The organism is Sphingobacterium sp. SG20118 (assembly GCF_044740685.1).
Taxonomy (GTDB): Bacteria; Bacteroidota; Bacteroidia; order Sphingobacteriales; family Sphingobacteriaceae; genus Sphingobacterium.
The window spans coordinates 4440702-4902074 of sequence record NZ_CP172826.1 but is presented as its reverse complement, the minus strand read 5'-3'; the positions used below and the strand labels follow the sequence as shown (position 1 = coordinate 4902074).

At 37.9% G+C, this 461373-nt stretch carries 395 protein-coding genes, 11 tRNA genes, 10 rRNA genes and 15 pseudogenes (2 of these 431 running past the window's edge); 283 read left to right on the top strand and 148 right to left on the bottom strand.

The annotated features are described in order from the left end of the window. The 4 genes in view from ACFX5U_RS22480 to ACFX5U_RS22465 are tightly spaced (at most 18 nt apart) and all read left to right on the top strand, a layout consistent with a single transcriptional unit that may run on beyond the window. On the top strand, positions 1-284 hold the final stretch of the coding sequence (locus ACFX5U_RS22480; protein ID WP_400262180.1) for a GDSL-type esterase/lipase family protein. 1789 nt of this gene lie to the left of the window's left edge; 284 of the gene's 2073 nt are visible here — the last part of the coding sequence; its start codon lies off the left edge, out of view; its stop codon occupies positions 282-284. Between the two features lie 5 nt (positions 285-289). Beyond that, on the top strand, positions 290-1483 hold the full coding sequence (locus ACFX5U_RS22475; protein WP_400262179.1) for an AGE family epimerase/isomerase: 1194 nt from the start codon (positions 290-292) through the stop codon (positions 1481-1483). Next, positions 1473-3425 carry a family 20 glycosylhydrolase gene (locus tag ACFX5U_RS22470; RefSeq protein WP_400262178.1) on the top strand — a complete coding sequence of 651 codons (1953 nt, stop codon included), beginning with the start codon at positions 1473-1475 and terminating at the stop codon, positions 3423-3425. The genes ACFX5U_RS22475 and ACFX5U_RS22470 overlap by 11 nt, the downstream gene beginning before the upstream one ends. Before the next feature lie 18 nt (positions 3426-3443). Further along, entirely contained in the window at positions 3444-4607 is a 1164-nt protein-coding gene (locus ACFX5U_RS22465; RefSeq protein ID WP_400262177.1) for an exo-alpha-sialidase, read from the top strand. A gap of 80 nt (positions 4608-4687) precedes the next feature. Here ACFX5U_RS22465 and ACFX5U_RS22460 read toward each other — a convergent pair whose 3' ends face one another. From ACFX5U_RS22460 to purD, 3 genes are all read right to left on the bottom strand, one after another. Beyond that, entirely contained in the window at positions 4688-5401 is a 714-nt protein-coding gene (locus ACFX5U_RS22460) for a pirin family protein (RefSeq protein ID WP_038695106.1), read from the bottom strand. A gap of 359 nt (positions 5402-5760) precedes the next feature. Then, a tRNA-Glu gene (locus ACFX5U_RS22455) sits at positions 5761-5832 on the bottom strand. Between the two features lie 91 nt (positions 5833-5923). After that, complete coding sequence (purD, locus tag ACFX5U_RS22450; RefSeq protein ID WP_038695104.1) at positions 5924-7198, bottom strand: phosphoribosylamine--glycine ligase; 1275 nt, start codon at positions 7196-7198, stop codon at positions 5924-5926. 354 nt (positions 7199-7552) lie between these two features. Between purD and ACFX5U_RS22445 the strand changes: the two genes are divergently transcribed. The 5 genes from ACFX5U_RS22445 to ACFX5U_RS22425 all read left to right on the top strand — a co-directional run bounded on the left by ACFX5U_RS22445 (position 7553) and on the right by ACFX5U_RS22425 (position 12926). Further along, entirely contained in the window at positions 7553-8317 is a 765-nt protein-coding gene (locus ACFX5U_RS22445) for an enoyl-CoA hydratase/isomerase family protein (RefSeq protein ID WP_400262176.1), read from the top strand. A gap of 92 nt (positions 8318-8409) precedes the next feature. Beyond that, the gene (locus ACFX5U_RS22440; RefSeq protein WP_280571364.1) at positions 8410-9105 is read left to right on the top strand and encodes a hypothetical protein; all 696 of its coding nucleotides are present in this window, start codon (positions 8410-8412) and stop codon (positions 9103-9105) included. A 78-nt stretch (positions 9106-9183) separates the two neighbouring features. Then, a complete protein-coding gene (locus tag ACFX5U_RS22435; RefSeq protein ID WP_280571365.1) occupies positions 9184-10917 on the top strand; it encodes a phospho-sugar mutase in 1734 nt (577 codons plus the stop codon). 8 nt (positions 10918-10925) lie between these two features. After that, the gene (locus ACFX5U_RS22430) at positions 10926-11474 is read left to right on the top strand and encodes an NUDIX hydrolase (protein WP_280571366.1); all 549 of its coding nucleotides are present in this window, start codon (positions 10926-10928) and stop codon (positions 11472-11474) included. 138 nt (positions 11475-11612) lie between these two features. Continuing rightward, entirely contained in the window at positions 11613-12926 is a 1314-nt protein-coding gene (locus ACFX5U_RS22425) for a hypothetical protein (RefSeq protein WP_038695094.1), read from the top strand. A 48-nt stretch (positions 12927-12974) separates the two neighbouring features. Here the strand turns inward: ACFX5U_RS22425 and ACFX5U_RS22420 are convergent, their stop codons facing one another. The 9 genes from ACFX5U_RS22420 to rpmB all read right to left on the bottom strand — a co-directional run bounded on the left by ACFX5U_RS22420 (position 12975) and on the right by rpmB (position 25575). Then, positions 12975-13805: an N-acetylmuramoyl-L-alanine amidase gene (locus tag ACFX5U_RS22420; protein ID WP_400262175.1), complete on the bottom strand. Its 831-nt coding sequence runs from the start codon at positions 13803-13805 to the stop codon at positions 12975-12977. A 283-nt stretch (positions 13806-14088) separates the two neighbouring features. Further along, positions 14089-16962 carry an aminomethyl-transferring glycine dehydrogenase gene (gcvP, locus tag ACFX5U_RS22415; RefSeq protein ID WP_038695090.1) on the bottom strand — a complete coding sequence of 958 codons (2874 nt, stop codon included), beginning with the start codon at positions 16960-16962 and terminating at the stop codon, positions 14089-14091. A 420-nt stretch (positions 16963-17382) separates the two neighbouring features. Beyond that, positions 17383-20565, bottom strand: a complete 3183-nt coding sequence (locus tag ACFX5U_RS22410) for a carboxypeptidase regulatory-like domain-containing protein (protein ID WP_400262174.1) — start codon at positions 20563-20565, stop codon at positions 17383-17385. Positions 20566-20675: 110 nt separating this feature from the next. Beyond that, positions 20676-22265 carry a bacillithiol biosynthesis cysteine-adding enzyme BshC gene (gene bshC, locus ACFX5U_RS22405; protein WP_400262173.1) on the bottom strand — a complete coding sequence of 530 codons (1590 nt, stop codon included), beginning with the start codon at positions 22263-22265 and terminating at the stop codon, positions 20676-20678. A 119-nt stretch (positions 22266-22384) separates the two neighbouring features. Next, the gene (gene rimO / locus ACFX5U_RS22400) at positions 22385-23719 is read right to left on the bottom strand and encodes a 30S ribosomal protein S12 methylthiotransferase RimO (protein ID WP_280571372.1); all 1335 of its coding nucleotides are present in this window, start codon (positions 23717-23719) and stop codon (positions 22385-22387) included. A gap of 14 nt (positions 23720-23733) precedes the next feature. Further along, positions 23734-24696 carry a signal recognition particle-docking protein FtsY gene (gene ftsY, locus ACFX5U_RS22395; protein WP_038695082.1) on the bottom strand — a complete coding sequence of 321 codons (963 nt, stop codon included), beginning with the start codon at positions 24694-24696 and terminating at the stop codon, positions 23734-23736. A 172-nt stretch (positions 24697-24868) separates the two neighbouring features. Continuing rightward, entirely contained in the window at positions 24869-25030 is a 162-nt protein-coding gene (locus tag ACFX5U_RS22390) for a DUF4295 domain-containing protein (RefSeq protein ID WP_081918277.1), read from the bottom strand. 47 nt (positions 25031-25077) lie between these two features. After that, the gene (rpmG, locus tag ACFX5U_RS22385) at positions 25078-25260 is read right to left on the bottom strand and encodes a 50S ribosomal protein L33 (RefSeq protein ID WP_002998409.1); all 183 of its coding nucleotides are present in this window, start codon (positions 25258-25260) and stop codon (positions 25078-25080) included. 81 nt (positions 25261-25341) lie between these two features. Continuing rightward, positions 25342-25575 (bottom strand): 50S ribosomal protein L28, encoded by a 234-nt coding sequence (gene rpmB, locus ACFX5U_RS22380; RefSeq protein ID WP_038695079.1) that lies wholly within the window; start codon positions 25573-25575, stop codon positions 25342-25344. Positions 25576-25791: 216 nt separating this feature from the next. Between rpmB and ACFX5U_RS22375 the strand changes: the two genes are divergently transcribed. The 3 genes from ACFX5U_RS22375 to ACFX5U_RS22365 all read left to right on the top strand — a co-directional run bounded on the left by ACFX5U_RS22375 (position 25792) and on the right by ACFX5U_RS22365 (position 27240). Then, positions 25792-26016: a hypothetical protein gene (locus ACFX5U_RS22375; RefSeq protein ID WP_038695077.1), complete on the top strand. Its 225-nt coding sequence runs from the start codon at positions 25792-25794 to the stop codon at positions 26014-26016. A gap of 2 nt (positions 26017-26018) precedes the next feature. Continuing rightward, positions 26019-26741, top strand: a complete 723-nt coding sequence (gene recO / locus ACFX5U_RS22370; protein WP_038695074.1) for a DNA repair protein RecO — start codon at positions 26019-26021, stop codon at positions 26739-26741. A gap of 73 nt (positions 26742-26814) precedes the next feature. After that, positions 26815-27240, top strand: coding sequence for a DUF805 domain-containing protein (locus ACFX5U_RS22365; RefSeq protein WP_400262172.1), 426 nt, complete (start codon positions 26815-26817; stop codon positions 27238-27240). Between the two features lie 198 nt (positions 27241-27438). Here ACFX5U_RS22365 and ACFX5U_RS22360 read toward each other — a convergent pair whose 3' ends face one another. Beyond that, a complete protein-coding gene (locus ACFX5U_RS22360) occupies positions 27439-27630 on the bottom strand; it encodes a cold-shock protein (protein WP_038695072.1) in 192 nt (63 codons plus the stop codon). A gap of 160 nt (positions 27631-27790) precedes the next feature. Here ACFX5U_RS22360 and ACFX5U_RS22355 point away from each other — a divergent pair, with 160 nt between their 5' ends. The 7 genes from ACFX5U_RS22355 (at position 27791) to gcvT (ending at position 32104) form a co-directional block, all read left to right on the top strand. After that, positions 27791-28495 carry an SIMPL domain-containing protein gene (locus ACFX5U_RS22355; protein ID WP_400262171.1) on the top strand — a complete coding sequence of 235 codons (705 nt, stop codon included), beginning with the start codon at positions 27791-27793 and terminating at the stop codon, positions 28493-28495. After that, positions 28495-28980 (top strand): DUF4112 domain-containing protein, encoded by a 486-nt coding sequence (locus ACFX5U_RS22350; protein ID WP_038695068.1) that lies wholly within the window; start codon positions 28495-28497, stop codon positions 28978-28980. The genes ACFX5U_RS22355 and ACFX5U_RS22350 overlap by 1 nt, the downstream gene beginning before the upstream one ends. A gap of 77 nt (positions 28981-29057) precedes the next feature. Further along, complete coding sequence (locus tag ACFX5U_RS22345) at positions 29058-29426, top strand: DUF4359 domain-containing protein (RefSeq protein WP_038695066.1); 369 nt, start codon at positions 29058-29060, stop codon at positions 29424-29426. A gap of 7 nt (positions 29427-29433) precedes the next feature. Further along, positions 29434-29829: a pseudouridine synthase gene (locus tag ACFX5U_RS22340; protein ID WP_400262170.1), complete on the top strand. Its 396-nt coding sequence runs from the start codon at positions 29434-29436 to the stop codon at positions 29827-29829. Then, a complete protein-coding gene (locus ACFX5U_RS22335; RefSeq protein WP_400262169.1) occupies positions 29795-30124 on the top strand; it encodes a hypothetical protein in 330 nt (109 codons plus the stop codon). Before ACFX5U_RS22340 ends, ACFX5U_RS22335 begins: the two co-directional genes overlap by 35 nt. After that, a complete protein-coding gene (locus tag ACFX5U_RS22330) occupies positions 30121-30939 on the top strand; it encodes a DUF6929 family protein (protein WP_400262168.1) in 819 nt (272 codons plus the stop codon). The genes ACFX5U_RS22335 and ACFX5U_RS22330 overlap by 4 nt, the downstream gene beginning before the upstream one ends. Before the next feature lie 85 nt (positions 30940-31024). Continuing rightward, on the top strand, positions 31025-32104 hold the full coding sequence (gene gcvT, locus ACFX5U_RS22325) for a glycine cleavage system aminomethyltransferase GcvT (RefSeq protein WP_200878644.1): 1080 nt from the start codon (positions 31025-31027) through the stop codon (positions 32102-32104). A 52-nt stretch (positions 32105-32156) separates the two neighbouring features. Here gcvT and ACFX5U_RS22320 read toward each other — a convergent pair whose 3' ends face one another. The 10 genes and pseudogenes from ACFX5U_RS22320 to surE all read right to left on the bottom strand — a co-directional run bounded on the left by ACFX5U_RS22320 (position 32157) and on the right by surE (position 41440). Beyond that, complete coding sequence (locus tag ACFX5U_RS22320) at positions 32157-32375, bottom strand: DUF6358 family protein (protein ID WP_038695057.1); 219 nt, start codon at positions 32373-32375, stop codon at positions 32157-32159. Positions 32376-32862: 487 nt separating this feature from the next. Beyond that, the gene (locus ACFX5U_RS22315) at positions 32863-33177 is read right to left on the bottom strand and encodes a rhodanese-like domain-containing protein (protein ID WP_038695055.1); all 315 of its coding nucleotides are present in this window, start codon (positions 33175-33177) and stop codon (positions 32863-32865) included. A gap of 166 nt (positions 33178-33343) precedes the next feature. Continuing rightward, entirely contained in the window at positions 33344-33841 is a 498-nt protein-coding gene (locus ACFX5U_RS22310; RefSeq protein ID WP_400262167.1) for a GNAT family N-acetyltransferase, read from the bottom strand. Continuing rightward, positions 33838-34407 (bottom strand): thiamine diphosphokinase, encoded by a 570-nt coding sequence (locus ACFX5U_RS22305; RefSeq protein WP_400262166.1) that lies wholly within the window; start codon positions 34405-34407, stop codon positions 33838-33840. Before ACFX5U_RS22305 ends, ACFX5U_RS22310 begins: the two co-directional genes overlap by 4 nt. Before the next feature lie 4 nt (positions 34408-34411). Further along, positions 34412-35603: pseudogene (locus tag ACFX5U_RS22300) on the bottom strand (M20 family metallopeptidase). 10 nt (positions 35604-35613) lie between these two features. After that, a complete protein-coding gene (locus ACFX5U_RS22295; RefSeq protein ID WP_280571379.1) occupies positions 35614-36072 on the bottom strand; it encodes an SPOR domain-containing protein in 459 nt (152 codons plus the stop codon). Between the two features lie 25 nt (positions 36073-36097). Then, complete coding sequence (secA, locus tag ACFX5U_RS22290) at positions 36098-39394, bottom strand: preprotein translocase subunit SecA (RefSeq protein ID WP_400262165.1); 3297 nt, start codon at positions 39392-39394, stop codon at positions 36098-36100. Positions 39395-39535: 141 nt separating this feature from the next. Next, on the bottom strand, positions 39536-40408 hold the full coding sequence (locus ACFX5U_RS22285; protein WP_400262164.1) for a menaquinone biosynthesis family protein: 873 nt from the start codon (positions 40406-40408) through the stop codon (positions 39536-39538). Continuing rightward, positions 40405-40665, bottom strand: coding sequence for a hypothetical protein (locus ACFX5U_RS22280; protein ID WP_400262163.1), 261 nt, complete (start codon positions 40663-40665; stop codon positions 40405-40407). Before ACFX5U_RS22280 ends, ACFX5U_RS22285 begins: the two co-directional genes overlap by 4 nt. A 1-nt stretch (position 40666) precedes the next feature. Beyond that, positions 40667-41440 (bottom strand): 5'/3'-nucleotidase SurE, encoded by a 774-nt coding sequence (gene surE / locus ACFX5U_RS22275; protein WP_400262162.1) that lies wholly within the window; start codon positions 41438-41440, stop codon positions 40667-40669. Positions 41441-41854: 414 nt separating this feature from the next. Between surE and ACFX5U_RS22270 the strand changes: the two genes are divergently transcribed. The 4 genes and pseudogenes from ACFX5U_RS22270 to ACFX5U_RS22255 all read left to right on the top strand — a co-directional run bounded on the left by ACFX5U_RS22270 (position 41855) and on the right by ACFX5U_RS22255 (position 45600). Continuing rightward, positions 41855-42766, top strand: coding sequence for an AEC family transporter (locus ACFX5U_RS22270; RefSeq protein WP_400262161.1), 912 nt, complete (start codon positions 41855-41857; stop codon positions 42764-42766). A gap of 86 nt (positions 42767-42852) precedes the next feature. Then, positions 42853-43699, top strand: a pseudogene (gene kduI, locus ACFX5U_RS22265) (5-dehydro-4-deoxy-D-glucuronate isomerase). Between the two features lie 6 nt (positions 43700-43705). Then, complete coding sequence (locus ACFX5U_RS22260; protein ID WP_038695037.1) at positions 43706-44830, top strand: DUF4861 family protein; 1125 nt, start codon at positions 43706-43708, stop codon at positions 44828-44830. After that, positions 44830-45600: an SDR family NAD(P)-dependent oxidoreductase gene (locus tag ACFX5U_RS22255; RefSeq protein ID WP_400262160.1), complete on the top strand. Its 771-nt coding sequence runs from the start codon at positions 44830-44832 to the stop codon at positions 45598-45600. The genes ACFX5U_RS22260 and ACFX5U_RS22255 overlap by 1 nt, the downstream gene beginning before the upstream one ends. Positions 45601-45693: 93 nt before the next feature. On the opposite strand, the gene nadD is transcribed toward ACFX5U_RS22255, so the two are convergent. From nadD to dnaN, 7 genes and pseudogenes are all read right to left on the bottom strand, one after another. Then, a complete protein-coding gene (gene nadD, locus ACFX5U_RS22250) occupies positions 45694-46269 on the bottom strand; it encodes a nicotinate (nicotinamide) nucleotide adenylyltransferase (protein WP_038695033.1) in 576 nt (191 codons plus the stop codon). A gap of 2 nt (positions 46270-46271) precedes the next feature. Continuing rightward, positions 46272-46843: pseudogene (gmk, locus tag ACFX5U_RS22245) on the bottom strand (guanylate kinase). A gap of 2 nt (positions 46844-46845) precedes the next feature. Further along, positions 46846-47721 (bottom strand): YicC/YloC family endoribonuclease, encoded by an 876-nt coding sequence (locus ACFX5U_RS22240; protein WP_081918274.1) that lies wholly within the window; start codon positions 47719-47721, stop codon positions 46846-46848. A 58-nt stretch (positions 47722-47779) separates the two neighbouring features. Beyond that, positions 47780-48349 carry a CAP domain-containing protein gene (locus ACFX5U_RS22235; RefSeq protein ID WP_280571386.1) on the bottom strand — a complete coding sequence of 190 codons (570 nt, stop codon included), beginning with the start codon at positions 48347-48349 and terminating at the stop codon, positions 47780-47782. A gap of 45 nt (positions 48350-48394) precedes the next feature. Then, on the bottom strand, positions 48395-49042 hold the full coding sequence (locus ACFX5U_RS22230) for a DedA family protein (protein WP_400262159.1): 648 nt from the start codon (positions 49040-49042) through the stop codon (positions 48395-48397). Between the two features lie 109 nt (positions 49043-49151). Beyond that, a complete protein-coding gene (locus ACFX5U_RS22225; protein WP_038695023.1) occupies positions 49152-49811 on the bottom strand; it encodes a DedA family protein in 660 nt (219 codons plus the stop codon). Positions 49812-49822: 11 nt separating this feature from the next. Continuing rightward, entirely contained in the window at positions 49823-50947 is a 1125-nt protein-coding gene (gene dnaN, locus ACFX5U_RS22220) for a DNA polymerase III subunit beta (RefSeq protein WP_038695021.1), read from the bottom strand. Positions 50948-51171: 224 nt separating this feature from the next. Here dnaN and ACFX5U_RS22215 point away from each other — a divergent pair, with 224 nt between their 5' ends. The 6 genes and pseudogenes from ACFX5U_RS22215 (at position 51172) to ACFX5U_RS22190 (ending at position 56391) form a co-directional block, all read left to right on the top strand. Then, positions 51172-52314, top strand: a complete 1143-nt coding sequence (locus tag ACFX5U_RS22215; protein ID WP_400262158.1) for an ATP-binding protein — start codon at positions 51172-51174, stop codon at positions 52312-52314. Between the two features lie 99 nt (positions 52315-52413). Then, positions 52414-53707: pseudogene (locus ACFX5U_RS22210) on the top strand (stage 0 sporulation family protein). Between the two features lie 63 nt (positions 53708-53770). Further along, entirely contained in the window at positions 53771-54235 is a 465-nt protein-coding gene (locus ACFX5U_RS22205; protein WP_400262157.1) for a gliding motility lipoprotein GldH, read from the top strand. A 1-nt stretch (position 54236) separates the two neighbouring features. After that, positions 54237-55292 carry a tetraacyldisaccharide 4'-kinase gene (lpxK, locus tag ACFX5U_RS22200; RefSeq protein ID WP_400262156.1) on the top strand — a complete coding sequence of 352 codons (1056 nt, stop codon included), beginning with the start codon at positions 54237-54239 and terminating at the stop codon, positions 55290-55292. A gap of 94 nt (positions 55293-55386) precedes the next feature. Beyond that, positions 55387-55770, top strand: a complete 384-nt coding sequence (locus tag ACFX5U_RS22195; protein WP_038695014.1) for a hypothetical protein — start codon at positions 55387-55389, stop codon at positions 55768-55770. A 207-nt stretch (positions 55771-55977) separates the two neighbouring features. Then, entirely contained in the window at positions 55978-56391 is a 414-nt protein-coding gene (locus tag ACFX5U_RS22190; protein ID WP_051959708.1) for a hypothetical protein, read from the top strand. A gap of 93 nt (positions 56392-56484) precedes the next feature. On the opposite strand, the gene dnaA is transcribed toward ACFX5U_RS22190, so the two are convergent. Together dnaA and dxs are read right to left on the bottom strand one after the other, a co-directional pair. Further along, positions 56485-57909, bottom strand: coding sequence for a chromosomal replication initiator protein DnaA (dnaA, locus tag ACFX5U_RS22185; protein ID WP_038695013.1), 1425 nt, complete (start codon positions 57907-57909; stop codon positions 56485-56487). A gap of 425 nt (positions 57910-58334) precedes the next feature. Continuing rightward, positions 58335-60263: a 1-deoxy-D-xylulose-5-phosphate synthase gene (dxs, locus tag ACFX5U_RS22180; protein WP_400263627.1), complete on the bottom strand. Its 1929-nt coding sequence runs from the start codon at positions 60261-60263 to the stop codon at positions 58335-58337. A 166-nt stretch (positions 60264-60429) separates the two neighbouring features. Between dxs and ACFX5U_RS22175 the strand changes: the two genes are divergently transcribed. After that, a complete protein-coding gene (locus ACFX5U_RS22175) occupies positions 60430-61224 on the top strand; it encodes a segregation and condensation protein A (protein WP_400262155.1) in 795 nt (264 codons plus the stop codon). A gap of 50 nt (positions 61225-61274) precedes the next feature. On the opposite strand, the gene thiL is transcribed toward ACFX5U_RS22175, so the two are convergent. Next, entirely contained in the window at positions 61275-62321 is a 1047-nt protein-coding gene (gene thiL / locus ACFX5U_RS22170; RefSeq protein ID WP_038695005.1) for a thiamine-phosphate kinase, read from the bottom strand. A 20-nt stretch (positions 62322-62341) separates the two neighbouring features. Then, positions 62342-63337 carry a quinolinate synthase NadA gene (nadA, locus tag ACFX5U_RS22165; RefSeq protein WP_400262154.1) on the bottom strand — a complete coding sequence of 332 codons (996 nt, stop codon included), beginning with the start codon at positions 63335-63337 and terminating at the stop codon, positions 62342-62344. Positions 63338-65599: 2262 nt separating this feature from the next. On the opposite strand from nadA, the pseudogene nadB reads away from it, so the two are divergent. After that, positions 65600-67193 (top strand): annotated as a pseudogene (nadB, locus tag ACFX5U_RS22160) (L-aspartate oxidase). Positions 67194-67199: 6 nt separating this feature from the next. Further along, positions 67200-67709, top strand: coding sequence for a gamma carbonic anhydrase family protein (locus tag ACFX5U_RS22155; RefSeq protein ID WP_038694999.1), 510 nt, complete (start codon positions 67200-67202; stop codon positions 67707-67709). Here the strand turns inward: ACFX5U_RS22155 and ACFX5U_RS22150 are convergent. The 4 genes from ACFX5U_RS22150 to apaG all read right to left on the bottom strand — a co-directional run bounded on the left by ACFX5U_RS22150 (position 67706) and on the right by apaG (position 74136). Next, positions 67706-69298: an Ig-like domain-containing domain gene (locus tag ACFX5U_RS22150; protein WP_400262153.1), complete on the bottom strand. Its 1593-nt coding sequence runs from the start codon at positions 69296-69298 to the stop codon at positions 67706-67708. The two genes, ACFX5U_RS22155 and ACFX5U_RS22150, sit on opposite strands and share 4 nt — an antisense overlap. Positions 69299-69466: 168 nt before the next feature. Then, on the bottom strand, positions 69467-71326 hold the full coding sequence (mnmG, locus tag ACFX5U_RS22145; protein ID WP_280571396.1) for a tRNA uridine-5-carboxymethylaminomethyl(34) synthesis enzyme MnmG: 1860 nt from the start codon (positions 71324-71326) through the stop codon (positions 69467-69469). 96 nt (positions 71327-71422) lie between these two features. Then, positions 71423-73285, bottom strand: a complete 1863-nt coding sequence (locus ACFX5U_RS22140; protein WP_038694993.1) for an ABC-F family ATP-binding cassette domain-containing protein — start codon at positions 73283-73285, stop codon at positions 71423-71425. A 464-nt stretch (positions 73286-73749) separates the two neighbouring features. After that, positions 73750-74136 (bottom strand): Co2+/Mg2+ efflux protein ApaG, encoded by a 387-nt coding sequence (gene apaG, locus ACFX5U_RS22135; protein WP_038694991.1) that lies wholly within the window; start codon positions 74134-74136, stop codon positions 73750-73752. A gap of 125 nt (positions 74137-74261) precedes the next feature. Between apaG and ACFX5U_RS22130 the strand changes: the two genes are divergently transcribed. The 10 genes from ACFX5U_RS22130 to ACFX5U_RS22085 all read left to right on the top strand — a co-directional run bounded on the left by ACFX5U_RS22130 (position 74262) and on the right by ACFX5U_RS22085 (position 84216). Further along, positions 74262-74969 (top strand): SAM-dependent methyltransferase, encoded by a 708-nt coding sequence (locus ACFX5U_RS22130; RefSeq protein WP_400262152.1) that lies wholly within the window; start codon positions 74262-74264, stop codon positions 74967-74969. A 549-nt stretch (positions 74970-75518) separates the two neighbouring features. Next, positions 75519-76019: a hypothetical protein gene (locus ACFX5U_RS22125; protein WP_280571398.1), complete on the top strand. Its 501-nt coding sequence runs from the start codon at positions 75519-75521 to the stop codon at positions 76017-76019. Next, positions 76009-77109 carry a Nif3-like dinuclear metal center hexameric protein gene (locus ACFX5U_RS22120; RefSeq protein WP_038694987.1) on the top strand — a complete coding sequence of 367 codons (1101 nt, stop codon included), beginning with the start codon at positions 76009-76011 and terminating at the stop codon, positions 77107-77109. The genes ACFX5U_RS22125 and ACFX5U_RS22120 overlap by 11 nt, the downstream gene beginning before the upstream one ends. Beyond that, the gene (locus tag ACFX5U_RS22115; RefSeq protein WP_038694985.1) at positions 77109-77861 is read left to right on the top strand and encodes a zinc ribbon domain-containing protein; all 753 of its coding nucleotides are present in this window, start codon (positions 77109-77111) and stop codon (positions 77859-77861) included. Before ACFX5U_RS22120 ends, ACFX5U_RS22115 begins: the two co-directional genes overlap by 1 nt. A gap of 154 nt (positions 77862-78015) precedes the next feature. Beyond that, positions 78016-81315 (top strand): PDZ domain-containing protein, encoded by a 3300-nt coding sequence (locus ACFX5U_RS22110; RefSeq protein ID WP_400262151.1) that lies wholly within the window; start codon positions 78016-78018, stop codon positions 81313-81315. A gap of 296 nt (positions 81316-81611) precedes the next feature. Continuing rightward, complete coding sequence (locus ACFX5U_RS22105; RefSeq protein ID WP_400262150.1) at positions 81612-82541, top strand: lysostaphin resistance A-like protein; 930 nt, start codon at positions 81612-81614, stop codon at positions 82539-82541. After that, the gene (locus tag ACFX5U_RS22100) at positions 82516-82731 is read left to right on the top strand and encodes a DUF2007 domain-containing protein (RefSeq protein ID WP_038694979.1); all 216 of its coding nucleotides are present in this window, start codon (positions 82516-82518) and stop codon (positions 82729-82731) included. The genes ACFX5U_RS22105 and ACFX5U_RS22100 overlap by 26 nt, the downstream gene beginning before the upstream one ends. A 1-nt stretch (position 82732) precedes the next feature. After that, complete coding sequence (locus ACFX5U_RS22095) at positions 82733-82876, top strand: hypothetical protein (protein ID WP_400262149.1); 144 nt, start codon at positions 82733-82735, stop codon at positions 82874-82876. A gap of 82 nt (positions 82877-82958) precedes the next feature. Further along, positions 82959-83534: a phosphatidate cytidylyltransferase gene (locus ACFX5U_RS22090; RefSeq protein WP_400262148.1), complete on the top strand. Its 576-nt coding sequence runs from the start codon at positions 82959-82961 to the stop codon at positions 83532-83534. A 10-nt stretch (positions 83535-83544) separates the two neighbouring features. Further along, positions 83545-84216, top strand: coding sequence for a DUF2461 domain-containing protein (locus ACFX5U_RS22085; protein WP_400262147.1), 672 nt, complete (start codon positions 83545-83547; stop codon positions 84214-84216). Positions 84217-84223: 7 nt separating this feature from the next. Here ACFX5U_RS22085 and ACFX5U_RS22080 read toward each other — a convergent pair whose 3' ends face one another. Further along, positions 84224-85408, bottom strand: coding sequence for an anhydro-N-acetylmuramic acid kinase (locus ACFX5U_RS22080; protein ID WP_400262146.1), 1185 nt, complete (start codon positions 85406-85408; stop codon positions 84224-84226). A gap of 118 nt (positions 85409-85526) precedes the next feature. Here ACFX5U_RS22080 and gcvH point away from each other — a divergent pair, with 118 nt between their 5' ends. Continuing rightward, positions 85527-85907, top strand: coding sequence for a glycine cleavage system protein GcvH (gene gcvH, locus ACFX5U_RS22075; RefSeq protein WP_038694972.1), 381 nt, complete (start codon positions 85527-85529; stop codon positions 85905-85907). A gap of 63 nt (positions 85908-85970) precedes the next feature. Here the strand turns inward: gcvH and ACFX5U_RS22070 are convergent, their stop codons facing one another. The 3 genes from ACFX5U_RS22070 to mqnB all read right to left on the bottom strand — a co-directional run bounded on the left by ACFX5U_RS22070 (position 85971) and on the right by mqnB (position 88558). Beyond that, entirely contained in the window at positions 85971-86714 is a 744-nt protein-coding gene (locus tag ACFX5U_RS22070; protein ID WP_038694970.1) for a DUF6263 family protein, read from the bottom strand. Between the two features lie 88 nt (positions 86715-86802). Next, positions 86803-87789, bottom strand: coding sequence for a pyruvate dehydrogenase complex E1 component subunit beta (locus tag ACFX5U_RS22065; RefSeq protein WP_038694968.1), 987 nt, complete (start codon positions 87787-87789; stop codon positions 86803-86805). A 139-nt stretch (positions 87790-87928) separates the two neighbouring features. Next, positions 87929-88558, bottom strand: coding sequence for a futalosine hydrolase (gene mqnB / locus ACFX5U_RS22060; protein ID WP_280571404.1), 630 nt, complete (start codon positions 88556-88558; stop codon positions 87929-87931). 106 nt (positions 88559-88664) lie between these two features. Between mqnB and ACFX5U_RS22055 the strand changes: the two genes are divergently transcribed. The 10 genes from ACFX5U_RS22055 to ACFX5U_RS22010 all read left to right on the top strand — a co-directional run bounded on the left by ACFX5U_RS22055 (position 88665) and on the right by ACFX5U_RS22010 (position 94747). Continuing rightward, the gene (locus tag ACFX5U_RS22055; RefSeq protein WP_038694964.1) at positions 88665-89078 is read left to right on the top strand and encodes a 6-carboxytetrahydropterin synthase; all 414 of its coding nucleotides are present in this window, start codon (positions 88665-88667) and stop codon (positions 89076-89078) included. A gap of 27 nt (positions 89079-89105) precedes the next feature. After that, positions 89106-89735, top strand: a complete 630-nt coding sequence (gene folE, locus ACFX5U_RS22050) for a GTP cyclohydrolase I FolE (protein WP_038694962.1) — start codon at positions 89106-89108, stop codon at positions 89733-89735. A 233-nt stretch (positions 89736-89968) separates the two neighbouring features. Then, on the top strand, positions 89969-90604 hold the full coding sequence (locus ACFX5U_RS22045; protein ID WP_400263626.1) for an O-methyltransferase: 636 nt from the start codon (positions 89969-89971) through the stop codon (positions 90602-90604). Positions 90605-90626: 22 nt separating this feature from the next. Continuing rightward, complete coding sequence (locus ACFX5U_RS22040) at positions 90627-91154, top strand: glucosaminidase domain-containing protein (RefSeq protein ID WP_051959706.1); 528 nt, start codon at positions 90627-90629, stop codon at positions 91152-91154. A gap of 13 nt (positions 91155-91167) precedes the next feature. After that, positions 91168-91866: a glycoside hydrolase family 73 protein gene (locus tag ACFX5U_RS22035; protein ID WP_400262145.1), complete on the top strand. Its 699-nt coding sequence runs from the start codon at positions 91168-91170 to the stop codon at positions 91864-91866. Continuing rightward, entirely contained in the window at positions 91853-91996 is a 144-nt protein-coding gene (locus ACFX5U_RS22030; RefSeq protein ID WP_400262144.1) for a LysM peptidoglycan-binding domain-containing protein, read from the top strand. Before ACFX5U_RS22035 ends, ACFX5U_RS22030 begins: the two co-directional genes overlap by 14 nt. Before the next feature lie 85 nt (positions 91997-92081). Beyond that, entirely contained in the window at positions 92082-92813 is a 732-nt protein-coding gene (locus tag ACFX5U_RS22025; RefSeq protein ID WP_038694958.1) for a hypothetical protein, read from the top strand. Positions 92814-92842: 29 nt separating this feature from the next. Continuing rightward, on the top strand, positions 92843-93139 hold the full coding sequence (locus ACFX5U_RS22020; RefSeq protein ID WP_400262143.1) for a hypothetical protein: 297 nt from the start codon (positions 92843-92845) through the stop codon (positions 93137-93139). Beyond that, on the top strand, positions 93078-93872 hold the full coding sequence (locus ACFX5U_RS22015) for a DUF3078 domain-containing protein (protein WP_400262142.1): 795 nt from the start codon (positions 93078-93080) through the stop codon (positions 93870-93872). Before ACFX5U_RS22020 ends, ACFX5U_RS22015 begins: the two co-directional genes overlap by 62 nt. Next, positions 93872-94747, top strand: a complete 876-nt coding sequence (locus ACFX5U_RS22010; protein WP_400262141.1) for an N-acetylmuramoyl-L-alanine amidase — start codon at positions 93872-93874, stop codon at positions 94745-94747. Before ACFX5U_RS22015 ends, ACFX5U_RS22010 begins: the two co-directional genes overlap by 1 nt. 1 nt (position 94748) lies before the next feature. Here ACFX5U_RS22010 and ACFX5U_RS22005 read toward each other — a convergent pair whose 3' ends face one another. The 6 genes from ACFX5U_RS22005 to ACFX5U_RS21980 all read right to left on the bottom strand — a co-directional run bounded on the left by ACFX5U_RS22005 (position 94749) and on the right by ACFX5U_RS21980 (position 100796). Next, the gene (locus tag ACFX5U_RS22005; protein ID WP_400262140.1) at positions 94749-96449 is read right to left on the bottom strand and encodes a sodium:solute symporter; all 1701 of its coding nucleotides are present in this window, start codon (positions 96447-96449) and stop codon (positions 94749-94751) included. Positions 96450-96554: 105 nt separating this feature from the next. Then, positions 96555-96755 (bottom strand): hypothetical protein, encoded by a 201-nt coding sequence (locus ACFX5U_RS22000; protein ID WP_038694952.1) that lies wholly within the window; start codon positions 96753-96755, stop codon positions 96555-96557. A 13-nt stretch (positions 96756-96768) separates the two neighbouring features. Continuing rightward, a complete protein-coding gene (locus ACFX5U_RS21995) occupies positions 96769-99225 on the bottom strand; it encodes a PIG-L family deacetylase (RefSeq protein ID WP_400262139.1) in 2457 nt (818 codons plus the stop codon). Between the two features lie 293 nt (positions 99226-99518). After that, on the bottom strand, positions 99519-99773 hold the full coding sequence (locus ACFX5U_RS21990; RefSeq protein ID WP_038694948.1) for a DUF6952 family protein: 255 nt from the start codon (positions 99771-99773) through the stop codon (positions 99519-99521). Continuing rightward, complete coding sequence (locus ACFX5U_RS21985; protein WP_021189265.1) at positions 99754-100068, bottom strand: co-chaperone YbbN; 315 nt, start codon at positions 100066-100068, stop codon at positions 99754-99756. The genes ACFX5U_RS21990 and ACFX5U_RS21985 overlap by 20 nt, the downstream gene beginning before the upstream one ends. A 95-nt stretch (positions 100069-100163) precedes the next feature. After that, complete coding sequence (locus ACFX5U_RS21980) at positions 100164-100796, bottom strand: peroxiredoxin (RefSeq protein WP_038694946.1); 633 nt, start codon at positions 100794-100796, stop codon at positions 100164-100166. 239 nt (positions 100797-101035) lie between these two features. On the opposite strand from ACFX5U_RS21980, the gene ACFX5U_RS21975 reads away from it, so the two are divergent. After that, positions 101036-101116: transfer RNA gene (locus tag ACFX5U_RS21975), tRNA-Tyr, on the top strand. 90 nt (positions 101117-101206) lie between these two features. Then, a tRNA-Arg gene (locus ACFX5U_RS21970) sits at positions 101207-101278 on the top strand. A gap of 75 nt (positions 101279-101353) precedes the next feature. Here ACFX5U_RS21970 and ACFX5U_RS21965 read toward each other — a convergent pair. Further along, entirely contained in the window at positions 101354-102529 is a 1176-nt protein-coding gene (locus tag ACFX5U_RS21965) for an MFS transporter (protein WP_400262138.1), read from the bottom strand. Between the two features lie 246 nt (positions 102530-102775). Here ACFX5U_RS21965 and ACFX5U_RS21960 point away from each other — a divergent pair, with 246 nt between their 5' ends. From ACFX5U_RS21960 to ACFX5U_RS21950, 3 genes are all read left to right on the top strand, one after another. Beyond that, complete coding sequence (locus ACFX5U_RS21960; protein WP_400262137.1) at positions 102776-103276, top strand: SRPBCC domain-containing protein; 501 nt, start codon at positions 102776-102778, stop codon at positions 103274-103276. A 200-nt stretch (positions 103277-103476) separates the two neighbouring features. After that, complete coding sequence (locus ACFX5U_RS21955; RefSeq protein ID WP_400262136.1) at positions 103477-104034, top strand: hypothetical protein; 558 nt, start codon at positions 103477-103479, stop codon at positions 104032-104034. A 178-nt stretch (positions 104035-104212) separates the two neighbouring features. Further along, positions 104213-106663: a S41 family peptidase gene (locus tag ACFX5U_RS21950; protein ID WP_400262135.1), complete on the top strand. Its 2451-nt coding sequence runs from the start codon at positions 104213-104215 to the stop codon at positions 106661-106663. A gap of 136 nt (positions 106664-106799) precedes the next feature. Here the strand turns inward: ACFX5U_RS21950 and ACFX5U_RS21945 are convergent, their stop codons facing one another. From ACFX5U_RS21945 to ACFX5U_RS21915, 7 genes are all read right to left on the bottom strand, one after another. Continuing rightward, positions 106800-107393, bottom strand: coding sequence for an LUD domain-containing protein (locus ACFX5U_RS21945; RefSeq protein WP_038694940.1), 594 nt, complete (start codon positions 107391-107393; stop codon positions 106800-106802). Then, on the bottom strand, positions 107390-108775 hold the full coding sequence (locus tag ACFX5U_RS21940; RefSeq protein ID WP_400262134.1) for a lactate utilization protein B: 1386 nt from the start codon (positions 108773-108775) through the stop codon (positions 107390-107392). The genes ACFX5U_RS21945 and ACFX5U_RS21940 overlap by 4 nt, the downstream gene beginning before the upstream one ends. Before the next feature lie 12 nt (positions 108776-108787). Beyond that, positions 108788-109531: a (Fe-S)-binding protein gene (locus ACFX5U_RS21935; protein ID WP_038694936.1), complete on the bottom strand. Its 744-nt coding sequence runs from the start codon at positions 109529-109531 to the stop codon at positions 108788-108790. A 298-nt stretch (positions 109532-109829) separates the two neighbouring features. After that, positions 109830-110210, bottom strand: a complete 381-nt coding sequence (locus ACFX5U_RS21930; protein ID WP_038694934.1) for a hypothetical protein — start codon at positions 110208-110210, stop codon at positions 109830-109832. Between the two features lie 594 nt (positions 110211-110804). Next, a complete protein-coding gene (bioB, locus tag ACFX5U_RS21925) occupies positions 110805-111809 on the bottom strand; it encodes a biotin synthase BioB (protein ID WP_280571413.1) in 1005 nt (334 codons plus the stop codon). 207 nt (positions 111810-112016) lie between these two features. Continuing rightward, positions 112017-113111, bottom strand: coding sequence for a hypothetical protein (locus ACFX5U_RS21920; RefSeq protein ID WP_400262133.1), 1095 nt, complete (start codon positions 113109-113111; stop codon positions 112017-112019). A gap of 11 nt (positions 113112-113122) precedes the next feature. Further along, positions 113123-113935: a sigma factor-like helix-turn-helix DNA-binding protein gene (locus tag ACFX5U_RS21915; protein ID WP_400262132.1), complete on the bottom strand. Its 813-nt coding sequence runs from the start codon at positions 113933-113935 to the stop codon at positions 113123-113125. 2168 nt (positions 113936-116103) lie between these two features. Between ACFX5U_RS21915 and ACFX5U_RS21910 the strand changes: the two genes are divergently transcribed. Continuing rightward, a complete protein-coding gene (locus ACFX5U_RS21910) occupies positions 116104-116580 on the top strand; it encodes a helix-turn-helix transcriptional regulator (RefSeq protein WP_400262131.1) in 477 nt (158 codons plus the stop codon). 2 nt (positions 116581-116582) lie between these two features. On the opposite strand, the gene ACFX5U_RS21905 is transcribed toward ACFX5U_RS21910, so the two are convergent. Beyond that, positions 116583-118154 (bottom strand): Na+/H+ antiporter, encoded by a 1572-nt coding sequence (locus ACFX5U_RS21905; RefSeq protein ID WP_400262130.1) that lies wholly within the window; start codon positions 118152-118154, stop codon positions 116583-116585. Between the two features lie 274 nt (positions 118155-118428). On the opposite strand from ACFX5U_RS21905, the gene ACFX5U_RS21900 reads away from it, so the two are divergent. The 9 genes from ACFX5U_RS21900 to ACFX5U_RS21860 all read left to right on the top strand — a co-directional run bounded on the left by ACFX5U_RS21900 (position 118429) and on the right by ACFX5U_RS21860 (position 125620). Continuing rightward, entirely contained in the window at positions 118429-119565 is a 1137-nt protein-coding gene (locus ACFX5U_RS21900; protein ID WP_400262129.1) for a fimbrillin family protein, read from the top strand. Continuing rightward, positions 119543-120028 (top strand): DNA/RNA non-specific endonuclease, encoded by a 486-nt coding sequence (locus ACFX5U_RS21895; protein WP_400262128.1) that lies wholly within the window; start codon positions 119543-119545, stop codon positions 120026-120028. The genes ACFX5U_RS21900 and ACFX5U_RS21895 overlap by 23 nt, the downstream gene beginning before the upstream one ends. Before the next feature lie 225 nt (positions 120029-120253). Next, positions 120254-120730, top strand: a complete 477-nt coding sequence (locus tag ACFX5U_RS21890; protein WP_038694927.1) for a hypothetical protein — start codon at positions 120254-120256, stop codon at positions 120728-120730. An 8-nt stretch (positions 120731-120738) separates the two neighbouring features. Beyond that, on the top strand, positions 120739-121200 hold the full coding sequence (locus ACFX5U_RS21885; protein WP_400262127.1) for a hypothetical protein: 462 nt from the start codon (positions 120739-120741) through the stop codon (positions 121198-121200). Between the two features lie 91 nt (positions 121201-121291). Next, positions 121292-122350, top strand: a complete 1059-nt coding sequence (locus ACFX5U_RS21880) for an aminotransferase class I/II-fold pyridoxal phosphate-dependent enzyme (RefSeq protein WP_400262126.1) — start codon at positions 121292-121294, stop codon at positions 122348-122350. 263 nt (positions 122351-122613) lie between these two features. After that, positions 122614-122898 (top strand): HU family DNA-binding protein, encoded by a 285-nt coding sequence (locus ACFX5U_RS21875; RefSeq protein ID WP_021189241.1) that lies wholly within the window; start codon positions 122614-122616, stop codon positions 122896-122898. An 18-nt stretch (positions 122899-122916) separates the two neighbouring features. After that, on the top strand, positions 122917-123552 hold the full coding sequence (locus ACFX5U_RS21870; RefSeq protein ID WP_400262125.1) for a hypothetical protein: 636 nt from the start codon (positions 122917-122919) through the stop codon (positions 123550-123552). Further along, entirely contained in the window at positions 123524-123748 is a 225-nt protein-coding gene (locus ACFX5U_RS21865; RefSeq protein ID WP_400262124.1) for a hypothetical protein, read from the top strand. Before ACFX5U_RS21870 ends, ACFX5U_RS21865 begins: the two co-directional genes overlap by 29 nt. 318 nt (positions 123749-124066) lie before the next feature. After that, the gene (locus ACFX5U_RS21860) at positions 124067-125620 is read left to right on the top strand and encodes an Rne/Rng family ribonuclease (protein WP_038694920.1); all 1554 of its coding nucleotides are present in this window, start codon (positions 124067-124069) and stop codon (positions 125618-125620) included. A 66-nt stretch (positions 125621-125686) separates the two neighbouring features. Here the strand turns inward: ACFX5U_RS21860 and miaA are convergent, their stop codons facing one another. From miaA to ACFX5U_RS21845, 3 genes and pseudogenes are all read right to left on the bottom strand, one after another. Next, entirely contained in the window at positions 125687-126589 is a 903-nt protein-coding gene (gene miaA, locus ACFX5U_RS21855) for a tRNA (adenosine(37)-N6)-dimethylallyltransferase MiaA (RefSeq protein WP_400262123.1), read from the bottom strand. Beyond that, a pseudogene (locus ACFX5U_RS21850) lies at positions 126586-127759 on the bottom strand (Gfo/Idh/MocA family protein). The gene miaA and the pseudogene ACFX5U_RS21850 overlap by 4 nt, the downstream one beginning before the upstream one ends. A 56-nt stretch (positions 127760-127815) precedes the next feature. Next, the gene (locus ACFX5U_RS21845) at positions 127816-128427 is read right to left on the bottom strand and encodes a hypothetical protein (protein WP_400262122.1); all 612 of its coding nucleotides are present in this window, start codon (positions 128425-128427) and stop codon (positions 127816-127818) included. 268 nt (positions 128428-128695) lie between these two features. Between ACFX5U_RS21845 and def the strand changes: the two genes are divergently transcribed. Beyond that, complete coding sequence (gene def / locus ACFX5U_RS21840) at positions 128696-129277, top strand: peptide deformylase (protein WP_400262121.1); 582 nt, start codon at positions 128696-128698, stop codon at positions 129275-129277. A 23-nt stretch (positions 129278-129300) separates the two neighbouring features. Here the strand turns inward: def and ACFX5U_RS21835 are convergent, their stop codons facing one another. Further along, on the bottom strand, positions 129301-129576 hold the full coding sequence (locus ACFX5U_RS21835; RefSeq protein WP_400262120.1) for a trimeric intracellular cation channel family protein: 276 nt from the start codon (positions 129574-129576) through the stop codon (positions 129301-129303). Positions 129577-129643: 67 nt separating this feature from the next. Beyond that, entirely contained in the window at positions 129644-129913 is a 270-nt protein-coding gene (locus ACFX5U_RS21830) for a trimeric intracellular cation channel family protein (protein WP_400262119.1), read from the bottom strand. 1700 nt (positions 129914-131613) lie between these two features. On the opposite strand from ACFX5U_RS21830, the gene ACFX5U_RS21825 reads away from it, so the two are divergent. The 6 genes from ACFX5U_RS21825 (at position 131614) to ACFX5U_RS21800 (ending at position 138173) form a co-directional block, all read left to right on the top strand. Then, positions 131614-133143, top strand: a 16S ribosomal RNA gene (locus ACFX5U_RS21825). A 121-nt stretch (positions 133144-133264) separates the two neighbouring features. After that, a tRNA-Ile gene (locus ACFX5U_RS21820) sits at positions 133265-133341 on the top strand. Positions 133342-133352: 11 nt separating this feature from the next. Next, positions 133353-133426: transfer RNA gene (locus tag ACFX5U_RS21815), tRNA-Ala, on the top strand. A 225-nt stretch (positions 133427-133651) separates the two neighbouring features. After that, a 23S ribosomal RNA gene (locus ACFX5U_RS21810) occupies positions 133652-136538 on the top strand. Between the two features lie 112 nt (positions 136539-136650). Next, positions 136651-136762: ribosomal RNA gene (gene rrf, locus ACFX5U_RS21805) — 5S ribosomal RNA — on the top strand. The 16S, 23S and 5S rRNA genes sit together here with 2 tRNA genes alongside, the layout of an rRNA operon. 1337 nt (positions 136763-138099) lie before the next feature. Next, positions 138100-138173: transfer RNA gene (locus ACFX5U_RS21800), tRNA-Pro, on the top strand. Between the two features lie 39 nt (positions 138174-138212). Here ACFX5U_RS21800 and ACFX5U_RS21795 read toward each other — a convergent pair. The 3 genes from ACFX5U_RS21795 to ACFX5U_RS21785 are packed head-to-tail and all read right to left on the bottom strand — an operon-like array spanning position 138213 to position 139860. Next, positions 138213-138860: a bifunctional 4-hydroxy-2-oxoglutarate aldolase/2-dehydro-3-deoxy-phosphogluconate aldolase gene (locus tag ACFX5U_RS21795; protein ID WP_400262118.1), complete on the bottom strand. Its 648-nt coding sequence runs from the start codon at positions 138858-138860 to the stop codon at positions 138213-138215. Between the two features lie 9 nt (positions 138861-138869). Then, positions 138870-139715, bottom strand: a complete 846-nt coding sequence (locus tag ACFX5U_RS21790) for a PfkB family carbohydrate kinase (protein ID WP_400263625.1) — start codon at positions 139713-139715, stop codon at positions 138870-138872. Beyond that, positions 139636-139860, bottom strand: a complete 225-nt coding sequence (locus ACFX5U_RS21785) for a hypothetical protein (protein WP_400262117.1) — start codon at positions 139858-139860, stop codon at positions 139636-139638. Before ACFX5U_RS21785 ends, ACFX5U_RS21790 begins: the two co-directional genes overlap by 80 nt. Before the next feature lie 159 nt (positions 139861-140019). Between ACFX5U_RS21785 and ACFX5U_RS21780 the strand changes: the two genes are divergently transcribed. From ACFX5U_RS21780 to ACFX5U_RS21765, 4 genes are read left to right on the top strand one after another with little or no spacing between them, the layout of a single operon-like run. Beyond that, entirely contained in the window at positions 140020-140841 is an 822-nt protein-coding gene (locus ACFX5U_RS21780; RefSeq protein WP_038694751.1) for an SDR family oxidoreductase, read from the top strand. Positions 140842-140851: 10 nt separating this feature from the next. Continuing rightward, positions 140852-142012 (top strand): mannonate dehydratase, encoded by a 1161-nt coding sequence (uxuA, locus tag ACFX5U_RS21775; protein WP_400262116.1) that lies wholly within the window; start codon positions 140852-140854, stop codon positions 142010-142012. A gap of 11 nt (positions 142013-142023) precedes the next feature. Next, positions 142024-142524: a glucuronate isomerase gene (locus tag ACFX5U_RS21770; RefSeq protein WP_400262115.1), complete on the top strand. Its 501-nt coding sequence runs from the start codon at positions 142024-142026 to the stop codon at positions 142522-142524. Then, positions 142469-143434, top strand: a complete 966-nt coding sequence (locus tag ACFX5U_RS21765; protein WP_400262114.1) for a glucuronate isomerase — start codon at positions 142469-142471, stop codon at positions 143432-143434. Before ACFX5U_RS21770 ends, ACFX5U_RS21765 begins: the two co-directional genes overlap by 56 nt. A 13-nt stretch (positions 143435-143447) precedes the next feature. Here ACFX5U_RS21765 and ACFX5U_RS21760 read toward each other — a convergent pair whose 3' ends face one another. Next, positions 143448-144473: a LacI family DNA-binding transcriptional regulator gene (locus ACFX5U_RS21760; protein ID WP_400262113.1), complete on the bottom strand. Its 1026-nt coding sequence runs from the start codon at positions 144471-144473 to the stop codon at positions 143448-143450. 620 nt (positions 144474-145093) lie between these two features. Here ACFX5U_RS21760 and ACFX5U_RS21755 point away from each other — a divergent pair. The 15 genes from ACFX5U_RS21755 (at position 145094) to ACFX5U_RS21685 (ending at position 163505) form a co-directional block, all read left to right on the top strand. Then, positions 145094-146623 (top strand): 16S ribosomal RNA (locus ACFX5U_RS21755). 122 nt (positions 146624-146745) lie between these two features. Continuing rightward, positions 146746-146822: transfer RNA gene (locus ACFX5U_RS21750), tRNA-Ile, on the top strand. An 11-nt stretch (positions 146823-146833) separates the two neighbouring features. Next, positions 146834-146907: transfer RNA gene (locus ACFX5U_RS21745), tRNA-Ala, on the top strand. Positions 146908-147132: 225 nt separating this feature from the next. After that, positions 147133-150019 (top strand): 23S ribosomal RNA (locus tag ACFX5U_RS21740). A 111-nt stretch (positions 150020-150130) separates the two neighbouring features. Then, positions 150131-150242: ribosomal RNA gene (rrf, locus tag ACFX5U_RS21735) — 5S ribosomal RNA — on the top strand. A gap of 2263 nt (positions 150243-152505) precedes the next feature. Further along, positions 152506-154035 (top strand): 16S ribosomal RNA (locus ACFX5U_RS21730). A gap of 122 nt (positions 154036-154157) precedes the next feature. After that, positions 154158-154234 (top strand) — tRNA-Ile (locus tag ACFX5U_RS21725). An 11-nt stretch (positions 154235-154245) separates the two neighbouring features. Next, positions 154246-154319 (top strand) — tRNA-Ala (locus tag ACFX5U_RS21720). 225 nt (positions 154320-154544) lie between these two features. After that, positions 154545-157431 (top strand): 23S ribosomal RNA (locus ACFX5U_RS21715). A 111-nt stretch (positions 157432-157542) separates the two neighbouring features. After that, positions 157543-157654 (top strand): 5S ribosomal RNA (gene rrf / locus ACFX5U_RS21710). 83 nt (positions 157655-157737) lie between these two features. Beyond that, a 5S ribosomal RNA gene (gene rrf / locus ACFX5U_RS21705) occupies positions 157738-157849 on the top strand. Between the two features lie 203 nt (positions 157850-158052). After that, positions 158053-159111, top strand: coding sequence for an efflux RND transporter periplasmic adaptor subunit (locus tag ACFX5U_RS21700; RefSeq protein ID WP_400262112.1), 1059 nt, complete (start codon positions 158053-158055; stop codon positions 159109-159111). Positions 159112-159120: 9 nt separating this feature from the next. After that, positions 159121-162198, top strand: a complete 3078-nt coding sequence (locus ACFX5U_RS21695) for an efflux RND transporter permease subunit (protein ID WP_038701883.1) — start codon at positions 159121-159123, stop codon at positions 162196-162198. Position 162199: 1 nt separating this feature from the next. Further along, positions 162200-162769 (top strand): TolC family protein, encoded by a 570-nt coding sequence (locus ACFX5U_RS21690; RefSeq protein ID WP_400262111.1) that lies wholly within the window; start codon positions 162200-162202, stop codon positions 162767-162769. Then, a complete protein-coding gene (locus tag ACFX5U_RS21685; protein ID WP_400262110.1) occupies positions 162738-163505 on the top strand; it encodes a TolC family protein in 768 nt (255 codons plus the stop codon). The genes ACFX5U_RS21690 and ACFX5U_RS21685 overlap by 32 nt, the downstream gene beginning before the upstream one ends. A gap of 35 nt (positions 163506-163540) precedes the next feature. On the opposite strand, the gene ACFX5U_RS21680 is transcribed toward ACFX5U_RS21685, so the two are convergent. From ACFX5U_RS21680 to ACFX5U_RS21660, 5 genes are all read right to left on the bottom strand, one after another. Next, positions 163541-163930, bottom strand: a complete 390-nt coding sequence (locus ACFX5U_RS21680; RefSeq protein ID WP_400262109.1) for an SRPBCC domain-containing protein — start codon at positions 163928-163930, stop codon at positions 163541-163543. Between the two features lie 239 nt (positions 163931-164169). Then, on the bottom strand, positions 164170-165381 hold the full coding sequence (gene coaBC, locus ACFX5U_RS21675) for a bifunctional phosphopantothenoylcysteine decarboxylase/phosphopantothenate--cysteine ligase CoaBC (protein ID WP_400262108.1): 1212 nt from the start codon (positions 165379-165381) through the stop codon (positions 164170-164172). Between the two features lie 21 nt (positions 165382-165402). Beyond that, positions 165403-165732, bottom strand: coding sequence for a DNA-directed RNA polymerase subunit omega (locus tag ACFX5U_RS21670; RefSeq protein ID WP_038701875.1), 330 nt, complete (start codon positions 165730-165732; stop codon positions 165403-165405). After that, a complete protein-coding gene (locus tag ACFX5U_RS21665; RefSeq protein WP_400262107.1) occupies positions 165716-166114 on the bottom strand; it encodes a hypothetical protein in 399 nt (132 codons plus the stop codon). The genes ACFX5U_RS21670 and ACFX5U_RS21665 overlap by 17 nt, the downstream gene beginning before the upstream one ends. Positions 166115-166160: 46 nt before the next feature. Continuing rightward, positions 166161-166658 carry an outer membrane protein assembly factor BamD gene (locus tag ACFX5U_RS21660; RefSeq protein ID WP_400262106.1) on the bottom strand — a complete coding sequence of 166 codons (498 nt, stop codon included), beginning with the start codon at positions 166656-166658 and terminating at the stop codon, positions 166161-166163. Between the two features lie 228 nt (positions 166659-166886). Between ACFX5U_RS21660 and ACFX5U_RS21655 the strand changes: the two genes are divergently transcribed. Both ACFX5U_RS21655 and ACFX5U_RS21650 read left to right on the top strand, forming a co-directional pair. Beyond that, on the top strand, positions 166887-167168 hold the full coding sequence (locus ACFX5U_RS21655) for a NifU family protein (RefSeq protein ID WP_038703228.1): 282 nt from the start codon (positions 166887-166889) through the stop codon (positions 167166-167168). Between the two features lie 62 nt (positions 167169-167230). After that, complete coding sequence (locus ACFX5U_RS21650) at positions 167231-167860, top strand: hypothetical protein (RefSeq protein WP_038701871.1); 630 nt, start codon at positions 167231-167233, stop codon at positions 167858-167860. Between the two features lie 5 nt (positions 167861-167865). Here the strand turns inward: ACFX5U_RS21650 and ACFX5U_RS21645 are convergent, their stop codons facing one another. From ACFX5U_RS21645 to polA, 12 genes and pseudogenes are all read right to left on the bottom strand, one after another. Then, positions 167866-169095 (bottom strand): ABC transporter permease, encoded by a 1230-nt coding sequence (locus ACFX5U_RS21645; RefSeq protein ID WP_400262105.1) that lies wholly within the window; start codon positions 169093-169095, stop codon positions 167866-167868. Between the two features lie 3 nt (positions 169096-169098). After that, on the bottom strand, positions 169099-169494 hold the full coding sequence (locus tag ACFX5U_RS21640) for an MBL fold metallo-hydrolase (protein ID WP_400262104.1): 396 nt from the start codon (positions 169492-169494) through the stop codon (positions 169099-169101). After that, complete coding sequence (locus ACFX5U_RS21635; protein ID WP_400262103.1) at positions 169466-169741, bottom strand: MBL fold metallo-hydrolase; 276 nt, start codon at positions 169739-169741, stop codon at positions 169466-169468. The genes ACFX5U_RS21640 and ACFX5U_RS21635 overlap by 29 nt, the downstream gene beginning before the upstream one ends. A 124-nt stretch (positions 169742-169865) precedes the next feature. Further along, positions 169866-170609 carry a shikimate dehydrogenase family protein gene (locus ACFX5U_RS21630; protein WP_400262102.1) on the bottom strand — a complete coding sequence of 248 codons (744 nt, stop codon included), beginning with the start codon at positions 170607-170609 and terminating at the stop codon, positions 169866-169868. Beyond that, positions 170610-172017: pseudogene (locus ACFX5U_RS21625) on the bottom strand (tetratricopeptide repeat protein). It abuts the gene before it with no gap. 182 nt (positions 172018-172199) lie between these two features. Next, positions 172200-173585 carry an OmpA family protein gene (locus tag ACFX5U_RS21620; RefSeq protein ID WP_400262101.1) on the bottom strand — a complete coding sequence of 462 codons (1386 nt, stop codon included), beginning with the start codon at positions 173583-173585 and terminating at the stop codon, positions 172200-172202. A gap of 248 nt (positions 173586-173833) precedes the next feature. Continuing rightward, positions 173834-174844, bottom strand: a complete 1011-nt coding sequence (locus ACFX5U_RS21615) for an inorganic phosphate transporter (protein ID WP_038701862.1) — start codon at positions 174842-174844, stop codon at positions 173834-173836. A 32-nt stretch (positions 174845-174876) separates the two neighbouring features. Next, entirely contained in the window at positions 174877-175524 is a 648-nt protein-coding gene (locus tag ACFX5U_RS21610) for a DUF47 domain-containing protein (RefSeq protein ID WP_038701860.1), read from the bottom strand. An 89-nt stretch (positions 175525-175613) separates the two neighbouring features. After that, complete coding sequence (locus tag ACFX5U_RS21605; protein WP_280571434.1) at positions 175614-176648, bottom strand: cell wall metabolism sensor histidine kinase WalK; 1035 nt, start codon at positions 176646-176648, stop codon at positions 175614-175616. 66 nt (positions 176649-176714) lie between these two features. After that, positions 176715-177368: a phosphatidylserine decarboxylase family protein gene (locus ACFX5U_RS21600; protein WP_038701856.1), complete on the bottom strand. Its 654-nt coding sequence runs from the start codon at positions 177366-177368 to the stop codon at positions 176715-176717. A 35-nt stretch (positions 177369-177403) separates the two neighbouring features. Beyond that, positions 177404-178507, bottom strand: a complete 1104-nt coding sequence (locus ACFX5U_RS21595; protein ID WP_280571435.1) for a hypothetical protein — start codon at positions 178505-178507, stop codon at positions 177404-177406. 22 nt (positions 178508-178529) lie between these two features. Further along, positions 178530-181317 (bottom strand): annotated as a pseudogene (polA, locus tag ACFX5U_RS21590) (DNA polymerase I). A gap of 109 nt (positions 181318-181426) precedes the next feature. Here polA and rsgA point away from each other — a divergent pair. Further along, positions 181427-182347, top strand: coding sequence for a ribosome small subunit-dependent GTPase A (gene rsgA / locus ACFX5U_RS21585; protein WP_400262100.1), 921 nt, complete (start codon positions 181427-181429; stop codon positions 182345-182347). Positions 182348-182514: 167 nt separating this feature from the next. On the opposite strand, the gene ACFX5U_RS21580 is transcribed toward rsgA, so the two are convergent. Next, a complete protein-coding gene (locus ACFX5U_RS21580) occupies positions 182515-182853 on the bottom strand; it encodes a hypothetical protein (protein WP_400262099.1) in 339 nt (112 codons plus the stop codon). Then, the gene (locus ACFX5U_RS21575) at positions 182837-183373 is read right to left on the bottom strand and encodes a hypothetical protein (RefSeq protein ID WP_400262098.1); all 537 of its coding nucleotides are present in this window, start codon (positions 183371-183373) and stop codon (positions 182837-182839) included. The genes ACFX5U_RS21580 and ACFX5U_RS21575 overlap by 17 nt, the downstream gene beginning before the upstream one ends. Before the next feature lie 304 nt (positions 183374-183677). Here ACFX5U_RS21575 and ACFX5U_RS21570 point away from each other — a divergent pair, with 304 nt between their 5' ends. The 5 genes from ACFX5U_RS21570 (at position 183678) to ACFX5U_RS21550 (ending at position 190636) form a co-directional block, all read left to right on the top strand. Then, positions 183678-185480, top strand: a complete 1803-nt coding sequence (locus ACFX5U_RS21570) for a hypothetical protein (RefSeq protein WP_400262097.1) — start codon at positions 183678-183680, stop codon at positions 185478-185480. Between the two features lie 97 nt (positions 185481-185577). Further along, positions 185578-187365 carry a TrkH family potassium uptake protein gene (locus tag ACFX5U_RS21565; RefSeq protein ID WP_235212312.1) on the top strand — a complete coding sequence of 596 codons (1788 nt, stop codon included), beginning with the start codon at positions 185578-185580 and terminating at the stop codon, positions 187363-187365. 11 nt (positions 187366-187376) lie between these two features. Next, a complete protein-coding gene (locus ACFX5U_RS21560) occupies positions 187377-188063 on the top strand; it encodes a TrkA family potassium uptake protein (RefSeq protein WP_280571440.1) in 687 nt (228 codons plus the stop codon). Positions 188064-188157: 94 nt separating this feature from the next. Continuing rightward, positions 188158-190188: a hypothetical protein gene (locus ACFX5U_RS21555; protein WP_400262096.1), complete on the top strand. Its 2031-nt coding sequence runs from the start codon at positions 188158-188160 to the stop codon at positions 190186-190188. Continuing rightward, entirely contained in the window at positions 190178-190636 is a 459-nt protein-coding gene (locus ACFX5U_RS21550) for a YfhO family protein (protein WP_400262095.1), read from the top strand. The genes ACFX5U_RS21555 and ACFX5U_RS21550 overlap by 11 nt, the downstream gene beginning before the upstream one ends. A gap of 32 nt (positions 190637-190668) precedes the next feature. Here ACFX5U_RS21550 and ACFX5U_RS21545 read toward each other — a convergent pair whose 3' ends face one another. Further along, complete coding sequence (locus ACFX5U_RS21545; protein ID WP_038701834.1) at positions 190669-191265, bottom strand: ribonuclease HII; 597 nt, start codon at positions 191263-191265, stop codon at positions 190669-190671. Positions 191266-191695: 430 nt separating this feature from the next. Here ACFX5U_RS21545 and ACFX5U_RS21540 point away from each other — a divergent pair, with 430 nt between their 5' ends. The 4 genes and pseudogenes from ACFX5U_RS21540 to fabD all read left to right on the top strand — a co-directional run bounded on the left by ACFX5U_RS21540 (position 191696) and on the right by fabD (position 197385). After that, positions 191696-194497: an outer membrane beta-barrel protein gene (locus ACFX5U_RS21540; RefSeq protein ID WP_400262094.1), complete on the top strand. Its 2802-nt coding sequence runs from the start codon at positions 191696-191698 to the stop codon at positions 194495-194497. A 153-nt stretch (positions 194498-194650) separates the two neighbouring features. Further along, positions 194651-195103: a GNAT family N-acetyltransferase gene (locus ACFX5U_RS21535; RefSeq protein WP_400262093.1), complete on the top strand. Its 453-nt coding sequence runs from the start codon at positions 194651-194653 to the stop codon at positions 195101-195103. 20 nt (positions 195104-195123) lie between these two features. Continuing rightward, entirely contained in the window at positions 195124-196353 is a 1230-nt protein-coding gene (locus tag ACFX5U_RS21530) for a pitrilysin family protein (protein WP_038701829.1), read from the top strand. 140 nt (positions 196354-196493) lie between these two features. Continuing rightward, positions 196494-197385: pseudogene (gene fabD / locus ACFX5U_RS21525) on the top strand (ACP S-malonyltransferase). A 66-nt stretch (positions 197386-197451) separates the two neighbouring features. Here the strand turns inward: fabD and metK are convergent. Continuing rightward, positions 197452-198705, bottom strand: a complete 1254-nt coding sequence (metK, locus tag ACFX5U_RS21520; protein ID WP_038701827.1) for a methionine adenosyltransferase — start codon at positions 198703-198705, stop codon at positions 197452-197454. 309 nt (positions 198706-199014) lie between these two features. Between metK and ACFX5U_RS21515 the strand changes: the two genes are divergently transcribed. The 29 genes and pseudogenes from ACFX5U_RS21515 to ACFX5U_RS21375 all read left to right on the top strand — a co-directional run bounded on the left by ACFX5U_RS21515 (position 199015) and on the right by ACFX5U_RS21375 (position 227409). Further along, positions 199015-199302, top strand: a complete 288-nt coding sequence (locus ACFX5U_RS21515; RefSeq protein ID WP_400262092.1) for a diacylglycerol/lipid kinase family protein — start codon at positions 199015-199017, stop codon at positions 199300-199302. Continuing rightward, complete coding sequence (locus ACFX5U_RS21510) at positions 199241-199894, top strand: diacylglycerol/lipid kinase family protein (protein ID WP_400262091.1); 654 nt, start codon at positions 199241-199243, stop codon at positions 199892-199894. The genes ACFX5U_RS21515 and ACFX5U_RS21510 overlap by 62 nt, the downstream gene beginning before the upstream one ends. Positions 199895-199903: 9 nt before the next feature. Next, a complete protein-coding gene (locus ACFX5U_RS21505) occupies positions 199904-200254 on the top strand; it encodes a translation initiation factor (RefSeq protein WP_038701825.1) in 351 nt (116 codons plus the stop codon). Between the two features lie 467 nt (positions 200255-200721). After that, positions 200722-201552: a MotA/TolQ/ExbB proton channel family protein gene (locus tag ACFX5U_RS21500; RefSeq protein ID WP_038701824.1), complete on the top strand. Its 831-nt coding sequence runs from the start codon at positions 200722-200724 to the stop codon at positions 201550-201552. A 98-nt stretch (positions 201553-201650) separates the two neighbouring features. Further along, the gene (locus tag ACFX5U_RS21495; RefSeq protein WP_400262090.1) at positions 201651-202310 is read left to right on the top strand and encodes an ExbD/TolR family protein; all 660 of its coding nucleotides are present in this window, start codon (positions 201651-201653) and stop codon (positions 202308-202310) included. Positions 202311-202334: 24 nt separating this feature from the next. Then, entirely contained in the window at positions 202335-202889 is a 555-nt protein-coding gene (locus ACFX5U_RS21490; protein ID WP_038701822.1) for a biopolymer transporter ExbD, read from the top strand. Positions 202890-202925: 36 nt separating this feature from the next. Next, positions 202926-203810 (top strand): energy transducer TonB, encoded by an 885-nt coding sequence (locus ACFX5U_RS21485; RefSeq protein WP_400262089.1) that lies wholly within the window; start codon positions 202926-202928, stop codon positions 203808-203810. Between the two features lie 274 nt (positions 203811-204084). After that, the gene (locus tag ACFX5U_RS21480) at positions 204085-205020 is read left to right on the top strand and encodes a PstS family phosphate ABC transporter substrate-binding protein (protein ID WP_400262088.1); all 936 of its coding nucleotides are present in this window, start codon (positions 204085-204087) and stop codon (positions 205018-205020) included. 153 nt (positions 205021-205173) lie between these two features. After that, positions 205174-206766, top strand: a complete 1593-nt coding sequence (locus tag ACFX5U_RS21475) for a hypothetical protein (RefSeq protein ID WP_400262087.1) — start codon at positions 205174-205176, stop codon at positions 206764-206766. Between the two features lie 103 nt (positions 206767-206869). Beyond that, positions 206870-207247 (top strand): NADH-quinone oxidoreductase subunit A, encoded by a 378-nt coding sequence (locus tag ACFX5U_RS21470; protein ID WP_280571453.1) that lies wholly within the window; start codon positions 206870-206872, stop codon positions 207245-207247. 103 nt (positions 207248-207350) lie between these two features. Further along, entirely contained in the window at positions 207351-207902 is a 552-nt protein-coding gene (locus ACFX5U_RS21465) for an NADH-quinone oxidoreductase subunit B (RefSeq protein WP_038701817.1), read from the top strand. Next, positions 207895-208398, top strand: coding sequence for an NADH-quinone oxidoreductase subunit C (locus ACFX5U_RS21460; RefSeq protein WP_280571454.1), 504 nt, complete (start codon positions 207895-207897; stop codon positions 208396-208398). The genes ACFX5U_RS21465 and ACFX5U_RS21460 overlap by 8 nt, the downstream gene beginning before the upstream one ends. Positions 208399-208419: 21 nt before the next feature. Then, positions 208420-209655, top strand: coding sequence for an NADH-quinone oxidoreductase subunit D (locus tag ACFX5U_RS21455; RefSeq protein WP_200878590.1), 1236 nt, complete (start codon positions 208420-208422; stop codon positions 209653-209655). Then, positions 209648-210166, top strand: coding sequence for an NADH-quinone oxidoreductase subunit NuoE (nuoE, locus tag ACFX5U_RS21450; RefSeq protein ID WP_400262086.1), 519 nt, complete (start codon positions 209648-209650; stop codon positions 210164-210166). The genes ACFX5U_RS21455 and nuoE overlap by 8 nt, the downstream gene beginning before the upstream one ends. 1 nt (position 210167) lies before the next feature. Further along, positions 210168-211523 carry an NADH-quinone oxidoreductase subunit NuoF gene (nuoF, locus tag ACFX5U_RS21445; protein WP_400262085.1) on the top strand — a complete coding sequence of 452 codons (1356 nt, stop codon included), beginning with the start codon at positions 210168-210170 and terminating at the stop codon, positions 211521-211523. Positions 211524-211550: 27 nt separating this feature from the next. Continuing rightward, positions 211551-212564: a 2Fe-2S iron-sulfur cluster-binding protein gene (locus ACFX5U_RS21440; RefSeq protein ID WP_038701813.1), complete on the top strand. Its 1014-nt coding sequence runs from the start codon at positions 211551-211553 to the stop codon at positions 212562-212564. Position 212565: 1 nt separating this feature from the next. Continuing rightward, a complete protein-coding gene (gene nuoH / locus ACFX5U_RS21435; protein ID WP_038701812.1) occupies positions 212566-213606 on the top strand; it encodes an NADH-quinone oxidoreductase subunit NuoH in 1041 nt (346 codons plus the stop codon). A 12-nt stretch (positions 213607-213618) separates the two neighbouring features. Then, positions 213619-214131, top strand: coding sequence for a NuoI/complex I 23 kDa subunit family protein (locus ACFX5U_RS21430; RefSeq protein ID WP_400262084.1), 513 nt, complete (start codon positions 213619-213621; stop codon positions 214129-214131). A 10-nt stretch (positions 214132-214141) separates the two neighbouring features. Next, complete coding sequence (locus ACFX5U_RS21425; RefSeq protein WP_038701810.1) at positions 214142-214639, top strand: NADH-quinone oxidoreductase subunit J; 498 nt, start codon at positions 214142-214144, stop codon at positions 214637-214639. Beyond that, positions 214639-214968 (top strand): NADH-quinone oxidoreductase subunit NuoK, encoded by a 330-nt coding sequence (nuoK, locus tag ACFX5U_RS21420; protein ID WP_038701809.1) that lies wholly within the window; start codon positions 214639-214641, stop codon positions 214966-214968. Before ACFX5U_RS21425 ends, nuoK begins: the two co-directional genes overlap by 1 nt. 33 nt (positions 214969-215001) lie before the next feature. Further along, positions 215002-216922 (top strand): annotated as a pseudogene (gene nuoL / locus ACFX5U_RS21415) (NADH-quinone oxidoreductase subunit L). 25 nt (positions 216923-216947) lie between these two features. After that, the gene (locus tag ACFX5U_RS21410; RefSeq protein WP_400262083.1) at positions 216948-218393 is read left to right on the top strand and encodes a NuoM family protein; all 1446 of its coding nucleotides are present in this window, start codon (positions 216948-216950) and stop codon (positions 218391-218393) included. Positions 218394-218429: 36 nt separating this feature from the next. Then, positions 218430-219809 carry an NADH-quinone oxidoreductase subunit N gene (locus ACFX5U_RS21405; RefSeq protein ID WP_280571461.1) on the top strand — a complete coding sequence of 460 codons (1380 nt, stop codon included), beginning with the start codon at positions 218430-218432 and terminating at the stop codon, positions 219807-219809. A gap of 128 nt (positions 219810-219937) precedes the next feature. After that, positions 219938-220147, top strand: a complete 210-nt coding sequence (locus ACFX5U_RS21400; protein ID WP_400262082.1) for a hypothetical protein — start codon at positions 219938-219940, stop codon at positions 220145-220147. A gap of 7 nt (positions 220148-220154) precedes the next feature. Continuing rightward, entirely contained in the window at positions 220155-222476 is a 2322-nt protein-coding gene (locus ACFX5U_RS21395; protein ID WP_400262081.1) for a DUF5686 family protein, read from the top strand. 4 nt (positions 222477-222480) lie between these two features. Then, positions 222481-223026, top strand: a complete 546-nt coding sequence (locus tag ACFX5U_RS21390) for an enoyl-CoA hydratase-related protein (protein WP_400262080.1) — start codon at positions 222481-222483, stop codon at positions 223024-223026. Next, on the top strand, positions 223016-223255 hold the full coding sequence (locus ACFX5U_RS21385; protein ID WP_400262079.1) for an enoyl-CoA hydratase/isomerase family protein: 240 nt from the start codon (positions 223016-223018) through the stop codon (positions 223253-223255). Before ACFX5U_RS21390 ends, ACFX5U_RS21385 begins: the two co-directional genes overlap by 11 nt. A gap of 286 nt (positions 223256-223541) precedes the next feature. Then, positions 223542-226031: a TonB-dependent siderophore receptor gene (locus ACFX5U_RS21380; protein ID WP_400262078.1), complete on the top strand. Its 2490-nt coding sequence runs from the start codon at positions 223542-223544 to the stop codon at positions 226029-226031. Positions 226032-226302: 271 nt separating this feature from the next. Further along, positions 226303-227409, top strand: coding sequence for an NAD(P)-binding domain-containing protein (locus ACFX5U_RS21375; protein WP_400262077.1), 1107 nt, complete (start codon positions 226303-226305; stop codon positions 227407-227409). A 971-nt stretch (positions 227410-228380) separates the two neighbouring features. Here ACFX5U_RS21375 and ACFX5U_RS21370 read toward each other — a convergent pair. Together ACFX5U_RS21370 and ACFX5U_RS21365 are read right to left on the bottom strand one after the other, a co-directional pair. Further along, positions 228381-229649, bottom strand: coding sequence for a hypothetical protein (locus ACFX5U_RS21370; protein WP_400262076.1), 1269 nt, complete (start codon positions 229647-229649; stop codon positions 228381-228383). Next, on the bottom strand, positions 229609-230298 hold the full coding sequence (locus tag ACFX5U_RS21365; RefSeq protein ID WP_400262075.1) for a hypothetical protein: 690 nt from the start codon (positions 230296-230298) through the stop codon (positions 229609-229611). Before ACFX5U_RS21365 ends, ACFX5U_RS21370 begins: the two co-directional genes overlap by 41 nt. A 170-nt stretch (positions 230299-230468) precedes the next feature. Here ACFX5U_RS21365 and ACFX5U_RS21360 point away from each other — a divergent pair, with 170 nt between their 5' ends. Continuing rightward, positions 230469-231044, top strand: coding sequence for an HdeD family acid-resistance protein (locus ACFX5U_RS21360; RefSeq protein ID WP_400262074.1), 576 nt, complete (start codon positions 230469-230471; stop codon positions 231042-231044). A 73-nt stretch (positions 231045-231117) separates the two neighbouring features. Here the strand turns inward: ACFX5U_RS21360 and ACFX5U_RS21355 are convergent. Both ACFX5U_RS21355 and ACFX5U_RS21350 read right to left on the bottom strand, forming a co-directional pair. Further along, positions 231118-231189: transfer RNA gene (locus ACFX5U_RS21355), tRNA-Glu, on the bottom strand. 135 nt (positions 231190-231324) lie between these two features. Next, a complete protein-coding gene (locus tag ACFX5U_RS21350; RefSeq protein ID WP_038701781.1) occupies positions 231325-231966 on the bottom strand; it encodes a 4'-phosphopantetheinyl transferase superfamily protein in 642 nt (213 codons plus the stop codon). Between the two features lie 293 nt (positions 231967-232259). On the opposite strand from ACFX5U_RS21350, the gene dcd reads away from it, so the two are divergent. Beyond that, positions 232260-232796 (top strand): dCTP deaminase, encoded by a 537-nt coding sequence (dcd, locus tag ACFX5U_RS21345; protein WP_400262073.1) that lies wholly within the window; start codon positions 232260-232262, stop codon positions 232794-232796. Positions 232797-232863: 67 nt separating this feature from the next. Here dcd and prfB read toward each other — a convergent pair. Continuing rightward, a protein-coding gene (gene prfB / locus ACFX5U_RS21340; RefSeq protein WP_400262072.1) for a peptide chain release factor 2 occupies positions 232864-233947 on the bottom strand; the annotation gives its coding sequence in 2 pieces (ribosomal slippage) (positions 232864-233886 and positions 233888-233947; 1083 coding nt in all). A 248-nt stretch (positions 233948-234195) separates the two neighbouring features. On the opposite strand from prfB, the gene pgi reads away from it, so the two are divergent. Further along, positions 234196-235845, top strand: a complete 1650-nt coding sequence (gene pgi, locus ACFX5U_RS21335) for a glucose-6-phosphate isomerase (protein WP_280571466.1) — start codon at positions 234196-234198, stop codon at positions 235843-235845. A gap of 79 nt (positions 235846-235924) precedes the next feature. Here pgi and pfkA read toward each other — a convergent pair whose 3' ends face one another. The 4 genes from pfkA to ACFX5U_RS21315 form a co-directional block, all read right to left on the bottom strand. Further along, positions 235925-236899, bottom strand: coding sequence for a 6-phosphofructokinase (gene pfkA / locus ACFX5U_RS21330; protein ID WP_038701778.1), 975 nt, complete (start codon positions 236897-236899; stop codon positions 235925-235927). 170 nt (positions 236900-237069) lie between these two features. After that, positions 237070-238764: a protein-disulfide reductase DsbD family protein gene (locus ACFX5U_RS21325; protein WP_400262071.1), complete on the bottom strand. Its 1695-nt coding sequence runs from the start codon at positions 238762-238764 to the stop codon at positions 237070-237072. Positions 238765-239009: 245 nt separating this feature from the next. Then, positions 239010-239459 (bottom strand): protein-disulfide reductase DsbD domain-containing protein, encoded by a 450-nt coding sequence (locus tag ACFX5U_RS21320; protein WP_038701776.1) that lies wholly within the window; start codon positions 239457-239459, stop codon positions 239010-239012. A 129-nt stretch (positions 239460-239588) separates the two neighbouring features. Continuing rightward, positions 239589-240359 carry a biotin--[acetyl-CoA-carboxylase] ligase gene (locus tag ACFX5U_RS21315; protein ID WP_400262070.1) on the bottom strand — a complete coding sequence of 257 codons (771 nt, stop codon included), beginning with the start codon at positions 240357-240359 and terminating at the stop codon, positions 239589-239591. Between the two features lie 50 nt (positions 240360-240409). On the opposite strand from ACFX5U_RS21315, the gene ACFX5U_RS21310 reads away from it, so the two are divergent. From ACFX5U_RS21310 to ACFX5U_RS21290, 5 genes are all read left to right on the top strand, one after another. Next, complete coding sequence (locus ACFX5U_RS21310) at positions 240410-240538, top strand: hypothetical protein (RefSeq protein ID WP_400262069.1); 129 nt, start codon at positions 240410-240412, stop codon at positions 240536-240538. Next, positions 240531-240785 carry a ribosome silencing factor gene (rsfS, locus tag ACFX5U_RS21305; RefSeq protein ID WP_400262068.1) on the top strand — a complete coding sequence of 85 codons (255 nt, stop codon included), beginning with the start codon at positions 240531-240533 and terminating at the stop codon, positions 240783-240785. The genes ACFX5U_RS21310 and rsfS overlap by 8 nt, the downstream gene beginning before the upstream one ends. 40 nt (positions 240786-240825) lie before the next feature. Then, on the top strand, positions 240826-242898 hold the full coding sequence (gene ftsH, locus ACFX5U_RS21300; protein WP_038701774.1) for an ATP-dependent zinc metalloprotease FtsH: 2073 nt from the start codon (positions 240826-240828) through the stop codon (positions 242896-242898). Positions 242899-242990: 92 nt separating this feature from the next. Continuing rightward, positions 242991-243605, top strand: coding sequence for a lactate utilization protein (locus tag ACFX5U_RS21295; RefSeq protein WP_280571469.1), 615 nt, complete (start codon positions 242991-242993; stop codon positions 243603-243605). 4 nt (positions 243606-243609) lie between these two features. Next, positions 243610-244233: a rhomboid family intramembrane serine protease gene (locus tag ACFX5U_RS21290; RefSeq protein WP_400262067.1), complete on the top strand. Its 624-nt coding sequence runs from the start codon at positions 243610-243612 to the stop codon at positions 244231-244233. Between the two features lies 1 nt (position 244234). On the opposite strand, the pseudogene ACFX5U_RS21285 reads toward ACFX5U_RS21290, so the two are convergent. Then, positions 244235-245774, bottom strand: a pseudogene (locus tag ACFX5U_RS21285) (YifB family Mg chelatase-like AAA ATPase). Between the two features lie 239 nt (positions 245775-246013). On the opposite strand from ACFX5U_RS21285, the gene ACFX5U_RS21280 reads away from it, so the two are divergent. The 9 genes from ACFX5U_RS21280 to ACFX5U_RS21240 all read left to right on the top strand — a co-directional run bounded on the left by ACFX5U_RS21280 (position 246014) and on the right by ACFX5U_RS21240 (position 255661). After that, entirely contained in the window at positions 246014-246283 is a 270-nt protein-coding gene (locus ACFX5U_RS21280; RefSeq protein ID WP_038701770.1) for a YtxH domain-containing protein, read from the top strand. An 84-nt stretch (positions 246284-246367) separates the two neighbouring features. Next, the gene (locus ACFX5U_RS21275) at positions 246368-246787 is read left to right on the top strand and encodes a hypothetical protein (RefSeq protein WP_038701769.1); all 420 of its coding nucleotides are present in this window, start codon (positions 246368-246370) and stop codon (positions 246785-246787) included. Further along, complete coding sequence (locus tag ACFX5U_RS21270; RefSeq protein WP_280571471.1) at positions 246762-247271, top strand: hypothetical protein; 510 nt, start codon at positions 246762-246764, stop codon at positions 247269-247271. Before ACFX5U_RS21275 ends, ACFX5U_RS21270 begins: the two co-directional genes overlap by 26 nt. Before the next feature lie 272 nt (positions 247272-247543). Continuing rightward, positions 247544-248200, top strand: a complete 657-nt coding sequence (gene trmB / locus ACFX5U_RS21265) for a tRNA (guanosine(46)-N7)-methyltransferase TrmB (protein ID WP_038701767.1) — start codon at positions 247544-247546, stop codon at positions 248198-248200. A 125-nt stretch (positions 248201-248325) separates the two neighbouring features. After that, on the top strand, positions 248326-251634 hold the full coding sequence (locus ACFX5U_RS21260) for a SusC/RagA family TonB-linked outer membrane protein (RefSeq protein WP_400262066.1): 3309 nt from the start codon (positions 248326-248328) through the stop codon (positions 251632-251634). Positions 251635-251645: 11 nt separating this feature from the next. Further along, entirely contained in the window at positions 251646-252134 is a 489-nt protein-coding gene (locus ACFX5U_RS21255) for a SusD/RagB family nutrient-binding outer membrane lipoprotein (RefSeq protein ID WP_400262065.1), read from the top strand. After that, a complete protein-coding gene (locus ACFX5U_RS21250; protein WP_400262064.1) occupies positions 252019-253176 on the top strand; it encodes a SusD/RagB family nutrient-binding outer membrane lipoprotein in 1158 nt (385 codons plus the stop codon). The genes ACFX5U_RS21255 and ACFX5U_RS21250 overlap by 116 nt, the downstream gene beginning before the upstream one ends. Positions 253177-253199: 23 nt before the next feature. Continuing rightward, positions 253200-254720 (top strand): DUF5689 domain-containing protein, encoded by a 1521-nt coding sequence (locus ACFX5U_RS21245; protein WP_400262063.1) that lies wholly within the window; start codon positions 253200-253202, stop codon positions 254718-254720. A 74-nt stretch (positions 254721-254794) separates the two neighbouring features. Beyond that, positions 254795-255661 carry a glycerophosphodiester phosphodiesterase family protein gene (locus tag ACFX5U_RS21240; protein ID WP_400262062.1) on the top strand — a complete coding sequence of 289 codons (867 nt, stop codon included), beginning with the start codon at positions 254795-254797 and terminating at the stop codon, positions 255659-255661. 72 nt (positions 255662-255733) lie between these two features. Here the strand turns inward: ACFX5U_RS21240 and ACFX5U_RS21235 are convergent, their stop codons facing one another. From ACFX5U_RS21235 to ACFX5U_RS21185, 11 genes and pseudogenes are all read right to left on the bottom strand, one after another. After that, positions 255734-256723: a rhodanese-related sulfurtransferase gene (locus ACFX5U_RS21235; RefSeq protein WP_038701763.1), complete on the bottom strand. Its 990-nt coding sequence runs from the start codon at positions 256721-256723 to the stop codon at positions 255734-255736. 256 nt (positions 256724-256979) lie between these two features. Continuing rightward, positions 256980-257192: a DUF3820 family protein gene (locus tag ACFX5U_RS21230; protein ID WP_200878688.1), complete on the bottom strand. Its 213-nt coding sequence runs from the start codon at positions 257190-257192 to the stop codon at positions 256980-256982. A gap of 2 nt (positions 257193-257194) precedes the next feature. Next, positions 257195-257950: a glycosyltransferase family 2 protein gene (locus ACFX5U_RS21225; RefSeq protein ID WP_038701761.1), complete on the bottom strand. Its 756-nt coding sequence runs from the start codon at positions 257948-257950 to the stop codon at positions 257195-257197. A gap of 10 nt (positions 257951-257960) precedes the next feature. Beyond that, on the bottom strand, positions 257961-258863 hold the full coding sequence (locus ACFX5U_RS21220; RefSeq protein WP_400262061.1) for a glycosyltransferase: 903 nt from the start codon (positions 258861-258863) through the stop codon (positions 257961-257963). Positions 258864-258867: 4 nt separating this feature from the next. Beyond that, a complete protein-coding gene (locus ACFX5U_RS21215) occupies positions 258868-259509 on the bottom strand; it encodes a class I SAM-dependent methyltransferase (RefSeq protein WP_038701759.1) in 642 nt (213 codons plus the stop codon). Positions 259510-259536: 27 nt separating this feature from the next. Continuing rightward, complete coding sequence (locus tag ACFX5U_RS21210) at positions 259537-260601, bottom strand: flippase (RefSeq protein ID WP_400263624.1); 1065 nt, start codon at positions 260599-260601, stop codon at positions 259537-259539. A gap of 34 nt (positions 260602-260635) precedes the next feature. Beyond that, complete coding sequence (locus ACFX5U_RS21205) at positions 260636-260893, bottom strand: hypothetical protein (protein ID WP_400262060.1); 258 nt, start codon at positions 260891-260893, stop codon at positions 260636-260638. Positions 260894-260951: 58 nt separating this feature from the next. Continuing rightward, a complete protein-coding gene (locus tag ACFX5U_RS21200; RefSeq protein WP_038701757.1) occupies positions 260952-261695 on the bottom strand; it encodes a DeoR/GlpR family DNA-binding transcription regulator in 744 nt (247 codons plus the stop codon). A 73-nt stretch (positions 261696-261768) separates the two neighbouring features. Continuing rightward, positions 261769-263187: a hypothetical protein gene (locus tag ACFX5U_RS21195; RefSeq protein ID WP_400262059.1), complete on the bottom strand. Its 1419-nt coding sequence runs from the start codon at positions 263185-263187 to the stop codon at positions 261769-261771. Between the two features lie 133 nt (positions 263188-263320). Continuing rightward, entirely contained in the window at positions 263321-264046 is a 726-nt protein-coding gene (locus tag ACFX5U_RS21190; protein ID WP_038701755.1) for a YebC/PmpR family DNA-binding transcriptional regulator, read from the bottom strand. Between the two features lies 1 nt (position 264047). Beyond that, positions 264048-264999: pseudogene (locus ACFX5U_RS21185) on the bottom strand (NAD-dependent epimerase/dehydratase family protein). Positions 265000-265698: 699 nt separating this feature from the next. Between ACFX5U_RS21185 and ACFX5U_RS21180 the strand changes: the two are divergent. Continuing rightward, positions 265699-266691 (top strand): aspartate-semialdehyde dehydrogenase, encoded by a 993-nt coding sequence (locus ACFX5U_RS21180; protein WP_038701753.1) that lies wholly within the window; start codon positions 265699-265701, stop codon positions 266689-266691. Positions 266692-267134: 443 nt separating this feature from the next. Here ACFX5U_RS21180 and ACFX5U_RS21175 read toward each other — a convergent pair whose 3' ends face one another. Both ACFX5U_RS21175 and ACFX5U_RS21170 read right to left on the bottom strand, forming a co-directional pair. Continuing rightward, on the bottom strand, positions 267135-268136 hold the full coding sequence (locus ACFX5U_RS21175) for a kelch repeat-containing protein (RefSeq protein ID WP_038701752.1): 1002 nt from the start codon (positions 268134-268136) through the stop codon (positions 267135-267137). Positions 268137-268142: 6 nt separating this feature from the next. After that, positions 268143-269510, bottom strand: a complete 1368-nt coding sequence (locus tag ACFX5U_RS21170) for a DUF4270 family protein (RefSeq protein ID WP_038701751.1) — start codon at positions 269508-269510, stop codon at positions 268143-268145. A 151-nt stretch (positions 269511-269661) separates the two neighbouring features. On the opposite strand from ACFX5U_RS21170, the gene ACFX5U_RS21165 reads away from it, so the two are divergent. The 4 genes from ACFX5U_RS21165 (at position 269662) to ACFX5U_RS21150 (ending at position 274331) form a co-directional block, all read left to right on the top strand. Next, a complete protein-coding gene (locus ACFX5U_RS21165; RefSeq protein WP_400262058.1) occupies positions 269662-271059 on the top strand; it encodes a sensor histidine kinase in 1398 nt (465 codons plus the stop codon). 7 nt (positions 271060-271066) lie between these two features. Then, entirely contained in the window at positions 271067-271741 is a 675-nt protein-coding gene (locus ACFX5U_RS21160; protein WP_400262057.1) for a response regulator transcription factor, read from the top strand. A 215-nt stretch (positions 271742-271956) separates the two neighbouring features. Continuing rightward, positions 271957-272499, top strand: a complete 543-nt coding sequence (locus tag ACFX5U_RS21155) for a TetR/AcrR family transcriptional regulator (protein WP_400262056.1) — start codon at positions 271957-271959, stop codon at positions 272497-272499. 125 nt (positions 272500-272624) lie between these two features. Further along, positions 272625-274331: a glycoside hydrolase family 3 N-terminal domain-containing protein gene (locus ACFX5U_RS21150; RefSeq protein ID WP_400262055.1), complete on the top strand. Its 1707-nt coding sequence runs from the start codon at positions 272625-272627 to the stop codon at positions 274329-274331. A 78-nt stretch (positions 274332-274409) separates the two neighbouring features. Here ACFX5U_RS21150 and ACFX5U_RS21145 read toward each other — a convergent pair whose 3' ends face one another. Next, complete coding sequence (locus ACFX5U_RS21145; RefSeq protein WP_400262054.1) at positions 274410-276530, bottom strand: carboxy terminal-processing peptidase; 2121 nt, start codon at positions 276528-276530, stop codon at positions 274410-274412. Between the two features lie 224 nt (positions 276531-276754). Between ACFX5U_RS21145 and ACFX5U_RS21140 the strand changes: the two genes are divergently transcribed. Further along, entirely contained in the window at positions 276755-277492 is a 738-nt protein-coding gene (locus ACFX5U_RS21140; protein WP_400262053.1) for a dienelactone hydrolase family protein, read from the top strand. Between the two features lie 59 nt (positions 277493-277551). Here ACFX5U_RS21140 and ACFX5U_RS21135 read toward each other — a convergent pair whose 3' ends face one another. Beyond that, positions 277552-278655, bottom strand: a complete 1104-nt coding sequence (locus ACFX5U_RS21135; protein ID WP_400262052.1) for a tetratricopeptide repeat protein — start codon at positions 278653-278655, stop codon at positions 277552-277554. 313 nt (positions 278656-278968) lie between these two features. On the opposite strand from ACFX5U_RS21135, the gene ACFX5U_RS21130 reads away from it, so the two are divergent. Further along, positions 278969-280333 carry an arylsulfatase gene (locus tag ACFX5U_RS21130; protein ID WP_400262051.1) on the top strand — a complete coding sequence of 455 codons (1365 nt, stop codon included), beginning with the start codon at positions 278969-278971 and terminating at the stop codon, positions 280331-280333. A 377-nt stretch (positions 280334-280710) separates the two neighbouring features. Here the strand turns inward: ACFX5U_RS21130 and ACFX5U_RS21125 are convergent, their stop codons facing one another. Then, positions 280711-282288: a DUF3843 family protein gene (locus ACFX5U_RS21125; protein WP_400262050.1), complete on the bottom strand. Its 1578-nt coding sequence runs from the start codon at positions 282286-282288 to the stop codon at positions 280711-280713. A gap of 221 nt (positions 282289-282509) precedes the next feature. Between ACFX5U_RS21125 and ACFX5U_RS21120 the strand changes: the two genes are divergently transcribed. The 4 genes from ACFX5U_RS21120 (at position 282510) to ACFX5U_RS21105 (ending at position 287786) form a co-directional block, all read left to right on the top strand. After that, positions 282510-283817 carry a replication-associated recombination protein A gene (locus ACFX5U_RS21120; protein WP_400262049.1) on the top strand — a complete coding sequence of 436 codons (1308 nt, stop codon included), beginning with the start codon at positions 282510-282512 and terminating at the stop codon, positions 283815-283817. 151 nt (positions 283818-283968) lie between these two features. Continuing rightward, positions 283969-284496 (top strand): 3'-5' exonuclease, encoded by a 528-nt coding sequence (locus tag ACFX5U_RS21115; RefSeq protein WP_400262048.1) that lies wholly within the window; start codon positions 283969-283971, stop codon positions 284494-284496. Positions 284497-285041: 545 nt separating this feature from the next. Further along, positions 285042-285512 (top strand): hypothetical protein, encoded by a 471-nt coding sequence (locus ACFX5U_RS21110; RefSeq protein WP_400262047.1) that lies wholly within the window; start codon positions 285042-285044, stop codon positions 285510-285512. A 759-nt stretch (positions 285513-286271) separates the two neighbouring features. Further along, positions 286272-287786 carry a S41 family peptidase gene (locus ACFX5U_RS21105; protein WP_400262046.1) on the top strand — a complete coding sequence of 505 codons (1515 nt, stop codon included), beginning with the start codon at positions 286272-286274 and terminating at the stop codon, positions 287784-287786. A 35-nt stretch (positions 287787-287821) separates the two neighbouring features. Here ACFX5U_RS21105 and ACFX5U_RS21100 read toward each other — a convergent pair whose 3' ends face one another. The 5 genes from ACFX5U_RS21100 to ACFX5U_RS21080 all read right to left on the bottom strand — a co-directional run bounded on the left by ACFX5U_RS21100 (position 287822) and on the right by ACFX5U_RS21080 (position 292112). After that, positions 287822-288739 carry a hypothetical protein gene (locus tag ACFX5U_RS21100; RefSeq protein ID WP_400262045.1) on the bottom strand — a complete coding sequence of 306 codons (918 nt, stop codon included), beginning with the start codon at positions 288737-288739 and terminating at the stop codon, positions 287822-287824. Between the two features lie 12 nt (positions 288740-288751). Then, on the bottom strand, positions 288752-290383 hold the full coding sequence (locus ACFX5U_RS21095; protein WP_400262044.1) for an ABC transporter ATP-binding protein: 1632 nt from the start codon (positions 290381-290383) through the stop codon (positions 288752-288754). 24 nt (positions 290384-290407) lie between these two features. Beyond that, entirely contained in the window at positions 290408-290677 is a 270-nt protein-coding gene (locus ACFX5U_RS21090) for a PqqD family protein (protein WP_280571498.1), read from the bottom strand. 64 nt (positions 290678-290741) lie between these two features. Further along, positions 290742-291194, bottom strand: a complete 453-nt coding sequence (locus tag ACFX5U_RS21085; RefSeq protein WP_400262043.1) for a S24/S26 family peptidase — start codon at positions 291192-291194, stop codon at positions 290742-290744. A 12-nt stretch (positions 291195-291206) separates the two neighbouring features. Further along, positions 291207-292112 carry a DUF5106 domain-containing protein gene (locus ACFX5U_RS21080; protein ID WP_400262042.1) on the bottom strand — a complete coding sequence of 302 codons (906 nt, stop codon included), beginning with the start codon at positions 292110-292112 and terminating at the stop codon, positions 291207-291209. A gap of 406 nt (positions 292113-292518) precedes the next feature. On the opposite strand from ACFX5U_RS21080, the gene ACFX5U_RS21075 reads away from it, so the two are divergent. From ACFX5U_RS21075 to ACFX5U_RS20835, 49 genes and pseudogenes are all read left to right on the top strand, one after another. Beyond that, positions 292519-292965: an adenylyltransferase/cytidyltransferase family protein gene (locus ACFX5U_RS21075; protein ID WP_400262041.1), complete on the top strand. Its 447-nt coding sequence runs from the start codon at positions 292519-292521 to the stop codon at positions 292963-292965. 92 nt (positions 292966-293057) lie between these two features. Beyond that, on the top strand, positions 293058-293483 hold the full coding sequence (locus tag ACFX5U_RS21070) for an adenylyltransferase/cytidyltransferase family protein (protein ID WP_280571503.1): 426 nt from the start codon (positions 293058-293060) through the stop codon (positions 293481-293483). Positions 293484-293602: 119 nt separating this feature from the next. Next, on the top strand, positions 293603-294601 hold the full coding sequence (locus ACFX5U_RS21065) for a mannose-1-phosphate guanylyltransferase (protein ID WP_400262040.1): 999 nt from the start codon (positions 293603-293605) through the stop codon (positions 294599-294601). A 390-nt stretch (positions 294602-294991) separates the two neighbouring features. Further along, the gene (locus ACFX5U_RS21060) at positions 294992-295468 is read left to right on the top strand and encodes a hypothetical protein (RefSeq protein WP_400262039.1); all 477 of its coding nucleotides are present in this window, start codon (positions 294992-294994) and stop codon (positions 295466-295468) included. Between the two features lie 156 nt (positions 295469-295624). Beyond that, positions 295625-296687, top strand: a pseudogene (gene rfbB, locus ACFX5U_RS21055) (dTDP-glucose 4,6-dehydratase). A 195-nt stretch (positions 296688-296882) separates the two neighbouring features. Further along, positions 296883-297443, top strand: coding sequence for a dTDP-4-dehydrorhamnose 3,5-epimerase (rfbC, locus tag ACFX5U_RS21050; protein WP_400262038.1), 561 nt, complete (start codon positions 296883-296885; stop codon positions 297441-297443). Further along, a complete protein-coding gene (gene rfbD / locus ACFX5U_RS21045) occupies positions 297430-298299 on the top strand; it encodes a dTDP-4-dehydrorhamnose reductase (protein WP_400262037.1) in 870 nt (289 codons plus the stop codon). Before rfbC ends, rfbD begins: the two co-directional genes overlap by 14 nt. 283 nt (positions 298300-298582) lie before the next feature. Continuing rightward, positions 298583-299444: pseudogene (gene rfbA, locus ACFX5U_RS21040) on the top strand (glucose-1-phosphate thymidylyltransferase RfbA). 34 nt (positions 299445-299478) lie between these two features. Then, the gene (locus ACFX5U_RS21035) at positions 299479-301239 is read left to right on the top strand and encodes an SLBB domain-containing protein (protein ID WP_400262036.1); all 1761 of its coding nucleotides are present in this window, start codon (positions 299479-299481) and stop codon (positions 301237-301239) included. Then, positions 301205-301996 carry an SLBB domain-containing protein gene (locus ACFX5U_RS21030; RefSeq protein WP_400262035.1) on the top strand — a complete coding sequence of 264 codons (792 nt, stop codon included), beginning with the start codon at positions 301205-301207 and terminating at the stop codon, positions 301994-301996. Before ACFX5U_RS21035 ends, ACFX5U_RS21030 begins: the two co-directional genes overlap by 35 nt. 9 nt (positions 301997-302005) lie before the next feature. After that, entirely contained in the window at positions 302006-302863 is an 858-nt protein-coding gene (locus tag ACFX5U_RS21025) for a lipopolysaccharide biosynthesis protein (RefSeq protein ID WP_400262034.1), read from the top strand. 43 nt (positions 302864-302906) lie between these two features. Then, positions 302907-303083, top strand: a complete 177-nt coding sequence (locus ACFX5U_RS21020; RefSeq protein ID WP_400262033.1) for a hypothetical protein — start codon at positions 302907-302909, stop codon at positions 303081-303083. Positions 303084-303091: 8 nt separating this feature from the next. Continuing rightward, on the top strand, positions 303092-304279 hold the full coding sequence (locus ACFX5U_RS21015; protein ID WP_400262032.1) for a UDP-N-acetylglucosamine 4,6-dehydratase: 1188 nt from the start codon (positions 303092-303094) through the stop codon (positions 304277-304279). A 2-nt stretch (positions 304280-304281) separates the two neighbouring features. After that, complete coding sequence (locus ACFX5U_RS21010; RefSeq protein ID WP_400262031.1) at positions 304282-305424, top strand: LegC family aminotransferase; 1143 nt, start codon at positions 304282-304284, stop codon at positions 305422-305424. Between the two features lie 144 nt (positions 305425-305568). Further along, entirely contained in the window at positions 305569-306579 is a 1011-nt protein-coding gene (gene neuB, locus ACFX5U_RS21005) for an N-acetylneuraminate synthase (RefSeq protein WP_400262030.1), read from the top strand. Further along, positions 306579-307733 carry a UDP-N-acetylglucosamine 2-epimerase gene (gene neuC, locus ACFX5U_RS21000; protein WP_400262029.1) on the top strand — a complete coding sequence of 385 codons (1155 nt, stop codon included), beginning with the start codon at positions 306579-306581 and terminating at the stop codon, positions 307731-307733. The genes neuB and neuC overlap by 1 nt, the downstream gene beginning before the upstream one ends. After that, positions 307730-308779 carry a nucleotidyltransferase family protein gene (locus ACFX5U_RS20995; protein WP_400262028.1) on the top strand — a complete coding sequence of 350 codons (1050 nt, stop codon included), beginning with the start codon at positions 307730-307732 and terminating at the stop codon, positions 308777-308779. The genes neuC and ACFX5U_RS20995 overlap by 4 nt, the downstream gene beginning before the upstream one ends. 3 nt (positions 308780-308782) lie before the next feature. After that, the gene (locus ACFX5U_RS20990) at positions 308783-309511 is read left to right on the top strand and encodes a cytidylyltransferase domain-containing protein (protein WP_400262027.1); all 729 of its coding nucleotides are present in this window, start codon (positions 308783-308785) and stop codon (positions 309509-309511) included. Positions 309512-309579: 68 nt separating this feature from the next. After that, the gene (locus ACFX5U_RS20985) at positions 309580-310434 is read left to right on the top strand and encodes a Gfo/Idh/MocA family protein (RefSeq protein WP_400262026.1); all 855 of its coding nucleotides are present in this window, start codon (positions 309580-309582) and stop codon (positions 310432-310434) included. Further along, the gene (locus ACFX5U_RS20980; RefSeq protein WP_400262025.1) at positions 310419-311168 is read left to right on the top strand and encodes an SDR family oxidoreductase; all 750 of its coding nucleotides are present in this window, start codon (positions 310419-310421) and stop codon (positions 311166-311168) included. The genes ACFX5U_RS20985 and ACFX5U_RS20980 overlap by 16 nt, the downstream gene beginning before the upstream one ends. A gap of 22 nt (positions 311169-311190) precedes the next feature. Then, complete coding sequence (locus tag ACFX5U_RS20975) at positions 311191-312336, top strand: N-acetyl sugar amidotransferase (protein ID WP_400262024.1); 1146 nt, start codon at positions 311191-311193, stop codon at positions 312334-312336. Continuing rightward, complete coding sequence (gene hisH / locus ACFX5U_RS20970; protein ID WP_400262023.1) at positions 312333-312947, top strand: imidazole glycerol phosphate synthase subunit HisH; 615 nt, start codon at positions 312333-312335, stop codon at positions 312945-312947. The genes ACFX5U_RS20975 and hisH overlap by 4 nt, the downstream gene beginning before the upstream one ends. Continuing rightward, on the top strand, positions 312947-313726 hold the full coding sequence (locus tag ACFX5U_RS20965) for a HisA/HisF-related TIM barrel protein (protein ID WP_400262022.1): 780 nt from the start codon (positions 312947-312949) through the stop codon (positions 313724-313726). Before hisH ends, ACFX5U_RS20965 begins: the two co-directional genes overlap by 1 nt. A gap of 91 nt (positions 313727-313817) precedes the next feature. Further along, positions 313818-314204, top strand: a complete 387-nt coding sequence (locus ACFX5U_RS20960) for an acyltransferase (RefSeq protein WP_400262021.1) — start codon at positions 313818-313820, stop codon at positions 314202-314204. Positions 314205-314419: 215 nt separating this feature from the next. Continuing rightward, positions 314420-315583 carry a hypothetical protein gene (locus tag ACFX5U_RS20955; RefSeq protein WP_400262020.1) on the top strand — a complete coding sequence of 388 codons (1164 nt, stop codon included), beginning with the start codon at positions 314420-314422 and terminating at the stop codon, positions 315581-315583. Beyond that, positions 315583-316782 carry a hypothetical protein gene (locus ACFX5U_RS20950; RefSeq protein ID WP_400262019.1) on the top strand — a complete coding sequence of 400 codons (1200 nt, stop codon included), beginning with the start codon at positions 315583-315585 and terminating at the stop codon, positions 316780-316782. The genes ACFX5U_RS20955 and ACFX5U_RS20950 overlap by 1 nt, the downstream gene beginning before the upstream one ends. A 553-nt stretch (positions 316783-317335) precedes the next feature. After that, entirely contained in the window at positions 317336-318094 is a 759-nt protein-coding gene (locus ACFX5U_RS20945) for a hypothetical protein (RefSeq protein WP_400262018.1), read from the top strand. Positions 318095-318141: 47 nt separating this feature from the next. Then, positions 318142-319326, top strand: coding sequence for a hypothetical protein (locus ACFX5U_RS20940; protein WP_400262017.1), 1185 nt, complete (start codon positions 318142-318144; stop codon positions 319324-319326). Next, positions 319310-319849, top strand: coding sequence for a glycosyltransferase family A protein (locus ACFX5U_RS20935; protein WP_400262016.1), 540 nt, complete (start codon positions 319310-319312; stop codon positions 319847-319849). The genes ACFX5U_RS20940 and ACFX5U_RS20935 overlap by 17 nt, the downstream gene beginning before the upstream one ends. Positions 319850-320274: 425 nt before the next feature. After that, positions 320275-320997, top strand: coding sequence for a glycosyltransferase family 2 protein (locus ACFX5U_RS20930; protein ID WP_400262015.1), 723 nt, complete (start codon positions 320275-320277; stop codon positions 320995-320997). Further along, positions 320997-321899: an NAD-dependent epimerase/dehydratase family protein gene (locus ACFX5U_RS20925; protein WP_400262014.1), complete on the top strand. Its 903-nt coding sequence runs from the start codon at positions 320997-320999 to the stop codon at positions 321897-321899. The genes ACFX5U_RS20930 and ACFX5U_RS20925 overlap by 1 nt, the downstream gene beginning before the upstream one ends. A gap of 292 nt (positions 321900-322191) precedes the next feature. Further along, positions 322192-323166 carry a glycosyltransferase family 4 protein gene (locus ACFX5U_RS20920; RefSeq protein ID WP_400262013.1) on the top strand — a complete coding sequence of 325 codons (975 nt, stop codon included), beginning with the start codon at positions 322192-322194 and terminating at the stop codon, positions 323164-323166. A 72-nt stretch (positions 323167-323238) separates the two neighbouring features. Beyond that, on the top strand, positions 323239-323661 hold the full coding sequence (locus ACFX5U_RS20915) for a WxcM-like domain-containing protein (protein ID WP_400262012.1): 423 nt from the start codon (positions 323239-323241) through the stop codon (positions 323659-323661). Positions 323662-323760: 99 nt separating this feature from the next. Continuing rightward, positions 323761-324303: an ArsR family transcriptional regulator gene (locus ACFX5U_RS20910; RefSeq protein ID WP_400262011.1), complete on the top strand. Its 543-nt coding sequence runs from the start codon at positions 323761-323763 to the stop codon at positions 324301-324303. Between the two features lie 55 nt (positions 324304-324358). Continuing rightward, positions 324359-325645, top strand: coding sequence for a nucleotide sugar dehydrogenase (locus ACFX5U_RS20905; protein WP_400262010.1), 1287 nt, complete (start codon positions 324359-324361; stop codon positions 325643-325645). 17 nt (positions 325646-325662) lie between these two features. Beyond that, positions 325663-326781 (top strand): non-hydrolyzing UDP-N-acetylglucosamine 2-epimerase, encoded by a 1119-nt coding sequence (gene wecB / locus ACFX5U_RS20900; RefSeq protein ID WP_400262009.1) that lies wholly within the window; start codon positions 325663-325665, stop codon positions 326779-326781. A gap of 5 nt (positions 326782-326786) precedes the next feature. After that, positions 326787-327995 carry a UDP-N-acetyl-D-mannosamine dehydrogenase gene (gene wecC / locus ACFX5U_RS20895; protein ID WP_400262008.1) on the top strand — a complete coding sequence of 403 codons (1209 nt, stop codon included), beginning with the start codon at positions 326787-326789 and terminating at the stop codon, positions 327993-327995. Between the two features lie 12 nt (positions 327996-328007). Next, the gene (locus ACFX5U_RS20890; RefSeq protein ID WP_400262007.1) at positions 328008-328835 is read left to right on the top strand and encodes an oligosaccharide flippase family protein; all 828 of its coding nucleotides are present in this window, start codon (positions 328008-328010) and stop codon (positions 328833-328835) included. After that, on the top strand, positions 328813-329454 hold the full coding sequence (locus tag ACFX5U_RS20885) for an oligosaccharide flippase family protein (protein ID WP_400262006.1): 642 nt from the start codon (positions 328813-328815) through the stop codon (positions 329452-329454). Before ACFX5U_RS20890 ends, ACFX5U_RS20885 begins: the two co-directional genes overlap by 23 nt. Before the next feature lie 3 nt (positions 329455-329457). Beyond that, positions 329458-329988: a hypothetical protein gene (locus tag ACFX5U_RS20880; RefSeq protein WP_400262005.1), complete on the top strand. Its 531-nt coding sequence runs from the start codon at positions 329458-329460 to the stop codon at positions 329986-329988. Continuing rightward, the gene (locus tag ACFX5U_RS20875) at positions 329969-330592 is read left to right on the top strand and encodes a glycosyltransferase family 4 protein (protein ID WP_400262004.1); all 624 of its coding nucleotides are present in this window, start codon (positions 329969-329971) and stop codon (positions 330590-330592) included. The genes ACFX5U_RS20880 and ACFX5U_RS20875 overlap by 20 nt, the downstream gene beginning before the upstream one ends. Next, on the top strand, positions 330573-332672 hold the full coding sequence (locus tag ACFX5U_RS20870; RefSeq protein WP_400262003.1) for an O-antigen ligase family protein: 2100 nt from the start codon (positions 330573-330575) through the stop codon (positions 332670-332672). Before ACFX5U_RS20875 ends, ACFX5U_RS20870 begins: the two co-directional genes overlap by 20 nt. 377 nt (positions 332673-333049) lie before the next feature. Further along, positions 333050-333208, top strand: a pseudogene (locus ACFX5U_RS20865) (DapH/DapD/GlmU-related protein); the annotation flags it as partial. Position 333209: 1 nt separating this feature from the next. After that, on the top strand, positions 333210-334334 hold the full coding sequence (locus ACFX5U_RS20860) for a glycosyltransferase family 4 protein (RefSeq protein WP_400262002.1): 1125 nt from the start codon (positions 333210-333212) through the stop codon (positions 334332-334334). Continuing rightward, a complete protein-coding gene (locus ACFX5U_RS20855; RefSeq protein ID WP_400262001.1) occupies positions 334334-335575 on the top strand; it encodes a glycosyltransferase family 4 protein in 1242 nt (413 codons plus the stop codon). The genes ACFX5U_RS20860 and ACFX5U_RS20855 overlap by 1 nt, the downstream gene beginning before the upstream one ends. After that, positions 335568-336173 (top strand): sugar transferase, encoded by a 606-nt coding sequence (locus ACFX5U_RS20850; RefSeq protein WP_400262000.1) that lies wholly within the window; start codon positions 335568-335570, stop codon positions 336171-336173. The genes ACFX5U_RS20855 and ACFX5U_RS20850 overlap by 8 nt, the downstream gene beginning before the upstream one ends. A 10-nt stretch (positions 336174-336183) precedes the next feature. After that, positions 336184-336771 carry an acetyltransferase gene (locus ACFX5U_RS20845; RefSeq protein WP_400261999.1) on the top strand — a complete coding sequence of 196 codons (588 nt, stop codon included), beginning with the start codon at positions 336184-336186 and terminating at the stop codon, positions 336769-336771. Positions 336772-336791: 20 nt separating this feature from the next. Next, complete coding sequence (locus ACFX5U_RS20840) at positions 336792-337307, top strand: DegT/DnrJ/EryC1/StrS family aminotransferase (RefSeq protein WP_400261998.1); 516 nt, start codon at positions 336792-336794, stop codon at positions 337305-337307. Then, entirely contained in the window at positions 337255-337929 is a 675-nt protein-coding gene (locus tag ACFX5U_RS20835) for a DegT/DnrJ/EryC1/StrS family aminotransferase (protein ID WP_400261997.1), read from the top strand. The genes ACFX5U_RS20840 and ACFX5U_RS20835 overlap by 53 nt, the downstream gene beginning before the upstream one ends. A gap of 43 nt (positions 337930-337972) precedes the next feature. Here ACFX5U_RS20835 and ACFX5U_RS20830 read toward each other — a convergent pair whose 3' ends face one another. Beyond that, entirely contained in the window at positions 337973-339076 is a 1104-nt protein-coding gene (locus ACFX5U_RS20830) for a nucleotidyltransferase family protein (RefSeq protein ID WP_400261996.1), read from the bottom strand. A gap of 301 nt (positions 339077-339377) precedes the next feature. Here ACFX5U_RS20830 and ACFX5U_RS20825 point away from each other — a divergent pair, with 301 nt between their 5' ends. The 15 genes from ACFX5U_RS20825 (at position 339378) to ACFX5U_RS20755 (ending at position 354890) form a co-directional block, all read left to right on the top strand. Beyond that, positions 339378-339953, top strand: a complete 576-nt coding sequence (locus ACFX5U_RS20825) for a polysaccharide biosynthesis/export family protein (RefSeq protein WP_400261995.1) — start codon at positions 339378-339380, stop codon at positions 339951-339953. A 216-nt stretch (positions 339954-340169) separates the two neighbouring features. After that, positions 340170-342572: a GumC family protein gene (locus tag ACFX5U_RS20820; protein WP_400261994.1), complete on the top strand. Its 2403-nt coding sequence runs from the start codon at positions 340170-340172 to the stop codon at positions 342570-342572. Between the two features lie 413 nt (positions 342573-342985). Continuing rightward, positions 342986-343675, top strand: a complete 690-nt coding sequence (locus ACFX5U_RS20815; protein ID WP_400261993.1) for a hypothetical protein — start codon at positions 342986-342988, stop codon at positions 343673-343675. A gap of 53 nt (positions 343676-343728) precedes the next feature. After that, positions 343729-345012: an SUMF1/EgtB/PvdO family nonheme iron enzyme gene (locus ACFX5U_RS20810; RefSeq protein ID WP_400261992.1), complete on the top strand. Its 1284-nt coding sequence runs from the start codon at positions 343729-343731 to the stop codon at positions 345010-345012. 113 nt (positions 345013-345125) lie between these two features. Continuing rightward, positions 345126-345791: a hypothetical protein gene (locus ACFX5U_RS20805; RefSeq protein ID WP_400261991.1), complete on the top strand. Its 666-nt coding sequence runs from the start codon at positions 345126-345128 to the stop codon at positions 345789-345791. A gap of 4 nt (positions 345792-345795) precedes the next feature. After that, on the top strand, positions 345796-346071 hold the full coding sequence (locus ACFX5U_RS20800; RefSeq protein WP_400261990.1) for a hypothetical protein: 276 nt from the start codon (positions 345796-345798) through the stop codon (positions 346069-346071). A gap of 1133 nt (positions 346072-347204) precedes the next feature. Continuing rightward, positions 347205-347834: a hypothetical protein gene (locus tag ACFX5U_RS20795; protein WP_400261989.1), complete on the top strand. Its 630-nt coding sequence runs from the start codon at positions 347205-347207 to the stop codon at positions 347832-347834. Positions 347835-347966: 132 nt separating this feature from the next. Continuing rightward, a complete protein-coding gene (locus ACFX5U_RS20790; RefSeq protein ID WP_400261988.1) occupies positions 347967-348410 on the top strand; it encodes a hypothetical protein in 444 nt (147 codons plus the stop codon). A gap of 732 nt (positions 348411-349142) precedes the next feature. Next, positions 349143-349775 (top strand): fibronectin type III domain-containing protein, encoded by a 633-nt coding sequence (locus ACFX5U_RS20785; RefSeq protein ID WP_400261987.1) that lies wholly within the window; start codon positions 349143-349145, stop codon positions 349773-349775. Then, entirely contained in the window at positions 349772-350242 is a 471-nt protein-coding gene (locus ACFX5U_RS20780; protein ID WP_400261986.1) for a DUF5675 family protein, read from the top strand. Before ACFX5U_RS20785 ends, ACFX5U_RS20780 begins: the two co-directional genes overlap by 4 nt. 203 nt (positions 350243-350445) lie before the next feature. Then, on the top strand, positions 350446-350700 hold the full coding sequence (locus ACFX5U_RS20775; protein WP_400261985.1) for a hypothetical protein: 255 nt from the start codon (positions 350446-350448) through the stop codon (positions 350698-350700). Then, positions 350690-350857, top strand: coding sequence for a hypothetical protein (locus ACFX5U_RS20770; RefSeq protein ID WP_400261984.1), 168 nt, complete (start codon positions 350690-350692; stop codon positions 350855-350857). The genes ACFX5U_RS20775 and ACFX5U_RS20770 overlap by 11 nt, the downstream gene beginning before the upstream one ends. A 378-nt stretch (positions 350858-351235) precedes the next feature. Beyond that, complete coding sequence (locus ACFX5U_RS20765; protein WP_400261983.1) at positions 351236-352426, top strand: exo-beta-N-acetylmuramidase NamZ domain-containing protein; 1191 nt, start codon at positions 351236-351238, stop codon at positions 352424-352426. A 30-nt stretch (positions 352427-352456) separates the two neighbouring features. After that, positions 352457-353569 (top strand): carboxypeptidase regulatory-like domain-containing protein, encoded by a 1113-nt coding sequence (locus ACFX5U_RS20760; protein ID WP_400261982.1) that lies wholly within the window; start codon positions 352457-352459, stop codon positions 353567-353569. After that, a complete protein-coding gene (locus ACFX5U_RS20755) occupies positions 353454-354890 on the top strand; it encodes an outer membrane beta-barrel family protein (protein ID WP_400263623.1) in 1437 nt (478 codons plus the stop codon). The genes ACFX5U_RS20760 and ACFX5U_RS20755 overlap by 116 nt, the downstream gene beginning before the upstream one ends. 164 nt (positions 354891-355054) lie before the next feature. On the opposite strand, the gene ACFX5U_RS20750 is transcribed toward ACFX5U_RS20755, so the two are convergent. The 4 genes from ACFX5U_RS20750 to ACFX5U_RS20735 form a co-directional block, all read right to left on the bottom strand. After that, on the bottom strand, positions 355055-356329 hold the full coding sequence (locus tag ACFX5U_RS20750) for a GldM family protein (RefSeq protein WP_400263622.1): 1275 nt from the start codon (positions 356327-356329) through the stop codon (positions 355055-355057). A 37-nt stretch (positions 356330-356366) separates the two neighbouring features. Next, complete coding sequence (locus tag ACFX5U_RS20745) at positions 356367-356588, bottom strand: hypothetical protein (RefSeq protein ID WP_400261981.1); 222 nt, start codon at positions 356586-356588, stop codon at positions 356367-356369. A 30-nt stretch (positions 356589-356618) separates the two neighbouring features. Next, a complete protein-coding gene (gene gldL / locus ACFX5U_RS20740; protein WP_400261980.1) occupies positions 356619-357431 on the bottom strand; it encodes a gliding motility protein GldL in 813 nt (270 codons plus the stop codon). An 87-nt stretch (positions 357432-357518) separates the two neighbouring features. Continuing rightward, complete coding sequence (locus tag ACFX5U_RS20735) at positions 357519-357716, bottom strand: hypothetical protein (protein ID WP_400261979.1); 198 nt, start codon at positions 357714-357716, stop codon at positions 357519-357521. Between the two features lie 578 nt (positions 357717-358294). On the opposite strand from ACFX5U_RS20735, the gene ACFX5U_RS20730 reads away from it, so the two are divergent. The 15 genes from ACFX5U_RS20730 (at position 358295) to ACFX5U_RS20660 (ending at position 379669) form a co-directional block, all read left to right on the top strand. Next, the gene (locus ACFX5U_RS20730; protein ID WP_400261978.1) at positions 358295-358915 is read left to right on the top strand and encodes a TonB-dependent receptor plug domain-containing protein; all 621 of its coding nucleotides are present in this window, start codon (positions 358295-358297) and stop codon (positions 358913-358915) included. Further along, positions 358878-361436 (top strand): SusC/RagA family TonB-linked outer membrane protein, encoded by a 2559-nt coding sequence (locus ACFX5U_RS20725; RefSeq protein WP_400261977.1) that lies wholly within the window; start codon positions 358878-358880, stop codon positions 361434-361436. Before ACFX5U_RS20730 ends, ACFX5U_RS20725 begins: the two co-directional genes overlap by 38 nt. A 29-nt stretch (positions 361437-361465) precedes the next feature. Beyond that, the gene (locus tag ACFX5U_RS20720; protein ID WP_400261976.1) at positions 361466-363358 is read left to right on the top strand and encodes a RagB/SusD family nutrient uptake outer membrane protein; all 1893 of its coding nucleotides are present in this window, start codon (positions 361466-361468) and stop codon (positions 363356-363358) included. Between the two features lie 347 nt (positions 363359-363705). After that, entirely contained in the window at positions 363706-365136 is a 1431-nt protein-coding gene (locus ACFX5U_RS20715; RefSeq protein WP_400261975.1) for a tetratricopeptide repeat protein, read from the top strand. Next, positions 365069-365665 carry a sensor histidine kinase gene (locus ACFX5U_RS20710; protein ID WP_400261974.1) on the top strand — a complete coding sequence of 199 codons (597 nt, stop codon included), beginning with the start codon at positions 365069-365071 and terminating at the stop codon, positions 365663-365665. The genes ACFX5U_RS20715 and ACFX5U_RS20710 overlap by 68 nt, the downstream gene beginning before the upstream one ends. Before the next feature lie 1397 nt (positions 365666-367062). Continuing rightward, positions 367063-367305 carry a helix-turn-helix domain-containing protein gene (locus tag ACFX5U_RS20705; RefSeq protein WP_400261973.1) on the top strand — a complete coding sequence of 81 codons (243 nt, stop codon included), beginning with the start codon at positions 367063-367065 and terminating at the stop codon, positions 367303-367305. 555 nt (positions 367306-367860) lie between these two features. After that, positions 367861-369021 carry a HEAT repeat domain-containing protein gene (locus tag ACFX5U_RS20700; protein ID WP_400261972.1) on the top strand — a complete coding sequence of 387 codons (1161 nt, stop codon included), beginning with the start codon at positions 367861-367863 and terminating at the stop codon, positions 369019-369021. Between the two features lie 10 nt (positions 369022-369031). Continuing rightward, positions 369032-370474, top strand: a complete 1443-nt coding sequence (locus ACFX5U_RS20695; RefSeq protein ID WP_400261971.1) for a glycosyltransferase — start codon at positions 369032-369034, stop codon at positions 370472-370474. Further along, on the top strand, positions 370440-373277 hold the full coding sequence (locus ACFX5U_RS20690) for a tetratricopeptide repeat protein (RefSeq protein ID WP_400261970.1): 2838 nt from the start codon (positions 370440-370442) through the stop codon (positions 373275-373277). The genes ACFX5U_RS20695 and ACFX5U_RS20690 overlap by 35 nt, the downstream gene beginning before the upstream one ends. Beyond that, a complete protein-coding gene (locus tag ACFX5U_RS20685) occupies positions 373264-375408 on the top strand; it encodes a DUF4838 domain-containing protein (protein ID WP_400261969.1) in 2145 nt (714 codons plus the stop codon). Before ACFX5U_RS20690 ends, ACFX5U_RS20685 begins: the two co-directional genes overlap by 14 nt. A gap of 13 nt (positions 375409-375421) precedes the next feature. Continuing rightward, a complete protein-coding gene (locus tag ACFX5U_RS20680) occupies positions 375422-375937 on the top strand; it encodes a DUF1573 domain-containing protein (protein ID WP_400261968.1) in 516 nt (171 codons plus the stop codon). A gap of 153 nt (positions 375938-376090) precedes the next feature. After that, the gene (locus tag ACFX5U_RS20675) at positions 376091-376498 is read left to right on the top strand and encodes a hypothetical protein (RefSeq protein WP_400261967.1); all 408 of its coding nucleotides are present in this window, start codon (positions 376091-376093) and stop codon (positions 376496-376498) included. An 81-nt stretch (positions 376499-376579) separates the two neighbouring features. Continuing rightward, positions 376580-377842, top strand: a complete 1263-nt coding sequence (locus ACFX5U_RS20670; RefSeq protein ID WP_400261966.1) for a hypothetical protein — start codon at positions 376580-376582, stop codon at positions 377840-377842. A 13-nt stretch (positions 377843-377855) separates the two neighbouring features. Beyond that, positions 377856-378149 carry a helix-turn-helix domain-containing protein gene (locus ACFX5U_RS20665; RefSeq protein ID WP_400261965.1) on the top strand — a complete coding sequence of 98 codons (294 nt, stop codon included), beginning with the start codon at positions 377856-377858 and terminating at the stop codon, positions 378147-378149. A gap of 257 nt (positions 378150-378406) precedes the next feature. Continuing rightward, positions 378407-379669 (top strand): CotH kinase family protein, encoded by a 1263-nt coding sequence (locus ACFX5U_RS20660; RefSeq protein WP_400261964.1) that lies wholly within the window; start codon positions 378407-378409, stop codon positions 379667-379669. 120 nt (positions 379670-379789) lie between these two features. Here ACFX5U_RS20660 and ACFX5U_RS20655 read toward each other — a convergent pair whose 3' ends face one another. Then, positions 379790-382519, bottom strand: a complete 2730-nt coding sequence (locus ACFX5U_RS20655; protein WP_400261963.1) for a DUF5695 domain-containing protein — start codon at positions 382517-382519, stop codon at positions 379790-379792. A gap of 293 nt (positions 382520-382812) precedes the next feature. Here ACFX5U_RS20655 and ACFX5U_RS20650 point away from each other — a divergent pair, with 293 nt between their 5' ends. Then, positions 382813-385872 (top strand): beta-L-arabinofuranosidase domain-containing protein, encoded by a 3060-nt coding sequence (locus tag ACFX5U_RS20650; protein WP_400261962.1) that lies wholly within the window; start codon positions 382813-382815, stop codon positions 385870-385872. Between the two features lie 91 nt (positions 385873-385963). Then, positions 385964-386269, top strand: coding sequence for a hypothetical protein (locus ACFX5U_RS20645; protein ID WP_400261961.1), 306 nt, complete (start codon positions 385964-385966; stop codon positions 386267-386269). A gap of 128 nt (positions 386270-386397) precedes the next feature. Here ACFX5U_RS20645 and ACFX5U_RS20640 read toward each other — a convergent pair whose 3' ends face one another. After that, positions 386398-389142, bottom strand: coding sequence for a substrate-binding domain-containing protein (locus ACFX5U_RS20640; protein WP_400261960.1), 2745 nt, complete (start codon positions 389140-389142; stop codon positions 386398-386400). A gap of 296 nt (positions 389143-389438) precedes the next feature. On the opposite strand from ACFX5U_RS20640, the gene ACFX5U_RS20635 reads away from it, so the two are divergent. From ACFX5U_RS20635 to ACFX5U_RS20520, 24 genes are all read left to right on the top strand, one after another. After that, on the top strand, positions 389439-390773 hold the full coding sequence (locus tag ACFX5U_RS20635; protein WP_400261959.1) for a sugar porter family MFS transporter: 1335 nt from the start codon (positions 389439-389441) through the stop codon (positions 390771-390773). Between the two features lie 2 nt (positions 390774-390775). Continuing rightward, positions 390776-391726 (top strand): carbohydrate kinase, encoded by a 951-nt coding sequence (locus tag ACFX5U_RS20630; protein WP_400261958.1) that lies wholly within the window; start codon positions 390776-390778, stop codon positions 391724-391726. Positions 391727-391830: 104 nt separating this feature from the next. Further along, positions 391831-394872, top strand: a complete 3042-nt coding sequence (locus ACFX5U_RS20625; RefSeq protein ID WP_400261957.1) for a SusC/RagA family TonB-linked outer membrane protein — start codon at positions 391831-391833, stop codon at positions 394870-394872. Between the two features lie 13 nt (positions 394873-394885). Beyond that, positions 394886-396610, top strand: coding sequence for a RagB/SusD family nutrient uptake outer membrane protein (locus tag ACFX5U_RS20620; protein WP_400261956.1), 1725 nt, complete (start codon positions 394886-394888; stop codon positions 396608-396610). A 19-nt stretch (positions 396611-396629) separates the two neighbouring features. After that, entirely contained in the window at positions 396630-398306 is a 1677-nt protein-coding gene (locus ACFX5U_RS20615; RefSeq protein ID WP_400261955.1) for a GH32 C-terminal domain-containing protein, read from the top strand. Beyond that, positions 398306-399805 (top strand): glycoside hydrolase family 32 protein, encoded by a 1500-nt coding sequence (locus ACFX5U_RS20610; protein WP_400261954.1) that lies wholly within the window; start codon positions 398306-398308, stop codon positions 399803-399805. The genes ACFX5U_RS20615 and ACFX5U_RS20610 overlap by 1 nt, the downstream gene beginning before the upstream one ends. A 242-nt stretch (positions 399806-400047) precedes the next feature. Continuing rightward, positions 400048-400296, top strand: a complete 249-nt coding sequence (locus ACFX5U_RS20605) for a hypothetical protein (protein ID WP_038701542.1) — start codon at positions 400048-400050, stop codon at positions 400294-400296. 427 nt (positions 400297-400723) lie between these two features. Beyond that, entirely contained in the window at positions 400724-400876 is a 153-nt protein-coding gene (locus tag ACFX5U_RS20600; protein ID WP_400261953.1) for a hypothetical protein, read from the top strand. A gap of 13 nt (positions 400877-400889) precedes the next feature. Beyond that, the gene (locus ACFX5U_RS20595) at positions 400890-403307 is read left to right on the top strand and encodes a hypothetical protein (protein WP_400261952.1); all 2418 of its coding nucleotides are present in this window, start codon (positions 400890-400892) and stop codon (positions 403305-403307) included. Between the two features lie 136 nt (positions 403308-403443). After that, positions 403444-404199 (top strand): MgtC/SapB family protein, encoded by a 756-nt coding sequence (locus ACFX5U_RS20590; RefSeq protein ID WP_400261951.1) that lies wholly within the window; start codon positions 403444-403446, stop codon positions 404197-404199. A 330-nt stretch (positions 404200-404529) separates the two neighbouring features. Further along, on the top strand, positions 404530-405117 hold the full coding sequence (locus tag ACFX5U_RS20585; RefSeq protein WP_400261950.1) for an RNA polymerase sigma factor: 588 nt from the start codon (positions 404530-404532) through the stop codon (positions 405115-405117). A 58-nt stretch (positions 405118-405175) separates the two neighbouring features. Next, complete coding sequence (locus ACFX5U_RS20580) at positions 405176-406342, top strand: FecR family protein (protein WP_400261949.1); 1167 nt, start codon at positions 405176-405178, stop codon at positions 406340-406342. A 202-nt stretch (positions 406343-406544) separates the two neighbouring features. Continuing rightward, positions 406545-408665 (top strand): SusC/RagA family TonB-linked outer membrane protein, encoded by a 2121-nt coding sequence (locus tag ACFX5U_RS20575; protein WP_400263621.1) that lies wholly within the window; start codon positions 406545-406547, stop codon positions 408663-408665. Next, positions 408605-409990: a SusC/RagA family TonB-linked outer membrane protein gene (locus ACFX5U_RS20570; protein ID WP_400261948.1), complete on the top strand. Its 1386-nt coding sequence runs from the start codon at positions 408605-408607 to the stop codon at positions 409988-409990. Before ACFX5U_RS20575 ends, ACFX5U_RS20570 begins: the two co-directional genes overlap by 61 nt. A gap of 2 nt (positions 409991-409992) precedes the next feature. After that, positions 409993-411699 carry a RagB/SusD family nutrient uptake outer membrane protein gene (locus ACFX5U_RS20565; protein ID WP_400261947.1) on the top strand — a complete coding sequence of 569 codons (1707 nt, stop codon included), beginning with the start codon at positions 409993-409995 and terminating at the stop codon, positions 411697-411699. Positions 411700-411732: 33 nt separating this feature from the next. Then, positions 411733-413802, top strand: coding sequence for an alpha-L-fucosidase (locus ACFX5U_RS20560; RefSeq protein ID WP_400261946.1), 2070 nt, complete (start codon positions 411733-411735; stop codon positions 413800-413802). Between the two features lie 256 nt (positions 413803-414058). Further along, positions 414059-414958: an acyltransferase family protein gene (locus tag ACFX5U_RS20555; RefSeq protein WP_400261945.1), complete on the top strand. Its 900-nt coding sequence runs from the start codon at positions 414059-414061 to the stop codon at positions 414956-414958. A 239-nt stretch (positions 414959-415197) separates the two neighbouring features. Beyond that, positions 415198-416373 carry an aminopeptidase C gene (locus tag ACFX5U_RS20550; protein ID WP_400261944.1) on the top strand — a complete coding sequence of 392 codons (1176 nt, stop codon included), beginning with the start codon at positions 415198-415200 and terminating at the stop codon, positions 416371-416373. Between the two features lie 232 nt (positions 416374-416605). Beyond that, complete coding sequence (locus tag ACFX5U_RS20545) at positions 416606-417154, top strand: sigma-70 family RNA polymerase sigma factor (RefSeq protein WP_400261943.1); 549 nt, start codon at positions 416606-416608, stop codon at positions 417152-417154. A gap of 62 nt (positions 417155-417216) precedes the next feature. After that, positions 417217-418257, top strand: a complete 1041-nt coding sequence (locus ACFX5U_RS20540; RefSeq protein WP_400261942.1) for a FecR family protein — start codon at positions 417217-417219, stop codon at positions 418255-418257. 176 nt (positions 418258-418433) lie between these two features. Then, a complete protein-coding gene (locus ACFX5U_RS20535) occupies positions 418434-421430 on the top strand; it encodes a SusC/RagA family TonB-linked outer membrane protein (RefSeq protein WP_400261941.1) in 2997 nt (998 codons plus the stop codon). 31 nt (positions 421431-421461) lie between these two features. Beyond that, positions 421462-421707: a hypothetical protein gene (locus ACFX5U_RS20530; RefSeq protein WP_400261940.1), complete on the top strand. Its 246-nt coding sequence runs from the start codon at positions 421462-421464 to the stop codon at positions 421705-421707. Positions 421708-421718: 11 nt separating this feature from the next. After that, positions 421719-423347, top strand: a complete 1629-nt coding sequence (locus tag ACFX5U_RS20525; protein WP_400261939.1) for a RagB/SusD family nutrient uptake outer membrane protein — start codon at positions 421719-421721, stop codon at positions 423345-423347. Between the two features lie 50 nt (positions 423348-423397). Beyond that, positions 423398-424924 (top strand): hypothetical protein, encoded by a 1527-nt coding sequence (locus tag ACFX5U_RS20520; protein WP_400261938.1) that lies wholly within the window; start codon positions 423398-423400, stop codon positions 424922-424924. 72 nt (positions 424925-424996) lie between these two features. Here the strand turns inward: ACFX5U_RS20520 and ACFX5U_RS20515 are convergent, their stop codons facing one another. From ACFX5U_RS20515 to ACFX5U_RS20500, 4 genes are all read right to left on the bottom strand, one after another. Beyond that, a complete protein-coding gene (locus ACFX5U_RS20515) occupies positions 424997-425401 on the bottom strand; it encodes a hypothetical protein (protein WP_400261937.1) in 405 nt (134 codons plus the stop codon). Positions 425402-425420: 19 nt separating this feature from the next. Beyond that, the gene (locus ACFX5U_RS20510; protein WP_400261936.1) at positions 425421-427010 is read right to left on the bottom strand and encodes a transporter; all 1590 of its coding nucleotides are present in this window, start codon (positions 427008-427010) and stop codon (positions 425421-425423) included. Beyond that, positions 427003-428067 carry an HlyD family secretion protein gene (locus tag ACFX5U_RS20505; RefSeq protein ID WP_400261935.1) on the bottom strand — a complete coding sequence of 355 codons (1065 nt, stop codon included), beginning with the start codon at positions 428065-428067 and terminating at the stop codon, positions 427003-427005. The genes ACFX5U_RS20510 and ACFX5U_RS20505 overlap by 8 nt, the downstream gene beginning before the upstream one ends. A gap of 114 nt (positions 428068-428181) precedes the next feature. Beyond that, positions 428182-429528 (bottom strand): TolC family protein, encoded by a 1347-nt coding sequence (locus tag ACFX5U_RS20500; protein ID WP_400261934.1) that lies wholly within the window; start codon positions 429526-429528, stop codon positions 428182-428184. A gap of 165 nt (positions 429529-429693) precedes the next feature. Between ACFX5U_RS20500 and ACFX5U_RS20495 the strand changes: the two genes are divergently transcribed. Continuing rightward, positions 429694-430521 (top strand): helix-turn-helix domain-containing protein, encoded by an 828-nt coding sequence (locus ACFX5U_RS20495; protein ID WP_400261933.1) that lies wholly within the window; start codon positions 429694-429696, stop codon positions 430519-430521. Positions 430522-430601: 80 nt separating this feature from the next. Here ACFX5U_RS20495 and ACFX5U_RS20490 read toward each other — a convergent pair whose 3' ends face one another. Next, positions 430602-430886 (bottom strand): helix-turn-helix domain-containing protein, encoded by a 285-nt coding sequence (locus ACFX5U_RS20490; protein ID WP_400261932.1) that lies wholly within the window; start codon positions 430884-430886, stop codon positions 430602-430604. Between the two features lie 745 nt (positions 430887-431631). Between ACFX5U_RS20490 and ACFX5U_RS20485 the strand changes: the two genes are divergently transcribed. Next, positions 431632-432102 carry a hypothetical protein gene (locus ACFX5U_RS20485; protein WP_280571648.1) on the top strand — a complete coding sequence of 157 codons (471 nt, stop codon included), beginning with the start codon at positions 431632-431634 and terminating at the stop codon, positions 432100-432102. A 124-nt stretch (positions 432103-432226) separates the two neighbouring features. Then, positions 432227-433000, top strand: coding sequence for an SDR family NAD(P)-dependent oxidoreductase (locus tag ACFX5U_RS20480; RefSeq protein ID WP_400261931.1), 774 nt, complete (start codon positions 432227-432229; stop codon positions 432998-433000). On the opposite strand, the gene ACFX5U_RS20475 is transcribed toward ACFX5U_RS20480, so the two are convergent. The 5 genes from ACFX5U_RS20475 to ACFX5U_RS20455 all read right to left on the bottom strand — a co-directional run bounded on the left by ACFX5U_RS20475 (position 432992) and on the right by ACFX5U_RS20455 (position 438215). After that, positions 432992-433168 (bottom strand): hypothetical protein, encoded by a 177-nt coding sequence (locus tag ACFX5U_RS20475; RefSeq protein ID WP_400261930.1) that lies wholly within the window; start codon positions 433166-433168, stop codon positions 432992-432994. The two genes, ACFX5U_RS20480 and ACFX5U_RS20475, sit on opposite strands and share 9 nt — an antisense overlap. A gap of 153 nt (positions 433169-433321) precedes the next feature. Next, on the bottom strand, positions 433322-435577 hold the full coding sequence (locus ACFX5U_RS20470; protein WP_400261929.1) for a hypothetical protein: 2256 nt from the start codon (positions 435575-435577) through the stop codon (positions 433322-433324). Between the two features lie 9 nt (positions 435578-435586). Continuing rightward, entirely contained in the window at positions 435587-436099 is a 513-nt protein-coding gene (locus ACFX5U_RS20465; RefSeq protein WP_400261928.1) for a hypothetical protein, read from the bottom strand. Between the two features lie 300 nt (positions 436100-436399). Beyond that, positions 436400-437551, bottom strand: a complete 1152-nt coding sequence (locus ACFX5U_RS20460; RefSeq protein ID WP_400261927.1) for an ATP-dependent nuclease — start codon at positions 437549-437551, stop codon at positions 436400-436402. Continuing rightward, a complete protein-coding gene (locus tag ACFX5U_RS20455) occupies positions 437514-438215 on the bottom strand; it encodes a hypothetical protein (RefSeq protein WP_400261926.1) in 702 nt (233 codons plus the stop codon). Before ACFX5U_RS20455 ends, ACFX5U_RS20460 begins: the two co-directional genes overlap by 38 nt. Before the next feature lie 576 nt (positions 438216-438791). Between ACFX5U_RS20455 and ACFX5U_RS20450 the strand changes: the two genes are divergently transcribed. Beyond that, complete coding sequence (locus ACFX5U_RS20450; RefSeq protein ID WP_400261925.1) at positions 438792-438995, top strand: hypothetical protein; 204 nt, start codon at positions 438792-438794, stop codon at positions 438993-438995. Between the two features lie 6 nt (positions 438996-439001). Next, entirely contained in the window at positions 439002-439454 is a 453-nt protein-coding gene (locus ACFX5U_RS20445; protein WP_400261924.1) for a DUF6036 family nucleotidyltransferase, read from the top strand. Between the two features lie 726 nt (positions 439455-440180). Here ACFX5U_RS20445 and ACFX5U_RS20440 read toward each other — a convergent pair. Beyond that, positions 440181-440558: a hypothetical protein gene (locus ACFX5U_RS20440; protein ID WP_400261923.1), complete on the bottom strand. Its 378-nt coding sequence runs from the start codon at positions 440556-440558 to the stop codon at positions 440181-440183. Positions 440559-441408: 850 nt separating this feature from the next. On the opposite strand from ACFX5U_RS20440, the gene ACFX5U_RS20435 reads away from it, so the two are divergent. The 6 genes from ACFX5U_RS20435 to ACFX5U_RS20410 all read left to right on the top strand — a co-directional run bounded on the left by ACFX5U_RS20435 (position 441409) and on the right by ACFX5U_RS20410 (position 449566). Then, positions 441409-442125, top strand: a complete 717-nt coding sequence (locus ACFX5U_RS20435; RefSeq protein WP_400261922.1) for a hypothetical protein — start codon at positions 441409-441411, stop codon at positions 442123-442125. A 124-nt stretch (positions 442126-442249) separates the two neighbouring features. Beyond that, complete coding sequence (locus tag ACFX5U_RS20430) at positions 442250-442891, top strand: hypothetical protein (RefSeq protein WP_400261921.1); 642 nt, start codon at positions 442250-442252, stop codon at positions 442889-442891. Between the two features lie 67 nt (positions 442892-442958). After that, the gene (locus ACFX5U_RS20425) at positions 442959-444356 is read left to right on the top strand and encodes a TlpA family protein disulfide reductase (protein ID WP_400261920.1); all 1398 of its coding nucleotides are present in this window, start codon (positions 442959-442961) and stop codon (positions 444354-444356) included. An 11-nt stretch (positions 444357-444367) separates the two neighbouring features. Then, positions 444368-444949 carry a hypothetical protein gene (locus ACFX5U_RS20420; protein ID WP_400261919.1) on the top strand — a complete coding sequence of 194 codons (582 nt, stop codon included), beginning with the start codon at positions 444368-444370 and terminating at the stop codon, positions 444947-444949. 29 nt (positions 444950-444978) lie between these two features. Then, positions 444979-448191, top strand: coding sequence for a SusC/RagA family TonB-linked outer membrane protein (locus ACFX5U_RS20415; protein ID WP_400261918.1), 3213 nt, complete (start codon positions 444979-444981; stop codon positions 448189-448191). A gap of 13 nt (positions 448192-448204) precedes the next feature. Further along, the gene (locus ACFX5U_RS20410; protein WP_400261917.1) at positions 448205-449566 is read left to right on the top strand and encodes a RagB/SusD family nutrient uptake outer membrane protein; all 1362 of its coding nucleotides are present in this window, start codon (positions 448205-448207) and stop codon (positions 449564-449566) included. A 52-nt stretch (positions 449567-449618) separates the two neighbouring features. On the opposite strand, the gene ACFX5U_RS20405 is transcribed toward ACFX5U_RS20410, so the two are convergent. The 3 genes from ACFX5U_RS20405 to ACFX5U_RS20395 form a co-directional block, all read right to left on the bottom strand. Beyond that, complete coding sequence (locus ACFX5U_RS20405) at positions 449619-449996, bottom strand: hypothetical protein (RefSeq protein WP_400261916.1); 378 nt, start codon at positions 449994-449996, stop codon at positions 449619-449621. A 68-nt stretch (positions 449997-450064) separates the two neighbouring features. Continuing rightward, positions 450065-450658: a MauE/DoxX family redox-associated membrane protein gene (locus ACFX5U_RS20400; protein WP_400261915.1), complete on the bottom strand. Its 594-nt coding sequence runs from the start codon at positions 450656-450658 to the stop codon at positions 450065-450067. 22 nt (positions 450659-450680) lie between these two features. Continuing rightward, on the bottom strand, positions 450681-450899 hold the full coding sequence (locus tag ACFX5U_RS20395) for a hypothetical protein (protein ID WP_400261914.1): 219 nt from the start codon (positions 450897-450899) through the stop codon (positions 450681-450683). Between the two features lie 303 nt (positions 450900-451202). Between ACFX5U_RS20395 and ACFX5U_RS20390 the strand changes: the two genes are divergently transcribed. Both ACFX5U_RS20390 and ACFX5U_RS20385 read left to right on the top strand, forming a co-directional pair. Beyond that, entirely contained in the window at positions 451203-451457 is a 255-nt protein-coding gene (locus tag ACFX5U_RS20390; protein WP_400261913.1) for a hypothetical protein, read from the top strand. Further along, complete coding sequence (locus tag ACFX5U_RS20385; RefSeq protein WP_400261912.1) at positions 451444-451731, top strand: hypothetical protein; 288 nt, start codon at positions 451444-451446, stop codon at positions 451729-451731. Before ACFX5U_RS20390 ends, ACFX5U_RS20385 begins: the two co-directional genes overlap by 14 nt. Before the next feature lie 5 nt (positions 451732-451736). On the opposite strand, the gene ACFX5U_RS20380 is transcribed toward ACFX5U_RS20385, so the two are convergent. The 7 genes from ACFX5U_RS20380 to ACFX5U_RS20350 form a co-directional block, all read right to left on the bottom strand. Beyond that, positions 451737-452171 carry a hypothetical protein gene (locus tag ACFX5U_RS20380; RefSeq protein ID WP_400261911.1) on the bottom strand — a complete coding sequence of 145 codons (435 nt, stop codon included), beginning with the start codon at positions 452169-452171 and terminating at the stop codon, positions 451737-451739. 20 nt (positions 452172-452191) lie between these two features. Beyond that, the gene (locus ACFX5U_RS20375; RefSeq protein ID WP_400261910.1) at positions 452192-452653 is read right to left on the bottom strand and encodes a multiprotein-bridging factor 1 family protein; all 462 of its coding nucleotides are present in this window, start codon (positions 452651-452653) and stop codon (positions 452192-452194) included. Between the two features lie 4 nt (positions 452654-452657). Continuing rightward, entirely contained in the window at positions 452658-453230 is a 573-nt protein-coding gene (locus ACFX5U_RS20370) for a hypothetical protein (RefSeq protein ID WP_400261909.1), read from the bottom strand. A 324-nt stretch (positions 453231-453554) separates the two neighbouring features. Then, the gene (locus tag ACFX5U_RS20365) at positions 453555-454547 is read right to left on the bottom strand and encodes a helix-turn-helix domain-containing protein (RefSeq protein ID WP_400261908.1); all 993 of its coding nucleotides are present in this window, start codon (positions 454545-454547) and stop codon (positions 453555-453557) included. 258 nt (positions 454548-454805) lie between these two features. Continuing rightward, positions 454806-455684 carry a hypothetical protein gene (locus tag ACFX5U_RS20360; RefSeq protein ID WP_400261907.1) on the bottom strand — a complete coding sequence of 293 codons (879 nt, stop codon included), beginning with the start codon at positions 455682-455684 and terminating at the stop codon, positions 454806-454808. Then, complete coding sequence (locus ACFX5U_RS20355) at positions 455656-456054, bottom strand: hypothetical protein (protein WP_400261906.1); 399 nt, start codon at positions 456052-456054, stop codon at positions 455656-455658. Before ACFX5U_RS20355 ends, ACFX5U_RS20360 begins: the two co-directional genes overlap by 29 nt. A gap of 160 nt (positions 456055-456214) precedes the next feature. After that, positions 456215-456427 carry a hypothetical protein gene (locus tag ACFX5U_RS20350; RefSeq protein ID WP_400261905.1) on the bottom strand — a complete coding sequence of 71 codons (213 nt, stop codon included), beginning with the start codon at positions 456425-456427 and terminating at the stop codon, positions 456215-456217. Between the two features lie 133 nt (positions 456428-456560). Between ACFX5U_RS20350 and ACFX5U_RS20345 the strand changes: the two genes are divergently transcribed. Then, complete coding sequence (locus tag ACFX5U_RS20345; RefSeq protein ID WP_400261904.1) at positions 456561-457379, top strand: LytR/AlgR family response regulator transcription factor; 819 nt, start codon at positions 456561-456563, stop codon at positions 457377-457379. Between the two features lie 47 nt (positions 457380-457426). After that, positions 457427-458434, top strand: a complete 1008-nt coding sequence (locus ACFX5U_RS20340; protein ID WP_400261903.1) for a histidine kinase — start codon at positions 457427-457429, stop codon at positions 458432-458434. Between the two features lie 170 nt (positions 458435-458604). Here ACFX5U_RS20340 and ACFX5U_RS20335 read toward each other — a convergent pair whose 3' ends face one another. Both ACFX5U_RS20335 and ACFX5U_RS20330 read right to left on the bottom strand, forming a co-directional pair. Continuing rightward, positions 458605-460350, bottom strand: a complete 1746-nt coding sequence (locus tag ACFX5U_RS20335; RefSeq protein ID WP_400261902.1) for a RagB/SusD family nutrient uptake outer membrane protein — start codon at positions 460348-460350, stop codon at positions 458605-458607. Between the two features lie 13 nt (positions 460351-460363). Next, positions 460364-461373 carry the 3' portion of a hypothetical protein gene (locus ACFX5U_RS20330; RefSeq protein WP_400261901.1) on the bottom strand. The gene runs 145 nt beyond the window's last position, so only the last 1010 of its 1155 coding nucleotides appear in the window; its start codon lies off the right edge, out of view — the gene reads right to left on this strand; it ends in the stop codon at positions 460364-460366.

Sequence of the window (461373 nt, the reverse complement as noted above, 5' to 3'; positions counted from 1 at the left end):
ACCACTATCAGAAAAGAAATGAAGTGGTAACGGTCTATTTTCAAAATTGTAAAACACTCCAAACAAAAGATCATCAGCCCTTACAGGGGTTTATCTTGGTCGATGAAAAGGGATTTGACCTGCAACCAGAAAGTATGTCGATTCAAAAGAATCGCGTAATCATCCAATTGCCTCGGGATAAAAAAATAAAAGAAATACGATACGCCTATTCACCCTATAGTACTGCAAATCTGGAAAACGAATCTGGTATTCCAGCTTCAACCTGCAGTTTTAAAATTGACTAAAAACTATGTATACGTTAACACAACTCGAAGAACTCGAAAAATTTTATAAAACACAGTTAGTAGAAGATACGGTTCCATTCTGGTTCCCAAAATCATTCGACCTTGAAGATGGAGGCTACTTACTGATGCGTGATCAGGACGGAAGCTTAATTGATGACGACAAAGCCGTTTGGATTCAAGGTCGTGCGACATGGTTATTGGCAACACTTTATAACACCGTGGAACCGAGACAAGAATGGTTAGATGGTGCAAAACTTGGTTACGATTTTATCCGTAAGCATTGTTTTGATACTGACGGCCAGATGTTCTTCCATGTCACCAAAGATGGTCAACCGATTAGAAAAAGAAGGTACTATTTTTCGGAGACATTTGCAGTTATTGCATTTGCAGCATATGCAAAAGCCTCTAGAGATCAAGAAGCGGCAGACCTATCTCGAGCTATTTTTGGGAAATGTATCCTGTATACATCCGGAGAGCTAAAACTCGCTCCAAAGTTTACCGGAACAAGACCTTCAAAAGGTATTGGCGCCCCCATGATCATGATCAATACAGCACAACAATTACGCGAAACAATCGGAGACCCACGTTGTGACGAAGCGATTTTGAATTGGATCAAGGAAATTGAAGTTAACTTTGTCAAACATGACCTACAAGTCGTCATGGAACAGGTTTCACCAACAGGTGAAATCATTGATCATATAGACGGAAGAACCTTAAACCCTGGACATGCGATAGAAGGTGCTTGGTTTATTCTTCATGAAGCAAAACATCGTAATCAGGACCCCGAACTCATTGCATTAGGTTGCAAAATGTTAGATTACATGTGGGAAAGAGGTTGGGATAAAGAGTTTGGTGGTATACTATATTTTAGAGATCTATACAATAAGCCTGTTCAAGAATATTGGCAGGATATGAAATTCTGGTGGCCACAAAATGAAACCATCATTGCCACACTTCTGGCTTATTTAATGACTGGAAACGAAAAGTATGCTGAGATGCACAAAAAAGTACACCAATATGCATATGAAAAGTTCCACGATAAGGAACATGGTGAGTGGTTTGGCTATCTACACCGTGATGGTACTGTCGCACAAACTGCCAAAGGTAATCTATTCAAGGGCCCATTCCACCTACCGCGTCAAGAGTGGTACTGCTGGACGATTTTAAACGATTTTAGGAAGCAGAATAATGAAATTTAATCGCATACTCTTAAGTCTCCTTGTTCTTAGCATATCTTGTCTATCGCCTACATATGCACAGGAAAATCTAATTCCGTTACCCATAAAAATGGAATTAAGGGATGGAGCACTCAATCTGAGCAATGGAATTATTCTAAAAAAAACAGATTCGTCTTTAACGGGGGAATATCTGCTCGCTTCCGCTATCATAGCTGAATGGAAAGTCGCAGAAAGTGCTGTAAACAACAAGCAACTTCCAACATTAGATCTTCAATTGATAGATGATGCAAGTGATCAGAAGCAACGAGAGGACTATATTATAAAAATAGACAAGGAAGGTATTCGCATAATAGCACACTCACCTACCGGCATATTTTATGGCTTACAGACGTTAAGGCAATTTTCTGTTCAAAATAAATCGCTTGCACATTGCGAAATAAATGATCAGCCTGCATTCCCTTGGCGGTCTTTCCTAGTCGACGTTGGCCGTAACTATCAACCGCTGCATTTACTGAAAGAGCAGGTTGATATCATGGCGCAATACAAAATGAATGTCTTGCATTTTCATTTCACTGAAGACGTTGCATGGCGGTTAGCAAGCAAAAAATACCCAAATCTAACTGCCGCTTCAAATATAACACGAGGTGGCGGCGAGCATTATTCCGAGCAAGAGTTCAAAGAGCTTATTGCCTATTGCAAAGCCAAACATATCTTACTTTTACCTGAAATCGATATGCCCGGACATAGCCAAGCGTTCAAAAGATATTTTGGCGTAGACATGCAGTCTGACTCGGGGATTGTCTACATCAAAGAATTATTAAAAGAGTTCTCCCAGACCTATCAAGACCTTCCCTATTTACATATCGGAGGCGACGAGGTAAAAATAATCAATAAAAATTTTATGCCTGAAATTACAGAATATGTGGAAGAATTGGGCTATAAAACCATTGGATGGGAGCCTGGCAGCAACCTCATGCCACAAACGATCAGACAACTTTGGATGGGTGGTCCTAAACGTATTCCGGAACAAGGAGATTTGATTTATATAGATTCGAAACATCTCTACATTAACCATATGGATCCATTGGAAACAGTAACTACACTGTTTCATCGTAAAATTGGGGAGCAAGATAAGGCACACAAAAATCTAATCGGGGCAACGTTATGTGCTTGGCCAGATCGCGCGGTGTCCAAACCTCTGGATATGTTTTATCAAAATGCAGTATATCCTGCCCTCGTTACTTTTGCCGAGCGCGTCTGGCGAGGAGGAGGTCTTGCAGGATGGACTTGCAATATCGTTGATGAAAATACAATTGCTTACCAAGAATTCAAAAATTTTGAGAATAGGTTATTGAACCATAAAAACATGTATTTTTCAAACAAGCCATTTCCATATGTAAAGCAAACCGGCTTAAAATGGGACCTCATCGGTCCTTTTCAAAATGAAGGTAATTTAACCCGTTCATTTCCGATTGAGCAACAACCCTATGCCGATGGTATAGAGGTTACTAAAACAGTAGAAGGGGGAACAATTATTTTAAGGCACTGGTGGGCAGATATTATACCTGGTGCTATTGAAGGGCCTCTCACAAATACAACCTGGTATGCACGCACGAAAATATGGAGCGACAAGAATGAAAATAAATCCTTTTGGATAGGATTCAACAACCTTTCCCGTTCGTATGCAAGCAATACACCGAAAAAAAGTACATGGGATAATCTTGAAAGTAAAGTATGGGTCAATCATCAGCCTATACAACCCCCTCTCTGGCAACAAGCGGGTATCAAAGGTGATTTAGAAGTCCCTTTGATAGACGAAGGTTATACCTTCAGAAAACCAACGCAGATCTCTTTAAAAAAGGGTTGGAACGAAGTCCTCATCAAATTACCCGTCAGCGACTTTAAAGGAGAAGACTGGCAAAATCCTGTGAAATGGATGTTTACCCTTATACCAAGCAATTAATAAATAACACATAAAACTATGCAAAAACTATTTTTAACACTATCAATCCTGTTTTCTTCAGCTGTGATTTTTGCGCAAGAAACAATTGTTTTTAAGTCGGGCGAAGACGGTTACAAGAGTTATCGTATTCCCGCAATTGTCAAAGATAAAAGTAACAATCTTATTGCATTCTCAGAAGGTCGTGTAGACCATGCTGGAGATTATGGCAATGTTGATATCGTCTATAAAATCAGCGCTGACAATGGCAAAACATGGGGCCCGTTACAGATTGCCGTTGATCAAGATAAATTCCAAGCAGGCAATCCTGCTCCAGTAGTTGATCTTTTAGATCCTCAATATCCAAAAGGAAGAATTTTCTTGTTCTACAACACTGGAAATAACCACGAAGGTGAAGTTAGAAAAGGGAATGGCATTCGCGAATGTTGGTATATCACTTCAACAGATGCTGGTAAAACATGGACAGAACCAACGAATATTACGACAGCTGTACATCATCCAAACCAACCTTCATTCAACGCGAACTACACATCTAAAGAAGATTGGAGAGCCTACGCAAATACGCCAGGTCACGCTTTACAATTCGACTCTGGAAAATATAAAGGTCGCATCTATATCCCTGCCAACCACTCTGAAGGAGCTCCAAAATCAGCAGGAAAAGATTACTATGCACATAGCTACTATTCTGATGATCATGGAAAGACATTCAAAATTGGAAATACAATTCCCTTCGAAGGTGGGAATGAAACCATGGCTGCTCAAATCTCTGAAACAGGATTGTATATGAATACCCGAAACCAACAGGGCAACGTACGCAACCGCATCGTTTCCTACTCAAATGATGGTGGAGCGACTTGGGACACAACTTTCTATGACAAAAATTTACCTGACCCTGTTAATCAAGGTGCTACCTTATCGTGGAAAAAAGGTAAAAATTATATCTTAGCAGTTTGTAATGCAGCTTCTGAAAAAGACCGCGATAACTTAACCTTACGCATCAGTAAAGACCAAGGCAAAACTTGGTACTTTAACCATGTCGTAGCAAAAGCCCCTACTGGCTACAAGGATGCTGATTCTTACTCTGCCTATTCAGATATCGTTCTTATCAACAGCAAGAAAATCGGCGTACTATATGAAAAGGGCAACTATGAAACGATTGTTTTCGATGCCGTTTCCATCAAATAGTAACATACCTCATTAAAGAATAAAAAAGGGTTTGTATCGATGAGATACAAACCCTTTTTTTGTTAAAACCGTTTATTAAATTAAAACATCGGTACCTCTATCAACAAAATCTGAGCATCTGCTGTTGCCTGCATTTCAATAGTATCAACATCCCAAATACCGATAGCATCCCGCCTGTTTAGAAGCTCTCCAGCGACTTGAATACTTCCTTCTAACACAAATACGTAAACACCTTTATGTTCTCCATGTAGCGCATAATCAACAACAGCATGAGCATCTAAATCCGCTAGATTAAAGTACGCATCTTGGTGAATCAATACCGCTTGACTATCTGCCTGATCTGGAGAAACGATTGTTGCAAACTTATTTTTTCGATCGATATCCAAATAAGTCTTTTGATCATAACTTGGTACCAATTGTCTTTCACGTGGAATTACCCAAATTTGTAAGAATTTAACGGGGTGCTCTTTACTACCATTAAACTCAGAATGCGTAATACCTGTTCCTGCCGACATAATCTGCACATCACCGGTTTGGATATCACGACTTGTCCCCATACTGTCCTGATGTGATAAAACACCAGACAAAGGAATACTGACGATTTCCATGTTATCATGTGGATGACTTCCAAAACCATTTCCAGCTTCAACAAAATCATCATTCAGAACACGCAATGCACCAAAATTAAGTTTATCTTGATCGAAGTAGTTTCCGAAACTAAACGAGTGGGCACTTTTCAACCATCCAAAGTCAACATGTCCACGATTTTCAGCTTTATGTATTATCTTTTGCATTTTCCTATATTTATATGTTCCAACACTCAAATAATGTACCAAGCTCAAAATCAACAGACAAAGGCTTCTGCAAACCTGACATATTGACAATAAGCATTGTGAAATACTCTTTTTTAGACTTAACTCACATAAACATCCTAAATTATACTGTTAATGGTACCCAAGTCATCCATCAAATCATTTAATGATTACATTAAGGCTTTCAAATTCAATTTGAGAAAAAGGTCGCACGATATCAATTTCTTCTTATTCAGGTTAATGAGATTATTTGCTTAGTTCACACCTTTTAGATGGGGATATAGTTAGATTAAAAATAAGGTCAATAAAAAAAAGCGACTTAATTTCTTAAGTCGCTTTCGTAGCCCGTAGGGGAATCGAACCCCTGTTTCTAGAATGAAAATCTAACGTCCTAACCCCTAGACGAACGGGCCATTTTTTGCATCTCCTGTAGGGAACTTCCCTGTTTGGAGATGCAAATATAGCCTTTTATATCAATCTTCCAAAAAAGATTTAAAAAAAATATTAAATCAAATCAAAACCAATATCTCTTCGGAAGTATTTACCGTCAAAATAGATTCTTCCTGCATCAGCAGTTGCTTGTTGCAACGCATCAAACAACGTGTCCTGCAACGTGGTTACCGCAATCACACGACCTCCCGAAGTCAACACTTGACCATCCTTCTCAGTTGTCCCTGCATGAAAAACAATTGATTCCTTTACATTCTCAATATTTGAAATTACTTTACCCGACTCGTAGTTTCCAGGATATCCACCAGCTACCAACATCACAGTCACTGCAGTTTTGGGACTAACAGTATAAGACCGAGTTTCCAAATTACCCTGAGCAACACCCTCTAATAAATCGATCAAATCCGACTCGATACGAGGCAAGACAGATTCTGTTTCGGGATCTCCCATTCTTACATTGTATTCAATCACCAAAGGCTCTCCATCTACATTCATCAATCCGATAAAAATAAATCCTTTGTAGGGCGTATTATCTTTCTTTAAACCTTCAACAGTAGGTTTAATAATACGTTCTTCAACTTTATTTAAAAATACTTCATCCGCAAAAGGAACTGGGGAAATGGAACCCATACCACCGGTATTTAAGCCCGTATCTCCTTCTCCAATTCGTTTATAGTCTTTAGCAGAAGGCAATACCTTATAAGAGTTACCGTCCGTCAATACAAATACAGAAAGTTCAATACCCTTCAAAAACTCTTCGACAACGACTACATCGCTTGCTGCGCCAAATTTAGAATCCGTAATCATGGCTTTCAATTCTGTTTTTGCATCTTCCAATGTTTCACAGATTAAAACTCCCTTACCAGCTGCTAAACCATCTGCCTTCAACACAATTGGTAGGTTTTGTGTTTCCAAATACGTCAGCCCTTCTTCTAAATTCGTTTTATCAAAAGAACGAGATGCCGCAGTAGGGATACCATGACGCTCCATAAATTGTTTTGAATAATCTTTCGAGCCTTCCAATTGTGCCGCCGCTTGCTGTGGACCTATAACAGGTATATGTTTCAAGTCGGCACGATTTAAGAAATAATCATGAATACCTTTTACTAATGGCTCCTCTGGACCCACTAAAACCATATTAATGTCGTTTTCCAAAGCAAAACTTGCAATGCCATCAAAGTCTGTTACTTTTAATGGAACGTTTTGACCATACGCACCTGTACCAGCATTTCCAGGAGCAATAAACAAATTTTGAAGACGCTTACTTTGCGAAAGTTTGTAGGCGAAGGCTGATTCACGACCGCCAGAACCAATAATTAGGATATTCATAGCACAAAGATATTTGTTTTAGGCTAATATTTAGAGAAAATTTAAAATTGATACCTTATCCTTTAAAAACAATGATTTCTTAAATTATTTTCGTAATTTTTCGCAAATATTAAATATAAATTGATTATAATTAGTTTATTACGATAAGCTATTAGCGCTACATCGATTCAAAACTATCAGACTTCAAAAAGTCTTTTATTTCGCATCATACCAAGGTAAAGAACCGCTAATCGAAAACACATATTCTCCTTTCATAAAAAGGGAATTAGGCTTAAGTTAAGATATGCAGATCAAAGTACTTGTAACAGCAAATCAGATATATAAAATTCACTTCAATAATAAATCGCGATAATTATGAAACATATCCTTGTTAAAACAGAAGACCGCATTGCGAATATATTCTTAGACCGAGGGAAATCCAATGCCATGGATACCGTTCTATTGGAAGAGTTAAACTCATGTATACACGATCTAAAACTGGACCCTGCCATTGAGGGCGTCATCTTACATGGAAAAGAAGGTTTTTTTAGCGCAGGCTTGGATCTCATAACTTTATATGCGTATAATGAAGTTGAAATTAAAGAGTTTTGGCAATTATTTTTAAAAACAACAAATGACCTCGCATCATTTCCAAAACCGTTAGTAGCGGCTATTTCAGGTCATAGCCCGGCAGGAGGCTGTGTCCTGGCAATCTGTTGCGATTACCGCATTATGGCTGAAGGAAACTTTATGATCGGATTGAATGAAATCCCGGTAGGATTGATTGTCCCAGAAAGTATTTTTCACCTCTACAGCTTTTGGATTGGCAAAGCAAATGCTTATCGCTTGTTATTGGAAGGGAGATTACTAAGTCCACAAGAAGCCCTTAAAGTAGGTTTAGTCGATGAAGTAGTATCGGCAAATACCATTCAAACTGCTACACTGCGTAAAATAAAAACAGTTACACAGTATAACAAAGATACTTGGCAAGCCTCTAAATTAAACTTCAGAAAGGAACTGCTTCAAAATCTAAGCTTAAACCAAGAAGAAACGATTGAAAAGATTTTAGTACAATGGTGGAAACCATCTACACGAAGCATCTTAAAAACAATCATTGATAATTTAACAAGAAATAAATAAAATAGAAACAAGATAAATGGATAATGCTTTTGATAAAGACATCGGTTATTATAATTTTGCAAGCAACTTAAATGAATTAAATCCGTTTAATAATGATGACAAATATGTTTAATAAAATATTGGCTTTCACGCTATTATCGATTATTTTTCTAAGCAGTTGCAACAGAACTGCAGATAAAAAGGAAAGTCAACGCGACTCTATCGATGCGATCGCTCCTGATAGCCTTTCGACAATAGTCGATTCAATAGACATTCCCATTGATGAAACCACTCAGGAAGAATCATTAGACTTAGCGATAGCAAATATCACTCAGGCATTTAAAACACAGAACTCCAAAATGTTAAACGATTATATCGATAAGACAGTTGGTTTTTATACCCTATACAGACCTGGCGTACAAGCCATCTATGTCCATGCGACATCTTTTGATTTCAATCGGCCTATTCCTGATTACTATCCCTACACATCATCAAGCTTTTCCGGAAAAGTTACTTTCGGGCCATTACCAACTTACGATTGTGGAAAAGAGGCATGGAGTAAAAAAGGATTGTTCTGTAATAACAAGCAACATCCAACAGAATTATCCCATACAGCAAAATTTATGAATGAAATTCTTGATTCGAAAATATCAGCTTCTGAGATTCAAAAGTTAAAAGCATTAGAAGCGAAAAGCTATCGCGTGATATTGACGGACAAAAATGCTCCGCTTATATTTCACATCACAAGCAGAAATGGAAAATGGATCTTTACGGTACTCGATCGCGCCTATGGTGGATGCGATGCTTAACAAGGCATATTTTATTTAAAAATAAAGCAATACATTCCTAAAAAATATTTAATTTGACGGTTTTAATTCACAACAACAATGAATAATCTGGATCAAGAAATACAAGCAAAAGTCAATCAATGGCTTAGCACAGAATATGATGAAGTAACGAGAACGGCGTTGCAAAAGCTAATTGACAACAACGAAATCACAGAATTAACAGATTCATTTTATAAAGATTTAGAATTTGGAACTGGTGGCTTACGCGGAATAATGGGTATCGGCTCCAATAGAATGAATAAATATACCATCGGAAAAGCAACACAAGGATTAGCGAACTATTTAAAAAAACAATTCCCAAACCAAACCATCAAAGCTGCTGTTGCCTTTGATAGCCGTAATAATTCGAAGGCTTTCGGTCAACTTGTTGCTGATGTATTCGCAGCTAATGGGATACAAGTATATTTATTTAATGAGCTTCGTCCCACCCCTCTATTGTCTTTTGCAATCCGTCACTTCGGTTGCCAAAGCGGTGTCATGCTGACTGCGTCTCACAATCCAAAAGAATATAACGGATACAAAGCCTATTGGAATGATGGTTGCCAACTAACCGCCCCACATGATGCCAATGTAATTGCTGAAGTAAATGCCATTCAAAATGTTTCAGAAATCTTATTTCAACCCATCCCTGAGAACATAATCCCTTTAGGTGAAGAGATTGATGACATCTATATTGAAGAAAATAAAAAATTAAGCCTCTACCCCGAAGCAGTTCAAGCTGAAAAAGATCTTAAAATCGTATTCTCTCCCATCCATGGTACTGGAATTACGATTGTTCCAAAAATGTTAAAAGCTTGGGGATTTGAAAATATCTCAGTTGTTGAAGAACAAGCAACTCCCGATGGAAATTTCCCGACGGTTATCTATCCAAATCCTGAAGAAGAAGATGCCATGGCACTGGCAAAAAAGAAAGGTGAAGAGCTGGATGCAGACCTTGTACTGGCGACAGATCCGGATGCTGATCGCGTTGGAATAGCCGTGAAAAATGATAAAGGAAACTTCCAATTACTCAATGGAAACCAGATTGGCAGCCTACTCGTTTATTATGTATTGAGCGCTAAAAAAGAGCTGAACCAGCTCAATAATAATCCTTATGTAGTCAAAACAATTGTAACAACAAACCTCCAAGCCGATATTGCAAGGCATTTTAACGTTCCCTATCATGAAACATTAACAGGCTTCAAATACATTGGCGAGTTAATGACCAAACTAGGCGATTCGGCGACATATCTTGTCGGCGGAGAGGAAAGCTATGGTTATTTAGTCGGAAGTCTTGTACGCGACAAAGACGCTCCAAATGCATGTGCTTTCTTGGCCGAGATGACAGCCTACTATAAATCAAAAGGCAAGTCGCTCTTCGATGTCTTACTCGATATTTATCAAGAATTTGGTTGTTACCAAGAGAAATTGGTTTCACTTACTAAAAAGGGTAAAGCGGGTGCTGAAGAAATCATAGAAATGATGGATAAACTACGCAACGACCTTCCAAAATCTTTAGGAGGCATCCCAGTTATTGAAGTCCGTGACTATGAACGTTCAATTGCCATTAATATCGCTTCAGGAGACAAAAAAGTAATCGATCTACCTCAGTCTGATGTTTTACAATTCATCACGGCCGATGGCGATGTAATCTCAGCAAGACCATCAGGTACAGAACCTAAAATTAAATTTTATTGTTCTGTCAAAGCACCTTTAACAGATAAAGCTGCATATGACGAACTCCAAAAAGAACTAACAGCAAAAGTGGACCGAATGATGGCCGATATTATTTAATTGGCGATATGAAAAAGTGGAAACTACTCGCATCAGAATACATCTGTAAAGCCCCTTGGGCAACATTGAGAAGAGATACATGCGAACTGCCCAATGGCAAGATTAACGACCATTACTATGTGCTAGAATACCCGAATTGGGTCAATATGGTTGGTATTACAACAGATAATAAGCTAATCATAATCAAGCAGTATCGTCATGCAGCAGGTGAAATCATCCTTGAGATCCCAGCGGGTACAATGGAACCAGGAGAAGAACCACAATATGCTGCAGAGCGAGAAATGCTGGAAGAAACAGGTTATCAATTTTCCAAGATTGAAAAAATTGCGGAACTATATGCCAATCCGGCCACAAGTAAAAATATCACCCATACCTACCTTATGCAAGGAGGAGTAAAAGTACAAGAACAGGATTTGGATGAAAGTGAAGATATCGATGTGTTTCTGGTCTCTATAGAAGAAGCAAAGGAATTGCTGCTTCAAAACAAATTTGGTCAAGCATTACAGAGTTCAGCGCTATTTTATGCCTTTCACAAATTGAAAATATTTGAGGCATAATTGAGGTCAAATTTTACAAATAAAGCTTAAAAAAGGGTTATTTTGATATCAAAATAACCCTTTTATTATCAATCGACTAATTATTCTCTTATCAGCCTTTCGTTTTCAGCAAACTAGCATTTTTCGTACCTTTGCAGCATGGTAAGAGAAATATTTGAAACCAAAAGAAAAGCGCTAAGAATCAATCTAAATGCAGAGATTTATGGCACCTTTGCCGAAATTGGAGCTGGTCAAGAAGTTGCCCGTAATTTTTTCAATGCAGGAGCAGCATCCGGAACAATTGCCAAAACAATGTCGGCTTATGATATGACTTTTAGCGATGCCATCTACGGAGAAGAAGAAGATGGTCGGTATGTAAGTCGTACCCGTTTAACGAAAATGTTGAAACATGAATTCGACTTATTGACCAAACGCTTACATGGTGAAAAATATTGTAATAAAAAATTCTTTGCCTTTGCAGACACCGTCACTACATTAAACTTTACTAAAACCAATGAACCTCATGGTTGGATTGGTTTAAGATTTCAACACGAAGTAGACGGCCCTACCAATGACATCATTATACATGTTAGACTACTCGATAGTGACAACCAATTACAGCAAAAAGTATTGGGTATTATCGGAGTCAACTTACTATTTGCAGCTTACTATTACACCGACAATATACAGACCATGATCGAATCATTGGTCGACAATCTATCGGTGGGTTCTGTTGAAATTGATTTAGTAAAAGCGAGCGGTCCTTTATTTGAAAGCGTCAATGAACGACTCATTAATCTATACCTAATCGCAACGGGTTTTGCTAAAGCAGCAATCTTTAAACCAAATGGTAAAGCTGCACAGATAAAAGACTATCTGTACAAAAAGAATATCATTCTTTTAAGAACAAAATATAGACAAAAATCACTTCCTAACTTTGACTTATTCAACCTTGCCGTTGAACAATTTAAAAAGAACACCGGAGCAACTACAGAAAATACCGTTGTATTGATCGAAGTTTTAATGGGAAATGTCTTAGAGGAAGATCATATCATCACAGACAAAGATCTCGAAGAGTTTGCACATCGTGCGGAGGAACTTTGTTCTACAGGCAACAACATTATTGTCAGCAACTTTAGGAGAAACAATCACCTAGCCGAGTTTATCAATAACTTTAAACCCAAAAATATCGGTATTGCCACCAATGTGTCCAACCTACGAAATATCTTCAACTCGGACAATTACAATAAGGAGCACTACACCAACGAACTTCTTTCTTACATTTCGGGCATGTTCAATAAGAACATCAAACTGTATGCATATCCCTATTTGTTGAAGAAAGAAAACAAGATCATTACCACAAAGAATATGTCAGTTTCAGAAGAGGCTAAACCCTTATTTGATTTCTTGATCAAAAACGGCTATATCATAGACATCGAAAATTACGACATTAAATATGTTAAGACGGTCTAGCGCATATGAGATATAAAAAAATGGGTTCCAAATTGGAGCCCATTTTTTTTATAATACCTTTTTATATATCGAGTACAATATCTTCAAATCTTGATCATTTAATAAAGCTACGTTAACATTATTTTGAATATAGTGCTGTTTAAAAGCCTTTATAGCAGCATCTAAATTCTTAACATCATAGCCAATGATCCTTAAGGCTAACTTTGGATTAAAATCCAATGGAGGCGTCTCCAAATACTCGTCGTACCAATACCCAAAGCCCCTATCTGCTAAATTCTTCCAAGGAAAACGAGAAGGGTCATTTTTACGAGTTGGAGCCAGATCCATATGACCAATGAAGTTTGCCTGCGGAATATTGTATTTCACCTTCAGGTACGACAGCAATTCCATAAGCGCATTGATCTGCACATCCCTCCACGGATCCGTTGTGCCGTTATTATCCAGCTCGATACCGATAGAAGATGAGTTAAGATCCATATCATTGCCCCACTTACCCAGTCCAGCATGATGAGCACGATAATAGTCATTGACCATTTGCACCACCTTACCTGTACGCCCAACTACGTAGTGTGCGCTAACGCCGGTCTTCTCCGAATGAAAGGTACGTATCGTTTGTCCTAAAGAATCTTGTGCAGTATGATGGATAACAACATAGTTCGGTTTACGCATACCAAAATTAGTCGATGCTATCCATTCTTTTTCAATAGATGCCGGTAATTTCATGATTGCTTGATTCACAACAGGGTTAGCACCATATTCTTTTGAAAATTCCTTTGCCTTTTTCTTATAGATTTTTTCTGTAGCGGCATACTTACCTGTCGAACAGGACGCAAATAAACCAGCTATAAGGAGGAAAGTTAATGTTGATTTTATTTTCATTATTAAATAATTACGACATGAGCCCGCAGGCTCGACTTGTTTATCATTTATTTTTAAGGCATTCAAGTTCCATTCAGCAGTTTTAAAGAAAATGAAGCTTGTCTAAGTTATTCATTTCTTTCAAATTATTGACCCAAAGATACTTCAAAATTTAAAATATGCACGCTTACAGATGAGTTTGATAGCAGCAAGAGAACGGCATCAAGTTGATCCCTAAAACGGCCATTAAACAAAAAAAGCCTTCATGATGAAATGAAGGCTTTTTTTTATTTATATGCTTTGACTATGCTTCAGCGTATTCTTCAATAGAAGGACATGAACAAATTAACGTTCTATCCCCTTGAGAATCGTTTACACGACCTACAGAAGGCCAAAATTTACGATCTTTCAAATAAGATAAAGGATATGCCGCATTTTGACGAGAATATGGTCTATTCCACTCATCAGCTGTAACAATTGCAGCTGTATGAGGAGCATGTTTCAATACGTTCTCTACACGATCAACTTCACCCGCTTCCACCGCAGCAACTTCCGCACGAATAGCAATTAAAGCGTCGCAGAAGCGATCGATTTCAGCTTTAGACTCAGACTCCGTTGGTTCAACCATTAATGTACCTGCAACTGGGAAAGAAACTGTTGGCGCATGGAAACCATAATCCATCAATCTTTTTGCAATATCAGCAACTTCAACACCTACATTTTTATAGGAGCGACAATCTAAAATCATCTCATGTGCACAACGACCATTAATACCTGAATATAAAACTGGATAATGGTTTTCTAAACGGGACTTGATATAGTTCGCGTTTAAAATAGCTGTTTTAGTAGCTGTTGTCAATCCGTCACCACCCATCATAGCGATATAAGCATGAGAGATAATTAAGATAGAAGCAGAACCAAATGGAGCTGCAGATACCGCAGTGATACCTTCTTCGCCAGAAACTTCTACCACTTCGTGGTTTGGTAAGAAAGGTACTAAGTGTGCTGCTACGCCGATTGGACCCATACCTGGGCCACCACCACCGTGAGGGATACAGAATGTTTTATGCAAGTTCAAGTGACATACGTCAGCACCGATACGACCAGGACTAGTCAAACCAACTTGTGCATTCATATTGGCACCATCCATATATACTTGTCCACCATTTGCATGGATAATCTCACAAATTTCAATAATAGGCTCTTCAAATACACCGTGTGTAGATGGATAAGTCACCATGAATGAATTTAAGTTTGCAGCATGCTCTTCTGCTTTCGCTCTCAAGTCTGCTACATCGATATTACCACGCTCGTCACATTTAACAACCACTACTTTCAATCCAGCCATAGATGCTGAAGCAGGGTTAGTACCATGCGCAGAAGCAGGGATTAAACAGATATTACGGTTATGCTCGCCGCGACTTTCGTGATAAGCACGAATCACCATTAAACCAGCATACTCACCTTGAGCGCCAGAGTTTGGTTGGAAACTCATTTTTGCAAAACCCGTGATTTCTGACAACCAATCATTCAACTCACCGATCAATTGCATATAACCTGAAGTTTGATCCGTAGGAGCAAATGGATGTAAGCCACCAAAATTAGACCAAGTAACTGGAGTCATCTCAGCAGTCGCATTCAATTTCATTGTACATGACCCTAAAGGAATCATAGAATGACATAAAGATAAATCTTTCGCTTCTAATGATTTGATGTAACGTAACATCTCACTCTCAGAATGGTAGCTGTTAAAGATAGGATGTGTTAAGTAAGCAGAAGTACGAACCAATTCAGCTGGAAGAGCCGATGTCAATGCAGCTTCAATTGATTCGAAATCAACATCAGCAATATTTTTAGCTTTTACTTTAGCAAATACTTTAACAATCGTTAAGATATCTTCATATGTTGTCGTCTCGTCGATAGAGATACTAACAACCGAACCTACATAATGGAAGTTCAACTCGTTGTTTAAAGCTTCTGATTTCAAACCAGCTGCTTCTCCTTCTAATTCGAAACGAACAGTATCAAAGTAGTTTTTATTTAATTGCTTATACCCTAATTGTTGTACTGCTTGGTCTAACAATTGAGTCAAATCATGAATACGACCTGCAATATTTTTAAGTCCTTGTGGACCATGGTATACAGCATAAAAAGATGCCATAATCGCTAATAAAGCTTGTGCAGTACAAATGTTAGAAGAAGCTTTATCACGACGGATATGTTGTTCACGTGTTTGTAATGCCATACGCAATGCGTAATTGCCATTAGAATCTGTTGTGACACCAATAATACGTCCTGGAATATTACGCTTGTAAGTGTCCTTTGTTGCAAAGAAAGCTGCGTGAGGTCCACCAAATCCCATTGGTACACCAAAACGTTGCGAAGTACCAACCACGACATCAGCACCCCATTCTCCTGGAGGAGTCAAGACCGCTAAGCTCATCAAGTCTGCAGCCGCACATACCGTAATATGTTTAGCGTGAGCAGCCGTTGTAAAAGCGCTATAATCTATGATGGAACCATCTGCTGCAGGGTATTGAACAAATGCTGCGAAAACATCATCTGTCAATTGCTCTTCAGCAATTGCAGTTATTCTCAGTTCAATGCCAAATGATAACGCACGAGTACGGATAACATCGATTGTTTGGGGATAGGCATTTTCAGAAACTAAAAATACATTAGCCGCTTTATTTTTACGAGCAGAATACAACATAAACATCGCCTCTGCTGCAGCAGTAGCCTCGTCCAACAAAGATGCATTTGCAATTTCTAAGCCTGTTAAATCACAAACAACAGTTTGGAAATTTAATAATGCTTGTAAGCGACCTTGCGCAATCTCTGCTTGGTAAGGAGTATATTGTGTATACCATCCTGGATTTTCAAAGACATTTCTTTGAATAACACCTGGCAATATCACATCAAAATATCCTTGTCCGATATAAGACTTGAAAACTTTATTTTTTTCTGCGATTTGTTTTACCCTTTTCAAATAAGCGGTTTCGCTTAAAGCAGCAGGCAATTGTAAAGCTTGTTTAGCACGAATTTGTGCAGGAACAGTTTGCTCGATAAGTTGGTCTAGCGAATCAACGCCCAAAAAATCCAACATTTCTTTCGTTTCAACAGCACTAGGTCCGTTGTGGCGATCTTCAAATTTCTCTTGAAAATGTATGTTACTCATGTGTGCAAAAAATTAATGCCTTCTGCTAGATTTTTATTTTTTTGGTTCTCTTAAAAATAATAGCAAAATAGCTGCTTTTTGGATGTGCAAAGATACATTTTTTCAAGTCCTAAAAAAAGCAGATTCTCTGGTAAAACCAAATATTATATTTCGATTATAAAACAATCGTTTGCAATCTGATCTAAAGTCAAATTTTTCAACATTTTTTATTTGCAGGAAATGCTAAAAACAGAACAATCCAATCCTGAATAATAGCTCCACGACAAGCGGCATCCTTAAAGGTTATGTTATAACAGGTGAAAAATAAACTCCAAATCTATAAACACCTATCAATAAGCCAGATTAAATCCAAAACAACAAATATCAATGCCAGAAAGCAGGCGATCCTTAAAAACAAGAATTGCCTATTATATGCTCATATTAGAAAGAATACCGTAAACCCAACTGAAATTGATACGGATTACCAGAAGGAATAACAACCCCAGTATTGTTCAAATTGTAGTTAAACTGTTGCTTGTTGGAATCAAAAGCAGGTAATGCTGGATTACCATCTGCAGCCTTGACACCCAACGAGTACAATGCCTGGTTGCCCAAAGATTCGTTCACACCCCAAGATTTCTTAAATAAGTTGGCCACATTAAACAAATCAGCAGACACTTCCAAAGCATGAGATTTATAGAGATTAAACTTCTTTGCGATACGCAAATCAATCAATCCATAAAAGCCATTGACGCCACCATTACGTTCAGCGATCATGCCCTCATATTTCTCGATGTAATCTTTTAAGCTCTGACTTGCATTTGGATTATCCAATAAAGCATGTAGGCCATTAACCAGATTAGTTGGAGTTTTTGCACTGTTCGGGTCAAAAATAAAAGCCAAATCATTATCACCCGCCACAAAATCACCATTGATGTTACCTCCGGCAAGCAAACTATAACGCGAGCCACCTATACCTGAATAACGGACCCCTACACTTACGCCATAAAATGTTGGCAAAGTTCCATAAATAACGACTTTATTGCGGAATTGATTATTTGAATAGGACATTTTACTCAAATCCCTAGGATCATCCTTTACCGCTAAAGATAGTGTTGCGGTATTCGCTACATTTCCATTATATGAGGTATTATCTTTTGCATCATTCCAAGTATAACTAACAGATAGAGAACCATCTTTATAATATTGGTAACTCGCGTCTAGCACAACAGCAAATTGGTTGACTTTACCCTCTGAGTTCAACTCTAATACACGACCAAACTTATTGGAGATACGTCCTTGTTTCCAATCCGATTCACCGTTCACAATAGCAGATGCTGGAACATAGACGCCACGATTATCTTCATTCACCAATCTAAAAAATGGATCCTTTACCATGTTTCGATCCACATACATGTAATTATTCCGTCCGAGGTTCATGTATGCTGAAATACCAGCTTTCAATTTTTCTGTGAAGAAATGAGAATATGAGGCATTTGCCTTATAGACTACCGGTATTTTAGCATCAGACCCATAAGTATTAATCGTAGGAACTTGAAATTGCTCCAAAGTTGGAGCTGATGAAGGATCTTTACGGTATTGGACAAAATCTGGTGTTGGTACATCCCCACCCCGAACATCGACTGTTGCAAAATGCTTCCCATCAAATGTCAGGTTGTTAATTGTCATATAGTTATTGATATCTGAGGCAAATATCCCACCCCCAATGCGGAAAAAATCTTTATGCTCCTCATTAACATCCCATGTCATCTGGAAGCGCGGTTGTATCACCAATGACTTTAACTTATGATCCGTTCGTACACCAACCTCTTTCAACAGCTCTTCATTCAAAGGAGAAGTCGGATAGTGTCCATAGTCAAACCGTAAGCCAGCTACCAAGTCCAAACCAGTCGCAATTTTAGACTGCAATTGACCATAGGCCCCCGCGTTGAATATCTTACCAACAACGGTCGGATCGGCTACCAATGGTACTTCTCTGTAGTAATTATAGGCATTCCGATCTTGAAAATTTTGCAATGCGGTCCTACTATCGCTTGCTCCAAAATGAAAACGACCATTTACCTCACTACCATAAATAGAACTCGCATGCGTATACATCAAATCAACTCCAAATGTATAATTAATCTTATCTGTACTATAATAAAGATTATTGACCAACTGGAACACGTTGTTTTTAAAAGATTCTTGAGCAAAACGATGTCCTCCTAATTGGGCTGTAGTTTTTAAATCATTGCTACCTACTTTAGAGACAATATTCTCGACAATAGCACGAGGGATGTTTTGACTTGGCAATAGATCACCAGGGCTACTATTTTGGTAAGTATAAAGGTGCTGTAACTTGAGTTCATTGGTTACATTAGCGGAAACAGACGTCCGCAAAGTCGCCAAAAAACTATTATCAATATTCTTATCATTTCCATAAGATTCGTATAATGTAATAGGCTTATTATCTTGTAACCCTAATTTATTGAGGTCACTGGTAAAGTTATTGCGGATGGTTAATAAATTACTCGAATTGATTTGCCAATCAATACGCCCAAAAACAGCATCAGAACCTCTTTTCTTATCAAAAGACCCAAACTGACGGTCGTTACTCAACCCATATTTTTCTCTACCGATATCCACGAACGCATTTAAATTGTCTTGGGTGATTCTAAAACGCTCCTCATCCAAAGTGGAGGTTATATCTGCGATGATCAAGGGTCTTGTATCTTGCTGATGATCCCAAGCGACAAAATAATGTAACTTATCTTTAATGATTGGTCCACCTAATGTAAAACCATACTGATAAGTAGAAAAATCATTCGTCCGCTTCTTTCCATCTATAGTATTCGGACTAGATAACCAATCTGCTCGAGAATAGACCCAAGCACTTCCCTGTGTTTTATTCGTCCCTTGTTTAGTAACGGCACTTACAGTACCTCCTCCTGCCCTACCATAGGTAACATCATATTGATTTGTGACCACCTTAAATTCTCGAACTGCTTCAATTGAAATCGAGAATGGAGCGCCACTCCTACTTGTTGTGGACCCTGCTGAAGTTGGATTTTTTGCATTCATCCCATCAATGGTAAAGTTTGTGGAAGAACCCAATTGGCCACCAATATTATCTCCTTTACTCAGAGGCGATAGATCCATCAATGAAGTAAAATTCCGCCCATTAACAGGTAATTTTGCAATGTCCTTTGCCGTTACGGAGGTCGCCGCACCCAGATTCTCAATTTGATTTTTTAATGTGCTTGTTCCTTTAAGTTCTACAGTTTCTAAAACATTTGAAGCATTTTGAATAGAAATATTCTGGCGAATAAGATCTCCTTGGTTCAGATTAAATCCGCGTCTTATCTGCTCGCCATATCCGATATAGCTAACCTTAAGTGTATAAGGACCACCCAAAGGCAATTCTTTAAAATTATAGTCTCCATTTACATTCGTAGATGTTTTCGTTGTAAAGCCTGTCGATTCATTGCGAACCTCTACAGAAGCTCCCTGCACTCCTCTGGAATTTTCATCTGTAATTTTCCCTGCAAAGCCAGCTTGAGTTGTCTGCGCATATAAACCGGTTCCGATTACTGTTAAACATGTGGTTAGTAAAAATTCTTTCATCTAGTATTTTGTTACATTGTTAGTAAACAAAACTAACCACAACCTATTAACTAGAACTGAACTCTATGTTATCAAATTATAAATGAAAAAAGCCAGCAATTAGCTGACTTTTAATATAATATCGTGAATTTAAAATCCAAGGGATTAAAATGCTTGTATAACTCGTCGAATAAAGAATCGCCATATTTCACATAGAGCAGTCCAAAGTTTTCAGACCTTTCTTGTAGCCCACCCCCCGGGAAGAGGCGTTCTTTAATATGATCAATATTGGATAAAGCATCTTTATGATTTCGCTTTTCAGCGCGCATTAATTTTTTCTCTAAATTATTGATTGCTTTTTTAAGTCGTGCTTTTATCGCTTCGGTACTTGGAGCTAGGCTTGGATCGATCTTATGTGTGCGAAGCTTTATTTTTCCAAATATAGCATTCAACTCCATCCATTCATCGTTCAAATTTAAACGATGCTTAGTCTGCCTGCGTACGAATTCTTTTTTTAGAATCTCACTATCTCGAAATATACTTTTAAAAGTAAGATCCTGTCTAAATATCTTAGAAACAACATTATCTTCTGTGATCATCGCCGAATTACGAGGGATTAAGATTGGAAAATCAATATTATATTGATCGAAGTTCGCTTTTAATTGCATCCAATAAACCATCTCCGCACCACCACCAATATAGGCCAAGTTTGGTAAGATCAGCTCTTGGTACAACGGGCGCATCACAACATTAGGGCTAAACCGCTCTGGATAAGCATCGATTTCTTTCTCCAATTCCGCTTTTGTGAAATATATATCCTGATGCAAAACTTCATAGCGACCATCTGCATTTAACACAATCCGTTCGCGATAGGTATCAGTCAAATAGAAGAAATTGATTTCACGCGCATGCACCTGTGTCGCAAAACCCGCATCTTCCAATGCCTTTGATGTACTACCAATGGCTTGAAAACTCTTTTCTGTTAAAATATCTTCCGCAATAATAGGTTTGAAAACAGTTTTTAGAGCCTTATCATCTGCATCGATAATTACTAATCCAAATTTTTTAAACAATTCGTTCACCAAGTATCGCGTTGCATCAGCTAATTTAGGATGCTTGAGATAAGCGTCCTCAACAATGCTGGCAAGTTTACACGAATGCTCAGAAAGTCCTAAAACACCCGTATATTGCTTTACAGCCTGAACAATGGAATCGGTATCCATTCGCCCGGTAGCAGACACAGTTGGTGTATCCCAAACGATTTTCTTACCAGAAAGTTTGGTATGATTAATTTCTACAAAATCATGATCCTCCGTTGCCATCCAATAAACAGGAATAAATTCCTTGTCCGGAAACTTTGCCTTCAGATCATCTGCTAAACGAATAGCTGTAATGATCTTAAATATAAAATAAAGAGGTCCTGTAAAAATATTAAGTTGATGCCCAGTCGTAACCGTATAGGCATCTTCGAGCAGTAGTTTATCAATATTGGCCGAAACCTGAGGGGAAGAATCTAAAAGATCGCCATACTGCACCTTTAATCGATCAACTAAAAGTGTACGCGAAAGAAAGGGTTTTTTTTCCTTGATCTGCTTTTCAAAACCAGCTAATGTCGGCCAATTCCCAATAAAAGGAGCCAAAGTTTGATCTTGATTCAAATAGGCAATAAGGGTCTTAGAAAAGCTGTTGGTCTCGCTATAGTCTATATAAGTTGCTTTCATTCGTGATTACATTTGCACTAAAACAGATTAATATACATAATTGCTATACAAAATAAGCAATTTTATTTTCTCTGCGCACAAATGTAGTGTTTACGAATAAAAGCAACGATTGTTATCTATTATTTGACAATTGATCCATATAAATCAAAGTCTTCTGCACGGTCGACTTTTACATCTACAAAATCACCAATACGAGCATAGTTTGTTTTTGCATCCAATACAACTTCATTGTCTACCTCTGGTGAGTCATATTCAGTACGTCCGATAAAGTAATCACCATCAACGCGGTCGATTAACACTTTGTAAGTATTGCCTATTTTCTCCTGATTAATCTCAAAAGAAATACCTTGCTGCACTTCCATGATCGCTTCTACGCGCTCTTGCTTTGTTTCCTCAGGAACATTATCCTCCAATGAATGGGCGTGAGTTTTTTCTTCATGCGAATAAGTAAAACAACCCAGACGATCAAAACGTGTCTCCTCAACCCATTCCAACATCTCTTGAAAATCTTGTTCGGTCTCATCAGGATATCCACAGATCAATGTCGTACGCAATGCGATATTTGGAACTTTATCGCGGATTTTATTAACCAAGTCAATCTGTTTCTGTTTGCTTGTACCACGGCGCATAGAAGTCAACATACGATCTGAAATATGTTGTAATGGCATATCTAGGTAATTACAGATATTCGAACGCTCGTTCATCGCATCCAAAATATCCATAGGAAAACCCGAAGGATAAGCATATTGCAAACGGATCCAATCGATACCCTCTACATCAGACAAATGGCGCATCAAGTCAGAAAGATTACGTTTACCGTAAATATCCAAACCATAATAGGTCAAGTCTTGGGCAATCAGAATTAATTCTTTCGTTCCATTAGAAGCTAAAAATTTTGCTTCTTTAACCAAATCATCGATTGATTTTGAAACGTGCTTACCACGCATTAACGGAATAGCGCAAAATGAACAAGGACGGTTACAACCTTCAGCTATCTTAAAATAAGAATAGTGCGAAGGTGTCGTCAACATACGTTCACCTAACAATTCATGACGGTAATCTGCTCCAATAGATTTTAATAAATCTGGCAAATCATTTGTTCCGAAATAAGCGTCAACATTCGATATTTCAGACTCCAACTCCGGTTTATATCGTTCCGAAAGACAGCCGGTAACAATGACCTTATTTATCTTTCCTTCTTCTTTCAATTCGGAGAATTGCAAGATTGTATCAATAGATTCCTGTTTGGCATTATCAATAAAACCACAGGTATTAATGACAACGATATCGTTTTCTTGAATATTAGTCGCCTCATGTACGACTTCGATTTGGTTACCTTTTAATTGTCCCATCAAAACTTCACTATCGTGAATGTTTTTAGAACAGCCTAATGTAACCACATTGACACGAGGTTTTGATTTTGGCTCTACAGCCTTGCTATATTTTGTTTTCATACATTGGATGTGAATTACTTGAACAGCGAATCCACAAACTCTTTTTTGTTGAATAACTGTAAATCGCCGATTTTCTCACCGACACCAATATATTTTACAGGTATTTTAAATTGATCTGATATGCCGATAACTACGCCACCTTTTGCCGTACCATCCAACTTCGTTAGTGCTAACGCATTGACATCAGTTGCTTGCGTAAATTGCGTACATTGTTCTATTGCGTTCTGACCCGTAGAAGCATCTAAAACCAATAGAATCTCATGTGGTGCACCAGGAATTACCTTTTGCATTACATTTTTTATTTTCCCCAATTCATTCATCAAGCCGACCTTATTATGAAGACGACCTGCAGTATCAATAATACAGACATCATCGCCATTGGACACGGCAGATTGGATTGCATCGTAAGCAACAGAAGCCGGGTCAGAGCCCATCGCTTGCGCTACCACACGAACACCAACACGTTCACCCCAAAGTTTGATTTGTTCTACTGCAGCAGCGCGAAAGGTATCCGCAGCACCCAAAACAACTTTATTACCCGCAGTTTTCAATTGGTGAGCAAGCTTGCCAATTGTCGTTGTTTTACCAACACCATTGACCCCTACTACCATAATCACATATGGCTTGTGATTGCCGTATTCAAAATTTTCAAAGTCAGAACTATTATTTTCTGCGAGTAACTCTTGAATCTCTTCTTTCAATAACGTATTCAGCTCTGAAGTCGATATATATTTATCACGTGCAACACGTGATTGGATACGCTCTACAATCTTTAAAGTGGTGGTCACGCCAACATCGGAGGTCACCAATATTTCTTCCAAATTATCTAAAACATCATCATCGATTGTTGATTTACCAACAACTGCTTTTGTAATTTTAGAAAAGAAACCTTCCTTGGTCTTCTCCAAACTTTTATCCAGAGCCTCTTGAGCTTCAGGAGTTTCTTGTTTTTTCTTGAAAAAATCGAATAATCCCATTTAAATATGTTTCACTTGTGAATACGTTAATATTTACTTCCAAATCAGTAGCAATACTGAATGCCAAAGATAGAGATTTGAAACCAACAAAAAAAGCCCTTTCGGTGTATACCAAAACGGCTATTTTTTGAATTCTTTTTAAAGAAAAACTTTAAAAAAGGAAAATTACAAGTTATTTAGCAGCCTGTGCTAAAGTATCTTTTACTTTATCATTGTGAACCATAGCTTCTTTGAAAGTATAAGCTCCAGTTTTAGTTGATCTAGTAGTAATAATAACCTTTGTAAATTCTTTACCGCCACCTTTTTGTAACGATGCAACAGATTTTTTTGCCATGGTATTAATATTTTAACTTAGCGCTTATGAGGCAACTAAGATGTGAATTACTTAATTTCTTTGTGAACAGTAACTTTTCTCAATACTGGGTTGAATTTTTTCAATTCTAAACGCTCAGTTGTATTCTTTTTGTTCTTAGTCGTGATGTAACGAGACATTCCCGGAAGACCACTTTCTTTGTGTTCAGTACATTCTAAGATAACTTGTACTCTATTTCCTTTTTTAGCCATTGTTTTACTTTATTTTGAATCCTAAAAAGTATTAGGATTGAAATTCATGAATGATATTTTATGCAACAGGCGAAAAATCAATTAGATTGATCCTTTTTTAATGAACTTACCGATAGCAGAAGTGATACCGATTTTGTTGATCGTTTTAATCGCCGAAGTCGAAACTTTTAATGTAATCCAACGATCTTCTTCTGGAATGAAGAAACGTTTAGTTTGTAAATTTGGGTAAAATTTACGTTTTGTTTTAGCGTTAGAATTAGATACATTATATCCATTCATTGCTGTTTTGCCTGTTAAATCACAAATTCTTGACATGATATTATGTTATTTTGTTGTCTTAATTTAAATATATCTTTTCGCAAAGAGTGTGCAAATATCTATATTTATTTTGTTAAATGCAACAATTTTAAGGATTTATTTTTAAAAAAATAAAAATCTAGGTCCTAGTAATGGCAAAAATAATGTATTTAATTATATTATATTTGCTAAAACAACGAAAATAGTTTTCAACAATTCACATTTGTAAACATCATGAATAAATATTTACGCAGAGGACTATTAGAAATTATTCTTGCTATTATTCTCATTTTGATAGGATATTACCTGATGCAATTGCAAAACAACTGGTATAAACCGATGATGATCTTAGGGGTACTTTCATTTGGAATTGGATTCTTGCGTATCATTTATCGCCTGATTCGTAAAATTGACAGAAATGCATTGTTGGAAATCCGAAAGAATAAAAAAGAAAATTAAATATGCTTCATAAAACAAGAGGTATTGTACTTAAATCGACTAATTATTCCGAAAGTAGTGTCGTTGCACAAATTTACACGGAACATTTCGGCTTGCAATCCTACCTCGTCAATGGAGCGCGCAAACCAAAAGCGAAAATTAGATCCGGCTTTCTTCAAGCGTTGCATCCCCTGGATATGGTTGTAACCTTTAAAGATAACAATGGGCTACAGCGCATATCCGAAGCACATCAAGTACCTCCTCTAAAAACAATACCATACGATATCGTCAAAAGCTCATTGGCGATATTCCTCAATGAAGTACTCTATAAAATATTACGCGAACAAGCGGGTGATCCACATCTCTTTGAATATTTGTTTCACGCCATTCAATGGCTCGATGAATCTGAAAAAAATTTAGCCAACTTCCATTTGGTTTTTTTAATTAATTTGAGTCGGTTTTTAGGTTTTTACCCTGTAGAGGCTGCAAAAAATTATCCCTATTTCAATCTAGAGGCCGCGACATTCTCCAACCAACTTCCAGAGCATCCATATGTCTTGCAGGAGCCGCATACCTCACTATTTAGAAAATTAATGGCAACAGAGTTCAATAACTCGGAGGATATCAAAATGAGCACAAAAGACCGTCAAATACTCTTGGAAAAAATAATTGACTACTACCGGCTTCATCTCACGAATTTCAAAGAAGTAAAATCGTTGTATATTTTAGAAGAAATATTCCATTAAATCAATTTAATAGAAAATATTTTTTCTATTTTAGATAAGATTATAACACAATTACTAACTTAAATTTATTGCTATGGAATGGTTTCTAAAAGTAGTCCGCGACAACTACGCAAATTTCAATGGTCGTGCACGCAGAAAAGAATATTGGATGTTTACATTAATCTACTTTATCATCAGTAGTGTTCTGGCTATTTTGGGCCTCATGTTTTCATCATTTAACTACATCTCCTATATTGTAAGCCTCGCCCTATTAATCCCGAGTTTAGCAGTTTCAGTCAGACGCCTTCATGATATTAATAAAACAGGATGGCTGATGTTATTATGTATCATACCATTCGTCAATCTCTATTTATTATATCTTTTTGTCTTAGAAGGGGACAAATTTAGTAACGACTACGGTGAAGATCCAAAAGCCATCGAACATGACAGTACCCCATTCACACAAAACAATCCTTTCGAAAGAGGGAATAATGACCCGATTCCTCCACATAATTCGTAACTAAATGTTGCCGAATAGAAATCAGTGCATTACGTGAAATCCATTATTAATTGTTGCGGATTTTTCCAATTCCACAATCCAACGCTTTTTCTTTCATATAGATAGGCAATGGTATAAAAGCACAGTTAATAAAATATAAAAAAGCCCGATTTCATAAGAAATCGGGCTTTTCTACAATAAATATATCTTAAAATCTGATTAGATAACTTTTACATTTACCGCATTAAGGCCTTTACGACCTTGTTCAACTTCGTAAGAAACGTTGTCATTTTCACGAATTTTGTCTACTAAACCAGAAACGTGAACGAAGATTTCGCTCTCGCCTGAATTTGGAATGATGAAACCGAAACCTTTGGTTTCATTAAAGAATTTTACTACACCTTCTTGCATTGTTTATTGTATTAAATTTCTTAAAGATATTTAAAAATTATTAAAAACCTTAAACTTTTTTAATTTTTTTCCATTAAACTTCTTCATTCAAAATAGGTCTACATCAATACAAATAAACAATGGTTCGATTTTTGAAAACAAAGTATTAAATAGAAAGATTATGAAAAAATTATTGCTAGGAATAATGCTATTAGCAACTGTACACACTTTGCAAGCACAACAAATGACGAATAAAGATATGGTAAGTACGATCGGAAGAGCTGAGGAAGAGGTAACTCCAGACATCATATATATCAATGTTACGTTGAAAGAATTTTATCAAGACGGAAATACCAAGAAAAAGGTAACAATCGAAAATCTTGAAAAACAATTATTTCAAGCAGCAACAACTGTAGGTGTTGAGAAGAAAGATTTTACAATTCAAAATATCTATAGCACCAATTATGCTACAAAAAAGAAAAAAGAAACTGACATTTTACTTTCCAGACAGTACCGTATCAAAGTAACGCAATTGAATAAATTGAATGATTTATTTGACGGTGTAGATGCTGCAGGAATCCAAAATACAGCAATCAGCGAACTTGATTATTCAAAAAAGAAAGAACTGGAAAAAACGTTAAAAGTTAAAGCGGTTAAAGATGCGCTTGACAATGCTACAATATTAGCAGAGGCGGCTGGTCAAAAAGTTGGCAAAGCAATCCTATTGTCTGAGAATCCACAAATGATCTATTTTAATACACCACGCGTCATGGCTTCATTCAAATCAAGTAACATGGAAGCAGCTGATATATCCGATGATTTAGACCTAGACATTAAACCGATCAAGATTACAAGTGAAGTAAATGCATCATTTGAATTATTATAATGAAGAGAGATCTATCCTTAGCTGACAAACACAAAAAAAGGGATCATGACTTCGGTTGGGTCGAGCGACTATCATGGTTAATGGACAATAAGTTCCAGATAGCTGGATTCCGCTTTGGCCTAGACCCTATTCTTAATTTTATTCCTTTTGCAGGAACAATTGCCAGCTTTGGAACTTCATTCGTTCTCGTCATGGTCATGTGGAGAAATGGAGCAAGCTCTAAATTGGTTGTCAAAATGCTGATCAATATCTCGATGGATGCCATCTTAGGAGCTATTCCACTTCTTGGTAATGTATTTGATTTTTTCAACAAGGCAAATGCGAAAAATATCAAGTTGATGAAAGAGCATTACTATGAAAACAAACATCAAGGGTCTGCCATTTGGCTGCTATTGGGAATCCTTTCCATCATCCTATTATTTGTTGTGGGTACCATCTACCTTTTATGGATATCTGGAGAGTGGTTTTGGCACTTATTTTTTTAATACAGTACATTATAATAACAAAAATAGCGTCTATATGAAGGTATAAACGCTATTTTTGTATCTACAACTTCTTAGACATGAATAAAAAAAGAATTTTTGCTTTAGTCATCATACTCATTACTGTGGCAGCAATTTGGACTAACCCTACTCAAGAGCAACACGAACGAGTTGTAAAAGAAAAGGCTGAGCATTTAATTAAAAATCAAATAGATCATAAGAAACAAGGATTTCTTGATATTGGAATGCGATTATTTGGGAATCAAGTTGTACAACAATTTGTGGAAAAGGGTGTCGTCGTAGAAAACTATTACCTCTTCTCATTAACAAAAATTAAATGGCAGGGCCAAAATAATACCATAGGTCTTGGTGCTTTTGGAAAAGTATGGATCAGTCCCAAGATTGACGAAAAAGCTGATGAAATAATTGCTATTATAAAAAATATGTAAATCTAGTATGTTAGAAATTTTATATCAAGACGAAGACATCATCGCGATCAATAAACCACATGGTCTGCTTGTACACCGCTCCTCCATTGCGCGCGACGCTTCCGAATTTGCCCTTCAGCTCTTAAGAGATCAAATTAGTCAAACTGTATACCCTGCACATCGATTGGATAGGAAAACAGCCGGTATCCTCTTATTTTCCCTAAATAAAGAGATGGATCGGGAGTTACAGCAATTGTTTCAAAACCAACTTGTAGATAAAAGGTATATTGCCGTATTACGTGGTCATGCCCCCGATGAAATGCATATCGACTATCCTTTGAAAAAAGATAATGGAACCATTCAGGAAGCGCAGACCGATTTCAAAACAATTGCCCAAGCAGAAACTTCCGATAGCTTCTGGTAAATTTCCGACATCGCGCTATAGCTTAGTAGAAGCAAATCCCACAACCGGAAGAATGCATCAATTAAGAAAACACTTTGCACATATATTCTATCCTATCATTGGCGATCGTCCGCATGGATGTAATAAACAGAATAAATTTTGGAAAGATCATTTTGAGATGGATACTATGATGCTTCATGCCTCGGAAATAACTTTTACGCATCCAAAAACCAAAGAAGTCATCACCATTAAAGCTAAACTACAACCTGAGTTTAATCGTGTATTGACCATCTTAAATCTAGCACATCAGATATGAAGAACTTAATATTAGACTTTTTTCTCACTATTTCTGGAATAAGTGCCGCATCCGGATTAGTCTATCAAAATAATCATCTTTATCTCATAGCCGATAACAGCTACTACCTCTATGATTTTTCACTAAATGAACGCGCTTTATCTAAAATTCGACTTGATGAAAATGCGATTGATTTAGAAAATATCGCTAAGGCTAAAAAACCAGATTTTGAATCCATAGCTTATGACCAAGGCAAATACTACATCTATGGGTCAGGCTCAACTCCTAACCGAAATACCCGCATAACTTATGAAAAGGAGGCCAACGCTGAGGATTTTTCAAGCATCTATCAGCATTTACAACAGAAATTTGATGTTGACCTAGATAATTTCAATATTGAAGGAGTCATCCATACCGCCGATGAAATTTGGTTTTTCAACCGCGGTAATGGACAAAAAAGTCAAAACGGTATTTTCAAAATCAACAAGGTAAACCCTGAGGAAAGTAGTTTTATCCCAATACAGCTCCCCCTCATCAATGAGGTTCAAACAGCATTTACGGATGCTATTTTAATTGCAGATACCGTTTATTTTATCGCGGCAGCCGAAGCTTCAAACTCCACCTATTTGGATGGTGAAATTGCGGGAACCATTTTAGGAAAATTTAATAAAAACAAACCTATGCAACTGGAGACAACCCTGATACCTGGAAAACACAAATTTGAAGGGATTACGCTGAAAGAGCGCTCGGACAAAAAAATTACTTTTTTACTTTGCGAAGATCCAGATGATGATAAAATGGAAGCAATAATTTACTCCTTAACAATAGATCAGTAAATCGATTGCACAAATGCTAATCTTTAGACTAAAGTCGCTGTTTATTTTTGTAATTTTGTAAATAAATAAAACTTATCGTATTATGATCAAAAATACTGCCCTTACGGATACACATATCGCTTTAGGAGCGAAAATGGTTCCTTTTGCAGGTTTCAACATGCCTGTTCAATATTCGGGTATCAATGATGAACACGAGACTGTTCGTACAGCTGTAGGTGTGTTTGACGTTAGTCACATGGGCGAATTCATTCTTAAAGGAGAGAAAGCATTAGACCTTATTCAGGCAGTTTCTTCGAATGATGCGACCAAGTTGTATGACGGTAAAATTCAATATGCTTACCTTCCAAATGAAAACGGTGGTATAGTAGATGATTTTTTAACATACCGCATCGACGAAAACACGTATTTTTTAGTTGTGAATGCTTCTAATATTGAGAAAGACTGGAATTGGATTTCTAAATACAACAGCTTTGGAGTTGATATGAAAAATATCTCTGATGAAACTTCATTGTTTGCAGTACAAGGTCCTAAAGCAGCTGATGCATTGCAATCTTTAACCGATATCGAACTTGCGTCTATGGAATATTATTCCTTTACTAAAGGCACATTTGCTGGTGTAGAGAATGTATTGGTATCTGCAACAGGATATACAGGTGCTGGTGGTTTTGAGATCTACGTTGCAAACGAAGATGCGCAAAAAGTTTGGGATGCTATTTTTGAAGCTGGTGCTGCTTACGGCATTAAACCGATTGGTTTAGGTGCTCGCGACACACTACGTTTAGAAATGGGTTTCTGTTTATATGGTAATGACATCGACGATACAACTTCTCCACTAGAAGGAGGATTAGGATGGGTAACAAAATTCACAAAAGAATTTGTTAACTCTGCTAATCTAAAAGCTGAAAAAGAAGCTGGTATCAAGAAAAAACTAGTTGGATTCGAAATGATCGATCGTGGTATTGCACGTCATGATTATGAGATCTTAGATGCAGATGGAAACAAAATTGGTCGTGTAACCTCGGGAACACAATCACCAACATTGAAGAAATCAATCGGTCTAGGATATGTTGATAATGCTTTCACAAAAGAAGGATCTGAAATCTATATCAGTATCCGTAACCAAAGTATAAAAGCAAAAGTGGTTAAACCACCATTTGTAAAGTAATAAACATTTTAAGTAATAAAAAATGGGTAACTGAATCAGTTGCCCATTTCTATTACTTCATCTTTTCTTGTTTCCTACGCTCCCCCTCAATTTGTAAGTCATTTTTAACCTTCTTCATCAAGGCACGCTTTAAGAAGATAAAGACAACCAATAAGGCAATCGAAAGACCACTTACTAAGACGTTTCCAGCTTCGTAAGCTTTAAAACCATAATAGATCGCTCCTACAATCAATAAATTAAGTAGAATATTTAGAATAAAATTTTTTGTCATAATATTAATTTTTACCAATTACTTTCTTCCTTAACAGGAAGAAATAAAATATGCCTGCAATTATATTGAAAAATATAATAAATAATGCCATTAACATCCGCTCCATGTTTGAAATTCGACCCGAAAATATGATTTCCCGCAATGTTAATACGACCCAAATAAGGGACAACAGCAAAGAAATACTAAATAGGATTGGAAAAATGTCGAAGTGAAACAGTTTGGATCCGAGTGAAATGCAATAAAAAGCAAGACTAAACAAAAAAGCTTGTTTAGTCTGATACTCTAAGTTTTTCATTAGAATAAATTGATTTTTTTAATCGTGTTCAAAAACTCACCCGATACGATTGGGCTCCGTTCATATCGGTCTGCATGTTTACTTAAGCACATGATGGTTTCATTAAAATATAAATTCCCATTTCATGCAGAGAAGCTGTCATGAGTAGCTATTTCTCCTAATACGAGCCGAAAGCTCATGATTTATTTAAGCTTAATAGACGTCTATCTCAGGATCGATTTCCTCTTTCCATGCTACGATACCACCTTTTAGGTTGGCCAAATTGTCAAAGCCTTGTTGCTCCAGCATCATTACTGCCTGTGCCGAACGTTTTCCTGAACGACATTGAACAATAACGGGTTTATCTTTAGCAATCTTTTCGACTTCAATTAAGATTCCAGATAGCGGAATATTCAATCCTCCTAGATTAGAAACCTCATACTCAAATGTCTCACGTACATCAATTAATTGAAAATCTTCGTTATTATCAATTTTTGATTTAAGTTCTTCTACTGTTACTTCTTTCATGATGATTACTATTTATCTCAAACTTAGATAAATTTGCTTTGATTCGCAATATAATTGCGCAGATATAAATGCAAATTTATTTGTTACTATTTTATTATAAAGGTACTTATGTAGGCTATTAATCCTTTTATACCGAAAACTCAGGACTAATGGCAATCAGAAAGGACTAATGCTGTAGCGCTTTCTGCATGACATAGTCATCCAGAACATAATCGTAATAAGGAATATCAACGGTTTCTGTCACTAAAAAACCTTGTTTTAAATAAAAATGATAAGCGGGATTGCTACGGTTCACATTGAGTTCCAATTTCAGCAGATCTCTTGACTTGCCCAATTGAGCGGCAAAATCTAACAATCTTTTTCCGTATCCTTTGCCCTTGGCCGCCGACAGAAGATAAAGTTTTTCTATCCGCAAGATTGTCTGCTCTTTCACCTGAACAGCGACAAAACCCATTGCAACTGAATCCTCATATAGTACATAAAAATCTTGCCCACTCCCCATCAAAGTTTTAATGGCCTCCATCGTGTAATTCTTATTCAGCATAAAGTCAATTTGCTCGGCTGTTAAAATTGATGGATAAGTTTCCCAATAGCTTTTCTTCCCAATTTCACTGATCAGTTCTGCTTCGCTTATTTCAGCATATGCGATATTTAAGGTATTCATATTTTTTCTGTCAGTAAACAAAATTTAGAATTCGAGAATTTTATTTTGAAAAATCCATCTTTTATGGTCTTGTATTTATTCTCCGAAATCAACGCCACTCCCTCCAATTCTAACTCGTTTAAGGTAGATTCTATAATGAGCTCATCTCCCGCTGGCATCCATTTTTGAAAACCGGACTGAACAAAAATCGTCCTTTTATCATCGCGTAACCAGACAATATCTATTTTTTTCGCGAACTGCTCCAAAACGGTTTTATCAACACCTCCACCTAAAATATTAACCGCGCTATAGCCTTCTTGTACCAGGTAGCGCAACGCCGCCTCTACATAATTCGTTTCAAAAAAAACACTCTTCACATGTTCCTGTGGTAGGTCAATTAACTTATTTGTAAAAATAACGTCCACTTTATAGTTCTGTGAAGTAACCGCTTCATAGGAATCAATATCTGTAATGATGGTTGGAGACCATTCTAAGATCTGACCGACCAGATCGATGTCAATACTATAGATATCTGTTATCAATAGGGCGGGCTCTTGCCGTTCCCTAACAATATGATGTGATGACATAATCTTAATATCCTAAACGTCTTAAAGTCATATAAGCCATCAAGCCAATACTTACCAATAGGGCATCTTCATCAACATCAAAAGTTGCGGTATGCACCGCAGATTGAATACCTTTGGATTTATTTCCTGTACCCAAACGATAGAAACATGCATCAATCTCTTGTGAATAGTAGGAAAAATCTTCCGCCGCAGGCCATAGCTCCAGATCCAATACGTGCTCCTTTCCCAAGTATTCTTCTGCAAAACCACGGGCCGCCATCGTCAACTCCGGATTGTTGATTAAAAATGGGTACCCCTTACGGACATCAAAATCACATGTTGCTCCCATACTCTCCGCCATACCGGTTGCCATTTTAATCATCTTTTCATGCGCCTCAGCACGCCATTCTTCGTCAAAGGTACGGAAGGTACCCTCCAGGTAAACTTCGTCAGGAATGACATTTGTGGCACCATTTGCACTGATCTTACCAAAAGAAAGAACTGTAGGTATCCTAGGATCTGCAAATCGGCTTGTAATTTGTTGAAGAGCCGTAATAATATGTGCGGTAATCACGATTGGATCAATATTCTGGTGTGGATGAGCACCATGCCCTCCCTTTCCTTTCACTGTCATAAACAGCTCATCACAGGATGCCATATATTTACCAGCTCTAAAGCCCACCTTTCCTGCCTCAATAAAAGGCATGACGTGTTGGCCAATGATTGCTGAAGGAGCAGGATTCTGCAACACACCTTCTTTAATCATGATAGAAGCACCACCTGGAAGACGTTCTTCTCCCGGTTGGAAAATCAATTTGACAACTCCTCCATACTCCGTTTTCAATGCATGTAAAATCTTGGCGACGCCCAACAAAGATGAAGTATGTACATCATGACCACAGGCATGCATGACTCCCGGATTTTGAGAAACCATAGCTTCTACCGGCTACCTCTTGAATAGGTAATGCATCCATATCGGCCCGTAAAGCGATTACCTCATCAGAGGTGAGATCTCCTTTAATATAAGCCACAATGCCTGTATCAGCCATCTCCTGATAGGAAATACCCATATCATTCAACACGGATTTGACGTATGCCGAAGTATGATACTCCTCAAAAGAAAGTTCGGGGTGCTGATGAAGATGTCTCCTCATTTGAACCGTCTCTTGAAAAAACTGTTGGGCTAAGGCATTAACTTTTTCTTTAATACTTGCCATTTTAATAAGATTATTGGTAAACAAAAACGTTTTCCGAGAATACGAATACGTTTTTAAATTGTTGACGCAGCAAATTCATGAAATTATTTGCTTCAGATCGGCTCCTAAAATCGCCTACTTTGACCCGATAATTGGGCTCATCATAATTGACATAGGTATCAATGTCTTTATACATGCTTCTGAATCGTGACTGCTCTGAGAAAGCAGCATTACGATCACTACCTGCAAAAATTTGAACCCTAAAGCCCCTCACTGTCGTACGCGTAGCCGCGCTTCGTACTGGAGGTTTGCTAGATACTGCTACAGGTTTGTTCTCGACAGGATTGATACCCATATTTGCTCGATAATGTTGCAAAATTGTTATTAATGAATCTTTCATAATAACTACATTTTCATTCTCTTGCGCGCTTACTTTTGAAAAAGTAAAACTCACTAAAGCAAAAACAACTATCAATCCTATCTTAAACATTGTAATTTATTTATTTAAATACGGCCTAGCTATTTGCGCCATGACAGTTTTTATATTTTTTACCAGAACCACATGGACAATCGTCATTACGACCAATTTCATGTTCATTGCGAACAGGTTGACTAGGTCCTAGATCACGTGTGTCTATATCTTCAGCACTTACTCCTATAGGAGATTCCAACTCTGCTTTTGTTGCTTTCACCTGAACTTGAGGTGCCTGCACAGAACGCTCAGGAATACTTTGCATATTTTGTCCTGGAATTTCTCCTTTGAAAATAAAGCTAACAATATCCTTGTTCATTTCCGCTAACATAGACTTGAACAGATTGAATGCTTCCATCTTATAAATGATGATCGGATCCTTTTGTTCGTAAACTGCATTTTGTACAGATTGCTTCAAATCATCCATTTCGCGTAAATGTTCTTTCCAAGCTTCATCAATTAAAGCTAAGACAATACCTTTTTCAAATGATTTGAAAACTTCTCTTCCTTCTGTTTCGATTGCCTTCTTTAAATTTGTAGCAACTTGGATGCCACGAAGGCCATCAGAGAAAGGAATAACAACATTTTCTACAACTGAACCGCGCTCTGCAAATACATTCTGTAATACAGGAATAGTATGAGCAGCAACAGTATTCACTTTATGATGATAAGCATTTATGATCTGTTCGAATAAACGATCTGTTAACGCTTCTATTTTTGTATTTGTAAATTCTTCTTCCGAAATTTCTGGATTAACAGCAAATATGCGGATTACTTCAATCTGAAGATCTTCATAAGAACCACCTTCTTTAGCATCTGCGACAATCTCTTCAACAACATCAAAAATCATGTTATTCAAATCAACATCTAAACGCTCTCCGAATAAGGCATTTTTACGTTTCGTATAGATAACAGTACGTTGTGAGTTCATCACGTCATCATATTCCAATAGACGCTTACGAATACCAAAGTTGTTTTCTTCTACCTTACGTTGCGCTCTTTCAATAGATTTGGTCAACATGCTATGTTGCATCACTTCGCCTTCTTCAACACCCATTTTCACCATGATGTTAGAGATTCGCTCTGATGCAAATAAACGCATTAGATTATCTTCCAAAGATACGAAGAATTGAGACGATCCTGGATCTCCTTGACGGCCTGCACGACCACGTAACTGACGGTCAACACGACGAGATTCGTGACGCTCTGTACCAATGATCGCTAAACCACCAGCAGCCTTCACTTCATCGCTTAATTTAATATCCGTTCCACGACCCGCCATATTTGTAGCGATGGTTACTTGTCCCGGTTGACCCGCTTCTGCAACGATATCCGCTTCTTTTTGGTGTAACTTCGCGTTTAATACATTATGCTTCACTTTACGCAATTGTAGCATACGACTTAACAATTCCGAAATCTCTACCGATGTAGTACCCACTAATACTGGTCTACCTGCTTCTGTCAATTTCTGAATTTCTTCTGCTACAGCGTTGTATTTTTCACGGGCGGTACGATAAATGAAATCCTGACGGTCATCACGTAAAGCAACGCGGTTTGTCGGAATCTCGACAACATCCAATTTATAAATTTCCCAAAGCTCGCCTGCCTCAGTAGATGCTGTTCCCGTCATACCCGCAAGTTTGTGATACATACGGAAGTAATTTTGTAACGTAATGGTCGCATAAGTTTGTGTAGCATCTTCTACTTTCACATTCTCTTTTGCCTCAATTGCTTGATGCAAACCATCTGAGTAACGACGACCATCCATGATACGACCCGTCTGCTCATCTACAATTTTTACTTTTCCTTCGTCAACAATATATTCAACGTCATTTTCAAATAACGTATATGCCTTCAATAACTGATTAATAGAGTGGATACGTTCCGCTTTAATCGAATAGTCACGCAATAATTCTTCCTTACGTGTTGCTTTCTCTTCTAAAGGGATATCAGCTTTTTCAATATCAGCGATTTCAGAACCCACATCAGGTAAAATGAAAAACGAAGTATCTTCACCGGATGCAGTGATCAATTCGATTCCTTTCTCCGTTAATTCTACTTGATTATTTTTCTCATCAATTACAAAGTATAATTCCTCATCAGCTTTAGGCATATTTTTATTCTGCTCTTGCATATAGTAATTTTCAACTTTTTGCAAAATCTGACGGTGATTATCTTCACTTAAATATTTAATTAATGCTTTGTTTTTTGGTAAACCGCGGTAAGCTCTAAATAAAGCTAATCCACCTTTCTCTGGGTCGATATCGCCTGCCTTTACAGCTTTTTTAGCCTCATTTAATACGGTATTGATATATGCCTTTTGTGCATTCACCAAACGCTCGATACGAGGTTTTAATTGGTAAAATTCATGTTGGTCACCACGAGGTATTGGTCCTGAAATAATCAAAGGTGTACGTGCATCATCAATTAAAACTGAATCGACCTCATCCACCATAGCAAAATGCAACTTTCCTTGCACCAATGCCTCAGGTGTTTGTGTCATGTTATCACGTAAATAATCAAATCCAAACTCATTATTGGTACCATAAACAATGTCAGAAGCATATGCTTTACGACGTTGTGGCGAATTTGGCTGATGCTTATCGATACAATCGACACTCATACCGTGAAATTCAAATAATGGTGCATTCCACTCCGAGTCACGACGAGCTAGATAATCATTCACCGTAACGATATGAACACCATTTCCAGCTAACGCGTTTAAGTATGTTGGAAGTGTACCCACTAAAGTTTTACCCTCACCCGTTGCCATCTGTGCAATTTTACCTTGGTGCAATACAATACCACCAATCAATTGTACATCATAATGCACCATGTTCCAAACCACTTCAGAGCCTGCTGCCAACCAAACATTTTTCCATGTAGCTTGATCGCCTTCAATCACAACATTTTGTTTTTGAGCGGCAATCTCTCTGTCAAAGTCATTCGCTGTAACGACCAATTGTTTATTTTCTGTCAGACGTCTTGCAGTTTCTTTTACCACAGCGAAAGCCTCTGGTAAAATATCCTTCAAAACCTCTTCTAATTTTTTATCACGTTCTTTAGATAATTTATCTGCGTTTTCATAGATGGCTGTTTTTTGTGACATATCGATGTCATCAGCATCAGCTTCGGCCTTAAGAGAAGAAATTTCCTGATCAATATCTGCTAAATATCCTTTTATTCTATTTTTGAAATCAGCCGTTTTACCACGCAATTCATCATCACTTAGTGATGCTAGCTGCTCGTATTCCGATTTTATTTTTTCTACAATTGGCTGAACACCCTTAATATCTCGCTCGGATTTACTTCCAAATAATTTACTTAAAAATTTTAACATAATATTCTTTTCTATCTCAATTTATGACTTTCATTCAATAATGACTCCAAACTAAAATTGCAGACAAATTGACACTAATCGGGCAAATTTAGTTATTAGATATCATATCTAACACACTATATATATTTTTTTTACTATTTTTTATGACAAAAACAAATTCTTATCCGTTTTAGGGATAAAGCCCATATCCTGAGCCTTATTAAACATCATTTCAATAGCAGAACGCCCCTCTTTCCCAAGTTCTACAGAATATTTATTGACATAAAGTTCAATGTGTTTATACATCACTTCAGTGCTCATTTCTTGCGCATGAGACTTGATAAACTCCAGTCCTGATGTAGGATTTGCAAAAGCATATTCAACACTCGCTCGTAATATACGATTCAATTTTACTTTAATTTCGGTTGGTAGGCTTCTTTTCACGACAATCCCCCCCAAAGGAATAGGACAATTTGTCGTTTTTTCCCAGTAATCACCTAAATCAACCACCTTGAATAATCCTTTTTCTTGATAGGTGAAACGATTTTCATGAATAATCAATCCTAAATCGATATCCCCAGCTAGTAAAGAACTTTCTATTTCAGAAAAAACAAGTTCCTGCTTATTCTTCAATTCTGGAAATGCTAAGCCCAATAAAAAATGAGCGGTTGTATACTTACCTGGGTAACCGACTCGCAATTGCTCTAACTCCGTTGTTAATGAATCTCCAGAACTTAATTTTTCCTGAAGCATTGTTGCCAAATTCGCATCCTTTGTGATCAACATTGGCCCGACTCCGAAACCAAGTGCACTACCAGCGTCCAGCAGTTCGTAATCTTCAACAGCATATGCAAAAGCATGGTAGCTTAGCTTTGTAACATCCAAATCGCCTCTGAAGGCCTTAAGATTTAAAGTTTCGACGTCTTCATAGACAATATCGAAGTCCAGCCCTTCTGTATCTACCTTATGATGGATAAGTGCATCAAAAATAAAAGTATCGTTCGGACAAGGTGAAAAACCCAATGTCAATTTCATATGGATAATCTTTGTGTTAATATATACAGAATAGAAGCCGCAAAAGTTGCTACCAATATTCCCTTCGCCAAGGCATCTTGCTCTCGCTTAAATAGAAAACGTAGTGCTACAAAATTTATGAATACTGCAATAACATACACCAGCATTGGCTTTTCGGGGGCCAATGTATCAGTAAGTCCTGTGTAAGTAGCAAGTAAATAAGCGATGAGAGGCGCTATTGCTCCCATCAAAATACCGAGGCCTAAATTGTTCTTCATCTTAAACATCAAATCCCCAAGAATTTAATTCTGGAATAACATGATGAGCTGTCATATCAAATTGAGTGGGTACAATAGCAACATAACCATTACTTAAAGCAAATGAATCTGTGTCCTCACCACGATCTTCCAATTCGAATTTTCCGGTCATCCAATAATAATCACGATTATGCGGATCGATACGCTCATCAAATTCCTCAACATAATGACCACCAGCTTGGCGACATATTTTTATCCCCTTGATATCGGCATCATTAGGGAAATTTACATTCAACAATGAACCTTTAGGTAGTCCATTAACCAGTACTTGCTGTGTAATAGAAATTAGATAAGGTCTACAATGTGAAAAATCTGCATTATAGGCAAAGTTGTCTAAAGAAAAGCCGATCGATGGAATCCCCTCAATGGCACCTTCTACCGCAGCAGACATAGTTCCTGAATATAACACATTGATGGAATGGTTCAATCCATGATTAATTCCGGAAACACATACATCTGGCTTACGGCCTTTAAATATTTTATTAACGGCCAATTTAACGCAGTCTACTGGAGTTCCAGAACATTTATACATCTCAACACCTTCATACAAATCAATACGATCCAAGCGCAAAGGTCGTCCTATGGTAATAGCGTGCCCCATGCCCGATTGTGGACTATCTGGCGCAACTACGACAACATGTCCAATCTTTTGCATTTCTTCAATCAAAACTTTGATACCTGGTGCAGTAATGCCATCATCATTTACGACCAATATGGTTGGTTTTTTCTTTGTCATGATGCTAATTTAGTAAGAAAAATAGAAAAGCGTTAGTTTTTAAGCCAATGCTTTTCTATTTATACAAAAAAAAGAAGTCAAGCTTGTTTTTTTAAGTCAACGATTCCATTACATATACTTAAACTTAAGAACAAATAGTTATTAGATTATTCATTAAATTTGGTTTAAGACTGGCTTTATTTAGGGTTAGTAGGGGGTTAATAAGGGTATACCCCTATTAACCCCCTACTAACCCCCTGTTATACCCCTATAAATTCTCTATTATATAGGGAATTGGTAGCTGCCAAATATGAAGTTGTTTCGGAGATGAAAATAAAGCAAGCACATGCTATGGTTTGATTAAAATAAAATAATATAAAAAGTAGATTTCACTTTTGATTATCTTCGCCAGTTCATATCGTTTTCCAATTCAAAATGGTCAATTTTATCCTTATTATATTCTGTATTTGCGCTGGAATGCTATTTAAGCATTTCAAATTAATTCCTGAAAATGCTTCAAAAAGTATTAATATTTGGGTATTATACATTGCTCTGCCTGCAGTATCTTTCAAATACATCCCACAAATTAGCTGGAGCACGCAGCTTTTCTTCCCAGTATTATCGCCTATACTTGTTGTTGCAGGAAGTTGGATCTTCATGGAATTATATTGTCGTTATAAAGGCTATAGCCAACGATCAAGAAGTACATTAGAATTATCATCAGCATATAGTAACACTTCATTTATTGGTTTCCCCTTAATCATTGCGTATTATGGCGAGCAAAACCTGAGCATTGCAATCATTTGCGATCAGGTAAACTTCATGCTTCTAGCTACCGTGGGTATTATTTGTGCCATTAAAGGAGACCGAAGCAATACTGAAGGCATTAAAGTCACTGCTCTAATAAAAAGATTGGTGACATTTCCTCCTTTTATTGCCTGTATACTCGCACTAGTTTTGGGGAAATATATCGATATGAGTATGACCGAACCTTTTTTTGATAAAATTGCGTCGACAGTTGCTCCATTGGCATTATTTTCCGTTGGTTTGCAGCTACAATTTAAAGGTATGAAGCGCGAGATCACCCAGATTTCAATGACCCTAATCTATAAATTGATGTTGGCTCCTGCTTTGGTTCTAATTGCAGCTTTGGCACTTGGGGTAAAAGGGGATATAGCCCGTGTAAGTATCATGGAGGCAGCTATGCCAACACTAATTACAGCAAGTATGGTCGTACAGCAGTTCAGATTAAACACCAAGTTGATCAACCTCATTATAGGAATAGGAATTATACTCAGCCTATTTACAACAGCTGTATGGTCTTATATCATCGCACTATTCATTTAGTTTTTTCGATATCGATTGCGAAGATTATTGTGGCTTATGATTTATTAATATCTTATTTTTAGCATATTTCTTAAATACGCTTAGATATGAAAACGAATTATGAATCCCGCTATGCAATTAGCCCAAATGAATGTAAAACACTTGACACAAAGTCTTTAAGAGATAATTTTTTGATTGAAAATATTTTTGAAGCTGATCAAGTTAATTTTACCTATACACACTATGACCGTTATATGGCCGGCGGAGCAATGCCCGTTTCAGGAAAAATAAAATTGGAAACTATTCCAGCCTTATTAAAAGAGCCCTACTTCCTAAGCCGAAGAGAGTTAGGGATTATCAACGTAGGTGCATCAGGTCAGGTGGAAGTAGACGGAACTACTTATGATTTAGACTATAAAGAAGCATTATATATCGGAAAAGGAGTTGAGAACGTCTATTTTAGCAGCAAAAATGCTGCGAACCCTGCAAAATTCTATTTAAACTCCACTCCTGCCCACCAAAGCTTTCCTACTAAGAAGGTAACAAAAGAGTCTGCAAACAAAATTGAATTAGGATCTCTTGAAACGGCCAACCACAGAACGATCAACCAAATGCTTCTCAATAAGATTGTAGATACTTGTCAATTGCAAATGGGAATGACCGAGCTTAAACCCGGTTTCTGTTTGGAATACGATGCCAGCGCATACTCATGACCGACGTATGGAAGTTTACTTTTATTTTGAAGTGCCTGAAGGGCAAGCCGTCTCTCATTTTATGGGACCGGTAGATGAAACACGACATATCTGGATGAAAAATGAACAAGCCGTGATTTCTCCTCCTTGGTCTATTCACGCTGGAGCAGGAACAAGTAATTATACCTTTATCTGGGGAATGGCTGGTGAAAATCTAGATTATGACGATATGGACAAATCTGCAATAACAGATCTAAAATAAATTAACATGAAATCATTCCTATCTACAGCTATTTTACTGGGTGTCACATCGAGTTTATCTGCCCAGAATAGCAATACTGTACAGATTAACAGCCCCTCTTCCTTTGAAAGAAAAGAAGTGGTGAGCATTCCGTTTGAAAAATTTAAAAATCATTTTGGCTTAAGGGATAACAATTTTTCAATAGTAGACCAAGATTCTAAAAAACCACTTGTTTACCAATTGGAAATGCATGGTGAAACCAGTCCGCAGAATATCTTGATTGCTGTACAAATAGCCCCTAAAGGAACGTTAAAACTAGCTGTCTCTGCCGCTAACCAGATGCAAGTGAAAAATAAAACTTTCGCACGCTATGTTCCCGAACGCAAAGATGATTTTGCTTGGGAAAATAATGTTGTGGCTTTCCGTGCCTATGGTAAGGCTTTGGAAGGTACTTCGGAGGATGCGCAAGGGTTTGATTATTGGTCAAAGCGTACAGACGAGTTAGTGATTGACGAATGGTATAAAACAGATGACTACCATCATGACCATGGTAAAGGACTAGATTACTATTCAGTAGGGCAAACACTAGGTGTTGGCGATATCGCCCTGTATTTTGACAATCATGTACAATACACGAAGCATTACCGTCAATATAAAGTTTTAGATAATGGACCGCTACGCTCTACCTTTAAATTAATTTATGAACCTCAGGAAATAAAAGGTCATGGTATAACCATTGAAAAAGAAATATCCATTGATGCAGAAAGCCAGCTTAGTAAAGTTAGCTTAAATATTTATAATGCAACAGCAGCTTTAACACCGATTGTCATCGGAATTGCCAAACGTAAAGAAACCGACCCCAATACTTTCAGCGATAAAAAGGCGAATTTTTTCGCGTATTGGGAGCCTGAAATGAAAGGTAATATTACCGGAACTGCTTTAATATTCCCCAATAGCAGGAATACATTTATTGATACTCCTACTCAATTTTTATGGAATATAACGGCAAAAAACAATCAAACATTGACTTATTATATGGGAGCGGCATTTAATAAAGCAGGAAAGATACAAAGCATGGACGCCTGGAAAAAATATTTAGAACAAGCGTCTGAACAGGTACAAAAACCACTAACCATTAGTTATAAAAAATAATGTCAATACTACAATCATTTGATTTAACAGGAAAAATCGCTTTAGTAACGGGTTGCAAAAGGGGTATCGGTAAAGCCATGGCAGAGGCTTTAGCAGAAGCTGGGGCTGATATTATTGGCGTTTCGGCAACTCTGGAATTAGAAAATTCGGCCATTCAAAAATCCATCGAATCCTTAGGTCGAAAATTTCATGCCTACCAATGTGATTTTTCGAACAGAGAGGCCCTTTATACCTTTATCAATCACGTTAAAGCGGATCATCCAATAATCGATATACTCCTGAACAATGCGGGTAATATTTTACGTAAACCAGCAGCCGAACATCCGGATGAATATTGGGATGAAATCATCGAAATCAATCAAAATGCACAATTTATATTGACAAGAGAAATAGGCAAAGATATGATTTCACGTGGAACAGGAAAAGTAGTTTTCACAGCATCGTTACTCTCTTTCCAAGGAGGAATAAATGTACCCGGATATGCCGCTTCTAAAGGGGCAATTGCTTCTTTAACAAAAGCTTTTGCAAATGAGTGGGCTTCAAAGGGAGTCAATGTAAATGCAATCGCACCAGGTTATATCGCCACAGACAATACAGAGGCACTACGCGAGGATCCTGAAAGATCGTCCTCTATATTAGCTCGGATTCCAGCTGCTAGATGGGGTGAACCACAGGATTTCAAAGGTCCTGCTTTATTCCTGAGCTCGCAGGCTTCTGACTATGTACATGGCACTATACTGACCGTAGATGGAGGCTGGATGGGACGCTAACTATCTCAAAACAGAAAGAGACCTATTTTATAAAATAGGTCTCTTCATTAAGCCTTAATCTGTGTACAATAGGAGCCTGTTAACCGTTATGGTTTACGAGTATAGCCCTTTCTTTTCAATAAAATCAACGACTTTATCTGGTGTATAAAATTTTATATTTTTACCCTCTTTAACAGCCTTCCTCAGAAAAGTTGATGACAGTTCCATCATGGGTGTTTCGGTCATGGTAATAGCAGGATTTTCTTTCAGAGCTCCACCATTGTAATTTGGTCTTGGATATACGTATACATGATAATCTCGTAAGATGACCTCATAATTTTTCCACTTCGTAAAAGTTTCTAAAATATCTTCACCCATAATCAAAACAAATTCATGTAGCGGATACTTCTCAGCCAAATGTGTCAAGGTATCTATGGTATATGATGGCTGTGGTAATCCGAATTCAATAGCACTAGCCTTTAGGTTTTCAGTATCTTCTATGGCTAAATTGACCATTTCTAACCGGTCATACATATTCCCCAGGCTTTCCTTCTTCTTAAATGGATTTTGTGGAGAAACCACGAACCAGACTTCATCCAACGCTGTATAATTGGCCATATAGTTGGCAATAATCAGATGCCCCACATGAACAGGATTAAAAGACCCAAAGAACAAACCTACTCTAGCCATTACTATTTATTAAGAAAATCCATTACTAATTTTTCCGCCTCTACAACAGCAACATCCAAATCATAATTTTTTAAGATCACATCAAATTTATCTGCATAGGATAGTTTTCTGTTTCTGCTTTTGCAAATCGTTCCTGCAATTTTTCTTCAGAATCGGTTCCTCTACCACGAAGACGGTCTTTTAAAACTTCTAAGGAAGGTGGCTGTACAAAGATAGATAAGGCCTCATCTGGAAATTTTGAACGTAAACGAAGACCACCTATAACATCGATATCAAAAATAACATGTTTACCTTTTGCCCATATACGCTCTACTTCCGAACGCAAAGTGCCATAAAATGTACCTGCGTATACCTCTTCAAATTCGATGAATTCTTGTTTTGCAATTTTATGAAGAAAACTTTCCTTAGAGATAAAGTAGTAATCTTTACCGTCTACCTCTTCTCCACGAGGCTCACGTGTGCTAGCCGAAATGGAAAATTCCAGTTTGTCACTATGCTTACCTAATAAATTTTTTACGATTGTTGTTTTACCGGCACCCGATGGCGCTGAGAATATAATTAACTTACCTGCCATCCTTATAATACATTGAGCAATTGCTCTTTAATTTTTTCTAATTCTTCTTTCATTTTTACCACGATCTGTTGAATTCCAGCGTGATTGGCTTTAGAGCCCAAAGTATTGATCTCTCTTCCCATTTCTTGGGATATAAACCCTAATTTCTTACCATTAGAATCAGATGCTGTTAATGCTTTTTGAAAATAACTACAATGCGAGCGCAAGCGTACCTTCTCTTCTGTAATATCCAATTTATCAATATAATAAATCAATTCTTGTTCAAAGCGATTCTTATCGACGTTTTCCTTGCCCACAGACTCCTCTAAATAATGATTGATACGTTCGCGTATCAAAGGAATACGATCCATTTCAACAGCCTCAACTTCAGTTAAATAGCTTAAAATCAATTCTACTCTACTCGTTAAATCTTGTGAAAGAACAGCTCCTTCATCAGCTCTGAAAATATTAAATTGTTCTACCGCAGCATAAAAAGCTTCCAATAACAGTTTAGATTCTTCTTCGTCAACCTCGCCATCATTATTAGCGATTACTTCTGGCATATTAAGAGCCATCTGAAATAGGGAAACTTGCTTATCTCCTAACTCAAATGCAATTTGCTGTAATTGGGTATAGTATTTTTTTAACAAATCGGCATTTATAGTAGATGCTTTTGCCGTTTGATCAGTATATTCAACGTTGACATACAGATTGACCTTACCGCGCTCGATAAGCTTGCTACACTCTGTACGCAAAGTTAATTCCTTATCTGAAACTGCTTTAGGTAAACGCAAATTCAGTTCAAGAAATTTAGAATTCAAGGATTTAATCTCAACGCTGTACTTAACTTTTCCATTGTCTTTTACAGCAGTGCCGTATCCTGTCATTGATTTTATCATATGCAAAGGTAAGAAACATTCCAATAATGCATAGTATCAAGACTATAAATTGCTTATTTTACGAATCATGCTTGGCAATAATAACGCATAAATAACTTTCTTGCTTGCCCTTCTTCCCTACTGTAACAAAACCAATTCCGATATCATATAAAGAAGAATTCCACTCATCCATCCCCAATAAATGCTTTCTATGATAATAACCAGGTGCTTCCTTCCCTATTATCAGTCCTTCTATACCAGCTTTGGCCGTTGGCCAATTCCAAGCAATAGATTCGAAATTATTTGCTTTTTTATTTTTCAACCAATTTGGATTTAACTTATATCCGGATTTTTGAATGTAATAATTTGGTCCTTTGCCATCTGGATTTACGTGGTCAAAATAATTGCGCTTTGCCATATCCTTTGCTCGGGCTTCCGCAACTTTTGCTAATTGATTATTCCAGTTCAATTGTTTTCTGGTCACCTTATTCAAATTGAATAGTCCAAGTTTCTTTTTAAATTTTTCGGGTTTTTTACGAATATCATTTAAATGTTCAAAAGCAGCCTTAGCCTGCTTTTTTTCTAATCGCACTTGTGCTGATGAAAATGAAAATAATAAACTGAGAAAAATAACGAGCTGATACTTCATGTAAATTTGTTTAAGTCAAAATAGACTTTAAAAAAGATAATAGGTTTAGACCGATTTTGATTTTTTACTGATTATCGCCTGTACCAAAACAGGTGCTATACTAATCAAAATCACGAATAGTACTACTAGGGAGAAATTATTGCTGATAAATGAAATTTGTCCAAAGTAATATCCTGTTAATAGAAATAAGGTTACCCATAAAAAACCTCCTAAGATATTATAAGCACCAAATTTTCGATAGGGCATATGGGATATCCCTGCGACAAATGGTGCAAATGTGCGAACAATAGGGACAAAACGAGCGTAAACAATAGTCCTTGTACCATGCTTTAGGTAAAATGCTTGGGTTCGCTCTAAATAAGCAGATCTAAAAATTTTAGCATCGGGCTTAAAGACTTTATGTCCAAAGTATTTGCCCACTTCATAGTTTACAAAATCACCCAGCACCGCTGCCGAAACTAGTACAAGCCAAAATAAAACCAAGGACAAGCCGCTCTCTGGTCTGGCAATAATGGCTCCCAATGCAAACAAAACAGAATCTCCAGGTAAAAATGGTGCGATAACCAACCCCGTTTCTGAAAACACAATTAAAAATAAAACAAGGTAAGTCCATCCTGCATATTCATGAACGATTTGAAGCAAGTGCTTATCGATATGTAAAATAAAGTCAATCAGTGTTGTGATGATTTCCATTTGAAATGAACTTGAATAATATCTAAATCAATTGAATTCAGTTGAATTAGATATTATAACTGCATCGTTTTAACGATAAAAAGATGATAGCCATAAAAAAAGGAAGCTCTTAAGCTTCCTTTTTTCTTTTAATTTTTTCTTTTATCACTTCGTACACTATCGGTAACACCGATACTAAAATGATTAACAGTACGACTTTTGAAAAATTATCTCTTATAATGGGTATATTCCCTAAGAAATAACCTGCCAGTGTAATCCCAATTACCCAAAGAAGTGCACCTATGACATTATAGGTAATGAAAGTACCATAATTCATTTTACCGATTCCTCCAACAAATGGAGCTAAAGTTCTAACGATAGGTACAAATCGAGCAATTACAATTGTTTTACTTCCATATTTTTCATAGAACGAATGTGTCTTCTGAATCTGTTCGTCCTTAATAACCTGCTTACCAAAAAGCTTAAACTTGGTTATCTGCATGCCAAAGCGTTTACCGATGGAATAATTAAGTGAATCTCCAGATATCGCTGCCACCAATAAAATAACAATCATCAACCAGACATTGAGTTCATTAGGTTGTGCTGCTAACATACCTGCTGCAAAAAGTAAAGAATCTCCTGGTAAGAATGGCATCACAACAATACCAGTCTCAACAAAAATAATCAGGAATAAGATGAGATAGGTCCACGTTTTATAATCATTTACAATTTCTAGTAAATGCTTATCAATATGAAGAACAAAATCTATAATATGCGCTATAACGTCCAAATCTGCTCGAATTAACCAATGTTATTTAACATAACCGGCATAACCAGCATTAATATATCTTCATTCTCATCAGCTACAGCCGGAATCAATAAGCCTGCACGGTTAGCCGTACTCATCTCTATCACGACTTCTTCACTAGCTAGATTATTCAACATCTCCACTAAAAATTTAGCGTTGAAGCCAATTTCCATATCTTCACCTTCAAATTGACAACCTAAACGCTCATGTGCTTCATTAGAAAAATCCAAGTCTTCGGCTGAGATATTCAATTCACTACCCGAAATCTTTAAACGTACTTGGTGCGTTGTTTTATTAGCAAAAATAACTACGCGACGCAGTGTATTTAAGAATAATAGGCGATCAACAGTTAGCTTATTCGGATTCACTTGAGGAATTACAGCTTCATAGTCAGGGTAACGTTCATCAATCAAACGACAAATTAGATTGATATTACCAAAACTGAAAAATGCATTTGTTGAATTATATTCAATAGAAACATTAATATCTTCAGAAGGTAGAGACGACTTTAATAAAGACAATGCTTTTTTAGGTAGGATTAATGAAGCAGGTTTTTCTACTCCAATATCGGAACGTCTATAACGCACTAATTTATGTGCATCTGTTGATACAAAAGTAACCGATTTATCGCCCAACTGTACCAATACACCTGACATCGCTGGTCTCAATTCATCATTACTAACCGCAAAAATAGTCTTACTAATCGCTTCTGCTAATATTGGAGCAGGCATATTAACCGTGTGCGCATTGTCGATTACAGGAATCTTAGGGAAATCCTCAGGATTTTCACCACTCAATTTATATTTTCCATCTCCTGCACTAATTTCTATCGCCAATGTATTGTTATCGACGAAAAAAGCAACAGGTTGATCTGGCAATGTCTTTAATGTTTCGATTAGAATTTTAGAAGGCATCGCTACTTTTCCTTCTTCTTTAGCCTCAATTTGCAATGACGTGACCATACTAGTCTGCAGATCTGTAGCAGAAATTGTCAACGTATTGTCTTTTATTTCAAAAAGAAAGTTCTCTAAAATAGGTAGAACTGTACTACTACTTGAAGCGCCATTAATAGCTTGAAGTTGTTTTAATAAAATCGATGTGGATACTATAAATCTCATTTCCTAAAATTATGAATTATATCTGCAATATTACGCAAAAGAATCTACATTTTTAAACGCTAGATATGCAAATAGTGGAAAAATAGCATTCGCTATTGAATCGTTATTCACGCTACTAAACAATTGAAATTCAATAAAAAAAAGCAAATTTCAGGCATTTATATTTTGTTTATAAATAAATGCTGTCTATAATTTATTACATTTGTATAGACTAGGAGTAGTATATGCAATTTAAGGAAATAATTGGACATGATTTAGTTAAAGCTCATTTGATTAGCACAGTTCGTGAAAACCGTGTTAGCCATGCTCAGTTGTTTTTGGGACCTGAAGGATCTGGCTCATTGGCTTTAGCTTTGGCTTACGCACAATTTATAAACTGCGAAAATAAGCTGGAAAGTGATAGTTGCGCCATTTGCCCTTCTTGTCGCAAATATGCTAAACTGATTCACCCTGATCTACATTTTTCTTATCCATTTATTGCAAAACATAAGGAGGATAATGCGGCTACATTTATGGAAAATTGGCGTAAAGCTTTTTTGGACAATCCATACTTGAGTTTAGAAAACTGGCGCCAACAATTGGATGCAGAAAATAAACAAGTCAATATCAATATTGCTGAAGCACATGAAATAATCAAAAAATTAAGTTTAAAATCTTTTGAGGCTGAATACAAGGTATTGATTATGTGGTTACCTGAATATTTGGAAAAAGAAGGTAATGCACTCTTAAAATTGATCGAAGAACCTCCAGAAAAAACATTGTTTCTTTTGGTTGCTGAAAATCAAGATAAAATATTGAACACGATTATTTCTAGAACGCAACTTATAAAAATCAATAAGTTAAGCCATCAAGCGATTACGTCATATTTAATAGAAAACAAACAACTCGAAGAACAAGAAGCTAGGGAAATTGCTTTTATAGCAGATGGCAACCTACAAGAGGCAATCAATATGATTAATCTCAACACCAATAACCATTTTATTTTACTGGTTAAGTGGTTGCGCCTTATTGTTCAAGATTCGGGTCTAAATATTATCAGCATCTGTGAAGACGAAATTGCAAAGCTAGGTCGAGAAAACCAGAAGACATTTTTAATGTATGCCATTAATATCATGCGTCAAATCGTTTTAATAAAACAAGACCTATCCAGCTTAGTGTTCCTTCCTGCTCAAGAACTTGATTTTGTAAACAAGTTTGCTGTTCATTATACCCTCGAACAAATTGAAGAAACAATCAATTTGTTTGAGTCAACACATTATAGTGTTGAAAGAAATGCAAATCCTAAAATATTATTTTTAGATTTATCTTTGCAATTAGTATTAATGTTTAAATACCAAACGTTTCCGAAAGGAACTCAATATATATAGAAAACTATGGGATGTGGCAGTTGCTCATCCGGCGGAGGTTGTGGAAGTACGACGACAGTGGGCGGTACTCCAGCAGGTTGCCAAAATAATGGCTCTTGCATGACTAGCGGATGTAATAAATTAGATGTATATGACTGGCTATCTGATATGGATATGCCATCCAACTATAAACCTTTTGACATTGTAGAAGTTCGATTTAAAGGATCTCGAAAGGATTTCTTTATCAATTCTGACAATTTATATTTAGAAATTGGTGAAATGGTTGCTGTAGAACCTACTACAGGCGGATATGATATTGGACATGTTTCTCTTACGGGAGAATTGGTTCGCTTACAGTTGAAGAAAAACAATGTAAGTTTAGAAAGTGTCACCAAGAAAATCTATCGCAAACCTACAGAGGCTGATGTTGAAAAATTCAATATCGCCAAAGATTTGGAATGGGAGACCATGCATAAGGCTAGAAATCTAGCTTTAGAATTAGGTCTTTCTATGAAAATATCGGATGTAGACTATCAAGGTGATAAGACTAAGGCGACGTTCTACTATACGGCTGAAGGTCGTGTGGATTTCCGTGAATTGATCAAAAGAATGGCGGAATCTTTCCGTATCCGCATTGAGATGCGACAGATAGGAATGAGGCAAGAAGCAAGTCGCCTAGGCGGTATTGGCTCTTGTGGTCGTGAATTATGCTGCTCTACCTGGCTGACAGATTTTAAAACTGTCTCTACGTCTGCAGCAAGATATCAGAAACCTATCCCTCAATACCCTAAAATTAGCGGGTCAATGTGGTAAATTGAAATGTTGCTTGAACTACGAACTGGATAGTTATATGGATGCTTTAAAAGACATACCAAATAATATCGATCGTATCGAGACAACTAAGGGTAATGCATATTTGCAGAAAACAGACATTTTCAAAAAAATGATGTGGTTCTCTTACCCTGGAGCTGAAAATTGGATACCGTTACCTGTGGATCAAGTGAAAGAACTTATCGAAAAAAATAAACAGGGTATTAAAGTTGACGAGTTGATTTCAACAGTAGAAGATGAAATCAAAGAAGAAAAAATTGTTAATTACGATTACGAAAATGTGGTCGGCCAAGATAGCTTAACACGTCTGGACGAAAAAAATAAAAGAAAAAGAAGTAGTAAAAGTAAATCAAAACCCAACGTTCGTGCAAAGGTGGCTCCTGAGCAAGTTGCTAAAGCGCAACCAGCTAAAGTCGAGAAACCGCAACAAAAACAAGAAAAAGGGCCTAAAACAGTGAATACTGATAAAAACACTCCTCCAAGTCAAAATAAAGAGGGCGTGGTGAGTAAGCCAAAAAGAAGGTTTAATAAGAATAGAAACAATAGAAATAAAGGTAATAATACTGCTCCTTCAGCAGAATAATAAGTTGATTTCGATTATTGGCGAGGATGAACATTCTCGCCAATATTATATACTTAAATAAGAATGAAAAAAAGTACATTCCTAATAGGCTGTATGACGATATCACTATTTGTTTCATGTGATTCAAATACAATCATGGATGAAAATGTAAATATTAATAAAAATGCGTGGGCCCATGCTAATAAACCAACCTTTGATGTTCACATTTCAGATATTTCTAAAAAATATGATGTATGGTTAAACGTTCGTCATACCTCGCATTACCCCTACTCAAACCTATTTATTTTAGTGCATCAAAAAGGTGCTAACACGAAGCTTTACACCTACAAAAAAGAGCTTAAATTAGCCGATTCATATGGAAAGTGGACCGGTAATACTGCAGGTTCTTTGTATACAAAGCGAAGTCTTATCCATAAAGATTATAGCTTTCCTGACACAGGTCTATATCATTTCACTTTCGAACAAAATATGCGAGATAATCCACTCTTGGAGGTTACAGATATCGGACTGAATATTACCAGCAAGTAAAATGAAGCAGCTGCGATTTCTCTTATTTCCTTTCTCAATAGTTTATGGAATAGTTATTTGGATTAGAAATAGACTATTTGATTTACAAATTATAAAGTCCAATAATTATACGATCCCAACTATCGTGGTGGGTAATCTTGCCGTTGGAGGTACGGGTAAAAGTCCCATGACTGAGTTTATCATTCAAGTCCTTAAAGATAAATATAGAGTTGCTACATTGAGTCGTGGATATGGACGTAAGACTAAAGGGTTTAAATATGTCAATATTGCATCTACAGCTGACGAAGTAGGTGACGAACCTCTACAATTCAAAAACAAATTTCCTAATATCACAGTCTCTGTCTGTGAAGACCGATGTATTGGTGTAGAAACTTTAATGAATAGCCACGATGTCATTGTACTCGATGATGCTTTTCAACATCGCAGGTTGAAACCAACTTTCTCCATACTGTTGTTTGAATACAGTTCTTGTCTGCACCCCATGTTTGTACTGCCAATGGGCAATTTTAGAGATCTTCCTGCAGAATCAAAACGAGCAAATATGCTCGTGGTGACTAAAACACCTTCCGATGCATCGGATAGTGAAAAAGAGCTCATTAAAAATAAATTAATCCACAAAAGCGCTGTAACAAATGTTTACTTTACGAGCATAGTTTATGGCGACCTCATTTCCATCAATGAGCTGGAGGCTAAAATAACACCAAATACAACCGTTTTACTGCTTACTGGTATCGCTAATCCAAAACCATTGATCAAGTACCTCAAACCTCTTATAAATGACATGGAGCATCTTGCTTTTTCAGATCACCATGCTTTTACTAGAAATGATATATTGACCATTAGACAAAGATTTGAACAAATAAAGAATCGATCTAAAATAATCATTACAACAGAAAAGGATGCACAACGAATTCGTACCCCCGAATTTTTAAATATCCTAAATGATATACCAGTTGCTTATATTCCTATTGAAATTGCTTTCGAAGACAAATCGATTAGCAAAAGCGTACAACAACAATTGCTATCCATCTGTGAGAGAAGTGTTAATGAATCTTAAATTTTAATTTTGTTTAAACTTTAACAAAGCATTGCTTGTCTTTATACTAGTTACTGTTTGGTAACCAAATAATAGTTAAACTAATATAAAAGCTATGAAAAATTTAAAATCAGGTTTAATAGCAACTTTAATGCTATTGGGTGTCACCGTTATGGCTCAAGAAAAACAAAGAAATGGCGGACAGCAACAATCTCCTGAAGACCAGACGAAAAACAGGATTGAAAGACTCGATAAAGAACTAAAACTGTCACAAAATCAAAAAGATTCAATTTATGTATATGCATTGGACCTATCCAAAAAGCAACAGGAGATATTCAAAAATACTACCGATCGGAAAGCAGCATTTGAAAATATTAAAACTGTCCGACAATCTACTGATGCTAAGATCAAGTCATTCTTAAATCCGGAACAAAGTAAGTCTTACGATCGTATGCAAGAAGAAATGCAACAGCGCAGACAACAAAGACAAAAGAAATAATTGATTAGATAGTAATAAAAACAACTAAAAAGGTTCAACATATTTCCGTTGGACCTTTTTTATTTATAATACTAATTATCAATGTTTTAAATGTTATAATTTGTTAAATATTTGTTAAAGTAACAGGTTTGATACAATAAATGGGTCAACTCATGAGTTTTAGTTGTAGAATTTAGTAATTGAATATTTAAACTAAAAATAGCAATCATGAAAAAATTATTTTTAACAGGAATCGGATTTTTCTTAGCATTAAGTTTAACATTTGCACAACAGGTTACTCCAGAAGAGCAGGCTACGCAAGTAACAACAGAACTAACTCAAAAATTAAGTTTAACAGATGAGCAAAAAACTGCAGCTTACACCATCACTTTAGATCAAGCAAAAGCTGAAGCTGCATTACTTGAAAATACAACCACAACTAAAGAAGTATTGGTGGAGCAATATAATAAATTGCAAGCTGAAGCAGATGTTAAAGTAAATGCTTTATTAACAGAAGACCAGAAAGAATTATTCAAAAAGGTAGTAACAGAAAGACCGGCTAAGGTAGTGCCAGAAGTAGCTCCTAAACCCGTGCAAGAAGAGCAGAAAGAAAATACAGAGGAATCAAATAACACACAATAATAAAGAACTTGTTCATAAGATTATCCATTTGGATAAAAAAAGGGATTCTAATATTAGAATCCCTTTTTTATTGTATAGACTTAAAAAATGATATTAAGCTTTTAGCTTTTTCATAATGTCATTTACATAAGTTTTAAATTTCTTATCTGTTTCTATTAAATCTTCCACTGTCTGACAAGCGTAGATTACTGTAGAGTGATCTCTTCCTCCAAAGAATGAACCGATCGTTTTTAAAGAAGATTTTGTATGATTTTTGGCTAAATACATGGAGATTTGTCTTGCCTGTACAATTTCTCTTTTACGAACTTTTGATTTAACCATTTCAACAGGAACTTCAAAATACTCACATACAAGCTTTTGAATGAATTCCATTGATATTTCTTTATGTGTGTTCTTAACGAAATTCTTAAGCATTGATTTAGCTAAATTCAAATCAATCTCTTTTTTATTCAATGTCGATTGGGCTAATAAAGATACCATAGCTCCTTCTAATTCACGAACACTGTTATCAATTTGATTGGCAACGTACTCAACTACATTTTCAGGTAATTCAATGCCATCAGAATACATTTTCTTTTTCAAGATTGCCATTCTAGTTTCAAGATCGGGAATTTGAATATCAGCTGAAAGACCCCATTTGAAACGACTTAATAAACGTTCTTCTAATCCTGCTAAGTCTTTAGGAGCTTTATCGGAAGTTAAGATAACTTGTTTACCAGATTGGTGCAAATGATTGAAGATATGGAAAAATATATCTTGTGTTTTTTCTTTACCAGCAAAATTATGCACATCATCCATAATGATAACATCCATTGCTTGATAAAAATTCACAAAATCATTAATGGTATTGTTCTTTAATGAATCTACAAATTGTTGACAAAATTTCTCACAGGAAACATAAATCACCAACTTATCCGGTAAATTTCTTTTGATCTCATTACCAATAGCTTGCGCTAAGTGTGTTTTGCCTAATCCTACAGCCCCATAAATCATCAATGGGTTGAATGACGTACCACCAGGTTTGTTTGCAACAGCAAAGCCCGCAGAACGTGCAAGACGGTTACATTCTCCTTCAATAAAATTATCGAATGTATAGTTTTGGTTCAATTGCGGATCAACCTGTAATTTTTTCAATCCAGGAATAACAAATGGATTTTTAATATCCTTATTTAAAGATACTGGAACAGGTATAGATTGCTTCTTACCTTCCGCTCCATTACCATTAGAAGGAATATTCGTTGTGTAAGGAATAGAAGCCGATGACTTCTCTACTACGATATTGTATTCCAACCTACCTTGCTCACCTAAAAACTTTTTTACGGTCTTACGAAGGATACCCACATAGTGTTCTTCCAACCATTCGTAAAAAAATAAACTAGGTACTTGAATAGTCAAAACGTCACCCTCCAAACGTACTGCTTTCACAGGCTCAAACCAGGTTTTAAAACTTTGCGCAGGTATATTGTCTTTGATGATCGCAAGACAATTATTCCAAACACTTGTACTCGTTTTTTCCATTCTAAAATTCTTAATAAGTTGATTTCCAATAAGCGACCAATATTATGTTGATAACTTTCTCGTAAGACGAAGATGACAAAAAAAAATCAGGTAAAAAACTAAAATTTAAAATTTATTTAAAATCATTATATACCAATGAGTTAGCTTAAAAAAACATCATTTTTTAAGATCTAAATCTGACGCTGTTTTTTTTTATTAACATTCCAAATTTTTTGTTACTTTCTTATACATTTTGTAGTTTTTTCGCTATTTTAAACGTAATATTTGCATTGGAATATCTAATGAACCAAATAGATTCTTCATAAAGAAACTATGACAATATGCAGGAAATATAAATTGTTATTACGTAGATTTTATCTAAGTTAAACAAAAAAAGAGGAATTATATTGCTATAATTCCTCTTTTTTTATTTCGTGGCCTGAAGACTAACTAACCAAAGAATCGGTTTTAATACCCTTAACTAATTTACGACATTCCATAGCAATTGCTTTCGCATCATAATGCGCAATACTCCATTGATCTGCTTGTTCAGCATGGTCTATAATCGTATCTGGAATACCCAATCTGACTACGGTACTGCTATAATGATGATCGGCCATAAATTCTAAAACAGCAGAACCTACACCTCCTTGTATACAACCATCTTCAACTGTAATAATATGTTCAAATTTTTGGAAGACCTTATGTAAAAGCTCCTCATCCAAAGGTTTTGCAAATCGCAGGTCATAATGTGCAGGATGTATGCCTTCTTCTGCCAATTGTAATATTGCCTTACTAGCCTCATTACCGATGGCTCCGAAAGTCAATATGGCTACTGACTCACCATCCTGGACCAACCTACCCTTACCTATTTCAATTTCTTTAAAAGTTCTCTTCCAATCGACCATTACGCCATTACCTCTAGGATATCGGATCACAAATGGACCCTTATCCTTTAGTTGTGCAGTATACATCAAGTTTCTTAACTCCTCTTCATTCATTGGAGCTGAAACAGTCATATTCGGTATACATCGCATAAAAGCAATATCATAAGCACCATGATGTGTCGGACCATCTGATCCAACCACACCTGCACGATCTAAGCAAAACACAACATTCAAATTTTGTAATGCTACATCATGAATAACTTGATCAAATGCTCTTTGCATGAAAGATGAATAAATATTGCAAAACGGCATAAGCCCTTGTGTTGCCAATCCCGCACTAAAAGTAACAGCATGTTGTTCTGCTATCCCAACATCAAAAGATCGACTAGGAAAAGCTTTCATCATGATATTCATAGAAGAACCTGAAGGCATAGCTGGTGTAATCCCTACTATCTTATCATTTTTCTCAGCCAATTCAACTAAGGTATTTCCAAATACATCTTGATATTTAGGTGCAGTTGGTTTCACAACTACGGATTTTTTTATTTCACCCGTTATCTTATCAAACAGACCCGGTGCATGCCATTTGGTTTGATCCTTCTCTGCTAATGCATAACCTTTACCCTTAACGGTAACGCAGTGCAATAATTTCGGTCCTGGAATATGACGTAAATCTTCTAGCGTTTTTGCTAACTTTTTAACATCATGACCATCAACAGGTCCAAAGTATCTGAAATTTAAAGATTCAAATAAATTTGCGTTTTTAAGTAAGGTTCCCTTAATGCTTTTCTCAAGCTTTTTAACGGCCCCTAAGGCATTGGGTCCCATTTCTGATATCTTAGATAGAACAGCTGCAATATCGTCTCTAAAACGATTATATCGCTTGGAGGTAGTGATACTTGTTAAGTATTCCTTTAGGGCTCCTACGTTTGGATCTATGGACATGCAATTATCATTTAAGATAACCAACAGATTTGACTTCTCGATACCTGCATGGTTCAGCGCCTCAAAAGCCATACCACCAGTCATCGCACCATCGCCAATGATAGCGATATGCTGACGATCCTTTTCTCCCTTAATCTGGGATGCAACGGCCATACCTAAAGCTGCCGATATAGAGGTGGATGAATGACCTACGCCAAATGCATCATATTCTGACTCGCCACGTTTTGGGAAACCAGATATCCCATTGGCAATTCTATTCGTATGAAAAGAATCACGACGCCCGGTCAAGATTTTGTGACCATATGCCTGATGACCCACATCCCATATCAATTGGTCGTAGGGCGTATTCATGACATAATGTAATGCCACTGTCAATTCAACGACTCCCAAACTAGCTGCAAAGTGACCCCCATTAACAGAAACTAAATCAATTATATATTGACGTAGCTCTTGACTAACTTGTTCTAATTGGTCTTCCTTGAGTTTTTTCAGATCAGAGGGATCATTGATTTTACTTAATAATTCTCCAGCATCAAACTGCATAGTATTGCTAATTACTTTAAAATATTGATACAAAATAACAACTTATTTATCACAACTAGGGTATATATCAAACTTTTTGTATTAGAAAGTGAACAGCTATAGAAGCATTTAGTTTTAATAGTTTGAAATAAAAATGTTTATATAATTATGTAATTTTGCTTTTGATATGCAAGTAGAAGAAGGATACGAAATAAAGTTACCGCAATTTGAAGGTCCATTTGACCTCCTCTTATTTTTTATTGAAAGAGATGAATTGAATATTCATGAAATTCCGATTTCAAAAATAACAGATGATTTTTTATCCTATGTCAATCAGCTGCAGGCACTGGATATGGAAATGGCAAGTGAATTTATCTTTGTCGCATCCACTTTAATGCGGATCAAAGCAAAGATGCTCCTTCCTCGTCTCGAATTGGATGATGATGATAATGAAATTGATCCTCAAGAAGACTTTGTTCAAAAATTGATTTTATATAAACAATTTAAAGATACATGCGAGGATTTAAAATTATTGGAGTCAGAGCGTTTAAAACTTTATAAACGAGGCAATATTAATTATGATATCCAACTTGCAAGACCTGAATCAAATAATGGGGAAGAATTAAATAGCTTTGATCTTTACAAGCTTATGATGGTTTATGAACGTATGATCTTTCAGTACGCAAATAGGCCACAAGAGGTGAAACATACGGTGATAAAACATCCCTATACGATAGAACAACAGAAAAAAGCAATAGCAGATCTAATTGCAATTAACAACCAATTGGATTTTCAATATATCTTGAAAAATTCTGTAAACAAAGTACAATTTGTTTACAATTTCTTAGCTATTCTTGAGATGCTGCAGCAAAAATTATTACAGATAGAAATTGGTCTTGGATATAATGATTTTAACATTAGAAAAAGAAATGAAGATGAGTACGACCTGGTCGATATAGAAGAAGAAGAATTTGCACTATAAAGAAAAAGGGGATAATAATAATTATCCCCTTTTTTATCAGCTTTATATGCTTAATCCTTAAATGCATTCCACCCTTGGGCAGTTATTGGATATACTTTTCCAGATTTTGAAATCATATGGCAACCTTCACTAGCTTCTGTAATATGACCAATGACCGTGATATCCATCGATCCTTTTATCTTATCGTAATCAGATTGTGGGACTGTAAATAGCAATTCATAATCTTCTCCACCATTTAAAGCACATACTGTAGGGTCAATTCCAAACTCACGAGCTGTTTCATATGTCATCGAATCTAAAGGAATTTTATCTTCATACAACTTACATCCCTTATTGGATGCCTCACAAATATGGATGATCTCGGATGCTAAACCATCCGACACATCAATCATAGCATTCGGTTTTATTCCAATTTCTGCTAATAACTCTACAATATCCCTTCTTGCTTCAGGTTTCAGCTGACGTTCTACAATATAATCCTTACCTTCTAGGTCTGGTTGAATATTGGGGTTTTCCAAGAAGATATTCTTCTCGCGCTCCAATAGCTGTAAACCAATGTATGCAGCTCCCAAATCGCCTGAAACACATAGTAAATCGCCTTCTTGGGCGCCTGAACGATAGGCAATCTTATCTTCATCAACAAAACCAATACTCGTCACAGAAATAACTAAACCTTGGACAGATGCAGATGTATCTCCCCCTACCAAGTCTACATTATATTTCTTACAAGCAATCAATGCCCCTTGATAGATTTCTTCAACGGCTTCTAAAGGAAATTTAGATGATAAACCAATTGAAAAAGTTATCTGAGACGCTTTTCCGTTCATCGCATAGATATCGCTCAGATTTACCTGAACCGCTTTATAGCCTAAATGCTTCAAGGGTACATAGCGCAGATCAAAATGGATACCTTCTAATAAAAGATCCGTTGATATCAACGTTTTTTTGTTAGCAAAATCTAAAACAGCGGCATCGTCGCCAATACCTTTGATGGTACTTGGTTCATTTATTTCGACAGCCTTAGTTAAATAAGAAATTAAACCAAACTCACCCAATTCTCCTAAATTTGTTCTTTCTGTATTATCAAATTCTAACATACCTGTCTTTAATTTTACTATTATAATCCTAATTGTGCAGATAACTGAAGCATACGCTCAATAGGTTTTTGTGCTCTTGCTATGACCGCCTCATCAAGTATGATTTCCGGACTTTCGTATTTCAAACAATTATATAGCTTCTCCAGCGTATTCAATTTCATATGTGGACAATCATTGCACGCACAAGCGTTGTTTGGAGGTGCAGGAATGAACGTTTTACCTGGACTAGCCTTTTGCATCTGATGAATGATTCCAGACTCTGTAGCCACGATATAAGTTGTAGCCTCATCGTTCATCGTATACTTCAACATTCCTGAAGTAGAGCCAACATAATCCGCACCTGCCAAAATATGATCTTCACATTCTGGATGAGCAATAAATTTTGCATCCGGATAGGTTACTTTTAAGTGATCAATCTTATCCTGAGAGAAAATTTCGTGTACCATACATGCTCCATTCCAAAGCACAAGGTCTCTTCCTGTCTTCTTCATCACGTATGCCCCTAGATTGCGGTCTGGACCAAAAATAATCTTTTGGTCTTTTGGGAGACTCTCAACGATCTCTACCGCATTACTTGAAGTACATACAATATCTGAAAGTGCTTTCAACTCCGCAGTACAATTTACATATGTAATAACCAAATGATCGGGATACTGTTCTTTAAATTTGGCAAACAAATGCGGCGGACATGAATCCGAAAGTGAGCACCCTGCTTTAGCATCAGGTAGCAATACCTTTTTTGAGGGAGAAAGTATCTTGGCTGTTTCTGCCATAAAATGTACTCCTGCAAAAACAATTACATCTGCATCCGTTTTAGCCGCTTCCTGTGATAAGCCTAAACTATCACCGATATAATCAGCGATATCCTGTATTTCGGCTTCTTGATAGTAATGTGCTAAAATAACGGCGTTTTTTTCTTCTTTAAGACGTTTGATCTCTTCAATCAAATCCAAGCTCGGGTCTATAGGTATATCAATATAACCCTTCGCTTCAATATCGTAATTTACTAAATCCATTAATTCTTCTTCTTAATTTGATTTACATTACAAAATTAATAATAGTTCTTCAATAAACCCTTCTAATCAAAAATGATGTTTATAAATACGAATATAACACATTGATATATCAAATTATAACGCTACTATTCAGTTAATTAACATACTTATCAACATTTCATTGTGTCCTGATTTTACTCTATGTTAATAAGTGGGTAAAATCAAGTTAAATTCATCCTATAACATTCAGTAATAAAGATAATTAACAGACTTATCAACATTTCTTAAAAGGTGAATTTAAACCGTGTTTTAAGCCAATAAACCATCTTACAAAATGGTTTGAGATTTAAATATTTAACATAGTTATCCACAGAATTATAAATATCGAATTGTAAAGGGCTCAAATTGCTAAATAAAGGCTCTTAGAATTGAATATTTGAAAATTGAATTCTCCGATTTTCAAATATTGAAGTATTAATGATTGATGCTAACAGTTCCAAAGAAAAAGAAAGTAGCGAGGATATCAAAGAGTGAGTGATAAAAAGCCATAAATCTAAATTTTATAAATTAATTAGCTCAAATCAATAAGACAAAGCTAAACTATTTTGAGGCTATACAAATATCTTGTGCGAAAAGTTATCCACAAAATTTTCAAATATTTAAATGTAAGGGAGTTAAATTTTGATATAAAGCGCTTATAAATCGCATAAACGGAAGCGAAAATAGAAATTTCAAAAAAAACTGATCTAATTAGGGCTAATAGAAGAATTTTAAAATTTATTAGAAATATGATTCTCCGTTTATGAAATTTTGATAACGATCATCAAAATGGAAATTTATGAACCAATGGATAACAAAAAATAGAAAATCAATGCTTTCAAAAATTCATACAGAAAAAAACAAGAGCTTAAGCAATTCAATATTTAGAAAATAATATGCTAAAAATTTGAATAACGAATTGTAAAGACCTAAAAATTGAAATTATACCCGCTGAGAATGTGATAAATTATATTTCATATTTTAAAAAATAAATACAGAATTGGCAGGCATACAAAATGGATTTAAAACAAGAAAAATATAAAAATTTTTGAATAAAAGTTAGCGATAAAAACTTGTTTCAACTTCAAAGTCATTAAGAATTTAATATTCATCAAATAAATAAAATTAAAAAATATATTGAATTGTCAGAGCCACAAAATTGGGTTTATACCAAGTATGAATTGAATATATTTAATATTTTAAAAAAAATAGTAAATACTGCATTCACAAGGCTACAAATAAAAAATTTGAAATTGAAAATCTATATTTTTTCAATTCTCACAATAAAAATTCATAAGCTAAAAAGCTTTTAAAACTGCTGTTTCTGTGAAAAAAATAAATTTCAGTAAAGAAAGCCTCTAAGAATCCATTTAAAAAAGAATAAGATTCATTTCCTAAAATAATCAATTCTCAAAGCCTTAATTCGCATTTTAGAGGCAATGAGATTGACTTCAAATTCAAAATTAAATTTTTAAAAAAAATAACCGATTTACAGATAGTTTGATTGAATAAAATTCATCAAAATCAGAAATTAGGCAGAAATTATCTCTCAGTCAAAGTCTTAATTTTTCAATTTACAAATTAAAAAATTTGAAAATTGAGAATTTTATGGCCTTAAATAGCATAATAAGCTGTTTAACACTTGATTATTCGGTGTAAAAAGGAAAAAAATAAATTTTATTGCATTCTAAAAGGGTTTAAATAAAAAAAATATCAAATGAAGCCCCTGACAATTGAATATTTGATATTGGTTTCAAATCCTAACCAACAATCAAATTCTCAAAGCCTCAAATTCAACTTGACAAAACTAAACAAAGAAAATCAAACGTATTCCACATTCTCTTTTTATAATAATTAATAATCTTTTTTATATAAAGAAGTCTTATTGTTTATTAGTGTGTGGAAAATGGGGATAAAAGTGTTGTTTTTTATTTTGATTTGAAGATTTTATAAAGTTATTAACAATTTACTAACATAAAATTCATTTTAAAGCCCTGATTTTTAATACTGTGGTTTTTACTCGATTTAATTTTCAATAGAAAAATGTGAGTTGTTTAGATGTTAATTTATGTTGATAAACCGTCAGTTTTATGGTGGTAACTTTTAGGAATTTGATAGTAAAAAGAGGTTTTGAACAAAAAAAAAAAAGTTATCATTTTTATTTAACCTTTTATCTACACGTTTTCCACATTTTTTGTTAATTTGAAAAGTCAAAATGTGCTTGTCACATGCTAATTTTATGTTATGTCAGAAAGAAAGGTAGATTTCCTTGTCATTGGATCTGGAATAGCGGGGTTAAGTTTTGCTTTAAAAGCAGCTGATCACGGTAAAGTATTGATTGTCACAAAGTCAAATGAAGATGAATCAAATACAAAATATGCGCAAGGAGGGGTGGCTGCAGTTGTGGATAAATCTGATAGTTTTGAACAGCATATAACTGATACTCAGATAGCTGGTGATGGATTGTGTGATGTTGAAATTGTGGAAAACGTAGTTAGGGAAGCTCCGGAGCGTATTGAAGAGCTTATTTCTTATGGAACTTCTTTTGATAAGTCAGATTCTGGAGTTTATGATTTAGCGAAAGAGGGGGGGCATTCGGCAAATAGAATATTACATTATAAAGATATTACGGGATATGAAATAGAAAGATCGCTGCTTGAAAAAGTACATGAACATCCAAATATTGAGATGTTGACGCATTATTTTGCTATAGATTTAATAACACAGCATCATTTGGGCGAGTTTGTAGACAAGCAAAGGGAAGATATTAAGTGTTTTGGTATCTATGCTTTTAATACCGATACACATGTGGTCGATAAGATTTTAAGCAAGATTACGGTTATGGCTTCGGGTGGTGCTGGTCATATTTATGCAAGTACGACCAATCCAACCATAGCAACAGGTGATGGAATCGCGATGGTTTATCGTGCAAAAGGGAAGGTGCGAAATATGGAATTTATGCAATTCCATCCTACATCATTATATAATCCTAGCGATTCACCGGCCTTCTTGGTATCGGAAGCAGTACGTGGATTTGGGGGTATTTTGCGACGTGTCAATGGTGAAGATTTCATGCTTGAATATGATGAAAGAGCCTCGTTGGCACCTCGTGATATCGTTGCTAGGGCGATTGATTCAGAGATGAAAAAATCAGGTATTGACTATGTGTATTTGGATATAACGCATCGTAAAAAGGAAGATATTATAAAGCATTTTCCAAATATTTATGAAAAATGTTTATCGATTGGATTGGATATGAGCAAAGATTTTATTCCAGTTACCCCAGCTGCTCACTATTTATGTGGAGGTATTTATGTGGATGATTATGGTAGAAGTAGTATCAAAAATTTATATGCGTGTGGTGAATGTTCGTCAACAGGTTTGCATGGTGCGAACCGATTGGCTTCAAATTCGCTCTTGGAGGCTTTGGTTTATGCGCATCGAATTTATTTGGATGCGGCTAAAACTTTGTCAAATGCTGTTTATGCAGTAGGGGTTTCCGGAATGGGATGATTCAAAAGCTAAACTCTCTAATGAAGATATTTTGGTTACGCACAACCTTCGCGAATGTCAGAAAGTAATGAGTGATTATGTTGGTATCGTTCGTTCTGATTTCAGGTTAGAACGTGCACTCAATCGATTGCATTTACTATATGGAGAAACAGAAGATTTTTATAGACATACTAAATTATCCGTTAAATTGTGTGAATTGAGAAATGTAATCCAGGTAGCTTTTATTGTTACTAAATCTGCTTTATTAAGAAAGGAAAGTAGGGGTTTACATTTCACGACAGATTATCCGCAACATGCTGATACATTAAAAGATACTTTATTTTAGAACGATATGGCCTGTATATTACCAGTAAAGGGTATTAGCCCCAAGTATAGTGAAAATTGCTTTATAGCACCTAATTGTACCATAGTGGGGGATGTAGAATTAGGTGAACATTGTTCTGTTTGGTTCAATGCTGTTATAAGAGGCGATGTTAATTTTATTCGTATAGGCAACTATACCAATATCCAAGATGGTGTTGTTATCCATTGTACCTATATGAAATCGGGTACAACGATTGGTAACTATGTGAATATTGGTCATCAAGCGATGGTGCATGGTTGTATTATACATGACTATGTACTTATCGGTATGGGAGCTATTGTTATGGACAATGCTATTATAGAAAGTAATGTGATTATAGCTGCAGGTGCAGTTGTATTGGAAAATTTTGTGTGTGAGACGGGATATTTATATGCAGGCGTACCTGCAAAAAAGATAAAAGCGATAACTGATGAACAAAGAAATATGTTACAACAGTTACCGCATAATTATGTGCTTTATAGCTCTTGGTTTGATTAATTTAGATTATTCAGTTCTTGTAGATTGAATGACTCATTTTGTTCCCAGTTGGCACGAATGGTAAATATTTTATTTAGATAAATAAGGGATTCTGGTTGTGTTAATTGATAAACTTCTCCAGGGTCCCAAATACCATTCTTGTTGTCATCACGGATAATTCTTAGGGTATATTTACCCCCTGGGAATTCTTTATAGGCTACTTTACCAAGTGCATTATCTAGAACATCTTTTCTATATACTTTTTCTTTTTTCTCATCGATGAGCTCCACTATATATTGTTTGGTAGTATCAATGCCGGTAAATGTAAAAGTAATATCACCATAATTGTCACTATCATCGTAGCTCAAGCTTATTTTTTTCTCTTTATTTTCCTCACCAAAATAACCCTTCATTGCCCCTTCTTCGAGTATGATTTCATAGTTTTTTTGTTTTCTCCAGTTATACCGGATATGGTATAAATTGGATACGGTAGTATCTAATTGTAGTTGAAAATTTGTTTTGGCAATACTATCTTCTATAAATTTTATTTTACTTTTATCGACCGATTTGATAGGTGTCAATGATGATAGCGTAAGGTGTTTTACGCGATCTACTTTACCATTTGAGGGTACTAAAATGGGGATAATAGCTCTGTCTAATTTTAAGTTTGATTTTCTAATAAGTATCGTATCGAGTACTGATTTTTGTTCTGTTAAAATGAACTTTATGGAATCTCTGTCCAGATTATTCATGTATATAAATGCTGAATCTTGAGCCTGTGAATATTTTACAATTTTGCTTTTATCATTTTCATCATCATTTATTAATGTTAATCCTGGATCTTTAACACCTCTATTAAACGTTAGCTGAATGCGTCCTGTATTCTCTATTTTTTTATCTAGGACTCTAAATTTAATGGGAGTGCCTTTTGATATTTGTAGATTGACTTGGGTTAAGTCTTTATCCAATACAATTGAATCTTTTAGAAAACCAATCAGTTCATCAGGATTATTATATATTCGGTCGTTATTAGTTTCCTTTAAGGCATATATCCGATACGTATTTTCTCGTAAATTGCTGATTTTATAATTACCTAAAGTATCAGTTTGAGCAAAAATATTAGCTTTCTTTTTTCCAAATATGGAATCTTGACTGGTAGGAATAAGGAGTACACGTACTTCTTTTTCTATTTCTTTTGTTAATGCATTGGTCACATTTCCTGAAATAGATAAAGAATCTATTTGATCACCTGTCGCAAATACGTAGCTATAATTTACGATAGGATTACTGGCATTATAATCGACAAGCCCTTTACCAAAATTAATCGTATAGGTTGTATTTTGTTCTAGCGAATCAGGTAAAGTAATTTCTAGTATTTTCTTTTTGATTTTAAATTGAGGTGGTTTATCCATATCAGGAGAAATACTAAATTCCTTCTGCTGATTATTCAATTTGACATATTCATCTAGAGTAATCTCAATTTTTTTCTCTTTAAAGTTTTTAGAAAAATTCGCTGGAAATTCGTTTAACACCACAGGTGCTATCGAATCTTTTGGTCCACCTGTGGGTTGTTTTATGCTTGCACATTGTACTGTAAGTAAAATCAGCAAGGAAAACAAGCTTAGAAGGCCTACTCTTGAAATTAGAGTGCTTTTTGAGCTTTTTAAGCTTGTTTTATTTTTTTTTGAATGTAGAGTCATAAATGAAATAATATTACTTTATATCGCTTTATTTTACACTATTGTTTTATTCATCATAACTTATTGAAAATCAAAATGTTACGACATATGTACCATTAAAACACTTATATCTGACGGGGACACACCTGAAATTCGGGATGCTTGTCCTAAAGTTCGTGGTTTGACTTGCGTTAATTTTTGTCGGGCTTCTATAGATAGTGATACAAGAGAAGAATAATCAAATTCTGGATTAATTTCTCTATCCTCCATTTTTTTCATTCTATTAACTATTTCCATTTCCTTTTCAAAATAGCTTTCATATTTGACTTTTATTTCAGCTTGCTCTATGGTTTCTCTATCATACTGATTTAGGTATGAACCAAAGTCTTCATCGCCTTTTGCTAAATCATAAATACCAATTTGGGGTCTTCCCAATAGATTTGACAATTTTGTTTTTTGAGATATTAAGCTCGATCCGGCTTGTTCTAAGATGGGGTTCATCTTATCTACTGTTGTCGAATTTTGTTTTAAATACTGAATAATATGGTCGGCATTTTTTATTTTATCCTGAACTTTATTGTATCGGTCCTCTCCTACTAATCCTAATTTATGAGCAATTGGAGTCAACCTGATATCTGCATTATCTTGTCTCAATAGTAAGCGATGTTCTGCTCGAGACGTAAACATACGGTATGGCTCATCAGTTCCTTTAGTTACAAGGTCGTCAATTAGTACACCAATATAAGATTCCGATCTTTTAAGAATTAGCTCTTTGTCATTATTGATGCGTTGATGCGCATTGATACCTGCAACGAATCCTTGTGCTGCTGCTTCTTCATATCCCGTTGTACCGTTAATCTGACCTGCGAAAAATAGGTGTTTTACGATAAGGGTTTCCAAAGTTAAATCAAGTTGCATTGGTGGAAAGAAATCATATTCTATGGCGTAACCTGGTCTGTACATTTTTGCATTTTCGAAACCTGGTATTAAACGCAATGCTTTCTGTTGAACATCTTCTGGTAATGATGTAGAAAAACCGTTAACATATATTTCAGCTGTATGCCATCCTTCTGGTTCAACAAAAATTTGATGTCTTTCACGCTCTGCAAATCTATTGATTTTATCTTCAATTGAAGGACAATAGCGAGGTCCTAAACCTTTAATTCTACCCGTAAACATAGGTGATTTTTCGAAGCCAGTTCTTAGCATTTCGTGCACCTTTTCGTTGGTATAGGTTATCCAACAACAGCGTTGTTCTGTTGGTAATGGTACATCTGAATATGAAAATTTACCTCTTTTTTCGTCGCCCCATTGTTCTTCCATCAGTCCATAGTTCAGACTTCTTCCATCAATTCTTGGGGGTGTACCAGTCTTCATTCTACCAGACTCGAATCCTAATGAAACCAATTGTTCGGTTAAACCAGTTGCTGCTCTCTCTCCTGTTCTACCACCTCCGAATCTTTTTTCTCCAATATGTATAACTCCATTAAGAAATGTTCCGTTGGTTAATACAACTGCATCCGCTTCAATTTCTATTCCCAAAGAAGTAATCACACCACAAGCTCTGCCATTTTTTACGATGACTTCTTTCACTGTATCTTGCCACATATCCAATGTTGGGATTGCTTCAAGTTGTAATCGCCATTCTTCTGCAAATCGCATCCGGTCATTTTGTGTTCTTGGGCTCCACATTGCGGGGCCCTTGGATAAGTTCAACATGCGGAATTGGATAGTAGATTTATCGGCAATGATACCAGTGTACCCACCCATAGCATCTATTTCTCTTACTATTTGACCTTTTGCTACACCACCAATTGCGGGGTTACAGCTCATTTGAGCAATTACGCCCATGTTCATCGTGATGAGCAATACCGATGAACCAAGATTTGCTGCTGCTGCTGCTGCCTCGCATCCTGCATGGCCAGCACCAACTACGATAACGTTATATTTTTTAAACATCTTAATTTATTTCGAAGTTCCACGTGAAACGTGGAAAATGATTGTTCTTGTTTTATTATACTCCCACACGTTTCACGTGAAACGTGTGGGAGGTTATTACATTAATTCCGCAAGGCTTAACCACCTTTCAGACTTTTTATCAATATTACTTTGTATATCTTCTATCTCTTGTGCAATACTAGAAAGCTGTACATGATCTACGGTCTGGTGAAGCGTGTTGTTCTTCTCTACCAATAATTCTTCAAGATGCTGTATTTCTTTTTCCAGTTTATCGTACTCCAGTTGCTCTTTATAGGATAGCTTTTTCTTCTCTTCTTTTATTACAGTTTCTATTTTTTGGACTGGTTGATCTTTCTTTAATTTCTGCTCTTTGATTAAAATATCTTGTTCGATTTTGTAATCTGCATAATTACCATTATAGATGTCAATTTTACCCTCTCCTTCAAATATGAATAATTGCTCGGTTAGTTTATCCAATAAATACCTATCGTGAGAAACCAATATAAGAACCCCACCATAGTTCATCAAGAAATCCTCGAGTACATTCAAGGTGTCAATATCGAGATCATTAGAAGGCTCATCTAGAATAAGGAAGTTTGGGTTCAACATTAAGATACGCATCAATTGTAAACGCTTGCGTTCGCCCCCACTCAATTTATTGACGAAGCCAAATTGCTTCTCTGGCGGAAATAAAAAGTGAGTCAATAACTGAGAAGCCGTGATGACATCACCATTTGCCATTTGGATATACTCTGCTACATTTTTAACAACGTCTAGTACTCGGTCTCCTTCGTTGACTTCTAAACCTCCCTGTTTGTAATAACCATAAACAGTCGTTTCTCCTACCGCAATACTTCCGCTAGTGGCTTCCTCATTCTGTGTTATTAAATTTAAAAATGTAGACTTACCGGTTCCGTTTTTACCAGCTAAACCAATACGATCTCCTTTTTTGAACACATAGGAGAAATCACTTATGATTACTTTGTCTCCATAGTTTTTAGATACATGCTCAAGCTCTAATATTTTTGATCCTTGTCTACTAATTTTGACGCTTAGTTGAACAGAGTCATTTGCTTTTTGACCTTTCGATTTTTCTTCAAGCTCATAATACGCATCTATTCTAGATTTGGATTTTGTACCACGTGCTTGGGGTTGTCTCCTCATCCATTCAAGTTCGCGACGTAAAAGGTTTTGACTTCTTTCTACCATCACAGAATCGATGGCTTCACGTTCAGACTTTTTCTCTAAAAAGTAGGAATAATTTCCTTTGTAACTAAACAGTTTCCCCCTATCCAATTCTCTAATTTCTGTACAGATATTATCTAGAAAATAGCGATCGTGGGTTACTAATAAAACGGTCTTATTTCCTGTGGTTAGTAATTTTTCTAACCACTCAATGGTCTCAATATCCAAATGGTTGGTAGGCTCATCTAAAATATATACATCCGGTTCATCAATTAAAAGTTTGGCCAGAGCTAATCGTTTTCGCTGTCCTCCTGATAAGCTTTTGATGTCTTGTTGAAAATCGACAATATTGAGACGGTTTAGAATAGTCTTAATATTGTACTCATATTCCCAAGCATTCAGGTTCGTTATTTTATCAGTAAGTTCCGCTAGTTTGTCCTGATCAATTTCAGGCATAGCTAATACCTCTTCGTAATCTCTAATAAGTCGTTGCTCTTCGTTATCTGTAGAATAAATAAAATCGTTGATAGAAGTCAAGCCATCATACTTGGGGTCTTGATTCAGAAAGCCTATTTTTATACCTTTCTCTTTAACAACTTTGCCGGAGGTAGGCTCTAATTTGCCACCTAATATGGAGAGAAGGGTTGATTTACCTGTTCCGTTAATACCTACTAAGGCTACTCTATCCCCTTTAAGAAGTCCAAAATGTAAATCTTTAAAAAGCCATCTGTCATGAAATGAATGACTTACTTGTTCAGTTGCTAATATACTCACGTTAATTTCCTAATTTTCATTTAATAAATAAATTGCATATGCACATAGAAAACCTTATATAACACTGGTAATCAGGTTATTGTGTGTTTTTTATGTGTTTTCATTACGCATTGAGCGTATTGAGTATTTATATGTGTATACTGCAGTATCGAATACTGAGTATGAAATAAATTATATGCAATAGTTAGCGCATCGGCTAACATTATTATTTTATAAAGAATAAATGACTATAGTCATTTTATTAAGAGTTTTTAAACGTTGTTCTTTAACAACTGTATGCATAACAATTCGATTATCTTATGCTTATTTAAAAATAGGCACGATGAATTTTTGCATGAATCAGCTTGATTAATAAAATCATAATCTATACTGAATGATATATGTTGCAAAAGTAAGCAATTTCCACCTTTTTGTATGTAATCTTTGGAGAAGAAGTGATAAGATGAAATGCAGGTGATATTGATTTAATTTAATACGTAGTTGGCTATTAAATTGAATCTTGGTATATCCACTTGGAAAGTTGTTTCATCAATCAATTTGACCATGTTGTAATATCCCTCCATATACCCTATTTCACTTTTTAAATTACAACCAGATGTATACTGATGTATTTGTCCGGGCGCTATTATGGGTTGTTCGCCAACCACTCCATCTCCGTAAATTTCATTATGATCACCAACCGAATCGAAGATGTTCCAATATCTGCTGATAAGCTGAATACTGGAATCACTTAAGTTCTCAATACTTATTTGATAAGCAAACATAAAATGCTCTCTTTCGGGATTCGAATATTCAGGTTGAAAAATGCATGCTACTGAAATTTTTATTCCTTCTGTTATTTGAGTCGTCATAATCGTATTTTCTGCTGTGCAACTAAGTTACTAATAATGAGATAAAATACTGAAAAAATGAAAAGGTTTTACATTAAATTGAAAAATATCGTCAATATGGATGACATTTTAGTAGGTTTGTATATATGGAAAAAGGCACATTATTTTTGATTCCAGTACCACTAAGTGAGGAGGCATCTTCAAAATCATTTACTTCTTATTTAGTAGATACGATCAATAGTTTGGACGAGTACATTGTTGAAAATGAAAAAACTGCTCGCAAGTTTTTGAAACAAGCAGGTTTAAAGATTCCGCAAAATGACTTGACCATTTATGATTACGGTAAACATGCTAGAGATAAAGGAAATATAAAGGATTTTTTTAAGGGTCTATTAGCCGGTAAAAATGTCGGACTGATGTCTGAGGCAGGCTGTCCCGGTGTTGCTGATCCAGGAGCAGATATTGTGGCGGAAGCTCATCGTGTTGGAATTAAAGTGGTCCCTTTGGTAGGTCCGAGTTCTATTTTATTGGCACTAATGGCCTCTGGATTTAGCGGACAAAAATTTGCTTTTCAAGGTTATTTGCCAATTGATAAAGTTGATCGTTCTAAAAGAATAAAGGAATTAGAGCTTCAGGCTACGAAAGAGAAACAGACTCAGATTTTTATTGAAACTCCTTTCCGTAATAATCAGCTTTTGACAGAACTTTTGAAAACGTGTAAAGGGCAAACCAACCTATGTGTTGCATGTGATATCACGGATGAGAATGAATTTATTAAAACGATGACTATTGATCAATGGAAAAAGAGAACCGATGATTTTCATAAAAGACCAGCAATCTTTTTAATGTTTTAGCAACCTACATGGAAGTTCTCCCCTACCCTATTTGAAAATTGCTCATGATTAATATGGTTAATCATCTTTAAATAGATTTAAAGACCATTTTAGAAAGTAAGTGAGTGGTCAATTACGTGTTTTTAATACAAAAAGAGCTTCCATAATATATTGCTTTTTTTGTGATATTTTGCTCATTCTATAATTCTTAAAAAGAATATTTTTTAGTCTATTTGTCATAGTGTTGATTATCAGGTTTTTATTCTATTTATATCTACTTTTGTTTAAACATTTAGTATTCAATTTGCTGTTAATCAGGTGAGTGGTTTTGCAAGGGGAAGCAGCACCCTACTCTACGGCGGTCCCGAAGATGCAATTATAGCGGATTTATCGAAAAAAAAGTATGCATAGATTTACCGAGATGACGGTAAAATCAGGCTCGATATTACTATTGTGTAATAGCAAAAGAAAAAGGACGCAAAAAATCATAGAAATGTCAGCACCTCATTATTCACAGTCAAAGAAATTAAAAGAATTGGTATATTTACTCCATAACGAGAATTAGCATAAATGAATCAAGCAGAATTACAAGAGCAGCTATTGAAAGAAATTTCTAAGCCTGAGTTTATTTATACTGCAATAGCAGTTTTTACAGTGCGTATTCTTATCTGGTTATTTTTTGCCAATACGATGAGAAAGACTTTAAAACTGATTGCGATAGAAAATCAATGTATAAAACCCAATCAAGTATTTGGAATAGCTATTCCTTTATTTAATATCTATTGGAATTTTGAAGTAGCAAAACGCTTACGCGATTCTTTAATAAATGAATTTTTTGATCGTAAGATTGCGACTGAAGAGGCGCCCACTTTTAAAAAAGGATCTTTGTACAGTTGGGTGTACTTAGCAACAAATATTCCATTTCCTGGTTTTATTTCGGTTGTTGCAGTTATCTTTCATTTCATCACTATGATCAACTATTGGATTGAAATAAATAATTATAAACGTATATTAGAGCAACACAATACTTTCAGATCACAAGAAGAATTAGAAAAGACACATGAAGATTAAAGAAATTACATCTTATTTGGAACAGATAGCGCCATTGGATCTACAAGAATCCTATGACAATTCGGGTTTGATTGTTGGTAATCCAGATCAGGAGGTTTCAAAAATATTGATTTCTTTGGATTGTACGGAAGCTGTAGTAGCTGATGCAATTGCCAAAGGTTGTAATTTGATTGTCTCCCACCACCCTATTGTTTTTAAAGGGTTAAAAAGATTCAATGGAAACAATTATGTAGAAAGAACAGTGATCAAAGCAATTCAAAATAACATTGCTTTATATGCTATCCATACGAATTTGGATAACGTAACTGGGGGGGTAAACTCTAAGATAGCTACTCTATTGGCCTTGCAAAATCAAGCAATTTTAGAACCAAAATCTAATCTTTTATATAAGCTCGTGGTATATGTTCCAAGGAGCCACGTAGAATCGGTGAGAGAAGCACTTTTCGAAGCTGGTGCTGGTCGAGTTGGGGCTAAGTATGATCAATGCAGCTTCAATACCGCAGGTTATGGTACATTTAGACCTAATCGAGGTGCAGAGCCAACTATTGGAGAAATTGGAGTACAGGAAAGAGTAGAAGAAACTCGGATTGAAGTCATCTATACGAAGGCAATAGAACGTAAAGTACTGATTGCTATGTATGCTTCCCATCCTTATGAGGAAGTGGCATATGATGCTATTAGATTGGAAAATAAAGATCAGGAAGTGGGCGCTGGAGTCATTGGAAATTTAGAAAATCCGATGTCCGAATTAGACTTTTTAGCTTATTTGAAAAATAATTTGAATCTTCACGTTATTAAGCACACGGCTTTACAAGGAAAGCCTGTATCCAGAGTCGCTGTATGTGGTGGTTCAGGGGGCTTTTTATTAAATGCTGCCAAACGCTCTGGAGCTGATTTTTTTGTCACTGCTGATTATAAATATCATGAGTTTTTTGATGCTGAGAATGAAATTGTGATTGCAGATATTGGACATTATGAAAGCGAACAATTTACGCAAGAATTATTGTTCGATATAATTACAGAAAAATTTCCTAACTTTGCAGTCCTAATAACAGAAGTAGATACAAATCCTATAAAACACTATTGTTGATGGAACAAACCGTAGAACAAAAATTGAAAGCATTATGGTTATTACAGGCCATACATACTAAAGTAGATAAAATTCGCCAAATTAGAGGAGAATTACCTATCGAGGTTGCAGATCTTGAAGATGAAATTGCGGGTTTAGAAACACGTATCGAAAAGATCAGAACAGACTTAGATGAGTTAGAAGATTCTATCGTTAAGCGTAAGAACATGATTAAAGACGCTCAAGCGGCAATCAAGAAATATGAAAGCCAATTGAACGAAGTAAAGAACAATCGTGAATATGATGCTATATCGAAAGAAATTGAAATTCAAGGATTAGAAATCCAAGTTTGTGAAAAAAGAATTAAAGAATTTGAATTCGAAATTCGTAATAAAACAGAAAACTACGATACGACAGTATCTAATTTAGATTATAATAAAAGTGAGTTAGAAGGTAAAAAGAAAGAATTGGAAACAATTACTTCTGAAACTCAAAAAGACGAAGATGATTTGTTAACTAAGGCTGCAAAAGCTGAAGGTGACATTGATGAGCGTTTAAATAAAGTATATTACCGCTTACGTAATTCATTCAAAAATGGTTTAGCAGTTGTTTCAATCGACCGCGATAGCTGTTCTGGATGTCACAATAAGATTCCTGCACAATTACAATCTGAAATCCGTCAGCGTAAGAAAATAATTATCTGTGAACACTGTGGACGTGTATTAGTGGATGAAGGTGTTGTTTTAGAAATTGAACAAGATTACGGTTTTTAAGGACCATACATATTGATATTTATAGCCCCAATTGAAAAATTGGGGCTTTTTTATTGCAACTTATTTGATATAAATAGCTTATAGCAGCTGAATGCTAAATTATTGATTATTTTTGCAACTCAATAAAATACCCTATTATATATAATTTAAATATATGTTAAAGACTAAACTTAAATTTTTAGGATTAGTAGTGGCATTATCAGGTGCTTTCTCGGTGGAAGCACAAGAAACTTTGCTATTGAGAAGTCCCAGTATTAGTGCAGAAAATGTTGCTTTTGTTTATGGTGGAGATATCTGGATTTCGGATAAATCTGGAGCCAATCCAAGAAGATTAACAACAAATCCAGGAGTTGAACAAAATCCTGTAATCTCCCCAGACGGTAAAAATATAGCTTTTACTGGCAATTATGACGGTAATACTGATGTGTATGTCATGTCTATTAGTGGAGGTGAACCGAAAAGAATTACATTTCATCCTTCGTCGGATGTGTTGAGAGGCTGGTTAAATAATAATGAGGTGTATTATACAACCACGCGTGAATTTAATTATGCATTGAGTCCGCGTCTATACGTGTCCTCGGTAACAGGGCTTACACTTGATAAATCTTTACCAATGCCCGAGGCCTACCAAGGAAGTCCTTCCAAAGATGGGCGTTACTGGGCTTATATTAAAAATACAGACCCTACAGAGCGCGATCGCGTAGCTTTCAAGCGCTATAGAGGCGGCGGGATGCCTTCCATATGGGTTTTCGACACTAAGACCAACCAAATTGAAACAATCCCAGGAGAGCGCTCTAATGACGTAAAGCCGGTTTGGCTAGATTCTAAAGTTTACTTCCTCTCTGATCGTGATAAAATTGTCAATATCTACTCTTATGATGTAAAAACAAAAAAAGTGGAGAAATTAACAAATTTCACTGATTATGATGTTAGGACCTTAGCTGGTAATGGCTCGGAATTGACATTTGAACAAGAAGGGAAAATCCATATCTATAATATCAATGCTAAATCAGCATCAGCTTTGAAAATCGATGTGAGTGGAGATGCATTGTATAAAAGACCGCATTATGAAAACATGCGTGCTGATATACGAAGTCTCACAATTTCACCTACGGGGCAACGTGCGTTGATTGAATCGAGAGGTGAGATCTTTTCAGTGCCAAAAGAAAAAGGTGATGCGCGTAACATTTCAAATTCACCTGGAGTCCATGATCGCTTTCCGAGTTGGTCTCCCAATGGTAAATGGATATCTTATATTTCGAGTGAGAAAGGAAAATATGTACTCCAATTGCGTGATCAATTTGGAAAAGATGAGCCTTTAACTTATACATTAGGCGAATCTAATTTTTATTTTGAACCGACATGGTCTCCAGATTCGAAAAAACTGTTCTATAACGATTCACATTTAAATCTATTTTACATTGATATTGATACGAGAAAAATTGTCAAGGTAGATGCAGATATTGAAAGTGCGCAAACGGGGCGTGTATATAATCATTTTCAGCCTAGCTGGTCTCCTGATTCGAAATGGATTTCTTATATAAAGACACTTCCAAATGCGGTTCCGGCTATGTTTTTATATCATATCGACAGTAAAAAAAGCACACAGATTACTGATGGTATGAGTGCTATACGAGCAACTTCTTTTAGTAGGGATGGTAAATATTTGTTTTTTACGGCAAGTACTAATGTCGGTTTGACAAATTCTGGACTTCATATGTCAGCGACAGAGAGACGTGCAAACTACTCGGCATATGCATTTATTTTATCCAGTAAAACGGCCTCTATTTTCAAGAATGAAAGCGATGAAGAAACTGTAAAGGAAGATAAAGATGAAATAGAAAAATCGAAAGAAACAACAAAAGCTGATAAAAAGGGGAAAGAGAATAAGAAAGAAGAGCCAAAGAAGGAAGCTGCTAAATTGGCTGTTCAACCTACGGCCATAGATTTTGATAATATCAACAATCGCATTATTGCACTTCCAATTGGCGAAGGGATCTACGGCATCAATGGAGGAGTAGCAAATCAATTGACCTATGTGAAAAATGGGACCTTATATGCTTTTGATTTTACAGATTTGAAAGAAAAGGATCTTGTTGCAGGTATCCGTTCTTATGCGATCAGTGAAGATGGTAAGAAGATGATCATTCAAACCAGTGCTGGTATCAATATTGTCAATGCCGGTCAGAAGGTTGCAAGCCCAACTACAGGAGCGTTGAAGTTAGATAATATCAAACAATTGGTTGACCCTGTTGCTGAGTGGAAGCAGATCTTTGATGAGGTATGGGCAATGCAGAAAGATTATTTCTATGTTGAAAATATGCATGGTGCAGATTGGAATGCTATTAAAGAAAAGTACCAAAAGTTTCTACCGTATGTCAGTCATCGTTCTGATTTAGGTTATCTACTGAATGAGATGATGGGCGAGATGGTTGTAGGTCATAATTATATCTATCCTGGTGACCAGCCAAGTGGACCTTCAGTGAGTGTAGGGGTACTGGGAGCAGATTATTCGGTTGATAAAGGATTCTATAAAATTGATAAAATCTTTACGCGATTGGACTGGAATCCATCCTTCAAGGCTCCATTATCAGAGCCTGGATTAAACATTAAAACAGGGATGTATCTAGTTGCAGTTAATGGTAGTGCTGTAACGGCGGATATGGACTTTTACAGTTTATTTGATAATACAGTAGGTAAACAAGTGAGTATAAAAGTCAATACGAAACCTAGTTTAGTTGGTGCTAAAGAATATGTTGTGAAACCGATATCATTTTCTGATGAGATGAGCTTGAGGAGTACAGAGTGGATGGAGCGAAATAGAAAACGTGTAGAAGACTTGAGTAAAGGTCAGATTGCCTATATCTATATGCCCAATACAGGTGCTGAAGGATATACTGCATTTAATCGCTATTACTTCTCTCAAATGGATAAAAAAGCCGTTTTGATTGATGAACGTAATAATGGTGGTGGTTGGGTTGCCGACTATGTGATTGATCTGTTGTCCCGCGATTTAATAGCAGGATGGGGAATTCGTGATGGAAAAGGGTTCAATACACCAGGTAATGGTATATATGGTCCAAAAGCGATGATCATCAATGAAAATGCGGGTTCTGGTGGCGACATGATGCCTTATATGTTCCGCCATAAAGGATTGGGTAAATTGGTAGGTCGTACCACCATGGGCATTTTGGTTGGGATCAGTGGCTATCCTCCATTGTTAGATGGTGGAAAGATTACATCACCAAATTTCGGAGTTTATGATTTGAAAGGGAATTATATTATCGAGAATGAGGGAGTTGCGCCAGATATTTTTATCGAGCAAACACCAAAAGATTTAATTGAAGGTCGCGATCCTCAGTTGGAGAAAACCGTTCAAATCTTGTTGGAAGAAATGAAATCGTATCCATACAAAGATTTGAAAAAGCCCGCGGATCCTGTTCGTGTCAATTAATCTGATAATTTAATATAAAAATGGCCCGTTTCATATGGTATGAAACGGGCCATTTTTATATGTAGCTATTGCACGCTTTCAAGTTGATTTATACTATTTACAAAACGGGAGAGAAATCGCTCAATTTTAAATAGCTAATACCTCATTTTTATGCATATTAAGTATTAGCATCCTTCTAGGGTCTTGTAAAGATGTTTACAACATATAAAAACCAAGAATAAGCAGTTATATCGCTGCAATGATATCGGAAATCTAATCTAATTTATTTAAGTTTATCAAAAAAAGGAATGTATTACATGGAAGAATTGACAACCAAGATTAGCCCCGGAAAATCATTAATTAAATTATTGTTATATATGATTGTTTTAGGCACGAGCATTCAATTATTATTTATGGGGTTGGTCGGGCTGTATATGAAAATTTTGCATCCTGATAATTCTTTCAGTTTTTCTTTTTTACAAGATAGCTCGGGTGCTCTTAAGATGCTGCTGCTCAGCAGTAGTATTGCTACTTTTATTTTACCTGCTTGGCTTTTATATCGTACAGAATTGGGAGCTAACCTATATTTTGAAAGACTTAAACAGGTTTCCTTGCGACAGTATCTTTTTATCTTTGCTGCGATGCTGTGCTTTATCCCGATGATGTCTGTTATTTCATATTGGAATGAGTCGATGCAATTGCCAGAAAGTCTTCAAGGGGTGCAACAATGGATGAGAGCGAGCGAGGATAGTGCTGCTGTTATGACAAAAAAGATTGTAGAGGAGTCTACGTGGTCGGGGCTTTTTATCAATCTCTTTATATTAGCAGTTGTGCCTGCTATTGGGGAAGAGATGGTTTTTAGAGGTTGTCTTCAAAATATATTTGGACGCTGGATTGCCAATAAGCATGTCGTCATCTGGGTAGTAGCCATATTATTTAGTGCCTTTCATATGCAATTCTTCGGATTCTTCCCGAGAATGTTGCTTGGCGCTTTCTTTGGCTATCTTTATGTGTGGAGTAAAAACATCTATTTACCGATTTTCGGGCATTTTATCAATAATGCAAGTGCCACGGTTATTGCATTCTACTACACAAGAAAAGGAATGGGTTTTGAGGAAATGAATGTTTTTGAACAAGAACCAAATTGGGTTTATCTTGCAAGCTTAATATTTACTGCTATTTTTGTAATATTATATTATCATTCAACTAAAAAAATAGTACATGGAACAAGGCTGGAAGAAGATTAAAATCTATGCAAATGCAATAGAAGCTGAAATCGTCAAACAAATGTTAGAAGAAAGCGGTATACCTGCTATTGTGTTGAATAAGCAAGATTCATCTTATCTTGTTTTTGGTAAGATCGAGCTTTATGTCAATCAGGAAGATGAAGAGCAGGCAATAAGTCTTATTGATTCAACGACAGAAAAAGAAAATTAGCATGAAAACTAGAGCTATTACTGGATTTTTCTTCATTATTATCATGGTGGGTGCCATGCTATTGGGTGCAAGTGTGTTCTTAGGTTTTTTTACTGTATTAACCGCTTGGTGCCTATATGAGTTTTATGGTATTGTGAGTTTCTGATGAAAGAAAACCCAATCAGTTTTTAGGCATATTGACCACTTTTGTTTTATTTATCACTACTGCCCTATTTAGTTTGGGTTTGTTGGAGGCAAAATTTATTTTGTTAACTATTCCGTTTCTCTTAGGAATTTATATACAGGCTCTTTTTCAAAAAAGAGGATTTCCCTTTAACGATATTGGTTTTACTCTTTTAGGTATTCTTTATGTCGGATTTCCGTTTTATTGTTTTACACGATTAGGTTTTATTGATGCAGAATTTAATCATTTTATCCCCTTAGGATTCATGATTCTATTATGGACGAGTGATACTGGTGCATATTTGGCAGGAAGGTCTTTAGGAAAACATAAATTATTTGAACGCATTTCTCCGAAGAAAACTTGGGAAGGCTTTTTAGGGGGCATTATTTTAGCGGTACTGGTATCAGTATTCCTTGCTCAGTATTTTGGCACTATACCACAGTGGCAATGGATACTTGTAGCCGTGATCATTGCTGTGTTTGGTACATTAGGTGACTTGGTAGAATCTATGCTGAAACGTAGCTTAAATGTGAAAGATTCGGGTCATATCTTACCAGGACACGGTGGGTTTTTGGACAGATTTGATGGTTTGTTGATCGCCGCACCTTTAGTTTATTTACTTTTATTGTTAGTAAATTAAGAATAAATATATGGGACATTTAAACCAAAATACCTTCACCTTTTTAGAGGATTTGCAAAATAACAATACACGCGAATGGTTTGCTGAAGAAAAAGATCGATATGAAACTGCATTGACTGATGTACGTCAGTTTGTAGGTGACTTGATTACTGAATTGTCTCAGTTTGACCCACATATTACAACAGATATTCAAGCAAATAAATGTTTATTTCGTATCTACCGTGATACCCGTTTTTCAAAAGATAAAACACCTTATAAGAATTGGTTTGGAGCAGGGATTTCTATTGATGGAAGAAAATTGGACGGTCCTGAATATTATATTCATATATCCCCAGGTAAATCATTTATAGCATGTGGTTACTGGCGACCAGCCAAAAAGCATTTGGATGCTATTCGTCAGGAAATCGATTATAATGGCGACAGCTTTAATTCAATAGTTGAAGATCTGAAACAACAGCATGACCTATCTTTAGAGACTGAAGATAAACTTAAACGACCTCCAGCAGGTTACGATGCCACACATCCGGAGATAGAATTCTTGAAGTTAAAAAGCTTTGTAACACATAAAAATATAGCAGATACTGTATTGACCGGTAAAGATGCTTTAGGTAATATAATCGCTTCTTATAAAGCAATGCTCCCTTTAAAGCAATATTTACACGAAGCGATTGATAATGATTAGCGGTTATTTATGGAAGACTGATTTTCCCCATACAGACTGCTGGTGAGTCTTTTATTTGGGTAACGTTTTCTTTATCACCTACCAACGTTTCGTTTGCTAAAAGGGCGAATAAGACAGCTTCTTTAGCATCAGGGTCTATGCCTAGATGTTCAAAAGATGATACCGTATATTGTGGGAGACCGGTTTTAATTTTAGCTATTAACAAGGGGTTGTGAAGGCCTCCTCCACTGATATAGATGTGTACATTGGTCAAACCTTGTGCTTGTACACTTATTGCTTCAACGATACTTGTTGCTGTAAATTGATTTAATGTTGCCATAATATCTTCATTACTGATATGATCGCACTTTGATTCCGTTTGACATTTTTGCAGATAAGCCAAATTAAATAATTCGGGTCCTGTAGTCTTAGGAAATTTGTCTTTTAGAAAAGGTTCTTGAAGGAGCTGTTTTAAAAGCTGCTCATTTACCGTTCCTTTCTTTGCAATCAAGGCATCTTGATCCATTTCGATATCAAATACTTCTTTTGCAAATTGATTCATGATGGTGTTTCCAGGACCAATGTCCGTGGCAAATGCTTGTAAAGCATTGTTTTGGCTGGGGATAAAAGTATAATTGGCGATTCCGCCTATATTTAATAAAAAACGATTTTCTGAAGGGTGTGAGAAAAGTAAATAATCACCATAGGCCGCTAAAGGCGCTCCCTCCCCACCTGCAGCAATATGCTTTTGTCTAAAATCAGCAATAGTTATGATGCCAGTTTTTACGGCAATATGATCCGCATCCCCTATTTGGAGCGTGCTATTGGGAAGGTAAATGTCTTTTGTCAGGCTTTGTGGGGCATGGAAGACCGTTTGTCCATGGCTAGCTATGCAATCAATAGCTTCATTGGGTATTCCCCAATCAAGAAGAGCCTGATTGATGAGTGTAGCATGGACATTGCCAATGTAAGCATGAAGGCCGCATAACAATTGTTGGTCGATAGACCTTTTCGCAAAGATGCCTCTTACATGCCTTCTAAACTCGTCGTCGTAATCTTTTGTTATAAAATGTGCTAAGCTTATCTCAGTAGATTTACCGCTGTTTCTTATTTTGCAAAGGGCAATATCAAGTCCATCCAAAGATGTTCCTGACATGAGTCCGATGATATAACGAGTATCTTTTTTTGCAATTTCGTAAAGCTTTTCAATCATGAAGTTCATCCTTTAAAAGTAGTGACAAATTATGATAGAATACACAAGATTTTTATGATATAAATATATTTTGTAACTTCATGGCGTAATTAAATATACGATTAAAAAAAAAGTAAAAATGAATTTTCCAGCAGAATTAAAATACACTAAAGATCACGAATGGATTCGTGTTGAAGGTGATGAGGCCGTTATTGGTATTACTGATTTCGCGCAACGTGAGTTAGGGGATATCGTATTTGTAGACATCAACACGATTGGTGAAGAGGTGGCTGCAAACGAAATTTTTGGAACAATCGAAGCTGTAAAAACTGTTTCTGATTTATTCATTCCAGTTACAGCAACTGTATTAGCTGTTAATGAGGCAATTGATGCTTCTCCAGAGTTAGTGAATTCTGATCCTTATGGCGAAGGTTGGATTATTCGTATCAAATTGAATGATGTAGCTGATATCGACGCTTTATTATCTGCTGATCAATATAAAGAAGAAATCAACGCGTAATTTTTAACATTTACGTTCAATAAAACCAGGAAAGAGCCGTTATTTGACGGCTCTTTCTTGGTTTTATTGTATTTCTAATTTACTGTTAACATCAATATCATCTTTTTTAACTTTTGTTTCGATGGTAGCGGCTTTTATATAATGCGTTTTTGGATTTAAAATGTAACTACCTATAATCGACCCAATAGACTCGCCATCTGCACTTATGTTTCCCTCAGATGAAATGGAAATTCCATCTGCTGAAATACTTTTAAGGGTATAGGTTTGTTCTATTGGACCCAAAGTTTTATTATTATTTATTGCCTTCCATTGTTCCCCAATTTTTAACTCACGGTTCGGATATTCAAAAGATGCCTCTTTAAGCATATTGGGATCGAATAGCTCATTACCTTCAGGTATATTTTCGACATCTTTTACTTTACCATCTAAAGCCATAATGGCTACGATAGGTTTATTCAACATGTTTTTAACCTTTTCATGTATCTGTTTAGAAAACTCATTAGCATCTGGATTTTCGGAATCATAATTAATCGTCATCATACCAGCATCCATTTCCATAATCATTTGTGTATACATGGTCGAATAGGTCAATGTGCTATCCGTAGAAGCGGTATTAGTGGTCTGTGATAGCATGATAGCATCGACCATAGTGCTTTGTGCACCCGCATTGATATCGACTGTCATATGTAATTTCTGCGCAATGGGATTATCGAGGTCTGGTTTCAGTCTTAATAGCACTTTGTCTTGAGCAATTAGGGTTGAAATTATAAAAAAAGACAAAAATGCGAGTGATAAGGTTTTGATCATGTTGAATTAGTTAGTATAATATAGCCTAAATTAAAAAAGTCCTTTGGTATTACCAAAGGACTTCGTAGAATTAAGCAATAAAATGCTTTTATTTTTTGATGTAAGAAACTTCTTTTACCGCTTTTACCACCTTTGCTACATTTGGAAGTGCTGCTTCGATTAATGTAGCTGCGTAAGGAAGAGGTACGTCTGCTGCTGTAATACGAACGATAGGTGCATCTAAATAATCAAATGCATTACGTTGTACGGAATAGGTTATTTCAGAAGAAATAGATGCCAATGGCCATGCTTCTTCTACAATAACTAAACGATTTGTTTTCTTAACAGACTCGATAATCGTTGGGTAATCAATTGGACGAACCGAACGTAAGTCAATTACTTCCACACTGATACCTTCTTTTGCTAGTTCTTCAACAGCTGGTAATACAACACGTGGAACCATTTTACCAAAAGATACGATTGTAACATCAGTACCTTCTTTTACAATATTCGCTTTACCAATAGGTAAGTAATATTCTTCTTCTGGCACATGACCTTTATCACCATACATAACTTCCGATTCCATGAAAATAACTGGATCCGGGTCGATGATAGCAGATTTTAATAAACCTTTTGCATCATAAGGATTGGAAGGAATAACAACTTTTAAACCTGGAGTATTTGCATACCAGTTTTCAAAGTTTTGAGAGTGTTGAGCTCCCAATTGTCCTGCATTACCAGTTGGACCGCGGAATACTATCGGAATGGAGAATTGACCTCCACTCATAGAACGGATCTTAGCAGCAGCATTGATAATTTGGTCAATAGCAACTAAAGAGAAGTTGAATGTCATGAATTCAACGATTGGTTTCAAACCGTTCATCGCAGCACCAACTGCGATACCAGCAAAACCTAATTCTGCAATAGGTGTATCTATTACGCGTTTAGCTCCGAATTCATCCAGCATACCTTGGCTTACTTTATAAGCACCATTGTATTCTGCAACTTCTTCTCCTAATAAAAATATTGTTTCGTCTTTACGCATTTCTTCGTTCATTGCTTCACGAAGTGCTTCTCTGAATTGTATCTCTCTCATCAGTTGTAAAATAGTGTCAAATTTTAGATTACAAATCTACTATTTATTATTGATATTTTGAGGGTCATTCCCTTCTTAATATCCTCTTTTATGTCATTTTTTAATAAAAGGATGGCGAAATATGCAATTTCAATCAATTCTAATCCGGATAGATTTCAGTTAGAATTTGAAAAAGGGTCCTATTACTATTTTTTATTGCTAAAGGGATGTTCCACGTGGCACGATTACGTTTCTCTACATAATTGGATATACCACGTATCTGTATGCTTTGGCACTGAGTCTCCATGGCCACTAAAAATACCGCTGCTCCCTCCATAGATTCGATGAGCGCTTCTGGGATTTGAGTCCGCAATTTTTTAATCTCAGATTCATTCCCATGTACTTTATTGACTGTGATTCCCAGGCCTGACGGTAATGTTTTCACTAATTCAATGGTATTTTTATTTTGTTGGGCAAAATAAATGGACTGGCCAAAGCCAAGTTCATCGATGGAGATAAATTGGTCATCATCTTCCGCTCCTAATTCGGAAAATACATCTCGATCAATTGAAACGACGTCTCCAATAGACAGTGAGCGGTCGAAACATCCTCCTATACCAATGTTGATAATCAGATCATATTTATTTCTAGCGAGGTGTTTACCTAACGCATAAGCAGTATGAACCATTCCAACACCAGTAATCAAATATTCGGTGTCGGGATATTGGTCTATTCGGTCAATAAAGGGTTGAATTTCAAACTGTGTTGCTGCTACTATAAGTGTTTTCATACGGAAGAACCTTTGCACAATATTAATCAATAATTTACGCAAATGTGATTGTAATCACTTTTCTGAAAGTGATATTTTGCTTACAAAGACGTATCTTTGTAGTATTATGGTATATATCACTCGTCGTGAGCGCTTTTGCGCTGCACATAAGCTTTACCGGGAAGATTGGAGTATTGAAAAAAACGAAAATGTTTTCGGCAACTGTTCGAATGTTAACTGGCACGGTCATAATTACGATTTGTTTGTAACGGTCAAAGGTGACGTAAATCCAACAACAGGTTTCTTGATTGATTTAAAATTGATGAAAACCATTATATTGGAACATATCGTAAATAAAGTTGATCATAAAAATATAAATCTTGATGTCGATTTTATGAAAGATAAGATGGCTTCAACGGAGAACATTGCAATAGCAATCTTTGAAGTTTTGAAACCATTATTTGAGGAAGAACAAGTGCAATTGCACTGTATTCGTCTTCACGAAACAGAAAATAATTACGTCGAATATTTTGGCGACTAATCTTATACACTAATTTATTTAATAACTATGAGTAATCACTCATTTGAAGAAGAAGAGTTAGACGGCTACGTTAAAATCGATCAATACAATCAAGAAAAAGTCGATCGTATTGCAGCACATTATACAGATATTTTAGAATCTCTGGGTGAAGATCCAAATCGTGAAGGGTTGTTGAAAACGCCAGAACGTGTGGCAAAAGCATTACAATTTTTAACGCACGGTAATAATATTGATCCGGCTAAAATATTGCAAGGTGCCATGTTTGAAGAGGACTATAGCCAAATGGTTGTAGTAAAGGATATCGAGGTCTATTCAATGTGCGAACACCACATGTTACCTTTCTTTGGAAAAGCACATATTGCATACATTCCTAATGGACATATTGTGGGTTTGAGTAAAATTCCACGTGTAGTGGATATTTTTGCAAGAAGACTACAGGTTCAAGAACGTTTAACAAATGAAATTCGCGATTGTATACAGGAAACCCTAGGTGCTAAGGGGGTGGCTGTAGTTATTGAATGTAAGCATATGTGTATGGCAATGCGCGGTATCCAGAAACAAAATTCGGTGACTACAACGTCTGCTTTTACGGGAGCTTTTCAAAATGATGTAACACGTTCAGAATTCTTAAAGTTAATTACAGCAAATTTGATGTAATTCAATAATAAATGATAAAATTTAAAGCCCAATCTTTCAAAAAAGATTGGGCTTTTTTTTCTTTTAAAATTAAACTTTTGTAAAAACAGTCAATCTTATGAAAGTGTTTTTCTGGTTCATAAAGCTAGTTTTGATTTTTGTCATAATACATACATAAATATTAGTTGGCTGATTTTTAAATAGTTATGTTTTATTTTTTCGGTTTATAAATCATGTTCAGTAATTTTGTTGTTATGGACATTTGTAATGAGCAGTTAGAATCCTACTTAGAGCACACTTGTGACGATGAAAATTCGTTGCTTAAAAGCGTAAACAGGGAGACTTATTTGAAGGAAACGATGCCCCATATGTTATCTGGACATTACCAAGGTAGAGTGCTTGCAATGTTAAGTAAATTGACCAGCCCAAAGACTATTTTGGAAATTGGTACGTTTACTGGATATGCTACGCTTTGTTTAGCTGAAGGCTTGTCGGAAAATGGTGTTCTACATACAATAGATATCAATGCCGAACAGGAAGAACGTGTGCAGGGGTACTTTGATCAGTCTGAATATGCTTCTCAAATCACCTATCACATAGGAGATGCGGCAGAAGTAATTCCAACTATTCAAGGAAGCTTTGACCTCGTGTTTATAGATGCAGATAAGAAGCGGAATCATTACTATTACGAATTAATCTTAGATAGAGTCCCGTCTGGAGGGCTGATTTTAATCGATAATGTCTTGTGGAAAGGCAAAGTATTAGATGAAAATCCAGACAATCAAACAAAGCAAATCATAGATTTGAATGAACAATTAGCTCAGGACCAGCGCATCGAAAAGGTTTTGTTACCAATTCGAGATGGACTTTTTGTATTACGCAAAAAGTGATTAGTGGACTAAATGATTCTTTATGAATTTTAAAACATTAAAAAACTATGTTGCTGTATTAATTTTGATCTTAGGTAGTTATACAGCTACTTTAGCTCAGAGCAATCAATTTTATATTGATAAATACAGCCCCATAGCACAAGAAATGATGCAGGAACATGGTGTTCCAGCGTCCGTTATTTTAGCGATTGCTATGCATGAAAGTGCACATGGTAATAGTAAGATAGCGAAAAATTTAAACAATCACTTCGGTATTAAAGGGAAAAATAATAGCAAAGTGATTCGTTCAGCATATAAAGGTTATAAGTCAGTTCTTGATTCTTATAATGACTTTATATCATTGGTAAAACGAAAGAAAACCACATCTTCCTTATTTGAGGAAAATCGGGGACAGAACTACAAAGCTTGGGTAGGCGCTTTAGCAAAGGCAGGATACTCAAGAACTAAAGATTGGTCTTCAAAGGTGATCAGAACAATCGAATTGTATAATTTAGATAGTTTTGACGATAACTCTTCCAACAAAAATAAGAGACTCTCCGCTTTAAAGTAATTCCACATAGAAAATGAAGAAACTTGCTTTTATCTTACTTGCTTTTACTGTTTTGTTTAGTTCGTGTTCCTCGAAAAAAAGCGCTGTATATAAAGGTAGTACACATCGTGGCAATACGACAAAAAATAAACCGGGTAAGTTAAGACCAGCTGTTTCAGGAAATGCCTATGTTGAGAAATATAAAGAAATTGCGATTTCTGAAATGAACAGGTATGGTATTCCTGCCAGTATCAAACTTGCTCAAGCATTATTGGAATCGGGCAATGGTAATAGCTATTTGGCGACTAAGGCCAACAATCATTTTGGGATCAAGTGTGGTGGTGTTTGGAAAGGAAAGTCAATTACACGACCTGATGATCATATCAATGATTGCTTTCGTGTTTACGAAAGTCCTGAGCAATCTTTTCGCGATCACTCCGAATTTTTATTGCGTAAACGTTATTCTGATCTATTTTTACTCAATAAGAATGATTACAAAGGTTGGGCAAAAGGACTTAAGGCGGCAGGATATGCCACCAATCCTAGATATCCAGATTTGTTGATCGATATGATAGAGCGGTATGAGCTTTATCAATTTGACCGAATAGAAACACGGGTGGAGAAAGAGAAAAGGGAAGTTATCGTAGAGAAAGAAATCATCCACAATACGATTGAAGTACCCGTAGCTCAAACAGAAACAGGTCAAGAGCCCCGTTGCCATGCGTATACATGAAGTACAAGGGAAAGATACATTATACTCATTAAGTAAGATTTATGGAATTTCGTTGGATCAAATAAAAGAGTTAAATGGCTTGATTGATACCAATTTATCGGTAGGGCAACTTTTGGTGATTTCGAAGTAAATAATCAAAAGATGTTAAATATTTCTCTTTTGGCAAGCTAAAACGTAGTTTTACGAGAGTGAAGACTCTGATAAATATTGTATTAATGTTTTTTTTGATTGCCTTAGGATCTACGGTCTTGGCACAAAAGAAAATAGAAGGTATTGTTTCCGATATCAATACAAAACAAAGAATTTCCAAAGTAACAATTAGAAATCCGAGGACCAAGGAAGAAGTCTTTAATAATATTAAAGGGGAGTTCTCTATTTCTGCTGAAAAGGGCGATATATTAATCGCTACAGCCAAGGAATATTTTGCAGATACAGTTCTCATTGACAAATCTTTAGTCATATTATTTCATTTGAAACGCGAATCTATTTATATAGATGAGGTTTCTGTGGTTGCAAAAAAAGATCCTGATGAGGTATTAAAAAGAGCGAAATATGATTATGAAAAAGCCTTTAGACTTTCTGATCCTGGCGATTTATTTTCTGTAGGACAGAATGGAGCAGGATTGAGTATCAATTCTATCTATAGTCTTTTTAGTAAAGAGGCTAAAAATGCGAAAAGATTAAAGAAAGTGATTGAGAGCGATTATAAAGACAATGTCATCGATTATAAGTTTTCGGAAACATTGGTCAGTCGTACGACAGGATTAACAGGTGATGAGCTCCATAAATTTAGGAGAATATTTAAACCGAGCTACTTTTTTATCATCAGTAGCAGCCAGTATGAACTGACAAATTACATCAAAGACAGCTATGAAAAATATCGAAAAAATCCTGCGCGATATTTTATTGATCCATTACCAACAATAAATCCTATTTTAGTACCTTAAATTTAAGAAAAGAAAAAGCGTCGCTTGTTATGAAGTTACAATCCTTATTTGCCTTATTAATTCTTGGCTTATCGTGTGGCACGGTCCATGCTCAGGTTAATTTGAAAGACCTTAGAGTAAAGCCTGATTCAGTTATTTCGGAGAATAAACAAGAAAATATCTCCTTAAAAAATATTAGACCAATAGTTCCTAAATTAGAATTGCAAGTAGATTATTGGAAACATTGGACAAGATTTGGGATCAATATTAATCAAGCTGCTTTCAATGATGACTGGAAAGGAGGAGGAGTTGGTTTCTACCGCAGTTGGATTAATTGCAAATCATAAATCGGATTATACCAGAGATAATTTCAACTTTGTTACTGAAGTGGATTTGAGATATGGTAAGATTAAAAATAAAAGTCAAATTGCGAAGAAAAATAATGACCGTATCTTTTGGGACAATAAGCTGTCTTATAAATTGTCTCCTAAATGGGCCCTGTATACCTCTTTAACATTTGAATCGCAATTTGATGATGGATTTAAGTATACGACAAAGGATGGAAAAGATACGATCGATTATATAGAGAACGCTTTTATGGCGCCAGCTTATATAACCGAATCGCTGGGTTTTGAGTATAAGCCAAGTAATTCTTATTCTATTCGTTTTGGTACGGGTACGGCCAGACAGACTCTTATTTTAGATAATCGTATCAAACCCTTAACTGTTGAAGAATACAGTCAAAGATACCCTGATCGTGATCCAATTGAAAATGATCAAGAACGCTTTGGAGTTGAAGGAGGAAAGATGTTCAAAAATGACCTCGCTTTTCAGATAACTGGAAATATGGATAAAAATTTCACGGATAAATTGAACGTAAAAGCACGTTATAATTTATTTGCAAATTATAAGAAATTGAATGATCCATCTCATCGTCTGGATGTAACGGTTACGGCTAAGGTATCAAGAGCTATTAATGTGAACTTGAATGGAGTTTTGATATACGATTCGGATATTATCTCAAGAGTTCAATTAAGTGAAACATTAGCGTTGGGATTAGTTTTTAACCTCCCTCGATAATGCTTTTTAAAAATAAAATTGCCTTTCTGACCATATTTTGTTTTGCTGTAGCCGTTATCGGTTGCAAGAGCAAGTCAAGTATGGCCAAGAAGGTACTTGTGGCTCCAATTGTATCCGTTAAATTAGATACGGTTATCAAGACGGTAGTCGTACATGATACGATTCCTAAACTGAGTTTAGGTGAACACAAAGTATGGACATTGGAAAAGGCTGGTCTTCATAATGATGTGCGCCAAGAAACAGCCATTCATTATGATATTCGTAAACCCAACTATGTCATTATTCATCATACGGCCCAAAATAGTCTTAATCAAACAATAAGAACATTTCAGGTTGAGCATACAAAAGTAAGCGCTCATTATGTTATTAGTCGCGATGGTGTAATTGTTCAGATGCTGAATGATTATGTGAGAGGATGGCATGCGGGTCTTTCTAAATGGGGCAGTATCACTGATATGAATTCGATTTCTATCGGAATCGAATTAGATAATAATGGGAAAGAAGCTTTTCCCGATGCCCAAATTGAAGCATTGATACAAGTTTTAGATACTTTGAAATCAAATTATGGTATTCCCTCTTCTAATTTCATTGGCCATGCTGATATTGCTCCAGCCAGAAAAAATGATCCAAGCGTTTATTTTCCTTGGAAAAGATTGGCAGATAGGGGTTTTGGGTTGTGGTACAATCCGAGTGAACTGGTATCCGCTCCAGACAATTTCAATCCGATAGATGCTCTAAAAATTATTGGATACGATACGAGGAATTTGAAGGCTGCAATTGTAGCTTTTAAAAGGAAGTTTATCGTCAATGATGTAAGTCCCGAACTCAGCGTATACGACAAAAGTGTCCTATACAATTTATATCAAAAGTATTAAGCTATCCGATTGGGTAGCTTTTTTTACGGTCCATTGTTGCGGCTAAGTATGCCAAGAGCATCACCGAGAGACATCCAATCACATTCAACCATAAAAAGGCAATAACATCCATCTTCCAAATGGTAAAAACGATGACTTCAGATAGAATTGCGGCATAAAATACGGCTCTTCCTCCTACCCTTTTCATGTAAAAAGCAACAATAAAAATACCGAGTATAGTACCATAAAATAAAGAGCCCAATATATTGACCGCTTCGAGAAGATTGCCGAGCTTGCTGGCATATAGCGCCACAGCAATGGCGAATACTCCCCAAAACAAAGTAAATATACGGGACCAAAAGAGATCCTGATGTTCTGTAGATTGTTTATTGATAAATCTTTTGTAAATGTCAACAGTACTGGTGGACGCCAATGAATTGATTGCACTGGCTGTTGAACCCATGGAGGCAAGAAAGATGACTGCGATAAGCAAGCCAATTAAGCCCTTGGGGAAGGTGTTGGTGACAAAGGATAGGAATATATAGTTATTATCGTTGGTCTCTGCAGTAGGATTGTTTTTCTTGATTAAATCGACCACCTCAGTGCGAATATCATCAAAGTTTTCATTTGACTGTTGGAGTGCTGTTCTTGCTTCATCTATTGCAGACTGGTCATCCCGATCAATAGCTGTTGTCAAACGATCGATAGTAACCCTTTTTTCATTACTTATTGCAACTTGTTTTTCTTCTAGAGCACGATATGAGCTGCTGTATTCACTTTGTTTTAACTTATCTATCTCTACTTGGTTAAAGAATATTGGAGGCGTATGGTATTGATAATAGACAAAAACAAGCACTCCGATAAGCAAGATGCAGAACTGCATGGGTATTTTCAGCAGACCATTCATTAATAAGCCCATTCTACTTTCTTTTATCGATGAGCCTGTTAAGTAACGTCCTACCTGGCTTTGATCTGTTCCGAAATACGAAAGTTGTAAGAAAAAACCACCAATGATCCCTGTCCACACAGTATATTGATTATTCAGATCAAATGTAAAATCTATGGCATTAGTCTTACCCGATTTTCCGGCAATATGAAGCGCTTTAAATAGACCAATATCGCTTGGCAATAGTTTTACGACAAGTATACCAGCCACCAATAGCGCTCCAAATATGATGCTCATTTGAAGCATTTGTGTATGAGAAACCGCTTTTGTTCCACCATATGTCGTATACATCACGACAATACTTCCAATCAATATTGTTGTTAATGATAAATTAACGTGCAAAATGCTTGCGATAATAAGTGCAGGAGCAAAAATACTGATACCTGTTGAAATACCACGCTGAATCAGAAATAGCAAAGCAGTCAACCCTCGGGTTCGAATATCAAAGCGTTTTTCTAAGAATTCGTAAGCCGTAAATACGCGAAGTTTATGAAAGATAGGTACGAAAGTGATACAAAGCACAATCATGGCCAATGGGAGACCGAAGTAAAATTGGACAAAGCTCATTCCCGAACTATATGCAAGCCCAGGAGCAGAAAGAAAGGTGATGGCGCTCGCCTGAGTGGCCATCACCGAAAGTCCAACGTGGTACCAGGGCAAAGATTGGTTGCCAAGAAGATACCCATCAATATTTTTGATTCCTCGACTCTTGTACATGCCATACAGCACGATGGTCAAAAGTGTCAGAATGAGAACTATCCAATCAATCGTACTCATGAAAAATATTTCGTGAATAGATAGAGTAATAGTATGACCAGAAAAAGACTACAAGCAACAAGGCTATAATAGCGTTTCCATTTGGTCGATATAAACGTATTGCTCCTATCTGTCACTTGGTCTTTGAGCATAAAAGAAGTTATTGAAGAGAATGGCAATAACTAAACCAACTACAGCCCCACCTATAATACTTAAAAAAGTTTCGTTTGCAGTGAATGAAATTAAAGCTCCAAATATGACACCGATTAATACGATTAATCCTTTTGGACTTGGTGCACATGTGTTGTTTTCAACTTGATTTTCCATTGTATTGTATGTTTTATTTTGATTTTGATAACAAATTTACAAATAATCTGTAAGCTCCGGGAACTCCAGCAGGCAATTGTCTGAAAAATGACAATGATGTATAGACAAATCTACCACTTCCATAGTTAGTAATCAAGAGCGATCCCTTGTGTAGCGGTTCATCTTTGTCTTGTAACTGTATCGGTGTTTGGTAATGGCTATCGATATCTTCGGCAAAATATAAACCTCTTTCCTGTACCCAGTGATCAAAATCTGCTTTCACAATCTTATTAGGGTAATTGAAAACAGGGTTTTGTTCGTCAAAATGTACTTCTGCCAATTCATCCGTCACCCTACTATTCCCGATTCTGAAAGGATAGGGACCAAATTGATTCGACAGCAATTTATTGTTCACATTGTACTGCTCCAAGACCGTACCTCCATTTTTAACATATTCAAGAATCTTGGGGCTTATCTTTTGCATAGCTTTCAATACATTGAAAGCTCTTATTCCTACAATGATTGCGTCATATTGTGATAGATTTTGATGCAGGATTTGCGCTTCGGTCAATAAGTCTACCGATATCCCTATTGCCTTTAGCGATTCAGGGATAAGGTCTCCAGCTCCTACTAAGTAACCAATTTTTTTAATCGGTACATCCAATTGTAGGTTGCTTACTTTTATTGTTAAATCTGGAAACCAGGTAATGGTTGGAATATGCTCATAATGAATCTCACGGTTGATTTTGACCTTTTCATTAGTGCTACCAAAAATAAATGATAGAGTGTCTAATCGGGTCTCTTTTGACAGCGCTTGTATGGTGATTTCCTTACTTATTTGTGGTTTGCTTTCAGTAAATTTTAATTCTAGATCACCTGGTGAAATTTGCCAATTCCCATTGATAATGGGCTTGACAGTTTCCGTTCTATCTTTTGTATTGCTTTGATTTGTAAAAGTTAGCGTTATTTGTTGTGCTTTATTGTTTTGGCTTAGCACTACAGATTGATCTAAGGATGCGGTTATTGCGGGAGAAATGGCAATCGGATTATAGATTTCACCCCTAACAGGATCTGTATATTTATATTGTATCGGTTTGGTATAGCTAAAGGCCCTTCCATGTATAATTAAACCAAATGTTACCGATGGATAATCTGGATTTTCAGGTTCTCCAGTTTTGTTAAAATCAGAGAAGTGGAAACGACCGATGCTACTGGGCGCATTTAACCAATAGGGCTGCGTGGTAGACACCGCTGGAAAGGTACTTTGAAAACTCATCAAGGTATTACTTTCCAAGGACTGGCTGATGTTCTGTCCATTTATTGCTGTAAGTTGTATTGGAGTAGCATCTGTCCTGATAATAATCTCATTTGTTACTTTTATAGCGTCGCCATTGGAGTAATGCGGAGCATCTGCTATACTTTCGATTCTAATACCAGCACAAGCGAGTATTAAATCCTTGATCTCATTTGTTTTTTGTTCTTTCCAATATGGATTGTCAATTTTATCGACCAATTCCAAAACTTCGAACAGCTTAGGAATTGATTTATCGGGAGAGTCGACCCGATAATCCGCATTAATCTCTTTTATTTTTTGACTGATAGTTCTCCCATCCGTTATTCTTGACCAAGTTTGGTCTATATCTTCGAAAATATCTTTTTTAGCAGGTTTACCGGCTACAAATTCAAAATATTCTTGCGCTTTTCCAACTTGAGCAGCACTTCCAAATCCTTGACTTTTGTGCGAGGAGCGACTTTCTGCTGATATTTCGCCGTAAGATTTGCCAATCAAGGGGTTATATTGTCCAATTTCAATTTGCATCTGACTATCGTTTATAGTATTCTGGCTACTGAAATTATAGGTGTTCCATAGCAACCGAGTCGCTTGCCAAGGTTTTACAAGCTTGAGTTGTTCTGGAAATCTTGTTGGGTCTGCCGCTGCAAGAAATGCTTCCTTGGCTAGGATAGCCGAAGCTTGATGATGGCCATGTCCACCTCTTGAATCTGGCGGAAATCGCGTAATGATTACATCGGGACGGAATTTTCTAATGATCCAAACAGCTTCTCTCAAAACCTGGTCTTTATCCCAAAAATTAAATGTTTCTTCAGAAGTCTTAGAAAACCCAAAATCAAATGCTGAGGTAAAAAATTGCTCGCCCAGATCGATTTTTCGTGCAGCTAGAAGCTCTTGTGTTCGGATGAGGCCAAGTTCAATTCCCTGCTCTGTACCAATTAAGTTTTGTCCACCATCGCCCCTAGTGAGCGATAGATAACCCGTCCTGAGGTGTTTTTCTTGGGCTAGCCATGCGATTAATTTGGTGTTTTCATCATCTGGATGGGCCGCAAAATACAAGACCGAACCTAAGACTTCTAATTTTTCTAACTTGGATTTGATTAGCGCACTATTCCAACTTGTTGTTGCTTTTTGAGCATGGGCATGATGAAGAAATACCCAGCATATTAGTACGTTGGTAAATAGAATTGATTTTAGCATAGATTAAAGGTAATTAATTCTGTGATTAAATAAAAAACGGAAATTCCGTGGGGAGAATTTCCGTTTCTAACAATTAAAATATTTTCTTAAAATCTATCCTTTTAGTTTGTTTTTGGGGATAGCAAATTCTTTAAGTGGTAACCTTTATTACCGCTAAAGATAGTATAATCTTTATTGCAGTTTAGCATTAATTTAAAACAAGTTTTCCACAAAAATAGGCTTATAAACATTTTCACACTAAAAATGAGGGCCTTATTGCAGAAACTTAGATAGACTAAGTGCTAAAATAAAAATTATTTATCGATTGAACCTAGCACACGCTTCATAAACATGTTCATTGCGTCTTTCTTGCTATTTCCTTCTTTGACCAATTTATCGACCTCAACTGCACCATATAGATTAGAGATTAACTCACCTATTACATCAAGTTCTTCATCTTTTAAAGGCGCTTCAACTAAAGATTCTAATGTCTCAATAGTTTCTAATACATAGTCAACATCGTTTTGCTCGATAAATTCTGTGATATGTTTAATTACTGGAAGCTTCATTGAATAAGTCGATTAAGGCGTCAAATTTATTTGTTTGTACTTGATTTACTAATTTACCATTTTTGAAAGCCGCAAAAGTAGGTAAGTTATTTACGTTTGCTAATTTTCTAGACTCTGGAAATTTCTCGGCATCAGCGATTACGAAAGTTACATTTTCATTTTCTGTTGCCAATTTTTTGAATTTTGGTTTCATAATTTTACAGTTACCACACCAAGTAGCCGCATATTGAACCATTACTATATCATTGCTGTTTACAATTTCTTGTAAATTATCGTTTTCTAATTCTTGTACCATGATTATTATGTTTATGTATTGAGAAAGATGAATAAACAAAGGGGATAAGGACTATCCCCTTTGTTAAAGACTTGTGCAAGTCTTTAAGTATTGTTTTAGTTACCAGCTAAATAGCTAGCTACACCGTCACGAGTCGCATTCATTGCTTCTTTTCCTTCTTCCCAGTTAGCAGGACATACTTCACCGAAATTCTGAACGTGTGCATAAGCGTCGATTAAACGTAAGTATTCTTTTACATTACGACCTAATGGCATATCGTTTACAGATTCGTGGAATACGCGACCTGTTTCGTCGATTAAGTATGTAGCTCTGTAAGCAACTGCAGAACCTTCAACTAAAGTACCGTACTCTGGATGCTCTACTTCTTTAATGTCTAAAATACCTAATACAGAAGACAAGTTACGTGTAGTATCCGCTAAAATTGGGTAAGTTACACCTTCGATACCACCGTTATCTTTTGCAGTATTTAACCAAGCGAAGTGAACTTCGTTCGTGTCACATGATGCACCAATAACGATTGTGTTACGTTTTTCGAATTCTGGTAAAGCCTCTTGAAAAGCGTGTAATTCTGTTGGACAAACAAAAGTGAAATCTTTTGGATACCAAAACAATAATACTTTTTTACCTTCTTGAACTGCTTTTTCGAAAATGTTAATTTGCAAATTATCACCTAAATAATCGATCGCATCTACGGTGATGCTTGGAAAACTTTTACCTGTAAAACTCATAATATATCTTTCTTTTTTGTTGATACAAAGATACCTGAAAATTGGGTAAAAACGAATCGATTTTATCAATGAGGTATCGTTAAAATCTATTTTTACATTGCTGCAACAATAACTTTTATCGATATTTTTTTTGAAAAAATTATTTTGGATATATCAGACAAATTGATACCTTTGTAGCGTTCCATAAGGGAATTGAGATTCAATAAATTTTAAGCCCTTATATTTCACAAAATTATACTGGGGGGGTTCCAGAGCGGTCAAATGGGACGGACTGTAAATCCGTTACTTCGGTTTCGAAGGTTCGAATCCTTCTCCCCCCACAGTATTTTTTCTCTCCTTTTTTTATCAATATTTTATTTAAAATAAGTTTGGGATTGCGCGATATATTTAAAATATTTGCATAACCTTTTGGCCCCGTAGTTCAACGGATAGAATAGATGTTTCCTAAACATTAGATAGCAGTTCGATTCTGCTCGGGGCTACTTAATGAATAATCAGCTCTTGAAATTGTACATTTCAAGAGCTGATTTCGTTTTTCTGATAAATAATTTCGCCACTTATTGTCTAAATACTTTCAGTTTCGATGCCATAATAAACAACATAATGCCAAAGAAAGCAAATACGCCGTAAGAATAACGTAAACTAGTCAGTTCTGCAATATAGCCGATTAACGGTGGCCCCATTAAGAACCCGAGGAAGCTGATGCTCGATACCATAGCTAAGGCCACTCCTGAGGGAATTACTTTGTTTTGTCCGGCCATACTATATACCGTTGGAACATTGCAGGCTACACCTATACCTACCATCATAAAGGCAAGCGTACAAACATAGAAATATGGAAAAATAACGGAAATCATCATTCCTAAAAACATCAATATTCCACTAATTTGTAATGTACGTTTACGCCCGAGCCTAACGATAACCGCATCGCCAATAAATCTACCTAATGCCATCATCACCATAAATGAGGCGTAACCTACGATAATTAGATGCTCCGGAGCATGAACAATTTCCTTAAAGTATACACCACTCCAATCAAACATGGCTCCTTCTGTAGCCATACTAAAGAATCCAATGATGCCCAATTGTACCAAGCTGCTTTCTGGTTTCGAGAAAAATGAAGTTTTTTTTGCCTGTGTTGCAATACCAGGTATTAAATAACGCTGGTTTATAAGGGTATTGGCTAAGATGAGTACGAAGATAATCATAAAATGAGGAATGGTATCTACCGCTATATTCATAGTAAGCAAGCCAATAAGTGCTCCCGTAAAACCAGCAATGCTCCAAGCCCCGTGGAAGGAAGACATAATCGACTTTCTAAAAATTTTTTCAGCAGCTACACCCTGTGTATTGACCGCTATATTGCACATGTTTCCTATAACGCCAAAGAAAAACAGCACTGCTCCGAGTTCCCAAGCATTACGAGCAAATCCAACCAAGCATAAGATCATCGCATAGATGATGGCTACAATACGTAAAACCTTAGCGCTACCATAGGTGGTTACCAATTTTCCCGATAGGGCCATGGTCACCAATTGTCCTACAGGCAACATCAGTAGAATCGTTCCCAATTGACCTTCAGTGAGCGCTAAGCGTTCCTTAATAATTGGGATACGACTTGCCCAAGAGGCAAATGCTAGACCTTGGCAAAAGTAAAATAGTGATACTGCAATCCGGATGCGATTGCGATTTTTATATAGCTCTTCTTCAGAGTTTATTAAGGCTGCGTCCATTGTTGATGGTTATGAGTGAGCAAAGTTACATGGAAGAATTTAATTTTTCAGCGATTGGTTTGTACACAGTATTTTATTTAGTGTTTTGATTAGCTTTTGATAGTTACTGATTGATACAGAACAGTTAATTTATAAAACAGTTTTACGAAAAAACAACTATTTACTATAACAAACTATCGATTTTCCCGTTCAATAAAATGGGAATAGGATATTTTTTCCTTACATGCATAGTTAATTCAATCTATTATGGATACTTCGAATAAAGCTACTTTTACCTTTTCTAAGGATAAAAAATCAGTTGAAATAACCCGTCATTTTGACGCTCCTCTACCATTGGTATGGAAGGCGTGGACGGAGGCGGCTATTTTGGATAAGTGGTGGGCGCCAAAACCATGGAAATCAGAAACCCGAAAGATGCTGTTTGCTAATGAAGGCCAGCGACTCTACTGTATGTGCGGCCCTGCAGGAGAACGCAGTTGGGGTTTAATCACTTTTCATGACATAAAACCACAAGTAGGTTTTGCTATAACGGATGCGTTTTGTGATGAATCAGGAAGGGTTAATAATGATTTCCCATCTACGTATTGGGAAATCAGATTGGAAGAGAAAGAAGGTACAAATTTAGTAAATGTGTTGACTTCTAGTAAAGAAGAAGACATGAAGCAGCTGATTGATATGGGTTTTCAAGAAGGGTACGCTATGGCGTTAGACAATCTAGAAGAGTGGCTTCGAGGACAAAAGACATAATCCATTAGCACATAAGTAAAAATGTAATAAATATACAGGTTGCTTCGAGTTTTTGTGAATATATAACGGTGGTTTAGTCTTTTGTAAAAGAGATATTCTGCTTTTGTAATATTGCAAATACCTAGCAAATAATATCGTTTTTTAGGAGGTTCGTGATTAACTTTGTTATAGGGCAAAAATCAATTAGCCTCCTGAAAAGTATGATTAAAAAATTATTAATGGGTGCCTGTCTGGCCTTTAGTGGCGGTACGTTTGCTTATGGGCAGCAACAACCCACATTTCTATCACATCCCACACTAAGTCCAGATGGGAAAGTTCTTGTATTTAGTTTTGAAGGTGACCTTTGGAAAGTAGCAGTTGAGGGCGGAGTTGCCGTAAGATTAACGGGGATGGAGGGGAATGAGATAAATCCACGGATATCACCAGACGGTAAACAGCTGGCTTTTTCAGCGAATCAAAATGGCAATATGGATGTTTATATTATGCCATTAGCAGGCGGTGACATTAGACAATTGACCCATCATGAAGGATCTGATGAGATTGATAGCTGGAGTTGGGATAGTAAATCCGTTTACTTTACCTCTACTCGCTACAATCGGATGAGCAGTTATCAAGTAAGTGCAACTGGTGGTACCGCTAAACGCTTATTCCCACATTTTTTTAATTACATCAGTCAAGTTGTAGAGACACCATCCGGCGAGTTGTTATTCAACGATAGTTGGGAAGGCTATAGTTTCTGCCAATCGAAAGCGGTATAAAGGAGCATTCAATCCAGATATCAAATCATACAATCCCAAAACTAAAGCATTTAAACAATACACAGATTATAACGGAAAAGATTTTTGGCCTACTGTTGATCAAAATGGAACTATTTATTTTGTTTCTGATCAAGAGAACTCAGAATATAACCTGTATCAGATTCGAAATGACAAGCCGGTGGCCTTGACAAAATTCTCAGAGTCGATCAAAAGACCATATGTAGCTGCAGGTGGTAAAACAATAGCTTTTGAAAAAGGATACCAAATTTTCCTTTATGATGTTGCATCCAAAAAGGTGACGCAACCAACCATCGCCTTAAGTAGAAATCAGGTACTGAGTAAGAGTAAAGAATTTAATGTCAATAACAGCATTAGTTATTTTGATGTTGCTGCAGATGGTAAAAAGATGGCCTTTGTTTCCAGAGGGGAGCTCTTTGTTTCCGACAGCGAAGGGAAGTTTGTTCGCCAAATGCCTAGTCAAGGTCAGCGTGTTATGGAGGTGAAATGGCTGAAGGATAGTAAAACGTTACTCTATAGTCAAACTTATCAGGGCTATCTCAATTGGTACAGTCGGAGGGCGGATGGTGTTGGTGAAGTGAAGCAACTGACAGAGGATCTCCGTAATAACAGGGAGATTGCATTTGGCCCAGATTTGTCAAAAGCGGTTTATTTAAGTGGTCGAGATGAGGTGCGGGTATTGGATTTGGCGAGTCTAAAAAGTAAGACAGTTGTAAAAGATGAGCTTTGGGGCTTTCAAAATGCTACTCCATCCTTTTCTCCAGACGGAAAGTATATCCTATTTACGGCCATTCGCAATTTCGAACAAGATATTTTTGTTCATAATTTGAGCACAGATCAAACCATAAACTTGACCAATACCGGAGTGAGCGAAACCTCCCCTTCTTGGTCTCCAGATGGAAAATATATCTATTTCGCAAGTAACCGTACGAAACCAGCTTTCCCTACAGGAATGCAGAATTCGAGTATTTTCAGAATGGCATTGGAGAATTTTGACGAACCTTATCGAAGCAATAAATTCGACGAACTTTTTAGCCAACCTGTTAAGAAAGATTCTGTATCGGAAAAAAAGCTTGATGATAAAAACCGCGATAAGGGTAGAAGTGAAGAAAAGGTAAAAGACTCAACAGTAGAGAAGGATAAAAAGAAACTATTGATTACAATAGATATAAAGGGCTTACGTGACCGAATTGAGCAAGTAAGTCCAGCTTTTGGAACACAGTCGGACCCTATAACGATCCAAAAAGGAGAAAAGAACTATGTGTTCTTCTCGTCTAATCATGAAGGAAAGTACGGATTATACCGAACCATTTACGAACCTTTTGAGGTTACCAAAACGGAGAAAGTAATCGATGGAGGAATCGCTCAGTTTACGGAGGCTAACGGGAAATATTTTATACTGAATAAGGGTACGATTCAAAAATACAATCTCGAACAAAATAAATTGGACGGCGTAAGCATCAATTTCAGATTTAACCGTGATTTGGAGAACGAGTTTAAGCAAATGTTTTATGAAACTTGGGCTGGTTTAGAGGAGAATTATTATGATAGTACATTTCATGGCATCGACTGGGCTGCGATGAAAAAGAAATATGAACCCTATCTTACAGGAGTCAATGACCGCAACGATTTAAGGATTTTATTGAATGATATGTTGGGCGAATTGAATTCTTCTCACTTAGGTTTTACTTCAATGGGAGTTGAAGAGCGCAAACCATTTGGATATGTGACCAATGAAATCGGAGTGTTATTTCAGCAGGACAATCCTTTTCACATAGCTCGTGTAGTTGCTAATAGTCCAGCATCACGTAAGGAAATCGATCTGAAAGAAGGTGATGAAATCATCGCTATCAACGGTCAAAAAATAGATCCAAAAGTAGATCGTGATACTTATTTTACATGGCCATCCCTAGCTGAAGAAATACAATTAACAGTAAAGCGGTCGGGTAAGGAGATGCAGGTCAATATTCGTCCTTTGTCAAGTACAGCATTTAAGGATCTCATTTATGATGAATGGATGAAAAGCAATCGTGGGAAAGTAGATGAATGGAGTAAGAACCGTATTGCTTATTCGCATATGAAAAATATGTCTGGATCAGAGTTACAACGTTTTTTGATTGATATGGCCGAGCAGGAAAATAATAAAGATGGAATAATATTAGATCTTCGTTATAATACAGGAGGCAATGTTCATGATGAGGTGTTGCGCTTTCTTTCGCAGCGCCCTTATTTGAAATGGCAGTATCGCGGAGGTCAGATGGCACCACAAAGTAATTTTGCGCCTGCAGCAAAGCCGATAGTTCTCTTGATCAATGAACAGTCTTTAAGTGACGCAGAGATGACCGCAGCAGGATTCAAAGAGTTGAAACTAGGGAAAATCATCGGAAACGAAACCTACCGATGGATTATTTTCACTTCAGCAAAAGGATTGGTAGATGGTTCGAGCTATCGTTTACCTGCATGGGGTTGTTATACATTAGATGGTAAAGATTTGGAATATACAGGTGTAGCTCCTGATATCCTTGTTAAAAACACCATACAGGATAGAACTGAAGATAAAGACCCACAGTTGGAAAGAGCTGTACAGGAAATATTAAAGGATTTGAAATAACAAGACCCCTTCTAATAAAAATAGCAGACCCCACTGGGGTCTGCTATTTTTATTAGAAGGGTATACTATGTTCCCTTTTATTGTGTGTATCCTCTTATGCAAATGCATATAACAAGACAATTGAATTCTTAGACCATTACTCGCTTGGTTTCAAGAAGAATACGGTTAGACTTCGAGCCCCCTGTGCACCACGCACCAAATAAGCTCCGATATCTGCTGTGGCCGAAGGGCCCATCACAAAACAACCGTAGGTCGAAGCTTTAAAATCAATCTCTCGGTATGCTGTGTGCATATTTTCTGTAATTAAATCAGGATCTAGTAAAATAGCCAAATGTTGTGATAAAAATCCAAGGGAGTTCACCTGCAGCGAATTTTCAGTCAACCAGACCATACCCATTTCCGCCACGCCAAATTCCGCTCTGATGATACCAAGGTCTACATCGTCTAAATCTCGAGGGTGTGCGATAGCCGTGAGTTTTTTGTTCCCCTCCCATTCTAGTGTAGCAGAACAAGTAACCGCTGCATTTGGAAGGGTATCGCGCATGATTTGCTGTGCCTCAGCAATGCTGGAGACATCATAGGTATCCCCTCCCGCAAGCCCAAGATTTACGATAAATTGTTCTTTCAGATTTGTACCTTGCTTTTCAAAAGTCGGCAACTCTGGGTAATCCACCTTTTGATCAGGAAGATTTTGACGGATAGCCGCTAATAATTCGTCTAATGAACTCATTTTTTCAATCTATTTTTAATGTACCAATCACGGAAAGTTTCTTTTTTGATTTCTGGCAATTCGCGATGTATTCCCCAGGCATTTAGTTTTTTATTATATAATACCCAGTTCGGAGTGAGCTTCATACCGTAATAAGCTGCTTTTTCTGCCAATCTGAATAATTTTGGATTAGCAAATACTTTTTCTACTGCGCCAAAGGCATAGTGAAGTGCTTTTGAAGATTCATTGATTTTTACCATCCGTTGTCTCCATAATCCTATTTGCTCTGCAATATTAATGCGTACAGGACAGACTTCCGAACAAGAACCACACAACGACGAATGGAAAGGTAGTTCGCTGAATTTTGTTTCATCAAAGGTTGGGTCGATAATGATACCGATCGGACCTGAGTAAGTGGCTCCATATGCTAAACCACCACTGCGGCGGTATACAGGACAGGTATTCATACAAGCGCCACAGCGAATACATTTCAAAGATTTCCAAAAATCCGCCATTCCCAAGCGTCGACTTCTGCCATTATCTGTCAGTACAATATGCATTTCAGTACCCGGTTCTCTAGGGCCCATAAAGTGCGAGGTATATCGAGTCGCAGGAGTCCCCAGTGCACTACGAGATAGCAGGCGGATAAATAATCCTAAATCTCTTGATTTCGGAAGTATTTTTTCTATTCCGATACTGGCGATATGAAGTGGTGGTATGCTTGCCGTTAGATCTGCATTTCCTTCGTTGGTGCACACGACAAAAGCCCCTGTTTCCGCAATCGCAAAATTAGCTCCAGTAAGACCAGCATGCGCTTCTAAGAATTTGGGACGGGCATTATTCCGCATGGCTTCAGTCAATTGAAGAGGATCGTCTTCATTCGGATCAGTACCTATTGTTCGTGCAAAAAGTTCAGCGACATCTGCCGTTGTTTTATGGATGGCAGGCATCACGATGTGGCTAGGCATCTCCCCCGAAAGCTGTTGAATGCGCTCTCCAAGATCTGTTTCGATTAATTCGATGCCCCGCGCTTCAAGGAATGCCCCCATTTCACACTCTTCTTGCAGCATCGATTTGCTCTTAACTATTTTGGTCGCATTATGGCTTTTTAGGATATCATATACAATCTGGTTGTGTTCTACATCATCTTTTGCAAAATGAACGATTACGCCACGTTTTGTCGCTTCCGTTACAAATTGGGCTACATATTGATCTAGATGCGTGAGCGTATGCTCTTTTATCTGTGAGGCTAGATCGCGCATGTGTTCCCATTCTGGAATGCCCGAAGCCGCCAGGTCACGTTTCATACGTGCATTCCAAAGGTTTTTATCATGTGTCGGCTGGTGTATATCATCCATGTAGATGAAATCAGCCGCATTTTGGTCAACTCTAACTTTACTCATTTTAACGTTCTTTTAAAAGGGACCATTATTCAATACCTGCGCTATATGTACAAATTGTAGAGGAGCTTTTCCGCGTTTAGCGATGCCTTCTTGGTGCATGAGACAAGACATATCGGGCGAAACGATGCATTCTACTTGATGATTCATATAATCCGCAACCTTGTCTTGTCCCATCTTGACACTTACGGCCTCATCTGTGACACAGAATGTGCCACCAAAGCCACAGCATTCATCTGGACGGCTAATCTGTTTGATGGTCACCCCTTCTACCATGCTCAGCAACTGTTCCGTTTTATTGAAATAAGGTTCTTGCCATTCTGAGCGGGATTGTATATGTAGACCACGGATAGCACTACAACTATTATGGATGGCCACTGTGTGGTTGTATGTAGCCCAAGGGAATGATTTCACCTTTAAGACATCGGTTAGAAACTCGACCAGTTCATAGGTGCTTTTCCGCACATGTTGTACTTTGTCAGTTTGTGGAATGGCATCAAAGTGCATGCGCACATGCTTGACACAGCTTCCTGCTGGTCCTACGATGTAATCAAAGCTTTCAAAGTTGTCACAGAAAAGTTGTTCCGAAGAAGCAGCATTTTTTTGGTCACCCTCGTTACCCATGGGCTGTCCGCAGCACGTTTGATTTAAGGGTACGACGACCTCCACTCCTAGGCGTTCCAGAAGTTCTAGTGTAGCGACACCCACTTCCGGATAAATGGCGTCGATATAACAAGGGATAAATAATCCTACACGCATATTATTGATTTAGATTGATGCCCTAAGTTTACGAACAAATTTTGAAAATACCGTTCTTAACTATCATGTCCTGATAAATAAAATTACGAAAACTGTTGGGATTTTGAAGAATAGGTATTTGAAAGATGACATATGATCTTTGAATCTAATCGTCCAAATAAAAGCTGACTTCAGGGGTAAGAAAATTTAACAGTCGAAGTTGATGGAGGGTATCGGTGCAGATTAAAAAAAGTTCAAAAGAGCTGTTTTTTCATTCTTTGAAAAACAGCTCTTTTTTTTAGCTAATATTTTTAGTTCTTTATTTCTTGTGAGCTAAGAGCGCTTTTAGCACGGCGATGGTTTCGTTTTTTGCCTCGATGGTTTCTTTGAGCGCGAGTATCGTTTCTTGCTGTCCCGAGTTATCTGAAATTGTCGTCGTGGTTAATTGTGGAATTTCGTTTGCCGACAAATACAACTGATTACTAGCGCCTATTAGATAGTCCGTATTGATGGAATTGTATGATATTTTCATATCATGAATGTGTTGGATACTCACTTTTTTTCGCTCAGTTTTTAAATCATTGATTCCAGCTTTCGATTCGTTGATTAATTTACCGAGTTCTACATATGTTTTTAATTCGCCTTTTTTCTTTAAATCCTCAAACAGGAGAAAGAAACGTTCGTTGTATGTAATAGACATCTTGTTTGGATTGTTTTTACTATAATTACGTGATAGATGACAAACTCATACTATCGCTCTTTTGTATGTGTGCAAACATACATTTTTAAGTTTATAATAGTATGAAATATTATTACTTATTTTAACTTGTGAGTTCCAATTTAGGTTTTTGACTGTTTTTTATGTCAAAATTATCAGATTTACATATTTTTGAAGCTTCAAATATCGATGGAAACATCCCTTAAACAGCCTTCAAGTTAATTGAAACGTTCTGCTCTTTTATCGTCAGATGATAATGGAGTAGCGCTATTAGGAAGAAGATATGTGCTATTGTTTATAGTTTCTAAAGGCAAATATTTCGCTTGGGATGCGTCTAGCGCTGCTTTAAAAGCATTATTTTGAGATGGTATTTAATAAATAAGAAGGAGAATAAACACCCTCTTATTTATTAAATACACCCTTATTATAGGTGTAAAGCGACCGTAATTACCTCGTATATATAATCTAGATCTACATCGCTTATACAGTAAGGAGGAACGAGATAAATAATATTTCCCAACGGTCTCATTAGTATACCGCCACCCCTTTTAGCTGTGTATAGGGGGCCAATTAACGTTATGATCCTGTTTTAAGGCTTGTGCGTGATTCTTTCTTCACTTCTTTTATCATAGGCTTCAAGCCTAGCGTCTGGAACATCTTCATGTCCTCGGATACACTTGGATTGGGGGTGACCAATAGTGTCTCCTGTTCACCCGTAAAGATGGAATTGGCTCCGGCCATAAAGCACCATGCCTGTTCTGTTTCGTTCATTTCTATACGACCTGCGCTTAGTCTCACCATGGCTTTAGGCATCACAATACGGGCTGTTGCAATCATTCTGACCATATCCCAGATCTCGACTTTTGGATTATTTTCAAGTGGCGTTCCACTAACACGTGCAAGTGCGTTTACAGGAACAGATTCGGGATGCTTCGACATCGTAGCTAAGGTCAAAAGCATCGATATACGGTCCTTATGGGACTCTCCTAATCCAATAATACCGCCAGAACAAACGGTAATTCCAGCTTTTCGCACATGATTGATGGTGTTGATGCGGTTATCAAACGTACGGGTAGAAATAATCTCATCATAATACTGTTCTGAAGTATCTAGATTGTGGTTGTAAGCATATAAGCCAGCCTCTTGGAGCCTAATAGCTTGTTGTTCGCTCAGCATACCTAGTGTACAGCACACTTCCAGACCTAAGTCATTCACACCCTTTACCATATCTATGATGCGGTCAAAATCGCGGTTATCACGTACTTCTCTCCAGGCTGCCGCCATGCAAAATCGTGTAGAACCGTTATCTTTTGCTTTTTGAGCATGAGCCATAACAGTTTCGGTCGGTAATAGCGCTTGAACAGTGATATCGGTATGGTAGCGTGCAGCTTGCCCACAGTAGGAACAATCTTCGGGGCAGCCCCCAGTTTTGACTGATAACAACGTGCATACTTGAACCGCGTTAGGATCATGATATTCACGATGGATGGTAGCGGCTTGAAATACAAGTTCTAAGAGGGGACTATCATATATGTGTTGAATTTCTTCCTTCGTCCAATTGTTTCGAATTGCTGTCTTCATGTTTTACTATTAGAGTGTCATAATCAAATGCGTCTACCAGATACCCTAGTGGATATCATGGTATGGACACAAAGGTATTGTCCGCATATAAACTCATCATGAGCCAGTTTTAATATTGTATATAGTCCGGCTGCGTACTGCGAATATATTCTCACACTACCCTAAAGTCTAAATACATTTCCACTCTATTGATAATCAGTAGCGTAATTATTCGATAATAACATTGATTCCTGCCATTTTGGCTTTATATTTAATCTTTTCGATGAGACCATAATAGCTCCAGTTCCGAAGTAAGAACTCATCCTCTTTTGCCATTTCTTCTTTGTTGGATTGATTGACTAATAGGAGCGTGCCTGCTTGAGATTTGATGCAGATATCAATAAGTTTACGGCTGTAGAGGTGAAGCCTACTGTCAACATAATTTTTCTCCTTTTGATTGTAATGATCTAAGCTTTTGAGTTTTCTCTTCCTTCCCTTTCCTCCTTTGTTATAGGAAGATGCCTTTTGGAGGCGGTGCCGTGCTGCTTGTATCGCTATACGACGGTATAGAAATTCTTCTTTGGTACCGATCTGATAATTGTCTTTTTCGATCATTACAGAAATAGGGTGCTCCACGGATAGTGAGGCCTCGGCAATAATATGCTCCTGAAGCATATGTTCTTTTGTAGGGATTTCTAATGCTAAGAGTAAAAATATCTTCCCTTTCACAATTTTGACAGAGCTGGCACATACCTTGATTTGACCTACTAATGCACGCTGTAGCAGTACACGCTTATCAGAACGGTCTTTGCCAAGATAGGTGCGAAAAGGAATTTTGAATAAATCAAGTTTAAAATCGCGTCCATGCTCATCATTACTTAATTTAACAGCTTTTGAAGAGAATGGAATAGGCATATCTTTCTTATAATTGCGAAGAGACCTTGTGCCTTTCCAATATTCCAGACGGTCAGATTGAAAGTTTTTAATCAATGCTGTATTGACTTTGGATAGGATATCGGTTGGAATCAGGCCTTTGAAATAGCTGGAGAGCAAGCGATAAGTCGTATTCATACGAGAGGTGTTCAAGATGCCCTCTTTGTCGGTATCATTGTCCGCTAGTTTTACTTTAACATCTGTTTGGAGGTAGATAAGATCTTTTAGGTTTTCCTGTACATACTGATGGGTCAATACCAGATTTGCCCCTCGAAAAACAATGTCTTGCCATTCGAACAGCTTTTTAAAATACGCTATCCTTTTTTCCTTATCATCACAATCGATGAAAATTTGGATCTTACGCGTTAGTATAGTCGTATCATTAGCCATAATGCATTGTTTTAAGCGATTTGTTTAGACGGTTTTATCCTGCTATGCGCTTCGATAAAAAGTTTTCTTACAGTCGTAGAGTTTAACTTTAATTCTTGTGCTATCTGATCGAATGACAGTTGCAGCTCATAGCGCATGTGGAATATTTCGGATTGTTCAGGACTCAGTTTTCCTTCCAGTACAACTTTACGAGATCGCGTTAACCTGTCCATCTTATCGGCATTTTTAAAGATCGCCCTTAAGGTATTAATAGTTTTTTCTACTTGTAGACTCACCTCATAATCCGATATACCACCAAGATAATAAGCGATACGTTCATAGTTGAAGCTATATTGTAGGCAGAGTTTAATAAATAGTTGCTGCTCGATGTTTAAAAAAGGAATCAATTTGTTGAGTTTGTCCAACTTTTCCTTTTTTTCATCTTCCAGCTGGTCGAGGTAGATCAAATTCTCCTCTTCTTCCTCTTCCAGTTCATAGCCAGCAAGAAACTCTTGGTAATTATCTACGGCATCCAGTTGAAGGAGACTGCGGTGAAAGCGATTTCTACTTTTGCTAAAGAAAATGTGAATAGCTGACTTGACTTGCGTTTTTAGAAAAAGAAAGATATCATTATCTGAATAAACATTTTCGCGGAATAGCCATAGTCGAAGAAAAGCTTCCTGAGTGATAGATTTCGAGGCGCATGGATCTTGGGTAGCGCGTGTAGCGCGTAGGTAGAAATACGAGAAATAGCGCGTATAGAAAAAAGACAAACCCTTTTCTATTCCCTGATTGAGTAATATCACTTGATTTTTAATACTTTTCTTTACGTAAATGTTGTTCATATTTCGATTTATATAGCGTTGAAAATCAATAACACTTAGAACAGCTTCGGCATCAGGTGTTACAGAGAGCTTAAGCTGCCTAAGTGTGATCTGCTTTATGAATAAACGTATTGGTATTGAGCGTATTTAGCATTTACTTTTTGATGTTTTCAGGATATTTTTGATATAGAGTCCTTTTAATGTTGTGGTTATGCATGATGCAGTCAATTTTTTAACTCAAAATTCAATGTTGTATATGTCATCCAAGCTTTAGGAAATAAGCATGTTCTTTTAAGTGTACTTTGTAGCATTTGCTCAGTACCTATTCTTTTGGAGATAGCTTGTACTTGATCATTGTATATCCCTTTCAACATGTAGCTTTGTTATAAAACTTACGATAATATTTTAAGTCTTGGCAGGTATTTAGCGAGTGGCAAATGCCCTCACCCTACGGCTTTACAAGAAGCCTCGTCATTTATTTATATATTTAATAAGAGTGGAAAAATCTAACCCGCTAACTAGCTAACCTTTTAATAATAAATAGTGCATGATTGTATATACTGTAACTGGAGAGACATGAGCATATCTCGTTAACCCAGCTTATTGATTATACTTGGCCAATAAGCTCATAAGTTATAAATCTCGTTTATTGACTTTTCAAAGGTGTAAATTCCTTTTTGTTCAGTCGCAGATAAGTATTGCGGTAGCAGGAAGGGGCGTGTGCTGTTGCCCCTCCTATCTACCTTGCTCATCAACACCATGAGAAGTTCGCGATGTAGGAGCCAACTTTTGCGTAACACTTTCGAAAAAGGATACGTCTCATGCAGAACCAATTAGTCAAGTTAAGTTCTATGGATGACTTGCTGCAATTATGAACATCGTGTGCCATATAAAGATGGCCTTGAAAAGTATTTAATGAGTGGCTAGTGCCCTCACCCTGCGGCTCTACAAGAAGCCTCCCTGTTTGATATTATGTGCTAATATGTTACTCCTTTAATGTGATAGTCGCTACTGTAAAAAGGTTTATTATCCAGTAAGAACCTAGTTGTATATTACCCTTCATTTGCTCCTCATTTAGCAATTTTCATTATTACTTAGCATTGCCGTATATAAAAACGAAGCTAGAATAATTATAAGCAGCGAAAATTACTAGGTCAATGTAATATGTACGAAGTCCTTTGTTGTATATACTATTTCATATATAAAGGTGACAAATAATGGCCTATTATATGCCACACCATACAGAAGGTATTTAATGAGCAGCAGTTGCGCTCATCCTACGGCTCCACAAGAAGCCTCATTGTCCCATGTGGCGGGAGATTGCTAGACATGGGTGGATTATTTCCATTTTAGATGGAAGCGAAAATAGTGAAGGGTCTTTCGAATAAGCTCGTGTTAAATGCGTGTCCTAGTTTTTTGATCTATTGAACTACAATTTGTACGCGTTCAATTTCAGTTAAAGATGATGGCTGTTTATGGCTAAGAATAAACATAAACATAATTGTGTATCGCTTTAAAATTAGGCGTCTTAAACAAGACCAATATGAGTAGACCCTAATTATGTGTTTGCCGATATACTTTTGACATACATATAACACGGTATTACAGATGATCTTTTTATGAATAAATATTCCAATTTAGGTCCACTAATGTATGCGTATGCAAATACTAAAGCGAAGTAAAAAGGGATGACGAGAAAATTTAAAGTATTTAGTGAGTGGTATGCCCCTCACCTTACGGCTTCACAAGAAGCCTCGATTTTTATCAATACCAATATGTCAAAGAGCAAATTATTGAGGATGTTATGCTAATGGACCTACATAAATGATCTCAAATAATGCTTAGCAATACAGTCCAGTAATTTTAATTCTCGTGAATCCTCGGCTCTGACGGAATACTCCGGCGGATTATAATTGGTTAATTTAGCCGTAGGATAAAATGGTTCTCAAACTAATTGTTATTTATCATAATTTTTTAATCTATGCATATTCTTGTCCAAGTTGGTTGTTTCAGTAGCTATAGCTCCAATCATGGAGCTATAGACTGATTGCTTAATTCTGGTTTGATCCCTGAAGGACCAGAATGATTAGCCTTGGTCATACAAATATAATAGTTGGAAATCATTCATGCAAATATATTTACACTTTTATTTGTGATTATTTTGCGCAAATAATTATTTTATTTGTTTCGTGTCAAGAATAAATGAAAAGATTATAGTAAAATTAGGCCTAGAGTTGCGTTTGAGTAGGGAAAGCCTCTTGTATTCCCAAAAGGATGTAGCGTATATGACTGGACTTACTATTAATACCATTGCGCGTATTGAAAAGGGAAAAGGTACGACTTTGCATAACTTTTTGTTAATATGCCGTGCGCTGAATTTGCAACCGAGAACATTATTTGAATACGATATCGACCTTACGCCTCTGAATACGCTTAATCCGGATTCGAAACATCGAATCGAAGTCACACAAAGGTTAGATAAACTGGTGAATAACTCTACTTTTTTTGATACGCCAAGACGGGTTTCGGATGTAATTACGGAACTAAAATCAGATCAAAACGATAGTAATAAGTTCTCTGTTTACCTCACAGGATACTGCCAAGAGGACGTATTGGAGTACGAAAAAGTCGGTAATTATAAACGGTATAAGAAGAAAAGTAAATAAGTCTAGAAAAAGCGTAATTTCTCTTCCTCCAAATCAATTTTATAGAGATGCTTTCGAATGATATCTTCATCAAAATTTTGATCTTCCTTGTTTTTTGCAAGTAACCATTGTCGTTGTTCGTTGAGCAATTCCAGATAAATAAATTTGATATCATTAGGGATTTCTAAGTCTGCATCTGAGGCCATATTTTCATCCCATTTTACGGCAATTTGTTGTAGGACTTTATTCTGTTGGAATTGGGTGATATAATGCTCATTGAGGTGTTGTATCGTGTGTTTTGCCAATCCTGTTCGAATATGCTGGTTGGCCTCTTCGTCTGGTAGATAAGTTATAAAACTCTTGATTTTCATCTTTTTGATTAAGTAAGGCAAGGTCAGTCCCTGTAAAAGTAGTGTCGTTAATATGACGATAAAGGTGATAAAAAGAATCAAATTGCGCTGCGGAAAAGGATGTCCATTAATAGAAACAGGTATCAGTAAAGCTGCAGCCAAAGACACCACGCCACGCATGCCCGACCAGCCCATGATAAGTGGGGTTTTATAACCTGGATTTTCATATTGCGCAACTTGAATAAAGTTTCGCATGACAAGAGTAACAAGAATGGCGCCATAGGCTGCTAAAATGCGGACTAGGATAAGTACAGCTGTCACCAGTAAACCATAACCAATAGCGACCGAAATACTGACGCCTTCAAGACCTGATGTAATCTCGGGTAAGTCTAGACCTATCAATAGAAAGACAAGACCATTGAGTAAAAATACGAGGCTCTGCCAAACATTGATGCCCCGTAATCGGGAGGAGCTGCTTAAAAATGAATGACGCTTGTTAGAGAGCAGTAGTCCACCGCTGACAACTGCCAATACGCCAGAGCTGTGGACCTCCTCTGCAGCGATATACATCATGAACGGTGCTACCAGCGTTAGGATAATATCCATATTCGTATCTGTTGGAAGGTATTTATGAGCTTTCATAAAGATGTAGCCCACCAATAAGCCAATACCAACACCGCCTATGAGCATCCAGCCGAAGCTTGTAGCAGCATCGTACCAGATAAACTGACCCGTACCTACAGCGAGTAAGGCAAATTGAACAATAATAAGAGAGGAAGCATCATTTAACAAGCTCTCTCCTTCTAATATGGAAGACATGCTCTTGGGTACTTTCACAAATTTTAAGATGGCATTTGCACTTACGGCATCAGGAGGAGAAACAATTCCACCTAATAAAAATCCTAAAGCAAGAGAAAATCCAGGAATAAAATAATTGGCAAAAAAAGCCACAGATAACGCAGTTAGAAAGACTACGACAAAAGCGAAACTACTAATGATGCGTCTCCATCGCCATAACTCCTTCCATGAAATAGACCAAGCGGCCTCGTAAAGTAAGGGTGGCAGGAAGATATAGAAAATGATTTCAGGGTCTATATGCAGGACGGGTAATTCGGGGATGAAACTCATCAATAAACCAGCGATAACAAGGACAACCGGATAGGCAACCTTGATCTTGTTTGCCAACATAATCAATAAGACAATGGCAATAACTAAACTGAGATAAAATGGTAAATTTTCTATCATATTGTTGTTACGATGATTTTTATTAAACAATAGGTATTGATTTTGGTTTGCTGGTGTTTTAAGTGATGAAAATTTTCTTCGTAGTCGATAATTCAGCTTGGGCTGCTGCTGTTTAGGTCTTAATCTAGGGTGCTATCTTGCTGTTTTTTGTAAACCGAAGACGTAAGTGTTTGATGTATAAGTGGCTGTGTAACCTTAAAAAAACAGCTTTAAACCGATATTTCTTAACTAATTTTACCCCACATTTTAACACACGACACTATCTCAAATAACTATGCTCAAAAAAATTATTCGCGTTTTCTTTAATCGCTTATCTGCTGTTATCTACGTTTTATTATTTTTATTTTTTGCTTTTAACGCCTGTCGAAAAAATCCATTTATCACGGATGAGGCCGCTGTGCAATTTACCGCTACCATTGTTGCACATGTTGATGACCGAGCCTCAGGTACGACTTGGGAAGAAGCTGATAAAATTGGCGTGTTTATGTTCGAGTCTGGAAAGAAGCTTCAGTCGAATACCATAGTCAACCAAGTATATAATCAGGTGTTCACCTTCTATGGAGATCGCTTTAAAAGTAAGGCCAATACCTATCTACCTGCACAAGCGGTGGATTTTATAGCTTATTATCCCCATGGCACTATCACAGATGACCAATATGCTGTTGATGTGACCGATCAATCCAATCCTGCTGCATTGGACCTGATGTATGCCAACAACGCGAAGACTGTGGTTATGGGAGAGACGAATATTCCGTTAAGTTTTGAGCGTCAATTGAGTCATGTTTACATTAAATTAATGTTTACAAATGGAGAAAAGTCACAGTACGATGAGTTGGAGGTGATGATGCCAAATGTGTATACACAAGGTGGATTTGATTTGGCGAAGGGTAAATTGACAGTAAACAGTACGAGTAAAAAAGCAATCAAAGGAAATGTAACGGATAATAATGATGGTACGGTGACGATAGGCTTTACCTTATTGCCTGGTGAAAAGCTGAGTGATAAAAAAATCCAGTTTTTGACACAACATGGTGATCGTTTCACGTGGAAGTTACCTAAAGTACCTGTCTTAGGAAAAGGTAAACGTTACTTTTACGAAGCTCATATCGATAATGGTTCAGCCGATGATGGTATTGTGTTGTCGCAGCCCTTTCTGGAGATTCCAAAAATGGAATCATTGAATAAGGGCGAGGTTTTCATCCAACATTTTTTACCTGATGATCAAAAACGTCGTAATTATGCGATGCTCTATGATAAAACTAAAAAAATGGCCTATTGGGTAGCATATCCGATGCATAAAAGTTATTTGGGAAATGCGAAGCGTACCGATAGCTGGCAATATGATCCCGAAATTTCCTCAGCTTTTCAACCGAGTTTATTTAAAGGCTTTGGTTTCTTCAGCGGGTTATGATAGAGGGCATCAATTGCCGAGCGCAGATCGTAATTTCAGTACGGCGCAAAATAAAACCACGTTTTACTTTTCTAATATTACGGCACAGGTCTCTCGGTTAAATCAAGGAATATGGGCAAACTTGGAGACCAAGGTGAGAACTTGGACAGCACAATGCGATACTATGTATGTGGTTACTGGAGCTATGCCCACTACGTCGACCAATCCAGCAATTGATTACATACTGGATAATAATAAGGCCGATATAGCGAAACCTAAATATTACTTTAAGGCATTAGCAATGAAGAAAGGAAGTAACTATTATACCATTGCTTATAAGATGGATAATGAAGTGCCGAGTTCAACCAAATTTGAAGCCTATCAAATGACAGTAAATGAATTGGAGCAAATTACTGGTTTTACCTTCTTCCCTGACTTGAAAGCTACACAGAAAGAAAGTATCGATGCTAAAATCTGGAAATAATAAACCACAAGGGTACTGCTCGTGATATGGAGCTTACCCATGTTCATTCGAATGATTCTCCGATATTGATTCATCTTGTGTAGAGTTTTTTAGGCAAGTGTGGAATGGGGTTATTGACATATTAGGTCAGTAACCCCGTTCTTTTTTACATGCTCAACCAAACGTTTTTAGACATTAATTGTTTTGGAGATAATGATTAATGGTTATAGTTCGTATTTTAGCTAGATGAATATAAAAGGATTTACTTTCATTTTTATAGGGTTGTTGTCTTGCCTGAATTTAGTAGCGCAAAACAATCCTTTACCCGCACATAATAATTGGATATTTGGTCCATCGATAGGATACCAATATCAAAGCGGCAGTTTCCTGAAAGCTTCTGCTTGGGGCTTATTTGCACCGAATGAATCGCAGTATATGAAAATCGATGCTGGAGCTAACTTCACCTGGATGCAAGGAAAGACAACAGTTATTCCTGAGGTCGGATTTACATATTACGTCAATGACTTTATTCTACTTCCTTTTGTGAAAGCTGAATTGACACCCTATACCGTAACGCCAAAGGTTGGCCTTAGTATTTTCTCCCTTATTGATTTTGGCGTAGGTTATGGATTTGATATCAATACCAAGAATAATTTTAAGCAGATCAAGGGTGTTAATCTTTCTTTAGGTGTCAATATTCCATTAAACTATCATCTATATTAGTTTTTAATATGAAGAGTTTTATAGTTAATACACTGTTTTTGATTTCATTTATCAGTATCTCTAATTCAACAAAAGCACAGGAAATTTTGTATGGCCCTACGGTAAGCTATCAATACCAAAAAGGAAGTAGCATAAAAACAGGTGGATATCTTGCAGTTGCTATTTTAGGCGAAAATATTTTGAAAACAGATGTTACCGCAAATTTCACATGGACACAGAAAAAATTTGCCGTCATTCCGGAATTGGCACTCTCATTTTATCCCGAATCATGGGTAATAGCGCCATTTGTGAGAACCGAAATTACCCCCTATACGTTTACTCCTAAAGTGGGTGTTACCTTGGTGACACTGGTAGACCTCGACTTTGGATATGGCTTTTCAATTGCTGATAAACAAGATTACCTGCCATTAAAGGGCTTTTCAGCTTCTCTACGATTTAATATTCCGCTCAACTATAAACTCAACCTTTAATGAAAATCTCTGCTCTTGAGTTGCAGTAAGAGCAATATGTTTTTAATAGCAAATAGTAATAACCGTTTAATTTTATGGTGAGATTTAAATAATGAAAGACTTTACGAACCTGCACCAACCAACTGGTCGGGTGATTACTGAAAGCGGCCAAGACTACCTTTTCTTTGGTGGTACAGCCTACCTAGGGCTGTTGGTCAATGATGACTATATCGATTTATATAAACAGGGATTGTCGATATATGGACTGAATAATGGAACTTCTCGAAATAACAATATTCAGCTAGGTATTTTTAATCAAGCAGAAGAAGTGGCGGCTATGCGATTTGGTTTTGAGGATGCGGTGATGTTGTCTAGCGGCTATCTTGCTACACAATTAGCGGTGAAATCTCTTTTTTCTTTTGGAGAACTTCTATATGCTCCTCATACACATCCTGCTTTGTGGTATGGTACCAACCCGAATGTAAGCGGAGAAATGCATGTATGGATGGAAAACATCGTTAAAAAAATCAATCACTCAGATGAAGACACATTCGTTATCGTGAGCAATGCGTTGGATAATATGGGGCCTGCGTATTATGATTTTAGCCCCTTACTGCAGATTGATCCAAGGAAAAAGGTGATTTTGTTAATCGATGATTCACATGGGATCGGTGTGGTTCGTCAGAATAATGTTTCTATTGATTTGTCCATATTTGACCGATCTACCATTGAGGTTGTCGTCGTGGCATCCTTGGCCAAAGGTTTGGGAACGGATGCAGGTATAATTTTGTCTTCAACAAAACGGATCGCGCAATTTCGAAAATCACCATTTTACACGGGTGCCTCCCCTGCTTCTCCGGCGTCTTTATATGCGTTTATTCATTCACAAGAAATTTATTTAGCCGCGTTCGAAAAGCTTCAGAAAAATATTCAACTTTTCACAAGTTTGGGGGGTAAGAGCTTGAATCATATCCATCATTTTCCAGTATTTAGTTCTGAAGAACCAGAATTGTACCAGAAATTGGTGCAAAGTGGCTTTCTAATTTCAAGTTTTCCCTATCCATTGGAAACCGACCCACTTTTGAATAGAATTGTCGTAACAAGCCTGCACGTTGATGACGATTTAAAAAAAATAGCAGGTATAATAAGTGCCGAAATAGTTAAGTCATAGTCTTATCATTTGTTTCACGTGGAATGATAAAAATGAAATTAAAGGTTTGATATTCAGTAATAAAGTGTATTTTTGTGCTTCTTTGAAAAATGGATTTAGCCCTATATTTCGGCTAAGCGGTTGTAAATGATCTCCTTTGGAATAAATTTAAAATAAAAAAAATGGTAAAATTATTTCCAAACGTCATTTTAAAGAGATACTTTTGCAACCCCAAAGTATATTTGGTTAAAGGTTGAGAAATAAATAATTACAGTAAAATTGATATGACTAAAGCAGAAATTATTGCAGAAATCTCTAACAAAACTGGCTTAGAGAAGGTAGATGTTCAAGAGACCGTAGAGGCGTTCTTCAAAGTTGTTAAAAACGCAATGGTGGGTGGAGAAAATGTATACGTGAGAGGTTTTGGTAGCTTTGTTGTTAAAAAAAGAGCTGAAAAAACTGCTAGAAACATTTCTAAAAACACAGCGATTATCATTCCTGAACATTTCGTTCCAAGCTTCAAACCAGCAAAAGTATTTGTTGAGAAAGTAAAAAACGGCAATAAGTAATCTTAAAAACAGATTAAAATGGCAAAAACCAAACAAATTATAGTAGTAGGCGTGGCTGTAGCATTAGTTGCAGTTTTATTGGCACAACCTATTAAGGGTTTGGTGAACGACAAGGAAGAAACGAGTGAAACAGAGCAATCTTCTTCTGAAATTAATTTGGAAAACGTATCGTTAATGACAAAACAGGGATTAGATGCAAATTTAATCAAAGATATTTCCGATATTGAGACCCAAATTACAAAGTCATCTGGAGAAGAAAAGATTTCTTTACTTCAAAAGTTGGCGGGTAAGTGGGATGATTTAGCAAAACCTATTCCTCAAGGATTCATTTATGAAGAAATGGCTAAAATTTCTCCAAAATATGAGTACTGGTTGAAAGCAGGAGAGTTTTATCGTACTGCCTACACAAACTTACAAGACTCTACTTTAGCAAACGTTTTAACTCAAAATGCAATTCGTTCTTACGAAGCAGCTTTGAAATTAAATGCTGCTAGTTTAGAAGCGAAAACAGGATTAGGAGCTGCAATGGTATCGGGTACAAATAACCCAATGGCAGGGATTGCTTTACTTCGTGAAGTGGTTTCAAGCAGATCCAAAAAATGTAGAAGCAAACAAAACTTTGGGATTGTTTTCGTTACAATCTCGCCAGTTTGATAAAGCGATTGAACGTTTCAAAACAGTTATTGAATTGAAACCAGATGCGGAATCTTACTTTTATTTAGCCACAGGCTATGAAAATATCGGGATGAAAAGTGACGCGGTTGCTGCTTTCAAACAAAGTAAGCAATTGGCTGCTGACCCTTCCCTTTCACAATTTATCGATCGCAAGATCGAAGAATTGAGTAAGTAATTAATTTAGTTTATAATCATTTAAAAAAAATTAGCTATGCCAAGCGGAAAAAAAAGAAAAAGACACAAAATGGCTACTCACAAACGTAAAAAACGTTTAAGAAAAAATAGACACAAGAAAAAATAGTCTTTCTTGTATAAGGCTCCAGTAGATTATTGCTGTATGAAAATGACACAATAATTGTATTGAAGTTTGATAATCTACACGTAATTTATTGCGTGTAGATTGTTTTTTTTTATAAAAAACGTTCTTTAAGTGTTTAATCAGATACATTAGGATTAGCAGCGTATGTTAATTTGTATCGTAAATATGTAGCTGTTGGTAAAGGAATTAATTATCGATTCTACTCCTGAAAAAGGAGTTACTATTGCTTTGCTACAAGATAAGCAGCTTGTTGAACTAAATAGGGAAACGGTTAACAATAATTTTTCAGTTGGAGATATCTATCTTGGACGGATAAAAAAAATAATGCCGGGATTAAATGCAGCATTCGTAGACGTTGGATACGAAAAAGATGCTTTTCTCCACTATTTGGACTTAGGTCCTCAGGTTCAATCTTTGCTTAAACTTACTCGAATAGTAAAGAATGGCAGTTATCAAGAGAAACTGCTCAATAGTTTAAAACTTGAAAAAGACATCGATAAGGCCGGTAAGATATCTGATATCTTAAGCAAAAACATGCTTTTACCAGTTCAAATCGCAAAAGAACCAATATCAACAAAAGGACCTCGTTTGAGCTCCGATCTATCTATTGCAGGTAGATTTGTCGTACTGGTACCTTTTTCAAGTGCGGTTTCCATATCCAAACGAATCAAAGGAAGTAATGAACGTACCCGCCTTAAGAAGATTGTCGAAGGGATAAAACCTCCTAATTTTGGAGTGATTATTCGTACGGTTTCGGAAGGAAAGGGCGTAGACGAACTGCAAAAAGATTTATTGGATCTAATCTCTAAGTGGGAACTATTTACCAAGCGACTGCGGACAGCGGAACCTCCTCAAAAAGTATTAGGTGAAATGGATAGAGCTTCTACCATTCTACGTGATTTATTAACCGATGAATTTACACATATTCATGTAAATGACCCGGTTATATATGAAGAGACAAAATCCTATGTCCAAGACATCTCTCCTGATTTAGAAAAAATTGTAAAACTTTATAAACATAAAGAACCAATTTTTGACCACTTTGGGGTTGAGAAACAAATCAAAGCTGCTTTTGGAAAAACTGTTACATTGCAAGGTGGTGCCTATCTCGTAATCGAGCACACTGAGGCACTTCACGTTGTCGATGTAAATAGTGGTAATCGTTCTGCTAATAAAGAGAACCAAGAGGATAATGCACTCCTGGTTAATATGGAAGCAGCAAAAGAAATTGCGCGTCAATTGCGCTTAAGAGATATGGGAGGTATAGTTGTGGTCGATTTTATCGATATGCATAAACCAACCCATCGAAAAGAGCTATACAACTTTTTGAAAGAATGTATGGCGACGGATCGCGCGAGACACACAATATTGCCGCCAAGTAAATTTGGATTAGTGCAGATTACGCGTCAACGTGTTAGGCCAGAAATGAATATCGTTACAAATGAGAAATGTCCCGCTTGTGATGGTACTGGTGAAATCCGGTCGAGTATTGTCCTAATGGATGATATAGAAAATAATTTAAGTTTTATTCTTCAAGAACAAAATGAAAAAGGAATATCACTATGTGTGCATCCTTATATTGCCGCTTTCATTAAGTCAGGCTTTATTTCTAAAAGAATAAAATGGTTTTTGAAGTTTCAAAAATGGATTAAGGTTGTTCCAGTTACTTCATATTATTTAACTGAATTTCATTTCTTTAATACTAAAGACGAGGAAATTAAGTTATAATCGAAAGAAATTAAAAAGGGTTGATCCATACGGTCAACCCTTTTTCTGTTTATAAGAGTGTCGACTCTAGTCAATCCAATTAATCTTTATTCCGTCTTTTTCCATTTTGCGAAAATAGGTCATCTGTCTTTTTGCATAGCGATGTATTTCAGTTTCTAGTTTTTTGTGAAAATCATCATATGTCAATTCACCTAAAAGATATTTGGAAACATATTTATATTCTAAACCATAGTATTGAAGTTCAGCATGGCTTATCCCTTTTTTGATAAGTGTTTGTACTTCTTGTATAAGACCGTCCTGTAATCGTTGGTCTAATCGATTTGATATTTTTTGTCTTCTTAGTGATACCTCTGGATTTAAACCGATTACAATGGAGTCAAGATTTTCGTTGGTGCTCAATGGGATGGTATTTGTTTTGAGCCATTCTAAGATTTCTATCCCACGGATGATTCTTTTCTTTGTCGATAGATCAATAAAAAAATCATGAGGCTTATCATATTGGGATAGACGGTCTAGGAGTTGGTCCATTTCGAAACCGTAAAGCCCCTCTTTAAAACCAGGTAGACTTGGAATCTGAGCGTATTTATTCCCTTGAATAACGCTTTGAATGTATAGGCCAGTGCCACCACACAATATGATTCGTTTTTTCTGAAGCAATAGGGATTGATAGATCTGTTGAAAGTCTGCTATGAACTGACCTAAATGATATTTTTCACCTGGTTCGCAAATATTGATAAGATGGTATGGAACATCGCCGTATTCGCATAGATCTTTGCCTGTGCCGATGTTCATATCTCGATATACCTGACGGGAGTCAGCACTAATGATCTCGGCTTTTATTTCTTTTGCTATTTTGACTGCTAATGCTGTTTTCCCAGAGGCAGTTGGCCCTAGAATAACAATAACTTTCTCCTTTGGCAGTTCTGAGAATGCCAAAGGAGAAAGGAATAGTTGTTGTTTATTTATCACACAACAAATTTAGTCCATTTTTCAGAACCATTATTGTTATTTACAACATTTTCTATAAAAGCCATGCCCCTTACCCCTTCGTGTACCTGAGGGAAATCTTGCATTTCTGCTGTTGGTGTTCTACCTTCCAATTTTGCAGATACTGTTTGTGCAAAATTGCGGTATATATTACCGAATGATTCTAGTAATCCTTCAGGATGTCCCGCAGGAATACGTGTATTATGCGTAGCGAATGAACTTAATTGATTTGGATCACTGTATGCATTTCCAGTACGTAATGTCTGACGTGGTTCTCCCAACATTTTGACAATTAGATTGTTAGGGTCTTCGTTAGCCCATTCGAATCCACCATGCTCACCATAGATTCGGATTCGCAATGCATTTTCTTCACCTGCAGCTATTTGTGAAGCCCAAAGCATTCCTTTTGCACCTTCTTCAAAGCGTAATAAAACAGAAACCATCGTCGTCTAGGTATCTTCCTTCTACAAATGAGGTTAAGTCTGCATTTACTTCAGTGATTTTAAGACCAGAGATATACTCGGCAAGGTGAGCCGCATGAACACCAATATCACCCATTGCTAATGACTTACCAGATTTAGTTGGGTCGGCACGCCATGCTGCACCTGCGTTTCCTTCGCGCTCTGTTAATTTACTCAACCATCCCTGAGGGTATTCCACAACAATTTTGCGGATTTTTCCGAAATGACCAGCCTTCACCATTGCTTTTGCCTGTTTTACCATGGGATAACCCGAGTATGTGTGCGTTAGGCATAGTGTTTTATTTGTACTTTTAACTATTTCTTCCAATGATTTAGCTTCCTCTAATGTTAAGGTCATTGGTTTTTCAATGACAACATTAAATCCATTTTCTAACGCCATCTTCGCGGGAGGATAATGCATGAAATTGGGTGTAACAATCGTTAGAAAATCCATGCGCTCATCTTCAGGAAGTTGACTTTCCTTTAAAATCATCTCTTCATAGTTGGCATAACAGCGATTTTCAGGAATGAATAAATCTTCAGCTGACTGTTTGTTAATTTCAGGATTGATACTAAATGAACCACATACGAGTTCGATTTTGCCATCCATATTTGCTGCGATACGGTGTACGGCTCCAATGAAAGCATCGTTGCCACCTCCGACCATACCCATTCGTAGTTTTCTCTTCATGATGATATATTTAATATTTTATGATTTAGATTAATGACAAGATACAAAAAATGATTTTATTTTATAGATTGAATCAGTTTTAGACTACCTAAATTTTCCTTTAAATAACCATTTGGAAATTCTTTTTGTAGTGCTGCATATTGTATCTCATCTTTTATGAGTGTTCTTGTCGTTCCATTGACCCAAAATTTGAGTGGTGGAATTTCTGATTTCTTGACAAAACCTATTTTTTCTAGCGTGGACTCTTGGCTCCAGTCTTTGTCCGTATAGGTCATGATGTCATTGGGTTGAAAATCTGAAACAAAAGCCTTTAACAATTTACTAATCCCTCCTACTACATTATAACCTAGTTTGTTGCAAAATCGAATCAATTCAAATGACCGGTAGTTTTCGATGTTTAGTTCGGGCATTTTCCTCCCTCCGCTAAATACTGCAAGTGAAATGAGCTCCCCATCTAAAAATAAACCATATCGGTATTTTCCAGGCATCGCACCTTGTAAATGATTTTCCTCTAAAAAAAGTATGGTGTTTTTCTTATCTACACGAGCAACAACCGTATTTCTTGCGTATGCTTTCTTTTGATGAAGGGCTATTGCAAGTATTCTTTTTAAGATAATATCATATTTGCTCATTAAGACGTCTTCATCGATATGGACGGTCTTTTGCATTCCGCTTTTTATTCTTTCCTGGATATTGTGTCCGTAAAGATGAATTTTAAACGGTAAAATAGCACTTGTTATAATTGTGAAAAAAGGTTTTTTTTCGACAATAAGAACCTCTGGATGGAGAGCCTGCACTAATTGATCAAAAAAGCGCTGTTGTATTTGATTGTAAGAGTCCGTCATAGCAATCAACAAAAATATGATTTATTACATACAATGTCTGGTTTTCGAATGAATTTTAATTCTTACCTTTGTCCTTCTAAAAATAAAAAGTATGAAACTTCCAATTGTGGCTTACGGCGATCCAGTATTGCGTAAGGTAGCAGATGAAATAGATAAGGATTATCCAAACTTGAAGCAATTGATTGCTGATATGTTTGAGACGATGTATGCGGCAAATGGTGTTGGAATTGCAGCACCGCAAGTTGGTTTACCCATTCGTCTTTTTGTAATCGATGCGACTCCGTTTGCTGAAGAATCTGAAGATGAAAAAGAAGTTTTGAAAAATTTCAAAAAAGTATTTATTAATCCCATTATGGTTGAAGAATCAGGAGATAAGTGGGCTTTTAGTGAAGGATGTTTAAGTATTCCGGATATTAATGAAGACGTAATGAGACATCCCAATATTAAAATTAATTATTTGGATGAAAACTTCGAAGAACATGAGATTGATTTGACGGGGTTAGCAGCTCGCGTCGTGCAACATGAGTACGATCATATCGAAGGTAAGTTATTTACTGATAAGTTATCTTCTTTGAAGAAAACCATGTTGAAAAACAAATTGGATACCATTTCTAAGGGTATGGTTCGTGTTGGGTATAAAATGAAATTTCCATTTCTAAAGAAAAAGCGCTAATTACAATTAACGCTTTTTCTATTTTATCCACCTATTATGGGCAGTGAAAATCTATATTTCACGGCTAAGATTCTTACCATGAATACTAAGAGTGCGCTGATAAATGCATTTATGCCTTTGTCGACACCAAAATAGGCTAAACAGACAAATAGAATAGCTCCGGACAAGCAGGCTGTTGCATATATTTCTTTTCTGAAGATCAAGGGAGTCTCATTCATTAGCGTGTCACGTATAACCCCTCCCATTACAGCTGAAAACATGCCTAAAATGACTGCCGCTATAATGGAACTTTCGTACATAAGTGACTTTTGTAGTCCAACTATCGTGAAAAAGGCAATTCCCATGGCGTCAAAGAGAGTCAGTGTCCTAGAGAAACTTGTCTAACTGATCGTTGAGGATAGCAGCGAGAAACACACCTATTAAGATAGCGATTAAGTAGTTGCCATCATCCACCCATATAGGGCGTAAATTTAAACAGAAGTCACGTAATGATCCCCCACCTATTGCGGTTACAAATCCGGTGAATGTTGCCCCAAATATGTCAATTTTACGACGGTTGGCCGCCATTGCTCCTGAAATAGCAAAAAGCATGGTTCCTAATAAATCACTGAAGTATATATAATTGGTTGCCGTCATTTATGCCTATTGATTGATTTTGCAGTATGCATGCAAAGATATCATTTTTTGTAAAAGATTTAACTATGCGCATTTAGATACCCATTATAACTAAACTCTTTATATCGCGACAATACTGTCTATCGTCATATTAAGGTACTGCGGTATATCTTATGGTAAATTTGGATCTTATAATTTATATTGTATGGATTGACTTTATGGTTGTTGAACCTGAAGGTAAGAAAGCCGTTTTATCTCAGTTGGAGCATATGAAAGGTAGACTCATCATGCTGAAAGAGCGGATAAGTGCCTAAGTTGGCATGAAGACGCTGCATTGTCCATAGCAAGGTATTCATTTTCTTGCTTATGGACCTGTATATTTCAAGCTGATCCGTATTACGTTTATTGTTACTGTCTAAGGGAGCTTACTAAGCAGGTAGCATCTTATATGCATATAGGTAATTAATACAGGAACACTAGAGCTTTAATAGAGGGTTTATAGAGGGTTCGTAGAGGTAAACCTCTAGAATTACTCTATTAAAGCTCTCCAATAATCGGGTTAATAGCGAAGATTATATCAAGATGTACCAATCCATTGATTTACCCGATATTTACTTAGAGCCTATTTTTCCTATTTAATTGCTTTATCATTACTAGCGTCCATTTTCTTTCCGAAACTCTTTTGGTCCCTTATCTGTTTATTCTTTGTCGTTATTAGTATGCATCCTCGTGAAATCCCCATCACATAGGAGCACCAGTGGGTTCCATTTACAATAGCCGGACGATGGATCATGTTCTGTAATCTATTGGGCGAGGCTGCCATTCATAATGGATAAGCAGCAAAAAGTGTTTTCAACTGTTGAATCGGTGGGTGTCATTTCGTTTTACACCCAATTGTCGAACCTTTTAATCTAATGGTTTTAATCTAGAGCCATAAAGAGCCAATTATTGATAACGCCTATAGTAGGTTATTAATAGCAAGTATATAAGTGCACCTATATATAAGTACTCGTATATATAAAGGGAGTAAAACATTTACGATATACCCCAGTACATTCAGTATGTGTTCGTAGAATGGATAGCCCGTTGATTCGATACAATCAAAGATCTGCCCAGTATTGAAAAAAAGAGCCTACCGAATAATAGCAAAGTATTGATTCATCGTATCCGACATGCAGAATCGGCCTTAAAGACATCATATTCCCTTATAATGGCCTTCTATGCGGTTCCTTCAGAAATCAATCATCCAATGATACAGCAAGTTACCCACTTTCTCAATAAATAAGCAAGAAAACGTTTGGAAGTGATTATAAAAATGGTCTATCTTTGCACCACTCCGCAAGGGAGGAACGGTCGGTTCGAAAGGGCTGACAATGAAAAAAAGAGGGTCTATGTTATTTAGACGCAGAAATCGAAAAGGTCTCCAAAAATAAATTTTCACATTTATTTTGGATATACCAAAAAGATCTCTACCTTTGCAGTCCCAACGGAAACGAAGGGAATCAAAACAAGATCGATAACGGCGCAATGCCGACATCATATAGCCGAAGCGAGATGCGGAAGCGAAAAAAGTTCTTTAAAAATATAATCATGTAACGTAACGAGTAGTGTTGAGAAACGACGAAAGTTAAAAAAAATCAACCTGTTCAATTTTAGAATTAGAAATAAAATACAAGACAATTCTATTTATTATAAATAGTCTTGATCTTACACTTCATTTTACAATGGAGAGTTTGATCCTGGCTCAGGATGAACGCTAGCGGCAGGCCTAATACATGCAAGTCGGACGGGATTCGGGGAGTAGCTTGCTACGAGCCGATGAGAGTGGCGCACGGGTGCGTAACGCGTGAGCAACCTACCCATATCTGGGGGATAGCCTCTCGAAAGAGAGATTAACACCGCATAACATCATTGAGTGGCATCACTCGATGATCAAATATTCATAGGATATGGATGGGCTCGCGTGACATTAGCTAGTTGGAGAGGTAACGGCTCACCAAGGCTACGATGTCTAGGGGCTCTGAGAGGAGAATCCCCCACACTGGTACTGAGACACGGACCAGACTCCTACGGGAGGCAGCAGTAAGGAATATTGGTCAATGGAGGCAACTCTGAACCAGCCATGCCGCGTGCAGGATGACTGCCCTATGGGTTGTAAACTGCTTTTGTCAGGGAATAAACCTACTTACGTGTAAGTAGCTGAATGTACCTGAAGAATAAGGATCGGCTAACTCCGTGCCAGCAGCCGCGGTAATACGGAGGATCCAAGCGTTATCCGGATTTATTGGGTTTAAAGGGTGCGTAGGCGGTCCTATAAGTCAGTGGTGAAAGACGGCAGCTTAACTGTCGCAGTGCCTTTGATACTGTAGGACTTGAATCTATTTGAAGTGGGCGGAATAAGACAAGTAGCGGTGAAATGCATAGATATGTCTTAGAACTCCGATTGCGAAGGCAGCTCACTAAGTTAGCATTGACGCTGATGCACGAAAGCGTGGGGATCAAACAGGATTAGATACCCTGGTAGTCCACGCCCTAAACGATGATAACTCGATGTTTGCGATACACAGTAAGCGTCCAAGCGAAAGCGTTAAGTTATCCACCTGGGGAGTACGGTCGCAAGATTGAAACTCAAAGGAATTGACGGGGGCCCGCACAAGCGGAGGAGCATGTGGTTTAATTCGATGATACGCGAGGAACCTTACCCGGGCTTGAAAGTTAGTGAATGATCCAGAGACGGATCAGTCCTTCGGGACACGAAACTAGGTGCTGCATGGCTGTCGTCAGCTCGTGCCGTGAGGTGTTGGGTTAAGTCCCGCAACGAGCGCAACCCCTATGTTTAGTTGCCAGCGAGTTATGTCGGGGACTCTAAACAGACTGCCTGTGCAAACAGTGAGGAAGGTGGGGACGACGTCAAGTCATCATGGCCCTTACGTCCGGGGCTACACACGTGCTACAATGGATGGTACAGCGGGCAGCTACATAGCAATATGATGCTAATCTCTAAAAGCCATTCACAGTTCGGATTGAGGTCTGCAACTCGACCTCATGAAGTTGGATTCGCTAGTAATCGCGTATCAGCAATGACGCGGTGAATACGTTCCCGGGCCTTGTACACACCGCCCGTCAAGCCATGAAAGTTGGGGGTACCTAAAGCATGTAACCGCAAGGAGCGTGTTAGGGTAAAACCGATAATTGGGGCTAAGTCGTAACAAGGTAGCCGTACCGGAAGGTGCGGCTGGAATACCTCCTTTCTAGAGCATTCAAGATTGAAGCTCGTTACGTATACACATGATTTATATTAAGAAACAAAAAGAAACATTTGAAGAAATGTGCCCATCCCTGTAGGATGGTCCAGAGAGAGAATGATAAGCTAGTCCCGTAGCTCAGTTGGTTAGAGCACTACACTGATAATGTAGGGGTCAGCAGTTCAAATCTGCTCGGGACTACCATAAAACGATACGGGGAATTAGCTCAGCTGGCTAGAGCACCTGCCTTGCACGCAGGGGGTCATCGGTTCGACTCCGATATTCTCCACAGGTCTGCCCGAACACCAAGATATTGTGTTCATTATAAGGGGGACAAAGAGTTCTTTGACATATTGAAAGAAAAAAATTACAAGAGAAGACAACAGTAGAGACAATACTGTGATGTGCTCGATGTATTATGAAGACCCTCGGTCAAGGCCGAACGGATTAATGCGTAGCATCATGGTTATATATATCAAAAAGCAACCCATAGTAGCAAAAGGGCTATGAGGTGAAGAAAGTAAATAAGGGCACACGGGGGATGCCTAGGCTCTCAGAGGCGATGAAGGACGTGATAAGCTGCGATAAGCTTCGGGGATCAGCAAATGTGAGTTCGATCCGAAGATTTCCGAATGGGGCAACCTAGCATACTGAAGGTATGTTGTATAATACGCGAACGCGCTGAACTGAAACATCTAAGTAGGCGTAGGAGAAGAAAATAATAATGATTTCCCAAGTAGTGGCGAGCGAACGGGAAAGAGCCCAAACCATTGATGTTACGGCATCAGTGGGGTTGTAGGGCTGCGATGTGGCATTAGCAAACAGAAGTGGAATGGGATGGGAAGCCCAGCTATAAACGGTGATAGCCCGGTACACGTATAGAATGCTAGCCTAGCAGTACCCTGAGTACCGCGGGGTCGGAGACGCCCTGTGGGAATCTGTCAGCACCATCTGATAAGGCTAAATACTCCTGAGAGACCGATAGTGAACTAGTACCGTGAGGGAAAGGTGAAAAGAACCTCGAACAGAGGAGTGAAAAGAACCTGAAACCGTGTGCTTACAAGCGGTCGGAGCTGCCAGGTGCAGTGACGGCGTGCCTTTTGCATAATGAGCCTACGAGTTACTCTTGTCTGGCAAGGTTAAGTGGTTCAGCCACGCAGCCGAAGCGAAAGCGAGTCTTAATAGGGCGCATAGTCAGATGAGGTAGACGCGAAACCTTGTGATCTACCCTTGGGCAGGTTGAAGTTGCAGTAACATGTAATGGAGGACCGAACCGATAAACGTTGAAAAGTTTTCGGATGACCTGAGGGTAGGGGTGAAAGGCTAATCAAACTGGGAAATAGCTCGTACTCCCCGAAATGTTTTTAGGAACAGCGTCGGCATAGAGTCTTATAGAGGTAGAGCTACCGATTGGGTGCGGGGGAGTCAAATCCTACCAAATCCAGACGAACTCCGAATGCTATAAGATATGGCCGGCAGTGAGGCTTTGGGTGCTAAGGTCCAAGGCCGAGAGGGAAAGAACCCAGACCATCAGCTAAGGTCCCTAAATATACGCTAAGTTGAACTAACGAGGTCCGGTTGCCTAGACAGCTAGGATGTTGGCTTGGAAGCAGCCATTCATTTAAAGAGTGCGTAACAGCTCACTAGTCGAGCGGCCGGGCGTGGATAATAAACGGGCATCAAGTGTATTACCGAAGCTATGGATTTGCAACATACGTTGCATCTGGTAGGGGAGCATTCTATTTACGGTGAAGCGATCTGGTAATGGGTCGTGGAGTGCATAGAAAAGCAAATGTAGGCATAAGTAACGATAAGGCGGGTGAGAAACCCGCCCACCGAAAGACTAAGGTTTCCTGATCAACGCTAATCGGATCAGGGTTAGTCGGGGCCTAAGGCGCATCCGAAGGGAGTAAGCCGATGGACAACTGGTCAATATTCCAGTACTTTTTATAACTGCGATGTGGTGACGGAGTAGTGACACTGCCGCGAACTGACGGAATAGTTCGTTGAAAGGCGTAGGTATAGGGACGGTAGGCAAATCCGCCGACCCTGCTGAAACCCAATAGTACAGCAAAGCTTCGGCGGCGTTGATAGAGCAGGTAAACAGACTTCCAAGAAAACCCGCTAAGCTTCAGGTTATAAAAACCCGTACCGTAAACCGACACAGGTAGTCGAGGAGAGAATCCTAAGGTGCTCGAGTGAATCATGGCTAAGGAACTCGGCAAAATGGCCCTGTAACTTCGGGAGAAGGGGCGCTTCCTCCAGCAATGGAGAAGCCGCAGTGAAAAGGCCCAGGCGACTGTTTAACAAAAACATATGGCTTTGCAAAATCGAAAGATGAAGTATAAGGCCTGACACCTGCCCGGTGCTGGAAGGTTAAGAGGGGATGTCATCGTAAGAGAAGCATTGAATCGAAGCCCCAGTAAACGGCGGCCGTAACTATAACGGTCCTAAGGTAGCGAAATTCCTTGTCGGGTAAGTTCCGACCTGCACGAATGGTGTAACGATCTGGGCGCTGTCTCAGCCATGAGCTCGGTGAAATTGTGGTATCGGTGAAGACGCCGATTACCCGCAACGGGACGGAAAGACCCCATGCACCTTCACTATAGCTTAACATTGGAATTGGGTACAGGATGTGTAGGATAGGCGGGAGATGTTGAAGTGGCTTCGCTAGGAGTCATGGAATCAACCTTGAAATACCGCCCTTTCTGTATCCGGTTTCTAACTCGGTTATATCGAGGACATTGTTTGGTGGGTAGTTTGACTGGGGTGGTCGCCTCCAAAAAGGTAACGGAGGCTTTCAAAGGTAAGCTCAGTACGCTTGGTAACCGTACGAGGAGTGCAATGGCATAAGCTTGCTTGACTGTGAGACCAACAAGTCGAACAGGGTCGAAAGACGGACATAGTGATCCGGTGGTTCTGTATGGAAGGGCCATCGCTCAAAGGATAAAAGGTACGCTGGGGATAACAGGCTGATCTCCCCCAAGAGCTCATATCGACGGGGAGGTTTGGCACCTCGATGTCGGCTCGTCACATCCTGGGGCTGGAGAAGGTCCCAAGGGTTGGGCTGTTCGCCCATTAAAGTGGCACGCGAGCTGGGTTCAGAACGTCGCGAGACAGTTCGGTCCCTATCTGTTGTGGGCGTTGGAAGTTTGAGTGGATCTGTCCTTAGTACGAGAGGACCGGGATGGACTGACCGCTGGTAAACCAGTTATGCCGCCAGGTGTACGGCTGGGTAGCTACGTCGGGAATAGATAAGCGCTGAAAGCATCTAAGTGCGAAACTAGCCACGAGATGAGACTTCCTTATAGGGCCGTAGAAGACTACTACGTCGATAGGTTGCAGGTGTAAAGGTAGAGATACCATAGCTGAGCAATACTAATCACCCGAAGCTTTCTCAAGCAACGCAGACACTGTTGTCTTCCTCTTTTAGTTTTTCTTTCAATTGTCTATAGATCAGATGGTCACTTTTATCCATAAAGGATAGTGTTGCTATATTCTGATAACCTTATTTTAGGTGCCTATATCGGCGGTGTCTACCTCTTCCCATTCCGAACAGAGAAGTCAAGCCCGCCAGAGCCGATGGTATTGCCGTAACAGGTGGGAGAGTAGGTCGGTGCCTTTTTTTATACAGAAGCCCTTGCAGGATAGCAAGGGCTTTTTTGTGTTCCGTATTTTCTGGGGGACAGCACCGCCGGACCGGACATCACCCAGCAACCGATGGCCTTGTTTCAACACACTGCAATGGACTGGAAATTAGGTCGCTACCATTTCCCAGAAGTTATCGGTGACCATCCCAGGGTCACGTTCTCTTGGACACATTATCCGATATCTCTGTCTTTTATATATTACTAAGGTCGATTTTAGATTCTCAAAATATGATTACGGTGCATGAAATGGGAGATGTTTTACATAGATCCGGATAAAATGAGTGTAACTTCAGGAGATTATATGTTCAAAATTAGTATCAAAAAAATTTCAAGGATAATCATATACACAATGTGCGTTAGCCAAACTATGCTTGAGTGATGATTGTCGGAAGTAGTTTATAACGGTTGAATTTAGTTGTCGAATGAATGTGAGTGACAAAGGAAATTTTATCTATTAAATGCTAAGTCAGTCGATACGTGCCTGAATAAAATTTAGGATATTGCTGATTTCCATAGTGTTAACGATTATGTGTTATGGTGTTGTTATAAAAATTTCTGAATAATTTTTCAAGGATAGACTAAATGCGATATATTAAAATGTATCTACATGCTCCTAAAACCTAGGAGCATGCGTCTTTATGAGAGCAGTTTATCTCATGGAGATCTCTGTTTGGAATGATATCTGCTGTTTTGGCTAAGTTTTGCATCCATATCGATTAACGTAGACTATTTGAGTTCTTGAAAATTTAAATGCATGTGCACTTCTTGTTTGTTTAATCGATTTTATACGAGAGGTTATACCTTATAAGGCATAACCTCTCGTATATTTCTTACCCGCATATTATCTTTTGCTTTTACTGCAGTAAGCGTATTCTTTTGAGATAGGAATGTCTCATTTTATATTTAAGATGAAAGAATGACTGGGTCGGATCTTCCTTCTTTTCCGCTTGCTTAATGTTTTCTGATGGATAGTCATTTCAATTGTACCGTCACTTTTGAGTTGTTATGGTATTTTATTCATAATTTCGGCATTATTTTATGTGCATTTTTCTAACAATGCATTGGTATTGGCTGGTATTATACTGTTGAATTATACCTATAATTCAGATTTAGATGTTATTAAATACTTGTATGATATCATAATTAATCGAGAATAGGGACTGTTTTTGCAATAAAACGGATTATATTTTTTATTAAATAAAATTTATTTGTCAGATAACCAGCGCTTTATTTAAAAGGGGTGAAATTAAATTTGACATTACTAAATATCGTTGTATATTTGCAACACAATAAACAAAAGGAGATACCTTTTCGGGGTGTAGCGTAGCCCGGTATCGCGCCTGCTTTGGGAGCAGGAGGTCGTAGGTTCGAATCCTGCCACCCCGACAAAAAGCTCTAACGAAAGTTAGAGCTTTTTTTGTTTTCCTACCTTAAGGTTTTAATATGTTTGAAGGCATTTATCAATCGATTTTCGATGTAGTCCTCTTTCTCATATGATGTAGGATCACTAAATAACTTTGAACCCATTCCGACGGCTGTTACACCTGCGCTGAACCAATCTGTAAGATTCTCTTCATCTAATGATACTCCTCCGGTTGGCATAAATTTTAAGGATTGGAACAGCGGTTTAATAGATCTCAAAAAATTTGCCCCTAGTGCATCTCCCGGGAATAGTTTTACTAAGGGTGCTCCCAACTCTTCGGCAACTGCGATTTCTGTAGGTGTCATGCAACCCGGAATCCATAATATATTATTCTTTAGTGTGACCTCGGCTATTTCTGGCTTTATGATTGGACTTACTATAAATTCGGCGCCGATGTTGATAAAGTCGATTGCTTGTTGTTTACTTTTTATTGTTCCAATCCCCAACTTTAAATCCTTAAAATGTGTATCTCGGTATGTTAATAGTGATTTGAAGTTTGTATATGCTTCAGGTCCTCTATTGACAAATTCAAAAACACGGATACCTCCCGCATAACAAGCTTCTAGGATCTGAATGCATTGATTGATATCATCGTGATAGTATACTGGAATAATTGGGGCATTTTCAATATTGGATAATATAGTTTTCATGGTAGTCTTTTATAAATTGATAAAATCGCCTTTATTAAATAGTTTCTTAAATCCTAATTCTGTTGCCAAATCAATAATTTCTTGTGATGATTTCTTTTGGTAGATAGCAGCAATTAATCCTGCCATAAATGCATCTCCGCTTCCAATACGATCAATCACTTCATTTGTCTCCAAGATTGCACTGATTTTATTTTCGATTGGTGTATGATAGGTCCCATAAAAAAGATTATGCTGTGGGTTATCCATAAAACGAAACGTATTCGCGATGTGTTTGCAATGTGGATATTTTACGAATATTTCATTAGCGACAATATTTGCATAGTCAAAATAATCTTTCGAAGATGTGCTCCGATTGAGTTGATCGCTTATTGTGGTGCCGAGCATTTTATTTGCCGCCCAAATGTTCCCCATAATAACATGGCAGTATCCAACTAGTTTGGGCATGATATCAAGTGGTTGTTCGCCATATTGCCATAAACGGCTTCTATAATTAAGGTCGACAGATATTGTTATCTTTTTTTCATGTGCAATTTTTAGTGCCGTTAACATAAGATCGGCTAAATCAGCATTTAAAGCAGGTGTTAATGCAGTCCAGTGAAACCAAGTACAATTATCAAAAAGGCCATCCCAATCAATATCTTCAGTTTTCAGTGTCGAAAAAGAAGAGTACTTCCGATCGTATATGACTTCTCCGTTTGATAATCCATTGGCAGACTGAAGGATATAAGAGCCCAAACGCTCGCCTCCAAATATGAATTTAGATGTGTCGACGTTTTTATGATTTAATATGTTTAAAATTTCTGCTGTTAAGGAGTGTTGTGGAGCAGATGATACATAAGTCGTCGGAACGCCCAGTTTCTGCTAGAGCAACTGCGACATTGGCTTCAGAACCTCCAGGATAAGCATATACGAGTGAAGAGGTGTTATTAAAAAAATTTTCTTCTTTTGCTTGTAGCCGATACAGAAGCTCGCCTAAGCAAAGGACATTCTTGTTATTCATAAGTTATAAGTTTACTGCTTCTAAAGTAGTATTAATTATTGTATTAACATATTCCTTCATGTATGATATACCGAAAACGTTTGAGTAAATAAATTTATAGGTATGTTTCTTTAGTAATTTTTTATTTCATAAAATTGATAAATTAAAAAAGAACCTATTATGGGAATACTCGATAAATTTTCGTTAAATAATCATGTAGTTGTTGTTACTGGCGCAACTGGTGTACTTGGTAAATCTTTTGTGGATGCATTAGCCGAGGCTGGTGCGAAGGTTGCAGTATTGGGTCGTAATGTTGAGAAACTGCAAGAACGAGTGGCAGCTATTGAGGAGAGGGGAGCAGAAGCATTGGCGATTCAGGTGGATGTTTTGAACGAGAGCGATGTAATAAAAGCAAAAGATGAGATATTAGCAAAATGGGGAACGATAGACGGTTTAGTGAATGCAGCGGGTGGAAATATTCCTGGATCTACTATAAATCCGGATCAAAACCTTTTTGATCATAATGTACAGGACACTTTGAAGGCAATTGAACTTAATTTATACGGAACGATTATTCCAACACATATTTTTGGACGTGTGATTGCAGAATCTGGTAAGGGTTCTATTGTGAATATTTCTTCTTTAGCAGCTAGTAGACCATTGACAAGAGTTCTGGGGTATACGGTAGCTAAGCATGGCGTAGATGGCTATACGAAATGGATGTCTGTCGAGCTAGCATTACGCTATGGCGATAAGGTCCGAGTCAATGCGATTGCTCCTGGTGTGTTTCTAACAGAGCAAAACCGTACCTTATTGATTAATCCAGATGGTTCTTATTCCGCGAGGGCTCAGAAATTTATAAACGGGATGCCTTTTCAACGCTTAGGGGAGCCGGAGGAATTGATGGGTACGTTGGTTTACTTGCTGAGCGATGCGTCTGCTTTGGTCACTGGTGAAACAATTTTTGTTGATGGTGGTTTTAATTCTTGGTGTGGTGTTTAATAATGGATGTATGAGAAAATTAGAACAAACCTGGAGATGGTACGGTCCTAATGACCCTGTTTCTTTAGAAGATATTAAGCAAGCAGGTGCGACAGGTATTGTCACTGCATTACATCATTTACCCCATGGTGCCATATGGCCAGTCGAAGATATTTTAGAACGCAAAAATATTATTGAGGAGGCTGGATTAGTTTGGTCTGTGGTGGAGAGCCTTCCGGTACATGAGGCAATTAAGACTCGTGCGGAAAATGCAGAATATTATATTGGAAATTATATCAAATCTTTAGAAAATCTAGCGCAATGTGGTGTTAAGATAATTACATATAATTTTATGCCCGTTTTAGACTGGACTAGAACCCAGTTAGACCTTGTGTTGAAAAATGGCGCAAAGGCGCTGTATTTTGACTGGATTGATTTAGCTGTATTCGATATTTATATTTTGAAACGTGAACATGCTAAAAAAGATTATTCAAATGCAGTTTTAGATATGGCGGATGAGAAGTTTACATCTTATACACAAATGGAATTGGATGCTTTAGCTAAAATAGTCTTAATGGGTATTCCAGGAGAGCATGATATTAGTTTACAAGATTTAAATAATAGTATTGTTGTCTATAGTAAAATTGGAAGAACGGGATTGCTTGAGAATTTGTTGTATTTTCTAAATTCAATCGCTTCCGTTTGTGAAAGAGATGGTATTAAGATGTCCATCCATCCGGATGATCCTCCTTATGCTATTTTAGGTTTACCTAGAATTGTAAGTAACCTAATTGATTTGGAAGCTATATTGGCGGGAGTGAATATGCCGTTTAATGGCATCTGTTTCTGTACAGGTTCTTTAGGGGCGAGTCAGTCAAACGATGTTGTGACATTATTGGGCAAAGTGAAGACGCGTGTTTATTTTTCTCATTTGAGAAACGTGAGGAAAGATAAATTGGGTAGCTTCTATGAAGCTGATCATCTTGATGGAGATGTCAATATGTTTGCTATAATGAAAATTTTGACTGAGGAGAACCAAAAGAGAGACAAACCTATCCCCTTTAGGCCGGATCATGGACATCAGATGCTCGACGATTTAAATAAAACAACAAATCCAGGTTATTCTGCGATAGGCAGATTAAGGGGACTTGCAGAGTTAAGGGGATTGGAATATGGAATTTTAGGAGAATAATCATAAACAAAATGAAAAACTTTATCAATGAGAATTTTATCCTGCATTCTGATCTAGCACAGCAGCTATACCATAATTATGCAAAACATCTTCCTATTATAGATTATCATAACCATCTTCCTCCTGATCAAATTTGTAATAATCATCAGTTTGATAATATTACTCAAATTTGGCTGTATGGCGACCATTACAAATGGCGCGCTATGCGAACTTTGGGTGTGGAGGAAAAATACATTACAGGGCAAGCTTCTGATTTTGATAAATTTCAAAAATGGGCAGAAATTGTACCTCAGACCTTAAGAAATCCTTTATATCACTGGACGCATATGGAGTTGAAGAATCCATTTGGTATCACTGAATTACTAAATCCTGCTAGCTCGGCATACATTTATGAGCAGACAAAGGAGCAATTGCAAGGTCAAGATTTTAGTACGCAATCTTTATTGACTCGCTTTAATGTCGAAATGGTGGGAAACTACCGACGACCCTACAGATCATCTGAACTTTCATAAGACCCTAAAGGCTGATAATAGTTTCAAGACTAAGGTGCTTCCTACATTTCGTCCAGATAAAGCTTTTCAACTGTCTAAAGGTGATGCATTCAGAGTATATCTTCAGAAACTATCTGATATCTCTGGAGTTCGGATACATAATCTGGACTCCTTGTTGGAGGCATTGGATCAACGTATCAACTACTTCGACTCCTTGGGCTGTGTAGCTTCTGATCATGGTTTGCGATACCTGCCTCAAAAAGGGAAGTTTACTGTAATGGAAGTGAATGCTGTACTTATTAGTGTAATAAATGGGGACGATTTGCGTGCGATTGAAGTGGAGGATAGTTTTACTTTTTATGTGCTCAGTGAGATAAGTAAAAAATATCATGCGAAAAATTGGGTGCAACAATTTCACTTGGGGCCTCTGCGTGATACAAATAAAGGAAAACTGGCAATTTTGGGGGCGGATACGGGCTATGACTCTATTGGTGATTATCAACAAGCAGAGCGAATGGCTGATTTTTTTAATTATCTGGATACGACAGATCAATTGGCCAAGACAATCATTTATAATGTGAACCCTGCGGATAATGCCGTTTTTGGGACAATGATTGGAAATTTTCAAGGAGAGGGTGTGAGAGGGAAAATTCAATTTGGTTCTGGATGGTGGTATCAGGATCAATTGGATGGCATGATAGAGCAGATTAATGCACTTTCTAATTATGGCTTGATTAGTTGCTTTATTGGTATGTTAACAGATTCGAGAAGTTTCTTGTCCTATTCAAGACATGAATATTTTAGAAGACTGCTCGCTAATATTTTTGCAGAAGATATGCTTAAAGGTTATCTGCCTTATGATGTAGATATGATCGGAAAAGTTATAGCTGACATTTGTTACCATAATGCATCAGCATATTTTAAAAAATAAATTTTTTAGAAGATCAAGTCAAAAGGCTTGATTTTCTAATTTCTATGGTATTCTCTAGTTCTATGGTTTCAAATTCGGTATAAGCCGGATGTTTAATAAGGTATATGAGCTTTGTCATCGCAATATGTCCGATTTTACTTGCTGGTTGTTTGACCCTACTTAATGCAGGATTTAGAGAAGATGGAATGGAGATGTTAGAAAATCCGATAACAGCAATTTCTTCGGGGACTTTAATATTGAGATCCGCTAAAATACCGAGTGTTCTAGTCGTGATAACATCAGTAGCCCCAAAAATGGCATTCAACTTTATCTCTGAATTTAAAGTTTTCTGAATAGCATTTTTTATCTGTTGATCCAATATTTCAGTATCTTGAATATTGCACTCGATAAAGTAATAGGGATTGAGTGGGATATTAAATTCTCTGAGTGCTTCTTTATATCCATTGAGTCTATCTTTGGATACCCCCAATTGATGCCCTGTAATATGTAGGATATTTGTGCGTCCTTGTTCGATGAGATGCTTTGTTGCTTTGTAAGCACCATCGAAATTATTTACACCAACTTTATCTGTTTTTAGTTGGTTTACGGTTCTGTCAAATATGACAACTGGTTTTCCGTTCTCCTGAAGTTCTTTGAGTAAGGTTATATTAGAGGTTTCACTTACGGGAGAAATTAATAGACCGTCAATACCTCTAGCGTTTAAGACTTCAATACAGGATTTTTCGACTAAAATGTCTTCTCTGCTTTGCATGATGATGATATCGTAGCCTGTTTCTATTGATGCTTTTTGAATTCCATCTAATATTTCAGCGATAAATGTATTGTTGATAGCGCAAACAATGACCCCTATGGTATTTGTTTTTCCAATTTTTAAGCTTTGTGCCACTTTGTTTACGCTAAAATTCATCTCTGTAGCATATTCCTGAACGAGTTTTTTGGTTCTGTCGCTAATTTCATAACTGTCGGATAGGGCTTTTGATACTGTAGAGATTGAAATATTGAGTGCTTTAGAGATATCCTTTAAGGTTGTCTTAGCCATTGTGATTTCTATTTATGGTTTTTTGGAATGATAAAGATATTTATAAATATATGATATACCTAAAGAATCTATTGATTGTAAAGTCATTTTCCTCTTCTTCTAAATCATTTTCTATTGATTAGATGTTTAACCATAAAATTATTCCGCAGATTGCTAGTGTTTTAGCGTATTTCATTAAATCATTTCAAGAAAACGTTTGGAAGTGATTATAAAAATGGTCTATCTTTGCACCACTCCGCAAGGGAGGAACGGTCGGTTCGAAAGGGCTGACACTGAAAAAAAGAGGGTCTATTTAATTTAGACGCAGAAATCGAAAAGGTCTCCAAAAATAAATTTTCACATTTATTTTGGATATACCAAAAAGATCTCTACCTTTGCAGTCCCAACGGAAACGAAGGGAACCAAAACAAGATCGATAACGGCGCAATGCCGACATCATATAGCCGAAGCGAGATGCGGAAGCGAAAAAAGTTCTTTAAAAATATAATCATGTAACGTAACGAGTAGTGTTGAGAAACGACGAAAGTTAAAAAAAATCAACCTGTTCAATTTTAGAATTAGAAATAAAATACAAGACAATTCTATTTATTATAAATAGTCTTGATCTTACACTTCATTTTACAATGGAGAGTTTGATCCTGGCTCAGGATGAACGCTAGCGGCAGGCCTAATACATGCAAGTCGGACGGGATTCGGGGAGTAGCTTGCTACGAACCGATGAGAGTGGCGCACGGGTGCGTAACGCGTGAGCAACCTACCCATATCTGGGGGATAGCCTCTCGAAAGAGAGATTAACACCGCATAACATCATCGAGTGGCATCACTCGATGATCAAATATTCATAGGATATGGATGGGCTCGCGTGACATTAGCTAGTTGGAGAGGTAACGGCTCACCAAGGCTACGATGTCTAGGGGCTCTGAGAGGAGAATCCCCCACACTGGTACTGAGACACGGACCAGACTCCTACGGGAGGCAGCAGTAAGGAATATTGGTCAATGGAGGCAACTCTGAACCAGCCATGCCGCGTGCAGGATGACTGCCCTATGGGTTGTAAACTGCTTTTGTCAGGGAATAAACCTACTTACGTGTAAGTAGCTGAATGTACCTGAAGAATAAGGATCGGCTAACTCCGTGCCAGCAGCCGCGGTAATACGGAGGATCCAAGCGTTATCCGGATTTATTGGGTTTAAAGGGTGCGTAGGCGGTCCTATAAGTCAGTGGTGAAAGACGGCAGCTTAACTGTCGCAGTGCCTTTGATACTGTAGGACTTGAATCTATTTGAAGTGGGCGGAATAAGACAAGTAGCGGTGAAATGCATAGATATGTCTTAGAACTCCGATTGCGAAGGCAGCTCACTAAGTTAGCATTGACGCTGATGCACGAAAGCGTGGGGATCAAACAGGATTAGATACCCTGGTAGTCCACGCCCTAAACGATGATAACTCGATGTTTGCGATACACAGTAAGCGTCCAAGCGAAAGCGTTAAGTTATCCACCTGGGGAGTACGGTCGCAAGATTGAAACTCAAAGGAATTGACGGGGGCCCGCACAAGCGGAGGAGCATGTGGTTTAATTCGATGATACGCGAGGAACCTTACCCGGGCTTGAAAGTTAGTGAATGATCCAGAGACGGATCAGTCCTTCGGGACACGAAACTAGGTGCTGCATGGCTGTCGTCAGCTCGTGCCGTGAGGTGTTGGGTTAAGTCCCGCAACGAGCGCAACCCCTATGTTTAGTTGCCAGCGAGTTATGTCGGGGACTCTAAACAGACTGCCTGTGCAAACAGTGAGGAAGGTGGGGACGACGTCAAGTCATCATGGCCCTTACGTCCGGGGCTACACACGTGCTACAATGGATGGTACAGCGGGCAGCTACATAGCAATATGATGCTAATCTCTAAAAGCCATTCACAGTTCGGATTGAGGTCTGCAACTCGACCTCATGAAGTTGGATTCGCTAGTAATCGCGTATCAGCAATGACGCGGTGAATACGTTCCCGGGCCTTGTACACACCGCCCGTCAAGCCATGAAAGTTGGGGGTACCTAAAGCATGTAACCGCAAGGAGCGTGTTAGGGTAAAACCGATAATTGGGGCTAAGTCGTAACAAGGTAGCCGTACCGGAAGGTGCGGCTGGAATACCTCCTTTCTAGAGCATTCAAGATTGAAGCTCGTTACGTATACACATGATTTATATTATAGAAACAAAAAGAAACATTTGAAGAAATGTGCCCATCCCTGTAGGATGGTCCAGAGAGAGAATGATAAGCTAGTCCCGTAGCTCAGTTGGTTAGAGCACTACACTGATAATGTAGGGGTCAGCAGTTCAAATCTGCTCGGGACTACCATAAAACGATACGGGGAATTAGCTCAGCTGGCTAGAGCACCTGCCTTGCACGCAGGGGGTCATCGGTTCGACTCCGATATTCTCCACAGGTCTGCCCGAACACCAAGATATTGTGTTCATTATAAGGGGGACAAAGAGTTCTTTGACATATTGAAAGAAAAAAATTACAAGAGAAGACAACAGTAGAGACAATACTGTGATGTGCTCGATGTATTATGAAGACCCTCGGTCAAGGCCGAACGGATTAATGCGTAGCATCATGGTTATATATATCAAAAAGCAACCCATAGTAGCAAAAGGGCTATGAGGTGAAGAAAGTAAATAAGGGCACACGGGGGATGCCTAGGCTCTCAGAGGCGATGAAGGACGTGATAAGCTGCGATAAGCTTCGGGGATCAGCAAATGTGAGTTCGATCCGAAGATTTCCGAATGGGGCAACCTAGCATACTGAAGGTATGTTGTATAATACGCGAACGCGCTGAACTGAAACATCTAAGTAGGCGTAGGAGAAGAAAATAATAATGATTTCCCAAGTAGTGGCGAGCGAACGGGAAAGAGCCCAAACCATTGATGTTACGGCATCAGTGGGGTTGTAGGGCTGCGATGTGGCATTAGCAAACAGAAGTGGAATGGGATGGGAAGCCCAGCTATAAACGGTGATAGCCCGGTACACGTATAGAATGCTAGCCTAGCAGTACCCTGAGTACCGCGGGGTCGGAGACGCCCTGTGGGAATCTGTCAGCACCATCTGATAAGGCTAAATACTCCTGAGAGACCGATAGTGAACTAGTACCGTGAGGGAAAGGTGAAAAGAACCTCGAACAGAGGAGTGAAAAGAACCTGAAACCGTGTGCTTACAAGCGGTCGGAGCTGCCAGGTGCAGTGACGGCGTGCCTTTTGCATAATGAGCCTACGAGTTACTCTTGTCTGGCAAGGTTAAGTGGTTCAGCCACGCAGCCGAAGCGAAAGCGAGTCTTAATAGGGCGCATAGTCAGATGAGGTAGACGCGAAACCTTGTGATCTACCCTTGGGCAGGTTGAAGTTGCAGTAACATGTAATGGAGGACCGAACCGATAAACGTTGAAAAGTTTTCGGATGACCTGAGGGTAGGGGTGAAAGGCTAATCAAACTGGGAAATAGCTCGTACTCCCCGAAATGTTTTTAGGAACAGCGTCGGCATAGAGTCTTATAGAGGTAGAGCTACCGATTGGGTGCGGGGGAGTCAAATCCTACCAAATCCAGACGAACTCCGAATGCTATAAGATATGGCCGGCAGTGAGGCTTTGGGTGCTAAGGTCCAAGGCCGAGAGGGAAAGAACCCAGACCATCAGCTAAGGTCCCTAAATATACGCTAAGTTGAACTAACGAGGTCCGGTTGCCTAGACAGCTAGGATGTTGGCTTGGAAGCAGCCATTCATTTAAAGAGTGCGTAACAGCTCACTAGTCGAGCGGCCGGGCGTGGATAATAAACGGGCATCAAGTGTATTACCGAAGCTATGGATTTGCAACATACGTTGCATCTGGTAGGGGAGCATTCTATTTACGGTGAAGCGATCTGGTAATGGGTCGTGGAGTGCATAGAAAAGCAAATGTAGGCATAAGTAACGATAAGGCGGGTGAGAAACCCGCCCACCGAAAGACTAAGGTTTCCTGATCAACGCTAATCGGATCAGGGTTAGTCGGGGCCTAAGGCGCATCCGAAGGGAGTAAGCCGATGGACAACTGGTCAATATTCCAGTACTTTTTATAACTGCGATGTGGTGACGGAGTAGTGACACTGCCGCGAACTGACGGAATAGTTCGTTGAAAGGCGTAGGTATAGGGACGGTAGGCAAATCCGCCGACCCTGCTGAAACCCAATAGTACAGCAAAGCTTCGGCGGCGTTGATAGAGCAGGTAAACAGACTTCCAAGAAAACCCGCTAAGCTTCAGGTTATAAAAACCCGTACCGTAAACCGACACAGGTAGTCGAGGAGAGAATCCTAAGGTGCTCGAGTGAATCATGGCTAAGGAACTCGGCAAAATGGCCCTGTAACTTCGGGAGAAGGGGCGCTTCCTCCAGCAATGGAGAAGCCGCAGTGAAAAGGCCCAGGCGACTGTTTAACAAAAACATATGGCTTTGCAAAATCGAAAGATGAAGTATAAGGCCTGACACCTGCCCGGTGCTGGAAGGTTAAGAGGGGATGTCATCGTAAGAGAAGCATTGAATCGAAGCCCCAGTAAACGGCGGCCGTAACTATAACGGTCCTAAGGTAGCGAAATTCCTTGTCGGGTAAGTTCCGACCTGCACGAATGGTGTAACGATCTGGGCGCTGTCTCAGCCATGAGCTCGGTGAAATTGTGGTATCGGTGAAGACGCCGATTACCCGCAACGGGACGGAAAGACCCCATGCACCTTCACTATAGCTTAACATTGGAATTGGGTACAGGATGTGTAGGATAGGCGGGAGATGTTGAAGTGGCTTCGCTAGGAGTCATGGAATCAACCTTGAAATACCGCCCTTTCTGTATCCGGTTTCTAACTCGGTTATATCGAGGACATTGTTTGGTGGGTAGTTTGACTGGGGTGGTCGCCTCCAAAAAGGTAACGGAGGCTTTCAAAGGTAAGCTCAGTACGCTTGGTAACCGTACGAGGAGTGCAATGGCATAAGCTTGCTTGACTGTGAGACCAACAAGTCGAACAGGGTCGAAAGACGGACATAGTGATCCGGTGGTTCTGTATGGAAGGGCCATCGCTCAAAGGATAAAAGGTACGCTGGGGATAACAGGCTGATCTCCCCCAAGAGCTCATATCGACGGGGAGGTTTGGCACCTCGATGTCGGCTCGTCACATCCTGGGGCTGGAGAAGGTCCCAAGGGTTGGGCTGTTCGCCCATTAAAGTGGCACGCGAGCTGGGTTCAGAACGTCGCGAGACAGTTCGGTCCCTATCTGTTGTGGGCGTTGGAAGTTTGAGTGGATCTGTCCTTAGTACGAGAGGACCGGGATGGACTGACCGCTGGTAAACCAGTTATGCCGCCAGGTGTACGGCTGGGTAGCTACGTCGGGAATAGATAAGCGCTGAAAGCATCTAAGTGCGAAACTAGCCACGAGATGAGACTTCCTTATAGGGCCGTAGAAGACTACTACGTCGATAGGTTGCAGGTGTAAAGGTAGAGATACCATAGCTGAGCAATACTAATCACCCGAAGCTTTCTCAAGCAACGCAGACACTGTTGTCTTCCTCTTTTAGTTTTTCTTTCAATTGTCTATAGATCAGATGGTCACTTTATCCGTAATGGATATTGTTTCTATATTCTGATAACCTTATTTTAGGTGCCTATATCGGCGGTGTCTACCTCTTCCCATTCCGAACAGAGAAGTCAAGCCCGCCAGAGCCGATGGTATTGCCGTAACAGGTGGGAGAGTAGGTCGGTGCCTTTTTTTATACAGAAGCCCTTGCATGACAGCAAGGGCTTTTTTGTGTTCTGGATTTTCTGGGGGAGAGCACCTCCGGACCGGACATCACCCAGCAACCGATGTTATGTCGTAAGTAGTCGTAAATATTGGGAGTTAGGTCGCTACCATTTCCTGGCAATTATCTGAGACCATCCCAGGGTCACGTTTCTCTTGGACACATTATCCGATATCTCTGTCTTTTATATATTACTAAGGTCGATTTCTCTCCCTTAACACGGGCTATGGACACTTCTCTGCCTGTAAAGTGCCCTGCAACTTTGCCCACCAAGTAGGTCCTAGATCCTATCTTAACATTAGAAGCCCATAATAACAGTTATGGTTATATACCTCCCATTTTGGAACATATCGGGTCCGTAAGGATCACAGATTTTACCCTTGAAGCTCGCAATAGCTGTTATGGCTATGATCCATTCTGTTATGGAGTTATTGTGGCCTCTAAAGATGACCATGTTGACATTTAAAGCGTAGAATAGCGGGTGGCGGCACTCCCATTTTGTTAAGCAACCATATGTTGTTTGTAAAGGATACAGCTTTATGTATAACGGGGTCAGCAAAGTACTATAGTCCTTTTTACTTTCTTAGATAACGTTTTGGGATTTAAACAGAGTCTTCACAAAGCTTGCCCCTTAAATTTTCTTAAAAGTTGGTATACGGGATATTCGCTGTTATCTGCATAAGCATACCTAACGTTTTGTCTAGTCGATATGCAGGTAATTGTTTACTTTATATTGGTATTGGGAACGGCCGGTACTAAATAATTTTTTGTTGGAGGGGTTGTCATTTAGGGTTATTTTCAAGATATACTAATATTTAATATGAAAATAAAACTTTTTAAACACCTTAAATAAATTCCTGTATATAAATTTCAACAAAATTTTTGATAATGGACCGGACGCCGTCAATATATTGTCTTACCTGATATTTTGGTGATTTTGTAGACAGTTAGGAAAATTTCTGTTAAGTAAACGGTAATGAAGAATATTTTATAGACTCTTGTTGCCTGTAATCCTCTCCTTTATAATTTCCGGTAGATGATCGAACAAGTTATAGTTGGCTAAAAGATCGTATTATTGGACAGATTAAGAAAGTTCTTAGTAAAATTTTATTAGTGTAGTAGCTGGTTATTGGTGTTCATCTATTTTTTCGAATAGCTATGGAGCATATAGTATGTATTATAATTTATAATTTATAATTTTTCGGTTTCGCAATTTAATATAGATGTATCGTTATTTAATCCTGATATGAGTAGCGGGTTATTGGTTGATATATATAATTATTGCTAGCAGGGTATATTCTTTTTATATGGACAAGCTTTTTACGATGCAATACCTTATTCCTATTATAGGATGATAGTAGTTAGATTGCTTGTGAATGGAGAAATATTTTTTGAAGCTACAGATTATATTTATAATTTTTTAATCACATAATGTAATTGGGTTTATGAACTTGATATTTTATTCTATATAGATGTTCGTGATGAGTCAATTTTGTTAGTATAATCGTATGCCGTATAAAAGGAAGATTTGAACTCAACTGGTTTGATGTGTATGTTGATTTGACCATATAGGGTGCATACTGTATGTTTTATTTTTGTGCAGCGGTATTTAGAGTATCTTTTTTATAGCATTGGCCATATGCTGGATAATTTATTTACAGTTTATATCCTTCTTTCTTGCTAGGTGGTTTCGTCTTAATATAGCACATATTAATATCGAATTAGCCCTCTATGCGGTTCCTCCAAAAAACAATCATCCAATGATACAGCAAGTTACCCCCTTTCTCAATAAATAAGCAAGAAAACGTTTGGAAGTGATTATAAAAATGGTCTATCTTTGCACCACTCCGCAAGGGAGGAACGGTCGGTTCGAAAGGGCTGACACTGAAAAAAAGAGGGTCTATTTAATTTAGACGCAGAAATCGAAAAGGTCTCCAAAAATAAATTTTCACATTTATTTTGGATATACCAAAAAGATCTCTACCTTTGCAGTCCCAACGGAAACGAAGGGAACCAAAACAAGATCGATAACGGCGCAATGCCGACATCATATAGCCGAAGCGAGATGCGGAAGCGAAAAAAGTTCTTTAAAAATATAATCATGTAACGTAACGAGTAGTGTTGAGAAACGACGAAAGTTAAAAAAAATCAACCTGTTCAATTTTAGAATTAGAAATAAAATACAAGACAATTCTATTTATTATAAATAGTCTTGATCTTACACTTCATTTTACAATGGAGAGTTTGATCCTGGCTCAGGATGAACGCTAGCGGCAGGCCTAATACATGCAAGTCGGACGGGATTCGGGGAGTAGCTTGCTACGAACCGATGAGAGTGGCGCACGGGTGCGTAACGCGTGAGCAACCTACCCATATCTGGGGGATAGCCTCTCGAAAGAGAGATTAACACCGCATAACATCATCGAGTGGCATCACTCGATGATCAAATATTCATAGGATATGGATGGGCTCGCGTGACATTAGCTAGTTGGAGAGGTAACGGCTCACCAAGGCTACGATGTCTAGGGGCTCTGAGAGGAGAATCCCCCACACTGGTACTGAGACACGGACCAGACTCCTACGGGAGGCAGCAGTAAGGAATATTGGTCAATGGAGGCAACTCTGAACCAGCCATGCCGCGTGCAGGATGACTGCCCTATGGGTTGTAAACTGCTTTTGTCAGGGAATAAACCTACTTACGTGTAAGTAGCTGAATGTACCTGAAGAATAAGGATCGGCTAACTCCGTGCCAGCAGCCGCGGTAATACGGAGGATCCAAGCGTTATCCGGATTTATTGGGTTTAAAGGGTGCGTAGGCGGTCCTATAAGTCAGTGGTGAAAGACGGCAGCTTAACTGTCGCAGTGCCTTTGATACTGTAGGACTTGAATCTATTTGAAGTGGGCGGAATAAGACAAGTAGCGGTGAAATGCATAGATATGTCTTAGAACTCCGATTGCGAAGGCAGCTCACTAAGTTAGCATTGACGCTGATGCACGAAAGCGTGGGGATCAAACAGGATTAGATACCCTGGTAGTCCACGCCCTAAACGATGATAACTCGATGTTTGCGATACACAGTAAGCGTCCAAGCGAAAGCGTTAAGTTATCCACCTGGGGAGTACGGTCGCAAGATTGAAACTCAAAGGAATTGACGGGGGCCCGCACAAGCGGAGGAGCATGTGGTTTAATTCGATGATACGCGAGGAACCTTACCCGGGCTTGAAAGTTAGTGAATGATCCAGAGACGGATCAGTCCTTCGGGACACGAAACTAGGTGCTGCATGGCTGTCGTCAGCTCGTGCCGTGAGGTGTTGGGTTAAGTCCCGCAACGAGCGCAACCCCTATGTTTAGTTGCCAGCGAGTTATGTCGGGGACTCTAAACAGACTGCCTGTGCAAACAGTGAGGAAGGTGGGGACGACGTCAAGTCATCATGGCCCTTACGTCCGGGGCTACACACGTGCTACAATGGATGGTACAGCGGGCAGCTACATAGCAATATGATGCTAATCTCTAAAAGCCATTCACAGTTCGGATTGAGGTCTGCAACTCGACCTCATGAAGTTGGATTCGCTAGTAATCGCGTATCAGCAATGACGCGGTGAATACGTTCCCGGGCCTTGTACACACCGCCCGTCAAGCCATGAAAGTTGGGGGTACCTAAAGCATGTAACCGCAAGGAGCGTGTTAGGGTAAAACCGATAATTGGGGCTAAGTCGTAACAAGGTAGCCGTACCGGAAGGTGCGGCTGGAATACCTCCTTTCTAGAGCATTCAAGATTGAAGCTCGTTACGTATACACATGATTTATATTATAGAAACAAAAAGAAACATTTGAAGAAATGTGCCCATCCCTGTAGGATGGTCCAGAGAGAGAATGATAAGCTAGTCCCGTAGCTCAGTTGGTTAGAGCACTACACTGATAATGTAGGGGTCAGCAGTTCAAATCTGCTCGGGACTACCATAAAACGATACGGGGAATTAGCTCAGCTGGCTAGAGCACCTGCCTTGCACGCAGGGGGTCATCGGTTCGACTCCGATATTCTCCACAGGTCTGCCCGAACACCAAGATATTGTGTTCATTATAAGGGGGACAAAGAGTTCTTTGACATATTGAAAGAAAAAAATTACAAGAGAAGACAACAGTAGAGACAATACTGTGATGTGCTCGATGTATTATGAAGACCCTCGGTCAAGGCCGAACGGATTAATGCGTAGCATCATGGTTATATATATCAAAAAGCAACCCATAGTAGCAAAAGGGCTATGAGGTGAAGAAAGTAAATAAGGGCACACGGGGGATGCCTAGGCTCTCAGAGGCGATGAAGGACGTGATAAGCTGCGATAAGCTTCGGGGATCAGCAAATGTGAGTTCGATCCGAAGATTTCCGAATGGGGCAACCTAGCATACTGAAGGTATGTTGTATAATACGCGAACGCGCTGAACTGAAACATCTAAGTAGGCGTAGGAGAAGAAAATAATAATGATTTCCCAAGTAGTGGCGAGCGAACGGGAAAGAGCCCAAACCATTGATGTTACGGCATCAGTGGGGTTGTAGGGCTGCGATGTGGCATTAGCAAACAGAAGTGGAATGGGATGGGAAGCCCAGCTATAAACGGTGATAGCCCGGTACACGTATAGAATGCTAGCCTAGCAGTACCCTGAGTACCGCGGGGTCGGAGACGCCCTGTGGGAATCTGTCAGCACCATCTGATAAGGCTAAATACTCCTGAGAGACCGATAGTGAACTAGTACCGTGAGGGAAAGGTGAAAAGAACCTCGAACAGAGGAGTGAAAAGAACCTGAAACCGTGTGCTTACAAGCGGTCGGAGCTGCCAGGTGCAGTGACGGCGTGCCTTTTGCATAATGAGCCTACGAGTTACTCTTGTCTGGCAAGGTTAAGTGGTTCAGCCACGCAGCCGAAGCGAAAGCGAGTCTTAATAGGGCGCATAGTCAGATGAGGTAGACGCGAAACCTTGTGATCTACCCTTGGGCAGGTTGAAGTTGCAGTAACATGTAATGGAGGACCGAACCGATAAACGTTGAAAAGTTTTCGGATGACCTGAGGGTAGGGGTGAAAGGCTAATCAAACTGGGAAATAGCTCGTACTCCCCGAAATGTTTTTAGGAACAGCGTCGGCATAGAGTCTTATAGAGGTAGAGCTACCGATTGGGTGCGGGGGAGTCAAATCCTACCAAATCCAGACGAACTCCGAATGCTATAAGATATGGCCGGCAGTGAGGCTTTGGGTGCTAAGGTCCAAGGCCGAGAGGGAAAGAACCCAGACCATCAGCTAAGGTCCCTAAATATACGCTAAGTTGAACTAACGAGGTCCGGTTGCCTAGACAGCTAGGATGTTGGCTTGGAAGCAGCCATTCATTTAAAGAGTGCGTAACAGCTCACTAGTCGAGCGGCCGGGCGTGGATAATAAACGGGCATCAAGTGTATTACCGAAGCTATGGATTTGTATCATTAGATACATCTGGTAGGGGAGCATTCTATTTACGGTGAAGCGATCTGGTAATGGGTCGTGGAGTGCATAGAAAAGCAAATGTAGGCATAAGTAACGATAAGGCGGGTGAGAAACCCGCCCACCGAAAGACTAAGGTTTCCTGATCAACGCTAATCGGATCAGGGTTAGTCGGGGCCTAAGGCGCATCCGAAGGGAGCAAGCCGATGGACAACTGGTCAATATTCCAGTACTTTTTATAACTGCGATGTGGTGACGGAGTAGTGACACTGCCGCGAACTGACGGAATAGTTCGTTGAAAGGCGTAGGTATAGGGACGGTAGGCAAATCCGCCGACCCTGCTGAAACCCAATAGTACAGCAAAGCTTCGGCGGCGTTGATAGAGCAGGTAAACAGACTTCCAAGAAAACCCGCTAAGCTTCAGGTTATAAAAACCCGTACCGTAAACCGACACAGGTAGTCGAGGAGAGAATCCTAAGGTGCTCGAGTGAATCATGGCTAAGGAACTCGGCAAAATGGCCCTGTAACTTCGGGAGAAGGGGCGCTTCCTCCAGCAATGGAGAAGCCGCAGTGAAAAGGCCCAGGCGACTGTTTAACAAAAACATATGGCTTTGCAAAATCGAAAGATGAAGTATAAGGCCTGACACCTGCCCGGTGCTGGAAGGTTAAGAGGGGATGTCATCGTAAGAGAAGCATTGAATCGAAGCCCCAGTAAACGGCGGCCGTAACTATAACGGTCCTAAGGTAGCGAAATTCCTTGTCGGGTAAGTTCCGACCTGCACGAATGGTGTAACGATCTGGGCGCTGTCTCAGCCATGAGCTCGGTGAAATTGTGGTATCGGTGAAGACGCCGATTACCCGCAACGGGACGGAAAGACCCCATGCACCTTCACTATAGCTTAACATTGGAATTGGGTACAGGATGTGTAGGATAGGCGGGAGATGTTGAAGTGGCTTCGCTAGGAGTCATGGAATCAACCTTGAAATACCGCCCTTTCTGTATCCGGTTTCTAACTCGGTTATATCGAGGACATTGTTTGGTGGGTAGTTTGACTGGGGTGGTCGCCTCCAAAAAGGTAACGGAGGCTTTCAAAGGTAAGCTCAGTACGCTTGGTAACCGTACGAGGAGTGCAATGGCATAAGCTTGCTTGACTGTGAGACCAACAAGTCGAACAGGGTCGAAAGACGGACATAGTGATCCGGTGGTTCTGTATGGAAGGGCCATCGCTCAAAGGATAAAAGGTACGCTGGGGATAACAGGCTGATCTCCCCCAAGAGCTCATATCGACGGGGAGGTTTGGCACCTCGATGTCGGCTCGTCACATCCTGGGGCTGGAGAAGGTCCCAAGGGTTGGGCTGTTCGCCCATTAAAGTGGCACGCGAGCTGGGTTCAGAACGTCGCGAGACAGTTCGGTCCCTATCTGTTGTGGGCGTTGGAAGTTTGAGTGGATCTGTCCTTAGTACGAGAGGACCGGGATGGACTGACCGCTGGTAAACCAGTTATGCCGCCAGGTGTACGGCTGGGTAGCTACGTCGGGAATAGATAAGCGCTGAAAGCATCTAAGTGCGAAACTAGCCACGAGATGAGACTTCCTTATAGGGCCGTAGAAGACTACTACGTCGATAGGTTGCAGGTGTAAAGGTAGAGATACCATAGCTGAGCAATACTAATCACCCGAAGCTTTCTCAAGCAACGCAGACACTGTTGTCTTCCTCTTTTAGTTTTTCTTTCAATTGTCTATAGATCAGATGGTCACTTTATCCGTAATGGATATTGTTTCTATATTCTGATAACCTTATTTTAGGTGCCTATATCGGCGGTGTCTACCTCTTCCCATTCCGAACAGAGAAGTCAAGCCCGCCAGAGCCGATGGTATTGCCGTAACAGGTGGGAGAGTAGGTCGGTGCCTTTTTTTATACAAAATAGCCTTTTTAACGAAGGCTATTTTACTTTAAATCTGATTTGTTTACATCAACTGTGTTGATTCAAAATATTTTAGGTGTCTATATCGGCGGTGTCTACCTCTTCCCATTCCGAACAGAGAAGTCAAGCCCGCCAGAGCCGATGGTATTGCCGTAACAGGTGGGAGAGTAGGTCGATGCCTTTTTTTATACAAAAGCCATTAAGATATTATCTTAATGGCTTTTTCTGTATATTACCTTTTTTTATTTCAGAATTTATTTATGATAATATCATTTTTTCTTCTATTATCATAACAATATTACGAACTTCCCCATTTTTACTCATTAAATTTTTATAAACTTGAAAGATGGAATGCCTATAAGGTATTTTGAAATTCTATACTGAATTATGAAAATTAAATATATTATCATTGGACTGTTGGTTGTTTTATTTGGCTACTTAATTTGGCAACGAATTTTAATAAATAGGGAGAAAAGCAGTAAACCAACTACTGCCAAAGGGAAAGAAAATGTAATGTCTGTTTACGGTGCTGTTATACATGCTGAATCATTTGCCGATAATTTGAATTTAACGGGAACAATTGAACCTGATGAGCAAGTTGAAATTAGGTCTGAAGTGTCTGGTTTAATTGCTGAATTGAATTTTTCTGAAGGGAGTCATGTAAATAAAGATGCTGTTTTGGTGAAAATGGTGGCATCAGATCTATTAGCCCAATTGGAACAAGCAAAAACGAGAATGCAACTAACCTCTGAAAATGAGAGAAGGGCAAAATTACTGTTGGAAAAGGAAGCCATCAGTCAGGAGGAATATGATATCGCTAGTGCTGAGTATAGAACAGCTAAATCGCAAATCGTATATATTGAAGCACAGCTGTCCAAAACATATATAAGAGCTCCATTTTCGGGAACTATTGGCCTACGTTCTGTTTCTAAGGGCGCATATATTACACCTACTACAAATATTGCCAGATTAGTAAAATCAGATCGTATAAAGCTTTCATTTGCTATACCGGAAAAATATGTCAACCGCGTTTCAGTGGGTAAGACAGTTTCATTTACTATTCCTGAAAGCAAAGAAGTATTTTACGCGAAAGTATTTGCAATAGATCCAGCAGTTGATTTGAACACGAGGACCTTATTGATAAAAGCTATGGCTGATAATGTTGGTAATAAATTTGTTCCAGGAGTATTTGCTAATGTTGTTTTACCTTTGGAAAGCATAAATGATGCTTTAATGGTTCCTTCAGAAGCACTGATACCAATACAAAATGGTAAAAAGATTTTCGTAATGAAAGCTGGAAGGGCTAGGGAGGTGCTCGTGGAAACAGGGGGGAGAACAAAGGATAAGGTTAATGTTTTATCCGGATTAACGCATGGTGATACGGTGTTGACAACAGGTATTATGTCTTTGAAAGATGATGTTAAGGTGAAGGTTACATTACGTTAGTTGTTTATTATGAGTTTATCTACCACAAGTATTAAACGTCCTGTACTAACAATTGTTCTGAATTTGATGCTTATCTTATTCGGGATTATTGGCTATAGCTACTTGGGCGTACGTGAATTTCCTTCTATTGATCCTGCTCAAATTTCTGTAAGAACGAGCTATGCAGGGGCTAATGCGGATATTATCGAATCGCAGATTACAGAACCACTAGAGAAATCGATCAACTCTATTGATGGTATCAGAAATATCTCTTCCTCCAGTAATCAAGGAACGAGTAACATTACAGTGGAATTCAATTTAGGAAAGAATTTAGAGGAGGCAGCGAACGATGTGCGTGATAAAGTCTCACAAGCATTGAGAAGTTTACCTCAAGATATTGATGCTGCTCCCGTGGTATCAAAAGCGGATGCTGATTCTGAACCGATTATTACCATGACTGTCCAGAGTTCGGAACGGAATATTTTGGAGCTTTCAGATTATGCTGAAAATTCTATTTCACAAAGACTTCAAACGATTCCGGGAGTGAGTTCCGTACAGATTTGGGGGCAAAAGAAGTTCGCTATGCGTCTCTGGTTAGACCCTGTGAAATTGAACTCCTATGGTGTAACTGTTTTGGATGTCAGATCAGCCTTGGATCTTCAGAATGTGGAATTGCCATCGGGTAAATTAACGGGATCTAATACTGAATTAACAGTGAAGACCATTGGAAATTTGGCTACAGAAGATGAATTTAACAATATCATCATTAAATCTACTGGGAATAGTATTATTCGATTAAGCGATGTAGGAAACGCTGCCTTAGAAGCCGAAAACTTTGAAACGAAGATGTCAGATTCGGGGCTTCCTATGATCAGTATGGCTGTGATCCCACAACCAGGTACCAATTATTTGGAAATTGCAAAAAATTTCTACAAAGAGTTTGATCAACTTAAAAAGGATTTACCCGAGGGTATTGTCATGAAAATTGCCATGGATAATACCCTTTTTGTGAAACGTGCAGTTTTAGAGGTTGCTGAGACCTTATTGATTTCTGTTGTGTTGGTTGTGTTGATTATTTTTCTATTCTTTAGAAATTGGTCGATTGCTTTTCGTCCACTAATCGATATACCTGTATCGTTGATAGCGACGTTTTTTGTTATGTATCTATGTGGTTTTTCAATCAATGTACTGACCTTATTAGCAATCGTGCTGGCAACAGGTTTAGTTGTTGATGACGGTATTGTAGTAACAGAAAATATATTTAAAAAGGTAGAAGAGGGAATGTCTCCGATTCAGGCCGCTATTAAAGGTTCTAATGAGATTTTCTTTGCAGTAATCTCTATATCGATTACTTTGGCAGCGGTATTCCTTCCTGTTGTATTTTTGGAAGGTTTTGTTGGCCGTCTTTTTAGGGAGTTTGGAATTGTTATTGGAGCAGCTGTACTTATTTCAGCTTTTGTTTCATTGACATTGACGCCCATGTTAAATGCCTATTTAATGAAAGGTGGGGAACAGAAAAAAACTAAATTTTATAATAGAACGGAACCATATTTTGTAGCATTGACAACTGGATATGCCAATTCATTGGTTAAATTTTTGAAAAAAAAATGGCTTAGTTTTCCTATTATCTTGGCCTGCTTTGGTTTGATTTATTTGTTTTTTAATCTATTACCAAAAGAAACCGCTCCTTATGATGACCGCAGTTATTTATCATTGCGTGTTACTGCTCCAGAAGGTGTTTCATACGATTATATGGATCGGTTTATGACTGAATTGACGACACTTGTTAATGATTCGGTTCCAGAAAAAGATGTCAGCTTGGTTATTACTTCCCCGGGATTCGGTTCTGCGGCTGCTAATAGCGGGATGATTCGTCTCGGACTTGTACAGCAGGATAAACGGGATCGTACCCAAGCTGAAATAGCACATGATTTATCTAGATTGACAAGATCCTCTTCAGAAGCGAAGGTTTCTATAACTGAACAACCGACAATTTCAGTGAATAGACGTGGAGGCTTACCGGTTCAATATATTATACAGGCACCCAATTTTCAGAAATTACAAGAAAAAATTCCGGAATTCATGGAAGCAGTGGATGATGACCCAACATTTTCAATTAGTGATGTAAATTTGAAATTTAATAAGCCTGAGGTATATGTCAATATAGATCGGGAGAAGGCATTAAGCCTGGGTGTCTCAATTTTGGATGTTGCTCAAACTTTACAAATGTCATTATCTGGACAACGATTTGGCTATTTTATGATGAATGGCCGCCAGTATCAAGTCATAGGTCAATTTGATAAAAAAGATACAGGAACCCCTCTGGATCTTGCTTCTATTTTCGTTAAGAACAAAGATGGTAAGTTAATCCAGTTAGATAATATCGTGAAAATTGAAGAACGAAGCAGTCCTCCACAGTTATATCATAATAATCGGTATATGTCTGCAACTGTTTCTGCAGGATTAGCTCCTGGTAAAAGTCTGGGTGAAGGAATAGAAGCAATGGATCGTATAAAAGAAAAAGTTCTGGATGAGACTTTCACAACGGATCTGGGTGGTGAATCTAGGGACTTTAAAGAAAGTGGCTCGAATACCATGTTTGCCTTTGGATTAGCTTTGTTGTTGATCTATCTTATTTTGGCGGCACAATTCGAAAGCTTTATCGACCCATTGGTTATTATTATTACAGTACCATTGGCTGTCGCAGGGGCTTTGTTCTCCCTGTGGTTGTTTGGTCAATCTTGGAATATCTTTAGTCAAATAGGAACGATTATGTTGATTGGATTGGTAACAAAGAATGGTATTTTGATTGTAGAATTTGCTAATCAATTGCGTGAAGAAGGTAAATCGAAATATAATGCAATTATTGAGGCTTCTGCTGGTCGCTTAAGGCCGATTCTAATGACTTCTTTAGCGATTGCACTCGGAGCACTGCCGATTGCATTATCGTTCGGTGCGGCGTCTACAAGTCGTATAGGAATGGGTGTTGTGATTGTGGGAGGTACGTTGTTCTCCCTTGTTTTAACTTTGTTTGTTATTCCTGCGATTTATCTGATGTGGTCTAGAGTAAAAAATATAAATCCTGAATTGTCGAATATTGAAGAATAATATGTATAAGTTTTATTATCTATTAGCATTGCTTTTTATACCGATTGGTACTGCAGTGTCCCAAAATATATTAACAGCTCAAGAGGCTGTTTCACTTGCGATGCAAAATAATTTTGATGTTTTATTAACAAAAAACGATCTTGCAGTTGCAAAGGAAAATCTTACTTATGGGAATGCGGGCCTGTTGCCAAGTCTAACCGCTAATTTTAGTCAAAGCAATAGTAATCAAAATTCTAAGCAGACACAGGTTTCAGGAGAAGTGAGGGAGCTGGATAATGCCAAAAATAACAGTATGAACTATGGCGTAAGCTTAGGATGGACCATTTTCGATGGTTTTGGGATGTTTGCGCGCTATGATAAATTAAACGAGTTGAAAGCTCGAGGTGAAATTGAGTTGCAATCGGTTATCATAAGTACTGTTGGCGATGTGCTAAACATGTACTATACGATTGTTCTTGAGGAAAATCTGCTCAATACCATTGATTCTTCTATCATGATTTCCACTGATAGATTGAAAACTGCAGAAAATCGCTTTCAGATTGGAAAAGCGTCGAAACTGGAGGTTTCTTAATGTACAGGTTAATCTGAATTCGGATGAATCTTTAAGGTTAAAAAAAATAGAAACAATTCGTAATTTAAAAACAGAACTGAATCGTTTGATGGCACGTGATCTAAATAATGATTTTCAGGTGGAAGAGCAATTTCATTTTAATGAAAACCTAAAGATGGATGATCTATTAATTCAAGCGTCCAGCCAAAACCTTGAGCTGCAGTTAATAAAATTAGATAAGCGAATTGCCGAATTAGAACTTAAAGATGTAAAATCTAGGCGATTGCCCATTGTCAGATTAAATTCAGGATATAATTTTTCATCCTCTGAATCTAGTTTGGGTTTTGTTTCTCAATCGAGTGCAAGAGGGCTTACGTATGGTGTGACTGCTTCCTTTAATATTTTCGATGGTTTCAATCAACGTAGAATTGAAAGGATAGCTAAGATAGGTGTAAAGAAGGCCGGAATTCAGATTGAAAGAAGCAAAGCATTGGTCGATGCATCTATTGTAAAGGCTTACCAAAGTTATATGACCAATATCAGTTTAGCAAAACTTGAATATAAGAATGAGAGAATTGCAAAGCAGAATTTAGGGATAACATTAGACAAGTATAAAATTGGCACAATCAGCGCAGTAGAATTTAGAGATGCACAGGAGAATTATGTGAATGCAATGAGCCGTTTGAAAGAGGCTAATTACCTTGCTAAGTTATCAGAAATTGGTTTAAAAGAATTGGTTGGCAATCTTGATCTATAAATAAAACAGCATGCTAAGAGCCCTTAAAAGGCTACTTAGCGCTCGTCTTCGGTATAAAAATCAAGTAGTGAACTCATATACGGATTGTCCCAGCCGGAAATAATATCAGCGTAATCTTCTTCAGGAATATTGATATGATTTATTTCAACAGAAGTTCCTTTTTTGTGTTCATGAAGTTTGATAGTCACGATAGAATCTGCCTCTTGATCTCCAAAAAACCATTGTTGAACTATTTTTTTATTTTGATCCAATTCAATAAACTTACCTGTTATTGCTCCGTCCCACATCGAAAACTCACCACCAACAACGGGATTGATTTCTACTAAATCTCCCGTCCACAGGCGGATAGTGATGTCTGTCGTCAAAGCCAAATATATCTCTTCTGGCTCTGCCGGGATAATATAATATTTTTTGAAATCTTTCATAAATACAAAAATACACTTATTCTGATTGAGAGTATCAATCTATTTTAATCTTTTATTTATGATTAAGGTATGAAAAGGAGATTTAATAACTTACGGCCGGTAAAGGATAAATTGAAATAGTATAAATATTTTGAAACGAGTTTTAGTATTGATTTAATCAGTAACTCTAATAGGACTTTAATCCGATATTTTAAGGGGTAAACGGATTGAGGAAGTGCTAGATACCTATAATTTTCAAATTACTTTTGCTTTAATATAGGGTGATGGACAATAAGATTACATATATCTTTTGCAACATCATCTTTGGATTTCAATGGATATTCTAGGATATGTCCCTTGTTATCGATTATTGTTATTTTATTTGTATCTGTTGCAAAACCAGCTCCTTTGTCCTGCATTGAGTTTAAAACAATGAAGTCCAGATTTTTGCGCGCTAACTTGCCCTTTGCATTTTCAATTTCATTATTTGTTTCTAACGCAAATCCAATCAATAGCTGATTTTCTGTTTTCCTTGTACCGATAGTAGCAAGAATATCGATTGTTTTTTTCAGAGAAATGGAGAATGTCTCTTCATTTTTTTTAATCTTCTGCGTTGCAACTTCAGTAGGAGTGTAGTCAGCAACAGCTGCGCTCATGACCATGATGTCTGATTTGGAATAATATTCCTCAACAGCATGCAGCATATCCTGTGCTGAAGTGATATCGATGCGAGTTACATTCTCAGGTGTTTTTAGAGCTGTGGGGCCACTTATTAATGTTACATCAGCACCAAGCTTGCCAAGTTGTTCGGCAAGGGCATAGCCCATCTTACCGCTCGAATGATTGCCTATAAAGCGAACGGGATCAATTGCTTCATAAGTAGGTCCAGCAGTTACTAAGGCTCTTTTTCCTTTTAGGGGAAGAGGTTTAGAAATGCTATTTATTAAAAAGTCGAATATTTCTTCTGGTTCTGCAAGTCTCCCTTCACCAACAAGACCACTAGCTAATGATCCATTACCTGGTGGAATTAATATATTACCGTAAGAAATCAACAGTCGTATATTGTTTTGTGTAGCGGGATGTTTCCACATGTCTAAGTCCATCGCGGGAGCAAAAAACACGGGGCATTTGGCAGAGAGATAAACTGCAGCTAGTAAGCTGTCGCAGATTCCATTAGCTAATTTTCCAAGCGTATTTGCCGTTGCAGGTGCAATAAGAATAAGATCTGCTTCTAGTCCAATTTGGACATGATTATTCCATTCCCCAGTTTTAGCATCAAAATAATCGATTAAAACGGGGTTATTAGAAAGAGTTGACAATGTAAGAGGCGTTATGAATTCTGCGGCTTCTTTTGTCATTATGATTTGAACATTAGCTTTTTCTTTGACTAATAACCTAGTCAGGTGCGCAATTTTGTATGCGGCAATACTGCCGCATACAGAAATTACAATATTTTTTTCAGCTAAGCTCATATCAATTAAGATGGCTACAAGTTATTCTTGCTCTTTTGAAGGGTTTCTGTAATAAACCTTATCGTGCAAAAACTCATCAATTGCTATAAGAGTTGCTTTAGGCATACGCTCATAGTGTTTTGAAATTTCAATTTGCTCACGATTTTCAAATACCTCTTCCAAGTTATCATTGCTACTCGCAAATTCCGCAAGTTTGCCACTCAATTCTTCTTTGATGTCAACTGAAATTTGATTAGCACGTTTGCTGATCACTACGATTGACTCATAGATATTTTCAGTAACTATGTCAAATTGTCTTAAATCACGTGTTACAGTTGAAGTTGCTACGGTGCTGTTATTTTTTTGACTCATTTTTTTGGGTATTTTCTTTATTTCCTTTATCTTCTATTTTTTCTTTCGCCGCTTTTCTCTCTTTATCTTGTTCTGCGATTGCCTTATTTACAGTTGCCATATAGGCCGAGGCGGATTTCATTTTCTTTTCAGCATTATCGCGGATAGACTCTGCTTCATGTATGTGTTTGCTATTTGGGAAACCCATAGCAAACGAACGATAATAATCAATAACCTCTTCAAATCTCTCAACTTGTTTAAAAGAAACACTCTGGTTTGCGAAATTATATTGAGACTTTAAAGTAAGGAACTCAATTTCCTCAGCATATTTAGTGTCAGGGTAAGCTTTCAATACATTTTGTAATGCAATTACTGCTGCTCTATAATCATCGTTCAACCCCATGTCGTAGAGTAGTTTAGCGTTCGAGAAGGCTTTAAACTCTAATTTGTCACGTAGTTTTTGAATGAGTTTCTCCTGCTTCTTTCGCTCGGTCAGATTCTGGATATAGATTGACAAATAGTTGTAAAGCATCAATTGCTTTTCTCGTATTTTCTTGATCCAATGATGATCTAGGAGAGTCTAAATAATAGCAGTATGCGGACATGAAGCGACATTCTTCAGCTCGTGGGCTATTTGGATAAACATCTGCAAAGTCCTTAAAGTGATATCTTGCTGACGTATAATCTTTCAACCTGTAGTTTGCGAATGCAGTGAAATAATATAAATTCTCAGCTTCGGCCTGTCCCCTAAATTTGGTTCTCAAATCTCCGAACAAGATTAATGCTTTACTATATTTTTTGTTATCATAAAGTTTTACTGCTTCTTCGTACTTCTGAGCGATATTATTGCTTGCGCGTAATTTCTCAAATTTACTTTTACAGCTACTGAACGATACCAATAACAAAATTCCGGCACATAAAGCCGCTATACGCCTATTTAAAAACATTTTACAAAGATAAGTGAATTTGTAATACTAATCAATTAAATTTTTATGTTGCAATATACTGCAATATAAAATGTGATACAATCAAACTTATTATATTAACTTTTTTTAACCTTAATTTGAGGAAGTGATCATTTATTGTCATTTGCTTGTTTAAAAACACGAGCAATCGATTTGTCAGCCATCAATTTGGTAAATTTTGATTATATTTACATTCAAATTAAAGTTAGTATGACATTAAAAGAAAGAGTTGAGCAAGCATTGGATTCGATTAGGCCTTATTTGGAAACTGACGGTGGAGATGTTAGTGTGGAAGAAATCACGGCAGATAATGTTGTTCGTTTAAAATTGCTGGGAGCATGTGCTTCATGCTCGATGAGTATTATGACTTTTAAAGCTGGATTGGAACAAGCAATTAGGAAAGCGGTACCCGAAATTACAGCTGTAGAGGCTATCAATATTACTGATATGGATAACCCTAATGCCACACAGCCTACACCTAAAGCCTTATAATTGACGGTTTTAATTAACACAATTTAACAGCAGTCTTCCTGTTAAAATCTTAGATTTGTGCTATGAAATTCAAATATCACTTAATAATTGTTACATTTTTATTTTTTCTTGGCTGCAATTCCTATGCTCAAGAACGCAAAATAATACAGTTTAGTGGTATTGTGGAAACCATTAGCTCAGGTCTGCCTGTAGGCTATACCACGATTGCGAATTTAAGTTTTCGTAATGAAACCTATATGGCAAATAACGAGGGGTTTTTCTCTTTTGTGGCGCATGTCGGGGATACTATTCGATTTACTTCAGTGGGTTATGAAACACTTGAGTACGTAATTCCGCAAGTAAGTGGAGATCGATTATCTTCCGCTATAGTCATGACCAATCTCATTGTCGAATTACCTATGGTGACCCCTTATCCTTGGGCAAGTATTGAAGAATTCAACATCGCATTCATGAATTTGGAGGTTAATTCGGATAATTTAATACGAGCAAAACGTAATATGTCTAAAGAGTCTATCGATGCGATGGCTGCCATGATGCCACGAACAGCCGATGAAATGCATAATTATAATGTTAATGAAAACCATCGTGGCCTTAGCAATAAGGTGATCAATCAGCGTTATGCTAACCCGCTACTAAACCCTTTTGCTTGGGGTAGTCTAATTCAACAAATATCTAAAGGAAAGAAAAAATAGTAGCGCTAATTTCCAGATTCTAATTTATTCAATTCTGCGACACTTATTTTAGATGAAAAGTAAGAAATCAATCCTGAAATTGTTGTGATGGTCAAGAAAACGATTATAAAATCGGTTAATCGCATAGCGATTGGATAACTGTCAATGAGCATGTTGCTTCCTTCCTCAACCTTGATGATTCCATAGTTGATTTGAAGATAACAGAAAATGTAACCGATTATCAAACCACCCACACAGCCTATAAGTGATATCATTAAGCCTTCGTAAAAGAATATTTTCTGAATCAAAGCGCTATTTGCCCCCAAATTTTTCAAGATGTTCATATCATCTTTCTTGTCAAGTACAAGCATTGTTAACGATCCTACGATATTGAATAGGGCTATTATGCTGATTAGTGTGAGGATAAAATACACTGCCCAACGTTCTACCTGTACATTTTTATAGACTGTAGGATTTTGTTCTTCCCGATTTTTTACGACGAAAGTATCACCGAGTTGAGTCTGCAGATCATTTTTGAATTTAGCGATACTACTTTTATCCTTTACATAAAATTCAATGGCAGATACGCGATTATATTCACCTAATACTTCTCGAGCAAAACCAATAGGGGTGATAATTAAATTATCAAAATCCTGTTGACTTTTTAGTATTCCCGTTGGCTGGATGGATCTTATATTAAATTCATCTGCTGGATTTGCAGCATTTTTAGCCCCTTTTCTGGGAGAATATACGTCAATTTTATTATGTGAATTGCGCAATGAAACACCTAAGTTAGCCTGCACTCCTGCTCCAATGACGGTATATGGCACACTATCTTGTAAGAGGTTATAATTTCCAGCAATGATAAGACTGTCTTTAGCTTTATAGTCTATGGCATTGGTCTCTATACCTTTTATCGTACCAATGTATTGCCGATTGTCATATTGTAACAAGACCTTCTCTTCAAGTATTGCAGTGTAATGAATAACATTGGGGTTCCGTTTTAATGCCACCAGATTAGGATCGTTTGCGTCAAACAGTTTTCCTTGATTAGGCTCTATTTTTAATTCGGGTGAAAACTGGCTATACATGGATAGTATCAGATTCTCCATCCCGTTAAAAGAAGACAGTAATATAATCAGTGCTGCACTACTTACCAAAACACCTACGACACTGATTCCCGAAATAATATTTATTGCATTTACAGACTTTTTTGAAAATAAGTATCTTTTAGCAAATAGGTATGGCAAGTTCATTTTTTAGGCTCTTATAAATGGATTGTTAGCTTTCTCAAAACCTATAGTGGTGGTTGGCCCATGTCCAGGATATACAGTGATGTCGTCAGGGAGTATATAAATCTTTTCCTTGATATTTTTTAATAGTAATTCGTGATTACCGCCTGGTAAATCTGTTCTCCCTATACTGTTTTTAAATAGTACGTCGCCACCTATAAGGAATTTATTTTTTGCGCTATAAAAACATAAATGTGCAGGGGAATGACCCGGAGCAAATATTAATTGTAGCTCATGATCTCCTATTTTTATAAATCCTTCTGCTGGTAAGAAGGATTCGCCGATAGGTGAGACCTCATATCTAAAACCCATCTGTGGCGCGTAGTTTTGAACTTCAATTAATACGGGTAGTTTCTCCTTCATGAAACTGAGGATAAAGTCCGTACTGGTCGAAAATGAACCTATTACCTAATACATGATCAACATGGCAATGTGTATTAAGTAAAATTTGGGGATTTAGACTATTTGACGCAATAAAGTCGGTTATGACCTTTTCATCAGAAGGTCCATACATACCAGGGTCGACAATAGCACAATTTTTTTCCTCATCATAGATGATGTATGTGTTTTCTTGATATGGATTAAAAGTAAAAGTCTTGATTTGCAACATAATTTTCAAAATCGAATGTATTTCTAATGCATTTGAATCGCACTATATTTTCAGTTGTAAAATAGATAATATCTGTTGGTTATAGTATTTTTTTCTATAAAAAGTCAAAATATATCGGGTGTAATTATATTTTATTCCAAATTTCCCAATTTTTTTCAGCTTGTAATTCAAGCATTTCAAGACCATTTTTGACTTTGGCACCATTGATTTTTCCTTTTTTAAGGAACATTGTTTCAGCAGGATTATAAACGAGGTCATACAATAAGTGGCGCTCACCTATGAAATGATATGGTAGCTGTGGAGCCTCTTCGATATTGGGAAAGGTACCCACGGGAGAACAATTGATAATAATCAAATATTCATTCAATATTTCATCTGTAAGTTCGCCATATGTTAAATTTTGTTCCGTTTTTGTTCTACTGACAAATTTGTATTCGATATTCAATGTGTTTAATGCATATTCAACAGCTTTTGCTGCTCCACCATTTCCTAGTATAAGTGCTTTTTTATGATGATTCTCTAATAAGGGTCTCAATGATTCTGTAAAACCATATACATCGGTGTTAAAGCCCTTTAAAAAAGGTCCATCTGCTTGATGTTTTATTTGAATACAGTTTACCGCTTGGATGGCATTTGCTTCGGCAGACAGCTCATTTAGATAGCTCAATACATTGATCTTATGAGGTATGGTTACATTAACGCCATAGAAATCTTTATTGTTAAACAATTTTTCAAATTCACGAATATCCTCCATACTATATAGATCATAATTTACATCTGTAATGTCTTCTTTTGTAAATTTCTCTAAGTAATATTTTTTAGAGAAGGAGTGTCCAAGTGGATAACCAATAAGTCCTAATTTTTTCATTTATTTAGGGGAGTATTTTTTTATTATTTCAGAAATAATGTGATTTCCTTGCAGTTGAGGAAGATAATCGAAAAGGATATAATGTTTGTCCGGATCTGTTGCGAGTCCCAATTCTAGGTATATGATTGCATCATTATATTTACCATTTGCAAATAAGTAAGCAACCATTCTAAAATAGAGCTCCGCTGCTTCGGGATTATTCGTGATAGCTTCGGCTATAATTTCGATTGCCTGATCGACTTTATCTTGTTCAAAGAAAATTGAAGAATAATCTAACCACGCATCAATATCCAAGGGGTTCAACTCGACAACTTTGGCATATGCTTTTTCTGCTAGCTCAATTTGCTTTAGCTTGTAACGAGCATCAGCTATTGCGAACCAAAAATCTGGGTTTGAGTCATCCAGTTCTAATGCTTTTTTGTAAAAATGCAAAGATTCAAAATGACGTTCTTCAAAGTCTAAGGTAACACCAATGCCAAACCAAGCATCTGCTAAATCCCCATCCATTTTAACCGCTTTTTTATAAAAGACGCGAGCTTCTTCCATCTGCTCCAGTTTTTCCAAGCATTCACCAATGGCACAATAAGTGTCGGCGCTTGGTTTTTCGTATTCGAACGTCTGTTTATAGACATCGAGTGCTTCTTGGTAGCGATCTAGATTAACTAGTGCATTACCTTTATTGAAATATGCTGAAGAAAAATTCTCCTTAATTAGAATAGCGTAGTCGTAAGCATCAATTGCTTCAGGGTACTTAGATAACTTGTGGTATGCATTGCCAAGATTGTACCATGCATAATAGGAATAGGGCTCAGAATCGATGTATTTTTTGTAAAACGCTACGCTTTCCTCTTGTCTATCTAATATATCGTAACAGTAGGCCAGTTTCATACAGCGCCTCTTGATTTTCCATATTTAATTCAAGCGCTTTTTTCAAATAGTAAATCGCCTTTTCAAAATCGGCTTCACCTTGGTATACTACACTGATATGGAAATAAATTTCGTCTTTATTGTCTGATACAGCCAAAGCTTGAAATAGCTGATTTTTTGCTTCGTCAAATTGCCCTCTAGCACCATATACACCACCGCGAATAAAGAAGATATCACCTTCCGATGGCTCTAATAGTTCTGCTTTTGATAAGGCGTCTAGTGCTTTATCAAATTGCTGTGTTGCTGAATATAATTGTGCTTGTTTGAGTAAAAATGTTATGTCAAAAGGGTGTTGATTCATTGCGTATTCGGCCACTTGCAATGCTTTTATAGGGTCATTTTTCTCAATATAATAGTCTATAATGCCTTCGAAAGCTTTAGAATCAAAGAAGTATTGGTCTTCGTTCCTTATCATTTCTTCATAGCGATCAACTGAGTTTTTTCTTTCCTCAGGAGATTCAAAATCAAATTCCTCTTCCATCATCCTTGTATAATCTATCAATAAACTCAACTAAGCTGAAAATAGTGATTTTTAATAACTATGTCTAATTAATTTACTAACAAAATTAATTTTCATTTAACAAAGATACGGATTAAAGTATGCAAAATAAAAAAGCCGATTCTTACGAATCGGCTTTCAATATTAGTATAGCTTAGCTATACTTATTTTTTGATCTCAACACGACGGTTTTGAACACGACCTTCTTCAGTTGCATTAGATGCAACTGGATTAGCCTCACCGTAACCGTTAGCAGTGATTTTTGAAGAAGCAACACCAGCGTTAACTAAGTATTGTTTTACTGCATTAGCACGGTCTTTAGATAAAGAAACGTTGTAAGCTTCAGTACCTTCAGCAGATGCATAACCATCTAAAGTGATAGATGAATTGTTATCACGTACTTCTTTAGCAACTTTGTCTAAAGTAGAGTATGATTGAGTTTTCAATACTGAACTATCAAATTCAAATTGAATTGGAGATACATAGCCATTAGATGAAGTGAATTCACTAACAACTGGCTCAGGGAATTTGATTTGACGACCAGATCCATCAACTACTGCACCTGCAGGAGAGTTAGGCTCTTTGTCATATCTATCAGAAACACCATCACCATCAGTATCCGTGTTTAAAGCGCTAACAGTACCTTCTAAAGTAGATACACGTTGTTTTAATGCTTCAACTTCGTTACGTAAAGATGGATCTTTCAATTCATCATACATGGTTGCAACAGGATTAGCAAAAGTCAAGTTTTGTTTGTCTCTTGAACCTAAAGTGAATTCTAAACCACCGTATACATTAGAGAAACGTTGTTTGCTATCACCTTGTCTGTTTGGTCCATACAATCCAGCTTCATCAGTGAAGTTCATTGTGTAACCTAAGTTTAATGCAACAACTTCAGATAATTTGAATTTTGCACCAACACCAACAGGAACATACATACCTAAACGGAAATCTCTATCTCCTTTGTGTTCTCTATCTCCAAAGACATCATCACCTTGTTTACCTTTGTAGCTAAATTCTGTTCCAGTGAAATCATTGTTAGAGTATTGAACAGCATTAAAAGCCATAACACCTAAACCAACTTTAGCATAGAAATTAACAGCATTTTCTCTTCTTAAGAAATCGATAGTACCCAATTGGAATACACCGTTTAAGCTTGCTGCCCAGTTAACTTCAGTTTCTGCAGATTTAGCAGAACCAGCTCCATTATAGCCAGATTTAGCTTCAAAAGCATTGTTTTTGTTAAAAGTTTTGATTTTACCACGGTTACCTTCAACTTCTAAACCAAATAAGTGAGAGAATTGTTTACGAACTGTTAATCCGTAGTACTCACCTACTTTGTTTTGGAAGTATCCAACTTTCTGACCGAAAGCGTTATTACCACCGATCAAAGCGTTAGGCGTAGTGATACCACCTTGCACACCGATTGACCAAGTTCTGTATTGTGATCTTCCACCAAATACAGTTTGAGCTTGTGCTACATCAGCGAAGCCTAAAGCGGCAACTAAGGAAGCAGCAACAGCTGTTTTTTTAATTGTAGAATAGTTCATACTCTTGTTTTAAGGTTATTATTAAATTTTAATTGTTCTAGTTTTGTATGCAATTGTTTAAAATGCAATCACGGTTTGAAATAATCAAACACCGTGCCGAAATTAAAAATGGATCAATTGTTTTAATTCATATTATAATATAAACTCTTTTTTCTTGCTTTTATTGCAAAGCAGTAAAACAAAAATCCGGACGAATGTACCAAATTTTTGTTTTACTTTATGTTTTTTTTAGAAAATAATGTTAATTATTACAATATGTAGTGAATAATAAACAATGTAATCGCTCCAAGTAATGCTGAAACAGGAATTGTTAATACCCAAGCCCATAATAAACTGATGGTAACACCCCACCGTACAGCAGATACTCTTTTAACAACACCAACACCTATAATTGAACCGGTAATGGTATGTGTAGTAGAAGCTGGGATACCGAAGTGCTCTGTAAGACCTAAGGTCAAAGCACCAGCAGTCTCTGCAGCAACACCTTCCAATGGTGTTACTTTCGTAATCTTGGTACCCATCGTTTTAACAATTTTCCAACCCCCACTCATTGTCCCTAATGAAATCGCTAGATAACAAGTTAACGGAATCCATTCTGGCATGTGCTCGGTATTCGGTAAATAACCTCCTGCCACCATCGCCACTAAGATAATACCCATCACTTTTTGTGCATCGTTACCACCATGAGCAAAACTTAATGCAGCGGATGATACCAATTGTAAAATTTTAAACCATTTTGCTGCAACAGCAGGTCTGGAATTTTTAGCAATATTGATAATGATGAGGGTAAGTATAATGGATATAACCATCCCTATAATGGGGGCGAGTACAATGAATGCAATAATTTTTAATGTTGCATCGATGTTAATGGCATGTATTGGATCTCCACCTACGATAAAAGCATATGCCATTCCAGAACCTGCAAATCCACCAATCAGTGTATGTGAAGAGCTTGAAGGAACGCCGTAGTACCATGTGAAAAGGTTCCAGCTAATTGCAGCTAAAAGGCCTGCAAAAATAACTTCTAATGTAATATATTCTTCTAATACAGTTTTTGCGACTGTATTCGCGACTTTATGGTCGGTGAAGTAAAAATAAGCAGCGAAATTGAAAATCGCAGCCCATAAAACCGCCATAAAAGGAGTTAATACTTTTGTTGAAACGACAGTAGCAATTGAGTTGGCAGCATCATGAAAACCATTAATGTAGTCAAAAGCGATCGCTAGTATAATTACAACAATTAATAATGTTGACATCATAATATGAATGTGTTAATATGTTAAATGCGCAATTATGCGTTTTTAACCAAGATGCTCTCTAATACGTTTGCTACGTCTTCACATTTATCTGTAGCGTCTTCCATTGCAGACAATACTTCTTTGTGTTTGATCAATGTAATAGCATCTTTTTCAAACTCGAATAAATCAGCTACGGCTTTGTCAAAGATATAGTCAGCTTTATTTTCAACACTATTAATGCGAACACAAGCATCAGTGATATTACGGATGTTTTTAAGATCTTTTAATTCAAAAATTGCTTTTGCAACATGATCTGTAGCCTCAACGATTAAATCAGCCATTTCAATCATTGGCTCTGTCGCTTTTTGGACCTTATACAAATCCATTTTGTTTGAAGCACCATTAATAAAATCAGCAACATCATCCAATGAACTTGCTAATGCATGAATGTCTTCACGATCAAACGGGGTAATGAAGTTTTTACCTAATTCTAAATGAATTTGATGGGTGATATTATCACCTTTATGTTCTAAATCTTCAATTTTACGAACGATTTCTTTACGTTTTTCAGAGTCGCTTGCATTAACGGCTTCTTTTAGTAACAGAGACATCTCAATCAAGTTACTACCTGCTTGTTCAAATAAAGGAAAAAACTTTTTATCCTTAGGAATGAAATATTGAAAAATGCTATTTAATGACATATCATTATTAATTATTTTTTGCGAAATTACTAAGTTAATGTTAAGTTAATGTTAAGCTTTTGGGAATGTTAAGTTTTTATTTGTTAACATTAGAGTTGAGAAACCTTTTCTAATGTAAATCCAAATGTTGTCCCTATACCTTCTGTGCTCCTCACATTGACATTTTGTTGATGTGCTTCAATGATGTGCTTGACTATGGATAAACCAAGTCCAGACCCACCAATACCTCTTGAACGGCTCTTGTCAATTCTAAAAAAACGCTCAAAGACACGATTTAAATTTTTCTCTTCAATTCCATAACCATCATCTGTTATTTCAATTAAAACTTGCTCAAATAAGGAGAAGATTCGGATTTGACTTTTACCTCCACTTTTTCCATATTTAAGAGAATTTTCAATTAAATTGACAAGAACCTGACTTATTTTATACTTATCGGCTTTGACCCAATACGAGCTACCAGGTTTGGTTTTTAGTTGAATCTCTATATTATGAGCGATTGCTTTATCATCCAACGATTCTTTAGTATCTCTAATGAGTTCAACAATATCAAATTTCTCAATATTCAAAACCATTTTTCCAGATTCTAATTTTGATATTTCGTCTAAATCCTGAATGAGGTAATTAAGGCGATCTACATTTTTAGATGCTTTATTCAAAAATGTTGTTGCCATTTCTAAATCCTCTTCCATAAGGCCGTCTTTTAGCGTCTCGATATAGCCTTGTATTGAAAAGAGTGGTGTTTTGAATTCATGTGAAACATTGGATAAAAATTCTCTGCGGAATTTTTCCTGTGATTTAAGTTGCTCAATTTCTGTTCTTTTTGCTATTGCCCAGGCCTTAACTTCTTTTTCTGCATCGCCTATAGGATCTGCCGTAACATGTTCTCCTAACGCATCCTTTAAATCTTTCCCCAACTTTAAGTTGTGTATCAATTTGTACATCGTATTGATTCTTTTATAGATGTAACGTTCGAATACAAAATTGAACATGAGAAAACTGACAAGGCTTGATATTATAAAGATAATTAGAAATGATTTCCAATTAGCATGGTAGTAGAAGCTGACTGCAGAGATTGCTAACCCCACCGCTAGAGAACAGTTTAAAACCAGTTGTCTAAAATTCATATATGTATAAAAAAGGCTTTAGTATTTTACTAAAGCCTAAGTTAGTTATTCCTTATTAATAAATTATTAAAATTTTCCGATGATTGTTTTTCCACCAGTTACTGTGTCTCCGATATTGACATTGATCTGTGTACCAATTGGTAAGAACAAATCTACACGAGATCCGAATTTTATAAATCCAAATTCCGAACCCTGCGTAACATTGTCATTTTCTTTCACATACCATACAATGCGACGCGCTAGTGCGCCAGCAATTTGTCTGAAAAGAACCTCAGTGCCATTCGCGTTTTTAACCACGACTGTTGTTCTCTCATTTTCTGTTGAAGATTTTGGATGCCATGCAACTAGAAATTTTCCAGGGTGGTACTTGAAGTAGCTGACAATCCCACTAATTGGATTACGATTTACGTGTACATTGATTGGTGACATGAATATCGAAACCTGAAGCCTTCTTTCGTGGAAATACTCATTTTCTTCAGTTTCTTCAATAACCACTACTTTTCCATCAGCAGGACATAGAATAGTTCCTTCTTGTATAACAATATTTTTTGTTGGACTTCGAAAAAACTGGACTATTGTTATGAAAAGAAATCCTGAAAGGATATAAATAATCCATTTAATAACGTTAGGAGCATCATAATAGTCTGCAACTGCATTTGCAACTAATATTACTAACACAGTAATAGCCAAACTTGTATATCCCTCTTTGTGAAATTTCATGCCTATAATTTTTTTGCAAATATAATCAAATAGTCTTATTGTCCTTTTTCTCGATGAATTATTATTGGTAAGACGGCAATTTTCCCCTCAGAATTCTTATACATTTTACCTGTTACTGTAAGTATATCAGCTACAGGGACACCATTTTCTAATGAAGGATAGTAAAAGGTAATGTCCTTCAGTAAAGGTGCGAGCACCTTATTAATGTAATCTGATGAGGTCATTTTGATATAATTTATTTTTGAGGGTCTTCCAGATTTATCCAATTTAATCTTGTATTCAAAACTATCTTCAGTAAATCCATCTGCATTCATACGGCTCATCGTATTTGTTAAATCCATACCAATAAACATGTTAAAATCAGAGAAGTCGTCAAAACTACAGGTTTTGAATGTGAGTGATTCTGCCCTGAAAAAATTATCGTAAGGTATTATTCCAAATTTGCTTCTCCTGTAGGAACTGTCAGAATAATAATCGTTTCCAACTAAGAGTTTTCCATTTTGATAATTTTCTAAAGCAAGCAATATTTCTTTTTGTCCTTTGTTATAACCAAATATTTGCCACTTTTCTTCTTGTCTACCATTTTTAATTTTTCCTTTGGCAACATAGAATTCAAAACCATATTCGTTAAAACCTTCAAATGGAATTGGAAATGAGTAGGTTCCCTCTCCATCTTTTATTTTTTGTGTGCCGTTAGGAAGCCAATAATCCTGTATCAAGATGATACTATCTGTATATAATAGGGTCAGGGCTACTTGATCATTTGGGTAGCGATGGGTTACTTCACCTTTTGGTATATCATTCATAAAGTTTGCGGACCATTTTAAATCGCCGTTAGCATGGTAGGCTTGAAAAAGACCTTCTTTTACCCCATTCTTGTAGACACCCTCTAAGATCATTCGCCCATTATTATTAAAGTCTTTAAATGGGCCATCAAATTTTTGCGTCTTTGGGTTTAAAGTTGCTACTCGTTCTATCGATTTAAACTCACAAGATTTGTCCGATAGATAATAATTCTTGTCGAAAAAGAATCGAAAAGTATTATTATCTATTTTTTCATAATAGGTTGCTTTTTCTTGTCCATAAACAACGTTTACAAATAAGATAAAGGATATTAATATGAACAGAAATTTTCTCATAATTCTCGTTTATACTGTTTTATTAATGTGCTTCAAGCCAGTTTTTACCTTGACCAATTTCTACTACCAAAGGAATCTCAGTCTTTATTGCAGACGTCATTTTATCCTGAATGATTTTTTTGAAGATATCAATCTCGTTCTCAGGAACGTCAAAGACTAGCTCATCATGCACTTGCATGATCATCTTACCTGCTAATTCCTGGTCTTTAATTTCTTTTTGAATACCAAGCATCGCGATCTTAATCAAATCAGCAGCTGACCCCTGTATTGGCGCATTAATAGCATTGCGTTCTGCAAAACCTCGAACTGTCATATTTGCCGAGTTGATATCCCTTAAATAACGTCGTCTTTTAAGGATTGTTTCGACATAACCGTTTTCCTTTGCAAAATCTAATACTTCGCCCATATATTTTTTAATACCTACATATTGATTGAAATATTGGTCAATAATTTCTGCAGCTTCTTTACGGGGAATCGCTAAACTTTGTGAGAGTCCAAAGGCAGATTGTCCATAGATAATACCAAAGTTTACAGCTTTTGCATTTCTACGTTGATCCGATGTTACTTCTTCTAAGTCTAAGCCATATACTCTTGCTGCTGTCGCACGATGGATGTCATGACCAGAAATAAATGCCTCCATCATATTGGGATCCTTGCTCAGTTCGGCAATGAGACGTAATTCAATCTGGGAGTAATCGGCAGAAAGTATAACATTGTTTTCGTGACGAGGGATAAATGCTTTTCTAACTTCACGACCACGTTCTGTTCGAATTGGAATGTTCTGTAAATTGGGATTAGTTGAACTTAATCGACCAGTAGCGGCTACGGCTTGGTTATAAGAGGTGTGAATTAGTCCAGTTTCTGGATTGATCAATTCGGGTAAAGCATCTACATAAGTAGATTTTAACTTTTGAAGCTGTCTAAAACTTAATATATCCTGTACAATATCTGATTTATAAGCTAAAGCCAACAAGACATCTTCTCCTGTTTTGTACTGTCCTGTTTTCGTCTTTTTTGCTTTTGGGTCTAATTTTAATTTATCAAAGAGTACTTCTCCCAGTTGTTTAGGGGAAGCGATATTGAAATTTACCCCAGCCTTTTCGTAAATGGTCTGTTCCAATTGACGGATGTCTATTTCCAGATTTTTTGAAAATTGTTGTAAAGCATCAATATCAATTCGGACACCATTTCTTTCTATTTCCGCTAGTATATATATCAGTGGGAATTCAACCTCATTTGCTAAGTTGAAAGTATTTGTGTCGAGTAATAAAGGGGTGAAAATCTCTTTAAGTTGCAATGTAATATCTGCATCTTCAGCAGCATACTCTTTAATTATTTCAAGATCAACATCTCGCATGTTACCTTGTTTCTTTCCTTTAGCACCTATCAGTTTCTGTTATAGAGAGTGGCTTATAGTTTAGGTAGTTTTCAGATAAAACGTCCATGCCATGTCTTGTATCTGGGTCGATTAGATAATGAGCGAGCATCGTATCAAAGAGGGGTCCTTTCACTGTTACTTGATATCTAGCGAGCAGTAAGATATCATACTTTATATTTTGACCGACTTTTTCTATCTGTTCATCTTCCAATACAGATTTGAAGATAGATACTACTTCTTGTGCTTCTTGACGATCTTTTGGAGTTGGGACATAATACGCTTTTCCTTTTTCGAATGAAAATGAAAGACCTACTATATCTGCAAGATTTGCATCTAATCCTGTTGCTTCGGTGTCAAAACAGAAGCTGCTAAGTGATGCTAATTGTTTCGCTAATGCTTCTTGCTCGGTCTTTGTATTCACGAGCATGTATTCATGCGGAGTATTCTCCAAACTATTTACAGGGCCAGTATAGGACAATTCTTCCTTAGTATCAGATTCCGGGGGTAATGAAAACAAATCCATTTGTCCATTAGAGTTTTTTGGACTATCAGCTATTGCTGTCGTTTCTCCAAAAACACGCTTACCTAGTGTTCTGAATTCTAATTCAATAAATAATGGTTCTAAGATTTCTTTATTGGGCTCTTCAATTATTAACTTTTCTTCTTCGAGCTCAACAGGAACATCCAATAGTATTGTAGCTAATTTTTTAGAAATTAAACCTTGCTCCGCATAATTTTCTACATTTTCCCTTTGTTTGCCTTTTAATTTATCGGCATTAGCAATGATGTTCTCCATTGAGCCAAATTCTTGAATCAATTTTTTAGCTGTCTTTTCGCCAATTCCAGGTATTCCTGGTATATTATCAACAGCATCACCCCACAGGCCTAATATATCGATGACTTGATTGACATCTTCTACTTCCCATTTTTCAAGAATTTCTTTTACACCCTGTATTTCTGCACCATTTCCCATACGAGCCGGTTTGTAGATATAAATATTTTCAGACACGAGCTGTCCAAAATCTTTATCGGGCGTCATACAGTATACCGTAAATCCTTTGCTTTCTGCTTTTTTAGCTAATGTTCCTATGATATCATCAGCTTCATAACCATCCAAGGTAATGATGGGGATATTAAAGCCAGAAATCAATTTGAAAATATAGGGTATAGCAGCCGAAAGATCTTCAGGCATTTTTTCACGGTGAGCCTTGTACGCCTCAAACTCAATGTGACGCGCTGTTGGAGCTTCGGTGTCAAAAACTACAGCTAAATGGGATGGTTTTTGATTTTTTAGTATCTCCAACAAAGTATTGGTAAATCCCATTATTGCACCAGTATTCAAACCATTTGAAGTAATACGGGGTGTTTTGCTTAATGCAAAGTAGGCTCTATAAATAAGGGCCATTCCATCTAGAAGAAATAGTTTTTTCACGAATTCTAATTTTAAGGTAACTCTTACAAAGGTAATAAAAACGATAAACCTTAAGTTTAATAAATTTTTCCGATTTTTGTAAGATGAAATATGCACAAAAGGAATTTATATGAGAGGATTAGTGACCAAATCTACGGGTAGTTGGTATCAAGTATTGGGCGAAGATAACCAACGCTATGATTGTCGTATAAAAGGAAAATTTCGAACTAAAGGGATCAAGAGTACAAATCCTATTGCTGTTGGAGATTGGGTACATTTTGAAGTAGAGCCAGATCTTGAAAGTGCTGTTATCAATACCTTGGAGCCAAGACGTAATTATATTATCCGTAAGTCTGTTAACCTTTCGAAGCAGACACAAATTATTGGGGCTAATCTGGATCAGGCATTTCTTGTTGTTACATTGGCTTCGCCACCGACTTCCCTGGGCTTTATCGACCGTTTCTTGGTCACAACGGAAGCCTATAGTATTCCTGCTGTTTTGATTTTCAATAAATTAGATTTGTTTAGTGATGAGGGACTTGCTATTTTACAAGACTATAAAGGAGTATACGAACGTATAGGATATCCCTGCTATGAAGTATCAGCTCTACATGGCATTAATATCGAGCTGCTAAAAGATTTACTAAAAGACAAAACCACCCTAATTTCAGGCCATTCAGGTGTCGGCAAGTCTACCTTAATCAATGCTATTGTACCCGAATATGCTGTTAAAACTGGTGATATTTCAGATTGGTCTGATAAGGGAAAACATACCACCACATTTGCGGAAATGTATGATTTACCGTTTGGCGGAAAATTGATTGATACTCCAGGTATTCGGGAATTGGGGATTGTTGATATTGAGAAACAAGAATTATCACATTACTTTCCTGAAATGCGCACCCTGATGAATCAGTGTAGATTTGATAATTGTAGGCATATCAGTGAACCTGGTTGTGTTGTTTTGGAAGCTGTTGAAGAAGGTACTATTGAATCATCTCGTTACGATAGCTATCTCAGTATCTATCATAATGAGAATAATCGGATGTAAAATGATCCTTTCCGATAAACCATGCAAAATGGGTAATACCCTTTAACGAACTAGGAGGGTTTGGGCTGAGGGATAATGAAAAAAAGCTGCATAACAGTGTATAGGAATATTCCGGACCTGAAGTGATGTTTCACTCAATTTTTACTAAAATTGAGTGAAATGCTGCGCTAAAATGCGGAAATAATTTTCTGTAAATCTGCAGTTTCATAGTTAGATACAACTTCTGGTGCCAAATGGAAAAATATGATACTATTTTGCTTTCCATCAAGGGCCTTGCTTATAAATTTTGCTGTTTCGACCAATTGTTCGTTAGGAACGTATTCATGTCTAATCACATCTCCTTTTTTTAGACTGTCTTTTTCTAGATCTTGCTTTAAAATATATAAGTCTGTTTTCGGATTTTTAATAAACAAAGATTTATCATTTAAATCGTAGCGACTGAAATGATTGGATATTCCGATATATTTTTGGTCACGAAAGGCTACATATCTATCGAATAAAGGCAAAACAATGTCCAGTTGTAGGGGGTAGTTTCTTTAATGTGCTACTTAGATAAGTTGTTAAATCTTGCTGATTTAAAATCGAGTTATGATTGCCAAATTGATTTATGTTTCCGGTATTATAACACAGCAATGTTGCTTTTTTTACTGGAGGTATCCCGTTGGATTGAATATCCTTTATCTGCTGTAGTCTTAATGTCGCAGTTACTGTAACCTCATTTAATTCAGGAACACTTTGTAAATATTCGAGTAGGTAAAAGAACTTATCACGAGAATTTATAGTCCAGTCACAATCCAACTGCAATTCTTTAAAGAAATCTTGACCAGCCTGTTTGATCTTATCAGTAATAAATGGAACTATTTTATGAGCAAGACCTCTTATTTGTAAACTATCCAGTTCGGTAAATATCCGCTGTTGAATGGTTACCACAGGTATGATTTCTTGATTATGGTCTACGGTCTGTTCGAAAGACACTGGAGATAATAGAACGGGCTCTATTCCTTTGTCCTTAAAATCAATATTCATAAAACGAATGAATAACAAATTGGCTTTTAGTTCCCCTACTAATTTTTGAGATACAGTGTCCGGTTTATAAATCGAATTCAAATAATAGAAACCGATATCATGTTTTTTGTTTTGACAAGAAATGAGTAATATTATGCTCAGTGATATACTTAATAGCAATTTTATTTTTGTTGATAACATGGACTTCGAAATAATTGGAAATAAGGAAAAATAAGTTTTTTATTGAATATCAAACAAAAGTATCCATAAGTTGTTTTGTTTAAGTTAAAAATAACCAAATGTTTTTACTAAAAAGCGTGTTTTAATGAAGGGATTTTGGAAATGGATAATTGGCATCGTCGTTATATTGTCGATTGTTTTAGGGGGTATCGTCTGGTATTTTAGTATGCATTGGAAGCCTATAATAGATCAAAAATTTAAAGATTTAGTAATGGCTTCTACCGATAGTTTATATACAGTAGACTATGATGATTTAGATATTAACCTCGCTTTAGGCGATGTTACTGTCAAGAATCTTGTCTTAAAGTCGGATAGTAATGTATACCGCCAGCTTGAAGGAGTCAGAAAAGCACCAGATAATCGATTTCAAATCGAAGTTAGCAAATTGAAATTTCGTAATTTCTCTATTCGGGATATGCTGATGAATAAAGAGCTGTACTTGAAAAATGTGGTATTAGATACGCCCGTTATCCATATGATAAATGAATACCATTCTTATAATGATACTGCGTCTACAGAGAAAAGTAAACCTTTATATGATAAGATTAAGAATTCATTAAAGAGGATTAAGATAGATGGAATAGCCATGAATGGTGTGAACTTTAAGTATTCGCAGCGACAAAAAAATATAAATCAAGATTTTGAAATAAAGAAAGTAAATGTCAAAATTCAAGATGTTTTGGTAGACTCCACTTCGATATCAGATGCGACAAGATTTTACCATACGAAAATGGTCGATATTGAAGTTCCTGGTTTTACTTATAAAACACCTGATGGTTTTTATAAAGTTGATTTTGATAAGTTAAAAATCAATACAAAGGAACGTAATATATTGTTGACAAAAGTGGCCTATCAACCTCTTTTGAATAAATCAGCCTATTATAAAGCAAAGGGCAAAGGAGGAAGCTATGTCGTAATGAAATTTGATACCGTTCGTTTTGAAGCATTTGATTTTAATAAATTATTGCGAGATAAAAAGATTTATGCTGCAAAAGCACAATTAAAAGATGGAATTTTAGACATTTATACAGATAAACATTATAAAGCCACGCCATTAAATAAGATTGGAAAATCTCCGCATCAAGCTTTACAACATATGAAAACGCAATTGGCTTTTGATACCTTATTGCTTCAAAATGCGCATATTAGTTATTCAGAACTGAGTGGTAAATTCAACCAAGTGGGGAAGATTACTTTTGATAAAAGCTATGCGACTATCACGAATATGACAAATGACGCTACACGTCTTGCTCAAAATAAATGGATGCATGTCGATTTCCTTACTCAGGTTATGAATAGCGGTAAATTGCATGTTTTATTCGATTTTGATATGACCTCTACCAAAGGTTTTCATCGTTATAAAGGAACATTAGGGGCCATGCAAGCTCCTGCGTTCAATCAGATTTTACGACCATTACTAAATGTTGAGATTGCTTCTGGAAATATCAAAAAAATTGTCTTTGATATAGAAGCTAATGATTACAGAAATTGGGGACAACTTAAGTTTGATTATGATAATCTTAAAGTTAATATTCTTGAAAAGAATCCAGATGGGACGCATAAAAATAAAAGTCTTGTTTCTTTATTAATTAATGAGCTTTTGGTTAATGGAAGTAACCCAAATCTTTCCGGAGAGTATATTATTGGAAAAGTTAATTGGCATAGAAATCCAAATCATACCTTTTTTAAGACAGTTTGGCAAAGTCTCTTAGACGGAATCAAACAATGTATTGGCCTTAGTAAGGAGCGGGAAGAAAAATTGATGCGTTCTGCTGATCGTGCTCAACAGACCATAGAAAAAGCAAATACTGCCGTTGGAAAAACGAAAGGATTTTTATCAAAAATCTTTAAAAAAGATAAGGTTGACGGAAATAAAAAAGAGAAATAAGCAAATAAAACTTTTAAGATAAGGAGGGGTTTCACGTGGAATATTAGTGGTGGTTAAGCGCTGTTATTTTCCTAAGTTATGAGTATGTTTGTGACAGATGGGGTCAATATTGAGTTTTTTAAAATTCGTTTTTAAGTATAAAAATGGAATCGTAGACCAGGTCATGTTCTATGTTAGCATGATTTGTGCCTTAGCGGTAATATTCAACGTTGGGTATGTAAGAGATCCTGAACTTGCACAGATTTTAGATCATATTATCCTTGCGATGTTCTATGTGCTGTTTATCATGACGGGTCTCCGAACAGCTTCTTCCATTTTTGCATTAAAGAAAATAGAGGTGGAGCATTACTCGGGCTTGGTAATTTTCGCTTATTTTATTTTAATAATAATCGCCAGATTAGCGAGTGTCCCTACAGTTGATTTATTTGGTAAGGATCAATGGATTTATTTAGGAATTTATATCGTATTTATTGCAGAACTGTCGAAAAGTACACTTTTTTTTGATAATTTCTATTTTAATCCGACCATCTTATTTGTTATCAGTTTCTTTGCACTGATCTTAATTGGAACAGTTTTATTAATGTTACCCAGGACGACTATTGAAGCGCCACTAAGCTTCATAGATGCGTTATTTATGGCAACAAGCGCGGTATGTATAACTGGATTATCTGTGACAGACATTTCTACTAATTTCTCTCTTTTTGGACAGACCATTATTCTTGTTTTGATACAAATCGGTGGATTGGGAATTATGACGTTTACAGGTTTTTTTGGCTATTTTTTCTCTGGTGGATTTTCCTTTAAAAATCAGTTGATGTTTGGCGAGATTTTGGGAGAAAATAAAGTTGGATCTGTTGTGAAAACATTATTAACCATTATTTTTATTACTTTATTATTTGAGTTTCTAGGAGCTGTATTGATTTTTGGAACATTAGAAGCCCAGAATTTCCCATCTGTTGGACATCAAATCTTTTTTGCTGTTTTTCATTCAATATCTTCTTTTTGTAATGCGGGTTTTTCCATATTGACAGATGGTATAACAAATAATGCTTATAAATTTAATTACAATTTTCAATTGGCATTGTCTTCCTTATTTATTCTTGGTGGTTTGGGGTTTGGTATTGTGTTGAATATTTATTCTTACGTAAAGGAATCCGCTATTTATTGGTATCACCGCTTTATTACAAAGAAAAACTATAAGCATAAGGCTTGGAGTTTTAGTTTCAATTCGAAATTAGTTCTTGTATGCAATGCCGTTGTTATTGTTGTGGCAACAGTTTTCTTTTTCCTATTGGAAAAAGAAAAAACATTATCCTTAGAACAAGGAAAGGTAGGAGAGTGGGTCACTTCATTTTTCATGGCTAATGCCTCTCGATCTGCGGGGTTTAATAGTGTTGATCTTTCATTTGTATCCATGCCCACCGTTTTGTTAATAATTCTCTTGATGTGGGTAGGGTCTTCACCAGGCTCTACAGGAGGCGGAGTTAAAGTAACGACGATTGCAGTAGCCATGATGAATATCATTGCATTAGCAAGGGGCAAAGAACATATAGAGCTTTTTAAAAGGCGTATTGCTGGTGAATCCGTACACAAGGCATTTGCCATTATTTTACTTTCATTATTTACGATTGGAGTCAGTTTTATGTTGTTGGTGTTTTCGGATCCAGATAAAAGTTTTAAAGCCCTGCTGTTTGAATCGGTATCCGCTTATACCACTTGTGGTTTGAGTTTGGGCATCACCCCATCGTTAAGTGTAGCAGGGAAATTTATTGTTATGATGACGATGTTTGTAGGTCGAGTTGGAACATTGACCCTCCTCGTGGCTTTTATTAAAAATATAACGCGAAAAAATTACATTTATCCAGAAGAAAAGATACTTTATTAAAGAAAAATTTTATGAAATATATTGTTTTGGGACTTGGGCATTTTGGCCGATCACTTGCCGTACACCTAACCGAATTGGGACATGAGGTGATTGGAGCTGATAAAAGTCTCGTAATTGTAGAGCAATTGAAAGATAAAGTGACACATACCGTTTGCTTGGACACGACTGATAGGGAAGCGGTATCTTCATTACCATTGCGTGATTGTCATGCTGTTATTGTTGCTATTGGAGAGGACGAAGGGGCATCATTACTCACTGTCGCTTTAATGAAACAAATGAAGGTAAAGCGGATTATTGGCAGAATTGTGTCCGACCTTCAAAAAACTGTACTCGAAGCAATGGAGATAGGAGAGTATATTATGCCAGAGGAAGAAGCTGCAGAAAGGCTCGCCATGCGTTTGGACAATGTCGACATCGTGGATTCATTCAAGGTATCGGATAAATATAGTATTGTGGAGACGAAAGTGCCCGCAAAATATATTGGGATGACTCTCCGAGAAGCTAATCTCACTAATATCTACAAAGTTATCGTGATGACGACATTAAAGATAACGGAGGTCAAAGACAATATGAAAACGAAAGAAATTAAGGAAGCGTCAGGTATAGCAACTTCTGAAACACTACTGGAAGAGGGGGATATTTTAGTTCTTTTTGGCGAATTATCCAATATTAATAAGCTGATCCAAAAAGGAGAATAAGCCTATTCGATAGGTGGGAATGGAAAATAATATAAATTGTAAAATCAAATGTATATTTTTGGTTTTCGTAAGTTTTAATAACCTAATAATATAGATGAAAAATTGGTTTAAAGAAAATTCAGCACATCTCGTTGTTATCGCGATTTTTGTAGCGCTTGTATTCTTTTACTTCACACCCGTGTGGCAAGGTCAAATTTTGGCGCAAAGTGATGTTGTGCAAGCACAAGGCGCACAAAAAGAAATGTTTGACTATAAAGCTCAAGATGGTAAAGCTCCTTTGTGGACAAATTCTATGTTTGGTGGTATGCCAACATATCAAATCTGGTCAGCAAGTGAAAACAATATAGGAACGTATATTTTAGCGGTTGTTAAAACCGTTTTTCCGCAACCCATAGATATCGTTCTATTTTATTTATTAGGAGGTTATTTCTTATTGAGTGTACTACGTATTCGGCCGTGGTTGGCTGCTTTGGGAGCCATTGCTATTGCCTTTACTTCTTATAATTTTATTTATATCGAAGCCGGGCACGTAACAAAGGCCTATGCCATTGCTTTCATTCCTGCAGTAATTGGCGCAGTGATTATGTGTTTTAGGGGTAGTAAATTATGGGGACCAGTTTTGTTGGCTTTATTTATGGCCCTTGAGATTCGTGTCAATCACCTACAAATGACCTATTACATGCTTATTGCACTAATGGTTTATGTGATTTTTGCGTTAATATATGCGATTCGTGATAAAAAGGTAAAGCAGTTTTTCGTTGCTTCTGGTCTACAACTTGCTGCGGTTGTTGTTGCTATATTGGTTAATGCATCTATTTTATTGCCAACATATGAATATAGTAAGTTAAGTACGCGTGGACATGCCAATATTACTAAAGTCGACGAACCAAAAGAAAAAGGGTTAGATAAAGAGTACGCTTACCGATGGAGTCAGGGAGTTGGTGAGACGTTGACATTTTTGATTCCCAATGCCTATGGAGGTGGTCAAAGCGGTGTATTGGATGAAAAATCAAATGTCGGAAAGTTTTTAATGTCTACTTTTGGAGCACAGGAAGTTCAGGCCGCTGAATACGCAGGTAGAATGCCTGTTTATTGGGGAGACAAACCTTTTACATCTGGACCTTGGTATTTTGGTGCGGGGATATTGTTTCTTTTCATTTTGGGATTGGTTATTGTCAATAATAGACTTAAATGGTGGATTCTTACTACAACGGTTCTCATTTTATTGTTGTCTTTCGGAAAGAACTTTACTTTAATTTCGGATTTATTCTTTGACTATTTCCCGATGTACAATAAGTTCAGGGCAGTGGAATCGATATTGGTTATTGCTGCGATCCTGATTCCATTGATGGCTGTGTTAACATTGGATGAGTTGATTTCAAGAGCAGATAAAATTGAAAAATTGGATAAGAAAGTGCTCTATACGTTTATTGGTTTAGGTGGTATCTGTTTGCTTATTGCATTTGTGCCAGATTTATTTTTAAGCTTTAAAAATAAAGAACATGGACAATTGGTAGAAATTTTGACACAGCAGGTTGGTGACCCGGCAGCGGCAAATCAATTGGCTAATAGTTTAATTAAAGATCGTTCAGCAGTGGCAAGCACAGATGCTTATCGTTCTTTTGCAATCGTTTTGATTACCTTTTTAGCGGTTTGGTTTTTCATTAAGAAGAAGCTTTCAGCAAACGTCTTAATCATCGGATTGGCTGTTGTGTTCCTATTTGACCTTTGGAGTGTTGATAAACGTTTCTTAAACGATAGATCTTTTGTAGAGAAACGTTTAGCTAAGAGTCAAGCGTTTCAAGAACGAGAAGTTGATCAATTGATTCGGATGGATAAAGATTTGAGCTATCGTGTGATTGACTTAACAACAGACCCCTTTTCTGATGCCAGGGCCTCTTATTACCATAAATCTTTGGGCGGATATCATGCTGCAAAATTGATGCGCTTTCAAGAGATTCTAGAAAATCAATTTAATGGGGCAGTTAATGAAGATGTACTGGATATGTTCAATGTTCGATACGTTATTACAGGCGATCAACAAAAAGGACAACGTATCCAACGGAGAAGTTTCCGCAGCAGGAAATGCTTGGTTTGTAGATCAAGTAACCTTTGTGAAAGATAATGCACAAGAGATGCAAGCAATTAGTAGTTTCAATCCATCAAAAGAAGCTTTCGTAAACGAAGAGTTTAAAAATAAGTTAGATGAAAAGCGCCTCGGTATACCTACGAATGCTTCGATAAAATTAACGTCCTACCATCCTGATAAGATGGAATATGAATATACATCACCAACAGATGCATTAGCGGTATTTTCAGAAGTGTACTATGAAAAGGGATGGAAAGCTTATGTTGATGGTAAAGAAGTTCCTATTATCCGTGCCGATTACATTTTGAGAGCATTGCAATTGCCTGGTGGAAATCATAAAGTTGAATTTATCTTTGATCCAGAGTCGCATAAATTGGGTGGAATACTAACACTGATTGCTTCGATAATTTTGGGAGCGGGCTTAATATTAGCAATTTACTTCTCTGTAAAAAAGGATACCAATAAAAAAGCAACGACTAAGTAGCACGTTGCTTGATAAAATTTTTCGTAAAACCTTTAAAATAACTTGAGCTGTGGGTCAGTTATTTTAAAGGTTTTTCTATGATGAGGTGTTATACCTCGTAATAGGACGGCACTTCTATGCTTTACCGTGGGGTAGCCTTTATTATTTAGCCAATCGTAATCGGGGTAGTCCTGGGCTATGTTATCCATATAATCATCGCGATAAGTCTTTGCTAATATTGAAGCTGCAGCAATGGACAAATATTTTCCATCACCTTTTACAATACAATTATGAGGAATTTCCTGATAAGGAATAAACTTATTACCATCTACTAAAATATATTCGGCCTTTATTTTTAATTGATCCAATGCACGGTGCATCGCTACATAAGAAGCCTTGTGAATGTTGATTCTATCAATTTCTTCTGCAGAAACGCTAGCTACCGCATAAGCAATAGCTTCTTTTTCAATAATATGACGCAATTGCATTCTTTTTTTTGCACTTAGCTGCTTCGAATCATTTAATACTTCGTGATGATAGTCTTTAGGGAAAATCACTGCAGCAGCAAAAACTGGCCCAGCAAGGCAACCTCTTCCCGCTTCATCACATCCAGCCTCTATGAGCTCATCTTGAAAGTACGATAATAGCATATTAATAAATTTAAGCAGCAAAAATACAATATATTATGAATAACGATACCCTCCTGATTAATATGTAGGTATTTCATATTTCCCATTGTATACGAAGAAAACTTTGAGATAGTATTTGATAAAGTAGATTTTTTAGTTTCTAAGGTCATGTTATATGTTGGTTTAAACATGATTTATTGTAACTATTATGTTAAATTTTAGTATTTACGTTTATTAACAATACTATTCTCTTTTTTTGTAAGGTTATTTTAATTCCAACTTAGGATAGGCTGTTTGTAACACCTTTGTTAGGGGTATTGGATCTTTTAAACTAACTGTAGGATCTAGAGTCGAACAACATTCAATATGTCTTGCCCTCGAAGAGGAGTATGACTTGGAATAACGGGCATTGCTCGAATAAGAAACCGATAAACACAAAAAAATGAATATAATGAGGGTAGCCTTACTATTATTTTGGAGCATGTTATTGAGCTGGGGAGCTCAGGCACAAATGAAATCCGTTCAAGGGATGTTGAAAGATGATAAAGTCCGTGTCGTGGCAGGAGCGTCAGTTAAATTAATATCGGATCAGGATTCTATGCTTACGAGTTCGTCAATTGCCGGTATTTTCATTTTTGAAAACGTTAAAGGCACAACGTTTAAAATTTCAGTATCGAATTTGGGCTTTGAAAGATTTGAACAAGAATTTACTTTTCCAGCTGGAGAAACGAAATACATTATTCCAAGTTTTACTTTGAAGCCATCGTCAGAATTATTGGAAGAAGTCGTTATAAATGGAGTGCCGACTGTAGTAGTTAAAGGTGATACTGTAGAATACACGATGAAGGACTTAAAACTTCGAGATGGATCTGTAGCAGAAGATGCTTTAAAGAAACTTCAAGGTGTTGAAGTCGATAAAGACGGAAATGTAACCGCTCAGGGAGAATCTGTAAAGCGTGTCCGTATTAATGGAAAAGATTTTTTTGGAGGAGATGTTAAAACAGCGACACAAAATTTGCCCGCCAATATTATTGAGAAAATGCAAATTGTAGATGATTACGGGGATATGGCAAATATCACCGGTAATAAGAATGGTGAGTCTGAAAAAGTGCTAAATATTGAAATTGACCCCAAATATAATAAAGGTCAAATTGCAACTTTACGAGCGGGTTATGGTACAGAGGACCGCTATCAGGCGACAGGAATGTGGACCGGTATGAAAGAAGGGGCAATGTTGTCCGTATTGGGAAATATGAATAATATCAATGCACCTTTGTTTGATTTTAGTACAAGTGGCGGTGGTGCCCGTCGTCGTCAAGGTGGCGGTGGACGACGCGGTGGATTTGGAGGTAGTACTACCGGTCTAACCAATACGGGATCAATTGGAGTCAATTTTCGTCGCGATTTCAATGATAAACTAACGGTATATGGAAGCTATAGCTATGGTCATGATGACAATAATACAATTTCCCAAACGATTAACGAATATATCCTAAAAAGTGGTAACCAAATCGATAAAATTGATGCTAATTCAAATACAATCACAGGTAGTCATCGATTTGAGTCGAATATTGAATGGAAACCATCTGTCAATGATTATATCAAGATAACGCCTCAGATTGGTTATGACAAGAGAGAGATTAATAGTTTATCGCAGTCGTCAACCTATTTTGGTGAAGTTTTTAATTATTCTGAGGATGAGCGAATTTCATCTATGTCTACCGCTCCAAGGTTTGGTATCAGCGGTCTTTATAACAGGAAGCTAAATGATCGCGGCCGAAATATATTTTTTAACATGAATCTCAATAGCTCATCTACTAAAAAGGATCAGGAAAATATACTCGATCGATTGACAGCTGATGAGACGGATCCTACGGCCTCAATGGATTCATTGTACCAGCAGGCACTTCAAGAAGCAAATAACAAAAGTTGGAATGGTGGTGCATCGGTTAATTTTACTGAGCCTGTCAGTACATATGGGAAAATCGAATTAACCTATGATTTTAATAAAAATACGTATGATAATACGAATTTACAGTCGACGTTTGATGAATTTGGAGACTTGATATTAAACAAGCCTAAATTAAACTTCGATTATGACTACGACTATTCATTTACGACACATCGGATGGGTGCAAATTATGCATTCAATAATGACAAAATAAAATATTCTGTTGGAGCAGCAGTGCAACCTTCTCAGTTAAGGGGTGACGCGTATAGTTCTGCTATTCATGAGCCTATACATCGAAATTCATTTAATATAATGCCTATTGCTCGATTTGAATACAAATTTTCGCGTCAAAGTAATCTGACTTTAAATTATTCAGGTACTTCCACCGAACCTACGGTTTCTCAAATATTGCCTTTTGACATAAGTACCTATGAAACAAGCTCTATCATTGGGAACGCTGATTTGGTGCCTGAATTCACACATCAAATGAATGTGCGCTATAGGAATGGTGATTTTCAAAAAGGGAAAACATTTTTTGCCATGTTGAATGCTAACTTAACAAATGACAAGATTGTTACCTTTAGAAAACGATACCTTAGACAGGGAATTGGGATGATTCAAGATACTTATTATTTAAATGAGACTGAAGATGCAACCTATGGTTTTAATTCATTCTATCATTACGGTAGATCTTTTAAAGAAAAAACATATAATTTAATGTTTATGGGAGGTATTCGCTATAATAAAAATATCAGTTATATTTCCGAAGATTCATTAGCGCTATTTGGTGATAAAAATTATTCTAATAATTGGGTGTTTAATCAAGGTGTGATGTTCCGATACAACCCGACAGAAAAGTTAGAAATAAATCCCGGTATACGTTATGTCTATGATTACACAAAAAATTCATTGACGGGCATCGCTACCAGTGTATCTTCATGGACTCCGACGTTAATTGGGTCCGTAAATATTACTTCTTCCTTAATTTATGGGGCTGATATTTCAAAAACATTTAATAATGGGTATGCTGTAAACTCGAATCCATTTATTATTAATACCTACGTTGAACAAAAATTTTTAAAAGACAATCGAGCGACATTGCGTTTGCAGGCTTTCGATTTATTGAACCAACAGACTAATATCACAAGAACTTTAAATGAGTCTTTAATTGCTGATAGTCGTACCAATCGCTTGGGGCGGTACTTTATGCTGACATTTACCTATCGATTTGAAAAATTTGCTTTAGGTTCCCCATCAAATGATAATCGTTCTCATGGAGGAATGCGCCCACCTCGTATGTAGTAGAATTATTCGTTTTTTGAAACGAATGAACAAGCGGTTCTGGTACATCACCAGAACCGCTTGTTTCTTTAGTATCTCATCAGCGTCATTTTTTTAACGGTTTTGATTATCACTATGTTTAATTACTTATTTTTGTGATTAAAAAAATCCCTTATGCTCACATTTGAAAAATTAACACATAATAATATTGATACAATTGTTGCGATGATGCAAGATTTTTATGCGATTGACGGATATGATATTGACCCTGTTGTTAGTCGTGAAAATTTTGAAATATTCCTTAAAGATGAAAATTTGGGACAATCGTGGTTGATCAAAGAAAATGATCTAGTACTCGGCTATATTATTGTTGTTTATTTCTTTAGCTTTGAATTTAAAGGAAGAGTAGCCCTATTAGATGAATTATACATCAGCGCTGATGCTAGAGGTAAGGGGCTAGGGAAGAAAGCGGTTCAATTTATTAAAGAATATGTACAAGAAGTAGGGTGTAAGTTAGTCTTATTAGAAGTCGAGCCTCATAATTTGCCTGCACAAAAGTTATATGAAAATCAAGGTTTTGATTTTCATCCCAGAAATATAATGCGTTATAGCATTAAAAATAATTAAAAGAATTTCCCAATTAAAATATGGAATACGAAATAATACGTCTATCCAATGGTATACGTGTGGTTTTTCAACCGCAAAATTTGCCAATTACACATGCCTGCATTTTAATTAACGCAGGTTCTAGAGATGAAGAGGAAGGTAAGTTTGGAGTTGCACATTTTATCGAACACTTACTTTTTAAAAAAACAGAGCGTAGAAGTACGAATCAGATATTAAATCATTTGGAAGCCGTTGGTGGAGATCTTAATGCTTATACAACAAAGGAATATACCTGTGTGCATGCCTCTTTTTTGACGCCATATTTAGACAAAGCTTTAGATTTATTTGAAGACATTTTTTTCCACTCTACTTTTCCGGAAGAAGAGCTTGACAAAGAGAAGTCTGTTATTGTTGATGAAATGGCTTCTTATTTGGATAGTCCCGAAGAGTCGATCGTGGATGATTTCGAAGATCTTTTATTCAAAGGATCTGGTTTGGGACATAATATCTTAGGTTTAGAAGAACAATTATTGGCCCTTACAAAAAATGATATTCATGATTTTATCCAGTCAAATTATGACACCAATGAAATTGTCATTTCAATTACAGGTAATTATACCCTTAAGCAGGTTGAACGCCTTGCGAATAAAATCTTCGCTTCAGTTGCTGAAAATAAAATTTCTAGAGTAAGGAATGATGTAGCTCCGATTGAAGTCATGCACGTAGAAACTCCAAAACCAATCAATCAAGTACACTATATGTTGGGAGCTCACGCGTATAGCTACCTTGACGAACGTAAGACCGGACTTTTATTGCTGAATAATATGTTGGGCGGGATGGGCATGAGTTCTATATTAAATCTTTCTATTCGAGAAAAGCATGGGATAGCCTATACAATTGAATCTAATTATAGCATGTTCTCGGATTCGGGATTATTTAGTATTTATCTAGGCACCGATGAAGAAAAGATAGAGAAGGCGAAGAAATTAGTTTTTAAAGAGCTAAACAAGCTGTGCGAAAAAGAAATGACTGCAGGGACGTTGCAAAAAGCAAAACGTAAATTCATTGGACAGATTGCACTTTCAGAAGAAAATAGAATGAGTATGATTATTGCCGCAGCAAAGAATGTGATGGATTATAATCATATTATTGAATTGGATGTGATAATAGAGAAAATAAAAATAATCTCGGCACCTGATTTATTGCAGATTTCAAGAGATATTTTTGATCCGTCTCGTATGACATCCTTAAGTTTTGTTCCTGAGGATTAAATTTAGAGGTTAGAATCCGGATATATGGAGAGGTTCTTTAAAGCGTAAAGAGGCACTCATAGATTTTATATTCAACGCAATGTTTTGTATATAAAATACAATTTATATAAGTTTGTGCATTAGAATAGATAATTTTAAATATGAAAATAGCATATGTATTTCCTGGTCAAGGAGCCCAATTCGTTGGAATGGGTCAAGACCTCTATAATCTGAATGAAGAAACTAAAGCTTTATTTGAAAAAGCAAATGATATATTGGGATTTCGTATTACAGATATCATGTTTACGGGGACCGATGAACAATTGAAACAAACGAACGTTACACAACCCGCGATATTTTTACATTCTGTGATTTTAGCGAAAGCTTTAGGTGAACAATTCAAACCAGACATGGTCGCAGGACACTCATTAGGGGAGTTTTCGGCATTAGTTTCTGCTGGTGCTTTATCATTTGAAGATGGCTTGAAATTAGTGGCACAACGTGCAAATGCTATGCAAAAAGCATGTGAATTAGAGCCTTCTACTATGGCCGCTATTTTAGGGTTAGAAGATCGTGTGGTAGAAGAAATTTGTGCCCAGGTAGATGATGTCGTTGTAGCAGCAAATTACAATTGCCCTGGTCAGTTGGTGATTTCTGGATCTATTGCCGGTGTGGATAAGGCTTGTGCACTATTGACAGAGGCTGGTGCTAAACGTGCTTTAAAATTAAATGTAGGTGGTGCATTCCATTCCCCATTGATGGAAACCTGCTAAGATTGAATTGCAGGCTGCTATTGAAGCAGTTGAAATAAAAGTACCTTCCTGTCCGATCTATCAAAATGTAGATGCGAAACCATATCGTGATGCCGAAACAATTAAGAAGAATTTAATTGCTCAGTTAACAGGTGCTGTGAGATGGACTCAAACCGTTCAAAATATACTTGCAGACGGTGCAGAGGCATTTGTCGAAGTCGGCCCAGGTAATGTATTACAAGGGTTGGTGAAGAAGGTAAATCGCCAAGTACAGACTTCTGCAGCTAGTATTGCTGAATAAGGAATGTAGGAACAAATAGAATATTTACAAAAAAGGAGGTCAACGTTGACCTCCTTTTTTATTTTTTTATAGACCGAATGCGGTCTTTATTTTATCAATATAATCAAGTTTTTCCCATGTAAATAGTTCAACTTCAACTACTTTTTTCTCACCATTGGAGTTTTCAAATTCTTTGATTACTTTTTTAGGAGTTCTTCCCATATGACCGTAAGCTGCGGTTTCAGAATAGATAGGGTTTCTAAGGCCTAACCTTGTTTCGATACCATAAGGAGTCATGTCAAATATTTCAGATATTTTAGAAGCGATCTGGCTATCATCAATAGCTAATTTGCTCGTTCCATAAGTGTTAACATAAATTCCCATTGGATCTTTTACACCTATTGCATATGAAATCTGAACTAAAATTTCATCCGCAATACCAGCTGCAACTAAATTTTTAGCAATATGACGTGTCGCATAAGCTGCAGAACGGTCCACTTTTGATGGGTCTTTTCCGGAGAAAGCTCCACCACCATGTGCACCCTTACCACCATAGGTATCAACAATGATTTTCCGTCCAGTTAAGCCTGTATCACCGTGAGGCCCACCAATAACGAATTTACCTGTTGGGTTGATATGAAATTTGATTTCATCATTAAACAAATCTTGAAGCTCAGGTTTCAATTGTGCTTTAACCCTTGGTATTAAGATGTTTTTGATGTCAGCTGTAATTCTTTCACGCATTTCTTCTTCTGTAGAGAAATCGTCATGCTGCGTAGAGATTACAATAGTATCGATTCGAGACGGTTTATGATCTTCTGTATATTCTAGTGTTACTTGAGATTTAGCGTCGGGACGTAAATAGGTGATTTCCTTGTTCTCACGACGTAATGCCGCTAGCTCAAATAGCAAACGATGTGATAAATCTAATGCTAGAGGCATGTAGTTATCGGTTTCATTACTTGCATAACCAAACATAATCCCTTGATCGCCTGCTCCTTGGTCTTGTTTAGATTTGCGATCCACACCCTGGTTAATATCTGCTGATTGCTCATGAATTGCAGATAATACACCACACGAGTTCGCTTCAAACATATATTCTGATTTGGTATAACCAATTCTTTCAATTACAGACCGTGTGATTTTCTGGACGTCTAGATATATTTTTGATTTCACTTCTCCCGCCAGTACAACTTGTCCAGTTGTCACTAAAGTTTCGATTGCGACACGCGCATCTTCGTCCCAAGCTAAAAAATTGTCAATCAATGCATCTGAAATTTGATCAGCAATTTTGTCTGGATGTCCTTCTGAAACAGATTCGGACGTAAATAAGTAAGCCATATTACCTTTTTTAATATTATAAAGGATTTGCGGTGGAGAGGTTGCTACAATAGAAAAGTGCTAAATAGCCTAGCTATATGATGGTTTTAGCACTTTTTTACTGTGGTTGCAATCTCCTGTTATATTCTCATTCAGAATAAACTACGCAAATCAGTCCACATTTTTTATTGTCGATACAAAACTACAATACTTTCTGTTAAGATTAAAGATTTCTTGCACAATTGTTTTAAAATTACCGAGGAAGACAAGACATCTTTAAGAATTTTGACATTGTTTTAAGAAATTAGTGAATTACTGTATATTTGGTCTATGGGAGAACGTAGACAGATACTGTTTGTTATCAATCCTATTTCTGGAGGGAAGAGTAAAACATCCTTCAAGAAACAGGTTTTGGATGTGCTTGATATGCAGAAGTTTGATCCTACTTTTCAGGAAACTTCATATGCAAATCATGCTTATGAAATTGGTTTGCGCGCTGTCAAGGAAAAGTATGATGCAGTAATTGCAGTTGGGGGGGACGGTACAATAAATGAGCTTGGTTTCTGCTTTAGCGGAAAGTGGTATCCCTTTAGGGATTGTTCCGGAAGGTTCGGGTAATGGGCTTGCGTTATATTTAGGTATTCCTCTAAATGAGACGGCAGCTATTCGCAGAATCAATCGATTTGAATTTGTAGAGGTTGATTGCGGTACGATTAACGATAGAAAATTTTTTAATATCGCCGGATTAGGCTTTGATGCCTCAGTAAGCGAAAATTTTGCCAATGAAAATATACGCGGCCCTTTGGGCTATTTGAAATCAGCAATAAACGTATTAAGTAAATATAAACCTAGCGATTATAAACTTTGGATAGATGGTAAGGAGTATGAGCGTAAGGCATTTATGATTTCTGTAGCAAATTCTCCGCAATATGGTAATAACGCATATATTGCTCCTCAGGCATCCGTTAATGACGGGATTTTAGATGTGTGTATTGTGCATCAATTTCCGCTTTATATTTTGCCTAAAATGTTATTTCATCTCTTTAATAAATCGGCAGATCAGTCGGATTATGTGGAGATAATACCAGGAAAAAATATTAGAATAGAAGCGGTAGAAAATTCGATTGTTCATATTGATGGTGAGCCAGTTGACTTAGGGGACTGTCTCGATATTGGAATTATTCCAAAGGCATTAAAAGTTATTTGTTAAATTAAAGTTATGACTAAAAGTAAGAAACAGCAGTTTGAGGGCGTTGTATATTCAACTGATAGTAGTTTTGAATATCAGTTTTCAGACGAAATTGAAAACCTGGAGACACTTCCTAATCAACAGCAGCAACTTAAAGTTCAGTTGGATCGTAAAATGCGGAAAGGGAAGATTGTGACGTTAGTTACCGGTTATAAAGGTAAACAGGAAGATCTGGAAGCATTAGGAAAATTACTAAAGCAAAAGTGTGGGGTAGGAGGAAGTGCTAAGGATGCAGAGATTATAATTCAAGGAGACTTTAAACAAAAAATAGCCGACTTGTTACTTTCCGAAGGATACAAAGTGAAATTGGTTGGAGGATAGTATTGGCATATTTTAAGCTAAAATTCGTTTTATCTGGCAGCTGAGTCTATTGTAAATGGTTGAAGATTAATCGATAATCATTGTTTAAACTTTGAAGAATTGGTTTGTTTGATATAGATAGAGGTGAGTGAGCGGTTACTTGAATTTGCAATTAAATCGTTCGTTTTCTTGCATATCAAAAAAAAAATGGTTTTCATTGTAAAATATTTATTGCTTTGTTCTGAAAGGAGCATGACAGTATTGCTAAAAAAAGTCGGAACCGCTGAGGTGATAACTGAATATTAAGAGATTGTAAAGAGAATATGAACTATCTTTTATATTTCTAATATATTTCGCTTTAACATTTTAAATATAGCATAAAAGACTATATTTGCTTGACAAATTTTAAAACGATACCATTACAAAAGCATATAATTAAAAAAAACATATTATATTTAACAACAGTAAAAAACTAAAAAATTAGAAAAATGGCAAACGCACCTAAAACAAGTCCTGCTGCAAAACAAGAGAGCAATAATTCAGGTTCTTTCTTTGCACAAGCTGCAATTATCATTTGTTTCATTCTCGGTTACCTATTATGGAAATTTGTGATGGGTAGTCCTTCAAACTTTATTGAAGGTAATCCAGAGAACCAACCTTTACCAGGTAACTATATGGGTATGGTTTATCACGCAGGTGCTGTAGTGCCGGTTTTAATAGGCTTATTCTTAATGGTATGGGTGTTCTCTATTGAGCGTTTCATCGTAATTGGAAAAGCTTCTGGAACAGGAAATGTTGGTAATTTCGTAAGAAAAGTACAAGTATTAATTAACGGTGGTAATTTGGATTCAGCTATTGCTGAGTGTGACAAACAAAAAGGTTCTGTTGCAAACGTTATCAAAGCTGGTTTAGTGAAATACAAAGAAGTTTCTGTTGATACCGCTGTTGATACAGAGAAAGCTACAATTGCAATTCAAAAAGAAATCGAAGAGACTACAGCATTAGAAATGCCGATGTTAGAGAAAAACTTAAACGTTATCGCTACATTAGTTTCTATCGGTACATTAGTAGGTTTATTAGGTACAGTAACAGGTATGATCAAGGCCTTCAGTGCATTGGCAGCAGGTGGTAGTCCTGACTCAGCTAAATTAGCAAATGGTATTTCTGAGGCCCTAATCAATACAGCAACAGGTATCGGTACGTCAACAATTGCGATTGTTATGTACAATATCTTGACTGCTAAAATTGATAAATTAACATATTCAATCGACGAAGCTGGTTTCTCAATCGTACAAACATACGCTGCGAACCACAAATAGTAATTTTATGATCTTTGAAATTATTTTTTATGGAATAATAGTTTCGACTGCATCATATATTAAAGAGATTGAATAATTAATTTATAAAGAAGTTTAAAATGGGTAAAGCAAAAATAAAAAGAGCCAGTACATCCATTGATATGACCGCGATGTGTGACGTATCATTCTTGCTTCTTACATTCTTCGTATTGACATCAACGGCAAAACAACCTGAAGCATTTGAGGTTGATACGCCAGCGTCTACAACGAAAGATAAATTACCAGATTCCAACGTGGCTATTATCACGGTTGGCGACAACGGTAAAATATTCTTCGGTACAACAGATCGGGATGTTAGGGTTAAGACTTTAGAGAAAATGTCGACACGATACGGCTTGAAGTTTTCTCAACAAGATTATGACCAATTTGCGTTAATGGAAAATGTTGGAACACCAATGAAAACAATCAAGCAGGTTTTGGCAATGGAGCCGAGCCAACGTCTTGCCCCAGGTATTCAGAATGGTGTTCCTGTAGATAGTACAGAAACATTGTCGAATGAATTATACCAATGGGTACAAACCGCACGTTTAGCTGCTGCAGAATTGAATAAGGAAAAGGAAAATAACAAAAATTTTGTTGATCCAGGACCATTGAAAATTGCTATTAGAGCTGATGCTGCGGAGAAGTTTCCTTCAATTAGTGCTATAATCGAAACATTACGTAATCAGAAGCAAAATAAATTCAGTTTCATTACTGGTTTACGTGCAGAAGATAAATAATGTTGATTTAATAAAAACAAATAAATGGCAGAATTAAATCAAGACAGTGGTAAGGGCGGAAAAGGCGGAAAAGTAAGAGCTAAGAAAAACGGTGGTAAAGTCGATTTGACAGCCATGGTAGATTTAGCATTCTTATTGATTACCTTCTTCATGTTGACTACGTCTTTAAATAAACCACAAGCAATGGACGTTGCTTGGCCTGATAAAAATAAAATTAAAGATGAACAGTCTGATATATTAACTGCAGATAATCGTTCAGTAACAATTTTATTAGGGTCTGACAACAAAGTTTCTTGGTATTATGGACAAATAAATGCACCAATAGAAGGTCCTACGGTTACAGGGTTCGGCGCAGCTGGAATACGTAAAGCTTTGATTGAGAAAAAAGCTTATGTTCCTCGTGTTGCAGGCGGAAAAGATGTAATCGTAATTATCAGGCCTAGTGATATGTCTACGCAGAAAGATCTTGTTGATATTCTTGACGAGATGAAGATTGTAGATATTAAACGCTATATGATTGCGAAAATCAGTCCTGAAGAAATAGATGTTTTAAAACGTGATAATATTTATAATGACTAAGTTAGTTATTATAGAAATCGCGAAAACTATAGAAATATGATTGGGTCAAAATTAGATATTTTTAAAAAGGAATGGCTTGATGTAGTATTTCAAGGCAGAAACAAGGAGTATGGAGCTTATGAGCTTCGTAAACTTGCTCCTAAGGCTACCAACATTGGTTTGTTGGCAGTTGTAGTTGCCGTAGTACTATTGAGTCTTCTTAGATTATTCGGAGGTAGCCTATTTCCTGATAAACCTATTGAAGCCGCTCCAGTTATTACTGAAGTGACTCTAGAGGATTTGGAGGAGATTAAACCACCTGAGCCAGAAGAAGAAGAACCTCTTCCGATTGAGGAAGAAAAGCCTCAGCAGGTAGCAATGGATATACCAAAAGAAGATTTGGTACGTTTTCCAGAGCCTAAAGTAGCGCCAGCAGCTCAAGTGAAAGAAGAAGTTGCTGCTCAAGACGAATTCAAGGATGATAAAAAAACTCCAGCGCGTATTACTTTAAAGGGTAGTGCAGCAGGTTCTTCAGTAGCAAGAGGTGAATTTGGAACGAAAAAGCAAGATGGTGCTATCACTGGTGTTGCTAAAGGAGATCCAAATGGTGATCCTGATGGATTGATTTCTTTTACCTCGGTAGAAGTACAACCTGAACCTCCTGGAGGGATGGCAGCATTTATGAAATGGGTAGGTGCTACTTATGAGTATCCAGCTGCTGCATTGGAAAATGGAATCAATGGTGTAGTAGAAGTTTCTTTTGTCGTCGAAAAAGATGGTAGTTTAACAGATATAAGTGTTAAACGTGATCTTAAATACGGTGCAGGAGAAGCGGCTGTTAGATTATTGAAAAAAGCGAAAAAATGGCGGGCAGGTGTTCAAAATGGTCGTCCGGTACGTGTAGCTTACACATTGCCGATTCGTTTAAGCATTAGTAATTAATGGCGAATCTTAATTCAAATAATACAAGTTACAGACAGAAATCGCCTCTAAAGCGATTTCTGTCCATTTTGGGACTATTTATGTTCGGCCTCTATTTTTCGTTAGGCCTATTGGTTATTTTTTGGAAAGATTTCCCTTTGGAAATCAACCCTATGTATAGAACCTTATTTGGTGTAGTCCTTATTGTCTATTCTTTTCTACGTTTTGTTAGATTGTGGTTCAATAATTTTAAGTAATCAATTTTCTATATTTTCACCAGTTTATTTATTGTAATATGAAAAGCAGCTTAAAAATAACGCTATTCTCCATTTTAGGGATTTCAATTTTAGTTAGTTGTAATCATAAAAATAAACAAGAGCATAACGCTCCAAGTCAAGATATTCTTCGTGGTAAGGTTAATATCCTTGTAGATGAAACTGTATACCCTATTATTAAGGAGCAAGTTGAGGTTTTTCAAAGCTCCTATTCCGATGCGACAATTGAATTATTAGCTAAGCCCGAAATTAAAGCTATAAATGCTTTATTGGCTGATACGGCAAACATTATTATTTTGACCAGAAAGCTAACCGAAGCAGAAGGACAGAGTTTTAAGAATCGTCAAATTATACCAAAAGAGTATCAAATTGCAACGGATGCTGTTTCTTTAATAAATAATATTGGTGATACAGATACTACCATTACACTTTCCGACGTTAAGTCATTGTTAAACGGTGGTTTAAAAGGTAAGTATAAAGTTGTATTTGATAATGCTAATTCCAGTACGTTACGGTTTCTAAAAGAATATTTATCGGTAGAAAAGATTGATCCATCAGCAATTTCAGCACTTGACAATAACGAAGAAGTGATTAAATATGTCAGTGAAAATAAAGGTACAATCGGTATTGTCGGATACAATTGGATTTTGGAATTTGCTCAAAAAAAATCAAATTTATTGAATAAAATTCGTACATTGAGCGTTGAAAATGCCTTAGGGGATAAGAAAGATGGTTTATTTTATAAACCATCCCAGTCTAATCTGTCTTTAGGCCTTTATCCTTTTTCGAGACCCATTTATGTGTTGAATTATCAACCAAACATAGGCTTAGGCGTAGGATTTAGTGCATTTTTAAAGGGTGATCGCGGACAGCGAATCGTTTTAAAATCGGGATTATTGCCCGCGACGATGCCAGGACGGGAAATAGTTCTTAGAGAAGAAAATAGTTTAAAATAAAATATAAAAAAGTACAACAATAGATTATGACAAACAGTAAATTATTATTTAGTCTGTTATTAGCAGGTTTCTGTTGGCACTGCAAGTGCACAAAGTTTAAAGGATGCTAGAGCGGCTATCGAAACAGAAAACTACGGTAAAGCAAAAACAATTTTGCAACAATTAGTAAGTAAACAAGCTAAAGTTGGTGATAATTACTTCTATTTAGGTCAAATTTATTTGGTTAACGATAAAGCCGATTCAGCTGCGATTATGTTTAATCAAGGTTTAGCCGCTGATCCAAAATCTTTAATCAATAATGTTGGTTTAGGCTATATTGATTTATTGAAAAAGGATAAGGCAGCAGCAGAGTCTAAATTTTCAGCAGCAAACGCTAATCTTAAGAAAAAAGATTATGAAGAGTTGTTGGAAATCGGCCGTGCTTATATCAAGGCTCCAGAGCCAGACTATGCTAAAGCATTGGATTATCTAACGCAGGCAAAAGCTAAAAACACAAAGGATGCAGCGATTCCATTAGCGTTAGGGGATGCGTATAGAGGTTTAAAAGAAGCAAGTAGCGCTTATACAAGTTATAGTGATGCTATCGAATTAGACCCTAATTCAAACCGTGCTAAAATCGGTCTAGCAACTATCGTTCGTGGAGCTCAAGCCTTTGATGAGGCGGTAGCTCAATTAACGGCAATTACAACAGAGTCCCCAGATTATGCTCCAACTTATCGTGAGCTTGCGGAAACCTATAATATGTGGTCGAAAGCTCCGGGTACTTCTGAAGAGAAATATGTTGAGTTGAATAAAAAAGGTGTTGAGCAATATAAAAAGTATTTAGAAGTAAACGGTGATAATTCTTTGGAAGCAAAGATTCGTTATGCAGATTTCTTAGTATATGCAAGACAGTATGATGAATTAGGTGCTGTATCTGAAGAGTTAGCTTTAAATCCAGATGTAGATCCAAAAATCTATCGTTATTTAGCATACAATGCTTTTAGAAATAAGGAATATTCGAAAGCATCTGAAAATTTAGAAAAAATGTTTGCGAAGATGGATACATTACGCGTTATTCCATTGGATAACATGTATGCAGGTCTATCGGATGTAGCCAATAATAAAGTTGAATCTGGTATTGTTTTTATCCAAAAAGCGATTGATCAGGATAAAGAGTTATTAGCAGAGGTTGCAGAAACAGCATTTGCAAAATATCAAGATCAAGAGACTGCTACAGCAGTAGCATTATTTGAGATCATTGCTAAATACCCAGATACGGATTACTATTTTGATTCAAACTACTATGCTGGAGAAGGTAATTATCAAATCGGTTTCAAAAAAGATCAAGAGAGTAAAGATGAAGAAGGTAATGTGATCAATCAAGCATTACGTGATGAGGCAATTGCTAACTTGGTGAAAGCACAAGCAGATTTGAGTGTTATCGAAAATGCAACTAAACCAGAAGTATTGGATAAATACTTGGTTTCAGCTCTTTATTACAAAGCATTTGCTTCTTTGACGGCTGATAATTTAGTTGAGCCTAAAGGCGATTTCGTAGCTCCTTTCGAGAAGTTGATCGTAACAATCAATGAAAGAGGTACACAAGAAAAGAATAAAGCATATTTAGTAGATGCTAACACTTATATCGGTTTTTACCACTACTTCAAAAATGATGTAGCAAAGGCAAAAGCTAGTTTTCAAGAAGTATTAAAATTAGATCCTGAAAATGAAAGTGCTATCACTTATTTGGATGCTTTAAAATAAGCTTGTTAATTTTTACAAAAAGGGGGAAACATTTGTTTCCCCCTTTTTTGTTTTTACCTGATTTTTTGCTAAATTTAGGTTTTACCAATATAAACATTTTGATATGGAGCAAGTTAGTGCTAGTGCACCTATTGACTATTTGCCAATTTTATTTCAATTCATTGTTGCTGCTGGATTCGGTATCGGCACAATCATCATTACGCATTTAATTGGACCCAAAGTTAGGACAGAAAATAAATTGAGTTCATTCGAGTCTGGTATCGAAGTTATCGGTAATGCCAGGCAGCCATTTTCAATCAAATATTTTCTTGTTGCGATTCTCTTTGTGATTTTTGATGTAGAGGTTATATTCATGTATCCTTGGGCTGTAAATTTTCGAGAATTTGGTTTTGAAGGCTTAATGCAAATGTTTCTCTTCATGGGGATGTTGCTTTTGGGCTTTATCTACGTGATTAAAAAGAAGGCATTAAACTGGGATTAGAATTGTTCTAAATTGTGCTAAATGCTTGGTATTTACCAAGAAAATGTTAGTTTTGATATGTGCGAAGGCACGCAACTATAAACCACTTTAAATTATATTTTCCATGAGCGACATTAAGTTGGCCAAAGCACCCGCGGGTGTAGAGGGCGCTGGTTTTTTTGCCACGAGTTTAGATAAAGTGATTGGTTTGGCGCGTTCAAATTCTTTATGGCCATTACCTTTTGCAACTTCTTGTTGTGGGATCGAGTTTATGGCTACGATGGGCTCAACTTACGATTTGGCCCGTTTTGGTGCTGAGCGTCCGAGTTTCTCTCCTCGTCAAGCAGATATGTTGTTGGTTATGGGCACTATCGCTAAAAAAATGGCTCCAGTCTTAAAGCAAGTATATATACAAATGGCCGAACCGCGCTGGGTAATAGCAGTTGGCGCCTGTGCATCTAGTGGCGGTATTTTCGATACTTATTCTGTTTTACAGGGAATCGACGAAATAATCCCCGTAGATGTATATGTACCAGGTTGCCCGCCAAGACCAGAAGCGATATTAGACGGGGTTTTACGTTTGCAAGATATTGTAAAGAATGAATCCTTAAATAGAAGAAACACGCCTGAATATCGCGCGTTATTAGAAAAATATGGAATAGAAACTTATGGATAAGTTAGATAACACCTCTTTGTGGGAAAAATTGGCAACTAAATTTGGAAGTGATGTTTCACAGGTTGCAGACGGATATGATCTGTTAACGATTCATGTTGAAGTGGAAGCCATTACAGCTGTTCTAATTTTTTTAAAACAAGATGAGGATTTAAGATTTATTCATTTGACAGATATTACGGCGGTTCATTATCCCCTACAAGTAAAGGCTTTTGAAATCGTCTATCATGTGCATAGTTTGGTTAATAATATACGTATTCGCGTCAAGGTTCAGGTTGCTGGGGTTGATCCAGAGATTCCAACAGCAACTACCATTTGGAAAGGAGCCAATTGGATGGAGCGGGAAACATATGATTTTTATGGGATTCGTTTTTTAGGTCATCCAGATTTGAGACGCATTTTAAATGTGGACGATATGGAAGTCTACCCGATGCGGAAAGAGTATCCTTTAGAAGACCCCAATAGGGTCGACAAAAAAGATCTTTATTTTGGACGTTAAAACTAAAAAAGTAAACCAGTTATGAACGATTTTATTAGCAATATATCTCCCAATAAACCTGTATACGACGATAATGACCCACAAGATGAGTTGATCACCTTAAATATTGGACCAACACATCCTGCAACACATGGTGTGTTTCAAAATGTGGTTCAAATTGATGGAGAACGTATCGTGAGTGGGGTTTCAACAATCGGTTATATTCATCGAGCTTTTGAAAAAATTGCAGAGCATAGACCCTTCTATCAAATAACACCGCTAACGGATCGATTGAATTATTGTTCAGCTCCCATCAATAATATGGGTTGGCACATGACCGTGGAGAAGCTTTTGAAAATAGAGATTCCAAAACGGGTACAGTACATGCGTGTAATCGTGATGGAATTGGCTCGGATCGCAGATCATATTATCTGCAACGGTATTCTTGGTGTTGATACAGGTGCATTCTCCGGTTTCTTGTATTTGATGCAAGAGCGGGAGTTTATCTATGAGATTTTTGAAGAGATATGTGGTGCACGTTTAACCACTAATATTGGTCGAATAGGGGGCTTTGAAAGAGATTTTAATGACATTGCTTTTGCAAAAATTGCTGAATTTTTGAAAAGATTCCCACCAGTTCTGACCGAGTTTACGGAGTTATTTGATCGTAATCGCATTTTTATAGAGCGTACTTCGGGCATTGCTGCAGTTACACCAGAAGAAGCAATAGATTATAGTTGGTCCGGCCCAATTTTACGGGCGACAGGTATTGATTATGATGTTCGAGTACAAAACCCTTACTGCTCTTATGAAGAGTTTGATTTCGACGTTCCAGTAGGAACTAAAGGTGATGTATATGATCGCTACATGGTGCGTAATGAAGAAATGTGGCAATCCTTACGGATCATAGAACAAGCATTGGAAAAAATAGAAAAAGAACCCAAGGGTATTTTCCATGCCGATGTACCAGAATTCTACTTACCTCCAAAAGAACAGGTTTATACGAATATGGAGGCGCTGATCTATCATTTTAAAATTGTGATGGGAGAAGTCGATACGCCTAAGGCAGAGGTTTACCATGCAGTGGAAGGAGCCAATGGAGAGTTGGGGTTTTACTTGGTTCACGATGGAGGACGCACTCCTTATCGTTTACACTTTAGGAGACCGTCCTTTATAAATTATCAAATGTTTGCTCCGATGAGTGCAGGAATGTTGCTGTCGGATGCCATACTAAATATGAGTAGTCTTAACGTTATTGCAGGAGAATTAGATGCTTAGTGTCAAAAACAATGAAGTTGTTGAATTTTCTTCAACATTGCTAAATCAATTTGCTGATATAGTCGGACGTTTTCCAGAAGGAAGGCAGAAATCAGCATTGTTACCTATACTGCATTTGGTGCAAGCTGAATTCGGTTGGTTAAGTCCCGACGCGATGAATAAAGTGGCTTATTATTTAAGTATTGAGCCTATAGAAGTATTTGAGGTTGCTACTTTTTACACGATGTACCTCTTGCAGCCACAAGGTAAATATGTGCTGGAAGTATGTCGTACAGGTCCCTGCTGTTTGGTAGGTGCCGAGGGAATCATGGCACATCTTGAGCATAAACTAGGTGTTAAAGAAGGTGAAGTTACAGCAGACGGTTTATTCTCTTGGAGAGGTGTGGAGTGCCTCGCTGCTTGCGGCTATGGCCCCGTGCTACAGATAGGTCCAGCGTATACTTTTTATGAGAATTTGACAGCAGATAGTGTCGACCAATTAATAGATGATTTAAGCTCAAAAACGATTTAATATGGCACGTAAACTTTTGTTAACGCATATAGATGTTCCAGGGATTCAAACTTTTGATGTTTACCGTCAAAATGGAGGTTATCGTTCGGTAGAAAAAGCACTCAAAACAATGTCTCCAGATGATGTAGTCGAAGAAGTTAAAAAATCAGGTCTCAGAGGAAGGGGAGGAGCAGGTTTTCCGACAGGCATGAAGTGGAGTTTCTTAGCTAAACCAGAAGGTGTTCCTCGTTATCTCGTCTGTAATGGCGATGAATCTGAACCTGGGACATTTAAGGATCGTTTTTTAATGACGCATATTCCCCATGCCCTGTTAGAAGGTATGATCGTTTCCAGTTATGCATTAGGTGCTCATACGTCTTACATTTATGTGAGAGGAGAAATGATGCCACAGATTCGTATTCTGGAACGTGCCATACAGGAAGCGAAAGCCGCAGGGTTTCTAGGTAAAAATATATTGGGTTCGGGTTATGATTTGGAAATTTATGTTCAACCAGGAGCAGGAGCTTATATCTGTGGTGAAGAAACGGCCTTATTAGAATCCTTAGAAGGTAAAAGAGGCAATCCAAGAATAAAGCCACCTTTTCCCGCTATAGCAGGATTATATGGGTGTCCTACGGTGGTGAATAATGTTGAATCGATTGCAGCAACTGTTCCTATAATCAATGATGGTGGAGAAGAATATGCAAAGATCGGTATTGAGCGGAGCACAGGAACTAAATTGATTTCCGCAAGTGGAAATTTGGTGAAACCTGGTGTATATGAGATTGAATTGGGTCTTCCAGTGGAAGAGTTCATTTATTCGGACGAATATTGTGGAGGTATCGCCAATGGTAAAAAAATGAAAGCTGTGGTCGCAGGCGGTTCATCTGTTCCTATTTTACCGGCCAATTTGATTTTGAAAACCGCAAATGGCAATAACCGTTTGATGACTTATGAATCATTGGCTGATGGTGGATTCCAAACAGGATCTTCTATGGGTTCTGGTGGGTTTATCGTTTTTGATGAAGATCAATGTATTGTTCGCAATACTTGGAATTTCAGTCGTTTTTACCATCATGAGAGTTGTGGTCAGTGTTCTCCTTGTCGCGAGGGAACCGGCTGGATGGAGAAGGTGTTGCATAAGATAGAAAATGGACACGGTAATCTGTCCGATATAGAATTGCTTTGGGATATCCAAAGGCGTATAGAAGGAAATACCATATGTCCTTTAGGAGATGCAGCAGCATGGCCTGTGGCAGCTGCTATTCGTCATTTCAGAGATGAGTTTGAATGGCATATCAAGCATCCAGATGATGCTTTGATACGTAATTATGGATTGGCACATTATGCGGATCCTTTAGTACCGGTTGTTTCTTAATTAGATTGTGGTTTACGAGATACGAAGATGGCAGAAGAGGTAAAATTAAAAGTTATTATAGATGGTATTCCTGTTGAAGTAGCACCAGGGACAACAATTTTGAATGCGGCACGCCAAATTGGTGGGGACATTGTTCCTCCAGCCATGTGTTACTACTCTAAATTGGAGGGTACAGGAGGTAAATGCCGTACTTGCTTAGTCAAAGTGTCAAAGGGATCTGAAAAAGATCCTCGTCCTATGCCCAAATTGGTGGCATCCTGTCGAACAACTGTTATGGATGGGATGGAAGTCGAGAATATTACTTCCCCTGATGTTGTGGATGCACGTAAGGCTATTGTCGAGATGTTGCTCATCAACCATCCATTGGATTGTCCCGTGTGTGATCAAGCTGGAGAATGTAAGTTGCAAGATTTAGGTTTTGAGCATGGCTCTGCCCAGACCCGTTATGAGTTTGATAGAAGAACGTTTGAACGGGTCGATATCGGAGATAAAATACAGTTGCATATGAACCGCTGTATCTTATGTTATCGTTGTGTATTTGTCGCCGATCAGATTACAGACAAACGTGTACACGGTATTATTGGACGTGGAGATCATTCAGAAATTTCGACCTATATCCAGAATGTGGTTGAGAATGACTTCTCGGGGAATGTAATTGACGTATGTCCAGTGGGGGCGTTGACGGATAGAACTTTCCGCTTTAAGAACCGGGTTTGGTTTACAAAACCCGTTGATGCACATCGTGATTGTCCTACTTGTTCGGGCAAAGTGACCCTATGGTATAAAGGGGCAGATGTGATACGGGTGACAGCACGGAAAGATGAGTATGGAGAGGTTGAGGAGTTTATCTGTAATACTTGCCGCTATGATAAAAAGGAAACCCGCGATTGGAAATTGGAAGAACCAACTCCAATCAACGACCAATCCGTTATTGCATCCAATCATTACACACGCTTTAATCCACCAGCTGTTATCGAACTCGACCCTGTATTGCAGGAACAAAATTTAGAACAATTGGCTAGAACAGAAAAATTGAAATAATATGGAGTGGTCATTTGTCATAGAAAAATTCGCCCTAGTAACCCTAGTTTTTGTGATCACACTAGTGATTGCCATGTACTCTACTTTGGCGGAACGTAAGATAGCTGGTTTTATGCAAGATCGTTATGGTCCAGATCGTGCGGGTATTTTCGGATTATTACAACCATTATGTGATGGAGGTAAGTTTTTCTTTAAAGAAGAGATTATTCCAGCAGGAGCACATAAAACATTATTTATTCTTGGACCGACAATAGCGATTATCACAGCCTGTGTTAGTTCTGCAGTGATTCCTTGGGGACAATCGTTGACCATTGGCGATCGTGTCATATCGTTGCAAGTTGCAGATGTGAATGTGGGTATCCTGTACATGTTTGGTGTTATAGCGCTGGGCGTATACGGCATCATGTTGGGGGGATGGGCGTCGAATAATAAATTCTCCCTAATGGGTGCTATTCGTGCTGCATCACAGAGTATCAGCTATGAAATTGCCATGGGTTTATCGATTATCGCATTATTAATGATCACCGGGTCTCTTTCATTGAAAGAGATTGTCGCGCAACAGTCTGGTTTTGTGAATTGGAATATTTGGTATCAGCCATTGGGTTTTATCATCTTTATGGTATGTGCCTTCGCAGAGTGTAACCGTGTTCCTTTTGACTTGCCTGAATGTGAGACTGAATTAGTCGGGGGTTATCATACCGAATATTCGTCTATGAAATTGGGACTCTATATGTTTTCCGAATATATCAATATGTTCGTCTCCTCAGCGTTGATGGCGTCTCTATATTTTGGAGGGTATAATTTTCCTTTTATGAATGACTTAGGTCTTTCGGAAAATTGGATTACGATATTAGGGGTATTGGCCTTCTTTATTAAAATATTTGCTTTTATCTTCTTCTTTATGTGGGTACGTTGGACTTTACCGCGTTTCCGTTATGATCAGTTGATGAATCTAGGGTGGAAGATGTTGATCCCGTTAGCTATCGCGAATATTGTTTTGACAGGAATTATTACATTGATTAAGGATACATATTTTTCATAGAAGGGAACAGTTATGCAACCATTAAGTAATAGAAAAAAAGTATTAGACCAAAAACCGATGAACTTTATGGAGCGGATTTATTTTCCTGCTATCATAAAAGGTTTATCGATTACTTTGAGACATTTTTTTAAGAAAATACCGACCATTAAATATCCGGAGGAGCAGCGACCATATTCTAAGAATTTTAGAGGGCAACATTCGTTGAAACGTGATGAACAGGGACGAGAGCGTTGCACAGCCTGTGGGTTATGTGCGTTATCCTGCCCCGCAGAAGCCATCACGATGATAGCTGCAGAACGTACAAATGAAGAGAAGCATTTGTATCGAGAGGAAAAATATGCAGCAGTATATGAAATCAATATGCTCCGTTGTATCTTTTGTGGCTTATGTGAAGAAGCCTGTCCTAAAGAAGCCATTTATTTGGACGGCCCACATGTGACAGCCGATTATCTCCGTAAAGATTTTATTTACGGAAAAGATAAATTGGTAGAACCAAAATTTGATATTACAAAATTGAATAGTTAACCAAAAATCTATGACTGTTTTTTATTTAGTTGCCTTTCTATCGCTATTTTTCGCGCTGATGACCATCTTCACGAAAAATCCTGTGCACAGCGTTTTATACCTTGTAATTACATTTTTTACGTTTACCATTCACTATATTCTATTAAATGCCCAGTTCTTAGCAGTTGTCAATTTCATCGTCTATATGGGAGCCATCATGGTCCTCTTCTTATTTGTATTGATGCTTTTGAATCTCAATAAGGACACCGAACCGATGAAATCAAAATTGGTGAAAATGATGGGTGTGATAGCAGGTTGTTGTATGGTAGTCGTTTTTTTTGGAGCCTTTCGTGTATTTGAAATATCAAGTCCCTTGGTCGCCAAAAATCCAGATATCGGGTTAGTGAAAAATTTGGGAAAGGTATTATTTAAAGAGTTTTTGCTCCCGTTTGAATTGTCTTCAATTCTATTATTAACGGCGATGATTGGAGCAGTTTTATTAGCGAAAAAAGAAACAAGAAAAGTATAATGGAAACAGCAATTCAACAATTACAAGGTGTTCCTATAAATCATTATCTGATTTTTTGCAGCCTAATTTTCGTCATTGGTGTGGTCGGAGTACTTATTCGTCGTAACGTCATCATCATGATGATGTCGATAGAATTGATGCTGAATGCCGTTAATTTACTTTTAGCTGCATTTTCAGTACAACATGGAGATGCTTCAGGGCAGGTCTTCGTATTCTTTATTATGGCTTTAGCAGCAGCAGAAGTGGCGGTGGGCTTGGCTATTATTATTATGGTATATCGAAATACGAAGTCAGTAGATATTGATTCTCTTCATAAACTTCGATGGTAATTTACAGCATTAAAAAAAAGAAAGATAGTAGCTATGCGTGATTTAATTTGGTTAATTCCTTTATTACCCTTGATTGGTTTCCTGATCAATGGGCTTGGTCGACAATTGCTTTCAAAAAGTTTGGTAGGTTTTATCGGTAGTGCTACCGTATTTGTTTCCTTTCTGTTGAGTTGTAGTATTTTTGCAGCTATCTATCAGGCACGAGCCCTAGGGGAAACAGGTGTGATAACGCAACATATCTTCGATTGGATTAAAATCGGAAGTTTAGAGGTTTCACTTTCCTTTTTGGTGGATCCTTTAAGTGCGATTATGTTACTTGTTGTGACAGGTATAGGCTTTTTAATCCATATTTATTCCATTGGATATATGCAGCAAGATGCAGGTTTCGCAAAATATTTTGCTTACCTGAATCTCTTTATCTTTTTCATGTTGCTACTAGTAATGGGGTCCAATTACTTGGTGATGTTTATCGGCTGGGAAGGTGTAGGACTTTGTTCTTACTTACTTATTGGTTTTTGGTATAAAAACAGTGATTATGGCGCAGCGGCTAAAAAGGCTTTCGTGATGAATCGTATTGGAGATTTGGGTTTTCTACTCGCAGTCTTCTTTATATTTAGTGCTTTTGGTTCTTTAGAATTTGCTACGGTATTTCAATCAGCCAAGAACTTTCCGGTAGGTGATGTGACCATATTAACGATTACACTCTTACTTTTTGTAGCAGCCACCGGTAAGTCTGCCCAGATTCCATTGTTTACATGGCTACCAGATGCCATGGCTGGACCAACACCCGTTTCAGCATTGATCCATGCGGCAACCATGGTAACTGCAGGAATTTACATGATTGCGCGTTCTAATATTTTATTCATACTTTCTCCTTTGACACTCCAGATAATCGCGGTAATAGGTGTCTGCACAGCATTATTTGCTGCTGCTACAGCATTGACACAGAATGATATCAAGAAGGTCTTAGCCTATTCAACGGTTTCCCAGTTAGGGTATATGTTTTTAGGATTAGGAGTAGGTGCATTCACAGGAACATTTTTTCATGTATTGACACACGCATTTTTTAAAGCTTTATTATTCTTAGGTGCGGGATCCGTTATCCATGGTATGAGCAATGAGCAGGATATGCGAAAAATGGGCGGTTTAAAAAAAGCTTTGCCTATTACCTATATAACGATGATGATTGGCACCATCGCCATTTCCGGAATCCCACCTTTTTCGGGCTTTTTCTCTAAAGATGAAATTTTAGCACATGCTTTTGCTGCAAATCCGATTTATTGGGTTTTGGGGTTCATAGGAGCTTTGATGACTTCTTTCTATATGTTCAGATTGATTTATTTGACTTTCTTTGGCACGTTTAGAGGAAGTGAAGAACAAAAGCAGCATGTACACGAATCTCCGACCTCTATGACTCTTCCTTTGATTGTATTGGCCGTGTTGTCTATTTTCGGTGGTGTACTCAATCTTCCTGAAGTTTTGGGAGGTAATGCCTGGTTGGCAAACTTCCTGTCGCCCGTGTTTGTTGACGGTGCAAATCTACAGCACGCACATACTATTACACATAGTACCGAGTATATGTTGATGGGAGTGTCTATCGTTGGCGTTTTGGTTATGGCATTTGTTGCGTACAATAAATATGTAAGGCAGGCCGTCGTCCCAGAAACATGATCAAGTTGAAAGAACTGGTCTAGCTAAGCTTTCTTATCATAAATTTTATGTCGATGAAATCTATGATCGATTGCTCGTAAAACCAATCAATAGGTTATCGGTGTTTTTCGCAAGAGTTGTCGATGATTTAGGGATTGATGGTTTAGTCAACGGGATTGGTAAATCGTCCTTTATGACAGGAAAAGGAGTTCGTCTTTTACAAAGTGGAAATGTTGGTTTCTATCTTTTACTGATGGTCGTTGGAGCGATTGCCATCTTTATATACGGTTTATTGAGTTTTTAACATTGTAATAGCTATTTGATCATCAATGGATAACCTATTTTTACTTATTTTAACTCCTATTATTGGTGCTTTATTTTTACTATTTGTATGTCAACATGCAATAGCAAAAAAAGCAGCACTGATTTTGTCTTTGATCACGTTGGGTCTGACAGTTCCTTTTATTTGTCAATTCGATGCTTCAGGTGACTTTAATTATGAGCAGTCATATCCATGGATTGCTGCTTTAGGTGTAAATTTTCATATTGGAATCGACGGGATTAGTTTACCATTATTGGTGTTGACCAATGTTTTGGTTCCACTCATTGTACTGACGACTTTTAGAAAACCCTTTAAGGGTAATTTTTATGCACTGATGTTTTTCATGCAAAGTGGGTTGATGTTGGTTTTTTCAGCGCTGGACGCCTTTACATTTTATGTTGGTTGGGAAGTTGCTTTGATTCCGATTTATTTTATATGCGCATTATGGGGCGATGGAGATCGCATCCGCGTCAACTTAAAATTTTTCATCTACACATTTCTCGGTAGCTTACTCATGCTGATCGCCATTTTATACCTGCACCAGCAGGTCGCGACCAATGATTTTGAATGGCACTCCTTTGTTTCACTTGATTTGGATGCGGTTACACAACGTTGGATATTTTGGGCCTTTTTTATTGCTTTTGCTATTAAGATACCTATTTTTCCTTTTCATACGTGGCAGCCCAATACCTATACGCATGCACCAGCAGCAGGAACGATGCTACTAGCCGGTATTATGCTGAAGATGGGCGTATATGGTTTGATGCGTTGGCTTTTGCCAGTGGTGCCAGAGGCCGCCGCTAGCTACGGTCAATTGGTTATGATTTTGTGTGTCTTCGCAGTAGTTTATGCATCCATCATCGCCATTCAGCAACAAGATACCAAACGCGTTATTGCTTACTCTTCAATTGCTCACGTTGGGTTGATCAGTGCCGGAGTTTTTGCATGGAATATCACCGGCCTGAGTGGTGCTATGATGCAGATGGTGAACCATGGTATATCTGTTGTCGGATTATTTTTTGTGCTCGATATCATTCAAGACCGAACAGGCTCACGAGACTTAAGGAATTTGGGCGGCATCGCTAAAAAGGCGCCACGCTTAGCCCTAGTTTTTTTAATCATTATCATGGGCGCCATTGGTCTGCCATTGACAAATGGGTTTATTGGCGAATTTTTATTGCTCAAAGGAATTTACGAATATGGTGTTTGGTATGCTGTTTTTGGTGGCTTGACACTTATTTTAGCGGCAGTATATATGCTCCGATTATATCAAAAAACCATGTTGGGAACTACTTCAGAGCGGACAGAAAACTTCAGTGATATTGCGGGAGTCGAACTGTATACCTTAGTGATTATCTCGGCATTAATTATTTATTTAGGAATTTTTCCAAACAGCTTATTGCATATTTCTTCAGCGTCCGTGTCCATCTTGGCTACGTTCTTAGGAAGATAATTACAGACTTAAACTTTACGAATAATAGATTCGATTATGGGGGCGATTATTACATTATCAATATTAGCATTATTGGTACTTTATTTAGGATTATTTAAAGCAAACAAAGCATTATTACCGGTGTCTATAGTGGGTTTACTCGTTGTGGTAGGCTTATTGGTCCGAGATTGGACAGTTGAAGCAAACCCTTTGTATAACGGGATGATCTTATTCGATCATTACGCAATAGCTTTTTCGGTACTCTGTACCGTTGTAACCATACTCGTTCTAGTACTTTCAAAGGGGTATTTCACTTCTTCTAGCGATCATGTGGCCGAATATTATACGTTATTATTATTCTCTTTACTAGGAGCAGTCCTAGTCAATAGTTATCATAACCTAGCCCTGCTGTTTTTAGGGATAGAGATTATGTCTGTTGCACTTTATATTCTAGTAGGCATACGTAAAAAAGATCTTGCGTCCAATGAGGCTGCTCTGAAATACTTCATTATGGGCGCCTTTTCTACCGGTTTTTTACTTTTTGGTATCACCTTATTATACGGTGCATCTGGATCATTTGACCTTGAAGAAATCAAACATTATGTCGTCGATCATCCAGATCAAGTATCCCCCTTGTTCTATGGCGGTGTACTTTTGATGATGATCGGTCTGATATTCAAAGTAGGTGCTGCTCCTTTCCATTTCTGGACTGCGGACGTTTATGACGGTGCCCCTATCTTGATTACGAGCTTTATGAGTACTGTTGTTAAAATAGCCTCCTTTGCGGGATTACTGAGGTTGTTTACCTTTTCACTTTTACCTTTACAAGATTTCTGGACACCGATTTTCTTGGGCGTTGTCGTATTAACCTTATTTATTGGTAATCTTTCAGCCTTAATGCAATCATCTTTTAAGCGGATGTTGGTTTATTCCAGTATTTCGCATGCTGGTTACCTATTATTTGCAGTTGTTGCTGCAGGTCCGGATTCAGCAAATGCTGTTTTCGTTTATGGTGCAGCCTATTCATTGGCAACATTAACGGCTTTTGCAGGACTGATTCTAGTGAAAAGGACAATTGGTTCAGATCATTTCGAATCATTCAATGGACTGGCGAAAAAGAACCCCTATTTAGCTGCTGTGATGACCATAGCGATGCTTTCTTTAGCAGGGATTCCCTTGACAGCTGGTTTTATTGGTAAGTTTATGATGTTCAGTGCCGTGATGGAGCAGTATCATATTGTACTGTTGCTGATTGCAGTCTTAAATGCAGCAATTGCCGTATATTATTATTTAAAGGTTGTAGTCGCGATGTACTTCAGGACTGGCGAAGATAAACCGGTCGCTATAAACGCCAATTATGTTTTTCTCTTTGTTGTAACCACCGTTCTGACGATTTTAATCGGTGTCTATCCAAATTACCTGATGCAGTTAATTTAGACGGAGTAATAAGTAAATATAGGAGATGCATCGTTTGAATAAACGATGCATTTTTATTTTTAATTTCATGCCTTGTAATTTAAAGACAAATTGTATATTGTCAATAGAATAAGTAATTGCTGATATTCATGATGTTAAAAGTGCCGATTATAACTATAATAAAAAGACTATTTATTATTGCTGTTGTGCTGGGTATTTTAACGAGCCTAGGTTTTGCACAACGAAATATAAAAGGTCAAGTGATCGATGGTCATACGGGTAAAGGAATTCCTTTAACCAGTATTTCGTGGAGTGGTAATACGGCTGGAAACTTCGGCCGATACATTAGGGAATTTTAATCTCTTCTTGCGATTAGAGTTTGATCAGCTTGTTTTTCGAGCAGTCGGATATGAAGCAAAAATAGTAGATCTAAATGTCACCAAAGATTCCGTTCTGAATATTTTACTTTTTGCGAAGAACACTCATATTGGGGAAGTTCTTGTGGAGCGTAAGAGTAAGAAATATAAAGATCCTGCGCTTGCGTTGATCGAAAAGGTAATCGCACATAAGGATGCGAATCATATTTCTAGATTAAAGCAGATCCAATACGAAGAATATGAAAAATCACAGTTTGGAACCATAGATTTAAAAGTAAAGACGAATAAGTTACCAAGCAAGTTGCGGTTCTTATTTGAGAATAAAGATACCTTAAGCATACCCGGGAGCTCCATTCTACCCTTTTATCTAGAAGAAAATGTATCAGAGGTTTATTCTACATTCAAGCCTTCCCGCAAGAAAAAAATAATTATAGGGCATCAGGTAACGGAGCTGAACAAGCGCTATATTAACAATGCCAATATCCAGAGCTATTTTCAAGATCAATTTCGAGATATTGACCTTTATGAGAATAATATTCAGCTCATTAGTAAAGCCTTTTTAAGCCCCATTGCAGGCAATGCACCTACCTATTATAAGTATACAATTAAAGACACCATAGTACATCAAGGATTACGTTTTATCGAGTTGGGATTTGAAGCAAAATCAAAAATGGATGTACTTTTTAAGGGGTCATTATGGGTTTCCGATGATGATCGCTATGCCGTCTACCATGCCGATATGCAACTCGAAGAAGAAGCAAATATCAATTGGGTGAATGCCATCAATGTCGGCTTAGAATTTGAGAAGCACCCAGCGGGGCAGATGTTGCCTAAACGAGCCAATCTCCAGATTTTGTTCGGTACTTCTAAAGGAAATGCATTATATGGAAAGAAAGAGACCTATTTTTCGAAATACAAAGATGACCCTATTGATGACGTCATTTTTGCGGGTATTCCAATTGAGAAGCGCTACCTTGAAAATAAAGATTCCATTATATGGGATAAAATAAGGGTCGTTCCGTTGACAAAAACCGAGGCTAATACCTATACCAATATTGATTCATTATCGGATATGAAGTCCATTAATCGCTTAATGGCGGTAGGTTATTTTTTAGCAAAAAGTTATTACAATGTGGGCAAATTTGAATTTGGACCATTAGAGTATACCTATAGCTTTAATGAGATAGAAGGAAGTAGGATTCGGTTAGGTGGACGTACAACAGAACTGTTATCGGATAAGTTTTTTTTAGAAGGCTATGCCGCATACGGTACCAAAGATCAAGAGTTAAAGTACTATTTGAATGTTGCCCATACCCTAAATGGAAAATCAATTGTCCAGTTTCCTGCGCATTACCTTTCGGCAACAATACAGCATGATGTTATGGAACCAGGGCGTGGCTTAAGCTATTTGAAAGGAGATGGCTTTTTTCAATCGTTCCGAAAAAATAAACCCACGAAATGGTTAAGAAATGATATTTTTAAACTCGAGCACCTGATCGAGTTCGGCAATCACGTTAGCATTAGCACAGCCATTACGCGACATGAGCGAGCAACAGCAGGCACCCTTTCATTTGTCACAGGGGGTATTTCACCAGATACGCTTGCCGGTATTAATACCAACGATATTCAGATTAAGTTGAGATGGGCTCCAGGAGAGCAATTCTACTACCGCAACTTAGAACGAACCCCGATAAGAAACAAATTTCCCATTTTATCTTTGCAGTACAATAAAGGTTTAGATGGTTTTTGGAGTGCTAATCAACGATATGATGCATTACGGGTCAAAATTTTTAAACGCATATTGATGTCGCCAGCTGGAACTGCAGATGTGGAATTAAGTGCGGGTAAGCTTTGGGGAACACTTTATTACCCTATATTAGAAATGCCCGATATACAAGCGGATAAGTCAGGGCCATTGCAAAATTTTGATTTAATATCAAATATGGAGTTTGTGGCCGATCGTTTTATCAAATTTGCCTACTATCACCATTGGGATGGCTATATATTTAATCGAATACCTTTATTACAGCGCTTGAAATGGCGGGAGGTAACTGGATTTAAATTTTATTATGGAAAATTGAGTGATCATAATAACCCAAATATCAATACCGACCTCATTCAGTTTGATCGTGATGATGAAGGATTGGATAAAACCCGCGTAATGGGTAATCAACCTTACATGGAGGGTATCGTAGGGATTGATAATATTTTTAAAATATTTAGAGTTGAATATAAAAGACGGTTAACCTATCTGAATTACCCTAACGTATCCCGAGATACGTACGGAGTATCTCTTCATTTAAATTTTTAGCATTATGGAATTTCAAAATCTTTTGTACCGAGTTGAAAATAATATCGCATTTATTACGATAAATAGAATTCCCGCATTAAATGCCTTGAATCAGCAGACTCTTGACGAACTTGAAGTTGTGCTAATAGCTGTAAAGGAAAATGCGCTAGTAAAAGGAGCTATCATCACAGGAGCTGGTGAAAAAGCTTTTATTGCAGGTGCGGATATTAAAGAATTTATGGCTCTGGAACATGCCGATGCAAAAGATCTTTCGGAAAGAGGTCACTATATTTTCACGGAATTGATCCAAAACTCGAAAAAGACGATTATCGCAGCTATTAATGGTTTTGCTCTGGGAGGTGGACTGGAATTAGCGATGGCTTGTCATATGCGATTTGCATCTGAAAATGCAAAATTAGGACTCCCCGAGGTTTCTTTAGGACTGTTGCCAGGCTATGGGGGAACGCAAAGATTAACCCAATTGGTGGGCCGCGGAAGAGCTTTGCAAATGATACTCACGGCAGATATGATTACCGCCGAAGAGGGTTTCTCGAATCGGATTGATCAATGAAGTAGTGACCGCCGACGAATTGCTCGATAGGTCTGTATCCGTGCTCCAACGTATATTCTCTAGATCAAGTACGGCGGTGGCAGCAGCTATTGATGCGGTAAATGCATTTGATTATGGTAAAAGAACGGGCTATGAGGTCGAAATTGCACATTTCTCCAATCTCTTTTTAACAGCAGACTTTAAAGAAGGCGTTGATGCTTTCTTAAAAAAAAGAAAACCGAACTTCTAATGCCACATAAAAACTGTATTTGGCCTTGATTACCAGCTATATGACGCCACTAATCAAGGCCATTTGACTATACCCCTTATAGCGATAGACCTTTTATTTTCATCTTGATTCTCAGTCAACTTTTTTAAGTTGTGTTTCCTATCTAGTAAACTGATTTTACTCATTTTCAGTTAAATAAACTCTTTGTTCGGATAATCTTTATTTTTAATTGTTCTAAATAAGGATTTTTAATACCTTTGTTGCAATCTATTTAGATTAATTAAAGATAAATTCCAAGACTATCGAAATGAACAAATACTTACTTACTGCAGCTTCTTCACTTTTAATCGGAGCTAGTGCATATGCTCAGACCTCAGGTGTAATAAAAGGAAAAGTTGTAGATGCTAATCAAAACCCACTCAGTGCAGTCACCGTAACCATTGGTGATAAAACGATAAGAACAGATCATAAGGGACACTTTAGACTGGATGGAGTTGACCGTAACACGGTTATTCGCTTCTCTTATATGGGATATCAAACGAGTACCATAGCGCATGAATACGATGTAAATAATGCGGAAATTGTATTAAAAGCAATTGTACTGGTTAATGGTGAACAAGAGATGGATGAGATAGAAGTATTTGGCGAACGTCATAAAAAGCCAAAAGGATTGGAGATGATCACGCGAATGCCCTTAAAACCATCCGATCAAATCCAAAGTATTTCTGTCATTTCCAGTAAAGTGATTCAAGATCAAGGTATCTTGACTTTGACAGATGCAGTTAAGAATATACCCGGAGTTACCTTATTTGGTTCTTATGGAGGTGTGAAAGAATCATTATCAACCCGTGGTTTCCGTGGGGTACCTGTATTGAAAAACGGGGTGCGTATGGATTCTCAGTTCCAGACTGCTTCGGGAGTTGTGGATATGCAAGGGGTCGAATCGATACAGATGATCAAAGGATCTGCTGCAGTCACGCAAGGCGTGATCACCGATATTGGTAATGCAGGAGGTGTGATCAATGTGGTAACCAAAACACCGCAATTTGAAAATAAGGGTGAAGTAGGTGTTCGTGTGGGTAGCTGGGGACAATTCCGTCCGACTTTTGATTTCCAAACCGTTTTAGATAAAAAACAAACGGTCGCTTTCCGTATGAACGGTGCTTATGAAAGAGGCGATAGTTACCGTAAAGGTTTACAATCAAACCGTGTTTATATCAACCCCTCTTTAACCTGGAAACCGAGTGAAAAAACGACCATTACATTGGAAGGAGATTACTTCAATGATAATCGTACACCCGTTACATCAGCCGTAAACCTGAATCCTAAGCAAGATGTCAATGCCTTATATGTATTGCCCAATGATCGTTTTTTAGGATTTGATTCGGACAACAACAATACGGCGATGAATAGTTTTATGGCGCAGATGAACCATGAACTGACCGATCGTTGGTCTATTCGTGCTTCCATAGCAAAGTCTTCTTATCAAGTGGACAATCAATCTACCGCTGCAGGTTTGATTGCCGATGATGCTAAGCAATACAATACGTTTACGCGTACGATGAATAAGAGTCTTCGCGACGATAAGAACACGACTTTCCAGTTTGATTTAATCGGACAGGATCTCTATACCGGTAAAGTAAAGCATATGGTACAGGCGGGTGTAGATTACCGTATTGCGGATGCTTCGACTACGGCTTTTGGTTCTAAGTTTAGTCCTTTAGAAAAAAATGTGCTGTTGACCCAAGCGCAACAAAAGCAAACCTATATTGACATTATTGATGTTCATGGCGATTGGACCAATGACCTGACCCAAGTAGGTTATGTCGATTCATTGGGCGTAGACCGCCAAGGATACAAGATCGCTTATACACCAAAAGATCCCGTACGTAGCTATTATTCATCAATTGGTTTTATGGCACAGGATGTCATCGAGTTCAATAAGTATTTCAAAGCGGTATTAGGTTTACGTTATTCCGAGATCATCACGAAAGATTTTGTTTCCAATGGCCAGAAACGCGAATCTGCGTGGAATCCAATGGCAGGAGTTATCGTAACACCATTTGAGAACTTCAATGTCTTCGGGTCTTATACAAATTCGACCAACCTGCGAAGTGCGGCCAACCCTATGGTGGACGGAGGTACAGCAGGAGCTTCTACTACAGCACAGTTTGAAGGAGGAATCAAGTCAGATTGGATCAACAATCGTTTACGTTTCAATTTGACGTATTTTCATATCAATACGTCCAACTTGACCAATGCCGAATATACACCGAATTCCAGCGATCCAACAGGCTTATACTTTAAGGCAGGAGACTTGGTTCGTGAAGGTATCGAGGCCGAGTTGAATGGACGTGTTCTGGAAAATTTGACCGTGATGTTAGGTTATGCTTATCTCGATGCACGTTATGAGAACTCGCCATCCTATGTGAATGGTTCGGCACCGATGAATGCTCCTAAAAACACCGCTAATGCGTGGGTACAATATGTCGTCAATAAAGGTGCATTGCGTAATCTGAGTTTGAGTGCAGGCGTTTATTATGTGGGCGAACGTCCTGTCAATGAGTACAGTACGAAATATGATGGACATACTTATAACGCAGGTATAAAACCATTTGACATGCCAGCGTATACGACATTAAATGCGCAAGTAGGATATAGATGGAGACAATTCGATGCCAAATTGTTCATCAATAATATTACGGACGAGGTTGGATTAAATTCATACTTCCGTGGTGGTTACATCAACCAGATTGATCCGCGCAATGTTGCATTCTCGTTGAATTATAAGTTTTAGTCGCTTTACATTGACTATATACGGATAAACTCTTATTGACTTAATCCATGATTTTAAATAAAAAAGACCGCATCAAAACTAAATTTTGATGCGGTCTTTTTTATTGCGTTACATTTTTCTATCAACATTTGAACTCTTGATTTTGCATCAATCGACTTATTTAGATTTTTCCTAATAGGAATAGGCAATATAATGATACAATTAGTATCTTGTCGTTAGCCGGATAAGTCCTAAAACAATAAGGAAGCTAGTCCTATAAAAATTTATCATTATGGAAGCTGATAAAAACCTACAAATTCGTCCAGATTTTTTCTACAAGGTAGATATTGTTGTCATTGGTGCAGGTCAAGCAGGTCTATCTGCTGCATATCATCTTAAAAAAGCGGGGATAGAGCCGGGAAAGGGTTTTGTGGTATTGGATGATGAGTTTGCCCCAGGTGGAGCTTGGCAACACCGGTGGGACTCTTTGACGTTGGACAATGTCAATGGAATAAATGACCTCCCAGGAATGGGATTCGCAGATGCTGTAAATACGAACGATGTCACTTTGCAAGCAAATATAGCGCTTCCTAAATACTACGAACAGTACGAGAAATCATTTGGTTTACCCGTAGTTCGTCCTGTACGGGTGAGGGAAGTAACGAAACGAAATGGACGATTTCTTATCCACACCAATGGTGTTCAATTCAATGCGCGTGGATTTATCAATGCTACAGGTACGTGGAAAACTCCAAATTGTCCAAGATATCCAGGGTGGGAAAAATTCCAGGGTAGACAATTGCATACAGGTGAATACCATCATGCTGAAGAATTTATTGGCAAACATGTCATTGTTGTAGGTGGTGGCATTTCGGCAATCCAGTTGTTAGGAGAGATTTCCAAAGTCACACAGACTACTTGGGTCGCTCGTCGCTCGGTCGATTTTGTCAAGGGTGATTTTACACCAGAAATTGGACGTGAGGCAGTTGCTCAAGTTGAAAAAAGGGTACGCGAAGGGTTGCCTCCAAGTTCAGTTGTCTCCGTAACGGGATTGCCCCTGACGCCGGCTATTGAAGAAATGTTGCAAAGAGGTATCTTAGATCGCAAACCTATGTTCGATGAGATTATTGAAACAGGTGTGAGGTGGAAGGATGGAAAAACATTGGATGCAGATGTTATTTTTTGGAATACAGGTTTTCGACATTCCCTAGATCATCTTGCGCCATTAAGTTTAATCAATGATAAAGGCGGAATCGAGATGACAGGAAGATTAGCGACACAGGTGACCAAAGATCCACGAATACATTTAATAGGTTATGGACCATCGGCATCTACTATTGGTGCCAATCGTGCAGGAGGTGCGGCAGCTCGCGAGTTGGTGTCTTATTTAAAGTTATAAAATGAGCTAATTCCACTATTAATCACTTTTGAAACCTTCTCCTCTTGAGCGATGTCACGAATAGACTCATGCTGCATGTTTTTTTGCTTTCCGCTATGCCGAGAGATGGTTTCTAGCATACTTGTACAAATACGAGACCGTATGGTTAGAATAGTGCATTATTTTGTAATTGGACATTTATAAAACACAAGCTTCAATAGTTGATGTGCTAACCAATTGTGGAATTGGTCGGTAAAAGTGTAAATATTGGTGAATAGGCAGTACTACTTTTTCACTTATGCTAGTTACTTATTTGAGGTATCGGTAATACTCCTTTTTTACTTGAACAACTTATTTGGCTGATGTGGGCAGTTTTTGTCAATGTTGGGGTTTATTCATCACGACATAGTTACATGTAGATGTAAAAGACAGCTAAGTTCATCAGGGCTGCCAATTTTCTAATGATTGTTGCTCAATTCTTTTTAAGAAGTATCCACTAGTCCACAAGTAGGGGATACTTACTTGCTACGGCTATATGCGTATGTGCAATATTACATGATGAAGTTAAAGAAGTGATTAATTCTTCTGTTAAACTGTTTCTATCTTACGAAGATAGGAATCCTTATTTATGACACGGTCAGTGCAATGTGCATGAGGTCCACCCTATTGAAAGAAGAGACATTAATGTTCATATTTGAAGTATCATGCTTTAAAAACAGTTATCACAAGTTGGTATACTGCGTGATCGTGTATGAGAAAAGTGTATAGCAAAACCGATAAAGTAGTCAAAGAAAGCGGCAAATGTTGACCGTAAACAGGCCTCCTAAGCCTTGGGAGCTGTTTTTGTTTAATTGAAAATACAGTTTTTTGTATTTTTTTGAAGAATATTTAATGATTGTTGTGCTAACTTGTCAACTATACTGGATTTTCTGTATAGTAGGTACTCTGTAATATAAAAAAGCGAATCAAAAGATTCGCTTTTTTAATTCTTATTATCTTTTATTGATTCGTCCTTTGAATGCACTTTTACCATCCATAAAAGCTTCTAGCACGATTCTTCCTTTCGGAAGATGGGTGAGGTCATAGCTGAATAATGCATTTTTAACCGCTTTATATTCATGTTTTTGCCAAAGCACACCATCAACGGTAATCTGAACCGTCATATCATTGAGCTTGTTGGATACAACATTCAATTCCGTTTTGTCGATAACTGATCTTGGGTATAGCGAAAATGCATGTCGCGCTATTGTCGTATCCATTTCAAAACCTTGGATAGCCTTGAAGCTAAACATTTCGCCACTACCACAGTCACTCTCAAAAGCATGGATGAGATTACCATTCATATCAAATAAACGGAGGTGTCCATCTCCTTTTTGAGGTTGTGCCCAGAACTGTAGACCATTGCCCGCCGTATCGATCAAGCGAAGGGAATGATTGCCTTCCGATAGACGGATGGTATCAGTATACACGGTTTCAACCGCTAGCTGTGTCGCTATTTTCTGGTAGACTGTATCTTTTTGTGCATTGACTAGATAGATGCTGTTGTCTTCCGGATTTTTGTTCGTTAACAATTGCAAGACAAATTCAGCAGGAAATCTTGGTGGAGCTGTGAAAATCGTTTCCATATTATTGTCTCCTGTCCAAGCATCTTTCTTTCCATTAGGTTGATTAAGCGTCACTTGAAATGTGTTTTCACCATCTTTTTCCTGAATCTCCCCTGGTAAGATGACATCAGCGACCTGGTTGAATGGCAGATTTCCTTTCCAATGGAATGTTTTAGTCGGGAAACCCTTAGTCCCGTAAACGATAGTCAATGAACGAATGGGGTCCGATCCTAAGTTTCTGAAGGAAATACGTGGCCCAGAGCTAGCGGGATTCAACCTCGAAAAACGTTGTTCATCACTGGGTACCATAATCGATTCAACCGCTACATCCGTCTTTTGCTTTGGTGCCGAATAATGGAACAAGAAGGATGAGATGTTTTCAGTAGCCTGTATATTATCTGTCGCAGTATAAGGTTCCATCATTAAAGACACCTGATGTTTACCCGGTTTGGTGAAAACGTCGATGACATCTGCCTTTTGCAAATCACCAGGACACCAGTAGGCACGGTCGTAGATCCAAGTACCGCCTTGAGGATAGAGCGGGTTGTCTCCACATTTTTTCCACATATCACGTTTGTCTACGATTTTACCATCCAGCGAGATCTCGCGCCAGCGACTACAGAAACTCACTACAGCCACGTGGCTTGTCCATACCATGACCGGTATGCTGTATGCGGATACGGCTTAATGCTGCACCGTTTTTTGATTCATAATCTATCGGTAAGAGATGCTCTTCAATTTTTTCGTTCGGATCACCATACTTATAGGCCTTATTCCATAAAGGCTCCATACCTAGCGGTGTCACAACTGAGGGGCCAGATAAGATCTCAAAATCTATGCTGAGTGCCCAACCTACCGTTTTATCTTCATAACCGGTGTGCACATAGACAATTTCGACACTATCACGTAACAATGGAGCAAAGTCAGTTACATCCACCTGCCATTTCCAGCTCCACCCTTTATTGTAAATACTGCCATAAGGCGTTAGCATTCTGCTCAATTCATAGTTAAGCTCAGGAGTATTTTTACCGCCTTTGCGACGTAGTATAATATGATCGAGGTAATCCCAATGCGCGGTGTTGATGCTGTCAGGGCTACCGAGCGTAACGTGCATGGTTACTTTGCGGATAGGAGCATCGTTTTTAGGGAACACACCCCATGCAGGGTAAGGGTTTGCAGCTGTGACAGGGTCACAAATAACCGTAGTACGGTTATGGGTAACAACGTGGCTTACCGCGGGTTTCTGGGCTATGGCGCTAAAACCGATGATAAGGCAAAATAAGGTTAGGATTGATTTTAAGTTCATTAATGTTAAGCTATTTTTTTAAAAACATAAAGATAAGATGTTTTATCAATGTCCTGAAGGAGTAGGTCTAGTATTTGTCTAAAAAACACTTTTCATACGTTTAGCTTAAATATGATTAAGATTTTTAAGTATAATTAAGGTATATTTAAGTTAATTAAAACTTAACTCATATGGAAAATCCAATTTTAGAAAAAATCAAAAGTTCTGTAAAACATTGGTATATACCTTTGATATTAGGCATCTTATTTATTTTAGTTGGAATATGGGTGTCTAGGACTCCTTTGGCGGCCTACTTGACATTGGCCATTATATTTGCAACTACGTTTCTGGTAGCAGGTATACTTGAAATCATCTATGCCATCGTCAATCGAAATACACTGAACCATTGGGTTTGGGAATTAATTAGTGGCATTATAGGGTTGTTCTTAGGTTTTCTGTTGATTTCAAATCCTGCGATCTCTATGGTAGCGCTCTCGCTTTATGTGGGTTTTGGAATCCTATTTTATTCGATTAAGGGCATTGGAAAAGCTCTTGAACTAAAGAAGCATGGGTTTAAAGGATGGATCTATACGATGATTATAGGTGTGGCTGGCTTAATACTATCTTTCATTATGATTTGGAATCCCGTTTTCGGAGGGATGACAATCGTATTCTATACTTCATTCTCCTTTATCATACTTGGAGTACTGAATATCTTTTTATCGATTAAAATGAAGGGCTTAAATAAACGTTTGGGAGAGTTTTAACAATAAAAATCCAAAATCTGGCGTTTTGACTTTAAGACATAAAAAAAGCGACTCTTTTGGAGTCGCTTTTTTGTAGCCCGTAGGGGAATCGAACCCCTGTTTCTAGAATGAAAATCTAACGTCCTAACCCCTAGACGAACGGGCCATTTGTTTATTAATGTGATGCAAAGATAAGCGCATTTTTAACTCTTCCAAAATAAATGTGACACCTTTTTCGTAACTCTTTGAATCTGAATAAAATTATTTTTTTTCGAGCCCTTTTTTCATGAAGAAATCGGTCCTATTCGACCACGTATGCCAGTAAATAGTCATTGAACTTCTCATAATGCACATTAAAAAAGCGATTGTGCTGTTCACTTTCCAAATACAACTGCAATATGCCGTCTTCTTCGTATTCAAAAGGAGAGATGGTCATATTATGCAAGAAAGAAACGCCTGCATTGCCCTGTAATTTGTAAACGGCTTCTTTGGCACTCCAACAAGCATAGAGCTGGGCCAAACGATTTTCTCCATGCGTTATAAAATGGAGTTCTTCTTCTTTGAGAAATTTATGCGCGATACGCTCGACTTTAGATTTAATGATTTCCATATCGATACCCACTTCACCTGCCGAACTGATGATGGCTCCAGCGTAATCAAAAGAATGGGTCAGCGATATCTTTTGTGGGAAATTGCCAAGATAAGGTTTACCGTTGCTATCTGAAGGACAATCGATATAGGAAGTTGTATTGAGCAGGGTGCGCAAGAGGACCCGTGTAGCAAGCCAATGTAATCGCCGCTTACCATTGGATAGGCTGATGAGCTTTTGTTCCTCCAGCGCGCCCAATTGCAGTTGGTTGGACAGGGTATGCTCATCTTCTTCAATGCGCCAAATCGCAAATTTGGTGTGCTGGTCCAATTCTCGTAGGTATACTAAGCTCATACTCAAACTTAGATAAATTAGTTTTGATATAAAAGGGGAGGGAGCAGAAACTTGATCCCGTTGGAATAATAAAAGAAATAGCAGAAAGTCCTGTTCAATAGGACCGATTATGTTGTGTTTTTGCCAAAAATATTTCTTGCTGGAAGACGATAAATCAATAACTTTGTTTTTTTATATCACACATTTAAAATTGTAAATAAAACAAATTTATCTAAGTTTGAAAATAAATGATTGAAGGTGGCCTTTCTATCGTATTGAGGTTCAACTTTAATCTGGAATAATATTGAATAAACATGATTTTATCGGATAAACGTATACTAGAAGAATTAGAGAATGGCAATATCGTTATTGAACCATATGACCGTAAATGCTTAGGTACAAATTCATATGACGTTCACTTAGGGAAGTATTTAGCAACCTATAAGAGCCGTGTGTTGGATGCTAAACTTCATAATGAGATCGATCACTTTGAAATTCCCGAAGAAGGATTTGTGCTAGAGCCAAACACACTCTATTTGGGGGTTACTTTAGAATATACGGAAACGCATAAACATGTGCCATTTTTAGAAGGAAAATCAAGTACAGGTCGTCTCGGTATCGATATCCATGCGACTGCCGGAAAAGGTGACGTTGGATTTTGTAATACTTGGACGTTAGAGATCTCATGTGCTCAACCCGTGCGCATCTATGCAGGTATGCCGATCGGACAGCTGATCTATTTTGTAGTAGAAGGTGATGTAGAGATTCTTTACAATACAAAAGGTAATGCCAAGTATAATACAAAAACGATAAAACCAGTGGAATCTATGATGTGGAAGAATTCATTTTAGGTTAAATGCAACATAACAAAAAGAGCAAAGACTTAAAAATCTTTGCTCTTTTTTATTGGATAACTGTTTATCCTCCAAATTCCATTAAATATGCTTTTAAGAATTCATCGAGGTCCCCATCTAATACTGCTTGTGTATTGGATGTCTCATAATTCGTTCTTAAATCCTTAATTAATTTATAAGGGTGTAGGACATAATTTCTTATTTGAGAGCCCCATTCAATTTTCTTTTTATTGCCTTCGATTGCATCTGTCGCTTCTTGACGTTTGCGCATTTCAATCTCGTATAATTGCGATTTCAATAAGCGGAAAGCGTTTTCTTTATTCTGCAACTGTGATCTAGATTCTTGATTTTTGATGATGATACCAGTTGGTTTGTGATGCAGACGTACCGCTGTCTCCACCTTGTTCACATTCTGACCACCTGCTCCACCAGCACGGAAGGTATCCCATTCGATCTCCGAATCCTTCACATCAATTTCGATATGGTTGTCGATAAGAGGATACACATATACCGATGCAAATGACGTGTGTCGTTTGGCGTTGGAGTCAAAGGGAGAAATGCGGACTAATCGGTGAACACCATTTTCGCCTTTTAGATAGCCATAGGCAAAATTACCAGACAGCTGTAGCGTTACCGTTTTTATCCCAGCAACCTCACCTTCTTGCGCGTCCTGTTCTGTCACTTTGTAACCGTTTTTCTCGCCCCACATGATATACATACGCATTAACATGGCGGCCCAATCGCAGCTTTCCGTTCCTCCTGCACCCGCAGTTATCTGTAGAATAGCATCCAGTTGATCTTCCTCGGCGCTCAGCATGTTCTTGAACTCCAATTCTTCCACCTCTTCTACAGCAAGATGATATTGTTCATTAAGTTCGGCTTCGGTTGCATCGCCAGCTTGATAAAACTCATACAATACCTCGGTATCTTCAACAGATGCCACGACCTGATCAAAATGATCGGTCCATACTTTCTGTACTTTGATGGATTGTAATATTTGTTCAGCAGCTTTTGAATCATTCCAAAAGTCCGGTTGTAAGGTAATGGCTTGGTCTTTCTCTAATGCTTCTTTTTTAGCATCGATGTCAAAGATGCCTCCTCAGGGAAGTTACACGATCCCTCAAATCTTGAATTTGTTCTTTGGTCATAATCACAAAGATACAGCTTTCTATAAGAAAAGCCCAAAAAGCTTAGGTATGATTTAAATGATAGTGATTAATTTTTATATTTCCTCGAGAGTATGCTTTTGATGGCAGAGTAGCAATCGATAATTGCATAGCAACCATGAATCCCAATGAAAAAAGAGTAACAAAACTAAAATATTTTTTTTATGATAGGGTACAATTAACATGGTAAATAAAACAAATTTATCTAAGTTTGATTAAAATTGAAAGATATGTTACCAAAAATAGATTTTACACAGACGGCTGCTTACCGTTATTTAGCAGATCATTATATCACGATTAATGAGCACAGCTTAAAGGACTTGTTCGATCAAGATTCATTCCGATTTGAGAAATACAGCATCGAGTTCAATGATATTCTTTTAGATTATTCGAAAAATAGAGTGAATGACGAGACTGTAGCGTTATTGCGTCAGTTGGCCAAAGAATGCCACTTGTCTGAAGCGATTGAAGCCATGTTTCAAGGAGAGAAAATCAATGAAACAGAAGGTCGTCAAGTGTTGCATACCGCTTTACGTAACCAATCCGGAAAACCAGTTCTTGTTGATGGACAGGATGTGATGCCTGATGTACATGCTGTTTTAGCACAAATGGAATCCTTTACAAATCGTATTCTTTCTGGCGAGTGGAAAGGGTATACCGGCAAAGCGATCACCGATGTGGTTAATATTGGTATCGGTGGTTCAGATTTAGGACCTGTTATGGTTACAGAGGCACTAAAAGCATACCGCACACACTTGAATATGCACTTTGTATCCAATGTAGATGGTACGCATATTGTCGAAGCGATAAAAGACCTTGATCCCGAAACGACTTTATTTTTAATTGCCTCAAAGACGTTTACGACGCAAGAAACGATGGCGAATGCAAACTCAGCTCGAGCATGGTTCTTGAAAAGTGGAGCTCAACAAGAGGATGTAGCGAAGCATTTTGCAGCATTAAGTACCAATACAGCTGCGGTTGCGGCGTTTGGTATCGATACGAAAAACATGTTCCAGTTTTGGGATTGGGTCGGTGGACGTTATTCACTTTGGTCAGCTATTGGCTTGTCCATCAGTTTAGCTGTTGGTTATGATAATTTTAAAGAACTATTGATTGGAGCCTATGAGGCCGATGAGCATTTTAGAACAACTCCATTCGAAGAAAATATTCCCGTTACTCTAGCATTATTGGGGATCTGGTACAATAATTTTTTTGAAGCAGAAAGTCATGCCATATTACCATATGATCAATATATGCACCGTTTCGCGGCTTATTTCCAACAAGGCGATATGGAAAGTAATGGCAAGTATGTCGATCGTAATGGTAACCGTGTCGACTATCAAACTGGTCCTATCATTTGGGGTGAGCCAGGTACCAATGGTCAACATGCTTTTTATCAACTGATCCATCAGGGGACGAAGTTGATTCCTTGCGATTTTATTGCACCAGCAATCAGTTTAAATCCAATTGGGCAACATCATCAGATGTTATTGTCCAATTTCTTTGCACAGACAGAAGCCTTGATGAATGGTAAATCTGAAGAGACTGTTGTAGCAGAATTAAAAGCTGCAGGTAAATCTGAAGAAGAAATTGAAAAGCTGAAAGCTTTTAAAGTGTTTGAAGGAAATAGACCTAGTAATTCTATTTTGCTTAAAAAAGTTACTCCACGTTCATTAGGAACGTTAATAGCACTTTACGAGCATAAAATATTTGTTCAAGGAATCATCTGGAATGTATTCAGTTTTGATCAATGGGGCGTGGAATTAGGTAAGCAACTTGCGGGTCAGATTCTTCCAGAGCTGGAGTCCGAAGATATCATTACCACCCACGATTCATCGACAAATGGCTTGATCAATCAATATAAAGCTTGGCGCTCATAAGCGTTAACGGAAAATAAAAAAAGCTTGGTTAAATTCTTAACCAAGCTTTTTTTATTTTATCAATCTTCAGTTGTAAAGATTACAAAGAAAGGATTTCCACGATCCGCAATAGATCTTGATTGATTGCATCAATGTGTTTAATTGCTTTTTTGAAAGATATAAATTGCACTTCACCATGAACTAAACCAACCATTTCACCTTTACGACCCTCAAGCAGTGCCTCTACAGCGGAAACACCTAGTCTGCTTGCCAATACTCTATCCATACATGTTGGGCTTCCCCCACGTTGAATATGACCTAAGATAGAGAGGCGAACATCATATTTCGGAAAGTTTGCTTTGATTTTTTCAGAAACAACCATTCCACCTTCAGAGTCACCTTCGGCAACGATTATGATACGTGATGATTTGCTTTTGCGGGTTTTATCCAAGCGTTTCATGATCGCATCGTAATCGACATTAAACTCAGGGATCAAAACGGCTTCAGCACCTGTACTGATACCCGATCTCAAGGCAATAAGTCCAGAGTCTCTACCCATTACTTCGATGACAAATAGGCGGTCATGCGATTCTGCAGTATCTCTAATTTTATCGACTGCTTGAATGACGGTATTGATAGCCGTATCGTAGCCAATTGTAAAATCGGTTCCAGCAAGATCATTATCAATTGTGCCCGGTAGACCAATAATTGGAATATCAAATTCATCTAAAAATTTGGAAGCTCCAGTAAAAGTTCCATCCCCACCGATAACAACTAATGCATCTATTTCGTGTTTTTTAATATTCTCATAGGCTTTTTGACGACCTTCTATGGTGCGAAATTCATCACTTCTTGCCGTTTTTAATATGGTTCCACCACGTTGGATGATGTTGGCTACAGATTTCACGTCCATGGCATACATATCGCCATTAACTAAACCGTCATAACCTCTTTTTACACCAAAAACATTTAAACCATTATATATACCTGCTCTAACTACCGCGCGAATGGCAGCATTCATCCCTGGAGCATCTCCCCCAGAAGTTAATACTGCTATATTTTTAATATTACTCATAATTTAAACTTAGATAAATCGTATTTCGGTTTGCAATATAAACCAGTTGAATGAAAAAAACAACTTATTCGGATTATCTATTTGTAAATAAATGATCCAAATAAGTTGCAGTTCCTTTTTTGTCAGCTCAAACAAGGATTGGATGAGCAAAACCAGGGGCTATTAAACCGTTATTTTAGCGCTTTAAAAGCGTCAATGCCACTTTGTAGATATTTCGCGTATTCAATAGGGTCGTAGTTAGCACCTGATGGTGGTACCAACACATTTCCTTCCGTATCTACGATCACATATAAAGGCTGCGAATTACTGTTGAATTTTGAAGCTTGGAAATCAGAATTTTTGTTTCCGATATTTTTAATCTTTTTACCCGAATAAGAAGAAATAACCTGTTCTTCAGCGGGTAATTCCGTGCGGTCATCCACAAAAAGTTCCGCCATAACAAATCCTTCTTTTAATAATTTAGCAACATTAGGATCTGTCCATACATTAGCTTCCATTTTACGGCAGTTAACACAGTTCCAGCCCGTAAAATCGATTAAAACAGGTTTATTCAATTCTTTTGCAGTTTCAATTGCTTGATCGTAGTCGTAATAAGGGTCAAACCCCTTAGGTGTGCCACGGTCATGGAATATTTCTGCATATTTTTTTACTTTCCCATCCGAATGTACAGGTGAAGCACCTGCCACTCCTGCTGATAAATCGAAATCTTGCGTTGCCGATGGTGGTAAGAAAGCTGAAATTGACTTGAGAGGTGCTCCCCAAAGACCAGGTACCATATAGACAACAAACGAAAAGACGATGATAGCTAAAAATGTACGTGGTACAGATAAGAATTTCAATTCACTATCATGAGAGAATTTGATTTTCCCAATTAAGTAGAGTCCCATCAATCCGAAAATAACGATCCATAGTGCTAAGAAGACCTCACGATCCAACCAGTTCCAATGATAAGCTAAATCAACATTGGATAAGAATTTAAGCGCTAAGGCCAATTCCAAGAATCCCAATACCACCTTTACGCTATTTAACCAACCACCTGATTTAGGAAGCGATTTTAATAAAGAAGGAAACATGGCAAATAGAGCGAAGGGAATGGCTAATGAAATGGAAAAACCAAGCATTCCAATTGCTGGAGCCAGTCGCTCTCCTTTAGAAGCTGCTTCTACCAGTAGGGTTCCGATAATAGGACCTGTACAAGAGAAGGAAACTAAAGAAAGGCTAAATGCCATAAAGAAAAGACCTACTAATCCACCTTTATCAGACTTAGCATCCATTTTATTGACAAACGAACTTGGCAATGTGATTTCGAATGCACCGAAAAAAGAGGCTGCGAATGCAACCAACAAAAGGAAAAATATAAAGTTAAAAACACCATTTGTAGATAGGGCATTGAGCGCATCAGAACCAAATAAAATGGTGATGATCATACCCAGGGCGACATAAATGATGATGATGAATAATCCATATAACAGCGCCTTGCTGATTCCACTTGCTCTTGATCCTGCTTGTTTTGTAAAAAAGCTAACCGTAAGCGGTAACATCGGGAATATACAAGGCATTAAGAGGGCTGCGAAACCACCAATCAAACCTGCAAGGAAAATACCCCAAAGAGATTTCTTTTCTTCAGGAGCTAATTCGATTGCTGCCTTTTGTGTGGTTTGGGCAGTATCCTGACTTATAGTGTCGGGGCTTTCTGAGAAAACCAGATCTTCTGGAACTTCGGAAAGTGTTGCTGTATCTGTCGATTCTGTAAATTCGATTCCCTCAACACTAAGCAAAGAGTCTTGCATGTTTGCAAAGGAAAGAATAGGAATGAATAAACTGAAAACAACGAAGTAAAATAAAAATAGTTTCTTTTTAGCCATTTTTTGTAGAGTTCAAATATAATCTGTAAAAATAAAAAAAGACGAGGAGAATAGCCTTATGTTTTAGTAGTTGTAAAGTCAATTTTACTATTTTGGTTGCAACATTAAGCATACAATTGCCCTTTCGTGATCAATATCTGTTTATCGCTTCAGTTTTAACACTTCCTTAAGGGTTGAAAAAACAAAACGCTAATCGGATGTTGTTTATCTGATTAGCGTTTGTTAAAGGACTTTATGTTCTTACCTTATTTAATCGTGACCGTAAAGGCATAATCAGTAGGAGGAAGACATTGTGATTTATCACAAGCTTGATATTCTACCGAACCTTTTACTGTTGCAGTGCCGTTTGTTAATTTTACTTTTTGTTGGAAAACAACCTCTTTTGCAAAATAACCGACATTCATTTTGAATACTTCTTCATATTTGGTGGCTGGTTTTGGCTCGGCTGTCTTACCATTTAAAGTATATTCTTTAGAAGCAGGGAATGTAAAAGAAGTCGGAATCGGACCATTTTCTCCAACGTTTTGAGAATAAATATGCCATCCATCTTGGATCGTTGCTTTAATAAATATGACAGCTTCTTTACTGTTTAATTTTTTTGAAGCAACCGTAAACTTTACTGGGTCATGGATTTGAGCCACAGCACCTGAAATAGCAAAAAATAATACTGCTATTATTAATGTGAATTTTTTCATCAGTGTAATTTTTTAAATAGTTGTTGTTCCTGAGTATGACAAAGTGAAACAACTAAAGTTTAATTTCTTTTAGCAAATTTACTAGTTTGCGCGAATATATTTATCGGAAGAGGGTAATTATTTTGTTGCTTACAGGATATACCGAATTTCCTGAAGGCTAAACTCTTTTAGCTCATTTTCGATTTCAATCTGCAATAGACCGTTTGCATGTACTTCGATGATTTTGCCTATCATTTCTTCTTCATGTATCTTATATTTTCTCCATTCATCTTTTCTAAACAGATGTTGATTATATGCTATTAGTTGCTTTTCGTGATCTCCATTTTGGAGTCGTTTGTATTCCACATCTAGAAAAACATAGAGTTCATGGGCTAAATCAGCAATCACATAAGGCTCGTTGACACCGGTAATGGACCTTAACGAAGTAATATGATTGCTATTCTCGAAATTGATTTGATTCACATTAATGCCAATGCCAATAATACTCGTGGCTATCTGATACCCCTTTATGCTATTTTCAATGAGTATCCCTGCTATTTTTTCATCATTTACATAAATGTCATTTGGCCATTTAATGTGTACTTTCTGGTCGGTTTTCGTTTTTATCCAGTTGAATATACCGAGGCTTATTGCACAGGATAGGGAAAATTGTTGATTGATCGCTAGGAAATGCGGGTAAAGTAGAATTGATGTCGTGATATTTTTACCAGGCTCGCTCGTCCAAATGTTGCCTCTTTGGCCTTTTCCAGCAAATTGTTCTACTGCTAAAATGGCAGAACCTTCGTCCTGTGGCTTGAATTTTGACAAGTTATCTTTAAAATAATCATTTGTGGAAGCCACACGGTCGAGAGTAATTAAACTTTGACCGATGATAAGTCCTGAAAATGTGTTATTTTGCAAAGTGATTAATATTTAATTGTATATAATAGTCAAAACTATAATATTTTTTAATGGATAAAAATAAAAGTTCGGAATTGTCAACCCGATTATCAGAGGTGGTTGTTTATGGGATGCAGGAGAAGAAAGCCAATGAAATTGTGCGATTGGATTTGAGAAACATTAACAGTTTCTGTGTCTGATTATTTTGTCATCTGCCATGCGGAATCCCACATTCAAGCTCATGCAATAGCGAAAAGCGTCGAGGACGAGGTCTATAAAGCATTTGGGTATGATCCACAATTTAAAGAAGGACAGGGGACAGGAGAGTGGTTGATATTAGACTTTGTTGATGTGGTGGTCCACATCTTTAAGAAGGAACAAAGAACACTTTATGCCATCGAAGACCTATGGGGCGATGCGCAAATTCAAGACTTTCAGAGTGCTTAAATAGTAGAAATTAGAATTAAAACGATATAAATAAGATAGAATGAAGAAAATACCAACTGGTAAAATAACCCCAAAACCGCCCAAGTTTAATATCATGTGGCTTAGTTTTGCATTGATATTGGCTTTTTTTGCATTACAATATGTTTTTAGCGATGTCACGACTAAAAAAATTACATACAGTGAGTTTGAATCTAAGATTTTACCTACTGGTGATGTTGAGAAATTAGAAGGAACAAAGAAAAATGATCTTGTTCAAATTGACGTTTACATCAAAAAAGATCGTTTAAATGACGAAAAATATAAAGAAGTAGCCCCTGGACCAAATGCATTGTCTTTGACACCTGCAGCTGGACCACAGTATACTTTTACAGAAGCTTCTGCTGATATTTTAGCGGCAAATTTAAAAGCTGCTCAAGAAAACCTTCCTGAAGGTACACCTCGTTTGGGCGTGAGTTATGAAGATCGCTCAAATCCATGGACGAATTATTTCGTAACGTTTATTCTACCAATGGTCGTATTGGTATTGTTATGGTTATTCCTAATGCGTCGTATGAGTGGTGGTGGTGCAGGTGGTGGAGGCCAAATCTTTAATATTGGTAAATCCAAAGCACAGCTGTTTGATAAAGAATCTCAAGTGAATATCACATTCAATGATGTGGCAGGACTAGAGGAAGCGAAGCAAGAAGTGATGGAGATTGTTGATTTCTTGAAGAACCCAACAAAATACACCAATTTGGGAGGTAAAATTCCAAAAGGTGCATTATTGGTAGGCCCTCCAGGAACAGGAAAGACTTTACTTGCCAAAGCAGTAGCAGGCGAGGCTCAAGTTCCTTTCTTCTCATTATCAGGATCTGATTTTGTGGAAATGTTCGTAGGTGTTGGTGCTTCTCGTGTCCGTGATTTATTTAAACAGGCGAAAGAAAAAGCGCCATGTATTATCTTTATCGATGAGATTGATGCTATTGGTCGTGCTCGTGGTAAAAACTCGATGATGGGTGGTAATGATGAGCGTGAGAATACCCTGAACCAACTCTTGGTAGAGATGGATGGTTTCGGAACGGACTCAGGTGTTATTATTTTGGCTGCAACCAACCGTATCGATGTATTGGATAGTGCATTATTACGTCCAGGTCGTTTCGATAGACAGGTGTCTATTGATAAACCCGATTTAATTGGTCGTGAGCATATCTTTAAGGTACACTTGAAGCCTTTGAAATTAGCAGAAGAAGTTGATGCCAAAAAATTATCAGCACAAACACCTGGTTTTGCTGGGGCAGAAATTGCGAACGTATGTAACGAGGCAGCTTTAATAGCAGCGCGTAAGAATAAGACGGAAATTAATATGCAAGATTTTCAGGATGCGGTAGACCGTGTGATTGGAGGCCTTGAGAAAAAGAATAAAATTATCTCTCCAGAAGAGAAGAAAATTGTTGCTTACCATGAAGCAGGACATGCGATTGCAGGTTGGTATTTGGAGCATGCCGATCCTTTGGTAAAAGTATCGATCGTACCTCGTGGCGTAGCAGCTTTGGGATATGCGCAGTATTTACCGAGAGAGCAGTTCTTATATACGACAGAGCAATTAGTCGATAGTTTGTGTATGACGATGGGTGGACGTGTAGCTGAAGACATTACTTTTGGACGCATATCTACAGGTGCTCAAAATGATTTGGAAAGAATCACAAAATTAGCATATGCCATGGTTGCGATTTATGGTATGAACGATAAGGTCGGTAATGTTTCATTCCGTGATGGATCTGAACAATTTCATAAGCCTTATTCTGACAAAACGGCAGAATTAATTGATTCTGAGGTACGTAATTTAATCACAGATGTTTATGCTAGAACTAAACAGTTATTGTTAGATAAACAAGATGGTTTGGTTGCGATTGCGGAGAAATTATTAGAGAAGGAAATCTTATTTCAAAGTGATTTGGAAGAAATCTTGGGTAAACGACCATTTGATACAAAAACAACATACGATGAGTTTGTGAACAGTGGCGATGGAGGTGGGGTCCCACAAACGGACCTTCCGTTGGATGTACTTCCCGAAGAGGCTAGTGGTGCAGAACCTAAAGTAGGTATTAAAGAAGAGGATAGTCCAAACGTATAAATTTTAGTTTTACAGCGCTTCTTTAAAAAGAAGCGCTGTATTTTTTAGTAGTCCGCCGCATGAATGTTAAAAACAGCAGTAGTAAAGAGCAGATGCTAGGCAAAATAAGACAGGCTCTAGTACAAAAAAATGAAAATCCACATCCTAACTTCCAGAAAACTCCGTTATACCAGGAAGAGGATGAGTTAGTCGATGTTACCTTTGCCCGCGAGCTGACAGCTGTTGGAGGAAAGTTCTTGTATTGTGACGGTGAGATCGATCTGATTGAAAATTTGATTCACCTCACCGAGGAAAATAATATTAAGAAGATATTTACATGGGAAAAAGGTGTTCAAGATTTATTGAATCCTTATGGTTTCCCTATTCATACGAATGAGGTTGACTTTGATGAAGCCGATGCAGGGATTACTTCATGTGAAGTTTTGATTGCACGCAATGGCAGTGTTATGGTGAGTAGTGCCAATGCTTCAGGACGTCGATTAGGGATTTATCCCCCAATCCATATTGTGATAGCAAAAGCTTCTCAAATGGTGTGGGACATTAAGGACGCGCTCTCTTATATGCAGCGTCGTTATGGAGATCAGATTCCCACGATGGTTTCCACTGTTACCGGACCTTCCCGCACAGCAGATATCGAAAAGCGTTTGGTATTAGGTGCACATGGACCGAAAGAATTATATGTTTTATTATTAGAGGATCGTTTTTAATTTTATGATACAAGAATATCTGTTTTTAACTCCAGTAGCGAGTATTATCTTTGCTTTAACCATTGCATCGAGCATCTATAGCTTTTCAAACCCACAAGTATTGGGCGAGATGATGCTGCACCCCTTTAGCATCTATCGTAAAAAACGTATCTACACCATTTTGACGAGTGGTATGGTACATAAAGATTGGGGACATCTGCTCTTCAATATGATCACGTTTTATTACTTTGGATTTGGATTAGAGAAGATGTTGATCCAGATCAGTGATTGGGGTCATTTTCAATTTGCCCTAATCTATGTTTTGAGTTTAGTATTGAGTGATATCCCAACGATTCTGCAACAGAAGAATAATCCCGGCTACTACAGTTTAGGTGCCTCAGGAGCAATTTGTGCCGTGTTGTTTAGTTACATCATGTTTGATCCTAAAATGATGTTAGGGATCTTTATGATCATCCCAATGCCTGCATACATATTCGCGGTTCTTTTTCTAGCCTATTGTGTATGGGGATCAAAAAATTCGCGTGATGGTATCAACCACGATGCGCATTTATTCGGAGCATTGTCTGGAGTACTCCTTACTTTATTGCTTTATCCCTGGATCTTAAAACATTTTATCAGTCAATTTTAGGTTATCCAGCCCAACTTTCGCGATCTAGGCTTCTGAATTGGATCGCTTCGGCAAGATGATGGTTTTGTATGATGGATTCATGTTCCATATCGGCTATTGTTCTTGCCACTTTTAAAATCCGGTCGTAAGCGCGGGCCGATAAACCCAATTTTTCCATGGCTGTTTTTAATAACAGCTTACCCTGCTCGTCAATCGCACAGTTTTTTCGCACCTGTACACTGTTCATCTGTGCATTATTGTGAATCGTGCTGTTGTCTTTAAAGCGTTCGCGTTGGACTTTTCTAGCCTTTATTACACGCTGGCGAATGACCTCGCTTTTTTCAGACTTTTGGTCTGATACAAGCTCCTTAAACGCTACAGGGGTTACTTCTACATGGAGATCGATTCGATCTAATAACGGTCCTGATATCTTGCTTAGATACCGTTGGACGGCATTACTTCCACATATACATTCTTTCTCTGGATGGTTGTAATAACCACATGGACAAGGGTTCATCGCCGCAATCAACATGAAGCTAGCAGGGTAGTCCACCGAGAACTTTGCTCGTGAGATGGTCATGTTTCGCGATTCCAGGGGCTGCCGCATCACCTCTAAGACGGTTCTTTTAAATTCCGGAAGTTCGTCTAAAAATAAAACTCCGTTGTGCGACAACGAAATTTCTCCAGGTTGGGGGCTTGTACCACCGCCTACAAGAGCAACGTCGGAGATGGTATGATGTGGTGCGCGAAAAGGTCTTCGGGTCATCAGCGAATCCTTAGCAGCCAATTGTCCTGCAACGGAATGTATCTTGGTGGTTTCTAACGATTCTTCTATCGTTAAAGGAGGCAGTATGGTAGATAGCCGCTTAGCAAGCATTGTTTTTCCCGCTCCAGGAGGACCTATTAAAATCACATTATGGCCACCGGCAGCAGCGATCTCCAATGCCCGCTTTATATTTTCCTGCCCTTTAACATCGCCAAAGTCGGTATCCACACAAGTCGCTGTGTTCGAAAACTCCCGTTCAATATCCACGATTGTAGGGGTCAATTTCACTTTATCATTAAAAAAATCAATGACTTCAGTTAGGTTGTCCACACCGAGAAACAGCTAGGTTCGATACGATGGCAGCCTCTCTGGCATTCGTATTGGGCAAGATGATTCCTTTAAACTTATCTTTCAATGCTTGAATGGCAACAGGGAGCACGCCTTTTATCGGTTGGATTTTCCCATCCAATGAGAGTTCCCCTAGAATCAAATAATCGGCAAGTTTGTCTCTATTTATCTGATCCGAGGAAGCTAATATCGCTGTAGCAATGGCCAGATCATAGGAGGACCCTTCTTTTCGAATGTCAGCAGGAGCAAGATTGACGACTATTTTTTGGCGGGGCATCCGACAGGCACAAGACACAATGGCACTTTCTATTCTTTGCAAGCTTTCTTTCACGGCATTATCAGGTAAGCCCACGATATAATATCGGGTACCTGCGGTAATATTAACTTCAACTGTTATTGTTGTAGCTTCGATACCGTATACAGCACTGCTATAGGTCTTTGTTAACATATAATTGGTCTAACTGGTAATTAAAGTTAATAAAATATATCTATTATTTTTTGAAAATGATTTATTTACCTTGAAGTACAAGGCGATTTGTGATTTTAGATAACATTTATTATATTGTTGTAATCGCTTTTTATCATATATCAAAAAAATTATTGGCTTTTGGCAAACGATTTGCTTAGGTATTTGTATTATTACTGATTGAGATAGATTGCAAGGATTAAAATTTAAAGTTTAAGAATATGAACGATAATAGTAAAGTATTAGTAGCATTATTAGCAGGTTTAGCTGCAGGAACGGCTTTAGGAATTTTATTTGCACCGGATAAAGGAGCAGAGACAAGAGATAAGCTTAATGAATCATTAGCAGATTTAGGTGATGCAATCCGTGAGCGAGCTGAAGAACAAGTCGATCAATTAACTGATCTTAAAGAGAAAATAGTTTCAACGTTAAAAACGAAAATAAATAAAGGAGAAGATCTTCTAGAAGATGAAATAACTGAGCACGCGTAAATCGCTGCAATCTCCTGACTAAAGAAATCATTATCAATAATATGATCAGGGGCTTTCCGCCTCTGATTCTTAACATAAAAGTAGATGGAAGAAGAAAAATTCTCCTTAAGTGGTACATTCCAAAAAACAAAGGAATATTTAGATTCGCAGTTAAATTTAATTCGACTTAAGACTGTAGAGCGATCTTCTCGTTTAATTGCAAGTTTAATTGTTGATGCTGCAAAACTGATATTGACTTTATTCATTTTGTTTTTTCTATGTCTTGCACTGGGCTTTTATTTAGGAGAGGTATTGGGTAGTTATTCTTTGGGCTTTTTAGCTACTGCGGGTATATTTATAATTATAGTCTTGCTCATTCGTGTATTTGAGTCTAAGCTGGAGTCTACGTTTATGGATCTATCCATACGGAGATTTTCTGCCAAATGGACTGATGAGGACGAAGAGGAAGATAATAACGTGAAACAAGAAAAAGTAGAACATGACGAAACACAGCAAAATTCATAATTTAGCCGAGCTTAAAACTGAGATTGCACGTCTTAAGGTTTTAAAAAATGAGCAGGAAGCCTATTTGAAATCACAGGTAAGTTTATTAAATCATAAGATTGAAACACCCATGCGTATTTTTAAGGCTGTTAAATCAAATATCCCAGGATTGGATATGCTGTCGGGTCTGTTTTCTTCTACAGTAAAAGGAGAAGCGAAAAGTGGCGATTGGTTAACGAAAAGCTTGCGTATAGGTGTTCCTTTTGTGATGAATAGATTTTTCTTTAGAAAAGCAGGTGTATTGAAAAAAGCATTACTCTTATTGGCTTCGGAAAAAGCACTTGGTCAAGTCAATCAAGATATGGTAACGAGTTTAATTGCCAAAGCCACGAACTTTATAAAGCCCAGTAAAAAGAAAAAAAGAAAAGCCTCAGCTGTCAGTCCTCCTGTGTTGGAAGATCAAGTCAATGAATATGGTATACCATCTTATAGTGAAACGTACTAAAAAACTGCTGTTTTCGCTATTAGCTGGATTGTCTATACCATCCCTTAGACCTATTGCTTTGATTCTTTTGAGCATATAATTTGCTCTTTCTCTTCCTTTTTCATTATTTTTTCTGAATAATGAAGCAACGCGCAACGAAAAGATAGCAGATAGTATACCTGAACCATAATCAGATTGATGATTGTACCTGTAGTATTATATTAAAATCTTTTCATGCTTAAGCTATTGATTACTTAAAATATAAGGTTAATTTTGTCGCATATTTTATAGTAATGGGTAAAGACAAACTTAGAAAATTTGCGGAGATTGGAACTTTTGACAATGTCGTAGAACTTGATGCGGGTAAAGCACTTAAAGGTCAGTGGGCTAACACGCATTTTAAAAATAACAATCCAATCGTGGTCGAGTTGGCCTGTGGTAAAGGTGAATATACCGTTAATCTTGCTAAACTTTTTCCTGAAAAGAACTTTATTGGTGTAGACTACAAAGGTAATCGTATATGGAGAGGAGCTAAAACAGCTATTGAAGATGGTATCACGAATGTTGGATTTTTACGTATTCAGATTGAAACCATTTTGGAATATTTTGAAGAAAATGAAATTGCTGAAATTTGGATTACTTTCCCTGACCCTCAACCTCAGGATAGCCGTGAGAAAAAACGATTAACAAATCCTACTTTCTTAGGCCGTTATAAATTTGTTTTGCAAGATGGAGGGTTTATGAACCTAAAAACTGATAATGATGGTTTTTATAATTATACATTAGAGCAGATTGAAATCTTAGGTTTGAAAAAGTACGCAGAGACAGCAGATCTTTACCATTCTGATTTGGTAGACGAAGTATTGTCAATCAAAACCTATTATGAGAAAAAATATCTCGCTGTTGATAAGAATATAAATTATGTAAAATGGTCTTTTGATCAAGTTTAATACATATAGGCTACATAAAAAAAGGAGTAAAATTTTTATTTTACTCCTTTTTTTATGCGGTTAATTAACAAAAAGCTTATATAGACATTCATTTAGTAAAACAATGTTAACATAAAACAACAGCTATGTTAATATTGGGATTGCATTTTTGTGCGGAAGTAAAATCCGTTGACAAAAACTCTTGCATGAATCATTATTACCTATCTCATTTAAAAAAAGCACTGCTCGTATGTAGTATACTCGAATGCAGTTCGTATCCTCTTTTTGCATCAAATCTCCATGTCGAAACTAAAATCTTTTCCAATATTTTGGAACAAGAAAGTGTTTCCTTTAAAGGAAAAGTAGTGGATGGAAATGGACATCCTCTACCTGATGTTTCAATTCTCAATGGAAGTAAGAGCATTGGTAAGACGGACAATGCTGGGGCATTTACATTAACAGTTGCCAAAGGAACAGTATTGACTTTTAAGTCATTGGGGCATCGTACCCATGAGGAGCAGGTCAACAACCAGGCTTCAAATGTCGAAATTAAATTACACTCAACTGAACGTGCTTTAGAAGAGGTTGTGGTCACAGCATTAGGTATAAAACGAGAAGAGAAGTCTCTTGGTTATTCGGTCAGTACTGTAAAGGGAGAAGAGCTTACGAATGCCGTTTCGAGCAACTGGATGGATGCCTTGTCAGGTAAAGTGGCAGGGCTCAATCTTATGCGCTCAGGAGCAGGCCCAGTAGGGTCAACTAAGATTATCTTACGTGGGGAGAATAATTTAACGGGAGAAAATCAAGCGCTGATTGTTGTTGATGGTGTGATTATCAATAGTGGATCAGGGAGACGATCAGGCAATGGTTCTGATGCTATTTATGGCACCGGTGGTGATAATATGCCAGCAGATTACGGTTCCGGTATGGACGATATTAATCCTGAAGATATCGAAAGTGTTTCGGTGCTAAAGGGACCGGGGGCAGCTGCCCTTTATGGACAAAAAGCAGCCAATGGTGCCGTTATCATCACCACTAAATCAGGAGCCAAAAGAAATGGAAAATCACTAGGGATAACCTTAAATTCAAATACATCATTTGAAAGCGTCAACCGTTGGCCAGATCTACAATATGAGTATGGTCAGGGCACAGGAGGATCAGATCATTACTCCTATGGGGCATCAATTGACGGCGGAAGTACAAGCGGTACTAGTTCTGCATATGGACCTAAGTTTGATGGTCAAAACTTTTTTCAATTTGACCCCAATCTTCAAGCAGTTGGAACAGAGCGAACACCTTGGAAGCCTTATAAAAATAGCAATACCTTTTTTGATGTCGGTAAAACTTACATGAATACCATCTCAATTGATGGTGGATCGGAAAAAACAAATGCACGTTTCTCCGCAACCAATGTTCGTAATCAATGGATTTTACCCAATACAGGTTATGATCGCAATACAGTCGCTTTATCCGTCAACTCGAAGGTAAGTGATAAATTGAGTATCACTTCCAAGGTGAGCTATAATAACCGAAACAGTGATAACTTACCTGGGGCAGGCTATGGTAATCAATCGTTGATGTATTGGTATATCTTTTGGCAACCTAGTGCAGATGTAAACTGGTTACAAGATTATTGGGTAAAAGGTCAAGAGAATCGGAAAATAATGTACCCTTACAGTACATACCCCGAAAACCCGTATGCGATTTCTTATGAATTTATTAACCGCAATAACCGCAATACATTTACCGGTAATGCACAGGCTTCCTATCAGTTTTCAAAAGAATTTAGCGCACAGGTAAGAGCATCTATTGATTTTTCTAGCGAAGATAGAGCACAGCTGCGACCTTATGATGCCGGTTCTAAATTTGCCGAAGGGAGCTACCGTACACAAGATATCTTTTCAAAGGAAACGAATCTAGACTTCTTGTTGAAATATGATAAACAAATACATGAGGATTGGCATATAACCGCTACAGGAGGAGGAGGTACATTACGTAATAATTACCGTGTGACCTCTTTAGCATCAGATGGTTTGACTTTTCCTGGAGTATATAACCATACGAATAATAAGTATGGTATTAAAAGTGTTCAGAGCATTAGTAATTTTGAAATCAATAGTTTTTATGGTTTAGTTACCACAGGATTCAAAGATTATCTGTTTTTTGATGTAACGGGACGAATGGATTGGTCGAGTACATTAGCTTCGTCAATCGTTCCCGATAAAAATGTAGGTTTCTTCTATAACTCCTTCAACAGTAGTTTGGTATTATCCGAATTATTCTCATTACCTAAAGCCATTAATTTTGCGAAATTACGTGCATCAGTTGCTTGGGTTGGATCAGGTGTAGATGCACCATATATGACACAGTTTGGATATGTAGGGGGTAACCCACTTATTGGAGGCTCGTTGCAAAATCCAACTACGCTAGTCAATCCTTATATCGAACCACTTTCAACACGGTCAATAGAGTTTGGAACAGATGTACGCATGTTTAAAAATCGTTTAAATATTGATGTAGCGGTTTATCAAGGCAATACAAGTAAACAGCATCTTTACCGTACTATTGATCCATCGTCAGGCTATTCCAAATATTTAATGAATATGGGAGAAGTTCGTAATAGAGGTTTGGAGATTGCTGTAAATACGAATCAGCTTGTCAATAAAGAAGGATTTAATTGGTCATCTAGTATTACTTATAGCGCTAATAGCAATAAAATTATGTCAATTCCTGATTCTTCGATTGTGCTCCAATATCGTTCAGTGGGAAGTGGGCAAATTGTTGGACTACAAGGTGGAAGTATGGGTGATATGTATGGTATAGGATATCAACGCGCTCCAGATGGTCAAGTTATATACGATGAAAAAACCGGTGCAGCCCTATTAACAGAGAATGTTGTCTATTTAGGTAATACGATTCCAACCGGGAAATTAAGTCTGGGAAATACATTTAGTTATAAGAATTTTAGATTAAACGTCTTATTTGATACCCAGTGGGGAGCAGTAGGTCATTCTTTAACACATTATAAATTAGCAGAACAAGGGAAAACAAAAAATACGCTCCCAGGTCGCTACAATGGAATTGTTGGAAATGGTGTAATTTCCAATGGTGATGGTACTTATCGAAAAAATGATGTTGTAGCAACCAATATAGACGAATATTATCGTTCACATTATGGTCAAGATAATGCTGAAGGAAGTACATTCCCAACCGATTTCATCAAATTTCGTGAAGCAAGATTGGATTATTCCTTCAAAAAAGATGTTTTAAAAAGATGGGGTTTAGATAAGGCCACAATCGGTCTTTATGGAAGAAATTTATTTATTTGGTCAAAATGGCCAGCCTTTGATCCTGAATTTGGAACATTGGATGGTGGAGATATTCTAAAAGGCTTTGAAATTGCTCAGTTTCCATCAACACGTACAATAGGATTTAATTTAGTCTTGGGTTTTTAAGTTGAAATACAATGAACAACACGATCAAAAAAATATCTTTTGCTTTTTTGGCATTATCGATGAGTCTGCAGTCCTGTGATAAAGGCTTTATAGACTTAAATACAGATCCAGTCAAAACAACAAATGCATACCCTTCACAATTTATGGCTAATGCATTTTTAAATGCAATTACAGCTAATATGAGTCGAAATAGAAGTTTTACTAATGAATTGATGCAAGTAACTGTCTCGATTGGGGAAGGAGACGGTAAAGTCTTTCGTTATGACTTCAGACCAAGCTGGTCAAGTTATCTGTGGGATCAACATTATAAACATCTCATGAACTTTAAGGATATGTACCTTACAGCTTCAGAAGGCATCGGGTTTCAACCGATCCTATCAAGGGGTGGCATTACTTGGTCAATCTTGGTTGGTCTCGATATTGACCGATACTTATGGAGACGTTCCTTATTCAAAAGCTTTACTAGGTCGAGATTCCCTTATTTTAGAACCTCAATTTGATAAGCAACAGGATATCTACAGGGGCATGTTTGAAAAATTTGAAGAAGCCAATCAATTATTTAAGGGAGGCGATGCAATTGAGGCTTCAAGTGACCCCATTTTTGCTGGTGATATCTTAAAATGGCGTAAATTTTCTAACTCCATGTATTTGAGGTTGTTGCTTCGTGTTGCGCACAAAGAAGAAGTGGGCGCAGATGCAATTAAAAAGATAAAGGAGATACTAGAAGATAACCCTAGTGAGTATCCTATCATGACCAGCAATAGTGATGTTGCAGTATTAAGATGGACTGGACAGGGAGCGTATCTTTCGCCATTTATGGGAACTAGGGCACAAGATTTTCGTGCTACTTCTCTCGCATCTTTCTTTATTGATCATTTAAGAGATTGGAACGATCCACGTTTAAATATTCCTGAATATGGCACTAGCGGTATTAATAGATTAGGAATTGCTCCTGTTTCTGGAAATTATGTTGGAGTAGAGAGTGGTTATGCTGCTGGAAATGCAGAAGATTATACGAAGATGAGTTATTTCTATTCCTATGATCAAAATGCAGGTGTCAATAGCTTACAGACGGAACCATTAACGGGTATGCTTATGAATTATGCTGAAGTTGAATTCATCAAAGCTGAAGCCATCATCAAAGGGTGGATTTCTGGCTCGGCCGAAACGTATTATAATAGTGGAGTAGAAAACAACATTAAGCTCTGGATTCCAAATTGGGCACTTCCCGTGCAAGATTATCTAACCAATGCGGATATACAATGGGATGAAGGTAAAGCCGTAGCACAAAAAATGCAAACTCTGCATTTGCAGAAATATTATGCGCTCTTTACAGTCGATTTACAACAATGGTTTGAACACCGTAGAACGGGTTACCCCGTTTTACCAAAAGGTCCTGGTTTGAATAATAATGGTGAGATGCCATCGCGAATGGTGTACCCCGTTATCGTACAATCTTCAAATCCTAAAAGCTATAAAGAAGCTATTGCTAATCAAGGAGCTGATTTGATTAATACCAAAGTATGGTGGCAAAAACCTTAATAGCAGATTCAATAGAAATTAAGATGAAAAAAATATTTTTTAATATCATAACAATGATGGTGGTTTTGGTAGCCATGACATCATGTCAAGATACAAATTATCCGGGAGGAACAATTAGTTCACACATTGGAATTTTTGATCTTCGAGCTTTATTTAAAGGTGAAATGGTTACTATTGATGCTGAAAAATTAGCGGGCTCAAGTAAGCTAGCAGCATTGGTCGTATCGGATCATAAGGGGGGCAATCTTCCTGAAGGATTACTCGTTGTACAGGATACGAGACGTTTAGGAAAGTTACGTGGTATTTCAATCGATTTAGGCGATGCCGCAATGAATTATCAACCTGGAGATTCTGTCATTATTGATATCCTTGGCAGTCAACTTTTGCGTGAGGATGGTATTTTGAAACTTAAAAACATTAAAGAAAGTCAAATTGCAAAGGTGGCTTCTGGACGACCAATTACAAACAATGTTGTGACTTCTAAGGCGATATTGGAAAATCCAGATGCCTATGAAAGCACATTGGTTATTATTTTAAAGGGAGGATTTAACCCAATTCCTAAAGAAGGGGAGATACTATCTGGAACTAAAGTTTTAAATGATGGCTTTGGCAACTTAAATTTAGTAACAAATGAAAAGGCTGATTTTTCACAGCAATCACCTTATATACTAGGCAATTACTATGGTATTGTTTTTGGTCAGGAAGACGCTACTGGTGTCATTACTCCTTATCTGAGATGTCGTTCTAAAGAAGATGTTCTGATGCTCAGTTCTGAAATTGAAGTCGCATCAATTGTCATAACAGGTTTTTCTAGTGATGTTAAAGGCTCAGACACCAATTATGAATATCTACAGTTAATGGCTACAGAGGATATCGATTTCTCTAAAACACCTTATTCTGTTGTTGTGAGCAATAATGCTAATGCTTCAACACCTACAGGTGCACCCGCAAATGGATGGGCAACAGGGGGAATGAGAACGTATAAGTTTAATTTAACAAAAGGTATAGCGCGTAAGGGAACATTCTTTTATGTCGGCGGAAAATATCAGCTGATCAATGGAAGTGCTTCTACCAGTTTAGCGTCTTCCAATTGGGTGTTAAATTACGATTATAATGAAAATGATGGATTTGATTTTGGAAGTAAAAGATCAGGATTGTTCGCCAACAGTGGCAACTCTTTTGGAATAGCTATTTTTAAAGGAACCACTGTGACAAAGGATTCAAAACCAGTAGATGTTATGAATAATTCAGGAGGCGGAGCTCTTTGGGAAGGAAATAAAGGTTATCGTATTACAAATAATGATTTCTATGATGTTATCAATCCTTTAACGATGGAACCACAGCCTTTCTTTAAGCAGGGTACAAATCAATTATTTTTGAAATATAATACAGCAGATGTAGGTTATTTTGTAAGTCTTGGTGGGGAGTATAATCTAACGTTAGGACGTTGGACGGCAGCTCGTAGCCAAAATAATGTGGAGATGACCAAAACGTCTACCATTGCAGAAATAGAACCTGAAAACGCAACGATACTCGTAGAATAATAACAAATTAAAGAGCAGCTTTTTAAGCTGCTCTTTTAATTATTGCGCTATATAGCAGACCAATTTTATTTGATATGATCATAAAAAAGTTTATTTTAATAATTTGTACAATATTTGGGAGTTTTATTTCTTATGCTCAGCAAGATATTGTTATTTACGCACACCGCGGTTTTAGAGGCCTAATGCCCGAAAATACCATAGCAGCCATGAAACATGCTTTAGATAAGAAAGCTGGAGTATTGGAATTGGATATCGCATTCACTTCAGATGGACATGCCGTAGTTTCCCATGATCCTTGGTTGGATTCCTTGATTACATTAGACCCAGCTGGAAAACCAATAAGAAATAGGAAAGAGCATGCTATTTATAAAATGACCTATCAAGAGATTGCTAAATATGATGTGGGAAGCCAACAACACAAGGATTTTCCCAAGCAACGTAATTTTAAATCAGAGATTCCAAAGTTGACAGATTTAATTGATAGTGTTGAAGTTTATGCGAAAACTTTGGGTGTTATACCGCGCTACAGCATTGAAACCAAAACCAATCCAAAACGAGATGGAAAGGCGCAACCTAATCCGGGGGTATTTGTGAAAGATTTAATGAAGATCATTAATGATAAAAATATTGCTGACCGCGTCATTATTCAGTCCTTCGATCCTCGCACCTTGGAAATTGTACATCAGGATTTTCCGAAAATTATTACAATGCTCAATGCGACAAAGGGAACATTTGAAGAAAACATGAAATTACTGACATTTTATCCAACATATTATGCACCTAATGCAAATCTGATAGACAAAAACTTAGTTGATACATGTGAGCGGCTAGGCATTAAGTTACTTTGTGGGAATAACAATAGTAAAAAAGAAATTGATCGCGTAATGGCTCTTGGTGTCACTGAATTCTGTTCGGACTATCCTTATGAGGAGTTGCCATAATCAGGTTATTATAAATAAGTAATAACATTATAAAAGAAAAGGGTCGAAAATATTTTCGACCCTTTTCTTTTATTAAGAATTTTCTAAACTAACTTTTGATGGGAAGTTTTTATGTTTTCTTTTGCTTATTTTATCCATATTGACAGGTTGTGGTATTTTTACATAGTAACCTGTACCATCGTAGGTACGCTTTAGCGGGTCTTCTTGACATGCTGTAGAGCAACAGCCCTCCAATTGTTCGCCACAAGCATCACATTGTGTAAAATGCTCATTACAGATGGGACTAGCACAGTTGATCATCTTCGGTGTTTCCTGCCCACAGTTTTTGCATTTTGATACAACCACAGGGTTTACCGAATTGACATCTACAGTAACACGATTGTCAAACACGTAACATTTACCATCAAAATCCTTTCCATCAGCTTCTTTCCCATATTTGATGATACCCCCGTGCAATTGGTATACATCTTCAAAACCTTCCGCCAATAATAAGGCCGAAGCTTTTTCACATTTTATACCACCCGTGCAATAGGTTAATATTTTTTTACCCTTATACTGTTCTAGTTCCTTCACTTTTTCTGGAAACTCTCTAAAATTTTCAATATCTAACGTTACCGCATTTTTAAAGCGACCGACATTATGCTCATAGTTGGAACGGACATCAAGCACCACAACATCATCACGATCCTTCATTTCCATAAAGTCTTTCGGTTCAAGATGGATACCCGTTTTTTGCGTAGGGTCGATAATTTTCGGGTCACGTAGGCCAGAATGCACAATTTCGGTTTTATAGCGGCAGTGCATCTTAATAAAAGAAGGTTCTGATACTTCATCTATCTTAAATTCGGTATGATTGAATCGGCCATCGGCATATATGGCATCCATATACGCTTTACAGGATTCCGGGGAACCCGATACCGTTCCATTTAGACCTTCTTCCGCAACGATAATACGTCCAACTAAATTTAACGATTTACAAAATTCTAAGTGATCTGCCGCAAATTTTTCAGCGTCAGCGATAGGGCTGTAGCAATAGTACAGTAAAGTTTGATATTGTGCCATAGTTTTCATTGATACCGCTGCAAACGGCGTTTAATGTAAATGAATTACAATGCAAAATTAGATAAAATTGTTTTATTTACAATTTTATTTGTGTCATATATCAAAGAAACGGGGATAGATCTGTTCCATATATCCTTATTGCTATCTCCTTTACCATCAAAAATTATCTATAGCAGAAGTATCGTTGCGAGCAGACTCAAAACTATGATAAGCGGGAAATATAGAAAATAGGGGGTGGTGACCGTGATGATTTTGATTACTTTTTCTTCAAAGGTTCCAACAGATATTCCAATCCGTTTAATTTTATCTCGTAAAGTGTACCCAATTGAATGCCAAGTTTTCCGGGAGGAAAGCCCTTCTGATGGAACCAAACCAAGTAAGGTTCCGGTAAATTACATAAGGTATATCCTTTGTATTTTCCAAAAGGCATTTTTACCGTTACGAGTTCTGTTAAGATATCAGGATTCATCATTAGTCTTCAGGATTACCATTTTTAATGCGATAGGCGATCATTCTCAGCCCAATAATACAATGATTGAACAGATTTGGAATCGTTCCGTAGTATTTTTTGAAAATATCATACCGTTCTTTCAGCGATTCGCGATGTCTTTGCTTAGACATACCACCCACTAAATAGCGGGCAACATGTTGCTGGGCATTGACACATTTATTGGCCTTTTTTGCCGCTTTTATCACCCAATCAATATCAGCACACAATTTATAGTGCAAATCATAAGGTTCAGCAATACTTCGTTTGATGTAAATCGCTTGATGGCAGATGTTCATGCCATAGCGAAAGCTTTTCCAATCAAAATGCATCGGGACTTTATGTCGGCGCTCACCGATTATTTCCCGCTTTTCGTTGATTAAAAAGGTTTCCCCATATAGGATATCCGCATCATCGCTCAGGGCAGCTAAATTGGCCAAAGTATCCTTTGAATAGAGCTCATCTCCAGAATTTAAAAAGAGCACATAATCTCCAGTAGCTATCGCGAGCCCTTTATTCATCGCATCGTAAATACCCTTATCTTTTTCAGAGATAATCCTCGTTATCTGCGATCTGTAATTTTCGATCAGGGCTAGTGTGCCGTCCGTTGATTGCCCATCAATCACGATATATTCAATCTGCTTGTATGTTTGACCAACAACAGATTTTAAGGTATGTTCGATGTCCCGCACATTATTGTAAACGACTGTAATGATGGAAAATGTGGGATGATTATGCATGCTATTTTTTTTATGCGTTGAATTTCTTTTTTGCAAAACGGATTGCTCTATTCAAGAGCGACCCTTTTCTATGGGCGTAAAAATACTTAATTGCTTCATAAGCCTGCGCATGTTCACGAATATCTGCGGGAAATTGTGTTATTTTTTCAGTAGCAAGTACCACCTGATACGTAGATTCGGCTGCTGTGTGTGTGCCCGAACCATCGTTCCCGATATTCTGGGTCAGTGAATTGCGAGGATAAAGTACCAGACCGTTATTTTTAAAAACAGAAGCATACCAACGAATAGCCCAAGAATTGATCTTACCAGATTTGAATTCCTGCACCTGTTTCCAAAAATTCTCTTTCCCTTCAATACTGAACTGGTGAATCTGTTCGGTGGTAAAGTCGTCCGTGAGGCTATTTATATCAGCGTTGAAATGATTCCATGCTCGGTCCCAGGTTGCCCAGCCCCAGCTGTTCGCTACCCGAAAGAAAAAAGTTTCGGGTAGCAATGCCAAATCCTTCAATGGATAGCCGTATCCGGATATTTGCATCACCCTATCCTCATGTTGATAACGCTCCAGCGCATCATTGAAATACGTTAAGGCAAAAGGAGAGGTCGTCAGATCATCTTCTAAGACGATGATTCGTCCGTATTTTTTTACGATTGCAGATACGCCATCGATTACATTCGCTGCCAGTCCGCAGTTCGTATCGCGCAGAATAAGGTGGACTTTTTTAAACTTCCAATCGCTTTTGATTACTTCACGCACTTGCTCCACGGCAACTTTTGATTGTTGGTTTTTGGGAGCATCAGAATAAATGAATAGTTCGGACGAAGCCGCTAATGCATTTTTTTCTAGTGCCTGTAATGTCTGTAAAGTATGATCAGGTCGGTTGTAAACAAATAAGATGATTGGAGCAGCTGACATTTTATTAGATTCCTAAGCAGTTATTTTCTTTGTAAAATAAGGATGTTACTTTTCTATGGATAGCCCCGATTGCAATACCAGAGAAAGGGATATGTTTAAAACCCTGTTGTACGAGATAATCGATAGCAGGTTGATAGTGTGTTCTTTCAGAGTCATCCAGTACCAGTACGCCACCTTCATTCAATCTTTCGATTGCATTTTTACAACAAGCAACACGTTTTCTACCATCAACGATGACCATATCGTAGCGCTGATCTTCTTGCAGAATAGCATTTACATAATCATCATGCTCCAAACTTATGTTCCTCATTTCTACATTCTCGGGCATTTGATTCTTGATGCGTTCAAACCAATTGGTATCGTGTTCTACCGCGATTACCTGTTTTACATGTTGCGCATAAAATAGGGTGGAGTTTCCAGCTCCATATTCAAAAAGCATCAAATTTTTATTTAATCGACCATCCAAAAAATCCAAAAAGGAATAAGTGAGCCAAGGAATTGGTTCACCATTAGGGTTTAATGATTCTTTGTTTAAGTACGAATTGACCCATCCAGTTTGTACGAAATATCCTTTAAACGCTAAGGATAAGAGCCCTTTTAACAATTTACTATTCAATAACGATTGGTAACTACCAGTTTTTTCCATTTTTTAGTTTTATAAGAGAAAATAAACTTAACGATTTATTTTCAAAAACTTTTCTTTTATCGTCGATAATAATCCGATAAGGAAGAGGGACCGGATCATCAGAATGGCGTTTGGACGTGTTTTTTTAATGAATAGCAGGAAAAAAGTAGATGCAAAATAGGCGATTAGCGTAGCGTAGGCAGCTCCGATAATGCCAAATTTTGGTATGAAAAAATAATTCAATATGACATTCAGCAATGCGCCAAACGCTGTGCGATACAAGGTGATTTTTGTGAGACCTTCGGCAATAAGGTATTGGGCACTAGCGGTTCCTAGGAATGTAAATACGCCTGCCCAGATATGTACTTGAAGTGTATGTAATCCTTCAGCATACTCCGGCGGATAATAATATTTGAATAAAATAGGAGCCACACATGTCACGATCAGGGCGACGGATACACTTACGAATACCATTAGCTCATACAGATTTCCGAGACGTTTTTGATATAATTCAGGACTTGTCCTTCGGGCATTCATGATGGCAGGAAATAAGGAAGTTGATATGGCCACAGGCATAAAATACCAGCTTTCACTAAGTGATACAACTATTGAGTACACACCCAGAGCCGATTTACCTAGGATGGCATCGATCATCAATTGATCGATTTTCATATAGAACGTGATGAATAAAGAGGAAAATGCGAGTGGCCACCCCAGTTTCAACAGTTCTTTGGCGGTAGTAGGGTCGTATTTCCAATTGGATATCCGGTTGCCTGTTTTATGGTATAGCGCTAAGTAGCCAATTTGCAAGATGATGACGTCGATGATTAAAGTCCAGATGAAAGCATCTAAAGGAGCTTTAAAAAGAATTAAAGCAAACTTGATAACAGCCGATAGGATATTTCCCCCGACCTGTACCAGCATGATAACCTTGCCTTTTACCTTTGCTTGAAAAAAGCTATCAATGATCTGTACGGCCTGAATGATGCAAATGAACGACACAAGGGCAACCTGCTTAAAAGAGGCGGCAGGGGCTTCTGGCGCAAAATGAGCAATGAGAAAATAAGTGATGTACACGAGGGGTAGGACTAAGAAGCCCGTAATGATACGGATGCGTAATGCCGAACCTAGTAATATGTTTTCTTTTTCAGGATGTTGTAAGAGCTGTCGTGTAATGAGTCCGTCGGTTTCCCATGGTCGCTATACCCGTGAAAAAAGCGAGTATGACTAGCGGGTAGTTGTAAGTACCAAAATGTGCACTTCCCAAATAGGAAGGAAGCGCAAATGTGGTTACCAACATTTTTATAAAAAGAGATCCTACACGCGCGATTAAAAGCCAACCCGTGTTTTTAAAATATTTTTCGAATGCTTCTGGATTAAATCCTGGTAATGCTGGTATTTTCATTATAATGCAAACCTACTGATTTTTTTTAGAGGTTTGCATGAGAATGAAAAGGGTATTCTTACAGTACATTAATGGTATTCGCAAATTCTGATAAACTAGGATGTGTTGGATTTAAGTCCGTTACCAGATAATTCACATCGTGGAGTGGGACGACTTTCATTTTTTGTACTGAATTTAACTTTTCAGCGATACTTAGGATAACCAGTTTCGTAGAGCATTTTATCATCGCTTTTTTGATTTGTACTACTTCCCAATCCGAGTCTGTAACACCATCTTGTGTAGATAGACTATTGGTACCTAATAAGCAGATGTCAACCTTGATGTCAGATAATTCGTTTGTTACTTGCGATCCAGATACAATATTGGTATTTCTGGATAATTTTCCTCCAATCAGTATGACCTCTAAATTAGGTTTCTCTGCTAACTCTAACGCAACAAGTGGACTTATCGTGAAAATCGTACACTGTAGACTATCTGGGACAAGTCGGGCTAATTCAATCATCGTTGTGCCACCACCAGCAAGAATGGTCATGCCATTTTGAAGTAACGTAATCGCTTTTTTAGCAATTTCTTTCTTCGCTTCTTTCGCATACACGTTGCCATCTTGAAAAGGAAATTGAAAAGACTTGGAAAGTGCACCGCCGTATACTTTTAGTACTTTACCATTTTCAGCTAGTTCATTTAAGTCACGTCGGATGGTGTCTTCAGATACATTGAGCTGAATGCTTAAGTCTGACGACAATACCTTATTGTGCAAATTGATTTGATGTATAATGAAAGCTTGTCTTTCCTCTTTTAACATAGCAGATAGTTTATATAGTAGAAATTATTTATACAAATGTAATTATATGAAGGTATAAAAAATAAATGTTTTTTTACTCGCTATCCTTATTTTTTACTTTTGTTACTCCAGCTTTAAAACGAGGTTTAAAACCCACAGGCTTGTTTATTTCTTCCGATGCAGGATTTGCTGCTTCGGTCTTGTCTGTAGCTTCGGGAATTTGCTGTTCAGCGGTAGGAGGTATTTCCTGCTCGGTATCAGAAGTCGTGTCTGTTGTTGCAGTTTCCGCTGCTGGGTCTTTTGTTATTGCAGCTTTTGTTACTCCAGCTTTAAAACGAGGTTTAAATCCCGCAGGCTTATTTATTTCTTCCGATATAGGATTTGCAGCTGCGGTCTTATCGGTAGCTTCAGAAGCTTGTACTTCAGTAATTGGAGCTGTTTCCTGCCTAGCATTAGGAGTAGCATCTGTTGAAGCAGTTTCGATTAATGGGTCTGTTGTTATTGCAGCTTTCGTTACTCCAGCTTTAAAGCGAGGTTTAAAACCCGCAGGTTTTTTTGTTTCTTCCGATGTAGGATTTGCAGCTGCGGTCTTATCGGTAGCTTCAGAAGCTTGTAGTTCAGCGGTAGGAGCTGTTTCCTGCCTAGCATTAGGACTAGCATCTGTTGAAGCAGTTTCGGTTGCTGGGTCTGTTGTTATTGCAGCTTTTGTTACTCCAGCCTTAAAACGAGGTTTAAAACCCGCAGGCTTTTTTGTTTCTTCCGATGTAGGATTTGCTACTTCAGTCTTATCGACTCCTTCAGCAGCTTGCAGTTCAGCGGTAGGAGCTGTTTCCGGCCTAACATTAGGAGAAGCATCTGTTGAAGCAGCTTCCGCTGCCGGGTCTTTTGTTATTGCAGCTTTCGTTACTCCAGCTTTAAAGCGAGGTTTAAAACCCGCAGGTTTTTTTGTTTCTTCCGATGTAGGATTTGCAGCTGCGGTCTTATCGACTCCTTCAGAAGCTTGCAGTTCAGGAATTGATGCTGTTTCCTGCTCAGCATTAGGAGTAGCATCTGTTGAAGCAGTTTCGGTTACTGGGTCTTTTGCTATCGCAGCTTTCGTTGCTCCCGCTCTAAAACGAGGTTTAAAACCCGCAGGCTTAGTCGTGCCTTCCGTTTCAGTCTTAGTCGGTTCATTTGTATCCACCTCGCTAACGGTGTCTGTCGTTGGTTTTGATGGAATTGCAGGAGCTCTAAAACGAGGCTTAAATCCAGTCGCAGGGATCGCTTCTTTGGTTGTGACCGTTTGTTGTTCCTTTACTTCTACCGATTTCTTGCTCTCTTTTTGATCAACTATTACTTCCTCTAATCGATAACTTTTTCGCAGTCTATTGAACCAGAATTTTTTAGTGTGATCAAAACTCTTTTCACCCATTGCCGCGAAATGTTTTCTGAATTCTTCATAAAGTGAGTTGTCAGCTTTCTTTAAAGCTATTAAATCTATCTTTTTTTTAGTGAAAAATTCTTCAAAAGTCATCCTGAAAATATTTAGTCTAGTACAAATGTATACTATTTTATTAATCTTTAATAGCTTGGATGCTATTTTACGCTTATTTTGAACATAAAAAAAGAGCGACTAGCGCTCTTTTTAATGTTGTTATGCGAAAATATTAAGCCATATTATGATATACAGCCTGAACATCATCATCTTCTTCAATTTTATCGATTAATTTCAATACATCGGCAGCTTCTTCTTCAGAGATATCCGTATGTGATAATGCGATACGTTCTAATTTAGCAGAAGAAACTACAATCCCTTTCTCCTCCAATAGACGTTGCATATTGCCAAAATCTTCAAAAGAAGTCTGTACCACTACGATATCATTACCTTCTTCATCCGATTCGATGTATAATTCTTCAAGACCACCATCGATCAATTCTAATTCCAACTCATCCGTGTCTAAATCTTCCGTTGCCGGGAATCTAAAAAGAGATTTGCGATTGAAGATAAAATCTAGTGAGCCTGTTTTACCCAATGTACCACCAGCTTTGGTGAAGTAACTGCGTATATTGGCCACTGTTCTATTGGTATTATCTGTAGCAGTTTCAATTAAGATCGGCACCCCATGAGGGCCATATCCTTCATATACATATTCTTCATAGCCTTTAGAATCTTTTTCAGAAGCTCTTTTTATTGCCGCTTCTACACGATCTTTAGGCATATTTACAGCTTTCGCATTGTTTATCGCTGTACGTAATCTTGAATTTGTCTCTGGGTGAGGGCCATTGTCCTTCACTGCAATTGCAATTTCTTTACCTAAACGCGTGAATTGAATAGCCATTTTGGCCCAGCGTTTAAATTTACGTTCTTTTCTAAATTCGAAAGCTCTTCCCATGTTATATTTTGTTTGTTTTAAGATTCTCTATCATCTCGGCAGTAAGCTTAGCTAAATCAAAAGCTGGCTTCCAGTTCCAATCTGTTCTTGCTGGAGAATCTTCAATACTAGCAGGCCAAGAATTTGCAATAGCTTGTCTAGGATCATTCTCCGAGTAAGTGATTGTAAAATTAGGAAGAATTTTTTTAATTTCTTCTGCTAGTTCTTTTGGAGTGAAACTTACCCCTGTTAAATTATAGCTTGAGCGAATCGTTAAACTTTCTTTTGGCGCATCCATTAACTGTAAAGTACCACGAATGGCATCGTCCATATACAACATCGGTAAAGCTGTATCTTCCGATAGGAAACATTCATAAGTTCCTTTTTTCAATGCATCATAGAAAATATGAACAGCATAGTCAGTTGTACCACCTCCTGGTTTCCGCTTTCCATGAGATAATACCTGGGTAACGGATACTACGGATATCCAATCCACGATTTTCTTGGTACCATTCTACTAAACGCTCACCAGCTAATTTACTGATACCGTAGATTGTATTTGGATCCATCACACAATATTGATCGGTATTCGTCTTAGGCGAATGTGGACCGAATACTGCGATTGAACTTGGCCAGAAAATCTTGGCAACTTTATATTCGACAGCTAAGTCCAATACGTTCAATAGACCATTCATGTTCAAATCCCAAGCTTTTTGCGGATAAACTTCGCCAGTAGCCGATAACATGGCGGCCAATAGATATACTTGTGTAGGTTTATATTTTATAAATAAGGATTTTATAGCACTTTTTTCAAGCACATTGAGGGGTTCGAAAATTTCTCCATCCTTTAAATTTTGAGGTTCTCTAATATCGGAAGTAACGACATTTTCTGTACCAAATTTCTCTCTTAAAGCTGTAGCCAATTCTGTTCCGATTTGGCCATTTGCACCGATTATAATAATGCTTTCTTTCATCGATGCAAATATAGTATTTTTATTAAGGTAATCAATCTTTTGTGAGCGGTCAAAAAACGAATATTAATGCACCTGTAGTCTGTTTAAAGCCTTTATTATCATGGTGATTGAAATGTGTTTTCATGTAAATCAAAGCCTTTTAATGATACCTTTTAAGATCTTTTTAGTTGATTATTTCTTCAATTTGTGGCCTTTTATTACATATCAATCGATTGCTTTTTTTTTAGTTTTCTTGGTAGGATAAATCGGCACATTTGGTACCCATTTCAGTAATGGAGAAAAAAGAACTTTTGAGCATGGTTATTGGCGACCTTTTTTGCCGAATATTTAAAGCAAAAATTTATTTAATATGTTGCCTAGAATTTATCTGCTATTTTTTTTGCAGCTCATTTGAGGTAGATTAAGTTTTCTATGATGAAATTTTAATGCTGTTTCTAGCATGATCACGTTGTATCTTAACATTTATTACAGTAGATTTTAGCAATCTGCACAAGAGCACTGTTAGCTGCTGGTTGCTAACAATATTTGAAGATATTTTATTAAAGAGGCATTAATGTGTCCATATTAATATTACTTTATGTATTTTTTTGCAATAATCGTCAAATATTAGCCCTAAATTTCGTAAGTTTGAGAAATACGAATATTCTATTTTGAATATTTACAACAGATTACATAACAAATTAAAGAGAAGGTAACAAGATGAAAGTCGCAGTAGTCGGCGCAACAGGCCTTGTAGGTACTGAGATGCTAACAGTGTTAGCAGCGCGCAATTTCCCAGTTTCAGAATTAATTCCAGTAGCTTCAGAGCGTAGTAAGGGTAAGGAAATTGATTTTAAGGGAAAGAAGTATAAGGTGGTTACACTATCTGAAGCTATTGCCTTGAAACCTGATGTTGCCTTGTTCTCTGCTGGAGGTTCTACTTCTTTGGAGTATGCTCCATTATTTGCAGCTGCAGGCATTACGGTTATTGACAATTCATCAGCTTGGCGTATGGATCCTACTAAAAAATTAGTCGTTCCAGAAGTAAATGCAGATGTTTTAACAGCCGAAGATAAAATTATTGCTAATCCCAACTGTTCGACGATACAGATGGTGGTCGCTTTAAAGCCTCTTCATGATAAATATAAAATTAAGCGTGTTGTTGTATCGACATATCAATCTGTAACAGGTACTGGCGTAAAGGCCGTTCAACAGATGATGGATGAGCGTGCTGGAAAAACAGATGGCGAGCGAGCATATGCATATGAAATCGATTTAAATGTCATCCCTCAAATTGATGTTTTCCAAGACAATGGATATACCAAAGAGGAAATGAAAATGATTTTGGAAACAAACAAGATCATGGGTGACGATTCGATTAAAGTAACAGCAACCACAGTGCGTATCCCAGTGATGGGCGGGCATTCCGAAGCGTTGAACATTGAATTTGAAAATGATTTTGATTTGGCAGACGTTCGCGCAGCACTAGCTGCACAATCTGGTGTTATTGTGGTTGACGATCCTGCAAACTTGAAATACCCAATGCCAAAAGATGCACATGGGAAGGATGAAGTATTCGTAGGACGTATCCGTCGTGATGAATCACAAGCTAATACCTTAAACATGTGGGTTGTGGCCGATAATTTACGTAAAGGTGCCGCAACAAATACAATTCAGATCGCTGAAGCATTAAAAGAAAGAGGTTTGATTTAATCTCAATTTATACTATTAGGGAGGAGCTATAGCAGTACATGTTATAGCTCCTTTTCTTTTGGACATAACCTATAGCCATATTCCAATCTAGAAAAGGGACTGCGCTAGTTCTTCGATCTGCTTGTCGTATATGCATTGCATGAAGCAGACTCGTTTCTATTTCAATTTATTTCTTCACTAAAATAAGCGGCCATCCTCCGATGGGAGATAGCATAAACTGTGGGCTTGTCGTGCATACAATCCGAATAGGGGTATAACTTGGTATGAAGCATGCTACATGAGCCTGAAAATTTGGCTGGTCTAAGGTTGATCAATGGTGATAAGGTCGGAGGAGGATATGCGAAGATTGTAAACGATAAAGAGGCGTTTTTCAATGAAATAATAAAGGGGTCGTATCTTATCTGATACGACCCCTTTATTATGTTTAAATATGGATTGTTACCCTATTTTACAGGATTAAATTTCCAAGTATCGTAGAATTTATTTGAACCATTTTGACCAGTAGTAATATAACCTACGTTGTCGATTGCAAATCCAACAGCATCTTGTCTAGCTTGACCTTGGAAAACTTGATTGTCAGCATTCCATACGTCATTTGAAGGGTTGTATTCCCAGATTGTGTTGATAACCGTTTGTTTGTAACCACCTACTACATAAGCTAAGTTGTTCAATACAAAAGAAGACGTATTTGAACGTGTTAAGTTGTAGTTGTACGATTTATCATCACGGTTTAAATCATTCAATTTCGTCCATCCTTTACCATCATATTTAAAGAAATCTTCAGGATATGAACTGTTGTCGATACCACCACCTACATAAGCAATATCATTGATTACAAAAGCGAATCCATATCTTCTATTTGATTCTAATGGGCTATCTACAGCTGACCATGCATTTGCAGCAGGATCATATTTGTAGAAAGATTTTACGTTATTGTCTGTATTATTTCTAGAACCCGTACCTACATAACCGTAACCTCCGATAGAGAAAGCAACAGCACCAAAGCGTGCTTCAGCTGGAAGGTCAGCGATTTTAGTCCAAGTATTATTTTTAGTATCAAACTTATAAAAGTCAGATAAAGCATTAGCTCCATCATAACCTGTACCTACATATCCGTTGTCACCAATAGCAAAAGCAACTGCGTTGTTACGCGCTACACCAGGGAATTCAGCTTTTTGAGACCAAGTTCCTGCAGAAGCACTATATGCCCATGTATCTTTTTTGCGAACATCTACTTGTCCTTCTTTTGAAAGACCTGTTGTTACGTAAGCAATATTGTTAACTAAGAAAGATACTGCTCCACTTCTTGCGTCACCATCGAAAGCAGACGCTCTTGTCCATTCTACTACTTCGTCTTCATCATTATTATCTTTCGATTTACAAGAGTAAGTTGAGAAAGTTACGACGCACGCTAATATGATAAGTAGCCAATTTTTCTTGTTCATAAACTGTTAAAATTTAGTATATAAGATGTTTAATTTTATTTTTGGTTTGTTATTTGCATCCTTTGCTACAATAAGTTTATCTACACTAGAGAATAAACCAGATGTTGGTACGCTCACAAATAGGGAGGTATTATAGTAGCTTTCTTGTTTAATATTATTTAAATATTCAATCAAATTGAATACATACTTTGCATTTGTACCAAAATCATTTGCGCCGATATAAGGAGCTTGTTGTGGCTTTGTATCAAATGGTGTGTTGACCATACTTACCGGATTACCGTATCCATTAGCCACCATTAAGATTAAGCTTGATGGCGAGTTGAAAAACGAGTTCTGGTATTTGCTCTCCGTCTCTATAACGAGTTCAGCCTTATTAATCGCTACAGTTGGATCATTAACTAATTTCAAAAGTGTCGGAAAGGTCAATTTTACAACCGTTCCAGTGCTACCTTCTAAGAAAACATCACCAGCTGTTGTTTCACTCTTTAGCTCAGGATTCTTAACCGTAAGCGCACTAAATGCTGTTCCTTGACGGTCTGATGCGACATTATTAAATTGGTAGGCCTTATCGCCTAAATTGAATTTAGCAACAGCATTTACTTTAAAACCCTGCTCATTGACAAAGTTATAATGAATCTGCATGGTTACGGTATCTTTATAACCGATGATCGCGGTATTATTTTCTCCAGGTATTACTGCAATACCCTTGAAGTACTCAACAAAATTCTGATTTGAAGAAATAGCAGACTTTCCCTCTTTGATCATCGAGAATAAGGTATTGCCTAAATTATCATCTAATCTAATGGCTACCGAATCTAGTTTTTTGACAAAAGGTTGGAATGATAACGTTCCTAAAGCCGTAGGATCGTAAGCAAATTTTTGATCGTTATAGATGGCCGGACCACTTACAAAAACTGGTTTCTCATTGATATCAGAACCCGAGTTGATCTCTTTTAATGTAATCTGATCCGTTACTTGGTGAATCGCTATCGTTTGTGTTTTGGTTGTATCTCCGTAGAAATATTTGTTAGGTTTCAATACAAATGTGATGGAATCGTACTTTGCAGCAGTTGGAATGGATGCTGTTGTGATTTCACCGATGCCCATACGCATATAAGATGATGCCGTGATGGAACCTGTTAGGATATCCGTATTTTTTCCAACAAGAATAACGCCTGTTGCAGATGTCGGTACGTCATCCAATTGATAAGTGGATGCATTCACTTGAAGCGAATCCATCGGAACGATACCCATTGATTCATCTCTTGAATTGTCTAAAGAGAGCGATATATCTTTATTACAAGCTGAAATGCCTAGCAGTAATAACGCTGAGAATAAAAATTGAACGCTATGTCTCTTAAAATTTCTTATCATGCTTAAAAATTGAATAATGCAAATGTAATCAATGCGCATTGTTAATCAGTGTTATATTTTGTTAAATATGGTTAATTACCAAGGCGAATGCAAATTTAGTAATTTAAATTTGTTTTTAATTATGGCAAGCAAGTTTAAATTATTGATTACAATGTCGGTATTAACCGGGATCGGGCTGGTTAGTATCCTGAGTATATGGTTATACGGCAGTTATAATAACCGGTTGGAGCTGTTTCTTTCCTCTGCAGAACGCAGTATGTTCAATATCGTACAGGAGGTATATCAGGCACACAGTAGCGATTTGAAAAGTGATCAGGGCGGTGCTTTGGGCGAACTGCGCAAGAAGTTAAGGGATAAGTATACCGATACTGAAATTGATACCCTTTTTCAGGAGCTTGTTTCTTATCATAAACATCCCGGGGCAAGTCGAATAGCCCGTAAAGCGGTTGCCGTAGGCGGCGCTGACACAAGTAAAGGGGGTGGTAAAGCCAGTGGGGAGATTATGGCTCCTTCTTTATTTTTACAGATTAAGAGTACCCCAGCTATTATTGAAGAAATAAAGAGCAGATTTGATCTTGCGTTGCAGAATAAGGGGGTGGTTTCCAGTTACGATATTACAACCCATATTATCCCGCGCGACAGTTTATTTGCTATTCGTAAAGCCTATCGTGAAAAGAAACTGTCTTGGACACGCCCTATGATGATTGATGCCGCCAACAGTGAGTTTTTGGTCGTGAAGTTTAAAGATGTATGGAAAGATCTACTTTTTGATCTGGGTTGGCAATTGGGTATTGCTATTCTTTTGGTCACTATTTTTATAGGCTCCATAAGCTATCTTTTTAAAACTATCTTTCGTCAAAATAGATTGGCAGAGATGCAAAAAGCATTTGTCAATAACATGACCCATGAGTTAAAGACACCTGTTTCTACTGTGATGGCAGCCATAGAGGCCATCCAATTGTATGGAGGCAAACAGGATTATGCTAAGATGGATCGTTACCTCAGTATTTCAAGGAACGAGCTCGATCACCTATCCGATATGATCGATCGTGTCTTACAAATGGACGTCGACGAGCGTAATGGCCTGCTGTTGGAATGGAGTCAGATCGATTTGATCCAGATTTTAGAAAAGGCTGCAGACACTTTCCAGATCAATGTCAATAAGGAAGTGAAAATAACGGTAGATAGCGATGTTGCAGCGCTCTATTTGCGCGCGGATGGTTCGCATATTAGAAATGTCGTCAATAATCTATTGGAAAATGCCGTGAAATATTCGGGAGAACGAGTAGAAATCTGCATCCATGTACGGGAGCATCGCGACCAGATCGAGTTTAGTATTTCAGACAAAGGAAAGGGGATTGCAATGGCCTATCAACAGGATATATTTGGTCTGTTTTTCCGCGTTCCAGAAGGAAATTTACATCAGGTAAAGGGATTTGGAATAGGGTTGGCCTATGTACGGCAGGTCATCCGTCAGCATGGTGGAGAAATTAAAGTAAAAAGCATACCAAATAAAGGAAGTACCTTTACCATTACACTACCAAAATAATAGGATTATGATGGATATATTATATGTGGAAGATGAAGCGAGTTTGGCACTTATTGTCAGCGATAGTTTAGAAACAAATGGATTCGCGGTGCGACATTGCTCGGATGGACAAACTGCGTTGAAAGCTTTCGAGATGGAAAAGCCAGATATTTTGCTGATTGACGTGATGATGCCTATAATGGATGGTTTTACACTGGCCAAACATATACGAGAACGCGATAGTCAGGTGCCTATCATTTTCCTGACGGCACGCGTACAGACCGAAGATGTTGTCAAAGGATTCCATATCGGAGCCAATGACTATGTCAAAAAACCGTTCCGCATTGAAGAGCTCGTTGTCCGTATAACGTCCTTATTGAAGAGCAGTCCAAAGATGCAACTGGGCCAAAACTTGATGATTGGCGATTATGTATTAGATAGCCTCAAGCAAACGTTAAGTTATAAAGGTGAAATGATCAAGCTATCGTATCGCGAAAGCGAACTTCTGAGAAGTCTTTATGAAAACAGGAATCAAGTTATTCCTCGAGAGGATATCATGAAGACCTATTGGAGTTACGATAAGTATTTTTCAGGCAGGAGTCTCGATGTATTCATCAGTAGAATTCGAAAGTATCTGAATAAGGATTCGCGTATAAAAATCACCAATGTGCGCGGAGTAGGTTATATGCTTACCGTTGATTAAAGATGGATATAGAAATTTACGCAGTGCACTTTAGCAGATAGCAATACCTATTACCGGAATAGAATATACCATAGATATCATCGCATAATTAATCGCAGCACATATTTTGAGCACCTATTGAAATTTGATCGTCATATGATTTAATATTCAGCTCAAGTAAATTGTATATAAAGGACAATTTATCTAAGTTTGTAAGCTGTATAAAGAGTAAAAAAATGAAAGATAGTGTATTGAGTAGAAAAGAAAAAATTATGCGTGAAGCTTTGAATTTATTTTCAGAGCAAGGATATGCAGATACCTCTACCAAGGCTATTGCTCAAAACGCAGGCGTTTCCGAGGCCCTAATCTTTAAACATTTTGGTAATAAGGACTCCTTATTGGTCTATCTGATCAAAGCTGGATATCGTAAGGTATTGACGCATCATAAGGGTATGATGACCTATCGTGATTCTAAGGACTTCTTACGTAAAATGATCAATTTACCGAGTAAACTGGTCGCTGATGAACCCATCTTTTGGAAATTACAGGAACGACTTTCGCATCATCCCTTTTCAAGACAACAACATGAGCAATTCATGAAACCGGTACAGGCAATAATCGTAAGGGCTTTTAAAGAGCTGGGCTATAAGGACCCAGAATTAGAAACCGAATTGCTATTGATAGTGATCGATACCCTTTGGAAAAAAGAGGCAAATGGTGAACTTGACCACGCGATGGAATTAGCCATTTTGTTGGAAGAAAAATATAATTTAATCTGATTTAGATTATATTTTTCGTCACCACTCATGCAAGTTTATGCATGTTTTATTAAATTTGTTGCACAAACTGTTTCTGTTTGTGTAAAAAATACCCGTTATTAGTAATCTATTTTATACAAAAAATTATGATAAAAAAATTCGCGTTAGCTGTTGTCACCCTGGCATCAACGATTTCTTTTTCACAAGCACAAGACAAAAAGGACTTTGTCAAGTATATCAATACGCCACACACTTGGGTAGATTCGGTATTCAATACATTAAAGCCAAAAGAGCGCATAGCCCAATTGTTCTTAGTGCGTGCACATACGAATTTAGGTCAACGTTATATCGATTCTGTAGCACAAGTGGTTCACGATGAGCAATTGGGTGGACTCGTTGTTTTTCAAGGTGGACCAGAGCGCCATGTCGCGATGTTCAATAACTACCAGCAGCTTTCAAAAGTTCCCTTATTGATTACTTTTGATGGCGAGTGGGGCTTAGGGATGCGTTTACCAGATTCGACCTTATCCTATCCGTATCAGATGACTTTAGGTGCCATTCAAAACGATCAGTTGATCCATCAAATGGGGCAAGAAGTTGCAAAGGATTTTCACCGCATCGGTATGCACTTTAATTTTGCTCCGGTAGTAGACATCAATAACAATCCTAAAAATCCGGTCATTGGATTCCGTTCTTTTGGTGATAATAAAGAAAATGTATCTAGAAAAGCCAAAGCCTATATGGATGGTATGATGGATGGCGGTATTATTTCTTCGTTGAAGCATTTTCCAGGACATGGCGATACCGATGTAGACTCGCATCACGACCTACCGCAGTTGACTTTTTCAAAAGAGCGTTTAGAAGATTTGGAAATGTTTCCATTCAAAGCATTGATTAAAGATGGTGCACCAGCTATTATGGTTGCACATATGAATATCCCGAGTTTGGATCCTACGCCCAATATTCCATCTTCCATTTCCAAACCTATTGTAACAGGGATCCTTCGTGATCAATTGGGGTTCCGTGGTTTGATCGTTACCGATGCGATGGACATGAATGGTGTTAAAAAGTTTTTCCCAAATGGTGAAGCAGATGTCATGGCCATCATTGCAGGTCATGATCTGTTGGAGGTTTCTGAAAATAGCAAACGCGCAATAGACCTTGTGTTGAAAGCTATCCAAGAAGGCCGAATCAATCAGGCCGATGTGGATGCACGCGTTAAAAAAGTATTGGCTTCTAAGTTATGGTTGGGTTTGGATCAGTATAAAGCTGTAAATCCTCAAAATTTATATGCGGAATTGAATAGACCATCTGCCAAGCAGTTGATCGATCAATTGTCCGAAGCTTCCGTTACGGTATTAAAATCTACAGCAAAGATCAAGGCATTTAAGCCTTCGGAGAAAACGGCAATTCTTAATATAGGTCTTCAAGCGCCATCCACTTTTCAAAATATAATGGCAACAGCTTTATCCAACGAGACACAGTATTACATCGCTGCTGATGCCACTGAGGCAGAATTGACTCCAATCATCAAGGAAGCGAAAAAGAACAAACAGATCATACTTGCTATCCACGATACACGATCACGCCCTCGACCAGAAGTTGCAGCAAGCGATGCCGTGAAATCATTGGTCAAAAAATTAGCTAAAAAATCCATTGTCACCTTTTTCACCAATCCATACGCTATAGATGGATTTGCTGGTGTTCAGAAAAGCAAGACGATCATTGTCGCTTATCAAAACGATGACTTCATGCAACGCGCAGTTGCCCAAACGATTTTAGGTCAAAACATACCGACGGGTAAATTACCTGTCACGATCAATAAGTATTTCAGATACGGAGACGGTAAATAATCCTTTACCAATTGATTATAAAACAAGAAGGGCTTATCTGTACAGATAAGCCCTTCTTGTTTTATAACCCGATATTCTTTATTTCTTTTCTTGAATGATCAGGTCTGTCATGACCTTAGCACTTTCATCCTGAACGAAGTCAAACTCCATCTTCGGTTGTGGTTTTCCCTCTTCCCATAATGGAAGCCCTCTTTGTTTCAATAAAGCGTTGACACGGTCTCTATTCTTTTTCTGGAAGTCATCACGTTCTTTTTTGAATTTATCCAGTTGAAGCGGTATTTTAGTTTCCTCATCACGTTTTTCAAAAGTAGCAATATCTTCCAATAAGAATTTGTATTCCGTTGAAGTTTTCATGCGTTCTTCATGCTCTTGCTCTAATGTTTTATTGATGGCTGTCAGATCCGCTACTTTGGTATAGTTACTCGATTTGATCTGGTCCCAAGGTAAAGCAGAAGGCTCAGAGCTTTCTCCAAATTTCTCTGCCGAGTATTGTGTCGGGAAAGAAACATCAGGACTAACACCTTTATGCTGTGTACTACTTCCATTCACACGGTAGAATTTACCGAGTGTAATGTTGATCTGTCCATATTCAGGAGCACCATTCGGTGTGTCTGGATCTTTTTCGTTTTGCGCTTTTAACAATAATTTGCTGGTAGGGCTGATCACGCGAGCCATATCTACAGCAGATTGTACCGTGCCCTTACCATAAGATTGCGAACCTAAGATCACACCACGACCATAGTCCTGTATAGCACCTGCAAAAATTTCAGAAGCAGAAGCAGAAAAGCGGTTGATCATCACACCTAGTGGACCATCCCATGAAACGCCAGCGTTTTTATCTTCTTCTACATCCACAGCATTGCGGATATCCCTTACCTGTACAACTGGACCTTTGTCAATGAACAGACCTGTTAGGTCGATTGCTTCAGGCAGAGAGCCTCCACCATTAAAGCGTAGATCGATCATGACGGCATCTACTTTTTCTTGTTTCAAGGTATCTAATAATAAGCGCACATCACGTGTCGTGCTTTTATAGTTCGGGTCGCGTTTTCGGTAAGCCTCAAAATCCATGTAGAATTTAGGGATATTGATGACCCCAACGCGATAGTTTTTACCATCCGCACCTTTTACATTTAAGATTTCTTTTTTAGCAGACTCTTCTGCCAATACGATTTTTTCACGCGTCAGCGATACAATTTTTGGATGTGCACTGATCTGTTGACCTGCAGGTAATATTTTCAATCTAACGATCGTTCCAGCGGGGCCTTTTATTTTTGCAACAGCAGCGTCAAGTCTCCAACCGATGATATCTTCAAATTCGCCATCTTTACCTTGCGCAACACCAATGATTTTATCATCAATAGCTAAGCTTTTATCTTTGAAAATAGGACCTCCTGGGATGATTTCCATAATCGTCACCATTTCATTGTCGATCATCAATCGTGCCCCAATACCCTCAAATGTATTGGCCATGCCCTCATTGAATGCTTGAGCGAAAGAAGGGTTGAAGTATGATGTATGCGGATCCACAGCATCTGTCAATGCTGTTATCATCAATTGGAAAGCATCGTTCGCATTTATTTTCTTCCCTTGAGAAATCAAGTTGGTATAACGCTTACGTAGCGTTTCTTTTTGCTTATTTGCTGTACTATCTGTTTTATTGACCGTAGTCATTTCTAAGTTTAATAAATCATATTTCACACGATGTTTCCACTGCGTATCTGCCTCAGTTACACTTTTGAACCAACCTAATTTTTCACGGCTAGGAAGATAAGATTCGTCGATGGTAAAATCTTGCTTAACATCCACTTGTGTTAATGCGTATTGGATACGCTCTAGATAACGTTTAGCGTATACATTGAAAATATGAAATGGAGCCGATAGATCACCTTTACGGAAATCTTGTCCCAAGGTATTGCGATACTGCTGAAACTCATCGATGTCCGATTGCAAGAGGTAGTTTTTCCCTTGATCTAAAGACTTGATTAGGTTATCGAATACAATATTTGAAATGGAATCATTCAGTTGTACTTTTTTATAACTTGTCGATTCTAAGAGACCAGCAACTTCTTTTGCTATGACTTCGTGTTGCGCGCTAGGCTTTAAACCTCCTTCTACTTCGCTTAGATTAACACGTGGTTTGGAACCACAGGAGACAATCGAAATAACAAAAAGGGTGAATATTAGCTTTTTAAACATATTTTCTATAATTTTAATAGTCATTTTTATACAATGAAATAGCACTTGAAATCCAAAGAGCTAAATTTAAAGAATTTCAGTTCATAAATTTCAACAAATCAACAAATTTATTTGATATTTTAACTGATAAATCTATAAAAATTAAATTTGTTGTAATTATAACTCATTTAAATGAAGATAAGTATCTTTAGGAAGAAACCAATTCATCCTGTAATAATAATGTTATGAAAAATTTAATAATGACAATTATATGTTTTTGCGTCACAGAAAGCAGTTTCGGACAACTTAAGACCATTAATTACAAGGATGGCGATCAAGAATTAACGGGTTTGTTGAATTCAGATGCTGGAGCAGGTGCACCTGGGGTCTTGATTTTGCCGGCGTGGATGGGGATTGATGATGAAGCCACTCAAGCAGCTGCGCAATTGAGCAAGTCGGGATATATGACCTTTGTCGCCGATATCTATGGTGAAGGGAATAAACCTACCAATGCATCAGAAGCGGGGAAACAGGCCGGGAAGTATAAAAATGATTTCCAAGCTTATCAACGGCGGATCCGTCTGGCGTTAGAAGAATTGGTCCGTGCCGGAGCAAGTCCTGGTCGTCTAGCCGTTATGGGTTATTGCTTTGGAGGTACTGGCGCTTTAGAAGCCGCTAGAGGCGATCTTGAAGTTCAAGGGGTTATATCAATTCATGGTAATCTAGGCAAGGGGAGTCGTCCAGATGGACCATTAAACACCAAGATATTAGTGTTGCATGGAGCCGCTGATCCACATGTGTCTAACGAAGAGATCGCAAACTTTAGGACTGAAGTTGAAAGTGCACATGCCGATTGGCAAATGATTTATTATGCCGATGCCAAACATGCCTTCACAAATCCAGAGAGCCCAGATTTCCAACCTTTAGCCGCGCAACGCTCTTGGAAGCATTTACTGGTGTTTTTGGAAGAAATATTAAAGTGATATCACCTTGAATAAGGTTGGTAGCAACGTGTTGGATACCGATTGGTTATAGTGTTACACTAATTGGTATCTTTTTTCAATTCCGCTTTTAGGTTCGAAAAATCCTGATAGGTATTTTCCGCTTCTTCATATTCTTTTAAAGTGATATAGACTTCACCAAGCTTATCTAGGACTGCAAGTTCAAGATGTTTGTTTTTTTCATTCCGAGCAAGTATCAACGCTGTTAAAAACTCTTTTTTAGCAATATTTATATTATTGTCCAAAAGTTTGGATGATGCCAGCACATATTCGATTTCGGCCAGGTCTGCCGTATAATTTTTGTTTTTCGCGAGTTGCTGCGCTTGCAAAAGAAACCACTGAGCTTGCGTATATTTGTTCTGTTCATAATATACCTGAGCCAATTGTTGCCAAGCAATTATCTTACCTTCAAAATTCTTTGCTTTATTATACAGCGGTATTGCTTTACGGATGATGTTTGGTTCTGCAACGTTGTAATTTTTCATGCCGCTATTGGCCATCGCAAATTGCATCCAAGCATCTGCTTGCTCGCTGTAGTTTTTGGATTTATTTAATCGTGTCAGGATTTCTTGCGCCGTGTGAGCTGCTTTCTCATACTCCTTCGTATACAGTTGTACCGCAGCTAAGTTGTGTAGGAGCGTAGGTAGATCCTGTTGATCTTTCTCTTTGGCAGCAATCGCAATCGCTTCTTGTAAATAAACTGTTCCCTGATCGGTTAGATGCTGTTCAACGGCGGCTAAACCTGCGGCATTCAGCAGGGAGTAGGTGTAGACATGATCAAACTGATTCTTTGCACGAGCAATGAGCTCTTGCCAAGCACTTGTGTCCGTTGGAATCTTTAAATGTTGTCCAGGGCCGTTGTTTTTGAAATTTTTCAGTTCCTGTAAGAGCATATTGTAACGAAGTTCTGCTATTATTTTTTTTGCAAAATCCTTACGGTCGTTACTGTCATATAGATCGATCAATTGTTCGGTCTTCGACTTCGGAGGGGGGAGAAAATATACTTTCGGACCTATTCCTGTAAAATTACTGTTGTATTGTGTTATGGAACCTGTATAATCCTTGTTTAATTCTTGCGAAAAGGCCGTTAGTCCTAATATAAGTAAGAGCGTTGTGCTAAGAAAGGAAATTTCCCAAAACTTCATTTTAATCATGTATAATACCTACTGTTGGTGAGGGTTTTGCAAATATCAGTAAAATATGTGTAAAATACTGTTAAAGTCTCTAGACTTTCATATCAGGTATAGATTGTAACTTTTTGATGGCAACTCAGCATTTGTATTTCATCCTGTTTTAGGCTTTCATTTTTGTTCTTTACTTTCACGGATTGAACAGGATGTTACATGATGGAGATGTTTCAACATCCGATACGCTTGAAATATGGTAAACAAGTCAATCTATTCGCCTAAGGCTGCGTGAAGCCTTAGTAAAATAAATAATGAACAAATAATTAGTATCATGAAAAAAACAGCATTATTTGCACTATTCCTTGCATTGTCTGGTGCAACTCTAGCGCAAAAAAAAGATAAGAGACCCAATATCATATTGATTATGGCTGATGATTTGGGTTATGGAGATCTGGGTGCGTATGGTCAAAAAATCATCGAGACCAAGCACCTTGATGCTTTGGCAAAGGAAGGTATCCGATTTGATAATTTTTATGCAGGTACTTCCGTTTGTGCACCTTCGCGGTCGGCCTTGATGACCGGGCAGCATACTGGACATACGCCAATTCGAGGCAATAAAGAAATAGAGCCGGAAGGGCAGCAGCCATTGGCAGACTCGGTACAGACGATGGGGATGCTGCTACAGCAAGCAGGTTATGCAACTGGAGCATTCGGAAAATGGGGTTTAGGTATGGTCGACACCTATGGTTCACCAAATCAAAAGGGATTTGAGGAATTCTATGGATACAACTGTCAGCGCCAATCGCACCGTTATTATCCGACCCATTTGTGGCACAATAAAGAGCGCATTCATTTAGAAGGTAACGGTTTACTAGCGAAGGGGCAGTATGCTCCGGCACTGATCCAAGAGAAAACATTGGCATTTATTGAAGATAATAAAGACCAACCATTTTTCCTGTATGTACCTACTGTACTTCCACATGCCGAGTTATCGGGACCAGATGATGAGTTCTTTGAACAGTATACCAACAAGTTTGAAGAGAAAGCACACAAAGGCAACGACTATGGCCCAAACGCAACCATTCCAGGGTATGCTTCTGTCGCTAAACCGCGAGCTACATATGCAAGTATGGTGAGTCGTATGGATGCACAAGTAGGACAGATCGTAGCGAAATTGAAAGAATTGGATTTATTGGAAAATACATTGATCATCTTTACCAGTGACAATGGTGCGCATCGTGAAGGTGGCGCAGATCCTGATTTTTTTAATAGTAGTGGTGGTCTTCGCGGATACAAGCGTGATCTGTATGAGGGCGGTGTAAAAACTCCGTTTATCGTATTTTGGAAAGGCAAGATAGCACCTGGTACTACATCTGATTATCTAGGAGCATTTTGGGATGTGATGCCAACGCTTGCTGAAATTGCTCAGGCAGATAAACCTCGGAATACAGACGGTCTATCTTTCGTCCCTACTTTATTGGGTAATGTCAAAAAGCAAAAGAAACACGATCACCTCTATTGGGAATTCCATGAGGACGGTGGCCGCCAAGCGGTGAGAAAAGGAGATTGGAAGTTGATTTTACAGAAAGTAAAAAGTGGCAATCCTATCCCTGAACTTTTTAATCTAAAGCAAGATCCTAAGGAAGAACGCAATCTCGCTGCAAGCAACCCCAAGAAAGTGGAAGAAACTGCGTAAGCTTATTGCACAATCACATGTGGAGAATGCAGACTTTCCTTTATTGAAGACTGAAAAATAACCTCATTAAACAACAAAGAGCCTGCGAGGCTCTTTGTTGTTTAAATGTTATTGTGTCACTCGTCACTCTGTTACTGATCACTTCGTTACTGATTATCTCGTCACTCCGTTACTGATCACTTCGTTACTGATTACCTCGTCACTCCGTTACTGATCACTTCGTTACTGATTACCTCGTCACTCCGTTACTGATCACTTCGTTACTGATTACTTCGTCACTCCGTTACTGATCACTTCGTTACTGATTATCTCGTCACTCCGTTACTGATTACTTCGTTACTGATTATCTCGTTACTCCGTTACTGATCACTTCGTTACTACTTAATCATTAACAGCGGCAAACTATGATAGGTTTCACTTTTATAGAATCGCAATAGAAAATCCAAAGTGTTGCGATCTAATGGATAGAAAAACTGCTCATTGATTTCCTTTTCGTACAGGGCATAATAATGTTCGACCAATCCCACCGAGAAAAACTTTTGTACAAGCAATTGCAATAGATTTTGAGCATAGTTGATGGGCTCATTTTCATTTTTCACAAAAAACGGATTTTGCTCAAGCGGGAACAGTTCAGCGATACCACCGAAAAATTCCAATCCAAATTTCGGATTATAGAAAGCAGTCACCGACTTATCTTTCGATGCATCTGAGCTATCTTGCTTGTCTACTATAGCTAAGCCTTTTTGTTCCCGATAAGTATTTGTCAGTTCATGTATATAGTCATTCATGTCCACTTCCGACATAAAGGCTAATAGGTCATTGTGTTTTTTAGAAAATAGCGCTTTCACTTCTGCAATCTGCTGCTCCGTTTTTTCGATCTGCGTTCTTTTTCCCCTGAGTGCTTCCACCAAGTAAGTTTGTGTTGTTTCAGGATCAGTTGTGAGGTCAATTTGATCAGCCTCGATAGCAGACATCATTCCCGATAAGTTCCAAGCATCCTTCCACGGAACGATCTCCATATAGAAAAGTTGACCAGCAGCAGGTTCTTTAAAATTCTGTATAGAATTTAAGTTGACCAAGAACAATTCCCCTGTTGATAGGTGTTTCAACTGCAACTGATCATGGGTTACTTTTTCATATTCGAAAAAGCTATCGATGCGGTTTCCAATTGCGCGTGTATTTTCATATTGCGGATGTGCGGTTCCTAACATAGCAGAAACAAACTCACAAGATTTGAGAGCCAATAAATGCAGACGGAAGAAAATAAAGTGATTGTCGCGAACGCGAAAAGTCATCTGGTTCAGATAAGCGGGATCATGCTGATAACGACCGAGGTCGGCAATGTCCATATGCTGCATCAAGCTATTGTAGTAATACCCCCCCGTGATGTAATTGGTCGCAATAACTTTTTCACTAAAATTGCGTACCTGGAGGTAGTTTGCATCTGCCGGCAAAGTATATTCTTGCTGTAAAAGAGTGTTTTCAGGAGCCACTTCATAATGCTCTTCTAAAACCGCATAGGCCAGATCCGTTACTAATGCAATCAGGCGACCATCCTTATCTAAAAATAGATGCGGATTACGTTCACTAAAGAACAACCAGGTAAGCACCAGTACATCCTGCGGATTGATATCCTCGGAGTAATAATCTGTTAATTCCTGATCGTCAAAATAAGGTAGCATTTTACTGTAGAGCGCTTGGTGCTCTAGGCGGAATGCCTCAAAAAGTTTCGTTCCAGATACCACATCTTCCAGGTAGCAGGTCAAATAGATACTCAGTGTTTTAATAATCTCGGGTCTGATCAATGCATCCGTTTCTTCTTCGTCAAACCACAATGTACTGAGTGCATTGTTGATTTCATTCGCTACTTGTAAATAATAACTGTCGGCATCAGACCTTCCTTGATAGGGATGTTGTCCTAACCAATCCTGTATATAAATGCGGTTTTTTTTCATTCAAATAAATATTTAAGAGTGTAAGTTCTCAGCTGTATACATGAACTTGTTTCACTCGGTTTGTTATAATCATGTGTTTGCGCTTCAAGTAGTAACCATGAGCATTTTTTCCCTCTGCTTGTTTACGCAATAACGCCTATCCAAAAATAGCCAAATTTTTGAATTACATAAATTGAATGTGAATAAATGCACAATTGGTAATATCTTCTTACTTTTGAATTATGGCTACACGAATACCACTAGCAGAGCGCATGCGTCCCAAGAAATTGGAAGATTATGTTGGGCAACAGCATATTGTAGGTCACGATGCTGTCTTGTATCATGCTATTCAACAGAAAAATATTCCTTCCATGTTGCTATGGGGCCCTCCCGGAGTTGGGAAGACCAGTTTGGCGCTTTTAATGGCCAAGGAGCTCGGTAGACCATTCTTTTCTTTAAGTGCAATCCAAGCGGGTGTCAAAGACATCCGGGAGGTGATTGAAAAAGCGGAGAAGTTGATGCATATCAATCAGGAGCAACCGATGATGAATTTTAAGCAAGAACAACCGATCTTGTTTATCGATGAGATCCATCGTTTTTCCAAATCGCAACAAGACTCCCTATTAGGAGCGGTCGAGCGGGGGTTGGTAACACTGATCGGTGCAACGACCGAAAACCCTTCTTTTGAAGTCATTTCAGCACTTTTATCGCGCTGTCAAGTGTATGTGTTGGAGCACCTCAGTAACGAAGATCTGATTGGGCTTGTCGAAAGATCGTTACATGAAGATGAATTTCTGAAAGAGCAAAGCATCGAAATTGAGGAGTATGAAGCTATTTTGCGGCTATCAGGAGGTGATGCTCGTAAATTGCTGAATGTGTTGGAATTGGTGAGCAATGCTGCGGTACTGCATCACGAGCCCATCACCAATGCCTTTGTCTTGAAGCAGGTGCAACAAAATATGGCCATTTACGATAAAACAGGCGAGCAACATTACGATATCATATCTGCTTTTATCAAATCCATACGAGGTTCAGACCCCAATGCTGCCATTTATTGGTTGGCACGTATGATCGAAGGAGGGGAAGATCCATCCTTTATCGCTAGGCGCTTGTTGATCTCTGCGTCGGAGGATATCGGCAATGCCAATCCCAATGCACTTTTGTTGGCCAATAATTGTTTTCAAGCAGTCAATGTCATCGGTTGGCCCGAGTCGAGAATTATTTTAGCACAGACGGTGACCTACCTAGCGAGTTCACCCAAGAGCAATGCTTCTTATGAAGCGATCAATAAAGCGATAGGTGTGGTGAAACAAACAGGCGATCTATCTGTCCCTCTGCATTTACGCAATGCACCAACGAAATTGATGAAGCAGCTCAACTATGGCGCAGAATATAAGTATTCCCATGCTTACCCAGGTAATTTTGTGATACAAGAATTTTTACCGGATGCACTGAGTGGAACGACTTTTTACGACCCGGGTAAAAATCCGCAAGAAGATAAATTGAGACAAAGCTTACGCGATAAGTGGAAGGAAAAATACAGGTATTAATGTCTGTTATTTGTTAATCAGGGCTGTCAGCGGTATTTCACCTCTGATTTTTTGATAGGCGGCTCTATGAGATGGGCTGCGCGCGTATTTTTCTGTCGATGTTTTAAAAACTACCAGGATATTGTTACCTTTGTTGGGATAGGAGCAAAGCATGAAGTCAGATTTAACATTTACAGCGATAGATTTTGAAACAGCAACAGGGCATCAGAATAGTGCCTGTGCCGTGGGTATCGTTACCGTTGAATCGGGTATTATCACCAATGAATTTTATTCTTTGATTCAACCACCACGGAATGAATATATGTGGCAGACCACGCGTGTCCATGGTATCAAGGCTCGGGATACCGCTCATTCTCCAACGTTCAAAGAACTTTTTCCTACCATTCAATCGCTATTGGCCAATAAATTGATGATTGCACACAACGAGCTGTTTGATCGTAATGTCTTGCGAAAAACCATGCTTCATTATGGTTTGGCATACGATGAGTTGCAATTGGCGGAGATGTGGGAATGTACCTATAAGATTTATCGCAACAAAGGTTTTAAGCCTGCGCGCCTCAATGCTTGTTGTGAAGTATTGGGTATTGATCTCAATCACCACGAGGCACTTTCCGACGCCAGGGCATGTGCCGAATTATACCTACGCCATCCTTTCGTAGAGACGCTGATAGAAGGATAATTTCAGCCTTCCTTTTCATTTCTTCAAATCTAATTTTTTGATTAGTACCTTCCATGAAGACTCTTGTCAAAGACTAGTTTTACTTTCCTTTTAATATTCTTATAGGAGATATTTATAGCGCATTATAGCCCAACTTCCATGGTCGTATTGGACATCATCCTATTGTGTTAATCTAAATAAAGATTAAAAACTCTTTTTATCTTTTTAGGACATGTGTCCTTTGTTTTTCGAGATTTCCATCTGTTTAAGTAAATATTAAGTTTCATTTATGGAAAATATGAGACATAATCAATTTTCTCATCAGTATTTATTGTTATCTTTACTTATTGTGTTTCAATATATTATGAAATGTCCCCCCCTTTGTCCCCCCCCTATAATCGCATCGTGCTAGGCTAATAATTATCTTTACTCTAATTCTTTTAAAGGACATGATATCTTTTGAAAGAAAACGCATTTATCAGCTATTATTTCAATTTATTATGTTTTATATCTATCTTTTACTCGGTATTGTATTCGTTTTTTCTATCCTTTATTACAGGAAGAGAGTGAGATTATCACATCAATTTAAAGAGCGTGCGACATTACGTGCGCAGTATCGTTTCCAACATATGGAAAATGTTGAGCATGAAAGCGGGAGATCAAAAAATGGTGCTTTGATTCTTACTGCAGAAAGGCTTAATTTTGATACGCGTAATATCGTTATCAAAGAAGTAACGCTTGATCACTCTTGTTACCATATCAGTTTAGATCAGTTGATTATGATTTCATTTCCTGCTGATTCAGTAACAGCTTATGAAGCATCTGTTCGTTTTAGAGTTCGAGGATTATTGAGCAAGGCAGGGATTTTGAGTGAGCGCCAAGCTCTTATTTCCGGATATATCACTTCCGATCTATCTGGTCGTATTCCATTCCGTCTTCGCGTTCCTGTCGAAAAGTTCGAGGCTGAAGATGCACCTGTCGATGCCCAAGTATCGGCTTCTAAAGGTGACTTAGGGCGGCAGCCCAATTTTGGATAAATATTTTATTACCTAGTGGATATAGGAGTACGTTGGTGAGCGTACTCCATTTTTTAGTGTCATGAATAGTCATGGCACTTTAAATTATTTTATCCCACCTTTATTATTTTACCCTGAACCTTTCGACTGCGCCATTCGTTAGTGACAGCTATCTTTGCTGAAGATAAAAAATACTGACTACAAGTATAATTTATTCATTATTTCTGTTATAAAATAAAAGTTGATCGCTGGTAAAGGTTCGATTAAGTGTAGCAACCCGGGTTATCCAATAATTTAAATGTGAACGAAAAAAATGTTATATATGCGATGCAAATATGATTGGATATATAACATTTTTATCTAAGTTTGTTATTAGCATACTGAAATCATGATGAATACATTTCACACAACCGAAATCAACTCGCGAAGCAATTTCTTGAACTCCGCCGAGGTAGGAGACATTTGTGTCAATCGAGCTTGCAAGCTTATGAAGTAACTATTCGAATCACGATAGCAGGAATGACCATTAAAGAACAGATTATTCGAATGAAACCATCATGAACTTAAAACATATTAAAAATTGATAGGGTACGCAGTTCATGATCGCTTCATGACCATTAAAGAACAAACCGAGTACAACGAGTTCATTTATGCAAATGAGAAACTGATACTCATAAATAATTATTTCAATGAAACCATCATGAACTTAAAACATATTAAAAATTGATAAGGTACGCAGTTCATGATCGCTTCATTACCATTAAAGAACAGATTATTTCAATGAAAAATATAAAATTATTTCCGCAACAGCTTATTGCTAAGGGAGTTGTTTTTTTTCTTATGGCACTTTTTTTTGTAAGCTGTAAGAAAAGTAACCCAGAACCAGAACCCGAACCTCCTCCAGTGGAGCGTGATGCCAATGCGATGATACGGGATAGTGTCTATTACTACTACAAACTTTATTCCTTATGGGCTGACGATTATATACCGGCTTATGAAAATCCATATGAATTTACAGATCAATATCGATCGGCACAATCGGTTCTCACTGCATTGAAAGGCATGACACCGGCTTATCCCAACTATAGAGATTATGGTGGGGTTTACGATCGTTTTTCTTTTATGGAAGGCCTTTCGGGCTATGATATTGGTGCGCAAGCCAAAGTAAAGATGGATCGTGCAGACGGTTACGGCCTGTATTTTGATATGGGTACGGTCGATTCGAAAACAGCCCAACCCATTATCTATTTCGTTGAAGGAGGTTCGCCTGCAGATAATGCAGGTTTAAAGCGATCTGATATCGTGCTGTCGATTAATGGTGAATCTGATTATGCTGTCGAAATTGATTGTGAAGGTAATGATGGTTGCAAGGCTGTCGATCCTTCGGCTCTCGGTAAGATTAGAAGTCGTTTAAACTCAGCATTGGACGGAAGTACTTTAACGATAGAAGTGCAGCACGAAGATAAAACCATCAGTAGCGAGGAGTTGACTTACAGAACTTACACAATCGATCCGATCTACAAAGATTCGGTCTATCATTATACAGGCAAGAATATCGGTTATCTAGCCCTATCTTCATTTGAAGAGATCGAAAATAACAATTTCAATCAGGTTAAGGTAGATGGTGTCTTTCAAAAGTTTGAAGAACAGCATATCGAAGATCTAGTGGTTGATCTCCGGTATAATACCGGTGGATATGTCGATGCTGCGGTATACATCGCCAATAAGATAGGAGGAACCAAGACCGATAAAAAATTGATGGTCACCTACAAGGCCAATGCCTATATGGAACGTGTTCAAAAAGGCCCGAATGGGATGTTTAAGGATACCTACTTTAGTCGTGGTAGTAGTCTCAACCTACGTAAGGTGTATTTCTTGGTCAGCGAGACTACGGCCTCAGCTGCCGAGATGTTGATTAATGTGTTGAAGCCCTATTTCGATGTTCAGGTGATTGCTACAGGAACGAGGACCTATGGTAAACCGGTTGGATTTTTCGAACAGATCATCGAAAATAAGATTTCCTTTTGGCCAGCCTCTTTCCAATTGAAAAATGCAGATGGATTCTCTGAATATTGGGACGGATTAGCGGCTGATAAGAGTAATGTAACAGATTACATATTTTTAGATTCGGGCAATACCGCAGAGACGATGCTAGAAACCGCATTGGAAGATGCGGTACCAGGAAGCTCGGCAAGAGCTTCGGCCAGACGTTCTGCGAGACCAGACAATGGACGTGTATTGCAAGGCAACAGTATCAACCAATTGCCGGAAAAAGGACTTTTGAAAAGCAGGTAAATAAAAAGCCTCCCTTAGGGAGGCTTTTTTAATGCTTATTCTGCGTTGTTAAAAATTTGGTTATAGCAGAGTTGCGCAGCAGCCTCATCGGGCAAGCATTGCAATAGGCCTACAGGAACCTGCGATACAACTTTTTCCAATGTACTGTTCATAGTCGCAAACAGGTCTTTATTCCAACGGATGGAGGTACAGCTCGGTAAGACTGCAATAAAGCTACTCACCCCCGATTGCCATCTGAATACATTGGATGGCGCTTGTTGCAACCGCACAAAAGCCTTTAGATTGATTTTTTCATTTTTATAACAATGCGTCTTGCCGCTCCAAGGAGTTCCGTATATATGGATACCATTATCGTTAATTCTTATAGCAGGGTTATCATCATTGAGCAAAGAAGTATTCGGTATATGTTTTAACCAAAGACGGCTATGGGTGCTCTTTCCAGTGCCACTTTTACCTAGGAAAGCAATGCCCTGACCGTTGCAATTGATGACCGAAGCGTGGATCATTATGGTATCGTGCAGCAAAGCCGCTTGGCCAAAAACCATCATTAACATCCACCAGATCACCGAACTGCATTCCCCCTCTGTACTCGAAGGGATGTAGATGGTGGATTGACTGAAGTTTCGTTCACTACGCATGTACCACTGCTCGTTTCCTTGATCATTGACAATCGTTGTCAAGAATGAATCTTCCCGCTCGTAAAAACAGAAGCGATCCCCCCAAGCAATGGATTCATCACTTCTCAGGATACCCATATCCGCGGTAGCAGGTGCTTTATCTGTGCTTAGCAGTATACTTAGTGCAGGACTTTCATTCGTATTGTCTATTTGAAAAACACGGAAAGAAGGCAATAGATTTTCGAGATTCAGGGTGTCAGGATAGTTGATCTTAACAATTAGATCAGCTATTTTATAATAATTTTGAGATATTTCAATTGGGTTTTCTAAAGTCATAGCGCGTTATCATTAGTCCAGATAGATGTGGTGTTTACATTTCTCGACCAAGTGGAGGTCATGTGTTACAAAAAGGCATAATTTATCATGCCCATATTCTAAAAGTCTTTGGATCAGCAAATCTGCAGTCTTTCTATCCAAGGCAGAGGTCACTTCATCAAAAAGCCAGATATCCCCATCATGCATCAAAGCTCTGGCGATAGCGATCCGTTGTGCTTGTCCTTCGGATAGGCCCATTCCCGATTCCCCCACTACGGTATCTACACCATCGGGCAGCTCCAATACAAACTCAGCACATGCGATCCACAGCGCTTTTTCTATGGCGATATGTCCACCATCTTTGACATGTAAGAGTAGGTTTTCACGAATGGTACCACTCAGTAGTGAATTCCCTTGCGGAATATAGGCAAAATTGATGCGATGAGCAGCAGTAAGTGCTTGGATACCATCGCGGTCCGTTAATAGGATTTCTCCTTTTTCCGGTTTGATCAGGGAAAGTAATAAGCGTATCAGGGTAGTCTTTCCTTTACCACTAGGCCCTACGATAGCCGTCGGTTCCCCTGCTTTTAGATTCAAATTGAATTGATCCAACACCCACTTATCTTCGTATCTGAACGACAGGTTTTGGATTTGCAGTGCAGATGTCTTGTTGAGACGTTTTTGTTCAACAAGGGGTTCTATTTCACCATCCTTGAGCTCTAGTAAACGATCTGCAGATACTCTAAATCGAACAAATCCAGGGATAAAGGTAATGAGTGCCAAAATAGGTGATTGGATGCGCGCCACCAATTGGAGAAATGCGGTCATCGTACCAAAAGATATTTGTCCACTGTGCAGCCTATAGATCCCCCAGATAAACGTCAATAAATATCCAGCGTTTAGGCTTAACTTCATAACGCTCTGCGTGTACGTAGAAAAGTTGAGCTGCTTCATTTTCAAAGCGAACAGTTCTTGTTGGCTGTCGGTGAGTTTTTTTCTTCTTTTCGGAAAGATACCCATCGCTCTGATCAGTAGACGGAATCGTAAGTTTTCCTGCAGTACATTCGAAAAATTACTTTCCTCGCCTTTCACTTCCTGACTCAGCTTACGCATTTTTTGGAAATAGATTTTCGAGAATAGGAAGAGCGGTGATATCGCCAATATCATGAGCGCGAGCATCGGATCCATATACCATAGAAATCCTAAAGAAGCAAGCAATTGTATGGTCGTCAAGATAAAGGAGAGTAAAGATTTGGCTATCAAATTGGCCACTTCTTCACAGTCGGTCTGAATACGGATTTGAATATCCCCGGTATGCCAGTTTTTGATGAGTTTCCATACCGAAAGCATTTGGGCATCGAGCATATTGCGTTGCAGTTCCAACGTGAGCATCATTTTGATGCGTTCGTTGAGCCATCCGGTATAAGCTCGTATGGCCAATCCCAATAGCACACTGCCCACAATACCTACGAGAATCCAAGTCAGCGAAATGTCCGCTGTAGTGGCGGTGGCTATGTCTACGGCTTTTTTTGATAGGAATACAAATAGCAATGATAGTGCAATGGCGAAGAGCTCCAATATGAAATAGAAGAGGAGCCTAGCTCGGTATCCCTTGCTGATGGACCATGCCCAACGGATATGGTGTCTCAGGTTATTATTACTCATTGCTATATGATGGTATTTTTGAAATTATTTTTCCAGCAATCCCTGTTTTTCGAAATCTTTGATCAACGTTTCGGCATCAGCAAGTGCTTGTTGCTCGGTTACTTCATATTGTTGGCAAAGCAATTCAACTATAGCCGTATTTGTGAAATCAACACCCTGCAATTGTTCCCAAAGCCATGCTGCCGAATCGTTCAAGGTGTATACGGTAGAAAGGTCAACCATTTCTTGTCCGGGATCCACGATCATATGGTCCGTACCAATCGTTCTTAATACTAAATCTGATCTTAATTTCATTCTATTAGGGCTAAAAAATTATTAAAAACAAAGTTAATAATTATTCTCAGTATAGAAAATCAGTCTAAAAACGTCTTTTCAAGACCGTAATTATTCTTCTTATGATGCGCATATAGTACCAGATCATTCCACGGAAACGGTATAAGGGCTTGTCTATAGCCATTGTTTCATCACCTGAGGTCGGGTAGTGTCGCGTTGCGAAAGCGAGGATATCCTTTTCAGCAATATATTCGTGCAGCACCAAGTTCCCATCACCCGCGAGCAGATATTTATCGCCCTTTTTTCCGACGTAACGATGAAAGACAAAGTTACCCTCATGTTTTGCTAGGATATTGGCCCCTTTAGGCAGTGGTTCTCCCTGGTAAGCGACGAGCAGTATGCGATCGCCCGATTTAATAAAGGGAAGCATACTGTTCCCCTTCACGCGAATACATACTTCTTTACCTTCTTCCAATAGTCGTTGTACTTCTTCAAAATACAAGGCATTGCTGATGGTCATCGATTCCGTTTTCTTCATCCTTGTTCGCGCTTATGTCAACCTGATCAGGTATTGGATCAGTTCTTGGAGTTGAGTGTCTTTCAAAAGGACATTTTTGTTATCATCCAACAGGTATAAGGTAGGCGAGGCCTTGAGGTCATAGAGACGTTCATGTTGTATCGTGGACTCCCTGTCAAAGCCATTGATCCAATTGTCAGCTAGGTGCGACTGATATCCTTTCCATTTTGGACGGTCTCCCCAAGGTTCGATTGCCAAGACCTGTACTTGCTTTTGCTCAAAAAGTTGCACCAGTTGCGGGGTGTCTTTTAAGAGGTCTAGGGTTTCTTTGCAATGCGCACATTCGGTATCGTAAAATAGCAGTAAGGTATATTTGCCTTTTACGTCAGACAATTTCTGTACCTGACCATCAGAGCGTTCAAAATCAAACTCTTCCGCCTTCTTACCCAGTTTATTGCGTTGTACCAACTTGTATATGGGGCGGTAGGCTTCTTTTTCCAGATCAGATAGTCTATCCGTCTGTATGAGGTAACGTAATACCGATTCATAGCGCACATCGTTGCGCATAGGTGAGTTCCCATCATAAAGGTAATGCTCATACAGTTTGATGAAATGATCGAAACCTACTTTACCCGCTTTGGTGCCGTCCAACATGTTGGCTATTGCATGATCAGCTACCGTATCCGAAACCGTATTTAGAGCAGCGATAAAGTCAGCAAGTTTCTGTTCACCCATATTAGGGTCTTTTATTTTCACCGTATCTGCCATATCGAACTTATCCCAGTAAGTCAATACGGCACTATCTGCTGCGGTATAGTGCTCCTTCTTTATGTCGTTATCAGCATTTTGTTTTTCAGATTTCGAATGCTGGTTGCAAGAGGCGGAGAGCAAAGTTATTGCGCCAAGGAAGAACCAAATTTTAAAAGTTGTACATTTCATTATAATCAGCTTAAGCAAAAACAAACTTAGATAAATTGTATTTTATATACAATACAATTGCAGAGAATAAAGCAGACCTCAAATTTATGAATGGCTGGCGTATATTTTAATTGGGAAAATTTCCATCAGAAGCTCATTTTGTAATGTTAAAGGGGTTAATTATCTTCATTTTATATGGTTTTATCTTCGCAGAATGTTGGTGATTCCGTTGAAACAGTCTGTCTTGTCGATCTTTTTAAAGGCATATTTAGTGTCCTTTTCAAGATTGGCACGCTTCTCGTCAAGGTTATGTTAGTAAAAGGTTATTTTTTCTCGAAGGCCTTATCTCCGCTTTTGTTTTATAAATAATCTTTATCTTTGAGATATTGAATAACGGTACTTTATTAATGTTATTATAAGTTTAAATATGATTACAATACCCGGAAAAGAAATGCGTGTTGGCATCACCTTTAGTGCTTTTGATCTACTGCATGCAGGACATATCAAGATGTTAGAAGATGCCAGACGTCAGTGCGATTACTTGATCTGTGGGCTTCAAACTGACCCAACTTTGGATCGTCCAGAGAAAAACAAGCCGACACAAACAGTGGTGGAGCGTTACATTCAGCTCAAGGGTTGTAAATATGTCGATCAGATTGTGCCTTATGCTACAGAACAGGATCTAGAAGATGTTTTACGCTCCTTTAAGGTTGACATTCGAATCGTTGGCGATGAGTACCGCGAGCGCGATTTTACGGGACGCCAGTATTGTGAAGATTCAGGAATTGCCCTCTATTTCAATAGTCGCGATCATCGATTCTCAAGTTCGGGCCTGCGCCGCATTGTAGCGGAGCATGAAGTTGAAAAAGGTTAGATAATTAGATAGTTAGGTAGTTAGATAGAACATAACTCGTTACGAGTTCACTAGCGTTACTACGTCACTAAAAAAGAATAGAACAAGATTACATGAAAATAGGTATTACATTTGGTGTATTTGATTTATTGCACGCAGGACATATCATGATGCTGGAGGAAGCACGCCGTAACTGTGATCATTTAATTGTAGGACTCAATACCGATCCGTCAGAGGTTTCGCCAGATAAGGCTAAACCAACGCAGACCGTTGTTGAACGTTATGTGCAGTTGGAAGGATGTCGCTATGTCGATGAGATTATACCCTATGAAACGGAACAAGATTTGACCGATATCATCAAAGCGCTACCCATTCAAGTACGTATCATCGGCGAAGAATACCGTGATATGGAGTTTACAGGAAAAAAATATTGTATCGAAGAAGGAATTGAGATTTATTATAATAAGCGTAGCCATCGTTTTTCAAGTGAAGGATTACGCAAAGTAGTTGCCGCTAAGGAAGCAGAAAAAATTGGTTAATTACTGCGTTACTAGTCACTACGTTACTAATTACTGCGTTACTAGTCACTACGTTACTAATTACTGGTTACTACGTTACGAATAACTAAAGTTAATTAAGAGAATAATACTGATATACAATGAGTGATATTATACATGTAATTCTGTCGGGAGGTGTCGGGAGCCGTTTGTGGCCGCTATCGCGAAAAAGTTATCCAAAACAGTACCTTGCCTTATTTAAAGAAGGTTCATTGTTCGAAATGACCGTCAAGCGGAACCAGGGCTTTTGCAACCAGGTGATCGTTGTTGGGAATAAGGATAATAATCAATTGAGCCGCGAGGTGATGGAAAGTAGTGGTGTGGATTATATCGATATCGTTGAATCTACTCCTCGTAATACAGCTGCAGCTATCGCTTTCGCAGCCTTTGCTGCAAATCCGGACGACATTTTGGTCGTAACACCCTCAGATCATGTTATCGTGGGTGAAGAAGCTTATAACCAAGCAATCGAAGAGGCAATCGTAAAAGCAAATCAAGGCTATATCGTTACCTTCGGTATCCAAGCGACAAAGCCCGAGACCGGTTATGGCTATATTGAGTTTGAGGGCGACCAAGTGGTATCCTTTCGTGAGAAACCCAATAAAGAAACGGCAGAGGATTTTATAGAAAGAGGCAATTTCTTATGGAATTCGGGTATGTTCTGTTTTCGTGCCGATACACTTCTGCAGGAGTTGCAGCAGTTTGAGCCCCGCGTATATGCAACTGCATTAGCTGCTTGGCAACATAAAAGAGATGGAATCCTGGACGAGGCCCTATCCAAAGAAATTCCATCTATTAGTATCGATTATGCGGTGATGGAACGTTCCAAGAAAATACGTGTGGTCGCTACCGATTTTACTTGGTCTGATTTGGGTTCCTTTGAGTCCATGTACGATTACCTTAAAGAAACGGGGCATCCTACGGATGAAAATGGCAATATGGTTATCGGTACCGATATCTTTAGTGCATTTGTTGGTTTAAAAAATACCATACTCGTTTATACCAATGATGCTTTTTTGGTGCTCCAAAAGGAAAGTTCCCAAGACGTCAAGAAGATTTACAATACCTTAGAAAGACATCAGTCCAAACTGATCGATTAAAAAAAGACCTTCAAATTTGAAGGTCTTTTTTTGTTGCTGCAACAACCTGATTGCTCTTAATTTTTATTTCATCATAATTTAATTTCAAAGGTTAGGAAACATGATATGCGATACTTATATTTGATGTGCGGCGCTATGTTTCCTTGTAGTCAATAGTTTATGTTTAAACATTGTTTTAATTAACCTTTTTGCGAGGTTTAAGTTTAAGATGATTATCGCATGAGCAGGTTTGAAAAGTACTATGTGTTCGTTCATGACGTTATTAGAAGAGTCACACGGTTACTAGCAGTGTTACTTTGTTACTACGTCACTCGGTTACTGACTTTGTTACTACGTTACTGACTTTGTTATTATTTATATGTTTAATTTAATCCCTAACCTACAACAACAATGATAGTTTTAGTATTGATTATTTTTCTATTTATTGGCTGTTATTATTTTTGGTCGGCAAGACAGAGAAATCAACGATTTGCAAATCATGGACAAATGTCCATCAGCTACCTGTTTCAAGAACGCCCCGGGCAGTATAGTGGCGACCGCAGTATCAAGAGCGGCGTGCTGGTTATCCACAGTCGCAGTCATGATGAAAAGCTGAAGCATGCAACCATCAAGCATGTCCATCTACAGCATCCTGACTTACGTATCCATCTTGAGCAGTCTTTAGCCCTTCCTTTTCAACATGATGAGCTGAGTAAGCCTGAGGTTTCGGTACGTTATAAAGTAATCAAAAATGATATTGATACCGTCGACCTTACCGGAGTAAATACCACCATTACGGGTAAATTGCATTTTGTAAGTGGAGCATCTAAAACCTTTAAGGTCACTGTTCCGATTTCCGGCCTGTATCAAGAACAAGGGCAGAACTAAACCTTTGGGTGTGCCACACGAGATGAAAATAGGGATAGTACCGTATTAAACCCGTATTCGTTTATTGAAAGTTCATAAAATTCTGTTACTTTTGATGCTATTCCCTTACTTTCAGTTTGGGGTGGTTTAAGCTGTTAAGAAATATTTGCTCATATTATGAATAAAACGATCATTATTACCGGCGGAGCGGGTTTTATAGGTTCGCATGTAGTACGGAATTTTGTTACTAAATATCCAGAATACCATATCATCAATCTAGATGCACTGACCTATGCTGGTAATCTCGAAAATCTTCGCGATATCGAGGATAAGCCTAACTACACATTTGTTAAGGCAGATATTACCGATGCTGCTGCTATGGTGGGTGTTTTTGAACAGTATCAGCCTGATGGTGTTATCCACCTAGCTGCAGAGTCTCATGTCGATCGATCGATCACAGACCCAAGCGCTTTTGTGATGACCAATGTCATTGGTACAGTCAATTTATTGAATGCTGCTCGTGGCATCTGGAAGGATCAATTTGAAGACAAGCGCTTTCATCATGTATCCACCGATGAAGTGTATGGTGCATTGGGTGATACCGGACTTTTTACCGAAGAAACGTCTTATGATCCACATTCTCCTTATTCTGCATCCAAAGCCAGTTCCGATCATTTTGTGCGTGCTTATCATGATACGTATGGTCTGCCTATCGTGTTGACCAATTGTTCCAATAATTATGGTCCCAATCATTTTCCAGAAAAATTGATTCCATTATGCATCCATAATATATTAACCAATCAACCCCTTCCGATTTACGGCGATGGTAAATACACACGCGATTGGCTCTATGTAGTCGATCATGCAGTGGCTATCGACTTGGTCTTCCACGAAGGGAAGAATGGTGGTTTCTTATAATGTCGGCGGTTTCAATGAATGGCAGAATATCGATTTGGTCAAAGAACTCTGTAGACAGGTGGACGAGAAATTAGGTCGTCCAGCGGGTACAGCAGGAACCTTGATTACTTTTGTCAAGGATCGTCCAGGACACGACCTGCGTTATGCTATTGATGCTAACAAAATCAATAAAGAATTGGGTTGGTACCCGTCGGTTACTTTTGAAGAGGGGCTGTCGAAGACTATCGATTGGTTTTTGGATAATCAAGAGTGGTTGGATAACGTAACTTCAGGCGATTATCAGAAGTATTATGAGGGACAGTATAAGGAAGTAAAGAAGTAACCGAGTTACAAAGTAACGAAGTGACCGAATGAAGAATGTTACTGCGTCACTACTAATGTTACTGCGTCACTATTGTTACTGCGTTACTATTAATGTTACTACGTTACTAACAATGTTACTACGTCACTATTGTTACTGCGTCACTACTAATGTTACTACGTCACTATTGTTACTGCGTTACTCAATAAAAAAACAATGAAAAGTATAGAAACAAAACTAAAAAGTTGCTTTATATTAGAGCCAACCGTATATGAAGACGAGAGGGGTTATTTCTTCGAAGCTTATAACGAAGAGAAATTTGCACAAATTTTAGGAAGCAAACCTCATTTCGTACAAGATAACCAATCGCAATCGCAATATGGTGTGGTACGTGGCTTGCATATGCAGGCTGGTGAACATGCGCAGGCAAAATTGGTGCGTGTGATGGAAGGTAAAGTAATCGATGTCGCAGTCGATGTACGCCCCGGCTCGGAGACTTATGGTCAATCGGTGGCTGTGGAACTTTCTGCCGAAAACAAGAGACAACTGTATGTTCCACGTGGATTCTTACATGGCTTTTCTGTTTTATCAGAGGCGGCGGTATTCTTTTACAAATGTGACAATCAATATCATCAAGCATCAGAAGATGGCGTATACCCTTTGGATAGTGACTTTGACATTGACTGGGGTATTCCAGAGGCGGATATGATCCTGTCGCAGAAAGATCAAACAGCACAGACATTTGCATCATTTAAAGAGAAACATGGCATCGGTTAATCAGAAGCAACGCATATTGGTGACAGGGTCTACTGGCCAGTTAGGTAGCGAGTTGAAAATAATCTTGGAACAGGACCTAAGTAAAGAATGTTTCTTTCTGGACCGTAAACAGCTTCCATTGGATCAAATAATGCTAATTCAAGATATCTTGGCCATGTATCAACCCGATGTGATTGTTCATGCCGGAGCGTACACAGCTGTGGATTTAGCCGAGTCAGAGCCAGTAATTGCCGATCAGGTAAACCACCTTGCTACCGACGAGATTGCCCAGTATTGTCGCTTACATGATGTGCAATTGATTGCGATTTCAACGGACTATGTATTTGATGGAAATTCCAGTACACCTTTAACGGAAGATGCTGCTGTAAGCCCAATTAATGTATATGGTGAGACTAAGTTAAAAGGAGAACAGGCGATACAGAAATGGTGTCCCGAGGCTATTATTATCCGTACCTCATGGGTATACGCTACTCATGGAAAAAATTTCGTCAAAACTATGTTACGTTTGATGTCCGAGCGGGATTCCATCTCGGTTATTAACGATCAGATCGGTTCGCCTACGGCTGCACATGATTTAGCCAAAGCTATTGTGACGATTATCAATTCAGATAAATGGGAGGGCGGCCTGTATCATTATAGCAATGAAGGAGAAATCAGCTGGTATGATTTTGCCGTTGCTATCCGCGAACTGAAACAGCTGCATTGTGATATTAAAGCCATACCAACAACGTCATATCCTACTCCAGCAAAAAGACCCCGTTATTCTTTGTTAGATAAAACGAAAATCAAAACCGTTTATGGTGTAGAGGTACCTTTTTGGAAAGATAGCTTAGCTGCTTGTTTGGTTAGTTTGTAAGGAAAGTTAGACGGTTAAGAAGTTAGATCGTTAGAAAAATTCTAACCTTCTCACCATATAACCTCCTAACCGTGTAGTTAGTTAAGTCGTTAGAAAGTGAAATAACCTACTAAGCATGTAGCTAGTTAGACGGTTAAGTCGTTAGACAGTAAAATAACCTACTAACATTAGAAAGTTCGAAAATTAGATAGTTAAGAAGTTAGATCGTTAAGAGATTAGATCGTTAGAAAAATTCTAACCTTCTAACCATCATCTAACCTTCTTACCTTATAAAAAAAAAATTATGAAAGGAATTATTTTAGCAGGAGGTTCTGGTACGCGTTTGCATCCGATGACCCTTGCTGTGAGTAAGCAATTGATGCCTGTATATGATAAGCCGATGATTTATTATCCATTATCGACTTTGATGTTAGCGGGTATTCACGAGATTTTGATTATTTCTACACCGCAAGATCTACCACAGTTTCCAGAGACTTTTAGGCGACGGTTCACAACTGGGCTGTCGGTTTGAGTATATAGAACAACCAAGTCCTGACGGGTTGGCGCAAGCCTTTATATTGGGAGAAGAATTTATCGGTGATGATAAAGTAGCGCTGATCTTAGGCGATAATATTTTTTACGGATCGGGTATGTCCCATTTGTTACAATCCTGTGTTGATGTTGCAGGAGGGATGGTCTTTGCTTATCAAGTCAATGATCCAGAACGTTATGGCGTGGTCGAATTTGATGCAAATAAGGTTGCTGTATCGATTGAGGAAAAACCCCTTTCACCAAAATCAAACTTTGCTATCCCAGGTTTATATTTTTACGATAATGACGTTGTAGAGATTGCAAAGCAAATCAAACCATCACCTAGAGGCGAATTGGAAATAACCGATGTCAACAAAGTATATTTAGAACGTGGTAAACTGAAGGTTTCTGTCTTTGACCGAGGTACAGCCTGGTTGGATACGGGTACTATTCAGTCACTTATGCAAGCGGCACAATTTGTGCAGGTCATTGAGGAAAGACAAGGGATGAAAATCGGCGCTATCGAGGAAGTGGCCTATCGCATGGGGTATATCGATAAGGAGCAGTTATTAAAGATTGCCGATCCATTGCGTAAATCGGGCTATGGAGAATATCTACGCCTTTTAATTAAATAAATTTCCCTACTTTTGTGAAAATTCGAAATATAGAATGAAAAGATTGTTATTATGGATTTTTGTGATTGGATTGATGAGTTCGGTACAAGCACAGATAAACCCCGCCAATATAAAAGTTGATGATTTAAGCGACGCCCAGATTGAGCAGTATATCAAACAAGCTGAAATGATGGGTTATGGTGAAAGTCAATTGGATGGTTTTGCGCGGGCGCAAGGCGTATCTGCAGTGGAAGCTCAAAAGTTAAAAGATCGTTTGCAAAAAATCAAGCGAACGAAACAACAGCCAAAACAACTGCAAGATAATCGAATTTCTCGTTCCACTACTGGTCGTCAAGTCAATGGAAGTTCTGAATCAGATTCTTTAAAAAATAATAACAATCAAGATTCATTGCATATTGACGAGAAAAAATTAAAGATTTTTGGGTCAGACCTGTTCAAGAACAATGCCATTACATTCGAGCCCAATTTGCGGATGGCCACCCCTAGCTCTTATATTATAGGACCAGACGATGAGATTCTATTGGATATCTCCGGAGATAACGAAGCTTCTTATAAATTACCGGTCAGTGCAGATGGAACGATAAAAGTAGAGTATGCGGGAGCTATCAACGTTTCTGGATTATCCATTGCTGCAGCCAAGAGTAAAATCCAACAACGATTAAGCAGTACCTACCCTGCAATACGTTCAGGTCAGACCCATATCGATGTCAATATTGGAAATATTCGCACAATTCGGATTACTTTGACAGGAGCAGCGACCAAGCCAGGTACTTATAGTTTACCTTCATTAGCTACCGTATTCAATGCTTTATATGCTGCGGGTGGACCAAGTGAAACCGGTACCTATCGCCAAATTCAAGTTATTCGTAACAATCAAGTGGTTACGACTATTGATTTATATGATTTCTTAGCCAATGGCATACAAAGTGGTAATGTCCGTTTACAAGATCAAGATATCATCCATATCCCAGTATATGGCAACCGTGTGCAGTTCGAGGGCGAAGTGAAACGTCCTGCTATATTTGAAACCGTATCTGGAGAATCATTGTTGGACTTAGTGAAGTATGCCGGTGGTTTCAATGAGGATGCATATACCGCGAAGGTAAAAGTATTGCAGAAGACAGACAAAGAGCGTAGTGTCAAAGATTTATATGCCGATCAGTTTGCCGACTACAGTCCCCAAGCTGGCGATCAGTATATTGTAGAACCCATTTTGGAGCGCTTTGCCAATCGTGTGAGTATTTTAGGGGCAGTTTTCCGTCCCGGTTTATACGGAATGGAACCGGGCATGACGCTGCAGCAATTGTTAGAACAAGCAGATGGCGTACGTGAAGATGCTTTTTTAGAAAGAGGTATCATCAATAGATTGAGAGCGGATAATACCGCAGAATTGATCAATTTCAACGTTCGTGAGATTTTAGCAGGTACAGCAGCTGATATTCCTTTAAAAAGAGAAGACAAGATCGAAATTGCCTCAATCTTCGATTTACGCGATGAGTACAAGTTTACTGTACAAGGCGAAGTCCGTTTACCAGGAGACTTTCCTTTTGCCAGTAATGCCACTTTGGGTGATCTAATTCAGAAAGCTGGTGGACTGAATGAGGCTGCTAAAAACGCACGAATTGAAATCGCTAGACGCTTAAATAATCGTGATGTTGCAGATCCGAGTTCGTCCCAAACAATTTTGGTCGATATCAAAGATGGTCTAGTTTCCGATTCAAATATCGAGTTGCAACCTTATGATGTTATTTCCGTATTAGGTGACGCAGGGTTTCCGCACACAGAGACAAGTTAAAATAGAGGGCGAGATTTTATTTCCAGGTATTTATACGATTTCTAGAGAGGACGAACGAATATCGGATATCATTAAACGTGCCGGAGGTTTAACATCTTATGCTTATACGGAGGGTGCATCTTTAAAACGCACAGGCCTTTCCAAACTGAAGGCTGAAGAGAAAAAAGAAAAAGAACGTCTTCAGAAAGAGATGGCCGAACTTTCAGGTAATGTATTGCAAGAAGAACCAAGTGAATTTGATAATGAAGGTGGATTAACATCAAGTAATCCAAATGCGAAAAATAAAGCCTTAGCAAAGGTATCCCAACAACAAGGTGTTTCTGCGCCTGATATTGAACCAAGTGACTTAGTTGGTATTGAATTAAATAAAATTCTGGCTAATCCTTATCAACGCGGAGATTTATTGGTACTAGATGGTGATATCATTACCGTACCTAAAGAGTTAGAGACAGTAAAAGTAATGGGAGAAGTCTTAAATCCGAATAATGTGGTTTATGTAAAGGGTAAAAGCTTAAAATACTACGTAAATCAAGCAGGTGGTTTTACTGATAATGCTTTAAAAAAGCGTGTGTTTGTTCAGTATGCCAATGGTTCTGTAAAAGGAAAAGATGGTGGTTATCCCGAAGTTAAACCAGGAGCAGAGATTGTTGTTCCAAAGCGTGCTCCTAGAGAAAAAATCAGCTCACAGGCTTGGATTGGTATTGGTACAGGTGTAGCTTCTACTTTAGCAATTATTATCAGTTTATTCAAAAATTAATTGCGTCTTATGAAGATTAATGATAATAAAGTTGATGAAGGAATCACGTTGAAAGAAATTATATTAAATATTCAAGATTGGTTTAAATATCTTTTTTCGAAATGGTATATTAGTGTTTCTGCCGCGCTAATCGGCGGGTTATTTGGTTTTTTCTATTCTAAATTTTCAGAGCCAACTTATACTGCTACGACAACATTCGTTTTAGAAGCTGGCGAAAAATCAGGTGGATTAGGTCAATATGCTGGAGTGGCCGCAATGGTTGGTATTGATTTGGGGGGAAGTAGCAGTGGAATTTTTCAGGGAGATAACCTTCTTGAACTCTATAAATCTAGAAAGATGATCGAAGCTACCCTATTGATTCCTTCCAATAGTGATAGTTCGAGATTGCTAATTGATTGCTATTTAGACGCGAATAAGGTCAAAGAGAACTGGAAGAAACAATCACCTAAATTATTAGAAATTGACTTTAAAAATGAAAATCTAGTTTCTCTGAAGAGGAGCCGAGATAGTATTTTGCAAAGGGTAGTTATAGATATTAACAAGAATAACTTACGTGTAGTTAAACCAAATACAAAACTATCTATAGTTAAGGTTGATGTTCAATCAACTGATGAAGTTTTTTCAAAAGAATTTAATGAGGCTCTTGTAGCTCAGGTAAATGATTTTTATGTTACAACTAAAACTAAGAAATCTTTAGATAATATTGAAATTTTACAACAAAAAACAGATTCTGTTCGAGCAGTTATGAATGGCGATATTGTGACTGCTGCCGTTATTATGGATGAAACTCCTAACCTCAATCCTACAAGGCAGGCAAAACGCTTAGTTTCCTACTCAACGATCACAATTTTCTGCCGAGACAAATAAGGCTATTTTAGGACAGCTTGTGCAACATTTAGAAATGTCTAAGATGGCATTATTAAAAGAAGCTCCGCTGATACAAACTGTGGATGTTCCCGTTTATCCGCTTGAAAAAAGTAAGGTTAGTAAGATGAAGGGAGTTGTAATAGGTATGTTTTTGTTTGGAGTGGTATCAATTATTGTTTTGATTATACGCAGGCTGTATAAAAGTGTTTTAGAGAATTAAAGTTGATTATGGAAGTCATAGAACTTATAGGAAGAAGTAAAGAATTATTTCAGAAAGATATAGCTGATTTTGAAGCGGAGCTTGACCAAATCGTTTCAAATTCACGCTTTTTGGTAATAGGAGGTGCTGGTTCTATTGGGCAAGCTACTGTGAAGGAGATATTTAAGCGTAATCCTCAAAAGTTACATGTTGTAGATATCAGTGAAAACAATATGGTTGAGCTGGTCAGGGATATCCGTAGTTCATTTGGTTATATTGATGGTGATTTTCAAACCTTTGCTTTAGATATAGGTTCTATTGAATATGATGCATTTTGGGAGACTGATGGGGAATATGATTATGTGCTAAATCTTTCAGCATTAAAGCATGTGCGAAGTGAGAAAGACCCTTATACCTTGATGCGTATGATCGATGTCAATATTTTCAATACTGATAAGACATTAAAACAAGCTATTGCCAAAAATATTAAAAAATATTTTTGTGTATCTACAGACAAAGCTGCAAACCCAGTCAATATGATGGGTGCCTCTAAGCGTATAATGGAGATGTTTTTAATGCGTAGAAGCCAGGAAATAACTATTTCTACTGCGCGTTTCGCTAATGTGGCATTTTCGGACGGATCGCTACTGCACGGTTTCAATAAACGTATTGAAAAAAAGCAACCTATCGTGGCTCCTAATGATATAAAAAGGTACTTTGTGATACCAAAAGAATCAGGAGAGCTTTGTTTAATGTCTTGCATCTTTGGCGAAAATCGGGATATCTTCTTTCCAAAACTTAGTGAAAATTTACATTTGATCACTTTTGCAGAAATAGCAGTAAAATATTTGAATAATATCGGTTATGAACCTTATCTGTGCACGGATGAAGACGAAGCGAGAACTTTAATTGATACTTTACCTCAACAGGGAAAATGGCCTTGCTTGTTTACAGAAAGTGATACGACTGGTGAAAAAGATTTTGAAGAATTTTTTACGGAGAATGAATGTCTAGATATGGATCGTTTCGAAAATATTGGAGTTATAAAAAGTGAGCTACATGTAGAACGAAATAAATTACAACTTTTTGAGGATACAATCTTAGAAATGAAAGGAAATCGTAAATGGGAAAAACATGAAATTGTAGATTTGTTTTTTAAAATGATTCCTGATTTTGGACATAAAGAAACTGGTAAATATTTAGACGCCAAAATGTAGATATGGATTATATCAACGATTTTATCTCATTTGTAAGAGAACAATATAATACGGATAAATTTATTCCTTTACATGAACCTCGGTTCAGAGGAAATGAGAAGGCCTATCTTTTAGATACGATTGATTCTACATTTGTGTCTTCTGTCGGCGCATATGTCGATGAGTTCGAACGTATGATGGAACAATTTACTGGTGTCTCAAAAGCAGTGGCAGTGGTTAATGGTACAGCCTCTTTGCAAGTTTCATTACGTTTAGCAGGTGTGTCTGAAGGGGATGAGGTAATCACCCAAGCACTTACTTTCATTGCGACAGCAAATGCAATAGTATATAATAATGCTGCACCCATATTTTTAGATGTTGATTTGGATACAATGGGACTTTCACCTCAAGCTGTCCGAAATTTTTTGGAAGAATTTGGTGAATTAAGAGAGGATGGTTGTTACAACAGGTTCAGTGGAAAAAGAATTGCTGCCTGTATGCCCATGCATACGTTTGGATTCCCTGTACATTTGGATGAATTAATAGCTGTTTGTAATAAATGGCAAATTCCAGTTGTAGAAGATGCCGCTGAATCATTGGGTAGTTATTACAAAGGTAAACATACAGGCACTATCGGATTAGTGGGGGGGGTTTCATTTAACGGAAATAAAACCATTACCAGTGGTGGTGGTGGTGTGATTATATCCAATAATTTGGATTTAGGAGTTCAAGCGAAATATTTGACCACAACAGCAAAAAGACCCCATCCATATGAATTTTTTCATGATGAAATGGGTTATAATTTCAGAATGCCAAATTTAAATGCGGCAGTTGCTTGCGCACAAATGGAAATGCTGGATACTTTTTTGGCAGATAAAAGAATGCTGGCAGAACAATATTCGCGATTTTTTAAAGGGTTAGGTGTCAATTTTAGAACTGAAACTACCGATACAAAAGCCAACTACTGGTTGATGTGTGTTGAATTAAATGATACAAATGAACGCGACAAATTTCTAAAAATTTCTAATGAGAACGGGATAATGACCCGCCCAATTTGGACTTTAATGACACGTTTACCCATGTATCAACATTGTCAGAAAGATCAGCAAAAAAATGCGGAGTTCTTGGAACAACGTATTATAAATATACCGAGCAGTGTGCGATAAAAATAAAATAGCAATTATTGGATATTAAAGTTGTTTTTCACATCAACTCTACTGTTAAAGGGATAAAGCTTTATTGAAATGTAGTAATTGTTGTGCCAAATAATGAAATATGTGCGGGAAATCCTGCGAAGAAGTTGAAATAAAATGAGTAAAGTTATTATAATAGCGGAAGCTGGGGTCAATCATAACGGAGATTTGCAGAAAGCATTTCAATTAATTGATGCAGCAGTAAATGCTGATGTTGATTATATCAAATTTCAAACATTTAAAGCTGAAAAGCTTGTTTCCAAATCTGCACGAAAAGCGGATTACCAAATTCAAAACACAGGAGATGGCAATGACTCACAATTCGAAATGCTAAAGAAATTAGAACTGTCACATGACGATCATGAGCAGTTGATTGCCTATTGTAAAAAAAAGAGCATCAATTTCTTTTCAACAGCATTTGATCTCGACTCTTTACATTATCTGAAGGACATTGGTTTGGAGCTAGTTAAAATTCCTTCTGGAGAAATCACAAATTTGCCATATCTAAGAAAAGCTGCAAAATTGTTTCCACGCGTTATACTGTCTACCGGCATGTGTACCATGGAAGATATAGATGCAGCTGTCGCTGTATTCTTAAAGGAGGGTACTCCGATTGAAAACATTACAATTTTACATTGTAATACCGAGTACCCAACACCTATGCAAGACGTTAATTTGAAGGCTATGAAGAGTATCCAAGACAAATTTGGAACTCAAGTAGGCTATTCGGACCATACATTAGGAATCGAAGTGCCAATTGCAGCGGTTACATTGGGTGCTAAAGTCATTGAAAAGCACTTTACTTTAGATAAAAATATGCCGGGGCCCGATCATGCAGCTTCTTTGGAACCAACTGAGCTAAACGCTATGGTAAAAGCTATTCGCAATATTGAGCAGGCTATGGCAGGTAGCGGTGTTAAAAAACCGAGTAATTCCGAAATTAAAAATATTGCTATTGCCCGTAAGAGCATTGTGGCAACTTATGCTATTAGTAGGGGTGATGTTTTTTCAGAAGAAAATATTACAGTCAAGAGACCAGGAAGTGGTCTATCACCTATGCTGTGGGATCAGATTATTGGTCAAGTTGCTTCTAGAGACTTCAATGCTGATGATTTAATTGAATTGTAATGAAGAAAATTTGTGTCGTAACTGCCACCAGAGCTGAATACGGGTTATTAAAACCTTTAATGGATTTAATCCAGGGTGCTGAAGACCTCGAGCTTCAAATTATTGCAACAGGAGCGCATTTGTCTCCTGAATTTGGATTAACTTATAAGCAGATTGAGGCCGATGGATTTATTATAAATGAAAAAGTAGAGATTCTGCTTTCATCAGATACACCTTCGAGTATTGTTAAAACAATGGGTTTAGCGATGAATGGGATGGCTGATGTTCTTCCAAGGCTTAAACCTGATATGTTCGTGATATTAGGGGATCGCTATGAAATGTTAGCGATAGCATCAGCTGCGACAATCTTTAAAGTGCCTATAGTACATTTACACGGTGGCGAGATAACAGAGGGCGCGTATGATGATGCTATAAGACATGCCATAACCAAATTAAGTCACCTACATTTTACTTCGACAGAAGAATACAGAAATCGAGTAATTCAAATGGGAGAAGAACCTGATCGGGTTTTTAATGTTGGCGCAATTGGATTAGATAATGTTGCAAATTTAAAACTTTTGAACAAAGAGGAATTAGAGAAGGATTTGGGTATTAAATTTTTAAAGTATAATTACCAAGTTACTTTTCATCCTGAAACATTAAGTAATTTAAGTTCGGAAAAACAATTTCAGATTTTGTTGGATGCAATTGAACAGCAAGAAGATAGCTTTTTTGTTTTTACAAAAGCCAATGCGGATACAGATGGAAGGATTATCAATCAAATGATTGATCATTACGTCACTAAAAATCCAACTAAAGCTAAGGTGTTTTTATCATTAGGAACTTTACGATTTTTATCTGTTGTAAAAGAAAGTACTGCTATTGTGGGCAACAGCTCTAGTGGTATATTAGAAGCCCCTTCTTTGCATACTGCAACTATTAATATTGGCGATAGACAAAAAGGTCGTGCTCAATCAAGATCTATAGTTAATGTTGCCTGTGATATTAATGATATAATCGGTGGATTTAAAGCGATTAAAGAAAGCAGTTTTAAAGATAAATTGAAAAATTTGGATAACCCTTATGACCAAGGAGGTGCTACAAATAAAATTGTCGAAGTCATTAAGGATTTTAAGCAATTGTCTTCACTAAAAAGATATTATAATTTGATATGAATATTGTAGATAAACATATCCTTCATAAGGACAAAACAGTTAGAGATGCATTAGTCCGATTGGATTTGATAGCACCTGCTTCAATTGTATTTGTTGTTAACGAAGACAATATGCTATTAGGTTCATTAACCGACGGCGATCTTCGTAGAGGGTTTATTAAAGGATTAGGATTTGAGCATAATTTGCTGGATTTTGTGCAATCTAATCCTATTTATATTCGAGAGAATGAGTTTGATCTAAATAAACTGGATAATTTTAGGAAAAATAATTTAAAAATTATTCCGATTGTCAATCAGGATTTGTGCATCATAGATATATTAGATTTTAGTTTAAGGAGTACATTAATACCTGCTGATGCCGTATTAATGGCTGGGGGTGAGGGTAAACGATTACGTCCGCTAACGAATGACACTCCCAAACCTCTATTGCGAGTAGGCGATAAACCTATTATTGAATATAATATAGATCGATTGAAGGAAGTTGGTATCCGCAATATGAATCTTAGTATTAATTATTTGGGTGATCAATTAGTAGATTACTTTGGAGATGGCAGTATTAAAGATATTAATATTAAATATGTAAGGGAAACAAAGCCCTTAGGTACTATTGGTTCTATTTTGTTAGTTGAAGATTTTCAACATGATGATATCATTGTGATGAATTCGGATTTATTAACAAATATTGATTTTAATGATTTTTTTAAAACCTATAAAGAGAGGAATGCAGATATGATTGTTGCAGCAACATCCTATCATGTCGATGTTCCTTATGCTGTTTTAGAAGTTAATGAAACCAACTCAGTTAAATCATTAAAGGAAAAACCACGTTATACCTATTATTCAAATGCCGGTATCTACATATTAAAGAAGAGTCTATTAAATATGATACCAGCCGATCAATTTTTTGATATAACAGATTTAATGGATCGCGTTATTGAGATGAACTTAAGTTTAGTCACTTACCCGATAAATGGATATTGGTTAGATATCGGAAAGCATGAAGATTTTAAAAAAGCTCAGGAAGATATTAAGCATATTAAATTATAATATATGAAAGGTTTAATAACAATCTGCGCCCGAGGTGGATCTAAAGGTATTCCTGGGAAAAATATAAAATTAATTAACGGAAAGCCTCTAATAGCTTATTCTATTGAGGTTGCGCTGTCCCTAGCAAAAGAGCGAAATATTGATATTTACTTATCTACAGATTCAGCAGAAATCAGGGAAGTCGTACGTTTATTAGGGCATTCATCTATCAATATATCCTATGTTCGGCCAGATTTTCTTGCAAATGATACTAGTGGTAAATTAGATGCTATCATAGATGTTAAAAATCACGCAGAAATAGAGCATAGTATTAACTACGATTTTGTGATTGATTTAGATGTAACCTCTCCTCTTCGTACAGTAGAAGATTTAAATATCGCGATTGATTCATTATTTAGTAAAGAAGAAGCTGTAAATTTGTTCTCTGTAAGTTCTGCTAATAGAAATCCATATTTTAATATGGTTGAAGAGCAGTCAAGCGGATTTTATGGATTATGTAAAATCGGTCAGTTTCTCACAAGACAGTCCGCGCCGAAAGTGTACGATATGAATGCATCTTTTTATATTTTCAAGCGTATTTTTTTTGCTCAGGAGCATCGAACCGTGATTACAGATCGTAGTATGGTGTATGAAGTTCCTCACCTATGCTTTGATTTAGATCATTCCATTGACTTTGAATTCATGTCCTTTTTATTGGAACAAAAAAAATTAGATTTTAAATTTAACTATTGATTGGATGAAAGTACTCATAGTTGGTTTAGGTTTCTATCGCTAGGAAGCATATTGATGCGATTAGAAAGTTGGTAGATGATATCGAAATTTATGCATTAAGAAGTGAAGATGCTTGTGTATCCACCTATGCTGGAGTAAACAATGTATTCTCAACTGATGATATTGATTTTGATCTATTAGACTTCATAATCATTTCAAATCCAACAAGTCTGCATTTTGATACTATAAATACACTGGTGAAATATAATAAGCCATTATTTATTGAAAAACCTCTTTTTTCTGCATTAACACCTCATACAGATCAATTAGTTGACGACACTATAAAATCCAGAATTATTACATATATCTCATGCAATTTAAGATTTTTAGATTCTCTCAGACAGATCAAGGTTCTTATTGCAGATAAAAGAATAAATGAGGTCAATGTTTATTGTGGATCATATCTCCCAAATTGGAGACCAAATGTCGATTTTCGCGAGATTTATAGTGCAAATAAAGAAATGGGCGGTGGAGTACATATTGATTTAATTCATGAGCTGGATTACCTGTATTGGTTATTAGGGAAACCATTAGTAAATCGTTCATTATTTAAAAATAATTCATCATTAAATATTAGTGCGTTTGATTACGCAAATTATACATGGGAATATCCGTCTTTTACAGCTTCAATTATTTTAAATTATTACCGAAAAGATAGTAAAAGAACACTTGAAATTGTCACTTCAGATGGAACCTACTTAGTTGATTTATTAAAAAATATAATTTATTTTGACGGGGTGGCTATCTTTAAATCTGATCAGCGCATTATGGATACTTATGATGATCAGATGGATTACTTTATTCATCATATCATGAAAGAAGACAAAAATTTCAATTCGATTGGGGAGGCAAATAATATTTTAAAACTATGTATTCAGGATTAAGAGATAAAGTAATTCTTGTCACAGGAGCTGGAGGATTAATAGGACGAGAGTCATTAAGGCATCTTGTATCGCATGGAGCTAAGGTTGTAGCACTTGATGTTAATGATTTTGACTCAGAAGCAGATTTATTCTTAAAATTAAATATTACAGAGAAAACGGATATTGATATTCTCATAAATACCGTTCTTGATAAGTATAATTGTATTGATGGGTTAGTTAATCTAGCATATCCTAGGACAAAGGATTGGGGTAAACCTTTTGAACAAATTGACTATTCTTCTTGGCAGAAGAATATGGATATGCAATTGAACTCCGTCTTTTATATTTGTCAAAAGGTGTTGGAAATCATGAGGGAACAGCGTAGCGGTTCCGTTGTAAATATTGCTTCTATTTATGGAGTTGTCGGCAATGACTTCACCTTATACGAAGAATATGGAGGTACCTCTCCAGCGGCATATTCAGCAATTAAAGGTGGGATAATTAATTTCTCTAGGTATTTGGCATCTTATTATGGACGTCATAATGTTAGAGTAAATTGTGTTTCGCCGGGTGGCATCTTAGATGAAAAAAATCAACACCCCTCCTTTATTAAAAAATATAGTGATAAATCACCCTTAGGCAGATTGGGCAATCCGGCAGAGATTGCTCCGGCGATCAGTTTTCTTCTGTCTGATGATGCATCATTTATAACAGGACATAATTTAATGGTAGATGGTGGTTGGACTGCTATATAAGTTGTAAAAAATATAATAATATATGAAAGGCGAAAAAATATTTTGGTGTAAAAACTGTTTAAACATGTCAACTCGACCAAGAATCTCTTTTGATGATCGAGGATGGTGTAACGCATGCCAATGGATGGATGAAAAGAAAGTGATGGATTGGGCTCCTAGGCAAGAACAATTGAAGACGCTTTTAGAAAAACACAGATCGACGACAGGTAATTTTGATTGTATAGTGCCTGTAAGTGGAGGAAAAGATGGCTCTTATGTAGCCTATATGCTAAAAGAGAAATATGGTATGAATCCTCTAGCTGTAACCATTAGGCCAGCCTTATCATTGCCTATCGGTGATCAGAATTTATTTAATTTTATTCAATCGGGGTTTAATCATATACATGTTTCAACAAATCCTAAAGTGTTGGATCGATTAAATAAATATGGTTTTATTGAAAAAGGGTTCCCTTACTACGGTTGGTTAATTGCTATTCATACAGCAGTCATACGTACGGCCATCAGTTTCAAAGTTCCTTTATTATTTTATGGTGAAGATGGTGAGATTGAATATGGGGGATCTACGGCGAGTAAAAATAAGCCTAGTTACGGTATAGATTACATGAGAAGTGTTTACCTAGAAGGTGGACATCAGAAGGTTTTTGATCGGATCTTAGAAGATGGAGATATAACCGAAGCAGACTTAACATTCTTCAATTTTCCAAGTGAGGAAGAAATTTCTAGTGTTGGATTAGAATTTACACATTGGTCTTATTACGAATCTTGGGATTCCTATCGTAACTATGTCGTTGCAAAAGAGCATTGCGGTTTAGTTGAAAAGGATGAGGGAAATCAAGATACTTTTACAAATTTTGCTCAGAATGATCAAGCATTATATGCTTTGCATGCTTATTTAATGTATCTAAAATTTGGATTTGGTAGAGCAACTCAAGATGCTGGTATTGAGATCCGAAGAGGGTCGATGACTCGTAATCAGGCATTAAATTTAGTTAGAATGTACGATAATTCGTATCCTGAAGATTTGATCCCTACGTATCTAGAATACTATAAAATGACTAAAGAAGAGTTTGATCAGGTATTGGATAAATATGCCAATAAAGACCTGTTTGAAAAGATAGATGGTATCTGGCAACCGAAATTTATTGCTGGCGAAGATTTTGATATATGAAAGTAGCTATTGTCGACTATGGAATGGGTAATATCCGTTCCATAGTTGGTAGTTTAAAATTTTTAGGTGTTGAGGACATTGTTCTCACAGCATCATTTGAGGAGCTCCGACAAGCCGATCGATTGATATTACCTGGAGTTGGATCATTCGGTCAAGCCATTGGTGGAATACGCACCATGCAACTGGATCAATTTTTGGATGATTTAATTCTAGGCGATAAAAAGCCCATTCTAGGTATTTGTTTGGGTATGCAGTTGATGTGTAAGTATAGTAATGAAGATGGAGAAAATAGGGGACTGAATTTTGTCGATGCAGTGGTAGAGAGATTTGAAGATGAAAATTTATTAATACCCCATGTGGGTTTTAATCAAGTAAATCCATTTGAATCATCACGATTATTCGACGGTTTAGCTGGACAGCCTGATTTTTATTTTACGCATAGCTACCGTATGCTGATGAATGATAAGAATGCGAATTATACGACATGCCATTATGGTTCAGAATTCGTTGCTTCATTTGAAATGGAAAATATAGCGGGTGTGCAGTTTCATCCTGAATTAAGCCAAATGAATGGTTTGAAATTGATAAAGAACTTTTTAGATAAATTTTGATGTTAAGAAAACGAATCATTTTTTCATTGTTATATAGTGATGGATACTTTATGCAGAGTCGTAATTTTCGTTTGCAAAAAGTTGGTGATATAAAGTGGCTTGAAAGAAATTATAAATTTAAGGAAATAGCTTTTTCTCTTGATGAAATTATTGTTTTAGACACAACCAAACCACATAAGGACATAAATAAGTTTGCGCTGACAGTTGAGAAGATTGTTGAGGGTACCTTTATACCTGTCGCCGCAGGAGGAGGAGTAAAGTGTCTAGAAGATGCGGAGTTGCTTTTTAAAAGTGGTGCTGACAAAATAGTGATTAATTCTGCTTTAATCGATAACCCTTCATTTGTGAAGGAGCTGGTAAAACACTATGGCAGCCAAAGTATTGTCGCATCTGTAGATTATAAGATTGTGAATGGTGTCACTGAATTATTTATAAATGGCGGTACAAAAAAAATTGATATCAGTTACGTAGATTATTTAAAACACCTGTTAGAACTCGAAATAGGCGAGCTTTACTTAAACTCAATTGATCGGGACGGAACAGGATTTGGTTATGATTATAGCCTAGTTTTGTTGACCCGTGAATATCTAAATATTCCTATTATTCTGGCTGGAGGAGCTGGAAATGAAAATCATCTGCTGGAAGCGATCAAGATGAAGGACATAAGTGCTGTGGCTACCGCTAACCTTTTTAATTTTGTAGGTGATGGCTTGCCAAATGCAAGAAAGTATATTATTAATCTGGGGGAAAATATAGCAAACTGGGATGTTAATAAATGAAATAATACGCAAGTACAAGTTTTGTATTCAAGCTGACAGAATAGGTCCGGATATTCCTTTCACTCACTGGAAGTTACATTTTGCAACGACGATGAAAAAATTGTGTAAGCGAAAATTTAGGTGTTTTTCTGATACAGCCCAGTTTCGTTCGGGAGCGTATGCCGTTGGATGTTCGCAGATCTCCATTGGAGCGAGGGTGATTATTAGGCCCAATACGATGCTTTTTGCAGAGACTGTTGTTCCCATGGATCTTTCCATAATAATTGAAGACGACGTGATGATCGGAAGTGGTGTGCATATTTATGTCAACAACCATAAATTTGACAATCCTAATATTTCAATCATTGATCAAGGTTACTATCCCGATCAACAGGTTGTCTTAGAAAAAGGGTGTTGGATCGGTGCAAATACGATTATTTTACCGGGTGTTACCATTGGAGAAAATGCGGTTGTGGGGGCAGGTTTCTATCGTCACTAAATCAATCCCAAAACAAGTTGTCGCTGTTGGAAATCCTGCAAAGGTACTGAAGAAAATCGTATAGAATTTTTTTGCGCGAGGGCCATCATATTAGGCAATGAATCTTTTTATGGCAAGTTGACTACTGTTAAAAGTATGATTATTCAATTCTTTTAATTTGTGATATCATGTTGTTATGCGTTGTTTGAATTATTTGTTAAAGTTTTACATTTTCAATGATTAAAAAAGTAGTTTTTGTTGGTTACCAGCCTTTAACAGAAAAGGTGAAGAAGGATTTTTATTTTTCAGAATTGCTGGACAGTAATTATGAGGTAGCATACTGGGATCTAAGTTCTATTTATTTCCCAAATGTTCTTGAAGATACCTTACACGATGAATATATCGTAAAAATAATAGACTTTCACGATTTGTCAGCTAAGTTGGCTGACTGTCAAGTGGAAGAATGCTTATTTTTGTTAAATATAACTTATGAATATCGGGTTATAAGATTATTTCGTCTTTTAACAAAGTTTCAGTGTAATATGTCTTTTTTTGCGAGAGGTGCGTTACCTATTTCAAACCGTCAGATTACTTTGAAAGCCAAAATTATTAAGGGCATGAATATGCCGGTCCTCCTTAATTTTATAAAAAATAGGTATGCGGGATTTTTGAAAAAAATAGGATTTATTAAGGCATATGATGTCGTTTTTAGTGCAGGCAAGTACGGATATGTAACAGTCGGATCAGGATCTGATATTGAAAAAAAGTATTCTAAAATCATTGAAATTAATTCACATGATTACGACAGTTATTTAGACTGTTTATTTAATGAGAGACTATTAGATTATCAGTACTGTTTGTTTTTAGATGAGTATCTTCCTTATCATCCAGATGTAAAACTTTTGGGTATGCAAACTGTGGAACCCGAGGATTATTATGCTTCTCTTAATGATTTTTTTGATTATATCGAGCACAAATTTCAACTTTCGGTAGTCATTGCTCCGCATCCCAAAGCTAAAATGTATAAGCAGATGAATCCTTATAACGGAAGAGAGATAATTTGGGGCCATACAGGTGAGCTGGCCAAAAATTCCGCATTTGTGCTGGCCCATAATTCTACATCTCAAAGTTACGCAGTGCTCAACAACAAACCTATTATAACAGTGGACTGCGACTCTATAAAGAATAGAATGCCTGATTATAGTTATTCTATAGCGTATTTTTCTGAGCAATTGAATAGCCAGTTGATTAATGTAAACCAGTACAAAGAAGAAGCGGTAACATTAAAGGAAGTTGATTCTGTTGTATATCTGGCCTATCGATATAATTATTTGACTTCAGCGGAAAGTGAACATAGAAAAACAAGTGAAATATTTATAGAAACCTTGTCAAATTTATAATGGAAGATTCCTACACGAAAAATTATATCAAGATATATTTTTGGCAGGGAGTTTCATTAGTACTGAATTTCTTTTCCATGTTTATCGTCATTCCGTACTTAACTTCTAATCCAGATTTGTACGGAGTATACACTATATGCATTTCAGCATCTATTTTTTTAGCTTATGCAGATTTAGGTTTTATAAATGCTGGACAGAAGTATGCCGCCGAGTATTATTCACAAGGTAACCTCAGCGAGGAGAGAAAAGTTATTGGATTCTCTGGATTTATCTTGTTTTTATTTTTGCTACTTTTCATTATAAGTTTTCTTTTGCTTAGTCTTAAACCTGAGCTATTAATTAGCGGTTTAAAAGAAGGAGAAAGCCGTGATATAGCGTCTAGTTTGTTTATTATTTTGGCATTGTCCACACCTTTAACTTTGTTACAGCGTGTTTTACAGATGATTTGTGGAATAAGGCTCGTCGATTTTATCATGCAGCGCACAAATACAGTTGCGAGTTTAATCAAGATTGTTTCGGTATTTTGGTTTTTTAAAGGAGGTGAATATAATGTTGTGGGTTATTTTTTCTTTACCCAAATAATTAATTTGCTTGCTCTGTTTACGACTGCTTTCATTGTAAAGAAGCAGTTTGATTATGATTTTATTTCCATATTTAAATCATTCAAATTCAATCCAGTAATATATAAGAAATCTAAAAATTTGGCATTCACGAGTCTTTTTATGACTATAGCCTGGATTATATATTACGAACTTGACTCGGTTGTTATCGGTAAAATTTTTGGAGCTAAGCAGGTTGCTATTTATGCAATCGGTCTTACCTTACTCAGCTTCATTAGAAGTATCTTGGGCATACTGTTTTCGCCGTTTAATGCTAGGTTTAATCATTTTATTGGAAAGCATGATCTAGAAGGTCTACGGTCCTTCTATCTTCAGGTCGTTGTCATCTTTGCTCCCTTAATAGTTTCTACCCCTTTTGACCGTCTATTTATTAGCGTCACCACTGGTATTGTCTTGGGTTGGTGCCGACTATTTAACTTCGGTCTACAGTGCAAAGTTTCTGATCTTGTGCAATTTGTTAGCATTTATAGCCTATCCTACAGGTATTTTGTTAATGGCTACAGAACAGCTCAATCGGATGTATTTTATAAACACCTTATTGCCATTTATTTTTTGGGTCGGAATATTCTTTTCATATGAGTATTTGGGTTTAGTATCATTTGCATTTTTTAAAATGATCGCATTTTTGCTTTCAGGGATTGCATACTATTATTTTATGTTAAATTATATAAAAATACGTTTTGTTACATCTATAAAATTAATTTTTAAACCCCTTATTGTACCTGTCTGTTTTATTTTCTTTTCGACATACTGCCTTAATAAATTTTTGCATCCGGTAGACAAATCAAAGACGGATCTATTTATTACTTTAATAGCAATAGGAACAATAATTTTAATATCTTTTATTATTCAGTATTTCTTTTCAGAACGCTTGCGACAACAGGTCATAAATGTGATAAAAAAGATTAAAATTTAAAATTCAGATAGCATGGAACTTAATTTAGCAAATAAAAGAATTCTTTTTATAGCTCCAATTTTTTATAATTATCATACTCTTATAAAAAATCAATTGGAACAATATGGCGCTGAGGTATACTTTAGAGCGGAAAGAGATTATTCTATTTGCTTTACAATTGTTAACAATTTTGCGCACAATCGACTTGATGATTATCAGTCCAAACACTATGTGAACATGTTGAAAGAGCTGGATCAAGTAGAATTTGATTATCTGTTTGTTATTAAAGGATATAAGATGCCAGTAGAATTTTTAGATTTATTCAGAAAGAAATATCCAAAAGCAGTCATGATTATGCATCAATGGGATTCTGAACGAAATAATCCATTCTCCCATTTACTTGCAAAATTTGATAAGGTGTTTTCCTTTGATCCTGTTGATTTAAAAAAGTATCCTCAGTTGGAGTACTTACCAAATTTTTACTTGGAAGATATCTATACAGGAAGCAAATGTGCAATACAGTATGATATTCTATTTTTAGCTTCCTATTTACCGGAAAGGCTTCAGATTTTAAGCACTTTGAATGATTTTGCGTCTAAAAATCGTTTGAAACTTAAAGCTATTTTAATTATGCCATTTACAACTTATTTTAAAGAACTCATTAAAGGAAACTATATTGACCTTAGCTTTATAAAGTTTTCTCCCCTGTGCCGATCAGAATATCTGAAATTATTCTGGGCGTCTAAAATAATTTTTGATATGGGAAGTAAAACACAAACAGGCATGTCACAGCGGACAATTGAAACCATTGAGTGTGGTAAGAAACTGTTGACAAATAATACTTATATTAAAGATGAAGAAATTTTTAATGAAGATCAGGTGTTTATTGTTTCAGATGCATTATCAAGTGAGATCATAAGTTTTGTAGAAAAACCCTTTATTCCTAGAAATACTGGTTATTCGCTGCAAAGTTGGATATCCAGAATATTTAGATAACTTTTGCAGGCAGTAGCATTTACACGGTTTCATCATATATTTTAAGAATGAAAAATTCGATTATAGCCATTTTACTTTATTTTTTAATACTCCATGTATTTTTACCAGGGTGTTATTATCTGTTTAATGGATTTAGGCCAGTGTATTCAGAGTTTATAGATCTACCATCTTTAGTCAAAGGGTTTTATCTGATCGTTACTCCATTTGTTATTTCAATTATTATATTGTGGTGTCTACCAAAGCAAGATGATGTAATAAAACCCCATATAAGTGGTAGACCTGTTACGGTTTTATTTTACTTTTCTATTTTGCTTAAGCTTGCTATAATTTATACAACGGGTGGATTTGCAGCTGCAGTTAACGGAGAAACCAATGGTACGCTATCCAATTATATATCGATTTTCTTTAATCCATTTACGCTTTTGTTAGTCATGCTTTTTGTGCAAGAGAAAAAATCAAATATTATTTTAGCGGTTTTATTTTATGTATTATCTGTGACTTTGTCAGGAAGCAGAAGTGGTATTATCAGTATGTTCTTTGTTTTTTTTATAGGGTTTTCATTTGCAATTTTTGACCAGTATAAACAGAGACTGTTTGTTTTCCTGAAATTTGGAATTCTGTTAGCTCCGGTTTTGTTTGTTTTTGCAACGAGCTTACGAGAGGTCGAGGGAATATTCACGCTTGAATTTATCTTAGACCAGATTGTTGGACGTATGTCTACTTTAGAAACTTCAATGTTACCTATTTATTATTATGATAATAACCTGGCATTAGAGGTTTTTTATGAAAAGTTTAGTGTGTTACATCAATTAAAATTATGTATCGATTCAATTTTACCTGGTCAAATTTTTGAATTTGATGTGATGCCCAATAATTATTATCGTTTCTTTTTTTTAGGGTACGAACAGAACTTTGTTATTGAAAATTATATGTCGGTAAATCTGACTCTACCGGTTTATTTATATATGAAATACAAATATTTTTCAATTATTTTTGTAATTATATATGTTTTAAGTTTTTATTACCTAATTCTTTTTTTTAGAAAGTATCCTATGATTGTTATTGTGCTATTAAGCGTTTTTTATAACCTTATATACTTTTTTGACTGGGTGATGATATTTACGCAATTTTATACAAGTTTGCTTACAATTGTTGTTCTTAAAGTTTATCTTTTAACTTTGCAGGCTTTTGAATATGATATTAAAAAAAAGAGAGATGAAATTAAAAATTAGTGTCATTGTATCTACATATGGTAGATGCGAAGAACTTGATATATTATTAGATAGTTTAAGTAAGCAGGATTGTGATATCGATTTCTTTGAGGTTATTGTTGTTGATCAAAACGATATGATTAATTTATCCCCTTTAATTGCTTCATATCAGAACAAACTAAACCTAGTTCATTTTAAATCTACTGTTAAAGGTTTATCAAAGGCTAAAAACAAAGGAATAGAGTTGGCTAAAGCACAAATTTTGACTTTTCCAGATGATGATTGTACGTTTTACCCTAATACAATTTCAAGTGCACTTGATTTTTTAAACAAAAATCCTTCCGTTGATGTCCTTTACGGGCGTATTTTTGACCGATCCGCAAATAAAAATATTATGCTCAATTGGTCAACAAAAGAGGTTAGATTAAATCTGTTTAATTATACTTTTAATTACTCCGCAATCAGCTGTTTTACACGTTTAAAGATGAAATTTGATGAGAATTTTGGCGTAGGGGCAGAAATTGGATTAGGTGAAGAAACTTGACTATGTTATTCGCGCTATAAAACAAAATTACAGCGTTGTATATTCACCGCATACCGAAGTTTGGCATCCCGAGTTAAATGTAAGTACCATGAGTGAAAAAAAAGTGTATGAATATTCTTATGGTTATGGAGCTACAATGAGGAAAAATGTTAATATTCCCATCTTTATTATATTTATATGCTCAGTGGGTCTTCAAGTTTTTCGATTTGTGTTAAATATTGCGACAAATAAAAGAGTTAAATTTTTTTATGCGATAAAGGCACGATTAAGAGGGTTTTTTAAATTATCAAAGTAAAATGTCAAATTATGAAAAGACATGAATCCAACAAAGTGAAAATTTCGGCTTCTATAGTTCTTTATAAAAATGATAGAGGTGTTTTACTCGAGGCTATTAAGAGCTTTCTTTCCTCTTCTTTTATTCTAAATTGTATCTTATTGATAACTCGCCTACCAACGATTTATCAGATATAATTAACGATGATCAAGTTGAATATGTCTTCAATCCCTCAAATCCTGGATTTGGAGCAGCTCATAATATTGCTATTAAAATGGCAATGCAAGACAATGTCGACTATCACTTGGTTTTAAATCCAGATGTATATTACGAACAAGGCGTTTTAGAAGAACTGACTCATTATATGGATGCTAATCCTGAAATTGGCAATCTTATGCCAAAGGTATTGTACCCAAATAATGATATTCAACATCTTTGTAAACTTTTACCCACTCCATACGATTGGATAGGTCGAAGGTTTAATCCTTTTAAAGGTATGGTAGCGAAAAGAAATGATTTGTTTGAGCTTCGGTTTACGGGCTATAATAAAATTATGGATGTACCGTATTTATCTGGATGTTTTATGTATTTGCGAATTTCTGCGCTTAAGAAGGTTGGCCTTTTTGATGAAGGGATTTTTATGTATGGTGAAGAAACAGATTTATGCCGTAGATTGATTGATGGAGGGTATCGTACGGTATTTTATCCTAAAGTACATATCTATCATCACTTTGAAAAAGGATCTCATAAATCATGGCGACTAACGAAAATAGGGATTCAATCAGCCATTTATTACTTTAATAAATGGGGGTGGTTTTTTGATAAAAAAAGAAAATTGATTAATAATTCTATCATTTCTAAATTAAAATCATAATGTGTGAAGTCGCAATATTTGGAGCGAGTGGTTTTATTGGTAAATATTTATTGAATTTATCCAATCAATATTTTGGTATTAGCTTGAGATATAAAGATTGGAATAAGCTAGTTAAAGATAAAGAAGTTTTGATAAATCTTGTCGGAAAAGCGCACGACCATCTAGGTATTGCGACGGAAGAAGGGTATTACTATGTAAATGTTCAACTTGCGAAAGAAGTCTTCAATAGTTTTCTTTCTTCAAGAGCTAAATTACTTATTCACATCAGCTCCTTAGCAGCAGTTGAAGAATTTGAATCTGATAAAGCTTTGTCCGAAGGTGATGAATGTCATCCAGTATCATGGTATGGGAAATCGAAACGTGCGGCTGAAGAATGGCTCATGAGCCAACAGCTCCCCGCAGACAAGAAAATGATTATTCTCCGACCACCTATGGTCCATGGGCCAGGCGATAAAGGTAATTTAGGGATGTTGTATAAATTTATCTCAAGGGGAATTCCTTATCCTTTAGCTGAATTTGATAATGATAGATCATTTATATCCATTGACAATTTCTGTTATTTTATAGAACAGATTATTATCAATCAAGATAAGCTTAGAACGGGTATATATCATATTTCTGACGATGAATCTATGGCGACTAAAGATATTATTGAAATCATTAAAAAGGTAACGGGTAAAAATACGATTAACCTTTCTCTTCCGAAGTTTGTAGTTATAGGATTGGCTAAGGTTGGAGATTTTATTCCGATTCCATTGAATACAAAACGTTTAAAGAAGATGACGAGTAATCTTTTGGTATCCAACCAGGCCATTAAAAATGATCTTGGTATTGATAAGTTGCCTTTGACTGCTAGGGAGGGAATGGAGAAGACAATAAGAACTTTTAGGGACACATTTTAATAATGGTAAGTATCAAACTGTAATTAAAACATACGTTCATAAAAGAGTGCTCGTGTATTATTGTAACTTTTTAACTTGTTTTGGCAATTATATAAAAAATTATTTCTATTATCATATTTTAAATATTACAATTTTTCCCTATTTTATTTAGAAATTTTAGGGAAAAAACGCCAAAAATTCACTTTATTGAGAAAATATTGACCTTCCTGTAGCGTTTTAAATAGATTTAACGTTAAGTAAATAAATAAGACAAATATTGATATATTTGCACCTTTATATATTAACTAGATTCATGCCGTATATCTTTACTGTTATATTATTATTTATAGTTGAACTTTTCTACTTCAAGATTGCAGATAGATTCAATATAATTGATAAACCCAATGAACGTTCTTCACATAGTATTATAACACTACGGGGCGGAGGGATTATTTTTTATATTGCTTTGCTTATATTTTTTGTCCAGTCTGGTGCTCATCCTTGGTTTTTCATCGGTTTGACCCTCATGGCGTTTATATCATTTTTGGATGATGTCATGGAATTGTCAACTCGGTTAAGACTTGGCGTGCATTTTACCTCAGTACTCTTGATGGCCTATCAATTGGGGGTGTTCACCATGCCTTGGTATTACCTCTTGATCACCTTCGTTATAATTGTTGGAGTTATCAATGCCTACAATTTTATGGATGGTATCAATGGTATAACGGCTCTTTATAGCTTTGTAGTATGTGGCTTGTTACTTTATGTCAATAATAGCGTACACTTTATAGAACAAGATTTCTTGATTTATACCTTATTGGGATTGCTTGTTTTCTCATTTTTTAATTTTCGCAATCAGGCAAAATGTTTTGCAGGCGACGTTGGCTCAGTCGGTATTGCCTATATTTTGCTATTTGCTTTAGGCGCATTAATTTTAAAGACTGGCGATTTTATTTATATCTTATTTCTGGCAATTTATGGTGTTGATTCTGTTTGGTCCATAGTGCGTCGTTTATATTTAAGAGAAAATATCTTGGAAGGACATCGTACTCATCTGTATCAATATCTTGCTAATGAGGTCGGTTGCAATAGGCTTTTGATTTCAGGTATTTATGCGATACTTCAAATTATTCTAGGTTTTTTGGTTGTTCATATGGCGCAATATGATGCTGAGGTCCAATGGTTATTTTCAATCGGTGTTTTAGTGGTGCTAAGTGTTGTTTATTTGTTGGTAAAGGACTATATTGTAAAGAACTACGCTCTAAGAATCGTAAAAGAAAACATATAATTGAGAATGAGTTAATATTGCTTGTTTTTAATTACATTTAGATAGATGTGAAATTGTATTTGAATTTTTAAAATGGTTAAAGATATTCAAGGAGGTGTTGCTCAAGATGAGCGTGGCCAGATTCGTTTTGTCAATGATTTTGATATGACCGATATCAAGCGGTTCTATATCATAAAAAATATCGATACATCTTTTGTTCGCGGTTGGAGGGGGCATCGCATCGAGCAACGCTGGCTCTATGCTATATCAGGGGCTTTTTCCATCGACATTGTAAAAATAGATGATTGGGCGTCTCCATCCCGTGGGTTGAATGTTGAGAATCGTATTGTTGATTCCACAGATCTGCATGTACTACATATTGCAGCCGGATATGCCACTACTATTCGTGCCCTGGAAGAAGGAAGTGAATTATTGGTCTATTCCGATTACCCAGTATCACATGCTCCACTTGATAACTATACCTTCTCTCTTGATTATTTTGTCAATAGACGATGAATACTGATTTTGTCAGATTGTTAAGGATATGTTAATTCTACTCTAATTCTCTCAATCATTCCTGATTTGTTTTAAAAATACTTGTATATATCTTAGTTGATGAGTACTTTTGTTGCTCATAAACTAATCAATCTAATGCTAGATTCGCTCATCACGTCCAAGACAAGACTGAAGCTACTGATCAAATTTTTTGTATCAGCAAGTAATCAGGGGCATTTACGTGGTCTTGCAGAAGAATTTCAAGAATCGACGAACTCCATTCGCAAAGAATTGAATCAATTGTCCGAGGCCGGCTATTTAGAAAAGCGGACAGAAAAGAACAAAATACTCTATAAAGCCAATACTTCCCACTCCCTATTTAAACCTTTACAACAATTGATTCACACATTCTTAGGTATTGATGACCTTGTTGATCATGTTTTGGGACAAGCGGGTGATATACATTCCGTTAGTCTAATCGGTGATTATGGGAGGGGATTAGATTCTGATGAAATAGAAGTATTGATTTTAGGGGTTAATTTAAATCAGGCATATTTATTGCTGCTAGCGGCAAAGGCCGGAGATAAATTAAAAAAAACTATTCAATTACATTTTCAAGTGGTTGGACCGGACTTGCCTTTGGTAAGGCTATATTCAAAATAAAAGTTGAAGTAAAAGGAATATTAAACAATAATAAATATTAGAAATTATCAATTACATGAAAAAAATAGCAATTATTGGACAAGGTTATGTAGGATTACCCTTAGCTATAGAGTTTTCACAACACTTTCCAGTTATAGGTTTTGACATTAGTAAAGAACGTGTTGAAGAGTTGAATCAAGGTAAGGATAGAACTTTAGAAGCCGATTTGGACAAATTGAATACTGGTTTATCAGCTGCAAAGAGCACTACATTTCAAAAGGGATATATGGCATCTTGTAATTTACAAGATTTAGAAGATGTACAAATATTTATTGTAACTGTTCCAACTCCTATTGATCGGTATAACGCACCTGATTTGACTCCGCTAATTAAAGCAACAGAAATGTTGGGTAAAGTGATTTCAAAAGGTGATATTGTTATTTATGAATCTACTGTGTTTCCTGGTTGTACCGAGGAAGACTGTGTACCTGTTTTAGAGAAAATTTCAGGATTGAAATTTAATGAAGATTTTTATGTTGGTTACTCTCCAGAACGTATAGTTCCGGGTGATAAGGTAAACACGCTGACAACGATTAAGAAAGTGACATCTGGCTCTACTCCGGAAATTGCAGAAGAAGTTGATCAATTGTATAAAACTATTGTTAAAGCTGGTACACACAAGGCTCCAAATATTAAGGTAGCAGAAGCATCAAAAGCAATAGAAAATGCGCAACGTGATGTTAATATTTCTTTCGTTAATGAATTAGCATTGATATTTGACCGCATGGGTATTGACACAAACGATGTATTAGACGCTGCAGGGACAAAATTTAATTTTTTAAAATATAAACCTGGCTTAGTTGGTGGGCATTGTATTTCTGTCGATCCATATTACTTGGCTCATAAAGCTGTACAGTTAGGTTATCATCCTAACGTTATCTTATCTGGGCGTCGTGTGAATGATTCAGTTGCTGAGTTTATCGCTTCTAAAGTCGTGAAATTAATGATCAAAAAGGATATTAAAGTAAGCTCTGCCAATTCTTTGATTTTAGGTGTTACATTTAAGGAGAATTGTCCAGATGTTAGAAATACTAAAGTTGTAGATGTTTATAGAGCATTGAAAGATTATGGTGTAGAAGTGGATATTTATGATCCTTGGGCTAATGCAGGTGAAGTAAAACATGAATATGGCGTGGATATTCTGTCATCTTTAAACCCAGAAGTTAAATATGACTCTTTAATTCTTGCCGTATCACATAATGAGTTTTTATCGATGGATTTATCGATTTTAAAGAAAGATCAATCGGTTGTATTTGATATTAAAGCTTGTTTGGACAGAGAGCTTGTAGACGGTAGATTATAACTTATTTAAAAATTATAATGAAAAAAAATCTTATTGTTTTTGGAACTAGGCCTGAGGCCATTAAGATGGCTCCTTTAGTTAAAGAATTTCAAAAGCATCCAGAATTGGACACAAAAGTTTGTGTAACAGCACAGCATCGTGAAATGTTGGATCAAGTGTTGGAGTTTTTTGATATTACTCCAGATTATGATATGGATCTGATGAAGCCTAACCAAAACCTGTATTCTCTAACTGCGGATATTATAACAGGTCTTAAGCCAATATTAGAAGAGTATCAGCCGGATTATGTCTATGTTCATGGTGATACAAGTACTACGATGGCTGCAGGTATTGCTGCGTTTTATTCTGGGGCACAAGTTTGTCATGTAGAAGCTGGTCTTCGTACGCATAATAAACGCTCTCCTTTTCCTGAAGAAATCAATCGTCAAGTGACAGGAAGAATTGCAGATTTCCATTTTGCGCCGACTACCGCTTCTGAACAAAACTTATTGAATGAGAATATTAATAAGGATGCTATTTTAGTCACTGGAAATACAGTGATTGATGCATTATTAGAAAGTTCAGAACGTGTCAAGAACTTGGATAATTCAGAGATTGAAACTTTGAAGCAACTTGTTGATTCATCAAAAAAATTAGTTTTAGTGACTGGTCATAGACGTGAAAATCATGGCCAGGGTTTTATTAATATTTGTGAAGCACTAAAAGAGATTGCATTAAATCATGAGGATGTACAGATTATTTATCCTGTTCACTTAAATCCAAATGTTAAAAAACCAGTTTATGAATTATTATCTGGTATAGCTAATGTTCATTTAATCGATCCTTTAGCTTACCCAGCCTTTGTTTGGCTGATGAACCAATCATATTTAATTATCACTGACTCAGGAGGTGTTCAAGAAGAAGCTCCAAGTCTTGGTAAACCGGTACTGGTAATGCGTGATACCACTGAAAGACCAGAAGCTGTTGATGCAGGTACAGTTATCTTAGTGGGAACAGATAAGAACTTAATCGTAAAAGAATGTGAATCTTTGTTAAACGACACGGAACGGTACAACACAATGACAGCTTTGCACAATCCTTATGGAGATGGTAAAGCATGCCAACGAATCGCTGATTTTATAAAAAATAGAAAATAAGAGATATGAATCCAAAAGTAGTTACCATCGGATTGGGATATATAGGATTACCCACTTCTGCTTTGATTGCAAATAATGAAATTCCTGTGCTTGGTGTTGATATTTCACAACATGTTGTTGATACCATCAATGCCGGAAAGATACATATTGTAGAACCAGAGTTAGATAAGGCTGTCGCGTCAGCAGTACAGAAAGGGTTTTTGACAGCTAGTACTAAGGCTGTAGGTGCTGATACTTATCTTATAGTTGTCCCTACTCCCTTTAAGGGAGATCATCAACCAGACATTTCTTATGTGCAGGCTGCAACCGAAGGGATTATTCCTTTATTGAAAGAAGGTGATTTGTATATTATTGAATCAACTTCTCCTGTGGGTACAACTGAAAAAATGATGTCGATTATTTTTTCTAAACGACCAGAATTAGAAAGTAAAATTTATCTGGCTTACTGTCCTGAGCGTGTGCTTCCTGGAAATGTAATGTATGAATTGGTACATAATGATCGAGTTATAGGTGGTGTTAACGAGGCTTCTACGCAGAAAGCACTAAGCTTTTACAGTCAATTTGTAAAAGGGGAGTTACATGCAACTAATGCACGTACTGCCGAGATGTGTAAATTAACTGAAAATGCTTCTCGTGATTCTCAAATCGCTTTTGCAAATGAGTTATCTTTAATTTGTGATAAAGCTGATATAAATGTGTGGGATTTAATCCGATTAGCAAATAAACATCCCCGTGTGAATATTCTACAACCCGGTTGTGGTGTAGGAGGACATTGTATCGCAGTAGATCCATACTTTCTAACAGCAGATTTCCCGATGGAATCTCGTATGATTGCTCAAGCTCGCGAAACAAATAATTATAAATCATTCTGGTGTGCAGAAAAGGTTAAATCAGCGCGTCTAGAATTTGAAATTAGAAATGGGCGTCAGCCATCGATAGCGATAATGGGTCTTGCGTTTAAGCCAAATATTGATGATTTACGTGAATCTCCAGCAATTCATATTGCAGAAAGAGTTTTACAGGATTCAGGTGACGCAGATATGTATATTGTGGAACCAAACGTTCATGAGCATAAAGTTTTTAAATTGACGGATTATAAAGTTGCTATTGAAAAAGCGGATATTGTGGTGTTTCTGGTTGCTCATAATGAATTTAAAGATTTGACTTTTAATGGTCGCCAAATTGTGTTGGATTTCTGTGGAGTAAGTAATTAAAGTTATTTTCGGGTGAGTTTATTTAATAAATCAATTAATGGCTTTATTTGGAGTTTTCTGAACTCCATAGGTATGCAATTAATTAACTTCATTGTCCAAATTATTCTTGCGAGAATTCTTTCTCCAGAAGTATTTGGCACAATGGCAATAATTCAAGTCTTTCTTACAATTGGATTGTATTTGATGGACGGTGGCATGGGAAGTTCATTAATAAGAATGAAAAATCCTACCCAAGACGATTATTCAACTGTTTTTTATACTAATGTTTTTTTTGGCGTAATTATATTTGGAGCTATATGGTTTATAGCTCCTTATGTCGCTACATTTTATAGTTTGCCAGATTTAACTATATTAATAAGAGTTATTTCCTCTTCTTTTTTAATTAGATCATTTGCAGCTACCCAGATGGCTATTTTAACGAAAGAGATGGATTTTAAAAAACTGGCACTTATACAATTGCCTTCTATATTAATTTCTGGGGTTATAGGAGTTATAACTGCAAATTTTGGATATGGGATATGGAGTTTGGTTATTTTAAACATCGCACAAGCATTAATCTTTACAATCTCATTTTGGTTACAGTCTAAATGGCGTCCTTCTTTTGTTTTTAAGAAAAAGTTATTTAAATATCATTTTAATTTCGGTTTTAAAATTTCACTAACTAATGTTGTTAATGGTGTTTTTGATAATATTTATAATATGGTAATTGGAAAGACATACAATGTTTTATTTTTGAGTTATTATAACAGAGCAGAAACTGTTTCAAATGCTCCCAGGAAGGATATTGTCCAGTACCTTAGAAAAGGTTACATTTCCAATGTTTTCAGAGATTCAGAATGATGATGAAAAAATTAGGAAAACATATAAATTAATTCTGTTGCAAGTCATATATTTTATTTGTCCATTTTTGATTATTACGAGTATTGTCGCTATTCCTCTTTTTAGATTAGTGCTTACTGAAAAATGGTTGCCGATTGTACCATATTTTCAAGCATTATTGATTGCTGGAATATTTAATCCTTTGCAACGATTTAACTTAAATATATTAAGAATTAAAAATATGCCGGGTGCAATTTTGTGGTTAAATTTAGCAAGACGGGTATTGTTTGTGGTGGCAATTTTTATTGCAATTAATTCGGATTTACTTTATATGGTTTATTTACAATCTTTTGTAATGTTTTTATCATTTATTATGATTTCCTATTTTGTTGGTAAAACCATATCTTATACTCTGTTACAACTTTTTAAGGATGTAATGCCCATTTTTACCTTTATAGTTGTTTGGTCCATTACTTCATATATATTGTTCCATTTCATCTCGAAAATAAATAATGATATATTAGTTGTTGGTGTTTCTTATCTATTGAGTATTTCAATATATGTTGTTATTTCTAAAATAATTAATATACAACAACTTAAAGATATCCAGATAATTGCTAATAAATATTTGAAAAAATAAATTATGAGGATTTTAAAAATTGTTAATAGTGTTGATAGTGGTGGCGTTTTTAATTGTGAGAAACAATTTATAAAGGAATTGCTGCGTTTAGGAATCGAAGTTGACCTTGTTATAGTTGGAAACGGAATTAATAAGGATATTTATGCTAATCTTGGTGCAAATTTTTTTATTATACCAGAGATACCTTCTTTTAGTGCTAGAAGTATTACAGAGATTTTTAGGGTTTATAAATTAGGGTTGTCATCAAGAAATCTTATAATAAATAAATTTGGGGACCAGTCTTATGATGCAATTATTTATAGAAGACAATATTATACTTTTTTAAGTTACTTTATTGGTAAGCATTTTAAGAGTAAGGTTTATTGGCATATTCCAGGTGTTATAAAATCTAAATTCTTAAAGAAAGTTTATAATGTTTTATTATCAAGCTTAAATGTTATACCCCTTGCGAATAGTAAGTATACACAATCTACTCTTGGTGATATTTGTAAATATGTAGTTTATCCAGGATTTGATGAGGATAGAAACCTCTAAAGAAGGTGATAAAAGGAGCTATCGTGAAATGTTTAATATATCAGATGAAACTATTGTTTATGGTGTAGCGGCTAGAATTTATCCAGGAAAAGCGCAAAAGTTCGTTATTGATGCATTGCATGAAAGTGATATGTTTGATGATAATAGAGTATTGTTAATCGCAGGGAAGATAGTAGATGAAGAATATTGGAATGAAATAAAAAGTGAAAATGCGCATCTTTTTGGAAATAAAGTCTTTTATTTGAGTGAAATCGAGGATATAAAAGCATTTTATTCAAGCGTAGATATATTAGTTAACGGAGGAATTGAGGCAGAGGCTTTTGGAATTAGTGTAGCAGAAGGCTTAGGTTCATCAAAACCAGTAATAGCGTATGGTTTAGGTGGTCCCTTAGAGATGATTGAAGATGGTATTAACGGTTGGATAATTACTGAACCGTCATTAGAATGTTATATTGAAGGATTTAAAAGAACAAAAGTAAATAGAGAAATATTAAACGAAATGGGTAAAAATAGCAGGAAGAAGGCAGTAGATTTTTCTGTTAATTCTAATGTTGTTCATTTATTAGAAATCATAAAAACTGAAAATGGAAATACAACAAAGTAAGGAAGTTAAATTTAATAGCTTTTATGTCGCATATTTACTTTTCGGTGTTCAATTAATTGGTTTTATACCGGCCTTCCTTAAAGTTAATGCACAATTGTTTCTTTGGGTGGGAAATATTTCGGTATTCTTAATGTCTGTTTTCATAATTTTACCGTCTTTAAAATCATTTCCAAAATCTAAATCTATAAGCATTCCAATTTTATTATTTATTCTGTTGTATAGTTGTAGAATGTGTTATGATTTATTTGTGCTAAAGATTTATGCTAATTCGTTTCCAAATCCGACAACGTATCTTATTTATTTCTTTGGAATTTGTTTGTTACCTTCATTCGCAATATTTCAAATAAGGAAAATTGACCTAGATTTGGTCTTTAAATGGGCTTATATTATATTGGGGATGATATTGATATTTTCTCTCATTGTTAATTTTATGGGATTAGGTTCTGCATCTACATCTGGTGGTGAAGTTGAATTGAGAGGACAGGGGAATGATGCGATGGGCTCTTTAACATTTGGTCACTTAGGCGTTTCGTTTAGTATTCTTTCATTATTTAAATTCAATTTAACAAAACAAAAAAAATATTTAATAGGACTTGTTTTAGGAATATTTATAATGTTTTTGTCAGGAAGCAGAAGTCCTCTTCTCTCATTATTAGTTGTGGCTTTTCTCATATATAATGGTCATAAGAATTTATTAAGAATTTCGTCAGTTGTTTTTGTTTTATTTATACCTATTTATTTATTTGCTGATGAAATTTTATCATTTCTTTCTGGAATAAACAGTAATCTAATATTTAGGTTTGTTCAGGCTATTCAAGAAAATAAATATTCAGGTAGAGATATTCTTTATGAACAAGTGCTGACTCAAATAAATCGTTCACCTATTTTTGGTGATTCTTTTCTTGTAACGGAAGGACCTATGATTGGCTTTTATCCCCATAATTTGATTTTGGAAAGCTTACTTGTTACTGGAGTTTTTGGTACGATGCTTTTTCTTTTTTGGCTATTTTCAATTTTGAAGAAAGGATTAGGTTTAATTAAATTACGTGACAAACAATCTTGGATAGTATTTTTATTTATCCAATTTCTTATATATGGAATGTTTTCTAAATCATTTTATACAAATCAATATTTCTGGTATTATTCAACATTAATTTACACCTATTACTGGTATAGTTATGAAAAAGATAAAAATATAGTCATTAAAGTAATTTTAATAGTTCTTGCTGTATATTGTGCAAATGGAGCTGTGGCACAATCAAATAATCAAGATATTTATTTTTTTAATCAAAGATATAACGTTGCAACAATTGATTTTTTGAAGTCAAAAAACTTTAAAAGAGTTGATATAATTACAAATTCTAGTTTAGTAAATAGCAAGGGAAATCTTGATTTTGACAATATTTCAAAGAACTTAAGTAAAATTATTAAATCGGATACTAAACTGTTAGTAATTGATTGGGAGAAGGACGATTTTTGGAATTTGAAAAATAAAAAAGGGACAGCTAGTTTTAAAAATTCAGAAAAAGAGTTTATCTCTTTGGTTAAATTTATCAAAACGAAATATCCTAATTTAAATGTAGGTATTTATGGATTGCCGTTTAAGGTCTTTTATAATAAGGCAGCAGCCTATAATGAAGACAAAAAGTTTGATAATATTTTAAGAACAGTTGACGTGATATGTCCATCGTTATATTTTGATTTTTTAGACAAAGAAAAAGGTGCTGACGTGAATAAACTTTTTTTAAAAAATCAACTAGAAGTGGCGCTTGATTATGGTAAAAGATTAAATAAGAAGGTTCTCCCATTTGTGTGGGAAATTGTTCACCCTTCAAATAAAAATTATGGAGGGCAACTTGTTCCTATTAGTGAATTTAAGTCTAAAGTAGATTATATTCGTGATTTTAAACATTTGAATAGTTCTGTTAGTGGGTTTATTTGGTGGGCTCCAGGAAATGCGACATTAGGACACTCTCCAAATAAATCACGCTCTTTTTCCCAAAATAAGCGAAATCAATATGATGCAAATGTCAATAGAAATGGTGTTACAATTGATTATGTAAAGTCATTGAAGTTATAAAGTGTATGAGAAAAATTTATAAATATGTGGCATTAGGACTTTACTATTGTATAGTTGTCCATTTACCCGCTACAAATAATCGATATATTAAATTTCCTAGATTTATTAGGAGGTTTTTAGCTCAGTTTATTTTCCTTGATTGCGGAAGTAATATAGTTATTGAGAAAGGTGCTAATTTTGGTACGGGGAAAGATATAATAATTGGGAATAATGTAGGAATTGGTTACAAATGTTCTATTCGAGGACCTCTAGAATTAAAGGGTAATATTATGATGGGTCCTGAGGTCATGATTTTGACAAGAAATCATTTGTATGATAGAATTGATATTCCTATGAATCAACAGAAAGGGGCAACTATAAAAAAAGTTATAGTCTGTGAAGACGTTTGGATTGGAGCACGTGTAATAATTTTACCAGGAATTACGATTGGTAAAGGTTCAATAATTGCAGCAGGTAGCGTAGTTACAAAGGATGTGCCAGAGTACTCTATTGTTGGGGGAAACCCTGCGAGAGTAATCAAAACTAGAGTTTCCTGATATGAGAGTATTGCATATTTGTAATGATTTTTCATACTCTAAAGTTTATAAAAATTTGTATGAACAATTAGACAGTTTAGATATTCAACAAATTGTTTATCATCCTTTAAGACATGTTGAAAATATAGGAAAGAATGTTTTTCCATTTAAAGTTGTAGAATCAGAGGTCGTATATTCTAAAGTGTTTATAAAATGGTATCATAGATTTCTCTTTAGAAGGAAAGTAAATTTATTATATAAGGATTTATTATCTTCAGTGGATGTGAGTAAAATAGATATTAGTTATCCGACAACACTTTTTAGTGATGGCGCGATAGCTTATAAGTTATTTAAAAAATTTAAGCTACCATACATTGTTGCTGTTAGGAATACTGATGTCAATTTATTTTTAGCCTATAGACCGGATTTAATTCCTTTTGGTTTGAAAATTTTAGAATCTGCTGAGAAAATTGTATTTATTAGTGAGGGTTTGAAAGTGAAATTTTTTGAACACCCTTATTTTATAAAGTATAAAGAAACCCTGTCCTCAAAAACGCAGGTGATTGCTAATGGTATTGATTCCTATTGGTTATCAAATAATATTAGAAAATTTGAACCAGAGTGTGAGGGTAATAATTTCTTATTTATTGGTAGGTTTGATAAAAATAAAAATGTATTGAATCTAATTAAAGCATTAGATAATTTACGAAATAAGTATAGAAATATACATCTCGATTTAGTCGGAGGTGGAGGAGACCTTCATGATGAGGTTTGTGCTAGTATCAAAAATAATTCGTGGTGTCATTTTTATGGTAAAGTTTATGAGAAGGATGAGTTGAAGATGATTTTCCATAAAAATGATTTTTTTGCTATGCCGTCAATATATGAAACATTTGGTTTAGTATATATTGAGGCTCTTTCACAAGGACTTCCAGTTTTATATACTAAGAATCAGGGAATTGATAAGCTTTTCTCATTTGAGGTTGGTGAAGGAGCAGATGGCACAATTACTGATATTCAACTCTGTTTGGAAAAAATGATTTTGAATAGAAAGTCATATAAAATTAATGATATTGTTTTTAATAGATTTAATTGGATGAAAATTGCTGAGTTATATAAAAAGATATTTTTAGAGGGAATTAAATAATGAAAATACTATTACTGCATCAATACTTTTTAGAGGATGATGATCCAGGGGGGTCTAGATGGAATGAAATGTCTAAAACTTGGATAGAGCAAGGCCATGAAGTTATAGTTATTGCTGGTATGATGCATTATAATGGGAATGCAAAGCGAGAGGAATATAAAGGGAGATATTTCGTTAAGAAAAAGCAAGGAAAGGTTGATGTGTACAGAACACACGTTTCAGAGTCCTATAATAGTGGATTTTTAGGAAGGCTATGGGGTTATTTCTCATTTATGTTTTCATCGTTATGGGCGGGATTATTTAAAGTGAAAGGTAATTATGATGTAGTTATAGTAACCTCACCACCTTTGTTCGTTGGGATTTCTGGTTATTTAATTGCCTTATTTAAGCGCCTACCCATGGTTTTCGAGATACGAGACCTATGGCCAGAATCAGCAATCGATACCGGTGTATTGACCAACAAATGGGTTATTAAGATGGCATATTGGATTGAGAAGTTTATATATAAAAGAGCAAATTTAATCAATGTGTTGACACCTGCTTTTTATAACACATTAAGAGATAAGAAAGGAATACCAATTGATAAAATGGTGATGATTCCTAATGCTGCTGATTTTTCTTTATCTGAGACTATTTTGTCGAAATTTAATAGAGAAGAATTCCGTGAAGAGCATGGACTAACTGAGCACTTCGTCATTACATATGTGGGTGCTCACGGTGTTGCAAATCATCTTGAGCAAATTTTGGATGCAGGCAAATTACTTGAAGATACTAATGTCTTATTTCTACTTATTGGACAAGGAATGGAGAAGAACCGATTAATGGAAAGGGCAAAGGAAATGAATGTGAAGAATGTTCGGTTTCTCGATCCGGTACCTAAAAGTGAGGTTTTTAAATTTATCATCGCGTCTGAAATGGGTGCTTCTGTACTTAAGAAAGTAGATACCTTTAAAACTATATACTCAAATAAAACTTTCGATTATTTTTCTTGTAAAACACCTATTTTGATGGCTATTGACGGGGTATCTAGAGAATTGCTCGAGGAGGCTAAAGCAGGTAGTTATGTAGAACCAGAAAATAAAATGGAATATGATAGGGTAATTCGAGAATATTTAAATGATATGACTCGATTGACAGTAGAAGGTGAAAACGGATTTAATTATGCAAAATCAAATTTTGATAGAGAAGTTTTAGCAAAGAAGTATTTACTTGAAATTGAAAAAATTGTAAATCATGTATAAACATTTTTTTAAGCGATTTATTGATTTTTTAACAGCTTTCTTTGGGCTACTCTTTTTATCTCCGTTATTTATCATTGTGACAATTGGTCTCTATTTTGCAAATAACGGTAAACCATTCTTTTTTCAGGCCAGACCTGGGAAAGGGGGAATGATATTTAAGATTGTCAAGTTCAAAACGATGAATGATAAAAAAGATGCTGTTGGTAATTTGCTTTCAGATGCTGAACGTCTGACTCCGATAGGTGCTTTTGTACGTAAAACCTCATTAGACGAAATTCCACAATTGATAAATGTTTTAAAAGGTGATATGTCATTGATAGGGCCAAGGCCGCTTTTAATCCAATATTTACCTTTATATAATGAAACGCAAAAGCGTCGCCATGAGGTAAGACCCGGTATAACAGGTTGGGCACAAGTTAATGGAAGAAATGCCATTTCATGGAATAAAAAGTTTGAATTAGATGTATGGTATGTGGATAATATTTCTCTTGCAACTGATATCAAGGTTTTCTTTACAACCTTTAAAAAGGTATTTAAAAGCGAAGGAATCTCGGCAGACGGACATGTAACAATTGAACCTTTTAACGGACATAATTAATTTTTTAAAGATGTATTTGTTTGGTGCAAGTGGACATGGTAAAGTTATCGCAGAAATTGCGGAAAGTAATAATCTAGTTGTTGATGGTTTTTTTGATACAGACTTCAATAAAACGAAAGTTTTAGAATATCCTGTTTTTCATGAGGTTCCTTCTAGAAAAGTAGAGATAATCATAGCAATCGGAAATAATAAAGTTCGAAAAGATATTGTAAATGAATATGTTAACTTTGAGTATGCTAAATTGATACATGCTCGATCACATATTTCTAAACGAACAAGTATAGGTTTAGGAACAGTGATAATGGCAGGTGTAACAGTGAATGTGGACGTGCATATAGGTGAGCATTGTATCATCAACACAAATGCATCAGTGGATCATGATTGTGTCATCGCAGATTTTGTGCATATATCACCCAATGTGGCATTAGCAGGTAATGTAATGGTCGGAGAGGGTACGCATGTCGGAATTGGTGCTGTTGTCATTCAAGGTGTTAAAATAGGTGCATGGTGCACCATAGGCGCAGGTGCTGTAATTATTAAAGATATTCCTGATGGATGCACCGTAGTGGGGAATCCAGGAAAAGTAATTAAGAAATAGAACGATAAATATAAAATATCATGTCAGATAAAATTTGGCTTTCATCCCCACATATGGGAGGGCGTGAATTAAATTATATTCACGAAGCTTTTGATGCGAATTGGGTAGCCCCATTAGGACCGAATGTAAATGGTTTCGAAGAGGATTTAGAAGAATTTTTAAATGCAGATGTTAAAGTAGCGGCATTGTCTGCTGGTACGGCAGCCTTGCATTTAGCATTAATTGAGTGTGGAGTTGGTTATGGCGATGAGGTTATTTGTCAATCGATGACATTTTCTGCCTCCGCAAATCCAATTGCCTATCAAGGAGCTATTCCTGTTTTTATTGATTCTGAAAGAGATACTTGGAATATGTGCCCAATTGCATTGCGAGATGCTATATCGGACCGTATTGCTAAAGGAAAGAAACCGAAAGCTATTATTGTGGTTCATTTATATGGAATGCCTGCAAAAATGGAAGAAATTTTAACAATCGCTAACGAATTTGATATACCGGTTTCTCGAAGATGCGGCAGAGGCGTTAGGGTCTACTTATAAGGGTAAGGCATGTGGTACGTTTGGAAGATTTGGTGTGTTGAGTTTTAATGGTAATAAAATTATAACTACCTCAGGTGGTGGTGCATTAGTCTGCCATTCGCAAGAAGATAAAGATAAAGCGGTTTTTTTATCGACCCAAGCACGTGATGATGCTCCTCATTACCAACACTCTCATATTGGATATAATTATCGTATGTCTAATATTTGTGCAGGTATAGGTCGTGGTCAAATGGAAGTTTTAGCTCATCGTGTAGAAGCGCGTCGTGCCATGACTGATTTTTATGTAAACTTGTTTTCTTCTTGCCCTGGCGTAAAAGTGTTTATTGAACCTTCTGAAGATTTCTATTCGAATCATTGGTTGGCCGCAATCACAATTGAACCTATTGAAGCTGGAATTACTCGTGAAGAGCTAAGATTGGCGCTCTTGGAGTTTAATATAGAATCAAGACCATTGTGGAAACCTATGCACTTACAACCTGTATTCGAAGAAACTCCATATTATGGTAGTAATATAGCGGAAGATCTATTTGATAAGGGCCTATGTTTACCCTCTGGTTCTAACCTAACGGATGAGGAGAGAATACGTATAAAGACTGCTATAGAGCAGGTATTTAGTAAATAATTAGATAAATCGATCTTTAACTATATAGTTAAAGATCGATTTATTAATCGCGATCTATTCCAATAAATTTAGAATAGAGTTTTATTATGGGAAAAAATATAGCTTCTTGAGGTGCATATGGGAAATAACGTTTAAAGTTACTCCATAAACGTTTTGCCCCATCTGGGTGAACAGAAATTGTTTTGATTGTTTTCCCATTTACAAAACGGTCGTCATAATAACCAAAATTTCCACCATGCCAAATTTCAGTTAACATCCAATCAGATTGTGTATCTTCTGGATAGGAAAAAGGGAGCGCATCATTAGGTAATCCGATGTGTTTGGTCAAGATATGATGTAAGATATGAACCCATTTCAAGATACCAACTTCTTTATACATCTGGAACAATGCTTGGGCGTCAATTTGATCCTTATAAGTAATGTATAAGCGCGCTGCGTCACATATTTGACGTAGGCCTATACCAAAAGAAATCATATGTTTCAAAATATGTGCGTTGACTTGAAGGATTTGGAGTTCAGGAGCAAGTACTTTAATAGCGACATTATTGATTAAAAGTTCTTGATACTTATCCTTATAGGAAGTCTCGATGTTTTTTAGATAGCTATACTTGAATGGACTTTTGATATCGAAAAGACGTTTATGATGTTCGATATGAATATGGTTCCATTGATAATCCAAACTAAAACCTGCCGTGTCCTGAAAATTTATTTTTTTAAGTTTTAAATATTCTCTTGCTTTAGCATAGCCATCTTCTTCAAAATACCAATCAATATCTCCAGATATCCGGTGTAAGGGTTTGATGTAGCATGCAGCCACTCCCTGCCCCTTTTGTAGTATGGGAAAGATTTCTTGTTTCGTAAAAGAAGAATATTGGATGGCGATAATCTCATTCATTTTTGTATTGTGGCGTTCAATCTGGTCCATGCGGACAGTCCATTTCAACCTTAGCGTTTGTGGTGGGAGTTGAGATTCGTCCAAAAATGAAAAGCTATCGTAAATAAGACTTTCGACTACATGAGTAGTTGCAAAAGAATATATTTGTGACCACTCGATTGCTGATAATGTCCTTTCTGAATTCAAAGACCCTTTTTGCCACAGGCCAATCCTAAGTAATTGTAAAAATATGTCACGAAGTTTATGATCCATCTATAAATTGTAAATACGAATATATCCAAAGATAACTATTTTTCATTTAGACATTTTATAAATTATATCTTCCTTTATTTGTAAAAGTACAGGTGAGATATTATTATCTGTATGTTTTTCACGTTATGGAAGGTATATTGTAGAAATAATCAAATATTTAATTTTACGTATTATTTTTACGATACTATTACTCATTTGTAGCTATCTTTTTTAAATTGACATTTAATAGGGGTAGTATGAATAAAATAATATATTTTTGTTCTTAAATAAAACAGAATCTATTTCAAAATTTATATCGAACATGCGGTTATTATTAAAGTATGGTTCATCGTTAGGTATGTTTCTTATTATGCTAATGATGTTTAGTTCTTGCGGGTCTCGTAAGAGGATGGTTTACTTTCAACAGGATTCTACACAGCTAAACGCTGTTTATGAGCAATTTATTCCTAAAATACAGCGTAATGATATTTTAACAATTGCGGTTACGGCAGCGGATCCCAAGGTTACGGCTCCATTTAATCCAGTAAGTTCCATGGTTACAAGTAATTTGAATCAATCTGTGGATTTAGCACTTCGTCCAACCTATACGGTAGATGAAGAAGGAAATATCACACTACCAATGCTAGGAAAAGTACATATAGAGGGATTGACACGACTTGAAGCAATTGAAAAAATTCGTGCCGAATTAAGTCAGTACATCAAAGATCCGGGTGTGAATATGAATTATAATAATTTCCGGGTATCTGTTTTAGGAGAAGTTTCAAAACCAGGTTCTTTTATTATGCCGACTGAGCGTGTAACAGTTTCTAGAGGCTTTAGGTATGGCAGGGGACTTGACCATTCGAGGAGTACGCGAAAATGTTACCTTGATTCGTGAGATGGGTGGCCATAAGACAATTCACCGTTTGGATTTAACCAAGCAGGAAACTTTAAATTCGCCATATTATTATTTAGCTCAAAATGACGTAATATACGTCGAACCGAATAAAGCACAAATAAATAACTCTAAGTTAGGAGCAAATACAAATATCATTATTTCGATTGCCGGCCTAATTATCACTGTAATTTCAGTTCTGACTCGCTAATATATTTCATGGAACAACATCCTAAACACAACAAAGATAATCAAGAAGAGGAAATCAATATGAGACAACTCTTTGAGCAGTATGCCTATTATTGGAAGTGGTTTGTACTTGCCATTATCCTTTCATTAGGTATTGCATTTACTTATTTACGATACGCCCAGAAGTCATATAGCACTTCTGCGAAAATTTTACTAAAAGATGAACGGAGTGCTTCTGCGGGTGAGTTGGCTGGTATTGCCGAGTTAAGTAGTAGTATGGGTTTCGGTGGAAGTCGTGCCGCGTTTGTAATTGATCAAATAGAAGTTCTTTCATCTAGGAGATTGATTAGAAAGGTAGTTGATTTGCATAATTTAAATATTACTTATTCTGCAAAAGGTCAGATTCTTTCAACTGAAATGTTGGAGAGGGATATGCCCTTTAAAATTCTTCTTCAAGGTAATCAAGATACTACTAAGCTTAATATAGAGGTTCGTTTTATAGATGGTAAGCAATTAGCTGTTACTGATGTAACCTCTGGTAAAAAGATGACCTTTGGATTTGATAAGGTCGTGAAAATTGGATACAATGAAGTTATTTTTAAAGAGAATAATACCATTAGAAAATTTAACCCTGATGTTGATTTTCAAGTCAAGGTGATACCTAAGAATTGGGCTGTTGATGCGACTCAAGGGGCTATAAGTATTATGCCAGGTAAGGAAATGCAGTCTTACATCGTAAATTTCGCTATGGTATCGCTATTAAGTAAAAAGGCTGAACTTGTTTTAAATTCTTTAATAGACATCTATAATGCTGATTTGACCAACGACAAAATGCGGATGACCCGAGCAACTTCAGATTTTATTAATAAACGATTGGTTCTGATTTCTAAAGACCTTTCAGGGGCGGATGAAGAGGTGGCAGATTTCAAATCATCAAATGCTTTGGTTGATATGGGCACAGAAGCTGGTGTTTATCTTAATAATGCTTCAGATAACGATAAAAAGGTGTTGGAATACCGCACCCAATTGCAGTTAGTCGATCATATGAACGATTTCATAAAAGGCGAAGCTGAAGGGAAATTGTTACCCTCAAATATCGGGTTACAAGATGCTTCCATTGGTACTACTATTGCAGCATATAATAAATTGGTGCTAGAACGAGATGATTTATTGAAATCTGCTTCTGATTTAAATCCTGCAGTTATTGCACTTAATGAAAATATTGCTGATAGTCGTAATAACATCCGCAGATCATTAGAGAATTACCAACAGGTAACCAAATTGGCCTTAAATAATATCGAACGAAAGTCTAATGAAATTAGGGGTAGAATCAATTCGATACCCAATCAAGAACAGGGTTTTAAGAAAATATCAAGACAGCAACAGATTGTTGAATCATTGTATTTATTATTATTGCAGAAGAGAGAAGAGAGTGAAGTAAAAGCAGCTGCAACTCCCGATAACTTAAAGATTATTGATTCAGCTTATGGTAATGGTATACCTGTTGCCCCTCGCGGAAAAGTAGTTGTGTTAGGAGCCTTAATATTAGGGCTGCTAATTCCTTTTGCAATTCTATATTTGAAGTTTTTATTGGATAATAAAATACATTCACGTAAGGATATTGAAGATATCGTTAAAGCTCCAATACTGGGTGAAATACCGAGTTCAGAGGATACCGTTATTCATCAAAATGACCGATCGTCGTTGGCTGAAGCTTTCCGGATTTTACGTACGAATATGAACTTTATGTTTGGTGCGGAACAGAAGGATAAGTCTAAAGTCGTTTTTGTGACTTCAACGATTTCTGGTGAGGGTAAATCATTTGTGGCAACTAATCTTGCACAGATATTATCCATGTCAGGTAAGCGTGTATTATTGGTAGGTGCTGATATCCGTAGTCCAAAAGTATTGGATTATTTAGGACTATCGCATTTACAACATACGAATGTTGGAATTACTCAGTTTTTGATTAACCCAGAGATGGATGTGGATAATATCATCATTAAGAAGCCGGGGAATTATGACTTCGATGTTGTATACTCAGGGTATATCGCTCCGAATCCTGCAGAACTATTGATGAATGGTCATTTTGACGATGTGATTAAATATGCACGTGAACATTATGATTATGTATTAGTTGATACGGCTCCTGTGAGTTTGGTAACCGATACCTTGTTAATTGCACATAATGCCGATTTGACACTTTACGTATCACGTGTAAACTTCCTGGATAAACGTTTACTTCAAGTGCCGCGCGAACTCTATGTTGACGGTAAACTGAAAAACCTTGCCGCAGTAGTCAATGATGTGGACTTTGCTCGTGGTTACGGTTATGGATACGGTTACGGTTACGGCTACGGTGATAAGAACGAGAAAAAAACAGGCTTAGCTAAATTGTGGCAGGACTTGAAAATTAAATTAGGTTTCAAATAGAAATCGATAATATATGGAATTGGCGCTTTTCTTTTTGGAATTGCGCCAATTTTTTTTGCTTCTTTTATAATTCGTTCTGAATATCAAAACACTACCTAAAATTGAAATAAACCTCATGCAACTAGAGTATGGCTTAAAAATTGCATATAGACTCGCGTGAAAATTATTTCATAACGATTCATCATCTGTGCTGTTAGAACAACAATTTAAGTAAAAATTACGTTACTTTGTAGGATGATTAGCATTAATAGCGAATCAATTTGGCATTGCCTAAACCCAATGAAGATTACGCAGGTTTATCAATGATTTTTAATATGACAACAATTAAAAGTTTTTATTACATACCTAATATGTGGCCATATGCGATCACATCCTTCTTTTCTGAATTTATATTTAATCAATCAATACACAAAATGAAAAAACTATTACTTACACTTTCTCTTTTTACCTGCTTAGGTATTGGAACTGTTTCTGCACAATTCTCTCGTCCCATTACAGTAGGTGCGGGTGTTGGAGCTGCATATGGCTTGGCAGATTTGGGAAATACGAAATTGAACTTTGCTTGGTATGGAGAAGGTGATTATTTAATAAGTCCTTTTATATCCGTCGGTCTTCATGCACAAAAAGGTGAAGTAAGTGGCAATGGTTATGGTAGTGAATATAGCAATAAATATTACGCTGGTAATGTGAATGGAAAAGTACGCTTGGGTCAATTCATGGGATTGCCAGATAATTATAGTAATTATACCTTAGGTGCTAGTAATCTGGAGCGGATTGTATCCAATATTTATATTGGTGCTGGTGCCGGCCTTATGAAAAACCGAATTTCTAGACAATTGGAAAGTGGTTATAGCACTGGGATAGTGGCAAATGGTGGTGAGATTGCAGATGATCTATCGGCGATACATTTCATCGTTCCTTTAAATGTAGGTGTCGATATCCCTTTCGGGAGAACACTTTATGGACCGCAGTGGGCGATCAATGTTAACTACCAACATACTTTGACTACGAATGATAATCTAGATGGTATTATCAATAAAAATAAGGATCAGTATGGTTTTGCATCTATCGGTGTAAAATATGCATTCTTCAACCGCAATTAATCCATTTCAACGCAGTAAAACATAAATATCAAAGATTAATAATTATGAATAAGATGAAAAGATACTATCCGAGTCTAACGATTGGGCTGGTTTTTTTAGCAGTTTTAGTGTGCATGCAAGCTTGTAAATCAAGTTCGTCCATATATAAAGCTCCGAAAGTGGCCGCTTTCCGTGCAGGTAAATTACCAGCGCCTCCGGGAATGGTGTATGTCCCTTCTGGAACTATTTTGTTTAAAAGTTCTCTGGATAGTGCTGATACGGGTAAGAACGTGAGTCTGAGTGCATTTTTTATTGATGAGGCCGAAGTGACCAATAAACAATACCGCGAGTTTATCAACTGGGTAGCCGATTCAATCGCGGTAACGGATTATCTAAAGGATGATCAGTACTTTTTGGAAACGGGTGACCCTGAAGGTGAACGCCCAATCGACTGGAAGAAAGTGAAAAAAGTTTCACCGTTATGGAAGAGCAATGACCCTACTATACGGGAACAATTAGCACCTATGATCCTGATGAAAGGATCTAAAAGAACGCTGAACCCAGAGGTGATGCAATATCAATATGAGTATCAAAAAACCAAGGGTAATGCTAAAAGAACATATGTAAAGGATGCTGTTCTAGTGATGCCTGTAGAAGATATCTGGTCCAGCGACTTTCCGAACTCGCAGTTAGCATCGCTTGATGTCAACTATTTTACACATGAATCTTTTGATTACTATCCTGTCGTTGGTGTAACCTGGAGACAGGCAAGAGCATTTACAGACTGGCGTGGGAAAGAAGTGATGGCAACGTTGATGAAAAACTCTTATTTGAGTGGCTATCAGCTGACTTTAAGCCTTCCTACTGAAGCGCAATGGCAATATGCTGCTGAAGGCAAGCTAGACCCTCGGGATACGACTACAAGCACGCGTATGACCATTGATGGGGCAGAAGGTAAGGAAAAGCTAGCAGTCAATTTTAAACAGGGTGAAGGAACTTATTCGCGTGATGGAGCTACGTTTACGCTTCCGGTAAAATCGTATACGCCAAATGCTTTTGGAATCTATAACATGGCTGGTAACGTTTCTGAATGGACATTGGATGCCTTCAGTCCATCGGCAATGGTATTTGTCAACGATTTGAATCCTGTTCTTTTATATGATGCGGATGATCAAGATGCCGACGCTTTGAAAAGAAAAGTAGTACGTGGTGGTTCTTGGAAGGATAATGGTGAGCAATTGAATAGCGAAACCCGTAATTATTCGGTCGATTATGAACCGCATTCGTATATCGGTTTCCGCTGTGTGATGTCTGCTTTTGAAATGCCGACTATACAGAGTAAAACAAGAAAATACTAATAACTTGATATAACATTCAAATCGATAGCAATATGACACGGTGCTCACCTCCTAGAATACTTGGTATTGTGGATATGCATAGTGGCGTATTGGCTATGAAAAAAGATATTCCAATGAAGATTTTGATAACGATTGCAATGGCTATGGGATTTGTTCCTGTCTTTGCACAACAAGAAATACCAGATAGTTTAAAGACTGAACAGCTGACAAACAGCTTTGAAGGAGAGGTATTGATGGATACGATACCGACTACAGATGGTTTTTATCAGGCCAATAACCTGGAAGATGCGGTCCCTTTTGCTTATCCAGAAATCAATATGAAAAATATCCGTTTTTATAAAAGGGTATGGCGTGATATCGACCTGAAGGATGAAAAAAATCTCTTGCTCGCAACACCGGGAAACTCTTTGATAGAAATTATCATGAAGGGTATCGAGGCGGGTAAGTTGTCTTTATACAGTCCTGATGATGATTCTTTTAAAGGTAGAATGAGTGCTAATGATGGGCTTGCTCGTTTTACGGATAGCGTACTCGTACCCATATTTGATGATGAGGGAAACCAGATTGATTCAAAAATGGCTTTAAATGAATTTGATCCTACTCGTGTCACCAAATTTCGTATCAAAGAGGATATCTTCTTTGATAAGCAACGTGGCCGTTTGGAGAGCCGTATCATTGGTGTAGCGCCATTGATGGATATTACGACTTCAGCTGAGCTGGCTGAATCAGTGGGTTTCTACTCCTGCATTTTGGTTGTATTTCCCACAATTGCGTTATAGCTTGGTGAAGGTCGATATTACCGATCCAGATAAAGGGCTATACGATATGACGATGGATGACCTGTTTGTGCAAAAGAAATATGCCAGTACGATCATCCGTGAGTCTTCTGCAGGTGCACTAAAAGTAGCTGACGAAGCACAGCAATTGCAAGATGCAGCGCAGATCGAGGAAAAAATCGATGCTTATAAAAAGAAATTATGGACGAATCCTAAGGGTGTGAAAGCGGAAAACTTAGAAGAGTTTATCCCTAATGCACAGAAAAAAGGAAAGAAAAAATAAGCATAGTTTAGTTTTGCTATCATAAAAAAAGCATTCTCATCTTTTGAGAATGCTTTTTTTATGATTTGAGGTCGTATTTTGAGACTTCAAAACTTCAAGATTTCAAATCCTTGGACTTACATCTCCAGTAGCTGACTTAGGTAATAACCCTATTATTGGACGCTCAGCGTTTTTTAACGTTATCAGGTTATGAGGTGAGTATGTTAGACTGGTTAGTTACTCATTTACTTGTCACTCGGTTACTAGTTACTATGTCACTCATTTACTTTGTCACTACGTTACTCAATCACTTCGTTACTTAAAAATTTCGGAGTACAGCGTGGTTGTTAAGCTATAGTCCTATTTAATTTTTATTGGTTTTACTTGTTATCATAATTTGTATTGGCTTAGGCGATTTATGTCTGTAGCAAGTTGTTACGAATGACTTTTTTCTGTAATTGTTTATTCATTATTTTAAGGGTTTTATAATTGGTTATTGCTACTATATTACCTTACAAAGTCCTAGGAGTAATCATTTCTAAAATGATTTTGTGCCCAAATTCTTTTCTGATGTGACGAAATTTCGGATAGGTGATGGCTATAAATACCGTGTTTAGATGCTGTAGATGTAGTAATGGTTATTTTGTTTGTTTAATGGATGAAATGTGAAGCTTGAAATGGTAGATACGATTTTGTGACGAAATTATTTCCCGCTGCGACGAAATAATTTCCTTTTGTGATGAAATATAGTTTTCAAATTGATTAAAAAGGACAGAATGTTTTCATATCTTGACTTTTAAGAACCTATTTACAAACTAGCTTATTAGCAATATCTGTTAATCCGTATGAATGATTTTTACAACAATTGTAAAACTTGTATTCCTCAATTTTCTGATCATTACTGGTGGCAAAAATCGCAGCACCGGAAATATTTTGATAGATTCCTCTACATCTCCATTTTTATTTCTTTGATTGGTACCTTGTATCTGTTACAAGCTCGAAATGATCAATTTTTATCAGAACGTATTTTAGACTCCGATTACACCCTAAAACTTATTGTGGTCTTTGTATTTCTTTTATTGATGCAGTGCCTTTGCTTCTTCGTGGTTAGGTTGCTGTTTTATATACATATTAAGAGTTATTCAAGGTTCGTCATGATGTGTATTAGGATGATGGGGTATGTCCTGATTTTTTATCTGCTGTTACCTTGGTGTATCAAACAATTCATCGTCTTTATTACTACGCATCTTCAGCAAGTGGATGTCCGTGGTACAGGCTATCTACATCATGAGTATTATCATATTTGCATATGGATGATATTATATGTCAGTCTTTGGATGTTTTTTTTCTTTTCGAGGGAAAATAATCGTCACCAACGGTCTGCAGAGCATAAACGACGTGAGTCTAAACGATTAGCTGATAAGCTACTGCGTCATGATCTACGTGAATACCTAGAAAAGGGATTTATGGTCATCGTTAAAAAAGATACGGTACTATTGATCAATGCAGAAGGAGAGTTGTCGCTAAAGGGACGTAAAAATGATGACCTTAATTTAGCTTTGAAATTGGATTATACACAAATCTCTAAAAGTGTCTTTATCGTAAAAGATGAAGTTTTAGTGGTGGCGGAAAACCATATTGAAATTTCATCTAAACGTAGTGAAATTTTAGAGATGGCATTAAAGAAATATAAGAAATTGGCGGATGTTGCCGTTGAGTTCAAAAGTGAGCATGGTTTATTGACGCTGAGCCCAGTATATGGGGAGAAGTTAGGTAAACACTAAAAAATATTGGCCAAATCCCGAGCGGATTTAAATCTATTGGTTTTACCTGCAATTTTTAATATGTAGGTCATCAAGGTACGCTTCCGATAGTGTGCCCTGGCTGTTTGATGTCCTGCTTTTTGCAATAAAACCATGAATAAATTTATGCTTATTGAGCAGATGCAACAGGCATTGTCTCAATTGGTGCAACATGAAGTGCAAACCGCACTTTCAGATATTCCTTCAGAAAATCTGCTCCAGACGATAATCGATCGTTTTTCTTCTGCTCCATTTCCGGCTACCCTATTACCGCTTATGGAAGAGTGCGCTGAACTCCTTTCCTCACATTTATCATCTCCGGAAACTCCCCTTAATCATATACCCGAGTATGTATCCATCATCTGGATCATTGATAAGTTAGATATCAAACGCTCCACCTTTTATAGATCGGTCAACCAGATTCTGCTTTTCCCTGTATTGCGAGTAGGAAAGCGACCGTATTATTTGAAGGCGGATGTCATTGCATTATTTGATAAAACGAAGGGAAAAGGCCCTTATATTTTAGGGAAGTTGGCGCATCAGGTGCGCCAAAGTTAGCGAACGGAGCCACAAAGTGCCGCTTTCTCTAGTTACTTCTTTGGTTTTGGTAGCCGCTTCTTGCGGATAGGTGCCCCCTTGTTGTTAAAAGGGGAGCACTTGTCCACAACTTGTGGACACTTGTGGATATAAGTGGCTACTTGTTTCGGATAGGGGGACACCTCTTTGAAAATAGCATGTACTTGTTTACTCATGGGATATACTTTTTGTGTCGTACGCATTACTTATTATATAAAAGGGTCCGCTGCTTTAGGACAGTATTCCACCTATGGTGAATAAGTGACCAGGAGTAGTGAAAAAGTGTCCACGAGTTCTGGATATCCGCTCTGATATTGTGCATAAGTGACCGGTCCTTCGGCAGACCGAGCACTTCTTTTGAATAAGGGTCCACTTGATTCCTTAAATGTACTCCTTCTTTAGAAGATATACCCACATCTTGGGAATAAGTGTTCACTTGCAATCAAGTTTGGTCCGCAGGTTTAAAAGAAGTAAAACCTTCTTTTAAACGTGGTACTAGGCAAAGCCAAGAAGTAGTTGGTTTTTGGGGCTGTTTTTCATTTTTCCAGTTTTTTATTGTCCCACATTTCCATTCACTGTCCCATGTTGTCCCAAAGTGTCCCGCTTTTCGAATTTTACTGTTGTCCTCTTTTATGTTTGTTTCATGATGTTCGTCCGGAAGTGCATCTGAAACTAATTTTTTAACAGCGCGTAGGCGCTATTATAATTCAAAACATGAGAAAGAAAAAAGTAATCTTGGACTATTCATTGGTCAGTGACGATGAGTTCAATACGATGGTGGGTAAAGTACTGGACTGTCTGGAGGGACATGCTATTTTGGTCGATCTGCCGGTCAGTCTGGTGGAGCTGAAAGCACAGGCGGATGACTATAAGGCCAAATGGCAGAAGGCGAGCCGTGGGGGGAGTGTACTGGAAATAGCAGAAAAGAATGATAGCAAGAGAGCGGTATCGCAACAGCTGAAAAACATCGCTTTTTATGTCAATACGGTGGCTGATGGTTCGCGCTCTATTTTGCTGAGTTCGGGGCTGATCTTGGAGAGTGAACCAAAAAGCTCGCAAATACCTGGAGTGGTGCAAGAGGTGGCTTTACAGGATGGTAAGCAACGCAATCAGTTGCAGGTCAAGTTTAAACCATTGAAAGAAGCTATTTTATATGATTATCAGATAGCAGGTACCTTGGATGCTTTTGATCAGCCGGTATGGGGGGATTCTTTACAGACCAGTACGAGTTATGCCAATATATTCTCGCCTGTGCAACCCGGTTTTACCTATTACCTGCGTGTACGTGCCCGTAATAAAAGAGGAATCGGCGATTGGAGTGATGCGGTAAGCCTAACAGCGCGATGAGTACCGTAGTGGTTAAAAGAATCGGACAGGGGAACAACAGTACCCTCTCTGAAATCTATATCGATGGAATGTTGGTCTGTTATGGCCTGGAAGATCTGGTGCGCGATATCAAGATCAAAAGCGAAACAGCGATTCCGACGGGTGTCTACCCATTGGCCTTCAATACCTATGGTGCTATGCATGCGCGCTATAAACGTAGATTTCCTGCTGTGCACAAAGGGATGGTCGAAATCCGTGATATCCCGAACTATAGCTATGTATACATCCACATCGGTAATAATTTTGGGGATACCGCAGGTTGTCTTTTGGTGGGTAGTGGTTGGGAATTGGTGGAAGGGGACTATGAACTGCGACAATCGAAGAAAGCATACCTGTCTTTGTACAAGCGGCTGGTAGCTATGATGGCGAGTGAAATGGTTTTTTTGGAGATTTTGAGTGACGGAGTGATTAGTAACGGAGTGACATAGTGATTAGTAACGAAGTGATTAGTAACGGAGTGACATAGTAATGAGTGACGAAGTGATTAGTAACGAAGTGACATAGTAATGAGTAACATAGTGACATAGTAATGAGTGACGAAGTGATTAGTAAAGCTGTAAGGTGTGATAGAGAGGTAAGTACTTGTTACTTCTTACTGGTCACTTTTGTTACTTTCTTAACTTTTATACAAATGAAAAAATGGATCAATAAAATAAGCAATATCGTACAGGTTGTCTTAATGGCTCCTGTGAAATTACCGAGTAAGGTCATGCATATTCTCAAATATATCGGACTGGGGCTCGGTGTTATCGAGATGGTGCTGGAGCAACCCGATGATAAAGCTGAGCAACATGGAGATGCTGCTGAAAACCAATCGAAAACCGCTAATGGATCACCGTTGCCTACGCGCAAGACAAATGACAAGGAGGTGCAGGATGAAGTTTAACAATCTGCGGATAGGTACGCTGGGTGGTAGTCTCTGTTCGATATGGGCCTCGATTTCATTAGGTGATGTCTTGCAGACAGTATTGACAGCTATAGTGGGGACCTGTGTCAGTGTGGTGGTGAGTAGGGTACTGGGTAGATGGAGGAGGAGGCGCTAGCAGGAGTGTGTGGAAAAGGCCTTCTCAATTTGCTGAGAGGGCCTTTTTTTATGAAATTGAGGTCATGTGCATTAAAAGTTTGTGATTTTAATATTTGCGTTTTTATGCTATTCTTGAAAGCTATAGTTTGATATCCATCAAGAATGATGGTGATTGAGTGTGTTATAAAATAGCGTGTTATGTATATTTTGTAACTAATCTGATGTTTTATATAATTAATTTGCGTTTTCTTGCGTATTTTATTTTTTATGCTTATTCTTACAGAAGAAAAGGAATGACAATTACATTCCTTTTTACATGATTATAAACCCCATATAACCTCATTACACCAAATAAAGATTTAAAAGAAAGTCGGGTTATGTGGATGATCTCATACATATGAAAACAGTCAAAATTATCTTCAGCTTTTGCATCGTCCTGTTACTCACCTATCCTCTTGTTGCACAAATCCGTACAGGCGCTGATCAAACATCCGAATATCTCAGTTATTTGAAAGGAAAAAGAATTGGGATGGTGGTTAATCCTACATCACGAATCGGAGATCAATCCAGTGTGGATAGCCTGATTGCACTTGGTGTTAATATTGTCAAAGTTTTTGGCCCGGAACATGGTTTTCGTGGTGACGTAGGCGCGGGGGTAAAAGTTACGGATGCCATTGATCCAGCGACAGGTGTTAAAATAGTTTCTTTATACGGCAAGACCAATAAACCAACAAAAGAGATGTTGGCAGATGTGGATCTGATGATTTTTGATATTCAAGATATTGGTGTTCGCTATTTTACGTATATCGCGACGATGCATCGCGTCATGGAAGCTTGTGCGGAACAAGGAAAAGAACTTTTGATTTTAGATCGACCAAACCCCAACGGATACTTTATCGATGGACCAATATTGGATATGGCGTATAAATCGGGAATCGGCATGCACCCTGTGCCCATCACCCATGGTATGACGGTCGGGGAATATGCGCAGATGATCAATGGGGAAGGCTGGCTCGCAAATGGTGTTCAATGTAACATCAAGATTGTTCCAGTAGCAAACTATAGCCATGAGATGGAATATATACCACCTGTAAATATGTCTCCGAATATCAATACCTATCAGGCTGTTTTGTTATACCCCTCGACTTGCTTATTTGAAGGTACGGTGCTCAGTGAAGGTCGAGGCACATTGTTTCCATTCACCGTTATTGGTGCTCCTGAATTAAAGGGGAAATATGATTTTACGTTTACGCCAGTCAGCATCCCAAATATGAGTGCGACACCAATTCACCTGAATGAACTGTGCTATGGCTTGGACTTAAGAACTGTTGATCTACAAAAATTAAGAGCATCAAAGCAGATTGACCTTTCTTGGTTGATCGAGACGTATCAGAACTATCCGAATAAAAAACTATTTTTTGATGCCAAGCAAAGTAAAGAAATTGTTGTATTTGATAAGTTAGCGGGTGGACCTGCGTTACGGGAGGCCATTAATGCAGGTATGTCTGCCGATGAAATTCGTAAAAGCTGGGCACCAGGACTCGAGACCTATAAAGAGATGAGAAAGAAATATTTAATTTATCAATAAGTTTAGCAGCTTAGAAAGTTAATGTGTAAGATGATAGCATCTCAAGTTTTAAAATCCTTATGGGTTGGAATATTTGTTTTGTGTTGTACACAGCTGTACGGGCAGATGCACGATAAACGCATGAGCGGGAAAGTTGTCGATCAGAGCCACTCGCCTATACCATTGGCTACGGTGAGCCTTCATGATCGTAATGAAAAGCTTGTTCTGAGTACTGCAACAGATAGTTTGGGGCAATTTCAAATAAAATTTGCCAAAGCTGGACGTTATTTTGTAAAAGTGAGGTATATGGGGTATCAAGAGCAGCTGTCTGCAGTTTTTGAACCGGAAACTTTTGACCTCGGTACGTTTACGCTTTTGCCATTGGCCAATTCCTTAGCGGAGGTTGCTGTTGAGGGAAAGAAAAAAATGGTGCAGATCGACGGTGGTACGCTTATTTACAATGTTGAAAGCACGATTGGTGGACAGGATGTTTCTGTTTTGGAAGCATTGAAAAGAGCTCCCGGAGTATATGTCGAAAATGAAAGTGACATTACACTGAATGGAAAAAGCGGTGTGCAAATTCTGTTGGATGGCCGTCAAACTTTTCTTTCTGGAAAAGAATTGACAGACCTGTTAAAATCATTATCATCCAATAACCTCAAGTCTATTGAAATCATCAATAGCCCAACGGCTAAATATGAGGCTACAGGATCGGCAGGTATTATCAATATCAAAACAAAAAAAAATCAGGTAACAGGGCTCAATGGTACGATCAGCAGTACTATAGCCTATGGTGTCAGTGCTAAACAGCTCCAAAATGTTGCGCTCAATTACCGGAAAGATAAATTAAATGTATACGGTAATTATAGCCATACCTTGGGTAATTACAATTACCTGTACGGCACAAACCGTCAGCAAAATGGAAAAGCATACGATAGCCATACTGATGATGTGGACAAACGCCAGAAAATGTCCACACAAGTGGGGGCCGATTATTATCTGAACGATAAAAATACCATCGGTTTTTTGGTAAATGGCAATTTTATTTATGGAGGGGGGATCACCGATACCAGAAACAGCAATCAGTACCCTTCCGTCCTTAGAGATGGAAGAGTCTCTGGATGCTATAAACGATTATTATGGACAGCATACTGCTCGTTATAATTTTAATTTCAACTACAAATATGAAGATACGCTGGGCAGGAGCTTGAATATCGATGCAGATTATGGTTTTTTTGATAAATGGAATAAAAACCTACAATCCAATACCTACCGCGATCAGCAACAAACCATTCTTCAGGAAAATCTATACCGGACGCTCAATGGGATTGATATTGATCTAAAAGGAATCAAACTTGACTATGGGATGAACCTCTGGCAGGGTAAGCTGGAAACAGGCTTGAAGTATTCGAATGTGGCTTCTCGAAACAATTCGAGGTTTTATCATGTGGGTGCTGTAGCGGATAGTCTGGACAATCGACGCTCCAATGATTTTCATTTTGATGAGCATACCTCCAGTGCTTACGTCGATTATAAACGAACGCTAGGGAAATGGTCGCTCCAAGGTGGGGTGAGATTAGAAAATTCGCGTTCAACGGGTAAGCTGCTTTACAAAGAGAATGCTACTGATAGGGAAGATGAAATTAATCGCAATTTCACCAACTTATTTCCATTTTTTTCTGCTACCAGACAGTTTGGTGAAAATCAAACCCTTTCTTTGTCTTATGCCAAGCGGATTGAAAGACCGGCCTATGCCGATCTAAACCCGTTTATTTATATGCTGGACGAATTATCTTTTTGGCAGGGAAACCCGTTTTTAAGTCCATCCTTAACCCATCGTTTTACCGTCTTGTATTCCCTAAAAAGTGCCACGGTGATTTCGTTTAACTTTGCTTATACCGATCAGCTGAATGCGAAGGTAACGGATACACTCGATAGCGATAAAATTGTGATGATCAGTAAGAATGTAGGGACACAAAAACATTGGTCACTAGCGCTGACGCAGAATTTTGCTCCTAAACCGTGGTGGGACCTTACTTTTAATGGTCTTTTTTATTATATCCAAAATGATGTTTCTTTTGATGCGTATAGAAATCTAAACTTGCAACAGGCGGCAGGTCGTGTGAGTTTAATACAGGCTTTTAAGCTGCCTTATAAAATGAAGGCTGAACTTGCAGCTGTTTATAATTCAAGACGTCTCAGTGGTGCCAATACGCTGAGTAGAGCCGTTAGTCAGGTGGATATCGCTTTTCAAAAATTGCTGCTACAGGATAAAGCAACGGTCAGGTTTGCTATCAATGATATCTATAAAGGGAATCAAAGTAAGTATACGCAAAATTTCCCTGGATTTGTTTCCAATAGCTATGGTTACTACGAATCTAGGCAGGTACGGTTGAGTTTAAGTTATCGATTCAGCAGTGGAACAACAAAAGCGCAACGCGCACGGAAATCTGCACTTGAAAGTGAAAGTGGAAGAATTCCATAGTGCGCTTAAGCGCTTTTTATTGCAGGATGGCTTGGTATTGGGTTAATGGATGCGGCAGCGTAAGTAGGTGTGGGGGAAATTCGCCATTGTAAAAATCGAAATACTTATCATAAAAAAACCTTCTCAATGTGTTGAGAAGGTTTTTTTTATGTGCTTTTTTTATATTAGTTCGCGGTCAATGCGATTGCATTTAACTGGCGAGAGGTACCATCAGGACCTACAGCGACGATGTTATCGAAGATAACACGTGTGCCGGGTACGATGCCATTTAAGGCTGATGCCATACTTGAGCTCAATTGATTACCTGAGGTGGATAAAACAATTGCATCAGCACGTGGCTTAGCCAATATCATCGTAAATTTGGTGACCTTAAATTTAGCGTCAAAATCAAAGTTCTCCAGAGTGGCAAATACGGCATTTTGCGCTTTAAGGGCTACAGTTGCCATATTACCGCCTGTTTTACCGGCAAACTTAGCGATAGGATCTGGAATGCGTTTTACACGGAATTCGGTCGTACTCAACGTCTGCATTTTCCCTGGTGCTACTTCAGCAGCAATAGTGACACGCGCTGTTCCTGGTGATGAAACTCGTGCGTTATATTTACCGCCAGAGCCTGAAAGGCTACCTCCTGTTATGTCCACTTTTACTTTATCTGTTGGTGTACCTGCAGCCGAAACTGAAAGTGGATTGTCTACACCGATATACAAGACATTCATCTTGTCTGGTGATACCACCGCCGATGGACGGGCTACCTGATAGGTCTGTGTGGTCGTACGATACTCTTTCATAGAGCCATCAGTTTGTTTGACCTGAACAACTCCTGCCCAAGAAAATGTACCTTCTTTATTCGTTGGTACCGTGTAGACTCCTTTACCGTCGACAATTTGTAATGCCGATCCATTCACACTGATCGCTGGTTGTGACTTTGAGTCGGATGCGGTTAAGAATACTTCAGCTTTATAGGGTTGTCCTTGTACCAAATACGAAGTTGGGGCAACCGCTACTGCAGCAAATTTATCCAGATTGACAATTGCTTGATCCATTTTTCCCAAGATCAATTTTACAACATCTGATTCTGCATTTTGTGCGTCTGTCTGGATTTTCGTAAGGATGGTCATGGCTGCTGTTAAGGGTGTACCATTACCGAAATTAATCTCTTCCCAGGTTTTCTTCCCATTTACTGCTTTTTCAGGGTTCGATGCATCAAGCGAGAAGGAAACGCTTTTTTGTCCTTCAGGACCTAGAAGTGTAAGCAGTTTGGTGCGGGTTTCATTGATCTTGTCTTTCAGAACAACGCCTTTTTTCTCGTTGATCATGAGGTTGGGAGAGATGTCTTCATTCTCCCGCATCACTAGATCTCCGGTTTCGCTGTCATAACCGCCACCTTGTTTGGTCAATTCCTCTTTCAGGCTATTGATATAGGTATTCAGGTCTCCAATGATGGCCTGTGCCTGTTTTGCTTTATCGTATATCGGCTTAGCGCGTGCTGGTTTCTTCCTTCAGTTTGGTGTTTTCAAATGACGTAAACAATTGCTGCACCGCATTGTTGACATTCGACCGGGAAGTTTCCAGGCTATTGTTGATGTTTTTAAATGCATCCAAGATGGTATCGGGTACATTCAGCGCGAGTAGCGCCAGTAATACCAGATAAAGAATGCTAATCATTCTTTGTCTTGGAGTTTCTCTTCCTAATGCCATTTTTATTGAATTAAATTATACAAGGATGAATTATACTCGAGGTTGGTTCATGGCACTTAACATATTGCCATAAATCGCATTCAATGCGTTTAGGTTTTTTGCAAGCTTGCCCACTTCTTCTTTAAATGCCTTGGAATCGTCCAAAGATTCGTTGAAGTTTTGCATCGTATAACTTAAATTTTCATAAAACTGATTCATGGATTTGAGGTGTGAAGCAGAGTCTTGAAGCTCACGCTCGTACATCCCGTTCAACTGTTGTAAATTGCCGGTCAGTTTTTGAACCTGATCATGGTAACTTGTCGTGTCGGCGGAAGAATTGGACATTTGAACCAAATTAGCAGATGCTTTTTCAAACGCTTGGCTCATGTGGTCGAATTTTGAAGTCGCTAATTTTAGCTTTTGAGTGAAATCCTCTGTCGCCAGCGATACATCTGAAATCTTGTTGATGGCTGACATCTTTTCGCTAAAGTCACGTAAGCCTCTACCTAGATTTTCAATCGATGCGGGTTCTATATTTGCATCAGCAAACATTTTATCTAACGCTACGGTTGCTGATGGACCTGATTGTTGGTTGACAACTGCTGCCCCACGGACAGGGCGCTCACCTGTGAAATTATCGTCCAATTCCGGATACACGCGACTCCAATCTGGCTCTTGTGGAGGAGGATTGAATCCCATCAGGAAGAATAGGAACGCTTCTACCCCCAGACCAATACCGATCATGTAGTTGGCATAGGAACCTCCTATGTGTAATATTTTGAATAATACCCCAATGATGACGATACTCGCCCCCCAAGAAATAGCGACATTTAGCCATCTTGAATTGTCTTTTCTTTTGCTCATAGTTTTAATTGCTTGTAAGTATAGAAAGTTGATTGTTTAACAAAAGTTGAATATTGTTTGTTTTATATTATGCGTTGCTATTTAATTCTAATCCTTATCGATACCTAAAAATTTTGAATAGGTGTGTACGATAGGAAAAACAAGCACTTCTTGCAGTGCATACTTAAAGTAACGTTTAAAATTGGCCCATAGTCTATGGGCTCCTTCAGGATGTACAGAAATAACCGAAGTCTTACCTCCCTCAAAACGAGCACCATGTTGACCAAAGTTTCCTCCATCATCCAATTTGCATCCTTTTCTTCAGGATAAGGAATAGAGTGATTCCTTGTTCCATAATCCGATGCGCACTAATTGAAAAAAAACGTCTCTGAGTCATTTGTCCATAAAATGTGAAGTAATTTTCATGCCAAAAATAACTATTTTTTGCGGTTTTACGATTATTCCAATCACAAACTATCATGCTTTTGCGATAGCGACCGTTCAGCATGGTCCGTGTGGGATGAGCATGATAATGGTTGATGTGCTAAATGTTCTCATTATCTGAGTGTTAAGTTGGAGTGTCACGAATTTATTAGGATTACTTTTTGGATGAACTGCAATAATAGTTGTTGCCAAAGGGCAACAATTTTGATGGGGGTATTGCTGAAGGATTTTTGGATTTTTCTTCTTGAAACCACTTAAATTTTATTATATTTGAGAAACCAGTAGAGGATGATGACGCTTGGATTCATCTTTATACTTATAAACTAAACCTGATACATACATTATTAAAAAAACTACCAAACTAAATCTAGCTAATGAACATTAAATTTTATGGGAGATATTGTCTCCACTTATGCATTCTGGTCGTATGCATGCTAACTATGTTGCCAGTATTTGCTCAAATCAAATTGACAGGGACAGTAAAAGATAGCAATGGCCCACTTTCTGGTGTGACCATTCAAGTGAAAGGAAACCCAACAACAGGGACTGCAACAAACCAAGAAGGAATATTTCAGATTACCGTAAAGGATAAAGATATTTTAGTATTTAAAATGGTTGGATATGCCCCACAGGAAATAGGGGTTGAAGGGAATAGAAATGCACCCTTAAATGTGATGTTAGAACCGACAAGTGACCAACTGGATGAAGTGGTCGTAGTAGGTTATGGAACACAGAAAAAAGCGGTCGTATCCGGAGCAATTGCCTCTGTAAAAGGAGAGGATCTGGCTAAATCATCATCGGTTAACCTTTCAAACTCTTTTGCAGGTCGATTGCCGGGCGTAACAGCTATGCAAGCTGGTGGAGAACCTGGAGGTGATGGTTCTACGATTCGTATTCGCGGGATCAATTCATTGTCTGGAGGAAATACAAGCCCATTGATCGTCATAGACGGTGTGCCACAAAGAGCAGGAGGACTGGATCGTATAAACCCGAATGATGTGGAGAGTGTATCGGTATTGAAAGATGCCTCAGCCGCTATCTACGGTTTCTCGTGCTGGTAACGGCGTTATCTTGGTCACGACCAAGCAAGGGAAAGTTGGAAAACCACAGTTTTCATACGACTTCTCCTATGGTATACAGCGTCCTACACGTCTTCCAAAAATGGCGAATTCTGCACAGTATACGTCAATCATGAACGAGGTAACGCAAGTGTATCCAGAAGATCCTAGTAGATGGAGCGATATCTGGAAAGATATCAATACGGGTGACGGTACTTTTATAGGAAAAGATGGTAAAAATGACCAGGCTTTTACACCAGAAGAACGCCAAAAATATATGGATGGATCAGATCCTTTACGGTACCCCAATACCGATTGGTTTGGCAGTACGATCAAAGATTGGTCGCCACAACAACGCCATAATGTGCAAATAAGTGGAGGTAGTGAAACAACCAAATACTTGGTTTCATTGGGGTACTTAGACCAGGATGCGATCTATAAAAATTCGGCAACTTTTTTTAAACAATACGATTTCCGTGCAAATTTAGAATTTAAATTAGGGAAATATGTGACAGCAAGATGGGGAATCACTGGACGTGAAGAATCTCGTAACTTTCCGACTAGAGGTGCTGGCGATATCTTTAGAACCCTTATTCGCGGTCTTCCTATTAATATAGCCACATGGCCGAATGGAAAACCAGGAGAAGACCTAGAGGCCGGCTTAAATCCTGTTGTAATTACGACTGGCGCAACCGGATACGATAGAAATACACGCGATTATTTGCAAAATACGGGTGCATTGGATTTTAGAATACCAGGTGTTGAAGGGTTGAAGTTAACGGGAACTGCTTCCATTGATAAATATTGGGGCCGATCGAAAAGATGGGAAACACCTTGGACTTTATACCGATGGGATAATGCGAGTTTTGAAGCCGACGGAGTCTCTCCATTGCTCACAGGTTTTATACCCGACGGTATAGATTCTAAAGCACAGCTTCGTGAAGCTGCGGAAGATCAATTGGCAATCAATCTATCGGCTTTATTGTCTTATGATAAAACGTTCAATGGTGGACATAATTTCTCTACGATTGCTGGATTAACACGTGAAACGGTGACCAATAATGGTTTCTATGCTGCTCGAAAGGATTTTGCCTCAACATTGGTCGAGCAATTGAATTTTGGAGATCTTGATCGCCAAACCTTGGGTAACGAGAATGTATACGATAGAGCACGCTTAAGCTATTACGGAAGGGTGAACTATAATTATCAAGAAAAATACCTATTCGAATTCAACTGGCGAGTCGATGGTTCTTATGTATTCCCGACAAATAAAAGGTTTGGTTTCTTCCCAGGTATTTCTGCGGGTTGGAGAGTGTCTGAAGAAGGCTTCTTCAAAGACAATGTGTCTTTCGTCAACAACTTGAAGCTGAGAGCTTCTTGGGGGCAGATGGGTGCTGAGGCTTACTATGAAGGCGCTTTTCAAGAATATAAGTATTTATCGTTGATGAATACAGGACAAGGGGTGTTCAGTGATAAGCTGTATCAAACTTTGTACGAAAGCACCATTCCAAACCCGAACTTTACATGGGAGGTTGCCAATAATAGCAATATCGGATTGGATGCCTCTTTTTTAAACCATAAGCTGGCGTTAGAGTTAGACTTCTTTTATAATAAACGGACAAATGTCTTGACCAAAAACCCTGGCGTGGTACCTATCAGTTCTGGTATTTCTGGTAATTTACCGATTGCCAATCTTGGTAATTTGGTCAATAAAGGGTATGAATTTAAATTGACCTATAACGATAAGGTGGGTGATTTTTCTTATAACATAGGGGTAAACGGTGGTTATGCTAAAAATGATGTACAATACTCGAGTGATGTTGTCAATACTTTGCCTTATCAACAACAGATCGGAAAGGTCACAGATTCATGGTTAGTTTACCTGTATGATGGTGTTTTCAAAGATCAAGCGGCTATCGATGCAAATACGGTAGATTATACTCCGCTTGGATTAAAAGGTGGAAAATTATTACCTGGCGATATGAAATATGTCGATTATAATGGTGACGGAAAAATAACAAGTGATGACCGTGTACGCTTGGACCAGAATGGTACGCCTACGTTTACAGGTGGAGTCGTACTTGGTGGGCAATATAAAGGGTTTGATTTCAGTGTATTGCTGCAGGGAGCTACGGGGGGTATGAGGAAAATGGGACCTACTGAATCAGGAGCGATCGGTAACTACTTAGAGTGGAACTATGACAACCGTTGGAGTATAGACAATCCGAGTGCTGTGGATCCTCGTCTTACCAATCGTTCGGATACCTATTATACTTCTACTGATAATACCTACTGGATCCGCAGTTCAAATTATATCCGATTGAAAAATGTGGAGTTGGGTTATACCTTACCTAGTGATTTGATGAAAAGCATAGGCATGAATTCAATCCGCTTTTATACGAATGGAATCAACTTGCTGACTTTTGATAAGATTAAAATATGGGATCCTGAGTCGGAAAGTGGTTCTGGTCAATTCTACCCACAATCTAAAATCATCACTTTTGGTATAAAAGCTGCATTTTAAGGTAAGTCGTAAATAATAATAAAATTGAAATGAAGAAATTGATAAAAAATAAATTCCTATATATGTTGCCTGCTGTTTTCTTGTTCACAACAGGCTGTAGTACCGATTTTTTGAATGTAACGCCTCGGGATGCATTCTCAGATGCTACGACATGGCAAGATCCGGTATTGGCGGAAAAGTTCGTGAGTGATATATACAATGTTTTTGAGGGAGGCAATTCGGGTTTTACCGAGCAGATGCAAGCTTCTGCTACTGATGAGTCCTTATGGAACCATACGGATGCGTTTCTGCTCTTGAATTCGGGTGCTATAAATGGTGCTAACGAAGGGTGGGGTGGAACCTCGAGATGGTGGGAACGGATGTATACCTATATCAGATTTAGTAATATTGCGATCGAAAGACTGGCTGATGATGCGATGAATGGTATCAGTGATCAGGAAAAGAAAAATGAATTATTGGCGCAAGCTTATTTTATCCGTGCTTATAGTTACCAACAATTGTTGCGCTATTATGGCGGCGTACCACTTATTTTGAATAGTTATTTGTATAATGAGGATGGAACGATATACGCAAAGGAACGCGGGACTTATGAGGAATGTATCAATCAGATTATACAGGATTGTGATGAGGCTACTAAACTATTGAATGGTAAAGTGCTAGAAAAAGGTCGTATCAATCCGAATACTATTTTGGCACTTAAAGCAAGGGTGCTACTCTATGCAGCAAGTGATCTGCATGATCAGACAAAGCTAACGGCTAAAGTAAAAGATCTAGGAGATCTTGCTGACAAATTGCCTTTGTTAGCCTACACAAGTGGTTCGCAACAGGACCGATACCGTGCGGCGCAGGCTGCGGCTAAGGCAGTGCTCGATGCTGGTACAGGTTATAGATTAGACCTTACGAAACCGGAGACGGCAGAGCTAGGTCAGGTCAATTACAAAAGTATTGCTATGGGTGGCGGTAGTAAAGCCGAGGGTATTGACCCAAAGGCTGCTGCGGATATTCTTTATGCGCGCTATTTCATCACCGAACAAAGTTCTGCGCATGCCCGACATAATGGCCCCAATGGGTACAGTAGTTGGGGCGGTAACCAACCGATAGGTTTGCTTGTGGATGATTATGAAATGATCGATGGTACTAAATTTGATTGGAACAATACCGTGCATAAATCCAACCCGTATAAAAATAGAGATCCACGCTTTTATGCCTCTATCTTGTACGATGGGGCAGATTGGAAACCTAGAAACAACTCATCGGACCCTGCCAATCAAATACAGACAGGTGAATATGAATTGGTGATAAGTGGGAAGGTGACAAAGGTTGCGGGACTAGATACTAAGCAGGGGCCTAAGGAAGCGCATAATGGAACATGGACGGGTTATTATACCCAAAAATTTATTGATCCAGATCCTAATATTATTGATGCTCAGGGAAGACAGTTTGTGCCTTGGCCATATTTTAGATATACTGAGGCTGTATTTAATTATGTAGAGGCTTCTATCGAGCTTGGCGAAACGGAAAATGCGAGAACATGGTTGAATAAAATTAGGTTCAGAGCGGGTATGCCGGCCATTACAGCAACGGATCAAAATTCACTTCGTACGATATACCGTCATGAGCGTCGTATCGAGATGGCTTACGAGGAGCAACGCTTTTTCGATGCGAGAAGATGGTTGGTTGCAGATGAAACTATTGGTCGCAAGGTGACGATCGTGAAGGTTAACGCGACGTTTAAACCAGGTAAGTCTATGGCGAATATCTATAAGCACGATGAGTCGATCTATGATTATCACTATGCACCGCAGGAATTCAGTACGAAAGAGAACCGAGTATGGAAAAATCAGGTTTATTTCCTTCCGTTATCGCGTGATGAGATTAGAAAAAACCCACTGTTGGTCCAAAATCCAGGTTATGTGGAATAATAAAAATGGACTTGGTCTAAGCTAAGTCTGGTAACTATGAACGATTGAAATGAACAAGATCATTTGGGCCGACGCTCAAATGATCTTGTTTTTTTAGAATAGATCTGGATGGCCTTTTTTCGGAATTTATTTCTGGATGAATTGCAATAATAGTTGTTGCCATAAAGGAGCAATTTTGATATTGTCCTACCTTAATGTGGTTGTAATGGACTGATACAAATATCTTAAAATAAGTTACCTTTGCCAGCAAAAGTCATACATCGTAATTGCTAGGTTTAGAAATGGAAGTCACCTGTAAAAATAGATCATCCGGTCTTATATATTTTATTTTTATACTTGGGTTTTTAATGGTCAATCTAGGGGTAAGCTTTGGGAAATCGGCACGGTCGATAGCGCAAACTGCACTTACTGATACGACTGCTATCAATAAACAAAATGAGTATGCCTATACCCTCTGGAGCCAAAATCCAGATTCGCTGATCTTACTCAGTAAAGGAACGCTATTAAAAAGCGAACAGATCCAATATACCGCTGGAAAAATGAATGCCTATATCAATCTGGGTGTTGGTTATTATGAAAAAGGCGATTATAAGAACGCCATTTCTTTTTATCAAAAGGGAATAAAACTGGCACAACAGACGGGTGATTATACCAAAGAAGCGAATAGCATGAGCAGTATGACGAATGCTTTTATCGCTTTGGGATTGCATGATGAGGCGTTGAAATACTTGTATCAAGCGCTGGATATTGCCGAAAAACACGATCTGAAAAAAGTGATAGGCCATATTTTGCATAACATCGGAATGGTGTACCATTATCAAAAGAAAGTAGATCAGGCGATTTCATTTTATGGGAAGAGTAAAGCCTACTACGAGGAGCTTGGAGATTCAACTAACAATACGTTTATACTGGGGAATATCGGACATCTTTACCTGATGAAAAAGGATTATAAGATGGCACAGCAGCACTATAAGCATTCCCTGAGCTTGGCTCGATTCTTTAAAAATAGCAAAGCGACCAGCAATGCACTGATCTCGTTGGGAAAGGTGAATAGCGAACTGGGGGATGACACCGAGGCACTCAAATACTATGAACAGGCGAAAACAGTGTCTGAGTCGACCGGTGAGCGGACAGAATACTTACGCCTATTGACCAATATGAGCGATAGCTATAGCAATCTAGGGCAGATCGAACAGGCCGAATGGGTCGCTAAATTGGGTTACGAACTGGCTTCACAGCAGGGACAATTGTATTACAGCAGTACCGCGGCAGAGCTATTGAGTAAAATCTATGAGAACAAGGGTAATCACCTGGCGGCACTGAAGTATTACAAGTTATTTAAAAGTAACCAGGATAGTCTGGATAATAAATCCAATAGGGAGGCACTCATTAGGTTAGAAGAAAAATATGGGTTTGAGAAAAGTAAGGAGAAAATCGAGTCCGATCACCATTCCGTTTTAAATAAAAAACAGAATCAACTGTATTTGGCGACCTCAGTTATCATCTCGTTGATCATCGTATCTATTTTATTGTATATCTTATTCGTACAGAAAAGAAAAGCAAATGCAGCGTTGCGAAAAGCGAAGTCACTGATCGAAAAGGAATTTGTGAATCTGGAAATAAGCAACAGGTTTAAGAAACAATTGATTTCCATCATGGCCCACGATATCAGAGGACCTATTGCTAATGTGAAGATGATCTTGATGTTGGATGATGAGGGGGATCTATCGCCAGAAACTGGCAAAAGAACTCAACAACGCATCGCAGGCGGAGCTTGATGCCATGATCGCTGCTGTAGACAACTTACTGCTATGGATTACCGATCAATTGCAGAACAAGATCGTGACTAAAGCGTATGTTAATCTACTGGAGGTTGTGCAGCAGATGCTTGATCTCTATAACATGCAGGCAACGAATAAAGGGATACACATGAACGTGCTGATAGCAGAAAATGTGCAGGTATACGTTGATTTGGAATCGCTAAAGATCGTATTGCGCAATTTAATCTATAATGCCATCAAATTCTGTAATGAAGGTGATGAAATCACGATAAAAGCGAGTGTAGTAGCAGGTAGTGACCACATTGAGGTACATGTTATCGATACCGGTATGGGCATGTCTCCTGCTATAATAGCAAGTGTCTTGACCAATGATGGCTACAGCCAATTGGGTACACACAACGAGAAAGGAACAGGCTTAGGGTTGCAGATCTGTCGAGAATATACAAAAGTAAATGGTAGTGAACTGTTTGTGAAAAGTAAACTAGGGCAGGGAGCGGAGTTTTGGTTTAGTTTGCCCTTGCACTAACGCGATCAATCGAGCTGCCTTGGACATCGAAGCTATAGCGCTGTGATTGCTATTTATAGAGCCTGCTTATGGAGTGCCTGCACGATAGGCACCTATTAAAATTAATTTTTTTCATCTCTTGAACTATTTTTCATTTTTAGCTAAAGCATGCTGCTGCAACCTCAAAAAGTAGTCGAGCAAATGTTGTTCTCGATACGCGCAAACTTACTTGTTACCAGGGATGGATCGTATTGTTGATGAGGTGCAGAGACTTTTTGGTCAGATGGCAAATTAAACCTAAGCAAATTCCAATTAGTTGTAATTAAAAAATAGATGAGGGTGTCGAATACGTCCTGCGGAAAATAATTTTCGTAATTGATGGGTAAGGTGTCATGTAATCGCTACAAAATTATATTATTCTTTGTTTTTTTGCCGTTAAAAACATAATTATTGTTCTATTTGTAAATTGAATTCGACCTAAAATGAAGTATACCAGATAGCATTAATCTTTGATATTTATAAAACGGGTTTCTTTTAAGATTAGTGTCATATTATAACTTACTTAATAATTATGCATGTTGTCCTATTGTTTATAGTTGTTTTTTTTGTAAATGTATATGGCATATACTATCAGCTGCAATTCAAGTATAATAAATCGAATCGGTTGGTCCTGTTAATTTTATTAATTGTCTTTTTGCAATTCCTTACTGGGTTATTGATTCGTTTTAGTTATCCTGCTTTTATTAATTTATTTTTGGCATTCCCCTTTAGTTTACTTTTTGGACCATTTATTTTTCTTTTATATAAGCAGTATATCAATGCTAGAATACCACAGAAGTACTATTTGCATTTCTTGCCGTTTTGTTTAGCGTTCAGTGTTTTTGTTTTTCTAGCTTACAATGCTCCTTTTAGGTACGAACACTATGATAAATTTTTTAGGTTCTCCAATATCCTATCGGCTATCATTTATTTGTCATATATCATCTGGATTGTATTTCGATTGGAAAAAATGGAAGCTTCTTTGATCAGGTTATTGAAAATATGGAAAAGGTTAATGATTCCTACATTTTTAATTATAATCTTCCTATTTTCTGTTATTCTTCTTCAATTAGAGGGAGGAGATTTAAACAGCTATCAGTGCATTAAGCTTATTTTCTTATTGTTACTGCTATTTCCTGTTATACAGTTCTCTTATCTGAAAACACCTCTCTTGGACGATTTATCAGCTATGCCACGTATTACTGCTGGAAAAAAACAAACAACAATACACGCTTTTAAAAATAGAGAGCCTGTTGTACTGCCCGTAGAAGTAGAATTTTTATACCGGAAAAAGGTCGAACTGTTTATCTTAGCTAAAGGATACCTCGATATTGATTTGAATAGAGAACAGTTTTGTAAGCAATTGGATATCAAAAAAAATGATCTGGGTCCTTTCCTTAAAAAATCTTACAAAACAAACTTTAATGGGTTTCATCAATCAGTTACGGTTAGTTTACGCATCGCGACTGCTCAGTCAAGAAGAGTTTGTATATACGATAGACGACCTCAGCTTTATCTGTGGATTTAACTCAAGAGCTTCTTTCTATCGTAATTTTATTACCGAATTTGGTTGCTCGCCCCATCAATACCGTACTACAGTACAACACGCCATAAAAAATTAATACTGCTTTTGCGGACCATCAGCTCCTTCCTTAAACTCTACCATCGTTCATGACTATTTATGTCATCTTGCAAAATGGCTACGGCTATAGTTTTCCTTGATTTAGCTTCATTTTTTTAATAATCTATTATTCTTTCCTAACTGTAGACAGGTTGATTTGGCATGTCGCGTGAACATGGGGTGGACATGGGGTGGACATTTCTGATTTTATACGATAACATGTCTCATATTAATTTAAAAAAGCTGATTTGGGTATCGGAAATATTGTCCTTTAACCGAAAACGTTCGAAAAACTCAATTGTAAAAAGTGCCTAAATGGCTCATATGGAGCGATTTGTTTTGTTTCTCATTTTTGTTTGTGCTTTGACTATAGTGTGGTTGGAAATGAGACATTATTTTCTATTTCAATCGGCATATTTGTCTTTGTATTAATCGAAATACCGAATCTATAACCAAATTTAAATGCAAAGTCATAAGGCCTGCTCGCATTCGTTTTAGATCAATGGTTAAAGCCGTGAACATATATTAAGTATTAATAAGACTAAAAAATTTCTTTATGTATTATGATTATTATCGCTATTACCTGAGCTACTTGAGCTCCTTGTACAATGGGTATCCACTGGTCGTTCGGATTACCGTTGTGATGGTTATATTTTTTGCCTTTGTTGTACTTTTTGGCATCGGGAGATTACTTTTTACCGGATATAAGCTGAACAAAGCTGCCAGTAGAAAAGACAAGATGGGGCAGGAATACCAGGATAAACTAACATTCATCATCAGTAGTGACATAAATTATGATGTGGAAGAGCTGGAAGAGCTTTTGGAGTTTGATCAAAAGAAGAATAAGTCCTGGAAGTTTGACCTTTTTACAGACCTTATTCTTGATGTACGCGATACGTTGGAGAAGAAACAAACACTGAATCTGATTAATTATAAAAACTGCTTAGAGGCAATGAAATTAATGCCTTTTTGGGAGAAAAGATTGCGGTCCTCGGAAATCAAGGTGCGTAAGAATGCCTTACAGACAGTTGGATTATTGAACAATGGGTTGAACACCGGACTTATTTCCAAATCCGTCTTTCATAAGAATAAACACCTGCGTAAGGCGGCTCGAAATGTACATACAGATCTGGATTCCTACAATCCTTTCCGCTTTATGGAGGAGAATTTTGATGAATCCTTTACCCAATTGGATAAAATCCGACTTCATGCCACCTTGGTGAAACGCTATAATGAAGGCAAGTTGCCCAATTTATTGCGCTGGATAAATAATTCTAAAAACAGCAATTATATCAGTTTCATTATTCAGGAAGTAGGTTTTTTTGAACAGTTTGAAGCGAGTCCAACACTTTTGGAAATGCTCGATAAACAGGAGCACCGGGATGTTCGCATGCAGATTATAAAGACATTGGGCAATTTGAGGTATACCACTTCAATACCGCATCTAACACTACGCTATGCCTTAGAATCGACCCCTATTCGAGAAGTTATTGTAAAAACTTTAGGGGTGTTGAGAGGAGAAGGTGGACTCCAATTTCTGTTGGATACGTATGATCATACCTATGATGATCATTTAAAGATCGTCATCGCGAGGTCGATCAGAAAGTATGGTCGGGAAGGAGATGAAAATTTACGTCGACTTCAAAATAAAGCAAAAGAGCAAGAAAAGGTAATCATTCGTCAAGTCTTTGCAGAGCAACTCATTATTAAAGCCTAATCCCATACATATGGTCTATTTTTTCTCATACCTCATTTATTTTTATGCTAGTGCGCTAACGTTGGTGTATTTAACACTCATGATCATGAGCTATTATAATACGTTAAGATACCGGTACCGCTATTCCAAAAAGGAAGAAGATTATCTTAAAAAATTTCCGGATGAAGCTCCTGGTATTTCGATCGTTGCACCCGCATTTAATGAAGAAGTGATTATCGTGGACAGTGTCCATTCATTGCTCCATCTGGATTATCCCAATTTTGAGGTGATAATCGTCAATGATGGCAGTAAAGATGAAACATTACCCCTGTTGATTGCCAATTTTGAATTGGAGGAAGTGCCCTATTATTATGTGTACAAGGTGCATTGTAAGCCTGTTACCCGTATTCTTAGGTCAACAAATCCGGATTACAGCAAGCTTGTTGTCGTAGACAAGATAAACGGCGGTACAAAAGCCGATGCGATGAATGCTGGGGTCAATGTGGCACAATATGATTATTTTATCAATACCGATGTGGATTGTATTCTAGCAGAAGATACTTTAACAAAAATCATTCTTCCGGTTCTGGATTCCGAAGAACAAGTGATTGCAGTTGGTGCAACCATGCGTATGGTGAATGGCTGTACCATTGAAAATGGACGGGTCACGCGTGCAAAACCACCGAACGCTTTGATCCCCCTATTTCAAGAGACGGAATACCTGCGCTCGTATCTGGTGGCTAAAATGGGTTGGTCGATGATTAATGCGATTCCCAATGTTTCTGGAGGCTTTGGCTTGTTCGAAACAAACGTCGTTATTGGGGCTGGAGGATTTGACTCGGGTTCGCATGCGGAGGATATGGATATGACCGTCAGGATGATAGCCTATATGCGAGAAAATAGAAAACCATACCGCATCGTGCAGTGTCCTTATACCTGCTGCTGGACGGAAGGACCTCCAAATATCAGTGTATTGAACAGGCAGCGGACACGATGGGGAAGAGGGATGCTGCAATTTATGATCGATCATAGACGCTTTCTTTTTAATAAGGATTATGGACGCCTGGGTTTCTTGGTCATGCCCTATATCTTGTTTTTCGAGTTCTTAGCCCCTATTATTGAGTTTGCAGGATTGTTGTTCCTATTGTTCCTCCTGTTTACCAATCAGATTAACTTCGATACGTTCTGGATGATGTTGCTCTATGCTTACCTCATTGGTTTCGCTGTATCTGTCATCACGATATCGTACGACCTAATCTTGGGGAAATTATACAAGAATTTTTCAGAATACCTCAAACTGGTGTTGTTTTCAGCATTTGAGGCCATACTCTACCATCCGCTAGTGGTTGTTTTTACACTTCGTGGATACCTTCAGTACTTAACCAGAAGAGACTTTAAGTGGGGTAAAATGACCCGTAAAGGATTCTCTCAAACTAATCATGCAAATACAGTTAGTGATGTTGAAAAGATTTAAATACGCAAGATTTATCGCTGTTTTTTTAGGGACGGTATATGGTTGCGCACCCTTATATGCACAACGTGCGCAGACAACGGTCGAAAGAAACGAAGAGGCGCAGCAGGTGAATGAGCTTTATAAAAGAGGGAAATGGGAAGAAGGAAGAAAATTAGCGGAGTCTAATCTGAAAAGTAGTCCCCGGGATGCCGATATGCGCATGCTTTTGGGGAAATATTACTTACACCATAAGGCTTTTGACAAGGCGCGGTATGAGTTGGTGAAATCTTTGGATTATGTGCCCAGCAATGTCGAATCTAAGCAGATGTTGGTGGCTGTAGAGACGGAGACGAAACGGTATTCCAGCGCCATTTGTTATATCAATGAGTTGTTGGAAGTCAATCCTTATTGGAAGGGCCTGTGGCGAAAAAAAATTGGCCTCTACCGGGATATGGGAAACCACGTCGAAGCCGATCGTTTATTGAAACGGATTTCGCAGATCTACCCTGAGGATGCGGAGCTGAAGACGGATCATACCTATGTGCTCCAACAGCGTTCTGATGAGGTACGGAAATCGGGGAAGATCGATCAATCGATAGCAATGGCCAAAAAAGTTGTCGATGAGAAACCTAGGCATGCGGATTCCTATTTGGCAGTTATCGACAATTATATCAAAGCTGGTGACTATAACAATGCTTTGGTATATTCAGAACGTGCTTTAAATCAGTTTCCAGGACATAGTCAGTTTATACAAAAAAAGGTAGCCGTATTGGAACAACAGCAGCGTTACCCTGAAATCTTAGATTTTTTAAACAGTCAGATGAAGGGAGGGGGATCCGTGGCTCTTAAAAATCAATACAGCTACTTCCTTCTTGAAGCTGCTCGGAATGCCAAAAATAATGACCCTGCTAATTTGTATGGAAAAATATTTGATGGATCCCCAGCTCATACAGAGGCTTTTAACCATGTTTTCAATCACCTCGTAGCGGTGCAACAGTATGATGAAGCGCTTCATGTCTTAGCGAAACACCGTAGTAGGGTTGGTAATCGAAAAGAACTCGACATGAAGGAGCTGATGGTCTATAAACGGATGGACAATCAAGCGAAAGTAGTGGGCTTAACGCGTGCATATTTTGCGAAATATCCAAATGATGTAGACCTGAGGGATGCTTATGTGGATATCAGCCTGCAGCGCGCCAAACAGAACTTACAGGACGGTCAGGTTGCTGCTGCGATCTTCGATTGGCAAGACGCTATTCAGTACGGCGACCCAGCGTCTATTGCGATTGCAAAGCAAGGTATTTATAATGCTTATATAACAGATAAGCGGTATGCGGATGCCATTGTGATACTCGACGAATTGCTGCTAGAGCAACCTGGTGATCGCGACATACGCAATAAGAAAGCAGATCTGTATTATAAACAGGGGCGTTTTGAGTATGCATTGATGCTTTATGCCCAGCTGATGGAGGGAGCTTCAGATTATGATAAGCCGCGTTATCTGATCAATTATGCTGAACTTGCAGCTCCTGTTGTCAAAGATTTGAGGGGAGATTACAAGATCGATCAAGCTCATGCCTTTGTCGAACGCTGGCTTGCGGTAGATCCGCATAATCAAGAAGCCTTATTGGCGATGATCAATATGAATGAGCAGCTGAAAGATTATGATGCCATGTTCCATTATGCCCAGATTGCAGCGTTTCAGCATAAGACTGATATGCTGTTTAAAATCAAGTTGGCTGAAGCGATGAACCACCAATCCGGGCAGCTCCCAGCATCGTGGGAATTGCTCCGCAATCAAGTCGTTGACCATGCCTATCATGAGCCTTTGGTCAAGTCATTTAGCAGTACGACAGCGCGGTATGCAGATACATTATTGAAACATAAAGACCATGCGCTGGCTTTATCGGTTATTGATACGGCACTGCGTTATGATGATAACAATAAGGGACTTAAATATACTAAAGGATTGGCTTTTGAGGGTCTTAAACAGTACGATTCGGCTTATTACTATCAAAAGTTTTATGACCCTTCACTCCTGGAGTTGAATGATTTTAAAGCCCATCTCCTTTATTTGAGCCAACGCTCGCATAAGAACAATGTAAGCATCGCTCATTTGCGGGCACGATATGGCGATAATTATGAAATATCAACGATTTCTTCTGTCGAATATAGCCGATCAACGGCTGCTGGGTCTTCTTATGTAGGTCGTGTACATTATGCTGGACGCGATGAAGGTAAGGGTGTGCAGGGACAGTTTGAATGGAACAAACCCTGGGCTGACCGCTGGAGTACACGAGCAGATATAGCCCTATCAAATAAGTATTTTGCACGATTTACAATCAATGCCGCTGCTCTTTATGTATGGAAGCCAACTTGGGAACTAGAGGGTGGGGTCGGCTATCGAAACTTCTTCTCTGGAGAAAATATGTTTAACCTGAACCTTGGTGCAACGAAGGATATAGGAGATTTTAAGTTGTCGGCCAAGCTAAATAACTATTATTTGAATGGACAGGGGAATGGGAACTATTTGTATAGTCTTGTGACTCGGGCTCAGTATTTTATGGCCAGCCCTAAGAACTACATCCTTGCGGTGGCTAGTGTGGGGAACTCGCCTGATAATGATTTGTTGGATTATCAATTGTACAATAGTTTTAATGTTTTCAATGCCATGGTTGGTGCAGGTGTAGGACACAGCATCACCCGTAATGTAAGTGCTAGCGTATTGGGGACATGGTATAATTTCCATACGGATAAATCGTTGGTCAATGCGCATTATCGTAACCTGTATAATTTATATTTTCAATTAAATGTCTCGTTTTAAGGTTGTTTTTATGCTCTTGATGCTGTCGATTTCGTCTACCGGATGCAATGGGAAGACCCGGGATTTTGATTTCAGTGTCTCCGATTATTTCCTGGTGTCCAATGGTGATAAGGGAAGTGCTGAAATCGCGGATTACCTGTATCATCATTTGTCCAAACGTATCGGAAAGAAAGATGACTTGCGGGTCGTGCGATCTGATGTTGAAGAAACCGTTGGCACAGGAAATAAGATTTATATCGAGCTGGTACCCGATCTGACGTCCGATTACGAAATCAGGAATGAAGCGCAAAGGCTATCGTTGTTTATCAAAGATAAGAAAACGGCCAAATGGTTGAGTTATATGTTGATCGATCGTATCGGGGACTACCATAAAACATTGGATGTGGGGGATCTACCACCAGCATATATCGATTTTTCAAGTGCTATTGTTCAATTTCCTTTGGTGTACCGTGAGCCTCACCTGTTACCCAATATGGAAGAAGATTACACAGGTGTCTTGGCGACAAATTCCATCGATCGCGATTGGGGACTGTGGGGACATCATATGGAGCAGATTTTTGCTGAGGGTACACCATCAGATGCGCTGGCTCTGGTCGATGGTAAACGGGTAGAAAACCAATATTGTTTTTCTTCTGCAAGTACCTTCGAAGCGGTCAGTAATTTTATAGTCGATCAACATGGTGCCGGGGATCTAGATCCGCAAAAATTTATGATCGCACCTGATGATAATGATCTGGTGTGCACCTGTGCGAAATGTGTCAAGTTGGGCAATACGACAACAAGTGCGACAGGGGCAGTGACCGATCTGTTGAATAGACTTGGTAACAAATTTCCCAAACATGATTTTTTTACCTTGGCTTATCGGACCACGTCAAGCGCTCCAACAGTAGCCATGGCTCAAAATACGGGAGTTTTTGTGAGTACCATTGATCTACCGAAAAGTGGGCAGTTGGATCTCAAAAGAAAAGAAGTGCAGCTTTTTATCGGGATACTACAGACCTGGAAGCAGAAATGTCCGCAACTCTATCTCTGGGATTATATTTCCAATTTTGATGATTACCTATCACCATTCCCGGTGTTGTCACGCGTTCAGACACAGTTGCCGTTCTTTATTGAGCAGGGTGTAAAGGGAGTTTTTCAGAACGGAAGTGGATACGATTATTCCCCTTTTGATGATGTGAAGACTTATGTGCTCTCGGCTCTGATGATGAATCCAAATGTGTCTATTCAAGAATTAGTGGAAAGGTTTTATAAACGATTCTATCCTAAAACAGGAACTATGTTGGCTTCCTATTATTTGGATCTGGAGCAGAGTAGCGCTGCCAAAGGAAAAGATATCGCTATTTATACGCCCTTTCGCTATGCGATGGCAAACTACTTGGATGGCGATAAGTTCATGAAGTGCTATCGGGACATGCAAGAAAAGGAGGCTTTAGCGCAAGGTGAGGAAAAAAGAAAAATAGGCATCCTGCTCACAGCATGGAGCTATAGTTACCTGCAAGTCTGCTATCATCAAGGTTTTTCAGGTACTCATTTCGTACCTGATGGACCGCATACTTTTAAGTTCGATGCAGCTTTGGAACAAGCATTGCTAAGGCTTGGAACTTTTCAACAATATGCCGAATTGACCAAGTATAAGGAAACGGAAGGGGAGCTTTCCATTTACAGGAACGAGTGGGAACAATTGAAGAAGACGGGCCTGCGTAAAGGGATTCCACTGACGCTTGGAGTGAGCAGTACGCTTAAGGGTGAACAGCTTGAAGAAGCGTCACTTTTGAATGACCAGATATTGGGCTTTGCTTCAGACTTTAATCAAGGATGGTTTCTGTCTGGCGAGGCAATTACGATAGCAGTTGATCGTATCGAACCTATTGCCGCGAAACAGGAACTGCGTATGCGATTTTTAATCAATGAGCATCACCGTATGCTCCCACCAGAAAGCGTAGCAATCTTTAAGAATGATGTGCTTGTCGCTACATTGACAAAGGACAGCTACCGGTACCAGGGCAATATTGCAAGCTTAGAGCATGCAATCGCGGTGGATTCAAAGGATAAATTACAGATTAGAATAAAGAAAAATACTAAAATTAATAATTCAGTTATTGCTTGTGATGAAATACAAATATTTTAAATTGATGTTATTTATGCTCTCATTGTTGTTGATGACGGGCTGTATGAATGTCTTGGATAAGAAGACCAGTTTGGAAGTGCAGGATAATGGACGACATTATTATCCAATTCTTGCGGGACAACTGAAGGATGTGTCTTTCAACTTGAAAAACACGGGTGAAAACCCCTTAATGATCACGGATATTATTACGTCTTGTGGGTGTCTTAAAGTAAACGGTGATGAAAAGGCATTTAGTATTCCTCCGGGTAAGGAACGGATGCTCACCTTAAGTTATAATAGTGCCAAAAACATAGGTTATGTCAAGCATTATATCACGCTTTATGGGAATTTTCAAAAAGCATCTCTTCAAGAAATTGTGTTTGATATCAATGTAGTGCCCAATGCGCTATACACCAAAGATTATGAGGAGCTGTATAAAGAGGAGGTTGATGCTCGTGGTGGAGTGGAGCGGTTAGTTGATGGGGACGAAAATAATAGGGGATATTATATGGACGAAGATTTTGCAAAAGCTATCCATCAAACGGATTAAACAAATGGGTAGCCATTCGTGAATTGACGCTTGTAATGAAGCGTGGGTGCCGTCTTGATTGTGTGTGTTTTTTGTACAATTTAGGTATATATTGTACTTTTAAGAAAACTGCAATGTGCAGCTTTATTTTAAGCTAAAAACACCTATTGAAGAATGACGGCAAATACCTATGATGCAAAGGCACTACTTGGAGCTCTGATGGAGATAGAGTATCGATTGGATGAAACGATAAATGAACATTGTCCATCCTCAGAATTAACATTTGATGGTGATCTGGACAAGGCACTGAATGACTTTTTGGGCAGGCGTGAAGTTCATGGAAATGAACAAGGATATTTGTTATCGCAGCTCGCATTGCTGCACTTGAGAAAAGAATTTGCAAAGGCAAAGGGTACGGTTGTAGAATCGAATAATCTCAGAGCAGTACACGATTATCAGAAATCGAACCCTGATATGCTACAGGCTAAATCAAATCAGAACGGTAAACAACGCTGGATAATTGGATTCAGCATGGTACTGTCGGCTTTGATAGGTTGGCTCGTAGGGACAGGAATGAGTTAATAGTCGTGATAAAAGGATAGAAGTGCTGAAGGATCGGGTTTTCAATTAAAAGATTGTACAGCATATTATTGAATTTTTAAAATGAGATTTTTTTTAATATTATTGACGCTTTTGGTCTCTAATTATTATGTTTTTGGTTTAGAAAATACAGATTTTAATCAAAGGTATGAGGAGGTGTCGGTATCATTGGTAGCGACCGATATCAAGCAAGCGCAAATCGTTGCAGACTCTCTTGGTACTGTTGCGGTAAATGATGAGCAGCGTATCAGGGCAAATATGCTATCGGCTAACCTGTATTTTGCAACAGGGGATGTCGGGGATGCCATCATGCATGCCATGAAAGCAAATCAAATTGCGACTACAGCACTCAATACCAACTGGCAGGCAATCACATCGGGATTTCTAGCCACTGCTTTTCGGGGAATCGGACTGTTACAGGCGTCGGAGCGGTATTTGACGATTTCGCAAAAAGCGAATGAACAGGCTACTCAAGGGCCGATGTATATCCTGACGAAAATTAATTTATTGCACGAGCGTGTTTTTCATAAATTTAATAGCAAGGATTATACCGCTGCCGAAATCATTTTGCAGGAAACCCGTAAATTGATCGTTCATGATACGAAGGAGAGTAAAAAAGGGGTACTGATCAAAGCGACAAATAGTCAATTATTGGGATATTGCTATTTGCACCTCGGTCAATTAGCGCTAGCGGATGAGATGTTGCAGGAAACCCTCCAGCTCTTAGGTGATGTAGAATCCAACCTACAACCTTATACCTATCGGACAATAGCGGAGGTCGAGATGAAGAAAGGAAATTTACAAAAGGCATATGAGTATCTCAATTTAACCTTGCCCTATCTGAAATCTGCAGAGGTGCAAGAACTTAAGATGCTGGTGTATCAGTCTTTTGCGACTTATTATCTACAGGTTGGAGATTTAGAGAAATCGAATGCTTATAGCTTGAAAGCATCAACTTTAGAACAGAGCAGGGCCAATCTGGCATATGAAGTTTCCGACAAATTATTCGAAAATCTGACGAACATTAAAGAAGATTATAAAAACAGATATAAAGTCGTGATTACCCTCGCGCTTTGTCTTGTTTTTGGTATGATTACCATTTTGATCTACCTGTATCTATTAAAAAATAGACAAAAAGCCAAGTACAATTTACTGCAAGAAAAGCTGGTGGAAATGGACAGTATACCGGTAGGAAATGTTGCTCCACTCCAAGAAAATAGACCTGAGGTGGATCTGAAAATAAAAGATATCCAGATTTCTGAAGATACCGAAGCACGCTTATTGAAAGGCTTCATTGAACAGGAGGCTGCACAGTTTCTTTCTTGAAAAAAGTGTTTCCTTGAATTCTCTTGCGCTCATACTCCAGAGTAATCAACGTTACGTGTCCTATATCATCCATAAATATCGGGGCAAAGATTTCTATGCCTATATACAGATGAAACGAATCGAATTTATAGTCGCCAGCTTAAATAAAGACAGCGCATTGTTGGATTATAAGTTATCACATCTTGCCGAGATGAGTGGTTTTTCTAACCCCAGTAAGTTTTCCATTGCTTTTAAAAATGAAATGGGAATTCCACCTTCAGCATTTGTCCATCTGTTGAAAAATGATCAATCTTCAACCATACGCTAATAAAGGACGTTTAACTCGAAATTTATTTTTTAGGAGAGCGACTGCTTCATAGGTGGTCAGGTATAGTGACAAGGAATTATGGATACTAAGATTGCGAAAACCTGATCATGGACCAAATGCGTCAGATCAGCGAGTGAGAAATAAGGGGCGGAATAGCTCCTGTAAAAAGATGGTCATTAACGAGACTTTTGATGGAGTCCATATATAGAAACAACATCGTTAATTGAATTATAAAAAATGAATTAATCCAATAGGGTATGGAAAAAATCAACTCGAGTGTAAGTGAATTTTTAAGCGGTATGTTCCTGCTATTCATTCTGATAGCTTCGTGTACAAAAAAAACGGGTAATGATGTGGAGATTGATGATATCGAAGAAATACCAGAACTGAATGAGGATATACCAGCTGTAGTTCCACATATCTTTATCTATATCGATGGCGAACAGGAAGTCATGGATAAAGAAGTCTATCTGAATGCAGCAATCAAAATTGAAGGGTACAATAAATATAAGGACCTTGAAACGGTAAAAACAAGGATTAAGGGGAGAGGGAACTCGACATGGTTAAAGCCCAAAAAGCCCTATCGGTTGAAGCTGGATAAAAAAGCGACGCTTTTTAATCTCCCAGAGGCAAAGGATTGGGTCCTTCTGGCCAATTACAACGATTATACTTTGATGTGCAATGCGGTTGCCATGAAAATTGGGCGGCAGCTGGGGCTTCCTTATACCCACGATATCGTTTCCGTAGATCTGACCGTAAATGGTGTTTACCGCGGTAATTACAATTTGACACAGCAGGTAGAAATTCATGAATACAGGGTGAATGTTGGCGATGATGGTATTTTATGGGAGCTTGATAGTTATTTTGATGAAGAATGGAAATTTAAGTCGGATCATCTCAATCTTCCCGTAATGCTAAAGGATCCTGATCCCGAATCAGAATCTCAATTCGATACTTGGAAGAATGAATTCCAAAATTTTGAAAACCTGTTGTACGCTAAAGATTTCCCTAAGAATTCCTATAGTAAGGTGTTTGATAAGCAGCAATTTGTAAATTTCCTGATTGTAAACATGCTGGTCGGTAACCACGAAATAGGCCATCCTAAAAGTGTGTATATGCATAAGCGCTCGGGAGGGAAATTTACCATGGGCCCTATTTGGGATTTTGATTTTGCATTTGGTTTTAGTGAAGAGCACGATAGAACCTACTTCAACTATGCTGATCTCAATCTGATTAGGGAGAATGACAGCAGAATAGGGGCTGAATTTTATAAGAAAATATTGAAAGACCCCGAGGTGAGGGTGCTGTTCAATAAGACTTGGAAAGTATATAAAAACCAGAAGTTTGAAGAGTTGATGCAATTTATTGAAGTCTTTGCCTCAGAAATAAGAGAATCGCAAAAAAGGGATTATGAGCTATGGAAAATCGGTAATAACAATATGGGTGTAAACAAAGCTGGAATGAAATCTTTCCTCAGAAAACGCAGCCAAGTTATTGATCGTTATATCAGAACACTATAGCTTAGGCTATCGTGTTGCCTGTATATTGCTGTTTTTTTTAAGTACTGTAAAAGACTGTGGTTAGCCTAAGCTAACCACAGTTGAATGCTTGTTTTCGGGTGAAAACGCAATACGAGCATGTTACTTTATTTTTTTTAACGTTACGGTATTCGTGGTTGCAGGGATTGCATAGCGATTTAGATTATCCTTTTTGATACTTTCAATCTCATAACCGCTTTCAGGGTTAATATTGAGCAGCACGTTAGGGATCATTGTTGCTTTATCCGTATTCAGTTTTAAGACGATACTTTTATCTGTTAGATTGTAGCTTAGTGTTTCGATCTCTCCAGCATCAGTAGTCATCCAAAGATTTTCCTTTGCTAAGAAAACACGACCTTTGGAAGCTGTTTTTACAGTAACTGTCACTGTTTTTTTATCCGCTTGAATATTCCCACTAAATGCCAACCAGCCAAATTCTGGATGTTCGATAATGTAGGTTCCCGAATTTATGGCATATCCATAAAATCCGGTACCATAATCACCTGATATGCCATCGTTGGCTAAAGTAGAAGGGTAAGAATGGAATGCTGCAGGACCGAAACCGTCTGTTGTTACATTAGCCAATGCACCCATCATGCCTGCATGTCCAACACGAAGGAGGTAGAAATCATCCGGATTATCGCGGTAAGCCGTCAGCACGGGAATGGCATTGAGTGCCGATCCATAATGATGCAATTGACGTTCGATACGAGATAATTTTCCGCCATATACAAAATCCCAATAGCGACGAGCACTACCGTTGTACCCCCAGTGTGGCACTGTAGGCATGTAAGCAAGAATAGCGTGTAGCGTTATTTGCGCTTTTTCGTCAAATCCAAAGTAGCGCGACCAGAGGTAGACTTCTTCCTGACCTGTCGAATCCCAGGGCATTTCGCTGCCAAATGGATAGGCCAGGGTCTTCCAATGTTCGGCGCGTTGACGCATCGCCGATTCCAGTTTGTTGGCTTTATCTATCATGCCCTCTTTGCGTAAATCATGGAGGATAAGCAGAAATATACTCCCTTCCATTTGTCCAAATTGTGCGTAATAAGGTGCTTTTTCAATCATGGCCATGCCCGTATTAAAAGCCCTGTCCAAATACGTATCCCAGCTTTCCTCTTGCACGAGGTTTTGGTAATCTTTAGCAAGTCGGTACATCACCCAATGAGCTGCTGCAACGTGTGGATAATTATAGGAACGCCCAATGTCGTCCGCTTCTTTTTTTGACCATGCAGACCAAGTCTTCCAATTGATATCGGTATGGTAAGTGCCTGCTGGCATGGAATCTGGCTCGTAGTAGAATAAACTTTTGACGACCCCATATTTTTTATCACCATCCTTGTGCTGGATACGACCATACATCGTTTCATTGACAAAGCGTTTTAGTTTGGCGATTTCGGCAGGATTGGGCTGTACCACCTGTTTCATGATAGCAGCTAACCAACTTGCGGCACCAGCTTCATCGCTTAAGCCTGCGTACCAAGCACGTTTCTCTTGCGTGACTAGTTTTTTATCTTCATCATCATAGGAGATGACGGATGGAGAGCGGCCGAAAAGATCGTTGTCGTTGTCGTACCATTGGGTTGTGGTGAGGAAATTACCCAGATCATTGACCACATCTTTTTCAGACTTGATGACCTTGTAATGTATCGTTTGTTCGATACCATCTGCATACGTTAGGGTCACGCGTGCTCGGCCCCATTGATTGCCTTTTACTTCATATTGATGCCAATGGTGAGGCGTATCCTTTCGTTTGGATATGGTCAGTGCTCCCTCCGGATATACCGTAATATTTTTGATGGCCTGGCTGTGTTTGATAAATAGCTTGACCGGGTTATCTAAGGGTACTACATAGCCAGGAGCACCTACGACCACGGGTCTATTGTTTTTCAAAAGCGCGCTCTCAATTTCTTTAATACTTGGAGCAAGTACAAATTTGAGCGCGAATGTTTTAGATTCGTGAGGTTTCAATACGGTAGAAGTAGGTGTGTTCCATTGATCAACCCCTTTCCATTCCGTTTCTGCATGTGCTTTGCTGTGAATCGTCCATTCGTGGAAGCCTTCGAAAGTGATGCTTCTAGGTGTGGGGTCTGTATGGAGTGGGTTGTAGGCCTCAAAGCCAGCATTTTCATACGGTAGCACTAATAAGCTAGGTCCTCTTCCATGTAAATGGTTGACTTGCATATAGCCTGCATCTTTCCCGATATAAGGGTCGAAGAATACATTTTGAGCATGAGCTTGGTTCAGGTCTTTCCAGTCCATATTGTTGTTGAAGGGGAGGGGAATGCCTAAGGAGCCAATTTCAATGGGCTGATCAAGAGGATTTGTGATTTGAAAACTTAATATCAGATCGCCGCCGATATTCTGCCAACTGCGGATCACCTTCAAGGGGATATCTCCCAATGTTGGTGTCATGTCTGCAGCAGCTAAGGATGGTTTGACGGCCGTGGTTTCGATGACATTTTTACGGTCCTTGGCCGAAGAATATTCCGACCATTGTGTTTCTCCTTGACGTTTTAGACTGATATTGATATCGCCAATATGAAAAAAAGCGTTACGATCTCTTTTAGTAAGCATTTCAACCGGAGTATAGTCGAATGCCGAATCTCCATCGCTTTGTTGAAAGGCCGATAAAGTCTGCGAGCTGTTGAGCACTTTTATTTTCAATTTGTCCAACACAAAGCTTTTGTATCCTCCAGCTATACCTAGCGTAGCGGGTTGTTTTTTAGTCGCCTGCCACACGGGGTGTTCATCCTGTTGACTGAATGCTAGGGGGCTATTTTGGAGATATAATAATGTAAATAGGAGGTAACAACTTTTTTTCAGATTCATGCCACAAGGTTTATTGATTAATTATGCGAATTTATTATACGTAAACGTATACAAATTTGAAGCATTAAAGCCTTTTTTAACCAACATATTTTGACATAATACAGCACTTTATTGACATAAATCGAAATATTGCTTGTATTGTAAATACTTAAATCATAAATTGAGTGTGCAAATGACATTTATTGAAGACCACACGCTTTAAAAAAAATAAATTGATTCATGCGTAAACTAACCGAGTGTACCTTGTTTATTGTAGCCTTTAAACCTATACACTCATTAATAATGATATGCTAATGAAAATGTACACAACTTTTTTACGTGTGATGCTGTTTGTCACCGTGTTATCCAATGGAATTGTCACGGTACAGGCACAAAGTGGAGACCAGGTATTGGACGGTATCAGCGAAACGGGGATGATCGCACGTTATGTCTTTAATGGGGACTTGAAAGATTGGTCACGAAATAATTTGCATGCATTACACCGTAAAGAGGCCAAATTTGTCCAAGATAATCGGTTTGGAAAGGTGTTGTCGCTATCTGGTGCAAGTCATGATTTTATTCAACTTCCAGCGGATGCCTTAACCAATATGGAGTCGCTCAGTATCTCTGGTTGGGTATACCTTCGTTCAGAGAAACTAGGACAATCTTTCTTTGATTTTGGAAAAGATGCTACACAACATTTTTTTGCTGCTCCTGTTGGAACGGCAGCTCAAGCTGGTTTTCAAAGTTTGATAACGGCGGGGAAGAGTGATCATAAGGGAGCGGTTTCGAAGGCTATTGAACTAAATAAGTGGGTTTATCTCGCCATTGTTATCGATATTCCCTCAAAAACAATGACCACCTACGCGAATGGTATTCCTGTTGGCCAATCCCAAGATATTCCCAAGGAGTTGACAGAAGTGTTTGGCCCTTCTGGAGAAAAGAATCAACTCTATATCGGAAAATCGCTGTTATCAGGAGCTCCGAATCTGCAAGGAATGCTCCATGATTTTCGTATTTACCGTGTTCCCCTAAGTAAAAATCAGATTGCAGGGATTTACAATAATTTAAATAGCGGAGTCAGTAATCGTGCGGTAAATGTGCGGAAGACAGAAGAAAATCTTCCCGAATTTCCCTTAAGCCAATCGCAACTTTATAACGCTTATCTCACGGCTGTAAATGATGTAGAAGTAGAAACCGCACTGGGTGATCTGCCACGATTACCAAGTTATGTTCAAGGAACCTATAAAGAAGGGGTGGTTGGTCCAAAAGTGCGTGTGCTATGGCCTTCTCCTGATGATAATAGCACTGTTCTTGAAGCGGGGCGCTATACGATTACAGGACGAGTCCCAGGGACAGATTTACATCCAAAAGCAATAGTCACCGTGAAGGGGGGAAATAAATCTGCTGCACCAAGTTTAAAATTAGCACCCTTTGATCTGCGTGAGGTTTCGCTCAATACCGATGCACAGGATCAGGAAACTAAATTTATTGAAAATCGCAATAAATTTATAAACACATTGGCCAATACCGATCCTAATTCCTTTCTCTATATGTTTCGAGATGCCTTTGGGCAGCAGCAACCTGCAGGAGCAAAACCACTAGGGGTATGGGATAGTCAGGATACCAAACTCCGAGGACATGCTACAGGTCATTACTTGACAGCAATAGCCCAGGCATATGCCAGTACGGGTTATGACCAGGCTATTCAAGCAAATTTTGCTAAAAAAATGGACGATATGGTCAATACTTTATACGAATTGGCGCAATTATCAGGCACCCCAAAACAAGCTGGTGGCACCTCTATTTCGGATCCAACAGCTGTACCTTATGGTCCAGGAAAAACAACGTATGACTCCGATTTGAGCCAAGAGGGAATTCGCACCGACTATTCGAATTGGGGAAAAGGTTACATCAGTGCTTATCCTCCAGATCAATTTATTATGTTGGAAAAAGGAGCAAAGTATGGTGGGCAGAAAAACCAGGTATGGGCCCCTTATTACACCTTGCATAAAATTTTAGCGGGCTTGATCGATATTTATGAAGTGAGTGGCAATGAAAAGGCGCTTCAAGTGGCGACAGGTATGGCCGACTGGGTATATGCGCGTTTGAATCAATTGCCAAAGGAAACCTTGATCCAGGTATGGAATACCTACATTGCTGGTGAATTTGGGGGTATGAATGAGACCATGGCCCATTTATACCGCATCACCAAGAAAGAGCACTACTTGAAGACAGCGCAATTGTTTGACAATATCGATATGTTCTTTGGCGATGCACAACATACACATGGATTAGCTAAAAATGTCGATACGTTTCGCGGGTTGCATGCCAATCAGCATATCCCTCAAATCGTAGGGAGCATCGAAATGTACCAGGTTTCCAATTTACCAGAGTATTATCGGGTAGCAGACAATTTTTGGTATAAGGCTGTGAATGATTATATGTATAGTATAGGTGGAGTAGCAGGTGCTCGAAATCCCGCCAATGCAGAGGTGTTCACGGCAGAGCCAGCAACCTTGTACGAAAACGGTTTCTCTGAGGGTGGACAGAATGAAACCTGTGCCACTTATAATATGCTTAAATTGACCAGTAACCTGTTCCTTTTTGATCAACGAGCAGAATACATGGACTATTACGAACGTGGATTGTACAATCATATCCTTGCTTCGGTAGCCGAAAAAACGCCTGCAAATACATACCATGTACCGCTTAGACCCGGGGCTATCAAGCAATTTGGAAATCCGGATATGACCGGATTTACGTGCTGTAATGGTACCGCTATAGAAAGTAGTACGAAGCTGCAAAATACCATCTATTTCAAGAGTAAAGATGATAAGGCGCTTTATGTCAACCTATACGTGCCATCCACGTTGCATTGGACAGCGCGTGAAGTCACGGTGGAGCAGACCACCAGTTTTCCAAAGCAGGACCAGACACAGTTGACGATAAAGGGGAATGGAACATTTGATATTCATGTCCGTGTACCGAGTTGGGCTACAAAAGGATTTTATGTTAAGATCAATGGTGAAGATCAAAAAGTGCAGGCTACACCGGGTAGTTACCTGAAGTTGAGCCGCAATTGGAAAAATGGTGATCAAATAGAGCTGAAGATGCCTTTCCAATTTCATTTAGACCCTGTCATGGATCAACAGAACATCGCGAGTTTGTTTTATGGACCGATATTATTAGCCGCACAAGAGCCTGAAGCAAGAAAAGAATGGCGTAAGGTGACTTTGGATGCCCATGATATCAGCAAATCAATTGAAGGAAACCCACAAAAGTTGGAGTTCCGTATTGACGGTGTGGATTTTAAACCTTTCTATGATACCTATAGCCGACACTCTGTTTATTTGGATGTCACGTTGCAATAGTCTTTTATGTTATTAAAGTCGGGGGCACTATCTTTCCGAAAATTGTCTTGTAAGACAAGTAATAATTTTTCACCATTAAATAGAATAAACCATGATCGTAGTTCAAGTAAGTTATACGGTAGAAGCTGGATATGTAAATACAAATAAGGAAATGATACAGAATTTTCTGACGGACTTTAAGAAGTTGGACAGTACGCAATTTGTGTATTCCGTTCATCAATCTGAAAATGATAACACATTTGTCCATATCTCACAGTACAAAAATAAAGATATACAACAAGTGGTCTTGAACATGCCAAGTTTTCTTCATTTTCAGCAGGAGCGAGATAAAAATTTATCTTCTGATCCAAAAATAGAAGTGTTGCGGTATATTGGGGCATCCAGAGAACTATTTTAACATGTACCTACGAATAGGTCTTCACTCTTTCTAACTTGAAGTCGCATATTGCGACTTCAATGTTTGATATGCGAGGTCGCCTAATAGCAAGTCGGGAGCGTAATTGGGTACATAGTAAAATTCCAGCTTTATTTAAGCTGTTCCTTCTTAAATGTAGAGGGTGTCATTCCGCAGTGCTTCTTAAAAGCTGAAGTAAAATAGGCTGACGATGAAAATCCTACTTTTTCTGCGACCTCATTGACGTTAAATCCGGCTATGATCAGGTGTTGTGCCTTTTTTATACGGCGTTGCAGTACATATTCATTGACACTACATTGGAGTAATGTTTTCACTTTTCTATAGAGTTGTACGCGAGATAGCTGAAGTTCCGAGCTAATGTCCTCTACACTAAGTTTTGCATCTGATAAGCGCGTTTCCACGACAGCAGAAAGGCTGTTGAGAAAACGCTTGTCATGCTCCGAGTGGTCACGACTTAATGCATCGGTAGGCTCAATTTCGCTGATGTAACGCTGCTTGAGTTCCCTGCGTAAGTATAATAGATTTTCGATGACCGCTTTGAGGTGATCGGGACTGAAAGGCTTGGTCAGGTAGGCATCGGCCATCGCTTTGACTCCTGCTATTTTGCCTTCATCAGAATTGATCGCAGTCAACAATACGATCGGAATATGTGATGTCTGTGCATCAAATTTGAGTCTTTTCAATAAGTCAATGCCACTTTTATCCGGTAGCATCACATCACTCAGGATAAGATCTGGATATTTGCTCGTAGCAATCTGTACCGCACGGTCATAATTTTCGGCAGTATAGATATTATAGTCTTGCTTCAAGAGGTCCTTCAAAAATATGCGGATATCAACATGGTCATCGATGATCAGTATGGTGGGTAACTTGCTGGATGTAAAGCAAACGTCTTCCTCTATCAAATCTGAGGTATAGGCTGGTAAGCTTTGATTTGATCCGCTTGGTATGGCAGGCTTCGCTGGCCCACGTTCATCCTCACGGAGATGGAGATAACCTATAGGAAGGCGTATCGAAAAGCAGGAGCCTGCATGTAGTGTACTGCTTACCGTAATCTCTCCGTGATGTAAGTGGACGATTTCTTGTACATATGAAAGTCCGATTCCTGAACCATCGGGATTGTATCCGCCTTGGAAAAAGGGGTCAAATACCTGGTCTATATGCTCCGGACTTATGCCTCGTCCATTATCGGTGACGCGTAAATAAACATAGTCATCCAATGGATCACGCTCAAGAAGGACCGCTATTTGACCATTTTTTTCGGTGAACTTGAACGCGTTGGACAACAGGTTGGACATCACCTGTTCCCAAAGGTATTCATCTAACCAAAGCTCTTTCAGCTGTGCACGATTCGTATAGGATACAGCTATCCGGTTCTGGATCGAAAGCGGTTTAAATGTCGCGATGACCTGCTGTATAAAAGCGTCTATCTGTACCGGAGTGGTCTGTAGACTAATCTTAGATTTGGATATCTTATGGATATCGATCAGCTCATTGATCAACTGGAGCAATTTACTTGAATTTCGTTTGATGCGGTGTAATTGCTCCTTCGCATTTTGAGTGATCCCTTTTTCGTTCAGCATTTCTTCTACAGGAGCAAGGATCAAGGTTAAAGGAGTCTTGAACTCATGGGATACATTGGTGAAGAAATTACTTTTTGCATCGGCAGCTTTTTTAACTTCTTCGCTCAGGTCGATCAATTGTTGCTGTTGCTGTAAGATTTCCCTATTCTGGGTTTCAAGGTCTTTGTTTTTATTCAGATTGCTCTTGATTACAATAATGGATACACCTCCAAAGACAACGGCCATGACTAAACTGATAATGAGTATATTGAGGATAGATTTTTGGTCGTTGTAAATTTTATTTTGCTCCGTAATCAATGCTTGCTGCTTGTCGATATCGGCCTGCTGATCCTGTATTTTATCAGATTGCAGCGTCATCAGCTGCGAATTATTACTGTCGATAACCAGTGTACCCAGTAAGTTGTCGCGTTGATAAGGTTTTTTTTGAAGAATCGCTACAGCAGTTCTGATGGCTTCTGCTCCTCCTGTAGGGTAAAGCATCGAAGCCTGGATATGGTTATTGTTGATCTGCTCCAATCCATTACCTGGTCCAGGTAGTGCATCTACACCGATAATGATCGTATTGGTTCCTAGAGCAAATTGCGTCAAGCTTTCTCGGACACCCAGTGCCATCTGGTCATTGAATGCAAAAATCAGGTCGCTATTTGCTAAGTGCTTGATATTGGCGTGTGCTACGGCGCGCGCTTTTTCTCTTTCCCATTGACCTTCCAGTACATGTTCTATTTTTATATGTGGATAGTCCCTTAAGGATTCTCGGAGTCCTCTTTCACGCTCTATGGAGGCTGATGTACCTTTTAATCCAGTAACGATCGAAATATTGCCTTTACCATGGAGTGTATTGATGATGTATTTACCTGCCAGGTTACCAATAGCGATATTATCTGCCCCAACATAAGCATTGTATAGGTTGGAGGAGGTCTTTCGGTCGATGACAATAACAGGAATATTCTGTTGATAAATGGCGTTGACAATAGGAGCCAGTGGTTCGGCTTCATTAGGTGATACGATCAGCAGATCGATATCTTGCTTTAGAAATTTTTTAATCTGCTCGATCTGCAGCAGATTATCTCCTTTTGCATCTGCGTATAGTAGCGTGGCATCCGGATGAAAGCTAAGTTCTCGTTTCATTTCCTGCAACATGGTTTGGCGCCAAGCATCTGTACCGATACATTGCGAGAAAGCGATGGTATATTTCTTTTTGGTCGGTTGTTGCTGACAAGAAATGAAAAGCATCATCGACAAGATGAACAAGGATATTAAACTTTTAGGCATGGCTCATTGGTGATATACTAAAGCCAATATACATATTTTTATTTTTTGGTGCTATCTGATTCATCCTTAGTGTATAAAATACAGTATCTGGATTGGAGATGATAATGAATCAAATTTGATTTTTTTTGTTCAAAAATCACGATTTTATGTTTATAGACTTTACTGTAATACGTTGGTAATCATATTGTTTAGTTGTTATTGATGAGATGTGACAATTTTCATTGTATTTGTTCTTGATTTCTATATCCGCAGTCGCTTTAAGCCCCTAGATTTGGTTCTAATCAATTATAAGTGATATGAACAAAAATATGGTATTGGCCTGGTCATTCGTCGTGGCCTTGGGAGGTTTTTTATTTGGATTTGATACAGCAGTTATTTCGGGTGCGGAAAAAGCGGTGCAGGTATTTTGGAACTTGACCGAATTTGAGCACGGCTCGACGATGGCGATCGCCTTGATCGGTACCGTCGTGGGGGCTGCATTAGGGGCGTTACCTTCCGATAGATTTGGGCGAAAGAATACCCTATATGGCGTTGCACTCCTTTATTTTTTCTCCGCCATTGGTACGGCGATAGCACAAGACTGGTCTCTATTTATGATCTTCCGTTTCTTAGGGGGGATCGGAGTGGGGGTGTCTTCGGTGACAGCTCCGATTTATATTTCTGAAATATCTCCAGCCAAGTCCAGAGGAAAGTTAGTAGGGCTTTTCCAATTCAATGTCGTACTCGGAATCTTGATCGCCTATCTGTCCAATTACCTGATCGGTCAATCGGGGGGAGAATCGTGGCGTTGGATGTTAGGCGTACAGGCATTCCCTGCGGCGCTATTCTTTGTACTGATATTTTTCATCCCAGAGAGCCCGAGGTGGTTATTGTTGCACCGTAATAGACGGGAAGAAGCTGAAGCTACCATGAAAAAGATAAATGCTGACAATTATATCGAAGAAGTACAACTCATTCTCAGCAACCGAAATGCCAGTCAAGCTTCAGGTCAACAAGCTGCACCTTTATTTTCAAAAAAATACCGGACACCGTTGCTACTGGCCATCTTGTTTGCCGTATTCAATCAGGTATCGGGCATTAATGCCATTATCTACTACGCCCCGCGCGTTTTCGAAATGGCGGGGTTGGGCGCACAAAGTTCGCTGCTCTCTACCGTGGGTGTAGGGTTGGTTAATTTTATCTTCACCTTGTTGGCCATTAATTTCATTGACCGAATAGGTCGCCGTAAGCTGATGTTGGTGGGGTCTATAGGTCTTATCATCTCATTGGCACTGGTGTCCTTCGCTTTTTTATCAGGCCATACCGAAGGTCTATCCATCACTTTTTATCTGATGCTTTATATCGCGTTTTTCGCCTTTTCGCAGGGTGCGGTGATCTGGGTATTTATCGCTGAGATCTTTCCAAATGAGGTTCGTGCAAAGGGACAAACCATCGGGAGCCTGACACATTGGGTGATGGCTGCTGTGATTACATTCTGTTTTCCGGCTTTGACCGAGTTTTTAGGAGGAGGATATACCTTTTTGATATTTGCAGGTTTTATGGTACTGCAACTCCTATTTGTGATCCGCATGATGCCCGAAACCAAGGGTACTTCTTTAGAAAATATCAACCAGACCATTAATTTACATTAAGCATGAAAAGTGAACAATTAGCAATAAAAGGCGTCTGTTTTGGCGAAGTGCTATGGGATAATTTGCCTACTGGTAAACAGCTTGGTGGTGCTCCGCTAAATGTAGCCTACCACCTCAACAAGTTGGGGATAGTGACGCAGATGCTGACGCGAGTAGGTCAGGATAGGAATGGCGATGAGTTGATTGCGGTATGTGAGGAGTTGGGGATACCCACGCGGCTGTTTCAGGTGGATCCTGAGCAGGCCACTTCTACAGTAGAAGTGCATATCGATGAACAGAAGGATGTTACCTATGAAATTGTATATCCCGTAGCTTGGGATCATATCGAATTGGTGGAGTCGGATGTCAGCGTTATTCAACAGGCGGATTTCCTCGTTTTCGGTAGCCTTTCTTCTCGAAACGATGTTTCCTACCATACGTTGAAGCAGCTCCTACAAGTGGCCAAGTACAAAATACTGGATGTTAATCTTCGCTTACCTTTCTATTCGAAAGCGCGTGTACTGGAGCTGCTGGGATATGCTGATCTGGTCAAGATGAATCGAGAAGAGCTTGGCATCATCGCCCAATGGCTGGAATTGCCAAAAGAAGATAACGATGGTAAGTTAGTGGAGCAGGTGATGCAGCGTTATGCGATGGATGAGGTGATTGTCACCTATGGTGCTGCGGGAGCGATCTACCACGCTAAACGAGCGGCCATAAGTTATCATTTTCATGCTTATCAAGTGGATGTGAAGGACACTATTGGGAGTGGGGATTCCTTTTTGGCTGCCTTCCTATCCAAGCGCATGCGCAGTAATGCAGGTGCCGGTATAGCAGAAATCATGGGCTTTGCAGCGACTTTGAGTGCCTTTGTCACACAGAGTACGGGGGCCTGTCCGAGTTATGATGCACCTACGATCAATCATTTTGAATGGATCCATTATTTGGGGAGAGAAGAGGTCCGCTCAGATTAAATCTAGCAATAGCTAAAACAAACAATTATAAACGAACAAAAATTACTAAACTATGAGAGGAATAGTCTTAACACTATTGTTCCTGGGATGCATGTTTCTCAACCGTGTATGCTCAAGACATTCCGCTGTCTGGAAGAATTTCAGATTTGGACGGACTTCCGCTTTCCGATGTGACGGTCACCGTAATGGGTACGAAAAATGTGACGAGCAGCGATGAAAGTGGAAATTTTAAAATCAATGCAACCAAAGGTGCGCAGGTACGTTTCACCCGTGTGGGGAAGAAAACGACTTACTTGGTTGTGGGCGAACAAGCCATTGTAACCGTCACTATGGCTGAAGGGGAACAGCTGGAGGAGGTGGTGGTTACGGGCTATCAGACGCAGCGTAAAGCAGATCTGACGGGTGCGGTTGCTGTCGTGAAGATGGATGAGATAAATGCCCCACTGACTGGTAATGTGATGAAAAGCTTGCAGGGTAGGGTACCAGGGGCATTCATCACAACCAATGGTTCGCCAGATGGATCGGCAAATGTTTTGATCCGTGGCATCGGGACACTGGGTAACAATAGCCCCTTGTATATCATCGACGGTATGCCGAGTACCAAATCGATGAACGAAATATCGGGACTCGATATCGAGTCGATCCAAATTTTGAAAGATGCTTCGTCATCCAGTATATACGGATCTCGGGCGGCCAACGGTGTCATCATCATCACCACCAAAAAAGGGGGTAAGGGTGGTACTCGAGTAGATGCACGCGTGTCTACAGGTATCAAAAACTATGCGAAGTCGCTCGACTGGCTCGATACGAAACAACGGGGTTATGTACAATGGCAGGCTGCCCGAAATGATGGCACAGATCCAAATTTTGGGGTATACCGATTCAAAGATTTGCAAAATAGCGATGGCACTTGGCGGTTGGATGAAATCATCCTGCCCGAATATATCGATGAGGCTAAAACCATGCGGGCAGCGAATACCGATTGGGTACAGGAAGTGGGGCAGACTGCTTTGGTCCAAAACTACAACCTGAGCTTAATGACGGGTAATGATAAAAGTCGTGCGCTATTTGCGGTGGATTATTTCGACAACCAAGGAACGGTAAAAGGGACTTATTTTGAACGCCTTTCTGGACGTTTAAATACCGACTTCAGCTTGTTGGACGGGCGTGTGACCATCGGGGAGAACTTGTCCATTACCAAAATAAAACAAGATGTATTGGGCAATGTGCTAGATCGTACACGCACGATACAGCCTATCGTACCCGTACATACCGTAGATGGTATCGGTTGGGGCGGACCGGTAGCGGGAATGAGCGATCGTCAGAATCCGGTCAGGCTCATTGCAGACAATGACCAGAATAGACGCAATATGTTACGCCTATTCGGAGATATGTTCATCGAAGTGAAATTATTGGAAAACCTGAAATTCAGATCGATGCTGGGTATGGATTATTCCTTCTTGTGGGATCGTAATATGCAGAAGACTTATGTATCGGGATTTATGTCTGAAAATACAGCGAGCTTGAGCAATGTGAACAATAGGTGGGGTAATTATGTCTGGAACAATACGCTGACCTATAAATGGGATGTGCAGGATAAGCATCATTTCGATTTTTTGGTCGGACAGGAAATGATCGACTACTATGCCGAGAATCTACAGGCTGGACGTCGTAAGTTTGCCTCTGAAGATCCTGATTATATGTACTTGGACGCTGGTGAAGGAATCCAGACCAATAGTGGCAATGGTACCGCTTACCGCCTGCTGTCGTATTTTGGTAAAGTCAACTACAATTTCAATGATAAATACTTACTATCTGCAACTGCACGGTACGATGGTTCATCACGATTTGGAGCCAACAATCAATTTGGATGGTTTCCAGCTGTATCTGCAGGTTGGCGGGTGAGCCAGGAGGATTTCCTGCAGTCGGTAGAGCTGCTTTCGGACCTGAAAATTCGGTATGGATGGGGTAAGGTAGGAAATCAAGAAATTGGCGATTTCGCCTCATTCGGCATGTATCAGGCGAGTTATGCGACCAATCCAACTTGGGATCCGGACAATGGAACGGCTTACGATATCAATGGCGTGGGTACGGGCGTATTACCATCTGGCTATAGACGTGTGCAGCAACCCAATCCCAATCTGCGTTGGGAGTCGGCTACGCAACACAATATTGGGGTAGACTTTGGTTTTTTCAATCAGAAATTGACAGGTTCATTCGATTATTTTCAAAAAAATACGGAGGATATCCTCATATCACCACCCTTTATCGCCACGTTGGGTGAGGGTGGTAATCGATGGGTAAATGGGGCGAGCATGTCCAATAGAGGATACGAGCTCTTGTTGTCCTATGCCGCTTCTCATAACGATTGGAAGTATGCTATTACTGGAAATATGGCTGGTTATCGCAATAAAATCGTCAAACTTCCAGAAGATGTGATCAACTCCTATCCCGGAAACGGTGTTGATCAGACCATCCTCAATAGACCGCTCAATTCCATGTTTGGCTATGTCGCAGATGGGCTCTTCAAGACAAAAGAAGAGTTGGATGCACATGCCGAGCAGATCGGGAAAGGACTGGGCCGCATCCGGTATCAAGACATCAATCAGGATGGCCGGATCGGGGATGAAGATCGGACCTGGCTGGGAATCGCAGATCCTGATTTTATCTATGGGGTCAACTTTTCGCTCGGATACAAACAATGGGACTTTAGTATGTTCTGGAATGGGGTATATGGTGGTTTGGTCAACAATTCAGCCAAAGGCTATACCGACTTTATCAGTTTCTTCGGTGGTGAAAACTACGGTACTCGGGTGCTGGATGCTTGGTCTCCACAAAACTCACAATCGGATATTCCTGCCTTGTCCTTTAATGACCTGAATAATGAGAAGCGATTTTCAAGCTATGTGGTCGAGAGTGCTTCGTATTTCAAGCTGCGGACATTGGAACTGGGTTATAGTTTATCTCCCCAAGTACTGAAACGAATCAAAAGCCAAGGGGTACGCTTCTATGTGTTAGGTGAAAATCTGCTGGCTTTTAAGAAAAATTGGGGCAATAATAAGTATACGGGCGTAGATCCGGAGACGCCGAATTCGGGATACCCGATTCCTTTCTCCATTACTGCTGGTATAAATGTTTCATTCTAATGGTAACCTTGTCATGAAAAAAACGATCAATATAGTATATACTGCACTATCCCTGCTTCTACTGAGCAGCTGCAGTGATTATTTGGATATCAACCCCAAAGGACAATTGGGCGAGAATCAACTGAACAATGCGGAGGCTGCGGAAAATTTGGTGATTGCAGCCTACTCCTCCTTGGGTAATGAGAATTATAACAATAAAACGAATAGTTTATGGCCCTATGGCGACCTGCGTAGCGGAGATGCCTATAAAGGAGGTGCCGGAACCGGGGATATGGAGGAGTGGAATCTCTATGAGACATTTGTATCCATGCGCGTGGATGTAGGGGGACTGGATCAAAAGTGGTACCGACAATATGTGGCCATATCGCGGGCAAATAATGCACTGCGGGTCATTAACGGGCTGAACGTAACCGATTATCCTAAAAAAGAAATAAGGGCTGCTGAAATGCGATTCTTACGGGCGCATTATCTATTTGAACTCAAACTGCTGTTTAAGTATGTCCATTTTGTGGATGAAACATTGGAACCGGAAGCCTATATCACCGTATCCAACAGGGAGTTTACCGATGCAGAGCAATGGAACAAAATCATTGACGAGTTTAGGTTTGCGGCAACGACGCTACCCGAATCGAATGATGGCCAAAAGGGCCGTGTCAATCAATACATGGCCAAAGCGTATCTGGCTAAAGCACTCCTATATGCGGCCTATGAACAGAATGAGCAACATGAAGTGACAGGTGTCAATGCTCAGAAGTTGGAAGAGGTCGTTACCTTGGTGCAGGAGTTGGAAGGTCGTTATGATCTGTCGCAGGATTATGCCTTCAACTTTTTATGTGAGTATGAGAATGGACCTGAGTCCATCTTCGCGGTACAAAATTCGCTGAATGACGGAACTGAATTTGGACGCTTGGATTGGAGTGCCATGCTCAATTACCCGATGAACAGTGAATATGGCTGTTGCGGATTTCACCAACCCAGCCAAAATCTGGTCAATGCCTTCAAGACCGATACCGACGGATTACCGCAGTTTAAGGATTTTAATAATACTGATCTGTCTACTGCTGCGCAGGTGAAAACACAACATGTAGACCCGCGTCTGCTGCATACTGTGGCGATAGTCGGACTTCCCTATAAGTATAAGGCTGATTTTATCTTTCAGAACAGTTGGGTCCGCCAGATGGAAACTTACGGCAATTACATGTCATTGAAGGAAGTGGTGCTACCTGATAATCCTTGTTTCAAGAAAGTCAATCCTTTTATGAGCAGTAGCAAGAATAGGGATATTATCCGATTTGACGATGTGCTGCTGTGGAAGGCGGAGGCGTTGATTGAGTTGGGTAGACCGGCTGAGGCGCTACCGATCATCAACAAAATAAGGAAACGGGCGGCTGAAAGTACGTTCAGGTTGGTGGACAGTCAGGGAGCCCCGACGGGACAATTCAAGATTGCGGAATACAAGGACGGCGTGAACTGTGCATGGACACAATCTTATGCGCGAGAGGCATTACGTTGGGAAAGGAGACTGGAGTTTGCGATGGAAGGATTTCGATTCTTTGATCTGGTACGTTGGGGGATTGCGGACACCTATGTCAACGGATACCTACAGAAAGAGAAGACGCGACGTAATTATCTGGCTGCTTCGGTATTCAAGAAAAACCGTGACGAGTATTTTCCAATACCGCTGTCGCAGATAAATTTTAGTAAGAAACTATATATACAGAATTTCGGTTGGAATTAGCTATTTTAAACATATAATTATGATAAACAGACTGATATTACTCTTGTTGATGTGTGGAGGACTTCCATTAATCACAACGGCGCAACAGCCATTTACCACCAAATTTGAAGTTGGGGAAAAGTATTTAAAGATTCCTATCAAAAATGGAGCAGCTAAACGAAACGTGGATATCTTACTCAACGGGGAAAAAGTAAGATGGTTTAATGTCGAACTCGCGGATGATACACCCGATTGGTATGCTTACTTGGATTTGACGGCGTGGAAAGGAAACACGCTGACCATTCATGTTGATTCGCTGAACAGCAATAGTAAAGCATTTGCACCTGTAGTACAGGAAGCAGATGATAGGAATAAGGCGGATTACCTTGAGCCGCTTCGCGGGCAATTCCACTTCTCGCCAAAGCGAGGATGGAATAATGACCCCAATGGTATGGCCTACTATAAAGGGGAGTACCACCTCTTTTTTCAACATAATCCTTATGGTGTCAATTGGGGCAATATGCATTGGGGGCATGCGGTATCTAAAGATCTGGTCCACTGGAAAGAAGTGGGCGAAGCGCTGTATCCGGATGAATTTGGGACGATGTTCAGCGGCGGTGGTGTCATCGATACCGAAAATACAAGTGGACTAGGTAAAGGTGGAGAACAGCCTTTGGTGCTCTACTATACGGCTGCTGAAAAAACGTGGAATCAAGGACTGGCCTATACTGTGGATGGACGCAAGTTTACCAAACTTCCTCATACGATTTTGGACAAAATCACGGATGGCAACCGCGATCCGAAGGTGATTTGGCATGCACCTAGCAAGCATTGGGTGATGGTACTTTATGTGACTGAAGCGAATGATCTGCACACCATGCATTTCTTTACCTCACCGGATATGAAGTCGTGGACATTTACAAGTAAGATCGTAGGTGGAATAGGGGATGATCGCTACATGCATGAATGCCCAGAGTTCTTTGAACTGGCTGTGGATGGGGATGAAAATAATAAAAAATGGATATTGACGGGTGCTAATAGCCAATATGCTATTGGAACATTTGATGGGAAAACATTTGTGCCACAGGAAGAACGTTTATTCAGTCAGCATGGAAGAGATTATTATGCTGCCCAGACCTTTAGTGATGAACCAAAGGGCAGACGTGTAGAGATCGGTTGGTGGCGCACGCATACCAACCAAGGGGCATCATCATTCAACCAATCAATGAGTATCCCTATGGCGCTCACCTTGAAACAGACTGCAGCAGGTGCAAGGCTTGTGCGTACACCAGTGGAAGAACTTCAAAAATTGAGAGGCGCTGCCACTAAATTGACGTCCAAGGAACTGGTTCCTGAAATGCAAAACTTATTGGCAAAAGTAGATGCTGAGACGGCTGAGATCCTGTTAACAGTAGCGCCCAAAGATGCCAAAATAATCCAGTTGACAGTACGTGGGCTGGAAATTAATTATGATGTCGCTAAACAAGAATTGGAAATCGATCAGGTACGTGCACAAGCTCCTTTAGAAGATGGTAAATTGGACTTGCAGGTATTTGTGGATCGTACTGGAGTAGAGGTTTTTGCAGCTAAAGGGGCAGTGTTTATGCCTGTCAATTATAATCTAAAACAAACAGATCACACCTATGGATTGCACGTTAAAGGTGGCAAGGCAGCGCTAGAAAACCTGGAATTGTATCAACTAAAAAGCATATGGTAATGAAGAAATATTTAAGTATCCTACTAGCACTTGTAGTACTTGGCGGCTGTCAAGCGCCTACTGAAACAAAACAAAATTTGGAAGAGAACTATCGACCAAGTTATCACTTTACTCCAAAAAAAGGATGGATGAACGATCCGAATGGAATGGTCTATCTGGATGGAACCTATCATCTATTCTTCCAACATAATCCGGACACAACGGTCTGGGGGCCGATGCATTGGGGCCATGCGACGAGTACGGATCTGATCCACTGGGAGGAACAGCCTATTGCCCTGTTTCCAGATAGTCTAGGGACTATTTTTTCGGGTAGTGCTGTGGTCGATAAGGATAATACGGCAGGATTTGGGAAGGATGTATTGGTCGCAATCTTTACCCATCACAATCCTAAGATAGAAGAAGAGAAAACCGGACTGCACCAATACCAGAGCATAGCGTATAGCTTGGATAAAGGGAAGTCGTGGACCAAGTACGAGGGGAACCCCGTATTGCCTAATCCGGGAATCTGGGATTTCCGAGATCCAAAGGTCATGTGGCATGCCGCGAGTAAGCAATGGGTGATGACCTTAGCGACCAAACAATCCATTACCTTTTATGGCTCTAAAAACCTGAAGGAATGGGCACGCTTGAGTGAATTTGGAAATGAGGTTGGGGCACATGGAGGGGTGTGGGAATGCCCGGATTTACTTCGTTTTGAGACGGCTGAAGGTGATAAATGGGTGTTGCTGGTCAGTATCAACCCCGGAGGACCTAATACAGGGTCGGCCACGCAATATTTCGTAGGTGACTTTGACGGAACGACGTTTAGCTCGGATCAAACGGATATCCGTTGGATGGACTATGGACCAGACAACTATGCGGGCGTGACTTTTTCCAATACAGGCGATCAGCATATCTTAATGGGCTGGATGAGTAATTGGGCTTATGCCAATACGGTACCGGCATCTACCTGGAGGAGTGGCATGACAATACCGAGGACACTCTCGCTAGAAAAAATTCAGGAACACTGGCACCTGGTGTCTACCCCCATTACCAAGGATGATCAAACCTCGGGAGCACAGCAAATAGGTGCTATAAGAGTGCAGAACGGATCCGAAGATTTGAGCAAATATATCAAAGAGGCTCATGGAGCATTTGAACTTTCATTTGAACTGGATGCGGTGGCTTCATTTAATATGGTGCTCGCAAATGAAAAGGGTGATGAATTGGTGTTTGGCTTTGATGAGACGAACAATCAATTTTTTGTGGATCGGTCAAAGGCTGGGGATGCGAATTTCAGTCCCTCATTTATTCAACGTACAGTAGCGCCACGTATCGCATCTGCTCAGAAGATGAAGTATAGCGTGCTGCTGGATCGAAATTCGATCGAGATTTTTGCAGATGGTGGTTTATCGAATTTGAGTAACCTGTTCTTCATCGATCAGTCTTTTGATGTATTGACATTTAAGTCAGCGAAAGATGTCGAGGTCAAGAATGTGAAGGTAAATGTCATCAAGTAACATGGGATGGTTTGGATCATAGATTTCCATTTTACACGTCATGATGAAAAGGCCCGTATGTTAAAGACATACGGACCTTTTGTTACAAGAGGAATAGTCTGTTTCTTTACGGTTATAATTGCCGGATTTATGCGATAAAGCTGCGTTGACAGGGATATTATGGTCATTTTTACGGCTGTATAACACTTCTTTTGAGCGGAACAGAAGTATGCTTAAATTTCTTTTTTGTATATTAGTGTGATATGGAATTAGCAAATATTACAAAACAGAGACTTGTTGAGGCTCAGAAAAATGGGTATACTGCAATAATTACGAAGTACAATTCTAATCCTTTAGAGCCAGTCTGGATTTTTGAGAAAGTAAAAAAAGAAAAATTATTTCAATTTTCGGAAGAGCTTAATGACACCTTTCAATTGTGTTATCCTATCTCAGAAGCTATTGAAACGGTAGATGAATATCCGTTTATTGGCAAAGTAAAATTACCAGATTAGGATCTAGTAGATTTGAATCTTTTCAACAAGTAAAACCAAGCCATTTTGGCGAGATTAAGCTGCACGTTGAGAAGCTGCAAGAAATAGAAAAATTATAAATATTATTTAAACATAGAAAGCCGATTGGATGTCCAGTCGGCTTTTTTTATACACTTTTAGTAAAAATAAACTGAATAATAGCATCCAATAACCAACTCTTTGCATCAAGAACTATTTGATCGGTACAAGTATGTTGGAGGAGAAAATAGAATTCGATATAGCATGTTCTTCAAATCTTTTTTAGCACTAAAATTATAACACTTAACATTTAAAGAGAAAGAACTTTATTTTATATTAAAAATCGAACAATCGATTGCGTTTCAAGGTTGTTGTGGTATTTGTTTGATTTGCTTTATATTAGGGTATAAACTTAATAAAACCTTTATTTATGGCTGTATTTACTTTTTCACAAAGTAAAGGATATCGTGACTTTTATGGTGTTCGTGCATATGTACTTGACAGTGTTGAAGTTCGCTGTGCTAAATCAAGTCTTCAGTCTCTTTTGGAGCATCTTATCGTCGATCCATCTTTAGAAAATTAAAACGAGACAATTTATGAAAAGGCTCTTCCAAATTTTGTTATATGGCTATTTGTCCGTGTTTACATTGTCCTATTGTCATGCACAATCTAGCACGATCTATTTACATACAGATCGTGATTATTACCTGCCTGGTGATACGGTTTGGTTTAAAGGGTATTTCACAAAGGATGGCACATTTGCTCGAAATTTACATAATATGTATATGAAACTTATTGATGTAGAGGGAAATGAGCTTTGGCGCTCTGTAGCACTTATAAATGATGGGGTGACGGCGAGTTATTTTAGAATACCACCAGATTATAGTGGGTCAGAAATATTTATCAATGCGAATACTGTTTTGGATTCTTATGCGGAAAGTAGGCCTTATTTTAAAAAGTTAGGGATCATGCAACTAACGTCTTCTGAAAAGGAAACCGATAGTGTAGTGGGTGCAACAAGACTGCCAGTTACAGCGGTTAGGTTGTCCATTCATCTCGAGGGTGGTGTATTGTTATCCGGTCTAGAGAATAAGTTGATATTACGGGGATTTGATGGTATGGGTTATCCGGCTCTTTTGAAGGGCACGTTGCAAGATGATAAAGGGATTGTATTGACAGATTTCGAAACGGACTCAGCAGGTTTAGCAGATGTGCTGTTTACTATGGATACAGATCGTAAATATAGACTTAACTGGACAGATGCTAGTGGCGGCAATCATCAGAGCCAACTTCCTGTAGCAGTTCAGGGGGCAAAGGTCAATTTAATCGAACAAGATTCTATCGTATTTGTTCAACTTCAGACCAATCAGGAGACGCAAGCGGTAGTCGTGTCGGTGGTTATCGGAAAACGGAAACTTTTTGATCATGAGCTTGTGCTCAAAGCAGGAAAGAAAATTAATATTCCCGTGAAGAAAGGGGACTTGGAATATGGTATCCTACAGGCTTCCCTTTCGGATACCGATCAAAAAGTGATATCTAAAAGAAGTTTATTAGTGGGGGAGCATAAAATTTTAATTACCCCAATTGTCACCTTTAGCAATGCGTTTAAAGAAAAATCAGCAGGAAAGGTTTCTGTTAGGTTGCCCAATGGGATAAAGGTTGCCAAATTATCCGTTTCGGTGACAGATCAGGAGGTTGCCGTGGATACAACGCAAAGTATCTTGACGGATCTCTACCTGCAATCGCTCATCCAAGAGCCTTTATTAAATCCGCAGTTATTTTGGGATCGTGCTCGAAATAAGGATCTGTTTATCCAAATCCAGAATTGGGATTACGGTTGCCATTCCACTACTGACTCGGCCATTTTTGATCCCTTATTAACAATAAAGGGCCAGATCGAACTGAAGGGTGTATCTTGGTCTAAATTCTATGCCGATTATGAAAATGAGGTGAAGAAAGGGCTGAAGAAAAATATCCCAGCGCGAGGAGCTTCATTCGGCTATCAAGATAAGGTCGTGCCACAGATGCAGTATAGTGAAGTGATGTTTGATAAAGTAGGCAAATTTGAAATTCCAAATTTTGTTGTATTCGACTCTTTAGACACGAAGTTTGTGCAAATCTATCGTAAGCTGAAGTTTACACCATTTACGGTTAAATATGGATTCGCAGACCAGCGTAATTACCACAAACTTACCTTTGTCCAAACTGAAAATGCGACGCATGATACCAAGCAGTTGGAGAATAAGCGGGGCTTACGGTCTGATTATTTTACGGTAGATGCAAGCGGTAAGCGGGTATTGCAAGTGGCAGAAGTGGTCCGTACGCGAAGAGAGCGTGAGATCGATAGATTACAGAAACGATTTAAAGCTTCGGAACCTTTCACTGCACAAGAACCGGATATGATATTATTGCCTTTGATGGATAGTGTTGTGATTAAGACGAGCCAATCCCTCTGGGAGTATATGAATAGGAATTTAAATAATCCGTCGGGAATAACGGTTATATTAAATGGTAAATTCGTTGAAAGTGTGGGGAAAATACGTGCTGATCAGGGGGAAATGAGAGGGACACCAATGGTCAATAAAAATGAAAAAGAGGAATATGCGTTCTTGAATGAAGATGTTTCTAATTATCCTTATATGAAGTTTTATCGGACCTATAATTCTACCGAAAGTCAACGTACGTTGCGGAATGTACTCGTTGTCTTTGAATACAGCCCCGAAGAAAAAGACCGTGATATTGGATCTTCAGAATATCGAGAAATTATTGCAGGTTATATGCCGATGAAAGCGTTTGGCAATAAGATGTATGCTTCTGAAGCAGAACGTCTGTCTTCAGGTCGCGATAATCGCCTAACGCTATATTGGGATCCGTTTTTTGATTTTACTGCTCAACACGATTCCAAAGAGTTGGTCTTCTATAATAATAGTAGCAATACAGGTGTGTGGGTGACTATACAGGGGTTAACAGAGACCGGTGAAGTTATTTATTATAGAAAAAGGATGAATGAGTAATACTTAATTGATTTATGGAGGCTGATTCTTGTTGTATAAAATTTTAAATGTTTATGGCTGCATACTTAGAATTTGATTGTTATTATGTGTAGTAATTAAGATGTAAAGGCTAACTTTAGCGCTATAATTCGTAAGCATGAATATTCAATTTTTAATTGTTCAAACTGGTTATTTGGATACCATAGATTTTGTTACTCGTATAGCAATAGCATTTGGATTAGGACTATCCATAGGAGCAGAGCGTCAGTGGCGCGATAAGAGCGCAGGACTTCGCACCAACGCACTTGTTTCCATAGGTGCAGCAGCATATATGTTATTGTCGGTCTATTTATATGGCTCCAATGGTGGCGATCCAGGGCGTATTGCAGCACAGATTGTGACAGGTATCGGTTTTCTCGGTGCAGGTGTCATCATGAAAGATGGCTTGACCATACGTGGTCTTAATACTGCAGCTACAATTTGGTGTTCAGCAGCTGTCGGGACATTATGCGGTATGGCATTTTATGTCGAGGCGAGTATTGTGACGGGTGCTATCTTGTTTACCCATATTGCTATGGGCCCCTTCAGTGATTGGTTGGGAGCATTAAAATCTTATAAGAGTAGAAAAATACAAGAAGCTTTTTATTTAATCAAAGTTGCTTGTAAAATCGAAGATGAAACGGGTATTCGTGGTCATATTGTGAATCAAATTGAAAATACAGATACTTATTTACTCCGATCTGTTTTGCGTAATGTGTCTGTAGAAAACACGAATATCGTCATCCTAAATGTGAAGCTGTCGACAGTGGGTAAAAATGATGGCAAGATTGAGGACCTGATTTTTGAGCTGACTAAGGTAAAACGTGTTCAGGAAGCAAGTTGGTTTTACTTAGGTAATTCGATGGAAAACTAATAGCTGGTTTATATAATTCGTGGCAGTTTTGCCATTTAAGCTCCTCGATATCGAATATTTATAGGTTTGATTTTCCATGACCGCATGAACCTGCTCATGCTGTTCGAGCAGAGTATGCTCGGGTTGTCTTATTTAGCTGCCAAGAGAAAAGGTTATGCTATTTATTTGAATGCTATTCGTGACTTCCTGACTTGTGATACGTTTAGGTATGGTTTTTCGAAACCGCAAATGATATGTGGGCAATGGCAGGTCTACCAAAAAAGGCACCTTGTTTTTTGCTATAAGAACGCTTACATTTATAGGAGTCCAATTCGTAATTAACCTAATCCTATGATTGATTTGACATCTTTATCTGAAGAAAAACTTGTTCTGCTGTTACGAAACGGGGATCAACATGCTTTTAATGAAATCTACAAGCGTCATTGGCGGGGTATATTCTTAGTCGCTAAAAATCGACTGGGAAGTGAAGATGATGGGTATGAGATCGTTCAGAATATTTTTTTGAATCTGTGGCGGAAAGGTCCATTTTTTGAATTGACTAAAAATTTTGCGGTCTACTTTGCAACCGCTACTAAATATGAAGTGCTCAAATCTATTGCTAAACAAGGACATTTAGATCGTCATCGTGAGCTGATCCGATTGGAGATGTCCGAGCACGATAATTCGACTATTGACTATCTCGAGACAAAAGAACTCATGGAATCATTGGGGCAGTCCGTTCGTTTGCTCCCAGAAAAATGTCAGCTTGTATTTCGCTTGCGTGTTGAGAAGGAATATAGTCAAAAAGAAATTGCGAAAGAACTTGATATCTCTGAAAAAACGGTCGAGGCGCATCTTTCGAAAGCTAGAAAACATATTCGTAACGATTTAAATATGATGACCATTCTACATTTGGTCTGTTATTTTAAATTTTTTTAAGATTGGACTAAGGGATATCTCAGATTCAAAGGGCTTATTATTATAGACCCCAAGAATTATGACGTATAAACCGAAATCCGAACGATTGAAGTATTTGGCCGACAAATGGCTGGCAGGTACTATTTCTGAGGAGGAAAGAATAGAATTTGATACCTGGTACTCATCCTACGAAGACCATATTGTAACCGATTTTTCTGCCGAAAAGCTGGATTCATTGGAGTCTGACCTCTATTTTGATATTCAAAAGAATACAGGGATGAATCATCCGGTTGCATTGCCCCGAAGTACTCCTTTTAAGAAAATGTTTTATTGGGCAGCTTCTATTCTTCTTATTGTCGGCATAGGGACTTTCATTTATACACGAAAAATTAGTCAGCCAGCTCTAGGTCATTCCCAAGCTAGTGTCATTGTGCCTGGATCTGATAAAGGTAATCTACAGCTGGGTGATGAGTCAGCTTATAATCTTGATGAGCTAGCGGATGGTGTTCTTTTGAGTAGAAGCGGGGTCGAGATCGTCAAAACAAAAGAAGGGGAGATCAATTATGTACTCCGTTCAAAAGAATCATTGGACCCTAATCACATTATTGAAAGCAGTATCGCGACACCCAATGGCGGTCAATATAAAATCAAACTCAGTGATGGAACACGTATTTGGCTCAATGCGGCCTCAAAGGTGAAGTTTCCGATTGCTTTTATCGGAAAGGAACGTATTGTGGAGTTGCAAGGTGAAGCTTATTTTGAGGTTGCCAAGGATGCTTATAAACCTTTTGTCGTCAAGACTCATAAAGAAGAAATCAAAGTTTTGGGGACGCATTTTAATGTGAATGCTTACCAGGATGAGCCCATTTCTAAAGTATCGCTGTTAGAGGGAAGAGTAGCAGTTTCCGCAAAACAAGGGAACTATAATACCGTGCTTAGTCCGGGGCAGCAGACCGTAAATGGCCCGAAGTCGGTCGAGATAGAGCGTTTTAATCCGGAAGAAAGTATCGCCTGGAAAAATGGTGATTTTATATTCAATAATGAAAGGCTGGATCAAGTCATGCTTCGGGTTGGACGCTGGTATGATGTACAGGTGGAGGTAGATCCAGAGATTGCAGCCATTCAGATATGGGGATCGATCTCTAAATCGGAGCAGATTGATAAAGTCTTGAGATTGGTTCAACTGACCAATGATCATATTGCCTATAGCATTGAAGGAAGGAGGGTGTATATGGTGCCTAAATAATTACGTTACTTTCTGGCATATAAATAATAAGCTAAGGCAGGTTGAAGGCTGCCCTAGCCGAAATGCAATATGCTACATTGAACAACCCATTAAGTATGACCAATGTAAACCTAATTACAAATCAAATATAATGAAATTAACACCTAATTATGATAAGGGAGACTATCCTAGATATTCTTCCTGCCTTAAATTTTTTATTGTGATGAAACTCATTGCATTATTCATGGTCATGGCTTTGAGTCAGGCTCATGCCTATACCTATGCGCAGCTGCTGACCTTGAAAGGGAAAAATGCGAAGCTTACGGATATATTAAAAGAAATCAAGAAACAAACCAAATACGATGTGATCAGTGAGGCCGGGGTAATCGGCACACTTCGAGTAGCGGAGGTTAACCTGGATAAAGTAGCGCTAGAAAAGGGGTTATCCAGTATATTGACACCGCTATCACTTTCCTTTGTGATAGAACAAAATGCTGTTGTTATTAAACGTGCAACCTCTTTGTCTAAGGTAAAAATGAACAGCGCTGCCGAAGTACAAAAAAGTATAGCAGGAAAAGTAACCGATAGCAAAGGTCGGGCACTAGCGGGAGCGACCATTAAGGTCAAGAATGGGAGCAGTATGTCGACTGACCAGAACGGTGAATTTCAGGTGACGGCTCAAGTAGGGACTGTATTGACGGTGGAATTGATAGGTTTTGAACCGCAAACATTGACGGTAGGGTCAAATAACAACTACACGATCACGATGGTCGAGAAGGTTGATGCATTGGACGAAGTGGTCGTCGTTGGTTACGGTACACAGAAAAAAGTAAATTTAACAGGTGCGGTCAGTTCAGTGGGATCAGAGGTACTTGAAAATCGTATGGTTACGAACCTCGGTGCCGGTTTACAAGGAGCGGTACCCAATCTGAATATAGGCCTCTCTAATGGTCGACCAGGCGAAGGGGCAAGTTTTAATATCCGCGGGTATACTTCCTTAAATGGGGGTGGACCACTCATCTTGGTAGATGGCGTACAGATGGATCCCAATCAGCTTAATCCTCAAGATGTGGAGAACGTAACGGTCTTGAAAGATGCGGCTGCTGCAGCCATATATGGCGCACGTGCTGCATATGGTGTTGTCTTGATCACAACCAAGAATGGGAAGTATGATACAGGTACACGTGTTAATTATTCATTTAATCAAGGTTTTTCAAGACCTACGACTATTCCAAAGACGGTCAATTCATTGGAGTATGTCGATATGTATAAATATGCTGATCTGAGTGGTAACCTTTCGGGAGGTGCTCGTGGATCGGAAGTTTGGACGGATACCGATATTGAAAAAATGAAAGCATATATGGCCAACCCAATTCCTGAAAATGCCGTATACATTGATCCAAGTAATCCTACGCGCTACCGTTATGTGGGCAACACCGATTGGTGGGAGGAGATGTTTCCTGGATGGGCCCCGATGAACGAACACAATTTGGGACTGACTGGTGGTAGTGAGAAAATAAAATACCACACTTCGTTGGGTTATTTAAATCAAGGAGGTTTGTTTAAAGCGGCCAATCAAAAATACAAGCGCTATAATGCCAATATGGGACTGGAGACTAAAGTAACCTCTTGGTTGGATTTGAACGCTAAGTTTCGCTTAAACCGTAAAGAAGATGATAAGCCGGCACGATCTGCTGCTATTGAAGGTATCTATGGAGACCGTATTGCGACAGATTTAAGACCTAATATCCCGATTAGACATCCGGATGGTCATTATTCCGGTCAAGGTAATACGACCAATCCTTTTGCTATGAATGAGTATAACGGACGTGAAACCTACCAATCTGATGATGTCTGGTTGACGGGTGGATTTAACCTACACCCGCTTAAAAACTTTAGGGTAATAGGGGATATGACCTGGAACAGTTATAATTATAACAATAAGATCAATATCAAGTCTTTTGATGAGTATGGTGCTGTCCCGGCAGGTATGGATCCTACGAATCCTGCCAATGCTTACCTTGTAGGACCTTATCCACATAACCGTGTGCCTTGGGTTTCGGAAAGCAACTCAAAGGATCGTTATACAGCAATCAATATCTATGCGGAATATGAAAATACCTTTGCTGAAAAGCATTATCTGAAAGCAATGGCTGGATATAATAGAGAAGAGAAGATTTATAGCAGTTTTAGCGCACGTGCAAAAAACCTGTTGAATCAAGATTTTCCATACCTCAATTTAAATAATGATGATAAGCCTATTGTAGGCTCTGTGCCGTTAGATTGGGCGCTTTTAGGGCAGTTTTCTTCCGCGTTAACTATATCTATGACAATCGTTATTTAATCGAAATTAATGGTAGACATGATGGTTCTTCACGTTTTGCGGCCGATAAGCGTTATGTCTTTAGCCCTTCGGCGAGTGTCGCATGGCGCCTTTCCAATGAAGAGTTTTTAAGCTTCTTGAAGCCGACTTTCAACGATTTAAAAATCAGGGCTTCTTATGGTACGCTGCCAAATCAAAGTATTGACTTGAACAGCAATCCGACTAATGGTACACTATACCCCTATATTGCGACGATGCCTTATGGTACGACCAATTACATCTTTGGTAATGCAACACAATCGTATATTACTGCTCCTGGACTTGTAAGCCAATTGTTTACCTGGGAAAAGGTGACTTCGAAAAACATCGGTTTAGATTTTGCCCTGCTCGACAATAAGTTGAGTGGTTCATTTGACTTATACAGCAGAGATACCCGCGATATGTTGGTGGGTGGACAGCCATTACCAGCGATTTTGGGCGTTGGTGCTCCCAATAGAAATGCGGCAGATCTGAAAACAACAGGCTGGGAGTTTGAAGTGAAATACAACAATAAGATCAACGACTTCAACTATTTTGTAAGTTTTAACATGAGCGACAATAAAGCTAAGATTACGAAATATGACCTCAACCCAACAGGTGAGGTAACGTCGCATTATGTCGGTGAGCAAATCGATGAAATATGGGGGTATACTTCCAATGGACTATACCAGAGTGATGCTGAAGCGAATGATGGATTGAATAAAGAACGCCTTTTTTCGGGTACATGGCTTGGGGGGGATGTTCGTTTTGAAGATTTAAATGGAGATAAAAAAATTGATAATGGTAGTAATACGTTAAGTAATTCGGGTGATATGCGTATCATCGGTAATAAAACTGCACGCTATTCTTATGGTATGCGATTAGGGGGTGATTATAAAAACTTTGATTTATCGGTGTTTTTGCAAGGTGTAGGACGTCGTGATGCGGTAGTTGGTGGTACTTATTTTTATGCATTCGGAGGCGGTGAATGGGATGTGCCGACTAAGAATCAAATGGATTATTGGACGCCAGAAAATCAAGATGCTTATTTTCCGCGTCTTCGTTTCGGCGGGAATGGTAATACCCAAAATTCGACACGTTATCTGCAGGATGCTTCTTATATGCGCATCAAAAATATTACTATCGGTTATTCTGTGCCAAGTTTGATTTTAAAACGGGCTAAAATCGAAAAGATCCGCTTATTTTTCTCTGGCGAAAACTTGTTCACTTTTACCAAGATATTCGACAATTTTGATCCAGAGCAATTAGACAGAACCGCTTATCCATTAAGTAAAAATATCTCCTTCGGAGCTCAAATCACATTTTAGCCATGAAATACAACCTTAAATATTTGAACATATTGCTAGCTTCAGGTCTTTTGCTTAGTCTGAATAGCTGTAAAGATGATGGGTTTTTAGATCGTTTACCTAAGAATCAGTTTAGTGAACCTACTTATTTTAAAACGGAGAACGATTTGAAATTGTTTGCCAATTTATTTTATAATAATTTACCATTTGTGAACAATTATTCGGTCGATAATAATTCGGATAATATGCTCCCTGCTACCTCGAATGCTTTATTGGGAGGCACAGTCTCTGTCCCTTCTACTGGAGGTGGATGGGCAACTGATGATTGGCTTCCAATTCGAAGATGTAACTATTTTCTCAAACGTTATGAGCAAGTGCCATCAACAAATAAGGAGCGCTATGCTGCGGAAGTACGTTTTTTTCGCGCATTATTCTATTGGCAAAAGGTAAGTGCTTTTGGTGATGTACCGTTGGTACTTTCGGATATGGACGATACTTCGGTTGAGTTGTATGGCCCTCGTAATAATCGTAACGAAGTGATGGATCAAGTGTTATTGGACTTAACATATGCCGTGAGTAACTTACCTGAAAAAGGTTCTGAAGAAACCGGTCGATTAAATAAGGACATTGCGAATGCTTTATTGTCACGAATCGCCTTATGGGAAGGTACTTTTCGTAAATATCATGGTCTGGGCGATCCATTACCTGTCTTGCAGGTATCGTTAACAGCTTCTGAGGCATTGATGAGCGATGGAAAGTACCGTTTATATGCTACGGGGAACGTCGATAAAGATTATCAAGATCTATTTACGCAGACAGATCTGAAACCAAACCCCGAATCTATCATGCACTGGGCTTATATTATCGGTACATTGACACAAGGCTATACCCGTACAGCAAACGAAAATAATACAGGTGTCAGTAAGGATCTGATGGATTCTTACTTGTATAAGGACGGAAAACCTAGTGGGTTGACTTCTTATTCAACTGATGATACCGAACCTGCTAAAGAAGCGGAAAACAGAGATCCGCGGTATAAACAAACGGTCGCAAGTCCTGGCTTTATCTACCGGATCGGTACGAGTGCTGTTGCACCGCTTGTTTATGGACTTCCTTTGATCGGAACTTCTCAGACATCTAGTGGATATTGGTTAATCAAAGGACGGTCAAGTGATCCTGTTCAAGAGATCGCGAATCAATCGGATATTGATGCTTTTATTTTTAGATATGCGGAGGTATTGCTGAATTATGCTGAGGCGAAGTATGAAATCAATAAAACATTAAGTCAAACGGATCTGGATAAAAGTGTTAATTTACTTCGGGACCGCGTAGGCATGCCTCATTTAACAACAACGGTTGCAGCGGATCCACATGCGGTTGATTATGGGTATGCGATTACGCCTTTACTTTACGAAATTCGTAGAGAGCGACGGATCGAACTGATGGGAGAGGGATTTCGATTTAATGATATCAAAAGATGGAAGGCTGGAAAACTTATCGAAGGTATAAAAACGGTGAGGGGGATGAAGCTAGTTGCGGAATTGAGAAAAAAATATAGTTATGATGTGAGTAAGATTGCGACTGATAATAACGCCCTAATTATTGTGAACACCAACTATACGAACGGTCGTAAATGGAACGATAAATACTATTTTGATCCAATCCCTTTGAACCAGATCAGTCTAACTGCGGGCAAACCAGGAGCCTATGTGCAAAATCCGGGATGGTAATATTTGAATAACTTATATAAAGATTAGAAAATAATGAATTATATCAAGAAAAGTCTAGCGTTAGGGGTGATGACTCTTTTTACAACGTGGCATGTAAATGCCCAGCAAGCTGCTCCAGCGCCCTATGGGGCGCTGCCGAGTGCAGACCAGATTTCATGGCAGAAACTAGGTTACTATATGTTTATCCATTTCGGTCCGAATACATTTACGGATAAGGAATGGGGCGATGGAAAAGAGAATCCCGGTGTCTTTAATCCAACAAATCTCGATGCACGACAATGGGCTAAAACAGCTAAAGATGCTGGAATGAAAGCTATTATTATTACAGCTAAGCATCACGATGGTTTTTGTTTATGGCCGAGTAAATACAGTACGCACACGGTACGTGAAAGCCCATGGAAAGGTGGAAAAGGGGATGTGTTAAAAGACCTTTCTGAAGCTTGTAAGGAATATGGCTTGAAGTTCGGAGTATATTTATCGCCCTGGGACCAAAATCACCCTTCATATGGGACTCCTGAATACAACGATATCTTTGCCAAAACGCTGGAAGAGGTGTTGACTAATTATGGTGATATCTATGAGATGTGGTTTGATGGTGCAAATGGAGAGGGACCGAATGGTAAAAAACAAGTTTATGACTGGCCATTGTTTCGCAGTGTCGTGTACAAGCATCAGCCTCATGCAGTTATATTTAGCGACATTGGCCCTGGAGCACGCTGGATTGGGAATGAGTCTGGTTTTGCTGGTGAAACCAATTGGAGCACGCTCAATACTGATGGCTTTGGAATGGGAAAGGATGCTCCAAAACAAGAGGTCTTAAATACAGGTGACGAAAATGGAAAGTACTGGATACCTGGTGAGGTCGATGTATCGATTAGACCAGGATGGTTCTACAGCCCAGCTACCGATGATAAAGTCAAGACATTAAGCCAATTATTGGGAATCTATTATACCTCAGTGGGGCGTAACGCTAATTTATTATTAAACGTTCCCGTAAGTCGTACAGGACAGATTCATCCGACAGACTCTACCCGATTAATGGAGTTGCGGAAAGTGGTCGATGCGACTTTTAAGACAAATTTAGCCAAAGGAAAAAAAGTGCTGGTAAACGCAACGCAAACAACTCAGCTCTCGGACGGTAATTTTGACACCTATTTTGCTGTAGAAAAAGGGGTTAAAAATGCAACAGTAACAGTAGATCTTGGTGCAAAAACAAAGCTTAATCGCTTGCTTCTGCAGGAATATATTCCACTTGGCCAACGTGTCAAATCGTTTGAAGTAGCCTACTGGGATGGAAGTAAGTTTGTTGTGTTGGATAAACAAAGTACGATCGGCTATAAAAGGATCTTAAGTTTTCCGACGATACAAACGAGTCGGATTCGGATTACTGTGGAGGCTAATGCATCGCCCGTTCTTTCAGAAATACAAGCTTACTTAGCTCCGGAAGTATTGGATATCCCGCTAATTTATAGAACCAAGGAGGGAGTGGTTTCTATCAAGACGAATAGCCCAGATCCGCTTATAACGTATACTTTAGATGGTGGTGACCCGCAGGTAAAGAGTACGCCTTATGATGGGTCTTTTGAATTGAAAAAAGGCGGTATGATCAAAGCTAGGGCCTTCATCAATGGTGGAAAGGAATTTAGTGATATTGTGATGGCTGATTATGATCTTTCGACAGCAGATTGGAAAGTGATAAATGCTAGCGAATCCCGAAAAGGATCGCAAGTGAATAGGGCTTTTGACGGTGATTATAGAACAGGCTGGGAAGCTGAATATGCAGGGGCTTCGGCGAGTTATGAAATAACTCTTGATATGGGAGGAGAATTGGAAATCGATGGGTTTACTTATACCCCGGCTACCAATGGTAACACGAATGGGATTGTGGATAAATATAACTTTTATGTGAGCAAGAACGGTCAGAAATGGGAACGTGTTCTCCATAATAAGACGTTTGGCAATATCAAAAATAATCCAATCAAACAGCAGGTTAAGTTCCCGGTGAAAGAACAAGCACGTTTTATCAAGTTTGAAGCACTTTCTGTAATCGGTGCTGATCAAAATGGGATGAAAATAAATGAAATCGGTGTCATCGTAAACTAGTTATTTGTTCTTAAAAGTCTAAGGCCAGCAATTTTATTGCTGGCCTTTTTTGCAAATTGTTAGGGGTAGGTGCTACTTTGGTACGGATGGTTTCAATTTCATCTGCTGTAGTTTATATCATTTTACATGAATTATACCTATCAATAATAACCTGCTTCAAGCATCTTTCCATATTCATTGTTATTTTTTGACTAAAATTATCTAATTTAACATCCTGAAATACAGTTATGATAAAAGGTTTGTAACATTGGGGCTTATGGATAAAGATTATAATTCAAATATGTTTAGCGAAGAACTGCAGTCCAAGACGATCAATTTTCTTCGCTTTCCTCTTATAGTAGGTGTTGTATTTATCCATACGGATTTTTCTAATGTTGTGATGCAGGGAGTAAAACAAATAGATTTTGCGAATTATCCTATTTTCTCCTCTATTTTCACACTATTTTCTAAAATCATCCTCGAGATCTGTGTACCCCTTTTCTATTTTATCTCGGGTTTTTTATTTTTTTATAAAACACCGGTTTTTAACACCCATACTTATCTTGGAAAGTTAAAGAAACGTGCTCGTTCCTTACTGATTCCCTATGTTTTTTGGAATCTGGTTGTCTTGTTACTTTTATATCTTGCACAAACCTTTTTGGGGGGTAGTTTGATTTCTGGAAAGAGTAAATTGATAACCGATTATAGTATGTTGGATTGGCTATGGGCATTCTGGGATACCTCGATGATAAGTTCACATTTGGACAAATCTTTGCCCATCAATTCTCCTTTCTGGTTTATCCGTGACCTGATGGTTGTCGTGCTTTTTTCTCCGCTAATATACGTTGTCTTGAAAAAACTCAAGGGTATTGCCGTGATTTTGTTGGGGATATTGTGGATAACAAATCAGTGGATGTATTTGCCTGGATTTAGCTTCGCGTCATTATTCTTCTTTGCCGCAGGAGCTTATTTTAGTATTCATAATAAAAACTTTGTAGAAGTGCTGAAACCCAGATTATCGATGGCTATATTGTTTTATCCCATTATGGTTTCTAACGGATCTATATTTGTGGGGGCCGCAATGGAATGCTTATTTGCATGGTGGGGGAATTATCATTGGTCTTGTGCTTGCCATAGGACTGTCTGCCCATTTTATAGCAAAAGGTACTTGGAGTGATAGTACATCATTGGGAAATAGCAGTTTCTTTATCTTCGCGTACCATCGTCTACCACTGGTGTTTGTCATTAAATTTTTATTTAAGCTCATTCATCCGAATTCCGAGATTGAATTATTGCTCTTATATATTGTTTGTCCAGCGATTACAATCCTACTGGGCTTACTAATTTATAACGTATTGAAAAAATATTTACCGCGTTTTACTTCGCTTATTAGTGGAGGGCGATAGCTGAAATGATATGAAAAGATATAAATGGTGGATTGCTGCCGGACTTCTTGTGGTTGTGTTTTTGGTTCGATATGGATTTAAATTTTATCATAAAAATCGGACTGATGCGATTCAATCGGAGTATGTATTTACCGATGTTATTCATTTGGGTCGCACATCGGTAAAGCATCAGGGCATTTCCAATACGTGCTGGTCATATACTGGAAACTCATTTTTGGAATCCGAGATGATTCGTATGGGTAAAAAACCTGTGCCCATTTCACCAATTTATACGGCACGCAAAGTCTACTTGGACAAGGCGCGTAGTTTTGTGCGTCTGCACGGGGAGCTTCATATGGGAGAGGGTGGTCAATTGCTTGATGTATTGCATGTATTTCGTAAATACGGAGCAATGCCACGGGCTGCTTATACAGGTCTTGTGGGGAAAAATCAGTACAACGATTTTGGTAAAATGACGCAACGGTTGAATACGATGTTGCGGGTTTTGGTGCAGAATAAACCCCTGAAACCGGATTGGGAAGTGGGATATGCATCGACGCTAGACGAGTATTTAGGCGAGGTGCCGCAACAATTTGATTATGAGGGGAAAGCTTACACAGCACGTACGTTCGCTGATCAGGTCATTGGCATCAATCCGGATGATTACATTGGTCTCTCTTCTGTATCCGACCAACCCTATTATAGTCCCTTTGTGCTGCTTGTGCCCGACAATTGGTCGTTTGATCGCTTTTATAATGTGCAAATGAATGACTTAACGGATGTCATTGATGAAGCATTGCTGAAGGGATATACGGTAGCTTGGACTTCAGATATTTCTGAAAAGGGATTTTCGTGGCAGCATGGTATCGCGTATGTACCAGAGAAACCATATGAAGATATGACCCGTCAGGAACAAGAAACCATGTTTGTGCGCCCTCAACCTGAAATGAAGGTCACACCGGCTCAAAGGCAAAAAGATTTTGACAATTGGCAAACAACAGATGACCATGCTATGCATATCATAGGAACTGCAAAAGACCAAAATGGCAAAGAATATTATGTGGCTAAAAATTCGTGGGGCAGAGCCAATGCATATAAGGGGCTTCTTTATGCATCTAAGGAATTTGTCCGTTACAAAACGATTACGCTGATGCTGCACAAAGATGCGCTAAATGTGGCCCTTAAAAGTAAAATGGATATACTATAAATCCATTTTTATGATTGGAACGGTGTTTTATAGATGACTTTTACATCGGAATGATAAGTATGAAACACAGCGATTAAACGAAAAAAATCAACTCGTATTATTCGTAAAATTAACTGAGCTGTAGCCCCTGTTACGGCTGATTTTTTTGTTTTCTTCAAGAATTAAAAGTTTAAGTAGGCAATCTTTGAATGGACAAATTTGTTTAACTTGTGTTCCTGATTGCACCATAACCATGTATCTAGAGCCTTTAAATGATGATAATAAAACAAAAATTGCTATTGAAAGAGATGAAAATTCTTTCAAGGTATACTTTTTGGCCAATTATAAGCAATTAGAAAAATATGCCGCATTTATATTAAAGGATAATCATTTAGCTGAAGATGCTGTATCTGAAGTGATGTGGAAATTGTGGTTTATGGGTCCTGATTTGATGAAAATTAATGCTGTTGAGCCATTTTTACTGAAATCTTTAAAAAATCAATGTCTTAATTTGATTCGAATGCGACAAGTTGTTTTGATCGATAATTATAATGATCATGATCTATTGGTGGAGCGCAATACGCCAGAAAACATGATGATTTCAGCTGAACGTATTCGACATATTCAACAAGCAGTAGAAAGTTTGCCTCCAAAAACTAAAGAAGCATTTAAACTCGTAAAAGAAGAAAAGAAAAGTTATTTAGAAACAGCTCTGTTAATGGGTATTTCAAAAAAAACGGTCGATCGACATATTCAAATCGCATTAGAGAAGCTTTGGTACTGCATAAATAAAAAAAAATAATTTTGATTGGGGGTTTTGGACTTGAGTTGTGTCTATACAGTAGAACCTGATTAATTTATTTTATGATTCCTTTGAATGAACAACATTTCTTATTGTTAACCAATAAACTTCTTGCAGGTACGATTACCCCTGAAGAAAGAATTGTTTTGAAGGGATATGAGCAAGAGGATGAAAATAAAAAGCTACTGTTGGAATTCCTTGAATCTGAGGCAGCAGATCCTGTGGTGGATGAAGTTCGATATGAGCGATCAAGACCTCAAGACCTCGATTCAGAACAAAAGTCTAAGACGATCACATTCGCTAGAACAAAATGGATTCGTGTTATTTCGATAGCAGCAAGTATTATTCTCCTGTGCTTGGCTTATGCGCACTATTGGGGAGGGGCAGCTCCTGATTCACATTGGGAGACCATTCGGACGGGGCGCGCAGAGCGGAAATCAATAAAATTGAGAGATGGATCAGAAGTTTGGTTAAATAATGAAAGTGAATTGAGGGTGAAGCAAGGCTTTGGCAAAACAAACCGAATTTTAGTATTAAAAGGAGAAGCTTACTTCTCTATCGCTAAAAATGAGCGAATTCCCTTGGTTGTGAAGACGAATGATGCTGATATCCAGGTTTTGGGTACGAAATTTAATTTGAGAGCTATACCTGAAGAAAAATTGACGACCACTTCGCTATTCGAAGGTAAGGTTAAGTTAATCCTTGCAGAAGAAAGCTACGATATGTTGCCCGGTGATAAAGTTGCGGTAAAAAGTAAAGGTAATGTTGTATCGGGGAGCATGCAACGTAAGCTAAATGTTGCACCACAGCTGGGGGCGGAACAGGTCGCTTTCGATAAAATAGACTTGCAACTTACTGAACCTATGGAAACGCTCTGGATGAAGAGTAAGTTGGCTTTTAATGGTGATGATTTTGACCGTGTCGCACAAAAAATGCAAAGTTGGTTCAATCAACCTATCGTGGTAGTTCCAGGACGATTGAGTCAGCAACATATAACTGGTGTATTTCAAGAGACGACCTGTGAACAAGTATTGGAATTGATAAAAAGAACTGGAGTAGAATTGGAATATTATATGAAAAATGACACGCTATATGTGAATTAGCCTAAACCAAAAAAGGTATCTCTCATAGTGAAAGATACCCCTAGAAACTAACCAAAAGCATCGGACCCTTCGAAAGTATGATGCTTTAAACCTGATTAATTAAAACCAAAGTTATGAAAAAAAGCTCACATGTATTTTGTCATGTGCCAATTCGTTATTGTCTAAAATGGCTGTTGATGGTCAAATTTTTAATTGTATTTTTATTTGCTTTTGTTGCCAGCAGTATGGCCAATGAATCTAAAGCACAAAAAACAGTATCATTTAGATTTCAAGAAGTAAAATTAAAAAATCTACTGGCTTCTATTGAAGATCAAGCGGACGTGAATTTTATCTACAATGATAATATCATCCATGATATTAAGATTAAAACTGTTGATGTGCAAAATGTATCTTGGACAGAATTATTGGCTCCTATTCTTGAGAAAGAATTACTACAGTTGGATTTTTTAAGTGAAAATCGTGTTGTTATCAAAGCAAAATTAAAGTTGCAAGATAAGATCGCTTCGGGAGTTATCAAGAATGTTCAGGGTCAAGTACTTGCTGGTGTTACTGTGAAAGTAAAAGGCACGAACTCGGTGACGCAATCGAATAGTGATGGTCAGTTCTCCCTTGTTATGCAGCAAGATCATGCTGTTTTGCAATTCAGTTATTTAGGTTACTTAACGCAAGAAGTGCCGTATCAAAAGCAAGCGATTGATGTCGTACTTGAAGAAGATCTAGCTGAACTTGAAGAAGTCGTGGTCATCGGTTATGGTACGCAAAAGAAAGTGACATTAACGGGAGCTGTCAGTCAAATATCGGGCAGTGAGTTGCAGAAATCTCCTGCTCCAAATCTTTCCAACTCATTAGCAGGACGTATGCCTGGAGTCGTGGCAAATAATCGTTCTGGAGAACCAGGAAATGATTTCTCAGAAATTTATATTCGCGGTAAAGGCTCATTAGGGAACAATAGTCCTTTGTATGTGATTGATGGTGTAGCGAATAGAGGCGGTATTGAGCGTTTAAATCCGAGCGATATCGAGACGATTTCTGTTTTGAAGGATGCTTCGGCAGCTATTTATGGCGCACAAGCAGCAAACGGTGTTATCTTGGTTACCACCAAACGTGGAAATGGTTCGAAACCAACAATTACGTATGATGGTAGTTATGGTCTTTCTGAACATACCCGCACACCTCAGCTGATGGATTCCTATCAATTTATGCAGTACGATGATGAAATCAATGCACATTTCGGACGTACAGAAAAATATAAGGATATCAAAGGCGGGTATTTGGATGGAAGCATCGACCCATTATTGTATGCCAACACAGATTGGATGGATGTCATCTTTACACAGTCTCCGCAGACACAACATTCGCTTTCATTAAGAGGAGGAGATGAAAAGGTGAAGTATTATGTATCTGGTGGTTATGTGTATCAAAAACCTGGTTTCAGAAATACGGATCTTAACTTTAGAACCGTACAATTTCGCTCAAATCTAGATGCTAAAGTGACTCAAGATTTTTCAGTATTAGCTGAAGTATCAACCAGACAAGAAAACCGCAATAATTCGAATTATGATATGGGGACCTTCTTTTGGGAGGCTTTTCATGCCTATCCATTTTTACACGATTATTATCCCAATGGTTTGCCTGGTCAGGGTATTTCTTGGGGGAATAATTTAGCGATTTTAGCATCGGGTAAAACGGGTTATCAAAGAATTAAAGATAATTTTTTGAACACGAAAGTGGGGTTCGATTTCAAGATGCCTTGGTTGGTAGATGGACTGAGCGTTTCGGGTTATGCGGCATTCGACAGTCAGCTAAGACATGAGAAAAAGTTGAATGACATGTGGGATGCTTACCGGTATAATCCTGCAACCCAAGCGTATGATAATATTCGGGAGACTACTGGAGAAGCCAATATTAATCTGAATGAAAGAAATGATGATAATCGGACAGAAACTTGGAATTTCAAGATTGGTTATAATAAGGATTTTGGGGCACATCATATCAATGCTTTTGCGGCCTATGAACAAAGTAAATCACGGGGCGATTGGTTTTCCGCTTATCGAAGAGATTTTTTAAGCAGTGCCGTTGATTATATATTCGCAGGTAGTGATAATTTGAAGAATAACGATGGTAAAGCCACAATTTCCGCTCGCCAGAATTATTTTGGTCGGGTAGGATATGGGTTTAAAGAAAAATATTTAGTAGACTTCACCTTGAGACGTGATGGTTCCCAAAACTTTAGTAGCGATGCCAGATGGGGATGGTTTCCAGGTATATCGACAGCTTGGCGGATCTCACAAGAAGATTTTTTTAAGGAGCATGTGCCATTTATCAATGAATTGAAGCTAAAAGCTTCTTGGGGTAAATTGGGTAATGACCGTGTTGATCCATTTCAGTACATCAGTACCTATGTATTAGGTGAAGGTGCTATGTTTGGTTTAGATCCAAAAAGAGGAAAAGGATTTACGGTTGGACGTTTGGCCAATCCGAATATCACATGGGAAAAAGTGGATACAAAAAATATTGGTTTTGAGTCTGTGTTCTTCAAAAACAGCTTGAGTTTTGATGTTCAATATTTTTATTCCCTAAGGACCGATATTTTAACTCAAAAACAAGCTTCCGTGCCTAAGTATACCGGTTTGACGCTACCAGATCAAAATATTGGTGAGATTTCAAATCGCGGGATTGAAAGTAGTTTACTTTACCGCAATAAGATGCATGAATTTAGTTATTCAATAGGCGGAAATTTTACATTTGTCCGTAATAAGATTCATTTCTTTGATGAAGCACAAAATATTCCAGAGTGGCAAAAAAGAACGAATCATAGCATCGATTCTTGGTTAGTTTATAAAACCGAGGGGATCTATAATACACAGGCAGAGATCGATGATAGTGCTCACCTGTTGAATACGAAACCTGGCGATATTAAATATGTCGATGTGGATGGAGATGGAAAGATCACGAATAATGATATGGTGCGCATCCATGAGAGTCCAATTCCAGAAATCACCTATGGCGTTACGATGGGCGGAAAATGGAAGAACTTTGAAGTTAACTTGTTGTGGGCAGGTCAAGGTCGAGCGAAACAGATCATCAAGCCAGGTAGCTATAATCGAGATGTCACCTATTATGAGAAACCGATGGATATCAGCTGCGGAAACTCCTCAAGCGCAATATCCTAGAGCATTTGATCGGGATGATACCTTTAATAGCATGAATTCAACATTTTGGCTTAAAAATGCGTCATTTTTAAGATTAAAAAATGTGGAGATTGCCTATTCATTATCACCACGTATATTGGAAAAAATAAAAGTGCAAAATCTACGGTTATTTATTAGCGGGTTTAACCTCTTTTCAATTGATAACATTAAAATTCAAGATCCAGAGGGAACCAATGCTGGGGGAATGTATTACCCACAGCAACGTATATATAACGCAGGTATCAATTTAAGCTTTTAATTTAATTACACATGAAAACTACAATAAATCTATACATCGCGATTATTTTTATCAGCTGTTTTAGTTCGTGTTCAAACTATCTTGATGTCAAGCCTTTAGATTCGTTTACTGGAGATGCTATATTTACAGATATTAAATTGACCGAAACTTATGTGAACAAGCGGTATACAGAAATGCGGGATGGTTTTGGCAACTTTGGATTACGTTATATATCCGATGAGGCCTATCATAATTTTAATTCAGGTAATCCTTATCTCTATAATAGGGGTGAGGTGACGCCCGGTCAATATGGCGATTATTCGACTTGGGATGCTTACTATGAAGCCATTAAGAACTGCAATATCTTTTTTGAAAATATAGATCAGTTAAAGGCAGGTCAATCAGAGGTGGATCGTTTGACAGGTGAAATGATTTTTTTACGTGCTTTTTTTTATGCCGATTTAGTTGCTAGATTTGGTGGAGTCCCACTTATTACCAATACTTTTGGTTTAAATAGTGATATGATGGTTCCGCGTAACTCGTACGAGGAATGCATTGATTTTTTAGTAAAGGAATTGGACGGAGCAGCAGCATTATTACCATTAAAGCATCAGAATAAAGATCACGGACGTGCTACCAAAGGTGCCGCACTTGCCTTAAAATCTAGGGTGTTATTGTATGCGGCAAGTCCTCTATGGAATGTATCCAATGATAAAGTGAAGTGGCAAAAGGCTGCCGATGCAGCGAAGGCGGTATTGGATCTTGGGCAATATGAGTTGGATTCGGATTATAAAGGGTTATTTATCAATAATAAAAGTGCTGAAATTATTTTCATGAAGCAATTTAATGCTGAATTTGGTCATTCATTTGATTGGACCGATTCGCCTAATGGTTTTACCGGTTGGTCGCGAACTTGTGTGCTCCAAGATATGGTGGATGCCTATGAAATGATAGATGGGACTTTTGCGACCGAACAGCAGTATACGGATGGAAAACCTTGGGAGAATAGAGAGCCACGGTTTTATGCTTCTATCGTTTGTGATGGACAACAGTTTAGAGGCCGTGAAATCGAATTTTATATCTCATCGACAGGAAATCGAGCCAATAGCGGTAAGGATAGCGAATTTGGGATTGATGATTGGAATGCTTCAAAATCACGTTATACGCTTCGGAAGTTTATGGATGAGAGCTTTGTCAATCCATGGAATGATAAAAGCCCGCAACCTTGGATCTATTTTAGACTAGGAGAAATTTACCTGAATTATGCTGAAGCCTTGTACCATATTGGTAATGAGGATTTATCGCGTCACTACATCAATCTGGTTCGCGAGCGAGCGCGAGCAGGAAAAGCTGGTGTGCTACCTGCAGTAACAAGTTCGGGGACACTGCTTTTAGCAAAGATACAACAGGAAAGAAGAGTGGAATTGGCATTTGAAGATCACCGCTTTTTCGATGTGCGCAGATGGAAGATTGCCGAAGTGACAGAAAATAAACCGGCGCGTAAAGTGACGATTGTAAGAGATGATCAGACCAAGAAGAAATCGTATAAAATCGAGGTACTTCAAGAAAGAAAGTTTTTTCAGCAACATTATTTACTGCCTATACCAAGGTCAGAGATACAACGTAACGATTTGCTACAACCTAATCCACATTATAATTAATCCCATCCACCAAGGTCTGGTAAAAGGACCTTGGTTTTAAACTTAAACATATGAAATCGGTTTTATTAATAACTGTACAAACTTTATTTACGCTAAGCCTATTTGCCCAGAAAGCACCTATTACGATCGAGACCGACAGTAAGGAGCTGGCGGAGGCATTTGATTGGGCAAAGGAAAAAGCACGCTCATTTGTCTTGACGGGGAAAAGCGGCCCTGTTAATATTTATAAGAAAGATCAAGCATCTGAAACAGTTGATTACCTTCCATCTTATTGGGCTGGGTATCCACTGCGCACTGCATTTTATTCCCGTGATTTTTGTCACCAAGCAATCGGAGCACATTTGTTGGGACTAGAAGAAGAGAATTTTACGATGCTTCAGGCCTTTGCCAAGAGCGCCACGAAATCCAGAAAATGGTATCCGCTATGGGCCATTAATTTTGACGGAAGTCCATATCTGTTGGATTATAAAAGTGATCAAAATTTTGTACGGGAAATCCCAGCAGTATTTGAGCTTGTTGAAACCAATTTTGATCTATATAATTGGACAAAAGATACGCGTTACCTCAACGATGCTAGTTTATGGACGTATAATCAAATGGCCGTTAGCGAATTTGTTACCTTACATGATGTGGCCAAAGTCAATGGTGTGGCGGATGCAGATGGTGCAGGTAATATCTTTCAAGGAACCTCCACTTATAATGAACATATGGATCAGACGCTCATTGAATCGGGGGATGGTATCGGGAGTCAATATAGGGCATATCGTTCCTTTAGCGAAATTGCTCGATTAAAGAATGATCAGTCTCTTGCTAAAGAATACACTAAAAAAGCTCAGGATCTTTGGACCTATTTCAATACAGATTGGGGGATTAGAGATAACGCGGAGCTTTACAATAGGGGGTACGATACGAAACGAGATCCAGTTTCTGGTTGGGGGAAAGAGAATTCATGGTTCATGCCTCTAAAAGGTATAACAGACCTGAATTCAACGAGACATCAACATTATTTAAATTTTATAGATGAGCAGTTGAGTTCTCCGCAGGGATTGCCCAAAAATATCGAAGCCATTACTTATGTGCCAGAAGTATTTTTCAAATATGGTCAAGATGAGACCGGATGGAAATGGTTAAAATACATAATTTCAAAAATCAATACGGTACATGCAGTGGAGACATTAACGGGTACGAATGGTAATTATCCTGAGGTATCTTTCGTCTTGATCAGTAATATCGTACAAGATCTAACGGGTATACAGCCAGGTCAAGGTGCTGTTTCCATCGAAACGTGTTCTCACCTACCTCAGGAAATCGGCTCGGTTAAGATTCATAACGTGCCTATTGGAGAAGCTTTATATGAGGTTGAACAGAAAGGGACGCAGCAATCCACTTTACGTTATAGCGGATCGACTCAACCACAGCAATGGCGTGCAGGTTTTCCCGGCAAACATGCTTATTTATATGTTAACGGTAAGAAGAAGAAAAGTCAGATTGGACTTAAAAATGGTTTCACGTACAGCTATGTAGATCTGAAGCTCGTCCCTACTACTTCATATGTCGTAACCACTTCTGCAAAGTAAGTTCGTTATTTACGGTTTAACAAAAAAGCATGGTTTCAGCTGAAACCATGCTTTTTTGTTAAGTTGTTGACCTTATTCCCAACTTCCAGCAATTGATATTTCTAGATTTTCACCTTCGACTTCCATTTCGATTGGAAATATAATTTTGTATGCATGCATGTCTACTTCACATTCACCAAGAAGTCCTGATCGGTCACTCCACAATTGTACGCTATAGTTCTGGGCATATAAGGGTAGCGATACGTGAGGGTGAACTCCAAATTGGGCTGGAAGCGTATATGCACTCGGATAGCTCCCTGTTTCAGCTAGAAGAATGGACCCCCGCGGGTCAAAAACTCTAAAAAAAAGATTTTGGTTGCTCGTATCTGCATGCATTTTATAATGATTCAACTGAATAGTCTTTAATATAAAAATCTTGTCTTCTTTTTTGCATGATATGCTCAAGAATAATAGGGTAATAAATAATATGTTTTTCATATCGATTGTGAGATTGTTTTTAAGCAGGAGAGAGGTTTTTTGATCTTAACCGTATTATTGTTTTGCTCAAATAGGGTGATAATGCAATTAGGAGCAGTATACCGACAATGATCCATGCTATTAATTCATAATAATCCATTGCGAAACGCAATTGATCTTGTTTATGCAGACTATTGATCAATAACTTGTGTGTAGCTTTTGATGATGATCCTGCATGCAGTCCATTTTCGATGAGCATGTTGGACTGATGTTGAAGATGCGCTTTAACCGGACTGTCCAAGAGGGTTAAATGATCTTGAAAAGTGTTGTAATGTTGGCTTTTTCCATACAGCTCAAAATAATTTATCAAAGCAATGCTGCTGCAGAAACCAAGATAACGGATTGCCAAACTTACTGCCGCTGCTGAGGTGCTACGAGAAATAGCGACAGACGATATCGTGTATATGATCGTTGGAACCATGATCAGGCCAACACCAAAACCTTGTATAAATAGCGGAATAAAATAATTGAATTCATCTGCTTGGGCATCTGTATGGAAAAATAGGATGATATGGAAAATCAGTAAAAAGATAAATCCAATGCCCCAGATAAACCGGATGTTCCTTTTTTGTATGATCATCCAACAAGAAATGATGGTTCCAAGTATTAAACCACCCAGATTAAATAAATTGATGTATGAAACATGTATAGGGTCAAAGCCTAATATAGCAGTGAAATAGGTGTTTGTTATCCCCGATACGAAGCGACATATGTACATGACGAAAAGTATCATAAGACCGGCTTTGAAACTACGGGATCTAAATATACGAAGGTCAATATAGGGATGTTTCATAGCCCGTTGTCTAAGTATAAATAGGATGGAAAGCACGAGTAAGCCCAGAAAACAATAGCGAATTCTTTTATCCGTCAACCAGTAGTATTCTTGACCAAAAATAAAGATGTATCCAATCAGTACGAGACCAATACTGTGGAGTGAAAAGCTTTGCCAATCCAATTTATATAATGGGAAACGCACGTTCAATCGGATACGATTCATCGTTAAGGGGAGTAGGATAAGACTAGGAAGATAGGAGTACAGTGCTCCTTTATAGATGATATTAAAATTAAAAGAATCAATGAGATTGGCAGTTACTAGATTATTGAAAGGGAGTGCGCATATCAATAGTCCAAAGAAAACAGAAAAGCTTATTTCCCTTGCTCTTTCATTTTTTAATCGTGTAAACATCAGTGAGAGTGCTAGGTTGACTGTGCTTGCAAATAATAACCCCTGTACAAATCTGATGGGGAAGAAGATATACACTTCATGGGTATAATAACATACCCATGTGGTGAGCATGAGTAAGAATGTGAATAGTATAAAATATTCCCGCGCGGCCAAATAATTAAAGAAACGACGTTCCAAACTGTAAAATCCAACATAGCCAGCATAAAATAAGGCTACCGAAAACTGCATGTCTGCCGGCTCACTTCCATAATATCCTGCTGCAGCGGGGATATTTGTTATAGGGATGAAAAATAAAACGATACTGGGCAATAATAAGATAAATAAGATTGCTTTTATCATCCATTCTGGTACCCAGGACTTGAAAATAGGAATCGTATTAACCACGGTTTTGTTTTTTTGATGTAAAGACATTGACATTCATACCCACTTTTAAAATGTCGATTTCACTACGCTTTCCATCTATGCGTATACGCACTGGAATTCTTTGTACAATCTTAACGTAATTACCCGTCGAGTTATCTGGAGGCAAGAGCGAGAAACTAGACCCTGTAGCTGGAGATAGCGAAATAATAGTTCCTTTAAATTCTTGACTGGGATAAGCGTCAGCGAATACTTTGACGGTATCACCGATACGCATGTTGGCCACTTGTGTTTCTTTATAATTAGCGACGACCCATTTATCGGTATCATCATTTACGATGAATGCCAATGGTTCGCCTACATCGATCATTTGTCCAGCTTCGATTGTCCTTCTTCCCATCCGGCCATTGTAGGGAGCTACAATGGCGGTGTAGCTTACATCCAGTTTATGGCGGTCCAATAACGATTTTAAACGTGAGATTTCTGAAAGGACCACCGATCGCTCTACCTTAATATCTTCTATGCTTAAAAGTGAGGCATCGTGGTTGTCTCTAGCGGCCTGGTAATTGTTGCTGTTCACATCGAGAATAGCTTGCATTTCTTCCACTTTTTGTTTTGTAGCAGATTCTACCTGAAAGAGTTTTTCGTAACGATCAAAATCCAATTGCTCTTTCCATAATTTTGCTTTATTGCTGTTTACTTGTGCTCCATATGCGCTTGCCGTTTTCGTTAGTGTTTCGATCTTACTATCCAATACGCGCAGTTGTGCTTGTTCTTTTTGTAGCGATGCTTCGGTTTGTTTTTGTTGTAATATATATTCTCGACTGTCAATGATAAAAAGTGTATCTCCCTTTGTTACGTGTTGGTTTTCCTCAAATTGAACGGTTTCGACAAAGCCACCGGCTCTCGAAATAATGGGATTAACGTATTCTTGTACTTGTGCATCATTGGTCTGCTCGTAGATAAAATACCCCCATAGTGTATAGCCTCCCCATACCATCATGACGATAACAATAAGGCCTGCAATAAAGCCTGTTATTCGAGTAATCAAACGGTCGGTAACTGTGTATTTATTTTTCATTTCTTTCGTTATTTAGTGGTGTCCGTTCTCAAGGGTCTACATGAGCTCGTTTCACTCGGTTAATAGATGATTAAAGCTTTATTATCATCACAATCACTGTTGGATAATATGTGCTTACAGGACACCTATGATGTTTTGTAGTAAATAATATTTGTCTTGTGCTAGGATACGTGCAGATGCTAATTCAAAATGGGTTTGTAGCAGTTGAATATCTGCGTCAAGTAGATCGGTTATCAAGGAAGTTTGATTGAAATACGTGTTTTTAATGATACGCGCATTTTCTTTGGCTTGCAAAACATCCACTTCAGCTACCGCAATCTGTTTTAGCGCTTCTTGATAACGTAAGTAGGCTTCTTTTACGTTCTGCCGTACGATATCTCCGATGTTGTGGTGCGCTTCTTCTTCTTTCTCCAATTCTAATTTGGCAGCCTTTACTTTGTGGATATTATGGTATATGGATGAAATGGGAAAAGTTGCTTTCACCCCAATGACGCCCAAAGAGTACCAATCCGGATTATATGGAGCTAAGAATATTTGAGGATTTGCGTAGTAGAAATCGCCATATATACCGATGTTTGGACGAACATTGGCCTTGACCTGTTTCAGATTGATAGCGCTCAATTCGGTCTGTTTTTCTGATATATGATATGAAAATGAGTGTTTCAAAGCTTGTTCCAAATATTGCTCATAGGACGTATTTTCTCCCTCTTTTTGGTCTAATGGTTTAGGCGTGATGACCTTATCATCTGGCTCTCCAAAGATGATGTTCAACTTTTGAGTTGCAATAAGGATATCATTTTCGATGGTGATCAAAGTCATTCTTCTTTTGGAAAGATCAAGTTCAACACGTAGCACATCGCTCTTTAATACCGTTCCATTTTCGTGAAAATGCTTGATTTCGATCAATTGTTTTTCTTGGTCAGCAATGTCTTGTATGATCAGGTCTTTGAAAAGTAGACAACGTTGTAAATCGAGATATAGCGAAGCTGTTCTGTATCGAATATCTGAAATCATCTTATTCTCCTGCACCATACTGAGTTGATGCAATGTTTTGTCCTCTTTGATTTTTAATCTGAATTTGTTACCATGATACAGTACTTGATAAAACTCGGCTCCCATATGATATAGGGTATGGATCACTTCGTGTTGTGTGGGTTTTGAAAATAGTCCATTCTCATAAATTGGGATATTGGACGCCTTTTCAGCTGTTCCTTTTACAGAAATCTCTGGAAATAATTCGATTTTAGCATCCTTGTATTCCGCCAGTGCTATTGCGGTGTTTTTCCGCTGAATAATGATTAATTTGCTGTGCAACTCTGCTTTTTCCCAAGCTTCTGGTAATGTCAGGTAAACCGTATCTATTGGAGCGACATGTGGTGCTAGGGGATTTTGAGAAGGAGGCGTCGCAAAGGCAAATTGTTTAAAAACGAAGAAAAACAACAGGGTTAGGGTTTTTTGCATTTGAAATATATCTATTTTTTGATCGGGACAAAATTAGAGGTAAGCGCCCTTCTGAAATATCTTATAATAGACATGTTTTTATTGGATCAAGCCATAATGTAAATCTCAAAATATTTTCAATAAATCAGCATAATAAATTTCATTCTTCTAGCATATCCTGTATTTTTGACAACAAATAATGATATGGGACTTATTGCTTTATTGCCTGAGATAGATGAACATGCAGCGTCAGCTTTTGTGATGCATGAAAAATCAGAAAAACTTATTCCTTTACATACACACAAGAAAGGTCAATTAGGTTTCGTGGAAGGAGGGATAGCTTATATTACCATTCAAGGTAAGACCTATGTGGTACCGGCTCGTCATTACTTCTGGATTCCATATGGCATTCCTCATATTCTACGTATCGGTCATTCAGGTACCGTATTGCGGTCGATTTATTTTTATACTGCTGATGATGATGTGGATCCTTTTTACGGTAAACTGGGTATCTATCCTGCCACCGAGCTTTTGATCCAGATGATCAATCATACCGAGCGTTGGGATGAGCGGCATGTGCTACCTACCGATTATTATTTTGATTTTTTAGTATCCATCAAGAAACTCTTGCCTCAGCTGAATAGTAATGCACTTCCCATTGTTTTACCAACGAGTACAGATCAAAGAATGCTAGAGGTTATTCGTTATCTGGAAGATAATCTGGCAGAACAAATCACTTTGAAACACATCAGTGACCGTTTTTATATGAGTGAACGGTCGATGTCCCGCATATTTCAGACGCAGTTGCATGTCTCTTTTTTACAGTATTTTAAAACACTGCGCATGATTAAGGCAATAGAGATGTTATTACAGACAAATGTATCCATTACGGAGATTGCATTTGCGGTAGGCTATGATACAGTGGGATCATTCAGTAATACTTTTCAAACCTTTACACACTCAAGACCATCAGATCTGAGGAAAAATAACACGCTATTTTTTAATAAATCCTAGGTGTTGTTGGTATGATAAGCCGAGCAAAAGGTTGCTTCGGTCGATGAAAGAACTCGTGTGTACCTTGTCCGCTATCTATGTTAGATTTCAAAATCTTTTAATACGGTTTCCAGTGCTGTTTTTCCAACATATTCATTTTGAATGAGTTCTCTGATTTTCTCAGCAAGCCATAAAGTCATTAATTCCTCTTCTTTTACACTAAAAAAACCGCTCAGAGTTTTCAAGTGATTTTTACTGACTAAGGTTTCATTTCTTTCGATTTTGCTTATAAATGCACCGCCTACATTAATTAAAATACCAATTTCTTTTTGCATTAAATTATTGGCTTCTCTCAATTCTTTGAGCTTTTCTCCAAGTGTGACCATATTCAATAATTATTAATTATACTTGACTATGCGATTAACCTACTTAACGATCTCTCGAAGTAATCTCCGGCGCATGATAGCACAAGTGTCATTAAAAGACTGTGTATGTTTAAAAGAATCGATCTATTTTTTAAAGTTGGATGTGCTTTTTGCAGTAGTTAATTTGCTGAGCAACTCCGCTTTCATCCAACGCGCTATTATACATGGGATAAGGTATGTATTCTGGAGCGAGAATAAGCGTATCGGACTCTGATTAAGCGAGAGTTGCAAAGACAAATTATTTATAAACAATTAAAAAACATATTTTTTATTTAAACTATACTTCTTTTTTCATTGGGACAAAACTAGGGATAAGAATTATTTTGGGCTATTCTATAAAAGACAGGTTTTTATTGATTCAAGACATAATGCGCATTTGGATTAAAGTTGCCTATTGGCACTTCCATGCTTTTATTTGTGCTGCGCTTTACATATCGCGTGAAAATTCATTATTTGCTATTTAAGATAGCATTTGCAGGTAATAAAACACCTTTATATCTTTTTATATAAAGTATTTTATTACCTTAGTTATAGATGCTCATAGTTAATCTATCCTATAATTAGTCCTCATTCTAGGCAATAATAAAAGGCCATTGTGATTCATTTTAGTACACCTACTGAAATGTAACCTCATGCTTTATATTATTTTTATAGATCTCTAAAAGATTGACCAACTATAATCAATGTTATTATAAATATTATCGTCATGGAAACCAACAGTATACGTCCTTTGGGTAGGCACCCATCTTTACAACCACTAAGCCGAGAACATCATTTCTCGTTACTGCTGTGTTGGAAAATTAGGAAGGGATTGGAACAAGCTATTGAAGTAAAAAGATTGCAAGATTACATCCTGCATCTATGGGAAAATCAGATTGCTGAGCATTTCGATATCGAAGAGAATTTGATTTTACCAATTTTAGGAGAAGAACATGTGGGTGTTATACGGGCACGTAAAGAACATCGATTATTAAGGCGACTTTTTCTTACTCCAGTTTATACTTATAAAACGATTAATCGTATAGAGGAAACATTAGAAAAGCATATTCGTTTTGAAGAAAGGGAACTATTTCCTTTAGTTCAAGAAACGGCAAGTTTGGAAGATTGGCAAAAGCTCGAATCGGTTCACAATGATGATGTAGTTGAAATTATCTGGAAAGATGAATTTTGGAATTAGATATTGTGATCAATACTTTTGACTTTCGATGCCAATAAAAAATTCATCCAGTCAGTATAACCGATTTGATAAGTTGACTAGGTTTTCATTTTATCTTTAATTGAAGCTGAAAGAAAAATAATATATGGAATACAAGTTGGATAATAAGCAAAATGACAAAAATAAGGATAGGGTTGCACTGGTTACTGGGTCAACATCTGGAATTGGTTTAGCCATTGCAAAAAAGTTAGCTGATGATGGATTTACTATTGCTTTTCATTCCAGATCATCTATAAGTAAAGGTAAAGAATTGGCAGATTCATTTGAAAATAGTTCTTATCACCAAGCTGACTTATCAAATTCACAACATACAAGGAAGCTTATTGATGCTGTTTTAAAACAGCATAAGCGATTAGATGTTTTAATTAATAATGCAGGTATTAGCAAAACTATAGCACATAAGAATTTGAAAGAGGCTTCACCGGACATCTGGCGTGAGTTATATGAGGTAAATGTGATTGCCCCTTGGATATTGATTTCTGAAGCAGAGGATGCCCTTAGAAAATCGTCAAAAGACAATGGTACAAGTTGTATCATTAATATCTCCTCTCATGCAGGAATCAGACCAAAAGGGGCTTCCATTCCCTATGCGACAACAAAGGCTGCTTTAAATCATATGACAAAATTATTGGCTTTAAGTTTATCGCCAGATATAAGAGTAAATGCTGTTGCTCCAGGTCTTGTCCATACTCCTATGACAGCAAGTTGGGAAGAAGCGCATCATTTATGGCGAGAACGTTCTCCTATGAAACGTGGCGCAAACCCAGAAGAAATAGCTCATATTGTATCCATGCTAGTTTCTAACACTTATATTACCGGTGAAATCGTGATGGTCGACGGAGGTCTTAATTTAACCTAAATGGGTATTCATAATTTGAAGGTGAGTTTTACTTCCGTAATGTTCCTCACCTACATCCCCACCAACTGGCTTAGGAAATAATCCAATTACAGGAAGTTCACCATTTTTTAACGTTATCAGGTTATGAGGTGAGTAAGTTAGACTGATCGTTACTGCGTTACTCGTCACTGTGTTACTTGGTTAAAGTTAGAAGCTAAAGTCAGCAGATAATCCATGATGCAAATAAAATTCAAATCTTAATCATCATGAATTATTTGAAAAGTTGGCTGGCGTGTTGTGCATATTAATAGACAACTAGATTTAACGGATATTTAAGAGCTTCTATTTTAATTGAGTTTTATTTCTTTCAGGTGTTAAATTTTTATGATTTTTCGATGGAGGTATTTCTGAATTTCTTTTTATGCTATCCAATTCATTTTGGTTTTGAATTGAACTATTAATAGTATCTTTTTTAGTTGTTTTTTCAAAATCGATTAAACTACCTGAGGTAACCTTTAGAACAAAGAATATTACTGTAAATATTAGAATAATAATTAGTGCACCAAGCCAAGAGCGTGGCTTTGTTAGAAACTTTGAAAGACCGCGTGTAAAGGAAAATATTAATAGTATAAAAATACCTAAAGAAGCTGACATTGATAGCATGAAAAGGGCCGCTTGCTGAACTGTTTCTACAAACTTGAATGCAGGTATAGATGAAAGAATAAAAGTTATTACAGCTGTAAAAAGAGTAATTGTCTCAATTGATTTCAGGTCTTTTCTGTCGAAATCTTTATTGAGATTTTCAAGTTTTTGTAAGTCTGATTTCAAGCTGCCGACGACACTTGTTAGTGATTTCACTTCTCTAAATCGCTGTCTAGTTTCAGAATAATGATAATCGATTGAGTCTTTGTAATAAGGTAGCACGAAACTGGTGAAAAATAATATTTTTGGCAGGTCTGGATATTTTTCGCTTGAGATATCAACTAAGGATTCTTCATAAGGAAGAATTACTATGTAATTATCATGAGTTTTTGCCCATTCCTTTTTTTCGTAATATTCTTTTAATATTTGGCTACACTCTTGATCAACTTTATTGACATATTTTTCGTGAAGGCTGATTTTATCCTCTTTCGAAGATTGTGCAAATTCAGCATCTATCTTTTCAAGTACATAGTCTAGATATTTCTTTTCTAAGAAGTAATTTTCACTGAGATGGTTTAGCTTACTTTTACAATCTTGATAGATTTTCTGATATTCGTCAAGTTCTAAAGTTTTGTTTTCCGAAACTAATGAAAAGTAGTTGTTGATTGCGTAGTTCCTGAATATTTCAATACAATATTGATCATAGTCATGCTCTTCCGAATAGTCTTTTTGTAACAGATAATCAACTATTTTCTTTAATTCTGGTTCGGATTTAGAAAAATCTTTATAGTATTTTATCAATCCATGTAATTTGAGCAAACTCAAATTAATTTTGTCATATCCTTTCCGCTTTTCATCCAGTATATCATGGATGTAATGCGTATACTGTTTTTTATCTTTACAAAAATCGTAGTGGTGATGAATTTTGTCATTCCAATCCTTTAGTGTAGGGATCTTAATGTTAAAATGATCAAGGGATTCCTCTGTGTTATCAATTCGATATCTGACAGAACTATTTTGATTTTCGCATTTATATCGCTGTCCCCATTTATGAATTAAGAATTTAAGCTTGATATCCAATGCATGAGCGACTGTTTTTTGTATACTACTTAGTTTATCTACTTGTTTTTTTAAAAGAGTTAAGCTTTGTAATTCTGATCTATCGCTGTTAATCAATAGATCTTTTCTAGAAACTTTTAACGTCAATGTGAAGATTCGGATTACATTTTGTAGATCATCAGAAAGATGAGGAATTGCATCAATGCTTTCATCTTCAATTATAAAATAATCGTCTGAACGGTTTTTGGTAAAGTTAGCAACAAGATAATTTACGAATTTCTGATATTCTTCAAGGCAATATACGATAGCGTCACTAAAGCTTAGCCATTCTTTAGATAACTCTGGTGAAAGTTGAACAATTGTAACCAGTTCCTGTATTTGTTTGATTAGTGTGCTCAATTTTTCATCCACAGCTTTAATGGATAGAAATTTGATGGATAGAAATTCACCCGATAACAAGCTATAACTTAATAGTTTTATGATTTCTCGAATGGATGAGTCAGAGAAGCTAGAAAATGCACCTAGAATATCGGCACTGTTTTGTGTAGATTGAGGTATTGGATTGCTAATAACTTCAGCAGTTCCTGTTTCGGTTGTTGAATCAAAGATTGTGTTTTCGTTACTAATCGTTTCATTATAAAGCATTAGTGTGAAAAAGTCATCTGATTGATCGAGCTGATCTACTAGTTTTTGATTATCTGGAGCATGACTATTATCTTCAAGTTGCTTCTCTTCTCGGTTTGTTGAAGATGAATTGGTGGATTCCGCCCCATCAGTTGAACTATTCTCTTCTTCCATTGCTGCCTCAGAGTCTAGCCCAATGTCTGTTAGTGCTTTAGTTAATTTCGCTTGATATTCAGTCACCTTATTGGTAACCTTATCTATATATGTCTCCATATCTCTGGATTAAAAACTGTATACTTTGTATTCGTTTTTAATTACCTGGATAGGGATTTTCATTTGTAGCTTATTTAGAGCCTTAGCTTGATCAAAATAATACCTCCATGAAAACCATTGGTGACTAAGTTCAACGAGTTCGTAGGCTGACATGAAAAAAATATTTGGATTTTTTTTCAAAAGCAAATCAAACTTTTGGTCAACTAATTCTACAATGTTATCTTCAAATGAATTGGTGTAAATCGTGGGTTTTTTTAAGGTTGTTTGTTGTTTTGTAAATGAAAAAAATTGAAAACTATTTGATTTCATTGCTGAATAAATATCAGTTTCAACGTGGCCAAGTGGCATTGCATACACATTATTAAATTCTTCGATTAATGAATTGCCATATTTATCTTCTACAGTCGAGAAGAAAAATAAAAGCTTAATACATTTAAGAATACTCAGATCATTGCTTTTCTGGTTATCTCTTAAATGAATAAGTGTTTTGAAAATAAAGTACTCGAAGATTTGTTTTTTCATGTCAACATTCCCCATAATTGGCTGCAAAGGTAATTATAACGTATGATAAATATAGTAATAAATTTATAATATTTAATATCTTTTTTGGATTTGTTTTTATTAAACTTTTTTATTTATCTTTCTGATTATTAGTAATTAGTATTTCTTTATTAATAGTTTAGGATGCTTATGATCTCGCTAGAATTGTTCTAGGGGCAATCCAAGATACCGCTAAAAAATACTTGCAAGCTTGACAAAATGCTCAGATAATTTGGCTTTAATAGAAATGTTAATGTAATAACTTCATATGTGTTACTTATTTTATTTGCTCTTGTCTGATATCAACAATTGTAATTTATCAAATAAAGCAATGAATTCTTTGAAATGAACCGAATCAAGTTCCTTTAGGTTTTCTGCAAATTTTCGTTTGTTCCCTTTGAAAAGATATATTGTCCCTCCACCTGGCATTGCTTCTTCTGAAAAATAAGTTTCTATGAAACTAGGGGCATTAAGAAATAATGATTCAACTGTTAAATGCGATTTTTCCTCGAAAGTTTCATCATCGTTTTTTATTGCCAATTTCATTATTTTTTGATCTTGTGTTGCTGGTAATAAGAGAAGGTAGGCATTTTGACCGTTACTGCGCGTCAGACATTTTACAGGATCCAGTTCCACTAAATGAGGAAATTTCTTTTCCCTTTTCCAGTTAGAATAACCGGCCTGATCGAAATCAAATAATGCGATCAGTTTTTTCTGCGGAAATTGGATAAATATTCCATCAGGAGTTTGATCCCCTCCATTAAACAGCATACCCAAAAAACTTGCAGAGAAACAATCTTGGATAAAAAATGGCATAGTCTGATCTGGGTAAAGTTTATTCCATGCTATTTCAAGGATTATTTTATCGGTAATTCCTTCTGTAAATACGATGTGCTTATCTGTATTTTCTAAATTATAAACTATCCCCAAATTTCCATCTTCCATAGATATTGAGGCCAAGCCATCGCTCAATGCTTGTACTGCTTTATTCCTATCTTCTTTAACAGGATATCCCAATAAACGGTCCATCCTATATATGGCATCTGGTGGTGAGAGAGCGATTGTAGATGGTGAATGGGTTGTTAATATGACTTTAACTTTTTGTTCGTTAACTAATGTCTCTTGAATAACATTGATAAATAGTTGTGTTAAGGACGGGTGGAGATGGGCATCTGGCTCATCAAATAATATAACTTCAGGGAAGTTGCCATTACTTGAAGCATGATATAACACAAAAATTAACGCCATTATTGTTTTTTCTCCTGATGAAAGGCTGCTAATTGGTACTGGTTTTCCATTTTGATTATCTACGAAAGTAACTGGAGGAGGTGTTTCTTCGTTTTTTGAAGGTACATATTCTGCTTTATATTTAAATTTCGCCTTAATAAGTATTTCGTTAAACACAACCCATGGGGTAGAAATGTGCTGTGTCAAAGCAGGATAATATTTCTGTTTTAAATGGAAACTGGTGAAAGAGTAGATCCAATGCAGAAGAAAAGATATGGGTAGGAACGCTATAGAATATCAGAAAATCAATAAAGGTTAAATTATCAATGCTTTTTTTTGTTTGTTGAGCGAGATTCTTTAATTGGCTCAATTCATGTGTATTTGCCTTTCTAATAGAGGATGAAGATATATTATTTGGACTCGTATGTAAAGATTTAGCAAATACCTCAATTGCACTATTTAGTACTACTAATTCAGTCTGTTCACTTTCGAATATTTTGTCCTTTATCGAACTAAAACATTTTGAAATAGGGTTTAAAATGTCCCATTGTTTTTTGATTGTCTGTATGAGTGATTGATTTTCGGTGTATTCAAATTCTGAACTTTTTAATCCAGGGTAGGAATAATGGATATCTTTAAGTTCTATCCCTTCATCAGAGATTATTGGAAAAATCATTTTAGATTCTACCTCAGGATTATTCATCATTGCAAGATCATGTCTTTCCCAATAACCGTGCGCATTATCTCGAATACTTTCTAAGAATTGTGTTTTACCAGAACCATTTTCTCCAGTTAATACTGTTAGGCCAGGTAAAAATATATTGAACTGTTCTTTTAGTATTTTGCCGTTGTCTAATGTATTAATTATCATAAAAATATATTGGTTATTTCAAAAAAACGTGTTTATGGACTGAATGTAATCTTAATTCATTGAATCATCTCCAGCAACTGACCTAGGTTGTAATCCTATTACTGGACGTTCGCCATTTTTTAATGTTATCAGGTTATGAGGTGAGTAAGTTAGACTGATCGTTACTGCGTTACTCGTCACTGTGTTACTTGTTTAAAGTTAGAACCTAAAGTCTGCGGATAATCCATGATGCCGATAATTTTTCGAGTTGGAATCCTATGGTCAAACCTACTTTATGTAAAAGGGACTTCAAATATGAAGCCCCATTATTTACTATTGTGGGTAGATATAATCAAGTGAAATAACCCTCTTTGCCAAAGGGGTGTTTTTATTTATAAATAATAAGATAGGCAAATAAGTTTGAAGTGGCCACCAAAATTTCCAAAAACTATTAATTTTCGAAAATTTAAGTTGTTACATGTCTTCATTCAGAAAATGTAGTTTTTGAGGTTCCCATATGAAAACATTAAATTTTTCGTTCTTTTATCAACGTTGACTTTCTAATATATTATGGACTTTATTATTTAAATTTGTTTTATGAAGACATTTCGAATGGATAGAACTGCTTTTAAAGCGCAAACTGCAGTGGAGGCTGCAAATCATGCTCAGTATTATATAAAATTGAGTTGGCAACAACGTCTTCAAATAGCATTTTATCTTAATAGTATTGCTTTTAATTTTTCGCTCGATAATCCACCTAGGATGGATAAAACAAAGTTTAAAGCAACTTCAAGGACATAATTGACTATGGGAAATATTTTTAATGAGGATTTTAGAGATTTTCTAATTTCATTGAATAAGCATGAGGTAAGGTATATTCTAGTTGGTGGTTTTGCAGTTATCTTGCATGGTTATTCTCGAACTACTGGAGATATGGATATTTGGGTAGAACGATCAGAAATAAATTATTCAAGATTGAAGAATGCATTTCTAGAATTTGGTATGCCAGTATTTGATATGACTAAAGATAATTTTTTGTCTCATCCTATATGGGATGTTTTTACATTTGGCGTTCCACCAGTTGCTATTGATATTATGGTTAAAGTAAAAGGTTTAGATTTTAATGAAAATTATGATAAATCTATATTTTTTGAAGATGATGATTTAAAAATAAGAACATTGCATAAAACTCAATTGATCGCAGCAAAAAAAGAAAGTAATAGACCGAAAGATATTGATGATATAGAAAATTTATCTTAATATCAAGATAGTTTCCGGTACTAACTGATCTTTCAAAAAGTTGGTACAAATTATTTTTTTAATTGCTTAGCTTCCTACCTTCTTCGGCTACCAATATCAGCTTATCTCTCACTTGCATCTCCATTAGCTGGCTTAGGTTGTAGTCCAATTATACGACGTTCGCCATTTTTTAATGTTATCAGGTTATGAGATGAGTAAGTTAGACTGATCGTTACTGTGTTACTTGTTTAAAGTTAGAATCTAAAGTCTGCGGATAATCCATGATGCCGATAATTTTTCGAGTTGGAATACTTTGGTCAAACCTACTTTATGTAAAAGGGACTTCAAATATGAAGCCCCATTATTTACTATTGTGGGTAGATATAATCAAGTGAAATAACCCTCTTTGCCAAAGGGGTGTTTTTATTTATAAATAATAAGATAGGCAAATAATTTTAGATTTCAAATTTTTGTATTAGCCTTTATCCCTCACTTGCATCTCCATCAGCTGGTTTCGGTAATCCTATTATAGGACGTTCACCTTTTTAGCGTTATCAGGTTATGAGGTGAGTAAGTTAGACTGATCGTTACTACGTTGCTCGTCACTGTGTTACTTGTTTAAAGTTAGAACCTAAAGTCAGCAGATAATCCATGATACAGATAAAGAACAAAGCTTATGTATCATGAACTATTCGAAGAGTTGGCTTGGTATAATTTATATTAATTGGCATGGTTGTAAGAAAAACCTTAACCTTTTAATTCAGCTATTAACGCGCGTTGTGTTTCTATTAGCTCTTGCTGTGTTTTTAGATGATATTCTTGCATAGCAACAGTTTTGTTGGCCTCTTCCACTTGCTCGTTTAATAAGCTTATTTCAGCCAAGAATGTTTTGTTTTCTTCTTCTCGGAAAGTTTTAAAAGGTTCCTCTTCGTAATAGTATTTTAAGAAGTTATGATTTAGTGCTTTAGTATACAGTTCTAATTTATCAAGAGGTAATACTTTTTGTTTGAGGTCGTAATCAATGTTTTGTGGGTTTTTAACCTTGGTTATTTCGAATAAGTGAACGTTAGAGAGTCCCTGTCTCTTCGCCTCTGTTTTAATAATTTCACCGATATGAATTTCCATAACAAATTATTTTTACTTTTAACCAAAACTATTTTGGTTTCTATTTAATTATTCTTATATTTGATTTATAATCAGCTAGTCTGATTGTAGTCTCGTTAACGAAACCAGCAATTTTATTAACGCGAGACCTTTAGGAGCATATTGTCCCAATTTTGTATATTCGTACAATCTTTGGGAAAAGCTCCTACTGGAAATCGTGTTAGGCCCTTGCTGGTGCCAGTTAACGATGGAAGGTAGGAGCTTTTCCCTTTTTTAAAGTTTCTACGCTCTTCCAACAGACTTATTTTCATTGACCAAATTGTGTAACCAAATAAATGATGAAAAGAAAAGAGTCCAAAAATCCACCCATGTTTCAGCTGATCCAGGATCATGCAGGGCATAGCGCTATCAATGCGTTGTATAAAAACAAGATCCGACAACCGGAGTAGCTTGTATACATTAAAAACCAAAAGGGGCATATCCACCCGATAGGGTAGAACAAAGCAGACGGTAATGGTGTATAGCCATTATATTAGCTCAGCTTCTAGCGGTTTTGTCGATTCGTATAAGCGTTATTGTACCATAAGCAATTAAACTTTTGTTTCTTTAAATTTCACACTTTAAAAGTAATGAATATTTTTTGCAAAACAATAATTCCGCTTTATATATGTATAGTTTATCTATATATAATCGAATCGGATTTTCTTCGAATACCTTAAAATGCAATCGCGAAGACCAATTATTATAACGTGATGAAGACATATAATTGCATTTTTCCCATCTTATTTTTTAACTGTTAGGCCGTGAATAGGGGTTTTGGATTTCTAGAGTCTTACTGCCCAAATTACGCTTAACTTAAACTAACGAAATAATGCAAAAAACTTGCAATAGGGAAAGTTATGCGCTATCCCCAGGGGAAGAACTGTCTTCGATTTTAAGTGAAAAACGTGTATCAATTATCAAAAAACCAATTATGATAACACAATTACCAGATCGAAATTTTAAGTTGCCATCCTATGATCCGCTCAGGAGGTTGTATTCGGGAGATGCGACTTGCATCCTGAATAAACGGCCGAAGGAGCGCTACTATTCGTATATGACTCCATCCAACGAAGGGGACAGTTCTTATACGGCAGTGGTGCGTGATGATGGTAAAGATGTACTCCGGATATTATTGGCACATATGGCTATTTACGAATGCTACCTGTTTGCACTTGGATTACCGTTGAGCTTTCCTGCCGAGCAGATCATCGTGCATGGTGATGATAAGGCGAAGTATATACCGGTTAGGACTACTGGAAACCGTTCGCGGTCGTCTGAAATAAAGCGGTATGATTATGAGCTTACTGTACCAGCCGATACCGAAAGAGAGGAATACCAGCAGCGGATATTGAACGGTCTGAATGATGAGTTTCAACTGGAAGTACGGGTCGAAAAGCTTTCTATCGTGAAAGAAAGCAGGCAAGTAATAACTAAGAACGGAATTTCCGTCGAACTCATCTGGCAAGAACAGCCAATGATGATCATGAAAAGTAAACCAAATGTAACCACAGCCTCGGTCAAGAATAGACCAGCTGTAAAAGTTTAAAATAAGATAAAGTTTTACTGTTTATAAATCCCCACTCAGCCACGGGTAAAATGACTTTTTGTAAAGGAGTCAACCTTGGTCTGTATTAGGGACAGGGGAGCTTTATGCCTAATAATTTGAAAAAATGAACACAATTAAAATATATAAAATAGCGCTTTGGAGTTGCCTTCAGAAGCTGTTTAAGTCTAGCGGAGAAGGATTTCTGTTAGTTGGGAAGGTGTTAATGCTGATTTTGTTGGGACTAGTCCAACTGGACAATGTAACTGCACAATCGAAAGTGGAAGTTAAGCCGGTCAAACTACTGGATCTACCAGAAGTCAAGCGATTACAACCTTTGCCTGATGCTGTTCAGGACATGCCGTTAGAGTTGCAATATTTTAACGGCGATAAAAATTCGACGACTACCTTTAGAGCAATGAATAAGAATTATGTGCAGCTCTTCTTTTGGGATACTTCGTACCCTGAGCACTATACCGATTTGAAGAAAATTTATGATTATAGAGAAGCAATGGGGCCGTATTCTAATGTTATACTGGTTATCAGTAAATATGATCAAGAGACCTTAGAAAAGGTAAAAGCAACTTTAGAAAAGTATACAAAAGAATTTTCGGTCAATATGGACATGGCCTGTGTTATTGGTAACCCAAATCTAGATAAGCTATTCAAACTCGATGTATTTCCGAAATATATACAGATAGATAAAGATGCTGTGTTTGCTGCTGATTTAACTGTAGATCAGATGTTCAAGAGCTTAGAACCTAAGTAGAACTATTTGTAATCTTCAGATGCGACATCGTAGTATCTGAAGACTACAAATAATAAATTTCATCCTCATGAAAATAGAAAATAAAAATCTTCAGCGGTTTTGGTACTATTGGAAGATTGGAAAGTTTAAGGCACGCTATCATTTTTATAAGCGTACTATCATGTTCCTATTGTGTATGGTTTATAGTATTATTACTTGGGCACAAGATGTTAATAAAGGAAATGTTCAGAAAAATGACATCTTAAAATCATTAGTTGCTGGCGATCAGATTCCTGATACGGTATGGGACATGTCATTTGTGTTACATGATCTAAAAGGAGGAGAGGGTAAAACAATTAAGTTTAGAGACCTTAAAGGTAAAGTTATCCTATTTGATTTTTGGGCTACTACTTGTTCTTCCTGTATTCAAGGATTTCCAAAGATGGAGGAACTGCAAAAGAAATATGGAAAGGATTTGGCTGTGATCTTGGTCAACAGCAAACGAAATAGAGACAGTCCAAAGCGGTTGAAAGCTGTATTTGACAATTACAAGAGAACCTATAATTATGAGATGGAACTTCCGTCTGTAATTGATGATACTATATTTACTCAGTTATTCGCGCACAATACAATTCCTACGCATGCTTGGGTGGATCGAGAAGGAAAATTGGTGGGGGTAGATAAAAGTAGTGATGATTTAGAAAAAAGAGTGAAAAGCTTGATTGCCGGTAAACACGTTGATATCCTTGAAATGGGCGTTACAATCAATAATGATCGTAGCAATAGGCCATTGCTGGTGGATACCATAGGGAAGTTATCAACTTCAATTTTTTCCCGGCATGTTCCTAATTTCTTACCGACGCAGCAATATGCTTACTACACTAACGGTCATACCCATTTTCAATTGGGTAACCATTCGTTTTTTTCTATTTTGCAGTATGTCTTTCCTAAGGAACTTAGCGGTTTTTCTTTGTATCAATTTGTTTTTGACCCAGAGTTAAAGCAAGGGAGTCAGCTCCAGATGAGTCACGCATTAAAGGAAACATATTGGTATGAAATGTACCGTGCAGATTCTATTGGACGAGAAGAGGTTCGTGATTTGGCCAAGACGGATGTGATGCGTTTTTTTCAATTGGAAGTAGTCCGAAAACAGGAATTGCATGACGTGTATGAACTGAAATTGACACCGGTATTTTCCGAATTGCAATCAAATGTAGGAATGCCTTTTATGACAGTCGAATTGAATGAAGATGAAGTACAATTGAATAATATACTCCTGTTCCAATTTTTAAATTTATTATTTCCTTATTTGGACAGACCGATCCTTTTCAACGAGGAAAATAGAATGAAATTTAACCTTTTGTTGCCTAAAGGTTTTGTCAACTTCTCCTTGCCTGAAAAACTTTCTTTTTTAGCAACTAAAGGTTTACTCTTAAAGCCCGTGAAAAAAGTATTCGAATACCCTTATTTTAAAAAAATCAATTAATTGATACTATTATGAAATTATATATAAATAACACGAGAACTGCTATTGCAACGTGTTTTTTGAACAAATTACTGGTTTTCTGCTTACTGATTGCCTGTATTTCCTTTCAAGAAGTCATCGCTCAAGATAAAGGCAAGACTTCAGCAGAGGTCAAATCAGGTTTAAAGAAAGATGAATTTTTACCAGAAGAAGCGTGGAATCATCGTTTTAAATTTTCTTATTTAAATGGTAAACCTCAAGAAGAACATCAGCTTTCTGAGTATAAAGGCAAGACACTTTATTTTTTCTTTTGGGATACATCATATCCCAACGCTTATGCCGATTTACGTAAGCTGTATGAGATATGTCTCATTTCATCCGATCAATTTGCGTCATTTATTGTGCATAGTAAGAAAAGTAAAGATACGCCTAAGCAGTTGAATACGATGATGGAACGTTTCCAAAAGGAATATGGAGATGTGATGGATGCACCAATCATTATGGGAGACGAGTTTTTTACCACATTATTTCAGGCCAATGACTGCTTACATTATACACTAATACTTAATGATGGGATGGTACATATGTCTGAATATTACAAAGCTAAACTATAAAGGCTATGCATTATTTTAAAGAAAATAGAATGAAAGCTTTTATATTCAGCTTATTTCTGTCTTTGATTCTGATTAATGTTCAAGCACAAGAAAGAAAGTTTATCACAGTACGGGGAACCGTGTTTTCAACTGAAGGCCGTAAGCCGTTGTCAAATGTGTCTATTCATTATAATGGCGGTGCAACAAAATCCGGTCAAAATGGGGCTTTTGCTATAGGTGTGAGATCTCTTACCGATACCTTGTTATTTAGCTCCGTTGGTTACTGGGATAAGAGGGAGCTAGTCAATAGGGTTATTAGTGAATCTGTTATTTATTTGAATCGAAAAGTGAATGTATTGGAAGATGTGGTAGTCCAGACTGGTTATCAGACGTTGAAGGCCAATGAAATAACCGGTTCGGTGGATGTGATTTCCAATGAAATGCTGAATCAACAGACTGGAGGTAATATCCTGGATCGGCTCAAGAATATCACACCTGCTATCCGTTTTGATAATAAACCTACCAATGATGGCGCTTTGCAAAAACTTAATATGTCTGTACGAGGACTCAGTACGATCAATGGGCAGAGGGATCCACTAATTGTTTTGGACGGTTTTATTTATGATGGTAATATTGAAAATATCGATGCGAATAGTATTGATAATGTCACGGTACTGAAAGATGCGGCTGCAGCGGCTATCTGGGGTGCGCGAGCAGGGAATGGCGTTATCGTGATTAGCTCTAAAAAAGGCTCATTTTACTTAGCACAACCTAAGGTATCTTTTAGCAGTACGCTATTGTTACCCCAGAATCTAGATTTGAATAGGTTGTATCAGCTTTCTAATCGTGAGTTTATCGATATTGAAAAGATGTTGTTTGAACAGGGTTATTATAATCTCTATTTGGATTATGTGCCCTACTATTCCATGACTCCCGCTGTTGATCTATTTGATAGGCGGAAACGAGGTTTAATATCTGCAGCCGATTCGACATCCATGATGAATCAAATGCTAGCGCAAAATGGACCGCAAAATTATATGGACCGCTTTTACCATCGTAGTTACAGCGATCAGCACAGTCTAAATGTGCGTGGTGGCGGTGGTAGAAATGCTTATAGTTTTGGGGTTGGGCATAACCGTAACCGTGCGATCAATGATGCGCATAACGATAAACTGAACATCAACATGTCCAATAGCTATAAGCCTACGGATAAGTTGAGGCTAGATATTAATGTCTTGTTTACCAACCAAAAAAGTACAGCAGGGTTACCAGGATATAATAGCCTGACTTATGGTACTAAAGTAGTTCCCTATATGAATTTTTTAGACGAGCAAGACAAAGAGTTGCCTTTTGAAAATGGTTATAGAAAGTCGTATATGGATAGTGCATACCCCAAAGGTTATCTGGATTGGGGCTATTATCCGCTATCGGAATATAAACAGGCTACAAATAACACCAATATTCGGGAGTATAATTCGAGTGTGAATTTAAATTATCAATTGTTCAGCTTTTTGGATGCCAATGTGGCTTTCCAACTGGCCAATCAGCAAGAAGAGTACATACAGCTCAATTCGCTGGACAGTTATGCTGCTCGATCTCTGATCAATTCCTTTAGTGTATACGATGCTTCGACCAATACGACCAAATACAATGTGCCTTTGGGTGGTATCAAAAATAACAATCGGAATTCGGGTATGTCCAAGACCTTTCGAGCACAGTTGAATTTTAATAAAAAAATAAAGGACTACCACATTATCGGGATGGTCGGTGCAGAGCGTAGGGCTTATGATAATGATTATTCATCTTACTCGATGTATGGCTATAATAAATTGCCAGCCACCAGTGTTCCTGTCGATTATGTCAATGCATTTCTATCTATACCAGTGAATTATCCAATGAATATTGCAGGGAGTCCCATCGCATTTACGGAAAGCAATCGATTTGTTTCTATTTACACCAACTGGAGTGGGATATGGAAAGATAAGTACAGTGTATCAGGTAGTTTGCGCCGAGATGGTGCCAATATATTTGGTGCCAATACCAATGAAAAATGGTCGCCTCTGTGGTCTGTGGGAGGGGCATGGCTGTTGAGTAAGGAAAATTTTCTGAAATTCGATTGGCTGGATTCCTGGCGTATGCGTGCTACCTATGGGTATAGCGGTAATGTGGATATTCGGAAAACACCAGATCCGATTGCTGGTGCAATGACGGCGCGGTATACCAATTTGCCAGCGTTAAATCTGAATGCACTTAATGATCCTTCGCTGCGTTGGGAAAAGGTGAGTACGCTGAATTTTGGGATGGATTTCTCTCTGTGGCAGGGTCGGTTAACAGGAGCATTGGATTATTATATTAAAAATGGTACAGATCTTTATGGCCCAGCTGAATACGACTATACCAATTGGGGAAAAGCCATTACAGTCATCAAGAATGTGGCGAGTATGCAGGGTAGGGGATTGGACCTGAACCTGAATGCGGTAATAATCAATTCGACTTTCAAATGGAATACGAGAACGATCCTGAGTCTGAATCGTAATAAAACGACCGCATATTATCTAAATACCGTGACTAAAATCAATGCTTTTGTTACTGATGGTAATTATATGAGTCCGTTTGTTGGCAAACCTTTGTATGCTTTAGCTGGATACACCTGGATGGGGTTGGATGAACAAGGTCGCGCACAGGGTAATTTAAATGGCAACCCAAGTACGGATTATGTAGCGATTCGAAATGATGTCATTAAAAATGGGGAAAATAGTGCTGGCATCCGATTTTTCGGCTCTTCCAAACCTCAAGCCTATGGGAATTGGATCAATACGTTTTCTTACCAGAACGTCGATCTCATTGTCAATGTGAACTATATGGGTGACTATTATTTTAGAAAACCTACTACAAGAGCATCTTCCTTGTTTTCCAAAGGTATTGCCTACCCCGATTATGATGATCGGTGGCAAGTTGTTGGTGATGAAGCTCGGACAAACGTGCCAGCAATGTTTTATCCGACCAGTTCAAGTGCAGAACCTTTTTATGAAAATGCGGACTTTAACATCTTGCGGGCAGATCATATTCGTTTGGCTTATATTTCCGCTTCCTGGAATAAAAGGTGGCAGATGGGGAATAAGAGTTTAAATACACGCTTATTTTTGAATGCTTCGAACTTGGGTATTATCTGGACCAAAAACAAGGTGAATATTGACCCAGAATTTCCTTATCAATTAGGCTCAGCTAGAACTTATTCAATCGGTATTCAAGTGGATTATTAAAAATGAATGTATTATGAAGAATATAATTAGAAAATTATTTGGAGCTTGTATTATACTGGGGTTTGGGATGCTATCTTGTAATGAATTCTTAGATGTGCAATCTGATAGCCGATTAGTAGTGCCGAATAGCCTCGAGGACCTGCAGAAAATATTGGATAATAATGCGGAAATGAATTACCAGAAAGGTAGCAAGGTAGAGGAAATCAGTAATGATTATAATTTAACGGATGTAAATTACAATAATCTTAAAGATCAAGAAAAGTTAGCCTATACCTGGCAGCCTTATGAAACGCTGAATAGTGATGACTGGAGCAAGGCCTATTCTGTCGTTTACAATGCAAATCTGGTATTAGATCGCCTCGCCAAAGTAGAACGTACAACTGCGAATGCTGATGCATGGGATAAGGTGAAAGGTACGGCCTTGTTTTATCGGGTCAATCAGTATTTGGGGTTGTTATGGACATACTCGAAAGCTTTTGATTTAGCTACGGCTGAACAAGATCTGGGGATCGTGTTGCGGAATACCTCGGATTTTAATGTGAAGTCAACACGGTCTACCGTAGCGGTTTGCTACCGCAAAGTGATAGACGATCTAAAGCAGGCCTCGGTTTTGATGCCAGCGCATTCGGTGCATGTACTGCAACCCGATGTGAAGTCGGTATATGCTGTACTTGCACGTACTTATCTATCAATGGCCAAATATGATTCGGCGCATTATTATGCCGATTTGGTACTGGGAGCGAATCCCAGACTCTTAGATTTTAACCAATTGGAGGATGTTAAACCAACCGCTAATTATCCTTTTTCGGCTTTTAATAAAGAAACTGTTTTTTATGAAGAAATGAAATTGACCGGTTTTCTATCACCTACAAATGCAGAAATTTCTGTAGAACTTTTAGAGCTATTTGAAGATAATGATTTGAGAAAGGTTGCTTTTTTTAAAAACGGGACGGGCGGAAGAATGAACTTTAAAGGAAATTATACAGGGAGTGATATTTGGTTCTGCGGTATTGCTAATAATGAAATGTTGTTGATTCGTGCAGAATGTGTGGCACGTATGAGCAATTTGGTTGCAGCACAAAATGATTTGAATAAGTTGTTGGAGAAAAGGTATGTCACGGGTACGTTTGTTCCTTATGTTTTTGCTAATAAAGAAGAGGCGCTGAATACTATTCTGCTCGAGCGAAGGAAGGAGCTTTTGTTTCGAGGACTGCGTTTTATGGATATTAAACGGTTGAATGTAGAAGGTCGCGGTATTGTTTTGAATAGAACTGTAAATGGAGTGGCTTATCAATTGAGGCCCAATGACAAGCAATATGCACACCGGTTACCGGATGATATCATTCGACTTTCGGGCATGCCTCAAAATCCTTAAAACACAATGCCCAACTTACGTCGGGCATTGTGCTTTAAGGATTCTTATTTAGTTAATTTTTGTTGACAATTGTCGGGCTAGGTGTTCCTGTTCCACTAAATCGTTGGGGAATGTAACTCAATCCACTTGCACCTAGCACTGCCTGCAAAGTGATTTTGATTGGATTTAATTGAGAACCTGTCAGGTCTGTGTTCTCTACCAACATCATACAAGCTGCATTACTACCATTGCATGATTGACCGTTCGGAGTTGTTGTCCAAAGGGCTTCATTTTCTACATCAGCAGGATTCGTAGGGTCTCCATGGAAGTATATAGGAGTAGTCGCGAAAGCTGCTTTTGAATCGACACCGCTTACTTTATAAGCCGAAAAAGTTATTATTGTTACGACGGCTACTATAGCCAGCGCATATTTTTGAATGAAATTTTTCATTTCGTTTGTTTTAGTTTTTTATAATTTTTGTATTACCATTTCATAATTGGTGACCAAACTACTATAATCTAGTCAACCACGCCACTGGGGTAGGTGGTCATTTTTTGGGGCATCACAAATGCATTTGTTTTATCCCCGAATGGTCTGCTCTGTACCGTGCCGATTGTTGAAAGGGCTAGATATAAGATAAATAATCGGACACTTTTGCTATATCGCTCGCTATCACCTGAGGATAAGGAAGCAGGACGAAGCAGTATTAATCCCAGTATAGATATGCTCAATAATATAATATTCACAACGAGATGCCATTCCCAAGACATGCCGGAAAAAATCGAAGCGCATGTGCACGGCCTTTTTTCATACACACCAGCTACACCCAATCCGATAAAAATCGTAAATGAAGCTAAAAGCAGGATGGAGCCCCAATATCCCAAGCGCTTCAGTTTACTGATCTGAAAAGCTAAGAGTACGCCTGTAGCGATTTCAACAAGTGGTACTAACCAATACAGAATATCTACCGACCAGGTTGGCAAGGGCTGCTGGTGCAAGGAAATCTGAAAGTTCTTCCAGCTCCACGCTTTCTCCAGCCCTACATAGAGCCAAAAGATGATCAGAAAGATACTGATGCTATTCGCGATGATATGTTTAACCCTGTTGTTCATAATCCTTATTTTTTACGTTTCCTTAACAGCTTCCTTGTTCCTGGATTGTTGCTGTCATATTTTCTATATAATACCATTGTGGTGTTTTCAATAATTCGCCTACTGCTTCCACGGTCTTGAGCGCTTGATATTTAAAAAGCGGATGCCATCCAGAATTGAACGCTACTGTTGCCGCGACCATCAATAGTGTTCCAATGGTTACTTTGATGTTTGTCTTGAATCGCTCAGTTATATTTTGCATCGCTTCTTTGTATTTGTTTACCTCTTTACTCAAAGATATGGTGCATCGTAAAATTTCTTTTCGGCGATTGACCTATTTCGATTTCCGACTTTTTTCCTTGAAGGTTAGTTAGTTAAGAGGCTAGAAGGTTATGATGTTAGACTGTTGCTCCTGATTTCGTTACTCGTTTACGGGTTACTTCGTCACTCGGTCATTGGATTTAAACTGTCGTATATTTTTAATGAGATTGCTTGTACTTCTTTGCAAACAGAAATAATAGTATTTATCTTAGCTGGTCTATTAACTTATACCGATAAAAAATTAATGAAAAACTATTTGACCTTATTTGCACTGTCTTTGATAACGTTGAGTGCTACCGCTCAAACCGATGTTGCAGAACAATTGAAAAATGTGAAAGCACAATTGGAAGAACAGGTGCAACGAAATGATTATTTGAAAGAAGCTTTGGCGCTCAGAGAAGGGATTCAAGAATTAACAGTGAATGATATCACGATTAAATTAACTCGCGTATTCGCTAAGGATGGAGCAATCGTGGTTTCAGGGGTTGATAAAATATAAGGGCGATGGCGAGCAGTCTTTGCAATTTTCAGATCAAGACCTTGTCGATTCAAAAGGGAATCTTTATAAGAGTTTTAATGCTGTTCCACCAAATGATCCAACGGGCACTTTGCATGTACCACAAGCTGTAAAGGATATTGATTATGGATTTGTCACGACGTTTGAAAATATAGCAGAAAAGCTACCTAATATCAGTTTATTGACCATCAGGTTATTTGGTAACGGAGCTGCAGGTATCCCTTTTAATTTTAAAGGTGTACAGGTGCAATGGTAATGTCTTTATTCGATTGATATATTGATGAGTATGTCTTCGTTGATGATGCTATCTAAGTCAATTAGACTTATTGGAAAAGCATTAAAAGGAGTATTTTCAGTCTTGCTATGTAAAATGCCTCTTGTTGTACCAACGGTAAGCATCGTGATGTGTTGTGCAAAAGAAACTGGAATTTTAAAAGTGCTTGAATTTAAAAGTTTTTCAAAATCCTTTTTGTTAATTTTAAAACTACAAGTAGCTTGAATCGTTAAAAATGGTGTTTTAGAATTAAATAATGTGTACCCAAATATACAGTCTATAATATGACTTGCTTCCAATATCTTGAAAGATAATGCTATCGTTTCTTCAAGATTGTCGGTTGTATTTGGGACATTGCCTAGTGTTGCGAATTGTACTGTATCAATTGCTGCCAAACTAAACACTATTTTCTGAGATTTCATTCGTATTTAATTTATTTGAACTAAGCAAATTGTATCGGTAGATTATAGCTGTGATGCTCCTGTTTGCGAGACGATAATCCTTCTCTTTGTTTTGCTCCATGTATAGGAGAAACCTCTATAATAGGTTTATAAACAGCAGAAGTGGTGATTGCTATCATAGATGCTGTGTTTTTTTCTTCAGCGATATTGATTAGATTAATATCTAATGCATTTTCAATTTTTTCAATTGTTTCCAAGGTGAAATTTTCTTTTCCTTTTACCCATTTACTGATGGTTTGAGGAGAAACTGACATCTGCTCAGACAGTTGTTTTTGAGATAATCCTTTTTTACGGATTGATTGCAGTATGCGTAGTGCGATCAGTTGTGACTTTCGATTGGTGATCGTATGGAGTTTTTGATCTTTAAAGCGATCAATAACAGTGCTTTTCTGAAATTCTCCAGCTGCTAAGCGTAGTCGCTCGAAATTATTTAATGCGTCCATATTTTTAATTTTTATTTTCAAATTCTAAATAACCATAGTCATCAGCATCTGCGATACCTAGTTGTTTTAGGTAATCGGATACATACGCTATTTTTCGCAATTCTAATGCCGTATCCTCATGGGCCTGCATCTCTTTTGTTAATTTTATAGCACCTCCAGTAACAATGTACTGATTTGTACCTAATCGTATTGCATATATTCTTAATAAAGACTTTCCTTTAATATTACCATAAGCCTTAGATTGTATTCTCGTATTTGAGCGTAAGTCTTTATGTAAGGATACGAATATAGCTCCCTCTAATCCAGTTGCTCCAAATCCTTTTCCTTGTTCGGCAAAGGTCAAGATATCATCTTTGAATTGCTTAGCTTCATCCAATGTTTTAAAAATAGCATCTTCAACTCCCATTTGCCAGAAATTACTGGCGAGATGATTTTTGTTCATTTCAAAATATTCCTCCAAATAGGCTACATCATCCCATAAATCAAAACAATATTCAAAACTGTTAGAAGGCTGATTCGCATATTTTACGGCTGCTAAGGCACCATCTATTATTTCAAATATACATTCAATTTTCATAATATCAACCTATAGGTTTACTTTTTTTGTTTATTTGACATGGTTATTATATTGGTTTTGCGTAGATGAAGTTAACGAAAATAATTCTAATTCAACTGATTAGCTATTGTTAGAACCATTTCGATAAGAGGTCATGATATATCTTGGTTAGACCGTCACTGGTTACTTCGTCAATTGTTTACTGTTTCTAAGGTTAGTTAGTTAGTTAGTTAGTTAGTTAGTTAGTTAGTTAGTTAGTTAGTTAGTTAGTGGGGTTAGAAGGTTATGATGTTAGTAGGTTAGACTGTTGCTCCTGACTTCGTTACTCGTTTACGGGTTACTTCGTCACTCTTTTCTTTTTAATATTTCTTGTTGATACTGACCAGGTCTCATGCCTACCTTTTGATGAAAAAAATCGGAAAAGCTACTGGTATGGTTATAACCGCAATAGCTAGCCGTTTCACCTACTGTGTATCGGGCCAATAGCTCTTTTGCTTTTTCAATGATGCACTCCTGAAGGTATTGCACTGGGGTCTGCCCAAAGTATTGTTTATGGACTCCGATCAGTCGTTTCTGTTTCAGTCCAAATCGTTCGGGAAGTGCTCCGAGGTTGAGATCGCTAAATTCCAAGGCCACCTGATCTTGTATACACTGTCGCACCCGCTTGGCCAGCTCTTCATTTGGGTCGAGCAGTTCATAAAGACCTTGCTGTTTTATCTTAGCTATGTCAAAGAGGATGAAGACCATGCTGATGATATCGGCTTCGTTTTTCGATTTATAATGGAAAAACACTTGGTCGATCCGCTGCAGCTGATAGGGTGTTTTTTCTTTGATCGGCCAGATCGGTGTCTGGTATAGTTTCTTTTTTTCGCGTTGACCGGCCATTCTAAATTCGTGCAAAAAAGCAACCTCATGTAACATGCTGTTGCGGATAAATCCGACATCGATCAATAATCCATATACGCGATAGTATCCCGCTTTGAGATGGATCTGAAACTTGTTTTTGGGGATATAGGAATACGTGCAGTGCGAGCCGGGTAGTGCAATCTGATCGTCCGCTTTCTTTTTTTTAATCACAATCGGACTGGGAGCACTGACTGCGTAGAGGAGATGGAAATCGAAGCGATCTGTTTTGAGTTCCAGCACCATGTCTTCTAATACATAAGCCTCCAAACGATAGATGAGTGTCGAATGATAGTCCATATAGGTTTCGATCATTTGGATGTTCTTTTCTTCATAATAGTTCGTTACTGCATCAACATGTTTGGGTAAAAAGTGCTGAAAAGGACTACTCAGCTGTTCTACTTTTCTCAATGAAAAATGGTAAGATTTAATCATAATTTGGTGTTAAAAGGTTAGTGGGTGATGAAGTTAGAGGGTTCGTTGGTTAGACTTTTTGTCACTGTATTACTTATCACTTCGTTACTACGTCACTTGTTACTGTATCACTTCGTTACTCAATTACTTGGTTACTGTATCACTTCGTTACTACGTCACTGTGTTACTTAAAAATTTGTCACTGTGTTACTCCTTACCTCCTTTCCTTGTATTGATGTCTCTGTCGCAATGGGCACCTGTAGCTTAGGCTTGGAGCTTTCAAGAGGTTTTATAATTGGCTTGGCTATATGCAATAAATGGTGGTTTCCAGGCACAGAGGTTGTACCAGATCATCAAGATGGCAAAATACCAGAGCCCCATGTAGAGTGCAATACCGACATGCATGAGGATGATACCATTGATCACGAATGGTCGACTTGATTTTTTGAACCATACCAAGGGATAACTTAACTCGATGAGTAGGGTGAGGATGCCTAATAAGATCCATAACCATTCGAAGCGATAAGCGGTTAACGGGATCTGTAAGTACGTTCCACCAAAAGGTTGCTGTACAGCCTTCCAAATCGCTTCGCCATTCCACCAAGCAGCACCATAGGCTTTTCCGAGGCCCGCAAAAAAATAGACAACCGTCAATTGTAATCGAAAGAGCGTGAAGCCCCACAGGCTCCATTTCCTTCGTTTTAATTTCGTGACCGATGTTCCTCCAAACAGTACACTGAAGAACAACCCGGTCTGCGCGAGGTAATCGACACCATAGCTCCAAGTATAATTGCCAATAAAGAAACAATGATGGAGAAGAAGTAGACCTAGTGCTGGTAGCGTGGTCCTTTTGCTCAGGAATAATAAAACACTCAACGATATATAAACGGCTCCAAATAGATGGATGGTCTCCCATGGACCAATTTTTACATGGGGCAGGTATTGGATCAGGCGGTGTATAGAGAAGCCCAATGGCTCCTCTTGCGCTTGTATCAATACGGAGTCGAGCAGGGCATTGTGACCATACAGTGTAGCAAGATCTGGCCATAGCCAGAATAGTTCCAAAGCAAGTGTCAGACCTAGCCCTTTTGGTAATAGGTATAAACCCAATATTGATTTTTTGGATCGGTTAGGGTTGCTGGGGTGGTACTTCGACATGATCAATGAGATTTACATATTGTGTCTCCATACCTGCTCCTTCCTGCAATTGTTGTATTGTGGGAATCAATTTTGTAACCAATATACTGCTGATGGTATCGCAGGGAGAGTGCGCCATGATGCACTGGGTGACTTGGACGATGGCCTTTTGGGCATGCTGCCTAGAAGTGGTATTTTCTTTGTTTTCGGATAGAAAAGCACTTCCGATATCCAAATAGCTCTGGAACCGGATGCGGCCGCTAGCAGATCGTAATTGGGCATTGCTGCTGTACCTGGAATATAGTCCTGACTGTATACGGTGCTGCATTTGGTAGGTGTTACCAACAGAAGGTCCATAAAAACCATAACCACCGTGTATGCCACTGAGCAACGTATAGCGACGGAGGAGATCATGGTAAAGGATTTCTGGGTCGATGGATTTCGCGAGCAGGGGTACGTGATAGGCTGCGATCGTCCCGAAATGGACGACCGCACCTAATAACAATACATATTTAACAGCTTTTTTCAAGTGATGCTGATGTTAAATGTACTTACCTAACTTCTACTGCTTGACGTTTATCGGGTTTCTGGGGAAAGAAAATCTTTGTGGTTACACCATCTTTTATCGTGGTACTCAACTCCTCGACTTCAATCGTTTGGATCGGGCCACTTGCTAGATCATTGGTCTTTTTGGCATAGGATTGCCCGCCTAAAATCAATGCTGCGACTGTAACATTTGTAATAAATAGTTTTTTATTTTTCATATTATGATTTTATTTTTTAATTTAATGTTGAATTTGCAGAATAGGTAGCGTTAAAACTGTAGTAATTATTTATTATCATACTTTCTCTATTTATTCTCTTAGTTTATGTAGTTGTGTTATCAAACCTATTCTTATGAGATTATTATCTACCCTATTGATCGATGATGAACGTTTAGCATTATTGGACATTGCTGATGTATTGGCAGATGTCGGTATGTTCGATGTGCAGGGATCGGTTCTTTCCGTGACTGAAGCGCATCAGTTTTTGATAAAAAGAAAGGAAAACATGGATGTCATTTTTTGTGATATACAGATGCCCGGATGCTCTGGTCTGGACGCCGTAAAGCTGTTGCGACCATATTGCCAATATTTGGTGTTCTGTACCGGATTTGAGCAATATGCCGTGGAGGCTTTCCAACTGTTGGTAGACGGTTATCTGCTCAAACCGGTCAATCAATTGCGGGTTATGGATCTGACTGATAAATGGATGAAAAATAGGCTTCTTGACCGTAAAGGGCAGGATATTACAGACCATTTTATGTTGACAGATTTGCCTCCGCCAAAAGTGCTGGATGAACATGGTCATGTTGTGAAGGAGAAGAATAAAGAAGTTAAATATTATAAAAGAGTCGAAGTGAAAGATGTCGCCTATATATCCAGATGTAGCAATTATCTTCATTTTTTTGGTCTCGACACTCATGAAGATTCCATGTTGTTGGGTGTGGTCAATTGGGATATGCAAAAACTATATGCTAAATATAAGGCTATAGAACAGCTCTTCCCCGTCAATCAATCGACGATCGTCAATGAAAAACACATCAAAAAAGTAATGCAAGAGGCGCTAACGGTAGGGAAAGCTTATTTTAGTATTACCAAGATCGGGCGGCCGTATGTCGACAGGTATTTAGCTAAAGTGAAACCTAATCATGTTAACGCGAACAGTAACAGATGATCGGTAACCCAGATACCTATGTTAGCGTCAAGAGATTGCTTTTTATAATGACGGTTACCTTTATCGCTATCTACCTGTTTTTGGTCGTGCCTGATTCTTTTTCAGGTTTATCCGATTTTTTAGCGACTTTATGCTTATCGGCAGTTTTATTCGGCATAGCCCGTTATATAATATTGCCCTGGTTCTTTAGACTTTCTGGTTTTAATATCGGTCTGTTCTTCCTCCTGTTTATTGGTCATATCTTTATCGTATATGTACTGTTGATCGTGTTCAGTCTGGCTACTGGAGCATTGAAATGGACGCCGGGGAACTGGAGTATCTCTAATTTTTGGGAGGTGATACTCTTGTTTGCAGCACCTCATGTTCTTGCTTTTTTACTGTACGTATGGGAGATAGGGCTTGATGAGTGGTTTATGGGTCGTATGGCTAAAGCACGATTAAAAGAAATGGAGCTAAAAGAAGGGCATTGGCAAATGCTATCCTTGCAGAAGGCAATATCACCGCACTTCATCAGCAATACGCTGTCAGCTATTCGGGTTTTGGTACGTCGTCGTGATGCGGTAAAAGCATTGGATGCCGTAAACAGAATGGCCTGTATTTCTAATTTCTATTTCACGCAACATGCCCGTTCTGTTGTCTCCCTGCGCGATGAGTTGCAACAAGTGGATAATCTGGTGGCTATCTATGCGCTTAGACACGGGATGAAAATTGCTTATCGGGTAAACCTTGACGTTCAAGTGAAACAGGATGTGTTGATCCCCACCATGTTGCTGATCAATCTGGTGGAAAATGCGTTAAAATATGGGGAGGTGGATGATTTGGAGAATCCGATCAGCCTGTCATTGTCGGTTTCTCCTGCAGGAACTGTTTCTATTAAGATCGAAAATCTGGTTAGTGCTACCCCGCTGTATGGAATCGTATCTTTTGGTTCGACACATGAAAGATTACGGAAACAGATTTATCATATGGACGCAGATACAGGTTTCCTCGAGATTACACAAGATGAGTTATCTTACCGAGTAATGGTGTCATTTTCATTGTGTTCTTCTATATAATACTTCGATCGTAGAATATAATAGTGTTATTGGTTACTTCGTCACTTTTTTACTGTTTATTAGGTTAGTTAGTTAGTTAGACTCTACCTGCTCGAAGGTGGCCTTAATCTTAAAAAAAGAAGGGAGTCGATTGTGTTCGACTCCCCATCTTATCATAGGTAGATGTATGATTAATATCCCGGATTTTGGTCTTGGCCCAATGATGGGTTAAGGTCAATCGCTGCTTGTGGTATAGGCATGAGCATTAAACGTTCGCCCCATGCTTTTTTAACAACGATATCGCCATTTGGTGCCTGGGTATCGCCCGACATTGCTTTGCTTGCATAGTCATTGCCGTAGCGGCGGATATCTTCATAGCGATGGCCTTCGCCTGCCAATTCGATACGGCGTTCGTTGCGGATCAAATCAAGCGCTTGTGCTTGTCCCAATGCTGTTGGTGCTTTGGGCATACCTGCACGGGTACGCAATTTATTGAAGGCTTCTTGTGCTTGCCCATCCCAACCCGTGTTTTTTACTCGTGCTTCTGCATAGGTCAATAACACTTCGGCGAAACGGATCGTTGGATAGTCTTCTACACTTGCTTGGTCTTGGTAAGGTGTTAAAGATACCATCTTACGGTAACTGTACCCTGTCCAAGATTCATTACCGTCTTTTCCAGACCACTTTGGATCCCAACGGTAGTAGAATGTGCCAAAGTCGGTCTCATGCCAACCCTTGAATGGGAATAGGATACTGGCATATAAGCGGCTATCTCTATTTCTGAATTCTTTCATATAGGCATCTTTTTTGAGATCCATACCCGCTACTTTAGCGATGTATCCATTTTGATCCAATCCTTCAACTTCTGCTGTTATTTTTGCAAATGAAGTTTGACGTTGTTGTGGATCAACTTTTCTTATGGTTTGACCGTCAATATCCCAGTAAGCATCGATCAGGTCTTGCATGGGCTCGTACGATGAGTAACCTTGTACTAATTGACTCGGACGGATATAAACATATCTTCCCCAGTCAATATTATCATCCTGTGCCATGAATTCTCTGGTCAAGATGTATTCAGGATTGGATGGATTGGCATTTTCATTGTGCCATAGCGACTCATAGCTAAAAAGACCTTTTACGAAAGCATCTCTATCGATTCCCTTTTCCTCGAAATCGATGAACTGATCCAATTCCGCGGCTTCTTTTTGTTGAGCAGCATTTAGTGAAATGACCGTAAATAATTGGTATTGGCCAGACTTAATAACGGCATCCGCAGATTTTTCTGCTTCAGCATAATTTCCAAAATACAAGGCAGCACGGGCACGAAGGGCATGTGCTGCACCTTGTGTGATACGACCTTTTTCATTCAGAAAACTATTGTTATAAGTGGTAGGTAATATCATAGCCACCTCTTCAAGCTCTGTCAGAATGAAGTTTCTGACTTTTTCTACTGGATCACGTTGCAGTAATGGACCGTTGTACTCCAATGTGCTGGTGATCAAAGGTACTTTGCCAAATTTGGAAGTTAGGTTCAGGTAAGAAAACGCGCGTAAGAAACGAACTTCTGCTCGCATACGGGCTTTTAGTTCTTCTGATACGTTGACTGTTTCTACCTTTTCGATAAAGTTATTGAAGATACGGATATCGGTAAAGCCATAGCCTTGGTTATCTTGTGTACTAATTCCATTTTGTTGAATCAATTCGTACGGACCTTCCCAAGGTTTGTGACTATGTGCGTTGTCTGTGGTCATCTCATCCCAAATGTCCATCGCTGGCATCTGTGCATAACATGCATTCAAACCTAAAAAGGCATCATTTTCTGTCTTCCAGTAGCCTTCGGCAGAAATTTCGGAAGGTGGATCGACAACTAAACTACAGGAGGAATTAAAGAATAATAGTCCTGCAGCGATTAATAAAGTGTAATTTATTTTTTTCATCTGAGATAGCAAATTAAAAATTAACGTTTAGACCAAGCGCGATTGATTTTACACCTAAGGCACCCAATCCACGCCCACTTGATGATTCAGGATCAAAATCCTTCATCTTTTTGTCCTGTCTGATGGTGAATAAGTTTTCACCGGATAAGAATACCTTAGCCCCACCTAATTTGATGCGGTTGGCAAATGTTTTGGGTAAAGCATAGCCGAATGTAATTGTCTTGATGCGGAAGTAGTCGGCGTCAAATAACTGGAAGTCCGAAAAATTCTGGTTGTAGTTGTCTGCTGAAGCACCACCATATATGCGCGGATATAAAGCATTTGGGTCTTGGTTTGCCATATTCCAGCGTCCTAAGTGATATTCACGTGGCGCAGAATTCAGAAAGAATGCCGATACTTGTTCCGATTCAAATCCTACGGATGCACCACTGATGCCTTGTCCAAATACTGATAAGAAGAAGTCTTTGTATTCCAGGTTCAGGTTGATACCGTAGGTAAAGGTCGGTACATCCGATCCGATGATCGCACGGTCTTCACCTGTAATATCTTCACCATATTTGACGCCTTCACGTTGGGGCACATACTTGATGTCGCCAGCATTGGGCTTACGACCGAACACGTAGTATTGATCTGCATCGATTTCTGCTTGTGAATACAGTCCATCGGTTACATAACCGAAATAAGATCCAATGGCTTGACCTTCACGTAAAATGTAGCGGATCTTGTCTCCTCCATTCGAGATCATATCCTGAGATCCTCCTAAATTGGCGACTTTATTCTTATTTGTCGTCATGTTGACTGCGACTTGGTATTTAAAGTCACCAATCTTGTTATCGTGTGTCAAGGTCAACTCAAAGCCTTTGTTGCTCACAGCACCAATGTTTTGTGAAGGATTTCGCTCTAAACCGACTTCATAAGGTGTGTTATAGGCTAAAAGGATGTCTTTGGTTTCTTTGATGTAATAATCAGCTACAATACCGAGTTTGCCTTGAAAAAATGTTGCATCCAATCCAAAGTTAGACA

Bases quoted from the DNA above. Each gene is read 5' to 3' on its own strand.
- ACFX5U_RS22475 (WP_400262179.1), top strand. From the start codon at position 290: ATGTATACGTTAACACAACTCGAAGAACTCGAAAAATTTTATAAAACA.
- ACFX5U_RS22470 (WP_400262178.1), top strand. From the start codon at position 1,473: ATGAAATTTAATCGCATACTCTTAAGTCTCCTTGTTCTTAGCATATCT.
- ACFX5U_RS22465 (WP_400262177.1), top strand. From the start codon at position 3,444: ATGCAAAAACTATTTTTAACACTATCAATCCTGTTTTCTTCAGCTGTG.
- ACFX5U_RS22460 (WP_038695106.1), bottom strand. From the start codon at position 5,401: ATGCAAAAGATAATACATAAAGCTGAAAATCGTGGACATGTTGACTTT.
- purD (WP_038695104.1), bottom strand. From the start codon at position 7,198: ATGAATATCCTAATTATTGGTTCTGGCGGTCGTGAATCAGCCTTCGCC.
- ACFX5U_RS22445 (WP_400262176.1), top strand. From the start codon at position 7,553: ATGAAACATATCCTTGTTAAAACAGAAGACCGCATTGCGAATATATTC.
- ACFX5U_RS22440 (WP_280571364.1), top strand. From the start codon at position 8,410: ATGATGACAAATATGTTTAATAAAATATTGGCTTTCACGCTATTATCG.
- ACFX5U_RS22435 (WP_280571365.1), top strand. From the start codon at position 9,184: ATGAATAATCTGGATCAAGAAATACAAGCAAAAGTCAATCAATGGCTT.
- ACFX5U_RS22430 (WP_280571366.1), top strand. From the start codon at position 10,926: ATGAAAAAGTGGAAACTACTCGCATCAGAATACATCTGTAAAGCCCCT.
- ACFX5U_RS22425 (WP_038695094.1), top strand. From the start codon at position 11,613: ATGGTAAGAGAAATATTTGAAACCAAAAGAAAAGCGCTAAGAATCAAT.
- ACFX5U_RS22420 (WP_400262175.1), bottom strand. From the start codon at position 13,805: ATGAAAATAAAATCAACATTAACTTTCCTCCTTATAGCTGGTTTATTT.
- gcvP (WP_038695090.1), bottom strand. From the start codon at position 16,962: ATGAGTAACATACATTTTCAAGAGAAATTTGAAGATCGCCACAACGGA.
- ACFX5U_RS22410 (WP_400262174.1), bottom strand. From the start codon at position 20,565: ATGAAAGAATTTTTACTAACCACATGTTTAACAGTAATCGGAACCGGT.
- bshC (WP_400262173.1), bottom strand. From the start codon at position 22,265: ATGAAAGCAACTTATATAGACTATAGCGAGACCAACAGCTTTTCTAAG.
- rimO (WP_280571372.1), bottom strand. From the start codon at position 23,719: ATGAAAACAAAATATAGCAAGGCTGTAGAGCCAAAATCAAAACCTCGT.
- ftsY (WP_038695082.1), bottom strand. From the start codon at position 24,696: ATGGGATTATTCGATTTTTTCAAGAAAAAACAAGAAACTCCTGAAGCT.
- ACFX5U_RS22390 (WP_081918277.1), bottom strand. From the start codon at position 25,030: ATGGCAAAAAAATCTGTTGCATCGTTACAAAAAGGTGGCGGTAAAGAA.
- rpmG (WP_002998409.1), bottom strand. From the start codon at position 25,260: ATGGCTAAAAAAGGAAATAGAGTACAAGTTATCTTAGAATGTACTGAA.
- rpmB (WP_038695079.1), bottom strand. From the start codon at position 25,575: ATGTCAAGAATTTGTGATTTAACAGGCAAAACAGCAATGAATGGATAT.
- ACFX5U_RS22375 (WP_038695077.1), top strand. From the start codon at position 25,792: ATGAATAAATATTTACGCAGAGGACTATTAGAAATTATTCTTGCTATT.
- recO (WP_038695074.1), top strand. From the start codon at position 26,019: ATGCTTCATAAAACAAGAGGTATTGTACTTAAATCGACTAATTATTCC.
- ACFX5U_RS22365 (WP_400262172.1), top strand. From the start codon at position 26,815: ATGGAATGGTTTCTAAAAGTAGTCCGCGACAACTACGCAAATTTCAAT.
- ACFX5U_RS22360 (WP_038695072.1), bottom strand. From the start codon at position 27,630: ATGCAAGAAGGTGTAGTAAAATTCTTTAATGAAACCAAAGGTTTCGGT.
- ACFX5U_RS22355 (WP_400262171.1), top strand. From the start codon at position 27,791: ATGAAAAAATTATTGCTAGGAATAATGCTATTAGCAACTGTACACACT.
- ACFX5U_RS22350 (WP_038695068.1), top strand. From the start codon at position 28,495: ATGAAGAGAGATCTATCCTTAGCTGACAAACACAAAAAAAGGGATCAT.
- ACFX5U_RS22345 (WP_038695066.1), top strand. From the start codon at position 29,058: ATGAATAAAAAAAGAATTTTTGCTTTAGTCATCATACTCATTACTGTG.
- ACFX5U_RS22340 (WP_400262170.1), top strand. From the start codon at position 29,434: ATGTTAGAAATTTTATATCAAGACGAAGACATCATCGCGATCAATAAA.
- ACFX5U_RS22330 (WP_400262168.1), top strand. From the start codon at position 30,121: ATGAAGAACTTAATATTAGACTTTTTTCTCACTATTTCTGGAATAAGT.
- ACFX5U_RS22320 (WP_038695057.1), bottom strand. From the start codon at position 32,375: ATGACAAAAAATTTTATTCTAAATATTCTACTTAATTTATTGATTGTA.
- ACFX5U_RS22315 (WP_038695055.1), bottom strand. From the start codon at position 33,177: ATGAAAGAAGTAACAGTAGAAGAACTTAAATCAAAAATTGATAATAAC.
- ACFX5U_RS22310 (WP_400262167.1), bottom strand. From the start codon at position 33,841: ATGAATACCTTAAATATCGCATATGCTGAAATAAGCGAAGCAGAACTG.
- ACFX5U_RS22305 (WP_400262166.1), bottom strand. From the start codon at position 34,407: ATGTCATCACATCATATTGTTAGGGAACGGCAAGAGCCCGCCCTATTG.
- ACFX5U_RS22295 (WP_280571379.1), bottom strand. From the start codon at position 36,072: ATGTTTAAGATAGGATTGATAGTTGTTTTTGCTTTAGTGAGTTTTACT.
- secA (WP_400262165.1), bottom strand. From the start codon at position 39,394: ATGTTAAAATTTTTAAGTAAATTATTTGGAAGTAAATCCGAGCGAGAT.
- ACFX5U_RS22285 (WP_400262164.1), bottom strand. From the start codon at position 40,408: ATGAAATTGACATTGGGTTTTTCACCTTGTCCGAACGATACTTTTATT.
- ACFX5U_RS22280 (WP_400262163.1), bottom strand. From the start codon at position 40,665: ATGAAGAACAATTTAGGCCTCGGTATTTTGATGGGAGCAATAGCGCCT.
- surE (WP_400262162.1), bottom strand. From the start codon at position 41,440: ATGACAAAGAAAAAACCAACCATATTGGTCGTAAATGATGATGGCATT.
- ACFX5U_RS22270 (WP_400262161.1), top strand. From the start codon at position 41,855: ATGGTCAATTTTATCCTTATTATATTCTGTATTTGCGCTGGAATGCTA.
- ACFX5U_RS22260 (WP_038695037.1), top strand. From the start codon at position 43,706: ATGAAATCATTCCTATCTACAGCTATTTTACTGGGTGTCACATCGAGT.
- ACFX5U_RS22255 (WP_400262160.1), top strand. From the start codon at position 44,830: ATGTCAATACTACAATCATTTGATTTAACAGGAAAAATCGCTTTAGTA.
- nadD (WP_038695033.1), bottom strand. From the start codon at position 46,269: ATGGCTAGAGTAGGTTTGTTCTTTGGGTCTTTTAATCCTGTTCATGTG.
- ACFX5U_RS22240 (WP_081918274.1), bottom strand. From the start codon at position 47,721: ATGATAAAATCAATGACAGGATACGGCACTGCTGTAAAAGACAATGGA.
- ACFX5U_RS22235 (WP_280571386.1), bottom strand. From the start codon at position 48,349: ATGAAGTATCAGCTCGTTATTTTTCTCAGTTTATTATTTTCATTTTCA.
- ACFX5U_RS22230 (WP_400262159.1), bottom strand. From the start codon at position 49,042: ATGGAAATCATCACAACACTGATTGACTTTATTTTACATATCGATAAG.
- dnaN (WP_038695021.1), bottom strand. From the start codon at position 50,947: ATGAGATTTATAGTATCCACATCGATTTTATTAAAACAACTTCAAGCT.
- ACFX5U_RS22215 (WP_400262158.1), top strand. From the start codon at position 51,172: ATGCAATTTAAGGAAATAATTGGACATGATTTAGTTAAAGCTCATTTG.
- ACFX5U_RS22205 (WP_400262157.1), top strand. From the start codon at position 53,771: ATGAAAAAAAGTACATTCCTAATAGGCTGTATGACGATATCACTATTT.
- lpxK (WP_400262156.1), top strand. From the start codon at position 54,237: ATGAAGCAGCTGCGATTTCTCTTATTTCCTTTCTCAATAGTTTATGGA.
- ACFX5U_RS22195 (WP_038695014.1), top strand. From the start codon at position 55,387: ATGAAAAATTTAAAATCAGGTTTAATAGCAACTTTAATGCTATTGGGT.
- ACFX5U_RS22190 (WP_051959708.1), top strand. From the start codon at position 55,978: ATGAAAAAATTATTTTTAACAGGAATCGGATTTTTCTTAGCATTAAGT.
- dnaA (WP_038695013.1), bottom strand. From the start codon at position 57,909: ATGGAAAAAACGAGTACAAGTGTTTGGAATAATTGTCTTGCGATCATC.
- dxs (WP_400263627.1), bottom strand. From the start codon at position 60,263: ATGCAGTTTGATGCTGGAGAATTATTAAGTAAAATCAATGATCCCTCT.
- ACFX5U_RS22175 (WP_400262155.1), top strand. From the start codon at position 60,430: ATGCAAGTAGAAGAAGGATACGAAATAAAGTTACCGCAATTTGAAGGT.
- thiL (WP_038695005.1), bottom strand. From the start codon at position 62,321: ATGTTAGAATTTGATAATACAGAAAGAACAAATTTAGGAGAATTGGGT.
- nadA (WP_400262154.1), bottom strand. From the start codon at position 63,337: ATGGATTTAGTAAATTACGATATTGAAGCGAAGGGTTATATTGATATA.
- ACFX5U_RS22155 (WP_038694999.1), top strand. From the start codon at position 67,200: ATGGCCTGTATATTACCAGTAAAGGGTATTAGCCCCAAGTATAGTGAA.
- mnmG (WP_280571396.1), bottom strand. From the start codon at position 71,326: ATGTTTAAAAAATATAACGTTATCGTAGTTGGTGCTGGCCATGCAGGA.
- apaG (WP_038694991.1), bottom strand. From the start codon at position 74,136: ATGACGACTCAAATAACAGAAGGAATAAAAATTTCAGTAGCATGCATT.
- ACFX5U_RS22130 (WP_400262152.1), top strand. From the start codon at position 74,262: ATGGAAAAAGGCACATTATTTTTGATTCCAGTACCACTAAGTGAGGAG.
- ACFX5U_RS22125 (WP_280571398.1), top strand. From the start codon at position 75,519: ATGAATCAAGCAGAATTACAAGAGCAGCTATTGAAAGAAATTTCTAAG.
- ACFX5U_RS22120 (WP_038694987.1), top strand. From the start codon at position 76,009: ATGAAGATTAAAGAAATTACATCTTATTTGGAACAGATAGCGCCATTG.
- ACFX5U_RS22115 (WP_038694985.1), top strand. From the start codon at position 77,109: ATGGAACAAACCGTAGAACAAAAATTGAAAGCATTATGGTTATTACAG.
- ACFX5U_RS22110 (WP_400262151.1), top strand. From the start codon at position 78,016: ATGTTAAAGACTAAACTTAAATTTTTAGGATTAGTAGTGGCATTATCA.
- ACFX5U_RS22105 (WP_400262150.1), top strand. From the start codon at position 81,612: ATGGAAGAATTGACAACCAAGATTAGCCCCGGAAAATCATTAATTAAA.
- ACFX5U_RS22100 (WP_038694979.1), top strand. From the start codon at position 82,516: ATGGAACAAGGCTGGAAGAAGATTAAAATCTATGCAAATGCAATAGAA.
- ACFX5U_RS22095 (WP_400262149.1), top strand. From the start codon at position 82,733: ATGAAAACTAGAGCTATTACTGGATTTTTCTTCATTATTATCATGGTG.
- ACFX5U_RS22085 (WP_400262147.1), top strand. From the start codon at position 83,545: ATGGGACATTTAAACCAAAATACCTTCACCTTTTTAGAGGATTTGCAA.
- ACFX5U_RS22080 (WP_400262146.1), bottom strand. From the start codon at position 85,408: ATGATTGAAAAGCTTTACGAAATTGCAAAAAAAGATACTCGTTATATC.
- gcvH (WP_038694972.1), top strand. From the start codon at position 85,527: ATGAATTTTCCAGCAGAATTAAAATACACTAAAGATCACGAATGGATT.
- ACFX5U_RS22070 (WP_038694970.1), bottom strand. From the start codon at position 86,714: ATGATCAAAACCTTATCACTCGCATTTTTGTCTTTTTTTATAATTTCA.
- ACFX5U_RS22065 (WP_038694968.1), bottom strand. From the start codon at position 87,789: ATGAGAGAGATACAATTCAGAGAAGCACTTCGTGAAGCAATGAACGAA.
- mqnB (WP_280571404.1), bottom strand. From the start codon at position 88,558: ATGAAAACACTTATAGTAGCAGCAACACAGTTTGAAATTCAACCCTTT.
- ACFX5U_RS22055 (WP_038694964.1), top strand. From the start codon at position 88,665: ATGGTATATATCACTCGTCGTGAGCGCTTTTGCGCTGCACATAAGCTT.
- folE (WP_038694962.1), top strand. From the start codon at position 89,106: ATGAGTAATCACTCATTTGAAGAAGAAGAGTTAGACGGCTACGTTAAA.
- ACFX5U_RS22045 (WP_400263626.1), top strand. From the start codon at position 89,969: ATGGACATTTGTAATGAGCAGTTAGAATCCTACTTAGAGCACACTTGT.
- ACFX5U_RS22040 (WP_051959706.1), top strand. From the start codon at position 90,627: ATGAATTTTAAAACATTAAAAAACTATGTTGCTGTATTAATTTTGATC.
- ACFX5U_RS22035 (WP_400262145.1), top strand. From the start codon at position 91,168: ATGAAGAAACTTGCTTTTATCTTACTTGCTTTTACTGTTTTGTTTAGT.
- ACFX5U_RS22030 (WP_400262144.1), top strand. From the start codon at position 91,853: ATGCGTATACATGAAGTACAAGGGAAAGATACATTATACTCATTAAGT.
- ACFX5U_RS22025 (WP_038694958.1), top strand. From the start codon at position 92,082: ATGTTTTTTTTGATTGCCTTAGGATCTACGGTCTTGGCACAAAAGAAA.
- ACFX5U_RS22020 (WP_400262143.1), top strand. From the start codon at position 92,843: ATGAAGTTACAATCCTTATTTGCCTTATTAATTCTTGGCTTATCGTGT.
- ACFX5U_RS22015 (WP_400262142.1), top strand. From the start codon at position 93,078: ATGATGACTGGAAAGGAGGAGGAGTTGGTTTCTACCGCAGTTGGATTA.
- ACFX5U_RS22010 (WP_400262141.1), top strand. From the start codon at position 93,872: ATGCTTTTTAAAAATAAAATTGCCTTTCTGACCATATTTTGTTTTGCT.
- ACFX5U_RS22005 (WP_400262140.1), bottom strand. From the start codon at position 96,449: ATGAGTACGATTGATTGGATAGTTCTCATTCTGACACTTTTGACCATC.
- ACFX5U_RS22000 (WP_038694952.1), bottom strand. From the start codon at position 96,755: ATGGAAAATCAAGTTGAAAACAACACATGTGCACCAAGTCCAAAAGGA.
- ACFX5U_RS21995 (WP_400262139.1), bottom strand. From the start codon at position 99,225: ATGCTAAAATCAATTCTATTTACCAACGTACTAATATGCTGGGTATTT.
- ACFX5U_RS21990 (WP_038694948.1), bottom strand. From the start codon at position 99,773: ATGAAGCTTCCAGTAATTAAACATATCACAGAATTTATCGAGCAAAAC.
- ACFX5U_RS21985 (WP_021189265.1), bottom strand. From the start codon at position 100,068: ATGGTACAAGAATTAGAAAACGATAATTTACAAGAAATTGTAAACAGC.
- ACFX5U_RS21980 (WP_038694946.1), bottom strand. From the start codon at position 100,796: ATGAGTTTTACAGGTAAAAGTTTTCCAAGCATCACCGTAGATGCGATC.
- ACFX5U_RS21965 (WP_400262138.1), bottom strand. From the start codon at position 102,529: ATGGACGCAGCCTTAATAAACTCTGAAGAAGAGCTATATAAAAATCGC.
- ACFX5U_RS21960 (WP_400262137.1), top strand. From the start codon at position 102,776: ATGGATACTTCGAATAAAGCTACTTTTACCTTTTCTAAGGATAAAAAA.
- ACFX5U_RS21955 (WP_400262136.1), top strand. From the start codon at position 103,477: ATGATTAAAAAATTATTAATGGGTGCCTGTCTGGCCTTTAGTGGCGGT.
- ACFX5U_RS21945 (WP_038694940.1), bottom strand. From the start codon at position 107,393: ATGAGTTCATTAGACGAATTATTAGCGGCTATCCGTCAAAATCTTCCT.
- ACFX5U_RS21940 (WP_400262134.1), bottom strand. From the start codon at position 108,775: ATGAGTAAAGTTAGAGTTGACCAAAATGCGGCTGATTTCATCTACATG.
- ACFX5U_RS21935 (WP_038694936.1), bottom strand. From the start codon at position 109,531: ATGCGTGTAGGATTATTTATCCCTTGTTATATCGACGCCATTTATCCG.
- ACFX5U_RS21930 (WP_038694934.1), bottom strand. From the start codon at position 110,210: ATGTCTATTACATACAACGAACGTTTCTTTCTCCTGTTTGAGGATTTA.
- bioB (WP_280571413.1), bottom strand. From the start codon at position 111,809: ATGAAGACAGCAATTCGAAACAATTGGACGAAGGAAGAAATTCAACAC.
- ACFX5U_RS21920 (WP_400262133.1), bottom strand. From the start codon at position 113,111: ATGGCTAATGATACGACTATACTAACGCGTAAGATCCAAATTTTCATC.
- ACFX5U_RS21915 (WP_400262132.1), bottom strand. From the start codon at position 113,935: ATGAACAACATTTACGTAAAGAAAAGTATTAAAAATCAAGTGATATTA.
- ACFX5U_RS21905 (WP_400262130.1), bottom strand. From the start codon at position 118,154: ATGATAGAAAATTTACCATTTTATCTCAGTTTAGTTATTGCCATTGTC.
- ACFX5U_RS21900 (WP_400262129.1), top strand. From the start codon at position 118,429: ATGCTCAAAAAAATTATTCGCGTTTTCTTTAATCGCTTATCTGCTGTT.
- ACFX5U_RS21890 (WP_038694927.1), top strand. From the start codon at position 120,254: ATGAATATAAAAGGATTTACTTTCATTTTTATAGGGTTGTTGTCTTGC.
- ACFX5U_RS21885 (WP_400262127.1), top strand. From the start codon at position 120,739: ATGAAGAGTTTTATAGTTAATACACTGTTTTTGATTTCATTTATCAGT.
- ACFX5U_RS21880 (WP_400262126.1), top strand. From the start codon at position 121,292: ATGAAAGACTTTACGAACCTGCACCAACCAACTGGTCGGGTGATTACT.
- ACFX5U_RS21875 (WP_021189241.1), top strand. From the start codon at position 122,614: ATGACTAAAGCAGAAATTATTGCAGAAATCTCTAACAAAACTGGCTTA.
- ACFX5U_RS21870 (WP_400262125.1), top strand. From the start codon at position 122,917: ATGGCAAAAACCAAACAAATTATAGTAGTAGGCGTGGCTGTAGCATTA.
- ACFX5U_RS21845 (WP_400262122.1), bottom strand. From the start codon at position 128,427: ATGCAAAAGACCGTCCATATCGATGAAGACGTCTTAATGAGCAAATAT.
- def (WP_400262121.1), top strand. From the start codon at position 128,696: ATGAAACTTCCAATTGTGGCTTACGGCGATCCAGTATTGCGTAAGGTA.
- ACFX5U_RS21835 (WP_400262120.1), bottom strand. From the start codon at position 129,576: ATGTACGAAAGTTCCATTATAGCGGCAGTCATTTTAGGCATGTTTTCA.
- ACFX5U_RS21830 (WP_400262119.1), bottom strand. From the start codon at position 129,913: ATGACGGCAACCAATTATATATACTTCAGTGATTTATTAGGAACCATG.
- ACFX5U_RS21795 (WP_400262118.1), bottom strand. From the start codon at position 138,860: ATGAAAACTATATTATCCAATATTGAAAATGCCCCAATTATTCCAGTA.
- ACFX5U_RS21785 (WP_400262117.1), bottom strand. From the start codon at position 139,860: ATGAATAACAAGAATGTCCTTTGCTTAGGCGAGCTTCTGTATCGGCTA.
- ACFX5U_RS21780 (WP_038694751.1), top strand. From the start codon at position 140,020: ATGGGAATACTCGATAAATTTTCGTTAAATAATCATGTAGTTGTTGTT.
- uxuA (WP_400262116.1), top strand. From the start codon at position 140,852: ATGAGAAAATTAGAACAAACCTGGAGATGGTACGGTCCTAATGACCCT.
- ACFX5U_RS21770 (WP_400262115.1), top strand. From the start codon at position 142,024: ATGAAAAACTTTATCAATGAGAATTTTATCCTGCATTCTGATCTAGCA.
- ACFX5U_RS21765 (WP_400262114.1), top strand. From the start codon at position 142,469: ATGTCGAAATGGTGGGAAACTACCGACGACCCTACAGATCATCTGAAC.
- ACFX5U_RS21760 (WP_400262113.1), bottom strand. From the start codon at position 144,473: ATGGCTAAGACAACCTTAAAGGATATCTCTAAAGCACTCAATATTTCA.
- ACFX5U_RS21700 (WP_400262112.1), top strand. From the start codon at position 158,053: ATGAAAATTAAATATATTATCATTGGACTGTTGGTTGTTTTATTTGGC.
- ACFX5U_RS21695 (WP_038701883.1), top strand. From the start codon at position 159,121: ATGAGTTTATCTACCACAAGTATTAAACGTCCTGTACTAACAATTGTT.
- ACFX5U_RS21690 (WP_400262111.1), top strand. From the start codon at position 162,200: ATGTATAAGTTTTATTATCTATTAGCATTGCTTTTTATACCGATTGGT.
- ACFX5U_RS21680 (WP_400262109.1), bottom strand. From the start codon at position 163,930: ATGAAAGATTTCAAAAAATATTATATTATCCCGGCAGAGCCAGAAGAG.
- coaBC (WP_400262108.1), bottom strand. From the start codon at position 165,381: ATGAGCTTAGCTGAAAAAAATATTGTAATTTCTGTATGCGGCAGTATT.
- ACFX5U_RS21670 (WP_038701875.1), bottom strand. From the start codon at position 165,732: ATGAGTCAAAAAAATAACAGCACCGTAGCAACTTCAACTGTAACACGT.
- ACFX5U_RS21665 (WP_400262107.1), bottom strand. From the start codon at position 166,114: ATGGGGTTGAACGATGATTATAGAGCAGCAGTAATTGCATTACAAAAT.
- ACFX5U_RS21660 (WP_400262106.1), bottom strand. From the start codon at position 166,658: ATGTTTTTAAATAGGCGTATAGCGGCTTTATGTGCCGGAATTTTGTTA.
- ACFX5U_RS21655 (WP_038703228.1), top strand. From the start codon at position 166,887: ATGACATTAAAAGAAAGAGTTGAGCAAGCATTGGATTCGATTAGGCCT.
- ACFX5U_RS21650 (WP_038701871.1), top strand. From the start codon at position 167,231: ATGAAATTCAAATATCACTTAATAATTGTTACATTTTTATTTTTTCTT.
- ACFX5U_RS21645 (WP_400262105.1), bottom strand. From the start codon at position 169,095: ATGAACTTGCCATACCTATTTGCTAAAAGATACTTATTTTCAAAAAAG.
- ACFX5U_RS21640 (WP_400262104.1), bottom strand. From the start codon at position 169,494: ATGAAGGAGAAACTACCCGTATTAATTGAAGTTCAAAACTACGCGCCA.
- ACFX5U_RS21635 (WP_400262103.1), bottom strand. From the start codon at position 169,741: ATGTTGCAAATCAAGACTTTTACTTTTAATCCATATCAAGAAAACACA.
- ACFX5U_RS21630 (WP_400262102.1), bottom strand. From the start codon at position 170,609: ATGAAAAAATTAGGACTTATTGGTTATCCACTTGGACACTCCTTCTCT.
- ACFX5U_RS21620 (WP_400262101.1), bottom strand. From the start codon at position 173,585: ATGAACTATTCTACAATTAAAAAAACAGCTGTTGCTGCTTCCTTAGTT.
- ACFX5U_RS21615 (WP_038701862.1), bottom strand. From the start codon at position 174,844: ATGATGTCAACATTATTAATTGTTGTAATTATACTAGCGATCGCTTTT.
- ACFX5U_RS21610 (WP_038701860.1), bottom strand. From the start codon at position 175,524: ATGTCATTAAATAGCATTTTTCAATATTTCATTCCTAAGGATAAAAAG.
- ACFX5U_RS21605 (WP_280571434.1), bottom strand. From the start codon at position 176,648: ATGAATTTTAGACAACTGGTTTTAAACTGTTCTCTAGCGGTGGGGTTA.
- ACFX5U_RS21600 (WP_038701856.1), bottom strand. From the start codon at position 177,368: ATGAAATTTCACAAAGAGGGATATACAAGTTTGGCTATTACTGTGTTA.
- ACFX5U_RS21595 (WP_280571435.1), bottom strand. From the start codon at position 178,507: ATGAGAAAATTTCTGTTCATATTAATATCCTTTATCTTATTTGTAAAC.
- rsgA (WP_400262100.1), top strand. From the start codon at position 181,427: ATGAGAGGATTAGTGACCAAATCTACGGGTAGTTGGTATCAAGTATTG.
- ACFX5U_RS21575 (WP_400262098.1), bottom strand. From the start codon at position 183,373: ATGAATATTGATTTTAAGGACAAAGGAATAGAGCCCGTTCTATTATCT.
- ACFX5U_RS21570 (WP_400262097.1), top strand. From the start codon at position 183,678: ATGAAGGGATTTTGGAAATGGATAATTGGCATCGTCGTTATATTGTCG.
- ACFX5U_RS21565 (WP_235212312.1), top strand. From the start codon at position 185,578: ATGGGGTCAATATTGAGTTTTTTAAAATTCGTTTTTAAGTATAAAAAT.
- ACFX5U_RS21560 (WP_280571440.1), top strand. From the start codon at position 187,377: ATGAAATATATTGTTTTGGGACTTGGGCATTTTGGCCGATCACTTGCC.
- ACFX5U_RS21555 (WP_400262096.1), top strand. From the start codon at position 188,158: ATGAAAAATTGGTTTAAAGAAAATTCAGCACATCTCGTTGTTATCGCG.
- ACFX5U_RS21545 (WP_038701834.1), bottom strand. From the start codon at position 191,265: ATGCTATTATCGTACTTTCAAGATGAGCTCATAGAGGCTGGATGTGAT.
- ACFX5U_RS21540 (WP_400262094.1), top strand. From the start codon at position 191,696: ATGAGGGTAGCCTTACTATTATTTTGGAGCATGTTATTGAGCTGGGGA.
- ACFX5U_RS21535 (WP_400262093.1), top strand. From the start codon at position 194,651: ATGCTCACATTTGAAAAATTAACACATAATAATATTGATACAATTGTT.
- ACFX5U_RS21530 (WP_038701829.1), top strand. From the start codon at position 195,124: ATGGAATACGAAATAATACGTCTATCCAATGGTATACGTGTGGTTTTT.
- metK (WP_038701827.1), bottom strand. From the start codon at position 198,705: ATGGCTTACTTATTTACGTCCGAATCTGTTTCAGAAGGACATCCAGAC.
- ACFX5U_RS21515 (WP_400262092.1), top strand. From the start codon at position 199,015: ATGGGAGAACGTAGACAGATACTGTTTGTTATCAATCCTATTTCTGGA.
- ACFX5U_RS21505 (WP_038701825.1), top strand. From the start codon at position 199,904: ATGACTAAAAGTAAGAAACAGCAGTTTGAGGGCGTTGTATATTCAACT.
- ACFX5U_RS21500 (WP_038701824.1), top strand. From the start codon at position 200,722: ATGGCAAACGCACCTAAAACAAGTCCTGCTGCAAAACAAGAGAGCAAT.
- ACFX5U_RS21495 (WP_400262090.1), top strand. From the start codon at position 201,651: ATGGGTAAAGCAAAAATAAAAAGAGCCAGTACATCCATTGATATGACC.
- ACFX5U_RS21490 (WP_038701822.1), top strand. From the start codon at position 202,335: ATGGCAGAATTAAATCAAGACAGTGGTAAGGGCGGAAAAGGCGGAAAA.
- ACFX5U_RS21485 (WP_400262089.1), top strand. From the start codon at position 202,926: ATGATTGGGTCAAAATTAGATATTTTTAAAAAGGAATGGCTTGATGTA.
- ACFX5U_RS21480 (WP_400262088.1), top strand. From the start codon at position 204,085: ATGAAAAGCAGCTTAAAAATAACGCTATTCTCCATTTTAGGGATTTCA.
- ACFX5U_RS21470 (WP_280571453.1), top strand. From the start codon at position 206,870: ATGGAGCAAGTTAGTGCTAGTGCACCTATTGACTATTTGCCAATTTTA.
- ACFX5U_RS21465 (WP_038701817.1), top strand. From the start codon at position 207,351: ATGAGCGACATTAAGTTGGCCAAAGCACCCGCGGGTGTAGAGGGCGCT.
- ACFX5U_RS21460 (WP_280571454.1), top strand. From the start codon at position 207,895: ATGGATAAGTTAGATAACACCTCTTTGTGGGAAAAATTGGCAACTAAA.
- ACFX5U_RS21455 (WP_200878590.1), top strand. From the start codon at position 208,420: ATGAACGATTTTATTAGCAATATATCTCCCAATAAACCTGTATACGAC.
- nuoE (WP_400262086.1), top strand. From the start codon at position 209,648: ATGCTTAGTGTCAAAAACAATGAAGTTGTTGAATTTTCTTCAACATTG.
- nuoF (WP_400262085.1), top strand. From the start codon at position 210,168: ATGGCACGTAAACTTTTGTTAACGCATATAGATGTTCCAGGGATTCAA.
- ACFX5U_RS21440 (WP_038701813.1), top strand. From the start codon at position 211,551: ATGGCAGAAGAGGTAAAATTAAAAGTTATTATAGATGGTATTCCTGTT.
- nuoH (WP_038701812.1), top strand. From the start codon at position 212,566: ATGGAGTGGTCATTTGTCATAGAAAAATTCGCCCTAGTAACCCTAGTT.
- ACFX5U_RS21430 (WP_400262084.1), top strand. From the start codon at position 213,619: ATGCAACCATTAAGTAATAGAAAAAAAGTATTAGACCAAAAACCGATG.
- ACFX5U_RS21425 (WP_038701810.1), top strand. From the start codon at position 214,142: ATGACTGTTTTTTATTTAGTTGCCTTTCTATCGCTATTTTTCGCGCTG.
- nuoK (WP_038701809.1), top strand. From the start codon at position 214,639: ATGGAAACAGCAATTCAACAATTACAAGGTGTTCCTATAAATCATTAT.
- ACFX5U_RS21410 (WP_400262083.1), top strand. From the start codon at position 216,948: ATGGATAACCTATTTTTACTTATTTTAACTCCTATTATTGGTGCTTTA.
- ACFX5U_RS21405 (WP_280571461.1), top strand. From the start codon at position 218,430: ATGGGGGCGATTATTACATTATCAATATTAGCATTATTGGTACTTTAT.
- ACFX5U_RS21400 (WP_400262082.1), top strand. From the start codon at position 219,938: ATGATGTTAAAAGTGCCGATTATAACTATAATAAAAAGACTATTTATT.
- ACFX5U_RS21390 (WP_400262080.1), top strand. From the start codon at position 222,481: ATGGAATTTCAAAATCTTTTGTACCGAGTTGAAAATAATATCGCATTT.
- ACFX5U_RS21380 (WP_400262078.1), top strand. From the start codon at position 223,542: ATGAACAAATACTTACTTACTGCAGCTTCTTCACTTTTAATCGGAGCT.
- ACFX5U_RS21375 (WP_400262077.1), top strand. From the start codon at position 226,303: ATGGAAGCTGATAAAAACCTACAAATTCGTCCAGATTTTTTCTACAAG.
- ACFX5U_RS21370 (WP_400262076.1), bottom strand. From the start codon at position 229,649: ATGGTATGGACAAGCCACGTGGCTGTAGTGAGTTTCTGTAGTCGCTGG.
- ACFX5U_RS21365 (WP_400262075.1), bottom strand. From the start codon at position 230,298: ATGAACTTAAAATCAATCCTAACCTTATTTTGCCTTATCATCGGTTTT.
- ACFX5U_RS21360 (WP_400262074.1), top strand. From the start codon at position 230,469: ATGGAAAATCCAATTTTAGAAAAAATCAAAAGTTCTGTAAAACATTGG.
- ACFX5U_RS21350 (WP_038701781.1), bottom strand. From the start codon at position 231,966: ATGAGCTTAGTATACCTACGAGAATTGGACCAGCACACCAAATTTGCG.
- dcd (WP_400262073.1), top strand. From the start codon at position 232,260: ATGATTTTATCGGATAAACGTATACTAGAAGAATTAGAGAATGGCAAT.
- pgi (WP_280571466.1), top strand. From the start codon at position 234,196: ATGTTACCAAAAATAGATTTTACACAGACGGCTGCTTACCGTTATTTA.
- pfkA (WP_038701778.1), bottom strand. From the start codon at position 236,899: ATGAGTAATATTAAAAATATAGCAGTATTAACTTCTGGGGGAGATGCT.
- ACFX5U_RS21325 (WP_400262071.1), bottom strand. From the start codon at position 238,764: ATGGCTAAAAAGAAACTATTTTTATTTTACTTCGTTGTTTTCAGTTTA.
- ACFX5U_RS21320 (WP_038701776.1), bottom strand. From the start codon at position 239,459: ATGAAAAAATTCACATTAATAATAGCAGTATTATTTTTTGCTATTTCA.
- ACFX5U_RS21310 (WP_400262069.1), top strand. From the start codon at position 240,410: ATGGATAAAAATAAAAGTTCGGAATTGTCAACCCGATTATCAGAGGTG.
- ftsH (WP_038701774.1), top strand. From the start codon at position 240,826: ATGAAGAAAATACCAACTGGTAAAATAACCCCAAAACCGCCCAAGTTT.
- ACFX5U_RS21295 (WP_280571469.1), top strand. From the start codon at position 242,991: ATGCTAGGCAAAATAAGACAGGCTCTAGTACAAAAAAATGAAAATCCA.
- ACFX5U_RS21290 (WP_400262067.1), top strand. From the start codon at position 243,610: ATGATACAAGAATATCTGTTTTTAACTCCAGTAGCGAGTATTATCTTT.
- ACFX5U_RS21280 (WP_038701770.1), top strand. From the start codon at position 246,014: ATGAACGATAATAGTAAAGTATTAGTAGCATTATTAGCAGGTTTAGCT.
- ACFX5U_RS21275 (WP_038701769.1), top strand. From the start codon at position 246,368: ATGGAAGAAGAAAAATTCTCCTTAAGTGGTACATTCCAAAAAACAAAG.
- ACFX5U_RS21270 (WP_280571471.1), top strand. From the start codon at position 246,762: ATGACGAAACACAGCAAAATTCATAATTTAGCCGAGCTTAAAACTGAG.
- trmB (WP_038701767.1), top strand. From the start codon at position 247,544: ATGGGTAAAGACAAACTTAGAAAATTTGCGGAGATTGGAACTTTTGAC.
- ACFX5U_RS21260 (WP_400262066.1), top strand. From the start codon at position 248,326: ATGTTAATATTGGGATTGCATTTTTGTGCGGAAGTAAAATCCGTTGAC.
- ACFX5U_RS21255 (WP_400262065.1), top strand. From the start codon at position 251,646: ATGAACAACACGATCAAAAAAATATCTTTTGCTTTTTTGGCATTATCG.
- ACFX5U_RS21245 (WP_400262063.1), top strand. From the start codon at position 253,200: ATGAAAAAAATATTTTTTAATATCATAACAATGATGGTGGTTTTGGTA.
- ACFX5U_RS21240 (WP_400262062.1), top strand. From the start codon at position 254,795: ATGATCATAAAAAAGTTTATTTTAATAATTTGTACAATATTTGGGAGT.
- ACFX5U_RS21235 (WP_038701763.1), bottom strand. From the start codon at position 256,723: ATGGCACAATATCAAACTTTACTGTACTATTGCTACAGCCCTATCGCT.
- ACFX5U_RS21230 (WP_200878688.1), bottom strand. From the start codon at position 257,192: ATGAATCCTGATATCTTAACAGAACTCGTAACGGTAAAAATGCCTTTT.
- ACFX5U_RS21225 (WP_038701761.1), bottom strand. From the start codon at position 257,950: ATGCATAATCATCCCACATTTTCCATCATTACAGTCGTTTACAATAAT.
- ACFX5U_RS21220 (WP_400262061.1), bottom strand. From the start codon at position 258,863: ATGTCAGCTGCTCCAATCATCTTATTTGTTTACAACCGACCTGATCAT.
- ACFX5U_RS21215 (WP_038701759.1), bottom strand. From the start codon at position 259,509: ATGGAAAAAACTGGTAGTTACCAATCGTTATTGAATAGTAAATTGTTA.
- ACFX5U_RS21205 (WP_400262060.1), bottom strand. From the start codon at position 260,893: ATGAAAATACCAGCATTACCAGGATTTAATCCAGAAGCATTCGAAAAA.
- ACFX5U_RS21200 (WP_038701757.1), bottom strand. From the start codon at position 261,695: ATGTTAAAAGAGGAAAGACAAGCTTTCATTATACATCAAATCAATTTG.
- ACFX5U_RS21195 (WP_400262059.1), bottom strand. From the start codon at position 263,187: ATGACTTTTGAAGAATTTTTCACTAAAAAAAAGATAGATTTAATAGCT.
- ACFX5U_RS21190 (WP_038701755.1), bottom strand. From the start codon at position 264,046: ATGGGAAGAGCTTTCGAATTTAGAAAAGAACGTAAATTTAAACGCTGG.
- ACFX5U_RS21180 (WP_038701753.1), top strand. From the start codon at position 265,699: ATGAAAGTCGCAGTAGTCGGCGCAACAGGCCTTGTAGGTACTGAGATG.
- ACFX5U_RS21175 (WP_038701752.1), bottom strand. From the start codon at position 268,136: ATGAACAAGAAAAATTGGCTACTTATCATATTAGCGTGCGTCGTAACT.
- ACFX5U_RS21170 (WP_038701751.1), bottom strand. From the start codon at position 269,510: ATGATAAGAAATTTTAAGAGACATAGCGTTCAATTTTTATTCTCAGCG.
- ACFX5U_RS21165 (WP_400262058.1), top strand. From the start codon at position 269,662: ATGTCGGTATTAACCGGGATCGGGCTGGTTAGTATCCTGAGTATATGG.
- ACFX5U_RS21160 (WP_400262057.1), top strand. From the start codon at position 271,067: ATGATGGATATATTATATGTGGAAGATGAAGCGAGTTTGGCACTTATT.
- ACFX5U_RS21155 (WP_400262056.1), top strand. From the start codon at position 271,957: ATGAAAGATAGTGTATTGAGTAGAAAAGAAAAAATTATGCGTGAAGCT.
- ACFX5U_RS21150 (WP_400262055.1), top strand. From the start codon at position 272,625: ATGATAAAAAAATTCGCGTTAGCTGTTGTCACCCTGGCATCAACGATT.
- ACFX5U_RS21145 (WP_400262054.1), bottom strand. From the start codon at position 276,530: ATGTTTAAAAAGCTAATATTCACCCTTTTTGTTATTTCGATTGTCTCC.
- ACFX5U_RS21140 (WP_400262053.1), top strand. From the start codon at position 276,755: ATGAAAAATTTAATAATGACAATTATATGTTTTTGCGTCACAGAAAGC.
- ACFX5U_RS21135 (WP_400262052.1), bottom strand. From the start codon at position 278,655: ATGAAGTTTTGGGAAATTTCCTTTCTTAGCACAACGCTCTTACTTATA.
- ACFX5U_RS21130 (WP_400262051.1), top strand. From the start codon at position 278,969: ATGAAAAAAACAGCATTATTTGCACTATTCCTTGCATTGTCTGGTGCA.
- ACFX5U_RS21125 (WP_400262050.1), bottom strand. From the start codon at position 282,288: ATGAAAAAAAACCGCATTTATATACAGGATTGGTTAGGACAACATCCC.
- ACFX5U_RS21120 (WP_400262049.1), top strand. From the start codon at position 282,510: ATGGCTACACGAATACCACTAGCAGAGCGCATGCGTCCCAAGAAATTG.
- ACFX5U_RS21115 (WP_400262048.1), top strand. From the start codon at position 283,969: ATGAAGTCAGATTTAACATTTACAGCGATAGATTTTGAAACAGCAACA.
- ACFX5U_RS21105 (WP_400262046.1), top strand. From the start codon at position 286,272: ATGAAAAATATAAAATTATTTCCGCAACAGCTTATTGCTAAGGGAGTT.
- ACFX5U_RS21100 (WP_400262045.1), bottom strand. From the start codon at position 288,739: ATGACTTTAGAAAACCCAATTGAAATATCTCAAAATTATTATAAAATA.
- ACFX5U_RS21095 (WP_400262044.1), bottom strand. From the start codon at position 290,383: ATGAGTAATAATAACCTGAGACACCATATCCGTTGGGCATGGTCCATC.
- ACFX5U_RS21090 (WP_280571498.1), bottom strand. From the start codon at position 290,677: ATGAAATTAAGATCAGATTTAGTATTAAGAACGATTGGTACGGACCAT.
- ACFX5U_RS21085 (WP_400262043.1), bottom strand. From the start codon at position 291,194: ATGAAGAAAACGGAATCGATGACCATCAGCAATGCCTTGTATTTTGAA.
- ACFX5U_RS21080 (WP_400262042.1), bottom strand. From the start codon at position 292,112: ATGAAATGTACAACTTTTAAAATTTGGTTCTTCCTTGGCGCAATAACT.
- ACFX5U_RS21075 (WP_400262041.1), top strand. From the start codon at position 292,519: ATGATTACAATACCCGGAAAAGAAATGCGTGTTGGCATCACCTTTAGT.
- ACFX5U_RS21070 (WP_280571503.1), top strand. From the start codon at position 293,058: ATGAAAATAGGTATTACATTTGGTGTATTTGATTTATTGCACGCAGGA.
- ACFX5U_RS21065 (WP_400262040.1), top strand. From the start codon at position 293,603: ATGAGTGATATTATACATGTAATTCTGTCGGGAGGTGTCGGGAGCCGT.
- ACFX5U_RS21060 (WP_400262039.1), top strand. From the start codon at position 294,992: ATGATAGTTTTAGTATTGATTATTTTTCTATTTATTGGCTGTTATTAT.
- rfbC (WP_400262038.1), top strand. From the start codon at position 296,883: ATGAAAAGTATAGAAACAAAACTAAAAAGTTGCTTTATATTAGAGCCA.
- rfbD (WP_400262037.1), top strand. From the start codon at position 297,430: ATGGCATCGGTTAATCAGAAGCAACGCATATTGGTGACAGGGTCTACT.
- ACFX5U_RS21035 (WP_400262036.1), top strand. From the start codon at position 299,479: ATGAAAAGATTGTTATTATGGATTTTTGTGATTGGATTGATGAGTTCG.
- ACFX5U_RS21025 (WP_400262034.1), top strand. From the start codon at position 302,006: ATGAAGATTAATGATAATAAAGTTGATGAAGGAATCACGTTGAAAGAA.
- ACFX5U_RS21020 (WP_400262033.1), top strand. From the start codon at position 302,907: ATGGCATTATTAAAAGAAGCTCCGCTGATACAAACTGTGGATGTTCCC.
- ACFX5U_RS21015 (WP_400262032.1), top strand. From the start codon at position 303,092: ATGGAAGTCATAGAACTTATAGGAAGAAGTAAAGAATTATTTCAGAAA.
- ACFX5U_RS21010 (WP_400262031.1), top strand. From the start codon at position 304,282: ATGGATTATATCAACGATTTTATCTCATTTGTAAGAGAACAATATAAT.
- neuB (WP_400262030.1), top strand. From the start codon at position 305,569: ATGAGTAAAGTTATTATAATAGCGGAAGCTGGGGTCAATCATAACGGA.
- neuC (WP_400262029.1), top strand. From the start codon at position 306,579: ATGAAGAAAATTTGTGTCGTAACTGCCACCAGAGCTGAATACGGGTTA.
- ACFX5U_RS20995 (WP_400262028.1), top strand. From the start codon at position 307,730: ATGAATATTGTAGATAAACATATCCTTCATAAGGACAAAACAGTTAGA.
- ACFX5U_RS20990 (WP_400262027.1), top strand. From the start codon at position 308,783: ATGAAAGGTTTAATAACAATCTGCGCCCGAGGTGGATCTAAAGGTATT.
- ACFX5U_RS20980 (WP_400262025.1), top strand. From the start codon at position 310,419: ATGTATTCAGGATTAAGAGATAAAGTAATTCTTGTCACAGGAGCTGGA.
- ACFX5U_RS20975 (WP_400262024.1), top strand. From the start codon at position 311,191: ATGAAAGGCGAAAAAATATTTTGGTGTAAAAACTGTTTAAACATGTCA.
- hisH (WP_400262023.1), top strand. From the start codon at position 312,333: ATGAAAGTAGCTATTGTCGACTATGGAATGGGTAATATCCGTTCCATA.
- ACFX5U_RS20965 (WP_400262022.1), top strand. From the start codon at position 312,947: ATGTTAAGAAAACGAATCATTTTTTCATTGTTATATAGTGATGGATAC.
- ACFX5U_RS20960 (WP_400262021.1), top strand. From the start codon at position 313,818: ATGAAAAAATTGTGTAAGCGAAAATTTAGGTGTTTTTCTGATACAGCC.
- ACFX5U_RS20955 (WP_400262020.1), top strand. From the start codon at position 314,420: ATGATTAAAAAAGTAGTTTTTGTTGGTTACCAGCCTTTAACAGAAAAG.
- ACFX5U_RS20950 (WP_400262019.1), top strand. From the start codon at position 315,583: ATGGAAGATTCCTACACGAAAAATTATATCAAGATATATTTTTGGCAG.
- ACFX5U_RS20945 (WP_400262018.1), top strand. From the start codon at position 317,336: ATGTTGAAAGAGCTGGATCAAGTAGAATTTGATTATCTGTTTGTTATT.
- ACFX5U_RS20940 (WP_400262017.1), top strand. From the start codon at position 318,142: ATGAAAAATTCGATTATAGCCATTTTACTTTATTTTTTAATACTCCAT.
- ACFX5U_RS20935 (WP_400262016.1), top strand. From the start codon at position 319,310: ATGAAATTAAAAATTAGTGTCATTGTATCTACATATGGTAGATGCGAA.
- ACFX5U_RS20925 (WP_400262014.1), top strand. From the start codon at position 320,997: ATGTGTGAAGTCGCAATATTTGGAGCGAGTGGTTTTATTGGTAAATAT.
- ACFX5U_RS20920 (WP_400262013.1), top strand. From the start codon at position 322,192: ATGCCGTATATCTTTACTGTTATATTATTATTTATAGTTGAACTTTTC.
- ACFX5U_RS20915 (WP_400262012.1), top strand. From the start codon at position 323,239: ATGGTTAAAGATATTCAAGGAGGTGTTGCTCAAGATGAGCGTGGCCAG.
- ACFX5U_RS20910 (WP_400262011.1), top strand. From the start codon at position 323,761: ATGAGTACTTTTGTTGCTCATAAACTAATCAATCTAATGCTAGATTCG.
- ACFX5U_RS20905 (WP_400262010.1), top strand. From the start codon at position 324,359: ATGAAAAAAATAGCAATTATTGGACAAGGTTATGTAGGATTACCCTTA.
- wecB (WP_400262009.1), top strand. From the start codon at position 325,663: ATGAAAAAAAATCTTATTGTTTTTGGAACTAGGCCTGAGGCCATTAAG.
- wecC (WP_400262008.1), top strand. From the start codon at position 326,787: ATGAATCCAAAAGTAGTTACCATCGGATTGGGATATATAGGATTACCC.
- ACFX5U_RS20885 (WP_400262006.1), top strand. From the start codon at position 328,813: ATGTTTTCAGAGATTCAGAATGATGATGAAAAAATTAGGAAAACATAT.
- ACFX5U_RS20880 (WP_400262005.1), top strand. From the start codon at position 329,458: ATGAGGATTTTAAAAATTGTTAATAGTGTTGATAGTGGTGGCGTTTTT.
- ACFX5U_RS20875 (WP_400262004.1), top strand. From the start codon at position 329,969: ATGAGGATAGAAACCTCTAAAGAAGGTGATAAAAGGAGCTATCGTGAA.
- ACFX5U_RS20870 (WP_400262003.1), top strand. From the start codon at position 330,573: ATGGAAATACAACAAAGTAAGGAAGTTAAATTTAATAGCTTTTATGTC.
- ACFX5U_RS20860 (WP_400262002.1), top strand. From the start codon at position 333,210: ATGAGAGTATTGCATATTTGTAATGATTTTTCATACTCTAAAGTTTAT.
- ACFX5U_RS20855 (WP_400262001.1), top strand. From the start codon at position 334,334: ATGAAAATACTATTACTGCATCAATACTTTTTAGAGGATGATGATCCA.
- ACFX5U_RS20850 (WP_400262000.1), top strand. From the start codon at position 335,568: ATGTATAAACATTTTTTTAAGCGATTTATTGATTTTTTAACAGCTTTC.
- ACFX5U_RS20845 (WP_400261999.1), top strand. From the start codon at position 336,184: ATGTATTTGTTTGGTGCAAGTGGACATGGTAAAGTTATCGCAGAAATT.
- ACFX5U_RS20840 (WP_400261998.1), top strand. From the start codon at position 336,792: ATGTCAGATAAAATTTGGCTTTCATCCCCACATATGGGAGGGCGTGAA.
- ACFX5U_RS20830 (WP_400261996.1), bottom strand. From the start codon at position 339,076: ATGGATCATAAACTTCGTGACATATTTTTACAATTACTTAGGATTGGC.
- ACFX5U_RS20825 (WP_400261995.1), top strand. From the start codon at position 339,378: ATGCGGTTATTATTAAAGTATGGTTCATCGTTAGGTATGTTTCTTATT.
- ACFX5U_RS20820 (WP_400261994.1), top strand. From the start codon at position 340,170: ATGGAACAACATCCTAAACACAACAAAGATAATCAAGAAGAGGAAATC.
- ACFX5U_RS20815 (WP_400261993.1), top strand. From the start codon at position 342,986: ATGAAAAAACTATTACTTACACTTTCTCTTTTTACCTGCTTAGGTATT.
- ACFX5U_RS20810 (WP_400261992.1), top strand. From the start codon at position 343,729: ATGAAAAGATACTATCCGAGTCTAACGATTGGGCTGGTTTTTTTAGCA.
- ACFX5U_RS20805 (WP_400261991.1), top strand. From the start codon at position 345,126: ATGAAGATTTTGATAACGATTGCAATGGCTATGGGATTTGTTCCTGTC.
- ACFX5U_RS20795 (WP_400261989.1), top strand. From the start codon at position 347,205: ATGATGTGTATTAGGATGATGGGGTATGTCCTGATTTTTTATCTGCTG.
- ACFX5U_RS20790 (WP_400261988.1), top strand. From the start codon at position 347,967: ATGAATAAATTTATGCTTATTGAGCAGATGCAACAGGCATTGTCTCAA.
- ACFX5U_RS20785 (WP_400261987.1), top strand. From the start codon at position 349,143: ATGAGAAAGAAAAAAGTAATCTTGGACTATTCATTGGTCAGTGACGAT.
- ACFX5U_RS20780 (WP_400261986.1), top strand. From the start codon at position 349,772: ATGAGTACCGTAGTGGTTAAAAGAATCGGACAGGGGAACAACAGTACC.
- ACFX5U_RS20775 (WP_400261985.1), top strand. From the start codon at position 350,446: ATGAAAAAATGGATCAATAAAATAAGCAATATCGTACAGGTTGTCTTA.
- ACFX5U_RS20770 (WP_400261984.1), top strand. From the start codon at position 350,690: ATGAAGTTTAACAATCTGCGGATAGGTACGCTGGGTGGTAGTCTCTGT.
- ACFX5U_RS20765 (WP_400261983.1), top strand. From the start codon at position 351,236: ATGAAAACAGTCAAAATTATCTTCAGCTTTTGCATCGTCCTGTTACTC.
- ACFX5U_RS20760 (WP_400261982.1), top strand. From the start codon at position 352,457: ATGATAGCATCTCAAGTTTTAAAATCCTTATGGGTTGGAATATTTGTT.
- ACFX5U_RS20755 (WP_400263623.1), top strand. From the start codon at position 353,454: ATGGAGGGGGGATCACCGATACCAGAAACAGCAATCAGTACCCTTCCG.
- ACFX5U_RS20745 (WP_400261981.1), bottom strand. From the start codon at position 356,588: ATGGCATTAGGAAGAGAAACTCCAAGACAAAGAATGATTAGCATTCTT.
- gldL (WP_400261980.1), bottom strand. From the start codon at position 357,431: ATGAGCAAAAGAAAAGACAATTCAAGATGGCTAAATGTCGCTATTTCT.
- ACFX5U_RS20730 (WP_400261978.1), top strand. From the start codon at position 358,295: ATGTTGCCAGTATTTGCTCAAATCAAATTGACAGGGACAGTAAAAGAT.
- ACFX5U_RS20725 (WP_400261977.1), top strand. From the start codon at position 358,878: ATGCCTCAGCCGCTATCTACGGTTTCTCGTGCTGGTAACGGCGTTATC.
- ACFX5U_RS20720 (WP_400261976.1), top strand. From the start codon at position 361,466: ATGAAGAAATTGATAAAAAATAAATTCCTATATATGTTGCCTGCTGTT.
- ACFX5U_RS20715 (WP_400261975.1), top strand. From the start codon at position 363,706: ATGGTCAATCTAGGGGTAAGCTTTGGGAAATCGGCACGGTCGATAGCG.
- ACFX5U_RS20710 (WP_400261974.1), top strand. From the start codon at position 365,069: ATGATGAGGGGGATCTATCGCCAGAAACTGGCAAAAGAACTCAACAAC.
- ACFX5U_RS20705 (WP_400261973.1), top strand. From the start codon at position 367,063: ATGATCTGGGTCCTTTCCTTAAAAAATCTTACAAAACAAACTTTAATG.
- ACFX5U_RS20700 (WP_400261972.1), top strand. From the start codon at position 367,861: ATGTATTATGATTATTATCGCTATTACCTGAGCTACTTGAGCTCCTTG.
- ACFX5U_RS20695 (WP_400261971.1), top strand. From the start codon at position 369,032: ATGGTCTATTTTTTCTCATACCTCATTTATTTTTATGCTAGTGCGCTA.
- ACFX5U_RS20690 (WP_400261970.1), top strand. From the start codon at position 370,440: ATGCAAATACAGTTAGTGATGTTGAAAAGATTTAAATACGCAAGATTT.
- ACFX5U_RS20685 (WP_400261969.1), top strand. From the start codon at position 373,264: ATGTCTCGTTTTAAGGTTGTTTTTATGCTCTTGATGCTGTCGATTTCG.
- ACFX5U_RS20680 (WP_400261968.1), top strand. From the start codon at position 375,422: ATGCTCTCATTGTTGTTGATGACGGGCTGTATGAATGTCTTGGATAAG.
- ACFX5U_RS20675 (WP_400261967.1), top strand. From the start codon at position 376,091: ATGACGGCAAATACCTATGATGCAAAGGCACTACTTGGAGCTCTGATG.
- ACFX5U_RS20670 (WP_400261966.1), top strand. From the start codon at position 376,580: ATGAGATTTTTTTTAATATTATTGACGCTTTTGGTCTCTAATTATTAT.
- ACFX5U_RS20660 (WP_400261964.1), top strand. From the start codon at position 378,407: ATGGAAAAAATCAACTCGAGTGTAAGTGAATTTTTAAGCGGTATGTTC.
- ACFX5U_RS20655 (WP_400261963.1), bottom strand. From the start codon at position 382,519: ATGAATCTGAAAAAAAGTTGTTACCTCCTATTTACATTATTATATCTC.
- ACFX5U_RS20650 (WP_400261962.1), top strand. From the start codon at position 382,813: ATGAAAATGTACACAACTTTTTTACGTGTGATGCTGTTTGTCACCGTG.
- ACFX5U_RS20645 (WP_400261961.1), top strand. From the start codon at position 385,964: ATGATCGTAGTTCAAGTAAGTTATACGGTAGAAGCTGGATATGTAAAT.
- ACFX5U_RS20640 (WP_400261960.1), bottom strand. From the start codon at position 389,142: ATGCCTAAAAGTTTAATATCCTTGTTCATCTTGTCGATGATGCTTTTC.
- ACFX5U_RS20635 (WP_400261959.1), top strand. From the start codon at position 389,439: ATGAACAAAAATATGGTATTGGCCTGGTCATTCGTCGTGGCCTTGGGA.
- ACFX5U_RS20630 (WP_400261958.1), top strand. From the start codon at position 390,776: ATGAAAAGTGAACAATTAGCAATAAAAGGCGTCTGTTTTGGCGAAGTG.
- ACFX5U_RS20620 (WP_400261956.1), top strand. From the start codon at position 394,886: ATGAAAAAAACGATCAATATAGTATATACTGCACTATCCCTGCTTCTA.
- ACFX5U_RS20615 (WP_400261955.1), top strand. From the start codon at position 396,630: ATGATAAACAGACTGATATTACTCTTGTTGATGTGTGGAGGACTTCCA.
- ACFX5U_RS20610 (WP_400261954.1), top strand. From the start codon at position 398,306: ATGAAGAAATATTTAAGTATCCTACTAGCACTTGTAGTACTTGGCGGC.
- ACFX5U_RS20605 (WP_038701542.1), top strand. From the start codon at position 400,048: ATGGAATTAGCAAATATTACAAAACAGAGACTTGTTGAGGCTCAGAAA.
- ACFX5U_RS20600 (WP_400261953.1), top strand. From the start codon at position 400,724: ATGGCTGTATTTACTTTTTCACAAAGTAAAGGATATCGTGACTTTTAT.
- ACFX5U_RS20595 (WP_400261952.1), top strand. From the start codon at position 400,890: ATGAAAAGGCTCTTCCAAATTTTGTTATATGGCTATTTGTCCGTGTTT.
- ACFX5U_RS20590 (WP_400261951.1), top strand. From the start codon at position 403,444: ATGAATATTCAATTTTTAATTGTTCAAACTGGTTATTTGGATACCATA.
- ACFX5U_RS20585 (WP_400261950.1), top strand. From the start codon at position 404,530: ATGATTGATTTGACATCTTTATCTGAAGAAAAACTTGTTCTGCTGTTA.
- ACFX5U_RS20580 (WP_400261949.1), top strand. From the start codon at position 405,176: ATGACGTATAAACCGAAATCCGAACGATTGAAGTATTTGGCCGACAAA.
- ACFX5U_RS20575 (WP_400263621.1), top strand. From the start codon at position 406,545: ATGAAACTCATTGCATTATTCATGGTCATGGCTTTGAGTCAGGCTCAT.
- ACFX5U_RS20565 (WP_400261947.1), top strand. From the start codon at position 409,993: ATGAAATACAACCTTAAATATTTGAACATATTGCTAGCTTCAGGTCTT.
- ACFX5U_RS20560 (WP_400261946.1), top strand. From the start codon at position 411,733: ATGAATTATATCAAGAAAAGTCTAGCGTTAGGGGTGATGACTCTTTTT.
- ACFX5U_RS20555 (WP_400261945.1), top strand. From the start codon at position 414,059: ATGGATAAAGATTATAATTCAAATATGTTTAGCGAAGAACTGCAGTCC.
- ACFX5U_RS20550 (WP_400261944.1), top strand. From the start codon at position 415,198: ATGAAAAGATATAAATGGTGGATTGCTGCCGGACTTCTTGTGGTTGTG.
- ACFX5U_RS20545 (WP_400261943.1), top strand. From the start codon at position 416,606: ATGTATCTAGAGCCTTTAAATGATGATAATAAAACAAAAATTGCTATT.
- ACFX5U_RS20540 (WP_400261942.1), top strand. From the start codon at position 417,217: ATGATTCCTTTGAATGAACAACATTTCTTATTGTTAACCAATAAACTT.
- ACFX5U_RS20535 (WP_400261941.1), top strand. From the start codon at position 418,434: ATGGTCAAATTTTTAATTGTATTTTTATTTGCTTTTGTTGCCAGCAGT.
- ACFX5U_RS20530 (WP_400261940.1), top strand. From the start codon at position 421,462: ATGAATTCAACATTTTGGCTTAAAAATGCGTCATTTTTAAGATTAAAA.
- ACFX5U_RS20525 (WP_400261939.1), top strand. From the start codon at position 421,719: ATGAAAACTACAATAAATCTATACATCGCGATTATTTTTATCAGCTGT.
- ACFX5U_RS20520 (WP_400261938.1), top strand. From the start codon at position 423,398: ATGAAATCGGTTTTATTAATAACTGTACAAACTTTATTTACGCTAAGC.
- ACFX5U_RS20515 (WP_400261937.1), bottom strand. From the start codon at position 425,401: ATGAAAAACATATTATTTATTACCCTATTATTCTTGAGCATATCATGC.
- ACFX5U_RS20505 (WP_400261935.1), bottom strand. From the start codon at position 428,067: ATGAAAAATAAATACACAGTTACCGACCGTTTGATTACTCGAATAACA.
- ACFX5U_RS20500 (WP_400261934.1), bottom strand. From the start codon at position 429,528: ATGCAAAAAACCCTAACCCTGTTGTTTTTCTTCGTTTTTAAACAATTT.
- ACFX5U_RS20490 (WP_400261932.1), bottom strand. From the start codon at position 430,886: ATGGTCACACTTGGAGAAAAGCTCAAAGAATTGAGAGAAGCCAATAAT.
- ACFX5U_RS20485 (WP_280571648.1), top strand. From the start codon at position 431,632: ATGGAAACCAACAGTATACGTCCTTTGGGTAGGCACCCATCTTTACAA.
- ACFX5U_RS20480 (WP_400261931.1), top strand. From the start codon at position 432,227: ATGGAATACAAGTTGGATAATAAGCAAAATGACAAAAATAAGGATAGG.
- ACFX5U_RS20470 (WP_400261929.1), bottom strand. From the start codon at position 435,577: ATGGAGACATATATAGATAAGGTTACCAATAAGGTGACTGAATATCAA.
- ACFX5U_RS20465 (WP_400261928.1), bottom strand. From the start codon at position 436,099: ATGAAAAAACAAATCTTCGAGTACTTTATTTTCAAAACACTTATTCAT.
- ACFX5U_RS20455 (WP_400261926.1), bottom strand. From the start codon at position 438,215: ATGATAATTAATACATTAGACAACGGCAAAATACTAAAAGAACAGTTC.
- ACFX5U_RS20450 (WP_400261925.1), top strand. From the start codon at position 438,792: ATGAAGACATTTCGAATGGATAGAACTGCTTTTAAAGCGCAAACTGCA.
- ACFX5U_RS20445 (WP_400261924.1), top strand. From the start codon at position 439,002: ATGGGAAATATTTTTAATGAGGATTTTAGAGATTTTCTAATTTCATTG.
- ACFX5U_RS20440 (WP_400261923.1), bottom strand. From the start codon at position 440,558: ATGGAAATTCATATCGGTGAAATTATTAAAACAGAGGCGAAGAGACAG.
- ACFX5U_RS20435 (WP_400261922.1), top strand. From the start codon at position 441,409: ATGCAAAAAACTTGCAATAGGGAAAGTTATGCGCTATCCCCAGGGGAA.
- ACFX5U_RS20430 (WP_400261921.1), top strand. From the start codon at position 442,250: ATGAACACAATTAAAATATATAAAATAGCGCTTTGGAGTTGCCTTCAG.
- ACFX5U_RS20425 (WP_400261920.1), top strand. From the start codon at position 442,959: ATGAAAATAGAAAATAAAAATCTTCAGCGGTTTTGGTACTATTGGAAG.
- ACFX5U_RS20420 (WP_400261919.1), top strand. From the start codon at position 444,368: ATGAAATTATATATAAATAACACGAGAACTGCTATTGCAACGTGTTTT.
- ACFX5U_RS20415 (WP_400261918.1), top strand. From the start codon at position 444,979: ATGAAAGCTTTTATATTCAGCTTATTTCTGTCTTTGATTCTGATTAAT.
- ACFX5U_RS20410 (WP_400261917.1), top strand. From the start codon at position 448,205: ATGAAGAATATAATTAGAAAATTATTTGGAGCTTGTATTATACTGGGG.
- ACFX5U_RS20405 (WP_400261916.1), bottom strand. From the start codon at position 449,996: ATGAAAAATTTCATTCAAAAATATGCGCTGGCTATAGTAGCCGTCGTA.
- ACFX5U_RS20400 (WP_400261915.1), bottom strand. From the start codon at position 450,658: ATGAACAACAGGGTTAAACATATCATCGCGAATAGCATCAGTATCTTT.
- ACFX5U_RS20395 (WP_400261914.1), bottom strand. From the start codon at position 450,899: ATGCAAAATATAACTGAGCGATTCAAGACAAACATCAAAGTAACCATT.
- ACFX5U_RS20390 (WP_400261913.1), top strand. From the start codon at position 451,203: ATGAAAAACTATTTGACCTTATTTGCACTGTCTTTGATAACGTTGAGT.
- ACFX5U_RS20380 (WP_400261911.1), bottom strand. From the start codon at position 452,171: ATGAAATCTCAGAAAATAGTGTTTAGTTTGGCAGCAATTGATACAGTA.
- ACFX5U_RS20375 (WP_400261910.1), bottom strand. From the start codon at position 452,653: ATGGACGCATTAAATAATTTCGAGCGACTACGCTTAGCAGCTGGAGAA.
- ACFX5U_RS20370 (WP_400261909.1), bottom strand. From the start codon at position 453,230: ATGAAAATTGAATGTATATTTGAAATAATAGATGGTGCCTTAGCAGCC.
- ACFX5U_RS20365 (WP_400261908.1), bottom strand. From the start codon at position 454,547: ATGATTAAATCTTACCATTTTTCATTGAGAAAAGTAGAACAGCTGAGT.
- ACFX5U_RS20360 (WP_400261907.1), bottom strand. From the start codon at position 455,684: ATGTCGAAGTACCACCCCAGCAACCCTAACCGATCCAAAAAATCAATA.
- ACFX5U_RS20350 (WP_400261905.1), bottom strand. From the start codon at position 456,427: ATGAAAAATAAAAAACTATTTATTACAAATGTTACAGTCGCAGCATTG.
- ACFX5U_RS20345 (WP_400261904.1), top strand. From the start codon at position 456,561: ATGAGATTATTATCTACCCTATTGATCGATGATGAACGTTTAGCATTA.
- ACFX5U_RS20340 (WP_400261903.1), top strand. From the start codon at position 457,427: ATGACGGTTACCTTTATCGCTATCTACCTGTTTTTGGTCGTGCCTGAT.
- ACFX5U_RS20335 (WP_400261902.1), bottom strand. From the start codon at position 460,350: ATGAAAAAAATAAATTACACTTTATTAATCGCTGCAGGACTATTATTC.